General features: G+C 42.1%; 308 protein-coding genes, 3 tRNA genes, 1 other RNA gene, 13 pseudogenes and 1 CRISPR repeat array (1 of these 326 only partly in view). Of the genes and pseudogenes, 152 read left to right on the top strand and 173 right to left on the bottom strand.

Annotated elements, in window-relative coordinates:
* Positions 1–69: 69 nt before the first annotated feature.
* Positions 70–300: a hypothetical protein gene (locus V7K30_RS28920; RefSeq protein ID WP_335005230.1), complete on the top strand. Its 231-nt coding sequence runs from the start codon at positions 70–72 to the stop codon at positions 298–300.
* Between the two features lie 75 nt (positions 301–375).
* Positions 376–3,189, top strand: a complete 2,814-nt coding sequence (locus V7K30_RS28915) for a tetratricopeptide repeat protein (protein WP_335005228.1) — start codon at positions 376–378, stop codon at positions 3,187–3,189.
* Between the two features lie 397 nt (positions 3,190–3,586).
* Here V7K30_RS28915 and V7K30_RS28910 read toward each other — a convergent pair whose 3' ends face one another.
* From V7K30_RS28910 to V7K30_RS28900, 3 genes are all read right to left on the bottom strand, one after another.
* On the bottom strand, positions 3,587–3,781 hold the full coding sequence (locus tag V7K30_RS28910; RefSeq protein WP_335005227.1) for a hypothetical protein: 195 nt from the start codon (positions 3,779–3,781) through the stop codon (positions 3,587–3,589).
* A 13-nt stretch (positions 3,782–3,794) separates the two neighbouring features.
* Entirely contained in the window at positions 3,795–4,094 is a 300-nt protein-coding gene (locus V7K30_RS28905; protein WP_335005225.1) for a type II toxin-antitoxin system HicB family antitoxin, read from the bottom strand.
* Between the two features lie 222 nt (positions 4,095–4,316).
* Entirely contained in the window at positions 4,317–4,883 is a 567-nt protein-coding gene (locus tag V7K30_RS28900; RefSeq protein WP_335005224.1) for a PadR family transcriptional regulator, read from the bottom strand.
* Between the two features lie 486 nt (positions 4,884–5,369).
* On the opposite strand from V7K30_RS28900, the gene V7K30_RS28895 reads away from it, so the two are divergent.
* The 3 genes from V7K30_RS28895 to V7K30_RS28885 all read left to right on the top strand — a co-directional run bounded on the left by V7K30_RS28895 (position 5,370) and on the right by V7K30_RS28885 (position 6,996).
* Entirely contained in the window at positions 5,370–5,783 is a 414-nt protein-coding gene (locus V7K30_RS28895) for a hypothetical protein (protein WP_335005222.1), read from the top strand.
* A 693-nt stretch (positions 5,784–6,476) separates the two neighbouring features.
* Complete coding sequence (locus V7K30_RS28890) at positions 6,477–6,728, top strand: type II toxin-antitoxin system Phd/YefM family antitoxin (protein ID WP_335005220.1); 252 nt, start codon at positions 6,477–6,479, stop codon at positions 6,726–6,728.
* Positions 6,721–6,996, top strand: a complete 276-nt coding sequence (locus V7K30_RS28885; protein WP_335005255.1) for a type II toxin-antitoxin system RelE family toxin — start codon at positions 6,721–6,723, stop codon at positions 6,994–6,996. Before V7K30_RS28890 ends, V7K30_RS28885 begins: the two co-directional genes overlap by 8 nt.
* 596 nt (positions 6,997–7,592) lie before the next feature.
* Here V7K30_RS28885 and V7K30_RS28880 read toward each other — a convergent pair.
* Positions 7,593–9,320, bottom strand: a complete 1,728-nt coding sequence (locus tag V7K30_RS28880) for an Rqc2 family fibronectin-binding protein (RefSeq protein WP_335005218.1) — start codon at positions 9,318–9,320, stop codon at positions 7,593–7,595.
* Positions 9,321–9,850: 530 nt separating this feature from the next.
* On the opposite strand from V7K30_RS28880, the gene V7K30_RS28875 reads away from it, so the two are divergent.
* Positions 9,851–10,057, top strand: a complete 207-nt coding sequence (locus tag V7K30_RS28875) for a hypothetical protein (RefSeq protein ID WP_335005216.1) — start codon at positions 9,851–9,853, stop codon at positions 10,055–10,057.
* 659 nt (positions 10,058–10,716) lie between these two features.
* Here V7K30_RS28875 and V7K30_RS28870 read toward each other — a convergent pair.
* A pseudogene (locus V7K30_RS28870) lies at positions 10,717–11,952 on the bottom strand (glycosyltransferase family 4 protein); the annotation flags it as partial.
* Between the two features lie 740 nt (positions 11,953–12,692).
* Here V7K30_RS28870 and psaK point away from each other — a divergent pair.
* Complete coding sequence (gene psaK, locus V7K30_RS28865) at positions 12,693–12,953, top strand: photosystem I reaction center subunit PsaK (protein WP_334827953.1); 261 nt, start codon at positions 12,693–12,695, stop codon at positions 12,951–12,953.
* Positions 12,954–13,033: 80 nt separating this feature from the next.
* Here psaK and V7K30_RS28860 read toward each other — a convergent pair whose 3' ends face one another.
* The 7 genes and pseudogenes from V7K30_RS28860 to V7K30_RS28830 all read right to left on the bottom strand — a co-directional run bounded on the left by V7K30_RS28860 (position 13,034) and on the right by V7K30_RS28830 (position 19,713).
* Positions 13,034–13,309 (bottom strand): hypothetical protein, encoded by a 276-nt coding sequence (locus tag V7K30_RS28860; RefSeq protein ID WP_335005212.1) that lies wholly within the window; start codon positions 13,307–13,309, stop codon positions 13,034–13,036.
* A gap of 508 nt (positions 13,310–13,817) precedes the next feature.
* Positions 13,818–13,976: pseudogene (locus V7K30_RS28855) on the bottom strand (DUF3891 family protein); the annotation flags it as partial.
* Between the two features lie 866 nt (positions 13,977–14,842).
* Positions 14,843–15,535, bottom strand: coding sequence for a manganese catalase family protein (locus V7K30_RS28850; RefSeq protein WP_335005210.1), 693 nt, complete (start codon positions 15,533–15,535; stop codon positions 14,843–14,845).
* 171 nt (positions 15,536–15,706) lie between these two features.
* A pseudogene (locus tag V7K30_RS28845) lies at positions 15,707–16,007 on the bottom strand (GlsB/YeaQ/YmgE family stress response membrane protein).
* A gap of 900 nt (positions 16,008–16,907) precedes the next feature.
* Positions 16,908–18,290, bottom strand: a complete 1,383-nt coding sequence (hemN, locus tag V7K30_RS28840) for an oxygen-independent coproporphyrinogen III oxidase (protein WP_335005209.1) — start codon at positions 18,288–18,290, stop codon at positions 16,908–16,910.
* Between the two features lie 161 nt (positions 18,291–18,451).
* Positions 18,452–19,168 carry a biliverdin-producing heme oxygenase gene (locus V7K30_RS28835; RefSeq protein WP_335005207.1) on the bottom strand — a complete coding sequence of 239 codons (717 nt, stop codon included), beginning with the start codon at positions 19,166–19,168 and terminating at the stop codon, positions 18,452–18,454.
* A gap of 323 nt (positions 19,169–19,491) precedes the next feature.
* On the bottom strand, positions 19,492–19,713 hold the full coding sequence (locus V7K30_RS28830; protein WP_335005205.1) for a DUF433 domain-containing protein: 222 nt from the start codon (positions 19,711–19,713) through the stop codon (positions 19,492–19,494).
* Positions 19,714–19,863: 150 nt separating this feature from the next.
* Between V7K30_RS28830 and acsF the strand changes: the two genes are divergently transcribed.
* The 5 genes from acsF to V7K30_RS28805 all read left to right on the top strand — a co-directional run bounded on the left by acsF (position 19,864) and on the right by V7K30_RS28805 (position 25,406).
* Positions 19,864–20,958 (top strand): magnesium-protoporphyrin IX monomethyl ester (oxidative) cyclase, encoded by a 1,095-nt coding sequence (acsF, locus tag V7K30_RS28825; RefSeq protein WP_335005203.1) that lies wholly within the window; start codon positions 19,864–19,866, stop codon positions 20,956–20,958.
* Between the two features lie 280 nt (positions 20,959–21,238).
* Positions 21,239–21,496 carry a hypothetical protein gene (locus tag V7K30_RS28820; RefSeq protein ID WP_335005201.1) on the top strand — a complete coding sequence of 86 codons (258 nt, stop codon included), beginning with the start codon at positions 21,239–21,241 and terminating at the stop codon, positions 21,494–21,496.
* Positions 21,493–21,924, top strand: coding sequence for a type II toxin-antitoxin system VapC family toxin (locus tag V7K30_RS28815; protein WP_335005199.1), 432 nt, complete (start codon positions 21,493–21,495; stop codon positions 21,922–21,924). The genes V7K30_RS28820 and V7K30_RS28815 overlap by 4 nt, the downstream gene beginning before the upstream one ends.
* A gap of 408 nt (positions 21,925–22,332) precedes the next feature.
* Positions 22,333–24,594, top strand: a complete 2,262-nt coding sequence (locus tag V7K30_RS28810; RefSeq protein ID WP_335005198.1) for a DUF1796 family putative cysteine peptidase — start codon at positions 22,333–22,335, stop codon at positions 24,592–24,594.
* 344 nt (positions 24,595–24,938) lie between these two features.
* Complete coding sequence (locus tag V7K30_RS28805) at positions 24,939–25,406, top strand: hypothetical protein (protein WP_335005197.1); 468 nt, start codon at positions 24,939–24,941, stop codon at positions 25,404–25,406.
* A gap of 23 nt (positions 25,407–25,429) precedes the next feature.
* Here the strand turns inward: V7K30_RS28805 and V7K30_RS28800 are convergent, their stop codons facing one another.
* The 4 genes from V7K30_RS28800 to V7K30_RS34435 all read right to left on the bottom strand — a co-directional run bounded on the left by V7K30_RS28800 (position 25,430) and on the right by V7K30_RS34435 (position 28,942).
* On the bottom strand, positions 25,430–26,938 hold the full coding sequence (locus tag V7K30_RS28800; protein WP_335005195.1) for an acyl-CoA synthetase: 1,509 nt from the start codon (positions 26,936–26,938) through the stop codon (positions 25,430–25,432).
* Positions 26,939–27,048: 110 nt separating this feature from the next.
* Positions 27,049–28,029 carry a magnesium transporter CorA family protein gene (locus V7K30_RS28795; protein ID WP_335005193.1) on the bottom strand — a complete coding sequence of 327 codons (981 nt, stop codon included), beginning with the start codon at positions 28,027–28,029 and terminating at the stop codon, positions 27,049–27,051.
* 356 nt (positions 28,030–28,385) lie between these two features.
* On the bottom strand, positions 28,386–28,628 hold the full coding sequence (locus V7K30_RS28790; protein WP_335005191.1) for a hypothetical protein: 243 nt from the start codon (positions 28,626–28,628) through the stop codon (positions 28,386–28,388).
* Between the two features lie 83 nt (positions 28,629–28,711).
* Positions 28,712–28,942, bottom strand: a complete 231-nt coding sequence (locus V7K30_RS34435) for a transposase family protein (protein ID WP_442941114.1) — start codon at positions 28,940–28,942, stop codon at positions 28,712–28,714.
* A gap of 337 nt (positions 28,943–29,279) precedes the next feature.
* On the opposite strand from V7K30_RS34435, the gene V7K30_RS28785 reads away from it, so the two are divergent.
* Both V7K30_RS28785 and V7K30_RS28780 read left to right on the top strand, forming a co-directional pair.
* Positions 29,280–29,774 (top strand): hypothetical protein, encoded by a 495-nt coding sequence (locus V7K30_RS28785; RefSeq protein ID WP_335005189.1) that lies wholly within the window; start codon positions 29,280–29,282, stop codon positions 29,772–29,774.
* A gap of 94 nt (positions 29,775–29,868) precedes the next feature.
* Positions 29,869–30,198 carry a translation initiation factor gene (locus tag V7K30_RS28780; protein WP_335005187.1) on the top strand — a complete coding sequence of 110 codons (330 nt, stop codon included), beginning with the start codon at positions 29,869–29,871 and terminating at the stop codon, positions 30,196–30,198.
* Between the two features lie 389 nt (positions 30,199–30,587).
* Here the strand turns inward: V7K30_RS28780 and V7K30_RS28775 are convergent, their stop codons facing one another.
* From V7K30_RS28775 to V7K30_RS28760, 4 genes are all read right to left on the bottom strand, one after another.
* Positions 30,588–30,803 carry an NAD(P)H-quinone oxidoreductase subunit O gene (locus V7K30_RS28775; protein ID WP_069073167.1) on the bottom strand — a complete coding sequence of 72 codons (216 nt, stop codon included), beginning with the start codon at positions 30,801–30,803 and terminating at the stop codon, positions 30,588–30,590.
* Positions 30,804–30,889: 86 nt separating this feature from the next.
* Positions 30,890–31,792: a DNA-formamidopyrimidine glycosylase gene (locus V7K30_RS28770; protein WP_335005185.1), complete on the bottom strand. Its 903-nt coding sequence runs from the start codon at positions 31,790–31,792 to the stop codon at positions 30,890–30,892.
* Positions 31,793–32,043: 251 nt separating this feature from the next.
* Complete coding sequence (locus V7K30_RS28765) at positions 32,044–32,259, bottom strand: photosystem I reaction center subunit IV (RefSeq protein WP_094349537.1); 216 nt, start codon at positions 32,257–32,259, stop codon at positions 32,044–32,046.
* Between the two features lie 401 nt (positions 32,260–32,660).
* Positions 32,661–33,245 (bottom strand): PAP/fibrillin family protein, encoded by a 585-nt coding sequence (locus V7K30_RS28760; protein WP_335005183.1) that lies wholly within the window; start codon positions 33,243–33,245, stop codon positions 32,661–32,663.
* A 243-nt stretch (positions 33,246–33,488) separates the two neighbouring features.
* Here V7K30_RS28760 and V7K30_RS28755 point away from each other — a divergent pair, with 243 nt between their 5' ends.
* Entirely contained in the window at positions 33,489–33,725 is a 237-nt protein-coding gene (locus V7K30_RS28755; RefSeq protein WP_335005181.1) for a DUF3134 domain-containing protein, read from the top strand.
* Between the two features lie 80 nt (positions 33,726–33,805).
* Complete coding sequence (gene mraY, locus V7K30_RS28750; protein WP_335005179.1) at positions 33,806–34,897, top strand: phospho-N-acetylmuramoyl-pentapeptide-transferase; 1,092 nt, start codon at positions 33,806–33,808, stop codon at positions 34,895–34,897.
* 335 nt (positions 34,898–35,232) lie between these two features.
* Here the strand turns inward: mraY and V7K30_RS28745 are convergent, their stop codons facing one another.
* The 3 genes from V7K30_RS28745 to dtd all read right to left on the bottom strand — a co-directional run bounded on the left by V7K30_RS28745 (position 35,233) and on the right by dtd (position 36,873).
* Positions 35,233–35,745, bottom strand: coding sequence for a MogA/MoaB family molybdenum cofactor biosynthesis protein (locus V7K30_RS28745; RefSeq protein ID WP_335005177.1), 513 nt, complete (start codon positions 35,743–35,745; stop codon positions 35,233–35,235).
* A gap of 229 nt (positions 35,746–35,974) precedes the next feature.
* The gene (gene psb28 / locus V7K30_RS28740; protein ID WP_335005175.1) at positions 35,975–36,316 is read right to left on the bottom strand and encodes a photosystem II reaction center protein Psb28; all 342 of its coding nucleotides are present in this window, start codon (positions 36,314–36,316) and stop codon (positions 35,975–35,977) included.
* Between the two features lie 104 nt (positions 36,317–36,420).
* The gene (gene dtd / locus V7K30_RS28735) at positions 36,421–36,873 is read right to left on the bottom strand and encodes a D-aminoacyl-tRNA deacylase (RefSeq protein WP_335005173.1); all 453 of its coding nucleotides are present in this window, start codon (positions 36,871–36,873) and stop codon (positions 36,421–36,423) included.
* A 127-nt stretch (positions 36,874–37,000) separates the two neighbouring features.
* On the opposite strand from dtd, the pseudogene V7K30_RS28730 reads away from it, so the two are divergent.
* Positions 37,001–37,156, top strand: a pseudogene (locus V7K30_RS28730) (Rpn family recombination-promoting nuclease/putative transposase); the annotation flags it as partial.
* A gap of 101 nt (positions 37,157–37,257) precedes the next feature.
* On the opposite strand, the gene V7K30_RS28725 reads toward V7K30_RS28730, so the two are convergent.
* Entirely contained in the window at positions 37,258–38,355 is a 1,098-nt protein-coding gene (locus V7K30_RS28725; RefSeq protein ID WP_335005171.1) for a CobW family GTP-binding protein, read from the bottom strand.
* A 135-nt stretch (positions 38,356–38,490) separates the two neighbouring features.
* On the opposite strand from V7K30_RS28725, the gene cysS reads away from it, so the two are divergent.
* The 3 genes from cysS to V7K30_RS28710 all read left to right on the top strand — a co-directional run bounded on the left by cysS (position 38,491) and on the right by V7K30_RS28710 (position 43,307).
* The gene (gene cysS, locus V7K30_RS28720; protein ID WP_335005169.1) at positions 38,491–39,984 is read left to right on the top strand and encodes a cysteine--tRNA ligase; all 1,494 of its coding nucleotides are present in this window, start codon (positions 38,491–38,493) and stop codon (positions 39,982–39,984) included.
* Positions 39,985–40,081: 97 nt separating this feature from the next.
* Positions 40,082–41,521, top strand: a complete 1,440-nt coding sequence (locus V7K30_RS28715; RefSeq protein ID WP_335005167.1) for a TldD/PmbA family protein — start codon at positions 40,082–40,084, stop codon at positions 41,519–41,521.
* 439 nt (positions 41,522–41,960) lie between these two features.
* On the top strand, positions 41,961–43,307 hold the full coding sequence (locus V7K30_RS28710; RefSeq protein WP_335005165.1) for a TldD/PmbA family protein: 1,347 nt from the start codon (positions 41,961–41,963) through the stop codon (positions 43,305–43,307).
* Positions 43,308–43,436: 129 nt separating this feature from the next.
* Here V7K30_RS28710 and V7K30_RS28705 read toward each other — a convergent pair whose 3' ends face one another.
* The 3 genes from V7K30_RS28705 to coaD all read right to left on the bottom strand — a co-directional run bounded on the left by V7K30_RS28705 (position 43,437) and on the right by coaD (position 45,055).
* On the bottom strand, positions 43,437–43,763 hold the full coding sequence (locus V7K30_RS28705; protein ID WP_335005163.1) for a Ycf66 family protein: 327 nt from the start codon (positions 43,761–43,763) through the stop codon (positions 43,437–43,439).
* A 162-nt stretch (positions 43,764–43,925) separates the two neighbouring features.
* The gene (locus V7K30_RS28700; protein WP_335005161.1) at positions 43,926–44,594 is read right to left on the bottom strand and encodes a DivIVA domain-containing protein; all 669 of its coding nucleotides are present in this window, start codon (positions 44,592–44,594) and stop codon (positions 43,926–43,928) included.
* Positions 44,504–45,055, bottom strand: a complete 552-nt coding sequence (gene coaD / locus V7K30_RS28695; RefSeq protein ID WP_273763736.1) for a pantetheine-phosphate adenylyltransferase — start codon at positions 45,053–45,055, stop codon at positions 44,504–44,506. Before coaD ends, V7K30_RS28700 begins: the two co-directional genes overlap by 91 nt.
* Positions 45,056–45,346: 291 nt before the next feature.
* Between coaD and lgt the strand changes: the two genes are divergently transcribed.
* The 5 genes from lgt (at position 45,347) to V7K30_RS28670 (ending at position 49,841) form a co-directional block, all read left to right on the top strand.
* Positions 45,347–46,222 (top strand): prolipoprotein diacylglyceryl transferase, encoded by an 876-nt coding sequence (gene lgt / locus V7K30_RS28690; protein WP_335005159.1) that lies wholly within the window; start codon positions 45,347–45,349, stop codon positions 46,220–46,222.
* A gap of 238 nt (positions 46,223–46,460) precedes the next feature.
* Complete coding sequence (gene cobM / locus V7K30_RS28685; protein ID WP_335005157.1) at positions 46,461–47,285, top strand: precorrin-4 C(11)-methyltransferase; 825 nt, start codon at positions 46,461–46,463, stop codon at positions 47,283–47,285.
* Between the two features lie 98 nt (positions 47,286–47,383).
* Positions 47,384–47,737, top strand: a complete 354-nt coding sequence (locus tag V7K30_RS28680; protein WP_335005155.1) for a phenylpyruvate tautomerase MIF-related protein — start codon at positions 47,384–47,386, stop codon at positions 47,735–47,737.
* A 78-nt stretch (positions 47,738–47,815) separates the two neighbouring features.
* Positions 47,816–48,910 (top strand): 23S rRNA (adenine(2503)-C(2))-methyltransferase RlmN, encoded by a 1,095-nt coding sequence (gene rlmN / locus V7K30_RS28675; protein WP_335005153.1) that lies wholly within the window; start codon positions 47,816–47,818, stop codon positions 48,908–48,910.
* A 469-nt stretch (positions 48,911–49,379) separates the two neighbouring features.
* Entirely contained in the window at positions 49,380–49,841 is a 462-nt protein-coding gene (locus V7K30_RS28670) for a hypothetical protein (protein ID WP_335005151.1), read from the top strand.
* Between the two features lie 77 nt (positions 49,842–49,918).
* On the opposite strand, the gene V7K30_RS28665 is transcribed toward V7K30_RS28670, so the two are convergent.
* A complete protein-coding gene (locus tag V7K30_RS28665; RefSeq protein WP_335005149.1) occupies positions 49,919–50,098 on the bottom strand; it encodes a replication restart DNA helicase PriA in 180 nt (59 codons plus the stop codon).
* A 515-nt stretch (positions 50,099–50,613) separates the two neighbouring features.
* Between V7K30_RS28665 and V7K30_RS28660 the strand changes: the two are divergent.
* Positions 50,614–50,807, top strand: a pseudogene (locus V7K30_RS28660) (23S rRNA (adenine(2503)-C(2))-methyltransferase RlmN); the annotation flags it as partial.
* Positions 50,808–50,811: 4 nt separating this feature from the next.
* On the opposite strand, the gene V7K30_RS28655 reads toward V7K30_RS28660, so the two are convergent.
* The 4 genes from V7K30_RS28655 to V7K30_RS28640 all read right to left on the bottom strand — a co-directional run bounded on the left by V7K30_RS28655 (position 50,812) and on the right by V7K30_RS28640 (position 52,856).
* On the bottom strand, positions 50,812–51,264 hold the full coding sequence (locus tag V7K30_RS28655; RefSeq protein WP_335005147.1) for a hypothetical protein: 453 nt from the start codon (positions 51,262–51,264) through the stop codon (positions 50,812–50,814).
* A 60-nt stretch (positions 51,265–51,324) separates the two neighbouring features.
* Positions 51,325–51,705 (bottom strand): hypothetical protein, encoded by a 381-nt coding sequence (locus V7K30_RS28650; protein ID WP_335005145.1) that lies wholly within the window; start codon positions 51,703–51,705, stop codon positions 51,325–51,327.
* A gap of 129 nt (positions 51,706–51,834) precedes the next feature.
* A complete protein-coding gene (locus V7K30_RS28645) occupies positions 51,835–52,218 on the bottom strand; it encodes a hypothetical protein (protein ID WP_335005143.1) in 384 nt (127 codons plus the stop codon).
* A gap of 20 nt (positions 52,219–52,238) precedes the next feature.
* A complete protein-coding gene (locus V7K30_RS28640; protein ID WP_335005141.1) occupies positions 52,239–52,856 on the bottom strand; it encodes a hypothetical protein in 618 nt (205 codons plus the stop codon).
* 1,270 nt (positions 52,857–54,126) lie between these two features.
* On the opposite strand from V7K30_RS28640, the gene V7K30_RS28635 reads away from it, so the two are divergent.
* Positions 54,127–54,501, top strand: coding sequence for a hypothetical protein (locus V7K30_RS28635; RefSeq protein WP_335005139.1), 375 nt, complete (start codon positions 54,127–54,129; stop codon positions 54,499–54,501).
* 97 nt (positions 54,502–54,598) lie between these two features.
* On the opposite strand, the gene uvrC is transcribed toward V7K30_RS28635, so the two are convergent.
* Positions 54,599–56,506 (bottom strand): excinuclease ABC subunit UvrC, encoded by a 1,908-nt coding sequence (gene uvrC, locus V7K30_RS28630; RefSeq protein WP_335005137.1) that lies wholly within the window; start codon positions 56,504–56,506, stop codon positions 54,599–54,601.
* 708 nt (positions 56,507–57,214) lie between these two features.
* On the opposite strand from uvrC, the gene V7K30_RS28625 reads away from it, so the two are divergent.
* A complete protein-coding gene (locus V7K30_RS28625; RefSeq protein ID WP_335005135.1) occupies positions 57,215–57,394 on the top strand; it encodes a hypothetical protein in 180 nt (59 codons plus the stop codon).
* Positions 57,395–57,415: 21 nt separating this feature from the next.
* On the opposite strand, the gene V7K30_RS28620 is transcribed toward V7K30_RS28625, so the two are convergent.
* The 7 genes from V7K30_RS28620 to V7K30_RS28590 all read right to left on the bottom strand — a co-directional run bounded on the left by V7K30_RS28620 (position 57,416) and on the right by V7K30_RS28590 (position 65,512).
* A complete protein-coding gene (locus V7K30_RS28620; RefSeq protein WP_335005133.1) occupies positions 57,416–57,838 on the bottom strand; it encodes a response regulator in 423 nt (140 codons plus the stop codon).
* 533 nt (positions 57,839–58,371) lie between these two features.
* Positions 58,372–59,499: an NF038130 family PEP-CTERM protein gene (locus tag V7K30_RS28615; protein WP_335005131.1), complete on the bottom strand. Its 1,128-nt coding sequence runs from the start codon at positions 59,497–59,499 to the stop codon at positions 58,372–58,374.
* Between the two features lie 737 nt (positions 59,500–60,236).
* Positions 60,237–61,460 carry an LL-diaminopimelate aminotransferase gene (locus V7K30_RS28610; protein WP_335005253.1) on the bottom strand — a complete coding sequence of 408 codons (1,224 nt, stop codon included), beginning with the start codon at positions 61,458–61,460 and terminating at the stop codon, positions 60,237–60,239.
* Positions 61,461–61,507: 47 nt separating this feature from the next.
* Complete coding sequence (locus V7K30_RS28605; RefSeq protein WP_335005129.1) at positions 61,508–61,846, bottom strand: thioredoxin family protein; 339 nt, start codon at positions 61,844–61,846, stop codon at positions 61,508–61,510.
* Between the two features lie 351 nt (positions 61,847–62,197).
* Positions 62,198–62,974, bottom strand: a complete 777-nt coding sequence (locus V7K30_RS28600) for a PspA/IM30 family protein (protein WP_335005127.1) — start codon at positions 62,972–62,974, stop codon at positions 62,198–62,200.
* A 162-nt stretch (positions 62,975–63,136) separates the two neighbouring features.
* Positions 63,137–63,892 carry a PspA/IM30 family protein gene (locus V7K30_RS28595; protein WP_335005125.1) on the bottom strand — a complete coding sequence of 252 codons (756 nt, stop codon included), beginning with the start codon at positions 63,890–63,892 and terminating at the stop codon, positions 63,137–63,139.
* Between the two features lie 261 nt (positions 63,893–64,153).
* Positions 64,154–65,512, bottom strand: a complete 1,359-nt coding sequence (locus V7K30_RS28590) for a hypothetical protein (protein ID WP_335005123.1) — start codon at positions 65,510–65,512, stop codon at positions 64,154–64,156.
* Positions 65,513–65,597: 85 nt separating this feature from the next.
* On the opposite strand from V7K30_RS28590, the gene V7K30_RS28585 reads away from it, so the two are divergent.
* Both V7K30_RS28585 and V7K30_RS28580 read left to right on the top strand, forming a co-directional pair.
* Complete coding sequence (locus V7K30_RS28585; protein WP_335005251.1) at positions 65,598–66,137, top strand: DUF721 domain-containing protein; 540 nt, start codon at positions 65,598–65,600, stop codon at positions 66,135–66,137.
* 467 nt (positions 66,138–66,604) lie between these two features.
* Entirely contained in the window at positions 66,605–66,919 is a 315-nt protein-coding gene (locus tag V7K30_RS28580) for a hypothetical protein (protein WP_335005121.1), read from the top strand.
* 126 nt (positions 66,920–67,045) lie between these two features.
* Here V7K30_RS28580 and menB read toward each other — a convergent pair whose 3' ends face one another.
* Entirely contained in the window at positions 67,046–67,879 is an 834-nt protein-coding gene (gene menB / locus V7K30_RS28575; RefSeq protein ID WP_335005119.1) for a 1,4-dihydroxy-2-naphthoyl-CoA synthase, read from the bottom strand.
* 141 nt (positions 67,880–68,020) lie between these two features.
* Here menB and V7K30_RS28570 point away from each other — a divergent pair, with 141 nt between their 5' ends.
* The 3 genes from V7K30_RS28570 (at position 68,021) to V7K30_RS28560 (ending at position 70,229) form a co-directional block, all read left to right on the top strand.
* Positions 68,021–68,857, top strand: a complete 837-nt coding sequence (locus V7K30_RS28570) for a DUF2887 domain-containing protein (RefSeq protein WP_335005117.1) — start codon at positions 68,021–68,023, stop codon at positions 68,855–68,857.
* Between the two features lie 254 nt (positions 68,858–69,111).
* Entirely contained in the window at positions 69,112–69,996 is an 885-nt protein-coding gene (locus tag V7K30_RS28565; protein WP_335005115.1) for an Rpn family recombination-promoting nuclease/putative transposase, read from the top strand.
* An 83-nt stretch (positions 69,997–70,079) separates the two neighbouring features.
* On the top strand, positions 70,080–70,229 hold the full coding sequence (locus V7K30_RS28560; protein WP_335005113.1) for a hypothetical protein: 150 nt from the start codon (positions 70,080–70,082) through the stop codon (positions 70,227–70,229).
* Between the two features lie 91 nt (positions 70,230–70,320).
* On the opposite strand, the gene V7K30_RS28555 is transcribed toward V7K30_RS28560, so the two are convergent.
* Together V7K30_RS28555 and V7K30_RS28550 are read right to left on the bottom strand one after the other, a co-directional pair.
* The gene (locus V7K30_RS28555) at positions 70,321–71,460 is read right to left on the bottom strand and encodes a PIN domain-containing protein (protein WP_335005111.1); all 1,140 of its coding nucleotides are present in this window, start codon (positions 71,458–71,460) and stop codon (positions 70,321–70,323) included.
* Positions 71,460–71,789 carry a helix-turn-helix transcriptional regulator gene (locus tag V7K30_RS28550; protein WP_335005109.1) on the bottom strand — a complete coding sequence of 110 codons (330 nt, stop codon included), beginning with the start codon at positions 71,787–71,789 and terminating at the stop codon, positions 71,460–71,462. The genes V7K30_RS28555 and V7K30_RS28550 overlap by 1 nt, the downstream gene beginning before the upstream one ends.
* A gap of 175 nt (positions 71,790–71,964) precedes the next feature.
* Here V7K30_RS28550 and V7K30_RS28545 point away from each other — a divergent pair, with 175 nt between their 5' ends.
* Entirely contained in the window at positions 71,965–72,240 is a 276-nt protein-coding gene (locus V7K30_RS28545; protein ID WP_335005107.1) for a TRADD-N-associated membrane domain-containing protein, read from the top strand.
* Here the strand turns inward: V7K30_RS28545 and menD are convergent.
* Complete coding sequence (menD, locus tag V7K30_RS28540; protein ID WP_335005105.1) at positions 72,212–74,023, bottom strand: 2-succinyl-5-enolpyruvyl-6-hydroxy-3-cyclohexene-1-carboxylic-acid synthase; 1,812 nt, start codon at positions 74,021–74,023, stop codon at positions 72,212–72,214. The genes V7K30_RS28545 and menD overlap by 29 nt on opposite strands.
* Before the next feature lie 129 nt (positions 74,024–74,152).
* On the opposite strand from menD, the gene folB reads away from it, so the two are divergent.
* The 3 genes from folB to V7K30_RS28525 all read left to right on the top strand — a co-directional run bounded on the left by folB (position 74,153) and on the right by V7K30_RS28525 (position 77,321).
* Positions 74,153–74,521 carry a dihydroneopterin aldolase gene (folB, locus tag V7K30_RS28535; RefSeq protein WP_335005103.1) on the top strand — a complete coding sequence of 123 codons (369 nt, stop codon included), beginning with the start codon at positions 74,153–74,155 and terminating at the stop codon, positions 74,519–74,521.
* A 799-nt stretch (positions 74,522–75,320) separates the two neighbouring features.
* Positions 75,321–76,604, top strand: coding sequence for a GGDEF domain-containing response regulator (locus V7K30_RS28530; RefSeq protein ID WP_335005102.1), 1,284 nt, complete (start codon positions 75,321–75,323; stop codon positions 76,602–76,604).
* 156 nt (positions 76,605–76,760) lie between these two features.
* Positions 76,761–77,321, top strand: coding sequence for a sugar O-acetyltransferase (locus V7K30_RS28525; protein ID WP_335005101.1), 561 nt, complete (start codon positions 76,761–76,763; stop codon positions 77,319–77,321).
* Between the two features lie 3 nt (positions 77,322–77,324).
* Here the strand turns inward: V7K30_RS28525 and V7K30_RS28520 are convergent, their stop codons facing one another.
* Together V7K30_RS28520 and V7K30_RS28515 are read right to left on the bottom strand one after the other, a co-directional pair.
* Complete coding sequence (locus V7K30_RS28520) at positions 77,325–77,705, bottom strand: calcium-binding protein (RefSeq protein WP_335005099.1); 381 nt, start codon at positions 77,703–77,705, stop codon at positions 77,325–77,327.
* 442 nt (positions 77,706–78,147) lie between these two features.
* Positions 78,148–79,143: a DUF1517 domain-containing protein gene (locus V7K30_RS28515; RefSeq protein ID WP_335005097.1), complete on the bottom strand. Its 996-nt coding sequence runs from the start codon at positions 79,141–79,143 to the stop codon at positions 78,148–78,150.
* A 943-nt stretch (positions 79,144–80,086) separates the two neighbouring features.
* On the opposite strand from V7K30_RS28515, the gene V7K30_RS28510 reads away from it, so the two are divergent.
* Together V7K30_RS28510 and blaOXA are read left to right on the top strand one after the other, a co-directional pair.
* The gene (locus V7K30_RS28510) at positions 80,087–81,316 is read left to right on the top strand and encodes a glycosyltransferase family 4 protein (RefSeq protein WP_335005095.1); all 1,230 of its coding nucleotides are present in this window, start codon (positions 80,087–80,089) and stop codon (positions 81,314–81,316) included.
* 436 nt (positions 81,317–81,752) lie between these two features.
* Complete coding sequence (gene blaOXA / locus V7K30_RS28505; RefSeq protein WP_335005249.1) at positions 81,753–82,613, top strand: class D beta-lactamase; 861 nt, start codon at positions 81,753–81,755, stop codon at positions 82,611–82,613.
* On the opposite strand, the gene thiS is transcribed toward blaOXA, so the two are convergent.
* The 3 genes from thiS to V7K30_RS28490 all read right to left on the bottom strand — a co-directional run bounded on the left by thiS (position 82,610) and on the right by V7K30_RS28490 (position 85,007).
* Entirely contained in the window at positions 82,610–82,822 is a 213-nt protein-coding gene (thiS, locus tag V7K30_RS28500) for a sulfur carrier protein ThiS (RefSeq protein ID WP_335005093.1), read from the bottom strand. The two genes, blaOXA and thiS, sit on opposite strands and share 4 nt — an antisense overlap.
* 204 nt (positions 82,823–83,026) lie before the next feature.
* Positions 83,027–84,142 (bottom strand): thiamine phosphate synthase, encoded by a 1,116-nt coding sequence (locus V7K30_RS28495; protein WP_335005091.1) that lies wholly within the window; start codon positions 84,140–84,142, stop codon positions 83,027–83,029.
* A 691-nt stretch (positions 84,143–84,833) separates the two neighbouring features.
* Complete coding sequence (locus V7K30_RS28490; protein WP_335005090.1) at positions 84,834–85,007, bottom strand: hypothetical protein; 174 nt, start codon at positions 85,005–85,007, stop codon at positions 84,834–84,836.
* A 503-nt stretch (positions 85,008–85,510) separates the two neighbouring features.
* On the opposite strand from V7K30_RS28490, the gene V7K30_RS28485 reads away from it, so the two are divergent.
* The 4 genes from V7K30_RS28485 to V7K30_RS28470 all read left to right on the top strand — a co-directional run bounded on the left by V7K30_RS28485 (position 85,511) and on the right by V7K30_RS28470 (position 89,281).
* Positions 85,511–87,415 (top strand): DUF1565 domain-containing protein, encoded by a 1,905-nt coding sequence (locus tag V7K30_RS28485; RefSeq protein WP_335005088.1) that lies wholly within the window; start codon positions 85,511–85,513, stop codon positions 87,413–87,415.
* 108 nt (positions 87,416–87,523) lie between these two features.
* A complete protein-coding gene (locus V7K30_RS28480) occupies positions 87,524–87,772 on the top strand; it encodes a hypothetical protein (protein ID WP_335005086.1) in 249 nt (82 codons plus the stop codon).
* A 44-nt stretch (positions 87,773–87,816) separates the two neighbouring features.
* On the top strand, positions 87,817–88,176 hold the full coding sequence (locus V7K30_RS28475; RefSeq protein ID WP_335005084.1) for a type II toxin-antitoxin system VapC family toxin: 360 nt from the start codon (positions 87,817–87,819) through the stop codon (positions 88,174–88,176).
* Positions 88,177–88,858: 682 nt separating this feature from the next.
* Entirely contained in the window at positions 88,859–89,281 is a 423-nt protein-coding gene (locus tag V7K30_RS28470) for a hypothetical protein (protein WP_335005083.1), read from the top strand.
* A 79-nt stretch (positions 89,282–89,360) separates the two neighbouring features.
* Here V7K30_RS28470 and V7K30_RS28465 read toward each other — a convergent pair whose 3' ends face one another.
* Positions 89,361–90,590, bottom strand: a complete 1,230-nt coding sequence (locus V7K30_RS28465) for a TetR family transcriptional regulator (protein WP_335005081.1) — start codon at positions 90,588–90,590, stop codon at positions 89,361–89,363.
* Positions 90,591–90,719: 129 nt separating this feature from the next.
* Between V7K30_RS28465 and V7K30_RS28460 the strand changes: the two genes are divergently transcribed.
* The 4 genes and pseudogenes from V7K30_RS28460 to V7K30_RS34430 form a co-directional block, all read left to right on the top strand.
* Positions 90,720–91,577 (top strand): acyl-CoA desaturase, encoded by an 858-nt coding sequence (locus V7K30_RS28460; protein ID WP_335005079.1) that lies wholly within the window; start codon positions 90,720–90,722, stop codon positions 91,575–91,577.
* 123 nt (positions 91,578–91,700) lie between these two features.
* Complete coding sequence (locus tag V7K30_RS28455) at positions 91,701–92,534, top strand: Rpn family recombination-promoting nuclease/putative transposase (protein WP_335005077.1); 834 nt, start codon at positions 91,701–91,703, stop codon at positions 92,532–92,534.
* Between the two features lie 76 nt (positions 92,535–92,610).
* Positions 92,611–93,666, top strand: a complete 1,056-nt coding sequence (gene dusB / locus V7K30_RS28450) for a tRNA dihydrouridine synthase DusB (protein WP_335005075.1) — start codon at positions 92,611–92,613, stop codon at positions 93,664–93,666.
* Between the two features lie 176 nt (positions 93,667–93,842).
* Positions 93,843–93,987 (top strand): annotated as a pseudogene (locus V7K30_RS34430) (NAD(P)/FAD-dependent oxidoreductase); the annotation flags it as partial.
* 105 nt (positions 93,988–94,092) lie between these two features.
* Here V7K30_RS34430 and V7K30_RS28440 read toward each other — a convergent pair.
* Complete coding sequence (locus V7K30_RS28440) at positions 94,093–95,055, bottom strand: amino acid ABC transporter substrate-binding protein (protein ID WP_335005073.1); 963 nt, start codon at positions 95,053–95,055, stop codon at positions 94,093–94,095.
* Positions 95,056–95,202: 147 nt separating this feature from the next.
* A CRISPR array of direct repeats spans positions 95,203–97,433; the repeat unit is 37 nt; unit sequence GTTTCAATCCCTAATAGGGATTTTGATGGATTGCAAT.
* Between the two features lie 301 nt (positions 97,434–97,734).
* On the bottom strand, positions 97,735–98,826 hold the full coding sequence (ald, locus tag V7K30_RS28435; RefSeq protein WP_335005071.1) for an alanine dehydrogenase: 1,092 nt from the start codon (positions 98,824–98,826) through the stop codon (positions 97,735–97,737).
* Positions 98,827–99,252: 426 nt separating this feature from the next.
* Between ald and V7K30_RS28430 the strand changes: the two genes are divergently transcribed.
* From V7K30_RS28430 to V7K30_RS28405, 6 genes are all read left to right on the top strand, one after another.
* Positions 99,253–99,423: a hypothetical protein gene (locus V7K30_RS28430; RefSeq protein ID WP_335005070.1), complete on the top strand. Its 171-nt coding sequence runs from the start codon at positions 99,253–99,255 to the stop codon at positions 99,421–99,423.
* A 364-nt stretch (positions 99,424–99,787) separates the two neighbouring features.
* Positions 99,788–100,081, top strand: a complete 294-nt coding sequence (locus V7K30_RS28425; RefSeq protein ID WP_335005068.1) for a hypothetical protein — start codon at positions 99,788–99,790, stop codon at positions 100,079–100,081.
* A gap of 147 nt (positions 100,082–100,228) precedes the next feature.
* Complete coding sequence (locus V7K30_RS28420; protein ID WP_335005248.1) at positions 100,229–101,236, top strand: WD40 repeat domain-containing protein; 1,008 nt, start codon at positions 100,229–100,231, stop codon at positions 101,234–101,236.
* Positions 101,237–101,877: 641 nt separating this feature from the next.
* Positions 101,878–102,036: a hypothetical protein gene (locus V7K30_RS28415; RefSeq protein WP_335005066.1), complete on the top strand. Its 159-nt coding sequence runs from the start codon at positions 101,878–101,880 to the stop codon at positions 102,034–102,036.
* 633 nt (positions 102,037–102,669) lie between these two features.
* A complete protein-coding gene (locus V7K30_RS28410) occupies positions 102,670–103,722 on the top strand; it encodes a permease (RefSeq protein WP_335005064.1) in 1,053 nt (350 codons plus the stop codon).
* Positions 103,723–103,775: 53 nt separating this feature from the next.
* Positions 103,776–104,549, top strand: coding sequence for a TIGR03943 family putative permease subunit (locus V7K30_RS28405; protein WP_335005062.1), 774 nt, complete (start codon positions 103,776–103,778; stop codon positions 104,547–104,549).
* A 35-nt stretch (positions 104,550–104,584) separates the two neighbouring features.
* On the opposite strand, the gene V7K30_RS28400 is transcribed toward V7K30_RS28405, so the two are convergent.
* Positions 104,585–104,803: a hypothetical protein gene (locus tag V7K30_RS28400; protein ID WP_335005257.1), complete on the bottom strand. Its 219-nt coding sequence runs from the start codon at positions 104,801–104,803 to the stop codon at positions 104,585–104,587.
* Here V7K30_RS28400 and V7K30_RS28395 point away from each other — a divergent pair.
* Positions 104,715–106,214: an Ig-like domain-containing protein gene (locus V7K30_RS28395; protein WP_335005060.1), complete on the top strand. Its 1,500-nt coding sequence runs from the start codon at positions 104,715–104,717 to the stop codon at positions 106,212–106,214. The two genes, V7K30_RS28400 and V7K30_RS28395, sit on opposite strands and share 89 nt — an antisense overlap.
* A 66-nt stretch (positions 106,215–106,280) precedes the next feature.
* Here V7K30_RS28395 and V7K30_RS28390 read toward each other — a convergent pair whose 3' ends face one another.
* The 4 genes from V7K30_RS28390 to V7K30_RS28375 all read right to left on the bottom strand — a co-directional run bounded on the left by V7K30_RS28390 (position 106,281) and on the right by V7K30_RS28375 (position 111,653).
* On the bottom strand, positions 106,281–107,273 hold the full coding sequence (locus V7K30_RS28390) for an RNA ligase (ATP) (protein ID WP_335005059.1): 993 nt from the start codon (positions 107,271–107,273) through the stop codon (positions 106,281–106,283).
* Between the two features lie 568 nt (positions 107,274–107,841).
* Positions 107,842–108,633: a sulfite exporter TauE/SafE family protein gene (locus V7K30_RS28385; RefSeq protein ID WP_335005058.1), complete on the bottom strand. Its 792-nt coding sequence runs from the start codon at positions 108,631–108,633 to the stop codon at positions 107,842–107,844.
* Positions 108,634–108,782: 149 nt separating this feature from the next.
* On the bottom strand, positions 108,783–110,069 hold the full coding sequence (locus V7K30_RS28380) for a sulfite oxidase (RefSeq protein ID WP_335005057.1): 1,287 nt from the start codon (positions 110,067–110,069) through the stop codon (positions 108,783–108,785).
* Positions 110,070–110,198: 129 nt separating this feature from the next.
* The gene (locus tag V7K30_RS28375; RefSeq protein ID WP_335005055.1) at positions 110,199–111,653 is read right to left on the bottom strand and encodes an aminotransferase class V-fold PLP-dependent enzyme; all 1,455 of its coding nucleotides are present in this window, start codon (positions 111,651–111,653) and stop codon (positions 110,199–110,201) included.
* Positions 111,654–112,640: 987 nt separating this feature from the next.
* Here V7K30_RS28375 and V7K30_RS28370 point away from each other — a divergent pair.
* Positions 112,641–114,161: a hypothetical protein gene (locus V7K30_RS28370; RefSeq protein ID WP_335005053.1), complete on the top strand. Its 1,521-nt coding sequence runs from the start codon at positions 112,641–112,643 to the stop codon at positions 114,159–114,161.
* Between the two features lie 139 nt (positions 114,162–114,300).
* Here V7K30_RS28370 and V7K30_RS28365 read toward each other — a convergent pair whose 3' ends face one another.
* The gene (locus V7K30_RS28365) at positions 114,301–116,487 is read right to left on the bottom strand and encodes an NAD(P)/FAD-dependent oxidoreductase (RefSeq protein WP_335005051.1); all 2,187 of its coding nucleotides are present in this window, start codon (positions 116,485–116,487) and stop codon (positions 114,301–114,303) included.
* A 160-nt stretch (positions 116,488–116,647) separates the two neighbouring features.
* On the opposite strand from V7K30_RS28365, the gene V7K30_RS28360 reads away from it, so the two are divergent.
* Positions 116,648–116,881, top strand: a complete 234-nt coding sequence (locus tag V7K30_RS28360; RefSeq protein ID WP_196522570.1) for a hypothetical protein — start codon at positions 116,648–116,650, stop codon at positions 116,879–116,881.
* A 375-nt stretch (positions 116,882–117,256) separates the two neighbouring features.
* Here V7K30_RS28360 and cimA read toward each other — a convergent pair whose 3' ends face one another.
* Complete coding sequence (gene cimA / locus V7K30_RS28355) at positions 117,257–118,954, bottom strand: citramalate synthase (protein WP_335005049.1); 1,698 nt, start codon at positions 118,952–118,954, stop codon at positions 117,257–117,259.
* Between the two features lie 75 nt (positions 118,955–119,029).
* On the opposite strand from cimA, the gene V7K30_RS28350 reads away from it, so the two are divergent.
* The 6 genes from V7K30_RS28350 to V7K30_RS28325 all read left to right on the top strand — a co-directional run bounded on the left by V7K30_RS28350 (position 119,030) and on the right by V7K30_RS28325 (position 126,097).
* Positions 119,030–119,368, top strand: a complete 339-nt coding sequence (locus V7K30_RS28350) for a 2Fe-2S iron-sulfur cluster-binding protein (protein ID WP_335005047.1) — start codon at positions 119,030–119,032, stop codon at positions 119,366–119,368.
* A gap of 16 nt (positions 119,369–119,384) precedes the next feature.
* Positions 119,385–119,783 carry a hypothetical protein gene (locus V7K30_RS28345; protein WP_335005045.1) on the top strand — a complete coding sequence of 133 codons (399 nt, stop codon included), beginning with the start codon at positions 119,385–119,387 and terminating at the stop codon, positions 119,781–119,783.
* A gap of 126 nt (positions 119,784–119,909) precedes the next feature.
* Positions 119,910–121,928, top strand: a complete 2,019-nt coding sequence (gene thiO, locus V7K30_RS28340) for a glycine oxidase ThiO (RefSeq protein WP_335005043.1) — start codon at positions 119,910–119,912, stop codon at positions 121,926–121,928.
* 206 nt (positions 121,929–122,134) lie between these two features.
* Positions 122,135–122,314: a photosystem II assembly protein Psb34 gene (gene psb34, locus V7K30_RS28335; protein WP_335005041.1), complete on the top strand. Its 180-nt coding sequence runs from the start codon at positions 122,135–122,137 to the stop codon at positions 122,312–122,314.
* Between the two features lie 264 nt (positions 122,315–122,578).
* Positions 122,579–124,762 (top strand): tetratricopeptide repeat protein, encoded by a 2,184-nt coding sequence (locus V7K30_RS28330; RefSeq protein ID WP_335005039.1) that lies wholly within the window; start codon positions 122,579–122,581, stop codon positions 124,760–124,762.
* Between the two features lie 594 nt (positions 124,763–125,356).
* Positions 125,357–126,097, top strand: a complete 741-nt coding sequence (locus V7K30_RS28325) for a choice-of-anchor K domain-containing protein (protein ID WP_335005037.1) — start codon at positions 125,357–125,359, stop codon at positions 126,095–126,097.
* A gap of 426 nt (positions 126,098–126,523) precedes the next feature.
* On the opposite strand, the gene V7K30_RS28320 is transcribed toward V7K30_RS28325, so the two are convergent.
* The gene (locus V7K30_RS28320) at positions 126,524–126,718 is read right to left on the bottom strand and encodes a hypothetical protein (protein WP_094350888.1); all 195 of its coding nucleotides are present in this window, start codon (positions 126,716–126,718) and stop codon (positions 126,524–126,526) included.
* 166 nt (positions 126,719–126,884) lie between these two features.
* Between V7K30_RS28320 and V7K30_RS28315 the strand changes: the two genes are divergently transcribed.
* The 6 genes and pseudogenes from V7K30_RS28315 (at position 126,885) to V7K30_RS28290 (ending at position 138,539) form a co-directional block, all read left to right on the top strand.
* On the top strand, positions 126,885–129,131 hold the full coding sequence (locus V7K30_RS28315) for an NACHT domain-containing NTPase (protein ID WP_335005035.1): 2,247 nt from the start codon (positions 126,885–126,887) through the stop codon (positions 129,129–129,131).
* A gap of 498 nt (positions 129,132–129,629) precedes the next feature.
* Positions 129,630–130,352: a conjugal transfer protein TrbI gene (locus tag V7K30_RS28310; RefSeq protein WP_335005034.1), complete on the top strand. Its 723-nt coding sequence runs from the start codon at positions 129,630–129,632 to the stop codon at positions 130,350–130,352.
* Positions 130,353–132,004: 1,652 nt separating this feature from the next.
* Positions 132,005–132,767, top strand: a pseudogene (locus V7K30_RS28305) (S-layer homology domain-containing protein); the annotation flags it as partial.
* A 421-nt stretch (positions 132,768–133,188) separates the two neighbouring features.
* Positions 133,189–134,430 (top strand): S-layer homology domain-containing protein, encoded by a 1,242-nt coding sequence (locus V7K30_RS28300; protein WP_335005032.1) that lies wholly within the window; start codon positions 133,189–133,191, stop codon positions 134,428–134,430.
* A gap of 644 nt (positions 134,431–135,074) precedes the next feature.
* On the top strand, positions 135,075–135,809 hold the full coding sequence (locus V7K30_RS28295) for a hypothetical protein (protein ID WP_335005030.1): 735 nt from the start codon (positions 135,075–135,077) through the stop codon (positions 135,807–135,809).
* A 6-nt stretch (positions 135,810–135,815) separates the two neighbouring features.
* The gene (locus V7K30_RS28290) at positions 135,816–138,539 is read left to right on the top strand and encodes a protein kinase domain-containing protein (RefSeq protein WP_335005028.1); all 2,724 of its coding nucleotides are present in this window, start codon (positions 135,816–135,818) and stop codon (positions 138,537–138,539) included.
* Between the two features lie 120 nt (positions 138,540–138,659).
* On the opposite strand, the gene V7K30_RS28285 is transcribed toward V7K30_RS28290, so the two are convergent.
* The gene (locus V7K30_RS28285) at positions 138,660–140,015 is read right to left on the bottom strand and encodes a GAF domain-containing sensor histidine kinase (protein WP_335005027.1); all 1,356 of its coding nucleotides are present in this window, start codon (positions 140,013–140,015) and stop codon (positions 138,660–138,662) included.
* 284 nt (positions 140,016–140,299) lie between these two features.
* Here V7K30_RS28285 and V7K30_RS28280 point away from each other — a divergent pair, with 284 nt between their 5' ends.
* Positions 140,300–140,617, top strand: a complete 318-nt coding sequence (locus V7K30_RS28280) for a DUF3155 domain-containing protein (RefSeq protein ID WP_041566316.1) — start codon at positions 140,300–140,302, stop codon at positions 140,615–140,617.
* A gap of 447 nt (positions 140,618–141,064) precedes the next feature.
* On the opposite strand, the gene V7K30_RS28275 is transcribed toward V7K30_RS28280, so the two are convergent.
* Both V7K30_RS28275 and V7K30_RS28270 read right to left on the bottom strand, forming a co-directional pair.
* Positions 141,065–141,595 (bottom strand): cofactor assembly of complex C subunit B, encoded by a 531-nt coding sequence (locus V7K30_RS28275; protein ID WP_335005025.1) that lies wholly within the window; start codon positions 141,593–141,595, stop codon positions 141,065–141,067.
* Between the two features lie 52 nt (positions 141,596–141,647).
* Positions 141,648–141,995, bottom strand: coding sequence for a PadR family transcriptional regulator (locus V7K30_RS28270; RefSeq protein WP_335005023.1), 348 nt, complete (start codon positions 141,993–141,995; stop codon positions 141,648–141,650).
* 645 nt (positions 141,996–142,640) lie between these two features.
* On the opposite strand from V7K30_RS28270, the gene V7K30_RS28265 reads away from it, so the two are divergent.
* From V7K30_RS28265 to V7K30_RS28240, 6 genes are all read left to right on the top strand, one after another.
* Positions 142,641–143,219: a DUF3611 family protein gene (locus V7K30_RS28265; protein WP_335005021.1), complete on the top strand. Its 579-nt coding sequence runs from the start codon at positions 142,641–142,643 to the stop codon at positions 143,217–143,219.
* Positions 143,220–143,802: 583 nt separating this feature from the next.
* The gene (gene serS / locus V7K30_RS28260) at positions 143,803–145,083 is read left to right on the top strand and encodes a serine--tRNA ligase (RefSeq protein WP_335005019.1); all 1,281 of its coding nucleotides are present in this window, start codon (positions 143,803–143,805) and stop codon (positions 145,081–145,083) included.
* Between the two features lie 234 nt (positions 145,084–145,317).
* On the top strand, positions 145,318–146,970 hold the full coding sequence (locus tag V7K30_RS28255; RefSeq protein WP_335005017.1) for a hypothetical protein: 1,653 nt from the start codon (positions 145,318–145,320) through the stop codon (positions 146,968–146,970).
* A gap of 296 nt (positions 146,971–147,266) precedes the next feature.
* The gene (locus tag V7K30_RS28250) at positions 147,267–148,406 is read left to right on the top strand and encodes a hypothetical protein (RefSeq protein ID WP_335005015.1); all 1,140 of its coding nucleotides are present in this window, start codon (positions 147,267–147,269) and stop codon (positions 148,404–148,406) included.
* Positions 148,407–148,787 (top strand): hypothetical protein, encoded by a 381-nt coding sequence (locus V7K30_RS28245; protein WP_335005013.1) that lies wholly within the window; start codon positions 148,407–148,409, stop codon positions 148,785–148,787.
* A gap of 18 nt (positions 148,788–148,805) precedes the next feature.
* Positions 148,806–149,789, top strand: a complete 984-nt coding sequence (locus tag V7K30_RS28240; RefSeq protein WP_335005011.1) for a hypothetical protein — start codon at positions 148,806–148,808, stop codon at positions 149,787–149,789.
* 2 nt (positions 149,790–149,791) lie between these two features.
* On the opposite strand, the gene V7K30_RS28235 is transcribed toward V7K30_RS28240, so the two are convergent.
* A complete protein-coding gene (locus V7K30_RS28235; protein WP_335005009.1) occupies positions 149,792–149,950 on the bottom strand; it encodes a hypothetical protein in 159 nt (52 codons plus the stop codon).
* A gap of 87 nt (positions 149,951–150,037) precedes the next feature.
* Here V7K30_RS28235 and rseP point away from each other — a divergent pair, with 87 nt between their 5' ends.
* From rseP to rpsN, 3 genes are all read left to right on the top strand, one after another.
* Entirely contained in the window at positions 150,038–151,138 is a 1,101-nt protein-coding gene (gene rseP / locus V7K30_RS28230) for an RIP metalloprotease RseP (protein ID WP_335005007.1), read from the top strand.
* 65 nt (positions 151,139–151,203) lie between these two features.
* Positions 151,204–151,875 carry an endonuclease III gene (gene nth, locus V7K30_RS28225; protein ID WP_335005005.1) on the top strand — a complete coding sequence of 224 codons (672 nt, stop codon included), beginning with the start codon at positions 151,204–151,206 and terminating at the stop codon, positions 151,873–151,875.
* Between the two features lie 77 nt (positions 151,876–151,952).
* Positions 151,953–152,255, top strand: a complete 303-nt coding sequence (gene rpsN / locus V7K30_RS28220; protein WP_334867077.1) for a 30S ribosomal protein S14 — start codon at positions 151,953–151,955, stop codon at positions 152,253–152,255.
* A 64-nt stretch (positions 152,256–152,319) separates the two neighbouring features.
* Here rpsN and V7K30_RS28215 read toward each other — a convergent pair whose 3' ends face one another.
* Complete coding sequence (locus V7K30_RS28215; RefSeq protein ID WP_335005003.1) at positions 152,320–152,649, bottom strand: hypothetical protein; 330 nt, start codon at positions 152,647–152,649, stop codon at positions 152,320–152,322.
* Positions 152,650–152,752: 103 nt separating this feature from the next.
* Here V7K30_RS28215 and aat point away from each other — a divergent pair, with 103 nt between their 5' ends.
* The 4 genes from aat (at position 152,753) to V7K30_RS28195 (ending at position 154,514) form a co-directional block, all read left to right on the top strand.
* Positions 152,753–153,328, top strand: coding sequence for a leucyl/phenylalanyl-tRNA--protein transferase (gene aat / locus V7K30_RS28210; protein ID WP_335005001.1), 576 nt, complete (start codon positions 152,753–152,755; stop codon positions 153,326–153,328).
* Positions 153,329–153,442: 114 nt separating this feature from the next.
* Positions 153,443–153,772: a hypothetical protein gene (locus V7K30_RS28205; protein WP_335004999.1), complete on the top strand. Its 330-nt coding sequence runs from the start codon at positions 153,443–153,445 to the stop codon at positions 153,770–153,772.
* A complete protein-coding gene (locus V7K30_RS28200; protein ID WP_335004997.1) occupies positions 153,772–153,987 on the top strand; it encodes a hypothetical protein in 216 nt (71 codons plus the stop codon). Before V7K30_RS28205 ends, V7K30_RS28200 begins: the two co-directional genes overlap by 1 nt.
* Entirely contained in the window at positions 153,984–154,514 is a 531-nt protein-coding gene (locus tag V7K30_RS28195) for a hypothetical protein (protein ID WP_335004995.1), read from the top strand. Before V7K30_RS28200 ends, V7K30_RS28195 begins: the two co-directional genes overlap by 4 nt.
* On the opposite strand, the gene V7K30_RS28190 is transcribed toward V7K30_RS28195, so the two are convergent.
* The 4 genes from V7K30_RS28190 to V7K30_RS28175 all read right to left on the bottom strand — a co-directional run bounded on the left by V7K30_RS28190 (position 154,504) and on the right by V7K30_RS28175 (position 157,357).
* Complete coding sequence (locus V7K30_RS28190) at positions 154,504–154,626, bottom strand: hypothetical protein (protein ID WP_335004993.1); 123 nt, start codon at positions 154,624–154,626, stop codon at positions 154,504–154,506. The two genes, V7K30_RS28195 and V7K30_RS28190, sit on opposite strands and share 11 nt — an antisense overlap.
* Before the next feature lie 110 nt (positions 154,627–154,736).
* Entirely contained in the window at positions 154,737–155,300 is a 564-nt protein-coding gene (locus V7K30_RS28185; protein ID WP_335004991.1) for a Uma2 family endonuclease, read from the bottom strand.
* A 184-nt stretch (positions 155,301–155,484) separates the two neighbouring features.
* On the bottom strand, positions 155,485–156,300 hold the full coding sequence (locus tag V7K30_RS28180) for a DUF3598 family protein (RefSeq protein WP_335004989.1): 816 nt from the start codon (positions 156,298–156,300) through the stop codon (positions 155,485–155,487).
* Between the two features lie 154 nt (positions 156,301–156,454).
* Positions 156,455–157,357, bottom strand: a complete 903-nt coding sequence (locus V7K30_RS28175; RefSeq protein ID WP_335004988.1) for a cell division protein FtsX — start codon at positions 157,355–157,357, stop codon at positions 156,455–156,457.
* A gap of 255 nt (positions 157,358–157,612) precedes the next feature.
* Between V7K30_RS28175 and def the strand changes: the two genes are divergently transcribed.
* Positions 157,613–158,176: a peptide deformylase gene (gene def, locus V7K30_RS28170; protein ID WP_335004986.1), complete on the top strand. Its 564-nt coding sequence runs from the start codon at positions 157,613–157,615 to the stop codon at positions 158,174–158,176.
* Positions 158,177–158,186: 10 nt separating this feature from the next.
* Positions 158,187–158,390: a hypothetical protein gene (locus V7K30_RS28165; RefSeq protein WP_335004985.1), complete on the top strand. Its 204-nt coding sequence runs from the start codon at positions 158,187–158,189 to the stop codon at positions 158,388–158,390.
* A 61-nt stretch (positions 158,391–158,451) separates the two neighbouring features.
* On the opposite strand, the gene V7K30_RS28160 is transcribed toward V7K30_RS28165, so the two are convergent.
* The 5 genes from V7K30_RS28160 to V7K30_RS28140 all read right to left on the bottom strand — a co-directional run bounded on the left by V7K30_RS28160 (position 158,452) and on the right by V7K30_RS28140 (position 168,028).
* Complete coding sequence (locus V7K30_RS28160; RefSeq protein WP_335004983.1) at positions 158,452–161,973, bottom strand: NB-ARC domain-containing protein; 3,522 nt, start codon at positions 161,971–161,973, stop codon at positions 158,452–158,454.
* A 284-nt stretch (positions 161,974–162,257) separates the two neighbouring features.
* Positions 162,258–163,604, bottom strand: coding sequence for an efflux RND transporter periplasmic adaptor subunit (locus tag V7K30_RS28155; protein ID WP_335004981.1), 1,347 nt, complete (start codon positions 163,602–163,604; stop codon positions 162,258–162,260).
* 117 nt (positions 163,605–163,721) lie between these two features.
* The gene (locus V7K30_RS28150; RefSeq protein ID WP_335004979.1) at positions 163,722–167,147 is read right to left on the bottom strand and encodes an efflux RND transporter permease subunit; all 3,426 of its coding nucleotides are present in this window, start codon (positions 167,145–167,147) and stop codon (positions 163,722–163,724) included.
* A 38-nt stretch (positions 167,148–167,185) separates the two neighbouring features.
* Positions 167,186–167,725: a PadR family transcriptional regulator gene (locus tag V7K30_RS28145; RefSeq protein WP_335004977.1), complete on the bottom strand. Its 540-nt coding sequence runs from the start codon at positions 167,723–167,725 to the stop codon at positions 167,186–167,188.
* 69 nt (positions 167,726–167,794) lie between these two features.
* Entirely contained in the window at positions 167,795–168,028 is a 234-nt protein-coding gene (locus V7K30_RS28140; protein ID WP_335004975.1) for a hypothetical protein, read from the bottom strand.
* A 184-nt stretch (positions 168,029–168,212) separates the two neighbouring features.
* Between V7K30_RS28140 and V7K30_RS28135 the strand changes: the two genes are divergently transcribed.
* From V7K30_RS28135 to V7K30_RS28120, 4 genes are all read left to right on the top strand, one after another.
* On the top strand, positions 168,213–168,410 hold the full coding sequence (locus V7K30_RS28135; protein ID WP_335004973.1) for a hypothetical protein: 198 nt from the start codon (positions 168,213–168,215) through the stop codon (positions 168,408–168,410).
* A gap of 577 nt (positions 168,411–168,987) precedes the next feature.
* Positions 168,988–169,800, top strand: coding sequence for a PD-(D/E)XK nuclease family protein (locus V7K30_RS28130; RefSeq protein ID WP_335004971.1), 813 nt, complete (start codon positions 168,988–168,990; stop codon positions 169,798–169,800).
* A gap of 53 nt (positions 169,801–169,853) precedes the next feature.
* Entirely contained in the window at positions 169,854–170,495 is a 642-nt protein-coding gene (locus V7K30_RS28125; RefSeq protein WP_335004969.1) for a GNAT family N-acetyltransferase, read from the top strand.
* Between the two features lie 2 nt (positions 170,496–170,497).
* The gene (locus tag V7K30_RS28120) at positions 170,498–172,927 is read left to right on the top strand and encodes a single-stranded-DNA-specific exonuclease RecJ (RefSeq protein WP_335004967.1); all 2,430 of its coding nucleotides are present in this window, start codon (positions 170,498–170,500) and stop codon (positions 172,925–172,927) included.
* 437 nt (positions 172,928–173,364) lie between these two features.
* On the opposite strand, the gene V7K30_RS28115 is transcribed toward V7K30_RS28120, so the two are convergent.
* The 5 genes from V7K30_RS28115 to V7K30_RS28095 form a co-directional block, all read right to left on the bottom strand.
* Positions 173,365–174,408 (bottom strand): 1,9-bis(guanidino)-5-aza-nonane synthase, encoded by a 1,044-nt coding sequence (locus V7K30_RS28115; protein ID WP_335004965.1) that lies wholly within the window; start codon positions 174,406–174,408, stop codon positions 173,365–173,367.
* A 251-nt stretch (positions 174,409–174,659) separates the two neighbouring features.
* Complete coding sequence (rocD, locus tag V7K30_RS28110; RefSeq protein ID WP_335004964.1) at positions 174,660–175,910, bottom strand: ornithine--oxo-acid transaminase; 1,251 nt, start codon at positions 175,908–175,910, stop codon at positions 174,660–174,662.
* Positions 175,911–176,343: 433 nt separating this feature from the next.
* Positions 176,344–176,622, bottom strand: coding sequence for a pentapeptide repeat-containing protein (locus V7K30_RS28105; protein ID WP_335004962.1), 279 nt, complete (start codon positions 176,620–176,622; stop codon positions 176,344–176,346).
* 157 nt (positions 176,623–176,779) lie between these two features.
* Positions 176,780–177,007 carry a photosystem II assembly protein Psb35 gene (psb35, locus tag V7K30_RS28100; RefSeq protein WP_335004960.1) on the bottom strand — a complete coding sequence of 76 codons (228 nt, stop codon included), beginning with the start codon at positions 177,005–177,007 and terminating at the stop codon, positions 176,780–176,782.
* Positions 177,008–177,404: 397 nt separating this feature from the next.
* Positions 177,405–177,749: a pentapeptide repeat-containing protein gene (locus V7K30_RS28095; protein ID WP_335004958.1), complete on the bottom strand. Its 345-nt coding sequence runs from the start codon at positions 177,747–177,749 to the stop codon at positions 177,405–177,407.
* Here V7K30_RS28095 and V7K30_RS28090 point away from each other — a divergent pair.
* Complete coding sequence (locus tag V7K30_RS28090; protein WP_335004956.1) at positions 177,742–177,981, top strand: hypothetical protein; 240 nt, start codon at positions 177,742–177,744, stop codon at positions 177,979–177,981. The two genes, V7K30_RS28095 and V7K30_RS28090, sit on opposite strands and share 8 nt — an antisense overlap.
* 460 nt (positions 177,982–178,441) lie before the next feature.
* Here the strand turns inward: V7K30_RS28090 and V7K30_RS28085 are convergent, their stop codons facing one another.
* A complete protein-coding gene (locus tag V7K30_RS28085) occupies positions 178,442–179,116 on the bottom strand; it encodes a cadmium resistance transporter (protein WP_335004954.1) in 675 nt (224 codons plus the stop codon).
* 994 nt (positions 179,117–180,110) lie between these two features.
* Between V7K30_RS28085 and V7K30_RS28080 the strand changes: the two genes are divergently transcribed.
* Positions 180,111–180,578, top strand: a complete 468-nt coding sequence (locus V7K30_RS28080; protein ID WP_292716504.1) for a Crp/Fnr family transcriptional regulator — start codon at positions 180,111–180,113, stop codon at positions 180,576–180,578.
* A gap of 95 nt (positions 180,579–180,673) precedes the next feature.
* Here the strand turns inward: V7K30_RS28080 and V7K30_RS28075 are convergent, their stop codons facing one another.
* Positions 180,674–181,393 carry an aquaporin gene (locus V7K30_RS28075; RefSeq protein WP_335004952.1) on the bottom strand — a complete coding sequence of 240 codons (720 nt, stop codon included), beginning with the start codon at positions 181,391–181,393 and terminating at the stop codon, positions 180,674–180,676.
* 288 nt (positions 181,394–181,681) lie between these two features.
* Here V7K30_RS28075 and V7K30_RS28070 point away from each other — a divergent pair, with 288 nt between their 5' ends.
* The gene (locus tag V7K30_RS28070) at positions 181,682–181,840 is read left to right on the top strand and encodes a hypothetical protein (protein ID WP_335004950.1); all 159 of its coding nucleotides are present in this window, start codon (positions 181,682–181,684) and stop codon (positions 181,838–181,840) included.
* Here the strand turns inward: V7K30_RS28070 and V7K30_RS28065 are convergent.
* On the bottom strand, positions 181,837–183,246 hold the full coding sequence (locus V7K30_RS28065; protein WP_335004949.1) for a cobyrinate a,c-diamide synthase: 1,410 nt from the start codon (positions 183,244–183,246) through the stop codon (positions 181,837–181,839). The two genes, V7K30_RS28070 and V7K30_RS28065, sit on opposite strands and share 4 nt — an antisense overlap.
* 231 nt (positions 183,247–183,477) lie before the next feature.
* Between V7K30_RS28065 and V7K30_RS28060 the strand changes: the two genes are divergently transcribed.
* The gene (locus V7K30_RS28060) at positions 183,478–184,113 is read left to right on the top strand and encodes a glutathione S-transferase family protein (RefSeq protein WP_335004947.1); all 636 of its coding nucleotides are present in this window, start codon (positions 183,478–183,480) and stop codon (positions 184,111–184,113) included.
* 380 nt (positions 184,114–184,493) lie between these two features.
* Here V7K30_RS28060 and opcA read toward each other — a convergent pair whose 3' ends face one another.
* The 4 genes from opcA to fbp form a co-directional block, all read right to left on the bottom strand.
* Positions 184,494–185,870: a glucose-6-phosphate dehydrogenase assembly protein OpcA gene (gene opcA / locus V7K30_RS28055; RefSeq protein WP_335004945.1), complete on the bottom strand. Its 1,377-nt coding sequence runs from the start codon at positions 185,868–185,870 to the stop codon at positions 184,494–184,496.
* Between the two features lie 176 nt (positions 185,871–186,046).
* Positions 186,047–187,576 (bottom strand): glucose-6-phosphate dehydrogenase, encoded by a 1,530-nt coding sequence (gene zwf, locus V7K30_RS28050; RefSeq protein ID WP_335004943.1) that lies wholly within the window; start codon positions 187,574–187,576, stop codon positions 186,047–186,049.
* A gap of 134 nt (positions 187,577–187,710) precedes the next feature.
* Entirely contained in the window at positions 187,711–188,856 is a 1,146-nt protein-coding gene (tal, locus tag V7K30_RS28045) for a transaldolase (protein ID WP_335005246.1), read from the bottom strand.
* 337 nt (positions 188,857–189,193) lie between these two features.
* Positions 189,194–190,243, bottom strand: coding sequence for a class 1 fructose-bisphosphatase (gene fbp / locus V7K30_RS28040; RefSeq protein WP_335004941.1), 1,050 nt, complete (start codon positions 190,241–190,243; stop codon positions 189,194–189,196).
* A gap of 870 nt (positions 190,244–191,113) precedes the next feature.
* Here fbp and V7K30_RS28035 point away from each other — a divergent pair.
* The 3 genes from V7K30_RS28035 (at position 191,114) to V7K30_RS28025 (ending at position 193,080) form a co-directional block, all read left to right on the top strand.
* On the top strand, positions 191,114–191,629 hold the full coding sequence (locus V7K30_RS28035; RefSeq protein WP_442941117.1) for a Uma2 family endonuclease: 516 nt from the start codon (positions 191,114–191,116) through the stop codon (positions 191,627–191,629).
* A 658-nt stretch (positions 191,630–192,287) separates the two neighbouring features.
* A tRNA-Val gene (locus tag V7K30_RS28030) sits at positions 192,288–192,359 on the top strand.
* Positions 192,360–193,008: 649 nt separating this feature from the next.
* A tRNA-Val gene (locus tag V7K30_RS28025) sits at positions 193,009–193,080 on the top strand.
* A gap of 94 nt (positions 193,081–193,174) precedes the next feature.
* On the opposite strand, the gene V7K30_RS28020 is transcribed toward V7K30_RS28025, so the two are convergent.
* The 4 genes from V7K30_RS28020 to V7K30_RS28005 all read right to left on the bottom strand — a co-directional run bounded on the left by V7K30_RS28020 (position 193,175) and on the right by V7K30_RS28005 (position 200,869).
* Positions 193,175–197,692, bottom strand: coding sequence for a DUF4912 domain-containing protein (locus V7K30_RS28020; RefSeq protein WP_335004939.1), 4,518 nt, complete (start codon positions 197,690–197,692; stop codon positions 193,175–193,177).
* 351 nt (positions 197,693–198,043) lie between these two features.
* Complete coding sequence (locus V7K30_RS28015; RefSeq protein ID WP_335004937.1) at positions 198,044–199,186, bottom strand: precorrin-8X methylmutase; 1,143 nt, start codon at positions 199,184–199,186, stop codon at positions 198,044–198,046.
* On the bottom strand, positions 199,183–199,758 hold the full coding sequence (locus tag V7K30_RS28010; protein ID WP_335004935.1) for a hypothetical protein: 576 nt from the start codon (positions 199,756–199,758) through the stop codon (positions 199,183–199,185). The genes V7K30_RS28015 and V7K30_RS28010 overlap by 4 nt, the downstream gene beginning before the upstream one ends.
* Positions 199,745–200,869 (bottom strand): AAA family ATPase, encoded by a 1,125-nt coding sequence (locus tag V7K30_RS28005; RefSeq protein ID WP_335004933.1) that lies wholly within the window; start codon positions 200,867–200,869, stop codon positions 199,745–199,747. The genes V7K30_RS28010 and V7K30_RS28005 overlap by 14 nt, the downstream gene beginning before the upstream one ends.
* Positions 200,870–201,091: 222 nt before the next feature.
* Between V7K30_RS28005 and V7K30_RS28000 the strand changes: the two genes are divergently transcribed.
* Complete coding sequence (locus V7K30_RS28000; RefSeq protein WP_335004931.1) at positions 201,092–203,026, top strand: heavy metal translocating P-type ATPase; 1,935 nt, start codon at positions 201,092–201,094, stop codon at positions 203,024–203,026.
* Here the strand turns inward: V7K30_RS28000 and V7K30_RS27995 are convergent.
* The 7 genes from V7K30_RS27995 to V7K30_RS27965 form a co-directional block, all read right to left on the bottom strand.
* The gene (locus V7K30_RS27995) at positions 203,015–203,473 is read right to left on the bottom strand and encodes an RpiB/LacA/LacB family sugar-phosphate isomerase (protein WP_335004929.1); all 459 of its coding nucleotides are present in this window, start codon (positions 203,471–203,473) and stop codon (positions 203,015–203,017) included. The genes V7K30_RS28000 and V7K30_RS27995 overlap by 12 nt on opposite strands.
* Before the next feature lie 92 nt (positions 203,474–203,565).
* Positions 203,566–203,853 carry a hypothetical protein gene (locus V7K30_RS27990; RefSeq protein ID WP_335004927.1) on the bottom strand — a complete coding sequence of 96 codons (288 nt, stop codon included), beginning with the start codon at positions 203,851–203,853 and terminating at the stop codon, positions 203,566–203,568.
* 66 nt (positions 203,854–203,919) lie between these two features.
* On the bottom strand, positions 203,920–204,807 hold the full coding sequence (locus tag V7K30_RS27985) for a hypothetical protein (RefSeq protein WP_335004925.1): 888 nt from the start codon (positions 204,805–204,807) through the stop codon (positions 203,920–203,922).
* A gap of 235 nt (positions 204,808–205,042) precedes the next feature.
* Positions 205,043–206,680: an efflux RND transporter periplasmic adaptor subunit gene (locus V7K30_RS27980; RefSeq protein WP_335004924.1), complete on the bottom strand. Its 1,638-nt coding sequence runs from the start codon at positions 206,678–206,680 to the stop codon at positions 205,043–205,045.
* A 511-nt stretch (positions 206,681–207,191) separates the two neighbouring features.
* Positions 207,192–207,347 carry a hypothetical protein gene (locus V7K30_RS27975; protein ID WP_335004922.1) on the bottom strand — a complete coding sequence of 52 codons (156 nt, stop codon included), beginning with the start codon at positions 207,345–207,347 and terminating at the stop codon, positions 207,192–207,194.
* A gap of 215 nt (positions 207,348–207,562) precedes the next feature.
* Entirely contained in the window at positions 207,563–208,852 is a 1,290-nt protein-coding gene (locus V7K30_RS27970) for a glycosyltransferase family 4 protein (RefSeq protein ID WP_335004920.1), read from the bottom strand.
* Positions 208,853–209,807: 955 nt separating this feature from the next.
* Positions 209,808–210,173: a PEP-CTERM sorting domain-containing protein gene (locus tag V7K30_RS27965; RefSeq protein WP_335004918.1), complete on the bottom strand. Its 366-nt coding sequence runs from the start codon at positions 210,171–210,173 to the stop codon at positions 209,808–209,810.
* Positions 210,174–210,820: 647 nt separating this feature from the next.
* Here V7K30_RS27965 and glyS point away from each other — a divergent pair.
* From glyS to V7K30_RS27950, 3 genes are all read left to right on the top strand, one after another.
* Complete coding sequence (gene glyS, locus V7K30_RS27960) at positions 210,821–212,974, top strand: glycine--tRNA ligase subunit beta (RefSeq protein WP_335004917.1); 2,154 nt, start codon at positions 210,821–210,823, stop codon at positions 212,972–212,974.
* An 84-nt stretch (positions 212,975–213,058) separates the two neighbouring features.
* A complete protein-coding gene (gene murD, locus V7K30_RS27955; RefSeq protein ID WP_335004915.1) occupies positions 213,059–214,534 on the top strand; it encodes a UDP-N-acetylmuramoyl-L-alanine--D-glutamate ligase in 1,476 nt (491 codons plus the stop codon).
* Between the two features lie 344 nt (positions 214,535–214,878).
* On the top strand, positions 214,879–215,292 hold the full coding sequence (locus tag V7K30_RS27950) for a PAN domain-containing protein (protein WP_335004913.1): 414 nt from the start codon (positions 214,879–214,881) through the stop codon (positions 215,290–215,292).
* A 76-nt stretch (positions 215,293–215,368) separates the two neighbouring features.
* On the opposite strand, the gene V7K30_RS27945 is transcribed toward V7K30_RS27950, so the two are convergent.
* Both V7K30_RS27945 and V7K30_RS27940 read right to left on the bottom strand, forming a co-directional pair.
* Positions 215,369–215,593, bottom strand: a complete 225-nt coding sequence (locus tag V7K30_RS27945; RefSeq protein WP_335004911.1) for a type II toxin-antitoxin system HicB family antitoxin — start codon at positions 215,591–215,593, stop codon at positions 215,369–215,371.
* On the bottom strand, positions 215,593–215,784 hold the full coding sequence (locus V7K30_RS27940; protein WP_335004909.1) for a type II toxin-antitoxin system HicA family toxin: 192 nt from the start codon (positions 215,782–215,784) through the stop codon (positions 215,593–215,595). The genes V7K30_RS27945 and V7K30_RS27940 overlap by 1 nt, the downstream gene beginning before the upstream one ends.
* Positions 215,785–216,160: 376 nt before the next feature.
* Here V7K30_RS27940 and argS point away from each other — a divergent pair, with 376 nt between their 5' ends.
* The 3 genes from argS (at position 216,161) to V7K30_RS27925 (ending at position 219,141) form a co-directional block, all read left to right on the top strand.
* Entirely contained in the window at positions 216,161–217,924 is a 1,764-nt protein-coding gene (argS, locus tag V7K30_RS27935; RefSeq protein ID WP_335004907.1) for an arginine--tRNA ligase, read from the top strand.
* A 156-nt stretch (positions 217,925–218,080) separates the two neighbouring features.
* The gene (locus V7K30_RS27930) at positions 218,081–218,644 is read left to right on the top strand and encodes a Uma2 family endonuclease (RefSeq protein ID WP_335004906.1); all 564 of its coding nucleotides are present in this window, start codon (positions 218,081–218,083) and stop codon (positions 218,642–218,644) included.
* An 8-nt stretch (positions 218,645–218,652) separates the two neighbouring features.
* The gene (locus tag V7K30_RS27925; RefSeq protein WP_335004905.1) at positions 218,653–219,141 is read left to right on the top strand and encodes a cobalamin biosynthesis protein; all 489 of its coding nucleotides are present in this window, start codon (positions 218,653–218,655) and stop codon (positions 219,139–219,141) included.
* Between the two features lie 351 nt (positions 219,142–219,492).
* Here V7K30_RS27925 and V7K30_RS27920 read toward each other — a convergent pair whose 3' ends face one another.
* The 8 genes from V7K30_RS27920 to V7K30_RS27885 all read right to left on the bottom strand — a co-directional run bounded on the left by V7K30_RS27920 (position 219,493) and on the right by V7K30_RS27885 (position 231,868).
* Entirely contained in the window at positions 219,493–219,846 is a 354-nt protein-coding gene (locus tag V7K30_RS27920) for a phage holin family protein (RefSeq protein ID WP_335004904.1), read from the bottom strand.
* Between the two features lie 351 nt (positions 219,847–220,197).
* A complete protein-coding gene (locus V7K30_RS27915; RefSeq protein WP_335004902.1) occupies positions 220,198–221,241 on the bottom strand; it encodes a peptidoglycan-binding domain-containing protein in 1,044 nt (347 codons plus the stop codon).
* A 180-nt stretch (positions 221,242–221,421) separates the two neighbouring features.
* On the bottom strand, positions 221,422–222,693 hold the full coding sequence (locus V7K30_RS27910) for a M16 family metallopeptidase (protein WP_335004900.1): 1,272 nt from the start codon (positions 222,691–222,693) through the stop codon (positions 221,422–221,424).
* 250 nt (positions 222,694–222,943) lie between these two features.
* Positions 222,944–224,185, bottom strand: coding sequence for a M16 family metallopeptidase (locus tag V7K30_RS27905; RefSeq protein WP_335004899.1), 1,242 nt, complete (start codon positions 224,183–224,185; stop codon positions 222,944–222,946).
* Between the two features lie 191 nt (positions 224,186–224,376).
* A complete protein-coding gene (locus V7K30_RS27900; protein ID WP_335004898.1) occupies positions 224,377–229,830 on the bottom strand; it encodes a trifunctional serine/threonine-protein kinase/ATP-binding protein/sensor histidine kinase in 5,454 nt (1,817 codons plus the stop codon).
* Between the two features lie 136 nt (positions 229,831–229,966).
* Positions 229,967–230,150, bottom strand: a non-coding RNA gene (ssrS, locus tag V7K30_RS27895) — 6S RNA.
* A gap of 60 nt (positions 230,151–230,210) precedes the next feature.
* Positions 230,211–231,380: a 5-(carboxyamino)imidazole ribonucleotide synthase gene (locus tag V7K30_RS27890; RefSeq protein WP_335005244.1), complete on the bottom strand. Its 1,170-nt coding sequence runs from the start codon at positions 231,378–231,380 to the stop codon at positions 230,211–230,213.
* Positions 231,377–231,868, bottom strand: a complete 492-nt coding sequence (locus V7K30_RS27885; protein WP_335005242.1) for a pentapeptide repeat-containing protein — start codon at positions 231,866–231,868, stop codon at positions 231,377–231,379. The genes V7K30_RS27890 and V7K30_RS27885 overlap by 4 nt, the downstream gene beginning before the upstream one ends.
* A gap of 783 nt (positions 231,869–232,651) precedes the next feature.
* Here V7K30_RS27885 and V7K30_RS27880 point away from each other — a divergent pair.
* Complete coding sequence (locus V7K30_RS27880) at positions 232,652–232,975, top strand: hypothetical protein (protein WP_180277395.1); 324 nt, start codon at positions 232,652–232,654, stop codon at positions 232,973–232,975.
* Between the two features lie 369 nt (positions 232,976–233,344).
* On the opposite strand, the gene V7K30_RS27875 is transcribed toward V7K30_RS27880, so the two are convergent.
* On the bottom strand, positions 233,345–233,926 hold the full coding sequence (locus V7K30_RS27875) for a hypothetical protein (protein ID WP_335004896.1): 582 nt from the start codon (positions 233,924–233,926) through the stop codon (positions 233,345–233,347).
* 368 nt (positions 233,927–234,294) lie between these two features.
* Between V7K30_RS27875 and V7K30_RS27870 the strand changes: the two genes are divergently transcribed.
* From V7K30_RS27870 to V7K30_RS27855, 4 genes are all read left to right on the top strand, one after another.
* Entirely contained in the window at positions 234,295–234,567 is a 273-nt protein-coding gene (locus V7K30_RS27870; protein ID WP_335004894.1) for a hypothetical protein, read from the top strand.
* An 89-nt stretch (positions 234,568–234,656) separates the two neighbouring features.
* Complete coding sequence (locus V7K30_RS27865) at positions 234,657–236,711, top strand: FAD-dependent oxidoreductase (RefSeq protein ID WP_335004892.1); 2,055 nt, start codon at positions 234,657–234,659, stop codon at positions 236,709–236,711.
* A gap of 205 nt (positions 236,712–236,916) precedes the next feature.
* Positions 236,917–237,243, top strand: a complete 327-nt coding sequence (gene clpS, locus V7K30_RS27860) for an ATP-dependent Clp protease adapter ClpS (protein WP_335004890.1) — start codon at positions 236,917–236,919, stop codon at positions 237,241–237,243.
* A gap of 5 nt (positions 237,244–237,248) precedes the next feature.
* Entirely contained in the window at positions 237,249–237,572 is a 324-nt protein-coding gene (locus V7K30_RS27855; RefSeq protein ID WP_292832473.1) for a DUF2103 domain-containing protein, read from the top strand.
* Between the two features lie 20 nt (positions 237,573–237,592).
* Here the strand turns inward: V7K30_RS27855 and V7K30_RS27850 are convergent, their stop codons facing one another.
* The 6 genes from V7K30_RS27850 to V7K30_RS27825 form a co-directional block, all read right to left on the bottom strand.
* A complete protein-coding gene (locus V7K30_RS27850; protein ID WP_335004888.1) occupies positions 237,593–237,913 on the bottom strand; it encodes a hypothetical protein in 321 nt (106 codons plus the stop codon).
* A 503-nt stretch (positions 237,914–238,416) separates the two neighbouring features.
* Complete coding sequence (locus V7K30_RS27845; protein ID WP_335004886.1) at positions 238,417–238,902, bottom strand: molybdenum cofactor biosynthesis protein MoaE; 486 nt, start codon at positions 238,900–238,902, stop codon at positions 238,417–238,419.
* A gap of 1,002 nt (positions 238,903–239,904) precedes the next feature.
* Positions 239,905–239,977: transfer RNA gene (locus V7K30_RS27840), tRNA-Phe, on the bottom strand.
* A 74-nt stretch (positions 239,978–240,051) separates the two neighbouring features.
* Positions 240,052–240,921, bottom strand: a complete 870-nt coding sequence (locus tag V7K30_RS27835) for a metal ABC transporter permease (protein WP_335005240.1) — start codon at positions 240,919–240,921, stop codon at positions 240,052–240,054.
* An 11-nt stretch (positions 240,922–240,932) separates the two neighbouring features.
* Entirely contained in the window at positions 240,933–241,709 is a 777-nt protein-coding gene (locus V7K30_RS27830; RefSeq protein WP_335004884.1) for a metal ABC transporter ATP-binding protein, read from the bottom strand.
* Positions 241,710–241,794: 85 nt separating this feature from the next.
* Positions 241,795–242,736, bottom strand: coding sequence for a metal ABC transporter substrate-binding protein (locus tag V7K30_RS27825; protein ID WP_335005238.1), 942 nt, complete (start codon positions 242,734–242,736; stop codon positions 241,795–241,797).
* 405 nt (positions 242,737–243,141) lie between these two features.
* Here V7K30_RS27825 and V7K30_RS27820 point away from each other — a divergent pair, with 405 nt between their 5' ends.
* Entirely contained in the window at positions 243,142–244,776 is a 1,635-nt protein-coding gene (locus V7K30_RS27820) for an iron uptake porin (RefSeq protein ID WP_335004883.1), read from the top strand.
* A 152-nt stretch (positions 244,777–244,928) separates the two neighbouring features.
* Here the strand turns inward: V7K30_RS27820 and V7K30_RS27815 are convergent, their stop codons facing one another.
* Positions 244,929–245,645: an Npun_F0296 family exosortase-dependent surface protein gene (locus tag V7K30_RS27815; RefSeq protein WP_335004882.1), complete on the bottom strand. Its 717-nt coding sequence runs from the start codon at positions 245,643–245,645 to the stop codon at positions 244,929–244,931.
* A gap of 219 nt (positions 245,646–245,864) precedes the next feature.
* On the opposite strand from V7K30_RS27815, the pseudogene V7K30_RS27810 reads away from it, so the two are divergent.
* Together V7K30_RS27810 and V7K30_RS34425 are read left to right on the top strand one after the other, a co-directional pair.
* Positions 245,865–246,038: pseudogene (locus V7K30_RS27810) on the top strand (carbohydrate porin); the annotation flags it as partial.
* Positions 246,039–246,165: 127 nt separating this feature from the next.
* A pseudogene (locus V7K30_RS34425) lies at positions 246,166–246,282 on the top strand (carbohydrate porin); the annotation flags it as partial.
* Positions 246,283–246,766: 484 nt separating this feature from the next.
* On the opposite strand, the gene V7K30_RS27800 reads toward V7K30_RS34425, so the two are convergent.
* Genes V7K30_RS27800 through V7K30_RS27790 form a run of 3 tightly spaced genes read right to left on the bottom strand, consistent with a single transcriptional unit; the run spans position 246,767 to position 248,240 of the window.
* Positions 246,767–247,867, bottom strand: coding sequence for a DUF6745 domain-containing protein (locus V7K30_RS27800; protein ID WP_335004880.1), 1,101 nt, complete (start codon positions 247,865–247,867; stop codon positions 246,767–246,769).
* Positions 247,854–248,069: a hypothetical protein gene (locus tag V7K30_RS27795; protein ID WP_335004878.1), complete on the bottom strand. Its 216-nt coding sequence runs from the start codon at positions 248,067–248,069 to the stop codon at positions 247,854–247,856. The genes V7K30_RS27800 and V7K30_RS27795 overlap by 14 nt, the downstream gene beginning before the upstream one ends.
* A 24-nt stretch (positions 248,070–248,093) precedes the next feature.
* Complete coding sequence (locus V7K30_RS27790; protein WP_335004876.1) at positions 248,094–248,240, bottom strand: hypothetical protein; 147 nt, start codon at positions 248,238–248,240, stop codon at positions 248,094–248,096.
* A 334-nt stretch (positions 248,241–248,574) separates the two neighbouring features.
* On the opposite strand from V7K30_RS27790, the gene topA reads away from it, so the two are divergent.
* From topA to V7K30_RS27760, 7 genes are all read left to right on the top strand, one after another.
* On the top strand, positions 248,575–251,223 hold the full coding sequence (gene topA / locus V7K30_RS27785) for a type I DNA topoisomerase (protein WP_335004874.1): 2,649 nt from the start codon (positions 248,575–248,577) through the stop codon (positions 251,221–251,223).
* 258 nt (positions 251,224–251,481) lie between these two features.
* Positions 251,482–251,622 (top strand): hypothetical protein, encoded by a 141-nt coding sequence (locus V7K30_RS27780; RefSeq protein ID WP_335004873.1) that lies wholly within the window; start codon positions 251,482–251,484, stop codon positions 251,620–251,622.
* 7 nt (positions 251,623–251,629) lie between these two features.
* Positions 251,630–252,094: a type II 3-dehydroquinate dehydratase gene (aroQ, locus tag V7K30_RS27775; RefSeq protein WP_335004871.1), complete on the top strand. Its 465-nt coding sequence runs from the start codon at positions 251,630–251,632 to the stop codon at positions 252,092–252,094.
* 142 nt (positions 252,095–252,236) lie between these two features.
* Positions 252,237–253,181, top strand: a complete 945-nt coding sequence (locus V7K30_RS27770; protein ID WP_335004869.1) for an ADP-ribosylglycohydrolase family protein — start codon at positions 252,237–252,239, stop codon at positions 253,179–253,181.
* 486 nt (positions 253,182–253,667) lie between these two features.
* Complete coding sequence (locus tag V7K30_RS27765; RefSeq protein WP_335004867.1) at positions 253,668–256,421, top strand: HD family phosphohydrolase; 2,754 nt, start codon at positions 253,668–253,670, stop codon at positions 256,419–256,421.
* 141 nt (positions 256,422–256,562) lie between these two features.
* Positions 256,563–256,724 carry a DUF6888 family protein gene (locus tag V7K30_RS34420; protein WP_442941113.1) on the top strand — a complete coding sequence of 54 codons (162 nt, stop codon included), beginning with the start codon at positions 256,563–256,565 and terminating at the stop codon, positions 256,722–256,724.
* Between the two features lie 26 nt (positions 256,725–256,750).
* Positions 256,751–256,975 carry a DUF6887 family protein gene (locus V7K30_RS27760; protein WP_335004865.1) on the top strand — a complete coding sequence of 75 codons (225 nt, stop codon included), beginning with the start codon at positions 256,751–256,753 and terminating at the stop codon, positions 256,973–256,975.
* A 203-nt stretch (positions 256,976–257,178) separates the two neighbouring features.
* Here the strand turns inward: V7K30_RS27760 and V7K30_RS27755 are convergent, their stop codons facing one another.
* From V7K30_RS27755 to V7K30_RS27735, 5 genes are all read right to left on the bottom strand, one after another.
* A complete protein-coding gene (locus V7K30_RS27755) occupies positions 257,179–257,385 on the bottom strand; it encodes a hypothetical protein (protein ID WP_335004864.1) in 207 nt (68 codons plus the stop codon).
* 194 nt (positions 257,386–257,579) lie between these two features.
* Positions 257,580–257,969 (bottom strand): type II toxin-antitoxin system VapC family toxin, encoded by a 390-nt coding sequence (locus V7K30_RS27750; protein WP_335004862.1) that lies wholly within the window; start codon positions 257,967–257,969, stop codon positions 257,580–257,582.
* Positions 257,966–258,205, bottom strand: coding sequence for a hypothetical protein (locus V7K30_RS27745; RefSeq protein ID WP_335004860.1), 240 nt, complete (start codon positions 258,203–258,205; stop codon positions 257,966–257,968). The genes V7K30_RS27750 and V7K30_RS27745 overlap by 4 nt, the downstream gene beginning before the upstream one ends.
* Before the next feature lie 456 nt (positions 258,206–258,661).
* Positions 258,662–259,117 (bottom strand): DUF2442 domain-containing protein, encoded by a 456-nt coding sequence (locus V7K30_RS27740; protein WP_335004858.1) that lies wholly within the window; start codon positions 259,115–259,117, stop codon positions 258,662–258,664.
* The gene (locus V7K30_RS27735) at positions 259,110–259,328 is read right to left on the bottom strand and encodes a DUF4160 domain-containing protein (RefSeq protein ID WP_335004856.1); all 219 of its coding nucleotides are present in this window, start codon (positions 259,326–259,328) and stop codon (positions 259,110–259,112) included. Before V7K30_RS27735 ends, V7K30_RS27740 begins: the two co-directional genes overlap by 8 nt.
* A gap of 225 nt (positions 259,329–259,553) precedes the next feature.
* Here V7K30_RS27735 and V7K30_RS27730 point away from each other — a divergent pair, with 225 nt between their 5' ends.
* Together V7K30_RS27730 and V7K30_RS27725 are read left to right on the top strand one after the other, a co-directional pair.
* Positions 259,554–259,685: a hypothetical protein gene (locus tag V7K30_RS27730; protein ID WP_335004854.1), complete on the top strand. Its 132-nt coding sequence runs from the start codon at positions 259,554–259,556 to the stop codon at positions 259,683–259,685.
* A 2-nt stretch (positions 259,686–259,687) separates the two neighbouring features.
* The gene (locus V7K30_RS27725) at positions 259,688–259,882 is read left to right on the top strand and encodes a hypothetical protein (RefSeq protein ID WP_335004852.1); all 195 of its coding nucleotides are present in this window, start codon (positions 259,688–259,690) and stop codon (positions 259,880–259,882) included.
* Between the two features lie 61 nt (positions 259,883–259,943).
* On the opposite strand, the gene V7K30_RS27720 is transcribed toward V7K30_RS27725, so the two are convergent.
* Positions 259,944–260,600 (bottom strand): TetR/AcrR family transcriptional regulator, encoded by a 657-nt coding sequence (locus V7K30_RS27720; protein ID WP_335004850.1) that lies wholly within the window; start codon positions 260,598–260,600, stop codon positions 259,944–259,946.
* 337 nt (positions 260,601–260,937) lie between these two features.
* On the opposite strand from V7K30_RS27720, the gene V7K30_RS27715 reads away from it, so the two are divergent.
* Together V7K30_RS27715 and V7K30_RS27710 are read left to right on the top strand one after the other, a co-directional pair.
* Positions 260,938–261,891, top strand: coding sequence for a Rieske (2Fe-2S) protein (locus V7K30_RS27715; protein WP_335004848.1), 954 nt, complete (start codon positions 260,938–260,940; stop codon positions 261,889–261,891).
* A 76-nt stretch (positions 261,892–261,967) separates the two neighbouring features.
* Complete coding sequence (locus V7K30_RS27710) at positions 261,968–263,329, top strand: cytochrome P450 (protein WP_335004847.1); 1,362 nt, start codon at positions 261,968–261,970, stop codon at positions 263,327–263,329.
* Here the strand turns inward: V7K30_RS27710 and V7K30_RS27705 are convergent.
* Positions 263,320–267,909, bottom strand: coding sequence for a DEAD/DEAH box helicase (locus tag V7K30_RS27705; protein WP_335004845.1), 4,590 nt, complete (start codon positions 267,907–267,909; stop codon positions 263,320–263,322). The genes V7K30_RS27710 and V7K30_RS27705 overlap by 10 nt on opposite strands.
* A gap of 429 nt (positions 267,910–268,338) precedes the next feature.
* On the opposite strand from V7K30_RS27705, the gene V7K30_RS27700 reads away from it, so the two are divergent.
* Positions 268,339–268,914, top strand: a complete 576-nt coding sequence (locus V7K30_RS27700; RefSeq protein ID WP_335004843.1) for a Uma2 family endonuclease — start codon at positions 268,339–268,341, stop codon at positions 268,912–268,914.
* A 97-nt stretch (positions 268,915–269,011) separates the two neighbouring features.
* Positions 269,012–269,827, top strand: coding sequence for an Rpn family recombination-promoting nuclease/putative transposase (locus tag V7K30_RS27695; RefSeq protein WP_335004841.1), 816 nt, complete (start codon positions 269,012–269,014; stop codon positions 269,825–269,827).
* A 191-nt stretch (positions 269,828–270,018) separates the two neighbouring features.
* Here V7K30_RS27695 and V7K30_RS27690 read toward each other — a convergent pair whose 3' ends face one another.
* The 3 genes from V7K30_RS27690 to V7K30_RS27680 form a co-directional block, all read right to left on the bottom strand.
* Positions 270,019–271,254 carry a DUF445 domain-containing protein gene (locus tag V7K30_RS27690; RefSeq protein WP_335004839.1) on the bottom strand — a complete coding sequence of 412 codons (1,236 nt, stop codon included), beginning with the start codon at positions 271,252–271,254 and terminating at the stop codon, positions 270,019–270,021.
* A gap of 171 nt (positions 271,255–271,425) precedes the next feature.
* Positions 271,426–272,118 (bottom strand): bifunctional demethylmenaquinone methyltransferase/2-methoxy-6-polyprenyl-1,4-benzoquinol methylase UbiE, encoded by a 693-nt coding sequence (gene ubiE / locus V7K30_RS27685; protein WP_335004837.1) that lies wholly within the window; start codon positions 272,116–272,118, stop codon positions 271,426–271,428.
* 161 nt (positions 272,119–272,279) lie between these two features.
* Positions 272,280–273,239 carry a response regulator gene (locus V7K30_RS27680; protein ID WP_335004835.1) on the bottom strand — a complete coding sequence of 320 codons (960 nt, stop codon included), beginning with the start codon at positions 273,237–273,239 and terminating at the stop codon, positions 272,280–272,282.
* Positions 273,240–273,798: 559 nt separating this feature from the next.
* Between V7K30_RS27680 and V7K30_RS27675 the strand changes: the two genes are divergently transcribed.
* The gene (locus V7K30_RS27675; protein WP_335004833.1) at positions 273,799–274,887 is read left to right on the top strand and encodes a RuBisCO accumulation factor 1; all 1,089 of its coding nucleotides are present in this window, start codon (positions 273,799–273,801) and stop codon (positions 274,885–274,887) included.
* A gap of 696 nt (positions 274,888–275,583) precedes the next feature.
* Positions 275,584–278,028, top strand: a complete 2,445-nt coding sequence (locus V7K30_RS27670; protein WP_335004831.1) for an ATP-dependent helicase — start codon at positions 275,584–275,586, stop codon at positions 278,026–278,028.
* A 526-nt stretch (positions 278,029–278,554) separates the two neighbouring features.
* Here the strand turns inward: V7K30_RS27670 and V7K30_RS27665 are convergent.
* The 4 genes from V7K30_RS27665 to V7K30_RS27650 all read right to left on the bottom strand — a co-directional run bounded on the left by V7K30_RS27665 (position 278,555) and on the right by V7K30_RS27650 (position 280,940).
* Positions 278,555–279,130 (bottom strand): GNAT family N-acetyltransferase, encoded by a 576-nt coding sequence (locus V7K30_RS27665; RefSeq protein ID WP_335004829.1) that lies wholly within the window; start codon positions 279,128–279,130, stop codon positions 278,555–278,557.
* Positions 279,131–279,267: 137 nt separating this feature from the next.
* Positions 279,268–279,936 (bottom strand): DUF1345 domain-containing protein, encoded by a 669-nt coding sequence (locus tag V7K30_RS27660; RefSeq protein ID WP_335004827.1) that lies wholly within the window; start codon positions 279,934–279,936, stop codon positions 279,268–279,270.
* A 566-nt stretch (positions 279,937–280,502) separates the two neighbouring features.
* Entirely contained in the window at positions 280,503–280,721 is a 219-nt protein-coding gene (locus V7K30_RS27655) for a type II toxin-antitoxin system HicA family toxin (protein WP_335004825.1), read from the bottom strand.
* Complete coding sequence (locus V7K30_RS27650) at positions 280,722–280,940, bottom strand: type II toxin-antitoxin system HicB family antitoxin (protein WP_335004823.1); 219 nt, start codon at positions 280,938–280,940, stop codon at positions 280,722–280,724. It abuts the gene before it with no gap.
* Between the two features lie 161 nt (positions 280,941–281,101).
* Between V7K30_RS27650 and V7K30_RS34415 the strand changes: the two genes are divergently transcribed.
* The gene (locus V7K30_RS34415) at positions 281,102–281,257 is read left to right on the top strand and encodes a DUF4926 domain-containing protein (RefSeq protein WP_442941116.1); all 156 of its coding nucleotides are present in this window, start codon (positions 281,102–281,104) and stop codon (positions 281,255–281,257) included.
* 146 nt (positions 281,258–281,403) lie between these two features.
* Here V7K30_RS34415 and V7K30_RS34410 read toward each other — a convergent pair whose 3' ends face one another.
* The 3 genes from V7K30_RS34410 to V7K30_RS27640 are packed head-to-tail and all read right to left on the bottom strand — an operon-like array spanning position 281,404 to position 282,042.
* A complete protein-coding gene (locus tag V7K30_RS34410; protein WP_442941115.1) occupies positions 281,404–281,610 on the bottom strand; it encodes a PIN domain-containing protein in 207 nt (68 codons plus the stop codon).
* Positions 281,611–281,633: 23 nt separating this feature from the next.
* On the bottom strand, positions 281,634–281,816 hold the full coding sequence (locus tag V7K30_RS27645; protein ID WP_335004821.1) for a PIN domain-containing protein: 183 nt from the start codon (positions 281,814–281,816) through the stop codon (positions 281,634–281,636).
* Positions 281,806–282,042 (bottom strand): hypothetical protein, encoded by a 237-nt coding sequence (locus V7K30_RS27640; RefSeq protein ID WP_335004819.1) that lies wholly within the window; start codon positions 282,040–282,042, stop codon positions 281,806–281,808. Before V7K30_RS27640 ends, V7K30_RS27645 begins: the two co-directional genes overlap by 11 nt.
* A 231-nt stretch (positions 282,043–282,273) precedes the next feature.
* Between V7K30_RS27640 and V7K30_RS27635 the strand changes: the two genes are divergently transcribed.
* Positions 282,274–282,510 carry a DUF2281 domain-containing protein gene (locus V7K30_RS27635; protein WP_335004817.1) on the top strand — a complete coding sequence of 79 codons (237 nt, stop codon included), beginning with the start codon at positions 282,274–282,276 and terminating at the stop codon, positions 282,508–282,510.
* 59 nt (positions 282,511–282,569) lie between these two features.
* Here the strand turns inward: V7K30_RS27635 and V7K30_RS27630 are convergent, their stop codons facing one another.
* Both V7K30_RS27630 and V7K30_RS27625 read right to left on the bottom strand, forming a co-directional pair.
* Positions 282,570–283,460 carry a hypothetical protein gene (locus V7K30_RS27630; protein WP_335004815.1) on the bottom strand — a complete coding sequence of 297 codons (891 nt, stop codon included), beginning with the start codon at positions 283,458–283,460 and terminating at the stop codon, positions 282,570–282,572.
* 521 nt (positions 283,461–283,981) lie between these two features.
* On the bottom strand, positions 283,982–286,195 hold the full coding sequence (locus tag V7K30_RS27625; protein WP_335004813.1) for a phosphoketolase: 2,214 nt from the start codon (positions 286,193–286,195) through the stop codon (positions 283,982–283,984).
* A gap of 325 nt (positions 286,196–286,520) precedes the next feature.
* Here V7K30_RS27625 and V7K30_RS27620 point away from each other — a divergent pair, with 325 nt between their 5' ends.
* The 3 genes from V7K30_RS27620 to crtO all read left to right on the top strand — a co-directional run bounded on the left by V7K30_RS27620 (position 286,521) and on the right by crtO (position 290,905).
* Positions 286,521–287,903 (top strand): cytochrome P450, encoded by a 1,383-nt coding sequence (locus V7K30_RS27620; protein WP_335004811.1) that lies wholly within the window; start codon positions 286,521–286,523, stop codon positions 287,901–287,903.
* A gap of 443 nt (positions 287,904–288,346) precedes the next feature.
* Complete coding sequence (locus V7K30_RS27615) at positions 288,347–289,105, top strand: LmeA family phospholipid-binding protein (protein ID WP_335004809.1); 759 nt, start codon at positions 288,347–288,349, stop codon at positions 289,103–289,105.
* 105 nt (positions 289,106–289,210) lie between these two features.
* Positions 289,211–290,905 (top strand): beta-carotene ketolase CrtO, encoded by a 1,695-nt coding sequence (gene crtO, locus V7K30_RS27610; RefSeq protein WP_335004807.1) that lies wholly within the window; start codon positions 289,211–289,213, stop codon positions 290,903–290,905.
* A gap of 124 nt (positions 290,906–291,029) precedes the next feature.
* On the opposite strand, the gene V7K30_RS27605 is transcribed toward crtO, so the two are convergent.
* The gene (locus V7K30_RS27605) at positions 291,030–291,554 is read right to left on the bottom strand and encodes an AbfB domain-containing protein (protein ID WP_335004805.1); all 525 of its coding nucleotides are present in this window, start codon (positions 291,552–291,554) and stop codon (positions 291,030–291,032) included.
* Positions 291,555–292,109: 555 nt separating this feature from the next.
* On the opposite strand from V7K30_RS27605, the gene V7K30_RS27600 reads away from it, so the two are divergent.
* Both V7K30_RS27600 and V7K30_RS27595 read left to right on the top strand, forming a co-directional pair.
* Positions 292,110–292,853 (top strand): tetratricopeptide repeat protein, encoded by a 744-nt coding sequence (locus tag V7K30_RS27600; protein ID WP_335004803.1) that lies wholly within the window; start codon positions 292,110–292,112, stop codon positions 292,851–292,853.
* A 78-nt stretch (positions 292,854–292,931) separates the two neighbouring features.
* Positions 292,932–293,810: an SDR family oxidoreductase gene (locus V7K30_RS27595; RefSeq protein ID WP_335004801.1), complete on the top strand. Its 879-nt coding sequence runs from the start codon at positions 292,932–292,934 to the stop codon at positions 293,808–293,810.
* A gap of 30 nt (positions 293,811–293,840) precedes the next feature.
* Here the strand turns inward: V7K30_RS27595 and gcvP are convergent, their stop codons facing one another.
* The 3 genes from gcvP to gcvT all read right to left on the bottom strand — a co-directional run bounded on the left by gcvP (position 293,841) and on the right by gcvT (position 298,573).
* Positions 293,841–296,753, bottom strand: a complete 2,913-nt coding sequence (gene gcvP, locus V7K30_RS27590; RefSeq protein ID WP_335004799.1) for an aminomethyl-transferring glycine dehydrogenase — start codon at positions 296,751–296,753, stop codon at positions 293,841–293,843.
* A 171-nt stretch (positions 296,754–296,924) separates the two neighbouring features.
* A complete protein-coding gene (gene gcvH, locus V7K30_RS27585) occupies positions 296,925–297,314 on the bottom strand; it encodes a glycine cleavage system protein GcvH (RefSeq protein WP_335004797.1) in 390 nt (129 codons plus the stop codon).
* A 122-nt stretch (positions 297,315–297,436) separates the two neighbouring features.
* Positions 297,437–298,573, bottom strand: a complete 1,137-nt coding sequence (gene gcvT / locus V7K30_RS27580; RefSeq protein WP_335004795.1) for a glycine cleavage system aminomethyltransferase GcvT — start codon at positions 298,571–298,573, stop codon at positions 297,437–297,439.
* Positions 298,574–298,831: 258 nt separating this feature from the next.
* Between gcvT and V7K30_RS27575 the strand changes: the two genes are divergently transcribed.
* On the top strand, positions 298,832–299,329 hold the full coding sequence (locus V7K30_RS27575) for a pentapeptide repeat-containing protein (protein WP_335004793.1): 498 nt from the start codon (positions 298,832–298,834) through the stop codon (positions 299,327–299,329).
* A gap of 79 nt (positions 299,330–299,408) precedes the next feature.
* On the opposite strand, the gene V7K30_RS27570 is transcribed toward V7K30_RS27575, so the two are convergent.
* The 3 genes and pseudogenes from V7K30_RS27570 to V7K30_RS27560 form a co-directional block, all read right to left on the bottom strand.
* The gene (locus tag V7K30_RS27570) at positions 299,409–301,427 is read right to left on the bottom strand and encodes a tetratricopeptide repeat protein (RefSeq protein WP_335004791.1); all 2,019 of its coding nucleotides are present in this window, start codon (positions 301,425–301,427) and stop codon (positions 299,409–299,411) included.
* A gap of 394 nt (positions 301,428–301,821) precedes the next feature.
* The gene (locus tag V7K30_RS27565) at positions 301,822–301,956 is read right to left on the bottom strand and encodes a hypothetical protein (RefSeq protein WP_335004789.1); all 135 of its coding nucleotides are present in this window, start codon (positions 301,954–301,956) and stop codon (positions 301,822–301,824) included.
* A gap of 34 nt (positions 301,957–301,990) precedes the next feature.
* Positions 301,991–304,381, bottom strand: a pseudogene (locus V7K30_RS27560) (tetratricopeptide repeat protein).
* Between the two features lie 134 nt (positions 304,382–304,515).
* Here V7K30_RS27560 and V7K30_RS27555 point away from each other — a divergent pair.
* Entirely contained in the window at positions 304,516–304,776 is a 261-nt protein-coding gene (locus V7K30_RS27555; RefSeq protein WP_335004787.1) for a hypothetical protein, read from the top strand.
* 698 nt (positions 304,777–305,474) lie between these two features.
* On the opposite strand, the gene V7K30_RS27550 is transcribed toward V7K30_RS27555, so the two are convergent.
* The 3 genes from V7K30_RS27550 to nfi all read right to left on the bottom strand — a co-directional run bounded on the left by V7K30_RS27550 (position 305,475) and on the right by nfi (position 308,857).
* The gene (locus V7K30_RS27550; RefSeq protein WP_335004785.1) at positions 305,475–307,433 is read right to left on the bottom strand and encodes an FHA domain-containing protein; all 1,959 of its coding nucleotides are present in this window, start codon (positions 307,431–307,433) and stop codon (positions 305,475–305,477) included.
* Positions 307,434–307,538: 105 nt separating this feature from the next.
* Positions 307,539–308,084 (bottom strand): FHA domain-containing protein, encoded by a 546-nt coding sequence (locus V7K30_RS27545; protein WP_335004784.1) that lies wholly within the window; start codon positions 308,082–308,084, stop codon positions 307,539–307,541.
* Positions 308,085–308,191: 107 nt separating this feature from the next.
* The gene (gene nfi / locus V7K30_RS27540) at positions 308,192–308,857 is read right to left on the bottom strand and encodes a deoxyribonuclease V (RefSeq protein WP_335004782.1); all 666 of its coding nucleotides are present in this window, start codon (positions 308,855–308,857) and stop codon (positions 308,192–308,194) included.
* A gap of 233 nt (positions 308,858–309,090) precedes the next feature.
* On the opposite strand from nfi, the gene V7K30_RS27535 reads away from it, so the two are divergent.
* The 7 genes from V7K30_RS27535 to V7K30_RS27505 all read left to right on the top strand — a co-directional run bounded on the left by V7K30_RS27535 (position 309,091) and on the right by V7K30_RS27505 (position 313,847).
* Positions 309,091–309,615, top strand: coding sequence for a hypothetical protein (locus V7K30_RS27535; RefSeq protein WP_335004780.1), 525 nt, complete (start codon positions 309,091–309,093; stop codon positions 309,613–309,615).
* A gap of 51 nt (positions 309,616–309,666) precedes the next feature.
* Entirely contained in the window at positions 309,667–309,882 is a 216-nt protein-coding gene (locus tag V7K30_RS27530; RefSeq protein ID WP_335004778.1) for a type II toxin-antitoxin system HicB family antitoxin, read from the top strand.
* Entirely contained in the window at positions 309,875–310,030 is a 156-nt protein-coding gene (locus tag V7K30_RS27525; RefSeq protein WP_335004776.1) for a type II toxin-antitoxin system HicA family toxin, read from the top strand. The genes V7K30_RS27530 and V7K30_RS27525 overlap by 8 nt, the downstream gene beginning before the upstream one ends.
* A 320-nt stretch (positions 310,031–310,350) precedes the next feature.
* On the top strand, positions 310,351–310,491 hold the full coding sequence (locus tag V7K30_RS27520; RefSeq protein ID WP_335004774.1) for a hypothetical protein: 141 nt from the start codon (positions 310,351–310,353) through the stop codon (positions 310,489–310,491).
* 472 nt (positions 310,492–310,963) lie between these two features.
* Positions 310,964–312,403, top strand: a complete 1,440-nt coding sequence (locus V7K30_RS27515; RefSeq protein ID WP_335004772.1) for an energy transducer TonB family protein — start codon at positions 310,964–310,966, stop codon at positions 312,401–312,403.
* A 171-nt stretch (positions 312,404–312,574) separates the two neighbouring features.
* Positions 312,575–312,838 carry a type II toxin-antitoxin system VapC family toxin gene (locus V7K30_RS27510; RefSeq protein WP_335004770.1) on the top strand — a complete coding sequence of 88 codons (264 nt, stop codon included), beginning with the start codon at positions 312,575–312,577 and terminating at the stop codon, positions 312,836–312,838.
* Between the two features lie 43 nt (positions 312,839–312,881).
* Positions 312,882–313,847, top strand: a complete 966-nt coding sequence (locus V7K30_RS27505) for an aldo/keto reductase (protein WP_335004768.1) — start codon at positions 312,882–312,884, stop codon at positions 313,845–313,847.
* A gap of 34 nt (positions 313,848–313,881) precedes the next feature.
* On the opposite strand, the gene V7K30_RS27500 is transcribed toward V7K30_RS27505, so the two are convergent.
* The 7 genes from V7K30_RS27500 to purC all read right to left on the bottom strand — a co-directional run bounded on the left by V7K30_RS27500 (position 313,882) and on the right by purC (position 323,116).
* Positions 313,882–315,216, bottom strand: coding sequence for a DNA cytosine methyltransferase (locus V7K30_RS27500; protein WP_335004766.1), 1,335 nt, complete (start codon positions 315,214–315,216; stop codon positions 313,882–313,884).
* Between the two features lie 273 nt (positions 315,217–315,489).
* Complete coding sequence (gene lpxB / locus V7K30_RS27495) at positions 315,490–316,653, bottom strand: lipid-A-disaccharide synthase (protein ID WP_335004764.1); 1,164 nt, start codon at positions 316,651–316,653, stop codon at positions 315,490–315,492.
* 215 nt (positions 316,654–316,868) lie between these two features.
* The gene (lpxA, locus tag V7K30_RS27490) at positions 316,869–317,687 is read right to left on the bottom strand and encodes an acyl-ACP--UDP-N-acetylglucosamine O-acyltransferase (protein ID WP_335004762.1); all 819 of its coding nucleotides are present in this window, start codon (positions 317,685–317,687) and stop codon (positions 316,869–316,871) included.
* A 313-nt stretch (positions 317,688–318,000) separates the two neighbouring features.
* Positions 318,001–318,531 carry a 3-hydroxyacyl-ACP dehydratase FabZ gene (gene fabZ, locus V7K30_RS27485; RefSeq protein ID WP_335004760.1) on the bottom strand — a complete coding sequence of 177 codons (531 nt, stop codon included), beginning with the start codon at positions 318,529–318,531 and terminating at the stop codon, positions 318,001–318,003.
* Positions 318,532–318,589: 58 nt separating this feature from the next.
* Positions 318,590–319,465, bottom strand: coding sequence for a UDP-3-O-acyl-N-acetylglucosamine deacetylase (gene lpxC / locus V7K30_RS27480; RefSeq protein WP_335004758.1), 876 nt, complete (start codon positions 319,463–319,465; stop codon positions 318,590–318,592).
* Positions 319,466–319,675: 210 nt separating this feature from the next.
* Positions 319,676–322,201, bottom strand: coding sequence for a BamA/TamA family outer membrane protein (locus tag V7K30_RS27475; protein WP_335004756.1), 2,526 nt, complete (start codon positions 322,199–322,201; stop codon positions 319,676–319,678).
* A gap of 177 nt (positions 322,202–322,378) precedes the next feature.
* Positions 322,379–323,116, bottom strand: coding sequence for a phosphoribosylaminoimidazolesuccinocarboxamide synthase (purC, locus tag V7K30_RS27470; RefSeq protein ID WP_335004754.1), 738 nt, complete (start codon positions 323,114–323,116; stop codon positions 322,379–322,381).
* Between the two features lie 821 nt (positions 323,117–323,937).
* Here purC and V7K30_RS27465 point away from each other — a divergent pair.
* Positions 323,938–324,201: a DUF7219 family protein gene (locus tag V7K30_RS27465; RefSeq protein WP_335005236.1), complete on the top strand. Its 264-nt coding sequence runs from the start codon at positions 323,938–323,940 to the stop codon at positions 324,199–324,201.
* Between the two features lie 54 nt (positions 324,202–324,255).
* Here the strand turns inward: V7K30_RS27465 and V7K30_RS27460 are convergent, their stop codons facing one another.
* The 4 genes from V7K30_RS27460 to V7K30_RS27445 all read right to left on the bottom strand — a co-directional run bounded on the left by V7K30_RS27460 (position 324,256) and on the right by V7K30_RS27445 (position 331,148).
* Positions 324,256–326,889 carry a GAF domain-containing protein gene (locus V7K30_RS27460; protein ID WP_335004753.1) on the bottom strand — a complete coding sequence of 878 codons (2,634 nt, stop codon included), beginning with the start codon at positions 326,887–326,889 and terminating at the stop codon, positions 324,256–324,258.
* Positions 326,890–327,030: 141 nt separating this feature from the next.
* A complete protein-coding gene (locus V7K30_RS27455) occupies positions 327,031–328,161 on the bottom strand; it encodes a glycosyltransferase family 4 protein (protein ID WP_335004752.1) in 1,131 nt (376 codons plus the stop codon).
* Between the two features lie 703 nt (positions 328,162–328,864).
* Positions 328,865–330,019 (bottom strand): NAD-dependent epimerase/dehydratase family protein, encoded by a 1,155-nt coding sequence (locus tag V7K30_RS27450; RefSeq protein WP_335004750.1) that lies wholly within the window; start codon positions 330,017–330,019, stop codon positions 328,865–328,867.
* Positions 330,020–330,617: 598 nt separating this feature from the next.
* Positions 330,618–331,148, bottom strand: a complete 531-nt coding sequence (locus V7K30_RS27445; RefSeq protein ID WP_335004748.1) for a hypothetical protein — start codon at positions 331,146–331,148, stop codon at positions 330,618–330,620.
* A gap of 152 nt (positions 331,149–331,300) precedes the next feature.
* Between V7K30_RS27445 and V7K30_RS27440 the strand changes: the two genes are divergently transcribed.
* A complete protein-coding gene (locus V7K30_RS27440; RefSeq protein ID WP_335004746.1) occupies positions 331,301–331,495 on the top strand; it encodes a hypothetical protein in 195 nt (64 codons plus the stop codon).
* 442 nt (positions 331,496–331,937) lie between these two features.
* Here V7K30_RS27440 and V7K30_RS27435 read toward each other — a convergent pair whose 3' ends face one another.
* Positions 331,938–332,453, bottom strand: a complete 516-nt coding sequence (locus V7K30_RS27435) for an ester cyclase (protein WP_335004744.1) — start codon at positions 332,451–332,453, stop codon at positions 331,938–331,940.
* 178 nt (positions 332,454–332,631) lie between these two features.
* Here V7K30_RS27435 and V7K30_RS27430 point away from each other — a divergent pair, with 178 nt between their 5' ends.
* The 3 genes from V7K30_RS27430 (at position 332,632) to V7K30_RS27420 (ending at position 335,088) form a co-directional block, all read left to right on the top strand.
* Positions 332,632–332,985, top strand: coding sequence for a hypothetical protein (locus V7K30_RS27430; protein ID WP_335004742.1), 354 nt, complete (start codon positions 332,632–332,634; stop codon positions 332,983–332,985).
* Positions 332,986–333,081: 96 nt separating this feature from the next.
* Positions 333,082–334,596: a stress-responsive protein Ycf46 gene (ycf46, locus tag V7K30_RS27425; protein ID WP_335004740.1), complete on the top strand. Its 1,515-nt coding sequence runs from the start codon at positions 333,082–333,084 to the stop codon at positions 334,594–334,596.
* 141 nt (positions 334,597–334,737) lie between these two features.
* Positions 334,738–335,088 (top strand): DUF1257 domain-containing protein, encoded by a 351-nt coding sequence (locus V7K30_RS27420; RefSeq protein WP_012407317.1) that lies wholly within the window; start codon positions 334,738–334,740, stop codon positions 335,086–335,088.
* Between the two features lie 140 nt (positions 335,089–335,228).
* Here the strand turns inward: V7K30_RS27420 and V7K30_RS27415 are convergent, their stop codons facing one another.
* Positions 335,229–337,823 carry a DEAD/DEAH box helicase family protein gene (locus tag V7K30_RS27415; protein WP_335004738.1) on the bottom strand — a complete coding sequence of 865 codons (2,595 nt, stop codon included), beginning with the start codon at positions 337,821–337,823 and terminating at the stop codon, positions 335,229–335,231.
* A gap of 330 nt (positions 337,824–338,153) precedes the next feature.
* Here V7K30_RS27415 and V7K30_RS27410 point away from each other — a divergent pair, with 330 nt between their 5' ends.
* Entirely contained in the window at positions 338,154–338,411 is a 258-nt protein-coding gene (locus V7K30_RS27410; protein ID WP_335004736.1) for a type II toxin-antitoxin system ParD family antitoxin, read from the top strand.
* Positions 338,408–338,707, top strand: a complete 300-nt coding sequence (locus tag V7K30_RS27405; protein ID WP_335004734.1) for a type II toxin-antitoxin system RelE/ParE family toxin — start codon at positions 338,408–338,410, stop codon at positions 338,705–338,707. Before V7K30_RS27410 ends, V7K30_RS27405 begins: the two co-directional genes overlap by 4 nt.
* 11 nt (positions 338,708–338,718) lie before the next feature.
* Here the strand turns inward: V7K30_RS27405 and V7K30_RS27400 are convergent.
* The 4 genes and pseudogenes from V7K30_RS27400 to thrB form a co-directional block, all read right to left on the bottom strand.
* Positions 338,719–339,367, bottom strand: a pseudogene (locus V7K30_RS27400) (Uma2 family endonuclease).
* 129 nt (positions 339,368–339,496) lie between these two features.
* Positions 339,497–341,110: an NAD(P)H-quinone oxidoreductase subunit 4 gene (locus V7K30_RS27395; RefSeq protein WP_335004733.1), complete on the bottom strand. Its 1,614-nt coding sequence runs from the start codon at positions 341,108–341,110 to the stop codon at positions 339,497–339,499.
* Positions 341,111–341,699: 589 nt separating this feature from the next.
* Positions 341,700–342,209, bottom strand: a complete 510-nt coding sequence (locus V7K30_RS27390) for a hypothetical protein (protein ID WP_335004732.1) — start codon at positions 342,207–342,209, stop codon at positions 341,700–341,702.
* A 42-nt stretch (positions 342,210–342,251) separates the two neighbouring features.
* Positions 342,252–343,166: a homoserine kinase gene (gene thrB / locus V7K30_RS27385; RefSeq protein WP_335004730.1), complete on the bottom strand. Its 915-nt coding sequence runs from the start codon at positions 343,164–343,166 to the stop codon at positions 342,252–342,254.
* A 630-nt stretch (positions 343,167–343,796) separates the two neighbouring features.
* On the opposite strand from thrB, the gene V7K30_RS27380 reads away from it, so the two are divergent.
* A complete protein-coding gene (locus tag V7K30_RS27380) occupies positions 343,797–344,525 on the top strand; it encodes a hypothetical protein (RefSeq protein ID WP_335004728.1) in 729 nt (242 codons plus the stop codon).
* Positions 344,526–344,598: 73 nt separating this feature from the next.
* Here the strand turns inward: V7K30_RS27380 and V7K30_RS27375 are convergent, their stop codons facing one another.
* The 3 genes from V7K30_RS27375 to V7K30_RS27365 form a co-directional block, all read right to left on the bottom strand.
* The gene (locus tag V7K30_RS27375) at positions 344,599–345,324 is read right to left on the bottom strand and encodes an MGMT family protein (protein WP_335004726.1); all 726 of its coding nucleotides are present in this window, start codon (positions 345,322–345,324) and stop codon (positions 344,599–344,601) included.
* Positions 345,325–345,393: 69 nt separating this feature from the next.
* Positions 345,394–346,053: a PAP/fibrillin family protein gene (locus V7K30_RS27370; protein ID WP_335004724.1), complete on the bottom strand. Its 660-nt coding sequence runs from the start codon at positions 346,051–346,053 to the stop codon at positions 345,394–345,396.
* 87 nt (positions 346,054–346,140) lie between these two features.
* Positions 346,141–346,764, bottom strand: a complete 624-nt coding sequence (locus V7K30_RS27365) for a hypothetical protein (protein WP_335004722.1) — start codon at positions 346,762–346,764, stop codon at positions 346,141–346,143.
* 676 nt (positions 346,765–347,440) lie between these two features.
* Between V7K30_RS27365 and V7K30_RS27360 the strand changes: the two genes are divergently transcribed.
* Entirely contained in the window at positions 347,441–347,740 is a 300-nt protein-coding gene (locus V7K30_RS27360) for a hypothetical protein (RefSeq protein WP_335004720.1), read from the top strand.
* A gap of 38 nt (positions 347,741–347,778) precedes the next feature.
* Here V7K30_RS27360 and V7K30_RS27355 read toward each other — a convergent pair.
* The 3 genes and pseudogenes from V7K30_RS27355 to surE form a co-directional block, all read right to left on the bottom strand.
* Positions 347,779–347,958 (bottom strand): annotated as a pseudogene (locus tag V7K30_RS27355) (5'/3'-nucleotidase SurE); the annotation flags it as partial.
* Positions 347,959–348,039: 81 nt separating this feature from the next.
* Complete coding sequence (locus tag V7K30_RS27350; RefSeq protein ID WP_335004718.1) at positions 348,040–349,584, bottom strand: group II intron reverse transcriptase/maturase; 1,545 nt, start codon at positions 349,582–349,584, stop codon at positions 348,040–348,042.
* Between the two features lie 563 nt (positions 349,585–350,147).
* Positions 350,148–350,651, bottom strand: a pseudogene (gene surE, locus V7K30_RS27345) (5'/3'-nucleotidase SurE); the annotation flags it as partial.
* Positions 350,652–351,038: 387 nt separating this feature from the next.
* Between surE and psb32 the strand changes: the two are divergent.
* Entirely contained in the window at positions 351,039–351,776 is a 738-nt protein-coding gene (gene psb32, locus V7K30_RS27340) for a photosystem II repair protein Psb32 (RefSeq protein ID WP_335004716.1), read from the top strand.
* Between the two features lie 95 nt (positions 351,777–351,871).
* On the opposite strand, the gene V7K30_RS27335 is transcribed toward psb32, so the two are convergent.
* The 3 genes from V7K30_RS27335 to V7K30_RS27325 form a co-directional block, all read right to left on the bottom strand.
* The gene (locus tag V7K30_RS27335) at positions 351,872–352,255 is read right to left on the bottom strand and encodes a DUF4346 domain-containing protein (RefSeq protein WP_335004714.1); all 384 of its coding nucleotides are present in this window, start codon (positions 352,253–352,255) and stop codon (positions 351,872–351,874) included.
* A gap of 446 nt (positions 352,256–352,701) precedes the next feature.
* Positions 352,702–353,883 (bottom strand): GNAT family N-acetyltransferase, encoded by a 1,182-nt coding sequence (locus V7K30_RS27330; RefSeq protein ID WP_335004712.1) that lies wholly within the window; start codon positions 353,881–353,883, stop codon positions 352,702–352,704.
* Positions 353,884–354,039: 156 nt separating this feature from the next.
* On the bottom strand, positions 354,040–354,780 hold the full coding sequence (locus V7K30_RS27325; RefSeq protein ID WP_335004710.1) for a RibD family protein: 741 nt from the start codon (positions 354,778–354,780) through the stop codon (positions 354,040–354,042).
* Between the two features lie 295 nt (positions 354,781–355,075).
* Here V7K30_RS27325 and V7K30_RS27320 point away from each other — a divergent pair, with 295 nt between their 5' ends.
* On the top strand, positions 355,076–356,706 hold the 5' portion of the coding sequence (locus V7K30_RS27320) for an ATP-binding protein (RefSeq protein WP_335004708.1). Its footprint extends 499 nt past the window's final position; the window shows 1,631 of its 2,130 coding nt (coding positions 1–1,631); it begins with the start codon at positions 355,076–355,078; the stop codon falls past the right edge of the window.

Genomic DNA, 356,706 nt, shown 5'->3' with positions numbered 1-356,706 from the left:
GCGCCAAACCACTGAGGAGCCGTGTGAATTGGAAACTTTCATGCACGGTTTTGAAGACCAGTGAAACTGGTGACAGTTCCACTGAGTTCTAATGACACCAACCCCCAATTTGGCAAAGAAGTTCAAAGCCTTGCCCAAGAGATTCACCAAGAAATTAATATTGGCAAGGTTCAAGGTAAAAATGTCCAGAATGTTTACGGTGGCGAAGCCTTCCAGTCTAATGATGCTAAGGCTCCCACTGTTCAAGGAGGTAGTGGTCACAATATTACTTTCAATAACTACAATCATCCCCCTGATTGACTACAGTCGCCTGTTGGGAAACAGGCAAAGTTAAATCCCTCTACTGAAACACCGCAAAATTTACCCCTAAGTGGGGTGGTGAAGTTTGTTGGACGTGAAGTTGAATTCCAAAACCTACACCAGATGTTGCAGGAAAATAATCAGGTGGTAATTGCTGCGATCGCTGGCATGGGTGGACTGGGTAAAACAGAACTGGCCTTACAATACGCAAAGGCTCACCGTGAAATCTACAAGGGTGGAATTTGCTGGTTGCTGGCAAAGGCTGAAGATGTAGGAATTCAAATTGTGCAGTTTGCCAGAACGCAGCTTGACTTAAACCCACCAGAAGATTTTGATTTACTTGCCCAAGTGCAATACTGCTTTCGGCTTTGGCGCGAGGGTAATGTGCTGCTAGTATTAGACGATGTGGGAGAATATCAACAAGTTAAGCTTTACTTACCCTCGTCATCTTCTCGGTTTAAAGTGTTGATTACTACGCGCCAACATTTAGGGGCATCTATAAAAGAATTATCTCTAGATGTATTGCAACCAGAAGCATCCCTAGAGTTATTAAAGTCATTTTTTAAAGAAACACCACAGCGAATTGAGCAAGAATTGGTTGTTGCAAATCAGTTGTGTGAGTGGTTGGGATATTTGCCTTTGGGTTTGGAATTAGTCGGACGGTATCTGGCGCGAAAAAAAGACCTTTCTTTAACAGAAATGTTGCGACGGTTGGAGAAAAAGCGACTAGAACAACCCGCCTTTGATAAAGCAGAAGGCGACATGACAGCACAACGGGGTGTGTTAGTAGCCTTTGAGTTGAGTTGGCAAGAATTAAACGACGATGACAAGCAGTTAGGCTGTTTATTGAGTTTATTTGCCTCCGCACCTATATCTTGGAAGTTGGTAGAACAGTGTTTACGAGAGGAAGACGAGGAAAAAATAGAGAAAATCAGAGATGATAAGTTGTTGAATTTGCATTTACTTCAGCGCAAAGGTGAGGGAATTTACCAATTACATCCACTGTTGCGGGAGTTTTTCCAATATAAGCTTACAGGTTTAGAACAGGCAGAGGAATTTAAGCGATCGCTTTGCAAGGTAATGGTAGAAGTTGCTAAGGAAATTCCTCAAGACCCCACTCTAGAGAAAATTACCACCATCTCTCCTGCAATACCTCATCTAGCAGAAGTAGCGAATAATCTTATTCAATACGTCAGCGATGATGATTTACTTTGGGCTTTCGTCGGTAACGCCCAATTTTACAAAGGTCAGGGGTTGTATGATCAGGCTTTACCTTGGTTTGAGCAGTGTCTAGAAGTCATTAAAAAGCGTTTGGGAGAAGAACATCCAGATATTGCCACTAGCTTCAACCAGCTAGCGGTACTCTACCGTTTCCAAGGCAGATACAGCGAAGCCGAACCCCTGAACCAGCAAGCTTTAGCACTCAGGCTTAGGCTGCTGGGAGAAGAACATCTAGATGTTGCACTGAGCCTCAACAACCTAGCGGTACTCTATGTTTCCCAAGGCAGATACACTGAAGCTGAACTACTGTTAAAGCAAGCTTTAGCACTCAGGCGCAAGCTGCTGGGAGAGGAGCATCCAGATATTGCACTGAGCCTCAATAACCTAGCGTCACTCTATCGTTCCCAAGGCAGATACAGTGAAGCCGAACCCCTGAACCAGCAAGCTTTAGCACTCTGGCGCAAGCTGCTGGGAGAAGAACATCCATCTATTGCACTCAGCCTCAACAACCTAGCTAATCTCTACAAATCCCAAGGCAGATACAGCGAAGCCGAACCCCTGTTAAAGCAAGCTTTAGCACTCAGGCGCAAGCTGCTGGGAGAGGAGCATCCAGATATTGCACTGAGCCTCAATAACCTAGCGGAACTCTATCGTTTCCAAGGTAGATACAGCGAAGCCGAACCCCTGTTAAAGCAAGCTTTAGCACTCAGGCGCAAGCTGCTGGGAGAGGAGCATCCAGATGTTGCACTGAGCCTTAACAACTTAGCGGTACTTTACTACTCCCAAAGCAGATACAGCGAAGCCGAACCGTTGTACCTGCAAGCTTTAGCATTCAGGCGCAGATGGCTGGGAGAAGAGCATCCAGATGTTGCACTCAGCCTCAACAACCTAGCGTTACTCTACGACTCTCAAGGCAGATACAGTGAAGCTGAACCCCTGTACCAGCAAGCTTTAGCACTCAGGCGCAAGCTGCTGGGAGAGGAGAATCCATTTGTTGCCAATAGCCTCAACAATCTAGCGGCACTCTACTACTCCCAAGGCAGATACAGCGAAGCTGAACCCCTGCTTGAGCAAGCTTTAGGACTCAGGCGCAGACTGCTGGGAGAGGAGAATCTAGATGTTGCTATGAGCCTCAATAACCTAGCGGAACTCTATCGTTCCCAAGGCAGATACAGCGAAGCCGAACCCCTGTTTGAGCAAACTTTAGCACTCAGGCGCAGACTGCTGGGAGAGGAGAATCTAGGTGTTGCCGCTAGCCTCAACAACCTAGCGGCACTCTATCGTTCTCAAGGCAGATATAACGAAGGTGAACCCCTGTGCCAGCAAGCTTTAGCACTCAGGCTTAGGCTGCTGGGAGAAGAGCATCCAGATGTTGCCTCTAGCCTCAACAACCTAGCGGAACTTTACCGTTTGCAAGGTAGATACAGCGAAGCCGAACCCCTTTACATCCAAGCTTTAGCACTCAGGCTTAGGCTGCTGGGAGAAGAGCATCCAGATGTTGCCTCTAGCCTCAACAACCTAGCGGAACTCTATCGTTTCCAAGGTAGATACAGTGAAGCTGAACCCCTGTACATCCAAGCTTTAGATATTTTTGAGCAACGATTAGGGGTGAATCATCATCATACTGTCAAGTGTCGTGAAAATTTGGCAAATCTTCGCGTAGGCTAGCCCGCCGCAGGCATCGCCTCTCCTCAAATCAAGAATACGCAAGTTTTGTGCAAAGCGTACCATGTTAAAAGTTAGATTTGCGATCGCCTAGACTAAAATTCATATTGAACTAAGTAAAAATGCCATTTTACTTACTCAAAAGCAGCTTTTACTTTCTCAAAAGGAGCTTTGACTTTCTCAAAATAAGCTTTTACTTTCTCATTTTACTGTTTTCCGCAAGCAAAAGAAGCTTTGACTTACTCAAAAGCAGCTTTTGCTTTCTCATTTTACTGTTTTCCGCAAGCAAAAGCAGCTTTGACTTACTCAAAAGCAGCTTTTGCTTTCTCATTTGAGTAATTCACGCATTCATTTTGGTATATCATTGAGCCGAAAGCTTGCGATCGCTTCTCGGCAAATCTTAAAGGCTATTCCATTCTTCTAGCGTGATTTCCCGCTCTAGAATAACCTCAACTTCCCCAATCATCATCCGCAATTGCGGTACAGAATACTCATCATTAGAGGGAATAGTTAGGCGATATTCTCCGTAAACCATAAACTGATATCTTGTTCCAGAAAAAGGGCCATCAAAGCCAAGCCATCGTAATTTTTTCACAAAATCCCGACGCTTACACGGTATCCATCGGCTCAAGGGTCGGCTCCTTGTTGAGGTCAATATTATCAATTACTGGTAGAGAATGTCCCAACTTTAACCCAAGCAAAATCCAGTCTTCCAGTATTGAGCATAATTCATCCTCACACTCGCGCAAAGTTGATGCAAAGGCTATTACTCTTTTGCAAACAGGAATTCTACCTGCAAATGTACCATCTTCAAGCTTGTCATAAATTGCCTGGGCGTAGACGCAAAGCGGCTTGTCGCCAGACATCGCTCGGTCAACATAATCGCTCAGAATAAACCTTATCGCCATGAAATCTCGCGTGCTTGCCACTGGCAATGAACATACTGAAACAGTGCTATTAGGGCGATTATGCAGTAATAGATAATGCAAAGGTTGAGCAGAAGGCTGATTAGAATGTACACAGGAATTATGCTCCCAACTTATTGCTCTAAGTTGACTCTGACTTGATGTGACGGTTATGTGACTAAGTTCCCAGATTAACTCCCAAGATTAAATCGTTAGAATGAAGTGTCAAAGAATATGGTAATGTGATACATATGGCTTTTGACAACTGATAACACTGATTGCTATCTTCAACCAATCAATATAAGTCTGTTCTCTTCGGATTACCAACTCCAGCACGAGCCTTTGCATCACCTGCTCACGGTTGGCAGACTCATCACCGAGTGATGGCAAATCCATGGTTTCACATTCAACAAGCTTTTTGCTTCGAGCCGCCACTTGTTGCTCCAGTAGGTGAATGATCGTTTCATTCGACAACTCATCTGCAAAATGTAACTGGAGGAGCAAAGGTTCTCGGATAGTCGGTAAGGGCTGATGAGTCCCAAGCCATCGGGTGAATTCGGCTTTCCCTGGCTCCGTCACACTGTAGACTTTGCGGTTGGGACGATCATGCTGAATCTCAATCGTACAGGTAATCCAGCCTTGCTCAACTAGCTTATCGAGAGTTCTGTAAATTTGTGCCTGGTCTGCTGGCCATAAATGGGCAATGCATTGATCAAAGCAGCTGGTTTTGAGGTCATAACCCGTCATTTCTTGCTGCTGAAGAAGACCTAGAATTACATATGCTAGCGACATTAAGACGGTTTTCCCATAATTGATATTTTCTCGATAGGTTCTACACTATGTACTTCTTATAAGTTTATGCTAATATATGATTAATCAAATATAAGATATAACGGATATAAAAAGATATGTTGATTGTAATGCGTCTTAGCAAGGAAACCAAATATATGAACTGAGGTTGGGCAGATGGCTAATGGTGCTGTTTGCACAAGACAGTAAGGAAGCAGCGATGTATGTTGAGTGCTGCTCCCGTACCCATACGGGGATCTTGCTACGTGAAGCGTCTTGTTGGCGCAGCCTCTCGTAGAGAAGGGAAGGAGAAGTTCTGATCAGAGCGGCAAGCCTCCTGGCGAGCGTCTACGCCACCATTGGATATGCTATTCATCACTAGCGAATCACTCAACAGACCAGTTGTTCGCTACAGTCTATTCGTGATGAATACCGACGCAGAAATTATTTAAGCGATTGAAAACTATCGTAACGAGAGGATGGGTAACATTGACTTCTAACACACTTTCACAAAGAATACGTCAACATCAATATCTGCGTGATTTACGAAACAAATTACTCCACCTTCACAAGATGTTGCTGGAAACAGAACGCATTGCCTACGAACAGGTTAGTGGACGAGTATCAAGCGGTGAACTACTTCAGCTAGTTATCGCTCATGAACAATTTGCTTGGCTACATCGCATTTCTGAGGTGGTTGTGCAAGTTGATGAAATGCTCGAAGCAGATGAACCGATATTGTTGGACAATTTTGAAAAGTTGATTGCTGATGTCCGCACGCTGATTGTACCGTTAGAGACGGGCAATACCTTCGAGAGAAAGTATTACAACGCTCTCCAGCGCGAACCTGGTGCTGTGTTGGCACATGCGGAAATATCAAGATTTCTCATGTCTGAGGTTTAAGGGTAACTTAGAGCGATTTTCAATAGCCATACAGCGGATTTTATCTGAATAGACCACAGTAAGTAGGGTGGGCATTCCAATGCCCACCCTACTATAACGAATCCCCAGAACATGTTTAAAATTGGTGACTTTGTTAAACGGCAAGATAAAAGTATTCCAGAGAATGAACCGGGCGCGGCTGGGATGTCGGTTAACACTGCCTATGAAATCATTTGGATAGTCCCGAATGGATTGTTGTCAAATCACTTGCCAGTAATCTTTTTGAGATATCTCATCAAGATGAATTATTCTGTGAGCAAGTATTTTGTCCTGTAAATAAAATTACTCTGTACTTAAATATGATTTTTAGCGTAGGCGTAGCCCGCCGTAGGCATCGCTGGTTTTTTAGCTGACCTCACAAAATCGCGTTGTTCCCTCATTAAACTGGAAGCGATTAGGCAGCGCGGCAAAGTGGCAGGGGCGGGCTTATGAGAACTAGTTGGCTTCATGAGAAATCTATTGCCCGTCCCTGCCACCGCCTAATCGAGCGAAGCGGTCTTCCAGTTTAATGAGGCCACTTAAAATTTAATCTTATTTTGGAAAACCTTCTTCCATTGTGGTGTAATATTAGTACATAATGTAAGTTTTGTACAAATTTATAAAAATGTACGAAATTTAAGTTTCGATTGTTATTTATTAATTTTGTGAGGCACTATGACTGGCATAAGCGCAACAGAAGCCCGTGCAAATTTTCAAGAGCTTATTAGCCGTGCTGAGTATAAGGGTGAGCGTATTGTGATTGAGCGTCATGGAAAAGCTGCTGTAGCGATTATTGGTCTTGATGATTTGAGACTGCTTGAAGCTATAGAAGATGCTATTGACTCAGAGACACTTCGTCGTGCAGTTAATGAAAATGATGGCTTTACTACGTTAGAGGCAATCAGTGCCAAGCGTGGAAATGAGTGAACGTTACAGTTTGAGAATTGCGATGACTGCTGAAAAGGATTTAGGTGATTTACAAGCGAAATTTTATAAGCAAGTTGTATCTAAAATTCTTTCGCTTCAAGGCAATTCTCAACCTCAAGATTGTAAAGCATTAAAGGGCTATGAAGGTGGTTATCGTGTCGATCAGGGTGAGTATAGAATTCTTTACACTATTGATCACGAGAATCAGATGATCGATGTTTTTCGCGTTGGCAAGAGGAATGATGGCGAAGTCTACAAAAATTTGTAGGATTTACGCAAGATAGAAAAGGAAAATCCTTTCAATAAGCTTTGTTGCTTTTACTCACGCTTGGATTCAACCACAATAATGTAAACAGGAAATTTTATTTGATATTTAAGCCTAATTACAGGAGTAATGAAGTGTTGAGAATTAGCATTGAAGAAGCAGCGATAAATTTAAAATCTCTCTTGGAACGAGTAGCTAGGGGAGAAGAAGTGATTTTGCTAGAGCATTAAAAAACAAAAAGACCAGCCTCCCACAGCTGGTCTGGAAAATGTTTTTTTGCGTTGTCTTCTCAAGAGAGTTAAAACCCAATTGCGCGTTCCCAAAATGCAACGGGCAACTTTTCTTAACAATATTGTAACAGCCAACACAGATTTTTCCTGAATATTCATCAAAAAAAGATATGAGCAAAGCTTAAAAGCCTCTATCTGTCAGGATAATTCAGCAGATCGCAGGGTTATAGATGGGGAAGGATCTGGGGAGAAATAACCAATGCCCAATACAACTCTTGGAGAGGCTGCGCCTTAAGCGAAGCTATGCCGCAGGCTTTACGGCTTCTCTACGAGACGCACTCGCGTTCGCTCAGTAAAAGTGCCTAATGCCTAATGACTAATGACTATTTGTGGTTTTCCCCAGAGGATGCTCTCCTGCTTGTAAATGGCAATTCCCGGTTTTGCTCCTTTGGGTTTGTAGACGTGTTTTAGCTGAGTGTAAACTACTGGGACTTGCTCACTCTGACGGGCGCGACTGTAGTAGGCGGTAAGATTAGCTACAAATTGCAAATCAGCTTCTTCTGCAACAGCACCCGGTTTTAGACGTAGTAGCACATGGCTCCCTGGAATTTCTTGAGCGTGGAACCATAGGTCATAATCCCCAGCTACACGAAAGGTCAATTGGTCATTCTGGCGATTGTTGCGACCAATTAATACTTCAAAGCCGCCGGGGCTAAGGTAACGATGAAAGTTGGTGCTAGGGACTTCATTGGCGCTGCGGCTGCGGTATTCTGGATCTTCTAGATACTTTTGCCCAATTAACTCTTCGCGGATTTCTTCTAAAGCTCGCAAATCTTCTGCTGTTTGATACTTGTCTATCTGAACGATCGCAGCTTCTACTTGCTCTAAATACTCAATTTCTGTCTGCACTGACAACAGTAGCGGTTCGACAGCAGAACGAGCGCGTTTAAGCTTTTGGTGCTGTTTATAAAGACTTTGGGCATTTTGAACAGCATTTTTATCTGGTTGGAGAGCGATCGCTACTGGCAAATTTGTATCAAAATCAGCAAGGATAATTTCTTTCATCCCCGGTTCCCAGTTTTGCAGGTGAGCCATCAATAAATCAGCTTTTTGACGATACTCATCGGCTTGATCTGATTGCTGCAAACGTGTCTTAAAGGTTTGCGCCTTATTCCGTAATTTCGCCAGAATATTATTTAATTTCTGACTCAACTGATGGCGTAATTGGGAAAATAACTGTTGGTCAATTTGGTTACTGTAGTAGCGGTTGAGTAACTCCTGGATATCTTTGACGTTTTCAACTGCACCCCAACCCATCACGGTATAACCATCTTTTGTCCAAGCGGGTTGAAATTTACTGTAATCTAAGGCTTGCAGCCATTCTTGCCAGCTCTCAAATAGCCGTCGCCAGTCGTCGGGGTTGAAGCTATCGGTGGATGTTTCTGGTGCGATATTTGCTTCTAGCAGCATTAACTCTAGTAGTGCGGCACTCAAGCCACTATAACTTTTCAGCAATTGCCGCTTGATTGCTCCTGGTACTAAACTTACCCGTTCTTGCCAACGTTCTTGAGATTCGCTCAAACTGGGGACAGTCCCAGTTAGTTTTGGTGGTGTTTCATAAGGTTGTCCGGTTTGGATGGGACGGACACTAGATTGCTGCTGACTGACTTGATGGGCGGCGGTGATAATTATATTGTTGGCGTCGGTGAGAATGACGTTGCTATACTTGCCCATGATTTCTGCATAGACATGATATAGGGCGCTTTCTCCAGGACGACGGGCAAATTGCAAATCAATAACCCGCTCCCAAGGGGCGATCGCATCAATAGCCACCAGTGCCAAACCACTCAATTGGTGTATCAGTTGCTGGCTAAAGGTGAAGGTATCTGGCGATCGCGGTGGTGGATCGCCAATGCAAATATGTGCAGCTTGGGGATGCCAAGAAATCTGTAGCCAATCCCGTTGTTTCAGGGTGCGTAATGCTATGGCAATAGTATAGCGATCGCGTTGGTAAACCTGTTCTAAGCGTGATGGTAGCCAGTTAGCGCGGATTTCGCTACAAGCAGCTGTGAGAGTGGTAAAGTCAACTGGTTGCAAAGCGATTAGTTGTTAACATTCAAATGGTAGCGATCGCTATGCTTTTATTTTCGTTTAGTCAAAGCATAGCTGACCTCAACTATCATAGCGGTTACTTGGTTTGCTGATAGCTGCGAATAAAAAAAAGCACAAATCTATGATTAAGGTAGACTTTTGCGCTTAGGTGACAAGTTACTTTTTTATACAATAAATACGACATGACCTAAATTATTTGATTTTTGAACAAAATTAGGTATGTAGGGTGTGTTAGAACGAAGTTCGTAACGCACCATTATCAACGGATAGCGCAGCGTAAAGCCTTCGGCACGGCTTCGTTTAGAGCGATAAAGCTAAAAAGTTAGGACGTAGCGCTAGACGTAACGCTAGTAAACGCAAGAGACGAGCATTAGAAAATCAATCATAAGTAATAAACATCTATAAGTCTTAGCCGTGGAGATAAGACTTATTTTTAAACATTACAAAATAGGTAAGGTTTTACTATAAATAACATTTCAACCAAATAGGGCTAAATATAGCAAGGATTAGTCATTATGTCTATGACGTGGCAAGAGCTAAGAGATGCATTAGCAAAACAGACAGGCTGGAAGATAGCTGCTTATGAAGATCAGTTCGGCTTTATTCGTGAACTTAAAATAACTTGGGGAAGTTCTATTTTTTATTACGTTGAATTTAAATTTAATCGGACTGATGAGGAATTTGAAACCGAATTACAACGGCGTATTGAAAAACTTTGCTGATTTCATGGCCAATCGTGGTAAGATATACACAAATTCCAAGAGCCGATGACCTAATTTAGTCAGGTGAAAATCCTCTCTAGTTGCGGAAGGCATAAGCCTATAATCTCTCAGTAGTTAACCTATAGTCTAGAAAAAACTTAAACTAAATTAGCGAGGTAATCAAATCAGGAATGGTCAAAAAGCAGTCCTTAATACATTTGTAGATAGGATAGAGGCTGTGTAGTTCAGCCATGAAGGTAAAACTTCTAAACTAATAATCTGGATATTTGTCTATATTGTTAGCAACTATTAGCCAAGCTAGTTGAAGTAAATTAAAATTACTGAAAAACCACCAGTATAAAAGCTGGTGGTTTTTTTAATAGAGATTTTAACTCTTAGAATTTTGCGTTTTTTTCTTTTTCTTTCTTTCTGAGAACTTTTGCCACATCCATCCTAATATAGGAATCGTAATCACCATTCTCTGTTACGCAAAAGAGTTATTTAGTAACCAAAACTGGCTTTTTTGCTGTTGACTGGACTAATTCGGCTGTTGACTCTACTAGTTCTTTTGCTGTTGATTGGACTAATTCGGCTGTTGACTCTACTAGTTCTTTTGCTGTTGACTGGACTAATTCGGCTGTTGACTCCACTAGTTCTTTTGCTGTTGACCCTACTGGTTGTCGCTGCAACAGTTGGGTGTAAAGTTCACTCAACTGAGTTGCTACGCCATCCCAACTAAACTTGCTTTCGACGCGCTTTCTACCAGCTTTACCTAATTGGTCTCGCCACTCTGGATTTAAGAGAATTCGGTCAATGGCAGACGCAAAAGCAGCTACATCTTGTGGTGCTGCTAATAAACCAGTTTCTTCATGAACCACAGTAAACTGAAGTCCGCCAACATCACTAACTACAACTGGTGTACCGCTTGCCATCGCTTCGATTGCCACGAGTCCAAAGGGTTCGTAGTGACTGGGAACAACGCAAACATCGGCAGCTGCGTAATAGGTTGGCAAAACATCTTGACTGAGACGACCAGCAAAAGTGGTAAAGTCGCTCATCCCCAATTCGTTGACAATTTGCTCAATGCGATCGCGCTCAATCCCGTCGCTGTTACCTGGAGTACTACCACCACCAATAATTAGCTGGAGATTGTTGGACTCGCGTAGCCCAGACTCGTTTACTGCACGCACCAAGGTTTCTATACCTTTGCGTGAGTCAAAACGTCCTACATATAATACAACTTTGGCTTCTTTCGCAATTCCTAATTCATCTCTGGCTGCTTCTCGTGCGATCGAACCAAACCTCTGAATATCTGTACCGCAGGGAATGATGTCGATATTGCCTTGAGTGGAAACTAGCGATCGCATATGTTCCTTTTCTTGCGGACTTGTCGCCACAATTCGCTCTGCCATTTCCAACACCTCTTTTTCCACAGCTAATCGCTTATTAGCAATCAGAGGAATATTTTCTATCGTGTTATACTTGACTGCTCCTAAAGAGTGGTAGGTGTGAACCTGTTTACTATCTTGGATTTTATTTAACTCCATCCCCACCCAACTAGAGAGCCAATAGTTAGTGTGAACTAACTGGTATTTAATGTCATTTTTTACTTGAAATTTGAGGAAATTTTCCACAAATTCTGGCAGATATTCAAAAATCTCATCTCGCGGCACAAACTCAAGAGGGCCAGCTTTTAAACGAATAGTTCGACAATTGTCCCTGTGTTGAACAATCGAGTCTTGCTCCAGACTGACTTTGCGGGTAAACATATCAACTTGCCATCCTAGCCGCGCTAGTGCTTCACCGACGTGTCGCACATAAACATTTTGTCCCCCAGCTTCTTCTTTCCCTATTTCAACCGCCGGGTCTCCGTGGACGGAAATCAAGGCAATACGTTTTTCGGTGATAGAGTTCATAGTTTGTTGTTGCTGATTTTAACAAAGTTTTAGGCTCTTTCCAGTTCGTGTCTAGCACACTTACCTGAATTGTTTAAGAACTTTGATTAATATTTATTTTAATTTAATATGTCTAATATTTTTATATCTTCTGCCTGAAGTATGCTTTTAAGTTAAGTATTTAGATTTAATTTCTTTCTATACAAAAAATTCTTCTATTTATAATATTTCATACTTTTGATAGATGAAAATTATATTTGTATCAAATAGATACAAATATAATTCCATAGATATAGCAATCCTATTTGATTTGCTTTCCAGCGAGAGGCTCAGACCCCGACTCGCGGATCTTTTTGTTGGTAACTCCTGCACGGATTGCTGTAGATGCATTGACGTGAATTCGACGAAGTTAGGAACGGGGATTAACTAAAATGCAAAACTTCATCCTGTCTCACGATCCCTCTCCTTATAAAGGAGAGGGATTGAGGGTGAGGTAAGCCAGGGACATAAATTGTATGTTATTTAATTCTTATTCCTTACAGTTGGAGTTAAGGTATAATTTAAAACTAAAAAACTGCTTGATTTGTAGATTTAAGTTCAAAGCAGTTACCACAGTTAATTCACCGCGTTGAACTGACGTTGTATTAAGCAGTAAGAATAAGTGTTAAATATTGATGCAAAATTGGGTACTTTCTGGAATTTGCTTCGGAAAGTTTCAGATTATATTTTCAATACATTAATAAATTTCAGGAGCAAATCAGGTGTTTACTTCAACCTTACTCGCTGCTGCAACTACACCTCTGCAATGGAGTCCGACAGTTGGACTAATTATCATTATTGCCAATATCATTGCCATTGCCTTTGGCAAATCTACCATCAAGTATCCCAACGCAGAACCAAAACTACCCTTAGGCAATTTCTTAGGTGATTTTGGTTTACCAGCCTTTTTAGCAAGTGCCGCCTTTGGTCATATCTTAGGAGTGGGCGCTGTCTTAGGGCTGCATAACCTGGGAAGAATTTAGATTTTTACCCAAGTTAGCCTTTATTTGATGATTCTTTTGTCTCCAGCTTTGAGCCAGAAAGTTAGTTCTCTGGCTCTTTTTTATCGCGTCTCTAGAGAATCAAAATAACTTAGAGCTTCTCTAGTAGATGTGAAATGTACAGTTGAGTATGAGTCACTTTCTGGACTTGCTTTACTTGACCAAATTTTCAAGTAGTAATCCTTGTTATCATCGGTAGACCATAATTCATAACGGTATTGACCTCCTGAACCCTGACTCGTTAAGTAGTCAGCCAGTACTGTATTTGATGTAGACAGAAAGCTAAATACAGTCAAAACAGGAATTACAGCTACTTTTAGGATCTGGATTAATTTCATAAATGCACAAAAAACTTATTTTTGAGATTTTGTTAAACATCTCATTTATAGCAACAGCACTTATGCAAAACGTCTGTAATTATACCTGAACTAAGTGCGTATATAGCAGTTCTTGCTTGGGTGCAAGTCGTAACCTCACCCCGTATTTGAAGACAGCAAACACTCCCCTCTCCGATGCTTTGGCTATCCATTAGTCACATCTTTCTTTACAATCTTGAAACGCTTGTTTTACAAGTATCTTGAACACTGAGGTGTCAGGCATACTTGACAAATTAGCTATTTGTCTTCTCGCTAAAATTAGGTTTTTATTGAGAATGAACAACGAACGAATCAGGCTTAGAAAAAACGTGAGCGATCGCTCTCACAAATGTTAAGAAAGATCCGGGTAATGGATAGGATGCTTTGGAGAGGGGTTGGGGGTGAGGTTTAAAAATCTACTCCAATACCAAAAGCCCCATCTGGGGCTTTAATTACTGACTATGGCGGCGACAACTTAAGCTGTGTGTGCCTAACTCTTAACGAATGTCCACTCTAGTCTCTTGATGGGAGCTTCTTGTAGTGCTTGAGTTAATTCAGTACTGCTCTCAAATTTTACCTGGGAGAGGTTGCAGGCTTCCATGTTAACTTTGAATTTATCGTCTTGAAAAGGCCAGGGTTTCGATGATATATGACTTCCCAAGCATTTTGCGTAGCGTTGACCAAAAAACGAGACGCAGAGCAAATGGCTTTAGATATGGGGATAAGTCGGAGGCGACAATAGGGCGCCGTAAAACGATTATATGGCTTTAGCCACAGTGGTATAATAGTGAAAAGCAAGTAAGAATAACCGTCTACACGTTGATTCATCCTAGTACGGAGCAATCCCGGCAACGGACATATCCAACTTGATTTGGAATAGTTAAAGGGCAAATAATGGCAGGATGTTGAGTGTAGCTAACTGGCTTATGTGATGGACTCCCAAAGCAAAAAACAATTTAAAAGTAAGCGCAATTGCAACATTGAAAAATAGTTGTGTTGAGCGTCTAGCGTGTCTTTGTCCGCACCATTGAAACTTCGTTTGTGGAGTCTTCAAGAATCCCCCGGCTTTTAGCCGTGCGGAGTGTCAAAATCACAACTTAATCTCCTAATTATGAGTTTGAATTTTGGGTTGAATTAATTTAGGACTTACGTAAAATTGTCTCAAAAACCTGATTTGTCGTAGCGGTAATTCATGAATTACCGCTACTTCATAACTTTTTTGCGTAAGTCCTGTAATTTTTGAAGTCAGAAATGTCGGCGTAGATATTGAAGGGGCGATCGCTCTGAATTCTTCAGTGTGGCTATTTATAGCTATAGCTATTTTCCATTGAGTATAATACCCAAATACTTAGCCGAAATTCCCGACTTTTGTAATAAGTCGGGAATCTTTTTGTTCAGGAGATGTAGCTAAATAGCCCAATAATTGCTAAAGAAGGTGAGCTATTTTCCCACCGGATGATTGGGAGTTTTCAAGAATCTGCCAAAAATCTCTTTGCTTCAAATCAACTTATGGAATTAAGAGTGGCTTTCTAGCGGATTAGCAATGTATTTGAATGTTGGTTCAGAATTCCAAGGACCACGCTCATCTTTACCATCTCCGTTTGTAGATAGGTTGTAATAGAGAGCAACAGTTTCATCTGGCTTAATATTACCAAAGAATGGATCTGTCAACTTACCCAGTGAATCTAGAGCTTTCATAAACATCTGGGTATGAGAAATTTCTCGTGTTAACAGATGCACTAAAGTCTCTTGAGTTCCTTTGTCAGTTGCCAACTTAATCAATGCTTCGTAAGTCTGACGAGCGCCAGCTTCTGCTGCAACGTTAGCTCTTAAATCACGCACTACATCTCCACCCTCATTCAAGTAAGTTGCAGTCCAAGCACTACCCTGGCTATCTAGAAAATGAGGACCAGCCCCTCGAACTGCAAAGAGAGTACTCTTATAAGCCTCTGTTTGATCCACATTTTTGGTATGAGCTTCGATGAGTTTACCAACCATTTCTAAATGGCCGAATTCCTCGATAGCAATGTCTTGAAGCATATCTTTTATTCCAGCATTTTCAACATGGAATGATTGAACCCAATATTGTAAAGCTGCGCTAAGTTCTCCAGTAGCTCCGCCAAACTGCTCTAGAAGCAACTGTGCAAAACGAGGGTTTGCTTCAGTAACGTTAACTGCATGAATAGGCTCTTTTTTGTGAAAAAACATAGATTTACACGTCCAAAAATGATGATGTTCCAGAAAGGATCGGCTATTTTATTGTCGCCTAGTATTTTTCCAGACAGAGCTAATTTGATGTTTTATAGCTTCTCAAACTGGTGAACTAGAAGACTAATAAAATATAGTAGTCATATCGGTATTGATAACCGCTAATCAAGATTAGGCATTGCTACTTATTCTGATTAATCCCCATAGATAAATAGCAACAATTGCGCCGAGCACAGCCGCTAAAATACCAGGAAGAGTTAAACCAGCGCCAGCAGCAGTAATTTGCAGAGTTCCTGTTCGTAGTAAGGTAAACAGAGTTCCACCGATGAAGGCACCAATGATACCCAAAATCATTGTAGAGAGAATCCCACCACCTTGATAGCCAGGATAAATAGCTTTAGCGTAGCCGTAAGCCCGCCGTAGGCATCGCGCCTGCCAAAAGTCCTAAAACTACCCAAGCAATAATACTCATAACTACCTCAACAATCTCACCTGTATCTAAGTTATCAACTCTGATTCAAAATTCTTTCTACCACATGGGATAAATGCTAAATCCAAAAGTTAGACAAAAAAGTTTACATAAATATTTGGATGAGGATTGGCATTTATAGCATAAAGATGTTAAGCGAAAGTTTTGCCAGATAAATCAGGAATTATTGAATACATAAGCCTAGACCTTATTTACTGTAGAACTAGACACGTCTAATATATATTTTGTTATATCTATCTTTAGATGGAAAAAAATATCATCTAACTTTTTGGTGATGCGTTAAGATATAGCTCATCAAAATCTCTAGCGGTTTCGTTAGCGTTCATCATTGATTATCTTTTAATAATAGATAAATAATCAATCAGAATTTTTGCAAAATTTTTATTTCAAATATAGATGATCTGCCTAAGTTGCAATTTTCATAATTAAAATTAGGTAATATAGCAATCCGATTTGATTGCGTGAAAAAATCTAAGTATATGTAGGGTGCGTTAGGACGGAGTGCGTAACGCACCAAAGCCTTCAGACGGTGCGTTACGTTTCGCTAACATCCTACGTGTATTTCAAAAATCAAATATGAGTCCTATAACTCAATACGCTTGGGTTAAAGCCAAAAACCAAAACCAACCTACGCTGGTTTGTTGGGTTTCGTTCCTCAACCCAACCTACAACTATCCTTAACACAAGCGTATTGTCCTATAACTTTGTGATAATTACTAATAGTTGATTTTAAAATTCATATTTTCACAGGATCTTATTATATTTTACAGCACAACTTGCTCACAATATTTTTTTAAAATTGCAACATATTAAATCCCCTCAACCGTTATTTTTAAGGTAAATTGAGGAGATAATATGTAGCCAAAATTTGTAGAAGCGATATCAAATGGCGCGGGAGAATTTTGTCTCTCGCGTTCTTGTGTGAGTATCAAATATGACGGCAATATTCCTTACTAGTAATCTACCGATATCTGTAATCTGGATGTGATTTTTTGATAACCTGACTAAACCATCGGCTTCTAGCGGTTTTAACGCCTCTAGCTCCTCAGAGAAATATTCATCAAAGCTGATATGATATTTGTTTTCAATGTCTTGCTTATGAAGCTGAAAGTGAGACATAATGCCCATAATCACATCCCGTCTGATGATGTCATTTGGAGTCAGCTTAATACCTTTACTAACAGGTAAAGCACCGACTGCAAGGGTCTGATAATAATCTTTTAATTCCTTGTGGTTCTGAGCATAAGCATCTTCTAGCATACTGATAGATGTAGCACCAAAACCAAATAGTTCTGTCTGGGCGTGGGTAGTGTAGCCCTGGAAATTGCGTTTGAGAGTGCCATTACGTTGAGCGATCGCTAGTTCGTCATTAGTTTTAGCAAAATGATCCATACCAATAAATAGATATTGGTTATTCGTCAATTCTTCGATGGTCATTTTCAGAATCTCTAACTTTTCCTCTGCTGGGGGTAGTGCCTCTTGAGGAATATTTTTTTGCGTCGGTTTGAGCCACGGTACATAGGCGAAGTTAAAGACAACAATTCGATCAGGATCTAATTCAATTGTCTTTTTCACCGTCTCCCGAAATGTCTCGCGGGTTTGATAGGGTAAACCATAAATTAGGTCTACATTCACACTTTCAAATTTAGCTTCTTTGACCCAACTCATGACATCAAATAGCATTTCTTCAGGCTGGACACGATTTACAGCTACCTGAACTTGGCGATTAAAATCCTGAATGCCAAAGCTAATCCGGTTAAACCCAATCTGTCTCAGAAAGAAAATGTAGTTTTTATCGATATAGCGGGGATTAATTTCAATTGAGATTTCTGCTTCTGGAGCGATGTTGAAATAGCGATTGATGTTTTTCCATAAAAATTCTACTTGGTCAAGATCCAAGTAATTAGGAGTACCACCTCCCCAGTGGATTTGCAGCACTTTTCTATCTGGATCGATTAAGGCTGCGGTGTTTTTGATGTCTTGAACCAAAGACTCCAGGTAAGGTTTAGCAATATTCTTATTGTTGGAAATTACGGTGTTACAGCCGCAGAAGTAGCAAGCACTCTGGCAAAAGGGGATGTGGAAATATAAAGAAAGAGGAGTTTGGCGTTGATTCGAGGCTGCGATCGCGGCCTTAAAATCAGTTTCAGTGAATGTTTCGCTTAACTCTGTAGCGGGTGGGTAACTGGTGTATCTGGGTGCGCGAGTATCGTACTTTTGGATCAGATCGAGATCAAACTTGACACCAGGTAATAGAAAAACCATTGAGTTGCTTTCCAATGAATGAGGGGAGTGGGGAGTGGGGAGTGGGGAGTAGGGAGTAGGGAGTGGGGAGTGGGGAGTGGGGAGTGGGGAGTGGGGAGTGGGGAGTGGGGAGAATAAATAATTAATAACCAATGCCCAATCACAAATGACAAATGACAAAATTAATTAGCCGCAGCTATTTCGGTGCTACCTGAATTCTGAGAATGAGTGAGGCTATTAAACAGAACTTGACCGAGTGCTTTAATTAAACTTCCCTCTAATTCCTGAGCCATCTGTAAATTGAACCCAAAGGCATTATTAGCTTCAGCAACAATCCGTTCTGCTGTTATATCATCAATGGATAATGCATTTAATGCCTGACGATACTTATCCTTAAATGCCTTTTTATCAGGAATTTGCTCAAAATTGTAAAAGGATGTACCTTCATAACCAGAAAGCTTTAGGGCTGACTGAGCAACTTTTTGTAGCATTTGACCCCCAGAAAGATCGCCCATGTAGCGAGTGTACGCATGACCTAGCAATAAGGCTGGTTCACTAGCAGAAATTTCCCGAATGCGGTCAATGTACTTTTGGGTAGCGGATGAGGGTGTAACTTGCTCTCTCCAATTACCCCCATAATAGAACACCATGTCTTTTTCGAGCGAGGATTGGCGATTAAGTTCGGGGAAATAAACCGCAGTAATCACAGGATGGTCTACATGGCTCTCTAATGCTGCTTCTAGTTCGCTGTAGACGTAATACAAGTTGCTTAAAAACTTGGCAAAGCAGTCTCTATCCACAACCCCTTTCAGAAAACATTTCATGAATCCCACATTTTCTGCTGATGTGTGGGCTTGTTGAGTTCCAGAGCGCAGTTTGATGGCGAGATTACTACTCATTGTTGCTTCCTTCATGTTCAAGCGCAAGGTTTCTGGGCAGTCACCGACTCAGGATGCCTACCAGTGCTAGCTAAAAGATTGTTATTCTACGTTTAGAGAGGATCTGCATCACTCTATCCAGCAAGTACCACTGCCGATGCAAATCCCAGCTATTTTTATTTCTCCTAAAGTTATTTAACTATTAATTTATATATAACTATGAAGATATTAATATTTATTTATTGTTTGACGATTTAGGAGTATGAATATACAATTTCTATCTCTAACCAGTACCAAGGTTGAAAGCTGTAACTTCTCCTGCATCGTTAATCAACGTAACTGAGCTAGGAACTAACTAGTAATACCTGAGCCTGCAAATGTGGGAAATCTTCTAAGAATTCGGCTAAACCTGCTTCACCTTCGAGATAGTCGAAAAAGCTTTGCAATGGAACTCTCGTTCCAACAAAGACTGGAGTTCCGCTCATTATCTCTGGATCAGAGTGAATAATTCGTCGGTCACGTAAAATCTTTTGGATATCCATCGTCAAGGTATTTGCATGTAGCAAAAGTCATAAAGTGTGATTAGTTATGCACAAAGTCTAGCTTAGGCGGTGAGCTTATTTCTCACAATTTACTTTCAATAATTTAACTGATGTCCTCAATAGTAGATTTATGGTTATATAACTTTTAAAGGATGAAATAATTAAAGGATTCTCATGGTTAAGTCTCTGGAAACCCCCGAATCTGAGTTGCTAAAAGCAGGTATAAAAGCGCCTGTTCAAGAAACATTATTAACACCCCGGTTTTACACCACTGACTTTGAAGCTGCGGCGCAGTTGGATATTTCGGCGCAGGAAGCAGAGTTACTGGCAATTGTAGAGGAGTTACGAACTGACTATAACCGTCATCACTTTGTCCGTGATGACGAATTTAAACAGTGTTGGGATCACATTGATGGGGAAACACGCGTCGCTTTTATTGACTTTTTGGAACGTTCTTGTACGTCAGAGTTTTCGGGATTTCTACTGTTCAAAGAATTATCGCGCCGTCTGAAAAACCGCAATCCCATTTTAGCGGATGCCTTTAATTTTATGGCACGGGATGAAGCACGCCATGCGGGATTTTTGAATAAGTCAATGGCAGATTTTAATCTTTCCCTCGACTTAAGTTATTTAACCAAAAATCGCACTTATACCTTCTTTCCGCCAGAGTGGATTATTTACACAGTCTACCTATCCGAGAAAATTGGCTACTGGCGCTACATCTTGGTGTATCGCCACATGGAAAAACATCCAGAACACCAAATTTATCCACTGTTTCGTAAGTTTGAGAGTTGGTGTCAGGATGAAAATCGACATGGAGATTTTTTCAAAGCGCTGCTGCGATCGCAACCTCAATTATGGAACAATTGGAGAGCTAGATTGTGGGTGCGTTTCTTTTTGCTGAGTGTTTTTGCAACTCACACCTTGACAGTATTTGAACGCGCAACCTTTTATCAATCCATTGGGATAGACCCGCGTGAATATAATACCAGAGTGATTGAAGAGACGAATAACACTGCTGCACGGGCATTTCCGTTGATTTTGAATACAAATCACCCAGAGTTTTTCCGACGGTTAGAGCAGTGTTCTGACCTTAATCTGAAAATAGCAGAGATTAACAACAGCGATGCCTACGGCGGCAAGCTACGCTCACAAATTATCAAATTCTGCCAAAAGTTACCCTTGATAGCCTCCATTGTTGGGCATCTTTTGCAGACTTACCTAATCAAACCCGTTGATGCTGAATCATTAAGAGGGACAGTTCATTAACTGGTAACTGCATACATAAACTGCATCTACAAGTCTACTTTGGGAATCTCTTCACTGAAATTCTATTAAGATTTACGCACTGTAGAAATTAAGCATAATGTGTATTATGAGATTTGGTCGTTTCAGGCGCTTCTGATCAGCCTGATGCAAATTGATAATTAAATGGTGTGTTAACGAAGTGTAACGCACCCTACAAGAGCGGCGATCGCACTTGAAAATTTATCGATCACTATTCAAATTGGCTATAATTTTTGTATATGTCATACAAGTAATACAAATAATGTTGTCTGTAAGATTAGATCCTGAAACCGAGCAACAATTAGCCGATATTCTAAGTCACGAACGAAATATAAACCGCAGTGAACTCATTAAACGCCTGATCAAGGAACGATGGTTAACCCTCAAGTTAGATAGGACGTTTGTTGAAAGACGAGGGGGACATCCTCAGCATCTCTTACAGGATGCACCCCCTGATTTGTCGGAACGAGCGACACGAAAACAGGCGCTCACTGATTATCTCAAGCATCGGCACTCATGACTTATCATCCGCTTACCCTAATCGACAGTGGGATTTTAACGGCTTATTACAGTGCTGCCGATAACTATCATTTAGAAGTTTGTCGCTTTTTAGAAGATTGTACCAGTCGGTTAATTACTACTCATAGCTGTGTTACGGAGGTTATGTGGTTACTCAGTTCTAATTGGCGGACTCAAAATGAATTTTTGTTGGATCTGGCGAAGGAACTCTACGAATGTGTACCTCTATTGCCACAAGATTTCACTCGGATTGCTGAACTAAATGCTCAATATGCAGACTTGCCAGGAGATTTTGCAGATTTAAGTCTAATTGCCATTTCCGAACGGTTAGACATTCGTGCGATCGCCACTTTAGATAGTGATTTTGATATCTACCGACGTTATCGCCAAAAACAGTTTGAGCGTGTATTTATTCCGCAATCAGGATGATGACAAAAAGATAAAGTCAATGCGTTCTCCGACGCAGAGCCAGTTCGCATTTATTGTAAATATTGGTTAACTTGAATAGATAGCGTTCGCTACCAAATATTTACGTATTTCAGTGGTATTGAAGGAAAAATTTAACTTAATCTTATCCTTTTCTTGATTTGTTCTTGGTTGTGCCAAGACTTGGAATGCAATATCTTTTATTTAATCAGTATTAAATCTTCTATAAAAATCCGATTTAATTTTTGAAAAGCTTGACCACTGTAGCTTTGGGTGATGTAAATCAGAGCCTCAGTAGACTTCGCAAGATTAATACCGGATTGTTAAGAGTTCTATGTGATATTGTCAAAACAGGTTTAAGGATTCAGCCTGACTGTTTGGTATCGTACTCACTAAATCAGGATAAACTCTATGTATCGATTCCAGATCAGTGCATACACGCAAACGGGTGAATCCATCGGTCTAGTCGGTTCTACTCCAGAGTTAGGACTGTGGGACATCATGAAATGTGTCCACCTACGTACAAGTGGCGATCGCTATCCTTTATGGTGGACAGATATAGAAGAAATTGACATTCAGCCGTCTTTGGAGTCAGGCGATCGCCAGAGAGTTGAATACAAGTACATACGTCTCGATGCAAACGGCAACGCCCGATGGGAGAGCTTTCTAGATACAAACCGTTGGATACCCATTGATCCCAATAATCATTCCAGCACGATTATTGTGGATGATGGCGCATTCGGTTATTTACAACCTTACCCCTTTGGATACATTGAGAAATCGGCTGTCAGGATGCCCGTGGAAGAAGGGGCTGAGAGACTCAAAATCGTGGTCATTGGGAGTTCCGTCGCATTAGGTCATAAAGCCTGGTTTTTGAAAGGTTGGGTCTGGTTGTTGGCAGAGGCTTTACAGCAAAAATATGGGCATAAACTCGTGAATGTGTCGGAGGTGGGGGCGAATGTCAGCAGAACGATCGCTCGATTTCCCGCAGTTGTCACCCCAAAACAACCAGATGTTGTGATCATTGCCCTCTCTCTGGGGAACGAAGGGTTAGCCTACTGTCCCCCTCACGAACGGCGGGGAGTACAGCGACGGTTTGAAAGTGGCTTGCAGCAGCTGGTGAAAATGACGCGCGACATCGGAGCAATTCCGATTCTGGGCGGAGTCTATCCCAATGGCGACTATTCCCTAGAACATTACTGGCTGATCCGAGGCACACACAACCGGATGCTAACTTGGGGCGTGACTGTACTAGATTGGTTGGCAGCCGTGGATGATGGACAAGGACGATGGAAAGCAGGGACATCCTTCGACCCGGCTCACCCGAACACGGTCGGTCACAGCCTCATGTATCAGCAGATCGATCAGCACCTATTCGAGACCGACAAAAACGAATTGGCAAAAGAAAAACAACGCTTCCGGCAACCGAATGAATTTCCCATCTACTTTGACAATGCGGGCTTTCATGTCTCTGTCTGTATCGATGAGAAGCATTTACGGATCATTAATCCATCACAATACAGCTACACGATCGCTCCTGATTGGCAAGAACTACAAACTGCACTGCAAAGTCAGGCTGGATTGATCCCAGGTATTTACATTGCGAAAGATACCCAGCCAAGAACGCTCCCCTTCTTTGCCGTGCAAGAGGATGGCGCGATCGCAACCACAGTAGACATCCCCCCTGGTGCCTCTCTAGAATATAGCGCCGCCTTCAATCTCTTTTCGCCGAACAACTCACAAGTTTTGTTCTATGACGGGCATCTGGGGATTTTGCAAGCGGACGAGCGCCACCTCTGGGTGATCAATGAATCAGACAACGAGTACAATATCCAGCCGATGTGGACGGAGGTTTGCCTAGCACTTAAAGCTATGCCATCGGGTGTCTATGAAGATCCGCTTTATCCCGATGTCCCCTTTCGCTCCATGATGATTGGTAACAATGGGCTAGAAAGCCGGGTGAAAGCACCACCCAAGTCAGCGGTGTTTTTCCAATACAAATGCAAATTAGCGGATATCAGCCGTGTGGCCATTCTTCCCCTTGGCGATCGCTGTGCCGTCCGTATGATGCTGTATAAGATGGAGTACGATGGCCCCGCCTTTCCGTTTGATCTAACGCGCACCACCAATATTGCAGATGTTGCGGATGCGATCGAAAACGGTTTTCATGATATGTGGAACCCTGCCTTCCTGCACTACAGCCCCGATGCAGGCAGAATCTATCATAGTAAGTGGTCAGGTCTATCCTTTGCCCATGAAGTTGAGGAGACAGACGACCCAACCAGCGATATGTCTCCCGTCCATGAACGGATGCGCGTTCGCTACACGGCACGCTCTGAAAGGTTTTGGTACGCACTGCGGCACTGCGACAAAGTGCTTTTTGTTCGCACAGGAATTAGCGATCGCAGTGGTGTGATTGATCTGGTCAACAAGCTGGAAAAACAATGCCAAGGGAAGCCATTTCATCTCTTGCTTCTTTCTCCCCAAAGCGATGATCAGTTTTTAGACCTTCCCAATGTGCTGCATTACAATGTGGAGTTTAATCCTGATCGCATGTACGACGATTTGGGACACTGGATGTATTGCACAGAGGTGATGCGAGGAATTCTGGAATCCCTTGGGGTATCTAGTAAAAATCTCTTTTGGTGTCCGCCCAAAACACCGAAGGGGTGAGAAATTAGTTAGGGGCGATGCCTGCGGCGGTCTGCGCCAACGCTTTTCCACGACTCAAGCCCTTCGATATTAGGACTTACGCACTGTACAAAATAATCATGTTGTGTATGAACGTAAATACGCCGTTTCAGGTTTTTATTAATCAATTCATGGATGGTAAGTAGACCCGCGTCGTCGGGGCAATTCATGAATTGCCCCGACGATGAATGTGGTTTTTCAAATCACCCATACTTGGTCTTTTCTGTCAATGCGTAAGTCCTAGATATAATGCGGCTTACAAACATAACTACAACTAGAGAAGAAATGTTGCAAAATTTAATCTTGTTGCTGACCTCGATCGTGGGATGACATTAGAGAAGGCTGTGATTGTAGAATGGGAGCGTGAGCCAGGATGTCGCAACGATCAAGAGATTAGAGCATTTGGGCAAGCATTAACACGAAAACGTGCTCGATTTGCTTTCCCTGACGACTTCACCGACTTTGCTAAAAAGCTTCAAAACCGTCTGCGAGATAAGCATGATAAATCTAACACTGAAGGAGAAGCACTTCCTGCCTTACGCGAAATTAGAGTGCGTGCAGAACCTTCATGGAATAACTCTGAAGTTCGACTAATATTTTGGTTTATTCGAGACGAGGAACAGAATCAATTTGAGGGAATAGGATGGGAGCAATTTCTCAAACAGTGGTTGCAATTAATCCCTGAATCTGGACGATTCCAAGTTGTAGAGGGTTCGGTAGTAGCTTTGGAAGACATGACAGCAAAAGAGTATATTGAGAGTGATCCACTTGATTTGGATCACTTGTCATCCTAATGTTCATAATTTTACGATCGCTATCAGCAAAATAGCTCAACCACTGTCGGCTTGGTCACTTTCCCCATAGCGTTGCGCGGTAATTCTTCAACTATCAGAATTTGGGTTGGCACTTTATAGACAGCCAATTGCTCTTTTGCCCAACTCCTGAAAGCTTCTAATGTTAAAGGTTGTGAACCTTGCAATACCAACGCCGCACAAACCCGTTCACCCCATTCTAAATCGGCAACCCCAACCACTGCACATTCCTGAATATCTGGATGCGATCGCAATACTTCTTCAATTTCTAAAGCTGAAACTTTATACCCTCCCGTTTTGATGATATCTACACTCATCCGGCCCAGAATGCGGTAGTTACCGTTTTCAACTACGGCGGTATCTCCAGTACAGAACCAGCCATCTTGGAAGGCTTTGGCAGTTGCTTGGGGGTTTTGCCAATATTCTAGAAAGACTCCGGGGCCTTTAACTTGGATCTCTCCTGGTGTTCCTGCTGGGACTAACTCTGTACTCTCATTCACTAATCTCACTTCAACTTGAGGCAGAGGCTTTCCTACATATCCAGACAACCGTTCACCGTCTAAAGGGTTCGATAGCGCCATACCAATTTCAGTCATGCCATAGCGCTCAAGCAGAAAATGGCCGCTGATGGTCTGCCACTTTTCTAAAACTTGAACTGGTAACGCTGCCGAGCCAGAAACCATCAGACGCATCTTAGCACAGCCTTCTGACATACTTTTTTGGCGTTCCTTAGAGGCAGTTTCCCAAGTCGCAATTAGCTTTACATAAATCGTTGGTACTGCCATAAATAGGGTTAAGTCACCGTCACAAATTCGGTTCCAAACGGTTTCGGTATCAAACTTGCTCAACATATGACACTCCGCCCCAGCCCATAAAGCACAAGTCAGGACGTTGACAATTCCATGAATATGATGTATAGGCAGTATATGTAAAATGCGATCATTAGATGTCCATTCCCAAGCGGTGATTAAGCTAGTCACTTGTGCTTGAATATTTTGGTGAGTCGTAACCACACCCTTCGGTTTACCTGTTGTACCGCTTGTGTAGAGAATTAAGGCGCGTCTAGTGATATCTACCTCTGGGAGGCGACCAACATTATATGGGAGCGTTTCTGAGGTGAGGATAAATCGCAAATTTTGTTCAGTAGCGATCGCTCGTAGTATAGCCTCAAAATTGGGATGGGCAACAATAATCGATGCTCCACAATTTGTAATTACATACTCCAATTCTGGTCGCGGGTGCGAAATACACAGAGGTACAGCTATGCCACCAGCCCGCCAAATCCCCCATTGAGTGGCTACGTACTCAAACCCAGGCGGGATAAGAAAGGCAACTCGCTCCTCCTGTAAATCTTCTGTATTCTGAAGAAGACCTGTCGCTATTTGACTGGAAGTGTGGAGCAAATCCCGATAGGTAAATGCTCCATCGTTTGTAGCGTTGGTGCAGCCTCTCGGAACGAGAATAGCTATTTTCTCGTTGTGTTTTTCAGCACGAATAATCAATGGGAGATTCACGTTTATTTACCGATTTAGGGTTGATTCAGTCTACTTACTGAAAGCATATAGCAATGCCAAACGAGATGTAAATTTTACTGTTCCGGCAATAGTCTGTAACTTAATAGATGCTACAACCAACGTTGTTTTTTAGCATAGACAATACTACCAATCACAATTAATGCCATCACGCAGATCACAGCAGGATAAGCCCAAGGTTGCTCTAATTCCGGCATATATTTAAAGTTCATACCATAGAAACCAGACATGAAAGTGATTGGTAAGAATATGGTCGAGAGGATAGTCAGGCGATTAATTCGTTCACCGGTTTTGCTAGCGATATTATCGCGTTGAATTTCCATTAATTCTGACATCCAGGCTCTCAGAGCTTGATATTCTTGCCAGAGTTTATCAACGTGATGAACCAATTCTTGATTGAATAGTTCTTTCACTGGTTGGGTGAGCCATTGGAAATCTTCGTGCTCCATAATAACCATAAGTAACTTGATACTTTGAAAATTACGGCGTCCAGAACGAGTAGATTGCCTCATCGTGGCAATTTTTTTGTACGTTGATTCATCACCAGAATTCTCTAAAACTTCATCTTCTAAATCATCAAGTTTTCTAGAAATATAGTCAAATACAGTATCGTAATTATTCAAGACATCTTTAAAAATTAGATAAAAAAGATAGTCCATTCCCCACTTTTGAATATCTAAAGTTCGCTTTTGCAGATTATTAGCTAGAATGCTTAATATTTTTAGTTCAGTGATTTCAAAGGTGATAATAAAATTATTTCCAACCACAATATTGCCACGCGCAGCTTCAAGCTCATGATTTTTTATTTGAGGAGTTAGAATTTCATAGCTGTCAAATAAACAATCTTCTATGTCTTCATCAATTCCTAAAGGGGAATGGTTGAAAATCATATTAACACGTGATGGATTGAGTCCAAAGTGCTTGATAATTTTGGCCGTTCCAGTCCGATCGCGGAAGTGAATACAGCGCAACCATATATTGTGAGAACCGTCAATCCTTTTCAGTACCGTATCGACATCCCTACTGGTGAATAATTCCAGGTTATCTGGATAAAAAGTGAGAAGAATTAGCATATAGCAATCCTAATTGAGTCGTGAGAAAATACGGTGACTCATTTTGAGCGATAATTTATTTGACTACAACTACACATAAAATGTCAAAGCCTACCATTTATGACGGTGAATAGAGATATTGCAATCCGCTTGGTGTTAGTGATATTTTATCCCGGAAGATCCCCCCAACCCCCCTTAAAAAAGCAGGGCTGTTTCATCCTACAAGGGCAAGAAGTTCGTCAATATCATTAGAGACAAATCTTTGAGCAGTTGTGATGGAAGCAGCTTATGAAAGGCAGCAATGCGTTGAATATGACGATGTAATTTTGGTTGATTATCAATAAAGGCAATTACGTAATCGTTGCCACTTTCTATAACTAACTAGCAAGTTTTTTTTGGCAATGTAGCCAATCAAAGCTGAATACAGCACATTCGATATCCAAAGCTGTAATTAAGTTTTGTACAACTTGGATTTCACCCTCCTCCTTGTTGTCCAATTTTTTTATGTCTAAAATAAGTCCTCTTGTACTCGCAAATACCGATACTATGCTGACAAAATTTTGACTGGATGAATTGTAGTTTTGAACTGCGTCTTTAATACTTTTACCATCTGCGCTCAACCATTCTGATTCGCCTAAATAAACCTAGTTCTGCGCTCACTGATGAAATATTTTCACCAGTTTATCAAAGTCTACTTCCATCACTACACGTGTGATGTTGAGTGATAAAGAATACCATGTTTTTGTATTTCAAATGTTTTTATCAATTTCCAACGATGCCGTTTGACGAAATCTCCCCATACACGATACCCGACGTATCCATTCATAGTGCCCATTATTACAAACAGTAATACCAACCAGAGTGGATGCCTTTGACCATCTTTCGTTCTAAAATCTTCTACAACCCGCAGCTGTTCAATCAGATTTGTACCCATGATCTTTTATCCCCTCAACACTTGCTATTTTACCTGTTTTAGGGAATGAAACAGCCTTGCTTAAAAAGGGGAGAACCAAAGAGCCAACTTTTTAAGGAGGTTAGGGGATCTCTTGTGCATAAGTCCTAAAGATATTTCCTTAGGATGAATGCAGTTTCTCTCAAAGGCAGGATGGAATACTTGAGAAAATCGATCATGATGATAGAGAAACGCTGTAGCTGTGCAGTTGTAAATTGAGTGGTAGATGTTTTTTCAATTCCAGGCGAAATAACAGGAATTCCAACTTTGTTTTTGCAACAGCAAAGCTTTTAGCAAATACAGGTGATGATGAAATCCGATGAACACAATATATAAAGAACGTAAAGTAGTTTCGCGTCTATTTGCAGTGCTGCTTTCAGCATTGCTAACAGTACCCTTGCTGAGTAGCTGCGGAGGAGGTTCCCGAAATGCTTCAACACCACCACCTGTTGATGATAGTATTGGTAGAACAGTGAGCGATCGCAACGCTACAAACCAACCCGAAGCTAAGAAGGGATTGGGTACGGGGCAAAAAGTGGCACTTTTGGCGGGAGCTGCGGCACTTTACTACGTCTACAACCAGCATAAAAATGCTTCAAAAGAAGGAGCGCAAGGTAAGTACTATCTTTCCAAAAACGGGCGTGTATACTACCGCGATGCTGAACATCGCGCTCACTGGGTAACTGCACCATCAGAAGGAATTCGAGTGCCGGAATCTGAGGCGCAACAATATCGGCAATTCCAAGGCTATAACGGAAGTTCCTCAGGTCGCGATCTAAGTGGCATAAGTTCATCCGCAGCTCCGGCACTCTAGATCAGCGAAGCGTGTGTAAATCTAAAGCGGGTTTCTCGGAGGATAACGCCGATCGCGCACGTCGGAAACACGAACTTAAATCAGGAGACAGATCATGGTAGATGACTTTTTGCGAAAGGCGAAGGATTTCCTCTTAGGGTCGAATAGCGATAAACCTGAAGATGCCGAATTCCGCGATCGCAATGTCCGTCCAGCCAGCGAAGACCCCTATGGCGATCCCGCAGATCCGGCATCTTACGGCAACGTCACCCCAGCCAGTCAAGACCCCTATGGCGACCCCGCAGATATCCCGTCTTACGGCAACGTCACCCCAGCCAGTCAAGACCCCTATGGCGATCCCGCAGACCAAGGGGAGTTTGGCAACGTCCGCCCAGCCAGCGAAGACCCCTACGGGGACCCCGCAGATCAGGATTCCCGCCGTTAACGCGAAACTAATATTGTAATGTTGGTTTTCATAGGGTGATAAATTTTGGAATAACAAATAAGGCAGTGGGATTTTAACCTACTGCCTTTCGTTTTTGCTGCTATTTCAAGGTTGCAAAAAATTCACCACAATTCAAAATTTACACACATAACTTACGCACTCAGATCCCCCAACCCCCTTAAAAAGCTTACGATTACCCACATTTGCCAAATCAGGTGCTTCGTTGTCATCCCAGAGGGGAATCAAATTCTCCTCCTAATAGCTAAAGTCCTCTGAAGAGGACTAAGCAAAGATTTCAGTCCACTTTAAGTGGACTTGAGCTATGAGCCACCGTACTTCAGTACAGGGCGGGATATGGCTTGTAAGGACTTCACTCTAAGGGCGTTTCATTATTTAAACTCTTCAAGTTGATCCACACGTAACCAAACGTTTGGTGTTGGTACTTTCCCGAACTTAATCAGAGCGTAATCACCCTTGACATCTACAATTTCGCCCTTGGTTTCAAACAAATAAGAAGGAAAGCGACTATCACTGGCTTTTGCTTCCAGACTGTTTTCCAGTTTTTCGCGGATAGCGCGAACCATATCTCCTTTTTTGACTGCCATAAATTCCCCTCTTAAATTTATAGATTGTTTTATCTGCATTTTAAGAGAGTTCCGAGTTAGAAGTAAAAACTCCTAACTCCCAACTCCTAACAGACGCGATTAATCGCGTCTCTACTCCTAACTCCCCCTAGTGTTTGACACTCGGAGCAAAAATGACTAGAACGCCCAGCTAACCTAATCCGTTGAATTGGCGTACCACAAACTCGACAGGGTTCTCCAGCGCGGTTATAAACCCAGGCAACACCACCATAATTGCCGTTGACACCCTTAATACTTAAGAAATTACTAAAAGTCGTACCACCAGCCTCAATGCTGGTTTCTAACACTTGAATTATGGCTGTTCGCAAACGCTCAATTTGCTTTAGCTGCAAATCTATACACAAGGTTTCAGGTAAAATTCCACTCTTAAACAGGGCTTCATCAGCATAGATGTTACCTAATCCCGCTACCACCGACTGATCCAGTAGCGCAGTCTTAATCGGACGGCGGCGGTTTTTGAGTTTGAGAGCTAGATATTCGACAGTGAATTCGGGTGAAAATGGGTCTGCTGCCAGTTTTGCCAAACCAGTCATAATACTTTCTACAGCAACACCAGGCGGAATCCACCAAATTTTACCGAAGGTACGCTGATCAACAAAACGCAATTCCTGCTGATCCCCAAAGAATAATCTAACCCGCGTGTGCTTATGTAGTGGTTCATCTCGATGCAGCCACAGTAGTTGACCGGTCATTCGCAGATGAACTCCTAGCCAACTGGTTGAGGAAGGGGAAGATGAGGAGGATGAGGGAGCGAGTTCGGCGAGGAGATATTTACCGCGACGATGCCAAGTGGCAATCGCATTTTTGTTAATTCCATCAACAAACTCACCGACAGAAAACGGGTAGGCGATGGTGCGATCGAGCAACACATCTCCACCCGTAATTTCTTGGTTAAGGGTCAATTGATTTAGACCCTTTCGGACTGTTTCAACTTCAGGCAGTTCAGGCATTCAAGCTGATTAAGCAGGCAATTTTGATGTACTTGGGGCTTCAATAAACAAGAGATGGGGCAGTAACTTACACAGCCGTAGATGGCTCGTATTACTACCCAACAGAAACCGTAAATACCCGCAGGACGGCTTCTTGTAGATTAGAGTAGGCTAGGATGAAGAATGAATGAACTGATATTTTCAGACTTCATACTTCAGACTTAAGACTACCCTTCATCATCGCATCAAACAACCCCCTTGTAGCTTTACTGCTATTTTTTAGGTGCTTTAGCCTTTGGTGCTTCAACCTCGACTAATTCATCCTGGGCAAAGTTGTTGGTATTGATACCAGAGTAATTGACCTTTTCAAAGCGGACAATTACAGGGTATTTGATGCCGCTTTGGTCAATGGAAGCCACAGTTCCAAGATCCTGAAACCAGTAGGATTCAGGGCGGAGAATACGTACTTTAGAACCACGTTGAACCATGATTATTTTCCCTTTTAGTTATCAATCGCCAATCTAGAGGGCTAATTGATTTCACTCTACAACCTGAAGGTCGCACCAAGAGTCTTTGTTAAGTTATTTGTCTGAATTTAGTATGGGGCATGGGGCATGGGGCATGGGGCATGGGGCACTTGTACTGAGCGAACGCGAGTGCGTCTCGTAGAGAAGCCGTAAAGCCTGCGGCATAGCTTCGCTTAAGGCGCAGCCTCTCCAAGAGTTGTATTGGGCATTGAATATTAGTTATTCTTTCTGCCTAATCTCCCTCATCTCTCTCACTCCCCACTCCTCTAGCACATCCCAAATTTAAAATTGTATTAGACCCTACTTGACAAGGTAAACGTTATAGAGTACCTTCAATCGCGAACAGTATTTTTGCACAAACTTTATGTTTTACTCAATATGAACACGCTTCCCTCGTTACCTCTGCCGATCCGCAGATCGTTATCTATATAGGTGATATCTAACCAGCCTTGCTGTTTATCACTATTTATGGCAACATCAATCGCCGGAAATTTTCTACCTGCTTCAATTTGTTGGATAAAAGTTACCGGAGAATTGTATTCTATTAAACGTTGTAAGCCGATAATAGACCGCTCAAATTTCACTTGGACACGCCGACCTGAAACTGGCTCAAATTTAGCAGCAATGCTGACTAATCCTTCTAGATAAGGCAAGCCATAAATCTCAGCTATGTTGTAAACACTGGTAGTCTCTACCCGGATACACTGATAGATTTGACCCAGTTTGCAAAAAGGTAAACGATCTAAGTTTAAAAGAGCCTTGCTTGTGGTGTATAGTAATCGCCAATTGCCATCAAGCAAATTACTAGCTTCCACCGGACGGGGTGTAGGATTAAAGTCTTCTAAATTGGCGATCGCCGCTAAGATAGCCTGTTTCTGTGCTTGGGTCGCTAGTAGACCGCGATTAGTAAGTGCGATCGCATCTATAAGAGCCGCTTTTCCCATCATCGCCTGTCACCTCTAAAATCACTCAGTTTCCATCAGCATAAACAAGATATTCATAACCTATGTGTAGAGCCATAAAAATTACGAATAATCGCTTTGAGGTAAGCCATACGCCTATTAAATAAAAAATTTCTATCTGAATGCGGATTTATCAACTAAAGGGTTGAAAAGATAACTAAATTAATCCGTGTCAAGTGATAGACTCTAAATGTCAACTTACGTAAACCTTTTCTTGTCTTCGTTGATATGTTGAACTCTCCATTACGTGAAGAACCTCGTAACCAGCAAGCCGATGTCATCCCCCTAAAGCAAGAGTCCTCTTTGTCGGACTGGTTGGAAAACAAGGGTCGGATTATAACGCGTGACGTTCACGAACCGGATTTTCAAGATGGCGAAGAAGAAATAGACTCCCTAATGGGTGTAGAAGATGGAATTGGCTACGACCTTGATGATGATGACGATATAGGAATCGCTGAGGATTAGCCTTTTCAGGCTAGGGACTTGGTAGTATTCCCTAGTTCCTAGTATTCAGTTTTATAAGTGTGGAGTGAAGGGAAATTTCTGTGGACGCTAAATTATCTCCTGAGCAAGGATTAAATATTTCTGGAATCGCTCTAGCCTCTTTATTAGCCGTAGGGCTAGGTATAACAGCATTTTTCTTGGATTCGTTGGCCAATAGGCTACCGTGGCAAAGTATGTCGTTAACCCTGCCACTACTGTTGTGTGCGTTAGGTTCAGGTGTCGTGGGCTATTGGGTAATACCCCTACTTCAAGCACTCAAAACTGGACAAATAATTCGCGAAGATGGCCCCCAAGCCCATCTAAAAAAGGCAGGCACCCCAACAATGGGAGGTATATTTTTTATACCTGTAGGTGTGATAATTGCCTGTATCTTGTCTAACTTTGCTAAAGACGTGCTTGCAGTTTCGGCATTGACAATCAGCTACGGATTGATTGGCTGGCTCGACGATTGGCAAATTCTGCGCCGGAAATCAAATAAAGGTATATCTCCCGGAACCAAACTGGCTTTACAGGTGGGTTTTGCGGCAGTGTTTTGTCTATGGCTGATGTTTAATCAACCTTCTAATATTACAAATATTGCTTTGCCTTGGGTGAGCTTCACACTACCCTTAGGATTCCTATTTTGGCCTCTAGCAGGTTTTGTGCTAGTTGCAGAAAGTAATGCGACTAATTTAACAGATGGTATTGATGGTTTGGCAGCAGGAACAGTAGCGATCGCACTTTTGGCATTAGGTGCCCTAGTCGCACCTACAGCACCTGGGTTGATGGTTTTCTGTGCGGCTTTAAGTGGTGGGTGCTTAGGTTTCTTAGCCCATAATCGTAACCCAGCCCGCGTTTTCATGGGAGATACCGGTTCTTTAGCACTAGGAGGAGCTTTAGCTGCTGTAGCACTATTGACAAACACCTTAGTAGCTCTGTTCATTCTCAGTGGTATCTTCTTCGTAGAAACCCTTTCGGTGATGGCACAGGTAAGTTATTACAAAGCCACTAAGGACCCTGATGGCAAAGGCAAGCGCCTCCTCAAAATGGCACCCTTACACCATCATTTAGAACTGACTGGCTGGTCAGAATTGCAAGTGGTTGGAGTATTTTATGTCATCGCTGCTATATTGGCTGCTATCTGCTTGGTGTAGGCGCAGCCCAACCCAGGCATCGCTCCATTCTGAATCGTTTGAAATACTGCTCGAATACAAAATGACAACTCCCACATCTTCAGGGAGTTATTTTTTATAAGGAAAATTTCAGACTCGCAGGAATAAAGCATATCCGCCATAGGGGATGCCAAAGTATGAAAATGCAGTGATGCCGTGAGCAATTATGCAGTTCCAGTAAATAGGCTCCATTGCTGACCTGATATTAACATTTGATCCGTTTTACTATAATTCTGGGTAATCTCAACATGTAACGATAAAAGGGATGATTTCAGTGCCTTATGCCTTAGTTTTATCGTAACTTTCTCAAAGGCTACTCATTTCACCCCCTTACAAACCTGACTTACCAAGTGAGTGAGTTCGGGCAAAATCAGTTTTTCCATCGCTAGGCGCACAGCATTACTCGAACCAGGAAGCGAGAAGATTAATTTATTTTGATAAACCCCAGCAACAGCGCGAGAAGCGATCGCCCGCGAACCAATTTCTTGATAACTTAAAAAACGAAATAACTCACCAAATCCCGGTAAGGTTTTCTCTAGTAACTTCTCAATCGCATCGTAGGTGGTATCTCTTGGTGCAATACCTGTACCACCATTGAAAATTACAGCATCCAAACTTGAGCTTTTACCCAGACTTTCTATCTGCCCTTGAATTTGTGTTGGTTCATCTTTAATAATCGTGTAGGCTCCTACAGCATGGTTAGCACCAAGGAGTAACTGCTGAATTAACTGACCACTTTTGTCTGTTTCTAAAGTGCGTGTATCGCTAACAGTAACCACAGCACAAGTTACCGTAATTCTAGGCGAGTCTGGGTGGGGTTGTGAGGTCATAGATCAGTCATGAACTTTTAATCGGATCGTGGATAATTGGGCATGGGAAATGCCGCATTGGTCACGAAAATAATTACCTATGCCCTATGCCCTATGCCCTATGCCCTATGCCCTATGCCCTATGCCCTATGCCCTATGCCCTAAGCTGTCGCGTCTTTAATTTTCGAGAGTGTTCTCGTTGCAACAAGGGTTCCAGACCATAAAAAGTGCAAGTTATACGCGCGACAGCTTATGCCTCATTTTTGCTCAGTCCCAGACCGTTTTCATCAGCATACCGCTCCATGAAGCGCATAAAGCGATCCCATTCTTGGGCAGATTTCATCACGTAAACTGCTTCTAATGCTTCCGGTTTGCCGTTGACAAATTTACCCTTAACTTCACGGGTAACTATCTCTCCTTCTTCGTCAATCAAGTACATCCCGGTAATGTCTTCGGTGCTATTTTGATCTAAAATCTTCGGATTGGTAAAAATAAACGTCGCTGTACCACTTTCGCCAGTGCGCGATCGCGTCAGGCGCACCTCTGGTGTTACTTCTTCGTCAAGACCTTTAGAAAACTGGATTTTCGCCATGATGAATGAATTTAAACTTTTGTGATGGTTAATTTAATATTCTCTCATCAATTAGAACACCACGGTCTACAGGCTACTGTTATTCATCTTTCTAGTGTATATACTTAATTTGCTTCTTTTTCAAGTAACAAAGTTACGGGCCCATCGTTTTCAATTGTAACTTGCATCATTGCACCAAATTGACCTATTTCCACCTGCAAACCGCTAGATCTTAACTTGGTAACAAAACGATTATACAAATCTTCTGCTGATTGGGGAGCGGCTGAACGGTCAAAAGAAGGACGGCGACCTTTGCGGCAGTCACCGTAAAGGGTAAACTGACTGACTACTAACAAATCGCCGCCAATTTCTTGTACAGATTTTTGCCAACGGTTGTCTCCTTCCTCGTCAGGAAACAGCCGCAATTCCAAGCACTTACGCGCCATCCAGTCGATTTCAGCATCAGTATCGGTATTGGCAATACCCACAAGTAAATTTAGCCCCCGCCCAATTTTGCCGACAATTTCACCGTTAACTGCAACTTGAGATGATTTAACTCGCTGAATAACAACGCGCATTTTAATCTAAACGTTCATTAATATTTCAATTTTAAAGCGATGTCTACGACAGGATACGCCTACGCATTCTTAAACCGCAAACTAAATATAGAAAAAATGAGCGCTTACCACCTGATAAAATCTCTTAATGTTCGATAACGTTTGTAAGTTCCTTGCTGAAACTTTCTCCACTGACTTTGCAAGTTGGCTGTTAGGGGAATCTATCACCTTGACTGAGTTAAGTCCTTCTGAGCTTTCTCTGGAACCAATCCGCGCCGATGCGCTGATATTGCTCAAAATCGATAGCGGAGCAATTGAGAATGCATTCCCAGGTTCCACCTGGGAACGAGTACGAGTATTAATTAAACTTTTAACTCCTAACTCCTAACTGCTAACTCCTAACTTTTATTTCCCAAACCCTTTACCGCGAGAGGTTGAAGGTAGACAAATGCAGTTTTCGAGTTGAGTAATTAAAGCCTCACGATCCAAATTTTGACCAATCAGCACAAGTTGATTTTTCAATTGACCTTGCCATTCATCATCATCCAAGGTAAAGCGTTTACCGCAAAGGTGGAAAATATGACGCTTCGGACTTTCATCAAACCACATAATCCCCTTCGCTCGGAAGATATTTGAGGGTAGCTGGTTATCTAAGAAATACTGAAACTTCCTAATAGAAAAAGGCTTGTCACTTTGGAAAGAGATGGAAGTAAAACCATCATTTTCTAAATGGTCAGAATGATGGTGATCGTGGTGATCATGGTCATGATCGTGATGATCGTGACCGCATGTTGAGTGATCATGATCATCATGATCGTGATGGTCGTGTTCATCCACCACTGTGTCAAAATATTTATCAGACTCAAACAGACCAACACTCAGAATTAAGGGAAGTGGCACTTGCGATCGCGTGGTGCGGATAATTCTCGCTCCTTCCTTAACTTCGTTAATTTTTCTTTCTAACTCCTTCAAAGTGGCTTCATCAACCAAATCTGTCTTGTTCAGCACAATTACATCACCATAGGCAATCTGACTGTATGCTGCCTCAGAGTTAAATAAATCTAGGCTATAATTCGCCGCGTCTACTACGGTAATAATCGAATCCAAGCGGGTTAAATCCCGCAATTCTGTGCCCAGAAATGTTAAAGCTACTGGTAGCGGATCTGCCAATCCAGTTGTTTCCACTACTAGATAATCTAGATTTTCTTGGCGTTCTAAAACTTTGTAAACTGCATCTACCAAATCATTATTAATAGTGCAGCAGATACAACCGTTATTTAGCTCCACCATGTTCTCACCAGTGGAAACAATTAGCTCGTTGTCGATGCCAATTTCGCCAAATTCATTGACTAGAACAGCGGTTTTCAAACCCTGTTGGTTGTTGAGGATATGATTAAGTAAAGTCGTCTTGCCACTACCGAGGAAACCCGTAATAATTGTTACTGGCATTCCTTGTTTAGGCGTATCCATTGCCGAAGATTCGGGTGTAACTGCTGATTGCATAGCGCTGTTATCAAGTCAAAAAAATAGTAATGTAGCGCAGATAGTCCAGAAAACACTAGCATAGGGATGCTGGACTGTCATCCCAGCTGCTTTACCCTATTATTACGTATCTCCTTATTTCAGCATTACTCTGTTATGACCCTAACCCTTTACAATACCCTCACCCGTCGTCAAGAACCGTTTGAAACAGTCGAACCAGGAAAGGTTAAGATGTATTACTGCGGCGTGACAGTGTACGACTACTGCCATTTGGGTCATGCGAGAGCTTGCATTGTTTGGGATGTAATCCGCCGATACCTCCAGTTTATCGGTTATCAAGTGCGATATATTCAAAATTTTACTGATATTGATGACAAGATTCTGAATCGAGCCTGTGTTGAACATTCATCAATGGAAGCTGTAGCCGATCGCTTTATCAAAGCATATTTTGAGGATATGGCGCGGTTGGGGATTAAAGAAGCTGATGAGTATCCCCGTGCTACCCACACAATCAATGGCATTTTGCGGTTAATTCATGAATTGGAAAATAAGGGTTTTGCCTACCCTGCTGACGGTGATGTGTATTATCCAGTACGAGAGTTTGCTGAGTATGGCAAGCTTTCTGGACGCAAGTTAGAAGATATGCAAGCCGGGAAAAGCGATCGCGTCAACGTGGATGATCCAGAATACCAGAAAAAGAAAGACCCCTTTGATTTTGTTTTATGGAAAGCAGCAAAACCGGGAGAACCTGCTTGGGAATCACCTTGGGGCGCAGGTCGTCCTGGGTGGCATATAGAATGCTCGGCAATGGTGCGCGATCGCTTGGGTGATACGATAGATATTCATGCTGGTGGTACTGACTTAATTTTCCCCCACCACGAAAATGAAATTGCCCAATCTGAGGTTGTGACAGGAAAACCCCTAGCGCGTTACTGGTTGCATAACGGCATGGTGACAGTAGATGGTGAAAAAATGTCTAAATCTTTGGGCAACTTTATCACTATTCGAGAATTGCTGGATCGAGGAGTTGACCCGATGGCAGTGCGGTTGTTTGTGCTGACTGCTCAATATCGCACACCAATTGATTTTAGCGATGAAGCGATCGCCGCAGCAACCAACGGTTGGCACACCATTAAAGAAGGTTTACTTTTCGGCTACCAATACGGTGAAAAATTAGGCTGGGATTTAGGGACTGGGGACTGGGGACTAGGGACTGGGAATATCCCCATACCCAGTACCGAATACCCAGTACCCAATCCCTATGTTGAGCGTTTCCAAGAAACTGTGAATAACGACTTTAATTTTCCTGGTGGATTAACAGTGCTGTTTGAATTAGCCAAAGAACTGCGTCGTCAGGGAAATATTCTTGTGCATCAAGGGAAAACCGAAACATCACCAGAGGAGTTACAGCGACAATGGCAAACTCTCGTTACATTAGCTGGAGTTTTGGGTTTAGAAGCCGAGATAAAAGTCGAAACTCACACGAGTAGTGCTTTAAGCGATGCGGAAATTGAGGCTAAAATTCAGCAAAGGCAAGAAGCACGTAAAGGCAAGAATTTTGCCGAAAGCGATCGCATTCGTGACGAACTTCAAGCAGAAGGTATTACGCTAATTGATAGCCGTGATGGCACACGCTGGCACCGGAATTAGAGGGTACTGGGGAGTAGAAAGAAAATTCCTCTTCTCTGTACCCTTCCTAATTCCCTACTCCCTACTCCCTACTCCCTACTCCCCATTCTCCTAAATTATGTGGTCTGAACTTAAAAAAGCGATCGCTAGTTTCGACATTCCCGCTGATTGGATCGGTATTAGAGCCGTAAAGGAGACTTCTACTACCCGTTTAGTCCGTGACGCCTTACCCCAACTAAACGGCAAATCCTTCACTGTAGGAGCCATGTTGGAAGTTTTGGTCAATGGTTGTCTGGGTTATGCAGCAACTAACTCTCTGGAACTGTCTTCCCTACAAGCCGCTGCCCAAACAGCCTATAAACAGGCATTAGCAGCCAGTGAATGGTGGATACATCCCTTCCGTGAAAGTGAGCGCCCTAAAGTCGTTGGTGAATATAAATCTCCATTTCTTGAGCCATTGGATGCTCTGAGTCCGGGAGAAATCAACGATTTACTGGTTCGTGTTTGCCAAACACTGAAGGTTGACGACAAGATTGTGCAAACTATAGCCAGTGCTAGCACCAGTGAGAGAGAATCTTGGTTTGTTAGCAGCAACGGCTCAGAAGTCTATCAAAAAATACTATCTATAGGCACTAATTACGGAGCCACTGCCCAAGATGGCGCGGTTGTACAGCAGCGCAGTAACAACGGCTCGCAAGCAAACTGTTACCAAGGCGGACTCGAACTATTAAAACAAGAAGACTTATGGCATCGGGTGCGGCAAATTGGCGAACAAGCAGTAGAACTCTTGACAGCAGAAGAATGCCCAACTACCTGTACCAATTTAGTTTTAGCCCCAGACCAAATGATGCTGCAAATCCATGAAAGTGTCGGGCATCCTCTAGAAATTGACCGAATTTTGGGAGATGAGCGTAACTATGCTGGGGGCAGCTTCGTTAATAAAAGTGATTTTGGCAACCTAGTATATGGTTCGCCACTGATGAACATTACCTTTGATCCCACCGTGCCTGGTGAATTTGCCAGCTATGGCTTTGATGATACGGGTGCTGTAGCAACGCGGGAGTATTTGGTTAAAGAAGGTGTACTCCAACGGGGTTTAGGTAGTCTGGAGAGTCAAGCCAGAGCAGGCGTACCAGGAGTTGCCTGTGCCCGTGCTTCCTCATGGAATCGACCAGCGATCGATCGCATGGGTAACTTGAATTTAGAGCCTTTAAACGCCACCTTTGAAGACATTATTGGCGGGATAGAACACGGCGTTTACATGGAATCTAACCGATCTTGGTCAATTGACGATCGCCGCTACAAATTTCAATTTGGTTGCGAGTACGCTAAATTAATTGAAAACGGTAAACTCACCAAAACCCTCCGCAATCCTAACTATCGCGCCACAACACCAGAGTTTTGGCACAGCTTAATCCAAGTAGGGAATGCTGACAACTGGCAAATGTATGGTACTCCTTATTGTGGGAAAGGAGAACCAAATCAGGCCATTTGGGTAGGACATGGTTCACCTGTTTGTGTATTTGCTAATGTCGAAGTTTTTGGTGGAGGAAGTTGAAAGAGTTAGGAGTTAGGAGTTAAGAGTTAGGAGTGAATAATGAAGAGTGAAGAGTTGGTACTTAAGTAGGTAGGCATAATTAAACCAGGACTTACGCAAAAAAGTTCTGAAGTAGCGGTAATTCATGAATTATCGCTACGACAAATCAGGGTTTTGAGACAATTTTGCGTAAGTCCTATAAACATAAAATAAAATCCTAGTTCAAAGTGAGCGATTTATCGCTTAAAACAAGGATTATTAGGAGTAAAGTCCATACTACAAACTTTAATTCATTTACGCCTAGCTACTTAGGAGTTTTGAATTAAAAAAACTTTCAACATATAACTCCTAACTCCTGTACAGACGCGATTAATCGCGTCTCCTAACTCCTGTACAGACGCGATTAATCGCGTCTCCTAACTTTCTCCCCCTCCCTATTCCCTATTGATAATTAATATCCATGAAAATTGAGGAATTATCTGCGTTAGAAGTCAGCTTTAATCAACTGATTGAAACTCTGTTGAACAAAAAAGCAGAAAATGAACAATTCACTGTGAAACTAAGCAGTGAAAGAAGTCAATTTACTCGTTTCAATCATGCGAAAGTACGACAAACTGGTTGTGTTGCTGATGGTTGGATCGAACTGACTTTGATGGCAGACCAGCGCAACAGTGTTCGACAGTTTCCCTTTACTGGAAATTGGGACGGAGATTGGCAGTTAGCATATGCTGCTTTGCAGGAACTACGTGACGAACTTATTCTATTACCCATCGATCCATATCTAGTTTTACCATCAGGAAATAATACCAGTAGAGAAATACATTCTGGGAATTTATTGGCAGCGGAAGTAGTAGTACCAACTGTACTAAAACTAGTCGCTGAATTGGATTTTGCAGGGATATATGCAGGGGGAGTGGTAGTTAAAGCTTATGGTGATTCCAGCGGTCAAAAACACTGGTTTGCTACTGATTCTTTTACCTTAGATTATTCTCTATTTTCCACCTCTGGACAAGCAGTTAAGGGAACATTTGCAGGGAGCGATTGGGATGAATCTGCTTATATAGCAAAAATCAGCGAAGCCAAAAAGCAACTCGAATTGCTTTCTCGGCCAGTTAAAGAATTGCCACGGGGACAATACAAAACTTATTTTGCGCCTGCTGCTGTTGCAGATTTATTAATGATGCTTTCTTGGGGAGCTGTAAGCGAAGCTGATATCCAACAAGGAAATAGTTCTTTAGCTGCTTTATGGCGTCAAGAAAAACAACTTTCGACAGCATTTAGTTTGAAAGAAAACTTTCAACGGGGATTAGTGCCGCGATTTAATGAATTGGGAGAAATAGCAGCACCGGAGTTACCTGTAATAGAAAAAGGATATTTAGTAAATACTCTAATTAATTCTCGGACTGCTAAGGAATATCAAAAAACTACCAACGGCGCTAATGGTTCAGAGACTTTACGAGCGCCAGAAGTGAGTCCGGGAAATTTGGTATTTGAGCAGATTTTTCCGAGTTTAGATACAGGATTATATGTATCAAATTTGCATTACTTGAATTGGAGCGATCGCCAAACTGGTAGAATCACAGGGATGACCCGTTATGCTTGTTTTTGGGTAGAAAATGGAGAAATCATCGCTCCCATTGAAAACTTACGTTTTGATGAAAGTCTCTATCGCTTCTGGGGAGAAAATTTAGTAGATTTGACCAATTTTCAGGAATTTATTCCCGAAGTCGGAACATACGAAAGTCGCCAACTAGGAGGTAGTTTAGTTCCCGGTATGCTGGTGGAAGATTTTACATATACTTTGTAATCAGGTGCTGACAGAAAATCAAAAGCCAACAGATAGAATCTAACCTCACCCCGATAAAACTGTGCTTTATCTGCCCTCTCCTTACTAAGGAGAGGGGTTGGGGGTGAGGTTTGTCTCCCAATGCTAAAATCACCGAACTCTGTAAACTGCATTAATTACAATATCTTTGATACTTAAGTAAAGAATTAATAGCAACAATAAAAATTGCTCAAATTGAAGAATCGGATCTAAACGCCAACCTTGAAAAAACAAGACTATCCCGGATATTAACATTATAATTGGTGTAAATATCACTTGAATAATGTAAAGGGCTAAAGCCCAACCTGTAAGCCTAATTCCACGTTGGGATAGCCAAGCTACTGTTAAAATAAAGTAAACAATTGCCAAAATAAAATAAATAATTCCAATTAAACCAGCTATATTTAATCCAAAGTTAACTTGAGCGAAAGTAAGCATTTATTAAAAATCCTGCTTAATTACAAACCAAAACATTAAATTTATTTCCAGCTAGATTCAGCTTCAAGTATGGAAAGCTAAAAGTCTTCCTTAATGAAAATTATTGGGTTTCGCTATTGCTTAACCCAACCGATAATTCTTTTTCATCTCTCCTTAGAGCCTCTATTTCTTCTTACCAGGAGGTGAATTGCGCTGGGTGAGGTTATCAATTTGCAATTGTTGCCGTCCGTTGGTAATAATTCGCAACATATCTTTGAGATCCTGCTCAATATTTTCCAGAACGCCATCGGCATATGCATCAGCACCATCTTCAATTTCTTGAGCCTGAGCGATCGCAGTTTGTCGTATTTGCTCTAACTCTTGCTGACAAGCATACCGCTTGCGTTCAATCTCGGCGAGGGTTTCTTGCATTATTCCCTCACACTCTTGTTGCACTTGTCGCCGCAGTTGTTCAGCTTCTTGTTCTGCCTGTTGAATAATATCGCTTTCAGCTAAAATTTGCGCTCTTTTTGCCTGTGCGGCCTCAACGACCTGCTGGCCATACTCTTCCGCTTCTAGCAGAATTTCATCCTTTTGGTCGAGGATGGCTGCGGCTTCTTGAAAAAGTGATGGTAAGGCAAGCCGGATGTAATCAAGCTGATCCAGCAGCTTTTCTTCATCTATGAGTGTGCGTCCCGTCAGCGGAATCCTGAGGCTAGAGAGAACCATTTCCTCTAGGCGGTTGAGTTCCTGCTGAATATCTACGCTTCCCTCTCCACTGAGATACTCTTGAGGGGGGGGATTGCTTCCGTTGAGATTGGGTTCAACATTGGAGAGTTGTGATTGTAGCATTGGTATATATCTAGGGCAATGTGTGGGGGAACGAGATGATCGATAGAGCCACCAAACCTTGCAATCTCTTTTACCACACTACTACTTAAAAAACTATACTCATTTGAGGTTGCGAGAAAAACTGTTTCTATTTGGGTAGAAAGAGTTTTATTGGTGTGAGCCATTTGCAGTTCCACTTCAAAATCTGACACAGCCCGTAAACCCCGAAGCAAAACTTGTGCTTGTCGCATTTGGGCATAGTTGACGGTAAGACCATCAAAGCTGTCTACTTCTACATTAGGTAGATGTTGTGTAGAAAGACTGATCTGATCTAGCCGTTGCTGCACACTAAAAAGTGGCATTTTGTTGGGGTTCCGCAGTACAGCGACAATCACCCGCTCAAACAGCCGACTACCGCGCTGGATGAGGTCAAGGTGTCCCAAGGTGATGGGGTCGAAGCTACCAGGATAAATAGCAATCACAATTTTAAATATATCAAAGTTGTTTAGGTGATTATATCGAAACCGTTTTGTGTAACTTACTCAAATCTACCATCTTGCGCTCTGAGTAAGAATGCTAAACTCAATTGTTTTAGTGGCACAAGTTATGCTCAACTAGGCGTTAGGAACTAGACTCCTAAATATGGATACTGGATTTTTACCTATGTCCCCAGATGTGGAGGATTTAAGTGTAGTTCCAGTATTCGAGATGTCAGAAACTCCGTACTTAGCAAAGTGCGCGGGTAGTTAACGAAGTTTTCTAGGTAATTTTTCATGGCACTGGATTTTTCCACCTTGCCCTTGGCGTTTCAATTTACTTCTCCAGGACCGATTCTGGTGAAATTAGGGCCACTAAGTATCCGCTGGTATGGCTTATTAATTGCCACAGCAGTGTTAATTGGCGTCATCCTTTCCCAGCATTTGGCAAAGCGCCGTAATGTTGATCCTGAGTTGCTAGGCGATTTGTTTTTTTGGTTGTTGATTGGGGCAATTCCTGGCGCACGGCTATATTACGTTTTCTTTGAGTGGTCAAAATATGCCCCAACTCCAGGAAAAATCTTTGCTATCTGGGAAGGAGGTATTGCTATTCATGGAGCGATTCTTGGTGGGGTTTTAGCTGCGTTAATCTTTGCCAAAATCAAGCAGGTTTCTTTTTGGCAACTGGCAGATTTAGTAGCGCCTTCGCTGATTTTAGGGCAGGCGATCGGACGTTGGGGCAATTTCTTTAATTCTGAGGCTTTTGGTGATCCTACTGATTTACCCTGGAAGCTGTATATTCCGCCAGACCATCGTCCTCTAGACTATGTTAGTTTCGATTACTTTCATCCCACCTTCCTCTACGAATCTCTGTGGGATTTAATGGTGTTTACGCTACTAATAACGTTGTTTTTCCGGTCTTTATCCGGTAAGCCACGCTTGAAGGTAGGCACGCTGTTTCTAGTTTACTGGCCAGCCTACAGCTTAGGACGCTTGTGGATTGAAGGCTTTCGCACTGATAGCTTGATGCTGGGGCCGTTACGGATGGCACAAGTAGTCAGTAGTCTAGGAATTTTATTGGGATTAATTGGATTAGCTTGGCTTTACTTACTCAAACGCCCTTTACCCGATGTAGTTCCTACTCCCAAGGGAAATGGGGAGATGAGGGGATGAGGGAGCAGAGAGAGCAAGAATTTTAGATTTTGGATTTTGGATTTTAGATTGAAATTTAATCCAAAATTTAAAATCCAAAATCCAAAATTGAATTGCCCAATACCCAAAAATAAAAAATGCCCCAGAATATTTTCTAGGGCTTAACCAGGGTGCATCTACCATTACTCTCTACTAGGGAAAGAGGGCGAATCCGGAAAGATACTGAGAAAATATCAAAAAAGTTTTTTGGGGGATTGCCGTGTGTTCTTTTACAAGTGAATATACAGAAAACCTGAGCTATAAAAAAACATTACATGCCATAGAACCATCTGTGTACATTGTGGGAGCAGGCCCTGGAGATCCTGATTTATTAACGGTGAAGGCGCAAAAACTACTGGCTGCTGCTGATGTGATTTTATTTGCTGATTCTTTAGTACCCGAACAGATTTTAGAACTTTGCCGAGAAGATGCGGAGATAATTAGAACTGCGAATCAGACTTTAGAAGAAATTTTGCCGATCATGATCGATCGGGTGCGATCGCAGCACAAATCTCTAGTCCGTCTCCATTCTGGCGACCCCAGCCTCTACAGCGCCATCCACGAGCAAATGCACCTCCTCGCCGAGGCAAATATCCCTTTTGAAGTCATACCTGGTATCAGCGCTTTTCAAGCCGCTGCTGCCAAACTCAAAGTAGAACTGACTGTCCCTGGTTTAGTTCAAACCATAATTTTGACCCGCATCAGCGGACGTACAGAAGTTCCCGCCACTGAAGAATTAGCCTCTCTTGCAGCCCATCAGGCTAGCCTCTGCCTATATCTCAGTGCGCGTCACGTCGAAAATGCCCAAGCTAAACTACTGGAACATTACCCAGTCGAAACCCCCATTGCAATTTGCTTTCGCATCGGATGGCCCGATGAAAAAATCCGGGTTGTCCCCCTTAATCAAATGGCAGACTGCACTCATAAAGAAAAACTAATTCGCACTACACTTTATATAATCAGTCCAGCCCTCTCGACAGCAACAGGGCGATCGCGTTTATATCATCCCGAACATAGTCATCTATTTCGCTCATCTGATCACTAAATGTTGGGACATTGGGCATTGGAAAAACTCCCCCTCATCTCAATACGGTTCGGTAAACTTAACAGTGTGAATAAAATCCAAAATCCCAATTCAGTACTATGCCATTAATTAAAGTGCAAACTTCTGCATCTGCTCCTCAAAAAGCTGAAATTGAGTCAATGCTTTTAAACCTATCAGCCAAGTTAGCAAAACATCTGGGAAAACCAGAATCTTATGTAATGACTGCTTTTGAACCGGGAATCCCCATGACCTTTGCAGGGAATACAGACCCGGTTTGCTACATTGAAATTAAGAGTATTGGCACGATGAAGCCAGACCAAACCGCAGCGATGAGTCAGGACTTTTGCCAGCAGATTAACCAAACTCTAGGTGTGCCTAAAAATCGCATTTACATAGAGTTTGCAGACGCCAAGGGTGCAATGTGGGGCTGGAACGGCGCAACCTTTGGATAATTACCCATCTTCGTTGGTCAAGACTAAGTTAATCTGGCAGGTGTAGGATAGAGATCCTACATCAACTCTTGATTTTTTATGTCTGCTACGCCTCTTGTATCTCAAGTTGAGTTACACAACCCAGAAAAATTAGAACTAATTCCACCCCTACTAGGTGCGAGCGTTACCGAGTTAACTGCTTGGGTACAGCAGCAGGGACAACCTGCTTATAGAGGAAAGCAACTGCATGAATGGATCTATGACAAGGGCGTGCGATCGCTATCTGATATTTCTGTCTTCCCCAAGCAATGGCGGAAAGAAGTAGCAGAAATTCCGATTGGGCGCTCAATTTTACATTACCGCTCTGTGGCCCCCGATGGTACGGTCAAATATCTTTTACGATTAACAGACGGTCAAATTATTGAAACTGTTGGCATCCCCACCTTCGCAGAAGCGGGAGAAGGCCCAAAATCTCGTCTGACAGTTTGTGTTTCTACTCAGGTGGGTTGCCCAATGGCGTGTGATTTCTGCGCTACTGGTAAGGGTGGCTACAAGCGGAACCTAGCACGGTACGAAATTGTCGATCAGGTGTTGACTGTGCAAGAAGATTTTCAGCAACGGGTTAGCAATGTAGTGTTCATGGGACTGGGTGAACCGTTGTTGAATACTGAGAATGTCTTAGCAGCCCTGAAATCCCTAAATCAAGATGTCGGTATTGGGCAGCGATCGCTTACTGTTTCAACTGTTGGTATTCGCGATCGCATCCGTCAGTTCGCGCAAAACCATTTGCAAATCACTATGGCTGTGAGTCTCCACGCACCCAACCAAGCATTGCGGGAAAAACTCATTCCCAGCGCCCGCGCCTATCCTCTAGAAGATTTGCTGGCTGAATGTCGAGAATATGTGGAAATCACTGGACGCCGCGTTACCTTTGAGTACGTTCTCCTTGCTGGTGTTAATGATTTACCAGAACATGCATTGGAACTTTCAAAATGCCTGCGAGGATTTCAAAGTCATGTGAATTTGATTCCTTACAATCCCATCCAAGAAGTAGACTACAAACGCCCCAACCGTGAGCGCATTCAAGCTTTTGTCAACGTCCTCAAGCAGCAAAATACTGCTGTTAGTGTCCGTTATTCCCGTGGTTTAGAAGCTGATGCTGCTTGCGGACAATTGAGAGCAAGTAAGAATTAAACCTCTTGCAGTCAATTTTATGAATGAATATGGAACCACAGATAAACCCAGATCTATCCTGAGAATTATCTCTGTTTATCTATGGTGTAAAACCGCCTGAAATCCTTTTTTAACTTACCTGCCGCAGGTAGATGGATTACGGAAATCCGGCCAACCATGTAAAAAATTTGAATCTATAATTTAATTAAGATGAATATGTGAAAAAGGATATTTTTATGCAAAATCAAAATAAGGCACTGGATATAACCTTGATTTAGGAAGGTATTCTTAATGCACTGATATTTAGAGAACGTTATGGACTGGAGACGCCGCAGGTATCGCGCAATCCCATAACGGTGAATAAAGCATTAGCTTTAGTTAGCTATTTTAAGCCCTTGCATTTATGTATAGGGTAATTGTGAATTATGTTGACATTTTAAGGGTTTAGCGATCGCTAAACCCAACCTACAATAATTGAGGAAATAACTGCATGTTGAATCGCTCATTAATGCTTAAACTATGGCTACTAGTGATTGTTCTTGCAAAAGCTTTGCCGATTAATTCTCCTGCATACGGACAAATAATTCAGACGAATCCTCAACAACCCGAATCCTTTCAAGAAAGAATGAGACAACAACAAGAGGAGCGAAATCAGCAAACACAAGAGCAATTTAAGGAAACATGGCTACGGCTAAACCTTCAACAACCACAACTACAACAACAACAGATAATACAACAGCAAGAATTTACACGACAACAGCAAGAACTGATCCGCCAGCAACAATTTAGACTACAACAGGAAGAAACAAGACTACAACAGCAAGATTTTACACAACAGCAACAGCTGAGAGTACAACAGCAACAACTCAGACAAGATCAACAAATTAGACAACAGCAACAATTTAGATTACAACAACAGAGACAACTCAGACAACAGAAGGACAACCTGTGAAGTTTTCAAAATTCATGATAAATAACCTTATTATTAAAAATTAGAGAAAACATTCTCCAATTTTTAATTTTTATTATCTAGCGGTGTGCGTAAATACCAGGGGCATAAGCCTCAATGACTTTGCCAGTGCGAGTGCAACTAATCATTAAATAGTCACAACTTGGGCATTGTGTCCGAGTTAATTGACTATCAGAAATATAATAACGCTCCGCGTGACTGCCACAATTTGGGCAGTAAATCTTTTGTACTATCTGCATTTTAAAACCCCTGGTTGTAATTATTTTTTATCTGGTAAAGCTGCAAGTTAAGCCAGTAAAAATTTTGGTTCGACCCAACTTAACAAACTACTGTAATATTGGCTGATTATTTTAAACAAAATTTCAGGTTTGAAAACTTTTCGATATCTTTATTATCCTAAAACTTAAGTGATTTTACCCTCCTACTTTAGATACATAAATTCTTTTTTAATTAAATGCTGCTTAGAGATTTACTGATCCCTATGATTAATGCCTTGAGAGAGCCTTATTTATAGTCATTTCAGATGACTACAAAAAAAACCCGTTCTTGTATTCAAAAATTAAAATCTGGAAAATACTGTATCTTTAGTAACAAAATCTCTATCTTAATATTTAGTTAATATTTGCCGACAAGATTTATGAGATTAAATTCTGGTGAAATAATTTAATCCCAAGTAGCCAACTTCTAAAGCGACGGCTTTTTTCGCTCGGCTCAAAACTTCAAGAGCCGCTCAAAATTCTCTTGGCGTGTGATTGATTTCTGCGCTACTGCTAAAGGAGGTTACAAGCGCAACCTAGCAAGGGATGAAATTGTCGAGTAGGTTTTGACTGTACAAGAAGATTTTCAGCAACGGGTTAGCAATGTAGTGTTTATAAGTATGATAACCCGTTTTTGAGTACCATAAATCAGCGATCATTAAGTGTTTATACAGATGGTATTGGCGATCGCCCCTCTAAGGTTGTAGGTCAAAAGATGCTTTATTGATGAGGATATCGTTTTGAAATCTAAGTGTGACACTCCAGTATGGATTCATATCATCTATTCTTTGAGATTCGTAATCAGTCAAATAAACATCTTGATTGTTCCACTGGTAAAACTTCTCATGTATTTGTCCATTAGCGGAATCGATATTGTTTTCATAAATCAAGATACCATCCCAGCCTATAATCGAACGAACTTCATTATAAGACATGCCTGGAGATATAGAGTTATATAAATTTTCCCTGATTTCAGATGACAAATTTCTCTGTTGAATCTGTATATTATCGTAGGGATTTTGATTAAAAACTTTGAACATAGAGTTCATAAATAAGATAGGCATCTGATTCATAGATATCACTCTAGGCGAATAGTTAAACGCAATCCACGCCAATAAAGCAATAGCTAACAAGATTAAATATTTCATAAAAAAAGGGTGGAATAACCACCCTACAATTTTTTCTACTTATATCAAGCGGGGTCATTACTAACGAATACCTGCACTGCTTTCGTGGGAGCTTGTGTATGAATTCATGATAGTATTGATTGTACCCCATACTCTAGTTGTCATCTTTTCGTTAAAACTACCATTTAGTTCAGAACCAGTATTCTGAAGAGTATAATTTTTCACCGATTTTCTAACATTACCATTGTTATATTCTGTTTCAACCGTACCATCAATGTACATCTTGTCAGACGAAGAACTGTAATCTTGAGTGCGATTTGAATTGGTTACAATATCAATGTTTAAATTAGTCTCTGTTCTGCTACCCTGAATTGTCCACTGGTTCAAGACAAAAGTTTCACCTGCTAAGGCAGGGCTAGTAAACAAAGTAGCAAGAATAGCTAAACCGACAACTTTCTTCATTACTTTGTCCTTATTATAAATTAGTTGCCTTTGTCAGATAAACTAATCTCGCCAAAGGAACTAAAAGAAGTACTAGGGTGGATTAACCACCCTAGAATCTTTTCAAATTACATCAAGCACTATTAAGAACTAACGAACACCTGCGCTGGTTTCGTGAGCATCAGTATATGCATTAGTTGTAGTATTAATAGTACCCCCAATGTTAGTCAAATTAGTTTCACTATATTTACCAGACAGCTCACTACCTGCGTTATAAATGGTAAATTTATCAAAGAAAAGTGTTGTACCACCATCTGGTAGTTCGCTGATATTAATATCACCATCGACATCAACCTTGTCAGCCGAAGAACTGTATTTTTCGTCCCGTTGTGAAGAAGTCTTAGAATCAAGTATTAAATTGGTCTTTGTTATGCTATCACTCCATGAATCTTCGCTACGCACAAATGTTTCACCAGCAAAAGCAGGGGTAGCTAAGAAGGTAGCAAGAATAGCCAAACCAAGAACTTTTTTCATGAGTTTATCCTCGTTATGAATTAGTTGTCTTTTTCAGCCTCATTTTTAGGTAATTCTTGAGACTGAAACTTAGGAACTTTGTTAGGTTCATTTGTATTAGTTCTGTTTATAGCAACCCCTTTACAGACAGCAGAAATAGTAGGAAAGCTGTCAGGGCTTAGTTGGATACCAGCGCTGATTAATTCAGCACAGGCACGAGCATTGATAATCTCTACATCATATTGAGTCTTACGACTAATAGTTTCAGCCATTCCCTTGCAAGTACTCTCTAAGCTTCCACCCAGAGGGAAAACTATAGCAGCATTCACAGCATAAGAGGCGTTGTTAGAGAAACTAATCCCGTCATAAGAACTCAAAGCAGTCCCTAATATTAAAGATGGTCGCGGACACACAACATTTATTCCAGCTACTCCTTGAATCTTATAAGTAGCCGATTCACCAAGGTTATAAACTCCTGTTTGATTAATTGCAGCAGAGTTCCGTTGTTGGTTATCAAGAGTCTGCTCTTGATTAGGCTGAGATTGGGAATTAACAGAGTTAGTGACAGACTGTGCTTGGGCTTCGAGATTTATGCTAACTACTCCGAGTAGACACAGTAAGGAATGGTTAGTGAATAGTCGTAGAGCTTTTTTAAACATTTGAAGTTTTGTAGATATTGCAAAGTAAGGATGTTAAGAGTCATGGATTAAGTAAGTTGGCAGAATAAAACCAAACTCTGTGAAGAAAGATAAATTCAGGTAAAACTGTCTTTCCTCTTGCCTCCTACCTCCTACTTTCTGCCTTATCCCAACGACAAATTTTTACGCTGACCTACTTGGTTTACTAATTGGGTGTTTTACCTCATTCAAACAATAAAAAGTATCATTGCAATCCGGAGAACTTGCCACTTGATTTACTCTTTAAAGTGTTGATTTTTCTGGTATTTTGCTGTTCGTTATTCATCACAAATCAATATTCCCAACGATCCAAGAAAAACACGAGGGGGGTTTTGTGGGATTAAGTGGGAGATTGGCAAAAATTAAGATTCATAAAACGAATATAAAATTACAGTTTGATTTCTGCTAATGTACTGAGATTTTAAGCTTGGTTTAAGCAAAGCTTTTACTAATCTGGCTTTTCAAAAATCAAATAACATTCTTATATCAAGCTTTTAGTCAAGTTCTTCAACTTGGCCCTATCGTTTCCTAATTAGTACAGCACGGCAGAAATGAAGCTATGATTCAAAACAGTCAAAACGCTTCCATCATAAGCATTGTGAATATTGAATATTGCGTACTCCTTCTTTACGGGACGCTACGCGAAAAAAGAGGCAAGCTACGCGCAGCATCTCGAAGAGTTGCGATACTAGCTATTGATTTGAGCTAGAGAAGACAATGTGCTGAGAATTTTGAGAAATTGGTTTTTCGAGTAACTTTGTTGTCAGTGGAATTTTCTGCAAGCACTTGCGATCGCTATCGTCAGCCCCAGAAACATCGACCGAAAGTCCTGATCCTACTGGACGTTAATAGTTGATCATTTTAATGATGATTCAGTCGTTCTAAAGTAGAAGAGAAGAAGCAAAATTTTTAAAGCAATGACGATAACAATTTAAAGATAAAATAAAGCTCAAATAAAGTTTTTGAAAAGTTAGTCAATAGAAGCGAATTTTTTAAAGATCAAATAAACTTGCTCATCAATTAGTTAATACCATTGTATCATTAGTAATACTTAAGTAGATAATACTTGAAATCATTTCAAGTTAATAAATTTTATATGACTCCTATTTGATTTTTGAAAAAACGAGCTGCGGAAACCTCTGCTCAGACAAATCTGGGCAACGCAGTGGCTCTCTTTGAGAGAAGGGGTCTTAAACCCTTTAATTTACGATAATTAATCATCTACCCAAAAATCATCAGATTAGTTTGACGTATGAACATTCAAGAGTTATTAATTATTGCGGATAAAGTGGTATCGAAATCATCTGGTAGACATTTGACTGATTTACAAAGTGATTTGTTAAAAGCATCTTCTGAAAATCAGACATACGAACAGTTTGCCAACGATCGCGGCTACTGCCTCGATTATATAAAGAAGGATGTAGGGTCTGCCTTATGGCAATTGCTATCTCAAGCATTAGGAGAGAAAGTTACAAAAAAGAACTTTCGGCAAGCGTTAGAGCGATATCAACAGTCTGAAAAATTTGTGACTTATAACGAAAAAGAAAAACAACAATATTTTGGCATCTTCCTGATGTTTTGGCTTTCTAGGGAAGCACAGAAGAATTCGACAACCTTTGACAATTGATACTACAGCATAGATGCCAAGTAATACTGCTACCTTGGAATTAAAACTTCACTAATTGAAAATTTCAAATACTTATGTCATATGCTTTTCACCCATATCAAGATGGATGAAAATAATCGTAAATTTCTTGAGCCAATCGTGGGCCGATTCCTGGAACCTCAGCGAGTTGTACAGTTGTTGCTTGCCGAATATAGTCAACTGAGCGAAAATGTCCTAGTAGTTGCTTTTGTCGATGATGTCCTAAACCAGGAATTTCATCTAAACGCGATCGCTTCAATTTATCACTGCGCTGCTGACGATGGAAACTCACTGCAAACCGATGCGCTTCATCCCGCAACCGCCGCAATAACTGTACCCCCGGTTGTTCTGCATCAGTTGTCAAGGGTTTAGATTCTCCCGGTAAAAAAATCTCTTCTCGCTGCTTTGCTAAACTCACAACTCGCAAGTCTTCTAATAAATTCATCTCTTGCAAGACGGCGATAACCGATGATAACTGACCTTTACCACCATCGATCATGATTAAATCAGGCCAGTCGGGATTACCTAAACGTGGTAGTTGCTGATTTGTAGAGTCGTCTGAGGCTACAGATTCCTCAACGCTATATTTACGGAACCGCCGCTGGATGACTTCAGCAAGACTAGCAAAATCATCTGAGTGTCCCGCTGTCACAGTGGGATTTTTAATTTTGTAGTGGCGATAGTGTTGTTTAGCTGGTAATCCGTCGATAAACACGACTTGCGAAGCTACAGCATTTGACCCTTGAATATGGGAAATGTCATAACCTTCGATGCGGTGGGGTACATCTGGTAAATCGAGAATGGCTGCTAAATCTTGCATTGCTTGGTGATTGCGATCGCCTAGTTTTTGCATTCTTTGCAATTCATACTGGGCATTTCGCTCTACCATCTCAATTAATTCTGCCTTAGTTTGCCGCAAAGGAGTTAATATTGTGACTTTTTTCCCTTTACGTTGAGTTAAGATATCCGCCAATATTTCCGCATCTGGTAACTCATGCTGTACCAAAATCTCTGTGGGTATTTCCACGGAGTCAGCAGTTTGGTAATGTTCCTCTAAAGCTCGTTGTAAAATAGCTCCTGGTTCTGCGTGAGCATCCGCCACAAAGGCCAAGCGTCCTACCAATTGCCCAGCGCGAATCTGGAATAGTTGAATGCAGGCGTGCTGTTCGTCGGCTGCCAGTGCGATCGCATCCCGCGAAACTGTATCATCTGGTAAGGACACTTTTTGATCAGCTGTCAGTGACTTTAACCCAGAAATTTGATCGCGAATTCGCGCCGCTGACTCAAAATTCAAGTTCTCAGAGGCTGCGTTCATCTGTTGGGTCAAAATATCAATCAGTTCCTGAGTTCGACCTTGAAAGACCATCGCCACCTTTTGGACAATTTTGCGATATTCTTCTGGTGGCATCATCTGTTGACACACACCCGGACAACGCCCTAAATCATAATTTAAGCAAGGACGGTCTTTGAAAAGTGGTTGAGGTCGTTGTCGCTGTGGGAAGATGCGCTTACATAGGCGGACAATTTCTCGCAATAGCCCAGCATCAGTATAAGGCCCGTAAAATTTATCCTTTTCTTTGCCGAATTGGCGTTTACGGGTAATAAAAATTCGAGGATAATCTTCTGACCAAGTAATGCAGAGATAGGGATATTTTTTATCATCTTTGAGCAGCACATTAAAGTATGGCTGATGCTGCTTGATCAAGTTGGCTTCTAGCGCTAGCGCTTCAGCTTCAGTATCAGTGACGATGAATTCAATTTCTGTCACCAACTTCACCATCGTGGCGATGCGTTCACTCTTGTTGTAGCCATCCCGGAAATAGGAACGGACACGCGATCGCAACTTACGTGATTTACCTATATATATAATGCGATCGCTCCTGTCCCGCATGAAATAAACCCCCGGTTCCGGTGGAATTTCGGATAGACGGTTTTCCAGTCGTTCTGGTTCTTTAAGCAGTGGTAATATTTGAGTAGATATTGTCACAACGAAAATTAGCTAATCTTTATCTATTTTAAGAAAAATTATTTTTTCGTGCCGATTTCACAGACTATTTATCAAGTAAATATAAAGTAGCCCTGATGAGCTGCATACACCAGAACAGATGAAAGAGTGACTGGGACTAGTATTTTTTACTCAGCACGGGCTAAACCATAGCTATCCGCTAACAGCACTTTCAAGTCAGCTAGGCTTTTAGTTCACCAAAAAAGAAGTCTGTAAACGCTTCTGCGGCTACTATACGAGAACGCCAAAAGCGAACTGGCTGGGTGGGTCAGTTTCCAAGCTAGACGCTTGCCGGAAAAATTGCTGCAAGCATCAGAACTTTGGTGCAGACGAGAGTTTGTTTAGCTGCGACCTTAGTCAGCAGCTGCTACTCTCAGAATAAAAACTTTGCTTTTTGAATCTCTAATTAGGATTTTTAAATCGATAATACTTTATTATTTGAAACTTTATATTTTACATAAAAATATTTTTTTACTCGATTTGGCTAACTTTATATCTGGATTTTTAATAATAAATAATCTATTTAGATATTGCTTATATAAATATAAGATAAATAATTGATTAATCAAGCATATTTCGGCTTTTTGAGAGAATTTATAACATTAAGCGAATTAACGGATTTAGTAATTTAACTTTACGATTATGATTGACAATATAGCTATTATAATGATTTTAGACAAGGGCTAAACTATGAACTTGCAAGACTTTGAAGCCCAGTACCGTGAGGCTATGGCTGAAACTCTCAATGAGCTGCAAACAGCAGTTTTGTTGTTAGCGCAAGTCCAACAGAAAATTTCAAAAATTGGCAGTTCTGTACAAAACCTTAGTGAGCGCGTGGAAGAGTTCATCGCTAACCAAAAAGCGGAATAAATGCACGCCCAGCAGAAAAGTTTATCTGTGGCAAAAAGTAAACTCTTCTTCAATTGTAAGGATGAGATCCTTGAGTTTGAAAGGTTTGACAAAATAGCGACGCGCCCCCAAACTCAGAGCTAGTTCTTGATCTGCTTTAAAAGCAAAAGCTGAAACCACAATGATGGGTATTTTTGACAAATCAGGTTTGTGCTGAACTTTTTTTAAGAGAGAATAACCGTCAATATCTGGTAATTTCAAGTCTAATAAAATTAAATCTGGCTCGAATTTTTCTATAGTTGAGAAAAAAGCAGAGCCTTCTGATAAGCTTTGGACATCGTACCCACAGTAACTTAGATAGTCAGTCAGTAACATCCGATTGAGATAATGGTCTTCAACTAGCAAAATTCGTCTAACTTTGTGTGATCGCAACGGCTGATCTATATTGAGTAATTGTGCTGTCATTGCTACCTATTATCTGATTATCTTAAGTAAAAGCCAACAATTATTACCATAAACTAAAACGGTAGTGCATTAAAATGGTGAAATGAATAGAAATTTTACTTATGTAATCTAGTCAAAAACATTAATAAATTAAATTTACCTGTACTATGATACTTAATAATATTGTCATTAATGATATTTTAATTAAAAATTAATTTTTTCTTTACGGATTTTTTATATTTAATAGTATTAAAGAAACTGCTGCCTTTAAAAATTGAATTGCCTTAGTTTTATGAGTAAAACTACTTAAGTAATACTGGAACTAACGGTAAGGTAATTGCCCTTCCTACAACAGTTTTCATCTGGATGTGAGGGTAAGTAATACCATTTCACGAAATCCCTGTTATAAATACGTTGGTAGTCTCTTACCAACGATTCATTTGTTGCAAATAGTATAACCTAGAAGATGAAATCATCTTGTAGTTTGAAGGAAGTATTCATAAAAAAGGGAGCTAACAGCTCCCTTTTTTATTTGTAGTTTTGAACCCGCAATCTTAAATAGATGCTGTTTTTAATTTGCGTTGCGTAGCAAACACACCAGCAACACCTAGCAGACCTAGTATTATTGATGGTTCTGGCACTCTCTTTGGAGGAGTAGTGTATCCAGGTGTGTGCCAAGTGTAATACGCACTGTAGGATATGCCGTCATCAGAGGCTGTAATTCCAGACGCAGTGGGGTTAAAGCTGTAAGCGTAGGAGGTTTTACCACCAGTAACTACCTTGGCAATTTCACTAGCTCCGATTTCACCTTGGTAGGCGTTTAATGTCGCTTGCAGGCTAAGTAAATCTTTCAAGGATGTCAATTGAGTGATTTGACCTGGCAGTTGACTTTGAAGAGTTGTCAGTTGAGTAATTTGACTATTGAGTGTTGCTCTTGTGACCTGTGTGGCAGTAATGTTAGGAATTTTTGCAAGCTGACTTTGCAACAACAAAATCTGTCCTGAAATTGGTGCAAGCTGTGACTGCAATTGTGGAATCAGAGTGTTAACCTGTGAAAGGGTTGGTAAAGTTGTTTGTGTGGGAAACTGCGGGCTGACTTGATTCCAAGCTTGGGTAAGATTATAAGAAAGTGTCTGTGAGAGTTTAGTCTTGACATCTAAGTGACCAACCAAGTTCAGTTCCACACCGCCATCTTGACCGAATTGGAAGCTACCAATGTTTGGATCTCCCATGCCCAATAAAGGAAAATAACTCGTTACTAATGATTGGGTACTCGCTGAAAACCCATTCCACACTGACTTAAATGGAGTATAGGTACTCAACAAATCACCCAGCCATTGCGAACCAAAAGTATTCCAGTCACTAGCAGTGACACTGCTAACGGTAGCACTGTAGTTTCCTTGTGTGGCGGTAAAACCAACGTTAGAAGTGGGGTTTTCTGTACTATACCAAAGCTCGACGTTAGAGCTGGAGTTGTTATCTGTCAAAGCTTTGATGGCAGCGTTAGTACCACCTTGTGCATTCCCTTTAATGAAGGTACCATTCGAGCCACCAGTATATGTGTTAATTTCTCCTGTATTATTGAAACTAAAAGATGTAGCGTGTGCTGGTGCAGTGGCGATCGCGCTCACACCAATAGCCATTGAGGCACCAATTACAAGTTTCTGAAAAGTCATCTTCATTTTTTTCAAGTCTCTGTCAGTTTGAAAGTTAAGTTTTAAACTACTGTCGTTTTTAGGCTTGGGCTGTCTTGACTACAAGCTTTTTGGCAATACGGCTGCTTAAAAGCGCAACCTGCATTGTTCGCCATCTTTGGTAGTTGAGCGTACAAACCCAGTTTAAGAAACGGGGAGACCTGATTGGGTAAAGTTCCTGCTGATTATCAATAAAAAGATGACGAATGTTTCTATATTTTTATACGTCTAATTACATAGTTGATTGAAATTATATAGTATTGTAAATTACATCGTAAGTTTTTTGAAGTTCAGTATAATACGGTGATTCGTAGGGACGCACATTTGTCATGGGTGTCAACTTAAGCCCAAACCCCTTTAAAACCTCGTTTCCAGCCTCTGGTTGGAAACGATCTTCATTGGGCTGCTGCCACAAGTCAAGAGGCGGAGGCTCCCATTATGCATTAAGAGTTGGAGACTCTTAACGAGACAATCTCTAAAAGCTTGTTCTCGACTGGCTTTTACCTTAAGTTGACACAAATGCACATTTATGCACTCCTCCCGCCTGTTCTATTCGTAGACTTTGCCGCCAAAAATCCTTGGCGTTCAGCTTGAGAAGAAATTCAATTAGGACTTACACACTGACAACCTGAAACCTCGATCCCCCCTAACCCCCCTTTTTAAGGGGGGGATCTGAAAGAGCCAACTTTTTAAGGGGTTGGGGGATCTCTTCTGCGTAAGTCCTATCAATGAAGGAACTGGGCAATTCTTTCCACAGCAGTTTCTAACAAAGGTGGCTCATGTACCAAGGCAAACCGGACATACCCTTCTCCAGATTTGCCAAAGCCAGCACCTGGGGAAGCGGCTACACCAGTTTGTTTAACTAATTGGGTACAAAATTCTATGGAGTTTTGACTCCAAGGTGAGGGCAACTTTGCCCAGATGTACATTGTGGCTTTAGGAGTGGGAACATTCCAGCCAATGTGGTGTAAAGCAGTGATGAAAGCATCACGGCGTTGCTGGAAAGTGGCGACAGCAGATTTTACCCCAACTTGAGGACCAGTTAGAGCTGCGATCGCACCATTCAAAATTCCCCGATACTGATTAAAATCAACAGCGGCTTTTACCTGGCGTAAGGCGTTAATTAACTGGGCATTACCAATGGCGTAGCCAATACGGAAGCCGCCCATATTGTAGGACTTGGAAAGGGTGAAAAATTCAATAGAGACGCTTTTCTCTGGATCAGCTTGTAGAATCGAGGGTACCAGGGATTTTGGATTTTGGATTTTGGATTTTAGATTGGGAGAAGAATCTACCCCCTCCCCATTTTCCTCAAATACCAAATCTACGTAGGGGAAATCGTGAACTAGGGCGAGATTGTGTTGCTGACAGAAGGCGACAGCTTCTTGGAAGAATGATATTGGAGCGATCGCAGCTGTGGGATTGTGAGGATAACTTAATACCATCATCCGCGATTGAGCCAAGACAGGGGCAGGAATATCAGCAAACACTGGTAAAAAACCGTTTTCTGCCCGTAGTGGCATCGGGTAGATTTGACCACTAGCTAGGTAGACTCCCCCGGCGTGAGAGGGATAACCTGGATCGAGCAACAGAGCGAAATCTCCGGGATTGAGTATCGCTAGGGGTAAATGGGCGGTGCCTTCTTGAGAACCAATTAGAGGTAGTACCTCAGTTTCGGGATTGACTTTGATGCCAAATTTTTGTTCGTACCAGTTGGCTGCGGCTTGGCGAAACCCAAGGGTACCGTTAAACAACAGATAGCCGTGGGTAGTGCGATCGCCAAGAGATTGGGCGATCGCCTCGATGACATGTGCCTGGGCTGGTAAATCAGAAGACCCCAACGACAAATCAATTACTTGTTGTCCAACTGCCAAAGCGACTGCCTTGGCTCTGTCCATATCAGCAAATACATTAGATTGTAGGGGTTGTAAACGCTTTGCAAATTGCATATTAGTCATTAGTCATTAGTCATTGGTCATTAGCTATAGCCTATGAACTATTGACTATTTAAGTGCGTATCTAAGAGTTCGAGTAATTTTTCTTTGCTGATGACTCCCTCAGTAGATTCTAATAGTTTGTCTCCTTGAAATAGTCTCAGGGCTGGCACGCCTTCCACTTGGTACTGCTTAACAGTGAGTGGGTTGGGGTCAATTTCCATTTTCACGATTTTGAGGCGATCGCTATATTTGCTAGCAGCTGAGTTAATCACGGGCGGCATCAATTGACAAGGCCCACACCAGGAAGCCCAAAAGTAAACTAATACAGGCTGCTTGGCTTTTAACACTTCTGTTTCAAACTCAGCATCAGTTATGGTTGTGATTACAGCCTTACTCATTGCAGTCTCCATCAGGTGGCGATCAAACTTGGCACACACAATACTTTATCCCAAAGTAGTCAATAGTCCATAGTCAATAATTCATAGTTATTAGGACTGTGAATTTTAGATTTTAGATTTTAGATTTTAGATTTTTTGATTCATGCCCTGTCCTGGGCTTCTCTGCGAGACGCTACCGCGAACGTCCCGCTACGCTAACGTGGTCTCTTTCAATCCAAAATCGTTCGACTGAGCGTTCGCGCAGCGTCTTGTAGAGAAGCCGAAGTCCAAAATCCAAAATTGGTTGACTAATGACGCAAAATCCCACAGCCAACAGGCGTGGGACTGGCTCAAATAAGTTTTCTGCAAATTTTACAGTTGATCCAATTGCTTGCGTAGGGAATCCAACTCGGCATCAACCACCTCATTAGACTTAGGAGCAGTAGTTTCTTGTTGCGGTGGTAGTTTGGGTTGATTTACTGGAGTAGCGGGTGGTAACATTTGCGCTTTCAGAGCTGCCAACTCATCATCAACATCGCTACCACCTTCCAACTGGGCAAATTGGGTTTCTAAATCTGCTCCTGCTAACTCTCCTAGTGCCTGGGCGCGGGATTCTTGGATTAAGACTTTTTCTTCCATCCGCTCGAAGGCAGACATTGCACTACTGGTATTCATCCCCCGCACCATGCCTTGGAGTTGCTCTTGGGCTTTGGCAGTAGTAATTCTAGCTTTGAGCATTTCTTTCTTGGTTTTAGCCTCAGAAATCTTGCTTTCCAGCTGGATTAAGTTGCGTTTGAGGGTTTCAACTTGAGTGCTTTGCGTATCCAAACTAGCTTTGAGGGCTGTGCTGGTGTCAGTATAAGTCTTCTTGCGCTCTAAAGCTTGTCGTGCTAAGTTCTCATCACCTTTTTGCAGCGCCAGTTGGGCATTGCGTTGCCACTTATTGATTTCATTTTGGGCATCATTATACTGTTTCTCACTGCGTTTTTGGGCGGCGATCGTCTGGGCTACTCCCTGACGCAGCTGAACCAAGTCTTCCTGCATTTCCAGGATGGCTTGTTCTAGCATTTTTTCGGGGTCTTCGGCTTTGTTAACCAGGTCGTTGAGATTAGAACTAACTACTCGCTTAATGCGATCGAATAATCCCATAACTTTGTTTTTCCTTGTGTGGTTTACGCTTTTTGTTGGACAGTTAGCTTTTTTACTTTTTAATAGCTACCTATTTCAATGTAATCTTTCCGGTTTGAATCAGTACCTTCTAACAACTCTTAATTTTTAAGATATCTCCAAACTGGGGTAATTAGCCGAACTTCAAGAGTCCTGGATTTTGGGTAACTGCTGTTGGGGAGGCTGCACTGGCTTCGGGTTCTCCTCACTGAGGAGACTGTTGTGCTGTGTGTTTTCTGCCTGGTTTAAAACCTGCACCTTCATCGCTGCCAATTCGGCATTCACATTATTAGTAGATTCCAAGGAAGTAAATTGTGTTTCCAAGTCGTCGCTACCGAGTTGGGCTATTGCTTCTGATTTAGCTTCTATTTGCAAAACTTTTTCTTCCATGCGCTCAAAGGCACTCAGACTGCTGGTGGCAGAAACTGGGCCAAGCATTTCCTGGAGGCGATAAGACGCTTCCGCAGAACGGGCGCGAGCAATATACATATCTTTTTTTGTTTTCGCCTCGGCAATTTTTAACTCTAGCGATCGCATATCCTTTTTTAGCCTAGCTACTATATCGTTTTGCTGCTCTATCTGGTTGGAAAGGGCTGTAGTGGTTTCTTTATAAGCTTGGCGCTTAGTCAAAGCTTCGCGTGCTAGAGGTTCGTTGCCTTGTTGCAGCGCCAATTGGGCACGGCGATACCATTCTTCTGTTTGAGAGTTGGCAGCGGCTGCCTGTCGTTCGGTGCGTTTCTGGGTAGCGATCGCTTGTGCTACACCCTGCCGCAGCCGCACCAGATTTTCCTGCATCTCCAGAACAGCTTGCTCCAAAATCTTTTCTGGATCTTCTGCACTGCCGATCAAACTATTGAGATTAGCGCGAATCACCCGCAGGATACGCTTGATTAATTCCATATCGGCTCTCCATTCACGAAATTCAATGCAGAATGCTGAGTGCTGAGTGCCTAGTTAAAGTCCTAAGTATAAAAATTTTTGTAGTATGGTACTTATGGAGTTCTGAATGCCCAGTTAGAGTCCTGAGTATAAGAATTTTTGTCGTAGGGTCGTAAACAAGCAAGATTTTGTTTCTAATACTCAGCACTCTTCACTCTTGACTCAGGACTCAGCACTCATGACTCAGGACTGTTATCTCATGGTATCGTAGATTTTTGCAACTCATGGCTGCTGAACCCGTGCCTTGATTCCCTTCGCCTGTAACAGTTGCATCTGTTGTTTTACTTGCTCTTTAGTCTTAAAAGCACCGAGATAAATCAATTCTTTGTTGGGTGATAAATAAGCATCGGGAACTACTTGCCGGGCTGAGGCAAAAGCCGCGCCTTTATTATCTATCACTACATGATAGAACCCATCTGTTCCTGGTTTGATTTCTGCATTTGGCTTTGGTGAGGTTGCGATTGGCTTGGGCGAGGTTTTTGCCATTGAAGTGGGAGGCAAATTTAGGAGAGGTAAGCGCTGTACCGTCGGTACTGGTGCTAAAGCGATTGGATTTGTTGGTTTTAGGGCTGTGTTGGGGGCAGGCAATGCCGCTTGAGGATTTGTGGGGTTTTGGGGAACGGCTAGATTAGGCACTACTGCGAGGGTTGGTTGGACTTTGGGTTTTAAGCCAACTACATCATTGGGGTCTCTCACCTCAGGAAACTCTTCAGCTGCTAGATTGGGATACTTGGGTATAGAACTGCTTGGTGGCTGGATCTGAGGTTGGACATTACTCCCAACTTCTTCAGTATTTTCTGATGCGGGAGACGAGTTCCCGTTAAACAATTTGCCTAAATTCCATTGTGACCAGCTTTTGGGATTGAACACTACATAACCCAAGGTAAGACTCGCTACCAATAACAGCAACATCGAGCCGATACCCAAAGGTGATAGCAGACTGTCGCTAGAATTGCTTGGCTTCTTGGTTTCTGGTTGTTCTTCTGTCAGACTTCGCAACAGTGCTTCACTAGATTCCAAATAGTCATCTGGCTGCTTAAGGGTGTCATCTGGCTGCAAGAGATTTTCGCTCTTAGTATCTTTAACGACTGCTGGCACGATGCTGCTAGTAAAGTTGGGTGGGGGTGGTGGAAATTGAGTTTGTGTTTTAGCAGAATCTGAGTTGGAGGTAACATTAAGATTATTTAGTTCCTCGGTATTTGCCGTAGCTGGCGCTGGTTTAATCTCAGGATTCACAGCTAAAGATGCGGATGGTACGTCAATTGCCGTAGCTGGCGCTGGGGTTACCTGATGATTTACGGGTACAGATGCAGGCGGCACGTTTGTTTTAATTTTTGTTGCTGATGACTGAGTTGTGCCTGATGTTGTCGGAATGGCAGTCAACGGCTGGGGTTGACTGCTCATGTAACTTGCAATACGGGGCTGGTTCGATGACACCAAACCAGTTCGCGTGCGTCGGTATCGAGCTAACTCTTGATCTAGCGGCACCTCTAAACTCGCTAGTGCTGCTGCTAGTGCTGGTTTCAACCCAGGTGTTTTAGACGATTGAGTATCGGAATCGTTTAGGGGGTTTTGAGTCATTGCCTCTGTGCCTCAAACGTAGATTGCTGGAATTAACTTTAGATATATTTGTGACAATATTAGCGGAAATTATCTAAATAGAATGATGTCGTTGAAATCAATTAATGATATTTTAGGCGTTCTGGAAAAGCAGGCTAAATGGCAGGAGCAACCATTTCAACGCCTGCTCAAGTTTTGGGCAGAAGTTGTTGGGCCAGTGGTTGCCGTACATACTCGACCATTATCAATTCAGCGCGATGTTTTGTGGGTAGCAACTTCTAGTGCTGCTTGGGCGCAAAACCTGACTTTTGGTCGCTCGTCTCTGCTTTTAAAGTTGAATCAAAAGTTGCCAACACCTTTGGTTGATATTCGCTTCTCTACTGCTGGCTGGCAGAATCCATCTGTGGAGAGAAAACAGCAACAAACGGTTTCGCCCGATGAGCATCCCAGTTACCTTGGTGAGGAGATTAGCCGCCCTGATGTTATATCCACTAAGGATGTAAATGCTGCTTTTGGGAATTGGGCTAAGATCATGCGATCGCGATCGCATGGCTTACCCCTTTGTCCCCAATGTCAATCTCCCACCCCACCCGGCGAACTCCAGCGCTGGGCAGTCTGTTCTGTCTGTGCTGCTAAACAGTTTTGAAGGAGTCAGTCCTGACCTAAATTGAAAGCAAAATAGTTTAGCGATTATTCATTGAGCAGAATTTATCCTGAAGTAACTTGCTGCTATCACATAAAATAGTTCTAATTTTTGAGAAAAAATATATTTTCCTGCTAAAATCTATCGAATGTCGTATGCAAAGCAGACTATATATCTTAAAATCTCTGCTTTAAGCTATCTTAAGGAGGAAGTTAAAATGCTGGATAAATCAAAAGCTTTACTTTTAGTCTTGATCCCTAATAAGTTTTAGCAAAAAATACATAGGTAATCACTCTAATAATTATTTAAATATATAACAAGATTATAAAAATATCCTGAAGCTTATTTTTACCTTGGGATCGCTGAAACCTATATAAAATAATGATTTTTTGGCTTTTCTCCCTCTTTATATATAGAAGCAAAATAGAAGGGTGAACTTAAGCCAGAAACGGCACTAAAGATGAATCAAAATGAAACCTATTAAATTTTTAACATCTGCCTGTAGATATTGCCGTCATTATCAGCCAGAGGGTCGCCGTGGTGGAATGTGTCAGCAGTTGGGAGCACCAGTTCAAGCAACTTGGAAGGCTTGCTCTTTGGCGCTCCCACCTTTTGCACCTTCTTGGGAAACCTTGGAAGATGCTTGGAGTTTGCCAGATGCAGCTCCAGTTTTAACATCTTCTCAATCTCTAGCCTCAGATTTAGACAATGCTGCTCTTGCCCCTGTAGAGGAAACAGCTGCCTCTGTATCTGAACAGGTAAAGACTAAAGCAGTGGTTATTTAGTCATTCATTATTACTGGACTTAGTTGTAGTTTGCTTAAAATAAGATTTGTTTTTAAGATTTTTAGTGCTGTAAAAGTTGACATCTACAAAAATCGCACCCTTTAGTGAGGTACGATTTTTGCAATTTTAAGGTAACCAAGGAAAAGAGCGGAAATCTGGTGGACGCTTTTCGAGAAACGCTTGTTTGCCCTCAGACCCTTCTTCTGTCATGTAATAGAGTAGGGTGGCATTGCCAGCGAGTTCTTGTAAACCAGCTTGTCCGTCACAATCAGCATTGAAGGCGGCTTTGAGACACCGAATTGCGATCGGACTTTTTTCCAAAATCTCCTGCGCCCATTGAATACCTTCCGCTTCTAGTTGTTCGACTGGGACGACGCAATTAATTAAACCCATTTCTAGAGCTTGTTGGGCATCATATTGGCGGCAGAGAAACCAAATTTCTCTAGCTTTTTTTTGCCCCACGATGCGGGCAAGATAGCTGGCTCCAAAACCACCGTCGAAACTGCCGACTTTGGGGCCAGTCTGTCCGAAAATGGCGTTATCGGCAGCGATGGTGAGGTCGCAAATCAAGTGTAGGACATGTCCACCACCGATCGCATATCCAGCTACTAAAGCAATTACCACTTTCGGCATGGAACGAATCAGGCGTTGTAAGTCCAGCACATTCAACCGGGGAATACCAGTTTCGTCCACATAACCTGCATGTCCGCGCACGCTTTGATCGCCACCCGAACAGAAAGCATATTTACCATCAGTGTGTGGGCCATATCCAGTAAATAGGACAACACCTATAGTAGTATCTTCACGAGCATTAGAGAAAGCGTCGTACAGTTCAAAGACAGTTTCAGGACGGAAAGCATTGCGTTTATGGGGACGGTTGATGGTGATTTTAGCGATGCCATCGTTTTTTTGATACAGAATATCTTCGTAGGTTTTGGCAGTTTCCCAGTTAATTTGCATTGTTATGGAGTGCGCTGTTGTGCTTGAGAATTTTATCGCGGACGTAGGGACAAGCGATACCTGCGGTGGGCTACGCCTACGCTAAAATTGGTGTCTCAAGCCTTTACAATCTGGTAATTGTCTGGGTGTTGAGGAATAAAAATGCGACGTGACACCATCTTCTATAAATTATTTAAGCAATTTCCAGGTTTGCTGTTTGAATTAGTAGATGAACCACCCCCAGAAGCGGAGAACTACCAGTTTGAATCAGTTGAGGTGAAAGAAACCGCGTTTCGGATTGATGGAGTGTTTTTACCTCCGGCTAATGCAGTTTCCAAAACCGTCTTTTTTGCAGAAGTGCAGTTTCAGAAAGACGAAGACTTATATCACCGCTTCTTTAGCGAATTGTTTTTGTTTCTCTACCGCCACTCAATCCGTTATGATGACTGGTTTGGGGTAATAATTTTTGGCGATCGCAGCCTGGAACCTTCCAACTCAATGATTCACCGCGCTTTGTTGGAGAGTGGTCAAGTCAGGCGGGTTTATCTGGATGAGTTGGGGGATTTGCGACAACAACCTTTGGGATTGGGTTTGATGTTGCTGACAAATGTTACTTCGGAAAGGGAAGCAGTGGAAGGGGCGCGGTTTTTGCTGGAGCAAGCACGACAACAGTCGGAGCAAGCGATAATTGATTTAGTGACGACGATTATCGTCTACAAGTTTTCTGACCTGAGTCGAGAGGAGATTCAAGCGATGTTGGGACTGAATTTGGAAGAACCACGGGCTATTCTGGAAGCGAAGGAAGAAGGCAAGGTTGAAGGAGAAAGATCGCTCGTTCTCCGGCTGTTAAACCGACGAGTCGGTGCAATTTCCGATGAACTTCAGCGCCAGATTCAGGTGTTGGCGCTAGAACAGTTAGAAGCTTTAGGTGATGCTTTGTTGGATTTTTCTACTCTTGCTGATTTGGAAGGGTGGTTACAAGGTCAACCAAGAGGGTAAATTTCACGAAAAGGCGCAAACAAAAAGGGCGATACCTGCGGTGGGCTACGCCTACGCACTCAGGTAAAATTCTCATAGCTACAAATCCGAAGTGAAGAAGCATTTGCAGCTTTGATGAATCTGAGACTGGAAGACACGCACGTATATCAGGAAGCGGTGGAGGAGTGCGATACCTGCGGTGGGCTACGCCTACGCTAAAATTGGTGTCTCAAGACTTTACAATCTGGTAATTGTCTGGGTGTTGAGGAATAAAAATGCGACGTGACACCATTTTCTATAAATTATTTAAGCAATTTCCCGGTTTGCTGTTTGAATTAGTAGATGAACCACCCGCAGAAGCGGAAAACTACCAGTTTGAATCAGTTGAAGTCAAAGAAACGGCGTTTCGGATTGATGGAGTGTTTTTACCTCCGGCTAATGCAGTTTCCAAAACCGTCTTTTTTGCAGAAGTGCAGTTTCAGAAAGACGAAGACTTATATCACCGCTTCTTTAGTGAGTTGTTTTTGTTTCTCTACCGCCACTCAATCCGTTATGATGACTGGTTTGGGGTAATAATTTTTGGCGATCGCAGTCTTGAACCTTCCAACTCAATGATTCACCGCGCTTTGTTGGAAAGTGGTCAAGTTAGGCGGGTTTATCTGGATGAGTTGGGAGATTTGCGACAACAACCTTTAGGATTGGGTTTGATGTTGCTGACAAATGTTACTTCGGAAACGGAAGCAGTTGAAGGGGCGCGGTTTTTGCTGGAGCAAGCACGGCAACAATCGGAGCAAGCGATAATTGATTTAGTTACGACGATTATCGTCTACAAGTTTTCTAACCTAAGTCGAGAGGAGATTCAAGCGATGTTGGGACTGAATTTGCAAGAACCACGAGCGATTGTGGAAGCTAAGGAAGAAGGACGAGAGGAAGGACGAGAGGAAGGACGAGAGGAAGGACGAGAGGAAGGAAAGGTTGAAGGAGAAAGAACGATGGTTTTACGACAATTAAATCGGCGTGTGGGTAATATTCCTGATGCGCTTCTGTCTCAGATTCAAGGGTTATCGGTGGAACAGTTGGAAGCTTTAGGTGATGCTTTGTTAGATTTTTCTACTCTTGCTGATTTAGAAGGGTGGTTACAAGGTCAGCCAAGAGGGTAAATTTCACGCAGAGGAGAAAGGCGATACCTGTGGTGGGCTACGCCTACGCACTCCGGTAAAATTCTCATAGCTACAAAGCTTTGATGAATGAAAAACTGGAAGAAACGCGGGTATATCAGGAAGCGGTGGAAGAAAGAGTGCGATCGCTCGTCTTCCGAGAGTTAAAACGGAGATTTGGATTTTTCTGCGATCGCGGACTTGGAAGGGTGGTTACAAAGTCAAGCAAAAGGTAAATCTCACGCAGAGGCGAAGAGAAGAATGCAAGAGTGTGATTTATTCAAGGCAAGAGAGTATCAAATCTTGTTCAGTAGTCGAACTTTGAATCTAATTCTGAAACAGATTTAGCTGCTGGATAGACATATCTACCTCTAGCTGTTGAATTGCATTTTCTTCTAATAACTTTCCTTTCTGCTTCCCTTCATTTGCCTTTATGGGTATTGTGACTGTCTCCTTATTGTTTTTTTCTAGTATCCCCGTAAATAATAACCACCCTAGCATTCTGCTGACATAATCTCCTGCTGACTTCGTAGCAATTGAATCAGGATATATCTCAAACAGTAGTGGTAAATAATTTTTAAACGGCTTACTTTTATACTTATCTTCAGGATATACTTGCTTTATTAAAGTCTTCAAATATTCTCTACTAAAAACTTCATTTGGTTTGAGTTGTTTATAAATTTTTTGTACTACAACATGTTGATTGAGAAGTATAGCTAAATAATTAGCTATAGCAATATTGTCTGAATTTGTTAAGCTTTGTATTATGCTGACTTTGCCATGTTCAACTGTCACCATTTTAAAAACTTGTAAATCTGACAGTATATTAATAATTTTGCTCTCAGAGTATTTATATTTTTCCCCCAACTCTTTGTAAGTTATATCTTGACAAACTTCTTTTTTTAAAAGTACAAAAAAATCCATTACTGTAGTTATCGAGTTTCTAATTCTATATTCCATAATACCTACAACCTCCAAAGGATGAAACGAAGGTGTATCTAAATTCGATAAATATTGACTTTCTAAAAAATTAAGTGTTAATGGAAAATATAGACATTTATCCAACTGTAAGCGTGTTGGAAAATTATCTAATAAGCAGATAGGAAAGTCTATGCCATCAAAATTTTGAGGGTTACGTGTGAGGACTGCACTAAACCTCATAGATATTGCACAGGCAATCTCTAACGCAGATTCAAAGTCTATCAGATTGAGTGAGTTGGCTTGCTCACTTAATTCATAGTTTATAGAGCAGACTGTGATGTTTTTGTGTATGGCAGATATCCATTTTTTAGCTATCTCTGGTGAATATATATTCTCTGCTAATAAAATAATTTTATCAAACCCCGATTGTGTGATAAAAAGTTGACATTGTTGATTTTCGATAATATTTTCTAACTTTTCTACTTCTTCTCGTTGTAGTAGTAGATAATCTATTAGCAAGTCAGCATCAAGTATCACCTTCATCATTAGTGCGCCCTCGACTCCGAAGATTGCTCACGATTTTGGTGGTTTAGCGGGACTATTTTAGGAGGATTTAAGCGGGCACGTATTTCTGCCAAAGAATCTGTTTTTACTGGTTTGGTATCTGCGACATACTCAATAAGCTCCTCTGGTGTGCAAGCAAAAATTTTGCACAGTTTGACTACTCTATCAATCCATTCCACACTACTCCTCCCTGTTTCCCAATTGGCGACCGTATTCTCAGTAATCTCTAAGAGGTCAGCTAGCTGGCGCTGGGTTAAGTTTTCTTTTTCACGGAGTATAGCCAGTCGTGAGACTGCTTTCATGTGTTCCATACACTTACCTATTGTGCTTACTACTCCTATTTTAGCATTTTTCCCTAAAAAAACTTAGGCAATACTTGTTAACCTGCCAATTTTAGGTTAAATTGTGTTTATACCTAAAAAATCAAGGCTTAGTTTTTTTAGGCTTAATTTTTTAACCAAGCATTATCAAAATTAGGAGTAAACTATGTCTAGCTACGATAAGATGCAATGGTCAACCTATCAAGAACATCACTATCAGGCTCGATTGAGCTACATTTTATCTTGTGTAGCAATTGCTGCTTCCATTAGCATGAGTTTATTAGCTGGATTTCTCATGCTGTCAGGCAATGCTACTCAAGCTAATATTACGGCAGTGACCGGGCTGTTCTCTACTGGACTGTATATTCCCCTATCTAAGGATGCAAATAAAAAGATCGAGCGGTTGACAAAACTTACAAAGGATTATGAGTCACTTCGCTAAACTTCCTCAAATTCTCCTGTCGCCACTTGGCATCAGCTTTGCGATTTGTCTGCAACTCTAAAACCCGAATTCCTGTATTTGGAAGTGGGTTTAATTTTTGCTGCAACTGTTGCCAAGAAGTAATCAATTCATGCTGCACATTATAAGTAGCGCACAACTGAGCAAAATCAATATCCTGGGGAGTACCAAAAAACTCTTCAAATGGTGGATCAAATTTGGCAATGGGTAACATTTCAAAAATACCACCGCCATTGTTATTGATTAACACAATGGTCAGATGTCCGACAAACTTATTTCTAATTAAAAAACCATTGGTGTCATGTAACAGCGCTAAATCTCCCGTTAACATCACACTACTTTGCTGGCGATGGGCAATTCCTAAAGCTGTGGATAATGTCCCATCTATACCATTTGCACCCCGGTTAAAGTGCGATCGCACTCCTAAATTATTCGGTTTCCAGAAATATTCCACATCCCGCACAGGCATACTATTGGCAATGAACAGTGGCGTTGCTGGCGGTAAAATCTGAGAAATTAACCAAGCTGCTTTACTCTCAATTATTTCATCTATTTTCCCCATCGTCTGGTCAACAGCTAACCTCACCTTAGCTTCCGCATCACACCATTTCTTTCCATATTCTGAGGAGAAAGATAAATTTCTCTCCTCTACTTTTATGTCTTCTACAGATATCCGTAAATGCGTTGTCCTTCCGTGCAAAGGGTCGAGGTTTTGGTCACTGGGGTCAATTACCCAGCGTCGCGGTTGCGTTGCATCTATCCAATTACGCAGTTCTTTACTCGTAGGCATTTCTCCTAGCTGAATCACCATTTCGGGCGCTAACTGCTTTGCTAGTTGCTGATTTCGCAAAATCAAGTCATAAGTGGAAATCAAATAAGGGTTGAGTTCGGCATAATTTCTGACTGGGGAGAGTCCCTCTGCTAACACAGGCCATTTGAGAGTTTGGGAAAGGTGCGCGATCGCTCTACAATATTCCTGTGGTTGCTGTGGTTGGGCAACACCTGCGATAATAATGCCGCGATCGCATTCCTTCCATTCTTCAGGAATGGGGAATGGGGAATGGGGGAGCCAGTGCGGTCTTGGGGTTTCCCCAAGTGGAGCATCTGGCGTCATGGGGAATTGGGTAATGCTTGCTATTCCTGCAAAAAAGTCTTCTGGTTGAAACTGGGATTGCAAATAACTCAAGTCAGTTCCATCAGCAAGAGGCGCTAAAGGATCGCGAAAGGGAATATTCAAATGTACTGGCCCCTTTGTAGGAGTTTGCGCCCTTTCCCAGCTATGAATTACCATTTGTCGCAGATAAGCTAGCATTCCCATGTCGGCGGAGGGTAAAGCTAACTCCGTTTGCCAATTTGGGTAGTTTCCATATAATCTCAATTGATCTATAGTTTGCCCAGAGTGACAATCTCGCAATTCTGGCGGTCTATCGGTGGTTAATACCAACAGTGGTACGCGACTATATGAGGCTTCAATGACTGCTGAATAAAAGTTAGCTCCTGCTGTACCAGAGGTGCAAACAAGTACTACAGGGCGTCCGGTTGCTTGAGCTTGTCCCAAGGCAAAAAAGGCGGCAGAACGTTCATCGAGAATGGAAATCGCTTCAATCTCAGGTACTTGTTGAGCAAAGGCTACTGCTAAGGGTGTAGAGCGTGATCCAGGACAAATGATGGCACAACTCAATCCCAACCGCTTTAGTGTCTCTGTTAAGATATAAGCCCAAAGTTGATTAACATTCTTATAAGCGATCGGCATTAAATCAAACATAGCTATAAAACAATCTTAAATTTTAGATTTTGTCTAGGGAAATTCAATTTAAAATCCATCTGGGAAAGAAAATCTCCAAGCAAACTTGCTCCACTTTCTACAAAATGCCCAATTTGCTCTCAAACTTTTATGGACTGCATTCATTTAACGGGAATTCGCTGCTATGGCTACACTGGGTATCTGCCAGAAGAACAGGTGCTAGGACAATGGTTTGAGGTGGATGTGAGCTTATGGTTGGATATCTCCACAGCGGCCAAGACTGACGCGATCGAAGACACTTTAGATTATCGCAGCGTCATTAGCTTGATACAACATCTGGTCAAAACGTCTAAATTTGCTTTGGTGGAGAAATTGGTAGCAACGATCGCAGATTCTATTCTCCAAGAATGCGATCGTGTAACAAAAGTCCAAGTCACTCTCAGCAAACCTGCCGCACCTATTCCAGACTTTGGTGGCAAAATTAGCATTGAACTGACTAAAAGTAAGTCCAATCTCTAAAGCACAAAAGGTGTTTTTTCAATATCTATAAGCTAGCAAAGAAAGGGGGTTTACATGGAGTGGGGAAGTATCTCACAAAGAGAATCTTTCCTGCCATTACCCCCAGCACCCGCTCATTCTCAAAAAACTAAAAAATCCCGTGATCTGCTGATGAGCATTTAACTTGCATATTTTCAGATCACAGGATTTGTGATGAAGTATTAACCAGAAGCGCTCAATAGTTCTAAGTAATACCATTTCACTCACCATTCAAAATTTAAGACAGTTTCAGACGGTAATTTAGACCCGGCTGAGACAAAAACTATTTGGAGATAAAGCGGTATTAAACTCTTTAATTCCAGATAATGATTAATTTGTAGTAGTAATTTAGTGAATGTATATTATCATACTACATAATCTATATTATTTAACTTAGATGAAAGTAGTATACTGTGATTTTATGAACCTTTATTCTTGATTAATTTTTACATAAATCCTATACTTAGTATTTATGTTTATCCGAAGAAAAATTATTGTATGTATACGTTTTAAAATCAGTTTTTGAGTGCTTGTAATTACATCGTAATTTATATTTGATGTTAATAACATGATATTAACTGTATGGAATAATCAGAATTAGCTTTGACAAGCACAGAAATTATCGAAAGTTAATAACATGATGCTATTTGATCATTAGTCAGTACTGATATCAAGCAAGAAGACCGAATAGTTAGAGATTGTTTATGATAAAATAATGACTTTTCGATCGAGTTGACACTGACAACAAAAATCTGAACCTTAGCAAACAGGTTACTGTAACATGTTCGCCCGCAAAATCCTAATTGTTGAGGATGAAAAAATCCTAGCCTCAAATATTAGAAAAAGTTTACAAAAATTAGGTTATTCCGTTTCAGAAATAACTAAGTCTGGTGAAGAAGCAATAAAAAAGGTAGCAGAAACTCATCCACATTTAGTATTAATTGATATCTGCCTAGCTGGGGAAATTGACGGTGTACACATAGCGGATATTATCCAGAATCACTTCCATGTGCCTGTAGTATATCTAACAGAGCATTCGGAATATAAAACATTACATAAAAATCAGCTAAGTGATCCTTTTAGTTACATAGTCAAACCATTTATTGAAAGTGATTTACATTTTGCGATTGAAATGGCTCTGTACAAACATCAGAGCAAAAAGACATTATGCGAAGAAAAACAGAAGCTGGCGGCAATTATTAACAGTATGGGCTGTGCAGTGATTGTGACATATGCAAATGGTTGTATTCAAATGATGAATCCCATAGCAGAAATAATCACTGGTTGGAAGCAAAGTGAAGCGTTCGGGAAAGATTTAGTAGAAGTCGTTGATTTAGTTGACACAAATGTAGGAGAGACAATAGGAAATTTAGCCACACATGTAATCGAAGCGGGTGAAATTTTCAATTTACCAGACAACTGTACATTGATTACCAAAGATGGCAAAGAAGTAGCGATTGGGGATAATGTTGCACCCATTCGTGATCAAAATGGCAATATTACCGGCGCGGTTTTAGTTTTTCAAGACATCACCAAACGCAAGCAGACAGAGGCACAACTGATCCGCAATGCGTTTTATGATGGGTTGACAGCATTGCCGAATCGTATTTTATTCCTAGATCGGCTCAGACAAGCAATTGAACGTAGCAAACGCAGAAGTGATTATTATTTTGCAGTTTTGTTTTTGGATTTAGATGGCTTCAAGGAGATTAACGATCACTTTGGGCATGGAATAGGGGATGATTTTTTAGTAGCGATCGCTAGACGTTTAGAGTCGTGCTTACGCAGTGGCGATACTGTAGCACGATTTGGTGGTGATGAGTTTACAGTTCTTTTAGAGGATATTAAAGACATTACCGACGCCACCAATGTTGCCAAACGTATTCAAGACTCCTTACGATTGCCAGTTAACCTCAATGGATATCAATTATCTACTACAGCTAGCATTGGTATTACTTGGAATTTTAGTAATTATGAGGAGCCTGCAACTCTGCTGCGAGATGCTGATATTGCTATGTACCGAGCGAAACGGCAGGGAAAAGCTACTTATGCCATATTTAGTTAATTAGTCTTTTCTGTTACCACTTCAATCAAATTACTCTGATTTTCTTCACAACTATCTAGAATTTAGATTTATAGCTGTTTTCTTGTGGATAGAATATGCTACTCTAGCCGCTACTAATGTGTATCGTACACAACCGAGAAGCTCCATAAGTCTGTCATGGAAAAAACCGAAAAACAGAAAATGCTTGCAGGCAAATTATATCTGGCGGAAGATCCAGAATTGGCTGCCGAAAATAAGCGAGCTAGTCGTCTGTTGCGAAGGTACAATTCTACAACTGAAGAACAGCAAGAGCAACGACAGCAAATTTTGCAGGAATTATTTGGAAATATAGGTCAAAAAGTATCAATTGTGCCACCCTTTCACTGTGACTATGGCAGTAATATTTTCGCTGGCGACAGATTGTATATGAACTATGGCTGTGTAATTTTAGACTGCAATCCAGTTCATATTGGTGAAAATGTCTTGTGCGCTCCTTATGTGCAAATTTATACTGCTTATCACCCTACAGAGCCGGAAATTCGTCTTTCTGGTAGAGAATTAGCTGCCCCAATTAACATTGGTAATAATGTCTGGATTGGTGGCAGTGCAATTATTTGTCCAGGTGTAACTATTGGTGATAACACAACCATTGGTGCTGGCAGTGTAGTTGTCAAAGACATACCTGAGAATGTTGTCGCAGCTGGCAATCCCTGCTGCGTCATTCGGTATTTATCCTAGAATTTAAAACTTATATCCTCTAGCAATCCAATAGAGCCAGTCTGCGATCGCTTCTTGAGTTTCGCTGTCAGCATCAATGGTTGCTATTTCAGATAATTTTGCAGAATATACATCTTCATCCTTACCATTAATGTAAGCCACTTCTACAAACATATCTTTTAAGCACTCATCATCTGGGGCCATTCCCAGCACTTCGACTTGTTTCTCCTCGGTAGAAGCTGATTTGCGTCCCTTCTTAGTCCATTTAGCCACAAAGGGAAAATTCAGAGCCTCTTCGAGGTAGTAATACCAACCCATAGCCCGGTCTTCTTTGTCTTCAGCATCTACAATGATCTCTGTTTTAATACGATGCTCTCGGTTTTCGTCGGCTTCAACACTCGGCATAAGATAACGCTTTACGTATAATGCATTTTGATAATATTACCAAAGTGTTGGTTAGGAATAATTTTTCTAAAATTATATAAGACTTATATCATGTCCGGGTAATTCGTTGTGATTCCCATAGTCATTGCACCCCACACGCCAGATGCTCCACTTAATCCCCTCCCCGCTCTTCGGGAGGGGAGACAAAGCATAGCTTTGGCTCTTTGGGGTTCTTCGGGTTTAATAAGCAATCAAGCGGACATGATATTACGCATAAAAGATCCCCCAACCCACTTAAAAAGTTGGCTCTTTAGGGTAAGGGGGGATCTAGGTTTCAAGTTATACAAAAAACCGCTTGTTATTAACAAACGGTTTTCTAGTTATTGCCCTCAAAGGGGAACTGATTTGTTGCGCCAAGATGCCAAGTTATTTCTTAGCACTAAAGCGCGAAATTTTTGAGAGATTAAACAAGTCTCAAATCAGGATAATTTGCCAGTACATCATCAGATGTCAGGGTATCATTTTCAGCTTGCGGAGTCCAAAGAACTTCAATTGCCAGAAGTTTTTCGCTAGGGATACTACCAATTTGGCGCAAAGCTTGACGCAAATCATCGGCACTGTTAATCGCTGTGGGGATTTCAAACTTACCTAGTGTCGCCGCCAGCAAGGTGACGATAATATATTCTCCAGGGCCTTCGGTAAATAGGCGGGTAGGGTTGTCGAGTTCACCAGCCGGGGGTAAAGCATCTTTGGCAAGGGCTGCTCTTAGCTGGTTGTTGACATTAGAAAGAGTTTCTTCGCTAAACTTGCTGCGTTCTGCCAGTGACAGCCGATTAAACTGACCTTCAGCTGAATTTAAACTGGCTTGTTGAGTCCCACCACCTGCATATACAAAGTATTCGGGATGGCGGAGTAAAGCTAGGCTAGCTTCTTGTAGAACTTCTGCTCTCCCCTCTGGGGTGTTGGTATCAGCAGTTTCAGCAATGTGGTTGAGTTCATTTTGCAATTCACGGGCTTGAGCTAACAAACCTACTTGCAAACGAGTTACAGAAACAGGAGAGTTGCTGCTGTAATCTGCTTCACCCGTTTCACCACTAGAGACGCGGCGGAAAGTTTGCAATAAGAAATTAGCGATCGCCAAGAAAATTAAGATGGTAAATATACCACCAAATCCTCCCCCAATACCCCAGAAGGGAATTAGGAAGGGAAAGCCAAAACCACCACCAAAGCCACCACCAAAACCACCACCAGGATAGTATCCGCCCCCACCAGGAGGTGCATAGGTGCGCGGTGTATAGGTGCGGCTGGAAGGCGCTCTAAAAGAGCCACCACCGATCCGACCCCCACTGCGGGCCGCTAATGCTCCATCGGCGTGACCAAGAGCCAAAGCTAACACTAGGCTTAGGGCTAAGAAGGTTTTTAACAGCGGTTTGATGGTTTGTTGTAGTTTTTTACGCATAATACAATCGTTGAATCGCTTGAAAAACGGAATTTTTTATGATTTCTCCCCATGCTCTTAGGAGTGTTGCGGTATGTCGCTAACGCCAACCTATAACAAGCAAGCTTTGTAGCATTCACTTTTAGAGGCTACATATTCAATTTACCGCGTCTTATCTTGGGTAGACAGCGATCGCAGGGGGGATTTCTCGACTGGGGAACCGTACCTGAAGACAGGTTCATCATCACAGAAATTTGCGATGTCTACGATGGTCACTGAGCTATGTCGTACCCTTCGGGAAGCAAGCTACGCGCAGCGTCTCGTAGAGAAGTGCGGGCTACGCCTACGAGCAATTGTTGCTACGTCTTGGACTAGCACTTTCAGACTACAGTCTTGAATTATACAGATGATTTGAATTTTTCATGATTATTTTGACTAATTTTTTTAATACTTCACCTTACTTGTTTTGTTACAAGCTGGGAGGATACTTTTAAAGTATGAAATAAATTTACTACATCTGACGGCTTTTAATTTACGTATACACAGCAGGCTAGCGAGTGTCTGTGATGCCTATCAGTCAACCCAACCAGGCACCAGACAGCTATCAAATACTTATCCGAATTTTTGGCATTTTGGCACAACAGTCTACAGTATTCAGGATATTCTATTGAACGTAGCTAAATTTCGTAATTTTCGTAACGGTTGTTCACTGAGCAATTTGGCTACAAGTGCTAGCTTTTATTTATTGTTCATCATGCACAGAAATTCTCAGGTAGTGAGAGATTTGCAGCAAAAATAAAATCAACACAATAAAAACAACCTTCCTGGCTAATCTTCTAAAATAGGCTTCAAATTTGTCTACCACAATCGTTTTAAAAGAAATAAAATAATAATTGTGGCTTTGAAAGTAATCCTAATTGTAAATAAATTAAAAATTATTTGAAATATAGTCATCAACTTTATTATGGAACATATTTCTCAACTAACAGCCGAAATCAGAGACAAAGCTGCATACCCAGATATCTTAGTCATATCCCGGATCTTCCTGCCGAAAGAAGCTGTAATTGGGGAATATATCTACAATCGCTGTCTTCAAGATCCAGAACGAGTTATTGTACTGGCGGCTAGTTGCTCAGGAGATAAAGTATTTGATCAAGGTCAACAGTTTCCCGTGTATCGCTGGTTTTATCCTAGATACTGGGGTAGTGGCTGTGTGGGAAGTATCCTGAAGCCTTTGGTCAATATCGTCTGCTCATTTTTTCTAGCAATCAAACTCTATTTTCGCTATCACTACCGTTATATAGAGTGGGGTCACGGCTATGACTTTCCTTCACTGTTGCTATTGAGCTATTTCTTACCTATTCGCTTTTTTATCTATCTGCACGGCAATGATCTTCTTTGTACTTTACACAATCCCGTGCTGCGATCGCTCTTTAAATTAACACTCAAACGAGCCGAAGGTATTGTTTGTAACAGTTCTTATACACAAGACTATCTCAGAACTGCTTTACGATTAGATACTCCTACCCACGTCATTAACCCGGTAGTCAGACCAGAAAAATTTGGCAATGTAGCGAGTCCAAATAGCCTTGATGATTTACGTGTCCGGGTGCGTCAGACGTACAACATTCCCGAATCAGCAATAGTTATTCTCTCGGTTGGAAGGTTAGTAAAACATAAAGGTTTCGACCGAGTGATTGATAACATCCCACTACTGCTAACCTTTGGGGTGGATGTCCACTATATACTCTGCGGTCAAGGGCCAAGTGAATCGGAATTGAAATCTCTGGCGCATCGTTTGCGGGTAGATAAGCGCGTCCACTTTGCTGGATATGTGCCAGAGCGGGAATTAGCAGGTTATTATGCAGCTTGCGACATATTTGCCATGCTGACTTTATTGGATACTAAAGCTAATAGTATGGAGGGTTTTGGTATGGTTTATTTAGAAGCAAGTTACTTCGGTAAGCCTGTAATTGCCCCTCGCTTAGGCGGTGTTCTAGACACAGTTCAGCATGAAGAGAATGGGATACTGGTTAATCCCAATTCTGGTTATGAAGTTTTTCAAGCTTTCAATCGGTTGTGCAAAGACCAGCAACTACGTGAGCAACTCGGCCGCAAAGGTAAAGAATTAGCCAAGCGTAGAACCCTTCATCGATCGCTTTACAAATCAGATGGAAGAAACGCGATTTTGTAAGATGAATGCAGATGGAGTAGGTTAGCACATCTGTGCATTGGTGTCAACTTAAGCGCAAACCCTTTTAAAACCTCGTTTCCAGCCTCTGGCTGGAAATGCACTTCAATTGTGGCTCTGCCGCCAGCAAGGGAGGCGGCAGCCCCTAGAACGGCGTTCCCAGTCTCAGACTGGGAACGAGACAATCTCTCAAAGTTAGTTATAGAGCAATACGCTTGGGTTAAAGCCAAAAACCAAAACCAGCGTAGGTTGGGTTGAGGAACGAAACCCAAGCGTATTGAGTTATAGACTGGCTTTCACGTTAAGTTTACCCCAATGACATCTGTGCGCCCCTCCGCAAATGAGCAAGATTGCAGTGTAGGATATCGCTTGTGATTCTATTAAAGATGCAATGAAAAATATCTTGTTTGGCATGGGGCTATCTTTTCGGCGTTACCGAATGCAAGCTGTTATCTTTACAATCATTGGATGTCTTGCTGTATTGAGTGTGATTAGCTTTGGGGCAATGTATGTTCTGGCTCAACCGGCTTCAACCTCATCTGAACGTCCAGCAATGCTTGCTGTTAAAACGCCAAATTTTGGGCGACACTTTCAAGAATTCGGGCGGGAAGGCTCTATCTTGATTTACGACTCAAAAAACAACCGCATCTATGAACACAATCCTCAACGTAATGCAACTGCGATCACTCCAGCTTCGACATTCAAAATTTTTAACGCACTGGTAGCTTTAGAAACAAATGTAGTCCCTGATGATGTGGCGGTTCTCACTTGGGATGGAATTCACCGAGAGATTGATGCCTGGAATCATGATACGAATTTGCGTCAAGCCTTTAAGGATTCAACTGTTTGGTTTTATCAAGTACTGGCACGTAGGGCTGGATATGAACGGATGCAGCAATTTATTAACAAAGTAGGCTACGGGAACCGTCAGATTGGCACTGCCGCAGACATTGATCGTTTTTGGCTACAGCCGCCCTTGCAAATTACACCCAAAGAGCAAATTAAGTTTTTGCAACGGTTGTATCAAGGCGATTTACCTTTCTCCCAACGGACAATAAATCTTGTCAAAGACATTATGGTACGCGAACAAACTCCAGACTACACACTGCGCGGAAAGACGGGATGGTTAACGAGTACCAAACCAGAAGTTGGTTGGTTTGTGGGTTATTTAGAGCAAAACAAAAACGTCTACTTTTTCGCAACAACCCTTGATATGGATAAAGCAGAGGATGCACCCGCCCGGATCGAGATTACACGACGCAGCCTCAAGGATTTGGGCTTGCTGGCTCACATCAACTAACCACCACCAACAATAGTTACCACTTCTAAGCGATCGCCTGATTGCACTTTTGTTTGCGGCCATAACTGGCGGTGTAAAATTTCGCCGTTATACTCTACAGCCACCAAGCGGGGGTTAAAACCCAACTGTTGGAGCAAATCGGGTAAAGAACTTTCAAACGAGCAGCTATGGGTTTCCCCATTTACCTGAACCGTAATCTCATTAGACATAAATGTGGGGAATGGGGAATGGGGAATGGGGCATTGGGCATTGGGCACTTGTACTGAGCGAACGCGAGTGCATCTCGTAGAGAAGCCGTAAAGCCTGCGGCATAGCTTCGCTTAAGGCGCAGCCTCTCCAAGAGTTGTATTGGGCATTGGTTATTCACTTTCGACAAATGACTAATGACAAATGACTAATGACTCTTTTAAAGTTTAAAGTTCTGGTTTAATGCGATTGAGTTGGGAGAGCAAATATTGCGTTACTAAGGTGGGCTGTTCGGCTTGCATGAGCGATCGCACCACTGCTACACGTTCGGCTCCCGCATCGATCACATCATTGACATTATTTGCATCTATTCCCCCAATAGCAAACCAGGGAATTGAGCAATTTTTGGCAGCATAACTGACATATTCTAAACCTGTTGCGGCCTTACCTACTTTCGTGGGAGTTTCATAAACTGGCCCCACGCCAATGTAATCTACACCTTCAGCAATTGCTGCTTGCATTTCTTCTTTATTTGTGGTAGAAAGACCTATCAAACGCTGCGAACCGAGTAATTGCCGAGCAATAGCAATGGGCATATCTTGTTGCCCCAGATGCACCCCATCTGCATCGACTGCCAAAGCCAGATCCACGCGATCGTTAACGATAAACAAAGCACCGTAGATGTGGCATAATTGCCGGAGTTTTCTAGCTTGTTCCAGACGCAAAGAATCATCGGCGGTTTTATCGCGGTATTGTAGGAGTGTTAATCCACCTTTGAGTGCAGCTTCTACATTGTTCAACAAAGTTTCACTAGGGGAAGTAACAAAATACAGACGCGATCGCCACAATAATTGATGGCGCTGATGACCCATTAAACTACTTTCTAGGGTATAAACCTGATAGCGCATCTGCTTACAAGCTTTAGCCATAGTTGGGTGGTAAAGCTTGCCGTATTCTTCCAGCACCCGCAATGCTTCTTCTATGCGGCAAAAGTTAGCTTGCAACACTGATTTGATACTAGCTCGTTGTTCTTCTTGAGGATGGGTTAACTCAGTCCCAGGATCGCCTGGTGTATCTCGCGCCGCCCGCAATTCTGAGGTATGCCACTTGCCTACCTCTTGTCGCAGACGCTTGCATTCAAGAGCCAACTGGGCATTATTTAATCCAAACCGACACCATTCCTCGATAATTCGCAAGCCCTCACGAGCGCGGTCTAAATTGGCATCTAAAATGCGGTAAACAACCTGCTGTATTTGCTCTTTTTGGCTGTATGGCTCGACCATTACAACAACCCCGTTAGTGCTTTCATCGAAGTGTGAATTATCATATATCCTAGTAACCATAGTTAATTAATTTGCTTTTTTTTACTCAACTTCTGCTGAATCTACGCAAAATAACGTAGTAGTGAGGGTTACAGTCAATTATCCCATGTTCCTATAAGCTGTGATCAGGGTAGTTTGAGGCTACAGTTTAGCACTAAGGTTAGTCAAGTATTTTAGGGTAAATGACTAGCTTACAAAGGACTGGACATAGCGGATACACCAGAAAATCGACAGTGGGCAGAAGGAATAGCACGATAATACAAGTTAATCTTGATTACCCAGATGGAGGATTGATTTGACCCTAGCCTAGCTAAGTCTTTGAATATCAAGCAATTAGCTACAATTATTCAACTGCCTACAGCTAAATCACTCCCTAAGTTAGGATATTTATGAGAAGAGTTTAGAGATTGGAAAATGCAAGCAAAGCAAATCTAAAAAACAACTTACAATAAAAAGTTTGTCGGATATCAAAAATTGATTAAATGTTTTTTATAAAATGAACTAACAGATATATTAGCTAATAGAATAATTCTATCGGTTTGGCAAAAACTAGCCAATTAATATCAAATTAAAAAGTGTTTGTTGATGATTAAATAACATGTAGTCAAAAAACAATAAATAAAAAACCATTAACAGAAGATTATTTTCAATAAATTAAAAAAACTTAGTACAGCATTTAATTAATTCGTAGCGAATTAAATTTGGCAATACCTTACAATGCCAATGCGTCCCCCTGCAATGCTAATACATCCCGATACAATGCCAATGCATCAAGATGCAATGTTAATGCGTCCCCCTGCAATGCTAATGCATCCCGATACAATGCCAATGCATCAAGATGCAATGTTAATGCGTCTCCCTGCAATGCCAATGCATCAAGATGCATTAAAAACGCTACGCTTTTACGTAAAACTGTACTTAGATTATACCAATTCTTTGTGAGACTGCACAAAATCAGCCTTGGCCAGACTTGGAGCTTAAGCCTCTTGTTCTATGCAACCTCACAGGTAATCGGTATTATCTCGTTCCTATACTCCATATAAAAATGCCTATCTAGAGACAGCAGCCCTTTAAATACATCTTTGACTTTGGCAAGGAATGAGATGTTGAAAATTTTTAGGCGGTAGAAAACTAATACATAGGCGATGCTTACGGCAAGCGCAAAGCCTAACGCCAAAATTAAATCGAGGTAATAATTCTTAGTTTTACGATGCTTACACGTATCTTGACAGGTATACTCTACTCCCTACCTCTTGCTAGTCTCCAATCGCTTCGTTTATGACTCTGTATTAAATATCGCCAATCGGTCAATATGTGAGTAATATTATCGACATAATACTCTCTGAGAGTATAAGAATTTATTGTTACTTCTAAGGAGTTGTGTTAAATATGATTCTCCTTCGTGTGTTTACCGAGTACCGTAGAGGAGATGTTATGCTTGCAAAGCTGAAGTTTCTGGAATCAGCAAGGCTTTTATTTTTTAGTTTTTCAGTATTATCTTTTACCGTATGTATGGGAGCGGCAAGTTTGGCGTTCCTGGGTAGCGCGATCGCTCAAATTCCATCGACACCAAATTCAGCACCTCTGGGTGAGAAAACAATTTCTCAGGTTAACGTGCTGTTTGTCAACCCGAATGGCGGAGATGACAGCGCAGGTAATGGCAGCGAATCCGCTCCTGTGAAAACGATTACCAAAGCGTTGCGATTAGCTAACGCCAATACTGTAATTATGCTCTCTACGGGCACTTATAGCGCCGAGACAGGAGAAATATTCCCTTTAATGATGAAACCGGGTGTTTCAATTCAAGGCAACCCTAGCAATCAAGGTAAGGATATTATCATTCAGGGAGGTGGTGATTACCTGAGTCGGAGCTTTGCCGGTCAAAATGTCACAATTGTTGGAGCAAACCAAGCCTTACTGACTGGGGTGACGGTGACGAACTCGAACCCCCGTGGTTACGGTTTATGGATTGAATCTAGCAATCCGGTAATCGCGGAGAATACATTTACTGGTAGTACCCAGGATGGGATTTCCGTCAGTGGTAATGCTGCACCTACCATTAGTAAGAATTACTTCGATCGCAATGGAGCCAATGGCATCACAATTGCCGGTAACTCCAGTCCTAAAGTCAAGGAAAATGTCTTTCATCAAACGGGTTTTGGCATCAATATTGCCCAAAATGCCGCTCCTGTAATCATCGGCAATCAAATTCAGAACAATAGAACAGGAATTGTGGTGCAAGCAAATGCCCGTCCGATTTTGCGGAATAATATTATTCAAGATAATAAAGAAGATGGTTTAGTTGCGATCGCTCAAGCAATGCCAGATTTAGGTAGTGCATCCGAACCTGGGGGTAATCAATTTCAAAATAATGCCCGCTACGACATTAACGCTAGTGCTGCTAAACAGGTGGTTTCTGCTGCTGGTAATAACCTTGTGAGCGATCGCATCACTGGCAAGATAGATATTAACGGTACAACCGCACTAGTAGATCAAAGTTCTCAATCTGCCCCTGTGCCCAACAATGTGTTACGAGAAATACCACCAACTGCCGAAATCACCTTCTCGGCTCCCGAAATCTCTGAAACTACCAATGGGCAAACCAGCAACAGCATTTCAGCAAATAATCGTGTGACTGGACAATTAAACAGTCAACTGCTGCCATTGTTGCCAGCTAATATACCACTTTCAGCGCCCATATCCAATCAACAGCAAGCCACCTCTAAAGTTGCCGGTTTTCCTACTCCTAGCAGCTTGTCAGGTAGACAAATACCAACTAACACCTTAAGAGTTGCAACTTCCAGTCCAGCAGAGCCACCTGATCCGCCACAGTTGAATTATGTACGAATCGATCCCAATACGATTGAGTTTACTGCTCCTCAGTCCCCATCCAATTCAGTCGCACAAGCACCAGTTTCGAGCGTGAGGGATCAAACACAGCAGCCATTACCAATACTAGAAGCTGCTGCCTCAAATGCTGAAGCACTTTTACCACTTCCTGATAGCAATATCCCCATTGCTAATACTCGCAATATGCGAACAAGTTCTGCAACTATGCCTTATCGCGGTAACTCTGCGACACAATTCGGTATCCGTTATCGCGTGGTAGTTCCACTCTTCACTGATAGGGATAAAGATTTAGTGCGATCGCTTGCTCCTGATGCGTTTCCCACAGTTTGGCAAGGTCAAAGAGTTATGCAAGCAGGAGTATTTAGCAGTGAATATAACGCTAAAGAAATGCTCAAAACACTCTCTAAAAAAGGTTTAAGAGCCATTATGGAGCCATTGAATTAATTGAGCATGGGGCAAAAGAGGCGGAGGATACTTTCAGTTTGTAATGGTCTACCCACGATTTAAATTTTTAGGGGACAATTATTGAGAAAGAGGACGGAGAAAGTCGCCATGTTAGCTGTAGAAGGAACATTTCAAGAGGGTGTAGTTTGCCCTGACAAGCCAATTGCTGGACGCAATGGACAAAAAGTGATGATTGTGTTCCTGCAAGAAGGAAATGAACCACCGATTGAAGATTCAGCCTGGGGTGATTTTGCTCAACTTTTAAATGACTGTCAGGTTCATACTGGCATTGGTGATTTAGCCCACCAACATGACCATTATTTGTACGGCACATCCAAACATAAAGATGAGGTTTAGTGCAAGTTTTTATTGACACAGCAGCATAGATTGCACTGGCTAATATGGATGACGAGTTTCATGCTCGGGCAACCCAGATTATGGGTGATTTGCTGACCCAAAAGGCAAGATTAGTTACGACTGAGTTTGTGCTACTGGAAGTAGCCGATGCCCTTACCGCTCCAAACTTGCGGTCAAATACTATCAAGTATATTAACCGTTTAAGACAAGCCCCGATTTTACGAATTATTCCTCTTAGTGAGGATTTGCTAGCGAATGGTTGGCTTCTTTACAGTCAACGTTTAGACAAAAGCTGGGGGTTAACCGATTGCACCACTTTTGTTGTCATGCTGAGTGAGCAGATAACTCAGGCATTTACGAGCGATCGCCACTTTGAACAAGCAGGTTTTGTGAAGTTGCTGTAGGGGCTGTTAGAGGTTGTTTGAAAAGTGGTGACTGAGGTATCCAAAACTTTAGATCCTCCTAAATCCTCCGATAAATTGGAGGACTTTGAGAACGTTATTCCCCCCTTTTTAAGGGGGGCTAGGGGGGATCTAGATACAAGCGTAGACTTTTCAAACATCCTCTTAAGTGAGGCAGAGGGCGATCGCACAGTTAGCAAATATTTGTAGTTGAATTATATTTATGATCCTTTTCAGCGCGATCGCCTTTGCCGTAAGTCGGGTTAAGCCGAAGAAAACCATCCTCTAATACTCCGACACGATTTCAAAGTACCTCAACACGACTTTCAAGTACCTCGACATGACTTTGAAGCACTCCAACACGACTTTCAAGTACCTCGACATGACTTTGAAGCACTCCAACACGACTTTCAAGTACCTCGACATGACTTTCAAGAACTCCAACACGACTTTCAAGTACCTCGACATGACTTTGAAGTACTCCAAGACGACTTCGAGGTATTTATTGCTAATATTAAGTAGCTTTTTTAACAAATAAAATAAAAATTTCAGTATAATTCACTAAAAATAATCAAGTCGATTTTAATTTGCTTTAATTTTTCCGAATTATTTCTCAGAGAAGTTTATGGTTGCATTGGCTAGAGTATATGCAGTAACCCTATAACCTCCTTCAGGAGCGCATTTCATGGCACGACTAAAACGCAGTTCACCCTCTCTCGAAAAAGCTCTACGTCGAATTGCAGGAATGCGATCAATTAGCTCTACGCTAGAATTTGGCAATGGATTAAATTTGACAGACTACGACAGCCGCATCCAAACTTTGCAAACCGAGCTATCTACCTACAATACTTCACTCTCTAGCCTAGATGAAATGGCAGGTCGCCTCTCTCTAATTGAAGAAGAATTGCGCGGCTACTCTGAAAAGATGTTAATGAGTGTGGCAACCCATTATGGCAAAGACAGTTTGCAATATATCCAGGCGGGAGGCAAGCCACGCAAGAAATTATCACACCGTTTGAGCAACACCCAATCCCTATCTGAGAGTACAGCTACAATCTTGAATGGTGCAAACAACAATGGTAAAGAAACCTCTATTGTTTTACCTTAATCCTTTAACTGCATCATGCTGACCGATTCAGTTATCAGTTATCAGTTCACTGTTCACTCATAAGTAATCTCCCCACTCCCTATCCTGGCTTATGATCCAAACGGGTGGCTTGCTCTAGGGCGGCTTTTTCTTTGGCTCGGCGGGCATAGGGTTGTAATTGGCTGCGATCGCAACTTGTTAAAATAGTCAAGTTTTCTAAGCTGATTCCCCGCATTAACATTTCTACGCGCCAAGTTTGTTGTGCCTGGGCTACAACTGGGGTTTGTCCTTGGGGAGTTAACAATCCTTGACTCCATATTTCCCAACGTATCTGAAGCTCTGATTCTGAAAGCGGTTTGCCTGTTTCATTCAAAAACATCGCTGTTTGAGCATCTTTACGGCTTTTCAGCCATTTGATTAAGGGATTATTCGTAAAAGAGCCATAGCGTTTGCTCAAAATCCACTGATTTACAGGTACTTGACGGACAAATCCTGGGATGATGATTTGCAAAAAGTACCCTTGAGTATCATAAATTTGGTGCGATCGCTCCAAGCTAATTATTTCTGTGGCAGATAATCCAGCCCCAAACAACACATAAGCCAAAGCATAATCTCGCATTCCCAATTTCCGAGCTTGTTGCAGAATTCCGTGAACTAAACTAGCTGGTAAATCAGCTACTTCTGTGGTAATAAAACCTCCTTGTAAAGAGTTTGTTGCTGATTCCGCTGAAGATGACATCGCTCCATGTAAAAACAACTCCACCAGATTTTCCAGAAAATCATCCCGATCCTCCCAAAGTTCATGAAATTCGCTGGTGAACTCAATTACGGCATATCCCAAGATCATCCCATTCAGCAAACTGGCTAATTTTTCTGCGGGTAAATAGGTATTTAAGTGTCCTTGCTGGATTACAGTAGCTAAATACTGGGCTACATAGCGGTTTGCCTCTGTTACTCCCCTGCCTAGTGCGCGGCGATTTTCTGCCGGGAATTGGTCGGCTTCACCTACCACAGACCGGACGAACTCTGGCACTCGTTCTAGTGCATGTAAGCTGTCACTTGCATAATCTTTAAGAGCTTGGTAGACATTGCCGGGAGGCGTTGCCCGCCGCACCAGCGACTCACCTAAATCCTTAAAGGCTGCGGATTCTTCCAGCACAGCTAAAAGCAGTCCATGCTTATTGCCAAAATTCCGAAATAGAGTCACTTCGTTGACTTCGGCTTTTTCAGCGATTTGGCGGGTTGTGGTAGCGCTAACTCCCTGAGCAGAAAACAACTCAAGTGCAGCTTGAATCAGGCGTTGACGAGTGGAAATGAGTTGAGACGACATAAAGAAATGCAAGTGGCACTTGCACGGATATCAGAGTTCTGCTAGCATAACAAATGTAAGTGATACTTGCTTTACTCTACCCTACGGGTGACAAGCAAATCGCTTTATCATCCATCAACAGGAATTTTTATGACCGCAAATTTTGGGGCGATCGCCCCTGAGAGAGGCAACTCACCTCGACTCAGTTGGACAAATGTGGTATTTTTTGCTGCATTTCATGCTTTAGCACTTCTGGCTCCTTGGTTTTTCTCCTGGCCAGCATTAGGTTTGCTAGTGTTTCTACACTGGTTATTCGGGAGCATTGGTATTTGCCTGGGATATCACCGACTACTGAGCCATCGGAGTTTCCAGGTTCCCAAGTGGTTAGAGTATGCGATCGCCCTCATTGGAGCGCTGGCTTTGCAAGGCGGGCCAATTTTTTGGGTAGGTGGACACCGCCAGCATCACGCCCACACAGAAGATATCAACTTAGATCCCTATTCTGCCCAAAGAGGATTTTGGTGGAGCCATATATTGTGGATTTTCTACCCGCGTCCAGAATTTTTTGACTATGAAACCTATAAAAAATATGCCCCTGATCTAGCCAGACAACCCTTTTATTGCTGGCTGGATCGCTACTTCTTGGTTTTGCAAATACCCTTTGGGCTGCTGCTATATGCCTTAGGAGGATGGTCTTTTGTGTTCTACGGAGTGTTTGTTAGGTGTGTCTTGCTTTGGCACTCAACCTGGTTTGTGAATTCAGCATCCCACCTGTGGGGTTATCGCACTTTTGATGCCAATGATGGCGCTCGTAATCTTTGGTGGGTATCCATCGTCACCTATGGAGAAGGATGGCACAACAACCATCATACTTATCCCCACATGGCAAAATCTGGGTTGTCTTGGTGGGAGATTGATGTTACTTGGTGGAGCATCCTAGTTTTGCAGACTTTGGGTTTAGCCAAAAAAGTTGTCTCGCGTCCTCCTCAAGGTGCAACTCACGGCTAAATTGCAACTAAATTATCATGAATTTGTTATGCCGATTGCTTCCCGCAGTCGGCTTACTAATTTTTATCAGTAGTATTTCACGGTAAAATATTAACGGGGCAACTTTCAGCAAATACATCAAGCGTGAAAACTGACAGTATTTTTTATCGCCTTTTTCAAGAATTTCCTGCCATCTTTTTTGAATTAATTGGCAACTCACCCGAAACCGCAGAGGGTTATAAATTTTCCTCAATCGAAATCAAGCAAACTGCATTCCGCATAGATGGCGTTTTTCTCCCAACACAAGGGGAAGAAAATCCGATTTACTTTGTTGAAGTGCAGTTTCAAACCGACACAGAAATTTATTCACGCCTATTTTCAGAAATCTTTTTATACTTACGCCAAAATAAACCTAAAAATTCTTGGCGAGGAGTAGTTATCTATCCCAATCGCAGTCTAGATACAGCAGATATCAAGAATTACAGTGAATTTTTCGACAGCCAGCGTGTAAGTCGCATTTATCTCAATGAATTAGGTGAAACAGCATCGCTGCCAGTTGGAATTGCTACGATGAAATTAGTTGTCGATGAAGAGGACACAGCAATTACATCTGCTAGGCAGTTAATAGATAGAACTCAGCAAGAAATTAACATTGAACCACAACGGCGGAAGTTACTAGAATTGATAGAGACAATATTAGTTTACAAGTTTCCGACGATGAGTCGAAAGGAGATTGAAGGTATGTTTGGGTTAAGTGATTTGAAACAAACACGAGTTTATCAAGAAGGCAAGCAAGAAGGTAAGCAAGAAGGCAAGCAAGAAGGCAAGCAAGAAGGAGCGCGTGAAGAAAAGTTTAGAATGATCCCTTTGTTATTGAAATTGGGATTGAGTTTTGAAGAAACAGCGAAAGAGCTAGGTTTGAGTTTAGAGGAGGTTCAGCAAGAAATGCAAAAACAGCCTCCAAGTCAGGATATGTAACCTACAATTAGCACTGATCAGAGATACCCCTAAATATTTCTGCTATTTTTCATTCCCGCAATTTTTAATTTTTTATATGATTTCGCTGTCTCCCATTCTCCAAGCTAGACTCTCCCAACCCCTCAAAATTGGCTCGTTTGAGGTAAAAAGTCGGGTTCTCCAGTCACCTTTATCTGGAGTGACAGATATGGTGTTTCGCCGTCTCGTGCGTCGCTATGCACCAGATTCGATGATGTATACCGAAATGGTGAATGCTACGGGGTTGCATTATGTCAAGCAGTTACCCAAAATCATGGAGGTAGACCCCAATGAACGCCCAATTAGCGTTCAACTATTTGATTGTCGTCCCGATTTCCTAGCAGAAGCAGCAATCAAGGCAGTTGCCGAAGGTGCTGATACTGTTGATATTAATATGGGTTGTCCGGTAAATAAAATCACTAAAAATGGTGGCGGTTCTTCGTTGTTGCGGCAACCGGAAGTAGCAGAGGCAATTGTGCGGGAAGTGGTAAAAGCTGTTGATGTCCCTGTGACAGTAAAAACCCGTATTGGCTGGAATGACAACGAAATTACTATTCTCGACTTTGCCAAGCGGATGGAAGATGCCGGGGCGAAAATGATTACGGTACATGGACGCACCCGCGCCCAAGGATACAATGGCAATGCCCGTTGGGAATGGATTACCCGTGTGAAAGAAGTGCTTTCTATCCCAGTGATTGGGAATGGAGATATTTTCTCCGTTGAAGCGGCGGTGAGATGTTTAGAGCAAACTGGCGCTGATGGTGTGATGTGTTCCCGTGGAACTTTGGGTTATCCCTTTTTGGTGGGAGAAATTGATCACTTCCTGAAAACTGGGGAGATATTACCGACACCAACCCCAATTGGGCGTTTGGAATGTGCAAGAGATCATCTACAAGCCTTATGGGAATATAAAGGCGATCGCGGTGTACGTCAAGCCCGTAAGCACATGACTTGGTATGCTAAAGGTTTCGTTGGTGCTGCCGAACTCCGAGGACAGCTAAGTTTAGTTGAAAAAGTAGATCAAGGTTTGGCAATGATTGACCAAGCAATTGAAAAACTGGCTAATGGTTATGAATTAGAGGAAGAAACTGAAGGTAATTTGGTGATGCTTTAAAAAACTAAGTAAGTCGGCACAATAAAACCCGACTATGTAAAGAAAGATAAACTAGGCTAAAACCCTCTTGCCTATTGCCTCACTCTCACAGAAGATTTCCGCAGCATCAAAACCTCAGAAGCGAGAATTTTACTATTGCAAGTTCCACCATACGGGGTATTATCTGCTGTAGCGATATCAAAACCTCAGAAGGGAGAATTTTACTATTGCAAGGGTGCGATCGCATTCTCCATCCTCCCACACATTGCGCCAGAATTATCGAAAGTAGCAGCAGAATCTTTGCAAAAATTGAGCGTGGTTATTCACACTCAAACCAAGGTCTATTGGAGTAATGAGTGCCGTGTTGGTGGGAAATCTTGGGTGAAAATTAGTTGTTCCAGGAAAAAGTCTATCTCAAATTTTTTCACCATCAATACCAACTACAGCCTACAAATCTTTCTGGGGAATCTCTTCGTAAAACTCGATCGTCAATTGCATAGTTTCCACAGCTAAATCACGTAAGTCTCGATTTAGAAATATAACACCTTGAGAACCAAACCAACGGTCAAAAATCGCAACATATTTGGGATTTTTATTAACAAACCCTTGCATAAACTTGACAAGGGAATAATTCACTGAGCCGAGGAATTTAGAGTTATTCTCAGGAACCATACAAGCAATTCCTTCTCGTGAATAAGGACGAGGAGGTACGATGGCAAAACTATCTTGATTTTTTGCTGTTTGTAACCATCCCTCTAAAATAATGCTATCGGATGCAAAAGCATCAATTTTACCCTGTTCTAAAGCAGCAAATCCTTCTGCTCTAGTCTTAAAATATACAAGTTTAGCTTGGGGTTGTATCTGCTTGATGGCTTGTTCGTTGGTAGTTCCAGCTAGCACAGCCACACGCTTGTTAATCAGAGATTCCGGCGAACCTAAATTGCTGTCCTTCTTAATTAAGATTTGAGTACCTGTTACACCATAGCTGATTGAAAAATCAACCTTTTTATCTCGCTCCCAAGTAAAACTACTAGCATCACAGACAATATCAACTTGTCGGTTAATTATCTTGGGAATCCTTTCTGCTGGGGTAACTCCAACTAATTCAAGTTTAATTTTTTTGCCTAATTCTTTCTCTAACTGCTTCTGGATCAAAGTCAGCATATCCACAGAATAACCAATCAATTTTCCTTGACTGTCAGAGTATGCAAAAGGTAAAGCATCTCTACTTGTACCAGCCGTTAATACTCCTGTCCGTGCTACTTTTTGCATCACAGTCTCTGCCCCTGCAACACCAGGCATGAATGCTGGTAATATCAAACCGAATATTACAGGCGCAAGATTTCTATATATCTTCGACTTAGTAAAAGCAGGTAAACACGAGAGATTTACTTTAGTATTAACAAACATATTCAAATCTTTGGGCATCCACAAATATCAAAGTAAAAAAATTATCTCTGTCAATTGTCAAATAAGCAGTTCTAGAAATGATTCTTCACATTTTACCCTATTGCAATCTGCGAAACGAGAAGAGTGACAGCGCCTTGGCGCAACAGCGTTTCAATCCCTAATAGGGATTTTGATGGATTGCAATCTTAAATACGATGCCTGAGTTCTTCGCGTGTCCTTTCTTGTTTCAATCCCTAATAGGGATTTTGATGGATTGCAATTTGAATCTCAGCACCAGGGCAATTGGCTTGTACCTGTTTCAATCCCTAATAGGGATTTTGATGGATTGCAATAAAGAAGTCTTAATCCGGCTCATGCCAAGAAGATTAGTTTCAATCCCTAATAGGGATTTTGATGGATTGCAATCTTACAACACACCAGGTTTGTATCAATCATTGAGTGTTTCAATCCCTAATAGGGATTTTGATGGATTGCAATTCTAAAAAAGTCACTGAAATCGAAAAAAGAGCAAGTTTCAATCCCTAATAGGGATTTTGATGGATTGCAATGGTGAAGGTATCCGTAGCTTTGATTTAGTTGCTGATGTTTCAATCCCTAATAGGGATTTTGATGGATTGCAATGATAATGTTAAAGTTTGCCGTTTTACTATTAGAGTTTCAATCCCTAATAGGGATTTTGATGGATTGCAATTAAGACCCCTCGAATGGTTGAAGCCACTGAGAAAGAAGCGTTTCAATCCCTAATAGGGATTTTGATGGATTGCAATTTAAAGACATTAAACGTCAGTTTCCGTTGTTTGTTTCAATCCCTAATAGGGATTTTGATGGATTGCAATTTGCTTTTGCTATCAACCCAGAATCTGCTCCTGATGTTTCAATCCCTAATAGGGATTTTGATGGATTGCAATAAGACCACTTGATTTGAGCGCCTCTTATGATATTATGTTTCAATCCCTAATAGGGATTTTGATGGATTGCAATCCCCTTCCATGTAAAGAGGTTGACGCTCTCTTGCGAGTTTCAATCCCTAATAGGGATTTTGATGGATTGCAATTTTCTGGTTCTCGGCAGGTGCGATCGCTGCGTCTGTTTCAATCCCTAATAGGGATTTTGATGGATTGCAATTTGTAGTTCTGCCTGTACTACATTTTGTCTTTCTGCGTTTCAATCCCTAATAGGGATTTTGATGGATTGCAATCTATGAGTCTAGTAAACTTGGTAACGACTTTATGAACGTTTCAATCCCTAATAGGGATTTTGATGGATTGCAATCGCAGTCTAAAGCTTTTTTCTGATAATCGGCTATAAGAGTTTCAATCCCTAATAGGGATTTTGATGGATTGCAATCTATAAGCAACAAACAAAACCGGAGTCAAGAAAATGCCTTTGTTTCAATCCCTAATAGGGATTTTGATGGATTGCAATTTGTTGATTACCCTGTGATAAATTACCTTGTGTGTTTCAATCCCTAATAGGGATTTTGATGGATTGCAATTATAGCCAATGCTGTAATTGGGCTGTCACGTCTAGTTTCAATCCCTAATAGGGATTTTGATGGATTGCAATCCGTTAGTTCCAGGTTCACCATTGGTTCCAGGTTGTTTCAATCCCTAATAGGGATTTTGATGGATTGCAATACTTCAATCACTGGCTTACCATTAGCATCAATCAAGTTTCAATCCCTAATAGGGATTTTGATGGATTGCAATTCATTGGTGCGGGGAATTTCAAAGCTCTCATTACTATGAACATCAATCAAGTTTCAATCCCTAATAGGGATTTTGATGGATTGCAATCTTGCGTCATTACTTTTATTCAAGGCTTTATCTAGTGGGTTTCAATCCCTAATAGGGATTTTGATGGATTGCAATTTCATTTTCTTGCCGCGTCGCTGGGTGCGAATGCTGGTTTCAATCCCTAATAGGGATTTTGATGGATTGCAATTCCCATTTTCGTAGCCGCGCAAATACTCTTCGTTTGGTTTCAATCCCTAATAGGGATTTTGATGGATTGCAATGCAATAATTGGATGCGGCTCTGTCAAAAATCTGATTTAGTTTCAATCCCTAATAGGGATTTTGATGGATTGCAATGCAAAGCAATGCTATATTATTTGCATATGCAAATGTTTCAATCCCTAATAGGGATTTTGATGGATTGCAATCGAGGTACACCCACCCACCTATAAATCCATATCTAGTTTCAATCCCTAATAGGGATTTTGATGGATTGCAATCCATCTATAGTTAAACGATTCTCAGTAATATTTTTGTTTCAATCCCTAATAGGGATTTTGATGGATTGCAATCCTAATCACAGCAATGGCTTAGCGTCGTCCGTGAGTTTCAATCCCTAATAGGGATTTTGATGGATTGCAATAGCTGGGGTCTGAAAGCCCTGTTGTATTTGGTTTTCAAGGTGCAGTTGCGCGAATGAGTGAATCATAACACAGGGAATAGTCATAGCACAAGATGCAAATCGCTGAAAGCCAGTCCCTATAAGGTGCGCGGATGTTTTAAAAGTACTATTGCCCTGAAAACCTTGTATAGATTGAGCAGCAGCCATTTTTTGCCCCTTCTGATTTTGTACACCTACCCATCCGCGCATTTGGCAAGGAAATTAGTCTAATTACCGATCGCTACCTCTATTAAAATAAGCGATCGCCTAATACTTGCACACCTTAATTTACCAAATCAGGGAATACCTCTTGCACAGCAGGATGCACTAAGCGATGGTTCTGCACGTTCACACCCTTAGCTAATGCTGGGTTAACTTCCAGTGCCAAAATTCCCAAATTCGCCAACTGGACAACATAAGGTAATGTACTGTTGTTGAGCGCCTGAGTTGCTGTCCAAGGTACTGCTCCTGGCATATTGGGAACACCATAATGCACCACACCCTCTTCAAGGTATACCGGATTTGTATGGGATGTGGCATGTAAAGTTTCTATGCAACCGCCTTGGTCAACGGCTACATCAACTATTACAGAACCAGGACGCATTTGTTTGACCAATTCGCGGGATACTAGTATTGGTGCCCTCCGTCCCAGTACTAAAACTGCACCGATGAGCAAATCGGCTTCAATGACTGCGGCTTCAATATGAGCAGAGTTGCTGTAAAGCAATTCGACTCTAGAACCAAATAGGGTTTCTAAGTAAGATAAGCGCTCGACACTCACATCTAAAATTTGTACGTTAGCACCCACGCCCACCGCAATTTTAGCCGCTTCTGTACCGACAACGCCGCCACCTAAAATTACTACTTTACCTGGTTTGACTCCAGGCACACCGCCCAAAAGCACACCTCTACCACCTTGCTGACGTTCTAGGAATCTCGCCCCAAATTGTACTGCTAGCCGACCGGCAATCACACTCATGGGGGTGAGCAAGGGGAGTTTGTTAGCACCAGGTTGTTCTACAGTTTCGTAGGCGATCGCAGTTGTGCCACAATCAATTAAATGCTCTGTCAATTTGCGATCGGCTGCTAAATGTAAATAAGTAAATAATATCTGCCCTTTCTGCAAAAATTTATACTCAGATGTCAGCGGCTCTTTGACTTTAACAACCAATTCCCGATTCCAAGCTGTTTCTGATGTAGGGACAATCTCGGCTCCAGCCCTTCTGTAGTCGTCATCTGAGAATCCAGCACCATTACCTGCTTGCGTCTCGACAAAGATGCTATGACCATTTTCCCCCAGCACCCGCACACTAGAAGGACTTAACCCTACCCGAAACTCTTGATCCTTATTTTCCTTGGGAACGCCGATTTCCATATACCGCCTCTGATATTTTTTTGTTTAACTCTAGTCTGCCAATCTCAAGCTTGCTACGTCCATATAAGGGATAGCTGTATTAGAGATAGCTAATCTCTGTTCTAAGTTTCTCAATTTAATCTGAGTAGCCCCAAACTCTTACCCTTGACTAATGCCCCAGTATTTATACAATATATAAAGAATAGTAACAATTTATTAAAAGAGCGATTGTATAGCTCCCTACTAGGAAGCTTTTGCTGAATTTCTCAAGTCATCTTGGCATTCAAGCACTGCAATCAGTTCATAAGCTACCAAATGTAGGGTAAAGGTTAAGGGGAAAAGAACCAGTCAATACCTTTAATTCTTTACCGCCTACCCAGACTTCGCCGACAACTGCCGCGAAGTCTCATATCAAGTCCCGTTTGCCGAAAAAAAGGGTTCTTAAAAATGACACAAACACAACCGACAATGACACCTAGACTAGAGGAGCCTAAGTTTGGCTTTAACGAATATGCTGAACGCTTGAATGGTCGAGCGGCAATGATTGGCTTCGCCTTGACCCTGGTAATTGAATATACAAGCAATCAAGGGGTACTATCATGGCTGGGTCTGAAGTAGTGCCACCAACAAGCATAAGGTGGAAGTTGTAAGCTAGTAGTTAAAAGAGTTTCAACCAGCTGGAACAACCAGTTGGTTTTGACTTTAACAATTGATAGCAAAGTACTTCACCCTAGATACTTTAATTAGACTTATTCGTAAATTCGTGCCCTAGAATGTAAGCAAGAGAGGAATCCAAATACCTATTATTGATTGAAATATCATAGACTTGCAACTAATATATACAAGGCGATTAATGAGTACACTTCCTCCCCTACTAAAGAAAATCATAATTAGTGTCTGCCTTGGATGAGAAAGGCAAATTACGGGTGAGGTATTCTTGGTAAATATACACGAAAGCTGAACTGGAACCAACCAAGCTGTGATGAATGCTGTATTACCTCGTTTTTTGAAGTCAACCTACCGAAAAGAGCCACTAATCAGTATATTGATTACGATGGGCGTTATGGATGCCCTGATTGGCGGATTGAATGATAGCTGGTCGTTGTTCGCTTTTGGTTTGGGAACGACAGGGATAGCGCTAGCCTTTAAGTTGTGGCGTTTCCAGCAGCGCCGTCCTCTACCAGAGGAGCCTGTAGTGCAACATTATTTGCCCTCTCGTTCTTCTAGTGCGCCTTTACCAATGTTAAGCGTTTCTAAGAAAAAACCACCTCTTTAGGAAGTGCTGAGTTATGAGTGCTGAGTTATGAGTTGATAATTCATAACTCTAAGTGGTTTGTTTGTATATAAAAAGTGAGGAAAAAGTGTGAGTAGTCAGGGAAGAGGTGGGGGTAATTTTCTGCGACCATATATTATCCTGGCATTTATGGCAGCTGTTGCCCTTCCAGTGACTATCTGGGAAGGGTTTTATATTCATGAAGCTCATGCTGCCATTGAAGTAACGCCAAACTCCCAAACTACCAACAGCTTTGCTAATGCCCAACTACTTTACACACTCAGAGGACATAACGGAACTGTTAAATCCCTCGCTTTCAGTCCAGATAGCAAAATTCTTGTGAGTGGAGGTGCAGAAAACGAGGGTATAATTCTGCTGTGGAATCCAGCAAACGGCAAAAAGTTGGCGAATATTACCAAAGCACACAGAGCAGCCGTAGAGTCTTTAGTGATTTCGCCAGATGGGCAAACCCTCGCTAGCTGTAGTGATGACAATACGATTAACCTCTGGAGCCTGAAAAATTTAAAATTTAGTCGGTCATTTGTCGGACATACCAGTAACGTATTATCTTTAGCGGTGTCTCCTGATAGTAAAGTTCTCATCAGTGGAGCTTTGGATGGGATTCGTCTATGGGATTTGGTACAGCAGCGCCCTCTAGGGACTTTAGTACAATTTGATAATTCGATTTATACCCTAGCCATTAGTCCTGATGGACAGACCTTGGCTAGTGGTGATAATAAAGGTGTAATCAAGCTGTGGAATTTGAGTACTGGTAAATTAATCAGTGAATTTGTCGCTCATTCTAATGTTGTTAGCGCAGTCATCTTTACACCAGATGGAGAAACATTAATTAGTGCTAGCCGCGATCGCACAGTAAAACTGTGGAATATTAATACTGGAGAATTAGTCCGCACCCTTACAGGACATAATAACTGGGTAAATGCGATCGCTATTAACCCCGATGGACAAACCCTTGCTAGTGCCGGCAGAGATGGGATTAAATTGTGGAATTTAACTACAGGGGAGTTAATAAATACCCTAAGTGGACATACAGATTGGGTAAGCGCGATCGCTTTTAGTCCAAATGGTAAAATTCTTGCCAGTGGTGGATTTGATCAACAAGTCAAGATTTGGGGAACTCCACAAAAACGTAATTAACAGCGAACACCAGAACTGCGACTTATTAAATAAGTTGGGGTTGTGATTGAGGTGTAGACAAGGTGATAAATATAAGAATATTGAGCAAGCAGTCTTGGAAAAACTGCGCCAGCTACCTATACATAAGCAGCAAGAGTTATTGAATTTTGCAGAATCTTTGTATCAAAAAATACTCCTCAAACTCCCTTACGTAGCGTCAGAGGGTTATGTGCTGATTTAGCAATGGATATTACCGAAGCTCGTCAATAAATGTGGGGGAATTTTCCTAGAGATTTTTTGGAAATTTGCGAAGGGATTGCAAGCATTTACCGTGTTTGGTGACATACTCCTACACTGTAATGCTTGCAGTCAGTGTAGGCTTCTCACTGACTCCCGGTATCCCGTCGGACATTGACTGAGCTTTGTTTAGACTGCACGAGACGCCCCTTTGCACAGTTGAACGAGTATAAAGATTGTTCAGTTTCCTTAGTAATGTCAGAGTTTTACCTACCCACAGAAAGCGACACAGAAGTGCCTGATTACTAGGTAGAACCCCATACTCTGAGTTTTCAAGGTACGGCGCACAGGAAGCGGTTTGCTATTAATTCGGTTTAACCTGTAGGTTTTAAGTATATCATAAGTTACGGTGAATTGTCGTAACCATGTCAAGAAATAACAGAGTTGAAACAAGGCTTAACGATAGAGAGTTGGGGCTTTTAAAGGAATTTGCACAAAGCTTGGATATACCGATGTCTGAAGCGTTGAGAACTCTAGTTCAAAGTTTGGCGATTCGTCGCCCACCCCATCACTTATCTGATTAAAATCAAATATTGCTCAGGGGTGGGACTCCGACGCTCTTGCTAGCTTGCTTCCGCGTAGGGGTACGCGGACTCGCTACCGCTTTGCTATCATCGCCCAAAAATTCATCTCATCGCTCCCGCTTCTGCTTCTGAGACGCTTCTTTTTGTTCTAGCTAAACTTTGGTCTTGCCTTTTTAGAGTTGTTATAGTAAAAAATCAACCAAAGCTCAGATCACATTTTGCCAGAACTAGCCAAAATCAATGATGATAGCAACCAAGAGCGATCCCCAAATGTTGAATAACTGTGAATACTTAATAAAAATACAGCCGAGCTAATATCTTATCCAGCAAATTACTGTAAGTATAAACATAGGTCATTTCAAATCATCTATGCAGCTACTTGCCCTCTAGAATCGGAACAATTTCTGAACTGAGACAATCTTACAAATAGTCATCATCAGTAAATGCACTCAGGTAAAAATCACTATCTCGGCTGAAGCAAAGGTTTGCAGCGCTTGAGCGCTATTTGAAAGCTGGATAACTTGCTACTTAAATGATGTTTAATTTTCCCGAACTGCTTTTGATCCCCATTTCGATAGAATGAATGACTAGGCAGAACCCTAAAACTCAAAACCGCTTTTGACTGCGACGCCCATGAATCAACTGAACAATGGTTTTACGCTATTTCTAAGTCTGCTAGTCGAGGCGATGCCTTTTTTGCTTCTTGGGGTTTTATTCTCCAGTTTGCTGCTATTTTTTGTTGATGAGCGCAAATTAGTAGAAAGAATGCCCAAAAATCCGCTGCTGGGTGCTTTAGTTGGCAGCATGATCGGCTTTTTATTTCCGGTGTGTGAGTGTGGGAATATACCGGTAGCGCGGCGGTTCCTAATTCAGGGAGTACCCACACCAGTCGCAATTGGTTTTTTGCTAGCAGCACCAACAATTAACCCAGTTGTAATTTGGTCAACTTGGACAGCATTTCGAGATCAGCCAGAAATAGTGGTCTTACGAGTCGTATTTTCGTTAGCAATTGCCACAATTATCGGGTATGTTTTCAGTTTTCAAAAGGACTTAAATCCCATAGTCCAACCTGCGATCGCTCGGTATATGAAGTTCAATCCGCCCGCGCCGCCTGAAACCAAACGCCGTGGTAAGCGTTACCAAGTACAACAGGAAGCAACAGTACCGAATATTTTGCAATCTGGGACTTATATCTTAGGAGGAAAAGCAGGTATACCTTTGCGGATAGATGCTAATTTGGTACCGCCTACCTTAACCGCTAGTTCCAATAAACCCCTTGCAGATAAACTGCGCCTAGTTGTGGATAATAGCATCCAAGAATTCCGGGAATTGGGCGGAATCATGGTTGTAGGAAGTGCGATCGCTGCTGCTATTCAAGTCCTAGCTCCCCGTGAATTAATTCTCAGTTTGGGTGCTGGGCCTATTACCTCAATTGTGGTCATGCTGATATTAGCAGTCGTGGTGTCAATTTGTTCTACAGTCGATTCTTTCTTTGCTCTATCTTTTGCCTCAACCTTTAGCAGTGGTTCATTGTTGGCATTTCTAGTGTTTGGGCCAATGATTGACATCAAAGGCATTGGTTTGATGTTATCCATTTTTAAACCCAAAACGGTTTTTTACTTATTTGCTTTAGCAGCACAATTAACATTTCTGTTCACCCTTTTCCTTAACTTGCACGTTCTTTAAAAGATTAGTCATTTGTCATTTGTGAATGACCAATGCTCCATGCCCCATGCCTAATGAATAACAAAAATCCCAAATCTAAAATCCTAAATCTGTTACTCCCTTGGCTGGATGCTATAGCAATTACAGCTTGGGGCGTTTTGATGTTGAGATATTGGCTAACTAACAAGCTGAACCTGTTGATTCACCCAAATTACATTTGGTTCGTTGTCGTAACTGGTATCAGCTTGATCATTATTGGTTTCTTCAAGATGCAGGAACTTTGGCTGCGGCGTCGCCGTGATGTGACGCCAAACACCCAGCATATTAGTTTATTTCCCCCTGGTTGGGGCAGTACTTTGTTGTTGACTACAGCGATTCTAGGTTTTATCATTACACCGCAAGTTTTTGCTAGTGACAAAGCACTGCAAAGGGGTGTGACGACTGATTTATTGGGAAGCACACGTGTCAAACCCCAAGCCTTTCGGGCTACTGTTCGTCCAGAAGAGCGATCGCTTGTAGACTGGGTACGCACCGTCAATGTCTATCCAGAACCAGATACATATACAGGACAAAAAGTCAAGGTGCAGGGATTTGTCATCCACCCGCCCGATCTAGGAAAAGGATATTTGTTCTTAGCCCGATTTGTCTTAACTTGCTGTGCAGCAGATGCTTATCCTGTGGGATTACCTGTCAAACTACAAGATAATCAAGAAGCTTATTCCCCTGATACCTGGCTGGAAGTAGAAGGACAAATGGTGACAGAAAATTTGGCAGGTAAACGCCAACTTACCATTGCCGCTACCTCTCTCAAAAAGATTCCTCAACCGGAGAATCCTTATAGTTATTAGTTATTTGTCATTTGTCATTTGTCCTTTGTAGATGACTAACAACCAATAGCCCAATGCTCAATGCCCCATGCCCCATGCCCAATGCCCCATGCCCAATGCCCCATGCCCAATGCCCAATGCCCCATGCCCAATGCCCCATGCCCAATGCCCAATGCCCAATAAGCAATGATTAAATCTAAAGCATTTATCCAACCACTGGATCGGATAGCGATCCCACTGATGCTACTGCTGAGTGTGCTGATTGGGTTAATCATATTGCAAGGTGATGTGGTGACTGCTCGTGTGCGGGACTTTACCTGGCAAAATCAACAGATTGGGGCTGAAGATAACTCCTTCACCCTCACCTTCAGCCGCCCAATGGAAATAAAAAGCGTAGAGGATAACTTGAAAATCGAGCCACCCCTAGCAGGTAAATTCAGTTGGGCTGGGCGGCGGATGGTTTATACACTGGTGACACCAGCACCCTATGGCACGAATTATAAAGTGCAGTTACAGGGAGCCAAAGATAAGTTTGCCCAGGAAGAAGGCAAAAATCGGGTGATCCAGCCCTTTGTTGGGAGTTTCCGCACACGCGATCGCGTTATTCTTTACATAGGAACCGATCAAGAAGAACAGGGTCGATTAGTTCTATACAACTTAACCCAAGAGCAAAAAAGAGTACTTACCCCCAAAGACTTGATAGCAATTGACTTTGAGTCATTTCCAGATGGGGAGAAAATTTTATTTTCGGCTCGCGCCACCAAGAACGAAGACTTACTTTCAGCTCAACTGTACACAGTCACAACAGGCGTTTCTAGTAAATCTGGACAACAAGCAGAACCAGGAGGCAAAGTTGACCTAGTTTTAGATAGTAAAGATTATCAAAACCTGAAATTTGACTTATCACCTGATGGGCAAACTATTGTCATCCAGCGGGGAAACAAAACTAATCCCGGCGACTTTGGACTGTGGTTTATGCCAGCAACTAGCGACGGTTCAGGAGAAAAACCCACCCCTAAACGCCTGAAAAGCCAACCGGGGGGAGACTTTATGATTACGCCAGATAGTAAAGCCGTAGCAGTTGCCCAAGGACAGGGAGCAGCAATTTTACCACTGCAAGGTGATGCCAGTAAACCCCTAGATTTTCTGCCGCAGTTTGGTTTGGTACAGGCTTTCTCCAAAGATGGCTCTCAAGCAGCGATGGTAAAGTTTAATACAGATTACACGCGAGATTTGTTTTTAGTGACAAATCAAGGTGTCCAGAAACAGCTGTTAAAAACTACAGGCTCAATTCTCAGCTGCCAATTTGACATCGCCTCACCCACCCTCTACTGCTTGCTGACACAGCTAATATCCAAGGAGCAATATATAGAACAGCCTTATCTGGTGGCAATTGATCTGAAAACTGGGCAACAGAAACCACTGCTAGTACTGCCTCCCGCTCAACGGAATGTGCAAATGAGTTTATCTTCTGACGGTTTGGGCTTGTTATTTGATCAAGTAGTACCGCAGACAAACCCAACAGCATCATCACCCACAAACACTTTGAAAACTGATGATGGAGATACAATCGCTACCAGTAGTCTATGGTTAATGCCTCTGTTACCCATTGCTGATGCTGCGACTGTTGAAATTAAACCAGAACAACTCCCCTTAGCCGGATTTCATCCCCGATGGCTACCTTGAGAGAATAATTCGTAAGTCCATTTCGGAAGGTCAGTTAAGGTATCGCCACCAAAAATCGAGCTGAACCTAATGGAGTTCAGTTCCATCCTTACGGAGCAGATAGCGATCGCTAATCAACTTTAAGACTACTCTACCTATTTCTGGATGAGTTTTCTCAATGACTGGTTGCACAACAACGCCTTCCATGATGCAATTGGGACTGACTACACTATTGGCATTATTGAACTGAGACACCGCTTCCCAAGTGTAAGCACCGATATAAAGCACAGGTACTCTCGGCAAAGCAAATTCATCGCAAAAAGCCACAAAATCACTGTAATTGAGAAAATGACTGCCGCGACGCACAGCAAATATAGCAATTCCAATCTTGCCATTATTCAAGCCATATTTGATATCTTGTACGCCGTAGATTTCCCCAAAAATCTGAGTTCCTGGCGGAAGTTTCTGGAAAGCTTCGTTTTCGTTGTAAGCACGAATATAAACTAATGTTTTGTTTACTTCGCTGTTTTTCCAGAAGTAATTATGGCTGCCAATTTTAGTTGTGCCATCAGCATCAACTAAAACAGTGAAGTTAGTTCCGTGCAACTTCTCTGTTACAACAACTTCTTCACCTTCAATTAGGATGTTTTTGTAACGTTTCAGGTTTTCTGGACTGGGGAATTTGTAATGTCCAATAAAATTTTCTACTTCCCCACTCATCCCTTGAGGAATTGGATATTCGTACTTTGTCACACCAAAATATTCCGTGTAGTCGTCTCCGACATTTCCCATAAAGTTATTACCAACGGGAATAAGCAAACCCTCAGAAAAAACCCCGCGAAGTTTGGCAGCACGCAGTTTTTTCGAGTAGTAGTTACGAATACCAAACTCATCCAAAAAATTTTCTGGAATAACACTATCAATAGGAAAGTAAAAAGCTAAATCCCCAGGGTGAAAGCTACCTTTGACTATAATTACTTGATATCCCATACCTTCAATAGAGGCAATATCTAGCCGATCAGCATTGGGATGAGGATTAATGCTGTTGATTTTGACAACTTCAACTTTAAAAATACTCATAGATCACCTCTTTTGAAAAAAATAGATTTTAGAAAAACTCTAAATTTAGTACACAGTATGGGCACACAGCTAGCATTGGTGTCAACTTAACGTAAAAACCAGTCTAGACGAAGCTTTGATAGATTCCCTCGTTACCAGTCGAAGACTGGGAATGCCTATAGGGGGGCTGCCACCTCAAGACTAGCGGCAGAGCCGCAATTGAAGAGCATTTCCAGCCAGAGGCTGGAAACGAGGTTTTAAAGGGGTTTGCGCTTAAGTTGACACCAATGGGCAAGGCTAAAATGGTGTAATAGCTAAAGACTCATAGTCGCGCTTTAGCTTCAAAAACCATAAATCTAATGCACAAATTTAGTCTTTTCACGGTAGTAGGGTGCGTTAGCCTTTGGCGGGGTGGGGTTTTCTGGGTTTAAGTAAGTAATCAAGCAGATATAGCAATCCGATTTGATTTCTGAAATTATTTGCGTAGGGTGGGAATGGGGAGTAGGGAGTGGGGAGTAGGGAAGAAGCCTCTTTGAGTTGTACTGAGTTTTTTCAAAAATCAAATATGAGTTCTATATGATATTACGAATTACGAAATAGTAACTATTTGTTGATAATTTATCCAAGCTTCCCAAAAAATATAAATTGATAGTATTCCTAAGAAAATACGAAGCACTAAACTTACAGTATAATCTGGTAGTTTGGGCAATGTGCGAGTACTCATCTGAACGCCTAAAAGACCGCCACATCCCAAAACTATACCTTGAACAAACAAAATATTTCCCTCTAATGTGTGTCCTGTGCAGGCAGCTAAACCAGTGATGACAATCACACCCAAACTAGTCTGAATTGCTACTTTAATTTCTTCTCCCAGTAGCAACATTTGCAGTGGCACCATAATCGTACCGCCACCTAAACCAAATAAACCTGCCAAAATTCCTGCTGCTCCCCCAGTACCAATTTTAGAAATAAATGGGTTAAATACTGGTGCTGTATTCTCTATTTCCTTAAAGGCCAGTTGCTTGCGAAGCTCAATCAAATAGATATTAGCGAGTAGGATGATGCCAAATGTAAAAAGTATTATATAGGATGGAATTTTATTGGCGAAATATACACCTATTCCAGTAGTTAAGAAAGCTGGAATTCCTAAATAAATTACTCGTTTAAAGTCAAGATAGCCCATCCACCAATTCTGCAAGCTTCCAGAAATTGAAGTAATCACAATAGCAAGGCTACTAGTAGCGATCGCCTGAACGGGAGTATAACCTAGTGTGACTAAAAGAGGAATTGTGATAATACCGCCACCGATTCCTAAAAGTCCCGCTATGACTCCAGATATTAGACCCCCAGTCACTAAAATCAACCAACTAAAATCAATCATAAATATAGCAATCCGTGCAGGGGTTGTGAAAAATAGTTTTTTAATCGAACCACAGAGACGCAGAGAACACGGAGAGATCAGAAATAGAGATTTTCATAATTGATTTAGAACTGCTATAGGTCTTTTTCTAGAGAACTGATTTGGTGTGATTAACCTTGTACTGTCACTGGATGGCTAACAACACCTCCGTAAAGCAATCCAGAATCATTCCACGGAACTTTAGTTGGTTGTGTATTACCTAAATTGTCAGTAGCACGAACTTGGAGAAAATATTCCCCAGGAAGTGGGTTCCATTCAATGTCCCACCGTGTCCATGCAAATGGAAAATTTGGTTCTCTCAGTCGTGCAAATTGCCAAGTTTTGCCACCATCCAGGCTGACTTCCACACGGACAATCTTTCCTTTCCCAGACCAAGAACGTCCACGTAGTAAGCGGGTTCCAGCCGAAAGTGTAGCTGGCCAAGCTAACTCAAAAGCGCTCTTAACATTTTGATAGGTAATCAGCTTACCTTTATACGGTGCGATCGCTGGGTAGTCTGCACCAACCAGCACCATTTGCTCCGTCACCCACTGGGTATATATCGGTGTTTCAGAAACCTCAATCCGCTCAATCCATTTAACATTGGCGTTTCCTCCCCAACCAGGGAATAAGGCACGGCATGGCTGGCCATGATCTGGAGGTAATGGTTCTCCGTTCATTGCATAGACGAGGAGCGAGTTATCTGCTAATGCCTTAGCGATCGGAACTACACTACTGAACTTGGATTTATTCGTCCCCTTTGAGTCCAGCGAATCCACATCTGCACCCTCAACGAGTACGTCTTTTGCTGTGGATTTCAGTCCTGCTCGCTCTAATAATATGCTAAGTGGTACACCAGTCCACTCAGCTACACCAATAGCCCCAAGCCTCCACCGTGTTCCGGGGAGTGGTGTGTTGTAAGCCTCTTCAAAGAAGCGCCGACCATTAGCAGCACACTCAATAGCGCAAGTGACTGAGATGGACGGCATAGCGATGATTTCATCGTAAGTGAACTCGCAGGGGGCAGAAACGCCAGTTCCATGAATTTGCAAACGCCATGTAGATGCATCAAACGGTGGAGGTGTACTGCGGTTATGAACATAGAACCAATCGTTTGGTACTAAATAACCACGCCCATACATCGTTTCCCAGTTCATCTCTAATGTGCCTTTGCTATGAGAGATATATCCTGGTGGCAATGGCTTAAGTATTTTACTGCCCTTGGTTTTAACAGCTGCCTGACTGTGAGCAGGCGCAGGTTTAGCTAAACCTCCGATCGCTGTTCCGCCTACCATAGTGGCTAGTATTTGCAGAAAGCGCTGGCGCGAAATACCTGCATCTGTACTTTTTTGCCAGATGCACTGATCAACCCGTGCCTGTACATAATCCTCCTGGTCAAAGAGGTTTTCATCGCTCAAGCTATTACCCCCTTATAATTCATAAGTCGTAATTAAGATACAGGATCAAGGAGCAAGGGAGCAGAGGGAGATCAGGAAGATGAATTAATAACCAATGCCCCATGCCCCATGCCCCATGCCCTGAAAAGACTAGCTATTTATCGCTGTCCAAACACCAGTTGTCTGATCTTGTGTGTAGTTGGGCAAATAGTGGTCAAATCCGTTTTTAGCTATTTGAGCGATTGCACTTATAAAGCGATCGCAATCTTCCAATGTATTATACACAGCAAAGCTGGCTCGGATAATACTAGGAATGTTGCGCGTAATTCCTCTATCTACTTCTTTGGCAATCTCGCAGTCTTGCTCGTCGGAAATATTCTTGAGTTTGCGAATGTATTCGTAGGTGCAGAAAGCCCCAGCCCGAACCCCAATGCCGTATTCTTGTGCCAGAATTTCTGCCACTAAGCGTCCATCAAACCCATCAATATCAAAGGGAATAACATGGGCTAAATTATCTCCTGGAATATGTAATTTGACACCCGGAATCAGCCCCAGGCGTGTATATGTGAATTCAACTAGAGAGTGTTCATACTGAGCAATGCGATCGCGTCCAAGGGCTTCGATAATTTCAATCGCCTTGGCAATGGCGATCGCACCCATTGCATTTGGTGTTCCAGGATCATGGGCGCGTTCTGTATAAAAACGCTTGATCTCTAGATTTCTGGTGATATAAGGCAGGTTTCCACCCCCGATTTGATAAGGGTAGGAGCTATCAAAAAATTCCTTCGGCCCCAGCAAAACCCCAGTTCCATAAGGGGCATACATTTTGTGTCCAGAGAAAGCCACAAAATCTAAATGACATGGATCATCATCTGCACCCATCTCGACTCGTTCATGCTGAATTAACTGACACACGTCAGCAAACATCTTGGCACCGTACCGATGTGCTAAAGCTGCAATTTCGTAAATTGGAGGTTTGTAACCTGTAATTGTCGAGGCGCCTGTAATAGTTACTAACTTAATTTGCTCGGCTTTAGGGCGATTTTGGTGTGCCTTAAATATCTCTTCAATTTCTGCGATACTAACACTTCCATCCGGCTGGGTTCTGTACTGCACAACTTCGTCTTTAGTAACCCAAGGCAGCAGGTTTGATGAATGTTCGATATCAGAAACTAAGATTTTCCCAGGTTTTTTTGCCCAAAGTGTCGCGGCTCCATTAATTGCTTCTGTTGTATTCTTTGCAAAGATTACATAGTTTTCTGAAGATGACCCCACAAAGTCCCGAATAATGTTCCTACTAGCATCATATTCTCGTGTAGTGATGATGGACTTTTGTCCAGAGCCTCGATGCACACTACCATAGGTGTCAAGCATCTCGTCTACATGCTGCTTAAGGCTTGCAAAGGGAGTGGTTGTAGCTCCATTATCCAAGTTGACGTAGTTGACATACTTTCCGTTAAGAGTTTTCACCTTGAAAGATAAAGACTCATTTGTAAATAACGGTCTGATTTCTTTGTCCCAAAAACTGTCAAAATTTTCTACAACTAGCGGTAATTGGGCAGCTTCTTGCTTTATATTTGCACCCATTGCAAGTACGTCGGTCATCTTTAGCACCCCTATTTTAAACTTTGAATTTTTGGACAAGCCTAACTGCTAAACCACTTTTTCTAACGCAACAATCACATAACTCAGTAGTAATTATGGTCTTTATAATTACTTATTTTGCGACTAGAAAACTCGGTTATTCCAATTATTCTTTAATAAATCAATTAGAATATGTATCCGTATTAGTACTTGATTAAAATATTTTTATTGCCTATTAATATACAATGTAAACAATAGGCTTCAGTAGTCAAGTATACTTTAAACAATTTTATTGTAGTCATTAAACAAACTTGACGCATTGAAGGCAAGTTGATAAAAAAGCCTTTCACTAAGCAAGCCTGGGATTGCTTACTAGGACTGTATTTACCGATAAAAAAGCTCGTACTAAGTTGAGATTATTCTTTAAAAAAAATTTATTAACTTACTTAGATAGTTTGTTACTTCTTCACCAAGATTTTATATGTATTTATTCGTATTTCTCATAATTTACTAACATTCGCCTCCTGACAGAAGCTCTTAGTTGTTTGCTGACATTAAATAGCGATCGCCTAAAATAACAGAATTATCATCGAATAGTAGATACTTGTACTGACACCTATCCTAAGTAATAAATAAGTCAATATAAAAATGTATTAAAGGAGATATTTCTGATTTGTATCTTAAGACAGATGCGATTATAGACAATAAAGTATATAGTGAGGCAGTTTTTTCATGTAAAAAAACTTTTGTGGGACAGAGCCACTACTGTATTTGTCTCCCCTGCTCCCTACCCCGTTCCCCTTCCGCCTCTTCTTGACGGGGAAGAGCATCATAGTGTTATAACGGCATCAATCTAGATACAAAACGGGGAACACCAGTTGATGATTAATTGCTGGTGCTTGGAGAGAGTTAAACTTAGCTTCTAGAGCAAACCCTGATTAGACACAGTTGATAAGCAATGCTGATGCCAGCACTGCTGAATATTTTTAAGCAGATGGGTCAAGAGTGATGAATGAAGCTGACACCTCAAACAAGGGGGCTGTGATGGAATCCCTAAATTCTGCTAATTCGCCACAATCGGAGTTGGCGAGTTGTCCCTTTTACTCAGTTGTGCCTAATGACAATGTGGCAGTTAAGCAACTGCCACTCCTGATGCCAGCTGAAGATACACAATTTTCACAAGATACCATCCAGCAGGACTGGGTTGCAGAGCCTGAAAGCGGCAAACAAGCACTTATTGACTCGGAATTTCAGAACCTGCTGGCATTGAACGAAGAATTGCGTGCGGCTAACAATAACTTGTATGAACAAGTGGAGCAGCTAAAAGACAATCTAGCTGAGTCTGAAAAGGTTTTGCAGTGGCAGAAAACGCGTTCCAGCGTTAGTGAGTCGATGCTCAACCAACATACTCAGGAATTAGCTGCGGCTCAAGAACAGATAAAGTCCCTATTTCAACAATTAGAAACTGCTGTACAAACTGTTCAACGCCAGGAACTTTTTATTGATAGTTATAAAGCACAGCTACAAATTAGCCAACAACGCCTTGCCCAGCTAGAGCGAGAATGTACTTTGCTACACACTAACAACAACGAACAGTCTGAGCAGTTATTGCAATCAGAAACTGTTTGTCGGGAGTTACGTACTAGACTGATGCGACAACAACGCCAGACGCTGCAATTTAAAGCAGCTCTGGAAAAATGTTTAGATACATCGGTTCCTAGCTATGACTCCTTAGAAGATACTGCAAAACATCCGAAAGACATAACTAGCGGACAAGGAAGATTTTCTCGAAAAGCTCGGTCTTTGTTTCCTAACGCCCAACCAATTCAACCTTGGTCAGCAGAACCAGAATCCTTGAGTGAGAATGTAGATAATTCTTGGGGCGAACCGTCAGCACCAATCCCATTCCAAAGAAATGAACCGACTCCGCCGCCATCATCTTCTTGGAACTGGTCAGTTAAGCAAAATACCCCAACACCAGCAGAACCTAGCCCCTCTCCAAAAATTGACGATTCCCCAGATACACCGGAAGCTGTTTCAACTTCGGGATCATCAAATTTAGATCAGCAATTAGATAGTCTAATCCAAATGTTTTTCACCTCGCAGTCTGCATCTACATCACCACCGCCTGCTGTGAAAACAGATGCAGGTGATGCTCCTATCTGGGAGACTTTAGCAACAATCCTAGAAGACGACGAGGAGCAGTTGGAAGCAGAAATTAATCCGCCTGCAACTACCTCCACTTCTTGGATGACAGATTCTGTACTTTCACCAGCCAATAACTTACCAGTTTCCTCCACTTCTCCTCACACTGAGACGCTTGTTGAAGAAACTGAAGATTACTGGTCAGAAGTTTCCCAATTGTCACAAATGGAATTGTCGGCGAATGATTTGTCACCAGAGTCATTAGGTGATAACACCAATGATGGCAATTCACCCTCACCAGTGGTTTATCCCCAGCGTCCACCCAAGGGGCGTAAATCATTGGCATCCGTGGAATTGCCGAATTTTCGCCCCAAGAGTCAATAGTTGGGAGACGCGATTAATCGCGTCTGTACAGGAATTAGGAGAGACGCGATTAATCGCGTCTGTACAGGAATTAGGAGTAGAGACGCGATTAATCGCGTCTGTAATTAACGCCCAATGCCCAATGCCCAATGCCCAATAACTAATTCAGAATCCTTGCCTCTGACTTCGGAATTATGGCTTCTGGGTTGGCTTTTGCTACTTGAGCGCGCGATCGCGGTTTGCCTGTGGCGATCGCATAATTAATCGCCAACAGCCACAGCCACAATCCCGGATTCCGGGGTTCTAGCCAAAAACCTACCCGATTTAAGAAGCGCCCAAACCAAGGACTCAGCAAAGCACTAACCAGGGCATGACGGCCGAAGTTGAAATAACTACCAAGCCATCTGAGTAAATCCCTAGGCCCAGCAAGTTGCCAAATCCATAAAAGCAAGGCGGGATTTTTACTAGCTGCTTTCAGGGCTAGGCGGTTAAAGGTTAACCAATCACACCGATCTTTGATGAAGTTATCTGCCACCTCTAAAGGTTCGTCTGCTAACAGCCCAAAAAAGGTATTGAGCATGGAGTTAATACGTTGCGGTGGTAAAAATTTCCCGGTGGGCACCATCATGCCTTTGGAAAATAGCCAAGTCACTGAAACGTTGCTTTGGTAGGCGCGAATCTGGTTCAAGTGGCGGAAGCTCAACAAGTCATGTTTGAGAGCAGTATCCAACAGCGTTGTTAAGCGCTCTAAGTTGCGAACTAGCGAACCAAAACCTGTGAAGACGAGGGGAGACTGGAGTGATGCGGCATCACCGATCGCAATCAATCGATCAAAGGCAACTGTGCGATCGCTACTTCCCACACTAAAATGCCCCGGTATATACCCAAATGTCGGCTTCTTCCACACCAATTTGTCCATATCACACCTGCGATATTCTGGCAAAATCGTGAAAAAGTCCTCGTACATCTCCAGCAAAGAACCGGGATTTTCAGCATTGACTTCGTGGTAATGAAATAAATAAATCGTCAGTTCATCATCTGCTCCAGGAAACAATTCCCAAATCAACTGCCTTCCCCGCGAAATATCCCCATGACTGTAAAGAACATCCCCATATTGGGAATCCCATACCTCCGGCTCAAATCCGCTCTTAATAGCCGCTCCCACTGTCGGACATACACTATCAAAAGCACGACCACCATTTAATTGCCAAGCGATGGGGGACGCAGTTCCCATCGCATCTATTAGCAGCCGTCCACTTACTTCCTTTTCAATCTGACTTGGTAAGTGCTTGACTTTCAGAAGTACTTGTGATATATCAATATCTGCACGCATAAACTCTGTTTCATCCCAGATTTCACCGCCTGCCGCTTGCAGTTTTTGCCCACACATTTGGAGCCATTTTTCGGAATCTAAGCCTAAATTTAGCACTGTGGGTGTGTGGAGGACGGGCGATCGCAGTTTGGCTGGATTATTGGCATCAAAAAACTTATTGAATCCGTCTTTGTATTCCCTGGCAATGATAGTTTCTAACTCAGCGGGGGTGAGTAAACCCAGGTTAACTAAGCTTTGAATCTCATCGCGCGAAATATTCCATTCTCGGTTCATCCGCCCAAAAGGCATTCGTTCCACCAGCAGAACTTTATATCCGAGTTTTGCCATCAGTGCTGCATGAATCGCGCCTAGTGCGCCACCGATGTAGATAATGTCGTACTGGGCATGGGGCATAGGGCATGGGGCATTGGTTGTTTCCCCCCTGCTCGCCTGGTTACTGAGCGCAGTCGTTGGCGCAGCCTCTCGTAGAGAAGTATGCTCCCCTGCTCCCCTGCTCCCCTGCGAAAACACAACCTGCCGGGGCTGCTGCGGATTCCGTACCCCTTCGCGCCATCGTTGTTCCCACCAGTAGGCACGCGTTAGGTCATATTCACCGTTGGGCATTTTCTGAAAATACTTGACGGTGAGGGGGTAAACAGAGCCTAGTGCTGCAAAAATCGATTGCTGGGATAAATCAATTACTGGTGGTTCTGGGTAATGATGCCCAAAACGGCTTCTGATTTCTTTGGTTAGGCGTTGCAGAATTTGCCCCTCACTGGGAAAGGGTTGTTCTGCCCAACGAAACACTTTTAGATAGGTAGTTCGTTGCACCGACCAGACAAATACCGAAAGTTCCGCAGACAAGTTTTCGGAAAGAGCCACCCCAGCAGTTGTAGTTGCAGTAGGGATTTTGAGGCGAAAGCCTTCCGAGGTAAGCACTTTTTCTGCATTTCCGGGTTCAAAATCTGTTTGTAACCAGCTACGCACAGTTGCTATATCGGGAGTTGGAACTTCTAAATAAAGGATTTCTCTCATCGTTTCCTGACATCTCCGATCAATCTACTCACTAAGACAGATTTTATGAAGGCACAAAGTAAGGTAAACTCCGCCCTATTAGTTTCGTAAAGATTCAGTGAAGAAATCTTAAGAGTTTGTCAAATTTATTGTTCATTTTGTATTTTTGTAAACCCACGCCATGAATTATCCCATTCCAGACAGTCCCCAGGAAATTGTTGCCCTGCGACAACAGCCGATTGATGAAGAATTAGTTGCTAGTGCGATCGCTGGAGTAATTAAAATTGTCCGCGCTCAAGGTCAATCTTTGGAAGAATTAACCGCTCAGTTGCTAGCAGACGATCCACTGCTGGATCAGCAACAACGTCGTTGGTTGAGCCAATTAGTTGCCCAATCCTGGGAAAAGTTCTCCTAAAACCTTGCATAGGATGAAGTTTTTGTTGCAGCCTTAGATTTGTAGGTCTGCACCTAAATATTGGAATATTGGCGATGCCTGCGGCGGGCTGCGCCTACGCATTTTAGGTATAGGAGTAACAATAATTCTCAATATGGGATTGGCAATTGGGTTGCTATTTTGGCATTCATGGCATAGAAGCCACTAAATTAACCATATCAGCGTTTTACGTTGCTAATGAATTTTACTACGTTCTGAAAGCGAAAGACCTCTGGTGCAAACCAGAGGTCTTTTTTTTAGATCAATGCACAAAAGTGTTGCCTACTTATAGAAAGCGATCGCTTCCCCTTCTCATCTAAAAGCGTAAACTCTTACCACACTACATATCTCTTTTTGTCAAGTAGAAGCTTTCAAAGCTGCTTCTGCTTGGGAGTGCAACAACAAACCGTATTCCAATCCCTCCACCACAGCTTGATAGGAAGCCTCCAAAATATTGGTGGAAACCCCCACCGTCGTCCAGCGTTGACGACCATTGCCTGATTCTACCAACACACGGGTTTTCGCCGCAGTGCCTGTATGTCCGTTGAGAATCCGCACTTTGTAATCTGTCAAATCAAAGGTTGCTATTTGGGGAAAAAAGTTCACCAAAGCCTTGCGTAAAGCCGCATCCAACGCAGCCACAGGCCCGTTACCTTCCGCCGCCTCCAGAATATTTTTTCCGTCAACAGCGATTTTGACTGTAGCTAGGGCATTGCTAGTTTCTTTCCCCTCGATTAAGTCACAGTGGACTTGAAAACCTTTGACTTCAAAAAACTTCTGGCGACCTCCCAAAGCTTCGTGCATCAACAGTACAAAACTTGCCTCTGCTGCCTCAAATTGAAATCCTTCACTCTCCAAATCTTTGAGGCGCTGGAGAATTTCCCTGGCCTCTGCTTTTTGCTGATCTAGTTCAATTCCAAAACTGCGAGCTTTGGCTAAAACATTGCTAAGTCCAGACTGTTCAGAAATCACGATGCGGCGATGATTCCCGACTTGTTCCGGCTGAATGTGTTCGTAAGTCAGGGGATTACGTTCCACGGCTGATACATGAATACCGCCCTTGTGGGCAAAAGCCGAACGTCCCACAAAGGGAGCGTGTTCATCTGGCGCGAGGTTGACCACCTCACTCACAAACCGACTCGCTTCTGTAAGTTGTGTGAGCTGGTCTTCTGTGATACAACTGTAACCTGCCTTCAATTGTAAATTGGGAATTAACGAACAGAGGTTAGCATTACCGCAACGTTCACCGTAACCGTTAATTGTGCCCTGTACCATCTTTGCCCCTGCCATAACGGCGGCTATTGCATTAGCAACCGCCATTTCCGAATCGTTATGAGTGTGAATTCCGATTTGGGGCATTGGGAATTGGGGATTAGGGATTGGGGATTGGGAAGATTCTTTCCTAGTCCCTAGTCCCCAGTCCCCAGTCCCCGATACCCAGTCCCCAGTCACCTTTACCACATCTTGAACAATTTGGCTAATTTCGTGGGGTAAAGTGCCGCCATTAGTATCACACAGGACTAGCCATTCAGCACCAGATGCGATCGCAGCCTCTAATGTCTGTAAAGCATAATCTCGATTGTGCTTATAGCCATCAAACCAATGTTCGGCATCGTAGATAATGCGACGTCCTTGAGAACGGAGGTACTCAATCGTGTCGCGAATCATCGCCAAATTTTCTTCTAATGTCGTCTTGAGTCCTGTTGTAACGTGTAAATCCCAAGACTTGCCAAAAATCGTTACCCAGCGGGTTCCCGCAGCCAAAATATCCTGTAGCATCGGTTCGGTTGCAGCAGTGGAGTTGGGGCGGCGAGTCGAACAAAAAGCAACAATTTCAGCCTGTTTGAGCGGATCTTCTTGGAGTTGCCAGAAAAATTGTACATCCTTGGGATTGGCACCAGGCCAACCACCTTCAATGAAAGGAATTCCCAGTTGATCAAGTCTACGGGCAATGCGTAACTTATCTTCTATCGATACTGATAGCCCCTCGCGCTGAGTGCCATCCCGTAATGTAGTGTCATAGAGCCAAAGTTGAGGTGAGGAATTTGTGGTCATAAAACTGGGACCGACTATACAACTTTCGAGGCAATGTGTCAATATACAACAAAATGCCAGTTTGGCAATTTAAAAATGCCTAAGATACTAGCTCAAGGTAAAACAATTGAGTGCGGACAGAGAAGCAATCTCCGAACAATTTTGCTGCAAAATAATATTGACCTCTACAATGACGGTGCTAAGGTAATAAACTGTCGAGGCATTGGCAGTTGCGGTACCTGTACGGTTAAGGTAGAGGGCAAAGTATCAGCAGCGAATTGGCGTGATCGAGCACGGCGTTCGCTTCCTCCCCATTCTCCTACAACAGACTTGCGTTTAACCTGTGAAACTCAGGTTTTAGGCGATGTGAAAGTGACAAAGTTTGATGGATTTTGGGGACAAGGTTCTCGAATAGTGTGGACACCAAAAGGTTAAAAAGGAGTAAGACAAGATGGGTAGATGGACACCCTTAATTTTAATGGCTGGAGGTTTGGCCATTCTGCTTGGTACATTACTAGGCATCAACTTTCCTATGGGCGTACAAAGCGCTAACAATCCCGGTGGCAAAGCAGCAAAAGTCCTGCCAGCTAATATCAATGTTAATAGCAGTGCTGGCAGCAAGAATGATGAAACTGCAACTGAAGGAAATGAAACAACTGAAACAAACCCAACCAGGCGCAGTATTGTAGCCCCAAGACCTGACAACAGGAGTAACGTTGCCCAGAATCCTTCTGATGACTCAACATCACCTTCTGACAGTACAACAGACAGCAATACAGATACTTCAGGAACAAACACGCCATCCAGCAATACAAATCAAGGCAACGAACCAATTCGAGCCTTGTGGTAACGATAGATCCGTCTTTAGTTACGAGTTATAAGTTATAAGTTATGAGTTATTAGTTATGAGTTATTAGTTATGTACTAATGATAAATGGCTAATGATAAATGACTAATGACTAATGACTAATGACTAATGACTAGTGAGACTGTAATTATTGGTGGCGGCGTTATTGGTTTAGCGATCGCCATTGAACTAAAACTGCGCGGGGCACGTGTCACCGTGCTTTGCCGTGACTTCCAGGCTGCTGCTACCCACGCCGCCGCCGGGATGTTAGCACCAGATGCGGAAAACATCCCGAATGGGGCAATGCGTTCATTATGTTGGCGATCGCGTGCTTTATATCCCGACTGGACACGCAAATTAGAAGAAATAACTGGCTTAAATACTGGGTATCGGCCTTGCGGTATCCTCGCACCCTTTTTTGAAGAAAGCGGGGGAGCAGGGGAGCATACTTCTCTACGAGAGGCTGCGCCAACGACTGCGCTCAGTAACCAAGCGAGCAGAGGCGAAAGTCTTTCTCCCTCATCCCCGGCTTACTGGTTAAACAAAGAGGCAATTCATCAATATCAGCCAGGATTGGGAGCAGAGGTCGTTGGTGGCTGGTGGTATCCTGAAGACGCACAAGTTGATAATAAAGCTCTAGCTCACGTATTGCGGACAGCGGCTGAGTCTGTTGGTGTTGAACTCAAAGATGGGATTACAGTAGAAGCATTTTTACAGCAGCAAGGACAAGTGGTTGGCGTGCAAACCAATGCCGGAATAATTCGTGCCGCGCATTATGTTTTAGCTTCAGGTGCTTGGTCAAATGAGTTATTACCACTACCTGTGCTACCCAGAAAAGGACAAATGCTGAGTGTGCGGATACCAGAATTTGTGCCAGAATTGCCTTTAAAGCGGGTTTTATTTGGGCAAGATATTTACATCGTACCAAGGCGCGATCGCCTCATTATTGGGGCAACAAGCGAAGACGTTGGCTTTACCCCCAACAACACCCCAGACGGCATTCAAACATTATTACAAGCTGCCATCCGGCTGTATCCCCAACTAAAGCATTATCCCATCCAAGAATTTTGGTGGGGATTTCGCCCAACTACCCCCGATGAATTACCCATCCTTGGCACCAGCCACTGTCAAAATTTAACCCTGGCTACAGGTCATTACCGCAACGGGATTCTACTGACACCTGTAACAGCCGCATTGATTGCCGATTTAATTTTAGAACAAAAATCTGACCCTCTACTTGCTGATTTTCACTATTCCCGCTTCCAGTCCAAGCCATCTACCTCCACCCCAATGCTGACTCACTCTGCCAATTTCTCTAACGGGCATCACCCTGCTATATCCCCACTCCCCATTCAAGACTCCCCGCTAATTATTGCTGGCAAAACCTTTCAATCTCGCTTGATGACCGGAACTGGCAAGTATCGCAGCATCGAGGAAATGCAGCAAAGCGTCGCCGCCAGCGATTGCCAGATTGTCACCGTGGCAGTCCGACGGGTACAAACCAAAGCTCCCGGACATGAAGGTTTAGCTGAAGCCTTAGATTGGACGAAAATCTGGATGTTGCCCAATACCGCAGGTTGTCAAACTGCTGAAGAAGCGATTCGGGTGGCGCGTTTGGGACGAGAAATGGCGAAATTGTTAGGGCAGGAAGATAATAATTTTGTCAAGTTAGAAGTAATACCTGACCTTAAGTATTTACTCCCAGACCCGATTGGGACGTTGCAAGCCGCAGAACAACTAGTTAAAGAAGGTTTTGCAGTATTGCCCTATATCAACGCTGACCCCATGTTAGCCAAGCGTTTAGAAGAAGTAGGCTGTGCGACGGTAATGCCTTTGGCATCGCCGATTGGTTCTGGACAAGGGCTAAAAACAACCGCCAATATCCAAATCATCATCGAAAATGCAGGTGTGCCAGTGGTGGTAGATGCCGGTATTGGTTCACCCTCAGAAGCCGCCCAAGCAATGGAATTGGGAGCAGATGTTTTGTTGATTAATAGTGCGATCGCTCTTTCTCCAAACCCAGCAGCAATGGCTCGTGCCATGAATTTAGCAACAGTCGCCGGTCGTCTAGCATACCTTGCTGGCAGGATGCCCATCAAAGATTACGCCAGTCCTAGTTCTCCTCTGACTGGGACGATTACTAGTTAGGGACTAGGGACTGGGGACTGGGGGGAGCAAGAATTTTAGATTTTAGATTTTGGATTTTAGATTGAAATTTAATCCAAAATTTAAAATCCAAAATCCAAAATTGAACTGCCCAATCCCCAATAATGTAACGATTTGTCTAGCAGTTTCAGAGCAGATTTAGCATTTATGTAACATTAAATGAACGATAAAGATAAAGGAATTAATTCATGCCCTATACCAATGAAGAAGGCGGCCTTCTGAATAATTTTGCCAGGGAACCAAAGATTTATCAAGCAGAACCTCCCACGGAAGGGCAAAAACGAACTTATATCTTACTAGGAATCGTCGCTACAGCTTTGGTTGTCGGCTTGATTCTAGTCGCCTTCTTTGTTTCTAAGAGCAGTTGAGCATAAAACATTTTAATAAAATTTCAACTTTTTTATAGTTTTTCAGGTTCCGATTTTCAGAGGGGCCTGCTTTTTTATTTTTTGTTAAAATTGAATTAGCAATTTAAAGTATAATTATATACTTTCTTATTTTTACTACACCTGAAGGCTCAATTTATCCTGAGCAGCAGAACATCTATTTAAAAATCATTTTTATTATGAGTTTAACCAACTTGGATGCACCCCGAAAGGTGATATATACTGTGTTTTGGCTCTTTAGCCGCTATGAGCGTGAATGATACTACACACAACAATAATTCTACTTGGAATCGGCAAGTATACCACCGCCTGAAACTTGCCCTAAGTCTTGGTTTACGACAACAACTTTTTTTAGCGGTATGTGATGATTTACACTTAAGAAATCAGGTAGCAGCCCGTTTGCATTCTACATTGGCTTATCCTGTTGGACAGGTGCTATATCAGTCATCAAATACCCAAGAAAATAGCACTCCAGCTTATCCACGATTAGTCACGTTGCGTTTGAATTTAAACGATCCAAATCCCATAATCCAGATTAATCAATGGTTGGCTAATTATCCACCGCCAAGTGTTGGAGCATCAAAAGATACCCCTGGAAGACCTTTTCCAGTACCAGCATTTCAGATTGTAGGCGTGGAGCATCTCACCAAGCAACCAGTTGCCACACAACGGTTATTTTTGCACTATCTCCGCTTAAGTGAACAATATTTCTCTACACAAGAATCCAGCCGATTTCTAGAATCTAATTTGCTGTTGTGGATACCGCGTCCTTGGTTATCTGCTATCAAGCAATCAGCACCACAGTTTTGGCGTTGCCGGACTGGCATATTTGTGTTTGCTGGAGAACCCACACCAGCAACTCAGAATTTGGGCTATCCAGAACGTTTTTCACGTTCTGGAAGCTTGGATTTAGGGAATATTGAGCAGTCGATTCTAGATGAATCAGTTAACCAAGCAGAACTCAGAACCGCGACTACCGATTTAAAGTTTGAGAATAATTCTGATTTCCCAGCAGAGACACAAGGGAATGGCGGACATAAAACCCAGGAAGCTGCGCCACAACAGCAGGAATCTACTAATAGGTCTGGTAGTAGGAGTAATAATCAATCGCTGTCGTCTTTATCTTATATTAGCAGCGAATTAGCGGAGCTAGTAATAGCAACAATCAACACAAATATTGCTCAAGATACAGAGGATTACTTACAACCGCAGCAGATTTTGTTGGAGATTGAAGAATTACACGAAAAGCAAGTTTCAGGGGAGGTACTGGCAGAAGCTTATCATCGCTTGGGCACTTTATACCGCCTTCGCATTGAGCAAGGAGAGTCAACCCTAGAAAACCTGATGGTGGCAATTATTGCCTATCAGGAGGCAATTAGCTATGACGAAACCTCACCGCAACTCCCAGATATCTTGAATGATTTGGGTACACTCTACTGGATGCTATACCGCACCCCACCCAATTCTGAGGAGGGACAAACTTATATAGAGCAGGCAATAGAATTTTATCAGTTGGGGTTAAAGATGATCTCGCCCCAGACACATCCAGAAACTTACGCTCGTGTGCAAAATAATTTGGGGACGGCTTATGGTGATTTAGCTCGTTTTTCTCACCCATCTGAAAATTGGCAGCAAGCAATCATAGCTTATAGTGAAGCACTTAGCTACCGTACAGCCGATATGGATTCATTAAAGTATGCGGCTTGCCAGAACAATTTGGGTACTGCTTACTGGCATCTAGGGCAATACAATCAACCGATTGTGCATTTAAAGAAAGCGATCGCAGCTTACAACGAAGCACTTGTACACTACAACCCCGAAGAAGAACCACTTAAGTATGGCATGATTCAAAACAACATCGGTACTGCCTGCTGGAATCTGGCACAATACGAACAACCTGCCCAAAATCTCCAGCTAGCTATAGATGTCTACAGCGAGGCTCTCAAGTATCGCACTCCAGCTAATGTTCCCAGCGCCTGCGCCGCTACACAAAATAATCTGGGTACTGCCTACTGGCATTTAGCAAACCTATCTCAGACAACTAAAGAGGCACGGCAAAAGTATCTGCAACTATGTATCAGCGCTTATGAAGAAGCTATAGCCTTGGCTCACTCACTTAGCGGTACTCCTTTAAGTTTTGATTTGCTTGCCTCTTATAATAACCTGGGACTGGCCCATTATCAGCTAGTAATAGATAAGTCTTTTAATGGCGACAAAGCAACACGTTCTCAACACTTAGAAGTAGCATTAGATAAACATTTGCAAGCCTTAAACGGATTAAGTAAACAACCAGAGGCTTATCAAACAACCTTCACTTATGTAGTGAAAACTATTCGTGCTTTTCATAATGAGTTAGGGATACAGGGACAAAATCTGGCTTTATCTAAAGTTCCTAGTCACTTGTTGCCAGAGATTTTGTCAAAGTTATAACGCATATACCGAAAACCCTTAAGGATGAACCTGATTAGGGACTTCTCAAACAAATCCCAATACGCAAGGGTTAAGGCTTGATCCTCCCTAACCCTTGCGGTTATCCTTGAATTCGACCCAATAGTGCGGGGAGTGTCAAAAAAGAGTAGCTTGATATCAAATTGACAACTATAAGGGAACCAAGTAATATGGCGATGTCTACGATGGTCACTGAGCTTTGTCGTACCCTTCGGGAAGCAAGCTACGCACAGCGTCTCGTAGAGAAGTGCGGGCTACGCCTACGTAAAAAGTTTTAGTAAGCTGTTGCGCCTTTAATTTGCACTAATATTTTTTCAAGATGATTGTGGGGTGGGCATCCTGCCCGCCCTGATAATGCAAGTTGTATACGTAACAGCTTAATTACATACTGGTAAAATATTTTAACAATCCATAAAGTAAGCTTATTAAATATAAATTATTTAATAAGATATCGCCAAAAATATAAATATTTCATAAAAATTACAACATGATATTTGCATATTTTCCGTAAATTTACTAAGGTAGACTGGAGACTTACTTGAGAGAAGTTGCCCAATGATAGTTAAAACCTAAGTTATGAAACTAAGTTTTGTTTTCGCTACTGCTATATCTAGTTTTTTTGTGAGTGCGACCGCAGCATTTGGTTTTTCTGGTCAAGCACATGCTCTAACTTTTTCTGGTATCTCTAATGCTACATGGGGAGAACCTACTCCAGGAAGTATAGATACCAATCCCATATATACAGGTGTGGGAAATAACATATTTACTTGGGGTGATCCTAATGTGTGTCCACCAAGTCCAAATCCTCCTAGTGGGTGTACAACAACAGGCTCAAATAAACTTACGTTTAATGGAAATTCCTTTTCAACTGATATTAACTCTGGATTCAAAATAGGTGATTTAACTTACTTTAATGGAACGGTAGTTCAAGGTACAAGTGTTGAATTTGTACCTTTAAATCTCAATGTATCCTTCAGTCCTACCGTTGGAATCAGCCAAGTTTTTGACTTCAACTTGCATCTAGTAAATACACCTAACGAAGCAACAGATCCTGAAAATAATGCAGACTTTGTATTTATAGACACAAATTTGAGTGATCGTAGTTTCACCTTTGAAGGCAATAAATACACGCTTGAGCTAACTGGCTTTAATCCAGACTTTCCCCAGATAAGTATTAAGGGCCTTGAAGGAGCCACAACTACAACAGCTATTTATGCCAAATTCAAAACCATACCCGAACCTGCAACAGTAGCGGGTATATTCCTGCTAGGGATATACATGATATCTCGGAAAAAATTCTTGGAGAAGAAATACTAAGAGCTTTGGCGGTTAGAACAGCTGTTTCTGTTCGCCCTTAACGATGTAATTACACTAAGGAATTTTCCGGCTCCAATATCAGGTTTATAGCGATTCTCGTACCTGTGGCAAGCCCTACGAACGGTACGCAAGTTTACTCAAGTCTGTTAACCCACCCACACAACTGGCTCCAGTATTCCACGCAATTGAGAACTGCTACATACCCCACATTTCATCCTTGTTGATGGCAATTGAATAAATTTTAACTCAGCACAAGAACTGCTGCGATCGCATCAAAAATTTATCGGACTAACCCTTTCAAGGTGACTCGTAAAATCTCTTGAAAATTCAAACCCGCGCTGGCGGGTTTCGTTTTTATGGTTGTCCGACTTCTAATCGCCAAGATATATAATTCGAGTTTGGCTAGTTGCGTAGGCGTAGCCCGTCCTAGACATCGCGATCGCTTGACCTTGACCGAGGTATCAACAATCCAATATATGTACCGACAGCAAATTTTGTTAAATCGAGAAATGGAGGGCGACTCTTTTCGTCGATAACTGCAAGAGTTAGAGAACCAATCACCATAATTAGCGTTACAACAGCCAGCACTTCATCTCTTGAAGGAAATTTCTTGGATAACATTTACCGACTCCCAAATCATTTGAATCACTCACTACATCTCTAGCTTTACAGGCGAGTGGTTGTTGTAGGCTTAAATACAAGCTTGCGATATGAATGACTTGTGTATGTGATGAGCATGAATTGCCAAATTGACAGTTAGAATCAGCAAAAGTGTAGTGGTTAGGTTATGTCCGGGCGATCGCTTTGCTGTTCTCCAGAAGGTATCCAAAAAGCAAAAAAAGCTTTGATCCGCTCTTCCTTAACTCAAAAGGCATTAGCTGAAGATTTAGGAATTACTCGACAGCCGATTGGAAAGTTCTTTACAGGTAAACCTGTTGACCGCAATCTCTTTGTCCAGATTTGCGACAGGCTAGACCTAGAGTGGGAAGAAATAATTGCTGAACCAGCTAGTGAACCAGAGGTAAATCAGGATAACAGCATTGATATCGATGCGCTCGTTCAAGAGGTACGCGAAAAGATAAAACCCCTGATTCAACAACGCTGCGGCACAATGCGGGTGCTGGATATGACTCAACCCATCATCTTGAATGACATTTACATCAGCGTCAATATATTAGAGAAAATCACTGGACAGCAACGGTTAGGAATTGATGAATTATTGCAACAGTATACTAGCGAAGATTTTGACAGCTTTGGACTGCGTAGAACTGCTCAAGAACCAGTACCAGGACTAGAGGCTGTAGAAGAATATCCCAAGTTGATGATATTGGGTAAGCCAGGAGCAGGTAAAACGACGTTTCTGAAGTATTTAGCGATTCAGTGTATTGGAGGTGAGTTTCAGGCTGAACGTGTTCCGATTTTTGTCACCCTCAAAAACTTTGCAGAGGCTGCAAACAAACCTGGATTATTGCAACACATCACTGAAGAGGCGATAAATTGTATCTCTTCTATCCGAGATGTACTAACCTATGGCAAGGCATTAGTTTTACTCGATGGGTTGGATGAGGTTAGAGAAGAGGATAGTAACCGTGTATTAAAGGAAATTCGTGAGTTTTCCGATCGTTTTCCAAAAAATCAATTTGTCATGACCTGCCGGATTGCAGCAAAGGAGTATACTTTTGAGAAGTTTACAGAGGTGGAAGTTGCTGATTTTGATGATGACCAAATTTCCAACTTTACCAATAACTGGTTTAAGGATAAAGCTGTAAAACCAGAGACTTTTATCAAACGTCTCAAAGAAAATAACCGCATCAAAGAACTTGCTGCAAGTCCGCTGCTGCTGACATTACTTTGTTTAGCATTTGAAGAGTCAGGAGATTTTCCTGCAAATCGTTCTGAGTTATATAAAGAAGGACTGGATGCGTTATTAAAAAAATGGGATGCCAAGCGGGGAATTCAACGCGATCAGATTTACAAAAAGCTATCAGTTCAACGCAAAGAAGATTTACTCAGCAAAATGGCGTTGACTACCTTTGAGGGAAGTGAATATTTCTTCAAGCAGAAAGTAGCAGAACAATACATTACAGAATACATCCGCAATTTAACCGATGCGAATACTGACGAAGAAGCATTGCAACTTGACAGTGAGGAAGTTTTGCGTTCAATTGAACATCATCATGGACTAGTTGTAGCAAGGGCAAAAGGGATTTACTCATTTTCTCACCTCACATTTCATGAGTATTTCACAGCTAGAGAATTTGTGGTTGTAAGACAATCATCAGAGGAAGCATTGCAAAATCTTGTTAGCCACATCACTGAGAAACGCTGGCGGGAAGTCTTTTTACTTGCGGTTGGAATGTCGCCAAATGCAGATCGGTTATTGCTGTTGATCAAAGAGAAAATTGATTTTACAGTAGCTGATGATCAGAGGTTGCAGAAGTTTCTTCTGTGGGTAAAAGAAAAATCTCTTTCCGTTAAGCTTTCTTACAAACTAGCAGCAGTTAGGGCCTTTTACCTCTCCCTCTCCCTCGACCTCGACCTCAACCTCGACCTCTCCCTCTCCCTCTCCCTCTCCCGATCCCTCGACCTCTCCCTCTACCGATCCCTCGACCTCTCCCTCTCCCAATCCCTCTCCCAATCCCTCGACCGATCCCTCTCCCTCTCCCTCTCCCGATCCCTCGACCTCTCCCTCTCCCGATCCCTCGACCCAGAACTCAAGAATTTGCTGCAAAAACTTCGAGATCAACTACCAAGTAGACAAGACAGGCAAGAATATGAGAAGTGGTGGTTAGCTAATGGGAAGGCTTGGTGTGAAGAATTAAGAGAAGTAATGATTAAATATCGTAATATCGGTCGTAATTGGCAGTTTAGTAACCAGCAAAAGGAATTGCTTCGGCAGTATTATGATGCCAATAAATTACTGGTAGATTGTCTAAATAGCGATTGTTATATCAGCCGTGAAGTGCGACAGCAAATAGAAGATACCTTGTTATTACCGATCGCAGAGATTAAACAGTGTCAGCAGCAATCTTAAATACACATATAGCAGATAGTTGATCTTTCAGTCCGACAGGTAAATCATTCGTTAAGAAAACGAAAATATTTCCCAAGTCCTAGCAAATCAATCTAGAATAAACGTAAGAGTTCGCAGTTAGCCACATTCGCCTCTATTCAATGGCTTAGATATGTGGACATAAGTAATAAAACAGGATTTTGGAACAAGATGATACTCGTTTTGCGTCCTATAAATATCTCGCCTCTGATTTTAGTGACGCACATTAGCAGGATGCAAATTCTGGGGAGCGATGTCTACGATGGTCACTGAGCTTGTCGTACCCTTCGGGAAGCAAGCTACGCGCAGCGTCTCGTAGAGAAGTGCGGGCTATTCGGCGTCGCGATCGCAAAGACTTCCCATCATAATAAGTACTTTTATCTTCGGAATACGCCTAAAGACAGGTTCAAAAACAGTCAGAAACAAACTCAGTGAATCCCCGTCATAAAATACATCACATACACAAAGGATCACCCTCTTATGACTCGCCTACATCAATGGAAATTCGGAACTGCTGCATTTATGGCAATGGCCGTTACTACAAGCGTCATTAGCCCCCTATTCAGCTTGGCTCCTGCTAATGCACAATACAGAATTGGGCAAGACAGAATTGGGCAATATGGAAACGTTACCATTCCTTCTGGGGTTGCTTTTCCTGTTACCTACGAAAAAGAGACAATTACTATTGCTCCTGGGGAAAGTAAATCTCTAACCTTGAGAATAGCCAATGACATTATCGACAAAAATAGAAATGTCTTGATTCCTGCTGGTACTAAAGTAAATGGACGGCTAGAATCTGTTGACTTAGATAGTTATTCAAGAGATACAAGAAATACAGATGATAATCAAGGAAAAGGCGTAAGGTTTGTCGCTCAAGAATTAGAATTTTCTAATGGTCAGCGTCAATCGATTAATGCAAGTTCTCGGACATACACCACAACTCAAAGAGTTTCACAAGGCCCCAGCACAAATCAGGTTTTAACTGATGCAGCTATTGGTGGGGGTGCTGGTCTTTTAGGTTCACTAATTACTGGTAACCGCAGAATTGACGATTTAAAACCTGTTCTCGGTGCGGCTGCGGGTGCGGGTGCGAGTGTGCTGTTGCGGAAAAAAGAAGGAAATGCCTTTGTCCTCAGACCTGCACAGGATTTGAGGCTTACACTAAATTCTAACTTGAATTTAGTACCACAATCCCGCTACTAGATTTAACTCCATTCAAGTTGTGACTTTAATCACCCATGATAGGCGATCGCCACTTTAAGTATAGTGGGCGATCGCCTTCATTTTTAACCCTAAAAAATCTATTTTCCAGCAACTATTCTATATCTGTATCGTCTTACTCAGCATCCATATTTATTAGAATACCTATTTAATTGCGCTATGGAGGAGATAGGAAAGTTGGCTCTATTGTATCTTCTATCCAAAAGAATATTCAAAATTACGGAATATCCTGATATTTTTGTTAAATAGTAGCGATAAAGGAGCATTTACTTGTGGTAATCCAAGGTTTCGGTTTAAGTGCATATCTTGCAATTCCTGTAGTATTAAGTCTTTTGGCTCAGGGAGAAAAGATAAAAGAATCTTTAGTTGAAAACGTCCCTCAGGTATCCACTAACAAAGAAATGGGCCTATCCAGCCGCGAGTTAATCAGCACTAATGCGGCTCCGAAAACATACTATGTTAGTGGTAGTGGAAACGACAAAAATAGCGGACTCTCTACTTCATCCGCCTTTAGGACAATTCAAAAGGCAGCAGACCTTACCAACCCTGGTGATACAGTATTGATTATGAACGGAGTATACAAAAATATAGGCAAAGCTGGGAGTGTAGTAAGTATTAAACGTTCTGGAACTGCAAATGCATGGATTAGGTATAAAGCATATCCTGGGCATTTACCAAAAATTCAGCACAATACATGGAACGGTATCCTGATTTCAACTGGAGCTTCATATATCGAGATCAACGGGCTGGAAGTCATAGGGAACAATGCCAATGTAACCCTTGATTATGCGATGAGTGAGAAAAGTAACAAACTAAACCCACTGACAAATGGAAACTGCATCAACATTGATGGACGAGCCAACGGTCATGTTCATCACATCCGTATTCTGAACAACAAAGTGCATGACTGTGGAGGAGGAGGTATTACAGCGATTGAATCGGACTATGTGACAGTAGATAATAATGTGGTGTTCGATAATGCCTGGTACAGCGTTTATGGTTGCAGTGGCATTTCGATGTTGAATAATTGGAATTCTGACAACAAGCGGGGATACAAGATGTTCGTAACCAACAACAAAACCTACAACAATCGCATGTACATCCCTTGGATTGCAGTTGGAATGATCACAGACGGTAATGGCATTATTATCGATAGTTCAAGAAATGATAAGAACTCAAAATTGAGTGCATATACAGGACGTACTTTAGTTAAAAACAATCTGACATTTAATAATGGTGGATCAGGTATTCATTCATTTTTTAGCGATCATGTTGATATTGTAAACAACACTGCTGTTTTAAATAATCAGAGTCCAGAAATTAATGATGGGCAAATATTTGCTAATACGTCATCTGATGTCCAAATTCTAAATAACATTCTCTATGGTTTTCCTGACAAAGATATTAATACTAACGGTAAAAATACAAACGTTATTTATGATTATAATATCTACATGAATAGTTCTAAGATAAGTGTTAAAGGTCCTCACGATATTGTTGCAGATTCACAGTTTTTAAGTAAGCATCCCACTCTAGAAAAAATATCTGGTGATTGGAAATCGCGGTTAGATAAGCAAAATCCGCCAACGCGGACTTATGTAGAGTCTAAGTCGGCAGGTTTTGCTTGTGGGCCAGTGACTTATAATTTGCAAGGGAAACTCATCAAAGTGGGATGCTCCCCGCTATCTTTGGCTCAAACTACTTTTTCTGATGTTTCATCTAACTATTGGGCAGCACAATTTATTCAACAATTGTCACAGCAAGGTGTAATTGCTGGATTTCCTGATGGTAGCTTCCGCCCTGAAGAACCGGTGACACGCGCTCAATTTGCTGCGATGGTCAATAAAGCTTTCCAAAAAGCACAGCAACGGCAGGCAATCAATTTTACTGATGTGCCGAGCAACTATTGGGCATCCAGTGCCATTCAGCAAGCCTATACCATAGGTTTCTTATCTGGTTATCCTGGAAATCGCTTTGAGCCTAACCAAGCTATTCCCCGCGAGCAAGTTTTGGTTTCCCTCGCTAACGGTCTGGGATATACTTCTGGTGGCAATACCGAAAGCACACTGCAATATTTCAACGATGCCTCTAACATCGCTAGCTATGCCCGTAGCCCGATCGCAGCAGCAACTGAAAAGCAAATTGTGGTGAACTATCCGAATGTGAAGTCCCTGAATCCAACCGCAACCGCCACTCGCGCCCAGGTAGCAGCTTTTATCTACCAAGCATTGGTTAGTTCTAACCAAGCCCCAGCAATTAACTCGCCCTATGTCGTGTCAAACCTCAGCAATTAACTGCCCTATCGTGGCTGTCGGGCTTACTACCCCAACACCTGTATCAGTCACAGTTTCCCAAGGGACTGCTATTGTCCTCAGACCTGCACAGGATTTGAAGCTGACACTGGATTCTAATTAGAATTTAGTACCACCATCTTGCTAGTAGATTTAACTCCATTCAAGTCGTGACTTTAATCATCCCTGATCGGCGATCGCCACTTTAACTATAGTGGGCGATCGCCTTCTTTTTTAACCCTAAAAAATCTATTTCCCAGCAACTATTCTATCTCTGTATCGTCTCATTCAGTATTCATATTTTTTAAAATATTTATTTAATACCCTTAATCGCTAAGAGGCTGATTCCACTATATCCCTCTTGCTAGCTCGGTTTACAGGTATTTTCTGATTTCGACTATCTAATTTGACTGTATACCAAAAGTGATAGTTTTTACAAAAGGCAGAAATAATTGGGAACCTAATACTTCAGTAAATGTCTAATTAATTAACAGTAAAAAAAATAATTGTACTGGAGTTAAAAATTAATGTTTACTTTAAATCGTTGGCAATCTCGAACAGCTGCACTCATGGCTTTGAGCGTCACAGTCGGTACTGTAGCGCCTTTCATTACAGCTTCGCCATCTTTAGCTCAAACTACTTTTTCTGATGTTTCATCTAACTATTGGGCGGCACAGTTTATTCAACAATTATCACAGCGAGGTGTAATTGCCGGATTTCCTGATGGTAGCTTCCGCCCTGAAGAACCGGTGACACGCGCTCAATTTGCCGCGATGGTCAATAAAGCTTTCCAAAAAGCACAGCAACGGCAGGCAATCAATTTTACTGATGTGCCCAGCAACTATTGGGCATCGAGTGCCATTCAGCAAGCCTACACTATAGGTTTCTTATCTGGTTATCCTGGTAATCGCTTTGAGCCTAACCAAGCTATTCCCCGTGAGCAGGTTTTGGTTTCCCTCGCTAACGGTCTGGCATATAGTCCCATCGGCAATACCGAAAGCACTCTGCAATATTTCAACGATGCCTCTAACATTGCTAGCTATGCCCGTAGCCCGATCGCAGCAGCAACTGAGAAGCAAATTGTGGTGAACTATCCGAATGTGAAGTTCCTGAATCCAACTGCAACCGCCACTCGTGCCCAGGTAGCAGGTTTTATTTACCAAGCATTGGTTAGTTCTAATCAAGCCTCATCAATTAACTCGCCCTATGTCGTGGCTGTCGGGTCTACTACCCCAACGCCTACATCAGTCACAATTGCCCAAGGGACTGCTATTGCTGTGAAGTATGACAAGGCAGAAAAAATTCTGGTTACAAAGGATGAAACAGCGCCTTTGACATTGACAGTATCCCAAAACGTGGTTACGCAAGACGGATCTGTAGTGATTCCTGCTGGTAGTCAGGTTATTGGTCAACTCAAACCTGCTACAGGCGGTTCTCAATTCGTTGCCGAGAAACTGGTTTTGACCAATGGTCAGGAGTATCAGCTTAACGCTACTTCAGACGTGATTACCAAAACTGAAACCGTCAAAAAGGGCATTAGTACTAGTTCAATTATCAAGAATACTGTATTGGGCGCAGGTGCAGCAACTGCAATATCTGCTGTCACTGGCGATCGCGCCATTGCCACAGAAGAAGTCTTGGGTGGTGCTGGTATCGGTGCGTTGGTTGGTCTGTTCTTCGGTAAGAAGAGTGTTGACTTAATCGCCATTGACCCAAATACCGATTTACAAATGACGATCAATCAAAATTTGTTGGTTTCACTAAGATAGTTATTAATGCAAAGTTATAATTTACAATCTGTTCGCATAGATTAGACTTCTCCGAAAATGAATGTAGAGACGTAGCACTGCTACGGCTCTACAAGGGTTTTAGGCAACGAATAATAATTTCTGGAGATGTAAAATATATTTTGTAAATTCGGGATACTCTTAAAATTTTTTCCTCTCCAGGGTAAGCACATCATAACTTGTAACTCAACTTTAGCCCTCTTTTATATATCTGATGAGAGAAAAATAAGATGCTGATCTTGAATCTTTTTAAAAGGTTTGATCGGCAAAACCAAAAAATCTTCATTTGAAAGCAAGCACACAGAAACAAGGTTCTAAATATTCTCTAATGAGAGTAATAAAAGAGCGTCAATCTAAAGTTGAATTGTAAGATTAGTGTAAGTACTGTATATTGTAGGTATGTAGTACTCACGCTATTTTTTGACTAAACTTAGCATTTTTATAAAATTGCTGAAACTAAGTTTCAGCAGTAGTTTTGCGATATTTTCATTGATGAGAGTGATAATAGCGCTCCAGAGGTAAGACAATACTAAATTTTCTAGGATTTATTAAAAATAATTTTAATGTTGGTACTTTTGCTCAAGCGCGCAAATTAATTTAGGTGGTAAAGAAAGGAGATAATGCTTATGAATCAAGATTTATTGGATATTATTAAATTACTTCAAGGATTTATCCCTAAACTTACAGGTATCGGAAATCTGAATCTAAAACTGGCAGAAAATATCAATCCGTCTATTAATTTTAATTTCGTTATAATAGGTAATCAAAATAAGCCTTTAGCTATAATTACTCCCAGAGGTTCTACAAGTAAAAGCTTAGAAAATTCGTTAGATAATGTAAATGAATCCATTGCTTTTCTTCCAAATAATGCACCAGAAAAACGGAAAACAGAGCCAGGAAACAACATCAAATTCAATATTACAAATATCCCTTTTAGCAGCGGATTACATTTAATCATTAATCAAAGAAATTGGTGGCATAAAAAAGGAAACCCAGAAGATAAATCGGTGTTAATCGACAATATTAAATTAATTCCCATACAGGAAAATGAGTGGGCATTGATTAAAACAATCGAAAATGCTGAACAATTTGGATTATGTCTTAATAGAAATGGGGTAATAGAGTTAGAATTTCCAAGAAATAGTTCCAAACGAGTGATAGATATAAATAATTTATCATCAGAGTTATCGGAAACCTTCCAATTTACCGAGTATAAAGCTGGTGAAATTATAAAGCTGGAAGCAATTCCTGACTTAGTATTCTCAGTAGAGAAAAACATAGTTAAAAAAACAATCTTAATTGAATATAAACCCAAAACCTCTCGTAAAGAATATTTTCTCTTTATTTTAGCTCAGGAGTAAATTAGTATGTCCTTAGAAAAAGAAGATAACCTTAAACAAGAAAATGACAAATATTCATTTAAAACATTAGGGGGTAACAGCCAAAATTTTTATTTTACACTAGATGAAAAAGGGCAGCCTATTAAACTTGGTGACGGCAGTTTTGGTATAGTATTTGCAGTCCATGATAGTAATCAAGAAGACAGATTTGCTGTTAAACTTCTTTATGCTCATAAGATCGATCAGTCACGTTTTGACAATGAAATTAAATCAACACAAGAAATTACACGAGCCAAGGGAGAGAGAAAAATTTTTGGTGTTATCAGGACAGTCGGTTGGACTAATTCATTTCAAGAGTCAAATGTATATAAGACACTAAAGGTGTTTTTTGAACCATTAAGAATCTCAAATTATGCTTTAGTAACTGAGAAGTATGATGCAACACTGAAAGACATTTTGGAAAGAGACGGTAAACAAAATACAGAAGAGGAAAAATCTCAACACCCTACTGCTGGTAAGCTTACAGGATATGAGATTCTTAGACAGATGACCTTTGAAGATCGTATAGCTAATATACTTCCATATTTAAAAGATATTGCTCAAGGTCTTGTAACTCTTCATAAAGCTGGTCTGTTACACCTCGATATGAAACCTGCAAATATTTTCGTAAACGAAGAGGGTTCTGAGGTTAAAGCTGTGATTGGCGACCTTGGTTTTCTGTTACCAAAAAGAGATCCAATAACTGCATCTTTGCCAATAGCTAGTGCAGAACTACCTCTTGGAACACGTCACTACCGTTCACCTGAACAAAAAGACTATTTTGATATTTGTGATGCGGATATTCAAGTAGATAGCGAAAACCATAAAGTTGAGCTTATTAGTACCGATCCTAAACTTCGTGATTCAATTATTGGAAATAACGATTTTGTAGTTTTTAGTAAAAATAAAGAACAGTATGAAATTGAGTCAATCTCTATTGATGAAAACTCATCAATACACATTTTTTTGAATGTAAATAATGATATTATTAAAAATATTAATAATGATCATAAAACACAGATTTTATTGTACAAACGGCAAGGAATACAAACCGATCTATTTGGTTTGGGAGCGATTTTCTTCGACCTACTTACTTGTGGAGAATCGCCAGAGCGTTTTTATGATAATATTCGAGTAATTTATGACAAAAAAGAGAAAAAAGTTGATGAAATAATGGAAGACTATGAGAAGGTTTTTAGTCTTCAATCTAGCGAACCAAGTTTAGTTCAGGTATTTGAGCCTTTTAAGCTTCATAAAAATTCAACAACATATGCTCCTCGCGAAATTGTTGAGATTATTTTAAAGTGCATACTTTACAAGGCAGGAAATACTTTTTATACCCTTAGCGATGACAGTTCTGATAAAATAGCTGTGCAGCTTGTGCTTGATAAAATACTGGAATTAGAGCAGAGTAAAAATTTTGAATTTAGAAGAACAAATAATAGTCTTTATCGCCGCAATTGGGAAAAGGAAAATAATTCACCTACTCCAAGTTTTTTAGAAACACTTAAAGAACTACAAAACTTGGATAAGGATAAATTACCTGCTCGTTTTGTAAGAGGATTTTGGTATTTGGATAAAATATCTGAATTAGTTAATCGCTCTGTGCAATCTTCATCCTCGCAGAATTCATTCTCATTTAGTGAGTTACATCCTACAAACTTGGTTATTAGAGAGACAAATGGTGAACCAGAAAATCTAACTATAAGGTTTCAGGCATACAAGACGGAAGAGTATTATAAGAAAGATTTAAGAAGTGACTCTGTATATACAAAAATTACTCGTGATATGGGAAATCCCTTTGTTCCAAATTATTTAGCGTTTCTGCGTCGGAAAATTAAAATTAAAGAATTAGAGAATCAAAAATATGAATATCAATTTTTAGATTCGTCTTCTTATAGAAATAATATTGAAAAGGGAGATTGGATTATAATAAAGCCTCAAAATAATACTACAAATGTATTGTTGCAAGTTGAATTTTCTGAAGGCTCTAATTTAACTTATAAACACGTCTCGTTTCAGGAAGACAATAAAGATGAAGTATCGAAAATCATAAATAATATTACTAATAGTGAGATAGTAAGGGAAGTTGTCTACTACCAAAATATCGAACCTTCTGTTTATTATTTAAACATGATAGGAATTTATATATACAATATATTTTTCGTAGGCATTGAAAACAATACTTACAGTAAACCAGGAATAAATGATATAATCAATAGTCTTTTGACTATGAATAATTCTTTTAAGAATAAGAAGATAAATATAATAGAACCATATAATAGTGAACAAAAAAAGAATTTTTTTGATAACATTGGTTTGATCAAGCAGCCAAAAAATGCAAAAACGTCTAAAATTAAAGAAATTCTTGAAAGAGTTGCTTCTATCTATCTAAAACTGACTATTCATGAAAGCGAGAATTCCTATTATAATAGTGGCAAAGAAGATAAGGAGCGAATTACTTTACTTCTTGAGGATATTGAGAAACTCAAGCGTAATATTACTGATTTTATCAATACCAATGACATCCAAACTGTCCTTCTTAGATCATATCTTAGTGATGAGTTGCTTGAAAAAATACCAACACTGTCTACATTAATAAATAATAGCCAGATAGGTGTATCTCTAGAGTTTGATAAGCTAACTTCTTCGCTGGTTGAAGTACAGTCAGGTAATATGACAATACGCTTGGATGATATGCTAACTCTTTAAATGCTAACTATCATGTGAATAAATACTTAGCTATTTGATTGTTAAAAATTATAATCTGAGATTAGGATTTTGAGCAGCGTTAAAAGTTAAAGAAAAACGGGATAACCCGTTCTGAATAGACTAACTTTTAGTTTCAGGCAACCAAATAATAAATGTAGTCCCCGGTGCATTGGGTGAAGTTAATTTAGAGTTGATTGCAGGGCTGAAAACCTCGATTTCGCCCTGCATTTGCTCTATTAATTGTTTAGCGATCGCTAACCCTAAACCTGTACCCGGAATTTCTGTTTGCGCTTGTACGCCGCGATAATGCCGTTCTCCAAGATGTTCTAAATCCTGGGGTGGAATGCCAGGCCCGTTATCACTAATGACTATTCCCTGAAAATTAGCTTTTTCTTGTCCCGCCTGAATCAAAATTTTGCCACCAGTGGGAGTGTATTTCAATGCATTATCGATGATGTTAGTTAACACCTCTCGTAATGCTTTGACGTTTGCACGTACTAGGGGTGAATTCTGTTGAATTTCAGTTATTAGTTTTAGCTTTCGCTCTTGTGCGATTGCTTTGGCTGATATTAATAATGGTTCTAATATATCTGCTAGCGAGCAGTCAACTGCTTTATCTCCGGTTCCGGGCAATAATAACGGTGGTTTAGCAGATTTTTGGATAGTTGCTTCTAGCAATACTTCATTTTCTGCTAGATGTAGTGGTGCTAAATCTGCCTCTGTCAAATCAATTACTTGATCAAATTGTTGCAGCAATTCTTGGAGGCGATCGCTTTCCCGCACAATACTATTTGCCACATCCCGGTTGGTATCTGCTGGCCGGAGTCGTTTCAATAACAGTTTGCCGAAAGTCCGCAACGCCGTTAATGGGTTACGAAACTGATGCAACAGGTTATCCAGCAAATCCCGCTGTTTTTCTTGGAGAATTTGTTGCTCACGCAACTGCTGCTCAAACCATGCTCGCCGTTGATCTAAAATACAAGCGATCGCCAGTGTTTGGGCTATCCGTTGAATCTGACTTTGCTCGTGTTCATTCCATGCGCGGTCTTCCCTACTTGTCACCAGTAACCCCATCATCACACCCTCATAAATCAGGGGTAAAACACTTTGGTTGCTACTAAGTAGGTATTCCTCTTTTAGATGGGGTTGAGACGCATCTGGTATTTCCGACTCCCGTGATGAGGTTGGAGATTCTGACCCTGCTGTCAATAACCTTCTCTGACGATTGGGTAATACAAACACATTTCCAACTTGAAGTTGCTTGTGTAGTGTCGCTTCACCAGTCTCCTCCCCTGGTGGTAATAATGCTGTTTCCGGGTAAATTACCACAGGAATCAGTTTGGCCTCACCTGAAGGAGTCTCTACCAATTCTTGTGTTAGGTACACAATACTTAATGTTGCTCCCAGGCCTTGGGTTAGCAGCGCTATTTGCTCTCGACACAGAGCAAGAAAATCGGAACTGGCAGACATTAACATTTTTTAGCTCTTGCTCAAGATTACAGATTTTGAGGCATGATTAAGAGAGGATACTTAATTTTTACCTCACTCATTTAATAAAGCTTAACTAAAATCTTCTTCGTGATGGTTTGTATTAAGGGATTATATCTTTAGGTGATTTTGTTTTCTCTATCTTCAAAGATATTAACTTTCTTACATTAAAAGGTTAAAAGCTATTGATATTTTGAACTAGAACTTATATAATGGCGACGGATTTTGTAGCGATCACTACAATCTATAGCTTGAAAGAGGAGGACAATATATTGGCAAGGAGACGCAAAAGGAAAAGTCGTCGTCGTCAGGAAGGACGGCGGATTCTGGAACATGTGCCTCAATATAGCATCGAAAGTGGCGAAGAAAAACCTGTGACAGCAGCGAGAAGATTCATTCAAGCTGAAGGGATTTTGCCTCCCGCGTTGCTACTCGTAAAGCGAAATGAACACACTACAGACCGTTATTTCTGGGCAGAAAAGGGGCTGTTTGGTGCTCAATACGTAGAGGAAAACCATTTCTTGTTTCCTAGCTTGAGGGTGTTAGAACCTTCACCAGGTCAAGAACCTCTTGCTTTAGCTAGTCGGTGAACCAGAAATGGTCATCTTACGCATTGAATGTGGCTCCTGACTATAATTAACTGGCAAAATTGCTAAGTTTATGCAAAATTTAATTTTTTTTTAGTTTGTAGCTGATTTGCCAGTAAATCTAGTCCAGGTATTGAAAGTCAACTTGTCTCAAACCACGCTAGGTTACATAGGTTGATAATAGTCTCATGATGCAGAAGGGAGTAGGTATAGAGCCAAGCGCCTCCAAAAGCGCTAGTGAAGTTGCGCTCTTATGCCGTAGATTATTAAGCAAGCTCTGTCAACAAATTTAAGTTAATAAATTTAAATTTTTCCCCACGACACAAGTTGTGGGGAAAACTGACAAAGCAGTAGCCTTGATTTCCTCCTGACTACTTTCCATTGCCTAAAAAGTAGGTCACGTCAGAAGTCTGCATATCATACTTAAGAGATGGTCACAAAAATCAACAATTATTCACCAGCCTTTAGCTGTAGAATCCTCTGTAACTCACTGAGTTCATCTCGATGGGCAACTACAGTGATCTTACTTGAGGAGGTTTGTTCGCTCTGAGTTGTTTCTACTTTGAGCGACACCTTCTCAAGTCTTCCAGATTTTTTCCAATAAAATAGACCACTTAAAGGCGACAGCAGTACCATAGCTAGAACAAGGGTACTGAGGCGAGGAAAAAGCAGAGACACAACTAGTGATAGACAAACAATACCAGTAGCTGCCAGTAGAGTTAGAAATATAGCTAAGAACCAGCTGGGGCGAACATTACCTTCAAAAGTCACCTGGTTTTGTTCTCGGTCTACCGCTGCCACTCGGTAAGACCGGGAGCGAAAATACTCTTTTAATTGAGATATTAAAGTAGCTTCGTCTTGCTCAGATACCAGTTGTGCTGTTTCTGTGCGGTCTTTAGTCGAGGCACGAATAAAGAAAAACAGCCCAACCGATAACAACAAGGTTAGCAGGAACGTAGATGGCAGAATAGCAGTATCCATAACTAATTGTTAGTGTTTGACTGGAAGAGACTTATTCATTATCAATTATTCGTTACTTTGTCCTCCGGTTGATGTAGTTTTGCCAAAGAAAAGCTAAATCCTGCGCTTGAACTTGCCATTCTGGAGAAACTTGGTACATCCGCCTGGGGCGTCCCCGTCCTTCGAGTTTCTTCCAATATCCAGTGATTGCCCTTTGGTCTTCCAGAAATTTGATTGCACTATAAAGTACGGTATCCGAAAGCCTATAGGTGGGATATTCAGTTTCTAATTGCTCAATCAACTCGGTTCCGTAGGATTCACCTTGTAATAAAACAGACAGTATGTAACAAACTGCTACTTCCTGACAAAGGTAAGTTGGCGGAGGATTCTCAAAGAATTGATATATATCCTCAAGTTTCATGGTTAGTGAATGGCTAAAAAAATGCCTTAGGGTAAGGTCTACAATCTTTGTAGTCAGTATACAGTGCTACTGCTAAGTGAGTAATATATATAAAGCTACTTAGACTAGATATCCATTGCGTAAACACCAAGGAATTACCCACGCCTGTGAAGTCGTGGGACGAGTTTGCGAGTTTTAGGGGCACAAAACAGTGTACCCCTACCCAAGCTCGATACGGTGTGGTGAGGAGCAAGCAGACAGTGGCGAAGTCACTATCTTGGTGTTAAGTGATGCCGAGCTGGTTAGAACTGCTTAAGCAATAAAATGCCATCGAAGAAATTCTACAGGTAAAATGCAATTTTGTCTGTAAAACTTAAGAAACACTTTGTTTTACAGTGATTTTACCAATGCAGATTCTAAAAACTTAAGAAGAAGGCGCTTGGGTTAAAGCTGCTACGCCTGTGGACATACCTAAGCAGTAAGCATTTTTGATTTCCTCGACAAGAGAATCTCTTGTCTTATTTGGCAAGTGTGATAGTAAATTTATCAAAGAAGACGCAAAGACTAGGAAAGAGAGAGACGCAAAGTGCGATATCTCTCAACAAGGCTTTCCATGTCCCCGTGTTTTTGTGTCCTTTGAAAGCGCCCAGCACATTGGTGATCAGTATGTCACAAACTCCCGATGCTCCATCATCTTCCTCAACTCTCCGGGCAATTGCCCAAACTTTTCGCCTTACAGGTTGGATTAGCTTCTGGATTCAGCTAGTACTAGGCGTTGTTTCTAGCATAATTGTGCTGCTGTTCGCCATTTTTAATCAAAGAACTGGCAGTCCTAGTAATAATCCTGGGACTGGCTTTGGCGTATTTTTAGCAATTTGTGGACTGGTTGTTTTAGGTGGGGGCATTTATTTAGCTTACCGTTACACTAGAATTGGCAAGCAATTGGAATCCTCCAATCCCAGCAACCGTCCTCGGAAAATCGAGACTGTGCAAGTATTACGTTTAGGAGTATTGGTGAATTTAGGGGGAACGCTGGTGACTCTTTTGGGGGCGCAAGCGATCGTTGGAACACTGGTAGCAAGATCCATATCTCCCCAAGCTATAACTACCCAGTTTTTTGACCCCACCCGGATTATTAGCGGTCTAGATATGCTTGTAGTACAGGCAAATACCAACACTGTATCAGCACACTTTGCAGGGCTTGTGGCGTCACTTTGGCTACTCAATCGCATTAACCGACCTTAGAAAGGGGAGTCGGAAGAAAAGGTAAAAGTCAAAAATCAGTAATTCTTTTGACTTCTTTTCCCTTCCTTTTCAGAGGTTGTATGGCGAATAATTTAAATATGTTCATTGTACTTTTCCGAAATTATCAAAGTACAGTGTGAATGCTAATACCAGTTATTCATATTAGCATCTGTCTACAGAGTGATATTAGAACTGTTATAGAGATGAATAATCTTTGTTGGAGGTCTTTCACTATGAAAAAACTAGAAATCTGAAAATTTGGTATATAAGTGTTTTTTAGTACTCTAATATTTGGATTGTGTAGTTCCCTAATCTTTATCTAACGCGAGAATAGCCAAAACCAGGCAGTGTACTGGAGTGGTTTACCCTCCGTACTTGCTTACTGGCTACCATCACTTACCAATACTCAGGAGTCTGGAAAATCGGAGGAGTAATACCAAATTTTGGATTTGAAAGTTTCTTAGCCTTGGCAAGATTGGCAGAGCAAAATTTTTATGTTTGCTTTTCTGCTCGTGGCAAGCCAAAATCAGTATATGCTGATGTGTTGGCAAGTAGATAATAGGCTAAAAACTGAGAAAAATCTGTGCTGGATATCAAGCAAATACGGGAAAATCCGCAATTAGTTCAAGAACGATTGAATAGTCGTAGTGGTAAATACGACATCGAACCGATATTACTGTTAGATCGGCAACAACGGGAACTTGAGGGGACGCGCAGTCAACTCCAAGCCCGTAGCAACGAAATCGGTAAAATTGTCGGGCAGAAGATTAAATCTGGGATCAATCCTCAAGACCCAGAAATTCAAGTTTTGCGCGATGAAGGTAACTCTGTCAAAGCTACGTTGAGCCAACTGGAACCCCAGGAAAAAGAACTCAAAGCTGAAATTGCCCAACTTGTGTTGGCACTTCCCAACTTACCAAGCGACTCTACACCCCTTGGAAAGAATGAGGAAGATAACGTAGAAGTGCGCCGTTGGGGTGATGAGTACATTCCCCAAAATCCGAATATTCTCCCTCACTGGGAAATAGGCGAAAAGCTAGGTATTCTCAATGTTGAGCGAGCTGTAAAAGTTGCCCAAAGTCGCTTTGTGACCTTAATAGGCGCTGGTGCGGCATTGGAGAGGGCTTTAATTCAATTTATGCTGACTCTCCATACTCAAGCGGGATATGTGGAAGTCAGTCCGCCGCTGTTAGTGAATACCGAGTCTTTAACGGCGACTGGTCAGTTACCCAAGTTTGCTGAAGAAAGCTTTAAATGCGCTGATGACGACTTGTGGCTGATTCCGACAGCAGAGGTTCCAGTTACAAATCTCTACCGGGGTGAAATTCTCGCTGCTGAAGATTTGCCTATTTACCACTGCGCTTTTACTCCCTGTTTTCGCCGCGAAGCTGGTAGTTATGGGCGCGATATGCGGGGATTAATTCGCCTGCATCAGTTCAACAAGGTGGAAATGGTGAAATTTGTCGAACCCAGTACATCTTTTGATGAACTAGAGAAATTGGTGGGGAATGCAGAAGCAATTTTACAGGCATTGCAGTTGCCTTACCGAGTAATAAATTTAAGTACTGGGGATTTGGGATTTGCTTCTACCAAAACTTATGATTTAGAGGTTTGGTTGCCTTCTTCTGGCAAATACCGCGAAATTTCTAGCTGTTCCAATACTATAGATTTCCAGGCGCGACGGGCTGATATTCGCTTCAAAGAGGCGGGGAAGAAAGGTACTCAGTTCGTACATACCCTCAACGGTTCGGGTTTGGCGGTAGGACGGACGATGGCAGCAATTTTGGAGAATTATCAACAACCTGATGGGACGGTGAGGATACCAAAAGTGTTGCAACCTTATTTGGGACGTGAAGTTTTGTAATTAGTCATTGGTCATTTGTCATTTGTCATTTGACCAATAGCTTCTTGCATAAATAATTTTTTGTCTCATGCAAAGGCGAGCCAGTACTTTGGGCGGGTGTTGATCTAACAATACATAGGTAAATGTAATAAATAATTTTTGAAAATAGATTATCCAGGAGGAAGCGGACACCCTAAAGGAATAACAAACAGGATAAGATTCTGTTGACCTTCAATGAGGATTTGGGGTGGGATAATGGAATTATTGCGATTGCTCACTATTTCAGATTTAGAACCGTTTCTAGCTGACCCGACACAGCTTAACACTCAACCCGTCGCCTTACAACTAGCAGTGGCGAGTTATTCCCCAACGCCACGCCCCTTGCTAGAAGTCTTAGTCAATAGCCCCTACGCGCCCGTTGCTGAAGCCGCACAATTGCACATCAACTGGGCAGGAGAACTCAGTGAAAATGGCCAGAATGCCGTTGAGGAAGTCTTAAAATCGCGCTATATCGGGCAAAATGACAAATTAGCAGTCGAACTGATCAAAATTGCCCCTGTTCCCCCCTGCTTCCTCAGTGAGTGGGTTCCTAGCCAATATCTCATTCAAGCTCTCAGCAATACCTATTTACCGCCACGATATCATCTCCAGTTACTGGAACGGTTAGCAAAAGAACCCAGCCTAGAACCGCGTTTACAAGTCGCAGAAGATCCTCAAACCCCATTGGCGTTATTAGAATCTTTGGCGGGAGATTTGGAGTTAGCTATTCGTCTCTCTGTGTCATATAATCCCAGTTGTCCGCCGGAGTTAGTGCGCTTAGTGCAAGGACAGCATGAGATAGCGCGTGATTGCGATACGGATGCAGAACAGTTAGCAACTTTAGCACAAAGTCGTTGGGATTGCATACGTTTCGCGGTGGCAAAAAATCCCTCAACTTCTCAAGCAACCCTACTGGCTTTGGCAGCGGATAAAGTCTTTAAAATTCGGTTAGCTGTGGCGCAAAATTCCGTTACCTCAGCCCAAGTTTTGGCGGTATTAGCAGAATCTGATCTGGAGATTCAATCTGTGGTGGCGCGGCATGAAAATGCTTCTGAAGAGATTTTAGAAAAGTTAGCACAGTATCCTAATGCAAATGTGCAGTTGGCTGCTAGAAGAAAGCCAGAATCAAATATTGATCTTATTCTTCAACCAAATATTGATCTTAATATTCAACAACGTACAACTCCTGGAGAAATTCTCGAAAAAATTGTTCATAGATCACATAATCTACAGAAAAAAGAAATCGCAAAACATCCAAATGTTTCGAGCAACACTTTAGAAAAACTTGCAGAAGATTCTAGTTATAGAGTAAGGTTAGCTGTTGCTCAAAGTTTTTCTATTTCTAGTAACTTGAGAGAAAAATTATTAGAGGAATTAGCAACACATGAGTTTGAAACAGTTCGTGCAGCAGTTGCAGGTTGGAGTAAAACCCCTCTTCATTTGATAGAACAGATTGGATCGCATATATTATCTAAATCCAAACCAGATATTTTGGTCTGTGCAGCATTAATTGGTAATATTAAAACTCCAATTGATTTAAAATCGAAAATCATAGAACATTTCAATCTGCTCAACCTAGATTATGATAGAAACTTAGAACTATGTATAGCTCTAAAAATTAATGAATATCTTCCCATTATGCAGGAAGATAAACGAAGAGACTTTCTTTATAAAATTAACTCAAGAGATATAGATACAATAGCTAAAGATTTACATTCTCCTATATATCTTCTAGAGCAAATCGCAGCATTAGGAACACAAAATGCACATTTAGCAAAAAATCCAGCCACTCCACCTGAGATATTAGTTCAGCTTGCTCGACAGCCTGTTGAAAACCGATTAATAATGTTAAACCAGTCCGTCAAATAAATGTTCGTCAAATAGTTTTAAATAATCCCAGCTTACCTACTTTAGAACGCTATCGGTTATTAGTTGCTCAAGAGCAAGAACAGGAAATAGCAGAAGCTAATCAAATTCTTGCTAATCGTTCTAACAGTTCCTATGCTTTAGCCCAAGTTCTTGAAACCGGAGATCAAAATACTAAACTCATCGCAGCCAGTAGCAACAAAACTCCAATCACTATCCTTGAACAACTAGCAAAAGATAGTGATGCAACCATTCGTCAAGTTGTCTCTCAAAATCCTAATTTACCGCTTCCTATTCTCTTGGATCTCACCCAAGATGAGAATTTAAATATCCGCTTGAACTTGGTGCGTCATCGTTCCAGTCAAATAGAAATTTTAGAACGATTAGCTCAGGATGAATCAGATTCAGTTAGAGCAGAAATTGCAGGAAATAAAAACACTCCCGTAGAAATATTAACTCAACTCGCTCAAGATTCCAGCAGAAGAGTGTGGGAGAAACTAACTGGAAATCAGAATACACCTGTAGAAGTTCTCGAATTTTTGGGAGTAGAAAAGAAAGTTGCTAATGCTTACAATCGTAAAACTCCAGGAAATGCCTTAGCAGCAGTAGTAGAACATACTCTAAAAAATAGTTATGGACAAGAGAAAGTGTTCGAGTATTTGCTCAGAAATCTAGAAGGCTCTCAAATGCCTGCCAGTACCCTCGAAAAATTATCAACAAACACAACTTCATGGATTAGATCGAACGTTGCACATCATCGTAATACTCCGTTGTCTGCATTAGAAAAAATGATAGATGATACTTATGAACCTGTTCTTTGGGGTATAGCTGGAAATCCTAATAGCTCACCACAATTGCTAGAGAGGTTGCTGAATAAGCATGATGAAGAAGTTGCTGGTGCAATGGTAGAAAGAAACGAAATTCCTGTCAATTTAATGGAAAGGTTGTTAGAAAATAAGTCCCAATATGTTCGTCAACCTGTAGCATCAAGTCTCAATCTCCCTCCAGAATTGATGGCAAAAATAATTGCTACAGAACCAGAAGAACCTGTCTTGATTTCTCTTGCTCGTAACCCAAATCTAACACCAGAACTATTAACTCAATTTATCCAGCATTCTAATGCAAATGTGCGTATTGCTTTAGTCCGCCATCCCAACTTAACCGAAGCACATTGGCAACAATTAGCCCAAGATAAAGCATTGCCAGTCCGTGAAGCCGTTGCTGCTAATGGGAATGTACCGGCTCAGGTTTTAGAGCTTTTATCAACTGATGAAAAAGTAGAAGTGCGGCTGAAAGTAGTAACAAATTCTCGGACTCCAGCAAGTGCATTAGTAGCTTTGACGCAAGATGAAGATTTAACCATTCGTGCTGCGGTAGCGACTAATCCTAACTTACCATCGGCTCAACTCGAACAACTTGCCCGTGATGAAAAAGTATAAGTGCGTCGTGCTGTAGCGAAAAATCCTCATACCCCGCCTGCGGTGCGTGCTTCCCTGCAAGATTTAGTCAAATCGGTTGTAAATCAACCCCCAACCAGCGCCACACTACGCGGTTTGAGCCGAATCTACAACCCCCAAACAGATGACTTAGCAACGGTGTTATCGGAGTATGCCGAGTCAGATGTTCCTTTTGTACGTTTGGTGACGTTGTTGCACCCTCTCACCCCTGCTGAGGTGTTGCAACAGGGGGCGCAGTCAGCATCTTGGCTGGAACGTTACGCAGTGGCTGATAATCCCGCCACACCAACAGATATCAAACAACAGCTTACCGAAGATAGCAATCGAATTGTTAGAGCAGTGGCGATCGCAAGTTTAAATTAAGTATAGGAGTAAAAATTCATGAAACCTGAAACCGAGCAACGCTTAGGGACACTGGAAGTTATTTTGGAAGAAGAAATACGCTACGGTCTTCCATGTCATGAAGATGGTGCAATTTTACAACCCTATGCGTGGGATGCAACTATAAAAGGTCAATTCACACCCTTAAATCTGATTAAATCTGAAGGTTGGATTATAGAAACTGACCCAGAAGTTACTTTGACAAATTGGCTGTGGCCAGAACAGAATGGTTTAGCATCGAGTCTTATTCATCTTTATAATAAAGATCCAAAAAAAAATCTAGATGAAGATACTAAAAATCAAAGATATCAACCATATTCAAATTTAGTTAAATTATTAACAAAGAAAATCAAGAAGTTACAGGCTTTTTCGTTCAGCTATAACTCTCATTATTCCCTATCCGTTCTTGTGGGGAGAGTTCCTGATAGTCAACGCTGGATTTGTCTTGCTTCCACTGTTCCCCAAGAAACACCTAAATTTATTAATAAACTTATTCACTGTTCGCCATACAAAGAAGAAAAACCATCTAATTTAGAAGCAGAACAATTGTCAAAAATTGAGAAGACAATTAATAACATGATTAAAGAGTTAGGCGAGATCATGATATATGGCTACTATGATGGTGGCTACGGGCATATTCATCATCACAGCATCGTTTTCGCATCAGGAAATAGTCAAGAAGAAGCAATTAATAATGCTTTGTTAAAATCTGGCTTAGTTGAAATTTATAAAGTTGAAAAAATTATGATTCAAGGAGATGGAGGTTCGGGATTTTGTGTTGATTATAGAGATTATAATACAGATAATGTTACTAACTTAATCAAGTTCTTAAACACTATGTTTCCTAAATTGTTACTTTATCGCTTTTGTTTTTGGGATTATGAACATCTTTATATTTTAGGAGAGACAGACAATTCCCTAGAAGATAGTTCCGCTTCCTGGGTCGGAGTTGCCATTCACAGTCAGTTTACCTACAATCCTTAATTTTACAGTCTATAGATTTTGATGCAGTTTGGATTAGGGTTGCCGCCACTTTTTTCGCCTGTGAAGCAGTTGACCAACTTCCTTCCATCATTGCCACCACGATCGCAAGCAGTTACCTGGCTAACTGTTAATGCATCTTTTGACTTGAAATAATGCCCCATGTCCAATGCCTAAGCCCCATGCCCAATGCCCAATACCCAATTAGAATAGAGATAACCGTATCTTAATATCTTCACTAAATTTACTCTATGTCAGTTTTAGCAGCGATCGCAGTCTTGGCTGTTTTGATCTTGGTACACGAGTTGGGACATTTTGTTGCAGCTCGTTCTCAAGGCATTCTCGTTAACCGTTTTTCTTTGGGTTTTGGCCCAGTTCTTTTTAAGTACCAAGGTTCACAAACCGAATATGCTGTCCGCGCCTTTCCTTTGGGCGGTTTTGTGGGCTTTCCCGATGATGACCCCGATAGCGATGTTCCACCCAATGACCCGAATCTGCTGCGTAACCGTCCAATTTTAGACCGGGCGATCGTCATCAGTGCCGGAGTGATCGCTAATTTAATATTTGCCTACTTGGTGCTGGCTCTGCAATTGGGCATCGTCGGCATTCCCAAGGAATTAAACTACCAAGCTGGTGTCGCCGTACAGCCTGTTAATCAAGAATCCATTGCCTATCAAGCAGGAATTCGGGAAGGAGATATTATTCTGGCTGTTAACGGTCAGGAACTCCCGGCTTCTGAAAAGGCAACTACTTTGCTGACAAAAGAAATTCAAACTCATCCCAATCAGCAAATCGAACTGAAAATTCAGCGGGAAAAGCAACAACAATCCTTGAAATTAACACCAAAACTGGGAGCCGATGGCAAAGGTGTAGTTGGTGTGGCACTCAGTCCAAATGCTACAGCAGTTTATCGCCGTCCTAATAGTCCTTTTGAAATTTTCGGCATTGCTGCTAACAGGTTTCAACAATTATTTGTTGGCACACTCAGCGGTTTTGGACAGTTGATTACCAATTTTCAACAAACTGCTGGACAAGTTTCTGGGCCAGTTAATATTGTCAAAATAGGTGCAAAATTAGCTGCTGATAATAGTGCAAACCTGTTGTCTTTTGCCGCAATTATCAGCATTAACTTGGCTATCATCAACATTTTGCCTTTACCAGCTTTGGATGGCGGACAACTCGCTTTTTTGCTGATTGAAGGTTTGCGTGGTAAGCCTGTGCCTGCCCGTATTCAAGAAGGTGTAATGCAAACCGGTTTGGTGTTACTCTTAGGGTTAGGAATTTTTCTGATAGTCAAAGAAACCACCCAATTAACTAGCGAATTGGAATGGGTGCAAAGATTGTTCCAGTGAAAATAGGGAGTGGGGAATAGGGAGTGGGGAATAGGGAGTGGGGAATAGGGAGTGGGGAATAGGGAGTGGGGAGTAGGGAAAAGAAAGTTTCACCTTTAAAACAAAGAGCGGTAGAGATTCTCTCTCGTCTGAAGCGTCTTTATCCAGATGCTACTTGCTCTTTGAACTACTCAACGCCAGTACAATTGTTGGTGGCAACGATTCTCTCTGCTCAGTGTACTGATGAGCGGGTGAATAAGGTGACACCAGCTTTATTTGGTAGGTTTCCTGATGCTGGGAGTTTAGCGATCGCTGACTTGGTAGAATTAGAAAGCTTGGTGCATTCAACTGGGTTTTATCGCAATAAAGCCAAGAACATTCAAGCCGCCTGTCGGATGATTGTCACTGAGTTTAACTCTGTTGTCCCCAACCAAATGGAACAGTTGTTAAAGCTTCCAGGTGTGGCGCGGAAGACAGCAAATGTAGTTTTGGCTCATGCTTATGGTATTAATGCTGGCGTAACGGTAGATACTCACGTCAAGCGCCTTAGCCAACGTTTGGGTTTAACTGAGCATACAGACCCGGTTCGGATTGAGCAAGATTTAATGGGTTTATTGCCTCAGCCTGATTGGGAAAATTGGTCAATTCGGCTGATTTATCACGGTCGTGCTATTTGTAAAGCCCGCTCTCCTGTCTGCGTTGCTTGTGAGCTTGCTGATTTATGCCCTGCTGCTAATAAGCCAGTGGTTGTAGGGTAAGCGACATGCGTAACCCCAGAATTGATGGAGAGACTGTAGAATGGAGAATGGTGTCTTTAAATTAAGTTAGAGAATTTATGGCAAAAAAGAGCTTGATTGAGCGCGAGAAAAAGCGCACCAGGTTGATAGAAAAGTATGCTGACAAGCGAGAAGCTCTTTTAGAAGAGTTCAGAAGTGCACCATCTCCTCTGGATAAGCTGGAAATCCACCGGAAGATTCAACAGCTACCCCGGAATAGTGCGCCCACCCGCCACCGCAACCGTTGCTGGCTGACTGGTCGTTCTAGAGGTGTTTACCGCGATTTTGGGTTGTCTCGGAACGTGCTGCGGGAATGGGCACATGAAGGTCTTTTGCCTGGAGTTGTTAAGTCTAGCTGGTAAAAAGTTATGAGTTATGAGTGATGAGTTATAAATTGAGATAAACCTAACTCCTAACTCCTAACTCTTATTGACCACAACACTTATCAATTCCCAGACTTTCTAAGAGTAGATCGCTAACGGCGTTGGCGATCGCAAACTCTCCGTAAAAGCTATTGGAAAAATCATACGACTGCATCTCTGTGACAATGGCAATTACCAGAGAACCAAGGTCGTTTTCTCCTTCCATCCGTTGACGCACAAAAATCTGTGCGGCTCGTTGGGCAATATTTTGGTTGACTGCTTCGGGGAGAAATTCTGTATCTAGCCACCGTTGTAAACGCTCTTGTAACCATTGACCTTCGAGCAACGGATTTTCGGGTGGTGGTAGGGTGATGGGTGGAATTGGTTGAGTCATCTTTTTTAAACGCAGAGGGACGCGGAGGGAAACGCAGAGGGACGCTGAGGTTGAGTGATAGCATCAAATTGCGTTTCTAAGAGTGTTTTTTTTATATTTATTTATGCAATATGATATCGCCGCTATTGTTGAGGGCTATGCACAAGGCTATTTTCTCATGGCTGATGAGCGCGATCGCCTGAATTGGTACGCAAGTCGCGATCGGACTTTTATTCCTTTGGATGAACGGTTTCATTACCCTAAGTCTTTGCAGCGTGTTCTGAATCAAGAACGGTTTACTGTGGCGATTAACCGTGATTTTGAGGCTGTGGTGGCTGGGTGTGCTGACAGAGAGACAACTTGGATTTCACCGGAATTGCAAAAGATTTACTGGCTACTTTACCAGAGTGGTTATGCTTTTAGTTTTGAAACTTGGCAGGGTGACGAATTAGCTGGGGGAATTTTAGGGATTGTTATTGGTGGCGCTTTCATTGGCGAGTCAATGTTTTACCGCATTCCTGAAGGTTCAAAGGTAGCGATGGTAAAGTTGGTGGAAAGATTGCGTCAGAGGGAATTTGTATTTTTTGATGGTCAAATGATGAATCCCCATTTGGAGAGGTTTGGCGCTTATCGGGTTGGGGATAAAGAATATCAAGCTTTACTTAAGCAAGCGTTGCAATATCGCTGTAACTTAGTATAAATGTTGAAAAAACTATAACCAATTTATACCACAATAACTTAAACGGTGTGTTAGCAAAAGCACGAAGTTGGGAATAATAAGCTGTAGCTCAAGTGCTTTTGGGGGTCAACTGTTATGATTCAACTCATGGTAGGGTGCCTGAAAAAATTATTTAACTATTCCAAGGTAGAAGAGTTCACCCTAGTAGAGAAGATAACGCCCAGTAGGATGGGCTTCTATTTCGAGCATGATGAACTCAAACGTTTGATGTTAAGGCTAAAAGGTTTTGAGACAGTTGAATTTACTGATGCCTATGGTACACCACTCACTCCAGAGGGTATTGATAAGCGTTTTGGCAAAGATGGCGGAATTGACTGCATCATCCATATTATTGCCCCCAGTGAAAAAGGTGCAAAGAACGTAGCAACAAGGATCAGAAACATCTTTGTCAAAGGTGACTATTGATGGCTCAACAGAAAATTGCTGTGGAGTTTAAGGATCGACACCTGACTCGTCCAATGCTAGATATGATCGTCGGCGCTCAACTCCGCGCTGTCCCGGACGCAACTGAAATCATCATTCGGTGTCGTTCTGCTGCGAAAACAGCATACGAGGCAATTGATTCATACGGTATCAGAATCACGATAGTGGCCAGGGAAACGACCCCTCAAGACTCATGAAGTATACTCTAAACTTCTCACTTAAATTAGAAAAAAACGGTTCACACATCATCTACAATCCAGAGGATTTTGTTGAAAAGCCAATTTTAATATCAGTTCCTGATGTTGTTAAGCTTTTTGAGGATTTCATCGAAACGTTTGAAGAAGTTGGTATCGTTGAGCAAGCTTCAACTAGAAGTATTCAGAGCAAAAAAAAAGAAACTGATAACGTCAGTAGTCAAGAGCAGCCATCTGAACAAAAGTCGGCGGCCACATCTGCTCCTCTAAAAGGTTTGTCTGGCAGAGTATCTATTTGTAAATCAAAAGAGCTAGGTGAAGCTGTCCTTAATCAATTTTGCACTGAACTCACAAAGTATCTTCAAGAATCTTGCTCAAAGCTTGCCCCGGAAAATTTCCTTTCTGAGGAGAGTAGTTTATCTTTTTCAGGACTGAGAGAAGTTTTTGAGATACGTAACTATCTAGCCAAATACACCAAGAGTGCAAAAAAAAATTATCAAGAGGGGTATATAGCAGTTTTCATAATTTGAATATATCTGATTTTTGGTGATATTGAAAATCGCTCAAACTTGTCTTTTCTTTCTCAGCTTTGAGTGCGATCGCTAATCTTGTAGGTTGAGTTGGCGCTAGGAAACCCAACATCTCTTTCTACTCCCAATCTTAACCACTTTCACGATGAGAAGTGCGATCGCGCTTGTTATCCATGAGATGATAGCTTGAGATTATTAGCAAGGAGATTGGCAGAACTACAGTCACTCCAGTAACCAGCTAAATAAACCTTCTACTGTTAGGCTGAAATCTTTAACAAATTCTGGCACTGGTAACTGTGTTCCTAGTTCTTCGTAAAAAGTGGTTGGTTGATCTGGCAAGTAGACAAACACAGATTGTTCTTCAGGATCAATCAGCCATCCCATCTGAGTTCCATACTTCAGGCAATGCAGAATATTTTTGGTAACTTTAGTTTGACTTTGATCAGGAGATAGAATTTCAATTGTCCAATCTGGGGCAATTGAGAAGACGTTAGCAACCCCACCATTTTCTTTGCGGGGAATTCTGTCCCACATAAACACAGAAATGTCAGGCACAATTGAGCGATTGCCAAAAGTACAGCGAAGCTCACAGAAAGCCCGCGCAATCTGTTTGGGTTTTACGACTAAGTTAATTGCAGGTGCTAACTCGGTCTGAATTGCGCTGTGTTCTCCTTGCGGCATCGGTTTTTGGATGATATGCCCATCAATGTATTCACTAGCAGGTTCTGTCTCTGGCAGCTCCAGAAATTCACTTAGAGTCAGGGGTTTAGCAGGGGTCTGTACCATTTTAGGTTTCCTTACGAGGAGTAAGTTGTACTACTGCTATTTGTTATTCTACAGATGAATAAATCAGTTGGTGCGGTGTAACTGTGCCGTTAACTGCTGAAGTCGTTAATGAGAGTAGTAGTTAAAAGATTGTCTGTTATTTTTCAACATTAGCGTAACTTACAACCCTGGTAGCATCATCAAGCTAACGCTGCGTTTTTTCTTCAGTAACTAATGTCAGACTAACCCATTCGCCTTTCTCGTTATAACTGCGAATCATCCGCAGGCGCAGGTTTGGTTGGATTAACCAACCCGCTTCCAAGAATAAGGGTTGACGTAACTGCACTTTGAGGGGAGAAGTTGCAGAAGCGCCATCAGGTAACAATAATACTTGTACTTGCTTTTGGGGATCTTGGTCAAAGAGAACGATGGAACCTTTGATGATAGCAGTTGAGGTAATTGTACGTTCCCCAAAAGAAGTACTTTGAATTAATCGCCCAGTATCATCAAGTTGTATTTTCAAAGTTGTAGAGTAAATATCAGGCGATCGCAAATCTCGATATATTGTCACTGCTTGGCCTTGCCATTCTCCCAACAAGTCATTTATCTGCAAGGGTGGACGTTCTGCTGCTGGGGTTCCAGCTAAATGTTCTCGAATTAAGGTTAGTTCATTTAGCTGACCGGTCTTATCAAACAGTTGCACCAGACGTAAGCGGCGATTTTCATGAACAAAAGCGAGTTCTCCACCGAATTCTGAAAATGGCCCTAGCTGAATTAAACCTTCAGAAAATGAACCATTTTCAAAAAACAGCAGACCCCCTCCCACAGAACTAAATTCTCTTTTCACATCATCCATTCCCGAACGGCTCAGAGTTAGGCGCACTGTCTGGTTATTGTTCAAATCCTCCAGCGAAAGACGGCTAGGAGTATCCTTCAGAAGTGTCCCTTGGGGAGAAAAATTGGTGAATGAACCTTCCCATACACCGAGATTTTGCAGAAAACATTCCCATTGCGATTTCATAGTTATTTGTCATTTGTCATTTGTACATAACCAATACTCAATGCCTCTCATCAGTGCTGAGTTTTGAGTGCTGAGTGGAGAATCTCACTTCTTTACTTGGAACTGTTTTGCCCAATGACCCGATGCCCGATGCCCCATGCCCAATGCCCAATGCCTAACCTTTAGCAAAACGTCGGACAGCAAATAAACTTCCCATTAATCCTACAGCTGCACCGAAACTCAAGAGAATTAGGGGCAATAGTAAAATTTGGGCTGGAGTGAGTTGCACCCCGTTGGTGATAGCTTGAATAAACTCAGGTTGATTGGCTAGCAACTTACCGAGAAACTGTTGAATCACAGAAATGAAACTCCAAGCGATCGCACCACCAACTAAACCAAAGGTAATTCCTTGTAAAATAAACGGGAGGTAAATCCAAATAGAAGTTGCTCCCACTAATTGCATAATTTCAATTTCCTGGCGTCGCGCCATCACAATCAAGCGAATTGTCGTGGTAGTCACTGCGATCGCTGTTAAGGTCAGAATAATCGTAATTGTTAAACTAATCCAATTCAAACCTTGGTGCAACTGGGCAATGCGTTTAACTGCTTCATCGATATACTCCACCGTATCAACTCCGGGTAACTTAGCCAGTTGCGTTGCTAAAGCTGGTACAACTTGAGAATTACGCGCTTTCACCTTCATCTCATCAACCAGAGGATTCTCACCTAGCTGCTGCGTAGCCCCCTCAATATCAGAAATTCTCATTTCCTTAACTAACTTAGTCCAAGCTTGCTCTTTGGTAATGCTTTGCATCGCCGCCACCTCTGGCATTTTTGCGATCAGTGGCTCAATGCTTTCGATCCGCGTATCCGGTTCGAGATAAACTGATACTTCTAACTGACTACCAAACTGGTAGAGGAGTTTTTCGACTTGCCAAGAGGTTTGCAAACTCAAGCCAAATAAAAACAGTAACACCGTCACAGTACTTATAGCTGCCCAATTCATCCAACCTCCCCGCACTAAACCGAGGAAAGTTTCTTTGAGCAGATAGTCAAGTTTCGTCAGAGATTTAAACACACATCACCCCAGTCAAAAATTTTTTAAGAAGACTTCAGGAGTCAGAATCAAGACGCTCTCGAAGCAAGCTATATCCGCCAGTACTTTAACAAACTCAGTAAGCATCGGACTCCAATTCATGCTGAATTCTGACTCCTGACTCCTGAATTCTGTTTTTATAACTCATAACTTATAACTCAGCACTCATAACTGACTAGTGACGAGCTTGATAGAATTAAAGTAGTAAGAATTTTCACCATCTAGCCATCGAGACTCATGCCCTCTGAAATTGCTGTAGAGAAAAAAAAGTTAAAAAATCCACCTTTGGAGCTTCATTATTTAGGCGATCGCGTGCTGCGTCAAGCTGCAAAGCGGATTTCTAAAGTAGATGACGAACTTCGCCAACTGGTGCGCGAAATGCTGCAAACTATGTACAGCAAAGATGGCATTGGTTTGGCTGCATCCCAGGTGGGAATCCACAAACAACTAATTGTCATCGACCTGGAACCAGAGAACGCAGCTAATTTGCCCTTGGTGTTGATTAATCCCACCATAAAACAAGTAAGCCGCGACATCTCTGTTGCCCAAGAAGGATGCTTGAGTATTCCCAATGTATACCTAGACGTTAAACGCCCTGAAGTCGTAGAAATTGCCTATAAAGACGAATACGGTCGTCCCCGGACGTTAAAAGCTAATGACCTGTTGGGACGCTGCATTCAGCACGAGATGGATCACCTCAACGGCGTGGTATTTGTAGACCGTGTGGAAAACTCCTTGACTTTAGTCCAGGAGCTATCTAAGAATGGCTTCTCGTATCAAGCGGTGAAACCAATAGCATAGGGGGCTAGTAGTGTATTTAACTCCAAAAAGCGGTTTATTTCTGGGTGGTTCTTGTGTAAGTGCGATCGCAGCGGTCGGTTCAATTTTTGAACTCAGTTACGGACAACCAGATTTTGGTGTCACAGTCACGGCAATTATCCTGGTATTGAGCATTCCACTCACAGGATTATTTTTCTTTGCCGCAGTGAAGGACGCAAGGGCTAACATTAAATAAGCATCAGGTACAGAAAAAAGGTAAAAGGATGAAAGAAACGCAAAGTTTATCCTTTTACCTTTTATTTTTGCTGTTTATCTTCCACTGCCCCTAAAGCTTTTAGCGTCACTAACTGGGCTGCGGTTAACCCTGTAACTCCAGTGATATTCATTCCTTCGTAGGGTTTTAGCGATCGCAGTGTTTTTAAGCAATCACCCGTCATTACATCCCAAAGCTTAATTGTCTCATCTTGGCTACCACAAATCAGAGTTTGACCATCGGGACTAAAGGCAACTGACTTTACCCAATTAGCCCCCTGCAAAGTTTTAAGGCACTTGCCATTATGGACATCCCATAATTTTACCGTTTGGTCTTCACTGGCACTAGCTAAAATTTGACCATCGGGACTAAAGGCAACTGACCAGACTCGATTAGTATGTTCTTGCAAGGTTGTCAAGCATTTGCCCATGTCAACATCCCATAACTTCACCGTTTGGTCATCACTGCCACTAGCTAAAGTCTGACCATCTGGGCTGAAAGTAACTGACCTGATCCGATTGCTATGTCCCTCCAAAATTTTAATGCATTCTCCCGTATAGATATCCCATAACCTCACTTTTTGGTTTTCACTGCCACTAGCTAAAATTTGACCATCGGGACTAAAGGCAACTGATCTTACCCAACTGGTATGCCCTTGCAAGGTTTGGAGGCATTTTCCCGTGTGAACATCCCATAATTTCACCGTTTGGTCGTCACTGCCGCTAGCTAAAATTTCACCATCAGGACTGAAGGCAACTGACCTGATTCGATTGGTATGTTCCTGCAACCTTTTGAGGCATTGTCCCGTGTGAACATCCCATAATTTAATTGTCTGCTTTTCACTGCCGCTAGCTAAAATTTGACCATCAGGACTGAAGGCAATTGACCGTACCCAACTGTTATGCCCCTGCAAAATTCTGAGAAACTTATCGTTACGGACATCCCATAATTTAACTGTTTGCTTTTCACTGCCACTAGCCAAAGTCTGACCATCGGGACTGAAGGCAACTGACCTAATTCGATTGGTATGTCCCTGTAAAGTTTTAAGGCACTTATAGTTATGGACATCCCATAACTTCACTGTTTGGTTTTCACTACCACTAGCCAAAGTTTGGCCATCGGGGCTGAAAGCAACTGACTTTACCCGATTGCTATGCCCCTGTAAGTTTTTCAAACACTTTCCATTTCGGACATCCCATAACTTCACTGTTGGGTCGTCACCACCGCTAGCTAAAATTTGACCATCGGGACTAAAGGCAACCGACCATACCCGATTGGTATGCCCCTGCAAGGTTTTCAGGCACTTACCATTACCGACATCCCACAACTTCACTGTTTGGTCGTCACTGCCACTAGCTAAAATTTGACCATCGGGACTAAAAGCAACTGACCTCACCCAACTGCTATGCCCCTGCAAGATTTTCAGGCACTCACCATTGCGGATATCCCATAATTTAATTGTCTGCTTTTCACTGCCACTAGCTAAAGTTTGACCATCGGGACTAAAAGCAACTGACCTGACTCGATTAGTATTCCCTTGCAATGTTTTCAGGCATTTTCCGGTATTAACATCCCATAATTTTACCGTTTGGTCTTCACTGCCACTAGCCAAAGTTTGACCATCGGGGCTGAAGGCAACTGACCTTACCCAATTACTATGCCCGTGCAAGGTTTTGAGGCAATTACCGTTATGAACGTCCCATAACTTCACTGTTTGGTCATCACTGCCACTAGCTAAAGTTTGACCATCGGGACTGAAGGCAACTGATTTTACCCAACTGCTATGTCCAGTACAGCTAAAAAGTAGCTTGCCATCGTCAACTTGCCACAAGTAAGTTTTGCCATCAGCATCACCCGTAGCCAAAAGTTTTCCATTCGGGCTAAATGCTACTGATGAAATACTAACTAATGTTTCTGCAAAAACGGACTTAGCTAAATCAGCATTGGCAAAATTCACCCGATGCAAATTCACACTTTGTAAATATGCTTGCCAAATAGTTAGATTAGAAAAGTCATAGCCGCTAAAATCAGTTTGTAGTTGACAAAGTATATTTAGCAGATTTCCACCCGCATATCCAGCTGTTTGTGGAACCTGTTGCAGGTGCAATAAAATTTGATAGAGATGATGTTCAATATTTTTAGAATATCTAAAAATAGTTGATAACCTATCTATAATTGGTTTAAGAATTAGGGTAATCTGAGTGTTTCTAATATAATCTTTTGCCGTAGCTTCCATTAAAGCATGGCTGATAAATAGTCTAATCTCACCAGTGGTAATTTCGTGACAAACCTGTTCAACCAGTCGGTCGATCATGTATTCCATCACCACAGACTGGAGGGTGAAAAGTGCTGTTCTTTGTTCAATTAGCGATCGCCGCCGCAGTGATTCTAGCGCCTCCAATACTTCCCTTTTGGGCAAGGGACGCACAATATCATTTAGCAATTCCTCTAAAGAAACTAACTCCCGCTTGATTGCTAACCAATAAATTATTTCTTTTTCTATCTCTGACAACCGCTCAAATTGCTGGTCTAATAAATTCCGGGTGTCGCCAAAAATTATCTCTCCTTCAGCAAGAAAGGCAGCGATATCACCACCAAACAATTCTCGAATTGGCTCAGAAACTAGCTTTAATGCCAAAGGATTACCGGAATACTTGTCAACTAGCTTCGCCCATTCCGGTTGTAACCCAGATATCCCTTTATCTTGGAGAATTTCTTGCCCTTCTGTTTCTCCTAAACCAACTAATGATAATGTTCTGACTGGTGATGCTTCTCCCTCTAAAGGAGCAAATTCTTTTGGTTTTTCGCGAGATGTCAACACCAAGCAGCTTTGATGTGGTTCTTCCCCTACCCGTCTCAGTAGTTGACCATAACCTGTATATTCTGGTCTATAGTGTCCGGCGCGATCGCCTTCCTGTAAAATTGTCTCTACATTGTCCAATACCAAAAGACAACGACGCTCTCGTAAATAATTAATCAGCAGCGTTACTCTACCATCTACGGTTTCTGGCAAATCTGTTTCCCTCTCATCAGATAAAAATCTGATCAGGTTCGCCAACATCTCTGCGACGGGTGGCGCATTGCGGAGACTTCGCCAAATCAAATACTCAAAATTCTCCTGAACTTCCTTTGCCAGTTTCACAGATAAAGCAGTTTTGCCAATTCCCCCCATTCCCAATATTGCCACTAGTTGGCAGTTATCCTTAATCAGCCACTGCGTTAGCTGAGACAATTCTGCTATCCGTCCATAAAAAACGCAGATACCAGGTGCTTCACCCCAATCTTGGTGGTTTTGGGCAATGGGTTTCTCATTCAGTAAAGATGCTTGATATTCAGATTCAATAACTTGCTGTAACTTAGTGAGCTTACCTGGGCCGCTACCAGTAACATTAAATTTCTTGTAAACTTCGCTTAATCTTTTGCGTACTGCCTCGGCGCTAATCGCCAATTCTTTAGCGATCGCATTTGGCGATTGTCCCTGACCGGCGTATAATAACACCTCTATCTCACTGCTAGACAAGCACCGTTTTTCGGCAAAAGCCAAAAGAACGTTTTCGGGAATCATACTCACACTCATACTCATTACAGACCAATGTTATCTCACCTAGTGAGATAACATTACTACCAATACGGTATCCCCTCAATATCAAAACCCAACACCCAAAAACTTTGTTATTGTTGGGTTTGACTTCGTTCAACCCAACCTCCGATTATTTTCTTTGCCCAGAGTAATAGAAGAGCGCTAATTAGGCGGACATGATATTACATCAGAGCAAGCTCTCGAAGAGCGAGGAGGGGGTTGGGGTTCTTGTACCTCTACGAACTCATCAAAATTAATCAGACAGACCACTACTTTGTTTGGGCAACTGGCTGCACGCGCAAACCCTCTGTCTCATCAACCGTAGGAGTGGCAATCAGCGATTCATTTCCTGTCAGACCTGATGTAATTTCTACTTCAGTACCATAATCTCGCCCAACGACAACTTTTTGATAATGCACTGTTTGGTTTTTGGTTAAAGTTGCGACCTGCGTACCTCCGGCGTTAACGACTAAGGCACTATCTGGCACAACAAAGGGAGGATCGTTGCGATTAATGGCAAATCTGACACTGGCATACATCCCAGGTCGCAGCGTAGCGCCCAAATTCTGCACTTGTAATTGTGTCAGCAAAGTGCGAGTATTTGGATCTATAGCGTTGCTAGTACGCACTACTTTACCCGTAAACGCTCGTTGTGGTAACTCTCTGACTGTAATTTGTGCTGTTTGACCAGTCTGAAGTGACTGTGATAAGCTCTGTGGAACATTCACATTCACGTTTAGCTTGTCATAAGCAGCAATAGTATAAAGGCTAGTATTGCTAGTGTTAGTGTTGCTGGTATTGGTGTTGCCACTACCTGCTGAAATTAAAACACCTGTATTTACGTTACGTGCAGTAATCACTCCCGCGAAGGGAGCAGTGACTTTGTTATAAGACTGCAATACGGTATTACGCTGGAAGTTTGCTTGACTTGCGTAGACGTTAGCTTCTGCTGCTTTGACGTTGGCAGAGTCAGAATTAATAGTGTTTTGTGCTGCCTCAACGTTGGCAAGATTAGCCTGATATGTAGCATATTTTGTATCTGTATCTTGTTGAGCTACTGCACCTTTTTTGACAAGAAATTGCCAGCGCTGCCAGCTCTGACGTGCTATCAAGAGATTAGCCTGGGCTTGCTTCAAATCAGAAATACCTTTAGCTAAACTAGCACGACTTTGAAGCACGTTAGCTTGTGCTTGTGCTAACTCTGCCTTGGCTTGCAGAACTTGCTGATCGGTGTCTGGTGAATCAATCTCTGCCAACAACTGACCTGCTCGGACGCGATCGCCAATATCTGCATACCACCGCCGCAAATACCCAGTACTGCGGGCGTAGATGGTTGTTTGGTTAAGGGCTACAACACTGCCAGGTAGTTCCAATTTGGTACTAGCAGTAGCGCGACGCGGAGTGATCACGTTGACTGAGGTTAAAGTGCTTGCTTCCTTAACTGCTGCTTGTAATTCTGACCTTTGGCTTAACCGAGGCAGAATACCTATGGCTAGTAGGCTACCAAAAAAAACAGCGCCAATTACAGCCCAACCAATTCTACCGATGCCGCGCCTTTGTTTTTTAGAAGTCGTTTGTTGTTCAGAATCAGGAGATGGACGATGCTGAGAATCCATAGGTAAACTGTTCCATATTATCTAGTTTGCAGAAATTTAGCAGCTAGAGTCATTACCATCATTAGCTTTGACAATTTTGTTCTTTGTAGTCTGCCCATAGGACATACTTGGAATTGCTCATGACTTGCCTTGAGATGATGACAACGAGTATGCTGTCTCTGGATCTGAGAAATTTAAATCGTCATCCTGATCAATCGGACGAGGTTGTTGACGCCGCATAATGCTGTATACAACAGGTACAAAGATCAGAGTAGCGACTGTTGCAGCTGACAAGCCACCAATTACAGCGCGACCCAAGGGTGCATTCTGCTCACCACCTTCACCAAGACCGAGAGACATTGGCACCATCCCGATCAGCATGGCTAAGGCAGTCATCAACACAGGACGCAACCTTGTATAGCCGGCCGCTAGGGCTGCACCATAGGCTTTTTGCCCTTCCTGACGTTGCTCATTAGCAAAAGTGATCATTAAAATACTGTTTGATGTCGCCACACCTATACTCATAATTGCACCCATTAATGAAGGGACGCTAAAGGTGGTGCGGGTGACAAACAACATCCAAACAATACCAGCTAAAGCACTTGGCAATGCCATCATAATAATCAGGGGATCGAGCCAAGATTGGAAGTTCACCACCATTAAGCAGTAAACCAGCACAATTGCAAACACAAGTCCGAAACCAAGTCCCAGGAAGGAAGAGTTCATCGTTTGCACTTGCCCACGGACATTAATCAGACTACCGGGAGGCAATTTTTTCTGATAATCAGCGATAATTCGATTTACATCGCGGGCAACTCCCCCAAGGTCACGACCAGAGGAGTTAGCGTAGATATCGAAAACTGGCTGAATGTTGTAGTGATTGACAACTTGCATCACTGTGTCGCGTTTGACACTAGCTAAGTTACCTAAAAGTTGGGGTGCAGTTTGACCGTTGCCAACTGGCGTATTTTTCAGGCTGTCAATAGAGTCAATTTTATACTGGGGAACTTGTACAGCCAGGGTGTAACTCACGCCTTTTTTGGGATCGAGCCATTGGTTGATTGCGGCTTGACCGCTTGAACTTAAGGAAGTGAGGACGCTATTGGCAACATCACGCTGAGTCATACCGAATTGTTGAGCCTCGGTGCGATCTACATTAAGACGTAACTCTGGGGCATCGACAACTTGCTGGAGATGTACATCTACAGCCCCAGGAATGCGCGTCATCCGGGCTGCGATTTGTTGGGCAATTTCAAAGTTGCCCTTTGAGTTTTTCAGAGGGCCAGATATTTGCACGTCAACAGCAGCAGGCAAACCGAAATTCAGAATTTGAGTAACAATATCAGCCGGCTCAAAAAAGAATGTGTAGTTGGGAAATGTCGCTTTCAATTTCTGGCGGAGTTGCTTGACGTAAGAAAAAGTTGAACCAGATTCTTTTAGCGACACAAGAATATCAGCATCAGCCTGCCCAATTGTAGCACCGTTGTAGCCGTATGTAAGGTTAATGCCACTGTTGGGTAAGCCGATGTTATCCAGAATCAGAGAGAGATTGTCCTTTGGTACAGTCTGGCGGATAACGCCTTCGACTTGGCTGACAATTTTTTCTGTCTCTTCCAAACGAGTCCCAGGTAAGGCTCGAACATGGAGGCTAAACTGACCACCATCGACTTCAGGGAAAAAGTCTTGACCGACGAATGGTAACAAAACTCCTGCACTGACGATAAAAGCACCAAACAGCACAAAGACTATGCGGCGGTGATTTAATGCTGAGGTGAGAACATCGTAGTACCAACTGCGAAGTTTCTCAAATTGTCGGTTAAATTTTTCGTGTAGCCGCCATATCCAATCTTTCTTAACAGATTTGGCAGTTTTCGTTTTTACCTCTTCTGTTTGGTGATGATTGTCGCTACCATTATTGTTTTGGATCGACGAATCTAGATGATGGTTGTTGTTACCATTACTGTTTTGGGCTGGCGAATCTAGATGATGGTTGTTGTTACCATTATTGTTTTGGGCTGGCGAATCTAGATGATGGTTGTTGTTATTGTTACTATTATGATCCTCGCTTTCTCTATGCCAGTCTACTTCGGATGGTAGGAGATAGCTTGCCATCGTCGGTACTACAGTCCGAGATAGCACATAGGAAGCAAGCATACCAAATACTACCGCCATCGCTAGCGGGACAAATAGGTACTTTGCCACTCCACTTAGAAACACGACCGGCACAAAGACAATACAAATACATAATGTTGCTACAAGTGCTGGAGTTGCGATTTGCTGCGCTCCATCTAAGATTGCTCGCTTGATTGGTTTCCCTTGTCCGAGATTTCGGTGGATATTTTCAATTTCTACTGTGGCATCATCTACAAGAATACCAACAGCTAAGGACAAACCACCCAAAGTCATAATGTTGAAAGTTTGTCCCAAACGACTCATCACAATAATTGAAACCAGCATCGACAGGGGAATCGATACGGCGACGATGACAGTGCTGCGCCAACTTCCCAGGAAAATCAAAATCATCAGCGCAGTCAGACACCCGGCAATCAATCCTTCTTTGAGAACGCCTTGAATCGAAGCTTTCACAAATATAGATTGATCGAATAAAAAGGCTAAATTCAGTTCTGGGGGCAAGGTGGATTGGATGCGAGGCAAAGCTTTTTTTACCCGCTCAATCACATCAATAGTCGAGGCATTGCCACTCTTAAGGATACTAAGTAAGCTTGAGCGTCTCCCATTCTGACGGACAATGTTAGATTGCACACCAAAGCCATCTCTTACCTGGGCGACATCACGAATGTAGATAACAGTACCATTAACTTGCTTAATCGGCAAGTCGTTGAGGGCTGTCACCACGTCTGGACTATTATTGATTTGTACGGCGAAGTCGCGATCGCCGATCTTCATATCACCTGCGGGTAAGACCAGATTTTGGGCACTGACAGCATTAGTCACATCTTGGGCAGAAACGCCATTAGCCAACATCGCTTGGGGATCGATATCAACCATAATTTGCCGAGGTTTACCACCATAGGGCAAAGGTATACTCGCCCCTTGCACTGTTGCTAATTGGGTGCGGACGAAGTTGGTAGCATAGTCGTTGAGCGCTTGTTCCGGCAAGGTTTTGCTACTGACACTCATCTGAATAATTGGCACTGAAGAAGCGTTGTATTGAATGATGAATGGCGGTGTGATCCCAGGTGGCAAAGGGCGGAGAATTGTTTGGCTGACAGAGGTAATTTGAGCGACGGCTGAGGCGATATTCGCGTTGGGTTGGAAGAAAACCTTGACGACACTAACACCGCTCAAAGATTGAGACTCAATGTGTTCGATGTCACCAACGGTTGTTGTCATGGCACGTTCGCTAATTGTCACGATTCGCTGTGCCATTTCCTCAGATGTAGTACCAGTGTAAGTCCAAACTACGCTGACAACGGGAATGTTGATTGCGGGAAAAATGTCAACTGGTGTACTAAATATCGTGACTACACCCAGGATCACAATCATCAAAGCTGCGATCGCGAATGTATACGGAAGACGTAATGCAATTTTGACGATCCACATAGTTAGTTAGGATACTTCAAAAGTTTTTTGGGTTAAAGCTATTTTGCTGAAGTTGGCGTTTGAGCTAATTGAAGGTGTTCTGTTTGCAGTTGCTCAACTAGCCACTCAATCTCTGATTTGATGACTTCAACTACCCGCTTTTGTAATTTCGCTTGGTATAAATCATCAGTAATTTCAAGTACTTTTTTCTCTGCAAGACGTAACCGACATGACATCAATCGATGTTCAATTAACTGCACTCGTTCTTCGGGTAATAAATGAGCAAAGAAAAAAAATTTGATTAAGAATCGCGATCGCGCATTCACCCAACTTTCATGAGGATATGCCAGCATCTCTTGATACCAAGTTTTTTTACCGAGGGATGTAATCTCATATACCTTTCCACACTGCCCAGCTTCTTGTCCCTGTTCTACACATAGGATCGCTTCACCTTGTTCTTCCATCCGCTTCAGAAGAGGATAAATCGCACCATAGTTAACACAAATACTGCAACTCATAAACATCTCTAGTTGCTGTTTGAGCCGATAACCATTTAATGGCTCTCGCTGTAACAGACCTAATACTGCCAACTTCAGCATTTTGATATATCAGTTTGATATGTTTATCAACAATATCAAATAGATTCTTTTTAGCCAAGTATTTAAGGCTCAATTGTCAGAATTTTTTATGATGCCGCAGGGCAAAGCCGCATAGTTAGCAGTTTTCAGGCATTTAGACCACGACTGAGACGGGGAGTAGGGAGTAATTACTGGAAAAGCGCTGTAAGTTGCCGTGAGGTCTACCCTCTCTATCATGTTGGGGTGCGATCGCAATTTCCGGGCATAGTCAGCGCACTCCTGTAAAACAAGCGCTATCAATACCAGCCAAAGGTGAGCATTCATTTGGGGACTTCAGCCGGATTTGTAGTATTTTATGCTATTTAAATAATTTTCTCTATAGTTTACCTTGACCTAAGTAACTAAGTTACCTTATAGTGAGTTTAACAGTTGAAACCACGGTGACTTAGTAAGGTTACGGGTGAATAAAAGAAACTTAGTGAGTAAAAGATGAAGGCAAAGGCTGGAAATGGAAATTCTGAAAAAGGCAAGTATCCAAATTGCCTGTAGGAATTTCCAGGGTTCAATGCCCGTAGTGCGTATTCTCTACGATGACACGATAGTTGGGATGCTTTTGTCCGCAAGTTTATGGATATGGGTTGCGAGGATAGCAATTTTCCTAGTCTGTCTATTTGCGATCGCCATGATTGTTGAGTCTTGGGGTTAACAGAACAGGGTTTACTATTCAAGGCTGATGCTGACACCTAATAAATAGCCTTTGGCTAACTTTGCATTTGGACATTATATCATGTCAAACAACAGCAACGGCTCTGGGGGAGAAACACTTTCGCCGCTTTTAATCATCTTAGTGGCAGGGTGAATCTCTTTGGCGATCGTTAACAAAGCTAATCACCCAGCATATTTTGACATAGTTAAAACAGCTATGGCCTACAGCTTTCGCTCAATCAAGTCCCAAGGAAAAACTAAATATTCCAATCACCAAGATGATGTATAGGACTCATATTTGATTTTTGAAAAAACTCAGTACAACTCAAAGAGGCTTCTTCCCTACTCCCCACTCCCTACTCCCTACTCCCAGCCTACGCAAATAATTTCAGAAATCAAATCGGATTGCTATAGATAAGGACGAGTTGAAATAGCAGGAATTCGCGGCTACACAAACTCTCATCCGCCTCCGCGGACTAAGGAACAAGGGGCTTGAGCAACTGGTTTAACCCACCTCCGTGGGTTTTGTTTGTGTAGACGCGGTTTCTAACCGCCCTTTTAACTTCTAAAATAGAAGAATGCTGTCAACTCCCACTCAACTACTGCGACTGTCTCAAGGACAACTCAACTTACTAGAAGCTTGTCCGCGTAAATTTCAACATACCTACCTAGAAAAACTAAATTCGCCCTCAAATCCAGAGCAAGAAGAACGGCAAACTTTGGGTAGTCGCTTTCACTTGCTAATGCAACAGCGAGAAATGGGTTTGCCAATTGATAGTTTCCTGCAAGCAGATGCTCAACTGCAAAGCTGGATGCTAGCTTTTGCCGATGCAGCCCCAGAAATCTTAACGGCTGCATCTGATAATCAAACTTTCCGTGAAAGTGAACACTTCCGCACTCTGCAAGTTCAGGACTATTTGCTGACGGTTGTCTATGATTTATTGATTGCAGATAACCAACAATCGCAAATTCTCGACTGGAAAACTTATCCTAAACCACCCAATCAACGCAAGTTAGAATCCAACTGGCAAACACGGCTTTATCTGTATGTATTGGCAGAAACAAGCGAATATTTGCCAGAAAAGATTTCCATGACTTACTGGTTTGTCCAATCTGAGGGCAAGCCGCAAAATATTAAATTTAATTACAATACTGCTCAACACAGACAAACAGCAAAGAAACTTAATCAATTATTAAGCCAGTTAACTAATTGGCTGGAAAATTACCAAAATAACCAGCAGTTTCCCCAAGTGGTGGAGGGTAGCAAAACCTGTGATTATTGTCAGTTTGCCAAACGGTGCGATCGCATACAAGTTAATGAAGAAGCAGTGAAAGACTCATTGCCAAATTTTGACAGCATTCAAGAAGTCTCACTCAACCCTATACATTAGAGGATGTTTGTAAAGTCCAATAGGGCTATAAAGAAATCACAACTTCTAAACTTATGTCAAACTTTGACGAAACTGAAGCGATTTATGTCCGCGAATTAGGAATTGATGACATTGCTCCCGTTTACCACTTGGGAGAAGGGTTATTTACCAGCGATTTATATCCTTATTTATACCGCACCTGGGATGAATGGGAGGTGATTGGACTTTACAACACCGATCCAGAATATTGCCTTGTGGCCGAAACAGACGGAGAATTAGCGGGATTCATTTTGGGAACCATCATCACCAAAGCATCCTGGACTTATGGATACATTTTATGGCTGGGAGTTAGTCCGAGGTTTCAGCGTCGAGGAGTAGCAGACAAGTTGGTTGATAAAGTCGTCGCCCGGATGATTGAAGATGGGGCGCGGTTTATGCTGGTAGATACCGATCCTACCAATACTTCAGCCTTAAAGTTTTTTAATCGCAAAGGTTTTGGTAATATTCGCCAGCATATTTTCTTGTCGATGAATTTAAGCAAGCATGAATATTATGGCAGATTAATTGATTACGAACACCAAAAAGCTGAAAGAGCAGGTTATAGGCGATCGCGTCCAGCAATTCGTGCCCGTAAACCCGATAGCGCCGCCAATGAAGTAGTCCTCAATCCCCTAGTCAATGAATTTCAAACAACTGAGGATCAATCCCCGATTTAACAATGTCAGAACAACAGTGGACTATAGCAGCAACCGAACAACCCCCGGAGTGGTTCATCCAAGCGGTGAAACAATATACACCCGCATCAAGTGGAATATATGCGGCACAATTGTTGTGGAAACGGGGAATTAAAGATAATCAACAGTTAACAGCTTTTATCAACTATAAAGCTTATCAACCAGCAAGTCCCTTTGATTTTGGGCAAGAAATGCACTTAGCGATCGCCCGGTTGCAACAAGCATATAACGCCAAAGAAAAAATTGCCATTTGGGGAGACTTTGATGCTGATGGGATTACCGCCACATCTGTACTTTGGGATGGATTGGGGCAGTTTTTCAAACAAAATACTCAGTTAATTTACTACATTCCCAATCGCCTGAAAGAATCCCACGGACTTAATAATCAAGGGATTGATAACTTAGCAAAACAAGGTTGTAAATTAATCGTTACTTGCGATACAGGTAGCACAAATATTGAGGAAATTATCTATGCTCAACAGCTAGGCATAGATGTAATAGTTACAGACCATCACACCTTACCCACCGAACGCCCACCCGTCGCAGCAATTATCAATCCCCGCTATTTACCAAGGGAACATCAGCTATTTAATCTTTCTGGGGTGGCGGTAGCTTATAAGTTGGTAGAGGCATTATACCAAAGTCTGCCTAATGTTGCAAAACATCCATTAGAAGACTTATTAGATTTAGTAGCAGTAGGATTAATTGCCGACTTGGTGCAGTTAAGCGGAGATTGTCGCTATTTGGCACAGATGGGAATTCAACGACTGCAAGCAGATTTTCAACAGCCAGCAGCAGCGCGGCGGCGTCCGGGGGTGGGGCGATTATTAGAATTGTGCCAGAAAAATGGCGATCGCCCCACAGATATTTCCTTTGGTTTGGGGCCAAGAATTAACGCCGTTAGCCGTATCCAAGGTGATGCCAGTTTTTGCGTTGAATTATTAACTAGTCGAGATGCCAAACGTTGTAACGAACTAGCCGAAATTACAGAACTCGCAAACACCCGCCGCAAATCTTTACAAAAAGATGTGCAAGCGCAAGTGGCACAAAAACTTACTCAATTAGACTTATCAACCACCAGCGTCATAGTCCTAGAAGATGCCCAATGGCCTGCGGGTGTATTGGGCTTAGTCGCTGGGCAGATAGCACAAGAAACAGGTCGCCCGACTATTTTGTTGAGTACGGAAGGAGCAGGGGGAGCAGGGGAAGCAGGGGGAGAAATTACTCCTTTATCTTCTAACTCAGAACTCAGAATTCAGCACCCAGCACTCCCATTAGCTCGTGGTTCCGCCCGTTCGGTGAATTCCGTCGATTTATACCAACTGGTGAAAGACCAAGCACATTTGTTACACCGCTTTGGGGGACATCCCTTTGCAGCGGGTTTGAGTTTGTTGGTGGAGAACATTCCTTTATTTACAGCGGCGATTAATCAGCAGTTGCGCCAATCTTTAGGTGGCACAACCTTAACGCCAACCGTGCAAGCAGACTTGACGGTAACAGTAGCAGACTTGGGGAAAGAGTTATTTTTGGAACTGAAACTGCTAGAACCTTGTGGAATGGGTAATCCTGTTCCGAAATTGCTAATTCAAAACTGCTGGTTTGAAAATTCTTGGCATCGCAATCAGCAGGATTGGCAAGGGAAAAAGGTACAGTACATTAAAACCGAGTTTGATATTCGGGATGATTCCAGTAGAAGTGCTTTTCCTGGTATATGGTGGGGACACTACAAAGATGAATTGCCTGTAGGAAGGTGTGATTGCATAGCAGAACTAGACTACAACACCTTCAAAAAACGTTATGAAATCAGATTAATTGCCGTGCGCCCCAGTGTTAACTCAGCACTTAACACTCGGAACTTACCATTCATCTTAGACTTACGAAACAACCCCACTCCCCACTCCCGTACAGACGCGATTAATCGCGTCTCTACTCCCCCACTCTTGCTTGAAGATTGTCCCACGAACTGGGATGATTTACGCGCATGGTTGCGGCGATGTCTAACGATCAGCCGCTCTGCATCTGGGCTTGACAATCAGCAACAATTAGCGATCGCCTGGTCTAAACCCAACCACCAACCACCTAATCAAATTTGGCTGACTCTTGTCGGAATTGCCAAATATCTCAGTCGCACAAATCAACCAGTTACCCGCGTCCAACTTTTAGAGAAAATTGGCATCAGCGACCAAACCTTACTTGTAGGAATCAAAGCTTTAAAATCTTTAGGGTTCACAGTCAAACGACAAGACAATGATTTACAATTTGCTTGGCATCCTAGCGATCGCGCAGAAAACTTTGCCGATGCAGCAGTTGCACGATTTTTAGCTGCTGTCCGAGAAGAACAATTTCAGCGACAGTATTTTGCCGAAGTGCCTTTATCTACTATTGTTGCGATCGCCAGCTCCGACAATTATTAACCCAAGTTGCGGGTTCTCAGACTCCGAGTGAAAAGCACCTTGAGTGCCGACATTTACAACCCCTTTGTCTGCTACTTTTGGACTTTGCATCACCACCAAAAGTGTAAAGCCCTGTTCCGGTACATGCAAATTGTTATACGGTACTGACGACAGCTATAGCATTTTGGAAATTGGTAGTCTCAAGATGTAATGATAGATGTTGGGAGTGGGAGGCGATGCCTGCGGTGGGCGTAGCCAACGTATTTATATTGTCAATAATGGAACAATAAGAGCAGTAGGAACACCCCAAGATTTACTACAACCTGCTTTTAATCGCTGAGGTTTTCGGCGTAGGTTCAACAGTAGAAACCGACCTCAGTAATGGTAAATTACACATCAGCTTCTTCTTGGAAAAAGGAATAGGGAGCAAGAGGAATTCCCTTACTCCTTAAATATTGCTATACAGTCACTACCTTGGGTTGAGGTTTAGTGAATAACTCAGCTAAACGATGCGGTTGGCGATCGCGCCAGTTACCCTTATGATAGGCATACCCCGCAATTAATGGGAACGCGACAGTCGCCTCAGAAAATACCATCTGTTCAGTAGCTTTATCCACTTTTCCCCAAGAATGAGCCTCTTTGAGGGTAGAACCAGATAAAGCACCATCCCGCTCATCGGCGACGGTAACTTGAATTGTATACTTGTGCATACTCGTCTCAAATCCCAGCATTTCCGCAGCTACCACCGTATCTTGGGCGAAGTTTTTCGGTACACCACCACCAATCATCACCAAGCCGGTGTAGTTGGAAGCCAGTTTACACTGCGTCAACTCCCGGAAATCTCGTACTGAGTCAATCGTGACATGAGATTCTGGAGAATTCCATTGGTGATGGACAAGCCCAAACCCAGCCGAACAGTCACTAAAAGCGGGGACAAAAATTGGTACTTGGTGTTGATAAGCGGCTTGCACTACAGATTGACCATAGTTACCCCGACGTTCTAAATAAGCAGCCATCTGCTCAATAAATTCCCGTGAAGAATAAGGACGCTTCTCTAAATTCTCGGCGATTTTTGCGATCGTCATGTCACACACCCGCAGTTGATCTTCATCAATATAGGTGTCATATATGCGGTCTATCCGTTGCTGACGCAGTATCTCATCATCAGCAAAGGGGTCGCCAATATAATGACGATAACCCAACGCTTCAAAGAAATCTTGATCAACAATGTTAGCACCAGTAGACACGATCGCATCTACCATATTGTGAGTAATTAAATCGTGGACTATTCCCTTGAGTCCAGCACTAAACAAAGACCCAGCTAAACACAGAATAATCGTACATTCTTTATCTTGCAGCATTGCGTCATAAATTTTTGCTGCCCGTCCCAAATTTCGACCTTGGAAAGCTGTCTTACCCATAGCTTCCACCAAGCCAACAACATCGAAAGCTTTGATGTCAATTGGTTGAACGGTCTGTTGCAAAAGTTCTTCACGATTCATGGTAGATTGTCCTTTTTATTGAAAACAAAAATTATACGGTCTGCACAGCGACTAGAAGGCAAGTTTTGCTAATGTACTAGGCGCTTCGCAGTGGTCGTACCAGGACAAACCAGGATCAGATTGCCGTCTTTTATTTAACTTGACGTGCAAATCCCAAATACTCATGAGTTGGATGAAAGGACTGTTCAATTTTGCTACTAACGACTTCTCAAACACTACAAGTCACCCCGCAGAACTCAATTTACGTCAAACTAACAAGTAGTTGTCAAAACTAGCTCAATTTTCTCCAATGCCCAATCTATTTCATCTAGGGAAATAACCAAGGGTGGGGCAAAGCGAATGACATTATCTCTAGTTTCTTTGGCTAATAATCCCTCTTTGGCTAAGGCTTTACAAAAACGTCTAGCACCACCAGCAATGGAATGCAATTCCATCCCAATTAATAAGCCTTTGCCACGCACTTCCTTGATATATGAACTTTCAATTGATTGTAATTTCCTCAAAAAATATTCTCCTAGTTGTAAGGCTTTTTCTGGCAACTCTTCTTCTATAATTACATCAAGTACGGCAATTCCAATAGCAGCAGCTAATGGATTTCCGCCAAAGGTACTACCATGATCTCCTGGTTGAAATACACCCATCACTTCCTCTGTCGAAATAAACGCAGAAATTGGATAAAATCCACCCGATAAAGCTTTTCCTACAGTTATGCCATCTGGCTTAACATTCTCATATTGATAGGCAAACATTTTACCTGTTCTTCCCAAGCCAGTTTGGATTTCATCAAAAACTAGTAATACATTATGATGGCGACAGATTTGTTCTGCTTGCTTTAAAAACCCATTGGGAGGAACGATAATACCTCCCTCACCCTGAATTGGTTCTACCAAAAATGCAGCAGTGTTAGGAGTAATCGCTTTTTCTAATGCTTCAGAATCACCAAAAGGGATAACTTTAAACCCACTCGTCAAAGGCCCAAATCCATCTTGATATTGTTCTTCTGTAGAGAAACTGATTAAACTAATAGTGCGTCCAGAAAAATTATTACTACAAACAATAATTTCTGCTTGATTTTCTGGTACACCTTTTACTTTATAAGCCCATTTCCGAATGGCTTTGATAGCCGTTTCCACAGCTTCGGCTCCCGAATTCATGGGTAGCACTTTAGGTAAACCAGAAATCTCAGAAAGCTTCTCATAAAATCTTCCCAATTGGTCATTGCGAAAAGCTCTAGAAGTTAGTGTAACTTTCTGAGCTTGCTTTATCATTGCTTCGAGAATTTTGGGATGACAATGACCCTGATTTAATGCTGAGTAAGCTGAAAGAAAATCTAGGTATTTTTTACCTTCTATATCCCATATCCACACTCCTTCTCCTTTAGTGATGACTACATCTAAAGGATGATAATTATCAGCACCATATTGCTGTTCTAGTTCAATATAATCCTGGGTATTCATAGTGTTGAGGTTGGGAATTCCCAGAGTTATGTTCGTTGCTTGCATATTTGCTCCTGATAGTTTTGAGAGGTTGAAATAAAACTAGAAAATATCTGAAAGACTACCAGTCGAATGAGACATTCAACAAGTATGAGCCTAAAAAGAAAAAATCCCGACCAGTTCTTCGTTTTATAGTTCCCAATTCCAGAACACTATTTACAATGAGAGTAATACTGCAACTCCCTTTTCTTAGGTCTGCATGTCAAAGATATACGCAACTTTGATACTGATGGATTTTTTCTAAATATCTAAATAGCCGATAATTATTGACCAGCCATTTCCTTTTCTTCCAGATACGCAACTTGTGTAGGACTTCTGCCTACTTTTAGTGACGAAAACCAGTTGCCCACTCTGTCTGAATGTAAAATTTTACTGGCATAACAACCAAGGGTGTAAACTGTAACTTTAATTTAAGGGTACTTTTATTTTTATCCGCAACTCACAAATAAAAATAAAATTGATAAACAGGCGCTGGGTATTCTAACTTAAAGACTTTCTGAGTTAGATTTGCTAATATCAGAAAAGATTCTTTTAAGCAAGTTCCACGTAGATCGGCTTCATTCAGATTAACATCCATCAAAGAAGCCCTACTTAAGTCAGCCCAACTAAGGTTTACTCCTCTCAAATGCACGCCTCTCATGTGTATTCCTTGAAGGTTTATCCCACAGAAATTACGTTGCCCTGCTGCATACCTCTGCAATACTTCTTCTGCTTCCATGCTTATATTCTCCTTTGTTAACTTTCTTGAGGTAGCAGAATACTAACAAAAACATCGAAATTTGGACAAATTTTGATAACTTATGATTACGGTTTTGCAATATTTTTACTTATGGTTAATTTACTTAATTTAACAAATAAATTTTCATCTAACTATCTCAGTTATCATTATCCAATGACTTCTGTTTATTAAGATTTTTAGTCAGTTGTAGAATCCAGTTTGGAGTCTCTGCATTTTCCCAACCAGCAGGGCGCTTAGAAATATACCAGCCAATTGAACCAATAATTGTAGCTAGTAGAAAGCCACCAAGTATTATTGCCACCAAAGAAATTTGGAGATATTTTGTATATGTAGGATTAGTTGCTATCTCGATGAGGATTAACATTTAAGATTTCATCTCCTGTAAATACACTTACTCTACCGATAGAAAATTAAGAAATACTAGTTAGTCTTAACTAGTAATGACTTCCTGTTCAGAAATCAGATATGATTCCTATCTATCCTTAACTAGCTATAAAAAAATTTATCTTTTTAGATTGTTATCAAATGCAGATTACCATTAAATTCCCAAACTCTCAATGCTGGGGTGGGGGATGAAAAAGTCAAAGACTATTTCAGCGCCTGTGCCAGCAAAAAAATAAACAACCAGAAAAATCCAGCCAATCTTCCAAAAAATATGCGATCGCCACGCTCCTTTAAATCTTAAAATAAAAGCCTGTATTCATTACTGAATCAGGCTTTTGATGTTTTTTAGTAAATTTGCACGGAAAACTTTAGTTTAATCACTGAATAACGAATCCTTCCGGTCTGATCGCATCTTCCAAATCAACCCCCATCAGGTTAACCCCTTGGATGTTTGCATTTGTGAGATTTGTCTTTTCCAAGTCTGCGCCCTGTAGGTTAGCCGTTTGCAGGTTTGCTCCCACCAGGTTAGCTTTCTCTAGGTCTGCATCAAATAGGTTTGCTCCCAAAAGGTTTGCTCCCAAAAGGTTTACCTTGCCTAAATCTGCACCTTGAAAGTTAGCCCCTTGTAGGTTTGTTTGCTGTAAGTTAGCCCTTTCTAAGTCTGCATTTTGTAAGTTCGCACCCTCCAAGTTTGCCGCTTGCAGATTTGCGTCCTTGAGCATTGCTCCAGTTAGGTTACACCCGACACATTCATTAGTTTGTAATAAACGTCTAACGTTTGCTGCTACAGACACTATTGGCGATGCAACCGGAGATATTACTGGGGAAGTTACAGACTCCATTGGCGATGTAACCGAAGGCATTACTGGGGAAGTTACAGACTCCATTGGCGATGTAACCGGAGGCATTACTGGCCCTAGTTCTTCCGTAGGTATGGATGGTGTTAGTGTTTGAGCTCTAACGCTGGGCTGGTCAAGCAGCGAAAATCCTGCTACAAGTACCAGAAATACTGCTGTTACGATCCACTGAGTTAATTTTTTGGAATTTGATTGATTCATTAGTTCCTTCCTATGATGATTCGTAGTGGTGTGCTTGCTTTTATAAGAGCCATCAATAATCTGCTTTATTCTCACTTTAGATAAATTGATTGATAACATCAAATATTATTTTGATTCAGATTGATAAATTAAAGTGATTAAAAAATCTTTTTGGATGGGAAACGATCGCTGATTTGTTGGTTATATCAGGGAGATAGCACCCATCAATAATTTTGAGTAGCTGATTGCGACCGCATTCCCAGGTAACAAGTTTTCAGTTCAGGTGCGACGCCGATAGCGTACCCCTTCGGGGAAGCAAGCTACGCGCAGCGTCTCGTAGAGAGCGTCATAGCCCGTCGTAGACCATCGCCTCATGCCTAATTGGAAAGCATTGCCAGACTAGGTAAAAGTCGATATGATTCACTTTTAATCAAGATTGAGAGTCCTAAGTAAATTAAGACAAAGGGGAAAATTTTCCGACCATAGCGAGTTAAAACGGGAGTCATGAGAGGATTACGAGTCAGGTTGTAAGAGAGTAAGCACCACGCCCCAACAGTGAAATAGCAAACACACACAATTACACCCAAACTTGGAAGATTACTACTGGCAAACAACGGTACATAGATTCCGATGTTATTTCCTCCATTGGCAATGGTGACAGCGGAAACACGGTAAGTTTGAGGATCGCGGATGGTTGCTAATAGTGATTTCTTCTGGCGTCCAGATTTGACAGGAGAGGTGAAGTCAACTGACACAGCTTGCACTGTCTCTGCTTCTTGTTCTCGACTGATGAGATTACTGATACCAATGGCGACAGGAAGCAAACCTAGCAAACCAATCCAGGTGGTTGGAATAATCATACCGCCGAAGAAACCAGGGAGACTAGCAAACACTAAGGCAGTGAATCCCAGAAATTCACCGAGAACAATATGCTTAGGACGAAAGCTGCGATTGACTTTTCCGAAGAAAGCTGTCAAATATAAATTGTCGTCAAAGGTGGTTGCAAAAGCGGCAGAGATTCCAATAAGAAATGTACTAATTAGCCAACTCATAATTGTTGCTCACGATAATTCAATGCTGTTTGTCCTAGTTCTTCTCTGCTCCTCGATGTGAGGGCAGTTCCGAAGATTTCGTGACTGTTTTACTTAACGACAACCAATCAAGGTTCGCTAGCCATCAGCCAGTTCCCCAGTTTTTAGAGATGATGCCTACGGCGGTAAACTACGCCTCTAATCAAATTGGTGATTTTTTATCTCAGCAAGGTACCTTGGGAGCTCATGAGGTCAATATTAGGGCTTTCAAGGAAATAAGAGCAAATACTCTTGTTTCTTAAAAGGATAAATAAAAGTGATTGATAACTTGACCATGTGCTTTGGGTTTTCTACCCATCGACACTTGTGACATCTTAAATGTGTTTAGAGGCTATTCAAAAACCCTGCTTTTTGAAGAGGATGCTGGTTCACGACTTGGGAGCATCTCAATGAGTGTAAAAAGCCTTGTAAAACCTCACCCCAAGCCTCTCCTTGGTAAGGCTACGGTGTACACACAAGTCGAAAAAAGCTCGATTTCTGATTTCTCCTTGTTCTCTCGTTCCCATGCAAAGCTAGGAATGGTTGATTAGAGGCTGCTGCCTCCAGTCAGATATTGAGTCAGAGACTCAATGAATGCATTCCTCATGCAGAGCATGGGAACGAGTCAAGCCTAATCAAGCTAGGTTTTTAGGACTTGTGTGTACACTGTAGCCTTGGTAAAGAGAGGGAGCAAGAATCTTGTTTCTCATCTGGTATATTTGCAAAACTGAGATGCTCCCCACGACTTCCCCCTAAACTGCATAAGGAAGAGTAGCAGTTCGTCATCCCTAAAACCGATCTATTGTTTGAGAAGCTTCTGGGCGATCGCTGCTATTGAAAAAATGCTAACTAGTTTTGTGTCGGTAAAGTTTAAGATATTCTTGACGGCTAGCGTTCAACATCGGTTAATATGACTAATCGCGCTCTGGCTTCGGTTTTAAAATTTACAGTAATGTTTGATGTTTAACTTGTAATTATGCTAACCAGTGTTGACCGTTTATTATTTGTCCGGCGAGTCCCGATTTTTAAGGAATTGCGGGATGATTTTATTGTGCGGCTCACTTCAGTAATGAACGAATTGTCATTTCCAGCTAATTACACCATCTTTCGCCAGGGAGAAGAAGGGCGATCGCTCTATATTGTTGTGTCAGGTCGAGTTAAAGTTCACATTGGGAATAAACAACTTGCAGAGGTGGAACAGGGAAAATACTTTGGTGAGATGGCAGTATTTGATACTCAACCTCGTTCCGCCACCGCAACGACTCTGGAACCTTGTGAATTTTTAGAACTGACGCAAGAACAACTTTATGATGCGATCGAAGAAACTCCCGAAATTGCTGTGAATATCATTCGTGAGTTATCCCGTCTGATTCGCAGATTGAATGACGATATGAGTGTAACGAATTCCCCACGGACAAATCCGGGGGTTTTTAGCAGAGAGTGAGACATAGCGGTTTGGTTCTGTGCAGGTTCCTAAACACATTGCGCCGCCTTACTTATGCGTGAAGTTGTTAAGTGAGAATGCGCCTGTGATTCCGATTAGATGTCTGGTTCTTGCAGCCATCGGGCGATCCTACCCGCCAAAACTCCACCGAAAATTGGGAACACGATGAAAATCCAAAGATCAGCCAATGCCCAACCGCGAGTAAAGATAGCTGTGGCTAGCGATGCCTGCGGCGGGCTACGCCTACGCACGGGATTGACGCTGGCATTCGTCACCGGAATGAGGATAAGATGCACCAAAGTCAGCGCTAAACCGATGGGGATGGGTGCAGCCAGCTTGAGAGCGGGAGAAGATGTGACGCTCAAGATCAGCAGCACAAAGCCACAGGTAACAATGAATTCGGCTAATGCACAAGCCCACCAGCTATAGTTACCAGGCGAGTGAATTCCCACCCCATTAGAACCAAAGTTAGCTGTTGTAAACTCCGGCTTGCCCATACAAATCAAAAACAGGATAGTGGTTCCCCAAATTCCGCCAAGAATCTGACTCCCGATATATGGCAAAACGTCTTTAGAAGAAAACTGCTTGGCTACCCAAAAACCAATTGTAACTGCGGGGTTGATGTGACATCCGCTGATCGAACCAAAAGTATAGGCAGCAGTCAATAAACTTAAGCCAAAAGCGATCGCCACCCCAGTAACTCCAACCCAAGGTACTGTACCAGAGATAACCGCAGTACCCACGCCCATCAGAACCAACCAAGCTGTACCTAGAGCTTCCGCCAAACATCGTTTTGCTAACGAGTAACGATTCATGAGAAATCCCATAACTGGCTAGACGTGATTGATACTTGTACACATTACCGGAATTACACTAAGATAAATACTCGCTCTGGATTATTTAGTATAAAACGTAACTACATGCTGTTGGTTGCCTCGGAATACAGTTCGGATAAGCTCTTGAGGCAGAGGAGGCTCTTGAGGAAAGAGTCGATAGACAATTAGTTTTTTCTCTCCTGCTTCTCTTCTACTCCAGATTAAAAACAGCCTGCCTCAACGAATAAATTCCTTAACCGAACGGTATTGCATCGGGATGCATTAACAATGCAAGCCAACGCATTAACAATGCAAGCCAACGCATTAACAATGCAAGCCGACGCATTAACAATGCAAGCCAACGCATTAACAATGCAAGCCGACGCATTAACAATGCAAGCCGACGCATTAACAATGCGGCTGATGAATGGTTTAGTGTTGGCTTAAATCCAGGTTCCTGAAGATGCTACTTTCAGACATTCTTTAAGAAACTGCTGGGGAATCTCTCCACTTTCTCCCCAATGCAAATGCACATAAGAAGCATGAACATTTGCAGGTAAACCCCATCCCTCGCATCCCATATTTTCCTCACAATCGTAGCGAGAAGTTTCAAATAGGGGCTGAGTGGGAGTTAAGGTTAAATGGGAACGATGAAACTCATGTCCGTAAACAGTTGTACCTGCCTTCACTAACAGATTATCTTGCAAAGCTATTGCACGACGATACCCCAAAGTTAAACGCCCACCCATCACAGCAGATGTGGGTAAAACTCCCGCCATCGACCAAGATTTACCCTCAAAATCGATAATTTGCTCACACAAATACATCAATCCTCCACATTCAGCGATCGCAGGCATTCCTTTAAGTATTGCTGTTTTCACTGCATGACGAACGCTGGTATTTTCTGCTAGTTGCTGGGCAAAAACTTCCGGGAAACCTCCGCCAAAATACATTCCCTGCACATCTTTTGGTAGTCCAGCATCTTCTAAGGGACTCCAGAAAACCAGTTCTGCGCCAAGCTGTTGCAGCAAATCGAGATTGTCTTGGTAGTAAAAATTAAAAGCGCGATCGCGGGCAATGGCAATCCTGACTGGGGATGAGAATGATCTAGCTTTAGCTTCCCGCAGGATGGGGGATGAGGGAAAATGGGGAAGCGGTTCGGATTTTAACAAAGGTAATAAGCGTTGCCAATCGAAGCAAGTATCTCCTAAATCGGCGAGTCGATCAATTAAAGCGTTGAGTTCGGGGAGTTCTGCTGTGGGTACTAAACCCAAGTGGCGATCGGGAATTGTGATGTTATCTTGACGCCGCAGCACGCCGAGAATGGGTAATTGTAAGGCTTCTAGGGAATCTTTCAAAAGAGAGAGATGGCGATCGCTCCCGACGCGATTTAATACTACCCCAGCTATTTTAATTCGGGGATCAAAAGACTGATAGCCGTGAGCGATCGCAGCTACAGAACCAGATAAACGACTGCAATCAATCACCAACACCACAGGTAAATCTAAAAGCCGCGCGATGTGTGCCGTACTCGCAAAGTCAGTTGATTTTGGCTTTTCTTGCCCATGCCCAATTCCATCAAATAATCCCATTACCCCTTCCACTAAGGCATATTCACTCAGTTGGCTATGACGGGCAAAACATTGCTGAACGTAGACTTCCGAAGTCAGTACTGGGTCTAAATTGCGACAAGCACGACCAGTTACGTGTTGATGAAACATCGGATCAATGTAGTCTGGGCCTACTTTGAAAGATTGCACCAGGCGATCGCGACGGCGTAAAGATGCTAAAAGGGTGAGCGTGACTGTTGTCTTACCCACTCCACTACGTTCCCCGGCAATGACTAAAGCCATAAATGAAACAAAACGGATAATTAACTATTGCCTGTGCGTCTATCGTCGCTTTTTGCAAAAGCAGATGCGCCAGCTTGTGATTTATCTAAAACCAACTAACTCAAACTTATACCAATTAGAAACAAGAAAACCAGCCAATTAGGGGAGTTACGCATAAAAAGTCTGTCTAATAATATAGTTAAAGATTAGCCGAGATCCGATAGCAATAAGTCACCAGAAGAGGAACGTTTTATGATCGTTGTGCATCATCTTAACAACTCGCGATCGCAGCGTGTGCTGTGGCTGCTTGAGGAATTAGGTATCGAATACGAAATCAAATTCTATGAACGCGATCCAAAGACGATGCAGGCACCAGAGTCGCTGCGCCAAGTCCATCCGCTCGGCAAGTCACCAGTGATCACAGATGCAGACGTCACGGTCGCTGAGTCGGGCGCGATCATTGAATACCTAGTTAATCGCTACGGCAATGGTCGGCTAGTCCCGGCATCCGATACGCCAGAACATCTGCGCTATACGTATTGGCTGCATTACGCCGAAGGCTCTGCAATGCCACCCCTGGTGATGCGAGTAGTCTTGAACAATTTCGGGGCAGGGGACAGCAGCGTCGTTAGCGGATTTGTCGCGCCTCAGATCAAACTTCACTTTGACTACATAGAAAGCGAACTCCGTAAAAGTACGTGGTTTGCGGGTGAGGAATTTACCGCCGCCGATATCCAAATGAGCTTTCCCCTGGAAATAGCCGCCACGATTCCCGAAGAGGTCGAGAGCCGGCCAAAGCTCAAAGAATTTACCCTACGCATTCATGCGCGACCTGCTTACAAACGTGCGCTTGAGCGTGGAGGCACATACGACCTATCCTTTCAATAATTTGGGGAAAGCAATAACAAAGTATTCGATTACACCCTAGTGGGTGAACTATAGCGGTTCGCAATTGGGTTAAATACAGGCCGTTTGTAGGGCAGTACAGATGTACACTGCATCCAAACAAGAATCGCTATAATTGCTTTTTGCTTAATGATCAGATGAGGAATTACAGATCCAAACTCTCAAGAAGCGATCGCCTTCAACAGGGCAACTGTACCTATACCACATTACTTGTCCAAACTACTGACTTGTTAAGTTGAAAGCTTCTCTGCTAAAACTAAGGAAAATAGAAAAACCCTCCAGATTATTGGAATATCCCAAAATCTGAAGAGCTTGTGTTTGATTTTCGCAATTTTGGTAACTTTTATTCTTTCCAGACGAAGCTAACTTTTTGTTTCCAATTTGAAAATATTCGCTGTCACTGCCAGACTTTCTTCAAAAAGTGACTCGCGACCCCAACGTAGCACCTGCTGACTCAGCAATGCTTCCGCCTTTTGTTCCGAAAGTGAAGTTACCTGTTGAAATAGACCTGCGGATTGAGCGCCGCCGTGTGTTTCCATCCGCATACACCCGCCAGTTTCCGAGCAGATGACAGTACCACAGTCCGCCTGCGGATTTGTCGAGCTGAGGCGCAGGGCAATCAAGTCGCCGGCAATCTCACCCACATCTGCAAGGGGGACACCCGCTAATTCGGCTTCCACTTGCCCTTGGTCTTGGGTAACGAAGCAAATGCGAGTGATGTCGTAATCTCCGGTTTCCTTTTGATAGGAAACTGGCTGCCATTGTAGACGACTTGCCAGCCAACCCAAAAACAGCAATGCCTGTGCGGGGTTGCCTTTTTCGTAATCAATCGTTACTCGGTCAATTTCCCTAATAGCAGCCCGACGGTGAGGAGAGTCGTAGGCTTCAGCTGCTAATTCTTGCCATGCTGAGAGGCGACGCCAGTTGAGGTCAGCTAAGGGAACACCACTTTCCACTAATTCTTGTAGGCGAAGTAAATCACTTTCTGGCTCGTTAAAGCGGCAAGAATCCACAATAACATTGTTGGAGACTGCTGCCAGCCGCTTGAATAGAGTGTTATTGGGGTCTGGTGTTGCTTTCCACCAGAGAAACTTTGGTAAGCCGCCAATTAACAATGCTGGAATCATCCCCCCTACCCGTTCCAAGGCAGCAGCAGTTCCACTGAGAGTTATATATTCGCAGCAAATTAGTGTGCTTGACGATTGCTTTTGGATGGGGCAATATGCAGAAACTTGAGCCTTGACCCCTTTATCTTCGCCAGCAATGGGAAATAGCGCAATGATGCGGCAGGGATTGCGGAGGGCGATTTCATCGGCAATTCTGGGGCTTGGGGCATTTAAGCTGGGAATACCAACAGAAGCATTATCTCCCGTAGCCTCGATTCCTTGACGTTTAAGCAATTCTTCTCTCAAGATAGCCAGGGTTTCAGGTGTTGCTTTTCCAGTATCTGGCAGTGTATATTTTTTCTGCACTTGCCGCAGCGCAGCTTCCATCTGAGGCCCTAAAATTCCGTCAAGCGGGCCGTTGTAAAATCCCAAAGTGGCCAAAAGATATTGGGTTTCTTCCGGTTCGTAGACCACTAAGGTAAATGTAGTGGCCCGAGTAGCAGCAGGAAGCCCACCGCTCTCGCCAGAAATGCCGTAGCTTTGCCAAATTTGATTTAGTTCCGCATCTAATTCGTTAAGCGAAATATCTTTTGGTGCCTGAAGTGAAAAAATTGTAGAAGCTTGGGGAGCCATAGGAAATTTTGGATTTTGGATTTTGGATTTTGGATTTTGGATTTTGAATTCGAGATTTTAGATTAAAAACTGGTAATTTGGTAATTAGTAATAGGTAATAGTTTTTCATATTTCCTATTACCTATTCCCAATTTCGCCGTCCCCAATCTAAAATCTAAAATCTAAAATCTAAAATTTTAGAGTCTGCGCCAGCGACGGCCATCCTGGTTAATTAAGAATTCTGCTTCTGCTGGTTCCCAGGTACCAGCTTCATACTGGGGAATAGTAGTTGCATCGGCGGGTGCATCCCAAACAGAAAGGGCTGGCGTTACTAGCTGCCAAGCTGCTTCTACTTCGTCCGCCCGTGTGAATAATGTTTGATCGCCCATCATACAATCAAGGAATAGGCGATCGTAGGCATCGGAAGTTGCTTGGATGCCAAAGGAACCATAACTAAAGTCCATGTCAACGGAACGGGTACGGAATTCTGCCCCCGGCATTTTGACATCAAAACGCAGAGAAATTCCTTCATTTGGCTGAATCCGCATCGTCAAAATGTTGGCGTTTACCTGTTGGGCGGCAGATTGGAACATCCGAGACGGAACTTCGCGGAAGTGAATCGAAATTTCACTGACTTTTTTCGGCATCCGCTTTCCGGTACGCAAGTAGAAAGGAACACCTTTCCAACGCCAGTTGTCCACCAAAAATTTCATTGCTACGTAGGTGGGTGTGGTGGAGTTAGGATCAACGCCTGGTTCTGTCCGATACCCTGGCACTGCTTGACCCTTCATCCAGCCAGCACTGTACTGACCGCGGACTGCTGAACGTGATAGATTGTGAACATCCGCTAAACGAGTAGCTCGGAGTGCCTTCACTTTTTCTGTGCGGATGCTGTCGGCATCCATTGCGTTGGGCGCTTCCATCGCCGTTAAGCAGTAAAGTTGCATGAGGTGATTTTGCAACATATCCCGTAGTGCGCCGGCACTTTCATAGTAACCAGCCCGGTCTTCCACTCCCACGGTTTCTGCCACGGTAATTTGCACGTGGTCAACAAATTGACGATTCCACAACGGCTCAAAAATCGCATTGGCAAAGCGAAACACCAGCAAATTCTGGACTGTTTCTTTACCCAAGTAGTGGTCAATGCGGTAAACTTGGTTTTCTTTGCAAAATTTCTGTACTACTTGGTTAAGACTTTGGGCAGAAGCTAAGTCCCGACCAAAGGGTTTTTCAACTACTAGACGATGTTTGTAGGGATCTTCTAGCATCCCGGCGGTTCCTAGCTGCTTAATCGCTTCAGGAAAGAATGAGGGGGCAACTGAGAGGTAGAACATGCGATTCCCTCGCGTGCCCCGTTTTTCGTCTAATTCAGTCAATAAGCTTTTGAGTTTCTGGTAGCCTTCGGGGTTGTCTATATCCCCAGGACTGTAGAACAGACCTTGAGAGAAGTCTTGCCAGAGTTCCCCTAAATCGACATCAGGATGTGCCTCTTCCATGCCTTTTTGCATCTGTTCACGGAAGTAATCGTGGCTCCATTCTCGACGTGCCACACCGACAATGGTAGTTTCTGGTGGAATACGCCGTTCTCGCCGCAATTTGTAAAGTGCTGGCACTAGTTTGCGCCAGGTGAGATCACCAGAAGCGCCAAAAATGACTATAATCTGGGGTTCGGGCATCCCTTGTTGTTGCAGACCAACGCGCAAGGGATTTTCTAGCAGACTAACCATAGGAATTTTGGATTTTGGATTTTGGATTTTGGATTAGGGATTGGGATTGGGAAACGATTTTAGATTTGCAATTTTGAATTGGACTTCAATCTAAAATCGCAAATCCAAAATCCAAAATTCCCAGTCCCTAGTCCCTACACTGGCGACAATACCTTGATCTTTTCTTCTAAAGAGTTCATCAAGGACTGGAAGGGCTGAATGAACTTGTCAATACCTTCAACTAACAGTTCATCCATTACGGTATCGAGATCGATGTTGATGTCGGGATCTTTGAGGTTTTCGATCAATGTGTAAGCGTTTTCTACATCCGTTTCTAAGCGATCGCTGACGTTACAATGATCAGCACAAGCTTTAATCGTCGCTGGTGGTACGGTGTTGACGGTATCACGGCCAACCAACTCTTCAATATACATCACGTCTCTGTAGTTGGGATCTTTGGTGCTAGTGCTAGCCCAAAGTAGCCGTTGTACTGTGGCCCCTTTTGCTGCCAAGGCTTGCCAACGATCGCTCTCGATGATTTTCTTGTATTCTTGGTACGCAACCTTGGCGTTAGCGATCGCTACTTTCCCTTTCACAGCCAAGAGCTTTGCTTCCACGGCAATATCATCAACGCCTTTTTTCAACTTAGCATCAATTTTGCCGTCAACGTTGCTATCGATCCGACTGAGGAAGAAGCTAGCGACTGAAGCAATTCTACTGATATCTTTACCCTCAGCCACCCGTTTTTCTAAGCCCCGAATATATGCCCAAGCTGTGTTGATGTAGCTTTCTACAGAAAACAGTAGCGTAATATTGACATTCATCCCTTCGGCTATTACCTGTTCCACTGCTGGTAAACCAGGTTCTGTACCGGGAATTTTAATCATCAAATTTTCCCGACCAACTTCTTGGAAATAGCGCCGAGCTTCGGTTATTGTTGCTTCAGTATCATGGGCGATGGTTGGTGGGACTTCGATACTCACATAACCATCTAGTCTATTCGAGGCTTCATAAACAGGGCGTAAAATATCACAGCCATTACGGATATCTGCAAAAACTAGCGATTCGTAAATTTTGTATATCGGTAGTCCAGCCCGAACTCCGGCTTCGATATCGGCATCATAAATAACGTTACCAGCGATCGCTTTTTCAAAGATAGCTGGGTTAGAGGTAATCCCAGAGATACCTTGATTTTCAACCAGGTCTTTGAGTTCCCCAGATTGAATAATGTCACGGCTCAAATTATCCATCCAGATACTTTGACCGTATTGCTTAATTTCTAGTAGATGATTGGTAGCCATAGCTGTAATTTGTTTCACTCCTGTATAGTGATGTTTCCTAGTGAAGTTGGCAAAACGCATCAAATGTTGATGGTTACTTTTGAATTGTGGCGTTGCCAATCACTTATCGCATCGGCCAGCTGAGATAATCCTTAATTGATCTTCAAAAAGTGCTACTCTGCATTCCCAATCCTAAATCACCATGATTAACGTTTAATTAATGCCATAGGCTAGACGCATCCTTGATGCTTTTGTCACCGTCCTCTAGTGCAGTATGGCAAAAATAACTATCCAGTTGAAAAAAGTTAAAAAGCTTTATTTACAAGCTTTATTTTCTCCTGTCTTCTGCCTTCTGACACTAGTGTCCGTTTTGAATAAAAGACTCTACTTTTGCTACATCCTCTTTGCTACCAATAATTAAAGGTGTGCGCTGATGCAGTTTTTTCGGCACTACATCCAAGATATTTACCAGTCCTGTAGTAGCACGACCGCCTGCTTGCTCAATCAAAAAGGCTAGAGGAGCGGTTTCATAAAGCAAGCGCAATTTTCCTTCTGGGTTTTGAATTGTGCCTGGGTAGAGAAACACGCCGCCTTGAACCAAAATTCTATGGATGTCGCTCACCATTGCGCCGCTATAACGAGCGCTGTAGCCTTCTGTGCGATGAACGTAGCGGATGTATTCTCGAATCGATTCTTCCCACTGCCAGAAGTTGCCTTCATTCACGCTGTAAACGGAACCGTGGGTAGGAATCCGAATATTTTCTTCTGTGAGAATAAACTCTCCTAAGCTGGGATCAAGGACAAAGGAATGAACCCCCTTACCTATAGTATAAACCAGCATTGTGCAAGGTCCATACAAGATATATCCAGCAGCGAGTTGCTTATGTCCATTGGTGAGGAGGTCAGTTGCCTTATGATCGCTATCAGTTCCTTCTTGTTGGCGAATGGCGAAAATGGAACCTAAGCTGAGATTGTTATCAGTGTTAGATGAGCCATCAATTGGGTCATACAGCAAGGTATAGCGCCCAATGGGGCAGTTTTCTGGGATGTAGTAGGGATTTTCCATTTCCTCAGAAGCGAGGCGACAGACTAAGCCGCTTTGCTTAAACACTGAGATAAACACATCATTAGCATAGACATCCATCTTTTTGACGGATTCTCCTTGCACATTAACTTCTCCAGTAAATCCGAGAACGCCTTCCATTAAACCAGCGCGACTCATGCGGCGAGCAACCAGTTTGCCGGCCAGCGCGATGCGATTCATCAGCGCACTTAAATCCTGTGCATCTGGCGAAAAACTCTGAAGTTGCTGGAGGACGTGACGGGATAAGGTTGTACAATCACGATCTAGGGATTTGTCCGTAGCGTCGTAAGTAGATAAGTCTAAAGATTCTGGCGCTTTAGCCATTTTTATGTTCTCCGCAGCCACTAGCTGTTAGTTGGGTTTTAGTCGTGTATGGCAACTTATGGTTGCTGCTTCTATCTTAGGAAGGTAATTTGATAACTTAGATGCGACTTTAGATAAACTAAAGAAATCAATCTTCAGTCATTCCTGCACTCAGAACCTAGATACGTAGTAATTTGTCTAAGACATCACCAAGATTACAGTCAGTAATTTACCTAAATCAATAGACTACAGAAGGTAATAAAGGTAACTATAGTAATCCGATTTGATTTCTGAAATTATTTGCGTAGGCTGGGAGTGGGGAGTAGGGAGTGGGGAGTAGGGAAGAAGCCTGTTTCTCTACGATTAAAATCGCTTGCTCTAAACCATGATTCAGACGCTCCAGGATGAGTTTTCCGCGTCGCTATCCCCTTTTACGTTCGGAATTCAATTCTGTTAGCGATAGCGAGGCGTTTAGCCCATTCTGGCGACTGAAGTCTCTATTCTTCTTCGGTAAGATCTAACGTTACTTTTATGAGATATTTGGTCTAGCGATGCCTACGGCGGGCTGCGCCTACGCTTACTATTGCTAAAGAGAGATTTTTGCTGTTCAACCCTTTTTACTTAACAAACCAAAATCAAAGTGGATAAAGTTCCAACTCCCCAATAAAATTCAGTACTTTATTCATTACTTTGCCCCTGGTGACACTTTCTGTAACACTACCCCTTATTAGGGGAGGGGAAATTATAAAGTAGAGGTAGAGGTTTAGTCTTCTCTATTGGCAGCGCATGGGTGTAACGCAACTAGGATTTTGTGGAGCGGAATTAATTATGACTGCTTTAACTTTACAATTACCTCCTAATCTCAAATTTACGGATGAGGAATTTGAATAGATTGTTGCTGTGAATAAAGAGTTGCGTTTGGAATTAACTGCTGAAGGAGAATTGGTAATCATCTCACCCACTGGAGGAGAAACGGGAAACCGTAATTTTGATTTGTTAGGTCAACTATGGTTTTGGAACAGTCAAAATAATTTAGGAAAAGCTTTTAATTCTTCTACTGGTTTTAAACTTTCTAATGGTGCAACTCGTTCTCCTGATGCTTCTTGGGTAAAGATGGAACGGTGGGATGCTCTCACACCACAACAAAGAAAAAAATATCTCCCTTTGTGCCCAGACTTTGCAGTAGAATTGGTTTCTGAAACTGATGATGTCGAGGACACTCAAGCCAAGGTGCGGGAATACTTAGCAAATGGTTTACAACTTGGTTGGTTAATTAATCCCAAAGATAAACAAGTAATCATTTATCGCCCTAATCTTGCACCAGAAGTTTTACAATCTCCTACAAGTTTATTTGGTGAAGATGTTCTCCCTAGTTTTATTTTAAATTTACAGCCAATTTTTGCGTAGATGAATCGTTATTTTGATTGTTAATGCAAGTCCTAATGCCATTCTGTAAAGTCTTTCAGAATTTTTATATAAGACTTACGCAAAACTACAGGCTGTAGGGGCAATTTAAATATAGAATTTTCTCAAACGGCTCATCAGCTATAAAAATCTGATATTTATCTTCAATATGATGCTTGTTAAATAGTCCACCATTCAGGCATTTAACTTTTTTGGGCAGGTATATTTGCTGATTCCTTTATCAAAATGCCTAATTTCTTTATCAAAATGTCTGTTTACTTTCTCAAAATACTGAAATGCTTTCTCAAAATGCCATTTGACTTATTCATTTTGGTGTTTTCCCCAAGCCAAATGACGTTTTACTTACTCAAACCCCAGTTTGCTTTCTCATTTTGGTGTTTTCCGCAAGCCAAATGACGTTTTACTTACTCAAACTCCAGTTTGCTTACTCATTTTGGTGTTTTCCGCAAGTAAAATGACGTTTTACTTATTCAAACCCCAGTTTACTTTCTAATTTCGGTGTTTTCCGCAAGTGAAAGGCGGGGCGAAGATTATTTGCGGCTATACAGGCAAAGTCCGCCTCGACGGACTAAGGAAAAATCTCGTTTCTAGCCAGAGGCTGGAAATACTCCTTATTGGGCTGCTGCCGCGAGTCAACATTGGGCGATTAAGACAGGGGTAGGGCACATCCTTCACGCGGATGGGGTCACTGCTTCAAATCCAGTATCGCCCACTTATTTTAGGTGCTTTAAGTATTATACCAATGATAGCTTTGCTTTAAATGAAACCAATGTATATATTAGCCCAATCAAGGGTCAGTTTCTCTTAATGCTCAAGAATTAAGAAACTGTATGTTTCATGGAGAATTTAATGATTTCTTGTTCGAGTGCAGTCGGATTCCAAACTATAGAAAAAGATTAGAGCTTTTCTCAAAAGTCCACCAGGTAAAAGAGGGAAAGCCAGACAAAAACAGAATGCTTAATGTTGAGTTAATTTTGCGATTATTTAGTCTATATGAATCATATAAACCAATACGGTTCGCTTAAGGATAATTGTAGGTTGGGTTGAACGTAGCGAAACCCAACAAAATCCTGAAAATGTTGGGTTTCGTCCCTCAACCCAACCTACGCTAGTTTTGGTTTTTGGCTTTAACTGAACCGTATTGTCATATAAACCAGAAAAAAATCAGTATGAAGAGGCAAGGGGTAAAACACTTAATGCTTATATGAGATAAAGGATAAACAATAGTAGTGAGGATGGCTCAGTTTCAAAATCCAAAAATAAAGAAGAGCTTGAATTTTTACTTAAATCTACTGAGTAAATTATCTAATGAACTTTTGCAAGCGTCAATCTGAGTAAGTTATGATAACATAAGGAGTCTTGGGCGATTAGCACAGGGGTAGCGCACATCCTTCACACGGATGGGGTCACTGGTTCAAATCCAGTATCGCCCACTTATATACAGCAAGGCTTTCACTAAATTAACCCTCTCCCCATTTCCCCCTAAAAGGGGAGAATAGGGTTAGAGGGGATAACTCAAGGTAATTACTACCTTTCTGAGGTTTCCTGGGAGAACTTCTTGTGGATAGTTCTAGTGGATTCCCCATGAGCAGCTACCGTGATCAAATAGTCCATTAAACCATCTGAAAAGGGAAGACGTAAGTGGAAAGTACCATCGGGTTTGATTTTGATGGTATGTCCACCAATGTTTACACTTGTATTTGGTTGGGTTGCTCCGTGAATAATCAACTCAGCATCTGCCACAAACCAGAAATCTTCGTGGGAACGACTGAAAACCCGAACATTAGGTGAACGGGCTATGAGTAACCATCGATCGCTATCAGCGATATAGCCAATTTCAACCATGTAGTCGCGATCGCTGACGGGAATAGCCACAAAGCGATCGCGTGCTACCTCTTCACATTCATACTGCTGTATAAGCTGGGGACTTTGATAACTCAAGTCAATCCCAGTCACATCATAGAGTCGCACTACCAATTGAGAGCCGCCCTGTTGTTGCAGCGCTGCGTTCTGAGTCTTGGAAATGTACCAAGAGACATAAGCCCACTTGGGAGTGCGGGGTGTAACCACAATACTGCTCTCTTCTTCACTGATCTCTTCTTGGGTATCTACCAAGCCAATAGCTGTTTCGTTTGTTAACGCTACATTTTCAACTGGGGGATCTGTTGTGGGATCTGTATGGACACCACTGAAGACACGAACGATCGGGGAACGAGCGATGAATAACCAGCGTAGTTTACCGCCGTAGGCATCGCCATCAGCGACATAGCCAATTTCAGCTATGTAATCGCGATCGCTGATGGGAATTTCCACAAAGCGATCGTGTGCTGTCTCTTCACATTCAGACTGCTGGACAAACTGAGGAGTTTGATAACTCAAGTCAATCCCAGTCACATCATAGAGTCGCACTACCAATTGAGAGCCGCCCTGTTGGCGCATCGCTGCTTTCTTGGTTTCGGATATCTCCCAAGAGATATCAGCCCACTGGGAAGTGCGGGCTGTGAGGACAATACTGCTCTCTTCTTCTACATCCACCAAGTCAATATCTGTTTCATCCGCAATCGCCACATGATCAACTATGGGATCTGGATGCACAGGACTGAAGACACGAACAACTGCTGAACGGGCGATGAATAACCAGCGTAGTTTACCGCCGTAGGCATCGCCATCAGCGATATAGCCAATTTCAGCTATGTAGTCGCGATCGCTGACCGGAATTTCCACTAGGCGATCGTGTGCTGTCTCCTCAGATTCATCCTGCTGGACAAGCTGGGGAGTTTGATAACTCAAGTCTATCCCAGTCACATCATAGAGCCGCACTACCAATTGGGAGCCGCCCTGTTGGCGCATCGCTGCTTTCTTGGTTTCGGAAATCTCCCAAGAGACATGAGCCGATGTATAACTATGCGGTGTGAGCAAAATACTGCTCTGTTCATCTGCATCTACCAAACCAATAGCTGTTTCGGCTGCTGCTACGCCCGTCGTAGACATCGGCGCATCATCAACTATGGGATCTGGATGCACAGGACTGAAGATCCGAACAACTGCTGAACGGGCGATGAATAACCAGCGTAGTTTACCGCCGTAGGCATCGCCATCAGCGACATAGCCAATTTCAGCTATGTAGTCGCGATCGCTGACGGGAATATCCACAAAGCGATCGTGTGCTGTCTCTTCACATTCATCCTGCTGGACAAACTGGGGAGTTTGATAACTCAAGTCAATCCCAGTCACATCATAGAGCCGCACCACCAATTGGGAGCCGCCCTGTTGGCGCATCGCTGCTTTCTTGGTTTCCGAAATCTCCCAAGAGACATGAGCCGATGTATAAGTATGCGGTGTGAGCAAAATACTGCTCTCTTCATCTGCATCTACCAAACCAATAGCTGTTTCGGCTGCTGCTACGCCCGTCGTAGACATCGGCGCATCATCAACTATGGGATCTGGATGCACAGGACTGAAGATCCGAACAACTGCTGAACGGGCGATGAATAACCAGCGTAGTTTACCGCCGTAGGCATCGCCATCAGCGATATAGCCAATTTCAGCTATGTAGTCGCGATCGCTGACAGGAATTTCCACAAAGCCAGCGTGTGCTGTCTCCTCAGATTCATACTGCTGGACAATCTGAGGAGTTTGATAACTCAAGTCTATCCCAGTCACATCGTAGAGCCGTACTACCAATTGAGAGCCGCCCTGTTGGCGCATCGCTGCTTTCTTGGTTTCGGAAATCTCCCAAGAGACATGAGCTAATGTATAAGTATGCGGTGTGAGCAAAATACTGCTCTCTTCATCTGCATCTACCAAACCAATAGCTGTTTCGGCTGCTGCTACGCCCGTCGTAGACATCGGTGCATTGTCAACCGTAGTATCAGTTTGTCCTTGGGTATCTGATGCAATGGTAGCCCAGGCTCCAATCCCTGCGCCTGCTGCTAGAGCAGCGGCAAAATCTGTGGAGTCAGTTTCAGCAATATCTTCCTCAACAGTCGGCTCTGCTGGAGATTCTGACTCTAGCAAATCGGCAGTGGGTTCAGATGCGTCTGCTACCAGATTCAATATATCTTCTGGAAATTCTGGGAAATCGAGCAGTGAGGATGTTTGTGCCGCTGAGGGTTCTATATCCGTTGCCACTTCGTCAGACTCTGGTAAGGGCAATTCATCCACTGGGGCTGTATCTTCAGTTGAGGTGATACTCTCTAGCCAGTTCAATTCTGCCTGAAGTTCCTCATCTATCTGATCTTCACTAACTTCTGTATCTATCTGATCTTCACTAACTTCTGTGTCCCAATATCCAAAATCAGATGTGACTTCTGGCACATCTGATTTTGGGAGTGGGGCTGTCACCTCAGATGAAGGCAGTTCCACATCAGATGTCTCTTCTGGAATATTAGCCAGGTGAGGATATGAAGTATTTACTACAGCCGCTGGGGCTTCTATGTCCCATGCAATTTCATCAGAATCAGGAGTGTTTGTCTTTGGATAGTTATCCAGTTCGACTGTCTCATCAATGGCGTCTGTTTCTGTTTCTTTGTTGGTAAAGGCAGACCAGGTAGCCGCCCCGATTCCCGTTGCTAGAGCCGCACCACCGGTTAAAGCTGCGGCTCCCAAGTTGTTATTTTCTGAGCCATTAGCTACACCTTCATAGAGGTTAGAGGTACCATTAGTTGCCTCTTGTACTAAATTAGATGTCCCCTGAGTAGCATTCTGGGTCAGGTCAGATTGTGTTTGAGCATAGATGTTGAAAGGAGTGCGATCAGGGGTTTCTTGCTCTTGGAAGTGCGGCACTGGCTGCTCCTCAAGCATCGCTCCGTTAACGGAAGAAACTGTGCTGGCATTGAGCACTGCCATTTCTCCATCTTCTGTGCTGGGTGGATAAGAATTTGATTCTGGTAAGTTGTCTGTTTTCTCAGTGGGCAATGGGCGTTTTCCCAGAACCCTCCATAATAACCCTCCAGCTAGAGTAATAAAAAAGACAGGTAGCAGCAACCATAATGGTGTTTCCCTATTTACAATTGGACTGTTTTGTGCTGGAGCAGCCACAAACGGCTGTTCGGCAAATACAGAAGGAGTGGCACTAGGGGAAGGCGTAGCAGCAGGTGTCGTCTGGGCACTGGGGGAAGGCGTGAGAGCAGGTTGTGATACGCTAGCTGCGATCGCCTCTGCTTCAGTAGTTCTAGCTCGTTCTATAGCTTGCTGTCCTGGGGGTGCAAGGGTAAAGCCGAGAAAATCTCCTGTGGTTAAGCTGGGATTTTTTTTGTAAACGTAAACTAAAGGTTGCGAGAAGGGATATTTAGCATCATCTGGCAAGGCTTGATGTAATTGCAGAACTCGCACACCTTTTAACTTGGACACCTGATTAGCTAAGACATAACTGATGCCGTCTTTGCCCAGTTGTTTGATAATTTCTGCGGTATTATCCTCACTTAGTTGGGTAGCATTAGAGCCTGTAGCAAATTCAGCAGTCTTGAAGGCTGGATAAGTACGAAAAGTATCGCGAGTCTCACTCGTGTTAGGGCGATCGATTAACCGAATCTTCCCTGGAGGCCCTCCCAGTTGTGACCAATTTGTAATTGTTCCCCGAAAAATGCGGGCGAATTGCCTACTGGTTAAGCTTCCTTTGAAAGGATTATCTGCACCAACCACGATCGCAATCTTCTCACGGCGCAAGCGAACTTGCTCTAGTCCTTGGGCTTTTTCTGCTGGCGTCAACCCACGCCCCATTGCTACTATGTCGGCTTTGCCATCCAGCAATTCTTTCAGTGCCGTACCAGTGCCGTTAGTAGCAACTTCAACTTTTGTGCCGGAAAATTGTTTTTCAAAACTTTCTTTCAGGCTTTGGTTGATTGCACCCAAGCTACTTGAACCGTCAATCCGCACTGTCGTCCCATTCTGCACTGTTTGCGGCAGTGGAAAAGAGGGAGCTTTAGGTGTAGATTGTGCCAGTATCGGTGCAGATACCACCATTACTGCCATCGGGGTCGTAGCTAAGGCAACCCATAATACCAGCTTGACTATCAAAGTATCTTTTTTTTCTTGTTGCCACATATGCCCCTTATTAAAGTAAAAAATAGAAAGCCTACCAGACCTAAATCACAATCTTGTTAGGGATTATGGAGGAGACGCGCTAATTATACATCTGAGTTATCTTTACTTCTAAGTTACTTCAGCGCACTTATATTGATTTATACTTCGCCGTAACTTGTATAGCATGATAATTTATACTCTAATTGCCAGAGTCTGTTTACTATAAAATGTTCTAATTTTTATTGCAACTTATACCAAGTTGGTAGCTTATGGCCACAATTATGAATTATTGAATTACTAAAACTGGTAAAGTGTAGCAAATTCAATATTATTTAACAATATTATTTTCACAGACGTAACAGTGCTACGTCTCTACAAGGGTTCTACATCTTTGAGATAACAATGACAATCTGGTTTATCAATCAGTGACTCCACCAAGGCATTTAGGGCAGTCGCAGCTAAAGCGCCACCTCCTAAAGTCCCTTCAACTGTAATATAGGGTATCCCTTGTTGCATCAGTTGTCGCTTGGCTGCGGGAGCATGGCTAAAGCCTATGGGCATTCCAATTACCAATGCAGGCTGAATTTTCTGGTTAGCGTTGGCGTAGCCCGTCGTAGACATCGCCTCACAAGCTTCTAGAAGGACTGAGGGAGCATAACCAACTACCAGCACGCAACCCTGACTTACTTGCAGCAATTTTTCTCGCCATTCTCGATGTTGCCAAAAGGCGAGTTCTGCCTCTGTGGCAGTGGTAATATGGGGATTATCAATCAAGGTTTCAATGTGGCATCCCAAGTGAAGTAATCGGGTTTGATCCAAAGCAGCAGCAACAGTTTGGGTATCGACAACAATTTGACAGCTTGAAGATAGGGCTTCTCGACTAGCAGCGATCGCATCTCGACTCAATTTGATAAAGGACACCAAACTGACATCGCCAGAAGCCAAAACCAACTGAGAAATTAAGTGTTGTTCAATTTCCGAACGCTGAGACAAATCAGGTAATAAACGTTGTAGCGATTCTGTAAAAGCTTCCGAATGTGTATGAATTTCGGCATCCAAGCCACTCCAGAGGTTTTCCAATCCCCCCAATCCAGCTTGAGTTTCGACATCGAGTAACTTGAGTTGTGCCAAGACTTCCGCCTGGATAATTTGACAATGGCGATCGCGCCCTAATAATCCTTCTAATGCTGATGCAGTTTGCCGCAGTTGGGAAATTTGTTGCATCACCGCCCGATATTGCTGCTGGAGTTGTCCCATCAGGTTAACAGTTGTGTCGGCTTCTGGTTCCACCTCCAAAATTTGACGGATGTGGTTTAGCTGAAACCCTTGCTGCTTCAGTGCGACAATCCGTTGCAACCGGAGGACATCTTTTTTGGTGTAGAGGCGGTAATTGCTACGCGATCGCACTGGTTGCGGTAGTAGTCCCAATTGATGGTAATGTCTGACCATGCGCGGAGTTAAACCGCCGCCAACTGCATCAGTGAGTTCTTTTATAGTTAAGCAACTAGCGTTCATAAGTTATTTAATAATGGTAAAAGTCTTTGTAATTCTCCACAAGCAGCCTGGAGAGATGGCGGTGCATTTTCATCTAAACTCCCTTGAGAACACTGGTTTGCTAAGTGTTCAACACCGGGTTTACAAATTGCCTCATTTTTGAGGAATTTTGGATAAGATTTTTCTGCTTCTTCTTCAACAACTTCTCCTGTTCGTAAATAATGTATCCAAGTTTCGATATTTCTTTTTGGCACGAAGATTGCTATTTTCTCGTCAGGCTTACGAAGTTCCTGTGAATTTTCTATCAGTGCATTATCTAAATCTTCTAGTGTTGCCTTTACTGTTTCAGTATCTGCATCAATCAACACTACTAGCATTCCTGAACGATAGTTTTTTCTCCGGTATTCTTTAACCTCTGCTGCATAACGCTTTCTAACAAACTGCTCTCCTGCACCTTTACCTTTTGGAGAAGTCCTAATTGTAAGATTTTTTGGATTTATGTTAAAGCCTCGTTTTTTCAAAAAATGATATGCAAAAACTTGCTGTTGTAGATCCTCACACAAAATTACTATCTGTACTCTATTCTGGGTCATACAGCCAGCCCCGTGCAATCAGTTCTGAAATTGGTAATCCCGAATTTTCAGCTTCTTGATTACTAATTGGTTTTACTCGTACAGGTGCATTACTTTGACGCTCAAACCAATAACCTATAGGTGAAGCTAAAAGATAATTAATTGATACAGGATGATGGGAGATTAGTAAAGCTTGTATTTTTCTGTCAATACAGAAATCATAAAGTTGAATTAGCCAAGGTTGAATTTCCGGTAGTGCTAAAAAATTATCGGGTTCATCTATACACAATGTATAGTCTTCAGATTCGGTACAATATAAAAGCGTATATAGTGCAATCAGCACTTTTTGTCCATCAGATAGTTCATTAAAGTAATAATCAATAATATTTGTCCGATCTGCATCTGTTGTAAATCGTAATTTTAAAGTTCGATAGCCTTCTCTAAACTGGTCAAATTTAAAACTTACAAAACCGTCTAATACATCTTTCAAAATATTCATTAGTTCAGCAACTTTGCCTTGATCTTGTGAAATATAGCGATACCAAGAAACAAAATTCTCCATTCTAGGAGTCAATTGTGCTTCTTCTTTTTCACTACTATTAATTATCAGGTTAGGAATAATTTGTACAATAATAAATCGCTCCATGCGCTGTTTGAACCAGGTCAGTTTTTTGATGTCATTATTTGCCGGCAATAAAGGTAGTATGGACTGAAACCAATTAAAAGGAGGATATTTCGTCGGACTGACTAAATGATTGTCATAAAAAATTTGAACTTCGCCCATCTCGAACTTTAATAAAGGTTGGTTATCAAACCACAAACGCTCATATTGTACCTGGCTATTTTCTCGATTGTGTTCAATAGCAAGTTCATATTTATAGTTACCATCATTTCCGTCAATTTCTATTTCAAAACGCTGAATTGGTAAAGTTTGCCAGCGAGTACAGTCAAAAAATGGGAAAATTCCTTCTACCTTAGCAACACCACTTATAAAAAGTTGAATTCTCCGCAAGGCTTCAAAAACAGTTGATTTACCTGTTCCATTCCCACCAAGAAACAGGTTAATCGAGTCAAAATTCATCTCAAAATTTACCAAGCCGCGAAAGTTATCAATATATATTCGCTTGAGCATAGATTTTTTCATCCTAGTGCAATTTTAAACGTAACAGTTAAATCGTCTCATTTATCCACATCCCACTTTTGAAAAACGCTTCAAAAACACAGATAAATATTTAACTTTGCGTACCTCTGCGCTTCCCTCAGCGCCCCTCTGCGTTTCAAAATCATTATAAACCTTGACATTAACATTAATGTCAAGGTTTAGCCTGAGAGAGTCCCTGTTAATTCACCTCTCATGCTCTACCCCCAGCGTTTCACCCAATTCACCAGAGAACACGCAGATACCTTAGCCGCCCTTTTGTGTGGCTTGCTGCTATTTCTCGGATGGTTCGCCTTACATCTCGGTTGGTTGGGATTAGCATTGCTGCTGCTACCCGCTGCTTATCTAATTGGTGGTTACGAAAGTGCGCGGGAGGGATTGACTACTCTCTTCAAAGAAAAAGAACTCGATGTAGATTTGCTGATGATTGTGGCGGCGATTGGTGCTGCTAGCCTCGGCTTATGGCGAAGAGAATATCATCTAATTATTGATGGGGCAATTTTGATTCTGATCTTTGCCATCAGTGGCGCACTGGAAGGATATGCAATGCAGCGAACTGAGCGGAGTATCCGCAGTTTGATGAGTTTGACACCAGATACAGCAAGGGTTTTGCATCAGGGAAGGGAAGCGGAAGTTTCGATCAGTCAGTTAAAAGTGGGTGATGAGATTGTCGTCAAACCCGGAGAGCTAATTCCTACTGATGGGATAATTTTATCTGGTTACAGCACCCTCAATCAAGCTGCAATTACAGGCGAGTCTTTACCTGTAGAGAAAACAGTGGGCGCAGAAGTATTTGCCGGCACACTCAACGGCTATGGTGCATTGCAAATTAAGGTACACAAACCAGCCCAAAGCAGTTTGATTCAGCGGGTGATTCGCTTGGTAGAACAAGCGCAGACTGAAGCACCACCTTCGCAAGAGTTTATCGATCGCTTTGAGAAAGGATATGCCAAAGTCATTGTAGTAGCCGGGATATTACTGGCAACTTTACCGCCATTTCTTTGGGGTTGGGATTGGGAAACAACGATTTATCGGGCGCTTACCTTTCTGGTGGTGGCTTCTCCCTGTGCGTTGATGGCTGCAATTATGCCCACCCTGCTTTCAGGAATCGCCAATGGTGCTAGACAGGGGATTTTGTTTAAAAATGGGGCGCAGTTGGAGAAGATTGGCAAAGTCCGAGCGATCGCATTTGATAAAACTGGTACTCTAACAACAGGACAGGTGCAGGTATTCCAGGTAATTCCAGTTAGTGAATACACTCAAGGAAATGTATTAAAAGCCGCTGCTAGTGTGGAATCATCTTCCGAACATCCCATCGGTAAGGCAATTGTGCAGGCGGCTGGTGATTTGGATTGGGTTGGTGCAGTTCAAGTGCAAGCCATACCGGGACAGGGAATTGTCGGAATCGCCCAAGAACAACAGATAATTGTCGGCAATGCCGTTTTTGTGCAACAGTATGTGACAAATTTACCTGAAGAATTGCGAGAAATGGCTCAGTCTTTGGAGCAAGAAGGTAAAACTGTGGTTTGGGTAGCGAAGAACCCCACCCCGCTTGCGAGGAGGGGAGCCGGGGAGGTGATGGGTGTAATTGCGATCGCAGATGAAGTAAGATCGCAAGCAGCCGCAACCATTACCCGGTTAAAGAAGCTGGGAATTGAGCAAATTGTCATGTTAACTGGGGATAATGAAGAAACTGCTCACAGTGTCGCCAAAGCAGTCGGAATTGATCGGGTATATGCTCAACTTCTACCAGAAGATAAGCTGGATGTTATCCGCCGTCTACAGCAACAATATCAAACTGTAGCAATGGTGGGCGATGGAATCAATGATGCACCAGCTTTAGCGCAAGCATCTGTAGGTATAGCGATGGGAATATCTGGTAGCGATGTGGCATTGGAAACCGCAGATATAGTACTGATGGCAGACAGGTTAGAAAAAATTGCTGTGGCGATGCATTTGGGTAGGCGATCGCAAGCCATAGTCAAACAGAATATATTCGTAGCGTTGGGTTTTATAATGTTGCTTTTGGTGGGCAACTTTCTGGGAAATATTAACCTACCCATTGGCGTGATTGGGCATGAAGGTTCCACAGTGTTAGTTACCCTGAGTGGTCTAAGATTACTGAAATAAAGCACTTTTCTCTAACTGTCTAATCCGCTCCATTTGCAGGAGGTTCCACTCATCTTCAGAATAGGGTGTGCTAAACCAGGCATCTAATATTTCTTTAGCGATCGCTTCTGTAGTAGCACGTAAACTTAATACAAGCACATTCGCATGATTCCAGATGCGGGCCCCGCGTGCAGTTTCAGCGTCATGGCACAATGCTGCACGTATCCCTGAGACTTTGTTGGCGGCAATAGATGCGCCAGTACCAGTCCAACAAAAGACAATGCCCTCATCTGCTTTCTGGCTTGCCACTGCCAAAGCAACTTTACTACAGCTGAGAGGCCAATCAACTTCTAGATCATTCTCGGCTAGGGAACCGAAGGGTATAACTTCATGCCCACGCTGCTTAAGTTCTTCCACTATCCTATCAGTAAGGTTGGTGCGTTCATCACTGCCAATAGCGATTTTCATAACTGTTCACGCTTTTCCCTTTAAAAATGTAAATTTATTCAAAATAGGGATTTATGTTTGAGGATTGATCCTTAAAATCAATATCTGCTAATCTAAATGGTATAAGTTAGGCTACTTCTTCTAACTGTTGACTTCTGTTTTAGTTTTCCTTTGAGAGTTAAACCCGTGCCTAAAGCGCCAAAAGCTAGTAGGCCTAATGTGGAAGTAGATTCGGGAATTGATTTAGAAACTGGATCGGCACGGAAAACACCCGTGATCGTCTTACCACTCTCATCTACAAGCTCTGCAAAGAAGGGGATTTGACCGGAATTATTAATACCACCACTGAAAAAAATATTCGTCACAGTGCCGCCTAAAAGAGAGTCTCCGATGCCAATCACCTTATCTGCAATGGGGTCTGGCCCTGTGAAGATGCCGTCGGTAAAAACATTTTCTGCCCCATCACGTCATGTTGCACCGAAAGCTACTTGATTGTTGTCATTAATTGCGTTACGAATAAATCTACTAAAGGAGCTACTGGTGTCGGCAATAGTGGTAATTGTTTTACCATTGCCTGTAAATATTCCTTCTTTCCCGTCCTCTCGAAAAGCGTCAAATATTACTGTTCCTGTATTGTTAATGCCAACCTCAACAAATCCACCCAAAAAGAGACTAGTATTATCAGCGATCGTTGTAATTGTCCCATCTTTGATCGTGAATACACCTTGTCTTCCATCTTTTAATGTAGCTTGAGAAACCACTACATTAGCATCATTAATTGCAGGGGGTTGGTCGAAAAACTTAAATAGTCCGTTAGTGTCCACTACAGTTGTCAAAGGGCCACCATTGCCAGTAGCAATAGTAGCGCCATTATCAAAGTCCTTTGAAAGACCGAAAACTAATGTGCCACTATCGTTTAACGTGCCAGGTGATACACTAGTGACAAATAAACCATCGCTTGGTGTAACAACTGTGGTAGGATTACCACCGTTACTTATAAAGAGTCCTTCTGGAGGATAACTACTAATATTTCCGAAGGCTACTGTATCACTATTGTTAATTGCAAGACCATTGATTGTATATGGGTCTTGTGGGTACGAGTTGAGGACAGTGGTAAACGCTCCGCCGCCGTTGCTAGTAAAGATGCCTTGACCTGAAGATGTCGTAGCAACAAAAGCTACTATGCCATTATCGTTGATCGGACCACCACCGATATTGAAGAAGTCCTTATTATCCCTATTGTTAACGATTGATGTAAAGGTAAAGTTGCCAGCTTGTGCTAAGTTAACGTCTATTGTTACTAAACTTAGTAAACTACCAGCTATAGCAGCTAAAATTTTTGGACAACTATTCATGTCAATAATTGCTTACTGGATTGGTTTTTTTGACCAAATTACCTTATCAGAAAAGGAGACGTATAGTCTATATTCCGACAGTAGGAAAACGCTGATGTCTCCAACACCGAGTCCAGCAATATAGCATTCTTACTAGCCAAACAAATCAATATTACTAAATCAATTTGACAGTAAACATGATTAGAAAAGGGGTAGATATAAATTGAGCATTAGTGGTTATCGATTGGTACAAATATTAAAAACTCCGACTACCCACTTCTGCCGGTGCAGGAGTGATGGGAACGCCATTGGTTAGGCTGAGAATACCGGAAACAACAATTTTGTCCCCAGCTTTTAGTCCTTCGATAACTTGATAATTATTGCCCTCAATAACTCCCAATTTCACGGGCTTTTGTTGAGCCACTAAAGATGGCGCTCCAGCTTGAGGATTTTGTGCAGATGCTTCAGCTTGAGAATTTTGTACAGATGCTTCAGCTTTAGGCTTTTGTTCTGGCGCTTGAGCCACAAACACAAAAGTCTCTCCACCCAAGCGAGATATTGCTGTGACTGGAATTAAAATTCCTGGACGTTTGTTCCAGATCACTCTGGTTTGCACTGTCTGAAGATTAAGCAGTCGATTTCTCAAATTGCCAAAGTTGGCTTTTACCAAAACTGTCTGCGAATCTAAACTGGCATTTGGGGAGATAAAACTGATCTTACCCGTTGCTGTGGGTTGGCCTTGGGCATCCAGCATTTGCACAGGTAAACCCAAGCGCAACTTTTTGGCTTGATTTAGCGGAATGGATATATTCAGGTCTAAAGAGTCGTTTTTGGTCAATGTGGTGAGTTGATCCCCTTGTCCTACATACTGTCCTAGCTTGACTGGGATATTACCAACAATACCTGTGAAAGGAGCTAGGACTTTTGTGTATTGCACTTGGACTTGAGCCGACTGGACTTGAGCCGCTGCTTGGCTTACTTGCGATCGCCCTTGGGCAATATCTTCTGGGCGGTTGCCGTTCACCTGCTGCCTATAGTTTTGTTTCTGTTGTTCTAAGGCAGCACTTAGCTGCTGGATATTAGCAGTTCTGCTTTTGCGGAGTTGCTCTAAGTTTTTCTGGGCTGCAACCAGCGCCGCTTCAGCACTACCTTTGTTTTTGACGTATTCATCTAGGCTATCTTGGGAAGTTGCCCCTTCTTTTGTTAATTGTTCGTATCGCGTTGCTCGTGCTTGTGCTAGTACTAGATCGGATTTGGCGGAATTAACTTGAGCTTCAGCCTGCTGAATTTGCTGTGGTAGCGATCCAGATACGGCATCTTGATATTTTGCTTGCGCCTCATCTAGCTGGGCTTTGGCTTGCAAAACTACTTCTTTTCGAGTCCCGGCTTTGAGTTCGGCAAGATTTGCCTGTGCTTGCTCTAGTGCTGCTTGTTTTTGTCGTAGCTGGGCTTGGGCATCATCAATTTCTAGGCTAATAATTACTTGCCCTTGTTGAACACGGTTGCCCTCTTTGATGAAAATCTGGCTAATTCGCCCTCCAACCTGTGGTTTGATTGGTACAGAGAGTGGAGCCTCTAAGGAGCCAATAAACTCCGAACTATCCTGCACAGTTTCAGTTTCCACAGTTGCTAGCTTGACGGGAATTGCCGGTTGGGGAGCACCTGCTTCAGCACCCCCTGGTGCATTGCTAGCATTACTAGTTTGCCACCAACGCCAACCAAAACCAACACCTGCAATTAACAGAATAATTCCCAACAGCAAAGGCCAACGCCGCTTTCGAGGTGGCTTAGGCGATCGCTCTGGCAATGGTTGCGATTCTTGACTAGAATCAGTAACAGCAGGCTGTTCTATTTCAACGGGAAGGTGAGAGTCAGGGAACTCAGAATGGGACATCTTTATTTTCTCGTCTTATGGATTTAAATTTGGAGCAGTCTACTCTTCACTAAAAAAGCATTAATTGAATAGTTTGTTAGCCCTTTTTTCTCTATGTTGGTGACAAATATATTGTTTGGATATTTGGGCGATCGCTCATGAAATCCACCGCCTTAAACCAATAAATATCGTTCACCACACTATGGTTAATTTGTACATGCCTAACTCCTATAAATTATTTATATGTGTAATTCATGAAATTTTGTTACTAAGTATAAAGTCTTGGTATTATTAAAGTTACCTGATTGACCGCAGTAACACGAGGAATTTCTCGCGTTGTGGCTTTGGTTAAACCTGCTATTGCAAACACCTTAGTTGCTGAGTTTATCAAGTGTGCATGAGTTTGTGCCGTCCTTGATGCTAAGTTTTCCATGAGCCTTTGCAAGCAAGCGCTTGCACATGTAAGTGCTTGCTTGCATTATAACCACATAGGGGAAAATATTGGTATAAGGTACAAATGAGTTTATCGCTCTTAAGTCGTAGTGAATACTGATCTTAGGGAAGAAAAGGGTGTAGAGCGATGCCAACTGTTGGAGACGCTACCCATAGCTTGCTTCTCCATAGGGGTACGGCGGGCTACGCCTACGCTGATTAATTCAGCTTTATTAAGCAAGTTTGCGAGTTTCATCAAGTTATTCTCACCAAGAAAGACGCGCGATCAGTGTTCTCTAATATAGATTCCTCTTTTTGATCAATCTCAACTTCCTACACTTAGGTCACCCGATCGGTTGATTTTTAACTCACCCAAATGGGTGATTTAATTTTCCCTAATTAGGGTTTTGTTATATGTCCGAGCCAGCAATCCCCAATCCCCAATCCCCAATCCCCAATCCCCAATCCCCTTCAACCATCCACAACTGATTTTTTAGAATTCAATTTCGGCAAGATCCCCACAGTTGATTTTCGGTTAGCAACAATATGAGAAAAAAGCCACTCATACCGATCAAGTGCTTGCTCTAACGAATAGTTTTCTTCGGCAAACTTTCTTCCTGTGTTACCTAGCCTCGCTCCTAGAGCCGGATTAGCATACAAATCATGCACCGCAGCAGCTATTGCATCGGGTGATTCTGGCTCAACAATTATCCCACCACCACTGAGTTGGATTGCTTTAGCAGCAGTACCAGTGGCGGGAACTGAACCCACAATCGGCCGACCACTCGCCAACAGTAGTGGTATTTTTGAAGGCATATTGAACGAAATCACATTGCGCTTTTGCACAATCAGCCCTACATCAGATGCTGCTAGCATTTCGGGTAGTTTTTCTCGCGACTGCAACGGTAGCAGCAAAACATTATCTGCTCCATTTAATAGACAATATTCCTGCAACCTTTGCAATGCTCTGGATTCACCAACAATCACAAAGACAATCTCCCTGATATGACGCAAGCAAACTGCTGCTTCTATTACAGTTTCTAAACCTTGCGTTAGAGCAATGTTGCCCGAATAAAGTACTACAAATTTCCCATCCAGTTGATGGCTAAATATCCAGGAGTTGTTCTCTTTCGGTAAGGGGTGGATAAAATTTACATTCACCCAATTGGGAATACAAACGATTTTATTAACAGGTACTCCTTTATTCACTAAATTCTCACGAAACCCATCGGCGATGACACTAATAGTGTGTGCAGTTCGATATGCAAATTTCTCTAGAACTGCAAGAGTTCGGATCATCCACTTATTTTTTAATAGCCCAATCCGCACGGCAGCTTCTGGTAGAATATCTTGCACATTCAGAACTACTGGGCAGTTGTATAACCAACCAAATATTGTTGCTGGTAACGTACCTAGTAAAGGCGGAACTGTTAAGATAATCACATCGGGACGTCCACCTTTAAAAGCTTGGGGTAAGCTCGTGAAAACAAAGCTCAACTCCAGCAACAGCCGATCTACGAGGTTAGGTCTAGACTTAATTCGGAGGTAACTTCGTTGAATGGTGACACCATTTTTTTGTTCAGTAACGTACCATTTACCCCGATACCCATCGTAAATCTCACGCTGAGGATAGTTGGGCATTCCGGTAATCACCCGCACTTGGTGACCTCGCTTTGCTAGTCCTTCTGCCAATTCAGTCATTAAGGGAGCAATTCCAATCGGCTCTGGATGATAGTTGTAGGAATAGATCAAAATATGCATGAGCTATTTGTGAATTTCGTGAAGACAGCCTGAGATGAGCGGATTTATTGCTAATTTCAGTAGGCGCTGCTACTTTTATTATTTAATTTAGGTTTTGAGCAGGTGATGATTTTTTGAAATCACAATTGCAATCAAGACTATTTAAGACAGACTTTTAAGGTGGATTTTAATAGTTATCTGTTATTAATTATTAGTTATCAGTTACCAATTACTGGTGTTCACTGATCACTGTTGACTGATTTAAGTTTCTTACCATACGCATGAGAATTTTTCACTAATTTGAAGAATAATACAGAATTCAGAATCAATATAGTGGGGGACTTAAACCCGTTTATTCATTCGCCAGTCACACAGAATTCAATTGGAGAATTCTGGCTACTGACTCCTGAATTTTGTTTTGTTAAAAGTGAATTTAATGCTTAAATTTACACTTAGGGGATTGTAGCATTATATTTAATCTCGTGCATGAAACCCACATTCCAGCTTGTAAAGTGGCACATGAAGTATTTTTAACCAAGTCATAAGTATTGGATTCATTAGTCAGCATCCCACTTTTTTGAGTAGTTCAAAGGCACTAACTTTTCAACCCTAGCGTCCTGCGTAGCTTCATATTTGAAGCTGTTAGCACAAAAAAAACTGCGATGCATCGCAACATTACCTTGCCAGTTAAACTTAAAATCAACAGTTTTCACTGGGCTGTAGTCACCAGGAGCGATGCCTGCGGTGGGCTATTCGGCGTCGCAACAGTAAAAGTAGCACCGATTGCTGTGGTAAAGGCCATTTTGACGAAAATCTTTTTCTTTGTGATTACTCGAATACTTATTCACATAAGTATTCGAGTAATCGCGAACCGATAAGGTTGAATGATCAACTCACCAGTTCATTGAACTATTGAGGCTAGAATAGAGATTCATTAAACTCAATTTGGCAACCTCTGACTAGGAAGCCCTACTTTCTAGCAAGAGGCTTGCTTTTTCTTCAGAGTTGAACCTACACCCAAGGTAGCCAATGTTAGTAAACCCAAGATAGAAGCAGGTTCAGGGACTTTGGATACCTGAATAGAGCCAGAATTTTGATCTACTAGTGTTGACGTTCCCTGTTGATTGACATCCTTACGTAATGCTAAGGAGTCGCCAACCGTTCCCTGGAAGAAATATTCTCCAATTACACCCGTTCCTCCTCCTATATCAAAGGGGCCAAACAATGTGTGAGTGGAAGTATCAAAATTGAAAGCGAAGAAGCTAGATTGTGATACCCCACCATTAACGGTGTTATAAGTTCCCAAAAGATTTTTAGATGGGTCTAAGAAGGAGACATTCAAGGATTGTAAAAATTTGGTCGCTCCACTACCGCTTTCGGAAATAATTGTCGGTGCTGTAGCCTTGTCGTAGCTGAATGAACCTATTGCTGAATAACCAGCATCACCTTTCCAGTTAAAGTTTAAATCAATAGCTTGAGCTGGGTTGTTAGCACCAGCAGCGATGCCTACGGCGGGCTACGCCTACGCTACACTAAGAGCAACACTAGTTGCTGTGATCGTGGCCATTTTGGCGAAAATATTTTTCATTGTCATAACTCCAAAATTTATTGACATCATGCAGATATCAATCCATAAACAACACTAACTTTACGATATAAATATGTATAAGTAAATACTGCATGAAACTACGGTAGCAAATGTAATGAATTAATGAAGAGAAATACTTCTTTTGTAAAGTTTTGCATAAAATGCCAAGTCATCTAACAAACCTAAGCTCGACTTTATCGATTTTGATGTCCGTAGCAAGGTTTATTAAGTGATTTTCCAGCTTGGTCAGCTGTTTACGGTTATTTCTGGATGTAGAGCAAAGATCATATATAGTTATAGGCTCACAAGAAGCATCCAAACTCTAGTTACCTAAAAATCACGAGCGATCGCTAGATAATAACTGATAAAGTTGAGCTACGCAAAGTTGAAAACAGTGTTATATGCCTGGGTTTCTATTAGAAGTTGGTACAGAAGAACTACCTGCAAGTTTTCTCAGTGATGCTTTAGTGCAATGGCAGGAACGCATTCCCCAAAGCCTGGAAGCAAACAGCCTCAAGGGCGAAAGTGTCCAGGTGTACGGTACTCCCCGGCGGCTGGCGGTAGTGATTAAAGGTCTACCATCTCAGCAACCAGACCGAGAAGAAGAAATTAAAGGGCCCCCCGCCCAAGCCGCCTTTAAAGATGGTCAGCCGACAGCAGCAGCAGCAGGCTTTGCCAAAAAGCAAGGCGTGGAAATGGATGCGCTGTTTGTTCGCCCCACGGAGAAAGGGGAATTTGTTTTTGTCCAAAAAAGAATTCCCGGCCGTCCGGTGGCGGAAATTTTGACAGAACTTGTTCCCCAGTGGATTTGGGGTTTAGAAGGTAAGCGGTTAATGCGTTGGGGAAATGGGGATGCGAGGTTTTCCCGACCAATTCGCTGGCTGGTAGCTTTGTTAGATGCAACGGTGCTACCTCTAGAATTAGTAAATGGTTCTAAAACGATTCAGAGCGATCGCATTTCCCAAGGTCATCGGGTCTTGCATCCTGAACCTGTGACAATTGCCCAAGCTACTGATTATGTTACCGCCCTCAAGTCTGCCTATGTCACAGTTGACCCAGAAGAACGGGCAAATCTGATCAAAGAGCAAGTAAAGGCAGTAGCAGAGAATTTAGACGGGTATACAGTAATTTACCCCGATTTGTTAGCGGAAGTAACCAACCTTGTAGAATATCCTTCTACAGTTGTTGGTAAATTTGAACCAGAGTTTTTGGAATTACCAACTGAGGTAATTACTGAAGTCATGGTTACTCATCAGCGTTATTTCCCTGTATTCAAACCAGGTAGTTTTGAGCAAGAATTGTTGCCTAATTTCATCACTATTTCTAACGGTGATCCCAAAAAATCATCTATTGTTGCTGTCGGGAATGAAAGGGTAATTCGTGCCAGATTAGCTGATGGGAGATTTTTCTACGAAGCTGATTTAACTAAGCCTTTAGAAAGCTTTTTACCCCAGTTAGAAAAAGTCACTTTCCAAGAAGAATTGGGTTCGGTGCGTACTAAAATAGATAGAGTAGTCAAGATTGCCGAGCAAATTAGCAGTCAATTAGAATTAGCGGAAAATCAAAGCCAAAGAATCCAACGTGCTGCTTTATTATGTAAAGCAGATTTGGTTACTCAAATGGTGTATGAATTCCCGGAATTGCAAGGCATTATGGGAGAAAAATATGCCTTAGCCAGTGGTGAAGATGCCGAAGTAGCAAAGGCAATTTATCAACATTATTTGCCAACGGGAGCTGGTGACAATTTACCTGGAACACTCACGGGTCAAATTGTCGGTTTGGCCGATAGATTAGATACTTTAGTGAGTATCTTTGGTTTAGGTTTAATTCCCTCTGGTTCCTCTGATCCTTTTGCCTTACGACGTGCTGCTAATGCTGTAGTTAAAATTGTTTGGTTTTATAATTTGTCGATAAATTTAGATGATTTATTGGCGCAAATAGCCACAGATTTTTCAGCGACATATCATAAAGATCAGGCATCATTAACCGCAGCATTACAAGACTTTTTCTTACAACGCATCCGCACTTTACTGCAAGAAGAAAAGCAGATTGATTACGACTTAGTAAATGCTGTTTTGGGAGAAAATGATCCAGAATACACAGAACGGACGTTAAAGGATTTATTGGATGTACGCGATCGCGCCTTATACTTACAACAAATTCGCAACGACAGTACCTTAGATAACATCTACGAAACTGTTAACCGTTCTACACGATTAGCCGCCCAAGGTGATTTGGATACAAAACAGCTAGAACCAACAACCGTAGTTCGTCAAGAATTATTCCAGAAGCCTTCTGAAACAGCTTTGTATAATGCCCTAATCGAATCAGTACCCCAAACTCAAGCAGCACAGCAGACACGAAATTATCAACTGTTAGTAGCAGCACTAGCAAAAATTGCTCCGACAGTTAGTAACTTCTTTGATGGCCCAGATAGCGTTTTAGTTATGGACTCCGATCCAGAAGTGAAGCGGAATAGATTACACTTACTTGGATTAGTTCGCAATCATGCCCGTGTTCTAGCTGATTTTGGTGCGATCGTCAAAAATCTGTAGCGTAGGCTAACAAAAACCTGTGTAATTTTTGCCAATAAACGCTAATATAGGGACTGCTTAACCAGGGACACTCTGCTGCAATCTATGCCTAGAGCTTCTGTAATTGGATTGGGAAAGTCCGGTGTTGCTGCGGCGAGATTGTTGAAACGGGAAGGTTGGGAGGTAGAGCTGAGTGATGGCAACACCTCCGAAACCCTCCTACAACAACAACAAGAACTCGTTGCCGAGCAAATAACCGTTAAACTAGGCCAATCCCTAGAATTGAATGGTGCTAATTTACCCCAATTAATAGTCGTTAGTCCTGGCGTGCCTTGGGATATTCCCGTATTACTTGAGGCACGCCAATTAGGTATTGAAACCATTGGGGAAATGGAACTCGCTTGGCGAAATTTGCGATCGCTACCTTGGGTAGGAATTACCGGCACTAACGGCAAAACAACTACCACAGCTTTAATTGCTGCCATTTTCCAAGCAGCAGAATTAGACGCACCCGCCTGCGGTAACATTGGCTACGCCGCTTGTGAAGTTGCCCTATCTTACAGGGGACAGGGGGATAAGGAAAGAGATAAGGAAACTCCAATCCAAAATCCAAAATCTAAAATCCAAAATCATATTGATTGGGTGATTGCAGAAGTTAGTAGCTATCAAGTGGAGTCTTCAAATTCTCTTGCACCCCGTATCGGTGTTTGGACGACTTTCACGCCAGATCATCTTAGTCGCCATCAGACTTTAGAGAACTATTACAATATCAAAGCCAAGTTATTACGTCAGTCCGAGTTGCAAGTGTTCAATGGCGATGATGCCTACTTGAGGCAGCAAGGTTTAAGTAATTGGCCTGATGCTTATTGGACAAGTGTGAGAGGAAAAGATTTCCTGATTAGCGAAAAAGGCTTTTACATTGAGGACGACTGGGTTGTGGAAAAGTTGAGTGCAACCTCTGCGCCAGAACAGATTGTGAAAGTATCGACTTTGCGGATGGTGGGAGAACATAATCAGCAAAATCTCTTGATGGCAGTAGCAACGGCAAGATTAGCGGGAATTAATCGTGATGCGATCGCACGTGCGATTCAGGAATTCCCCGGCGTTGCTCATCGTTTGGAGCATATCTGCACTTGGGAAGGTATTGATTTCATTAACGACAGCAAAGCCACCAACTACGATGCTGCCGAAGTTGGTTTAGCATCTGTGAAAAGTCCAGCGATTTTAATTGCTGGTGGAGAAGCCAAAGCAGGTGATGATACTGGCTGGCTAGCAAAAATTCAAACCAAAGCTGCTGCTGTGTTATTGATTGGATCTGCTGCACCCGCATTTGCCCAACGCCTCCAAGAGGTAGGGTATTATACATGCCATATTGTTGAAACTATGGAGATGGCAGTTCCGAGAGCAGCAGAATTAGCTAAGAAGTATCAAACACCTGTGGTGTTGCTATCTCCAGCTTGTGCGAGTTTCGACCAGTACCCGAATTTTGAGGTGCGGGGTGATCATTTCCGTCAGTTGTGCCTTAATTGGGCGGGAGGAGAGAAACTGCAATACAACTCGATTCTTTCATCCTCCCTATAATTCATTCACTGTGTAACTACAAGGCATACAGTGAATGAATTATGTAAAATTATTAACAATTTTTGTATTTGGTAGCAAATCACTATATTCTAGCCAGCATATATTAACAAAGGTCAGGAGGTTAATTCCCTACCTTTAGAGGCAGCACTTTTTGATGCCCAATTAAAATCCCGGTTACAAAACGTAATTGCATTAGCGACGTAAAAGCGTCATTACGAATTGGTTTAATAGTAGACATTTGGTGAAAAAGAGTGTAGAGACGTTCCATGTAATGACCCTACAAGGATTTTGTGTGACGCATATTTAATTTCTGGACAAATCTACTATGTAGCAAGGAGAGATTTATGAAATTACAAATGGTTGCAGCTTGGCAATATGCAAAAAAAAATTTTGTTTTCCCAAGAAGTATTATATTTTTTGGGTTGGCACTTTTGTTAATTTTAGGTTTTAGTACGGCCGTAAACTTCATACCATTGGCTCAACCTGCCACAGCTCAAGTTGCTCCACTCTCAACCACTATTCCACGTTATGTCGTAACCGCTGAATTTGGTAGAAATAGAGCAGGTAGCGATTACACAGGTTTTCCGACTTCAGCATCCGCTTCAGATTGCCAGCAGTTTTGTATTAATGATAATAGGTGTAGTGCTTATACCTATGTTCGACCAGGAGTACAAGGTGCTAGTGCTAATTGTTATTTAAAATCTGTAGCACCAGCATCAACACCAGATAGCTGCTGTGTATCCGGTGTGAAATTGTAAGCGAAAAGTGCGGTGCGAACTTCCGCCAATCTGTACTAGAAGGATTGTTTAGAGCTAATTTAGTGGTTTACTATAATTATGTTTTGATGTAGTTTGCAACTTCAACCTCATGAGCGATGCTTGTAGGCTTAGGAATAGGTAAACCATCTTCTAGCATTCCTTCTAGATGAAATTCAATAGCTTCTGCAATCATTTGCTTGACTTCTTCTAAAGTTTCACCCACAGCAACACAACCTGGCAAATCAGGGACATAAGCGCCGTAGCTAGTTTCTCCCTTTTCAATCACAACTGTATAACGCATTAGTCTTCCTCCAATTGAGCTTGTCTCCAAATATTTTTAAGAGTACCAATTGGCACATCCACATTTGGCTTACCAGCCACTGTTACAGTACCAGGTTTATCAGGATGTTTGAACTGTCGATGACTAGCTTTGGTTCTAGCAAGATACCAACCATCAGCTTCTAGTCGTTTAATGACTTCACGTACTTTCATGGTAATACCTATTTGTAGAGTTTAAATTTCTGTTACAGATAGAGTCGCTAATTGAGAAGTCAAAAGTCAAGTTGAGTTTTTAGCGATGCCTGTGATAGTTTAGAAATAAATTGGCTCGAAAACGCCTCAAGGTAAGTCGCCAGTGTAAAGACTTTGTTGTAAAAACAGCAAGGTTATTATTGATGTCTAGCGACTTTGTGGCGGATGAAGACTCAACCAGTGCAAAATATGGTGAGCTAGGCGCAGTTTTGCAAAAAAGATACTTTTGCAAGCTGCGTGTTGATTTTTTATCCCTCTTCAGAATCTCCAGATTTCTAAAGTGAATAATCAAGCTTTTCCAGAGCTACATTCCCTCTCTCACAGATAAAATTTATATATGAACGCTACACAAGAAAAACTAAAAGTTCAGCTTGAGCAGGCTTTAGTCGCGGCTTTTGGCGCTGACTTCGCTGGAGTAGATCCAATTTTGGTTACTGCTAGCAATCCTAAATTTGGTGATTATCAGGCGAATGTGGCTTTATCCCTGAGTAAAAAGAAAGGATTGCAACCAAGAGCGATCGCAGGTGCGATCGTTGAGAAACTAGATGTATCCGAAATCTGCGAACCGCCCCAAATCGCTGGGCCAGGATTTATCAATTTAAAACTGAAAACGGTATACCTGGAAGCACAACTGAACGAGATACAAGCTGATCCCCGGTTGGGAGTTCCAGCCGCGAAAACGCCAAGAAAAGAAATTGTGGATTTTTCCAGTCCGAATATTGCCAAAGAAATGCACGTCGGACACTTGCGTTCTACGATTATTGGTGATTCCATCGCCCGGATTTTAGAATTTCAAGGACACGATGTCTTGCGGTTAAATCATATAGGTGATTGGGGTACGCAGTTTGGCATGTTAATCTCCTATCTGCGGGAAGTCTACCCAGAAGCCCTTACCACTGCTAATGCTTTAGATATTGGTGATTTAGTTTCTTTTTACCGCAAAGCCAAACTGCGGTTTGATACAGATGAGGCTTTTCAACAAACAGCACGGCAAGAAGTCGTCAGATTACAAGCTGGTGCAGAGGATACAATCCATGCTTGGAAACTACTGTGTGAACAGTCGCGGCGGGAGTTTCAAATAATTTATGACTTGCTGGATGTCCAAGTAATTGAACGCGGGGAATCTTTTTATAACCCTTTACTATCTGGCGTTGTAGAAGATTTAGAAAAATCTGGATTACTGGTAGAAAATCAAGGGGCAAAATGCGTTTTTCTGGAAGGATTTACAAATAGAGAAGGTGAACCTTTGCCCTTAATTGTGCAGAAATCAGATGGCGGTTATAACTACGCCACTACAGATTTAGCATCTCTCCGCTACCGAATTCAGCAGGATGAAGGAAAGCGGCTAATTTATGTAACAGATGCTGGACAAGGAAACCACTTTGCCCAATTTTTCCAGGTAGCACGCAAAGCTGGATGGATTCCCGATGATGTGGAATTAGTGCATGTTCCCTTTGGGTTGGTGTTAGGAGAAGATGGGAAGAAATTCAAAACTCGTTCTGGGGATACTGTGCGGTTGCGGGATTTATTAGATGAAGCGATCGCTCATGCCCATACTGACCTAAAAACTAGATTACAAGAAGAAGAACGCCAAGAAACTGAAGAATTCATTAATGAAGTTGCTAGGATAGTTGGGATCAGTGCAGTTAAGTATGCAGACTTAAGCCAAAATCGCACCAGTAACTACATCTTCAGCTATGACAAAATGCTGGATCTTAAAGGTAATACTGCGCCCTATATGCTGTATGTTTATGCGCGAATTCAGGGGATTAGCCGCAAGGGTGATATTAACTTTAAGGAGTTGGGAAACAATGCCGTTCTGTTGCAGCATGAAACAGAATTAGCGCTGGCAAAATATTTACTTCAACTAGATGAAGTTATTAATAGTGTAGAGCAAGACTTGCTGCCCAATCGTTTATGTGAGTATTTGTACGAACTGAGTAAAAAGTTTAATCAGTTTTATGACCGCAATCAGGGAGTTCAGGTGTTGGATGCACAGGAACCGCAGCGAACTTCTCGCCTGATTTTATGTGATTTAACTGCTAGAACCCTGAAGTTGGGACTATCTTTGTTGGGAATTCAAGTGTTAGAGAGGATGTAATATATTTATTTTTTTTAACGCATAGGCGCTTCGCCTTCCCGCAGGGTAGGTACGCTGAGGTAAAGCAAAGGTATGCAGAGTAAGAGTTAAGCTAATTTTTTCTTTGTGCCTTTGCGGTTCGTTAATCAGAATTGTTGGACTTGGAGGCGATCGCAAATGGTACGGACACCATCAAAAAATATAACTTTGGCAGAGTTTCTCATGTTACCAGAAACAAAACCCGCTAGTGAATACATCGATGGCCAAATTATTGAGAAACCTATGCCACAGGGAAAGCACAGTACAATTCAAGGTGAAATGGTTAGTAATATCAACTCAACGGTGAAGCCCAAGCGAATTGCTCGTGCTTTTCCAGAGTTGCGGTGTACTTTTGGTGGAAGGTCAATAGTACCAGATATTTCTGTGTTTACTTGGCAAAGAATTCCCCGTGATGAAAATGGCGAAGTTGCCAACGTCTTCAAAGCAGCTCCCGATTGGACTATTGAGATTCTATCGCCTGACCAAAGACAAACGAAAGTTACAAAAAATATTCTGCATTGCCTGAATTATGAAACACAAATGGGTTGGCTGATTGATCCAGAAGAACAAACTGTATTTGTGTACATCCGCAATCAACAGCCAATCATGTTGGATGAACTAGAAGCTTTACTTCCTGTGCCAGATTTTGCAAGTGAGTTGAGGCTGACGCTAGGAGATTTATTTGGTTGGCTGTTAGAGTAAACCCAAGCATGTCAAACCCTGACGAATTGAATAAGAAAATAGACCAAGTGCAACAGGTTTTCTGGGTAGGAATCGGTTGTAAACGAGGAACCTCATGGCAGTTGATTGATCGGGCAATTGAGCAAGTCTTTCGAGAAAATCAACTTTTTCAAAGTGCGATCGCAGGGATTGCTACCATTGACACTAAAGCCTCGGAAGTAGGTTTAGTAGAACTTTGTCGCCTACGCAATTTGCCCCTAAAAACCTTTTCTGCCCAAATCCTTCGCTCTGTCTGTGTCCCCAACCCTACCACAATTACCGACCACAAAGTAGGTACACCTAGCGTAGCAGAGGCAGCTGCTATTCTTGCAGCTACTCAACCCACTCCATTGTTGACTGCTTCCCCTTTTCCCAACACAGAAGTATTGGGAGTGAGGTTCTTAGTTCCTAAACGAATTTTCCAGTTACAAGAGCAACCAGGAGCGGTAACACTAGCTGTTGCCGAAGCTCAAATATGAGTTAGGACTTACGCAAAAGAGATCCCCCAACCCCCTTAAAAAGGGGGCTTTGATTCCGGTTCCCCCCTTTATTAAGGGGAGCCAGCGCGGTCTTCTCCCTACAGCCCTTCTCCTAAAGGAGACGCTCTTGCGTTCGGGCATCCTACGGCGGGCGCTAGCCTCTCCCAATGTGAGAAGGGGAGACCATGCCGCGCATAGCGCAGCGTTAGCGAGTCCGCGTTCGCGCAGCGTCTCGTAGAGAGCGTCTGGGGTTTCCCCAAGTGGAGCGACTGGCGTGGGTTAGGGGGGATCGAGGTTTCAGGTTTTCCATGCGTAAGTCCTGATGAGTATTAGCAAACTTCACTAATTTTTCTAGTCAACAACTCTCAACAAATAGTTAATTATGCTAGAAACAATTGCTAGCACAATTGAACCTAACAAAGCAGGTAAAAAGCCCTGAATCTCAAAACCATAACCAGGAGTTAGGGCACTTGCCAGCCAAAGGGTTAAGGCGTTGATCACTAATGTAAATAAACCAAAGGTGAGTAAGGTAATCGGAAACGTCAAAATCTGCAAAATTGGTCTAATAAATGCATTAACCAGACCAATAACAAGAGCAGCGACCAAGGCAGTCAAAAAATTCTTGATAAAGAATCCCGGAACGATATTAGCAGTCAGAAATAACGCCACCGCAGTACCGAGCCAAGTTAATAAAAAGTGTTGCATAAGTTTTTTTTAGAGGAATTAGCAGTAAGTTTAATTAATTTGACTATTGCCAGTTGTGATCTTTAACACTATCAGGTGTCGTTGTGCTTGACTCCTAAAGTTGCTGTACTCTTTTATCAGCCCAAAAGCAATGTAATTTTTCAGTGCTGGCATAGAGACATACTTCTAATCGGTGTATCTTTATCGTATTGCAGGATGTACCACGAATTAAATTCATCAAAAATGATATGACCAGCAAAACTTCTACAGAGGTTTCTCTCGGTCGAGAAACCTCTGTATCTAAAAGAGGGTATCAGTCATTAAGGGAACTGCCAAAATTGCACTATAGTGGATGGCAACTTTAGCATCAGCCTAACGCTGTTGGGGCGATCGCCGCAAAAGAACCTCCCATGTAGAGCCACCAACTACACCGTCAGCTTCTAAACCATAGCGCTTTTGTGCAGCTTTCACAGCTGTATCGGTTGTCACGCCAAAGTCTCCATCGGCATCGCCTTGCAAGAAACCAAGCTTTTTCAGTTGTTGTTGCAACTTAACAACTTCAGAACCACGTAATCCTATACGCAAAATTGGCAATCCTTCTGAGGTATATTGAATACCAGGGGTTTGCTTAGTAGTTGTGTTTGACTCAGTTCGACTAGTTTGCCCAGTCCGTGTGGTTGACTGAGTTCGAGTAGTTGATCTAGTACGATTCGGTGTTTTCTGTGTCCTTGAAGTCGTAGCTTTTCTTGGAGTAGCAGGTCTTGGCTCAGGGCTGGTCGCTTGTGTTACAGCTTTTTTTGGGGTAGCAGGTCTTGGCTTAGGGCTGGTTGCAACTTGTGTTACAGCTTTTTTTGGGGGGTTGGGGTTAGGATTTGCAACGTTGGTAAGGTTGCTAGCCTGGCTTGGAACAGGAAAATTCGTAGCTGAGTTAAATCTTGGCTGGGATGAAGGGACGGTTGATGCTGCTACCGGTTGATTAGGGAAAAGTCGTTGCCAAGTGCTGGCATCAACAATGCCATCTGGATTCAAGCCAGCTGCTTGTTTAAATCGGGCAACAGCACTGGCCGTATTCTCACTATATGTACCATCTACGGCACCAGAGTAAAAACCCAAAAGTTTCAGAGCTGCCTGAAGTTCAGATACGCGTTCGCCTTGGCTACCAACTTTGAGGATAGGGCGGTTGATGCTATCTCCAGGATTTACTTGGGCAATTTTTTGTGGTGCTGCTATTGATACTACTGCCGTTGAGGCAATAAGCAGAGGTGTAGTGGAGAACAAGAGTATTTCAATAGCTGATAAAGATTTAGACCTCTTTGGCCACCAATCCTTTTGCCGTTTTTCCATTCTACAGCGATTTACAGTTGGGTCTAGTAATTTTAAGTAACTCAAAATACTTGCTGTCAGGCTGCTTTGCATGGAATTTACTCCCAGAATATTCTCATGCTAATAGTACAGCCGCTTGGTCTAAAAAACAGCTGCTGCATTTATGATATCTTCGATGGGCTATTCGGCGTCGCACATAATCCAATATCCTTGGGTTCAGACTTGCTCCTCCCTAACCTAACCCTTCTCAAAAAGGAGTAAATTAGAATCAGCCTATGCGATCGCTCGATTAATTGCTTCTTCTTGACCTACTAAAGACAAGTAAGGTGATTTTAAATACTTACAAGCTGCGGCGATCGCATCTTTGGCACTCACTGCCGCAATCAATTCTTGGAACTTTGTGTCAAAATCAATTCCTAAGCCCAAAATTTCATACCAGCCGTATATCTGAGCAATTTGCCCGTTCGTTTGTTTACCCAAAGCATACTGTCCCAATATCTTATTTTTAGCAGCTTGGAGGGCGCTTTCCGATACTTCGGCGGTAGATAATAAATCTACTTCTGTCCGCAATCCTTCTAAGGCAATGCTGGTATTTTCTGGGGCTGTACCCATGTAAACCACAAATGAGGCTGGAAATAGCCTTGTGGAGTAAAAGGCGGATACTTCATAAGCTAAACCACGCTTTTCCCGCAATTCGACAAACAAGCGGCTAGAAAGCCCATTTCCCAAGTAGGTACACAGCAACTTCAGTGGGGCGTAGTCAACAGAACTCACCGATGTTCCCAAATAACCAAGCATCACGATTGATTGTTGTGTTTGTACGGGCTTCAGCCTTACCTGTGGTTCCACTTTAATCTCAGGTAAATTCAGTCCTGGCACTGCTTGGGCTGGCGCTTGCCAATCACCAAAAACTTCCTCCACCAACGCTGCTGCATCTGTGGGTGTGATTCTCCCCGCAATACTAATTACTACATTATCTGGACGGAAATAAGTTTGGTGATACTCCACTAAATCCGCACGAGTTAAACGGCTCATGGTGGTTTCATCCCCCAGCACTGACATAGAGTAGGGATGATTTTGGTACATTACTTGTCGCATTTGTTCAAAGGCGACATTGAACGGTTGCTCTTTTTGGGAACGAATATCTTGGAGTGCTAAACGCCGTTCTAGTTCCACTTGAGTTTCGGGAAAAGTCGGCGATCGCAAAATCCGCCCTGCCAATGTTAAAATTTCCCCAAAATCGGATGTTACCGTTTTGAAAGATAGCAAAAAATAATCAGTACTGGCATCTGCACTCAAACTCGCCCCTACAGACTCGACAATTTCGGCAATTTCCAAACTAGAAAGACCATCGCATCCCTTTGTCATCACTGCTGACAGTAAATGTGCCAACCCTGCTTGCTCCCGGTTTTCGTGACAACTACCGGCACGCACAAAGATTCGCGCCGCAATAATGTCCGCAGCAGGGTTTTCTGCCACCAACACTACAATGCCATTGTTCAATACGGTGCGATGGATAGGCGATTTTTGCAGCAAGGTTGTCATTTATTATTTGTCCTTTGTCATTTGTCAATAGTCATTTGTCAAAAACTAATGCCCCATGCCCCATGCCCAATACAACTCTTGGAGAGGCTGCGCCTTAAGCGAAGCTATGCCGCAGGCTTTACGGCTTACCTCGGCTTTGCTACTTCGACGCCGGCTCCATCGAGCGTTCGCGTAGCGTCTCGTAGAGAAGCCGAGATGCTCAGTACAAGTCGGCACAAGCCGCTCAGTACAAGTGCCCAATGCCCAATGACTAAGAGGGTTTAAGTACAGTAACCGCATAATTATGCGGCGAGAGATACTGTTTAGCTAATTTTTGCAATTCTTGGGCATCAAAAGACTGAATCTGCTGGGGATATGTCACAGCTAATTCAGCTTGGGCGATGGTATTGTAATACCCATAAAGCCCCGTAAGCTGATTTGGCGTTTCGGTAGAAAACGCATACTCATTACACAGCAACCTGCGTGTACGAGCAAGTTCTTGTTCACTAATTCCTAAAGTCTGCAAATCATCTAAATGAGCGCAAATTAAGGACTCAACTTCCTCCAGATTCTCTGGTTCCAACCAGGCAGTAATTGTAAATAAACTTGATTCCCGTTGTAGAGAAAAACTACTGCAAATTCCCTGTACCAACTGCAAATCTTCTCGCAAATCACGCACTAAACGTGAAGTCCGCCCTTCTGCCAATAATACCGACAACAAATCTAAACCATAGCCAGTGCGGATTTCTTCTACTCCGGGTACCAGCCACGCCATCAACAATCGCGCTTGTTCTATGCGTGGTAAACACAGTTCTTGACGGCAAATTCCTGTTATTACTGGCTTTGCCACTTTCTCAAACTGCGGACAATTAGAGCGTTCGGCAAAATCAGCAAATGAATGATTTACCATTTCCCAAGCTGGTTCCTGGGCTATACCCCCGGCAATTACCACCGTCATGTTTTCCGGCTGATAGTGAGTGCGGTGAAAACAGCGCATTGCTTCTGGTGACTGCTGCATCAGTTCTTGCTCAGTACCCAGCACCGAACGTCCGTAAGGGTGATGCTGATAGATGCTTTGAATCAGAGTTTGGAATCCTATCCAGTCGGAATCGTCATGACAAGAGCGAATTTCCTCTAGCACCACGTCCCGTTCGCGGCTAAATTCATCTTCTGGAATTGCCGCATTGAGCAGTAGTTCTCCCAAGTAGGGCAGAGTATCTTTTAAATAAGGGGCAGCTGTGGTGAGGGAATAATTAGCATAATCATAGCTTGTCGCCGCATTACTCACGCCACCCCGGTTTTCAACTTTGTAATCGAACATGCCAGGAGGTAGCGTCGCCGTACCTTTAAAAATCATATGTTCTAAAAAGTGCGCCATGCCAAACCACGGTTCTGGCTCTAGGCTTGCTCCAGCACGCACCCAAACATCCGCTACAACTACAGGGGTAGTGGGAATTTCTTGATGAATAAACGTTAAACCACTCTCTAGTCGGACGACCGAGGCTGGAAACACGGTATTAGTTAGTTGTTGTAACAATTTTTTGTAGCTTTAACCACAATTTCAGATAATTTTGTTATCTTAACTCTGAACGATACCTAATTTAGAATCAAGTTATACAGATTTTGTAGAATTGTGCGATCGCTGTTGTCCACACTACCGAGAAATTGGACGCATTATGCATTGAGAGGAAAATCGCAAATTACTTAAAATACTGGAATCTCAATGACAAATTCTGTTCCATCGCCAAGCACAGAATTGCAACTCAACCGCCCATCATGGGTTTGCTCGACAATTTGACGAGCGATCGCTAATCCTAATCCTGTTCCTTTCCCAACCTCTTTAGTGGTAAATAGGTGGTCAAAGATCCTTGTTCTAACCCCCTCTGGCATTCCCTGACCATTATCTTTGATCCGAATTGCCACCGTGTTTTGGTCACTGGATACTTCGGTGTGAATCAGTATTTGGTGATGGTTAGCTTGCGCTTGGGCAAAAGAAAGCCCTTCACTGGAAGTATCTAAGGCATCAATTGCATTCGCGAGGATGTTCATAAATACTTGATTTAACTGTCCTAAAAAGCACTTTACAGGTGGTAATTTTCCGTATTCAGTGATGACTTCAATTGCTGGACGTTTTTCGTTAGCTTTGAGGCGATACTTCAAAATTAACAGCGTACTCTCAATCCCTTCATGGAGATTACAAGCAACTTTCTCGGCTGTATCGGCTCTGGAGAAGGTACGGAGGCTGATGCTAATGTCTTTAATCCGTTCTGAAGCCACCTTCATCGAACTTATAAGCTTTGGTAAGTCTTCAGTCAGGAATTCTAGGTCAATTTCTTGGCCATGCTCAATGACTGCCAAAGCAGGAGTGGAATGATGTTGTTGATAGTGTTGGATATGAGCGAGTAAGTCTTGGATATACTCTTCGGCATTATTGAGACTCCCTTTGAGAAATCCAATCGGATTATTAATTTCATGTGCCACCCCAGCAACCAAATTGCCCAAGGTTGCCATTTTTTCGTTTTGCACCATTTGTAATTGGGTATGCTCAAGTTCTTGTAGCGATCGCTCTAACTGTTGGGCATAATTTTGAGATTCTTGATAAAGACGGGCATTTTCTAGAGAGATGGCAGCTTGAGCGCATAGCAGTTGGATAAGTTCGATGCGATCGCGAGTAAATGCACCAATTGTCAGCGGATTTTCTAAATATAGCAGCCCGATGAGTTTACCCTGATTTAACATCGGCGTACACAACACACTCTTAGCTTGTTGCTGCATGAAATATGGATCGGCGATAAAATCAGTTTGTGCTGTTGCATCATCCAGCACAACAGTTTTTAAGCTGCGTTTGACTGAGTTGATCAGTGTAATCGGAATGCCTTCGCTGGTTGACAATGGTACAGATACCAGAGTGACTCCTTGATTGATGCTGGCTACAGCTTCAACCACTAAGTTGTCCTGTTGGAGTACAATCAATGCAGCTTTTTGTGCCCCAGCATTTTCCATCACCACTTGCAAAAGTGTAGTGAGTAATTGCTCTAATTGAATTTCGCTGGAGAAAGCTTGTGAGGCTTTAAAGATGGTGGCAAAATCGAGGGCTTCAGAAATACTGCTGCTAGAAAGGTTTGTGTGAATGGTTTGATGGGGAAATGAGGAGCCATCGAGGGTTGAACTCAGTTGCAAGCGATGATGCTGCCCTTGTAAGATGGGAGCCAGGAGTTGAGGATAGCGTTTTTCTAAATACTCAGTTTTAGCTTTAGCGCCCCAACGAGCATAGCAGTAATAAGCTTCTTGCATATAAACTTGGGCGATTTTTTCTTTTCCCCAGTCGAGGTAGAACTTGGCAGCTAGTTCATTGCTCAAGGCTTCTTCTTGGATATATTCGTTTTCTTTCGCCAGATAAATGGCGCGATCGTATAATTCTATTGCTGCTATTTTTTCGCCCAAAACTCGATGCCGTTCTGCTTCCACCAAATCAAATTTGTGCTGGAAATTCATCGGTGCAAATTTGGCTCGAAACTGCAATTTTTCCTGGTTTTCGCCAACCTTTAAAAGTAATTTCTCTTGTTGAGATGCTTCAGCCGTTCGATAGACAGCAAGTCGAGATAAAGAATCGTAATAGTAGAAAACAGGCACAGATAACATTCCTGCGGCACTATTGACGTATTGCTCTCCCTGATTTGCATTTTCAACAGCCGCAGGAAAATTCTCAAAAAGATAACTGAGTGTTAACTTATTTAAGAAAAATATATGGAGTGTTAATTCGTCGTTCTCTTTGATAAGCAAAGATAAGAGTTGTTCTTCTTGACAATTTTCACCAATGAGGCACTCTGGATTATCGCTATATTCGGTTAGATTTTTAATGCTTTGACAGACTATACTAGACCAATTTAATAAACGCTGATTTTTGGCAAAATTAGAATCGTAGGCTTTGAAATCTGCTCGCAGGATTTCCAAAACTTCTGTGCCACTTAAATAGACATAGAATAACTTGAAAATCATCGATGCCAGCACATGAAAAAAATCGCCTGTCTCTAATCCAATACTATGAGATTCCTGTAATAAACTAATTGAGGTGCGAACATGTAGTTTATTACATTGATTCAATGCAGCCACCTTAAATATAGTCATACTTTGAACAGATTTTGCTTTAAATCTATCCACAAGCATTAAAGCTAGCTTGCCAAATTCGTAGCCTGACTCTAATTGGTTACAAGTATTAAGTACAATTCCAAAATCTGCATACCCTGGTGCAGAGAGTGGTGCATTGCCGTATTTAAGAAATAAATTCACCTCTTCGCAGGCAATAATTGGGAACAGATAAGGCGCAGCTTGATGGATGGCGGGAGCAATGCTAGCCATAATCCGCAAAGCAACCAAAGCTTTGGGATCATCCATCAATGGCAAATCAATTAAGCCCTCAATACTTTTGTCTGCCAAGGTAGAGAGCGTGTTTACTACATATTGCTGAATGTCTGGAGGTGTGACTGATTCAGGTAATGTTACCCCAAGTTGAGCGAGAAGTTCACGCCCAGTTGCGATCGCTTGGAATGGTTGACCCTGAACCTGATAAGCTTGGAGTTGAACTTCATAAACTTTCACTCTATCCAATAAGGTGGTTGTTTGTTGGATGACGACCTGGATAAGAGATTCCATCTGCTCAAATTCATGATTGAGAAAAGCAGCTTCGGCAGCTTCTTCGTATAAACTTCGAGTCAATTCATAGGCGATTTCCCAACTATTAATTGTCAGCAACTGCATTCCAGAATAGAAGTAATGAATTGCTGCACCATAAGCGGTAGCTTCTTTCGCTTTTCGACCAGCATTCAGATTTAACTGAGCTAATTGTTGACGTTCAGTCGGCTGGGTGATTAGCAATATTCCCCGATTTAACTGACTGACAATTTCAAAAATTCGCTCCTCTAGCTGAGACTCAGAGGTATTTTGCAAGAGTAATTGACCAATTTTAAGATGGGTAAATTGTTTCTGCTCACCTGGAATCAGAGAGTAAGCTGCTTGCTGCACTCGGTCATGTAAAAATTTATAGGTGGGAACTTGGAAATGGGAATTGAAGGGTTTTGAGTCTAAATCATGCCCACTATCTTGAAAGAATTTATAAACTTCATTAGTCGGTAAAATTAACCCTTCTTGCAAAGCTTTCCATAAAGATGCTGCCGTTTCGGTTTCCGATTGTTCAGAAACAATTGCTAAGGTTAGCAAATCAAACTGGTTGCCAATACACGCGGCTAATTTCAACACATTTTGCGTTGCTGCTGGCAATTTCTGCAACTGTAGCGCTACGAACTCTACCACATCATCGGTGAGAGCGAGTGTTTTCACAGCAGCAATATCACATTGCCAGTACCCTTGCTCCAAATTAAAAGTAATCAATCCATCTTCATATAATGCTTTGATAAATTGCGTTGCAAAAAATGGATTTCCCTGAGTTTTTTGATAGACCAGTTGCGTTAGAGGTTGGGCAATTTCACCTGAACAACTCAAGGTATCAACCACCAATTGATTTAAACTGGCTTTAGTTAACGGAGCTAAAGTAATGCTATGAATCGTGGCATTAGCCTTGCAAATCTCCGTTAAAGTTAACATCAACGGATGCCCATTCGAGACTTCATTATCTCGATAAGCTCCAATTAAAAGTAAATATCCACTTCCTGACTCGCTGATCAATAACTGCATCAATTTGAGTGATGCAGAATCGCTCCACTGTAAATCATCGAGGAAAATTACTAATGGATGTTCTTTTGTGGTGAATACCTGAATGAACTTTTGTAAGAGTAAATTGAAGCGATTCTGGGCTGCACTCGGTGAAAGTTCCGTTGCAGGTGGTTGTTGACCAATAATTTGTTCTAGTTCGGGAATTACCTCCAGAATGACTTTACCCTGCTCGCCCAGCACTTGTAAAATTTTATTTTTCCAAGTTGACAATTGTTCATCTGATTCACTCAGCAATTGCCCCATTAAGTCTCGAAACGCCTGGACAAAAGCGGAGAAGGGAATATTCCGATTAAATTGGTCAAATTTGCCTTTGATGAAGTAGCCCCTCTGCCGGACAATGGGTTTATGAACTTCGTTGACCAAAGCAGTTTTACCAATACCAGAAAAACCAGCCACCAGCATTAGTTCTACCCCCCTGAATCCTCCCTTACCAAGGGGGGATTCAGGGGGGTTGGTAACGCGCTCAAAGGCTTTTAGCAGGGTTTCAACTTCATGCTCACGGCCATAGAGTTTTTCTGGGATAATAAAGCGATCGCACACATCCTGTTGGGCAATTGGGAAGCTTTCAATCTTATCCGTTTGCTTGAGTTGAGCTAAACAATTTTCTAAATCATATCTCAGCCCTAATGCACTCTGATAGCGGTCTTCGGCATTTTTCGCCATCAATTTGCTGACAATAGATGAGAGTAGAGGCGCAATTTGCGGATTAATCTCATCTACTAAAGGCGGAAGTTTAGCAATATGACAATGTACCAATTCCATCGGATCGTGCGATTGAAATGGTAATTGCCCTGTTAGTAATTCGTAAAAAGTTACACCCAAAGAATAAAAATCAGTCCGGTAATCAATCCCCCGATTCATCCGTCCAGTTTGCTCTGGAGACAAATAGCCGAGTGTCCCTTCTAAAACATTAGGACTCATGAGGCTTTGAGTTTCTCGTGGTAACAGAGATGCAATACTAAAGTCAATTAACTTAACTTCTTTAGTTTTTGGATGAATTAAAATATTGGCAGGTTTAATATCTTTGTGAATGACCCGATGACGAATTAGAATATCTAATGTATTGCACAGAGCGATCGCTACTTGTAAAAACTCAATGAGAGCTTGTGGTGTTTCCCCTATTCTCCTATTCTCTCCTCTGTCTTGCCACTGCTTTAGAGAAATTCCCCCAAAGTCTTCCATCACTAACACATAGCCATTCTGATAGGGTTCCAGGCTGTAGGTTTGGATGATTCCAGGCAGATTCAAATTTTTGGCGATGGTGAACTGGTTGCGAAACTGTACCAATTCATTGAAGCTGGGAAAAGCAGTTTTCATCAGCTTAATCACCACAGATTTTTGGTCAGTTTCTCGATTAGCGCGATACACTAAGGTTCGAGAACCGTTATAGAGTTCTTTGCTAACGTGATATCCGGGAATGCTGACCATAGGGCTTAATTCTTGAGACCTCAGTATCTAGGTTTCCCAAAAACATGGCAATCTTTACTGTCAGTTCGCTTATTTGAAACTAATCGAAATAATTAAAGCTCCCAAGTTCTAATTGACTTTGGGAGCTAATAATTTTAAGTTCACCGCGACGCCGTTTTACCTAAGTTTATGACCTGGGTTTATCCAGGTGGGAACCTAAATTCCTCGTTTAAAGTTTCCGGGTACATGCCCGGTATACTGCCACGAGAACAGTTGACTCCCTTGTCATTAAAGGCATAGATCAAAAAACTTGATGGCAGTCACCAACGTCGTAGTGCAACTCACTCATTATAGCTTTTCAAAAGATGTTGTGTGTTCAACATCGAAAGTTTCTGAAATATTTACCTGGGATACCAGATAGATTCTATGCTGTGGGCGATGTCGTTGGCGATGGCTGCGCCGACGCCAAGGGTGATCGCACTTCCCAACTCTTGATTCTGATTATCCAGCAAAACGGTAACATGTCCCAACTTTCGCCCAGTCCGTGATTCTGTCTTCCCATACCAGTGAACATGCGCCTGGGGAATCTCTGCTATTTTTTGACGCTGGCTTTGGTAGTCGCTGTGAGAATTTTCATACCCCAGTAGGTTCACCATCACAGCGCCAGCACACTGCAAAGCCGGATTCCCTAAAGGTAAACCACAAACGGCTCTCAGGTGTTGCTCAAACTGAGAAGTTTCACAGGCATCAAGAGAAAAATGCCCAGAATTGTGGGTACGGGGCGCAATTTCATTTACCAAGACTTTGCCATCAGCACGGATAAATAGCTCAATTCCAAAAATTCCCACTACTTCTAGGCTATTTAATAGAGTATGTGCGATCGCTTGGATTTCTGCTACTTGATTGGGCGTAATCTGGGCTGGCGCAATCACCCGCCGACACACTTGTTGTTCTTGTTGGGTTTCCACCACTGGGTAAGTGACAATTTCTCCTTCCACAGAACGCGCTGCAATTATTGCTAGTTCTCGTTCAAAAGGGACAAATTCTTCTAACAAGAAAAGTGATTGATTTAAAGTTAGCTTTTGCTCTAAAGTAGCAAAATCCTGAATTATGAAAGTACCTTGACCATCATAACCGTGGCGTCGGGATTTGAGGACTGCTGGAAAACCTAGATATTCTATTTTTGATTTGAGATTTTCCGTCTGGTCAAGGGCGAAAAATTGAGGAACTGGTAAACCCAAATCGCTTAAATAGCAGCGTTGATGATATTTATCTAAAAGAGGAGCTAAAGCTTCTAATTTGGGGCGGAAACAAACGCCTTCCTGTGCTAAAAGAGATAAAGCTTGCAGGTTAACAAATTCGTTTTCAAAGGTGATGACATCGCATTTTTTAGCTAATATCTCTGTAGCACTGGCGTCATCTACCGGGGCGAAAACGATTTCCTGAGCGATTGACACGGCCGGGTCGTGTTCACTAGGAGTTTGTATTACCAATTCTACGCCTAGCTTCTGTGCTGCATCTGCCATCATCCAGGCAAGTTGTCCACCACCAATTACACCAACACGCTTCATTGACATCCTAAAGAATCACGAGTTTGCACGCCTGTTTTGGAATTCACACCACTGGCTTTTTCGCACAGTTCTTTGATTTGTGCCCGATCCAAAATTGCATCTGTAAAATCTGCACCGTCTATATTTACATCATTAAAGATAGCGCGGAGCAAAAGAGCTTCTTTGAAAACTGCATCGCTCAAATCTGCCTTAGTCAAGTTTACCTGATCAACCATTGCATTCGTTAAATCCGCTCCGTGGAGATTTGCTTTTGTCATCACTGAAGCACTCATGACTGCTCCTCGCAAGTCAGCGTTTGTAAAGTTAGCCATTTCCATATTGGCGTTAGAAAACTCCGCAGCTTGCAAACTGTCACCAGAAAAATCACGTCTTGACAACTCTGCATTGCTAAATGACAGTGGATGAGTCCAGTCTACTGCCAGTGCGGGATCAGCTACGCACCATATAATAATTCCTAGAAGGAACGCCAACCCTTGCCGCCAAAACATATCGAGAGCCAATTTTGTGTCTAATCGCTGCATTTAAGCTTACCGCATTTGAATATTAGCAAGACTGGCTTATCCTAATTGAGACTCGCAGCCTTGCTACTGGACTTGGGGGATGTGTATTTCCCTTGCTTAATATTTTGTAACGCAAAAAGGGTAAACGCTTTTTAGTTTGAGCAAAATTATTCCTGCGACTTTAGGTAGAGAGCGGCAATATTGGAGATTAGTAGAGACGCATTAGCAAAGTGGGACGAAGTCCCATTTCGCGTCTCTACAAGGGTTTTGAAATTACGTGAAATCATTTGACTAATTAAAAGTTATTTTTGACACCAGGCAAGCGTTAGCAGAACCTATCGCTCTTGATGAAGGTAAAACTTGAAATTCCCAATTCTAAAGGAATAGTTTAGCCGGATAAAGCAATGTCTAGGACGGGCTATGCCTACGCTGATTGATTTGTTAACAATTCTTCATTTTTAGATTTGACTTTCAGGATATAAAGAGTTTTATTGAGCAGTAATACTCACCGAGCTATTTACAATTCTTGACTTTCAATTTTTCAAGTAAAGTTTATTGTCTTTTTAAAGTAAACAGTCCCTATCGACTGCTAATCTTTTAATTAATGAAAGCAGGGTTTGAGCGGACATTATAAGCGTCTCAAGTGCTTAACAAAGCTTAAAAGTTCGATAATTAGCGTTAATTTTATAGCGATTAATTAGTTCTTGAGGAATCTCTAAGAGTTTACATTCACCAAGTACACAACTTCCACAAACCGAACTCCCAAACCCGATGATGAATCACTACTCACTTCAATGGATTGAGGCATGGTGCCAAGAGAATGGCTGGACAGATTTATTTGTCGAGCGACGTAATAACTTCTGGGCTTTCCCTCCGGGTGGGGTAATGCCAGAACCAATCCCAGTTCATGTTCTCAGATTAATTAAAGCTGAAAAGGGATTAACTTTTGAAGAACGATTGTGGTCGATGTCGGCAGTAATTGGCACAATCTTAGCTGTTCTTTTTACCTTTTGGTTTCAGTCGCCGATGCCATTAGTTTTGGCTTTCGCTTTTAACGCGGTTACGGTGGCTCAATTTGAACTTGAAGATGCCTAAATTCTTATGTTGAGCTTTGCGATTAAAAACTGCTCTTGTATGCTTTCAGCAAGAGCAGTTTTTAATTTCAGAAAAAGAGATGAAATCACCACAGTTTCAGCTAAAGATTATTAGTTATTATTTATCGATTGACCAAGGCATTTCAGTACATAGTTGAATACAGTTCAGTTAAGGCTTAAGTCTTTGTCAAATTCAATTTTTTAACGTAGACGCGGAGCGGCTTCCCGCAGGGTACCGTCAAGGACGCCAAGAATGCAAAGGAAGAGAAGGAAGAAATGCTTAACTGAACTGTTTCAGTACATAGTTGAGTCTCCTCTGATGTTCTAAACAACTCAGCAGGTGGCACTTCTAGCCAGTAGATATAATGCACTAGTATCTAGCTAAACTTTCAAAATCATCATAATCATTAGACTTACGTGCTGGCTTAAGATCCATTGCACATTCTCTGATAACATCATCTAAATTAGCATCATTTTGTTTACACCACTCTTTTATACAGGCATAGCTAAGTTCTTCAATTTCATCAGCATTGACGAGGGCAAGCTCAGTATTTTCCTCACATTGAAGCAAATCAAGTAATTGATTACGCAATATATTCCGCAAGCTTTTTGATTTAGGGTCGTAAAGAGTCCATTTGTATTCATCCTTGTATTTAAATAAAACGTAAATCAAAATTGTTCGACCCGAATAAGTTTTTGCACTAATAATATCGTCACCAATATTACGGGCGTAGTCGCGGTTATTATATAGCTTAGATGCATGATGATAAAATGGTGATACGTTGTCATCAACTAAAGCCTCTAAATCCAGTACACCTGATTGAATTGTTACTTTGGATGCATTGTTGAAAAAATTAACTTCTTCTTTTTCATTTATAGATAGAACAGGAAGATCCAGAATTTCTTGGGATTGGCTGTGGCGATTTGTCTGACACGATGGGAAGTATAGCAATCCGATTTGATTTCTGAAATTATTTGCGTAGGCTGGGAGTGGGGAGTGGGGAGTAGGGAGTAGGGAAGAAGCCTCTTTGAGTTGTACTGAGTTTTTTCAAAAATCAAACATGAGTCCTATAGTATTGGATTTGTTCATAGATTGTTTTGGGAGCAAACCAGGATTTTGGCGGAGAATCAGTCATAACTCGGTGCTTATATAAGCAAGGCTTAGATTGAAGCCAGGTTAGTGAATAGTACGTTTAAACTATAAACAATAATACATTTGAACTAAATTTGGTTAATTATGTTACTTTTTGCCACTTATTTAACGAACTTAAGTGGTCAAAGTGGTTCTAATTTGCAGACTATTTCTGGGAAGCTCTACTTTTGAGATTCGCCTGTTTCCACGTTGGCAATCCCCAGGGTGTTTTGATGCCAGAACAAGGGGTGGGAAATGCGATCGCTCAAAGCCACTTCAAGTTTCTTCCCCAATTCAACCAAAACAACCAACCTCTCCGCATTTCTGGTATGTCCGAACGACGCAAAATGAGCTTGTTTCAGGAAATAGCGCGATCGCTCGTTGGCAGTAACGGTACAGGGCTTTTAGGGCGTAAATTTAGCCTACATACTCAGTATTTTAAGTGTAAAAATTGTATTTAAATATATTTACTCTGATAAACTTGTGATGATCATTTCCTGGATGCTACCTTCTACAAGGTGACACAGGATTTGGAGCGGTTTTTTTAACCATGAAGCGCAGACACAAAGTAGCTTATAGCTTAACATCGCTGATTAGTCTCAATTTAATATCTACCTTACTTGCATTTGATTGGGCGAACGCAGCGCCAACGCCAAAGGCGAACGCCACAGTACCGAGAACCCCAGATAAAAGTGTCAACTGCGAGATTTTAGTTGTCGGTGGTGGACTATCCGGTGTCGCCACAGCTTACGAGGGGTTGCTAGCAGGACGAACGGTTTGCCTCACGGAAATTACTGACTGGCTGGGAGGACAAATTTCTGCTCAAGGGACATCTGCGTTAGACGAACGCCCAACCCAGCGAGCTCTCAAATTCTATTCTCGCGGCTACCTGGAATTGCGAAACCGGATTGGGCGCAAATACGGTAAGCTGAACCCCGGTGACTGTTGGGTAAGTGAATCTTGTTTTCTTCCCCGCGATGCTCACACTATTTTGACCCAGATGCTTAAAGATGCCGAAAAGCAGGGCAAAGGGAAGTTGCAATGGTTTCCCAACACAGTAATTAAGGATTTGGAAATCGCTGCTGATGGTAAAATAATTAATAGTGCGATCGCTATCCAACATCAACCAGCAAAAGGCGCACCACCTCTCAATACTTTTACTTTATCTCAAAGTATTGAAGATTCTTATAACTACGAAAACTCATCTCGGTTTACTAAAACTATTCTCCGTTTTCTCCCCAAGGAAAGTAAAGGGGATGCTCCTAAATGGTATGTCGTTGACGCCAGCGAAACTGGGGAAATTATCGCCCTTGCTGATGTCCCCTACCGATTAGGCATTGATGCCCGTTCCTACCTAGAACCCTCTGCTTCCAGCACCAACGACGACCCATATTGCCCTCAAGGCTTTACCTACACCTTTGCAATGGAGGCAACCAAGGAATCGCAACCGCAGACGATGCCCCCATTTTATTCACAATACGCGCCATATTTCAGCTATGAATTAACGCGACTGGCTAACTTTGATTTGGTTTTCACCTATCGGCGCATTTGGAGTCCAAACAAAGGGAAACCAGCAAAATTCGGTGGTGTAAGTTTTACTGCTCCTACACCAGGGGATATCTCCATGCAAAACTGGACTTGGGGTAACGACTACCGCCCCGGAACAGCCAAGGATAACCTGATTTACACTCGCCAACAGTTACAAGCTACTGGGCAATTAAACCCAGGTGGCTGGATGGGAGGACTGCGGACAGAAACCCTCCGCAATGCTGAGGAAAATGCCCTATCTTTCTATTACTGGTTGGTAGCTGGAACTACAGATTCTCAACTGGGGGAGGGTGTAAAGCAGCTGCAAAGCAATAACCGCTTGTTGTCAGGGCTAAATTCCCCGATGGGGACAGTGCATGGCTTATCGAAATATCCCTATATGCGCGAAGGACGGCGCATCATTGGCCGCCCCAGTTGGGGACAACCCGGAGGCTTTGGTATTTGGGAAATTGATATTTCTCGCCGAGATTACAATGATCAGTATTACCCCAAAACTCTGCCAGCAGATATGTATCGTCGGCTCCGAGCCGCACTTGCAGGTTTGGAAGCAGTATCAGTAATTGACGGTAAAGTTTCACCAGACAAAGCAATGCGACGGACTCGTTCTACCATCTTTCCCGATGCTGTGGGTATTGGTCACTACGCTATAGATTTCCATCCTTGCATGGTGAATAGTCCCCCAGAAGCTCCTGGTAACACAGAACGTCCAGGCGAAAGACGTGGTGCTGGTCAAGCTTATCCCTTCCAAATTGCTCTGAGGGCGATGATTCCCCAGAAAATTGACAATTTGCTGGTAGGAGGCAAAAGCATTGCCACTAGTCATATTGCCGCTGCTGCCTATCGGGTACATTCCTTTGAATGGTCGTCTGGCGCAGCTGCGGGAACTGTTGCTAGTTTTGCCATCAAAAATGCGATCGCACCTTACCAACTAGTCGATGACTTACCCAAACAAGAGCCACAACTGGAAGCACTCAAACGGCTTTTGCAACAAAATGGCAACCCTACGGCTTTCCCAGATACATCTATTTTTAACGAAAACTGGGATAATTGGCGATAAGGAATTGGCCAAACAGGACGTTGGGCGTTGGGCATTGGTCAAACAGGGCATTGGGCATGGGGACTGAATTCTTCCCAATACACAATACCTAACTCGCTAACTCCTAACTCCTAACTCCTAATTCAGCACTCCCCACTCCCCAGACAATAGACTAAACTATTTACTTGTAGTGTAGTTTTGTAAAATTATCTTGCCCAATTGTTCTATGGTTACGACACTTTCAGCAGATGTTTACGGGATGGCCACAGCACCAACTATAGCTCCTGAACGGTCTAATCAAGTTACCCACAAGCCATATCCGAATTACAAAGTGATTGTATTAAATGATGATTTTAATACATTCCAACATGTAACTGAATGTTTGATGAAATATATTCCGGGGATGACTGGCGATCGCGCGTGGGATCTGACTAATCAGGTACACTATGAAGGTCAAGCGATCGTCTGGGTCGGTCCCCAAGAACCTGCGGAACTTTATCATCAGCAGCTGCGCCGAGCAGGTTTGACAATGGCACCTCTAGAAGCAGCTTAATCATCATGGGCAAACCCACCGTAGATCCCCTCCGAGCAGCTTCGCAAAAAGCTGCCAGACTGGTTTGGAATCACTCGACACACCTTTCTGGTCTCATCCCAATTTTAGAACGTCTTTGTCAGCAGGATGGCATCCAAACCGTGACGCCGGGAGTGATTGGACGGGCAAAGGGTCATTGTCCAAAAATGCAACTGCGTGTCTCAGTACCAATTCGCGGCGGCTATAAAGTAATTGCACGGCAGGGGAAGACGGTACAAGAGGTGTTTATTTTAACCCCTTTGGCGCAGTCAGAACTGGAAACGGCATTAGCGATCGCGATGAAATCTTAATCATGCCCTATGCCCCGTGACTATTCCTCAACCCGGTGGACTGCAAATTTGTGTAGTGGCAAACTAACAATACAAGAAAAAGTTAAGAAATATGACAGAGCCGTAGTTATTCTCAAAGTCATGACTACAGATTCCCAGTCGGGTAAAACTATTTTCTCTATACCAAACGCTACACAGTAAACTAGCCAATAAGTAAAGCTCATTCTAAACAGAATCCGCTCTGTTTCTTCCACATCATTTTTTTGCTGCTTGCCGTCCCACAGTAACATCAGTCCAATAATGCAAGCTACAAAGGAAACAGCAACTACAAATTCGTGACAAAATATATTTAACGAATGCATTTGTGTTTATCCCCACATTTTCCAGTTGAAATTAAGTCTAAAGGAATATTCCTTGCAGAAATACAAAATATTTACAAACCTCAATAGAGTCATGCGGTTGATGTAAACAAATGCAACAAAAATTGTTGTTTTGCAAATCTAGATATTTTTAATGAAAGTTAAATATTTTTGTTAAGCAAGCCTTTGGGAATTAGAGATTACTAACCTGATTTGTGCTTAACTAAACTCTAATGGGGGTGCTGTTAGTGGAGGAGTGCAATGTTCAGGTTTGGGTTTGATTGTATTAGGGCGCTCTGTTAGGTATTGCTAACGCTAGCGTTAGGACTTGACTGGGGAATTGTGTGATCGCTCAAATTACTTCAGATGCTACTCTAGCTATAAATGTAGATTCAATAACGAAGATCCAACAACTAGCGCAGCACACATCATGGTTTGCTAATTGCTGGATAAATTGCTGCATTTTAGAGAGATTGCACTTGTTTGAAGACAATAGCTGAGAAATCTTAACAATTTTCTTCTGATGTTTCACAAGCACCAATGCTTACCCAGCGGCTAGAACCATCTTCCCAATGTTCTTTTTTCCAAATGGGGGCATTGTGTTTGAGAGTATCAATAGCATACTGACAAGCTTCAAACGCCTCACTCCGATGAGGACAACCCACTGCTACTAAAACGCTAATTTCTCCAACTTGCAAACGTCCGGTGCGATGATGAATTACTACCCGATTCACATCAGACGTAGATAAGCGAATATCAGCAGCAATTTGATAAAATATCCGCAATGCCATCGGTTCGTAAGCTTGATATTCTAGAGCAATTACAGGTTTCCCATCGGTTTGATTGCGAACCATGCCACTCATCATAACCACAGCACCGTTGGCTGGATCGTTAGACTTGGCATAGATTTCTTCAAGAGACAATGGTGCAAAGCTAATGGCAAAACTATCTTCGGCTCTTGGTTTAACAGCAGAGGCAAGTGTAGTCGTCATAACTGCGTTAGTATTATGTGGGTTTTTTCTATTGTCTCTGAACAAAACGCTTCTGGTGTATATTTACTTGCTCTTGCTAATGCTTTTGGGCAAAACAAGGATTTTTTAGGTTGATAATTTTATTGCCCATTATAAAAGTAATCAAGGGTTAAAATTTTATTTCTATGTAATCAAGGGTTAAAATTTTATTTCTATAACTAAGTGGGCAAGAAAAATTTAATCCCTGTAAAGAATGTATAATTAACGTCGGTTGTATTAATAGAAAGTACGGCAGCTTGAATTACTGATAGTATCGTTTTTTCTGCTAGCGCACCCGACAATTTAAATTTATTAACATATCCCTCTTCTGTCACTCTCCGGGAGGGCGATCGCTAGAAGCCTCATGAGGCAATCAATACAAGCTATATATACTATTAGAAAAAAATTGGTCTTGTATTTGTTATTAGAAAATAATCGCGCAATCGCTTGCTATACAAAAGCTCTAGAATTCAGAAATGGCAAATGTTTTCGGAGAGTGACAGAAGAGTGATACAAAATGTTGTCTTGCCAAAAGTGAATCTAGATTACATGGAAAAGTTGCCTTGCTTATCATTCACCAGCGTATAAGTAAAATATCGGTGAACGCCAAAATGCTGTAAGTTTTGCTTATCGTGGGAAGAAGATAAGTTTTACTTATATATTGTAGATGTCCCTACAGATTACTTATCACTCTTGCATCTGACATAAACTGGCATAAATATTTTAGGTAGCAAGGTGATATTACTCACGACAGTAGTACTGATATGGCTTCCGTCCACATGAATAAATTAGAGATGCTTGTGTTGAAAGAAAATATTATGTGGCTTAAAGTCACTACTGAGTAATGCTTTGAAGTCCTCAGAGTCTAAAAAGCGTGCGACTTAAAACAGACATGCCCAACAAAGCTGGTAAAGTGTTTCTACCTTTATGTCAGTTTTATGCCAGTTTATGTCTTATGCCAGAAGGCTTCTTTGCTGTATAGTATGCCAGGAACCGGACTTGAACCGGTGACACGAGGATTTTCAGTCCTCTGCTCTACCAACTGAGCTATCCCGGCTGGGGCTTTTGTGAGCCACGATTAATCAATGTAGCAAACATCAAAGAATATAGCAAGTCCTTGGAGAAAAATATTTATGCAGCTTTCAATCTCAACTTGAACCAGATGAAAACGGCTACAAATAGCAGAAACTGGACAAGAACAATACTTGGCCCAGAAGCAAAGTTGAAAATACCTGACACCATGATGCCAGCAATGCTGCTGATGGAACCAACTATCACCGACATGACTAGAAAGCGGCTAAAGTGATGACTCATCAGTTTGGCGGTAGAGGCGGGAATAACCAAAAAAGCGTTCACCAGTAAAACGCCGACAGCTTTAATCGCTACAGCAACGGCGAGTGAAAGCAAGACCACAAACACATAGCGGTACAATTGGACGGGAATACCTTGAACTTGGGCGACATCGGGGTTAAGGGTCAATAAAATTTGCTGCCGCAGGGTTGATAGTAAAAATATGCTACCTCCTACAAGTACTAGCAGCGTCAAAATCAAATCTGTGGTGTCGATCGCCAGAATATCGCCGAATAGCACCGCCATCAAGTTGCCACGATATCCTTTAATCAGGCTAGTGAGAATCACACCGATCGCTAATGCCCCAGATAGCACTATGCTAAGGACGCTATCGCTAGCTAAGTCGGTTTTGTCGATAAAGTAGAGGACAATAACACCAAAAACCAAAGTAAAAGGTAACAGCATCCAAGTAGGATTTATTTGTAGCAGCACGCCTAACGCCACACCTACTAATGCTGCATGACCAACCGCATGGCTAAAAAAAGATAACTGGCGCAAGGTGACAAAACTGCCCAACATCCCGCCAAGTATTCCCATCAATACAGCACCGACGATCGCCCGTTGCATAAAGGGGAATTGTAACAAGCTTACCAAGTCATTACTATTGGCGATCGCTAACCAAGCTATCTGACAATCATTGAAGAAATTCATACTTATGGGCATTAATGTTGGTGCTGGTAGCGACTGAAACCTGGGCCGTAGGTTGCTAACAGGTTTTGCGGTGAAAGGGCTATTTCCGGCTTACCAGTACAAACAATGCTTTGGTTCAGGCAAAGCACGCGATCGCAATGGTGATTTACCATATCAATATCATGAGAAACTTGCAATACCGTCCAACCCTCCTCCCGCTTTAATTCATTTAGCAAAGCGTAAAAATCTGCTGTACCTTGCACATCAACACCAGCAAAGGCTTCATCGAGTACCAACAGTTTCCGAGGCATTACCAAACAATAAGCCAATAAAACCCGCTTCAGTTGACCACCACTAAGAGTACCAATAGCTTGATGCTGTAAATGATAAGCATCGGTTCGCCGTAAAGCTTTTACTACTGCTGCCGATTTTTCTCGGTCTTGTCTCCACAGCTTGGAGAAAAATAAATCCCCTCTTTTTCCTTCCTTAGCCCATCCCAGTCCCACCAATTCGCTGACAGAAATGGGAAAGCTGCGGTCAAAGATGAAATTTTGCGGCATATAGCCCAACATGTGACGTAAACGCCCCAGCCTTGCAATTGGGCGACCTAATATTTCAATCGTCCCAGCACTTCGAGGTATCAAATCTAAAACCGCTTTTACCAGAGTACTTTTACCAGCACCATTGGGGCCAACAATGGCTGTATCTGTTCCTGGAAACAATTCAAAGGATACATCTCGAACAGCTAGATAGCTGCCTTGATAGACAGTTAGTCCTTCTACTTTCAAAATAGCAATGTCATTATTCATTATTGATTAACATTTAAAAAAGTGATTGTTTATAAATTAGGATTTCTAACTCCTAACTCCTAACTCCTAACTCCTAACTTCTAACTCATTTACACGCCGTTTCTAAAGTTTGCAAGTTAGCTTTCATAGCCTCGAAATAATGCTGTGGATCTGTTGCACCAGTTTCCAGAGAATCCAGAGGACGCAAAGTTAACTTCAAGTCTTTCGAGAGGCTAGTTAGTAGTTTGTTATCTACTCCTGGTTCACTAAATAAAGCTTTAACTTTGTACTGTTTTACAGCATTGACTGCATTTTGCACATCCGTTGGGGAAAGTTGATCTTCGGGAATTTGCACCACAGCAACTTGCTTGAGGTTATAGCGTTTAGCTAAATATGGAAACGCATCATGAAAGGTAATAAAGGTGCAACTAGGAGTTTTCTGTAAAGTCTGCTGAAATTCGCTGTTTAAACTTTCTAATTCTTTAATATAAGCCGCAGCATTGGCCTCATAAGTAGCTTTATTCGCTGGATCGGTAGCAATTAATCCATCCCTAATATTAGTTACTTGTTGTTTTGCCAAAACTGGATCTAACCAAACATGAGGATTACCTTGGGCGTGTTCGTGATCTTCTTCCTTTTTCGCTGTTTTTACAACGGGTGAAATTTCATTTAAGGGTTTAATACCTTTACTGGCATCAATTTCAACTAATTTGGTATTTTGGGCATTTTTGACAGTATTTTCCAAAAATTCCTCCAAACCTAACCCATTTTTTACTAACACATTCGCAGTAGCGATCGCTTTGACATTTTCTGGTGTTGCTTGGTATTCATGTACCTCCGTACCAGGTGGCACTAGAATTTCTACATCTGCCACATTTCCAGCCACTGCCTTAGTAAACAAATATATCGGCAAAAATGTCGTCACTACTTTAGTTTTTCCCGACTGCGCCCGTGGGGTAGAGGCAGCTTTCTGTGCTGGCGGCGACTGTTCCGAAGTTATTCCCCGATTTGGATTCGATTGACTACAGCCAGTAGCCATTGACAACATCAGCAGAGCAATTATGGGCAAAATGCCGCTTCTTTGTCTGCCTGTTCTAAGTCCTGTGCAATTCACAATCACGGTGTTTTCTCCTCAAAACCGATGCAAGTCTGCCTCTGTCACAATTCTTATTGACAATGAGACCTATTCTAAATTTTATACTATAATAATTCTCATTCTCATTCAATCCACATAATATCATTCTGAGTTTCTTGTGTAATGAGTAACAACAAAACTTTTCCAGACGGTACAGCCCTCTGCAATTTAGTTTTCCCTGAATAATTAGGATTTCTTGACTTTTCTTGTTAAAAAGTTTGCTTACTTCTGATAAGATTGCTGACAAATATTCTCATAAAATACACGTTGAAAAAAACGTGGTTTGGGTGTGAATTGGAGATCAGTGTGAGGAGAAAAATGCAAAAATTCTGTAAATATCTGCTAGTTAGCCCAGCAGTCTGCGGTGTAATGCTATTTGTGAATACTGCTACATTTGCAGGTGAAATATCCAACACGTCTGAAATCAATCAACCGCAAGTTTTAGCTAATCCAGACATAAGAGCTACGAACACAGCGCCAGATCAGACAATGGCGCAAGTTACCTCCGTGTCTCAATTTTCCGATGTACAACCCACCGACTGGGCATTCCAAGCATTGCAGTCCTTGGTTGAGCGCTATGGCTGTATTGCAGGATACCCAAATAGCACTTATCGCGGTAATCGGGCATTAACGCGATATGAGTTTGCTGCTGGTTTGAATGCTTGTCTTGATCGGGTTAACGAACTTATTGCTACAGCGACTGGCGATTTAGTTAAGAAAGAAGATTTAGCCACATTACAAAAGCTGCAAGAAGATTTTTCAGCAGAACTGGCGACACTCCGAGGTCGTGTAGATGCAGTAGAAACGAAAAGTGCTGAATTGGAGGCGAATCAGTTCTCAACCACAACCAAACTGAATGGGGAAGTGGTAATAGCGATCGCAAGTGTCGTAAGTGGAAATACAGTTAATGTTAATGGTAATGCTCAAAAAGTCAACCAAAATGCTGTCCTTGCAGACCGAGTGCGTCTGAACCTCGACACCAGTTTCACTGGTAAAGATTTACTTAGAACACGACTTCAGGCAACAAACCTAGACCCCTTCTCTCAGACTGCTACCTTTACACCAGAAGGTGACTTCCGATTTGCTGGTGGTAACAAAAGTAATGGAGTTGTGATAGACGCATTGTTGTATCAGTTCCCTCTCAGTAGTAAAACAGGCATCACTCTGGAAGCAAATGCAGGTGCAATTGATGATTTCACTAACACAGTCAACCCGTACCTAGATGGGGACGGTGGTAGCGGTGCCCTTTCCAATTTTGGAACTCGCAACCCAATTTATTATTTAGCCAATGGTACTGGTATCGGAATCAAACACGAATTCAGTGATAAGCTGGAACTAAGCTTGGGGTATTTAGCGAATGATGCTGCTAACCCTCAACTAGGCTCTGGTCTGTTCAATGGTGCTTATGGTGCTATAGCGCAGTTAACTGTTAAGCCTAGCAATCAAATTACCTTTGGTTTGACCTACCTTAACGCCTACAACACTAATTTTTCTGCCAATGGTAGTGGTGGTAGCAATAACGCTAATAACATATTGCAGAATGCTTCTAGTAACTCCTACGGTATAGAAGCATCCTTTCAACCTAGCTCAAAATTCGTGATTGGCGGTTGGGCTGGCTTAACCAAAGCTCGCGTCCTTTCGGTTACTCCTGGTGATGCTGACATCTGGAACTATGCCGTCACACTGGCTTTCCCGGATCTTGGTAAAAAAGGTAACATTGCAGGCATTGTTGTGGGTATGGAACCTAAAGTTACCAGCGTGAGCGGTTCTCTCAGCAATGCAGGTATCAACAAAGATCCAGACACTTCATATCACATTGAAGGTTTTTATCAATATCAACTGAGTGACAATATCAGCATTACCCCAGGAGTTATCTGGCTAACAGCGCCAGATCATAATAATCAAAACGATGATATCGTGATTGGTACAGTGAGAACCACATTCACTTTCTAATTTTCACAATCTTAGCTGAAGACACAGATTAATTCTTTGTATCTTCGCTTTTTTAGATAATTTAAAAATTAAAACCCAGCATTTTTGCTGGGTTTTAATTTTTAAAACGAGAACGACATTGTTAGTTTTTCAGACCGTATAAATACATTATTTTAAACTAACTTTAATTTCCGTTTTACAAATGAACCAGCACTTATAACACCGAACGCTAGCAAGCCCAATGTTGCAGTAGGTTCAGGAACACTAGCTAGTCTGTAGCTATGGTTATCAGTTTCAAATGCAAGACCAGTTGATCTCAAAACTACTTTATCAAAAGTCTCTCCTATACTACTATTTGCTAACAAATTAACATAGACATTATTTGCACTACCACTCTGTTCACCATTAGCTGGAGCGCCTGGAACATTTGCGCCATTAAATGTTGCGAGTAGATTACCTCCACTATAGACATCCACAAAGTTATATGCATCTATTGACCCCCAGTAGAGGCCAAAGTAATCAACAGCCTTAGCAAAGGTAATAGTTTCATTACCAGTGTTTCCTGCAATATTCTGACCGTTAGCTTGGGCACCTTGTGGCGCAACCGTTAAGTATTTGGTGGTATCACCGAAGGGGGTAGCATATTGACTATCTACATTCCCTTGGACAATTCCATTGGTTGTGGAGTAAGTAACAAATCCGTTTGGATCGGTTGCTGTCCCGTCATTGAAGTTGATCGTTGTAGCTCCTTGAATATTAGTATATTGACCTTCTCCTGCAACCGGTATGGAACCTCCTTGAGTCAGGCTAACAGCGCCAGCTGGGTTAGCACTCATTAAAACAACCGCTGTTCCAATTAAGGCTAATGATAGTTTTTGTACAGTAGACATTGATTTAATTCCTTAAACATTTGATACCCATACCTTGGCATATCATCCGAGTATTTGTGTAGTAGGTAAGAATCATTTTTACCAAAACTATTTATTGAACCAATAAATCTGAAGATGGCAAAAAGTTATTTAGAATAGTGGATATGAAGACAATCACAGACTAAAATATCTATATATATATACGTATGCGAAGATAAAACCTGTATTATTATTTGAGCTAACATCTGGAACTCTGCCGTCACACTGGCTTTCCCGGTTCTTGGTAAAAAAGGTAACATTGCAGGCATTGTTGTGGGTATGGAACCTAAAGTTACCAGTGTGAGTAATTCTCTCAGCAATGCAGGTATCAACAAAAATCCAGACACTTCATATCACATTAAAGGTTTCTATCAATATAGGACTCATGTTTGATTTTTGAAAAAACTCAGTACAACTCAAAGAGGCTTCTTCCCTACTCCCTACTCCCCACTCCCCACTCCCAGCCTACGCAAATAATTTCAGAAATCAAATCGGATTGCTATATAAGCTGAGTGACAATATCAGTATCACCCCAGGAGTTATCTGGCTAACAGCGCGAGATCATAATAATCAAAATGATGATATCGTCATTGATACAGTGAGAATCACATTCACTTTCTCATTTTTAAATATTAAAATAAGACGCAAAATTATCCTTTGCGTCTTATGTTTTGTGTGTGGTTTAAAAAACAAAAATCAGTATTGTTGCTGGGCTTGATATTTCCAAACAATATAGCGATTCTAGGACTATTTCATTCTCATTTAGAGGATGTTTGAAAAGTCATGATTGATGTATTAAATATTTTTTACCCCACCCTAACCCTCCCCTTATAAAGGGGAGGGAACCGGAAATATTATTTCCCCCCTTGATAAGGGGGGATTAAGGGGGGTAATACGGCTTGTATATATACGGTAGGATGCATTGGGGAGGGAACCGGATTTTTCTTGTTTCCCCTACATCGGGGGGATTAAGGGGGGTAATAACGGAATTAAGATCGCAGCCAACTACTTTTCAAACAACCTCCTAGCCCTCTGCCATAAAGAGAGATAAAAGTCTTACGCTTTTTTAGTATGCTTCTAAATATGGAAATTCACTGAAGCAGTTATGTTTGCACACCAAATGCCTCTGCATCTACACCCCAATTTACCCAGCAAATCGCCTCACGCGCTGAGTTCATATTAGGTGGAACTCGCAAGGCATGAATAAAGCTTGTGCTAGGGCAAGTCATTTTTAATAAATAAATCGGTTCGATATCCACATTATTATCAATTTTTAATAGTGTATATTCTTGCCAATTATCTAATTCAATAGCTTGTAATTCTTCGCAAATTCTGGCGTAACCGATACCCTCAATTAGTACTCGCCGTAGTTCGGCGTTTTCCTCTGATAAAAGCCATTCAGCTTGCCATTGCTGCGGGTGGATTTTACCATATTTTTCAGGCAAAGTTACATTGTGATATGAGTACAGGCTATATCCATCAATAAATTCAATGGCGGGTTCGCCTTCAGCATGGAGGCGATTTTGATTGTCAAAAGATAATTTTGTGGGGCGATCGCATACTATACAAGTATATTTACCTGCGAAAATCCAGCCGCACTCTTTGACTACTGACTCAAATGAATTCCATGTAACTTGATCATGCACACAATTCAAAACCGAAATACAAAAATCATTGAAACTTGCACCAAGAGCTAATATTTCATAGTGAATGCAGTCCTCCTTGGCATTTTCCACTTCAAGTTGTAGTTGACTTTCCAGTTGTTTATCTAATTCGCTCCACAATTCCCAGCAATGGTTACAATTATTCATACTATTGTCTAGTTTCATTTTTAATTCAAACCACAGTAGAGTATGAAGTTCGCCATCAATTTGTTTATATAATTCATCCTCTAGGTCGTTACATACGTTTGCAGGCGGTTGTTCATAAATACATAATTCCCCCCACAGTTCCGAACCACTATCCCAATCGCTACCAAGTTCTTGTGATAATTTGCTTAAAGTAGTTATCAAAGCAGCATTCGGGCTATCATAAAAAACTATCTCAGGTTCTTCCATACCAATCAAAACATAAGTAGCTTTGACCGCTTTCGCCGCTTTTTCACGATCAATCCTCTCAGTTGAAAGCGCGATCGCTCTCCACTTATCCCGATAAACTGGAATCAAAGCCTCTTGCTCAGGTGTTAACTTTTCAATCAGCGACATAACGCCAACCTTCAGGCTCGTATTCTCTCTGAATTTTCACCATCCAATCACCTTGGGGAATAGAAATAGCTTTATGCTCCTCATGAGCTAGCAATGCCGACACTGAAAACACACGTAAATAAAGTGTGCTATCTTTTTCGTATAATTCTGCGCTTCCTTCAGTAATGCGATGTTTATGCCCCGTAACTTCGCCTTCTGCCAAAGTTAAGTGAGGTATTTTTTGTCCTTAGATTTGCTGCACAGGCAGTAAAATTACATCACCTTGACGAATCGGTTGCATAGTTTTGCTTTCCTGACATGGGTACAAACCCCACTTCGCTTTTGCTCTCAAGTTTGGTTTAATTTTGGCACAAGCTTTATGAAAGTTGGGCATTGGGCAGAATGAAAAATTTTACCTCTTTCCCCTCTGCTCCCTCGTTCAAAAAGATATCGTCTATTACACTTGCCGGGTATTTTTAAAACTGTAGTCGCCAATTATGCGTTAGATAAGTTAAAGATTGAAATAGCTGGAAATTCACACCCAGCGTTCCCCTCCCTTATCCTGTGGGACAGACTGGGCCATAAGTTCAGCGGTTTTTCTCCCAAGCAGGCAGTTTATGTGAGGATTAAATCACCGCCCTAAGCGTGACCTTTTATCTTGACAATTTGCAAAAATTACCTCAATTTGACTGTTTAGCTTAGTAGCTATTCTTTTTATTGAAATTTCCATGTCAACTCTCGTCATCGTCGAATCTCCAACCAAAGCTCGTACCATTCGCAACTACCTGCCAGCAGGCTATCGGGTGGAGGCGTCTATGGGTCATGTGCGTGACCTACCCCAGTCGGCTAGTGAAATTCCCGCCGCTATCAAAGGGGAAACATGGGCGCAGCTAGGGGTAAATGTGGACGCCGACTTTGAACCGGTATATGTTGTCCCGAAAGACAAAAAGAAAATTGTCACCCAGCTTAAAGAAGCCCTCAAAGATGTAGATGAACTGATTCTGGCAACGGACGAAGACCGGGAAGGTGAAAGCATTAGTTGGCATTTATACCAATTGCTGAAGCCGAAAGTTCCGACTAAGCGGATGGTGTTTCACGAAATTACCCAAGAGGCGATCAAAAAAGCTCTGAAAAACTGCCGCAATATCGATGAGCAGTTGGTTCGCGCCCAAGAAACGCGGCGGATTTTAGATCGACTCGTGGGCTATACCCTGTCTCCCCTGCTATGGAAAAAAATCGCCTGGGGATTATCTGCTGGGCGGGTGCAATCTGTAGCCGTACGACTTTTAGTCACTAGGGAACGCCAACGCCGCGCTTTCCATGAGGGTACGTACTGGGATTTGAAAGCCAGTTTGTCAAAGGAAAAAACCCCCTTTGCTGCCCAGTTGGTAACATTGGCAGGAAGCAAAATAGCTAACGGCAGCGATTTTGATGCAACGACTGGACAAATTACCGCAGGTCGCAATGTCTTGTTGCTAAACGTTGACCAAGCGATCGCCCTCAAGGAACGCCTGACTGGGAAAACTTGGAGTGTTACCGAGATGGAAGAACGCCCTGTGACGCGCAAGCCGTCGCCACCGTTCACCACTTCGACGCTGCAACAAGAATCTAACCGGAAACTGCGCCTCTCAGCCCGCGATACGATGCGGGTTGCCCAGAATTTGTACGAACAAGGGTATATTACCTATATGCGGACAGATTCGGTGCATTTGTCAGATCAAGCGATCGCAGCAGCTCGAAGTTGTGTAGAAAAGCTCTACGGTAAACAATACCTCAGTCCCCAACCTCGGCAATACACCACCAAATCCAAAGGCGCACAAGAGGCGCACGAAGCAATTCGTCCAGCAGGTAGCAGTTTCCGCACCCCCCAAGAAACGGCTTTGGGCGGTCGAGAACTTGCCGTTTACGATTTGATTTGGAAGCGGACTGTCGCCTGTCAAATGGCTGATTCCCGCCAAACTCAAATTACCGTGCAATTGCAAGTTGAGGATGCTGGATTCCGTTCTTCTGGCAAACGGATTGAATTTCCAGGATATTTACGTGCCTACGTCGAAGGTTCAGATGACCCGGAAGCAGCACTGGAAGACCAGGAAGTAATTTTGCCCAATCTGAAAGTCGGAGATCATCCGAATTGTACAGAACTGGAAGCAGTTGGTCATGAAACTCAACCGCCAGCTAGATACACTGAAGCGACTTTGGTAAAAACCTTAGAAAGCGAAGGTATTGGTCGTCCCAGTACCTACGCTAGTATCATTGGCACCATCATCGACAAAGGTTATGCCCATTTGGTGAGTAACGCTCTTATCCCCACCTTCACCGCTTTCGCCGTCACCGATTTACTGGAAAAACATTTCCCAGACATCGTTGATCCCAGTTTTACCTCGAAGATGGAGCAAACCCTCGATGACATTGCCACAGGTGAAGCGAAATGGCTACCATACTTGCAACAATTCTATCTCGGAGAAAAAGGGCTGGAAACCCTCGTAAAAGAACGGGAAAGTCAAATTGATGCCACCAAAGCTAGGACTGTAGAACTAGAGAATCTAGATGCCAAAGTCCGAATTGGTAAATATGGCCCCTATATTGAAGTCGAAAATGGTGAGGGGGTTATCACTGCCTCAATTCCCAAAGACCTAACACCAGCCGACCTCGACCCCAAGCAAGTAGAAGTATTGCTGCGACAAAAAATCACAGGCCCTGACCAGGTAGGCCGGCATCCCGAAACTGGCGAACCGATTTATGTGAAAATTGGTGCTTATGGGCCTTATGTCCAATTAGGTGACAAAACCGACGAAAATCCCAAACCTAAACAAGCCTCCCTACTCAAGGGTGTCACCCCAGAAACCGTTACCCTGGAAATGGCTGTTGGTCTATTGGCACTACCCCGGACATTGGGAGTTCATCCAGTCACTGGCGGCAAAATCCAAGCAAGTTTGGGGCGCTTTGGCCCTTATGTTGTTCATGACCAGGGTAAGGAAGGGAAAGACTACCGTTCCCTGAAAGCTGCTGATAATGTATTGACAATTACCCTAGAACGTGCATTGGAATTATTGTCCGAGCCAAAAAAGGGACGCAGTTCTACCAACAGCAAGTCTAAGGCAGCCTTACGCGAATTGGGTACACATCCAGAAGACGGAGAAACAATTAACATCTACGATGGCCCCTATGGCCCTTACATTAAACATGGCAAAACTAATGTGAGTATCCCAGAAGGTCAAACTGTAGAAGATATAACCCTAGCTGAGGCGCTGAACTTATTGACAGCTAAAGCATCGACAGCGAAATCGACTCGCAAAACGACTAAATCAACGAGTTCCAAATCTAAGTCAACTGCTAAGTCAACAACCGCGGCGAAAAAAAAGGTAACAGAAGGTTAATTGCAAGTCAAGAGTCCAAAGTCCGATCCTTAGCTCTTGACCCCTGATATTCATCCTTGATAGGATGCAGTTCGGTAGGTTGCAAGTGTGATACTCTAAAAAGTAAGGGAGAACACAACGCCAAATTTGAGAAGTGGCTTATGTCCCAAATACGGGATTGTGTCTGTGCCCGGTTGGAACTCAGAGGTGCCAAAATATGCCATTTTCTGCGTACCTGTTAATCAAAAATTGAGGTAGTATCTCAGGAGCGGTCAGTTCATGGACTATATAGAAAAGGTGCTGGAAAAGCTTAAGGAATTAGCGCGGAGGCTAATTGAGAGCCTGTTAGGGCCAGACGCACAAGCGGAACCGGAACTGATTCCGATTCCTGTGAACGATCGCTCGCGCCGTCGCCACTAGCCCCGAAATGCTGAACTCGACGTTGCAACCCTTAAGCATTCTGGCACTGCATGGGCCAAACTTAAATTTGCTAGGACAGCGAGAACCAGGAATTTATGGTTCGTTGACACTAGCTGAAATTAACCGCCTGTTAGAAGAAGAAGGATTCAAGTTACAGGCGAAAATTTTTCCTTTGCAGTCAAATCATGAAGGAATTTTGGTAGATACTATTCATGGCGCATTAGGACAACATCAGGGAATTTTGATTAATGCAGGAGCATATACCCACACAAGTGTGGCATTGCGAGATGCGATCGCGGCTGTTAACCTGCCCACAGTAGAAGTACATCTGAGTAATATTTACCGCCGGGAAGATTTTCGCCATCATTCGTACATTGCTCCGGTAGCGATCGGGCAAATAAGTGGTTTTGGCGGACAAAGTTACTTGTTGGGCTTACAAGCTTTGGTGAATCATTTAAGAGTTAGGAGTTAGGAGTTAGGAGTTAGGAGTTAGGAGTTAGGAGTTAGGAATTAGGAATTAGGAATTAGGAATTAGGAATTGGTAGTTGGTAGTAAAGTTAGGAATTAGCAATCTTTAATTAACTCCTCACTCCTCACTTTTAACTATATAATTCATGCGTTACTCTCCTATAAGTCGGTTTAAAGGTACTTTAATTGGAGCATTCCTGGGGGAAAATTTAGCCTCTGGTGGTGAAATACAGTCTCAGAGTTACCTGGATTTGGGCAGAATGGCGGTTTTGGGTACTGAGAGTTTGATTGCGTTAGGTAGATTAGATTTAGATGATTGGATAGGGCGTCAGCAACAAGAATCTCTTCATTTAGTAGCAACTGATGACATATCGATCAAAATAATTATTGCCACACTACCAGTAGCACTTTTTTTTCACGAAAATCCAATTAAGCTGCGACAAAACTTGCTGCATGTCCTCAAAATCTGGGAGGATGACCTATTAGTACGGGATGGAACATTAGCAGTTGGATATGCGATATCTCTTGCCCTAACTGAAAAACTCGACCCCCTAACCCTCATCCCGCAAACAATTTCTTTTCTCGGAGAAACACCGACATCAATACCAAAAAATTTATTAAGAGTCCAGAATTTATTAGAGCAAGGGGCTGGATTGTCAAGGGCGCAAGCTGAGTTTGCTAGGGAAGAAAAACTCAGTAACACTATTGCTATGGCATTTTACTGCTTTTTGAGTACCTTAGAAGATTTTCGCCTTGCAGTTTTACAGGCTACTCACAATGGCAATTTTAAAGTGGAAGATGCTACGCCTCTATGCTCACAGGCTACAGGTGCAATTACTGGTGCTTTATCAGGAGCATATAACGGTACAGGTGGAATTCCCGTAAATTGGCAAGTCTTACTCTTGCAGAAGAATTCTCCAGTATGGGGATTAACTAGCTTTTCCCAAATGTTAAAATTAACCGATGCATTTGTGGCGGTGTGGTCAGGAGTGTATAATCTTGCCCTGCATCCAAGGGAGTTAACAGAGGAGGGATCTGAGGTGGATTTGCTTTCAGTTTACGCAGCTCCTCGCGTTATTCGGTGGCGTTAATCCTATTTTCACTGAACAACGGTGCAGGTGCCAAACGCTGAAGACTACACAATCTAGCCAAAAACTACAAAACTTACTAATACAGCTTGGCAAAAATCCAGCTACCATCTCAAACAAGATTTGGGGCTTAAGGTTCTTGTTAAAGGTAAATAAGTGGGCAAGAATAAATCAAACTATGTTACGCAATGTAAAGTTAATTAAATTACCTCGTAGTAAGGGCTTCAGCCTTTAAAATAGGTCTGGAGTCACTTACCACAAACCTTTAATTATTCACGCCCACTTACTTAGGCAAACTTCCGTCACAGTGTACTAGTCTCGGATACTAGAATTTTTCAGCAAACCCTCGGACTGATGCTGTAGGTAGCTATTGTGGCAAATCGGCAATAAAAAAGCCCCCGCCACCGTAGTTGCAGCAGCCGCAGATTAAACTTCCCTGATGATTGTCCTTTTTTGAGCTATCAAAGTCGGCAATTGCAGGCAGAGATAATGAAAATGCAGCAATTTTTGCAGTTCTTGACCCAGCAATTGACTCACTGGCGGCGACAGTATAAAGGACTACGCCGTAAGGGAAAGTTAATCAGAAGTCCCAAAGGTAAAAGCCATAGAAGAGAACTTCTAAGGACTATGCTCAAGAATGTACTTCTGTTTTTATCAAAAACCAATGAAAAAAGCGTAGGCGTAGCCCGCCGTAAGCATCGCCGAAAACAAGAAAGAGCGCTCAAGTCAAAGGTAAAATCGGTCAAAACTAAGAGTAGTATTTATGCAGTCGGTTTAGATTGGGTACATGAACAGCGTTCCTCGGTAATTTTAGCGATCGCTGTAGTGTCCCTCACAGGCATTATTGGCCATAAATTATACAACCAAACTCAAATCCAAGTAGGAAATCCCGCGCCCCAGACAATTACAGCCCCTTACACAGCTAGCATCGAAGATCAGAAAAAAACAGAAGCCGAGCGCAAAGCCGTCAGTAAAAGCTCCTTACAAATGTTGATGGTTGATGCGCGAATGAACGAACAAATCAACGAAAATTTGCAACAACTTCTGGATGATGGCAACAAAATACGCACTGTTGCTGGAGCTTTTCCTTTTTTTGATCCTGTAGTTTTGTCCATTTCTACCCAGCGTTACCTCCGCTCTTGTCCTGACTCGGAATGGCAAGCATTGCTATTGGCTATAGAAAATAGTAAAAAACAGCAGAAGAAAGAAACAGGACGAACCGCCGCCTCATCCCGTTCATCATCTATAGCTGCACCCAATCAGGAACGTCAGCCACGCACAACACCATCCAAATCTGATTCCCAAAGTCCACAACTAAAGCCAGAGAAGACAGAGCCAGTTGATTTTTCTCAAAACACTGACTTTACTCAAGCAGAAGCAGAACTAGAATCTTACCGTGTCACAACTTCTGAGAAAAACTTGTCCTTACTGATTGCCCAAATTTCCCAAACACGCCAAAAATACACCCAAGCCATTGCCAAACTTTTACAGTTAAAAACTGCTACCCCAGAAGCAGTATATGAGGCATCTCTCCTTTTAGATTTGTCAGATGTGGAGTGGGAAAAAACACAAATGGGAATCCATCAGAGTACAGAGCGGATTCTCACCCAAGGCATCCCACAGGGACTGCCAAAAAATATTTTACAGGATGCGGTGAGTTTACAATTGCAGACCTTTGTACCAGAATCTGCCGAACCTTTGGCAAAGAACCTGTTGTTAGCTGTACTCAAGCCAAATCTGCAAAAAGATGAAGAACAAACCAGAGAAAATGCTCAAAAGGCTGCTGCTGGTGTGCTACCCGTGATGGTGAAGATACGGCATGGTGAGGTGATAGTCAAAAAAGGAGAGCAGATTACTGCGTGGAACTTTGAGGTGCTGGAGCATTATCACCTGATTCGTCGGGAGGTAAAGTGGCAGGAGTTGGTGAAGTTAGCAGGCATTATTGCGATCGCCATTGGGATTTTTGTCTGGATAGAACGGCATCTCGATTGCGAATTGCGACAACGCGATCGCCTGTTGGTGTTACTGCTGACTCTGAGTGTGCCAGGAGCGATCGCGATGGGATTGCCTTATACCACCTGGAGTGCCCTTGGTTTATTGTTGGGTAGCTTCTACGGGCCCACTTTGGGGTTGACAGTTGTCGGCCTTTTGTTGCCGATATTAGGAATTAGCTTGGATATGAGCAAGGCTGCGCTTTTAGCTGGTGCCGGGGGAGGAATATTAGGTAGTTACATAGCCCAACGACTGCGATCGCGTGAAGAATTAGCATTATTAGGTGTTGCGATCGCCTTAACTCAAGGCGGCATTTATCTGGTTGTTAAAATCTTAATTGGTCAAGCATTTGGTTCAACCTGGTATATAGTTCTCCGAGAAGCCGGATTGTTTGCTTTATCCGGCTTAGGCTGGAGTGTTGTAGCTTTAGGCTTGAGTCCTTATTTGGAAAAACTTTTTGATTTAGTTACTCCCATCCGCCTAGCAGAGCTGGCAAACCCTAACCGCCCCTTATTAAAACGACTCGCTACCGAAACTCCGGGAACTTTTCAACATACGCTGCTTGTGGCTACCCTTGCCGAAGCTGCTGCCAAAGAACTAGGATGCAATGTTGAACTAGTCAGGGCTGGAACATTATATCACGATATTGGCAAAATGCACGACCCCCTTGGCTTTATTGAAAATCAAATGGGGGGGGCGAATAAACATGATACTGAGATTAAAGACCCTTGGAAGAGTGCAGAAATTATTAAAAAGCACGTAACTGAAGGGTTGGTGATGGCGCGTAAACACCTTTTGCCCACGGCGATTCAAGATTTTATTCCAGAGCATCAAGGAACGATGCTGATTGCCTATTTCCATCACCAAGCGCAGCAAATGGCTCAGTCAGATCCAAGTTTAACGGTAGACGATGCAGATTTTCGCTACGATGGCCCGATTCCCCAATCACGGGAAACCGGAATTGTCATGTTAGCAGATTCTTGTGAAGCAGCACTGCGATCGCTGCAAGCATCGGCAAAGCATGTGGGAGAGAAGCGATCGCTCAAAGATGTCTCGACTGAACAAGCTTTAACAATGCTGAATAATATTCTGCGTGCCAAATGGCAAGACAATCAACTCGTAGATTCAGGACTAACACGAGAAGAAATGTCACAAGTTGCCCAGATATTTGTGGATGTTTGGCAGCAATTTCATCACAAACGGATTGCTTATCCGAAGTTGAAGGCTAGTGGTGCTGCGCGGAATTTTTAATTTAAAGATTTCCAAAATAGAGGTCTATATCGTCTTAGCTACTGCCTAACGTATATTAACGTGAGTTCGACAAATCTTTTTTGACCTCTCCCCCAGCCCCTCTCCGACGCGGAAAGGGGAGCCAAAAGCCTAATTCTTTCATTGCTCCTCCCTTTCCGTTTCCCAGAGGGAGGTTGGGAGGGAGAGGTTCATCGAACTCACATTATATTTATTACGCTTCAGCCCATACATCTTGTATGCATAGATGATCGAACTAGCAATCTTTATGTTTTGGCTGGAAGCACTGAGAATCTTGAGTTCTAAATTACGCCGGATGGAGAGGTGTTCTAATGAGTCAAGTCAATTATGCAACTATGTCTGATGGGGAATTGAGGCAATATTTTCTCCTACATCGTGAGGACAAAATAGCTCTTCGAGCATATCTCGATAGACTTGGCGATCGCCCCCGCGATATGATCACAACTGTAGATGATCCCGACTTTGATGCCAAAATCCAAGCAGCAATTCTAAAACAGATGCAAGCAGCAGGCAATAATGGTGAGACGGCGGTCTAACAATCTTGGTGCAGCAGACAGTGGAGAAAAAAATACAACTAAGCAAAAGTGTTGCGAGGTGTGGCTTAATCTCCCCCAATTGCGATGTCTACGACGGGCTATTCGGCGTCGCATATCTGTTGATAATCTTGTATACAATAGCAAAAACAAAAGCGCCCAGAGGACTCTGGGCGCTTTTACTTTTAACTACTTTTCAATACTTACTAACCGAAGATTTTTTTCAACCCATAAGCTGCTAGTCCTACAACTGCACCTGCGGCTATAACAGGAGCAGCACCAATAGCTACGGCTGTACCACCTACGGCTAAACCCATGCCTCCTACTGTCGCTGCAATACCTGCGCCTGCTGCTGCGCCTGCTGCTGCATAACCTGCTGCTTCTGCTGGATTCTTGTCATTATTATTACTCATTAGTAATACCTTGATGTTAACGTACTAATTGTATCTAGCACTAGGTTTGATATTCAACAGTATTCTTACTCTACTTTTCGTTAACTCGAGAAGAAATAGCGAATATATCGCTAGGGGGCAAATTAGTTGAACTCAATGCCCTTTTAGTAAGTTAAGCTTCATCTTCATCAATAGCCAGTGCAAGGTAGAAGTATTTATGAAAGCGTTACCACACCAGAATAGTTAATGATTTTCGCGTCAACAGTTAACAAAGGACACCCATAATTTATAGCTGTAGCTACAATAATTTGGTCAAAAGGGTCGCTATGAAAGCCGCTTAATTGAGTTGAATCAACCACTATTGGCAGCGTCAAATTTAATAGCTGTATTCCGGGATAAGCCAAAGCTGTTTCCAGCCATTGATTAACTGAACAAGAAAAAACCAGTCTATTTTTCTCGACTAATTTGGCGACCTCCCAACAAGAAACAATACTTACTCCTAAACCCTGATATTGATATTCTTCTATATATTCCCGATGTTTTTTAGTTAACCGCTCGTTATCGTCAACCCACCAAACCCATATATGTGTATCAAGTATAATCATTGCAAAACTTCCCAATCTGACAAAGCGACGGGTTCTGTTGGGTCATCATAACGGAGTAGTTTCCCGCGCATTGGATAAAGATTGGTTTCTAACTGGCTAGGTGGTACTTCTTGAGGCTGTGGAGTTTTAGCTTCGAGAATAATTACCTCCACGGCATCCCCTGCATGAAAAGGTAAGCCCCGCAGTATTAAAGTTCCATCTTCAGTTAAAACAGCTTCTACTTTATGAGCATTCATCTTGCTACTCCTATTTTTTAATGGAGAGAGAAAAAGAAAGTTAGTTACTTTCTCTAGTTTTTTTATTATGACGCTTTGGCACGCGATGCCTAGGTTGGGCTACGCCTACGCATTTCCCGATATTCAATCCCTAATCCTCACTACGTCGCACGCCAGCCAAAATAAAATTAACTGCTGCTTGAGTATGCTGCTCAATAAAAGAACTCTTGCATAAATATTGTGTGGTATGATTAATTTCAGTCATTTAACACAAAATTAACCTTTAGAATCGGTATTTTTACAAATACCTTTCTCGCACTCGATTGCATCTACTGCTTCGACTACCGATAATCTCAAGGCTTTTTTAAATTTGGCTGACTCTACACCCCAACCTGCGATCGCTTAATGTCCCCGTTGCTCTTTTTTGTGTAAGAGTTTTACCATTCGTAAGCGATCGCCAGATTTAGTTTTAGTAAGTCAAGCTTCATCTTCATCAGTAGCCATTACAATTTCTTTTCGGGGACGACCGCGCTTTGTCCCATTCAGTCGAGACGCATCAGATTTTGCCAAAGAAGTGGAACTTCCACCCTTTCTGGCAAGTTCAGCCATCCATTTTTCGGTTCCAAATATTCCGTTCATCAAAGCAGGAATACTCAAATCTACATCAAGAGTTTTCCAGTGTAATCCTTCACCCGAAGGTGTTACCTCTATTTCTGCTAAGTCCTTGACCGAAGCACCCGCCAGTCCTTGTCCTACCTCTGAAGGGAACCCAAACATACATTTGTTGGACAAGAAAACTATAATCATTCCTAAATAAGCGTCATAAAAAGCACGAGTAGCCCCTGGTTCAGATGTGGCGATCGCATCTGACTTTGCTCTCGCATTGGCTAGCTTTTCTTTTAATTCTTCTGTAGCCGCAATTTTTTTAACCATGATATTCTCGCCACTTTTTTAGTAGTTCCAATTGGTGATCCACGACTAACTGTAAAGCTTTCACTGCATCTTTATCACTCATTCCTGGGGATACCCAAACCCACTCTGGAGCTAGGTTTTCATCTCCTATATTGATTTTTGCTTCTCCGCCCCTCTTAAAAACATGGAGATCAGCAGGAATATGATCGTTAAGAGTAGATACGAACCTCAAAACCGCCTTTTCTTAAGATTGTTGGCATTTGATATCTTAATTTATAAGATATAACCTAAGCGCTTGGGTTTATCAAGTGACACTCAAGTTTCTTCTAGGTAACACCAAGGAGTAATATTAACAATACAAAGGGTTAGATTTTAACTAGAGGTAATTAGAATAGAAAGTAAAACCACTGATGCATTAGTACACGCCTACTTATCTCTCCAGCAAATTATTGGTCAGTTGTATACAGAAGCAGACAACGCCGTTGCAGAGGGAAATTATAATGATGCTAGCCTGCTTACTAGCCAAGCAGATAGGCTTTACCAGGTAGCAGAAAACTTGGAAACAGTGATTGCAGAGAATGAGGAATAAACATGAGTGACCTACAATCCCAAATTAGACTTGAATCACAACAAGCTGCCCAACTAAGCCAAGAAGCACTGACTGCCTTTGCTGCTAAAAACTTTACTCAAGGTAAAGCATTGATGAAAAAAGCAGTAGAGGCCGGGAGGAGATGTCAGAACCTGATTCAGCAGTATAGCCAGTTAAACATTAAGACAACTCCTTAAAAACCTTTCTTGCACGACGCTGAAATGCTACAAACCGCGATCGCAGTTTCCCAATAAATCCCTAATCCCCAGTCCGTCGCACACCAGCCAAAATAAAATTAACTGCTGCTTGAGTATGCTGCTCAATCATTTCTGGACTCAGCAGTTGCAAATCGGGTCTAGTATGTTTGATGTTTTCGTAAGCGTTGAAGTATAAATTACAAACCCCAATAATATGCAGGGTGGTGAGAAATGGATCGAGTTGACGGAAACAACCTTCCGCCATCCCCCGCTCTAAAATCTTGATGAGATAGCTAAAATTTTCTTGCCAATTCCCCTGTTTGAAATACTTTCCCTGATTTTGGTTTGCTTCTTGAAACCAAAGCATCCCCCGGTGCGGGTGAGCAGCTTCATACGCGATCGCTTCCTTGATAAGCAACTTCAAAGCTTCCCCTGGTGGGAACTGATCCAAATTTAGCTGCCCAAACCCTTCGTGCATCTCCACCGCCGGACGTTGCAGAACAGCTTGATATAGTCCTTCCTTGCTCTGGAAGTAGTAGTAAATCATTGCTGTGGTAACACCTGCACCTCTAGCGATCGCCTCTGTCCGCGCTCCACTGAGTCCATTTCTAGAAAACTCCGCTTCCGCCGCATCGAGAATCTGCTTTTTCGTCGCCTCTGCATCGCGCACCTGACGCGGCTTTTTAGATGAAAATTTTGACTGCGTTGAACGACTCACGTTGCTCCATCATCATAACCAAAATATATTAACTAAAAAATTGGTTAGTAGTTGACATAGAAGATGAAATTTATTACATTTATACTAACTAAAAAATTAGTTAGTTAATCGCATAATTCAGCAATGCAGTAACCAAAGTTAGCCGAGCAAATGCCCGGTAGTATTAGTTCGTCCATTGCAGACAAGACTTTAATTATCCCAATTGACATTCAAAAGAGCAATGTAGGACAGGCGACACCAGCTTATCTACAACTTTTAAATTTCAAGATTTCGTGACATTTTGCTAACACATCTAGCGAACTTTCAACAAATAACTTCTCAATATTTCGGAGGAAAAATGGAACCAATTTTACCAGGTGCGCCTTGGTTAATCGCGCACAAATCTACATTAGGATTGAATCAACCCAATAAAATAACTTTAAACGGACAGGATTATGTCATTTGGCAAAACCAAAAAGGTGAAGTGTTTGCCCTTGATAACATCTGTCCACACATGCAAGCACCATTATCAAACGGTTGGATTTGTCAAGAGAGAGATACTATTACTTGCCCTTTTCATGCACTAGAATTTGATGGACAAGGCAGACTACAGGAAAAAGAAAAAAAGGACACTCAGCCAATTACCAAACCATTAGAGCTAATTATTAGCAATGATTGTATTTGGACGTATGCTGGATTTGAACCAAGATTACCCATCCCAGATTTGCATCGCAGAATTGTCGATGAATACCAATTCATCGGAGTAACTGGAGACAAAAGTATTCAGGGTGAATTTTTGAGTAACCTGATGGTTAACTATGACTATAACCACCAAAATGGGACTCATAAAGAACTATTTAAAATTACATATTGCCATGTCAGTTCTTTTGAAGAGAAAGGATACTATGCCACAGTCAAACAAGATTTGAGGAGAGATGATAATACACTAGGGGAAATTCTCAAAAACCCCGTTTTAGGCATTTTTCCCAAAAATCTCAGTAACACACTCGAATACGCTTTTCCTTCAACTACAGCTTTTTTTGCTAAAACACCGATTGGTGATATTGCTCAAATTCATATTCTCTACCCTGAAACAGAAAAAATCACCAAGACGTTTATTTTGATGTATGCCAAAGTCGTGAATCCTTTAATGAAATTTATGTTTAAAAATTCAGTTTTACAAGTAGCAGCCACAGTCATTCAACAGGATACAGGTGCAGTTGAAAGTTTGTATCCTCGGCAAAAATCAAAAATTAGATTGCCAAATGAAGAGATTATGTTCTACGCAGAAAAACTGTACCGCGATTGGTAATTTGGATTAACAAAGCCTAACTGCGCTTTACAATTAAGTAGATACTGTAGCTAATTCCTGTTGGAGGTAGTTAAATATGCGGCAACTAAAATCCGCCGAGTCAATGCCTGGTAGCTATGGCTTGCCCATCTTGGGGGAGACTTTAGAAATATTCCGGGATTTAGAACTGTATATATGGCGACGATTCCAGCAGCATGGTTCAGTTTTTAAAACAAGCGTCATGGGACGTAAACGTGCTTATTTAATTGGCCCTGATGCTAATCGGCTGGTGCTGGTGGAACAAGCGGAAAATATGTCGTCGCGGATGGGGTGGTATTTCCTAGAACCAACATTTGGCAACAATATTTTATTACAAGACGGGGAAGAACATCGGCTAACTCGTCGCTTGATGTATCCAGCATTTCACGGAAAAGCGATCGCGACATACTTCGACACGATTCAAAATATTGTGCAAGACTTCCTCAAAGATTGGGGACAGGAAACGATTCCCTTAAATTCTAGTTTCCGCCAGCTTACCTTGATGGTTGCAACTCGGCTCTTTTTGGGAAGTCAAAACAAGAGCGAAGTTGAGCAAACCAGTCAGTGGTTTACACAACTGATAGATAGCAGTCTGGCAATATTCAAATGGAATGTCCCTTTTACTTTATATGGTCGTGGTCAAAATGCTAGGGGTAAGTTAGTGGCTTTCTTGAATCAAGCGATCGCACAGCGTATCGAGCAGGGTAACTTAGAAGAATCAAAAGATGTTTTGGGATTGCTGCTAGCGGCTGTTGATGAAGACGGTAACAAGTTGAGCGAAACACAGATAATCAACGAAACATTACTACTGCTGTTTGCTGGACATGAGACGACAGCCTCCTTGCTGACTTGGGTAATATTTGAATTAGGTAATCACCCAGAGTGGCGAGAGCGACTGCGTGAAGAACAATTAGCAGTTGTGGGAAATAATCCCCTTAGCCTGTCCCATCTCAAACAACTTCCACAGTTAACCAATGTGCTAAAAGAAGCAGAAAGGCTGTATCCCCCAGTGTATGCCTATAATCGTGGCGTCCTCAAGGATATTGAGTATGCAGGCTATCGCATCCCAGCCGGTTGGTTTGTGACTATTTCGCCGATGTTGACTCACCGCTTACCAGAACTGTACACTGATCCCGATCGCTTCGACCCCGATCGCTTTGCACCACCTCGTGAAGAAAATAAGAAACATCCCTTAGCACTAGTAGGTTTTGGTTATGGTTCGCATAGTTGTTTAGGCATGGAATTTGCCCAGATGGAAATGAAAATTGTGCTTTCCACACTGCTTCGCCATTATGACTGGACAGTAAAACCGGATTATTCTGCGATCGCTCCAGTTCGTCAGCCTTCTAAAGTTAAAGATACTCTACAAGCATATATTGAGCCTTTAGTGATAAAGCATCCCTTGAGGAGTCAAACATAAATCTTTGATGAAACAAATCGATTTTCCGCATCTAGTATGAAGTCATAAGTATTTAGAAAATCAGACTGCCACTTTTCAGGCTTTTGGCAAATTGCAAGCGGAAATCCTGCTAAATCAAACCATTGAATATCATCTCCAATTTCTACTGGTACTACTCTCCAATTTTTACTTGGAGCCTTACTGAAATCTTTCAGCAGATTGACGTTAATTTGATTAGGAGGTTTGGGAGTTGGTAAATGTCGTTCAACATTAGAAAATGATTGCTCTACCCAATTTTTGATATTCATTGCATTAAGATGTTCATTGGCTTCTGTTTCTCTTTCGCTAATATACTGATAGTAAGTTTGTGCTAATTCTTCAGCTTGTTTACGAGTTATTACATCTTCTCCTTTAGCAAGCAAATATGCAGCTACAGGATCTAAAGTTCCCCATACAATAAGTTCTTTCATCCAGAAAACAATCCAAGGTAGCCCAGTTTGTGACCAGTTTTCGAGGGATGATTCAACTAACTCGCCACCAAAAGCTTCATCTATTGCTAGTGCAATAACACTTCCTAAGCCCCAGTTGAATCTATATCCAAAATTTTTACTAATATATGAATGCCATTTTGAAATTTGAGTCGGTTTCGGTTTTTTAATTGCTTTAGTAGGGTCAAGCCACCAGCGTAATATTTCATTCCAAGTAACATTTACTGACGTGTCATCCAGTTTAAACTTCGATAAACTGGTTAAAATACTAACTATATTTTGAATATAATTAAAGCGTTCTTCTACTGTCCAAATAGCATAATCTCCACCCACTGCTAATTGTTCTTTAAGTCTAGGATAGAGAGCTAAAAGCTGATTTCCATCACGTGGTGGTAAACTAGTGCGATACAAGCGCCGACGCTGTGACAAATCTTTATAAATTTCTGTTTTCAGTGCCATACCTCGCCTGATAAATAAATTTTCTAATCTTTCTTGTTCACGGCTGGCGTAATGAGCAAAGCTTCGTTGCCAAATTTTTTGCAGTTGCTCCTCCAATTCATTAGGGCTTAAATCTTTAGCTGCTAGCTGTTCAATTTCAACAATTGCAGACAGTAAAATACTATCCAGCGAATCTAAAGTTTCAATAGCTGATAATTGTGCATCAGAAAGATTATTGCCACAGTCAATCGGTGCAGTTTTTTCCAGCCAGGTTAAAAAATTATCCTGTCTATTAGAACTAGAAATTAGCTGCCATTGTTCTTCCAAACGTAGCAGTAATTCTGCTAGAGGACTTAGAGGATTTGCATTTGGGTTAATTGCCTGTGTTTGATTCTCTAATTCTCCTATCAAAGATAAGTATCTTTTACGTGCTTCTTTGTCACTCCAATCTGTTGATGCATTACTAAGTAATACTAAACTACGTCCTTCTGTGCCAAATCCAGGTCTTCCAGAACGGCCAACTAAATTACCAAATTCACGAATATTTAGTTCTCCCGTACCACGTCTTAAACTTGGAATTAATACTGTTTCAAAAGGAAGATTAACTCCTTCAGAAAGAGTTGACGTTGCTAAAACTAAATGTAAAATTTTTTCATCTATTACATCGATAAGTAATCGAGCCATCAAACCTGGCATTTTTCCATGATGTACTATGATTCCTTTCTCTAACAGCTTATACTCGCGAGATTTAATACCGAAATAATCTTCACATGAACGTAAACACTTTTGCCAAATCTCAAGTTTTTCTGGCTCTATAGGTTCTTGAAAAAATGAAGGTATTTCTATTTGCGACCAGATTTTCAAAAAATTCAGAAAGTCGTCAGCATAACCGCCAGGCTGCTGTGTGACTGAAATAAGAACAGCACGTCTTTGTCCTTTTTCATCTGGTGCAGCTAAGTGCATAGCTGCCCAGAAAAGATAAGGGCGTAACCTCTTTTCAACTCCTTCTTTTTTCCCTTTTGGCACAGGATGATATATCGGAAAAGGATTTGGAATAAAAGGTGTGTCAGCTTGACCACCTTCTTGAAATTCTAATTTTCTGCCATCAAGTAAGTCATAACGTATTTCAAATCTTCTTCCTGGCAAGCATTCAAGCCGCCCTATTAATTGGCGTGTACTTCTGTAATACGTCTTTGCTGGGCTAGCGTTGGTTTGATTCTCTATCCAGTTTGCTAATGCTACTTCTGTTTCTGAAGCAACAGCGGATAGCGCAATAATTCGGCTGTGATTTTGTTCTATATAGGTAAACAGTCTTGCACCTAAAGATTCCAAGCGTAAGGATCTATTTTCAGCTTTCTGCAAAGAATTTTTATTACCATCAAATTGAACTGCATGGACTTCATCAAGTACAATAAGCGATACTCTACGAATAAATAGAGATCCTAAAAATTTGATCAAAGCTTCTGCTTTTTCATAAGTGCAAATTAAAACTGTTGGCTTTTCTGATGTCAGCCATACATCTGTTGGGCCCCAGTCAGTACCTCCATATAAACCTGTAACTATTACATTGTTACTAGTAGAACGCTTTAAAACACGAGATAAATTTGATTCAACTTCTGTGGCAAGCGCTCTGCTTGGCACTAAGTACATTACTAAAGGAGCCGAGCTACTAAAATTGTTGTAATTTGTTGTTTCCAAGAACAAGCTTTGCAGAATTGCAATTTCAGCTATTGTTGTTTTTCCTGAACCTGTAGGGGTACAGAGCGCAAATGATTCTATTGTTGCTAGTCGTTCAATTCCACAAATTTGAGAACGCCATGCTAAAGCTTTACGGTTTTGATAACTTTGGCGTAAATAACGCTCTAAGAAAGTTTTACCACTTTGGGTAATCATCTGAGAAAGTGCTTCTAAATGATGTCGTAGAGAAGTTTCTATATATACAGAGGCAACTTCAGCACATAACTTACCTAAAAGCCAAGAATAAGTATCATGTCCATGAAGAAGCACCTTAGCAATATCAGAAAGTTTTTCAATAGCTTTTTCTAATCTTGGTTCATTTCCCCAGCGCATTTTTGCACATAAAATTCCTAAAGAACTAGCTGTTTCTTTAACAATCAACTTGTTAAATCTGTCAGCATCTGTATCAGTATTATCCCAAAGAAGACTTGTTTCACTTTGGAAATTTGATGATGTTGCTGTTGCCCAATATTCTGTCAACCGTTGCAATAAACTAGGAAAATCAGCTTTTAGCAAAGAACGTAGAATTTCTGACTCTACTCCCTCACTTATATCTTCATTGAGTAAACCCGCAGCCCTAGCAGGATAACCAGCAAGTTCATACACAGCTGCTGCAAGTAAACGAATTGGTAAAATATCCGGGTTTAGTTGGGGATGAGATAGCCATTCAAATAACTCACCAGCCCGTAGCATTCCATTACGCCAGTTAGCATCTCCAGCTTCTCGCTCGATAAATGCAGTCTCAATAAGGCGCATAGCATCATTTAATCTTTCACCTGCTTCATCTTCTCGCCACCCAGTTAATCCCTTTCCTCCTGCGCGAAGCCTGGTATGTTGGCTATAAAGTTTTGCAATTGCTGGTGTTAGTCTGCTACCTGCCAGACTATTTTGTAGTTCTTTCGCTAAAGCAATGACTTCGTTACTTGGTTGAGTCATCTCATTTTGCAGAACTTCACCCTCTACTATGACATCAGAGTTTGCTTTTGCAACCTCTGAATCATCTGGTTGTTGAACTGTCTGGGTAGAAATATGTACTGAAGGTGTTGCACTTGCTAGCTGACTATAGACAGTTATAACAAGATTTTTAACTTCATGAAGATGAATCTCAACTGCTTCGAGTCTTCTTCCTGCTGTATATTGTTCGTGTGGTTTTTCGGGAGATATCCAGGTGGGATTTTCGACAGGATGCTTACCACAAATATAACTAATTAAATCGCAGCGTTCATAATTTGTATCAACTTTTCCTAGCCATAAAACTCTTAGAGAATCAACCCATTCAGATGAATAAGGATCATTGTAATCCCCCAAAATCTCAATTATTTGTGGGATATCAACAGGCTTTATATGTGGTTCACTTACCTTTTTGTGTGCTTCAGCTATCATTATTGTGTAATGATTAGTTGTGCATTTAGCTTCACAAAATAGAGAAGCAATAATTACTCCTTCGCTGTTGCGTAAAAAAGCAAGACAATCATCACCTGTACGTCCAGGGCGCTTTTTTGCAATCTCTTCAGTTTGATTTAGAAATTCTAAATGTTGAAACTCAACTAGATGAAATCGGAAAAGAAAAGCAGGAACTTCCCAATCATCCTGTCCAAAATGAGCAAAATTTTCGGCAATAATTCCTGAAAATATATCTCCAAAATAACTCTGACGGGATATAATATTAAGACGTTCAGGATAGCCATAGCTTGGATCGCTTTCTGAAAAATCCCCAAATGGATTGAGAGAATTTCCTGCTAATTTACGAAGACGATATCGAGCATCTTCATGGGCTTTTTGAACGATTAATATTAATTCATTGATAATTATATCTCGTTGGCTTTTATCTTCTGTGAGCAGACGATGTGTGTACCGCTTATCTTCAGATTCACTAACTGAGTTAGATAACCACTTTGATATTCCGTCAAACCTAGTGATTTTTTGTCTTTCTTTCATTTAATATACTCTCTAATATTAGTCAGATTTACAATATAAGCCTTGAAATAAGATAATTCTAAACTATATGTAAAATTTAATACTAAAAGAGTAATAGCATAGCAAAATCATGCCATAAGCCCATAAGCATTGAACAAGAGCTATAATGCTGTCTCTGTTTTACTTTTGGGCGAGGGCAGGTTCTGAAACTTAGACTTAATTCTCCAAGTGAATAGAACAATAATATAGTGTCATTGAATACATCATTCTGTTAGTATAAGCTGAGAGAAAAAACATCACCTCTCATCTGCTGTTATCAGACAGATAACAGTAAAACAAATTTTTATATGACTGAAAATAGCTCTCTACTAAGCACTGGTAATTATTAGATGGTCAACCTACTATGTCAACCAAGTGCTACGCTACAGTTACCAAGATTGAGAGGCAACTATGACTGCCCTGATTCTGAACCTTAGCCCTACCATTGAACTAACAGATGAGCAGTTCTTCCAACTGTGTCAAAATAATCGAGATTTGAGACTTGAGCGCACGGCAGAGGGAGAATTAATTATCATGCCACCAACTGGATGGGAAAGCGGAAATCGAAATAGTAGACTGACACAGCGCTTAGGTAATTGGGCTGATGTCGATGGCACAGGTTTGGCTTTTGATTCTTCAACGGGTTTCAAGCTCCCCAATGGTGCAAATCGTTCTCCTGATGCATCCTGGGTCAGCCGGGAGCGATTAGAAGCCCTGAATCCAGACCCTGCAAAATTCCTACCACTCGCTCCCGATTTTGCGGTAGAATTGCGCTCTGCTTCAGATAGCTTAAAGACTGTGCAGCAAAAAATGCAGGAGTATATCGATAACGGTGTGCGTTTAGGCTGGCTGATTAACCCCCAGAACCAACAGGTGGAAATTTACCGCCCAGGACAGGAAGTAGAGGTTTTGCAATCGCCCACTAGCTTATCAGGCGAGGATGTATTGCCTGGATTTATACTGGATTTAGCACAGATTTTGAGTTAGGCGATCGCTCTTTCAAAATTCCAATTCTTGCGTCATTAAAAATGGTTTTTTACTGACTACGACCCAGTTGAAAGCTTTGGAGTGGTAGTATTTTTGGATGTTTGATAACATCTGCAAATTCCTCGCCGAAAATTTTTCCACCGACTTTGCTACCTGGCTGTTAGGAGAACCCATTTCCCTGACTGAGTTAAGTCCTTCTGAACTCTCGCTAGAACCTATTCGAGCCGATGCGCTAATTTTACTAGAATCAGCAGAGATAGTGCTTCACCTAGAGTTTCAGACTCAACCCGATGCTAATATCCCATTTCGCATGATTGACTATCGCTTGCGAGTGTATCGCCGCTTTCCCCAAAAGCAGATGCGTCAAGTGGTGATCTATCTCAAAGAAACAAGCTCAGAACTCGTGCAACAAAATACTTTTACCATTGCTGGTACTCGCCACGAGTTTGAGGTGCTTCGACTGTGGGAACAGCCGACAGAAGTATTTTTGCACTATCCAGGTTTATTTCCATTTGCGGTGTTGGGTAGGACAGATGATCGTGCAAGTACATTACAGCAAGTAGCACAGGAAATTATCAGGATTCCTGACCAACGGTTGCAGAATAATGTCGCAGCTGCCACAGCAATTCTAGCTGGTCTAGTATTAGAGAAAGGGTTAATTCAAAGAGTATTACGGAGAGACAATATGCGCGAATCTGTAATTTATCAAGAGATTGAGGCTGAAGCTCAGGCAAAAGGTATAGCACAAGGTATAGCACAAGGTAGAGCCGAAGGCTTACAAGAGGGGATTCGGCAGGTTGCAGTGAATCTGCTCAAAAGCCAAATGCCTTTGGAGCAAGTGGCAAAATTGACTGGGTTATTAATTGAAGATGTGCAATTGTTGCAAACAGAGTTAGAAGGTGAGTCAACATAATTCGTAATTATTAGCCTGTAGATTAATCCGAGTGACTCTGAATAAAAACGAGAGCGATCGCTTGTTACTCACACCTCTTATCAAAAGGCGTAGGCGTAGCCCGTCGTAGAGATCGCTCAATTTCACTTGCTTCAGAATATGGGCAAGCTGCAACTATAACTTGATAAAAATTTACAGACAAGAACAAAAAATTAATATTGACTTAATATTAAAAACACTGTCTGCAATAACCCTATAACCAAACCCAAAACACCACCTAAAGTCACAATCGCTTGCAATTCATTTTTGACAATTCCCTCAATTGCAGCTTCTAAATCAGCCGGTGAAGTTGATTTCACACGGTCAACTATCACTTCATCTATCGACAAAATCGGAATCGCCTGCGTCACAATTACTTCTAAATCTTTTTCTAAATACTTATCAAAAATTAGAGCCAACTCTTGACTCATGACTTCTAAAGAAGTACTTACAACAGGTGAAGTACTAAGACGATTCAGCAGCACTCCAGCAATATTTTCCCAATCAACAGAATCAGTTAATCCTTGTAAAAAATCGCTGCCACTGTTTTGCAGGTAATGGCGGACACTTTCGCGGGTGGTCTTTCGCAGTTGACGCACCGTACCCATTGGCAAGTTTTGTAATGATAAATTTTGCAGTAATTTCCTAATGCGATCGCGCATTTGCAAATCTTGAGTCAATTCCAGCAAGCGAGTATTGGTAGCCTCCTTCTCATCCAAGCAAAAAGTCCGTAACCGTGTAAGAGTATTACGTAAGCCAAACAAATTTGCTACTACCCAATAAGTCCCACTGGTTTTTTCGCGGAAGCCTTCATCGATAATTTGAATCGTGCGATCGGTCAAAAAATCAACTATCGCTTGGCGGAGCAGATCCGGCGGTAAAACTACTTGCAACAACCAATCAGCAAGCCGCGTAGCTTGTTCTTCACTCAGTTGAAATTCCAGCAATATCTGGTCAAAAATTTGATTTATCTGCGCTTCCAAAAAATCTTCACGTCGTGCCAAAACCTTAAGTAAACGTGGCAAGGATTCCCCTAGTAGATCCCGCAAAATTCCCGCTACAATTTTGGCACTTTTCTGGTTTTGATCTGTTTTAATTTGTTCAATCGCCAATCGCAACAACCAGAGAATTGCTGCTTGCACGCGTTCTGTTTGCAACAAACGCCGCGCCAGATTTTGTAATTCTTCTGGCGTTAGCAGTGACCCCATGATTGTATTGGAAATGTTCTTAGCCAGACGTTCCTGGTTGCGGGGAATCAATCCAGGGGTGAAGGGTACTCTTCGTCCAGCAATGTAAATTGCTCGGTAAGGACGGAACAACATTTTGATGGCTATATCATTTGTGAAATAGCCAATAATTCCACCCAGTACCGGGGGAGACACATAAAGCCAAAGATGAGACCAGTCCACAGGGTTTTGGATTTTGGATTTTGGATTTTGGATTCTAGATTAGAAATTAGGGATTGGGGATTGGTAATTGGCGGTTATTAGTTATGAGTTATTTTTCCACTAACTACTAACGATTTTCCATTAGCCATTACCTATTCCGCAGTCCCCAATCCAAAATCCCAAATCTAAAATCTAAAATTTGCTGACTACCAGCACTCCCATCATACCGTTCGCGATGGGGTAGTGTGTGGCAACAGCAAAACCAACTTGACGCGCTAACTCTATTTGCTCCTTCCCGATGGGAAAACGGTCTAAGCTGGGACTGATGTAAGCATATTCTTCTTTTAAACCTAAATAATTGGCAACCGGCACCACGAAACCGTCCAGATACCACTGCTGAAAGGTACGTAGCTGAAGATTACTCGGTCGATGAAAGTCTAAAATTGCGGCTTTAGCACCCGGCTTTAAAACACGGTATAACTCTTGAAGACTGCGAGGAATATCTTTAACATTTCTTAAACCATAGCCCATTGTTGCGGCATCAAATTGGTTGTCGTTAAAGGGTAAATTAAGTACATCGGCTTCTACCCAGGTAATAGCAGGTTGAGGGTAGTGCCTTCGGGAACGTTCTTTAGCAGTTTCTAGCAGGTTTGGGGAAAAATCCACTCCGTACACCTGTCCTGTTGCTCCTACACGCCGTGCCAAACGAAAGGCTAAATCACCACTACCGCAACACAAATCTAGTGCAGTATCACCCGATTTAGCTGCACTCCATTTAACTGCCATTTCCTTCCAGATTCGATGCTGTCCCAGACTTAACCAGTCGTTCAACTGGTCATAAACTGGAGCAATACGGTTAAAAATGGACTGAATTTCGTTAGTCATTGGGTATGGGGCATTGGGCATTGGGCACTTGTACTGAGCGAACGCGAGTGCGTCTCGTAGAGAAGCCGTAAAGCCTGCGGCATAGCTTCGCTTAAGGCGCAGCCTCTCCAAGAGTTGTATTGGGCATTGGTTTTTGACAAATGACCAATGACTAATGACAACTACAAAATGGTTAGATGGGAGCGACTACTACTAGTAAGAGCGATCGCCACCAGTTGCGCTAATAAATTAATTAGCATTAATTCATCTTCCCGCAAAATGCAGGGTTGTTTCCACTGTAGCGACAATACGCCCAAAAGTTGATTGCGGTAGCTAATCGGTATAACTAAATGTGCTTGCACACCCGTATTTTGGTAGTGAATAGCATCAACTAATTTAGTGTCTTTAAGTACATTTAAGGAAACTTGCACTTGCCCGGTGGCGATCGCTTCTGTTGTTAGTGGGTCAAGAGATAGCCAATTCTCTATTGTACCTGTATCGCTGTAAGTTCCTTGAGTCGCAACCAGAGTATTTCCATCTGTAAGTTGTAATATACAGCCTTCTGCTCCAAAAGTCTCACTCACAGCCCTAGCAATTGGAGCGAGAGTTTCCTCTAAGCTAGAAGCTGCTTGAGTTACCTGTACCAAAACACTCAGCAGCGCCATTTGAGCATGAGCACGGCGTAATTCTTCTGTACGTTGCTTGAGCAAGTCGTAGGTTTCTGCTGCTCTTTGCACCACTGCCTTCAGTTCGCCTGGGTCCCAAGGCTTGGTAATATATTTGTAGACTTGCCCCGCATTAATCGCCTCTACCAAGTCTTCAATATCAGTAAATCCGGTGAGAATTATTCTTACTGTATCGGGAAACTGAGGTACAGTCTTGCTGAGAAACTCAGTTCCTTTCATTTCTGGCATCCGTTGATCGGAGATAATCACCGCTACCTCTCCTTCTGCTGCCAAAACTTGTAGGGCGTTCACCCCACTATCAGCTTTCAGAACATTAAAGTCGCGTCGAAAGGTGCGATAAAGCAGATCGAGATTATCTGGCTCATCGTCAACTACCAGGATTTTGAGCTTTTTTGGTCGTTCTAGAGTCATGACTTGATATTGGAGTTTATCAATTTCGAGACTGGGCTTATCCATAAGATATTTCCTTTAAATATTCATTATCTTGTTATATTCCATACCAAGCTCAGTTGACGAATAGCTCAATTTATCAAGGGTTTTTACGGACTTAATTGTATTGTCATGTTTAAATACGGCAACTATGAGGGCTACAGAGGATATTTGCCTGCTCAAACATCTGAATATGAGAAAAAATTGCACTAGAAAAACCAACTAAATCAGCGTAAATATGGCGATTTTCATCATAGATGAGGTAAGTTAGCCTCCTTTGGATGCAACGCGCAGTAGGGGCGCACATCTGTCATCCGTGTCAATTTAAGCTAAAACTCCTTTAAAACCTCGTTTCCAGTGCAGAGGCTGGAAATGCTCCTCATTGTGGCTCTGCTGCAAGTCTTGAGGCGGCAGCCCCCCATTAGGCATTCCTAGTCAGAGACTGGGAACAAGACAACAAAATTAAAGTCGAGATAAGTTTCTCCAGATGAACTCAAGGCAGTAGGTCTGGGTAGTTCATAGATTAGAATAAGACTTGCTCATGAGGTGTTAATCAACCTCTCAAGTTGAAGCTCGCACTCCGATTATGACTGATCTACCACCCAACGCTCAGAATCCCGAAGAAAATGCTACCAACGATGTAGCACAAGAGTTACTGCGAAGGCTGAGGCAAAAACAAGGCAACTGGGTGGAATGGGGAACAGCGATCGCCTCGTTGCTAAAAACCGGTTACAACCCCCAAGAAATTTTTGAGGCGACTGGATTTGAGCCGATTCAACAAAATCAGGTGGTTGTTGGTTCCCAAGTTTACAATTCTTTGGAAAACTCTGGAGTTTCGGAAGAAACGCGATCGCACTATGCCACACGCGGCAGTGATGTTTTATACGAACTGCGTTTGCTCACCCAAGAAGAACGCGCCGCCGCAGCCGAACTGATCTTCGTCCACAAAATCGACGCTGATGAGGTGAAGGAAGTAGCAAAAGCAATTAAAGAGTTCTCCTATTACCGGACTTTGCCAGAAGGGTTTTCTGGCCATCCTGGGGATGCTGTTGCTCACCAAGTTTGGAAACTGGCACGCCAAAATACAGATTTACAACAGCGATCGCGCCTGATTGCCAAAGGTTTACGCTTTGCTCACACGCCAGCAGCCAGGAAACAAATCGAACAGCTACTGACTGATTTTACTACCGTTCCCCAGCGTCCGGCTCCAATTTTACCCTTTTACCGCCTGGAATTTGAAGAACAATTACCCCGAATCTTGCCGGTGGTAGGCGAGTTGCCATTGTCACGGCAAGACTTGCAAGCTGTGCCGATAGTCACAGAAATTGAACCATTTCGCCTAGTCAAGTTTTCTGGAGAGCAAGCTTGGGTGCCATTACCAGGTTGGCAAGTGCTGTTGGCGGCAGAAGATCCAGTAGTGATTTTAGCGAATAGCGATCGCTTCCCCATCCAAACCCAAAGCCAAATAGGGCCCGTTGTAGTTGTGGTAGATCGGGCCAAACGAGAATGGGATGTCTCCAGCTATTTTGTCGTTGAAAATGGTGGTGAATTAGAGTTTCAATGGTTTGAAACTGAGCCAGAAATTCCTCTATTAGGACAAATTATTATCATTGTGCGTCCTAAGAAAATTCTGGATGAAGAATTAACTAAGGATTCCTGGCAGATTGACGAATAATTAAACTTTGGATTTTGGATTTTGGATTGAAGAATAATTCAGAATTCAGAATCCAGGAATCAGTAATGTTGACACTCTCTACAAGACACTGCGCGTAGCAAGAGCCAATAGGGTTCAAAGAAGATATCAAACTCTTCAAAAGGCGATCGCATTCTTGATTACCTTTTCCTCTAAGAATTATTATTTACAGCAGCAATTGCAAAATGTTTAGAAAGTTTTCTAAATCAAGCAGTACCTAATAAATTTCGAGTCTACTTTGCTGATAATACATCACCAAAAACTGCACAAGAAGATTGGAAGCCTATTATTGAAACCACGATTATTTTTTGCGGTGAATTGCTGACTGCTGTATAAAAGTTCAATAATAATCAAGAGGTAAATCAGGCAATCAACAATTTTAAAACCTTTGTTGATTTCGCCAAAAAATCATCAAATATTAATCCATTTGAATCATTTGCAAGCGTTATTAAAATTCGTGCCTAATTAAAAAAATGTGGTATTTTTATCTTTATCGTTTATTTATTATTGTGGTTAATTGGCACTAATAAAGATATCAAATTAGGATAATGTAATCTACCATTATAGATATAAAAAATGTGTGTAATCTCGATATCAGCAACGCTGATTGCCTAGAGAAAAATTGCTGAATTCTGAATTATGGCTGAGAGAATTCTTCTTCAAAATATAAAATTTGATATGTCAGACTTTAAATTTACTGCTCCTGTTATTCAAGAATTACTAGACTCAGAATTGTCTGAGCGATCGCCTATTCTTTCTCTGCAAGACAAGATTCTCGCAATCCGCAACAGTCTCCGCCCTGGACAACAGCAAATGGCTGACTGGCAATCTGGCCCCCTAGCTATTTCTGCCGTTCCTGGCGCAGGCAAATCTACTGGGATGGCGGCGGCGGCGGCGATCGCGATCGCACGTCAATATGAACGTTCATCTTCGCGCCGTCACTTGGTAGTTGTCACCTTCACTCGCTCAGCTGCTGCCAACATTAAAGCGAAGATCCGCAAAGACTTAAAGAAATTATCTCTACCTCAGACTGGTTTTTTTGTCTATACCCTACATGGTCTAGCGTTGAATATTGCCAGTCGCCATCCTGATTTATCGGGTTTGCAGTTAGAAAATGTCACATTAATTACACCAACTCAAAGTCATCGCTTTATCCGAACAGCCGTAGAGCAATGGATTGCGAATAATCCCGGAATATATTTGCGGTTATTAGAAGGTCATCAATTTGACGGAGAAGAGACAGAAAGGTTGCGTCGCCAATCGGTGCTACGAACAGAAGTATTACCGGAATTGGCTAATACGGTAATTCATGAAGCAAAAAGTTCTGGGATATCGCCAGAAAAATTACGGGAGTGGAGTAAACAAACCACAGACGAATATGCAATTTTGAGCGTAGCGGCGGGATTGTATGAGCAATATCAAAACTTAATGCGATCGCGTGATTTCATCGACTACGACGATATGATTTTAGCCGCACTGCGCGTTTTAAAAAACGACAGTGCCCGTCGCATTGAGCAAAATCAAGTTTTCGCCGTCTTTGAAGACGAAGCCCAAGATTCTAGCCCCCTTCAGACGCAGCTGTTAGAAATTTTGGCAAGTGATGGGGACAAGGGGGATAACTCCTCACAGACGCGATTAATCGCGTCTCTACTCCCCACTCCTGTACAGACGCGATTAATCGCGTCTCTAAATCTAGTGCGCGTTGGCGACCCCAACCAGGCGATTAACTCCACCTTCACCCCAGCCGATCCGATTTATTTTCGGCAATTTTGCGAAGAGTGCGATCGCATCAAACGATTAGCAACGATGGATCAAGCTGGACGCAGTACTAGAATTATCATTGAAGCTGCTAACTTTGCCCTCAAATGGATCAATAATCAGTGGTTAGCAACAACCAACAACAAACAGCAGACTCCTGACAACCGACAAGTACCATTTCGCTTGCAGACAATTCGCCCTGTTGAAGCTGGTGATCCACAAACTAACGCCAACCCAGCACCAGTAGGACAAGGACTGGAACTTTATACCCCGCGTGATATTCATCACACCGTTGAATTGTTATCTCAAAGAGTGATTGAGTTATTTGGCGAAGATCCAACACAAACTAGTGCAGCGATTTTAGTGCGAGAAAATCGCCAAGGACGATGGTTAGCAGAGGCTCTGACATTTGTGTGCAAAGAGCATAATATTATACTTTACGATGTGGGAGAACGCGATCGCCGTTCTCATGTTCCCCAAGAAATTTTAGCATTACTGCAATTTTGCGATCGCCCCCACTCCCCCGATTACCTCAAAGCTGCACTAGAAGCATTAGTACAGCGCCAATTAATTCCTACCCAAGACCTCAATGCCCTTGCTAGTCTCCCAGAAGAATTTTTGTATCCTGGCCCCCTAGCAGCACCCCAGCCAGAAACAGTCCAAAAAGCCGCTCGCTTGTGTCGCAGCTTACTTCGCGCTCGCTTGGAATTGCCCCTATACCAGCTAATTTCCTTTCTCGCCTTGACCTTAAATTACGACCAGGCAGAATTGGCAACTGCTGACAAACTCGCAGAACGGGTAAACCAGCAGATAGCCGGTAATAGTTCGATGGGGGGAATGCTGTCAGCTTTAAGTGAAATCGTCAGTTCCGAACGGTTTGAACCAGTGGAAACCGAGGATTCGGAAGAACGTTACACTCGTCGTGGTCAACTGACCATTATTACCATGCACAAAGCCAAAGGGCTGGATTGGGACTATGTGTTTCTTCCCTTTCTCCATGAAAACTTGATTCCTGGGAGATTTTGGGTTCCTCCCCAAAGCCAGTTCTTAGGGGATTTTACTTTATCAGAAGTAGCCCGCGCCCAAATTCGTGCTGCTCTCCACGGAGAATCTACCATACCAGATGTTACACAAGCATGGGAACAAGCAAAGCACTTGAAAATATCTGAGGAATACCGTTTACTCTACGTTGCGATGACACGAGCAAAGCGTCTGGTGTGGATGTCAGCAGCGCAGAAAGCCCCCTTTACTTGGAGTAAGCCGGACAATTTACAAGAACAAGCGCCTTGTCCGGTTTTTCCAGCATTAAAGCGTCAGTTTCCTGAATGTGTGGCGAATTTAGCAGTAATGACCAAACAAGCGTGAGCAAAACTCTTAAGAAATTGAATGGAATCCACAGTTACTAGTACAACACGGCGTAAATTTAGTTACCATCTCAATTAACAAGATTTGGGGCTTAACAAGGGCTTAAGCCCCTTGTTAAAGGTAGGCAAACTTTCGCCACAGTTATTAGCGATCAGATTGTCCCAGAATATTTGTAGGAAATAAGCTATCTAAAGTGAAATTTGCCATTTTAAAATTGATGTTATAGATTGGTGCTCAGGTTTTAATCAGAAATTTATTTACCAATGGAAACCCAACAGTTCAGTTCAACGACACAAGAAAATAGACCCAGCAAGACGAGAAAACAGTCTTTTCCTGGCATGAATATTGGTACTCCTAAAGTACCATTCTGCAAATACAAAAAAACAGTACAACAGCATGAGTTACTCAGTGACTGGGAACACGCGAGTTAATTTAGTGACATACTCCTACACAAACTTCTAGTATGTGTAGGCTTCTGTGTGACTCCCGGTATTCGGTCGGATATTAACTGAGGAACCATTGTAAATTAGGGGTGCAATGGTTTCTTTCGGTTTATTGGCATGAGCCAACAATCTGAGTATTTCCCTTCATGCAGTTCATGCGCGGGCAATAGCTTTACCTTCACAAAACCACATTTCTCATAGCAGTAGATAGCGCGAGGATTATCAACGTGCGGGTCGATGACAATTTTATCAGCTTGCCGCTGTTCAAAAAGATAGTTGATAACTGCTGACAGCATTTTTATACCAATTCCCTTGTTCCAATAGTTGGTTTCGCCTATAAACAAGTCAATCGCATAGACATGATGAGTTGGGTCGAGATGATACAATTGTCTATCGGTTTGGGATAAGTCATTGAGTGCACAATACTGCAAATAACCAATAGGAATATTTTGATAGTAGAACAGACACGCAACAATCGATTCATCTCCCCTAATTAGAGGTTTGGATGTTTCTATGATTCTTTCTAAAGGAAAAGGATTATCTCTTCCTTCATAAAATTCAAAAACTTGTGCATCAGTTAACCCTTTTGCCATCAACTCATAATCATACATTTCATCTTGCATTAGACGAATAGCTATTTCGCCTTTTTGAATCAGCATATCTTGTGTATTTATATTTTCTATAGCAATAATTTAAATACTAAATATAGCTTGTTCAAAATATCTATGCTCTGGCATTAGTTGTGAAAAAGGGAAGGAAAATTCTATCTCTGTTTCGTGAGAATGAAATTCCCCTTTTAAATCAGCGATGCAACGATATTAATAGTCATAGCTAAAATGGTGGTATTGAAAAAGAAGGATAATATGCTATGTAACAGAGTCAGGCGCCTCATATTGGGTGATGTCGTCTCCACATCTGAAACTTGACTAGTCATGCCAACGACAAAAGAATAATATAAAAATTCCCAATAGTCTGGACAGTCGTTATGAGGAAAATCTAACCCTCTGGTGATTTCTTCACTATTATTACGATTAATGTATTTGTAATAGCTGTGTGCATATTGCACTGCAAACATCGTATGCACCAGTAGCCAGGAACCGACAATGGTCATAATTGAAAGTATGACATGTAGCTTAAGCAGAATTGGTGACAACCCTTTTTTATCAGTTAGTAAAAACACAATCGCTAAAACACTAGCACAAGCCGCAGCTATCACCAGCATGAATATAGCCAAATGTCCTTCATATTCACTCTCAGCATAACGGCGAATTTTTTCTGGGGTAGCCTTAATCATTTTCCACCACGTTACGGCTAAGAAAAAGTCTATACCGGAGTTCCAAGCGCAGAGAATGCGAGTGGGTAAGTGCAGCCAAGGCGGAAGGATTACTGAAACTAATACAGCGAGTCCGACAGCAATAATGAGTCGGGGTCGGGAGTCAAAGTTTTTAAATAAATTAAGTCTCACAAATATTTTGCACCAAGTGATGGCAATTATAAATTGTATAGTACACTGTGGCGGAAGTTTGTGTACCTTTAACAAGTTGCTCTGAGCAACTTGTCTTGTTAATTGAGGTGGTAGGTGGATTTGAGCCAAGCTGTACTAGGATGAATTCACGGTGGTGTTTGAGAAGTCCATAAAAGCTTTTACACCGTGGATTCTACCTTAAAACTGATGTGAATATCAGTTGTCAGAGCAATACCTTCGCTAAAAGTTATCTTAAATAAAAAACGCAAATATACGCATGTCCACGCAAATTTTCAGCAGCCTACTTTTAAACCTGAGTGAGGTGACGCGATCGCGCGTGATAAATTAATGTAAACAGTGCAATGTCTATGATGGACTAAGTAAGTGGGCGCTAATATTTCAAACTACGTTAAGAAATTTAAATGTAGGGTGTATTATCGCCAAGCGCCGCACCGTCAATAATTGAAGATTCACCATATAGTTGACTGAGGCTGTAAGATTGACAGGGATGATTCAAGAACTTGATAGGGTTATTCTGACTAATATAGTGATGCTTGTATCTGATCTCATTTGTTTCCGAGGAATTCATCAACTGTAATTCCTGCCTGTCGAATCAAACTTCTAAGTAAACCAGGTGCTAATTCCGGATGATTGGGAATTGATAAAGTTGGTTTTGATTCACACCAAAGTATCATGTGGCTTCCCGTTTGGTGATCTAATACATAACCAAACTTTTCAAAAATCTTGATAGCTTCCTTACCAGAGATATTTGATAAACGTCCCATTTATACTACAACTTCTCCGATAAACACTTGCGATTCCTTAACAATATAAGGTTTGCCATGTTTAGCTTGGACATGGAGATATCCCGTAATGGCATCTTTAATATTTTCAATTGCCTCATCTAGTGTTTTACCTTGACTCACGCAGCCTGGAAGCTCAGGAACCTCAGCAACATAGCCTTCATATTCTGAATCAAAAGTAAAAATTACTTGAAATTTCATAATAAATTAATCTTGTATAGTCGAGGTCTAGAATAAATATAACCTTCAAATCTTAAGTTTATTATTTCATATCCACTGAAACGGAGAGAAGAATGATTCAAGAACTTGATAGAGTTATTCTGACTAGCGATCTGCCAGAATATAGTTTATAAGAAGGTGATATAGGTACAGTCGTTTTAGTACATCAGGGTGGCAAAGGATATGAGGTTGAATTTGTCACATTGGATGGTGAGACTGTGGCAATTGTTTCACTTCACAGCATACAAGTGCGTCCCATTGGTAGAAGAGAAATTGCGCGATCGCGCCTGATAAATTAATGCAATAATTGCAATCTATTCACTCTCAGACAATAGGGCATAGGCGTAGACAGCCGTAGGCATCCCTTTTCGCAACACCTCACCATGATTTCCATTAATATCTTGTGTCACATTGTTTATGGATATGAGGGGAATGCAAACGTAAATCAAACAAATGGATTGAGAATTATTACTTTGTTATCTATTAACTGATTGTGTTGCATATCTTCAGAGTAAATTATAGAACATTTACCTAGTAAAGCTGTAGCTATAATTAGACTATCCCAATAAGAGTAGTTATATTGTGCATTAATTTCCAATGCTTGTATAACTTGTGTTGTGCTAATAGCTTGAACAGGAAACGTGTTGACTATATCTGATATAATTGCGATCGCATCTATTTTTGATGTAATTTTTTTCTAGTTAAAACATGAAATAATTCACCCAAAACTTGAGTGCTAATTAAAAGCAATGATGAATTATTTTTAATAATTTCTGCAACTTGCTGGTATTTTTCAGGTGGGTTTTTGGCGTAGAGATAAATCCAGAGATTGGTATCGAGAAAAATATTATTGCTCATATATTTCTTCTCGATTAAATTTATAATCTGGAGGAAGTAGGAAAGAGTAGTTATTGACTTGGGCTAAAAAATGCTCAATCTTTAGACTTTTTTCTTGACCATGATTTTCTGATTCTGGTTGAGCATAACGCTTTTTGAGTAACTGAATAAAATCAAGTAGTAGGATTTGAGCTTCTTCTGGTAAAGTATCAATATCTCTATACATTTCTTCAAATTTTATCAGCATAATTAACTTCTAGATTGAGGAAAATTTTCGGCATTACCCTATTATAGACGAATTTTAAACTTGGGTTAGGTGACGCGATCGCGCCTGATAAATTAATGTAAACAATGGGATGTATACTTCCTAAATTTATCCTCTTGAGTGCCTAACAATTGAAGTCACGGCGAAAGGTATACAGCCAAATAATGCTTTAAAGTTTAAAATATATTTAGTTTACGCGAGACGCTAGAGAAAATGAACATTGAAGAAATTATTATAGACAAGGTAAGAATATTACCTCCTGATAAGCAACAAGAGGCGTTAGATTTTGTAGAATTTTTACTTGCAAAAATGCAAAAGCAAGAGTTATCTTCTCAAGATAAAAATTTAGGGGTTTCAGCTTTGACTCTGGCTCAAGAATACATTGGTTGTGTGGAAGCATCAACTGATTTGTCTACTAATAAAGATTATATGAATGGTTCTGATTTGTGATGAGATAATGTGTATTGCTTACCTATAGACTGTGGTAAATATGTATTATTTTGTTGGAATTATACAAAAATTTTTAGTGGATGATTGATGTGTGTTGTTTGATTTAACAAATGCTCATGCTTTAGCTTCTGCATCTCTTCTTTAAGAGTTTTTTGAACTATTTTGACGATTAAAGCTTCCAAATCTGCTATTGTGAGATTACTTAGAAGCTGGTCTGATGTAGGTTGGAAGTTTTGCATAGAAAATATTTCTGCATCCTGATGTATTAGTGTGAGTGATGATTCTTTCTCTACTTCAGAGTAATTTAATGATTCACTTGTAATCATATATTTAGTTATTCTGGGATTTTTTTTATTCCAATTTGACACAATTTCAAAGTAACCTGCGGCATCTTCTAAACAATACTCAAACATATTTAATAAAATATCTATCCAGCCGGTTTTTCGTAAAAATACTTTTTTGGGATTCTGACGAAAATAACTACCGCCAATCTTTTTATTTACTTTAATTTCAAGTTGTTCAAACAAACCATTTAATCCTTTATAGCCATATTCTTGCGAGTAATCTCTAAAATCAAATAGTTTTATTTCATTAATATTTGGGTATATTGATAGAGCTTTAAATCTGTTTCTCAACGTTTTTAGATCACTATGTTTTATCTCGAAGCCGATAAAAGTTTTGTTTTTCAGCCTAGAAATATCTTGCATTATTTCCTTAACAAGTTGCTCTTCCTCAACTTCAAACTCTAAAAATTTAACTTTGATATATTGCTGATTAGTTGTTTTGAGAAGCCGAGTAATGGTGTATCCATATATTCTTTGTACTGCTTTTCCCTGTACCTGTAAATAATCCGGCCAAAATTCTAAGTCAAGAAAAACCAAATCATAGATAGAACCATTATAAAAATTATTTACAAATTGCCCATCAATCTTGACTTCTATCTTATACATAAAATACTTTGGAGATTATTTATATTAAAAATATACAAAAAAATAATTATAATAAGAAGCGCATATACACGCATTAAAATACCAATTTATCGGCATCTATCTGCGTACATCTGCGGTTAAAAGTTGAGATTTTCCTAATTATTAAATACTAATCTTAATGCACTAAAACGATCGCACCTTTCCTCAATCCTCCACAGTCAATCCATTAAACGCCATATTTTCCATAATAAAATGTATCGCGCTTTGTCCTGGCTTGTAAATAAATCAAGTTTTGAACTCGTAAACTAACTTTTGTGACTTGTAAAGCAGCTTTTGCAACTCGTAAACTAACTTTTGTGACTTGTAAAGCAGCTTTTGCAACTCGTAAACTAACTTTTGTTAACGGATTTCAGCAAATTTACCCCCATTGTTTCTGTCTGCTAAGTTCTCTTAAATAAAAAAACGCAAATATACGCATTGCAACGCAATCTTTCAGCGTTTGTATACGTATAAATGCGATTAAAGTAGAAACAATTTTACCTTTAATGCACTAATGCGATCGCACGTTTCGTCAATGCTTCAGCAGTCAATCCATTAAATGCCATCAACTCGCCAGCACTAGCTGTAGTCTCCCCACGCTTCCAAGCGAAAGTATCGCGCTTCGCTGTACTCCTTAACAAAACTGGTTCTAGCATCGCCGCCGCGCCACCAGTCACAGCAATTAGCGCATCACCATCAAATAATTCGGCAAATTTCGCATCATCTAAGAAACCGCCTTCGGCTTGGGAACAAGTTTCCCACGCAGTATCATGGCTACGGTACAATTGCCGAGGATTGATCACAGAAACTATCTTCGCACCAATACCTTCAGTTTCCAAGAAAGCCGCAGCTTCAAATACTGGTATTAATGTTAAATCGCCAATTACAGCAAATACAACTTGCTTATCACCAGCGACTTCATGTAATAGCACCGCACCATCACGCAACCCTTGACGAGTTTGTTCTAAAGTTGTGCGAATTGGCAACGGCGATTTACTTGCAGTAATCACAATTCCCTTATTCTTAGTTTTCAATGCCCAATCATAACAGGCTTGAATACTATTAGCATCAGGCGGAAATAATGGGAAAACATTTCCATTTCGCATCAACGAAGCAAAGTAAGCTTCAATTTCTGGACGTTGGTGAGTCCAACCATTGCGCCCTTGCTCTAATGCGCCTGCTGTGAATAAAGTAATAGTCGAGGGAGTTTGACGACGCAATTCTGCCATTGCTTGGGTTACAGTTTGCCAAATTGGTAATCCGTTGATGGCAAAAGATTCGTAAGAACACCACAAAGTTCTCGCACCCATTAACGCCAAACCCGCAGCCAAACCGGCACAAGCATCTTCACTCAATGGTTCATAAACTTGTCCATTTGGTGCTTGGTAATATAAATCGTCGGTTGTGGGGTGGATAATCTTTAATGCTTGGTTGATGTTGGCAATTCCTGATGCTTCGTTACCATCGGCGTTGGTGACAAGGAAATTCTGATCTTTCTTTCCAACTATTCCTACTAATCGTCCCATCGCTGTTGTGGAAACTTTCGGTTCACCACCTACCGCATATTCTTCTAAAGGTAATTCGCCTAATTCTGGTAATGAGAATTCAAATTCTGTCACTACAGTTTTCGCCGCAGGGCCACCGCCAGCACGTTCTGCATTTGTCCTGACTAATTGCCAAGCTTCCGCAGACAAAGCACGGGTTTGCAATGCACTAACAATATGAGGTGCATTCAGCGTATCTTTAGGATAAAGGTTGTGAGATTTTGCACCCCGCGCGTGGACTCCTGCACCTTTAAGTTGTTTAATAATGAAGACGGTAAGTTTTCCGCCCAGTGCCGATCGCGCTGCTTTATCTACACCGGAAAGTACTGCTTGAGTGAATGCTAGCCGTTTCTGGAAGGAAAAGGCAGTGCTATCAACGTAATCCCCTGGTTGGTTTTGATCGTCGAAATCTTTGGCATCAACTAACACGACTTCATCAAAACCGTTACCTTGCCAATATGCTTGCATCTGTTCATTGGTTTTCAGGGAAACCATACTGTGATGTTCTTGGCTGTAACCGTTCCACACCAGTATCGGTAAGAAGTTGGTGACAGCAGGATAAGCAGTATGGAAATGCGCGATCGCACTTACAATATATGGTTCACCCAATCCACCATCACCAACTGTAAAAGGGAACAACTTATCTTTGTGTAACAATGCAGCCGCCATTGCAAAGTGTTGCCCTTGTCCCAAAGGCCCCGCAGGTGCGAGAATACCGGGAATGAAACCAGAAAGATGTCCTAAGAGTCCATGCTTTTCTCGGAAGCGATCGCGCAATTGTTGGACTGTAAAAATTCCCATATCCTCTAGCGATCGATCCAAGAACATGGCACTATAAAATCCAGGGGCGTGGTGTCCGACTTCAGTGATAATGTTCTTGTATCCCAGCATGACAAGAGATGCGTAAGCTTCTGCTTGGCTGGCGAATCCGCCGGGATGCCCAGAAGCTTTACTAGCGGTAACTTGTAAAATTAGGTAGCGGAGGGCATCGGCAGCTAGTAAAGTTTGATATACAGCATTCGGTTCTGTGGGATCTGCGATCGCTATTTTGCCCGACTCAATAGCAGGTGTTGCACCATAAGTTTCAAAATCTGGTAACGCTTCACCAAAATATTGAATACCTTTAGAAAAATCAGGAAGCGCTGAAGATGCCTTTGGGGAGATTGCAGTCATGCTGAGTACCTTATAACGATTAGATGAAACTATCTGACAATTCAGGTCATCTGAAAAACCTCACTTCTATTTCTCTCTCTAAAAGGAGAGAGACTTCAAATTTTCCCCCTTCCCGACACTGGAAGGGGGTTAGGGGGTTAGGTTTTTCGTGGGTTTTTCCATACAACGTGAAAAGTCAAATGAAACTGTAGATGCTCGTTGAATTTAACAAAAATTTTACATCTTTCAGGTTGTAACAGTTTATTGCTTTTTTGCAACGTTAGAATAAGAACTTTAAATGGTTACGCAACCAAAATTTCAGTTAGTTTAAGGAGCAAAAAAATTTATGAAACTCCCAAATGGCCCGCAAACTCCAGCCCTTTTACTGATGCTGCGCTGGATTACCACCCCCATGTCATTTATGGAGGCTTGTACCAAAAGCTATGGCGAGATTTTTACTCTCAGATTAAACAAAAATCTTCCTCCTTTGGTGATTGTCAGCAATCCCCAAGCGCAACAGCAAATTTTGACAAATGATACCAAGGAATTAGAAGCGCCTGGTGATTTGAATCAGGTGTTTGAACCTTTGCTAGGCAAGCATTCTGTGATTAGCATTAGCGGTGCAGAACACCAGCGTCAACGCCAGTTGTTAATGCCTCCCTTTCACGGCGAAAGAATGCGGAATTATAGCGAAGTGATTACCGATGTCACCCAAAAAGTCATTAGCCAATACCAGATAGGCAAACCCTTTAATATTCGGTCTGCTACCCAAGCCATTACCCTGCGGGTGATTATGCAAGCTGTGTTTGGGCTACATGAAGGGCCTCGCGCCGAAAAACTACAGAACTTTTTGCGCGATCTTTTAGAAAAAACTAGTTCTCGGTTAAGTGTGGCTTTGCTTTATTTTCCAGCTTTGCAAAGGGATTTTGGCCCGATTAACTTCTGGGGAAAACAGATGCGTCTTCAGCAAGAAGCTGACCAACTCATCTATGAGGAAATTCAGGAACGTCGAGAACAAGGAGATTCATCAGGCACGGATATTCTTAGCTTACTCATGGCTGCTAGGGATGAAGCCGGTCAACCCATGACTGATGAAGAGTTGCGCGATGAATTGATGACTCTGTTAATTGCTGGTCATGAAACCACAGCGACAGCTTTAGCATGGGCATTTTACTGGATTCACAAAATACCATCAGTGCGCCAAAAGCTACTGCAAGAATTAGATAGCTTGGGCGATAACCCAGACCCCAGCACGGTTTTCAAATTACCTTATCTCAATGCTGTTTGCTCCGAAACATTGCGGATTTACCCAGTAGCTATGCTAACTTTTCCAAGGGTAGTAAGAACACCGATAACGTTAGGCGGTTACGAACTAGAGCCGGGTACAGTCCTACTTGGTTCTATTTATTTAACCCACCAACGGGAAGATATTTACCCACAACCTAAGCAGTTTAAGCCAGAACGCTTTTTAGAACGCCAATTTTCTGCCTATGAATATTTGCCCTTTGGTGGTGGTGCAAGGCGTTGTATTGGTCTAGCATTTGCCCAGTTGGAAATGAAGCTAGCACTTGCCAAAATCCTTTCCAGCATTGAATTAGAACTAGTTGACAATGGTGAAGTGCGACCTAAACGCCGTGGTTTGGTGACAGGGCCAGATCGTCCTATTCAGATGGTTGTCACGAGTAAACGTCAGGTGAAGTCTCCCATCCTACAGACAACCACTATTTAATGTTACGAGAGTTGATGGTTGCGTTCAGCAAATTTTCAACTCCCATCTATAACGTTTCTCAGTTGAGTCCAATCGAAAACTAACCCCCAACCCAATACGGTTCGGTTAAGATACCCCCGACTGCGCCGACCCCCTTAAAAAGGGGGTAAAAGAGGTTTAAAAGCCCCCCTTTTTAAGTGGAGCGACTGGCGTGGGTTGGGGGGATCTTCGAGGAATAAATACGTTAACCGAACCGTATTGACCCTATATATATTTAGATAGATTTTCAAAGTAATTCTTAATTAATTAAAAGGGTTTGTAATCAGTAATTAACGATCGCAGTCCTGTTGACAAATTACGAATTAGTTCAATCCTCCAACTTACATATACCCCAATATAGATTCACTCTTCAGAACTAGCCTTTACAGTAAAGAGTAAGAGGACATTTATGAGATTACTAATTCATGCCTGATGAGCATCGGTTGGAAGAAAAATTTCTATCCCAGGAAGCTGAAAGGAGAATATCCGAAAAGCTAGATGAAGCAGAAAAAATAGAAATAGATGTACAAACCGATCTGTTGAAAATAGTTCAGGGACAGGCGGATGGTGTTTCGGTTGCTGGCCAAGGATTAGTGATCAAAGAAGACATTCGCGTACAGGAAATAAAACTGCAAACAGATAGTATTGCCATCAATCCTTTCAGCGCTATTTTTGGTCAAATAGAACTCAATGAGCCAGTAAATGCGATCGCTCGGATTATACTTACAGAAGTAGATATTAACCGCGCCTTGGCATCAGACTTTGTTCGCAGCCGAATGCAAAACTTTGATTTGGATGTAGATGGCGAGATTGTGAGTTTTGAGGCGGAAGAAATTCAGGTATTTTTACCTGCTGATGGCAAAATAGAATGTAGGGGAAGAGTGCTGTTAAAGGAAATGGGAAATACTCGCCTTTTAGCTTACACTGCGATCGGGCGTCCGCGCACTCATTCAAAACCCGCGATGCTGGAGAGTTTTAACTGTACTGAGGGAGGCGGGATTTCAATAGAATTAATTACAGCGTTCATGCAGAAAGCCAAAGAATTGATGAATATGCCATATTTAAAATGGGAAGATATGGCGTTCAATATTAAAGAGATAAAAGTAGAAAAGGGGAGTTTAATACTTCTGGTAGAAACTCAACTGAAGCAAATACCATCATCACTAACTGAACTATCTCCTTAGTAGGATTGACACCAGTTAAAGATAATTTTTGTAACTCAGGAGTGATGTAAATTTATTAAAAGTTTAATAAGCTTTTGAAAGCTACTTAATTTCAAAATAATAACTATGCAAGAGTATGATGTTGTGCTGATCGGTGCTGGGCACAATGGGCTAGTTTGTGCAGCTTATTTGCTGAAAGCTGGTTATAGTGTCCTTTTATTGGAAAAGCGTTCTGTTCCAGGTGGTGCAGCAACAACTGAAGAATGTTTACCCCAAGAAGCTCCTGGGTTTAAATTCAATTTATGTGCTATTGACCATGAATTTATTCACTTGGGGCCAGTTGTTGAAGAATTAGAATTAGAAAAATACGGCTTGCATTATCTAGAGTGCGATCCGGTTGTTTTCTGTCCTCATCCTGATGGCAAGTATTTCTTAGGGCATAAGTCGGTGGAAAAGACTTGTGCAGAAATTGCTCGTTACAGTGAACGTGATGCCAAAAAATACGCGGAATTTGTAGACTTTTGGCAGAGGGCATTGGGTGCAATGATTCCGATGTTTAATGCACCGCCCAAGTCAATTATAGATATCCTTGGTAACTACGACATCACCAAACTGAAAGATTTATTTTCGGTTATTGGTTCTCCAAACAAAACGCTGGACTTTATTCGCACCATGTTAACCAGCGCCGAGGATTTACTTAACGAGTGGTTTGATGAAGAATTTTTGAAAGCGCCACTAGCCAGACTAGCAGCAGAACTTGGTGCGCCGCCATCACAAAAAACCCTTGCCATTGGGGCAATTATGATGGCAATGCGTCACAATCCGGGAATGGCCAGACCTCGCGGCGGAACTGGCGCACTTGTGCAAGCTTTGGTGAATTTAGTCACAAGTAAAGGTGGGGTTATTCTCACAGATCAGCATGTTGAAAAAGTTTTAATTGATGATGGAAAAGCGGTGGGTGTGCGAGTTGCTGGTGGTAAAGAATATCGCGCTAAACATGGGGTTATTTCTAATATTGATGCCAAGCGGTTATTCTTACAAATGACTGATAAAAGCGATGTTAATGCAGCCGATCCAGATTTATGGGAAAGGTTAGAACGCCGCATCGTTAACAACAATGAAACCATCCTCAAGATAGACTTGGCTTTAGATGAACCACTGCGCTTTCCATACCACGCCCACAAAGACGAATATCTCGTTGGTTCTATCTTAATTGCCGATTCTGTAGCTCATGTAGAACAGGCTCATAGTAAATGTACCTTGGGAGAGATTCCTGATGCTGACCCATCAATGTATTTGGTGATGCCTAGTTATTTAGACCCCACATTAGCACCCCCAGGTAAGCACACCGTATGGATTGAGTTTTTTGCCCCTTATCAAATTGCTGGTGCAGAAGGCACTGGTTTAAAAGGTACTGGTTGGACAGATGAATTGAAAAACAAAGTTGCAGATAGGGTAGTTGATAAGTTGGCAGACTATGCACCAAATGTCAAGAATGCAACTATCGCCCGTCGTGTAGAAAGTCCAGCAGAACTAGGAGAAAGATTAGGTGCATACAAAGGTAATTATTACCATATTGACATGACTTTAGATCAGATGATATTTTTCCGTCCCTTGCCAGAAATAGCGAACTACAAAACGCCAATTGATAATCTATTTTTGACTGGTGCAGGAACTCATCCAGGCGGTTCGATTTCGGGAATGCCGGGACGCAATTGTGCCCGCGCATTTTTGCAGGCAAAACATCCTATTAGCCAAACTTTAAAGGATGCACGCGATTCGATTAAGTCAACTGTAGAGTCAGTCTTTGGAATTAGTTAAGCATTGCAAAGATAGAGCCTATTATTATCGCCAAGGCATAACATTTATTAAAATTTTTGCAAAAGTCTATTAAATGTATGCCTTCACGCGATATTTACCACAATCATGTTAAAAGCTACTCTAGCTATGGAATGAACGGTGCTACTAGTGTAAAAGTGGCATCGTTTAAAAACAAACTATTAGTGCTGTACGGGTCAATATATAGCTCGAAGTTTTTGTGGCGTATATAGTAAGTAGGAAAATTATATGACCTAAAAGAAACATTTGTTAAACTTGCTAAACCTGGTTCTATACAAAATGTTGCATCATTTCTGAACAGATCAGTATTGTCATTAATAGCTAATCTAATTCTAAAATTCTGATGTCTTAAGTAGTATCCTGGAAAATTGGAGGATTCAAATGAAACACAGTTAGAAGATGCTAATCCCGACCTTACTCTAAATCTGGCATCTGCTCTGTCTAGAGAACTTGAAATAGAGCTAATTTCGCCAAGAAAATTGCGATGACGAATATAGAAGTTAGGAATATTAAATGTTTGTATTGAAACAGTTGGTTCAGCAGGAGTTGATTGTGCAGCCGCAGGATTAATTGACGTAGAATTAGGAAGCACCGAGAGGATTAGTGCTAGTGCAAAGAAGCTTTTTTTCATGGTTACAATCCTTTAGATACAATTTGCAACAATGCTCTTATTTGCAATTGAGTCTTAGTATCAAGTACCCCTTTGCGTAAAATCGTAACGTTTCTAAACGCAGAGAAGCGCCAAGTAAACGCGAAGTTACGCAGACTTTTACATAATTTAATTCGCTACGAATTAATAAAATATTATACTTACTTCTAGATAATTCTGAGAATCAGTTATAAATCTTTATATAGCCCATCTAGATATATAGCTGGATTTCCGCCGTGCTGTACTAGTGCGATCGCACCCTTGTTAATGAACAGAGAAATTACCAAACCCGTGCGCTCGCAAGATATACAGCAACACAAATAATCGTTTTATGATTTAGATAATCTCTAAGCAATTGCTTTATGTGTATTTAATATGATAATGTAACATACGCATGATTTGAAGAAGCTTTTACGCATCATCAACAAAGTTATTTCACAAAATATAAGCAAATTAATGGGTAAAAACTAGTGTATTTTGATAATACTCAAAAAACGAACACTTTTAACATCATCTTATAAGTTTTGTAGGTACAGCATGGTTTTTCAGCGCTGCTTCGTTGCATCTGGCTTGATAGCTTTCTTCGCATTTGGCTGTAGTGGTGGGGCAAACCCATCGACAGAAAATACTACACAAGTTGTGCAAGAAAGTAATGTAACCCAGCTTTTCATAGAAGCGAAGGCTACGCAAAAAGCAGAAGATTTTTTTCATCAAGGCAATCATTTATTAGATGGACAACGTTATGAAGATGCCATAAAAGCATACGACAAAGCGATCGCTATCAAAGCTGAGAGTCCTGAAGCTTGGATTAACCGTGGTATAGCCTTAACATCGTTGCAACGTTACGAAGATGCGATCGCATCTTACGACAAAGCGATCGCCATCAAACCCGACAAATATGAAGCTTGGTATAATCGTGGCATAGCCTTAACATCGTTGCAACGCTACAAAGACGCTATTGCATCTTACGACAAAGCGATCGCCATCAAACCCGACAAATATGAAGCCTTAATTAACCGAGGCATTGCTCTGACAAAGCTGCACCGCTACAAAGATGCTATTGCATCTTATGATAGAGCGATCGCCATCAAGCAAGATTTGCACCAAGCATATTACAACAAAGCTTGCTCTTATGCTTTACAAAGCAATCTCGAATTAGCAATTGAGAATTTAAATAAAGCAATCGAGCTTGTTCCTGATAAATACAAGAAGTTAGCAAAAACTGACCCCGACTTTAGCAAAGTGCGGAGTGAAAAGCAGTTTCAAAACTTACTTCAATAGTATTTTGTAACCACTACTCAGTGTAGAATATAAGCCTGCTATAACAAGGATTTTTTCTTGAGCGGTTTACGATTAGACATGAAAAAATTGTTAATCACCGGAGCAAGTGGTTTTTTAGGATGGCATCTTTGCCAACTTGCCAAACCAGAATGGGAGATTTATGGTACTTATTTATCCCATCCTTTAGAGATTCCTGGCATGAAAATGTTAAAAGCTAACTTAACAAATTTTCAGGAATTGAAACGGATATTTAATGATGTCAAGCCAACAGCAGTAATTCATACTGCTGCACATTCGCAACCAAATTTTTGTCAAACCCACCCCAAAGAATCGCACGCAATTAACGTCATCGCATCCTGCAATATTGCCGGACTTTGTGCGGATAATTCTATTCCTTGTGCTTTTACCTCAACCGACTTAGTTTTTGATGGTTTAAATGCTCCCTATGGAGAAACTGATGCCGTGTGTCCTGTTAATCTTTACGGTGAGCAAAAAGCGATCGCAGAAGCAGATATGCTAGAAAGATATCCCATAACAGCAGTGTGTCGAATGCCGTTGATGTTTGGTGCAGAGACACCCACAGCCAAAAGCTTTATTCAGCCATTCATTGAAACCTTACAAGCCGAAAAAGAACTCAGTTTATTTATAGATGAATTTCGTACCCCAGTAAGTGGAACAACTGCCGCTAAAGGACTTTTATTAGCATTGGAAAAAGTTAACGGCATAATTCACTTAGGTGGCAAAGAGCGAATTTCTCGCTATGATTTTGGACAGCTATTAGTGGAAGTATTTCAACTTCCCGCCACTGGACTAAAAGCCTGCCAACAACAAGATGTGAAAATGGCAGCACCCAGACCAGCAGACGTTTCTTTGGATAGTTCCAAAGCTTTTGCATTGGGGTATCAGCCTTTATCTGTAAAGGAAGAATTAGAAGAGTTAGGAATTAAATACTCCTAACTCTTGTACAGACGCGATTAATCGCGTCTCTTAATAAGCATCCATTGGCAGACAAGAACAAACAAAATTTCTGTCGCCAAAAGCTGAATCAATGCGGCCAACAGCAGGCCAGAATTTATATTCACGAGTCCAAGGTGCAGGATAAGCAGCTTGTTCACGAGAATAGGGATGATGCCATTCTCCGGTGATGAGACTTTCGGCGGTGTGGGGTGCGTTCTTCAAAACATTATCTTGAGCATCCACCTTACCTGATTCTATTTCAGCGATTTCTTGGCGAATAGAAATCAACGCATCACAGAAACGATCCAACTCTTGTTTAGATTCACTTTCTGTAGGTTCCACCATGATTGTACCCCCTACAGGCCAGGAGACAGTCGGTGCATGGAAACCATAATCCATGAGACGCTTGGCTACATCATCGATTTCGATCGCAGCCGATTTTTTGAGCGATCGCAAATCTAAAATACATTCATGGGCAACTAGACCATTTTTCCCCTGATACAAAACTGGATAGTACGATTCCAGTCTCTTGGCGATGTAGTTAGCGTTGAGAATCGCCACTTTTGTTGCTTGGGTTAAACCAGCTGTACCCATCATGGCGATGTACATCCAAGAAATCACCAAGATGCTAGCACTACCCCAAGGCGCGGCAGCAACCGCACCAATTTGTGAGTGTTGAGTTGAGGTGTCGATAGTGACAACAGGGTGTCCGGGCAAAAATGGCACGAGATGAGAGGCTACCCCAATCGGCCCCATACCAGGCCCACCGCCACCATGAGGAATACAGAAGGTTTTGTGCAAGTTTAAATGGCAGACATCCGCGCCAATATCTCCAGGACGGCAAATTCCCACTTGGGCGTTCATATTTGCCCCATCCATGTAAACTTGTCCACCGTGACTATGGACAACAGCGCAGATTTCCTGAATTGGCTCCTCAAAGACACCGTGAGTTGAGGGATATGTCACCATCAAGGCGGCGAGTTCATTGCTGTGTTTTTCAGCCTTAGCCTTCAGGTCATCAACGTCAATATTACCTTGTGAGTCACAAGCAACTGCCACCACCTTCATCCCGCACATCACCGCACTTGCTGGGTTTGTCCCGTGTGCCGAGGTGGGAATCAAACAAACATTGCGGTGTCCTTCTCCACGATTTTCGTGATATTGACGAATCACTAAAAGTCCGGCGTATTCGCCTTGAGAGCCAGCATTTGGTTGCAGAGAAATTCCGGCAAACCCGGTAATTTCAGCTAACCATGCCTCAAGTTGCTCAAACAGGATTTGATAACCCTGCGTTTGCGACGCAGGGGCAAATGGGTGAATCTTGCCAAATTCTTCCCAAGTTACCGGAATCATCTCTGCTGTCGCATTCAACTTCATTGTGCAAGAACCCAAAGGAATCATCGATGTTGTTAGCGACAAATCCTTGCTTTCCAGCTTGTGCAGATAGCGCAACAATTCAGTTTCTGAGTGATAGCGGTTAAATACAGGATGGGTGAGATAAGTGCTAGTGCGGGGGAGGGGGAGATGGGAGGATGAGGAAGAAGTTAATTCTTCTAAAGTGAAGGGTAAATCATCTGTACCAGCGAAAATCTGCCAGAGGTCGATTAAGTCTTCTGGTGTAGTTGTTTCATGCAGTGAGATACCAACAGCAGTTGTATCAAAAACCCGCAGGTTAATTTGAAGTTGTTCGCTAGCTGCCAGAATATCTTCTAAATTGCGTCTTCCCAGTTCTACTCGCAACGTATCAAAGAAATCTTTGGAACTGATGCTGTAACCCAAACGCTTCAGTCCTTGTGCCAGCAACACCGTCAAAGAGTGGATATTCTCCGCAATTTGCTTGAGTCCAACAGGGCCATGATAGACCGCGTACATACTCGCCATTACCGCCAGCAGCACCTGTGCAGTACAGATATTACTAGTAGCTTTTTCGCGGCGGATGTGCTGTTCGCGGGTTTGCAAAGCCAGACGTAATGCAGGCTTACCTTGGGCATCTTTTGATACTCCCACAATTCGCCCTGGAACCAGTCGCTTATACTCTTCCTTCGTAGCAAAGTATGCCGCGTGAGGCCCCCCAAACCCCAAGGGAATACCGAAGCGCTGGGTGCTACCAACAGCAATATCAGCGCCAAATTCCCCAGGAGGGGTAAGCAAAGTTAAACTTAAAGGATCTGCTGCTACCGTTACCAATGCACCCTTAGCATGGGCTTTTTCTATAAAAGCGCGGTAGTCGTAAATGGTGCCATCACTTGCAGGATATTGCAGAACAGCCCCAAAAATTGGTTGATCAAAATCAAATGTTTGATGATCGCCGACAATGATCTTAATCCCCAATGGTTTAGCCCGTGTTTGTAACACGTCAATAGTTTGGGGATGGCAGTCATGAGAGACAAAATAGGCATTTGTCTGATTTTTACAAACACCGTAGCTTAAACTCATTGCTTCAGCTGCGGCTGTGGCTTCATCAAGTAACGAAGCATTGGCGATTTCCAAACCTGTGAGGTCGATAATCAAGGTTTGGAAATTTAGCAGCGCTTCCAAGCGCCCTTGGGCAATCTCTGGCTGATAAGGAGTGTAAGCAGTATACCAACCGGGGTTTTCTAGGATGTTGCGCCCAATCACCGGTGGGGTAATAGTGTCGTAATATCCCATACCGATGTATGAGCGGAAAACCTGATTTTTAGCAGCAACTTTTTTTAAGGATGTTAGTGCTGCATACTCACTTTCTGCTTCTGGTAACTTTAGCGGTTGCTTCAGTCGGATTGCCTGTGGAACTGTTTTATCGATTAAGGCATCCAGGCTGGGAAACCCCAAAACCTTAAGCATTTGCTGGATGTCATCGGAGTTAGGGCCAATGTGTCTTGGCGCAAAACTACTTAACTTTTGACTTTTTTCGTCCAGCACTTGCTGCTCATTAGACTTGAGAATAGGGGCGTGTGATACCACAAATTACTCTCCAGATGGTACTATTTAATATTTTGCAACAAATACTCATGAGAAGTAGATGTAACTTTTCAGTTCATCTAAATTTCATGACTTATCTTTGAGTGGAGTGGGACATGGGAGAGATAAGGAAGAAAATTTTACTTTGTCCCCCTCATTCTCCACTCCCACTCCCTATTCCCCTTCCACCTGTGCACGATACTCATCTGCTGTCAAGGCATCCTCAACTTCAGCAGGGTCATTGACGCGCACTTTCAAAAACCACCCTTCCCCGTAGGGGTCTTCTGACACTTCTTCGGGAGAATTAATTAAAGCTTCATTGCGTTCTATAACTGTGCCTGTTACTGGTGAATTCAGTTCTTCAACGGCTTTCACTGATTCAATTGTGCCAAAGTTTTCTCCCCTGGTAAGAGCGTCACCAATTTCTGGTAGTTCCAAAAAGACGATATCACCCAATTCATGTACGGCAAACTCAGTAATGCCAATGGTGGCAATTTCGCCGTCTAGCCGCACGTATTCATGAGAATCCAGGTATCTGAAATCTTGAGGATATTCAAAAGACATATCACTTCCTCTCCCTTATCAAAATTATTGCCCCAACAGTCATCCAAGCCATATCTGGTAATGAACCTTACTGTAGATTGAGTAACTCACAACACATTATTCCTCAAAAACCTCGGCGCTTATCAGTTGGCGGCACGATTTTTTGACCGATAAAAGGGACGTTTAACTACAACTGCTGGATAAGCTTTGCCGCGAATTTCAACTTCTAGCTGCTGAGTGACGGTTGCTAGCTGGGTGGGAACGTAGGCTAAGGCAATGGGATAACCAAGTGTGGGCGATAGAGTGCCACTGGTAACTTCTCCCACAATTTTACCTGCGGATAACACTTGATAGCCGTGACGGGCAATGTTGCGTCCTTGGGTTTGTAAACCTACCAATCGGCGCTCTACTCCAGCGGCTTTTTGCTGTGCTAAAACTTCCCGACCAATAAAATCCCCTTTGGTATCTAAGTGAACTAGCCACCCCAATCCTGCTTCTAAGGGTGTGGTGGTATCATCGATATCTTGTCCGTAAAGTGCCATCGCCGCTTCTAGCCGCAGGGTATCTCTCGCACCGAGTCCACAGGAGATAACACCAGCCTTATGGAGACTTCGCCACAATTCTACTCCCACATCGGGATCTACCATCACCTCAAAGCCATCTTCTCCGGTGTAACCTGTGCGGGTCAGGAAGGCAGGTTTGCCTAGTAGCGTTGCTTCTAAATGTCCGAAGGCTTTGATTGGTTGTAAGTCTTCTTGCACTAGTGGCTGGAGATATTTAATCGCTTTTGGCCCTTGCACGGCAATTAAGACTTTATCTGGTGAAAGGTCTTGGAATTGCACTTTATCTAAGTCAAGATGTTGCAATAGCCATGCTTTATCTTTACTGGATGTTGCCGCATTGACTATGATGAATGCCCTCTGTGTCCCAGTGGCGTCTTCACCTTGATAATAAACAATGATGTCGTCAATAATTCCGGCTTGGGGATTTAACAATACGGTGTATTGTGCTTGACCAACTTGCAAACGACTCAAGTCTGAAGGCACTAGAGGCTGGAGTTGGGAAATGAGATTTTTACCTTGGAGGGTAAATTTGCCCATGTGGGAAATATCGAACATTCCGGCTGTATTTCTTACAGCCTCGTGTTCGCGGCTAATGCCACTAAATTGCACAGGCATTTCCCAGCCGCCAAAGCTGGTAAGGCGGGCTTTGAGTTCTACACCCAGTTGATATAAAGGGGTTCGCGCCAGAGATTGGGCGTTTTCTTCTTGATTAGCCACAGATAATTATTATGCGATCGCACCTCAACATCTATCATCCTAAGAGATGCTTTCTGGTTTTACAGTCTTGTGTATTAAATTTGGGCATTGGGCAATTCAATTTTGGATTTTGGATTTTAAATTTTGGATTAAATTTCAATCTAAAATCCCAAATCTAAAATCTAAAATTCTTGCTCCCCCACTCCCTTGTCCCTTTGTCCTCTTCTGTAAGCTTTAATAGTTAATGGTGAAAGTGTTGAGATTTATTAAGAAGACATTATGAAATATTGGCAACTGTTAGCTAGCTTTGTCTTAGCTATGGTTCTTTTTTTGTTTCCCCTATCGGCGCAAGCTGCAAGTTCTTCGAGTATTACCCGTTCTGTGGGTAATAATGAATTTAAGGGCAAGGATTACTCTGGTCAAAGTTTAATTGGCACTGAGTTTACCAATCTCAAATTAGAGAATGCTAATTTTAGCAATGCTGACTTACGTGGTGGCGTGTTTAACGGTAGCGTATTGGAGGGAGTAAATCTGCATGGGGCTGATTTTAGTGAAGGCATAGCCTATCTCACAAGGTTTAAGGATGCTGATTTAAGTGATGCTGTGTTGACCGATGCAATGATGCTGCGTTCTACTTTTGATGATGTAAATGTCACAGGTACTGATTTTACGAATGCAATTTTAGATGGGACGCAAGTGAAAAAGCTTTGTGTTAAGGCAAGTGGTGTAAATTCTAAAACTGGTGTGGATACTCGCAAGTCTTTAGGATGTAAGTAGACTCTCACCCCTTCTTCGTTGGTGGAGAGGGGGATATTTTTTTAACTAATTACGAATTACGAATTACACGCAGCGATCGCTAGTGATATGCTTCTCTTAAAAAGCTTGCATAGTTTGCCCGAACGGTCATAGTAGTTGGATGACTTACACCTAAAGTCTGTTCACAAACTGTCAAAGCTTGCTCAAATAAGGATTTGGCTTTCGTGTAGCGTCGTGTATGACGGTAGAGTGCTGCTAGATTGTTCAGGCTAATAGCGACATCGGGATGGTTGTCTCCCAGCAGGCGTTTACTCAGTTTTAAAGCTTGCTGATACAAGGTTTCGGCTTCGTTGTAGCGTCCTGTAGATTCGTAGAGTTGTGCTAAATTATTCAGGCTAGTGGCAACATCGGTATGTTCTTCTCCCAGCAAACGTTTTCTTAGTTCTAAAGCTTGCTTAAGCAAGGGTTCGGCTTCGCTGTAGCGTTTTGTATAACAGTACAATGCTGCTAAATTGTTCAAGCTAGTGGCGACATGGGGATGTTCTTCTCCCACTAGGCGTTTCCACAGTTTTAAAGCTTGCTGATACAACCGTTCGGCTTTGCTATAGCGTCCTGTAGATTCGTAGACTAATGCTAAATAGCTCAGGCTAGTGGCGACATCGGTATGTTCTTGTCCCAACAGGCGTTTTCTCAGTTTTAAAGCTTCCTCAAGCAAGGGTTCGGCTTCGCTGTAGCGTCCTGTAGATTCGTAGAGTAATGCTAAATTATTTAGACTAGCAGCGACATCGAGATGGTTGCCTCCCAGCAGGCCTTTTCTCAGTTTTAAAGCTTGCTGATACAAAGGTTCAGCTTCGCTGTAGCGTCCTGTAGATTTGTAGAGCAATGCTAAATTATTTAGGCTAGTGGCAACATCGAGATGGTTGCCTCCCAGCAAACGTTTTCTTAGTTCTAAAGCTTGCTGATATAAGGGTTCAGCTTCGCTGTAGCGTCCTGTAGATTCGTAGAGGAATGCTAAATTGTTCAGACTAGCAGCGAAATAGGAATGTTCTAAGCCAAGAGTATTTTGAGTCAGTTGTACACACTTTTGTAACCAAGGTTCTGCCTGCCGATAAAGTTTTTGACCTTGATAAAACCAGGCTAATTTAGTAAACAGAGTGATTAGATTTTCAGCGCCCAGATATTGGGATAGGTGGGTTGCAACTTCTGTAATGTGCGGGATATGTGGAGTGAGGTTGAGAATATCTTCAGGGTTAGGCTGTTGAGGAATTAGCTTTGCTACCTCTAACATCATCGCTGCAAATTTAGTTTTTGCTTCATCCGCCTCACTTGACTTATCCAACTTCATTCGCAAAAGTTGCCGAATCAGTGGATTTAGACGATAAATTTCTTTACTTTCCTGTTGTAGCAAATGCAATTGGAGTAAATCGGCTATGGCTTTCTCATTGAGTTCTTGTTTTTTGTCATCTTCTATCGTCTTAACAGATAAGGGAATATCAGCTAAGGCACACAAACTTAGCAAACAGCCAAAGCTTTGTGCATTCTCATCCAACTGTTCCCAACTCAATTCAAAAGCTTCAGCTAAACCGGATTCATAATGCATCAATGAATTAGCATTGACTACTGGTTCATGTTCTACTCGTTTTTTCTCTAGCTGCTTCAGCAGTGCTTCCAGAGACAAATCTGGCATCTTATCCAGATATTGCCCGACTAACTCTAACGCTAAAGGCAAATATCCCAAAAATTTACAAATTCTTCTCGCAATCCAAGCTTCTTGTTGCAGTCGTTCCCGAACCACCAGCGATTTTAATAATTTCATCGCTGCCAATGGTTTAAGCACATCCAATTCGCTATTATATTTTGCGCTCAGGTAAGCTTGTAACTTTTCTAGTTTGTCTTGACTGTTAAAAATCGCTAACTCAGGATAATTCTGGGCAAACTTGTCATATACCTCACCAATCCACTTTCTGAAAGCAGCAATATCAACGTTTAATTCGCTGACAAGTTTAGCTTCATTTTTACCTAAGTTTTCTGTTTTAAAATACTGTATAAAAGCTGCTGTTTGCTCTAGAGATAAGCCATTAGTAGCAGCTTCTTTGGCTAGAAAATTAGCCCATTGCATAAACGGCTTGTGAAATTTAAGTAGGTGGGCGTCAAAATTTATAGTTGTAATAAAGCAGCTGGCAACAGGTAAAAGGCAAGAGTAAAGAGGGTTTTAGTATAATGTATCTTTCTATACATGTTTATTTTATTGTGCCAACCTACTTATTTTTTATTCTACTTTGTCTCCATTTGGAAATCACCTGTCTTTGGGGTAGAAATACCATTTGTATAGAAAGATTTAAAAGCAGTGACTTGCAGGCATCGCCAGTTGAGCTTCTGAGGGTGGATGTTGAGCCTCTGAACCTCAACATTTTGAGTTTGGAACTTGAAAGAGTTATGCGATGTCTACGACGGGCTACGCCTACGCTCTATTTTTCACTGTACCTTAGATATAAGGGGGTAATTGCACGTTGTCAATTAGCATGAAAATCGAACCGCAGAGGCGCAGAGGATACGGAGAAAGAGATTAAGAGGGTGCGATCGCCATTTGAAGTTACAATTAATGTGCGATCGCTGCTAAAATTTAAACTACAACTGTTGTGTAGCATCAATTTGGTGTGATTTGTTTGAAAGGTGCGATCGTTAGCGATATGCTTCTCTTAAAAATCTTGCATAATTTCCCCGAACCCTTATTGTATCGGGATGACCTACACCTAAAGTCTGCTCACAAATTGTCAAAGCTTGCTGATACAGGGGTTCGGCTTCGCTCTAGCGTCCGGTAGAACTGTAGAGTGCTGCGAGATTGTTCAAGATAATAGCGACATTGGGATGCTTGTCTCCTAGTAAGCGTTTTTTCAGTTTCAAAGCTTGCTGATACAGGGGTTTGGCTTCGCTGTAGCGTCCCGTAGAAGCGTAGAGTTCTCCGAGATTGTTCAGGCTAGTGGCGACATCGGGATGCTTGTTTCCCAGTAAGCGTTTTCTCAGTTCCAAAGCTTGCTGATATAGGGGTTCGGCTTCGTTGTAGCGTTTTGTATAAACGTAGAGTCCTGCAATATTGTCCTGGGTATTGGCGACATGGGGATGGTTGTCTCCCAGTAAGCGTTTTCTCAGTTCCAAAGCTTGCTGATAAAAGGATTCAGCTTCGCTGTAGCGTCCTGTAGACTCGTAGAGTAATGCGAGATTGTTCAGGCTAGTAGCGACATCGGGATTGTTGTCTCCCGGTAAGCGTTTGTACAGTTCTAAAGCTTGCTGATACAAGGGTTCAGCTTCGCTGTAGCGTCCTGTAGACTCGTAGAGTAATGCGAGATTGTTCAGGCTAATGGCAACATCGGGATGGTCGTCTCCCAGTAAACGTTTAGTCAGTTCCAAAGCTTGCTGATACAGGGGTTCAGATTCGCCGTAGCGTCCTGTAGAACGGTAGAGTTCTGCGAGATTGTTCAGGCTAGCGGCGACAGCGAGATGTTCTAAACCAAGACGATTTTTAGCTATATCTTTACATAGTTTGTACCAAGGTTCTGCTTGCTGATAAAGTCCTTGACCGTAATAAAACCAGCCTAAACCTCTGAAAAGCCCAATTAAATCCTCGTCGCTGAGATATTGGGATAGGTGGGTTGCAACTTCTGCAAGGTGGGAGATAAAAGGAGTGAGGTTGAAAATATCTTCACGGTTAGGCTGTGGAGGAATTTGCTTTGCGACCTCTAGCATAAGCGCTGCAAAGATTGTTTTTAGCTTATCTGCCTCACTTGACTCATCCAACTTCATTTGGAAAAATTGCCGAATCAGTGGATGTAGACGATAAATTCCTTTACTTTGCCATTGTATTAAATGCAGTTTCGGCAACTGGGCTATAGCTTTCTCCCAGAGTTCTTGTTCATCGTCATCTTTTATCCACTCAACAGAAAAAGGAATATCAGCCAAGGCATACAAACTCAGCCAACAGCCTAAGCCTTGTGCTTTCTCATCCAATTGTTCCCAACTCAATGCAAAAGCTTCAGTTACACCATATTGATAACGCATCAATGGGTTAGCCTTGGCTATTGCTTCATGTTCCAGTTGCTTTTTCTTTAGCCGCTTCAGCAGTGTTTCCAGAGACAAATCTGGCATTGTATCCAGATATCGCCCCACTAACTCTAACGCCAAAGGCAAATATCCCAAGAATTTACAAATTTTTCTCGCAGCCCAAGGTTCGCTTTTAAGCCGCTCTCTATCAACCAGCGATTTTAATAATTTCATCGCCGCCAATGGTTTGAGAACACCCAAACGTAATTGCGGCAAAGTTCTATCAAATTTCTCTCGCGTTGTCAGCAATACTTTAAACCGGGGTGATTCTGGGGGTAAATAAGGCTGAACTTGTGTTTTGTAGTCAGTGACATTATCAAACACCAGTAGCACTTCACCTTTTTGCCAATTTTCCCAGCAGTATCTCAGCCTATCTGCGAATTCCCAGTCGTCCGGTGGAATGAGTTTAAATTTCAATTGGGCAAATCTGAAAATCTGAATTATGACATTAATACCCTGTGCAGATAACCAGCAAACCCCACCTTGATAATTCTGCAAATGCTGTTTGGCGTATTGGGTAGCGAGTTCAGTTTTGCCAACTCCACCCATACCCGCCACAGCTACAATCGCAACTTGCCGAGATGTTTGTAATTGCTGGTGCAGGTTTTGTAGTTCCGCCTCACGTCCCACAAATTTTTCAAATGGAACAGCAGGGGGAATATTTTGATGAATTTCTTTAGTTGTGGGGTGGGCATCTTGCCCGCCATTATATTTGACTGTCAAGCAAGCCCGTAACTTTTCTAGCTTACCCCGGCTTTCAGAATTGGCTAACTCAGGATAACTCTGGACGAACTTGTCATAAACCTCAGTCATCCGCTTTTTGAAAGCAGCCGCACCGATGTTCAACTCGCTGGCAAGTTTTGCCTCACTCTTCCCTGAGTTTTCAGTCTTCAACCGCTCTACAAAAGCTGCGGTTTGCTCTGGGGATAAGCTATGAGTAGCAGCTTCATTGGCTAAAAAATCAGCCGATAGCATAGACAGCTTGTGAGATTTCTTCTCGATTCTACTTAATTTCTACCTTCTTTCTACTTTGTCTCCATGTCTAGGGAATCTCCTCTTCTTCTGGCAGAAATACGATTTGTATATAAACATTTAGAAGAGGTTCAGCCATGAAAACTGCCTTAACAACTCCAGTCAACTCCAATCAAATCACCCAAACTTCGCAATTAATCCCCGCCTCGCCAACATCGGTAGAGAATCCATCTACTTGGATGCGAGATGGATACAGCCCCACTGAAATTATTCTGGCGGCGGCAATTTTAACTTCATTGTCGATTGGGGGAATTGCCTCTGTGATTGTGGCGATTACGGGTTTAGTTAAAACTTTAGTGCCTGTAATGGTAAGCTCGACAAGGGAAAAAAAGAAGTAGAAATATTGTAGGTTGGGTTAAGCAAAGCGCAACCCAACAAAGCCCCGGAAATGTTGGGTTTCGTTCCTCAACCCAACCTACGCAGCTAACCCAATACGCTTGAGTTAGTGATATTTGGTCTTCGGAGATCCCCCCAACCCCCCTTAAAAAAGGGGAGCTAACATCTCTTTTACCCCCTTTTTAAGGGGGTCGCCGGAGGCGGGGGGATCTTAACCCAAGTGTATTGGTTTCTAACCGCCGATTTAATATCACCATATCGGAAAGCAAGAGTTTTGCGTAGGCGTAGCCCGTCGTAGACATCAACGTTGACCCTCTGAACCTCAACCTTGACCTTCTGAACATCAACGTTGACCCTCTGAACATCGACGTTGACCTTCTGAACCTCGACGTTGACCCTCTGAACCTCGACGTTGACCCTCTGAACATCGAAGTTGCACCTTTTAGCCTCGAAGTTGCACCTTTGAACTTCAACGTTGAGCCTTTTAACCTCGAAGTTGCACTTTTGAACCTCAAATTTTAAGTTTGGTACTCAAAACAGCCAGATAAATACTAGACCTCTTGCAAAAGTCCTCTAACACCCCACCCCCAACCCCTCCCCGCCTGCGGGGAGGGGAGACTTTGATGTAAGTCAAAGGCGGGGTGGGGTTCTTTTTTTGATTTATGCAAGAAGTCTACTGTATTCCTCCTGCCTTCTTAAACTAAGGTGACTGATTTAACACCCACTTCAACCACTGCCCAGAGGAACTTACAACATTTAACCTTTGAACTCCAGGCGCACGGGTGGCGGCGAGTCCATCAACGGCGACTAATGCAGCATATTGCAAGCCCAAAAAACTATCAACTGCTGCATAAGGCCCACCTAAAGTAATAGCCCCAGCAGCATACATTTGACCTCTATCACTACGCATTTCTACTAAGTCAAAATTGTTCGCTACAGCCAATCGTCCCAGGTGATTCACTGGGAGGTTGTAATGTTTCACCAAATCTGCTAAGAGAGGATTAGCATCTACCTTGGCATCCAGTCCAGTAGCATCAATAATAAAGTCAGCTAGCAATTTCATTTCCCCAAAGCTTTGTTCTCGGATACGAGTAATAGTCCGGTTTTGGACATCTCGTTCCACATCCAGCACCTCACCAAAGGTAATTTGATACCAGCCTTCGCTGATCCCTTGGGCAATAATTTGCTGCCAGTCGTGGCGGTCGGCGGTGGTAGTTCCGCCCCAGTCTGCTAGTAAACGCTTGCGTTCATCGGGACTAGCTTTTTCTAATATTGCCCGGAGTTCGCCGCCCCAACAAGCTTTCGGCCAGTTAAAGGGTTGAAATTCGTAATGATTTTTAACTAAGCGCTGGGCATTTTGAAATTTGTTGCCTTGGGGTTTAGGCGATCGCATTAAATGCAAAACTGAAATATTCTGATTTCGCTTTCTGGCTTCATAAATGCGTTGAACAATCCGCGAAGCCACAATTCCTCGCCCCCGAATCAACACCGTACCACCTTGTTGCTCTAGTTGCTGATAAACATGATCGTGGGCTTCATAAGCATTGACGACCGATTTAAAGTCTTGATATTTTTCTCTATAAGCTTGCAAATCTGGGAGAAACTGAATTGCTGGATAACCAGTAGCTAAATGTAAATAACGAGTAACTAAAAAAGCATAATTTCCTGGGCCGCGAGAATAGGCTACGCAATACCTGCCATCATCAGTTTTGCGAATTACCCTAACTCGCCCATAGCGATAAATTTGATTCCAGCCAATGCGCTTCGCCTCCCGGTCTATGGAATCAAAGACATTACCCGCACGCGGAGTATAAGTTTCCGCAAATGTGGGTTCAGCAAATACTTGCCACAAATACTTGAATGCTGATTTCATCTGTCCCTTGGTAAAATCGTGCCAAGCCTCACGCAAGGCATAACTAGGCCAGCCCCAAATATTATCAGGACAAGAGTCAGAATTCGATCGCAGTCTTTCATGTAAGGGAATTTGCGAATTCAGACACAGGCGCTTGTAACGAGCATAAGGCTCCCCTTCTAATCCCAAAGCCACAATTTTGTCAGCCCGTACACCACTAATTCGCAGCAAATCAGCCCAAAAAAAGCTACCCAGTCCCGCCCCGATCGCTAGATAATCAGATTCATCTACTGGCAATCCCGTAGCATGAAGTGCTTGCACAGTGACATTTTGTGCCTGAAACGCTAATGGCGGAAAATTACTTGCCAAGGGCGTTAGGGGCTGGACTACAGGCAATGTGGGGTCTGGGAGATTGGTATTTGCGTTGAAGTGAATCGTTGAAGGGGGGGTGGTATCTGGTGCAGAGGCGCTAGCAGCAAATGTCACTGTGATCACATAAGGGCCAATTTGCAACGCATCGCCATTAACCAGAACACTGCGCGTTTGTGGTTGACCATTGACATACACACCGTTAACGCTACCTTGGTCAATCACCACCAGATGGTCTTGTTCCCAGTCAATTAGGGCATGGTAGCGAGAAACTTCATTACTGTTAAGCAGCATCCTAGAAACGCGCCCTCCCCTGAGTTCAGCAGGTAAGCGAGCGAATTCTCGACCAAAAGCGATCGGCATACTCAACAGTGGTTCTCGTCGTTCTCCCGTCGCTGGATCTTCCCAACTCAATTGGATTTGTAAATCATTAGTCATTGGTTATGGGGCATTGGGCATTGGGCATTAGTAAACAGTCAAGAGTAAATATTGGTTTACTCCTAACTCCTAACTCTTGTACAGACGCGATTAATCGCGTCTCTCCTAATTACCTCCTACTAACACACTGACAGCCGCAGCTAAAGATGTCCCACACCAACGACAGCCAATTTGTAGATTCTCTCCTGGGGAAACTTTATGACATTTGGGGCATTCTAAGCCATAAACTCCTGGCGGTGGTGCGGAGGGTATCGGTAGATGGTGGTGATGTCCGTGTACTGGTGGATGCGGTGACAGCAAAATTGTTGCTGGAATGCTACCCGTGGAAATGCTAGTAACATTGAGTTTTATTTGTCCCAAAGAGATATTAGTGCCTTCAGTTAAAGGTATTTCACCTTGAACTAATTGCCGTCCATCGACAATGGGGGGATTTTGCGATCGCAAATTTCTGATATAAAAGCGCTGTTGCTGGTGATGAAAAAAGATTTCAACGTGCAGACCAGAGACAGTAGGATGACTCAGAACAATATCGCACCGGAGTGGGTCGCGGCCGATGCGGACAGTGCCAGGATTTTGACTTGGCTGTTGTTCGTAAATGTTCTGAGTTTTATCTTCACCTGCATCGTGCCACTTTAAAGTTAGTGCGTTCATTGTTCTAACTTCATAACTCGTATTTAGCTACTTCAACTTCTTTCTGTGCGATTCCTAACACGATTGAGTCGGTGCAAGCAAGTATTTAGAAAAAACTTCAACAAGCTTTATTTTGCCGACGCTAATTTATCAGCAATACGTGTAGTTTCTGGCAGCCGATATTTTGGCGTGCAGCGTAATACATAGTCAATTGCCGTAGCTAAACTAATTCGATGGCCACTGGAGATGTACAGAGGTTTTACTCCTGTGCGCGATCGCAAAACTGCCCCAATGGTTTCCCCGTTATATATTAGTGGTTGTGTGCTGCCTTTGGTTTCTGCCAATTCTTCGTGCTTACCTATCAACCTGGACTTAGCTACACCAATTGTCGGCATATCTATAAGTAACCCTAAGTGGCTAGCTATACCTAATCTGCGGGGATGAGCAATTCCCTGACCATCACACAGGATGATATTTGGTGTTGTTTTAATCTTCTCCAGGGCATCAAGGACAGCTGGAATTTCCCGAAATGAAAGGAACCCAGGAATATAAGGAAAGGTCGTAGGACGGTGTGCTAGGCTTGTCTCAATTACTTGCAAATCAGGAAAACTCAGAACTGCGACAGCTGCACGGCTAATTGTTCCATCAGCTTCAAAACCCATATCCACTCCAGCAACGTACTGGATAGGTTCTTGCAGTTGATCCTCAGTAATTACTTGATCTCGCAGCTTTTCTTGGATAACTATGGCTTCTTCGATCGTTGAGGGCCAAGCATGATCTCGATAAAATTTCATATTGAAAATTTGAATTAAACTGATTAATATTAATCTGTTAATTAGGCAAGGGCAAAAACAAATGATGATCCACGGAAAATATATTTTTCACAAAAGTTCGTGAAAGACTATCTTTATACTAAATATTTTAACCCAGGTTAGCTCATATCTTGCATCATAATGTTACTTAAGGCTGTCAAGAGGGAATCCTAAGAATATAAGTTTATTTTCCTAGATTTTCTCTTTTACTGGTTATGACACAGCCGAATATTCTAAAACTTGCAAAACAGGGAGATACCCAGGCGATCGCATCTCTGATGAACCGCCACCTACACCCCAAAGGCATTACTGCAAAAGTTGCCTTCAAAGATACTTGCTTAGAGGTAATGCTAGAATCTGCCCAAGTACCAAATCAGCAAATTTTAGTTGCATTTGTCCGTAAAGGGTTAACGGCTTTAGGCGCTGCATCTGTTGAAAGAGTAAAAGTTTATGGACAACAAACGGATAAGAAGTTTTCAGCTTGGAGTCAAGAGTTTGATTTGGGCATAGCAGAAGCTGAAATAGAAGTAGTAGATAAGGAACAGTCTTCCAGCAATCCTCAAATCCTAACTATTTGTATTAACTTCAGTGGCGATACTGCACAGGGATTAACAAACCAAGATTTTGAATTTATTGCTAACCAAATAAGCACTGATATCTTATCATCTTGTACTGACCTTTTTATTCAAAAAGTCAGTATTAGTAATGGTACTTCTGTGATTACAAAAGAACGTTGTTAAACTATAAAAAGTAGTATGATTGCTCCATTGTCCGTATCAGAATAAAAGAGTATGAAGACCAAAATATTAACTGCCATTATTCACAAAGAAGAAGAAATGTATGTTGCTGAATGTCCTGAAGTCGGAACAGTTGACCAAGGTGAAACAATTGAAGAAGCTCTTGCTAATCTAAAAGAAGCTACAAGGTTATATCTAGAAGAATGTCCTTTAACAGACACTGATACTAGCCCCAGGTTTGTAACTAGTATAGAGGTCAGCTATGCCTAGATTGCCAAGGATATCAGGCAATGAGGCAATTCGTGTATTAGAGCGCTTAGGATTTATTGAAACTAGACAAACTGGTAGTCATGTTGTACTTAAAAAAACAACTCTCGACGGAGAAATTGTTTGTGTTGTACCAGTCCACCGCGAGTGAAAAGTTGGCACTCTTAGTGGTGTTCTTAAGCAAGCAAAGGTTACGCCAGAAGAGTTTATAGAAAATTTGTGAGCGCGTTCGCGTAGCGTCTCGCAGAGAAGGCATCGCCCCTCAAACTTAAACTAGAAAAAGCAGTGCGTCACCGAATAGCCCGTCGTAGACATCGCTCTTATTTTCACCGATCCTGATGAAATGCGGTATTCCGACACTAATGAGGATAAATGATTATGCTTAATGAATTCAGGCAAAAGGCGATCGTTAAACCTGGTGGTGTAGTATAAATCTGTTCTCCAGAACTTCCAATAGGTGCAACTGTCGAAGTGATAGTACTTCTGGAGTTACCCCCAGAGCATTCTGAAAAACCTCTAACTAGCTTTATCGGATCTGCTAAAGGCAGTTTTACCACACCGGAAGAAGTGGATAAGTTTATTCGCCAAGAACGAGATGCATGGGAATTATAGATGCTATTCAAGGCACACGGGTCTACCTCGATACCAACATTTGGATCTATGCTTTAGAAGCAGATTCAGCATTCGTCCAAAATTTAACTCAGTTATTCTAAAGTATTGATCAAAGTAACTTGAGTGTAGTAACTAGTATAGTGTGGCGGAAATAACAGGAATTAAGCTATCTTCCGGCTCATCGTGAATGATGTTATCCAGAGAATTTTCAGCTTGATCCAGTTCAAAGAAGATATCATCCAATATCTCGTTGTTTTGCTTGAATCAGATGCGATATCCTCTAAATTAGAAGACAGTAAATAGACTGTTGAGGCTGTTATCTATCACGCAAAAGCACAATAACATGGCTTTTTCTTATGAATTTCAGCGCTATCGGAGCGTACGCGCCCTCGATATACTCCCAGGTTTAGTTAGTTCCATCCTCCTACACTTTATTTTACTGATGGGGAGCAAGTATTGGCTCATAACTTTTATGCCTGAGCCTAAGCAAGAGATTCCAATTGAGGTAGTTGAAGTTTATCCCAATGAAACACACATACCCAAAAAAACCTCATTCCGGGCTACTAAAGATTCAATTGCAGGTGGTAAAGCTTTACCGAAAATACCTCTTTCTGCTGTGAAGTCAGCTAATTCAGATGCACATAAAGCCTCTAGCAAGAATCCTTCTGACTTAACAGCCTTATCTCCAGCAGAGGTATTCCAGCCAAAACCAAGGCAGCAGAAAGCAGAATCACCAAATCCATCTCCTCAACAACCCAAAGCACAGCCAACAGCGATCGCAAAAACTATACCACTAGCACCAAAAGTTCAGCCAACTGCGATCGCAAAAGCAATACCACTAGCACCGAAAGTTCAGCCAACTGCGATCGCAAAAACTATACCACTAGCACCCAAAGTTCAGCCAACAGCGATCGCAAAAACTATACCACTAGCACCGAAAGTTCAGCCAACAGCGATCGCAAAAGCAATACCACTAGCACCAAAAGTTCAGCCAACTGCGATCGCAAGAGCAATACCACTAGCACCGAAAGTTCAGCCAACTGCGATCGCAAGAGCAATACCACTAGCACCGAAAGTTCAGCCAACTGCGATCGCAAAAACTATACCACTAACACCAAAACCACAGCCAACAGCGATCGCAAAAACTATACCACTAGCACCAAAAGTTCAGCCAACTGCGATCGCAAAAACTATACCACTAGCACCGAAAGTTCAGCCAACAGCGATCGCAAAAACTATACCACTAGCACCAAAAGTTCAGCCAACTGCGATCGCAAAAGCAACTATACCACCAGCACCCAAACCTAAAAAAATAGCAGTAGCACCTAATACTACACCACCGTCACCCCTACCCCGAAAAACAGCGCTTGCACCTGCTATTACATCACCAGTACCCAATCCTAAGAACTTAGGCCAGTCGGGAAGACTCTTAAGTGGGCGAACACCTATAGCTCAGTCATCTCAGAAAACAGGTGCAGCAAGCTTGCTGGGTGGTACTGTGGGTGTATCTAGTCGGAATTTTAGCGGTAATTATCTGGCAGCCTTACCTAATTCCAACCGAAATAACCAAGCGACTTCTGGTATTGATGCCAGCAGTCAAGATATAGATATCACCTCTTACTTAAACCAACTACAGCAACAAGTCAAGCAGCAGTGGCTACCAGAAGTGAGCCAGTCTTCCCGGCGAACAGTGCTTAACTTCACTGTTAACCGTTCCGGGCAACTAAGCAATCTCCAGCTCGCACAAACCTCTGGATTCAGCGTCACTGATCAAGCGGCGCTCAACGCTATACAGCGATCTGCACCCTTTGCACCTTTGCCCACAGGATATACCAGTAACTACATTCATATTCAATTTACATTTGATATCAATGTTTATGGGCAGCTAAATTTATCAGGGGACGGTGGCTAACAACAGGTAAGCAATTAATTAAATCATGTATTATACCGACTATACCTTAACGTTAAATAGCTACCTGAATCGAAGTTTTTAGTTTCAACCAGGCTATTATTTGGGCATTAATTTGAGCAGATTTAAGCAAATACAAAAGGAGACTAGCAATACTCTTTTAACTTAATACCTTTGCAAAATCAGCAATTAGCTCAACAGATAACTTACAAACAACTGATTAGCAATTCAGAGAATTTAACAGTGATTTATGTCAGTCATCAGGTTTTAATTGAAGCCGCTCAACTCCGTGCCAGTATTAACATCAAATTACCAGATGCTATCCATGCAGCAACAGCACTCTTGACTCAATGCTCTACTTTTCTAACCAATGATCAGCGATTTGGGAGTGTTCCTGATCTATCAGTAATTTTGCTTTCTCAGATTAATTATCCCTAGTTAAGATATTACAATAAAAGTAATTTCGCCCCCGAAGCCAATCATGACAGAAGGAAAGACGCGGCGTAATTTCCTAATTACCAGCATTGCTGTGACAGGAGGTATTGTGGCAACTAATGCTTTACAGCAAAATACTACCAACACCGCAACACCCCCAACAACTATGCCAGAACGGGTGCTGGGACGCACGGAAGTCAAACTCCCTATCTTCGGGTTAGGAGGAGCAGGACAAACGCCGCTATCCTGGGAAGGAAAAGAGGATGATGCTGCGGCAATTATTCAAAGAGCGTTGGAACTTGGCATTCGCTACTTTGATACAGCGGCTAGTTATGGGCCGAGTGAAGATTATTTAGGCAAAGTGCTACCACCCCATCGCTCAAAGCTCTTTCTAGCAAGCAAGACTGATAAAAGAGATCGGGATGGTGCATGGCGAGAATTGGAGCGATCGCTTAAACGTCTGAATACAGATTATCTCGATTTGTGGCAGTTGCATCACGTTTCTTTTTCTGAAGAACTGGACACCATCTTTAGTCCATCTGGTGCAATTAAAGCTTTAGAAGAAGCCATACAACAAAAATTGGTGCGGTTTTCTGGTATTACCGGACATCACGACCCTCAAGTGATTGCTGAAGGCTTGCGTCGCTATCCTTTCCACACTACACTGATTCCTGTGAATGCTGCCGACAAACACCACCCACATCCATTTATCCCGGTAGTTCTACCAATTGCTCAAGAAAAAAATGTCGGTGTGATTGCGATGAAAGTCCCGGCTTATGGTCGGCTGTTTAAATCAGGTGGGTTGACAGGTATGCAGCAAGCTTTGGGATACACAATGTCTCAGCCTGGAGTTCATTGTTGTGTAATTGCGGCAGAGACTGTTGCACAATTGGAGGATAATGTCAAGATAGCGCGGGCTTTTGTGCCTTTTAAAAAGCAAGAATTGACAGCGATCGCTCAACGGACTGCTAATATTTGGCAAGATAGTACATTCTTCCGTACCTGGACTTAGCCCAACCTTGCACATATTACAGAGTGTATTCTTATCAGTCTCGCTGATAATGTTGTGCCGCTTGTGACATATTAAATTGTAGTAGTTTCTCCTCTCCCAACTTATATCCCAAACTCGGCTTAAAAGGCGAAATATTCAAACTGCGAATAATTTCTGCCGCCACAGCCTTTGCTAGTAGCGGTGGTACAGAGTTACCGACTTGTCGAAATCCGTGCCATTTAGTTACATGAAATCTAAACCAATCGGGGTAAGAATGCAATCTCGCTGCTTCCCTGACTGTGATACAACGGGGCGTAAATGGATGAATCGGTCTAGGAGATGTGAAAGAACCCCTATACTTGTCTGTTCCGGCTCTTAAAGTATTGCAGACACCAGCAGGATGCAGCTTATAAAAACGACTAATTTTTTCTCTCTCGCCTTGTTGAGTCTCCTGAAAACGTTGAATAGTTTCCGCAGAATGTTTTGTTCTTAAACTTGAAGAAAGTATTCGCAAATCATATTCACGTTTGTAAGAATAATCATCGTCTAGGCATTTGATCCCGCGAAGTACACGAGCATAGTTACTAGGCTTTCCGTATTCTGCTACCACCCAATTTATCGTTAGTAACTCAGGATATTTTTCTATTTCAGGTAAATCTCCAATTGCATCCCATACTGTAGGACTCAATGGGATATCAGATATTTTTTTAGAAGTTAAATTATTTGACAACGCTTGTTTAGTAATCGGCTGAGGATATTTTGGTAACTCGACATCCTCCCTTGCACCTATAAGAAATAATCTCTCACGGGACTGTGGTACTCCGTAATTTGCAGCGTTGAGAATTTGGTAATTTTCTTCTACTTTATAGCCGTAAATTTTAAACTCGCTAATTAAGTTTTGGAGGATTTCTTTATGTTCGCCAACTGTGATCCCCCGAACATTTTCCATCACAAAGAATTTTGGTTTTAGCTCAAAAACCAGCCGATGAAAGTGAAATACCAAAGAGTTTCGTGGATCATCAACAGCCCGTTTACCAATTAGGGAAAATCCTTGACATGGTGAGCCACAAATTACCACATCAATTTCCCGATCGCCAATCTCAGACCGATTCCTAATTTCTTCCCCGGTTGTATCCACAACACTTTTACATAACACTGAGCAAAAAGGGAAGTTAAACTCATGTGTTGCACAGTGGATCGGGTCGATTTCCACGGACGCCAGCACATCAAAGCCAGCTTGTTCAAAGCCAAGAGTCATACCGCCCGCACCAGCGAATAAGTCAACTGCGATCGCTCGTTGACGAAGAGTGTTATTAGCGGATAGCTTTGGTTTAGCCCGTGCTGTTAGCGGATAGCTTTGGTTTAGCCCGTGCTGAGTGCTGAGTCTCATTTGTAATTCAGACGTTGACCGATGGATTCTAATGAATGTATTTGAATTAGTACAGATGGTGCGTAAAATTACTTATGAGCTAACTTAAACAAGTTGCTTAGAGCAACTTGTTTAAGTTAGGCAAAGTCCCGCCACAGTGTACTAGCGATTACTAGAACTATTCAAATAAAAGTTCAAAACAATTTATAGTATCACAAAAATATTTTTGCCATAAATGCTTATAAACTATATTCACAACACCATCTACAAAGTCTGTTTGCTTGGACTCAGGACTCAGGACTGTGCCAGCATTTGCAAAATTTCTTGAGCAGCGCGATCGCACACCCCAACTTCTCCTAAACTTTGCCGCATTTCTTCATAATCTAGCAAAGTTTGCTCTCTGCGACCAGGATTGAGTAGCAGTTCCATCGCTGCTTGGATAATATTCTCTGCTGTGGCTTGCTCTTGTAAAAATTCTGGCACAATCGGCTTCATCACTACTAAATTGGGTGGCGACGCAAAGGTTATAGAACCTTTGAGGATTTTACGAGCTATCCAAGCAGTCAGGGCACTTAGACGGTAAACTACAACTTGCGGCACATTTAACAAAGCAAGTTCCAGATTGACAGTACCAGATTTGCTAATGGCTAAATCAGCAGCTGCAAAAACTTCCTTTTGTTGACCTAATACAACTGTAGCCCGCAAACCGTAACGCTTAACTGCTTCCTCAATTGGCTGTCTATAGACTTCCAGAGATAGGGGAATCCAAAAATGAATTTCAGGTAATTTATCTTGAAGAGTTTGGGCAGCTTGAAAAATAATTGGTAAAAGATATTTTAGTTCTTGGTGGCGAGAGGCGGGGAGGAGGGCGATCGCAATTTGTTCTGGTGCAATCCCCAATGTTGCACGAGCTACTTGGCGACTGGGAGCGTCTTGCATTCGGTCAACCAAAGGATGCCCTACCCAAATAACTTTTGCCCCTTTCTCCCGAAAGTAACGGGCTTCTTGTGGAAAGATTGCCAACAGCTTGTCTGTAAAGCCAACAATCCTGTTAGTCCGACGCAAATTGACTGACCAAGCCCACTCTTGGGGAGCGATGTAATATACCACAGGCACATCTGGCAGATGCTGTTTCATGTAAGTCCCAATCTCAAGATTCGGAGTCATATAATCGATCAGCACCACCAAGTCAGGTGGATTTTGCTTTAGGGAAGCGATCGCCCGTCGTTGCACCTGGAGAGTCGGTAAAACGTAAGGCAGCCCTTCTAGAATACCCATTGAGCCAATACTACTGGTATTTCCCAGCAGAATTGCCCCAGCCTCTACCATTTTTTCGCCACCCAGCGCCACAATCTCTAATTCCAATCCAATCGCCACAGCTTGACGCTTCAGAGATGTAATTAGCAGCGACCCTTGCAAATCACCAGATACTTCCCCAGTGCTGATAAATATCCGCATTTGATAATTGGTAATTATTAAAATTAAGAGTTAGGAGTTAAGAGTGAGGAGTTAAAAATTTAATTCATCAACTCATAACTCATAAATTATGATGTCTGTCCAATTAACCACAATTCCTCCGAACCCCTCCTGCTCCCCTCCTCGCTTGCGGGGAGGGGTTGGGGGTGGGGTGCTTTGATTATGAGTAATTCGACGGACATGATATATCTCACATTTCACGATTCATCACTTGCGCCTTTTTTCCCCTTACCGGGAATCAAGCCACGCCTTCCTGGCATCTGAGAAAGTAGCAGGAAGCGGCGCAGATGCTGCAATTCTTCGCTATCCCCTAACAGTTCCAGTTGTTCCAAGGCATCCTTAAATAACAAATCAGAACGGTAGAGAATGCGGAAGGCTTTTTTCAGCATTTGCAAATCTGCTGAATCCATACCAGACCGTTTAAGTCCGACAAGGTTGAGGGTTCGTACCCGCGCCGGATTTCCCTCCACTAGCATATATGGGGCCACATCCCGGTCAATACGTGCCATGCCTCCCACCATTGCCTGTCTACCAATATGCACAAATTGATGGACACCTAAAACCCCACTCAACCTAGCGCGTGATTCTATATGGACATGACCTGCCAACGCCACAGAGTTAGCAATCACTACTTGGTCTTCAATCACGCAGTTATGAGCCACATGGACATAAGCCATCAGCAGGTTCCCATCACCAATTACCGTTGCTTCACCAGCACCAGTAGCGCGGTTAATGGTAACGTACTCACGAATCAAGTTGTTATCACCAATTTTGACCCAGGTTGGTTCTCCCACAAACTTAAGATCCTGGGGTTCCATGCCGATGGCTGCACCTGTAAAAATCTGATTTTGCGCCCCAATTTCACAAGGCCCCTCTAACACTGCATGAGCGCCGATTATTGTTTCAGGGCCCACTTTGACGTGTGCTCCAATCACAGCATAGGCACCGACTTGCACTGTATGGTGGAGTTCCGATTTCGGATGAATTACAGCAGTTGGATGAATTAGCGTTTTCAAGGGTGAATCTCCAGAACTGTCTTGATAAGCCAGCGCCGGACGGGGTTTTTAAGGCAGTGCGCTACTCTGGTTAAGAGAGTTATACCGACTGCCGTCCCATCGAGGCGACTGGCATTGTTGAGCGTGAAGTATTTCAGTGAACGAAAGTGTCGGGCAAAGCAAGTTAAGTGTGTTCGCGAGTGCGTCTCGTAGAGAGGAGGTCGAAAATCAAGAAATTATCAGATGCTGTTGTGGATTTTTTTTTAACTGTTATCCTTTTTCAAGATTCAGTAGGGGCATTTCACGGCTATGCCCGTACCACGAAAGCAAACTTTTAGTTAACTAGAGAAAACATTAATTCCCCTTCAGAAGCAAGTTGACCATCAACTTCGGCACGACCTTGCATCTTACCGAAACGACGTTGTTTTACCCATAACAGTTCCAACGTCATTACTAGTTGATCCCCCGGTACGACCTGGCGGCGAAAGCGGACTTTATCGATACCAGCGAAGACGAACAGTCTGTCTTCTTGCGGAGCCATTTGAGTCAGGACAATGCCCCCGACTTGTGCCATTGCTTCCACAATTAGCACCCCTGGCATCAGTGGACGTCCAGGGAAATGTCCTTGGAAATAGGGTTCGTTGATAGTGACATTTTTAACCCCAACAGCTTTTTTACCTGGAACGTAGTCAATTATTTTGTCTACAAGTAAAAATGGGTAGCGGTGGGGTAGCAATTTCTGAATTTCTTCAGATGTGAAAGTTGTTTTAATCTCAAAGCTGATTTTAGTCTCATTTATAGCCTGTGGTTTGGTAGATGTAGGTGTAGTCGGATCGATGGTATTTACTTCAGTGAGGATTGACATTGGCCGTGTGGTTAATTTTTCATCTGAAAATTGAGTAGGCAGGCGGATATCGAAAGCCTTAATGATCCTGGATTTTAGGCTTTAGCTCCAATCCCAAATCTAAAATTCTTTGAGCCAGTTGAATGTGTAAATTGTGGCTTGCTTTATACGCTAAGAAATGAGCATTAGGAAAAGTTCCTAGTAAACTTAAATCTCCTACTAAATCCAAGATTTTATGACGGACTGGCTCATTTGCAAATCTCAATGGTGGATTTAGCCAGCCTTCTGGCCCACAAACGAGTGCATTATCCAAACTGCCACCTTTAATTAACCCTGTTTTTTGTAAGTGTTCAATTTGATCCAGTAATCCAAAAGTACGGGCAGGAGCAATTTCCGCAGCAAAGCTAGCAGAAGCTTTTCCTAGTTCAGCGGTTGGTGACCAACTGTGCCATTGATTACCAATGGCGGGTAGGTCAAAATCAATACCGTAACTAAAGCGGGTTTGGGGTGCTGGGAGGGCACATACAAAGGCATCCCCTTGATAGACCCATATTGGTTCTGTAACAGCTAAGGGAACTTGGTTGTTAACAGGTTGTGATATTAAGCCAACTTGGACAATATTGGCTGTCCACACACTTGCCGAACCATCCAAAAGTGGAACTTCTGAACCATCAATTTCAATCCGGGCATTATCCACACCCATACCCGAAAGCGCTGCCAACAAATGCTCTACCGTGCGAACATATACCTCCCCCTTACCCAACTGAGTTGAGAGAACAGTGTGACTAACTGCCGCAACTTGGGCTGGAATGATCGGCAAATCCGGTAAATCCACCCGCACAAAGTAGCGTCCACTTCCTGCCTCAGCTGGTAATATCCGCACCTGGGTATTCACACCGCTATGCAGTCCCACTCCAGTTTGAGTGATTTGAGCCGCTAGAGTGTGCTGCTGCATAGCCGAAAAGTCAATATATTTTGTTTAGTATTGTTCATTGTCTGTTTTGGTAAAATCCCTGATATTCCCCTAAAAATGTCATTAATCCCTTTATCGCAACAGTATTAAGGTAAATGTAAAAATTAGCAAGCTAATCCAAAAAAGTTATGAGTTAAGAGTGAGGAGTGAGGAATTAAAACTCCTAACTTCTAACTTTTAACTCCTACCTGGTTAAAACCTTTCGCCAATACCAAAATTAATCCGGCTATCACCGTCATCGTTGATACCATAGTCAATCCGAATTGGCCCCAGTGGAGACTGGACGCGAACGCCGAGACCATAGCCGTAGCCACTGCCATTTTTGTTCAACAATTCAGCTGCTTGAGTACTAGTTCCCAGGTCACTACCGACATCAAAAAATAGTGCGCCGCTGACGACTGAAAAAACTGGGAACCGATACTCAACTGATGCTTGCACATAACTGCGTCCACTACCTAATGTTCCTTCGTCATAACCCCGGACGGAGTTACTACCCCCAAGGGTAAAAGCTTCGTAGGGAGGCAAGTCACCCAGAACTGTTCCTGCTTGCAAGTTAAATGCTAGAGTTTGTGCCCCTTTCGAGAGGCTAATCAACTTGATGGGTAAATATTGGCTGTAGCTACCCCGTAATCTGGTGAGTAAAATGTTGCCTAGTCCTATAGGGACTGACTGATCAATCCCGAAGCGCAGATAAGAACCCTTGGTGGGTTGCAAAGGGTTATTACGGAGATCGCGCTGTACGCCGAGTTGCAACAGTAGTAAATCGTCTTGACCTCTTGGAGACTCGGTCAATTGAGTGGTGATTGGTTGTATGACGCGATTTCCATTCTGGTCGATAGGATTTCCATCATTATCGAATACCCCTCCTGTTGTTTTGAGATTGCCATCAGCATCACGGGCAGAAACTCGTTGATACTGTAAACCCGCTGAGGCAGTCCAGACGGAAGTTTTGTAAGGATTAGAGGACAGGGGACGGGTAAAAGTGACACCACCACCTACACGGAGAATACGGGGGCGATCCTGAGAATTTGTATTAGTGGGATTATTTGGATCAAACGTCCTAATATCCCGATCTTTGCCATCAAAAATCAACGAAATGGAACTGCGGCGAAAAATATTAGTTGTATAGGAAGTCCGGTAAGGATCTCCTGCGATCCAGGGGTCTGTAAACCGCAGGTCAAACAGCACTTCCCGTTCTCCCACCTGTACTTCTGCCCCCAGTTTTTGATTCCTACCATTCAGGTTTTGCTGTTGATAGCTAACTGTTCCAAAAAGTCCGCTAGCAGAACTAATCCCTGCCCCAGCCGCAATAGAACCGCTGCTGCGTTCAGCTACATTTACTACTACATCCACCTTGCTGGGGTCAGTACCCGGGTCAAGGGACACATTTACATCTTCAAACAGTCCCAGTCCATACACGCGCTGTAGGTCTTTTTGCACTGTGTTGCGATTGAATATTTGTCCTGGCTTCAACTCTAATTCTCGTGTAATGATGTAATCCTGTGTCCGTCCGCGAATCGGTTGTCCCTTTTCGTCTGTCTCTTGACCATCTTTATTGCGGAACCGGACTCTAATATTTTCTACTACCCCTTCTGCTACTTGCAAGGTAACAACTCCGTTTTCAGAGACTTGTGGCGCTCCAATCACGTTGGCTAGCACGTAACCTTGGTCTTGATACCGCTTGTTTAACTGCTTGATGCCTTCTTGCAAGTCACGTAAGTTGAGGATTTTGCCATACTGTTCGCGAAAGACTTCATCTACAGTATTAGCTGGTAGTACGGAAGCAACACCAGTGCCAGGATTGGCTTGCACTTGTACCTTGCTTAGGATGGGGTTAGGCTGGACAACAAAGCTCACTCGCACTCCCAAGGGCGTATCTTCTGGCGCTGCTTGGACGTTGGAGAAGAAGCCAGTACCAAAGATGGCGTTAATATCTTCTTGCAGTTGGCTGCGAGTTGTCGTTCGTCCTGGTTGGGTACGAATTACTTTGTAAACTTGGTCTTCCAGTTCTGGTGATAGTTGTCCAGCCTGTGATCTAATTACTACTTCCGACACCAGTACGCGGGGGTCATTGGCTTCTGGGGCTGCGTTGGGTTGAGTATTTTCCGGAGTTGTCGGTGGGTTAACATTCTGCGGACTGGGAGTAGCGCCTGGGCTTGGGGTAAGTGTTCGTTGTTGACTAGCTGGGGGTGGAATGTCTGGCGCGGTAGATGGTTCTGGAGTTGTGGGTAATAAAGGTTCCGTTGTCGGTGGATTGACATTTTCTGGGACTGGAGTAGTCTCAGGAGTTGGAGAAGGTGTTGGTTGTTGACTAGCTGGGGGTGGAATGTCTGGAGCAGGAGATGGCTGTTGAGTAGGGTTGGGATTGATTGGAGGAGTTTGTGCAGTTCTTGGCGTTGTGGAGGTTGGCACTATTACCTCTGGGGTTGGGTAGCCGTAGCCCGCCGCAGGCATCGCTGCTGGATTGGCAGGGTAAATTGCGACAACGCGCGATTGAAGATGCTCCGCCTCTATAACGCCTGTGGGTTTAGGTCGAGATTCTAGACTTTTACTAGAGTTACCCTGACCAGTGTCCTTTTCTGGCTGCTGATTTGTTTCTAGTGTCAAAACTTCTGTTGTCTGTTTTGAACTGTTGGCGGTTTCTGCATTTGCACTCAATGAGCCGCCCAAAGGGACTGCAATTGCTACTGCTGCCAGCAATACGGGAGATAAACGCATTTTACTTATGATTCCTCTTCACGACCACACACACACCATCACAAGGCAATAATGCCCTCATCCTAAAGGTAAAACTCAAAACATAATTTTTTTCTTTTGCTTTTTTACTTTACAAGGCAAAAGGCAAAAGGCAAAAGTCAAATATAATTCCTTCTTACCCTTTGGTTTTTACCTGTTCTAACTTGTAGTTTCTACTGCTTTTAGCACTCTTTGTAAAACCTCCTGGTAGGCATCCTCTACATTCCCTAAGTCCCGGCGAAAGCGGTCTTTGTCCATTACCCGGCGGTTTGAGTCCTCTTCTCTGGTATCCCACAAACGGCAGGTGTCGGGGCTAATTTCGTCTGCCAAGAGCAACTGCTGTTGTGAGTCCAAACCAAACTCTAGTTTGAAATCTACTAGGGTAATGCCGCACAGTTGCCAAAAGTTACGGAGAAATTCGTTGATTTCCAATGCTAGATGTGTAATTGCGTCTACTTGTTCCGCAGTAGCTAGTTCTAGCAGGTACAGGCGATCGCGTGTCAATAAAGGATCTCCTAATTGATCATTTTTGTAATAAAACTCAACCAAAGGCTGTTTCAGAATTGTACCCAGTGGTAATCCTGTTTGCTGACACAGACTGCCAGCAGCAATATTTCTGACAACTACTTCCAAGGGTAAAATCTTTACTGCCTTCACCCGCATTTGATTCGGGGCGGGGCTATCGATAAAGTGAGTCTTTATACCATTTGCCTCCAACTGTTTAAAAAGCTGGCTGGAAATGCTACAATTAATTTTTCCTTTTCCTTGGATACTGCCACGTTTTTGGGCGTTAAACGCCGTGGCATCGTCCTTAAAATCAGCCAACAAGACTTCCGGATCGTCCGTTGTATAAAGAATTTTCGCTTTGCCTTCGTATAACTTGGAATTAACAGACATGGTGGCAGGTAAAGTTCTAGGCGATGGACAAAAGTTGTCCTTTGAGGCTTCACCATTTTATCTTTAGTTATTAACTATTAGCCATTGGTGATTATGAAGAGGATGTGGGGATGCCGATAATTGGGCAAAGCGGCAGAGGAGGATAAGGGAAATGAGGGAGAACTAATCAATACAACTCTTGGAGAGGCTGCGCCAACGACAACGCTCAGTATAAGTTCCCAATACAACTCTTGGAGAGGCTGCGCCTTAAGCGAAGCTATGCCGCAGGCTTTACGGCTTCTCTACGAGAGGCACTCGCGTTCGCTCAGTACAAGTGCCCAATACCCTCTTCTTAGTCACTTGTTAGCAGCAAGTTGCTAAAAATTCACAACTAAATCTCTAACTTTTAACAGAGGACAATTGGCTTTGTGTATAGTATATTTTCCTAAGTAGTTTCACCTGAAAAGGTTGTAATTATTTTTGCAAAAAAATAATAGCACATACAGGTATGCTTTAATAGTTTGTAAATCAGGGTTTCGACTGAAGTTAATTACAATCGGAACTTCATAAATTAAGATGAGATAAATTGACAATAGGGAGGAAAAGCAAATATTGTCTCAGTTACTTTAGCAGAAAGTTTTTTTGTAAAATTTATAACAAAAGTATTTCAAGCTTTATCCTCTAATCTCAAAATCTGAATCAAGCAATTCCCGCATCATCCGTTGAAAAAGGAATTGAATGATTTGATTTCCCGCAGTCTAACAAAAGAAAGCATTAGGGTAGTTAGTGATTCAGCTTTAAAGATTCAAACAGAAGGGGAGTTGGATAAATTGGATAACAAAATAGTGAACAAGGATGATTTTCTCTACCCTCGTGGTCGCTACTACGGTCAAGTAAAGCCAGAAAACTTGGTTTTCAATGCGAATTTACAGGAATTTGCTCAACGAGTAAGCTACATTTGCAACTTAGAAACAGGTGGAAAACTGCCTCCAGGTCAAGCTTACGAACAAATAAAGGATCTATGGAAACAGTTGAAACGCTCAAAAAAAGAGCTAAGAATTGGCGAAGACCCGTTTCAGGATGACCAGGGAGAGGTTCAAGGTTGAAGGAGAAAGGCGGGAACTCCAAACTCCAAACTCCAAACTCCTAACTCCAAACTCCTAACTCCTAACTACATTAGTAAGCATTGTCCAAACACCATCCCAAGACTCTGGGGGCGGGGTTTGTTGATAATTACGCGCCCGTTCTAGGTGGATATCAACAGCTTGGTCTTGGGATTGGATGCATTTGGCGGCTTCAAAACAGGCGATCGCTTGTGAGAAGTTGCGCGATAAATAAGCCGAGCGTCCAGTATGATAATGAAACAAAAACTCTTGAGTATTGGCATCTAAGGGAGTAGTGCGATCGCCAATTAACTCGTAGATATTCACCGCCTGGTGTTTCCCTTTGACGCGAATTTTATCTAACTGGCGCACCCAAATGCGATCGCTGCAAAGCTGGTAAGTAAATTCACTCAAAAGGATATCACAACCATAATCTTTAGTTACCGCTTCCAAGCGTGAACTCAAATTTACACCATCCCCAATTACGGTGTAATCCATTCGTTTGCGGGAACCAATATTACCCGAAACCACATCCCCAGAACTAATCCCAATGCCAATACGAATTTGTGGCTGCGCCTGGATAATTCGTCGTTGGTTAAATTCCTCTAGGCGGCGTCGCATATCTAACGCTGACTGCACAGCCCTCCAAGCATGATTTTCTGTAAGTGGTAGCGGCGCACCAAATACCGCCATTAAGGCATCACCAATAAATTTATCGAGAGTGCCTTCGTAGTTAAAAACCGCCTCCACCATCGTTTCAAAATACTGATTGAGCAGCAATACCACCTCAGCTGCACCGAGATTTTCCGTAAGTGTTGTGTAGCCTCGGATATCAGAAAACAAGATGGTTACTTCCTTGCGCTCACCCACCATTAAAGCATCTTCCCCCAGAGCCATAACTTGTTCGGCGACATGAGGCGTTAGGTAGCGAGACATGGTAGTTTTCATCCGTTTTTCCTGACTGATGTCTTCCAAAACGACCAAACCACCCCGGACACCGCCTTCTGGGTTAGTTAGAGGATTAACAGTGAGATTCGTGCTGCGTTCTAATTTTTGCACCTGATTAGAGGAGAGAAACTCAGATTGGGGAGTCAGGGGTAGATTCCAGGGAATGAAAACATCGGCGTTAGTGCGATCGCGTACTGCTAAAATTGAATGCTGAGTCCTAAGTCCTGTTAGCGGTAGCGAGGTGTTTAGCCCGTCTTGAGTCTCACTTTTAACTCCTAACTCCTCACTCATAACTTGATAAAGTCCCACCATCAAACTTTGCTCTGGCACATAATGTTTAGCTCCAGTTTTTAAACTATCTTCTAGTCGCATTTGGAGATTTTCAATTGGCACAACTTCCCAAACTAGGCGACCAATCAAATTTTGTTCCCACAAAAGCTTATTGTTCTTAGTATTAGCGTCTCCTATCGGACAACCAAGTAACTCCAGTGCTGCATCATTAATCGTCACAATCCGTCCTGCCATATCTGTAGAAATTACCGCATCTGACAGACTTTGCAAAATGTCTTTTTGATACTGTTTTTCTAACAGCACATTTTCAAACAGGCGATCATTTTCTAAAGCAATTCCCGCCTGAATATTAAAAGCCCGCATAAACTCTTCATCAGAAGGAGTAAAGCTGTTTTGCTGCTTATTAATTAATTGGGTTACGCCAATCAATTCATTTGCAGAATTAAATACTGGCAAACACAGGATATTGCGAGTTACATACCCAGTTTTTCTATCTGTAGTCGGGTCAAAGCGGGGGTCTTTGTAGGCATCGGAGATATTTAAGGCTTCACCAGTGGAGGCCACATAGCCAGCAATGCCACGGTTAGCAGGAATGTGAATTTCTATCAACTTTGTGCCATCTGCTGCGGCTGCAACTTTCGTCCAGAGTTCGCTCATCTCTTTACGATATAAAAACAGCGTGCTGCGGTCTGCTTGCATTAAAATTCGAGCTTGCTCCATGACTATCTGCAAAGTTGCTTCTAAATCCAGACTTTGCCCCAGTGTCTGAGTTGCCCGCAATAAAGCTGTTGCGCCTCGTTGATTGCGAGCCGCTACATAAAAAGATTGGCAGCTTTCCAGAATAATACCAATAGAAGCGGCGAAGTCTCGAAAACGTTCTTCATCATCAGAATTAAACGGAATATTCCCGGTTTTATTAGCTAGTTGAACTACCGCTACAGTCTGGTTTTTGCTACTGATAACAGGCATACATAAAAGATTATGGATTTTGTAGCCCATTTGTTTTTCAAGTTCTGGGCTAAATAGGGGGTGAGTATAAGTTTCAGATATATTTAGATATTGGCCTGTACTGGCAACATGACCGGGAATACCCACTGTAATGGGAGTACGAATTTCTAAGAATTTTTGGGTATTATCTTGGGGAACTTTTGACCACAGTTGACCTTTGTCATAGTCAACTAAAAAAATAGCTGTGTGTTCTGCTTGCAGGATTTGACCAATTTTAAGTGTGATAGCTTCTAGCACCTTCTCCAACATAGTTTCTAGAGCTTCATTATTGATCAGTTCAATGGCTCTAATAAATTGCTGGAACTCAGCAGTTATGAAGTCAAGTAAACAAACAAATTCATTAACAGATAAGTCTTTTACGCGACTCAATAGGGCGTGAGTACGATTAACTTGAGTCAGTTCAGTTAATGTAGCCAAGACGCTGCCAGGGTTGGGGAGTGTCATGGGAATTTTAGATTTTGGATTTTAGATTTTAGATTTTGGGCACTGGGCATGGGGCAATTCAATTTTGGATTTTAAATTTTGGATTAAATTTCAATCTAAAATCCAAAATCTAAAATCTAAAATTCTTGCTCTCCCACTCCCCTATTTTGTCAACTGTTCAGAAAATATCACCTTTTGGTAGTAATCTTGTAGCTGCCTAGTGGCAGCTGCCCAACCCCAACTTTCTGCTTCCCGGCGAGCATTTTGACGGATGATATCTCGCTGTTGTTTTTGTTCTAAGAGGCGAATAGTAGCGGCGATGGCTCCTTGAACATCTGCTGTTGGCTCAAAAAGATATCCATTTACTCCATCTGTCACAATATCGGGAATTCCCCCCGAACGGGCTGCTACCACTGGACAGCCAGATGCCATCGCTTCTAGTAGTACTAAGCCTAGTGTTTCTGTCCGGGAAGGAAAGATAAAGGCATCAGCACTAGCAAAAGCAGAACCTAACTCTTTGCCCATGAGATACCCAACAAAATAAGTATTTGTGCCAGCAAAGTGTTTTTCCAGTGCTTGACGGTGTGGACCATCCCCAACCAATGCTAACCGCGCTGCCGGAATTGCCTCTAAAATTGGTTTGATGCGCTCAATTTCTTTTTCAGCGGAAAGCCGCCCAACATAAAGTAGCAAGGGGCTTTCTGGATGATTTTGCGATAGGCGCGATCGCATCTCTACATTAGCCAAATCGGGATGAAATAATTCCGTATCCACTCCGCGCTGCCACAAATCTACACGTTCAATACCGTGTGCTGTCAGTTCCTCAATCATTGCTGTTGAGGTACACAAATTTAAAGCTGCTTGATTATGAGCGCCTTTCAGCAGTTCCCAAAGAAAGCCTTCCAGCATCGCCAAGCCATAATGCTGGAGATATTGAGGTAAATGCGTATGGTAGGACGCCACTAAAGGTATTTTGAGGATTTTGCTGTAAAATATGCCTGCTAAACCCAAAACTGCTGGATTCACGACATGAATCACATCTGGCCTAAACTCTTCTAAAACATAACCAATGGCTGGGCGGGGTAATGCCATTTGCAATTCTGGATACAATGGCAGAGGAAAGCCACTAACGCCGTAAACTTTAGCGCCTTTGTGTTCAGTGATGCCTCCATAAGGGGCAATCACCAGCACTTGATTACCACTGCGCTGTAGATGGTCAACAGTATGGCGCAGACGCGTTACAATGCCGTCAACCTTGGGTAAAAAGGTTTCGGTAAATAGAGCAATTCTCATAAAAAACTATTCAGTACAGGCAGATAATCTCAGCTTAAGAGTGCATTTTGGTTGCTATTAAACACAGATAAACACAGAGTAAACTGTCTCGTGTGCTGTAATCAATTCTGCACAGTCAAAATAACTGTAGTAAACGGCAAATTTAGTAAGCTAAAAAACATCTAATTTGCATAATCGAATTAAACACAATTCTTGTGGGGTAGGCATCTTACCATAGGTGTCAACTTAAGCGCAAACCCCTTTAAAACCTCGTTTCCAGCAAGAGGCTGTAAATGCTCCTCATTGCGGCTCTGCCGCAAGTCTTGAGGCGGCAGCCCCCATTAGGCATTCCCAGTCGGAGACTCTTGACGAGACAATAGACCTCTTGCAAAAGTCCCTAACACCCCACTCCCAACCCCTCATCGCTTATGGGGAACTGGGGGCCCATCTGGGGATTAGGGGCAGGGAGACAAAGCGTAGCTTTGGCGGGGTGGGGTTCAAATTTATTGATTTATGCAAGAGGTCTAATCTCTAAAAGCTTGTTCTAAGAAGGCTTTTACCTTAAGTTGACACCAATGGCATCTTACCTGCCCAGCTTATGCAATTGAAATGTGGAACAGTTTAATAGCTGGATGATACGCCTGATAAATAATAATTGATTGGTCGTCATATTGTGCTAAAAAATGACGACCAGTTTTAAACCCGCGATTTACTGGGGTTTACCCTAATTTCTGTGCCAAGAGACTTTAGGCATAATTTGTTTGTGATCAACTCGTTCCTGATACTTGATGGCAAAGTTTAACAGAGAATCGAGTAGAGAATCAGAGAGTAAGTGAGGCTGTAAACCTAAATCGAGCAATTTGGTGTTTTTAGCGTTGAAGTAATGTTCTTCTTTCTCAACTCTGGGATTATCTAGGTGATTGATTTCTACGTTCAATCCCATAGCGTTACCAGCTTTTTTCACCATCAATGCTAAGTCGCCGACGCTGTATTGTTCGGTAAATTGGTTAAATACACGGAATTCACCAGCCTCGGCAGGGTTAGCGATCGCTAATTCCACACATCGGACTGTATCCCGAATATCCAAAAATCCGCGAGTTTGCCCACCTTTACCATAGACGGTTAGAGGGTGTGCGATCGCTGCTTGAATACAAAAGCGGTTCAGTGCTGTACCAAACACACCATCGTAATCCAGCCGATTAATCAATAGTTCGTCCATCCCCGTTTCTTCGGTTAAGACGCCATAGACTACACCCTGATTTAAATCCGTTGCCCGTAATCCCCAAATCCGGCAAGCAAAGTGGATGTTATGACTGTCATGGACTTTGCTTAAATGGTACATTGAACCGGGCTGCTTGGGATAAGGTAGGGTATCCTTGCGTCCATTGTGTTCAATGGTGATGTACCCTTCCTCGATGTCGATGTTGGGTGTACCATATTCACCCATCGTTCCCAACTTCACCAAATGACAGTCGGGGAAATCTTCCCGCATGGCGTACAGTAAGTTCAACGTCCCAACTACATTATTGACCTGGGTGAGAACTGCGTGTTCGCGGTCAATCATGGAAAATGGAGACGAACGCTGTTCACCAAAATGCACTAGGGCATTAGGCTGAAATTGATGTAACGTTTTGTTGAGAAATTCGTAATTAGTAATATCGCCGATGAACAGATCGATAGATTTACCCGTCAAATCTTGCCAGCGCTGGAGACGTTGCTGAATTAGTGCGATCGGAGTGAGAGTTTCAACACCAAGTTCATTATCCCAATGCCGCCGCACCAAACTATCTAAAATTCCAACTTCATAACCTCGATTGGAAAGGTAAAGAGCAGTTGCCCAACCGCAATATCCATCACCACCAATAACCAGGACTTTCATCAGAAAAATGGGTAGAAACCCCGTCCTTATAGGACGGCTTTATATTAATTTTGAGCATTACCGCCTTGGGGTTGTTGTATTCGGTGTACTTTTGTTTTGTACTTTCAACGGGACAATTACCCTTACGGGTTCGTCACTTCCTTCAACGGGGAGAACCCCCGCAACTCAGTGACTCACCGTTTCAAATTTGACAACCCTGTACGCATAATGGTTTGCTCTTTCGAGCCTCCCTTGCGGGGTTAAGTTAGCTTCGACCTGTTATAAGAGCTTGTTCGGCTTGCAGCACTGCTTCAGTGACCTTAAAACTGTTTAACTGCAAGCGACAGAGCCGGAGACTAGCTACGCATCTGCTGGGTGTCGTGACTCAAATAACGTTTACCTATTACTAGGTGGTCTGGTCAGAACGGCAAGAAGGATTTCTCTTTTCTTGCCTCATGCCTTTAGGCTGAGGTTCCTGACCTTCACCAGTTTTTACTCGCTGATAGCTAAATCTACCAGGTTTCTGTACCCTCTTAATCATTATTCTGAGGGAAATTGTGGATTTTGGGGGAGTGGGGAGATGAGGGAGAAGAATTAATAACCGATGCCCCATGCCCCATTAAGACTTTGAAATCCGATACTGCTGGGCAATGTAATAAAATAAACGATAATAATTTTGAAATTCTTGGCTCTTGCTTCGTCCTTGCCAATAGTATTTCACTTGACTCTGAGTTAGTGTCAGTGTCATCGAACCTACTTGTTGATTAACTTCTACAACCAATACTCCAGATAATCCTTGAGCGGTCTGAAAGTTGGGTTTTATCTTTTTCACCGACTCTTGGTCTGTAACAATCGAATTTGGTAGCTGCTGACTTGCCCACCCCCGAATTTCCACTGAGTTATGCTGTTGTGAAATAAACGCAATTCCATCACCATTTGCTGGTGCTGCTAAACAAGTCCAGTTACTCGGATATGGAAATTCAAAGCCATAACGGGAGTTGCTATAAGTTTTCCAGGCGATCGCTCCGGCGTTAAAATCATTTGCAGTACAACCCCACAGAATTATAAACAGGGCAATGACTCCGCTAACGCTGGCGGCAAACCGATAAATTCTTCGCCCCAAACTACAGATTTTATTAGCAGTAGCCATTTACATTACACATTTTGCCAAAGTTACTGATTTTATAGAAATACCAGAAACTCAGATCAATAGTTCCAAATCTTATAGTCAGACCTTTAAGACTTAGGTTTAAGCAACTCGACTTTTAGCATGGTCACGCTTGAATAGTGGAGTTAAACGCCTTGGATGTACTACCAGACAGTGTAAAACTTCAACCTCAAATTTTTTCTCCCCTGCAACCAGGAGACAGAGTTTCGCTGGGGCAGGGAGATAAAATAACTTTCATGTTTAGGGTGCAGCAGCACTCTGCAATCTGCCACAAAAAATCCTACGCCAAACTCCGCGCCAACAAAAATTACAGCACCTGCGATCGCTAAAGAACAGGAAGATCAAGTAGTCCTTGCCATTAAGCTTATTGGTTTAGGGCTAATCCTAGCAGGGATTGCATTTTTAAGTACAAGCATTTATATCAGTGTTTATTTACGCAGCACACCTGGAATTTTGCTGTGTATGGGAGGTGTAGTAGCTCTAAATTGGGGTGGGCGCGATCATCGGAAACTGGGATGGGTGTTGATTGGCATCGGAATTGCTCTATTCATCGCCAGTGGTGTTGTAATCGGCTCAGTTTCTCTTTTTTCTATGCTAGTGTCATTCGCTGGCATCTCGTGTGGATATCAGTTGTTTACAACCGGAAAGGTGTTTAACTTTAATCCGCTTACGCTCCAAATAATTAAAAAATAAGCCAAGTCAGGCAATCATTGCTTCATCGTTAATTGGCGATTTAAGAAAAATCTCGGCTGCCCCTCCTTGTTCAGAAGGTTATACACCCAAGTTATTAATTTCTGTTCGCTTTTTAAACAGTTTTGATAAAAGACTTTTAAGAATATGTGGAAAAAGCGCGGGCCCTGGTAAAAAGACAATACCCAACTGTTGCATCAATCCAAGTGCATCGCCTTGCCCCCAATGCTCTACAATTTTGCCCTTTTCAACGCGATCAATATGCATGATTGATAACTTAATTTGCTTACCTGTTGAAGGAAGACCTTGGAAGTCACCAAGATGCGTAGCTGTAAATGTTCCACAAGTAACGACTCTATCTCCTTCAACAAGCACTTGGTCAAATGTATGTTGACCGTTCGTAAAGGCTAAGTAAAAAGCCATACCGAACTGTTTAAAACCTTCACTGTCAAGAGGGGCAGGTGTCCCAGCCATGTGAGCGACAAAATTAGGGGCGAGAAGTGCCAAGGCTTGGCTAATATTCCGCCTGTCGAAAGCTCCATAGAACTGAAGAACGATATCTCTATTTTGTTCAGTTGGACTTATTTCCTTACACATACAGCTTTACAAATAGCTTATCTAATAATTTATCGTCCCACACAGTTTATAAACAGCATTTTTAGGTTATTGTAAACAAATGTAACAAAAATGGCGTTAAAACGTTTTGCCGTCTTGACAAGCAAGAAAAGAACCGATAACTTATATACATACCCGGGTAAGACCGTTAAAGAGTTATATGCAAACGCAAACTAAGCAAAAGGTCACTTTGTATTTATCGCCAGAGTTGCACAGAAAACTGAAGATTCGTTCAGCAGTCGATTCCGAACCAATGTCAGAACTTGCCGAACGTGCCCTTGGTTTTTACCTGTCTAATTCAGAAGTAGTTGATGAGTTAGAAGATTCTTCTTATGGGCGGACTCATAGAGTTTATTCATGCCCAACTTGTGATAGCTCACTAGTCTTGCGTGATGGGGAACTGGTTACTTTGGGCAATCAACCAGGAGTAGTTGGTCAAGAGCATCTTTCTATTGATGAGATGGATGAAGATGAAACCAATCCCAAGGGTGAGGAAGAGTTAGTTCCTTGCTAAATAGATAGGAATTATGAATTATTCATTCATGATTCGGTTGTCTTTACCAGAAGCAATGTCTCTACTGTCTCTATAAGGTCTCAAGTAGGTCGAAGTATGAAAGATGAAGAGCTCAAGATCCTAATTCAAGCTCAATACCCTTTAATCTACCTTGTGACCTCCGAGGAAGAGCGGGCCGAGCAAGCAGTTTCCACAATCGCCCAGTTGTTAAAGCCCCAGCGCCGAGTATTTATTTGGACAGTAACGCACGGGATTGTGGAGTATGGTCAACCCCGGAATGTCACCCAACATAATACGGTGTCTCCAGAGGCGGCGATTGAGTGGATAATCCGGCAGAAAGAACCAAGTATATTTATTCTTAAAGATTTACATCCCTTTATTGATGCGCCTGCAACAAATAGATCGCTACGTGATGCGATCGCTAGTTTCAAAGGTATGCAAAAGAACATCATTTTGATGTCGCCGATGCAACAAGTACCTATAGAACTGGAGAAGGAAGTTGTTGTTATCGACTTTACACTGCCAGATATGGCTGACTTGAATAAAGTACTGACAGATCATATAGACCAAAATCGTGGTCGGCGGTTGACAACAGAAGCGCGAGAAAAACTTCTCAGAGCAGCTTTGGGTCTAACTAAAGATGAAGCTGAGAAAGTCTACCGAAAGGCACAGGTAACTAAAGGGCGTTTGACGGAAGATGAAGTAGATATCGTTTTATCTGAGAAAAAGCAACTAATTCGGCGCAATGGGATCTTAGAATACATTGAAGAAGATGAAACCATTGATGCTGTAGGTGGCTTAGACGAGTTAAAAAGATGGCTCAAGCAACGCTCTAACGCTTTTACCGAAAGAGCGAGAGAGTATGGTTTGCCTCAACCAAAGGGGATGTTAATTCTCGGAGTTCCCGGTTGCGGTAAATCCTTAATTGCCAAAACTACTTCCCGACTGTGGGGTTTACCACTGTTGCGGTTGGATATGGGGCGAGTCTACGACGGCTCAATGGTGGGACGAAGTGAAGCAAATCTGCGGAACGCCCTGAAAACAGCAGAATCTATTTCCCCAGCGATTTTGTTTATCGATGAATTGGATAAATCCTTTGCTGGTAGTGGAGGTTCCTCTGATTCTGATGGGGGGACTTCAAGTAGAATCTTCGGCTCTTTCCTCACATGGATGCAAGATAAGAAGTCACCAGTGTTTGTGATGGCAACTGCCAACAGAGTAGAACGCTTACCTGGCGAATTCTTGAGGAAAGGACGCTTTGATGAGATTTTCTTTGTGGATCTGCCAACACCGGAAGAACGGCAGCAGATTTTCAATATTCACCTGACGAAACGCCGTGAAGACATCTCTCGATTTGATCTTGAGCAACTAGCCAAGATGTCTGATGGCTTTTCTGGGGCAGAAGTTGAGCAAGCGATCGTTGCGGCAATGTATGAAGCTTTTGCCCAAGATCGGGAGTTCACCCAACTAGATATTATTGCTGCACTGAAGGCAACCTTGCCGCTGTCTCGAACGATGCAAGAACAAGTAACGGCTCTGAGAGATTGGGCCAGACAGCGCGCCCGCCCCGCAGCATCCTCCGTAGCTGAATATCAGCGAATGGAGTTTTAAAAGCTTTCCTCTGCCATCCCAGGGGGAAAGGCTAGCTCTGAATGCTAGCAGTTATAAGAAAAGCCGCATCCTGATAAGCGCGGCTTCGCCGAAAACAAACCGTTGTCGTTTTTCTCAATCTTCTAATTGGAGGAAACCCAAATGTCTCACTTTAGCACCCTGCGTACCAAGATCACCGATGCCGAAATCCTCAAGGCTTCCTTGCGCGACTTAGGTATCAGCGTAAAGACTGAAGCTGATGTCCGTGGTTATAACGGTCAGCGTGTCCGTTCTGACATCGTTGCTATGTTGGATGGCGAATATGACCTCGGCTGGTCTCGCAACAGCGATGGTTCTTTTGACCTAATCGCTGACTTGTGGGGAGTTGCTAAGAAGCACAACCAAACCGAGTTGATCAACTCTATCAACCAAAAGTATGCAGTTAACAAAACTTTGGCTGAAGTAAAACAACGCGGTCTGCAAAACGCTAACGTGAAGTTGGTATTGCAATAACAATTTCTCTGCGCGTTCCCAAAGCTGCACGGGTTAACCATATAAATAGCGGTTAACCCGCTTTTTTATCGGGACTGAGATTTATTTCTCAGTCACGATTTTTGATGAGTCTAGTCAATACTAATTTCAAATTAGTAATTTTATTTCATCGTAGTAACATTGATGTATTCAGCATGACAACCAAGCTTATTTTTAATTAACTTAAGAAGTTCTGCTTTATGTTCAAGCAACCATTCAGGATTGTTACTAGGGTATAAATATATGTTGTAAGTGTAAGTGTATACCTCCCAATCAATTTTGGAAACTGCTTTACAATGATAAAAGAAGTTAACTACTCTTGTTAGAGCCTTTATAGCCTTTTCGCCTTCTGATGTAAATGATAAATCAAGATTTTTTGGAATACTCAATTTTGTTGTATTACACCGAAAATCAATTTCATTCTGGCCTTTACATCTATTGCAAGTAATACACAAGGTTTGTAAGTTTTCTATAGATGTTTTACCACCCATAGAAAACGGTTTAATATGATCTATTTGTAATTTACCTTTGGTATTGACTCCACAACATAGGCAAGCATACCCGTCTCGTTTTTTAACTTCTTCTTTTTTTGCTTCGGTTGGTTCTCTATCGTCTTCTTCTGATCGAATAATCACAAGTCGAGTAGTTTCACCTTCAGACTTAAGATTAATAATTTCAGACTTAGGATTAATAATGTTTCTAATTGCTGCATCAACAGCTGTTTCAAATCGAATCAAGCTTTTGTAAAAAACTTTCCACAATGTTTCGGGCTGAGAAAACTCCTTGTCTAAATATTCGTATTTTAAGGGAGATGAAAAATCAATTACTTTATAAGCAATTTTATCTAAGTCATAGGTTTCTCTTTGCTCAAATGAATGGTATTCTGGTGCAGATTGATATGGATCTTGAGCAATATGGCGAACAATCTTAATTAAATCTGACTCAAGCTTTTGTCCAATATCATCAGTTTTGCGGTCAAAATATTCATTTATCCATTTTTTAATTTTAGGCTGCATCAATTCATCATCAAGATATTCTTTAGACCATTCATCTAGTAAGTTTGCAGAAGGAATGGATTTAATAAAAGCCTTAAATTTGTCTTTCGTATGTTCATATACCATGACAAATTCAGTAGATGCTTCTATTGATTCATGCTTATTATCAGCGTCAGCATATACAATTTCAGTTTTATACCATCCAATAGGACATATTTTTTTGTATTCTATTTTATACTCCCCACCACTCTCAATTGACTTCGATAATTCTTCGATTAGACGAATTGATATATATTCCAGTGGATAATGTCCTATTACAACAGGTTTTGGATCATCTCTTGTTTCACCAGGTTCTGGTTCTGCCCAATCAATTAAACGTTTCCATTCATCGAAGAATAAAACAATATTTGCCTCACTGCTACCTCTTACTTTTTCACCCCTTAATGCTCTACCAATCATTTGAGTCATTAAGATAGAGCTTGTTGTTTGGCGAGTAATAAATACGGTCTGAACATTAGGAACATCAACACCCTCTGTTAGCATTCGTACATTGATTAAAACATCAAGCTTACCATCTCTAAATTCCTCCATAATCCTTTGATTATCAGTTTGAGTACGTTTCTTTCTTGCCTCCGCAGAACCTGGATCAGCATCTATATGTGAATAAATTGCGTCTACTTTAATGTCCTTTTTAAGAAGCTGACCCTTTTCGAGAAGCTTTTCTTTTATATAGACGCATTGAAACCAACGGTCAGCAAAGATAATAGTTTTGCCATAAGCATCTTTATTTGATATATAAGTGTCTACTATAAAATTGTTTCTATCTTTATCAGTTGCAAGTTTCTCAATAATCGATTCTGGGAGGTCTTTATGTTGCTTAACTAGTCGGTCGTATAATCCGTCATCCACTTCCCATTTTTTCCCCGTTGACACTTCAATATAGTTAGGTCTTGCCAAAACTCCTTGTAATATTAAACTTTCTTTTTTAGCTTCATAAATAATTCCATTTTCAAATATTTTCCAAAGCCAACCCTTTTTAGCCTTATCATTATAAGTTGGTGTAGCTGTTAGACCCAGCAGATTTAGATTTAATTCTGGAAATAACCCTCGAAATCCTAAAGCAGAATCGTTTTCACCAATTAATAAGTTTCTGCAACCATAAGCTGGTGAATGGTGAGCTTCATCAACTACTACAAAAAGCCCTGTTTTTTTACAACTATCAATAAATTTTCTGAAAGCTGTCTCAAACTTTTTACCAGAGTTGTCTACATGATTAGGATGTAAATTATTGATAGCTGTTTGTATTGTCATAATGACAATATCATCATTCAGTTGTATAGATGAGGCTTCTGCATGAGAAGGATTACTAGAAACGCACCGAATATTTAACGTTTTCTTCGGCTCTGGAATGTCCTTAGCACCTTTTTCAAAGGTATCGTATGCTTGATCCAAGAGGTAAAATGAAGGAGCTAACCAAAGGATTTTAATATTTTTAGGGATTACATGGTCACATAACCATCTGACAGCCGTAAATGTCTTGCCAGCACCTGTAGGAAGTACTAAAATTCCACTACCAGGTTTTTCACTGCCAAATTTAAATGTTTTGCTCAGGGCTTCAAATGCCTGAATTTGATGCGGGAAGGGTGTTTTAGAGTGGTGGTTAGCAGATTGATCTCTTAATTGATCAAGTTTGATAGATTTGTATTTGATGGATTCGGACATTAGAGTATTTTCCTAGTGATGCAGATGAAATTTGACCTCTAGGTTAGTTTGCCCATAATGTATGCTTCAAACTATCATGCCTTGAAATTTATTCTTTACCAAGCCTGACTTAAATCTCAGATAAACCAAGGTAGTAACACTTAATGAACCCTTAAGCTAGTGAGTCAGATTCCTGAAGAAGTCTGGGCGCGAATACGAATACAGGCAAATAATCAATGTGGTTATTGCCGTAGTCTCCAAAAGTATGTTCTAGGAATTCAATCACAAACTAGTACAAACTTTTTTCGCAGTTCGAGTTAATGCATCCATTTTTTAGCTGAGGTACAAGTTATGAATATCACACTAAAGTCAGAAATAGAGCAATTTATTCAAGCGCAAATTGCAAGTGGTAGATTTGCTAGTGTAGAGGATGTCATCAATGAAGCTTTTAAGTTGCTTCAAGAAAGAGAACGGCGAATTGAAGAATTACGCCAAAAAATTGCTGTAGGAACTGAACAAATCGCTAAAGGACAAGTAACTGACGGCGAAGTTGTTTTCGCTAGATTTCAAGAAAAAATTCGGAAAATTGCTGAGGAGTCTGAAGAATGAGTAGTTATTCATTTTCAGATGAAGCAATTCAAGATTTAGATCAAATTTGTGAATATATTGCTCACAGTAACCCAAAAGCAGCTAGTAAGCTTTTTGATGATATTCGTAAGAAGTGTAAGTTAGTAGCATATTTTCCCAGTATGGGGAAAAGTTACAGAAGACTTGTAACGAATCTGCGCGGGTTTGTTGTGGATGATTACATTATATTTTACTATCCCAGCAAGGATGGAATTCTTGTTACTCGTGTTGCAAGTGGTTATAGAGATTTAGAATCTTTGTTTGAAGATGATGAATAAATTTTTGAGTTTTAGTTAGGAACCTCGAACGGTTCACCGCAAAGTCTTTTAAGGTTGTCTAATACCTCAACCGCAATATTAGGACGATAAATAAAAACTTGGCGTTGTTTTCTATCAATTAACCAACCAAGTTGCGTGCCATTATCGATATACTCTTGCATCTTACATCTTGTCTTGCAAAACTTGCAAGCGATGCCTACGGCGGTAAACTACGCTCTCAGAACGCAATTCAATCACAAACTCAGGACAAATCGGTGCAAATTTTTTTCGCAGTTCCAGTGGTATGGCTTCCCAGCGATCGCGTTTTATCCACGCTGCATCTGGCGATGTCTACGACGGGCTACGCCTACGCACCGCACCATTGGGCAAAGTAAACCCACCACTGGAACCAAACCCTACACCTGTACCATCTTGCTTTGTCCAAATACCCAACTGAACAATAATATCAAAGTTATGTTGATCAGTTTCGGAACCGACAGGGGGCATAATGACTAATTCTCCCACAGCATTGCGTTCGATGCGAAAATCGCGGTTTAGCTGACAAAATTCATAAAACTGGTCATTGGTAATTGCGTAGGCGTAGCCCGTCGTAGACATCGCAGGTTGCAATTGCAAGACCATTGGTATAATTTGTGTAGCTATAGGTAAGTTGGTATTCATAATTGATTTTTGGGACTTCACCTGTCTTCAGGATATATTTTGCCAAAATTTTAGGGGTGGTTTCGTAACCACCCCTTTATTCCCCTAATAATTAGAATTTACTTGCAGCCCCGTTAATGGGAAGTTAATTTACTCAGAAATATCAATCAAACTTTCAACTTGAGAATTAGCCAATGTTGGTGCAGAGAAAATCCGCGAGTACAGACTTGATGGTTGCTCATCAGCAACAATTGGTAGAACTTGACGAGCATGGGCGGCTAATTCTACTGCCTTCACATCATAAGTCTGCGTTGCCAATTTGGGATAGAAACCGATACCGATGATTGGCAGCAGCAAACAAGCGGTAATAAATATTTCGCGGGGTTTGACATCAGATATTACAGCATCCAAGTGCAACTCTTGATTTTGTTCACCGTAGAATACTTGACGCAGCATCGATAGTAAATAAATCGGTGTCAAAATCACGCCAACTGCTGACAGCAGCACGACTACAACTTTGAAGCTGGAACTGTAAACATCACTGGTGGCGATACCGAGAAACACCATCAACTCACCCACAAAACCACTCATTCCGGGTAAGGCGAGAGAAGCCATTGAACCAATGGTAAACAGAGCAAAGGTTTTGGGCATTACTTTGGCCATCCCGCCCATTTTATCCATCATCAAGGTGTGGGTGCGATCGTAAGTCACGCCAGACAGGAAGAATAAGCTAGCAGCAATCAAGCCGTGGGAAACCATCTGTAACACTGCACCGCTGATACCTAGTTCTGTGTAGGAGGCAATCCCAATCAGCACAAACCCCATGTGGGCAATTGAAGAGTAAGCCAAGCGGCGTTTGAGATTGGTTTGGGCAAAGGCACAGCAAGCACCGTAGACAATGTTCACTACACCCAAAATCGCTAACACTGGCGCAAAAGTCACATGGGCATTGGGCAACATTTCCACATTGAAGCGGATGAGGGCATAACCACCCATTTTTAACAACACACCAGCCAAAATCATCGAACCGGGTGCTGATGCTTCACCGTGGGCATCAGGTAGCCAAGTGTGTAAGGGGAAAATCGGCAACTTTACACCGAAAGCAATCAAGAAACCTGCATAAACCAACAATTCCAAGGTTTTGGGGTATTCTTTCATTCCCAGAGTCGCCATGTCGAAGGTGACGGTATCTCCAGAGAATGCCATTGCAAAACCTGCTACCAAAATAAATATTGATGCAGCGGCGGTGTAAAGAATGAACTTGGTAGCTGCATAACGGCGGTTTTGTCCTCCCCAGATGGAAATCAGCAGGTAAACCGGCACTAACTCGATTTCCCACATCAGGAAGAACAGCAGCAAATCCTGGGCGACAAATACGCCAAGCTGGGCGCTGTACATCGCTAACATCAAACCATAAAATAATCGCGGCTTGGTGGTAATTTTCCAAGCCGCGAATATTGCGAGGGTATTTATTAAGCCTGTCAGAAGCAGTAAGGGCATCGATAAACCATCAACCCCCACAGCCCAATGCAAACCCAACTGCGGTATCCAAGGATAGTTTTCTACAAGTTGGAGTGCTGAACTCTGGAAGTCGTACTTATACCAAAAAGCATAAATCATCAGTGCAAAGTCGGCGATCGCAACTCCCAAAGCATACCACCGGACAGTTGTACCTTCTTTGTCTGGGATTAGGGGGATGGCTAAGGCAGCCACCAAGGGTAAGAGGATTATGGCTGTTAGCCAGGGAAATTCAATAGCATTCATCACTTCTGACAATCATTTGCCTTCTCGCTTTTAATTACATTATATTAAGTAATTTATACTTTTGTAACCTATATTGAACTCCAGAAGATTAAATTTTTTCTTTTGACATGAATATATACTCATCGAATGTCAATTTTTCAGGATAAATTAAGAATAAATACTTATGGGATTTTGCCGCTTTCCATTTTAAATGTAAACTTTTGCAACGTCAACAAAAAACGGCAGCTAAAGCCACCGTTACATATTATGGTTAAGCCCAATCATCAGGGCTATGGCAGTTCTCGTTTGGATGCAAGATAAGGTAGGGGCACAGCATTGCTGTGCCCCTACCAGTCGTCTGTATTTTGTCTCGTTTTTGTCTCGTTCTAAGTCTCCGACTGGGAATGCCTAATGGGGGCTGCCGCCTCCCTGACTCGCGGCAGAGCCGCCTTTTTGCACTTGCATTTCCAGCCGGAGGCTGTAAACGAGGTTTTAAAGGGGTTTGGGCTTAAGTTAACATCAATGGGCAAGATGCCTACCCTACAAGAGTTTGATGAAATTTGGTTATGCAAATTAGATGTGTTTTAGCTTAATGTTTTAGCCCCAAGTATTAAACAATGCGGTTGACAATTGTCCACACTTCTCCATCAGAGCGGACATAAGGAACGGAGATTGTCTTGAACCCAGTAATGAAGGGCTTATAATAAATCTGCCAATACATTGGACTCAGTTCATTGGCACAAGCCTTCAGAAAACGGACTTCTGCGGCCAGTTCCCCAGCTAGTTCATTAATGCGTTGAGCATGAACTTGAGCGACTTCTTTAGCTGACTCTAGCTGTTGCTGTTGGATAAGTTCTTTTGATTTAACTTGCGATCGCACTAATTTACCTTGTTTTTGTTTTATCTGCCCTTCCAAAGCTGCGATCGCTGCATCTATGCCCTGGAGTTCAACTGATAATTGGGCATTTTCCCTGGCTTGACGGCGATACGCTTCAACCATTGCCTGGGGTGAATCATTCTCGGCAGAGATTACATTATTAATAGTGAGTGCAGCGCGTTCTTCTAGGAGAATCTGAATTTGAGATTTAAGCGCCGCCATTTCAGCCTGAATTTGCTCCATAAATCGAGTTTTAAGTGCTGAGTAAAATAGTCATCTGATTTTTTAAAAGCTTTTTGCGCCTTGGGTATCGAGAGAAAGCGATCGCACCTCGGCTGTAATTCCTTCTTCTTGCCAAGCAGCTAACATCGCCGCCTCCACAGCCTCTGAGTGTAACTTATCTGCCAAAGCTAAAAGTGTCGGCCCCGCACCACTAATCACCATACCATAAGCACCAGCACTAACGGCTGCGATGTTCAGAGCATCGTAACCAGGAATCAAAGCTTTGCGATAGGGCTGATGCAACTTATCTTGCAAAGCTGTCTTTAACCATTGTCCGTTACCAGTTTCCAAGCCGCGCAACAGTAACCCCAAATGTGCGGTATTGAAAATCGCATCAGCGCGACTCACCTCAGTTGGGAGAACGCCCCGCGCCTCTGAAGTGGAAAGTTCAAAATTAGGAATAGCTACAACTGGTACAACATCTTTATGCCAGGGAACATCACAAATTTCCCAACCTGCGCCACTGGTAGCAGCGAGACGACATCCTCCCAACAAGGCTGGAACTACATTATCAGGATGTCCTTCTATTGCGATCGCTAACTCCATCACCTGCGACTGAGACAGAGTTGCACCCTCAAGTTGATTAGCAGCAACCAAGCCACCAACAATTGCTGTCGCTGAACTACCCAAACCCCGCGCCAAGGGGACACTTAACTTAATCTCTATTTTCACACCCGGCGGCGTTTGCTCTATATGTTGATAGAACTTGACAAACGCTTGATAGAGGAGATTGTTCTCATCAGTTTGGACTCGTTCAGCTTCCGTACCAGTGACATGAATAGTTAGCCCACCCTCTTCTAGGCGAGTGAACTTGAACTCGTTGTACAGCTTTAAAGCTGCACCGATGCAATCAAAACCAGGCCCCAAATTAGCAGTTGTGGCGGGAACGGTAACAGTGATAGCAGAAACAACAGACATTGGCAAAACTCACTAATCATCAACTAGCATCCCATGTAAAGGGTTGATTTGTTTACTAGTGATGCTAATTATTTGTTGTGGTAGTTTGCATACCCATCTGAGTGTTTACCTTACTCAGTTTTAATATTTTTTTGCCTAAAATAATGTTATCATATAGGTTATATATTGACTATTTATATTAACTAATTTAATAAATGGAAAACACAGGGTATTCCTAGTGGTAGTGCTTTGGTATCTCAATCACCTTTTCATATTTCTCTTAGAGGAAAGCGCGATCGCCTTGTTTTTTTCAATTAAAGCCTAGTATTTACTTCTGGAATGCTTGTATAGCAATACTTTTAGCTAGTATGGCTTTGGTGTAACGAACCATCAGATTACCCTGCTACCACCAAGGTGCGACGCCGAATAAATAGCCCGTCGTACCCTTACGGCGATCTTGCTATGCGTAGCGTCTGGCAGAGAAGACATGGCTTCCACAATGGCGTAGGCTATCACACTCTTGAAAAAAAGGGTCAGGTAATAAATTATTTACTGTTCTATCAAATTAACGTTGTTAAGTAACTCAGCAGGTGTACTTTTCACCTCCAGACTGGGTTAAATATTGTGACGCTAAACAGGAGTATAGATACGTTGCTAAAGCTTTCTCCAGAATCTCCTCTATTTATTGTGTTAATCATTATTAGTTTTTTAGTAGTAACTTTGTCAACTTGGTTATCATCTAAACCATTCGTTCTCAAACCATTTGGGGTTAATGATATTATCCAATTACTCACATTACAGTTATTTATTTCTTTATTATTAGAGCGTTCTTTAGAAGTTTTTATAACTACTTGGCGGGGCCCATTCGTCGAACAATTAGATATTAGTATTCAGCAAGAAAAGGCTCTAATATCTGAGAAGATGAGACTTATGGAAGTCCAACAGAAACAGTTTCCTTCTTTGGAATCAAATCAAATCAGTGGATTACCGCCTGAAGGAATGAGTTTAGAACAACAAATTATCCAAAATTTTACACAAAGTCAACAAGAATCATTAAAAGTTTTCCAGCCACAATTTGATGATATAAATGAAAAGGAACGCCAAAAAGTAGCCTATAAATCTGATACACGAATAATTGCTTTATGGACATCCCTTCTATTCGGTCTTTTAATGAGCGCAATAGGTATTCGTTCAATCGAGCCACTTGTAGTTATTGATTTAGATAATCCAATCCAAGTAGTTATTTTCCGTTGTTTAGATGCATTGCTGACAGGAGGTTTAATTGCAGGAGGTAGCGAGGGAATTCATAAGCTTATAAAAGTTTTTCTCGACTTTATGGAAGCTACATCTAAACAAATCAAAAATCAGGGATTATCTTGATTAAACGAAGGATTTTACCTTTTACAATACAGGATAATATTGCAAAACTCTATGAAAATTATATTAGTAATATCTATTTTAAATATATGGTGTCATCTTCCCATAGATAGTTTTTAATATTTACAAAACTTTTATTTAAATTGTTTAAGAAATCTTGCTCAGTTAAAACCCTAATTCCTTCAGTTTCCAACTTATTTTTTTGTTCGTTCACATAAATTATCAAATAACCTTTAGAGTCTAATATTCTATGTAGCGGATAATCAGCAGCCGAGGTTTTTTTCAGGTATGTAGGAATAGCTCTTAAATAGCTATTATCTACTCCCATGCCTTTGATTATCTGTTTATATGTAACTACTTTCCCAATTGGAATTTTGATGATAAAACTTAGGAATCGTTCATAGGGATTTTCAGATAATGCGGGAAATTTATTAGCTTGAACCTGAAAATTACTACCAACCTGGATTTTACCCGATTTAATTACTACGCCTAAAATTCCTCTTTTACCTTGGATGCTTTTTAATAATTCTACTAAGTGTGCTATTCGCTTACACGGTTCGCAGTGAAAAGTTAGACGAATTGCCGCACCACTTTCAAAGGTTAGCAGAGATCCAGGGATAAAATTATCAAATTCTATACCTGTAACCATAATATTTTCTCGTAATTCTCCTGGTTGAATTGATAAGTCTAAAATATCTTCATATCTAACAATTAAAACTTGCCTGGGACTTATAGGATCGGCATTAATATCTCCTTTTATACCATGACCTACCTTTAAATTTAATGTTTTAAGCTCTACCATTGCAGAACCTGGTTTTACCTTAGTGAAAAGATGCATTATTGAGAGAGCCATATTCATTCTGTGGCACGCTCAATTTAAAATTGAGGAGGTGAAGTCAGGCAAATCATTGGATTTACTAAGAATGAATAAACTTCCATCTCCTCCACGTCCAATTCTTAAGGTTTCATCTAAATAAGTAATGTCTAGTGTGGCAGTTCTACCAGTATGATTATTAGCTGGGACAACCTTAAATGGGTTGAGTTGAGGGGTATTTATGCCAACAATCTTCTGAATCGATAGGTAGCGTTTGTCAAAATAAACATTGAGGCGTTTGTTTGGTAGAGGCTCTAAATCTTCTTTGGCTGGTTCAAAGCTAGCTGTCACTTTGACATATCCCGATACTAGCCCCAGAGAATGTTTGACTTTAGCTAGATTGAAAAACAATTTATTTGCAACATCAATCACTTGATAGACTTTACCCAGCTTTAATCCCAATGGGAGAGAAACTAAAGAACGGATTTCTCTCGCAGTGGAGTATTGCAATTGCCAAGCTCCCTCCAGCAAAGAAGTAGCGTAGAGAAGAGGATTGAGATTGGGATTGACACTCTCTAATTGCGTCGTCAATTGTTCAATTTCTTCGGCTAAGGTTTTGTCTAACTTCAAATCGGTAATGGGAGAGCCATCGCTTTTGGTTTGAATCTTTTCAAGCTTGGCTTGTAATTTTTCCTTAATTAAAAATTGATTGTTCAATGGTTGAAGATTTTCCTTTACATATCCTATTGCTTTAGTTCAACTTTTATGCAGTAAGTGCATAAAAGTTGAATTATCTAGATGAGATTAGTCAATGAGTTGTGGGGTGGGAATTTGCGTATCAATATCTGCTTGGGAGAAAGTGGGCAGCAACCAGCTGCTTTCACCCGCTTTGAATACTTTGGCAGGTTCAACACTCAATTCAATTACACCAGTGGCTAGATTGGTTCTAGCAATAGACTGTGTACCATCGACAAACTTGACGGCGATTGGTTCAGTCAGTTCTTGTGGTTTAGCATTGGGGCCTAAAACCACTTGAGAACCTGCGGGTAAGTAAATGCCATCGCAATCCCAATCATCATCCGTGATTGTTCCTGCACCCAGGAAGTAGAGTTGGGTTGGAGATTTTTTTGGTTTATTGGCATAGACAGCCAACGTCTTTCCAGTTTCATTGCGGCACTGCGCCCGCTTTCTAGCTGTTTCTATGACATTTTTCTGAAACTGCAATTGTGCCAGTCGCTGCTGGAACTGCTCAGGTGTATAGCCAGCTTGCTCAGGTGTATCCTTTACAGTTAGAAGTTGATTGAGCGCCTGAGTTACTTCAGCATAGTCAGCCCCCTTGGTAAAATCCTTGCCGGCCCAAGAGGGTTGAGCAATTACCAGGTTCACCATTAACACGAGAGCGACAAGAACAATTTTGAGAAACTGCATATTGTTCTCCTTTTTTTGAAATTAGTGTTCAGTATCACTGAAACTTTACCAGATTTTAAATCCTTGAAAATCTTGACTTGATCAGCAATTTTGATAGCGATCGCGATCGCCACAAACAATAACTATAAAATTAATAGTCCTACAACTTCTCCCCAATGTCCAAATAACGCTTAAATTTAGGTTGTACTGAAGTGCAAATGGTAAGTTGCAATTCCTGATTTTGAGAAATTGCACTTAGGGACATCTTTGTTACTAGTGTTTGGTGAATTGTTGAGCCAAATGTTAAGCAACAACGGTATAATTGCTGGGACTTAATTAGACTAGAAACTTGGCTTAATTAAAAGTATCGAATTTAACCATCCATTTACTTAATCTTAGTTAAGTTTTTGGTAAACACAACTTTGTATAAATTGAAGCTAATTTTCCTTAACTATATCTTGGGAGGGGTGACTAATCATTTTAGATATGTGATACGTGGTCAAGAATGTGATTAAAAATTGTAATCAATTAATTACCTATAAGTAGCTAAACACAACATTGGGTAGAAGCATCAAAGAACAAAATCATACATATTATCGGAATGACAGTGTTATCTAATGTTTGTACTGGGATTAATTATCTCAATTGGTATTAGGAATTTTACTAAGATGCTGTCTCAAAATTAGGGTATAAAGAAATGATTTCAGCAGAAGTCGAAGTAAAAATAAATAGCTTGGAATCTATTGTTGAGCAAATTGGAGAAGCAATACTCTCTACGACTGAGACAATTGAACGTCTTGCAGAAAGATTGGACACTCTCAGCATCCAAGTCGAAGCACAGGGAAACCAGGTGCAACAGCAAGGCTATCAAATTGTCGCGTTGTGTGATGCTGTACAGACTCTTGCTGAATCTCAGCATGATTCACTGCAAAAACTCAACCAACTGACACAAACTATAGATCAGTTTTTGTCCTTAATTCAAGCATTAGATGACTAATAGCAATTTTGGATTCAATTATCACTGTTAGCTGAATGTCAAACCCTTAACTGAGTTACCGCGATATTGCCCGAAAAACATACATCCACATCGCTACCAGGAGTGCGATCGCGTTTGCCATATTCCCCTACATAATAAAAATCATCGCCTTCAATACGATAGTTGACGGGCAAAGGTTTGATACAGGGTTGGCAAAACACCATATCAGGATCTGGTTGAGTCGATGGGGGATATTATTCCCCGCACCTCTCAGTTAAATCTGGGCGTGCGACTTTCACCGCACCCAGCTTCCGATGTTCTCAGCTTGCGCTTTTGCTCATGTGTTTGTAATCGTGGCAACTCTCATGAATTGCTTCAAGATTATTTTTCTTCCAGTTGGCGTGATTTCCATCGATGTGATGCAGGTTTACCCGTTCTTCATCGATAAATTTCAAACCGCAGGAAGCACATTTATGGCTTTGCTTTTTCAGAGCTTTAGAGGTTTCACCGTCATAGAGTTTACTGTTACGTTCGCTCCAGTAGGCTGTATTTCCGTCATAAGGAGATTTTATTCCTTGAACCATGACGTGTTTATTTTCGGAGTAGGAAACTGCTGGGAATGCCTTGTCTAGTAATTTCTTGCTAGAGTCGTGGTTTTGTTTGGTTTCCTTGTTGAATACCTTGTGGGTTTTTGCTTTGATGTGATACAGGGAATTCCTGGCATCGTCCATCTTGCAGAATTTATGGTAATTTCTCCAACCTCTAACTACCGGGGCTAATTTCTCAGCCTTTGCGGTAGCACCATAGTTTGAGTTGTTGACTATGTGTTTTACTTTCTTACGAAATGCTTTGAAGTTACTCACTGAGGGAGTGCTTCTAAACTTTCCATTGCTCTGAACTTTGAAGTTCCAGCCGAGGAAATCAAACCCATCTGTCGCGGCGGTAACTTTGGTTTTCTTTTGGCTTACATTCATTCCGCGTTTGCGGAGGAACTCGCTGATTCTCTCAAGTATCTCTATCGCGTTGTCTTTGGGTCGAAGTATAATAACCATGTCATCCGCGTATCGGATTGATGGCTCATTAACTTTCCCGTTTGTTGACTTATATTTGAGGAAGCTTTCAATTCCATTGAGTGCGATGTTTGCTAACAGTGGACTGACCACTCCCCCTTGTGGGGTTCCTTGTTCAGGAAATTCAGGGTTAACTCCTGCCTTGAGGCATCGGAAAATACCGAGTTTTAAGCCTTTGGGGGCGATGAGTTCGTCCATTATTGCTGAGTGGTTAATCCTGTCGAAGCATTTTTCGATATCGAGTTCTATAACTCTTTTATCTATTCCATTACTTTGTGAGCGTAGGTTATCAAAGATGTATTTTTGTGCATCGTGGGCGGAGCGCCCAGTTCTGAACCCGTAACTCCTCGCGTGGAAAGTGGCTTCATGTGCTGGCTCAAGTGCATATTTTGCGAGGCATTGCCAAGCTCTATCCGCGATGGTTGGTATCTTAAGCATTCTGGTAGTCCCGTCCTTTTTAGGAATGGGGATTTCCCGTAGTCCTTGATGTTTCCAATTTCCATTATTCATTTTTAGTAGTTCTTCAAGGTTGAAGCGTTCTTCAAATGAAAGGGATTTCTTTCCGTCGATACCAGCCGTCTTTTTACCAGCGTTTAGCTGAGATACTTGTCTTATTGCAAGAAATCGAGCCGAGGTAGATTTTAGAATAAGCTTTTGGAGTAACCGAGCTTTCCGCTTGTTTCCAACTTGAACAGCTTTGTACACGCGCTTCTGAAGGCGGAAAAGATTTCGGCGGAATTTCTTCCACGGTAGGGCTTTCCAAGATTCACTAGTTTTGTAACTGTGTCTAATCATTTTCTCTTCTTTAGTTAGTGTATTCTGAACACCTCAGACCAATTACGGTCTGTCCTACCCGAATTGTGGGGATTAATCCGCTCGTCTGGTCTACATAGGGTTCGACTGCCCTCAGACCCACAATTCGTTTTTATTCGTTCCCTCGGAGAGATTGATTGTTCCGTTAGGTGTGGTCAATTCAACTATTGGATTCCCAAGACTCTTGCCGTTTATAGAGTCAGTAAGCGGCGGGAATAAGCTCCAATGAAGTTAGGGGTTTTTAATGTTGCGCCCTGCTTACCAGTAAGTTGCTTTTTTAGACCCGGTTTCACCGTAGGAACTCCCTGTTAGCGCCAGTGTCAACCCGCAACGGCTGTCTGATTGCGCCCTGTTCCCAGCTTCACTCTACAAGAACCGAGCTTGTTCGGTGTGGGCAGATAAGGAGTCAATTCTGAGTCTGAATGGCAAGACTTGCACTTGCATCTGACCGAGAGTTCAGCCCTTAATGACAGTAATCTGCTGTCGGGCTGGCTTAGTTATGTACGGGCTGATTACCGTGATTCACTAAGCAACGAATCGCACGATTCTCCTGGTTGCAGATGCGGCAAGTTCACATTCCAAAAGCTTCCCGCCTCTAGGGGACGCTTGAGTAAGTCCGCTAAAACTTGAGCTGTGAATTTGGCGGCCAGATCCCAATTAAAATTTTGGTTGGCTTTGCGATAGTGGGAAATGGCAATTCCGGGAATACCGTGCATTGCAGCTTCCCGCACGGCGGCAACTGTGCCAGAAATGTAGACATCGACTCCCAAGTTGCCCCCAGCGTTGATACCTGAAAGGACAAATTTGACATCTGCGCTAATTTGTGTTATTGCAATTCTCACACAATCGGCGGGAGTACCTGCGATCGCATACTCATTCTCAGAACGTCGCTGGAGGTTGATGGCACGAGTAGTAGTAACTTGATGTCCACAGCCAGACTGATGATCAGCAGGGGCAGCGATAATAACATCTTTGCCGTTTACAGCTTTGATTAGCGCTTTCATACCGGGGGCGTCAATGCCGTCGTCGTTAGTTAAAATTATGGTCATGTTTATATTATATTGATATAGATTTAGCTAAAATCTCAGAAAAATGCAGATGTCACTCATTAATGAGTACAGCAAGAAAAGCTACTTGCAGATATGAAAAAATATGCTTGATTCTGCCAAAAATATTGATCATCCGATATGATTTCTAGATGGTTTGCAAATTCCGCCCTAAGCATTTGGGTTAATTCCCAAAATGGGCGGTATTTTTTGTCAGGTTAATGCTTGCAACAGCCCTCAGAACAAGTTTGTGCAATCAAAAAATCCCGTAAAATATAATATATCTACTGGCAGTAGCAGAAACTTCATACTGGAGAAAACCGGGAACGAGGTGATTTTTGCAGTGGTTCTGTAGTATTTTTGGTGCAAGTCTGTCTTAGGGATCACACGATGAAACAGCTCCTCAAACAAGTATTTAGCAGTCAGAAACACCTCATCCGGCTAATTTTACCTTTAGTGACGGTTATTTTAGCAGCTTCGCTGTTTGCCGCACCGGCTTGTGCCACAGGTGTGGATCAAATACCCAACCTCGCAGCAGGTAATGACACCTGGGTTTTAGATCAAAGTGAAGTCATCAGCCGTCTGAATGAAGGCAAGATTAGCAGCGCTTTCAAGGATTTGGCAAAGCAAACTGATAAGGAAGTCAGAATTGTTACTATTCGCCGCCTCGACTACGGAGAAACACCGCAAAGCTTCACCAAAGGACTGTTTGAAAAATGGTTTCCTACAAAAGAAGCCCAAGCTAATCAAACTTTATTGGTTATTGATACCGTTACCAACGGTACTGCGATTATTACTGGGGATCAAGTCAAGCCTTTACTGACTGACTCTATTGCCGAGAGTGTAGCTACTGAAACAGTAAGTGTGCCGTTACGCAATGGTAACAAATACAATCAGGCATTTCTAGATGCAAGCGATCGCCTTGTCGCCGTTCTCTCTGGCAAAGCCGATCCAGGACCACCCAAAATAATTGACAATGTGCAAGTAGAAGGCACCTTCAAGAAAGCAGAAGAAACCGACCAAGGTAACGCTACTGCTTGGGTAGTAGGATTGTTAATTGCCGCCACCGTTATCCCAATGGCGACTTACTACATCTATCAGATAAATCAGCCATCATCTAATGGGTGATGGGAGAGTTAGGAGAGACGCGATTAATCGCGTCTGTACAGGAGTTAGGAGTTATGAATTTCAAACTCTTAACTTTTAACTCCTCACTTTTAACTTTAATCCTGAACATACTCTTGCCCTGTCACTAAAGCCACCTCAGCCCGGACAAATTCTCGACCCAAATAAGCTGCATGATCTAATTGAGTTACAGGAGGGGGCTGAGTTTCTTCAAAAATCTTGACGCAAAGTTCTTTCGCCGTCCTCGCGCTAAAAACCGTTGTGTAAGTTCGTTCCACCTTTTCTCGCGCCGGAATTACCTTTCCTGTTTCTGGATCGACAGCTAAACCGCGATCGTCAATCACATTTGTAAAATGCTTGGCATAAATTAACCCTGCGTCTTTATCCAAGTAAATAATGAAATATCCACCGGGATCAAGGTCAATATGACGCTGGGAAAGTTTATCATCAATTGCCGTTAAATTTTCAACCATCAAATCCATAAGCATTCTAAAAAGGAAATTTCTTTCTTGAGGCTTTTTACACTCTATATCAAGTGTAATTCCTATATTACTTAGCATTCTTTATATCTTTAAGATATTTGTGATTCCTTTTACTTAAAAGTTAATTATAGACTTTGCTATAAATTATACTTTGCTCATCAAATATTTTGTAACCATATTAGTGCATGAATTTACTGAAGCCATAGTTATAAAAAAAACTATTTACTCGCCTTTGAATGAAATTTAAAAGCTCTGGTAAAGGCTTACTTACTTCAGTTTCTAATCATGAATTACATATGAAAAATAGCGCTGTTCATTGGGGTAGGAGCTACACTCGATCGCCAACTGTTTAATTTCACGATTTTGAAAAGAAGGAAATATGTATTTGTTTGCCGAGTAAAGCTTAATCATTCGGCAAACTCTGCTACGAAACTAGTTCCTTTTCCTCAAGCATTTTTCTCACTAAACGGCAACTCTGCATTAATCGCCTCAATCTCCTGTTGTTCGAGTTGATTCACTTCCTTAATATAAGGACGGATAATTTGTCCTAAACGATTATTGTAAAAGCGGTGCAGACTGTGATTGGGCATAGCAGGGAAACCGCGCCGTTTTTTGTGACGCCCGCCCGCGCCAGGGTCAAAAATTTGGATGCCATTAGCGATCGCCCACTCAATCGGCGCATAATAGCAAGCATCAAAATGTAAGCAATCTATTTCTTGAAAACTCCCCCAATAGCGCCCATAGAGTTTCTCACCTTTATATAAACAAAAGGACATTCCTAAAGGATGAGAGTTATCTTCCTCGCTATATGCAGCGACAAACAAGACTCGATGGCGATAATCGGCGTGTAGCTGCTCAAAAAACCTCTGTGTGAGATACTTGCTACCCCACCAGCCAAACTTATCACAGGTGTCAGCATAGAATTGGTGCATTAAGGGAAACAAAGACTGAGGAATTTGATCACCACTTAGCGGTTGCAATCGTAAACCTGCTTTCTCCACAGCTTTGCGTTCCCGTTTAATATTACGACGCTGATTGGCGTTAAACACTTTCAAGTAGTCATCAAAAGTTTTAAAGCCAGCATTTTCCCAGACGTAGCTGTGGTGCAGCCAAGTTGTAAAGCCATGCCGTTCCAGCATCGGACGCCATTGGGGATCGACGTAGAGAAAATGACACCCAGAAATCCGATTTTTGGAGCAAAAAGTGTCAATTTCATGCACCATCATCGCGGTGATTTCATCCTCATCTTCTCCTGGGGCAATTAAGAACCGATAGCCTTCAGCCGGAGTAAATGGTGTCATTCCCAGCAATTTTGGGTAATATTGGACTCCAATGCGATCGGCTAACTCTGCCCATTGGTGATCAAAAACAAATTCACCAGAACTATGCCCTTTGAGATAAAGTGGCGCAGCTGCAATCAGCGTTCTATCTCGCCACAATGTCAAGTGATTTGGCAACCAACCAGCTTTAGCCGTAGCACTCTGGGAGGTTTCGAGATTGTTTAGCCACTCCCATTCTAAAAACGGCGTTTTGAGTGGCATTGCCAAAGCATTCCAGGCATTTTGGGGTACTTCAGCGATTTTGTTCGTCCAAACGACAGAATAGCGAGGCTTAAGTTGTTCCACCATCGTGTGGTTTTTTTTAGGGGAGTAGGGATTAGGGAGTAGGGAGTAGGGATTAGGATTAGGGATTGGGGATTAGGGGGACAAGGGGGACAAGGATAATAACCCATGCCCAATATCCAATCCCCAATCCCCAGTCCCCAATCCCTTACTTAGCGTAATCTAATCTGCTGGTCGTTGCAGGCGATAGTGCAAAAACACTTCTTGCTCAACTGTATGAACTTCTAGAAGTTGTAACTTAGGAGCTAAATCGGATAAAAATCCTTTCCCTTCTACGGGTGTGGGTGCGGTATTACCACCTAAAATCAGTGGACAGACAGTCAGCCATAATTCATCGATTAAATCTAATCCCAGCAAGGAAGCGACTAATTCACCTCCACCCAAGACCACCAAGCGTGTTATATGTAGAGTGGCTAGATGCTTCAAAGCTGCGGAAATGTCAATTTCTCGCGTTGGTGTTTCAAAAACCAGAATCTGCTCAAATTCTGGAGGGTACTCCTGTGCTGCGGTTCCCAGAGTTGAAAGAAGCGTCTGTAAGCGTCCTTTCCATGAAAGTGCTCCCGCTGTTGTCGTGAGTAACCAGCGTCTAACTGGTTGCTTAAAAAAGTGAATTTCCGGATTGAGGTTTGCAGAGTGTGTAGTCACTATATGAACTGGCTGCGGAGGCTTCTCTCCTTGCACCCGATATTGCACTAGAGTTGGATCTGTTACAGTAAGTGTTGTTCCGTAGGCGGCCAGAGTGCCAGCACCGAATAAAACGGCATCAGAGGCAGCGATTTGTTTTTCTAAGTGTGCTTTATCAACCCTTGAGCCAAACCTAGCAGGCGATCGCTTAAAATCTGCTATTTTGCCATCTGCACTCATTGCTAAAACAACTGTAGTATGAGGACGATGTTGCAACATTTAAATTGATTTGATAGTTTGAATATTTTCTTTGCTAGTGTGGAGATTCTCCAAAAAATCCATGATTGCAAGCTACTCTTTCACGATTTCACCACTGGATTCATATGCAACACAAATCGCTTTTACATCTACCATATATGAGTTTTGGTATACCACGTTTCTTTTTAAATTATAGCAATTTGTTATTTTTAAACATTGAAAATAAAATTCTGATAATTTAATAAAATGTCTCATCTAGCTCGTCTAATTGCATATCTTTGCTGTTGTGGTTTGCAGATGCAAAGTGAGACACTCGATGACTAATTCCCGTCAATCTTCCTTTCGTCGAATTTTAGTAACGAGAATATTGCTTCTGTTCGTCCCCGTTTTACTTATAGGCGAGATTGTTGCCTTGAATAAGGCACGTTCTAGCATATTGGGAACTGCACGTCAAAATTTAACAGAAAGCGCCATCACTAAAGGCGAGAGAATTGGAGATGCGATCGCTATCTTAAAAGCTAATTTGCTGAGTGTAAGTAAAACAACGGTGATTCCGTCGGGTTCGCCTATACAAGAGCAAGAAATTCTCACGCAGTTAAGGCAACAACTTCCAGCCAGTATTGAGTGCATCCAATTAACGAATCTCCTAAACCAGAAAATAATTGCCAGTAGCTGTGGAGATCGAGCAATTGGAGAATTGAGATTACCTTTGCCTAGTGACGGAATTGATATCAAAGCAATCTTGCCGCCAAAAGCAGGAATAACTGGAAAAAGAAACACCCAAAATCAACTGCAAATAGTGTTATCTGCACCAGTCTCCGATAGCCGAAGAAATTTAGTTTACAGCTTAAGTATTCAGTCTGCATTGTACCAACAAACCAGAAATCCGCCGGGATCGCTCACAGGCGCTATGGTAGTGATTGCTGAAGATGGCACAATTTTAGCGCACCCATTCACAGACTGGGTGGGAACTAATATTAATCAGCATCCAAATGTTTCCCAACTCAAGAACATAATTAAAAATGCAATTGCGGGACGAAACGATTCGATAAATTTGTATTTTACACAGGATAAAGAATCAGTAGCTGGCTATACAGCTATTGTAAATCCACTTACCCAACAGCCGCAGCAAAAATGGATAGTCTTAGCTGTTACTAGTGTCGATAATGCGCTTTTTGGTTTAGAGGAAATCAAATTAATCCTCATCGTTTTGACAGTTGGTTTGATTGGTGCAAGTTTGTTAGCATCCCTATATCTAGCTCCTTACTTGGCACGTCCTGTAGAAGAATTGCGAGACTACGCTCTCAATATTCACTCTCACCACGCCGCACAACCAGTTCCACACAATTTTCAAATTCGGGAATTCAATCAACTGGCCCAAGCATTAGACCAAATGGTAGAACGGCTAAAAGCTGGGGCAGAAGAACTGGAAATAGCTTGGAAAGAAGCAAAAACCGCTAACCAAATTAAAAGCCAGTTTTTGGCTACGACTTCCCATGAATTGAGAAACCCATTAAATATTATTATTAACTGTATTCGCCTGGTTGAAGATGGCTTATGTGATGACCGGGAAGAAGAAATGGAGTTCCTCAAACGTGCCGATGAAACAACGATTCACTTGCTAGGTATTATTAATGATTTACTCGACATTTCTAAAATCGAAGCAGGTAAGCTTTCAGTCGTATCTACACCTATTGACCTCCGACAAGTATTGTTAGAGGTGATTAATTTACAATCAGTTAATGTTCAACAAAAGGGCTTGCAATTGAAATGTGAGTTAGATCCCCAAGCAATACCAATTAAGGCAGACGCGGCAAAACTGAAGCAGGTGCTGATTAATGTTATCGGCAACGCCACTAAGTTCACCGACACAGGAAGCATCACTATTGCTACAGAAATTCAATCTGGTAGTGGTAAATCTCAGGTGGTAGTCGCTGTCACAGATAC

Source organism: Nostoc sp., assembly GCF_036917655.1.
Lineage (GTDB): Bacteria > Cyanobacteriota > Cyanobacteriia > Cyanobacteriales > Nostocaceae > Nostoc.
This window is presented reverse-complemented; position numbering and strand designations above follow the sequence as displayed.

Excerpts from the sequence above, each read along its gene's own strand:
- V7K30_RS28365 (WP_335005051.1), bottom strand. The coding sequence starts at position 116,487 with ATGAGAGAAATCCTTTATTTAGAAGTTCCAACTCCCGATATAGCAACT.
- V7K30_RS28710 (WP_335005165.1), top strand. The coding sequence starts at position 41,961 with ATGAAAATTGAGGAATTATCTGCGTTAGAAGTCAGCTTTAATCAACTG.
- lgt (WP_335005159.1), top strand. The coding sequence starts at position 45,347 with ATGGCACTGGATTTTTCCACCTTGCCCTTGGCGTTTCAATTTACTTCT.
- V7K30_RS28810 (WP_335005198.1), top strand. The coding sequence starts at position 22,333 with ATGTATCGATTCCAGATCAGTGCATACACGCAAACGGGTGAATCCATC.
- V7K30_RS28850 (WP_335005210.1), bottom strand. The coding sequence starts at position 15,535 with ATGTTTTTTCACAAAAAAGAGCCTATTCATGCAGTTAACGTTACTGAA.
- V7K30_RS27710 (WP_335004847.1), top strand. The coding sequence starts at position 261,968 with ATGCGGCAACTAAAATCCGCCGAGTCAATGCCTGGTAGCTATGGCTTG.
- V7K30_RS27675 (WP_335004833.1), top strand. The coding sequence starts at position 273,799 with ATGACTGATCTACCACCCAACGCTCAGAATCCCGAAGAAAATGCTACC.
- ald (WP_335005071.1), bottom strand. The coding sequence starts at position 98,826 with ATGGAAATCGGCGTTCCCAAGGAAAATAAGGATCAAGAGTTTCGGGTA.
- aat (WP_335005001.1), top strand. The coding sequence starts at position 152,753 with ATGCAATATGATATCGCCGCTATTGTTGAGGGCTATGCACAAGGCTAT.
- aroQ (WP_335004871.1), top strand. The coding sequence starts at position 251,630 with ATGCTGAACTCGACGTTGCAACCCTTAAGCATTCTGGCACTGCATGGG.
- dtd (WP_335005173.1), bottom strand. The coding sequence starts at position 36,873 with ATGCGCGTTGTTATTCAGCGAGTTAAATCATCTCAAGTTGCAGTTAAC.
- V7K30_RS28270 (WP_335005023.1), bottom strand. The coding sequence starts at position 141,995 with ATGAAACTTGAGGATATATATCAATTCTTTGAGAATCCTCCGCCAACT.
- V7K30_RS28325 (WP_335005037.1), top strand. The coding sequence starts at position 125,357 with ATGAAACTAAGTTTTGTTTTCGCTACTGCTATATCTAGTTTTTTTGTG.
- V7K30_RS28200 (WP_335004997.1), top strand. The coding sequence starts at position 153,772 with ATGGCTCAACAGAAAATTGCTGTGGAGTTTAAGGATCGACACCTGACT.
- V7K30_RS28015 (WP_335004937.1), bottom strand. The coding sequence starts at position 199,186 with ATGAACGCTAGTTGCTTAACTATAAAAGAACTCACTGATGCAGTTGGC.
- V7K30_RS28470 (WP_335005083.1), top strand. The coding sequence starts at position 88,859 with ATGGCACGACTAAAACGCAGTTCACCCTCTCTCGAAAAAGCTCTACGT.
- V7K30_RS27985 (WP_335004925.1), bottom strand. The coding sequence starts at position 204,807 with ATGAATAGTTGTCCAAAAATTTTAGCTGCTATAGCTGGTAGTTTACTA.
- V7K30_RS27330 (WP_335004712.1), bottom strand. The coding sequence starts at position 353,883 with ATGGTGGAACAACTTAAGCCTCGCTATTCTGTCGTTTGGACGAACAAA.
- zwf (WP_335004943.1), bottom strand. The coding sequence starts at position 187,576 with ATGGTTAGTCTGCTAGAAAATCCCTTGCGCGTTGGTCTGCAACAACAA.
- V7K30_RS28555 (WP_335005111.1), bottom strand. The coding sequence starts at position 71,460 with ATGATGAAGGTGATACTTGATGCTGACTTGCTAATAGATTATCTACTA.
- clpS (WP_335004890.1), top strand. The coding sequence starts at position 236,917 with ATGGTTACGACACTTTCAGCAGATGTTTACGGGATGGCCACAGCACCA.
- V7K30_RS28565 (WP_335005115.1), top strand. The coding sequence starts at position 69,112 with ATGCGACGTGACACCATTTTCTATAAATTATTTAAGCAATTTCCCGGT.
- V7K30_RS28215 (WP_335005003.1), bottom strand. The coding sequence starts at position 152,649 with ATGACTCAACCAATTCCACCCATCACCCTACCACCACCCGAAAATCCG.
- V7K30_RS28075 (WP_335004952.1), bottom strand. The coding sequence starts at position 181,393 with ATGAATCGTTACTCGTTAGCAAAACGATGTTTGGCGGAAGCTCTAGGT.
- V7K30_RS27415 (WP_335004738.1), bottom strand. The coding sequence starts at position 337,823 with ATGTCCGAATCCATCAAATACAAATCTATCAAACTTGATCAATTAAGA.
- V7K30_RS28620 (WP_335005133.1), bottom strand. The coding sequence starts at position 57,838 with ATGACAGCACAATTACTCAATATAGATCAGCCGTTGCGATCACACAAA.
- def (WP_335004986.1), top strand. The coding sequence starts at position 157,613 with ATGCCCTCTGAAATTGCTGTAGAGAAAAAAAAGTTAAAAAATCCACCT.
- V7K30_RS28385 (WP_335005058.1), bottom strand. The coding sequence starts at position 108,633 with ATGATTGATTTTAGTTGGTTGATTTTAGTGACTGGGGGTCTAATATCT.
- V7K30_RS28265 (WP_335005021.1), top strand. The coding sequence starts at position 142,641 with ATGTCACAAACTCCCGATGCTCCATCATCTTCCTCAACTCTCCGGGCA.
- V7K30_RS28905 (WP_335005225.1), bottom strand. The coding sequence starts at position 4,094 with ATGGCGATAAGGTTTATTCTGAGCGATTATGTTGACCGAGCGATGTCT.
- V7K30_RS28330 (WP_335005039.1), top strand. The coding sequence starts at position 122,579 with ATGAGCGTGAATGATACTACACACAACAATAATTCTACTTGGAATCGG.
- V7K30_RS28550 (WP_335005109.1), bottom strand. The coding sequence starts at position 71,789 with ATGGAACACATGAAAGCAGTCTCACGACTGGCTATACTCCGTGAAAAA.
- V7K30_RS28085 (WP_335004954.1), bottom strand. The coding sequence starts at position 179,116 with ATGAGTTGGCTAATTAGTACATTTCTTATTGGAATCTCTGCCGCTTTT.
- V7K30_RS28300 (WP_335005032.1), top strand. The coding sequence starts at position 133,189 with ATGTTTACTTTAAATCGTTGGCAATCTCGAACAGCTGCACTCATGGCT.
- V7K30_RS27970 (WP_335004920.1), bottom strand. The coding sequence starts at position 208,852 with ATGCATATTTTGATCTATTCCTACAACTATCATCCAGAGCCGATTGGA.
- V7K30_RS28860 (WP_335005212.1), bottom strand. The coding sequence starts at position 13,309 with ATGAAATTAATCCAGATCCTAAAAGTAGCTGTAATTCCTGTTTTGACT.
- V7K30_RS27360 (WP_335004720.1), top strand. The coding sequence starts at position 347,441 with ATGATTTCAGCAGAAGTCGAAGTAAAAATAAATAGCTTGGAATCTATT.
- V7K30_RS27550 (WP_335004785.1), bottom strand. The coding sequence starts at position 307,433 with ATGACTAATGATTTACAAATCCAATTGAGTTGGGAAGATCCAGCGACG.
- V7K30_RS28745 (WP_335005177.1), bottom strand. The coding sequence starts at position 35,745 with ATGACCTCACAACCCCACCCAGACTCGCCTAGAATTACGGTAACTTGT.
- ycf46 (WP_335004740.1), top strand. The coding sequence starts at position 333,082 with ATGAAAGATGAAGAGCTCAAGATCCTAATTCAAGCTCAATACCCTTTA.
- V7K30_RS28160 (WP_335004983.1), bottom strand. The coding sequence starts at position 161,973 with ATGATTCCCGAAAACGTTCTTTTGGCTTTTGCCGAAAAACGGTGCTTG.
- V7K30_RS28515 (WP_335005097.1), bottom strand. The coding sequence starts at position 79,143 with ATGCGTAAAAAACTACAACAAACCATCAAACCGCTGTTAAAAACCTTC.
- crtO (WP_335004807.1), top strand. The coding sequence starts at position 289,211 with ATGCAAGAGTATGATGTTGTGCTGATCGGTGCTGGGCACAATGGGCTA.
- V7K30_RS28420 (WP_335005248.1), top strand. The coding sequence starts at position 100,229 with ATGGCAGCTGTTGCCCTTCCAGTGACTATCTGGGAAGGGTTTTATATT.
- V7K30_RS27350 (WP_335004718.1), bottom strand. The coding sequence starts at position 349,584 with ATGATTAGACACAGTTACAAAACTAGTGAATCTTGGAAAGCCCTACCG.
- V7K30_RS27630 (WP_335004815.1), bottom strand. The coding sequence starts at position 283,460 with ATGTATAAGATAGAAGTCAAGATTGATGGGCAATTTGTAAATAATTTT.
- V7K30_RS28680 (WP_335005155.1), top strand. The coding sequence starts at position 47,384 with ATGCCATTAATTAAAGTGCAAACTTCTGCATCTGCTCCTCAAAAAGCT.
- V7K30_RS28460 (WP_335005079.1), top strand. The coding sequence starts at position 90,720 with ATGACCGCAAATTTTGGGGCGATCGCCCCTGAGAGAGGCAACTCACCT.
- V7K30_RS27910 (WP_335004900.1), bottom strand. The coding sequence starts at position 222,693 with ATGACAACCTTGCTGCAAAAATCGCCTATCCATCGCACCGTATTGAAC.
- V7K30_RS28875 (WP_335005216.1), top strand. The coding sequence starts at position 9,851 with ATGTCTATGACGTGGCAAGAGCTAAGAGATGCATTAGCAAAACAGACA.
- V7K30_RS28900 (WP_335005224.1), bottom strand. The coding sequence starts at position 4,883 with ATGTCGCTAGCATATGTAATTCTAGGTCTTCTTCAGCAGCAAGAAATG.
- V7K30_RS27395 (WP_335004733.1), bottom strand. The coding sequence starts at position 341,110 with ATGAATGCTATTGAATTTCCCTGGCTAACAGCCATAATCCTCTTACCC.
- V7K30_RS28705 (WP_335005163.1), bottom strand. The coding sequence starts at position 43,763 with ATGCTTACTTTCGCTCAAGTTAACTTTGGATTAAATATAGCTGGTTTA.
- rpsN (WP_334867077.1), top strand. The coding sequence starts at position 151,953 with ATGGCAAAAAAGAGCTTGATTGAGCGCGAGAAAAAGCGCACCAGGTTG.
- V7K30_RS28490 (WP_335005090.1), bottom strand. The coding sequence starts at position 85,007 with ATGCATCTTGATGCATTGGCATTGCAGGGAGACGCATTAACATTGCAT.
- V7K30_RS27445 (WP_335004748.1), bottom strand. The coding sequence starts at position 331,148 with ATGGCTACTGCTAATAAAATCTGTAGTTTGGGGCGAAGAATTTATCGG.
- V7K30_RS27505 (WP_335004768.1), top strand. The coding sequence starts at position 312,882 with ATGACAGAAGGAAAGACGCGGCGTAATTTCCTAATTACCAGCATTGCT.
- V7K30_RS27680 (WP_335004835.1), bottom strand. The coding sequence starts at position 273,239 with ATGGATAAGCCCAGTCTCGAAATTGATAAACTCCAATATCAAGTCATG.
- dusB (WP_335005075.1), top strand. The coding sequence starts at position 92,611 with ATGATTTCGCTGTCTCCCATTCTCCAAGCTAGACTCTCCCAACCCCTC.
- argS (WP_335004907.1), top strand. The coding sequence starts at position 216,161 with ATGAACGCTACACAAGAAAAACTAAAAGTTCAGCTTGAGCAGGCTTTA.
- V7K30_RS28590 (WP_335005123.1), bottom strand. The coding sequence starts at position 65,512 with ATGACTCAAAACCCCCTAAACGATTCCGATACTCAATCGTCTAAAACA.
- V7K30_RS27845 (WP_335004886.1), bottom strand. The coding sequence starts at position 238,902 with ATGACGACTACACTTGCCTCTGCTGTTAAACCAAGAGCCGAAGATAGT.
- V7K30_RS27570 (WP_335004791.1), bottom strand. The coding sequence starts at position 301,427 with ATGCAATGGGCTAATTTTCTAGCCAAAGAAGCTGCTACTAATGGCTTA.
- V7K30_RS28465 (WP_335005081.1), bottom strand. The coding sequence starts at position 90,590 with ATGTCGTCTCAACTCATTTCCACTCGTCAACGCCTGATTCAAGCTGCA.
- V7K30_RS27335 (WP_335004714.1), bottom strand. The coding sequence starts at position 352,255 with ATGGATTTGATGGTTGAAAATTTAACGGCAATTGATGATAAACTTTCC.
- purC (WP_335004754.1), bottom strand. The coding sequence starts at position 323,116 with ATGTCTGTTAATTCCAAGTTATACGAAGGCAAAGCGAAAATTCTTTAT.
- V7K30_RS28275 (WP_335005025.1), bottom strand. The coding sequence starts at position 141,595 with ATGGATACTGCTATTCTGCCATCTACGTTCCTGCTAACCTTGTTGTTA.
- V7K30_RS28585 (WP_335005251.1), top strand. The coding sequence starts at position 65,598 with ATGTCGTTGAAATCAATTAATGATATTTTAGGCGTTCTGGAAAAGCAG.
- V7K30_RS27940 (WP_335004909.1), bottom strand. The coding sequence starts at position 215,784 with ATGAAAGTACGTGAAGTCATTAAACGACTAGAAGCTGATGGTTGGTAT.
- V7K30_RS28475 (WP_335005084.1), top strand. The coding sequence starts at position 87,817 with ATGGATGACGAGTTTCATGCTCGGGCAACCCAGATTATGGGTGATTTG.
- V7K30_RS27405 (WP_335004734.1), top strand. The coding sequence starts at position 338,408 with ATGAGTAGTTATTCATTTTCAGATGAAGCAATTCAAGATTTAGATCAA.
- V7K30_RS28060 (WP_335004947.1), top strand. The coding sequence starts at position 183,478 with ATGATCGTTGTGCATCATCTTAACAACTCGCGATCGCAGCGTGTGCTG.
- psb35 (WP_335004960.1), bottom strand. The coding sequence starts at position 177,007 with ATGTTAATCCTCATCGAGATAGCAACTAATCCTACATATACAAAATAT.
- V7K30_RS27460 (WP_335004753.1), bottom strand. The coding sequence starts at position 326,889 with ATGACACTCCCCAACCCTGGCAGCGTCTTGGCTACATTAACTGAACTG.
- V7K30_RS28350 (WP_335005047.1), top strand. The coding sequence starts at position 119,030 with ATGCCTAAGATACTAGCTCAAGGTAAAACAATTGAGTGCGGACAGAGA.
- V7K30_RS28415 (WP_335005066.1), top strand. The coding sequence starts at position 101,878 with ATGTCAAGAAATAACAGAGTTGAAACAAGGCTTAACGATAGAGAGTTG.
- V7K30_RS27640 (WP_335004819.1), bottom strand. The coding sequence starts at position 282,042 with ATGCTGATAAAATTTGAAGAAATGTATAGAGATATTGATACTTTACCA.
- V7K30_RS28370 (WP_335005053.1), top strand. The coding sequence starts at position 112,641 with ATGAATGAAGCTGACACCTCAAACAAGGGGGCTGTGATGGAATCCCTA.
- V7K30_RS28770 (WP_335005185.1), bottom strand. The coding sequence starts at position 31,792 with ATGCCTGAACTGCCTGAAGTTGAAACAGTCCGAAAGGGTCTAAATCAA.
- V7K30_RS27545 (WP_335004784.1), bottom strand. The coding sequence starts at position 308,084 with ATGAACGCACTAACTTTAAAGTGGCACGATGCAGGTGAAGATAAAACT.
- psb32 (WP_335004716.1), top strand. The coding sequence starts at position 351,039 with ATGAAACAGCTCCTCAAACAAGTATTTAGCAGTCAGAAACACCTCATC.
- V7K30_RS27800 (WP_335004880.1), bottom strand. The coding sequence starts at position 247,867 with ATGTCGCTGATTGAAAAGTTAACACCTGAGCAAGAGGCTTTGATTCCA.
- V7K30_RS27745 (WP_335004860.1), bottom strand. The coding sequence starts at position 258,205 with ATGAATGCTCATAAAGTAGAAGCTGTTTTAACTGAAGATGGAACTTTA.
- V7K30_RS28725 (WP_335005171.1), bottom strand. The coding sequence starts at position 38,355 with ATGCAATCAGCAGTTACACCCGAATCTTCGGCAATGGATACGCCTAAA.
- V7K30_RS27930 (WP_335004906.1), top strand. The coding sequence starts at position 218,081 with ATGGTACGGACACCATCAAAAAATATAACTTTGGCAGAGTTTCTCATG.
- V7K30_RS28530 (WP_335005102.1), top strand. The coding sequence starts at position 75,321 with ATGTTCGCCCGCAAAATCCTAATTGTTGAGGATGAAAAAATCCTAGCC.
- V7K30_RS28760 (WP_335005183.1), bottom strand. The coding sequence starts at position 33,245 with ATGATGGGAAAAGCGGCTCTTATAGATGCGATCGCACTTACTAATCGC.
- V7K30_RS28775 (WP_069073167.1), bottom strand. The coding sequence starts at position 30,803 with ATGGCAGTCAAAAAAGGAGATATGGTTCGCGCTATCCGCGAAAAACTG.
- V7K30_RS27915 (WP_335004902.1), bottom strand. The coding sequence starts at position 221,241 with ATGCAAAGCAGCCTGACAGCAAGTATTTTGAGTTACTTAAAATTACTA.
- rseP (WP_335005007.1), top strand. The coding sequence starts at position 150,038 with ATGTCAGTTTTAGCAGCGATCGCAGTCTTGGCTGTTTTGATCTTGGTA.
- V7K30_RS28795 (WP_335005193.1), bottom strand. The coding sequence starts at position 28,029 with ATGCTAATTCTTCTCACTTTTTATCCAGATAACCTGGAATTATTCACC.
- V7K30_RS27850 (WP_335004888.1), bottom strand. The coding sequence starts at position 237,913 with ATGCATTCGTTAAATATATTTTGTCACGAATTTGTAGTTGCTGTTTCC.
- V7K30_RS27865 (WP_335004892.1), top strand. The coding sequence starts at position 234,657 with ATGAAGCGCAGACACAAAGTAGCTTATAGCTTAACATCGCTGATTAGT.
- V7K30_RS28410 (WP_335005064.1), top strand. The coding sequence starts at position 102,670 with ATGAATCAACTGAACAATGGTTTTACGCTATTTCTAAGTCTGCTAGTC.
- V7K30_RS28150 (WP_335004979.1), bottom strand. The coding sequence starts at position 167,147 with ATGTGGATCGTCAAAATTGCATTACGTCTTCCGTATACATTCGCGATC.
- V7K30_RS27615 (WP_335004809.1), top strand. The coding sequence starts at position 288,347 with ATGCCTGATGAGCATCGGTTGGAAGAAAAATTTCTATCCCAGGAAGCT.
- V7K30_RS28440 (WP_335005073.1), bottom strand. The coding sequence starts at position 95,055 with ATGTTTGTTAATACTAAAGTAAATCTCTCGTGTTTACCTGCTTTTACT.
- V7K30_RS27525 (WP_335004776.1), top strand. The coding sequence starts at position 309,875 with ATGCCTAGATTGCCAAGGATATCAGGCAATGAGGCAATTCGTGTATTA.
- V7K30_RS28570 (WP_335005117.1), top strand. The coding sequence starts at position 68,021 with ATGCGACGTGACACCATCTTCTATAAATTATTTAAGCAATTTCCAGGT.
- V7K30_RS27575 (WP_335004793.1), top strand. The coding sequence starts at position 298,832 with ATGAAATATTGGCAACTGTTAGCTAGCTTTGTCTTAGCTATGGTTCTT.
- psb28 (WP_335005175.1), bottom strand. The coding sequence starts at position 36,316 with ATGGCGAAAATCCAGTTTTCTAAAGGTCTTGACGAAGAAGTAACACCA.
- V7K30_RS27600 (WP_335004803.1), top strand. The coding sequence starts at position 292,110 with ATGGTTTTTCAGCGCTGCTTCGTTGCATCTGGCTTGATAGCTTTCTTC.
- cysS (WP_335005169.1), top strand. The coding sequence starts at position 38,491 with ATGACCCTAACCCTTTACAATACCCTCACCCGTCGTCAAGAACCGTTT.
- V7K30_RS27625 (WP_335004813.1), bottom strand. The coding sequence starts at position 286,195 with ATGACTGCAATCTCCCCAAAGGCATCTTCAGCGCTTCCTGATTTTTCT.
- V7K30_RS28290 (WP_335005028.1), top strand. The coding sequence starts at position 135,816 with ATGTCCTTAGAAAAAGAAGATAACCTTAAACAAGAAAATGACAAATAT.
- V7K30_RS28130 (WP_335004971.1), top strand. The coding sequence starts at position 168,988 with ATGCTGTCAACTCCCACTCAACTACTGCGACTGTCTCAAGGACAACTC.
- V7K30_RS27830 (WP_335004884.1), bottom strand. The coding sequence starts at position 241,709 with ATGAATAATGACATTGCTATTTTGAAAGTAGAAGGACTAACTGTCTAT.
- V7K30_RS28715 (WP_335005167.1), top strand. The coding sequence starts at position 40,082 with ATGTGGTCTGAACTTAAAAAAGCGATCGCTAGTTTCGACATTCCCGCT.
- V7K30_RS28255 (WP_335005017.1), top strand. The coding sequence starts at position 145,318 with ATGGAATTATTGCGATTGCTCACTATTTCAGATTTAGAACCGTTTCTA.
- ubiE (WP_335004837.1), bottom strand. The coding sequence starts at position 272,118 with ATGACTAACGAAATTCAGTCCATTTTTAACCGTATTGCTCCAGTTTAT.
- V7K30_RS28135 (WP_335004973.1), top strand. The coding sequence starts at position 168,213 with ATGGAAATTCTGAAAAAGGCAAGTATCCAAATTGCCTGTAGGAATTTC.
- V7K30_RS28650 (WP_335005145.1), bottom strand. The coding sequence starts at position 51,705 with ATGAAGAAAGTTGTCGGTTTAGCTATTCTTGCTACTTTGTTTACTAGC.
- V7K30_RS28520 (WP_335005099.1), bottom strand. The coding sequence starts at position 77,705 with ATGCCGAGTGTTGAAGCCGACGAAAACCGAGAGCATCGTATTAAAACA.
- V7K30_RS28755 (WP_335005181.1), top strand. The coding sequence starts at position 33,489 with ATGTTGAACTCTCCATTACGTGAAGAACCTCGTAACCAGCAAGCCGAT.
- V7K30_RS28065 (WP_335004949.1), bottom strand. The coding sequence starts at position 183,246 with ATGGCTTTAGTCATTGCCGGGGAACGTAGTGGAGTGGGTAAGACAACA.
- V7K30_RS27880 (WP_180277395.1), top strand. The coding sequence starts at position 232,652 with ATGATGAATCACTACTCACTTCAATGGATTGAGGCATGGTGCCAAGAG.
- V7K30_RS27825 (WP_335005238.1), bottom strand. The coding sequence starts at position 242,736 with ATGTTGTCAATGGCTACTGGCTGTAGTCAATCGAATCCAAATCGGGGA.
- V7K30_RS27815 (WP_335004882.1), bottom strand. The coding sequence starts at position 245,645 with ATGTCTACTGTACAAAAACTATCATTAGCCTTAATTGGAACAGCGGTT.
- thiS (WP_335005093.1), bottom strand. The coding sequence starts at position 82,822 with ATGTCTAATGAGATTACGGTTCAGGTAAATGGGGAAACCCATAGCTGC.
- V7K30_RS27390 (WP_335004732.1), bottom strand. The coding sequence starts at position 342,209 with ATGGAGCAAATTCAGGCTGAAATGGCGGCGCTTAAATCTCAAATTCAG.
- V7K30_RS27565 (WP_335004789.1), bottom strand. The coding sequence starts at position 301,956 with ATGCTACACAACAGTTGTAGTTTAAATTTTAGCAGCGATCGCACATTA.
- V7K30_RS27740 (WP_335004858.1), bottom strand. The coding sequence starts at position 259,117 with ATGGTTAAAAAAATTGCGGCTACAGAAGAATTAAAAGAAAAGCTAGCC.
- V7K30_RS28545 (WP_335005107.1), top strand. The coding sequence starts at position 71,965 with ATGTCTAGCTACGATAAGATGCAATGGTCAACCTATCAAGAACATCAC.
- V7K30_RS28320 (WP_094350888.1), bottom strand. The coding sequence starts at position 126,718 with ATGTTATCCAAGAAATTTCCTTCAAGAGATGAAGTGCTGGCTGTTGTA.
- V7K30_RS27750 (WP_335004862.1), bottom strand. The coding sequence starts at position 257,969 with ATGATTATACTTGATACACATATATGGGTTTGGTGGGTTGACGATAAC.
- V7K30_RS27920 (WP_335004904.1), bottom strand. The coding sequence starts at position 219,846 with ATGCAACACTTTTTATTAACTTGGCTCGGTACTGCGGTGGCGTTATTT.
- V7K30_RS28240 (WP_335005011.1), top strand. The coding sequence starts at position 148,806 with ATGAAACCTGAAACCGAGCAACGCTTAGGGACACTGGAAGTTATTTTG.
- V7K30_RS27670 (WP_335004831.1), top strand. The coding sequence starts at position 275,584 with ATGTCAGACTTTAAATTTACTGCTCCTGTTATTCAAGAATTACTAGAC.
- V7K30_RS28815 (WP_335005199.1), top strand. The coding sequence starts at position 21,493 with ATGACTTATCATCCGCTTACCCTAATCGACAGTGGGATTTTAACGGCT.
- V7K30_RS27885 (WP_335005242.1), bottom strand. The coding sequence starts at position 231,868 with ATGTTTTGGCGGCAAGGGTTGGCGTTCCTTCTAGGAATTATTATATGG.
- V7K30_RS27605 (WP_335004805.1), bottom strand. The coding sequence starts at position 291,554 with ATGAAAAAAAGCTTCTTTGCACTAGCACTAATCCTCTCGGTGCTTCCT.
- V7K30_RS28480 (WP_335005086.1), top strand. The coding sequence starts at position 87,524 with ATGTTAGCTGTAGAAGGAACATTTCAAGAGGGTGTAGTTTGCCCTGAC.
- V7K30_RS28645 (WP_335005143.1), bottom strand. The coding sequence starts at position 52,218 with ATGAAAAAAGTTCTTGGTTTGGCTATTCTTGCTACCTTCTTAGCTACC.
- V7K30_RS27780 (WP_335004873.1), top strand. The coding sequence starts at position 251,482 with ATGGACTATATAGAAAAGGTGCTGGAAAAGCTTAAGGAATTAGCGCGG.
- V7K30_RS28805 (WP_335005197.1), top strand. The coding sequence starts at position 24,939 with ATGACATTAGAGAAGGCTGTGATTGTAGAATGGGAGCGTGAGCCAGGA.
- V7K30_RS27770 (WP_335004869.1), top strand. The coding sequence starts at position 252,237 with ATGCGTTACTCTCCTATAAGTCGGTTTAAAGGTACTTTAATTGGAGCA.
- V7K30_RS27760 (WP_335004865.1), top strand. The coding sequence starts at position 256,751 with ATGAGTCAAGTCAATTATGCAACTATGTCTGATGGGGAATTGAGGCAA.
- V7K30_RS28080 (WP_292716504.1), top strand. The coding sequence starts at position 180,111 with ATGCTAACCAGTGTTGACCGTTTATTATTTGTCCGGCGAGTCCCGATT.
- V7K30_RS27975 (WP_335004922.1), bottom strand. The coding sequence starts at position 207,347 with ATGAAACTCGCAAACTTGCTTAATAAAGCTGAATTAATCAGCGTAGGC.
- V7K30_RS28155 (WP_335004981.1), bottom strand. The coding sequence starts at position 163,604 with ATGGATTCTCAGCATCGTCCATCTCCTGATTCTGAACAACAAACGACT.
- lpxC (WP_335004758.1), bottom strand. The coding sequence starts at position 319,465 with ATGCAGCAGCACACTCTAGCGGCTCAAATCACTCAAACTGGAGTGGGA.
- V7K30_RS28115 (WP_335004965.1), bottom strand. The coding sequence starts at position 174,408 with ATGAATCGTGAAGAACTTTTGCAACAGACCGTTCAACCAATTGACATC.
- V7K30_RS27665 (WP_335004829.1), bottom strand. The coding sequence starts at position 279,130 with ATGCTGATTCAAAAAGGCGAAATAGCTATTCGTCTAATGCAAGATGAA.
- V7K30_RS28610 (WP_335005253.1), bottom strand. The coding sequence starts at position 61,460 with ATGCAATTTGCAAAGCGTTTACAACCCCTACAATCTAATGTATTTGCT.
- cimA (WP_335005049.1), bottom strand. The coding sequence starts at position 118,954 with ATGACCACAAATTCCTCACCTCAACTTTGGCTCTATGACACTACATTA.
- V7K30_RS28205 (WP_335004999.1), top strand. The coding sequence starts at position 153,443 with ATGATTCAACTCATGGTAGGGTGCCTGAAAAAATTATTTAACTATTCC.
- V7K30_RS28195 (WP_335004995.1), top strand. The coding sequence starts at position 153,984 with ATGAAGTATACTCTAAACTTCTCACTTAAATTAGAAAAAAACGGTTCA.
- folB (WP_335005103.1), top strand. The coding sequence starts at position 74,153 with ATGGACTGCATTCATTTAACGGGAATTCGCTGCTATGGCTACACTGGG.
- V7K30_RS27705 (WP_335004845.1), bottom strand. The coding sequence starts at position 267,909 with ATGAAAGAAAGACAAAAAATCACTAGGTTTGACGGAATATCAAAGTGG.
- V7K30_RS28190 (WP_335004993.1), bottom strand. The coding sequence starts at position 154,626 with ATGTTGGGTTTCCTAGCGCCAACTCAACCTACAAGATTAGCGATCGCA.
- V7K30_RS27555 (WP_335004787.1), top strand. The coding sequence starts at position 304,516 with ATGAAAACTGCCTTAACAACTCCAGTCAACTCCAATCAAATCACCCAA.
- V7K30_RS28395 (WP_335005060.1), top strand. The coding sequence starts at position 104,715 with ATGATTAAATCTAAAGCATTTATCCAACCACTGGATCGGATAGCGATC.
- V7K30_RS28820 (WP_335005201.1), top strand. The coding sequence starts at position 21,239 with ATGTTGTCTGTAAGATTAGATCCTGAAACCGAGCAACAATTAGCCGAT.
- V7K30_RS28140 (WP_335004975.1), bottom strand. The coding sequence starts at position 168,028 with ATGAATGCTCACCTTTGGCTGGTATTGATAGCGCTTGTTTTACAGGAG.
- V7K30_RS28560 (WP_335005113.1), top strand. The coding sequence starts at position 70,080 with ATGAATGAAAAACTGGAAGAAACGCGGGTATATCAGGAAGCGGTGGAA.
- V7K30_RS28405 (WP_335005062.1), top strand. The coding sequence starts at position 103,776 with ATGAATAACAAAAATCCCAAATCTAAAATCCTAAATCTGTTACTCCCT.
- V7K30_RS28485 (WP_335005088.1), top strand. The coding sequence starts at position 85,511 with ATGATTCTCCTTCGTGTGTTTACCGAGTACCGTAGAGGAGATGTTATG.
- V7K30_RS28400 (WP_335005257.1), bottom strand. The coding sequence starts at position 104,803 with ATGATTAACCCAATCAGCACACTCAGCAGTAGCATCAGTGGGATCGCT.
- acsF (WP_335005203.1), top strand. The coding sequence starts at position 19,864 with ATGGTTAAGTCTCTGGAAACCCCCGAATCTGAGTTGCTAAAAGCAGGT.
- V7K30_RS28600 (WP_335005127.1), bottom strand. The coding sequence starts at position 62,974 with ATGGGATTATTCGATCGCATTAAGCGAGTAGTTAGTTCTAATCTCAAC.
- V7K30_RS28360 (WP_196522570.1), top strand. The coding sequence starts at position 116,648 with ATGAATTATCCCATTCCAGACAGTCCCCAGGAAATTGTTGCCCTGCGA.
- V7K30_RS27515 (WP_335004772.1), top strand. The coding sequence starts at position 310,964 with ATGCCTGAGCCTAAGCAAGAGATTCCAATTGAGGTAGTTGAAGTTTAT.
- V7K30_RS28885 (WP_335005255.1), top strand. The coding sequence starts at position 6,721 with ATGAGTGAACGTTACAGTTTGAGAATTGCGATGACTGCTGAAAAGGAT.
- V7K30_RS28010 (WP_335004935.1), bottom strand. The coding sequence starts at position 199,758 with ATGACCCAGAATAGAGTACAGATAGTAATTTTGTGTGAGGATCTACAA.
- V7K30_RS27995 (WP_335004929.1), bottom strand. The coding sequence starts at position 203,473 with ATGAAAATCGCTATTGGCAGTGATGAACGCACCAACCTTACTGATAGG.
- opcA (WP_335004945.1), bottom strand. The coding sequence starts at position 185,870 with ATGGCTCCCCAAGCTTCTACAATTTTTTCACTTCAGGCACCAAAAGAT.
- V7K30_RS28785 (WP_335005189.1), top strand. The coding sequence starts at position 29,280 with ATGAACACAATATATAAAGAACGTAAAGTAGTTTCGCGTCTATTTGCA.
- rlmN (WP_335005153.1), top strand. The coding sequence starts at position 47,816 with ATGTCTGCTACGCCTCTTGTATCTCAAGTTGAGTTACACAACCCAGAA.
- V7K30_RS27455 (WP_335004752.1), bottom strand. The coding sequence starts at position 328,161 with ATGAGAATTGCTCTATTTACCGAAACCTTTTTACCCAAGGTTGACGGC.
- V7K30_RS27530 (WP_335004778.1), top strand. The coding sequence starts at position 309,667 with ATGAAGACCAAAATATTAACTGCCATTATTCACAAAGAAGAAGAAATG.
- V7K30_RS28000 (WP_335004931.1), top strand. The coding sequence starts at position 201,092 with ATGCTCTACCCCCAGCGTTTCACCCAATTCACCAGAGAACACGCAGAT.
- rocD (WP_335004964.1), bottom strand. The coding sequence starts at position 175,910 with ATGCAAGCAACGAACATAACTCTGGGAATTCCCAACCTCAACACTATG.
- V7K30_RS28345 (WP_335005045.1), top strand. The coding sequence starts at position 119,385 with ATGGGTAGATGGACACCCTTAATTTTAATGGCTGGAGGTTTGGCCATT.
- V7K30_RS27695 (WP_335004841.1), top strand. The coding sequence starts at position 269,012 with ATGTTTGATAACATCTGCAAATTCCTCGCCGAAAATTTTTCCACCGAC.
- V7K30_RS28125 (WP_335004969.1), top strand. The coding sequence starts at position 169,854 with ATGTCAAACTTTGACGAAACTGAAGCGATTTATGTCCGCGAATTAGGA.
- V7K30_RS28295 (WP_335005030.1), top strand. The coding sequence starts at position 135,075 with ATGAATCAAGATTTATTGGATATTATTAAATTACTTCAAGGATTTATC.
- V7K30_RS27855 (WP_292832473.1), top strand. The coding sequence starts at position 237,249 with ATGGGCAAACCCACCGTAGATCCCCTCCGAGCAGCTTCGCAAAAAGCT.
- V7K30_RS27450 (WP_335004750.1), bottom strand. The coding sequence starts at position 330,019 with ATGAAAGTCCTGGTTATTGGTGGTGATGGATATTGCGGTTGGGCAACT.
- lpxB (WP_335004764.1), bottom strand. The coding sequence starts at position 316,653 with ATGCGGATATTTATCAGCACTGGGGAAGTATCTGGTGATTTGCAAGGG.
- V7K30_RS28495 (WP_335005091.1), bottom strand. The coding sequence starts at position 84,142 with ATGGTTACTAGGATATATGATAATTCACACTTCGATGAAAGCACTAAC.
- V7K30_RS27375 (WP_335004726.1), bottom strand. The coding sequence starts at position 345,324 with ATGGTAGAGCTTAAAACATTAAATTTAAAGGTAGGTCATGGTATAAAA.
- V7K30_RS27475 (WP_335004756.1), bottom strand. The coding sequence starts at position 322,201 with ATGCGTTTATCTCCCGTATTGCTGGCAGCAGTAGCAATTGCAGTCCCT.
- V7K30_RS27950 (WP_335004913.1), top strand. The coding sequence starts at position 214,879 with ATGAAATTACAAATGGTTGCAGCTTGGCAATATGCAAAAAAAAATTTT.
- V7K30_RS27420 (WP_012407317.1), top strand. The coding sequence starts at position 334,738 with ATGTCTCACTTTAGCACCCTGCGTACCAAGATCACCGATGCCGAAATC.
- menB (WP_335005119.1), bottom strand. The coding sequence starts at position 67,879 with ATGCAAATTAACTGGGAAACTGCCAAAACCTACGAAGATATTCTGTAT.
- V7K30_RS28310 (WP_335005034.1), top strand. The coding sequence starts at position 129,630 with ATGACTCGCCTACATCAATGGAAATTCGGAACTGCTGCATTTATGGCA.
- V7K30_RS28625 (WP_335005135.1), top strand. The coding sequence starts at position 57,215 with ATGAACTTGCAAGACTTTGAAGCCCAGTACCGTGAGGCTATGGCTGAA.
- V7K30_RS28780 (WP_335005187.1), top strand. The coding sequence starts at position 29,869 with ATGGTAGATGACTTTTTGCGAAAGGCGAAGGATTTCCTCTTAGGGTCG.
- V7K30_RS28765 (WP_094349537.1), bottom strand. The coding sequence starts at position 32,259 with ATGGTTCAACGTGGTTCTAAAGTACGTATTCTCCGCCCTGAATCCTAC.
- fbp (WP_335004941.1), bottom strand. The coding sequence starts at position 190,243 with ATGGCTAAAGCGCCAGAATCTTTAGACTTATCTACTTACGACGCTACG.
- V7K30_RS27700 (WP_335004843.1), top strand. The coding sequence starts at position 268,339 with ATGACTGCCCTGATTCTGAACCTTAGCCCTACCATTGAACTAACAGAT.
- gcvH (WP_335004797.1), bottom strand. The coding sequence starts at position 297,314 with ATGTCTTTTGAATATCCTCAAGATTTCAGATACCTGGATTCTCATGAA.
- V7K30_RS27325 (WP_335004710.1), bottom strand. The coding sequence starts at position 354,780 with ATGTTGCAACATCGTCCTCATACTACAGTTGTTTTAGCAATGAGTGCA.
- V7K30_RS28510 (WP_335005095.1), top strand. The coding sequence starts at position 80,087 with ATGGAACATATTTCTCAACTAACAGCCGAAATCAGAGACAAAGCTGCA.
- V7K30_RS27410 (WP_335004736.1), top strand. The coding sequence starts at position 338,154 with ATGAATATCACACTAAAGTCAGAAATAGAGCAATTTATTCAAGCGCAA.
- V7K30_RS27365 (WP_335004722.1), bottom strand. The coding sequence starts at position 346,764 with ATGCAGTTTCTCAAAATTGTTCTTGTCGCTCTCGTGTTAATGGTGAAC.
- V7K30_RS27835 (WP_335005240.1), bottom strand. The coding sequence starts at position 240,921 with ATGAATTTCTTCAATGATTGTCAGATAGCTTGGTTAGCGATCGCCAAT.
- V7K30_RS28095 (WP_335004958.1), bottom strand. The coding sequence starts at position 177,749 with ATGCTCAAGGACGCAAATCTGCAAGCGGCAAACTTGGAGGGTGCGAAC.
- V7K30_RS27645 (WP_335004821.1), bottom strand. The coding sequence starts at position 281,816 with ATGAGCAATAATATTTTTCTCGATACCAATCTCTGGATTTATCTCTAC.
- V7K30_RS28655 (WP_335005147.1), bottom strand. The coding sequence starts at position 51,264 with ATGAAATATTTAATCTTGTTAGCTATTGCTTTATTGGCGTGGATTGCG.
- V7K30_RS27435 (WP_335004744.1), bottom strand. The coding sequence starts at position 332,453 with ATGTGTAAGGAAATAAGTCCAACTGAACAAAATAGAGATATCGTTCTT.
- V7K30_RS28595 (WP_335005125.1), bottom strand. The coding sequence starts at position 63,892 with ATGGAATTAATCAAGCGTATCCTGCGGGTGATTCGCGCTAATCTCAAT.
- V7K30_RS28635 (WP_335005139.1), top strand. The coding sequence starts at position 54,127 with ATGAACATTCAAGAGTTATTAATTATTGCGGATAAAGTGGTATCGAAA.
- V7K30_RS27900 (WP_335004898.1), bottom strand. The coding sequence starts at position 229,830 with ATGGTCAGCATTCCCGGATATCACGTTAGCAAAGAACTCTATAACGGT.
- V7K30_RS27430 (WP_335004742.1), top strand. The coding sequence starts at position 332,632 with ATGCAAACGCAAACTAAGCAAAAGGTCACTTTGTATTTATCGCCAGAG.
- V7K30_RS27725 (WP_335004852.1), top strand. The coding sequence starts at position 259,688 with ATGAGTGACCTACAATCCCAAATTAGACTTGAATCACAACAAGCTGCC.
- V7K30_RS28580 (WP_335005121.1), top strand. The coding sequence starts at position 66,605 with ATGAAACCTATTAAATTTTTAACATCTGCCTGTAGATATTGCCGTCAT.
- V7K30_RS27820 (WP_335004883.1), top strand. The coding sequence starts at position 243,142 with ATGCAAAAATTCTGTAAATATCTGCTAGTTAGCCCAGCAGTCTGCGGT.
- V7K30_RS27595 (WP_335004801.1), top strand. The coding sequence starts at position 292,932 with ATGAAAAAATTGTTAATCACCGGAGCAAGTGGTTTTTTAGGATGGCAT.
- V7K30_RS28890 (WP_335005220.1), top strand. The coding sequence starts at position 6,477 with ATGACTGGCATAAGCGCAACAGAAGCCCGTGCAAATTTTCAAGAGCTT.
- V7K30_RS27925 (WP_335004905.1), top strand. The coding sequence starts at position 218,653 with ATGTCAAACCCTGACGAATTGAATAAGAAAATAGACCAAGTGCAACAG.
- thiO (WP_335005043.1), top strand. The coding sequence starts at position 119,910 with ATGACTAGTGAGACTGTAATTATTGGTGGCGGCGTTATTGGTTTAGCG.
- V7K30_RS28375 (WP_335005055.1), bottom strand. The coding sequence starts at position 111,653 with ATGACCGACGTACTTGCAATGGGTGCAAATATAAAGCAAGAAGCTGCC.
- psb34 (WP_335005041.1), top strand. The coding sequence starts at position 122,135 with ATGCCCTATACCAATGAAGAAGGCGGCCTTCTGAATAATTTTGCCAGG.
- V7K30_RS28235 (WP_335005009.1), bottom strand. The coding sequence starts at position 149,950 with ATGGGGCATTATTTCAAGTCAAAAGATGCATTAACAGTTAGCCAGGTA.
- menD (WP_335005105.1), bottom strand. The coding sequence starts at position 74,023 with ATGTTTGATTTAATGCCGATCGCTTATAAGAATGTTAATCAACTTTGG.
- V7K30_RS28180 (WP_335004989.1), bottom strand. The coding sequence starts at position 156,300 with ATGAAATCGCAATGGGAATGTTTTCTGCAAAATCTCGGTGTATGGGAA.
- V7K30_RS28390 (WP_335005059.1), bottom strand. The coding sequence starts at position 107,273 with ATGAGTATTTTTAAAGTTGAAGTTGTCAAAATCAACAGCATTAATCCT.
- V7K30_RS27620 (WP_335004811.1), top strand. The coding sequence starts at position 286,521 with ATGAAACTCCCAAATGGCCCGCAAACTCCAGCCCTTTTACTGATGCTG.
- V7K30_RS27500 (WP_335004766.1), bottom strand. The coding sequence starts at position 315,216 with ATGAGACTCAGCACTCAGCACGGGCTAAACCAAAGCTATCCGCTAACA.
- tal (WP_335005246.1), bottom strand. The coding sequence starts at position 188,856 with ATGGCTACCAATCATCTACTAGAAATTAAGCAATACGGTCAAAGTATC.
- V7K30_RS27890 (WP_335005244.1), bottom strand. The coding sequence starts at position 231,380 with ATGAAGCGTGTTGGTGTAATTGGTGGTGGACAACTTGCCTGGATGATG.
- V7K30_RS28665 (WP_335005149.1), bottom strand. The coding sequence starts at position 50,098 with ATGCAGATAGTACAAAAGATTTACTGCCCAAATTGTGGCAGTCACGCG.
- V7K30_RS27980 (WP_335004924.1), bottom strand. The coding sequence starts at position 206,680 with ATGTCCCATTCTGAGTTCCCTGACTCTCACCTTCCCGTTGAAATAGAA.
- V7K30_RS28005 (WP_335004933.1), bottom strand. The coding sequence starts at position 200,869 with ATGCTCAAGCGAATATATATTGATAACTTTCGCGGCTTGGTAAATTTT.
- V7K30_RS28605 (WP_335005129.1), bottom strand. The coding sequence starts at position 61,846 with ATGAGTAAGGCTGTAATCACAACCATAACTGATGCTGAGTTTGAAACA.
- V7K30_RS28525 (WP_335005101.1), top strand. The coding sequence starts at position 76,761 with ATGGAAAAAACCGAAAAACAGAAAATGCTTGCAGGCAAATTATATCTG.
- blaOXA (WP_335005249.1), top strand. The coding sequence starts at position 81,753 with ATGCAAGCTGTTATCTTTACAATCATTGGATGTCTTGCTGTATTGAGT.
- V7K30_RS28185 (WP_335004991.1), bottom strand. The coding sequence starts at position 155,300 with ATGGTACAGACCCCTGCTAAACCCCTGACTCTAAGTGAATTTCTGGAG.
- V7K30_RS27650 (WP_335004823.1), bottom strand. The coding sequence starts at position 280,940 with ATGAAATTTCAAGTAATTTTTACTTTTGATTCAGAATATGAAGGCTAT.
- V7K30_RS28835 (WP_335005207.1), bottom strand. The coding sequence starts at position 19,168 with ATGAGTAGTAATCTCGCCATCAAACTGCGCTCTGGAACTCAACAAGCC.
- V7K30_RS27655 (WP_335004825.1), bottom strand. The coding sequence starts at position 280,721 with ATGGGACGTTTATCAAATATCTCTGGTAAGGAAGCTATCAAGATTTTT.
- V7K30_RS28615 (WP_335005131.1), bottom strand. The coding sequence starts at position 59,499 with ATGAAGATGACTTTTCAGAAACTTGTAATTGGTGCCTCAATGGCTATT.
- V7K30_RS28670 (WP_335005151.1), top strand. The coding sequence starts at position 49,380 with ATGTTGAATCGCTCATTAATGCTTAAACTATGGCTACTAGTGATTGTT.
- V7K30_RS28105 (WP_335004962.1), bottom strand. The coding sequence starts at position 176,622 with ATGGAAGCAGAAGAAGTATTGCAGAGGTATGCAGCAGGGCAACGTAAT.
- V7K30_RS28700 (WP_335005161.1), bottom strand. The coding sequence starts at position 44,594 with ATGCTACAATCACAACTCTCCAATGTTGAACCCAATCTCAACGGAAGC.
- V7K30_RS28020 (WP_335004939.1), bottom strand. The coding sequence starts at position 197,692 with ATGTGGCAACAAGAAAAAAAAGATACTTTGATAGTCAAGCTGGTATTA.
- V7K30_RS27755 (WP_335004864.1), bottom strand. The coding sequence starts at position 257,385 with ATGAGTAATAATAATGACAAGAATCCAGCAGAAGCAGCAGGTTATGCA.
- V7K30_RS28285 (WP_335005027.1), bottom strand. The coding sequence starts at position 140,015 with ATGTTAATGTCTGCCAGTTCCGATTTTCTTGCTCTGTGTCGAGAGCAA.
- V7K30_RS27535 (WP_335004780.1), top strand. The coding sequence starts at position 309,091 with ATGACACAGCCGAATATTCTAAAACTTGCAAAACAGGGAGATACCCAG.
- V7K30_RS27715 (WP_335004848.1), top strand. The coding sequence starts at position 260,938 with ATGGAACCAATTTTACCAGGTGCGCCTTGGTTAATCGCGCACAAATCT.
- V7K30_RS28070 (WP_335004950.1), top strand. The coding sequence starts at position 181,682 with ATGCAAGCCAACGCATTAACAATGCAAGCCAACGCATTAACAATGCAA.
- V7K30_RS27765 (WP_335004867.1), top strand. The coding sequence starts at position 253,668 with ATGAAAATGCAGCAATTTTTGCAGTTCTTGACCCAGCAATTGACTCAC.
- V7K30_RS28640 (WP_335005141.1), bottom strand. The coding sequence starts at position 52,856 with ATGTTTAAAAAAGCTCTACGACTATTCACTAACCATTCCTTACTGTGT.
- thrB (WP_335004730.1), bottom strand. The coding sequence starts at position 343,166 with ATGTCTGTTGTTTCTGCTATCACTGTTACCGTTCCCGCCACAACTGCT.
- V7K30_RS27635 (WP_335004817.1), top strand. The coding sequence starts at position 282,274 with ATGAACATTGAAGAAATTATTATAGACAAGGTAAGAATATTACCTCCT.
- V7K30_RS28120 (WP_335004967.1), top strand. The coding sequence starts at position 170,498 with ATGTCAGAACAACAGTGGACTATAGCAGCAACCGAACAACCCCCGGAG.
- V7K30_RS28425 (WP_335005068.1), top strand. The coding sequence starts at position 99,788 with ATGAATGCTGTATTACCTCGTTTTTTGAAGTCAACCTACCGAAAAGAG.
- V7K30_RS28145 (WP_335004977.1), bottom strand. The coding sequence starts at position 167,725 with ATGCTGAAGTTGGCAGTATTAGGTCTGTTACAGCGAGAGCCATTAAAT.
- glyS (WP_335004917.1), top strand. The coding sequence starts at position 210,821 with ATGCCTGGGTTTCTATTAGAAGTTGGTACAGAAGAACTACCTGCAAGT.
- nfi (WP_335004782.1), bottom strand. The coding sequence starts at position 308,857 with ATGAAATTTTATCGAGATCATGCTTGGCCCTCAACGATCGAAGAAGCC.
- V7K30_RS27790 (WP_335004876.1), bottom strand. The coding sequence starts at position 248,240 with ATGCCCAACTTTCATAAAGCTTGTGCCAAAATTAAACCAAACTTGAGA.
- V7K30_RS28430 (WP_335005070.1), top strand. The coding sequence starts at position 99,253 with ATGACACAAACACAACCGACAATGACACCTAGACTAGAGGAGCCTAAG.
- murD (WP_335004915.1), top strand. The coding sequence starts at position 213,059 with ATGCCTAGAGCTTCTGTAATTGGATTGGGAAAGTCCGGTGTTGCTGCG.
- hemN (WP_335005209.1), bottom strand. The coding sequence starts at position 18,290 with ATGGTTTTTCTATTACCTGGTGTCAAGTTTGATCTCGATCTGATCCAA.
- V7K30_RS28315 (WP_335005035.1), top strand. The coding sequence starts at position 126,885 with ATGTCCGGGCGATCGCTTTGCTGTTCTCCAGAAGGTATCCAAAAAGCA.
- V7K30_RS27945 (WP_335004911.1), bottom strand. The coding sequence starts at position 215,593 with ATGCGTTATACAGTTGTGATTGAAAAGGGAGAAACTAGCTACGGCGCT.
- fabZ (WP_335004760.1), bottom strand. The coding sequence starts at position 318,531 with ATGTCAATCCTCACTGAAGTAAATACCATCGATCCGACTACACCTACA.
- topA (WP_335004874.1), top strand. The coding sequence starts at position 248,575 with ATGTCAACTCTCGTCATCGTCGAATCTCCAACCAAAGCTCGTACCATT.
- V7K30_RS34435 (WP_442941114.1), bottom strand. The coding sequence starts at position 28,942 with ATGGGTACAAATCTGATTGAACAGCTGCGGGTTGTAGAAGATTTTAGA.